This window comes from Streptomyces sp. NPDC002680 (assembly GCF_042889145.1).
Lineage (GTDB): Bacteria > Actinomycetota > Actinomycetes > Streptomycetales > Streptomycetaceae > Streptomyces > Streptomyces adonidis.
On the sequence record NZ_JBIAQP010000004.1, the window covers coordinates 57,672 to 510,328 of the forward strand.

Annotated in this window: 411 protein-coding genes and 19 pseudogenes (2 of these 430 cut by a window edge); 197 read left to right on the top strand and 233 right to left on the bottom strand. The window is 70.0% G+C overall.

Annotation, left to right across the window (positions count from 1 at the left end):
• The 8 genes and pseudogenes from ACFYXF_RS12530 to ACFYXF_RS12565 all read left to right on the top strand — a co-directional run.
• A protein-coding gene (locus ACFYXF_RS12530; protein WP_389349520.1) for an SDR family NAD(P)-dependent oxidoreductase crosses the window boundary here: on the top strand, window positions 1-26 show its end. Its footprint begins 739 nt before the window's first position; the window shows 26 of its 765 coding nt (coding positions 740-765); its start codon lies off the left edge, out of view; its stop codon occupies window positions 24-26.
• A gap of 26 nt (window positions 27-52) precedes the next feature.
• On the top strand, window positions 53-1,033 hold the full coding sequence (locus tag ACFYXF_RS12535) for an aldo/keto reductase (RefSeq protein WP_389349521.1): 981 nt from the start codon (window positions 53-55) through the stop codon (window positions 1,031-1,033).
• Between the two features lie 34 nt (window positions 1,034-1,067).
• Window positions 1,068-1,836 (top strand): annotated as a pseudogene (locus ACFYXF_RS12540) (aldo/keto reductase).
• A 13-nt stretch (window positions 1,837-1,849) separates the two neighbouring features.
• Window positions 1,850-2,221, top strand: a complete 372-nt coding sequence (locus ACFYXF_RS12545) for a DUF2255 family protein (protein ID WP_389349522.1) — start codon at window positions 1,850-1,852, stop codon at window positions 2,219-2,221.
• 179 nt (window positions 2,222-2,400) lie between these two features.
• Complete coding sequence (locus ACFYXF_RS12550) at window positions 2,401-3,066, top strand: SDR family NAD(P)-dependent oxidoreductase (protein ID WP_389349523.1); 666 nt, start codon at window positions 2,401-2,403, stop codon at window positions 3,064-3,066.
• Between the two features lie 63 nt (window positions 3,067-3,129).
• Window positions 3,130-3,825 (top strand): annotated as a pseudogene (locus ACFYXF_RS12555) (N-acetylmuramoyl-L-alanine amidase).
• Window positions 3,826-3,930: 105 nt separating this feature from the next.
• Window positions 3,931-4,968, top strand: coding sequence for a hydroxyacid dehydrogenase (locus tag ACFYXF_RS12560; RefSeq protein WP_389349524.1), 1,038 nt, complete (start codon window positions 3,931-3,933; stop codon window positions 4,966-4,968).
• Between the two features lie 11 nt (window positions 4,969-4,979).
• Window positions 4,980-5,657, top strand: a complete 678-nt coding sequence (locus ACFYXF_RS12565; protein ID WP_389349525.1) for an HAD-IA family hydrolase — start codon at window positions 4,980-4,982, stop codon at window positions 5,655-5,657.
• 278 nt (window positions 5,658-5,935) lie between these two features.
• Here the strand turns inward: ACFYXF_RS12565 and ACFYXF_RS12570 are convergent, their stop codons facing one another.
• The 5 genes from ACFYXF_RS12570 to ACFYXF_RS12590 all read right to left on the bottom strand — a co-directional run bounded on the left by ACFYXF_RS12570 (window position 5,936) and on the right by ACFYXF_RS12590 (window position 11,188).
• Window positions 5,936-7,000, bottom strand: a complete 1,065-nt coding sequence (locus tag ACFYXF_RS12570) for a zinc-binding dehydrogenase (protein ID WP_389349526.1) — start codon at window positions 6,998-7,000, stop codon at window positions 5,936-5,938.
• Window positions 6,997-7,755 (bottom strand): nitroreductase, encoded by a 759-nt coding sequence (locus ACFYXF_RS12575; protein ID WP_389349527.1) that lies wholly within the window; start codon window positions 7,753-7,755, stop codon window positions 6,997-6,999. Before ACFYXF_RS12575 ends, ACFYXF_RS12570 begins: the two co-directional genes overlap by 4 nt.
• A gap of 143 nt (window positions 7,756-7,898) precedes the next feature.
• The gene (locus ACFYXF_RS12580) at window positions 7,899-8,885 is read right to left on the bottom strand and encodes an NADP-dependent oxidoreductase (protein ID WP_389349528.1); all 987 of its coding nucleotides are present in this window, start codon (window positions 8,883-8,885) and stop codon (window positions 7,899-7,901) included.
• Window positions 8,886-9,038: 153 nt separating this feature from the next.
• Entirely contained in the window at window positions 9,039-10,145 is a 1,107-nt protein-coding gene (locus tag ACFYXF_RS12585) for an NADH:flavin oxidoreductase/NADH oxidase (RefSeq protein WP_389349529.1), read from the bottom strand.
• 173 nt (window positions 10,146-10,318) lie between these two features.
• Complete coding sequence (locus ACFYXF_RS12590) at window positions 10,319-11,188, bottom strand: helix-turn-helix domain-containing protein (RefSeq protein WP_389349530.1); 870 nt, start codon at window positions 11,186-11,188, stop codon at window positions 10,319-10,321.
• Window positions 11,189-11,462: 274 nt separating this feature from the next.
• On the opposite strand from ACFYXF_RS12590, the gene ACFYXF_RS12595 reads away from it, so the two are divergent.
• The 3 genes and pseudogenes from ACFYXF_RS12595 (at window position 11,463) to ACFYXF_RS12605 (ending at window position 13,894) form a co-directional block, all read left to right on the top strand.
• Window positions 11,463-12,308, top strand: a complete 846-nt coding sequence (locus ACFYXF_RS12595) for an SDR family oxidoreductase (protein WP_389349531.1) — start codon at window positions 11,463-11,465, stop codon at window positions 12,306-12,308.
• Between the two features lie 69 nt (window positions 12,309-12,377).
• Window positions 12,378-12,791, top strand: a complete 414-nt coding sequence (locus ACFYXF_RS12600) for a cupin domain-containing protein (protein ID WP_389349532.1) — start codon at window positions 12,378-12,380, stop codon at window positions 12,789-12,791.
• Window positions 12,792-13,064: 273 nt separating this feature from the next.
• Window positions 13,065-13,894: pseudogene (locus ACFYXF_RS12605) on the top strand (IS5 family transposase).
• Here the strand turns inward: ACFYXF_RS12605 and ACFYXF_RS12610 are convergent.
• From ACFYXF_RS12610 to ACFYXF_RS12625, 4 genes are all read right to left on the bottom strand, one after another.
• The gene (locus ACFYXF_RS12610) at window positions 13,860-14,213 is read right to left on the bottom strand and encodes a DUF2750 domain-containing protein (protein WP_389349533.1); all 354 of its coding nucleotides are present in this window, start codon (window positions 14,211-14,213) and stop codon (window positions 13,860-13,862) included. The pseudogene ACFYXF_RS12605 and the gene ACFYXF_RS12610 sit on opposite strands and share 35 nt — an antisense overlap.
• A gap of 68 nt (window positions 14,214-14,281) precedes the next feature.
• Complete coding sequence (locus ACFYXF_RS12615; RefSeq protein WP_389349920.1) at window positions 14,282-15,136, bottom strand: IS5 family transposase; 855 nt, start codon at window positions 15,134-15,136, stop codon at window positions 14,282-14,284.
• Between the two features lie 125 nt (window positions 15,137-15,261).
• Window positions 15,262-15,726, bottom strand: a complete 465-nt coding sequence (locus tag ACFYXF_RS12620) for a MaoC/PaaZ C-terminal domain-containing protein (protein ID WP_389349534.1) — start codon at window positions 15,724-15,726, stop codon at window positions 15,262-15,264.
• A 114-nt stretch (window positions 15,727-15,840) separates the two neighbouring features.
• Complete coding sequence (locus ACFYXF_RS12625; RefSeq protein WP_389349535.1) at window positions 15,841-16,872, bottom strand: hydroxymethylglutaryl-CoA lyase; 1,032 nt, start codon at window positions 16,870-16,872, stop codon at window positions 15,841-15,843.
• A gap of 254 nt (window positions 16,873-17,126) precedes the next feature.
• Between ACFYXF_RS12625 and ACFYXF_RS12630 the strand changes: the two genes are divergently transcribed.
• Both ACFYXF_RS12630 and ACFYXF_RS12635 read left to right on the top strand, forming a co-directional pair.
• Window positions 17,127-17,909, top strand: a complete 783-nt coding sequence (locus ACFYXF_RS12630) for an enoyl-CoA hydratase family protein (protein WP_389349536.1) — start codon at window positions 17,127-17,129, stop codon at window positions 17,907-17,909.
• 372 nt (window positions 17,910-18,281) lie between these two features.
• On the top strand, window positions 18,282-19,202 hold the full coding sequence (locus tag ACFYXF_RS12635; RefSeq protein WP_389349537.1) for an alpha/beta hydrolase: 921 nt from the start codon (window positions 18,282-18,284) through the stop codon (window positions 19,200-19,202).
• A gap of 277 nt (window positions 19,203-19,479) precedes the next feature.
• Here the strand turns inward: ACFYXF_RS12635 and ACFYXF_RS12640 are convergent, their stop codons facing one another.
• From ACFYXF_RS12640 to ACFYXF_RS12670, 7 genes are all read right to left on the bottom strand, one after another.
• Complete coding sequence (locus ACFYXF_RS12640) at window positions 19,480-20,031, bottom strand: adenylate kinase (protein WP_389349538.1); 552 nt, start codon at window positions 20,029-20,031, stop codon at window positions 19,480-19,482.
• Between the two features lie 233 nt (window positions 20,032-20,264).
• Entirely contained in the window at window positions 20,265-20,930 is a 666-nt protein-coding gene (locus ACFYXF_RS12645) for a CoA transferase subunit B (protein ID WP_389349539.1), read from the bottom strand.
• Window positions 20,930-21,742 carry a CoA transferase subunit A gene (locus tag ACFYXF_RS12650; RefSeq protein ID WP_389349540.1) on the bottom strand — a complete coding sequence of 271 codons (813 nt, stop codon included), beginning with the start codon at window positions 21,740-21,742 and terminating at the stop codon, window positions 20,930-20,932. Before ACFYXF_RS12650 ends, ACFYXF_RS12645 begins: the two co-directional genes overlap by 1 nt.
• Entirely contained in the window at window positions 21,742-22,917 is a 1,176-nt protein-coding gene (locus tag ACFYXF_RS12655) for an acyl-CoA dehydrogenase family protein (protein WP_389349921.1), read from the bottom strand. The genes ACFYXF_RS12650 and ACFYXF_RS12655 overlap by 1 nt, the downstream gene beginning before the upstream one ends.
• An 85-nt stretch (window positions 22,918-23,002) precedes the next feature.
• Window positions 23,003-25,051, bottom strand: coding sequence for a biotin carboxylase N-terminal domain-containing protein (locus tag ACFYXF_RS12660; RefSeq protein ID WP_389349541.1), 2,049 nt, complete (start codon window positions 25,049-25,051; stop codon window positions 23,003-23,005).
• Between the two features lie 43 nt (window positions 25,052-25,094).
• Window positions 25,095-26,717 (bottom strand): carboxyl transferase domain-containing protein, encoded by a 1,623-nt coding sequence (locus ACFYXF_RS12665; protein ID WP_389349922.1) that lies wholly within the window; start codon window positions 26,715-26,717, stop codon window positions 25,095-25,097.
• 229 nt (window positions 26,718-26,946) lie between these two features.
• Window positions 26,947-27,528, bottom strand: coding sequence for a Zn-ribbon domain-containing OB-fold protein (locus tag ACFYXF_RS12670; protein ID WP_389349543.1), 582 nt, complete (start codon window positions 27,526-27,528; stop codon window positions 26,947-26,949).
• 326 nt (window positions 27,529-27,854) lie between these two features.
• Here ACFYXF_RS12670 and ACFYXF_RS12675 point away from each other — a divergent pair, with 326 nt between their 5' ends.
• Window positions 27,855-29,105, top strand: coding sequence for a cytochrome P450 (locus ACFYXF_RS12675; RefSeq protein WP_389349544.1), 1,251 nt, complete (start codon window positions 27,855-27,857; stop codon window positions 29,103-29,105).
• A gap of 209 nt (window positions 29,106-29,314) precedes the next feature.
• Here ACFYXF_RS12675 and ACFYXF_RS12680 read toward each other — a convergent pair whose 3' ends face one another.
• The gene (locus tag ACFYXF_RS12680; protein ID WP_389349545.1) at window positions 29,315-30,688 is read right to left on the bottom strand and encodes an MFS transporter; all 1,374 of its coding nucleotides are present in this window, start codon (window positions 30,686-30,688) and stop codon (window positions 29,315-29,317) included.
• A 328-nt stretch (window positions 30,689-31,016) separates the two neighbouring features.
• Between ACFYXF_RS12680 and ACFYXF_RS12685 the strand changes: the two genes are divergently transcribed.
• The 3 genes from ACFYXF_RS12685 (at window position 31,017) to ACFYXF_RS12695 (ending at window position 34,601) form a co-directional block, all read left to right on the top strand.
• Window positions 31,017-32,153, top strand: coding sequence for a GAF domain-containing protein (locus ACFYXF_RS12685; RefSeq protein WP_389349546.1), 1,137 nt, complete (start codon window positions 31,017-31,019; stop codon window positions 32,151-32,153).
• A complete protein-coding gene (locus ACFYXF_RS12690) occupies window positions 32,150-32,782 on the top strand; it encodes a response regulator transcription factor (RefSeq protein ID WP_389349547.1) in 633 nt (210 codons plus the stop codon). The genes ACFYXF_RS12685 and ACFYXF_RS12690 overlap by 4 nt, the downstream gene beginning before the upstream one ends.
• A gap of 166 nt (window positions 32,783-32,948) precedes the next feature.
• Complete coding sequence (locus tag ACFYXF_RS12695; protein WP_389349548.1) at window positions 32,949-34,601, top strand: AMP-binding protein; 1,653 nt, start codon at window positions 32,949-32,951, stop codon at window positions 34,599-34,601.
• A gap of 197 nt (window positions 34,602-34,798) precedes the next feature.
• On the opposite strand, the gene ACFYXF_RS12700 is transcribed toward ACFYXF_RS12695, so the two are convergent.
• The 3 genes from ACFYXF_RS12700 to ACFYXF_RS12710 all read right to left on the bottom strand — a co-directional run bounded on the left by ACFYXF_RS12700 (window position 34,799) and on the right by ACFYXF_RS12710 (window position 38,566).
• Window positions 34,799-36,841, bottom strand: coding sequence for a SpoIIE family protein phosphatase (locus ACFYXF_RS12700; RefSeq protein ID WP_389349549.1), 2,043 nt, complete (start codon window positions 36,839-36,841; stop codon window positions 34,799-34,801).
• A 2-nt stretch (window positions 36,842-36,843) separates the two neighbouring features.
• Entirely contained in the window at window positions 36,844-37,512 is a 669-nt protein-coding gene (locus tag ACFYXF_RS12705) for an MEDS domain-containing protein (RefSeq protein ID WP_389349550.1), read from the bottom strand.
• Between the two features lie 94 nt (window positions 37,513-37,606).
• Window positions 37,607-38,566 carry a helix-turn-helix transcriptional regulator gene (locus ACFYXF_RS12710; RefSeq protein ID WP_389349551.1) on the bottom strand — a complete coding sequence of 320 codons (960 nt, stop codon included), beginning with the start codon at window positions 38,564-38,566 and terminating at the stop codon, window positions 37,607-37,609.
• A gap of 215 nt (window positions 38,567-38,781) precedes the next feature.
• Between ACFYXF_RS12710 and ACFYXF_RS12715 the strand changes: the two genes are divergently transcribed.
• Together ACFYXF_RS12715 and ACFYXF_RS12720 are read left to right on the top strand one after the other, a co-directional pair.
• Complete coding sequence (locus ACFYXF_RS12715; protein WP_389349552.1) at window positions 38,782-39,342, top strand: ester cyclase; 561 nt, start codon at window positions 38,782-38,784, stop codon at window positions 39,340-39,342.
• 196 nt (window positions 39,343-39,538) lie between these two features.
• Complete coding sequence (locus ACFYXF_RS12720; RefSeq protein ID WP_389349553.1) at window positions 39,539-40,303, top strand: SDR family NAD(P)-dependent oxidoreductase; 765 nt, start codon at window positions 39,539-39,541, stop codon at window positions 40,301-40,303.
• Between the two features lie 233 nt (window positions 40,304-40,536).
• Here ACFYXF_RS12720 and ACFYXF_RS12725 read toward each other — a convergent pair whose 3' ends face one another.
• From ACFYXF_RS12725 to ACFYXF_RS12735, 3 genes are read right to left on the bottom strand one after another with little or no spacing between them, the layout of a single operon-like run.
• Window positions 40,537-42,084, bottom strand: a complete 1,548-nt coding sequence (locus ACFYXF_RS12725; protein ID WP_389349554.1) for an AbgT family transporter — start codon at window positions 42,082-42,084, stop codon at window positions 40,537-40,539.
• Between the two features lie 31 nt (window positions 42,085-42,115).
• Window positions 42,116-43,471 carry a CapA family protein gene (locus tag ACFYXF_RS12730; protein WP_389349555.1) on the bottom strand — a complete coding sequence of 452 codons (1,356 nt, stop codon included), beginning with the start codon at window positions 43,469-43,471 and terminating at the stop codon, window positions 42,116-42,118.
• Window positions 43,468-45,348, bottom strand: coding sequence for a CocE/NonD family hydrolase (locus ACFYXF_RS12735; protein ID WP_389349556.1), 1,881 nt, complete (start codon window positions 45,346-45,348; stop codon window positions 43,468-43,470). Before ACFYXF_RS12735 ends, ACFYXF_RS12730 begins: the two co-directional genes overlap by 4 nt.
• Window positions 45,349-45,471: 123 nt before the next feature.
• Here ACFYXF_RS12735 and ACFYXF_RS12740 point away from each other — a divergent pair, with 123 nt between their 5' ends.
• Complete coding sequence (locus ACFYXF_RS12740) at window positions 45,472-46,533, top strand: DUF5937 family protein (RefSeq protein WP_389349923.1); 1,062 nt, start codon at window positions 45,472-45,474, stop codon at window positions 46,531-46,533.
• Between the two features lie 116 nt (window positions 46,534-46,649).
• On the opposite strand, the gene ACFYXF_RS12745 is transcribed toward ACFYXF_RS12740, so the two are convergent.
• From ACFYXF_RS12745 to ACFYXF_RS12775, 7 genes are read right to left on the bottom strand one after another with little or no spacing between them, the layout of a single operon-like run.
• Window positions 46,650-47,525: a shikimate dehydrogenase gene (locus tag ACFYXF_RS12745; protein WP_389349557.1), complete on the bottom strand. Its 876-nt coding sequence runs from the start codon at window positions 47,523-47,525 to the stop codon at window positions 46,650-46,652.
• Window positions 47,526-47,540: 15 nt separating this feature from the next.
• The gene (locus ACFYXF_RS12750) at window positions 47,541-48,284 is read right to left on the bottom strand and encodes an ABC transporter ATP-binding protein (protein ID WP_389349558.1); all 744 of its coding nucleotides are present in this window, start codon (window positions 48,282-48,284) and stop codon (window positions 47,541-47,543) included.
• Entirely contained in the window at window positions 48,281-50,158 is a 1,878-nt protein-coding gene (locus ACFYXF_RS12755) for an ATP-binding cassette domain-containing protein (RefSeq protein ID WP_389349559.1), read from the bottom strand. The genes ACFYXF_RS12750 and ACFYXF_RS12755 overlap by 4 nt, the downstream gene beginning before the upstream one ends.
• Window positions 50,155-51,024, bottom strand: a complete 870-nt coding sequence (locus ACFYXF_RS12760; RefSeq protein WP_389349560.1) for a branched-chain amino acid ABC transporter permease — start codon at window positions 51,022-51,024, stop codon at window positions 50,155-50,157. Before ACFYXF_RS12760 ends, ACFYXF_RS12755 begins: the two co-directional genes overlap by 4 nt.
• Before the next feature lie 37 nt (window positions 51,025-51,061).
• The gene (locus ACFYXF_RS12765; protein WP_389349561.1) at window positions 51,062-52,225 is read right to left on the bottom strand and encodes an ABC transporter substrate-binding protein; all 1,164 of its coding nucleotides are present in this window, start codon (window positions 52,223-52,225) and stop codon (window positions 51,062-51,064) included.
• Window positions 52,226-52,256: 31 nt separating this feature from the next.
• Window positions 52,257-54,011 carry a thiamine pyrophosphate-binding protein gene (locus ACFYXF_RS12770; protein WP_389349562.1) on the bottom strand — a complete coding sequence of 585 codons (1,755 nt, stop codon included), beginning with the start codon at window positions 54,009-54,011 and terminating at the stop codon, window positions 52,257-52,259.
• A complete protein-coding gene (locus ACFYXF_RS12775) occupies window positions 54,008-55,513 on the bottom strand; it encodes an aldehyde dehydrogenase family protein (RefSeq protein ID WP_389349563.1) in 1,506 nt (501 codons plus the stop codon). Before ACFYXF_RS12775 ends, ACFYXF_RS12770 begins: the two co-directional genes overlap by 4 nt.
• Window positions 55,514-55,667: 154 nt before the next feature.
• On the opposite strand from ACFYXF_RS12775, the gene ACFYXF_RS12780 reads away from it, so the two are divergent.
• The 5 genes from ACFYXF_RS12780 to ACFYXF_RS12800 all read left to right on the top strand — a co-directional run bounded on the left by ACFYXF_RS12780 (window position 55,668) and on the right by ACFYXF_RS12800 (window position 61,817).
• Window positions 55,668-56,450: an IclR family transcriptional regulator gene (locus ACFYXF_RS12780; RefSeq protein WP_389349564.1), complete on the top strand. Its 783-nt coding sequence runs from the start codon at window positions 55,668-55,670 to the stop codon at window positions 56,448-56,450.
• Window positions 56,451-56,495: 45 nt separating this feature from the next.
• On the top strand, window positions 56,496-57,701 hold the full coding sequence (locus ACFYXF_RS12785; protein ID WP_389349565.1) for a CaiB/BaiF CoA transferase family protein: 1,206 nt from the start codon (window positions 56,496-56,498) through the stop codon (window positions 57,699-57,701).
• The gene (locus tag ACFYXF_RS12790; protein WP_389349566.1) at window positions 57,698-58,519 is read left to right on the top strand and encodes a citryl-CoA lyase; all 822 of its coding nucleotides are present in this window, start codon (window positions 57,698-57,700) and stop codon (window positions 58,517-58,519) included. Before ACFYXF_RS12785 ends, ACFYXF_RS12790 begins: the two co-directional genes overlap by 4 nt.
• A 152-nt stretch (window positions 58,520-58,671) precedes the next feature.
• Window positions 58,672-60,828, top strand: a complete 2,157-nt coding sequence (locus ACFYXF_RS12795) for a PQQ-binding-like beta-propeller repeat protein (RefSeq protein ID WP_389349567.1) — start codon at window positions 58,672-58,674, stop codon at window positions 60,826-60,828.
• A 14-nt stretch (window positions 60,829-60,842) separates the two neighbouring features.
• Window positions 60,843-61,817: a ThuA domain-containing protein gene (locus tag ACFYXF_RS12800; RefSeq protein ID WP_389349568.1), complete on the top strand. Its 975-nt coding sequence runs from the start codon at window positions 60,843-60,845 to the stop codon at window positions 61,815-61,817.
• Window positions 61,818-62,122: 305 nt separating this feature from the next.
• Here the strand turns inward: ACFYXF_RS12800 and ACFYXF_RS12805 are convergent.
• A pseudogene (locus ACFYXF_RS12805) lies at window positions 62,123-62,445 on the bottom strand (hypothetical protein).
• A 284-nt stretch (window positions 62,446-62,729) separates the two neighbouring features.
• Here ACFYXF_RS12805 and ACFYXF_RS12810 point away from each other — a divergent pair.
• A pseudogene (locus ACFYXF_RS12810) lies at window positions 62,730-63,973 on the top strand (IS256 family transposase).
• Here ACFYXF_RS12810 and ACFYXF_RS12815 read toward each other — a convergent pair.
• Entirely contained in the window at window positions 63,970-64,701 is a 732-nt protein-coding gene (locus ACFYXF_RS12815) for an SDR family NAD(P)-dependent oxidoreductase (RefSeq protein WP_389349569.1), read from the bottom strand. The pseudogene ACFYXF_RS12810 and the gene ACFYXF_RS12815 overlap by 4 nt on opposite strands.
• A 255-nt stretch (window positions 64,702-64,956) precedes the next feature.
• Between ACFYXF_RS12815 and ACFYXF_RS12820 the strand changes: the two genes are divergently transcribed.
• Together ACFYXF_RS12820 and ACFYXF_RS12825 are read left to right on the top strand one after the other, a co-directional pair.
• Entirely contained in the window at window positions 64,957-65,298 is a 342-nt protein-coding gene (locus ACFYXF_RS12820; protein ID WP_389349570.1) for a winged helix-turn-helix transcriptional regulator, read from the top strand.
• Window positions 65,299-65,425: 127 nt separating this feature from the next.
• Window positions 65,426-65,668: pseudogene (locus tag ACFYXF_RS12825) on the top strand (IS110 family transposase); the annotation flags it as partial.
• Window positions 65,669-65,841: 173 nt separating this feature from the next.
• Here the strand turns inward: ACFYXF_RS12825 and ACFYXF_RS12830 are convergent.
• Window positions 65,842-66,510: a Type 1 glutamine amidotransferase-like domain-containing protein gene (locus tag ACFYXF_RS12830; RefSeq protein ID WP_389349571.1), complete on the bottom strand. Its 669-nt coding sequence runs from the start codon at window positions 66,508-66,510 to the stop codon at window positions 65,842-65,844.
• Window positions 66,511-67,106: 596 nt separating this feature from the next.
• On the opposite strand from ACFYXF_RS12830, the gene ACFYXF_RS12835 reads away from it, so the two are divergent.
• Window positions 67,107-67,724, top strand: a complete 618-nt coding sequence (locus ACFYXF_RS12835) for a restriction endonuclease (protein ID WP_389349572.1) — start codon at window positions 67,107-67,109, stop codon at window positions 67,722-67,724.
• A gap of 13 nt (window positions 67,725-67,737) precedes the next feature.
• Here ACFYXF_RS12835 and ACFYXF_RS12840 read toward each other — a convergent pair whose 3' ends face one another.
• Window positions 67,738-71,400 carry a CHAT domain-containing protein gene (locus ACFYXF_RS12840; protein WP_389349573.1) on the bottom strand — a complete coding sequence of 1,221 codons (3,663 nt, stop codon included), beginning with the start codon at window positions 71,398-71,400 and terminating at the stop codon, window positions 67,738-67,740.
• Between the two features lie 1,215 nt (window positions 71,401-72,615).
• Here ACFYXF_RS12840 and ACFYXF_RS12845 point away from each other — a divergent pair.
• The gene (locus ACFYXF_RS12845; protein ID WP_389349924.1) at window positions 72,616-74,292 is read left to right on the top strand and encodes a RecQ family ATP-dependent DNA helicase; all 1,677 of its coding nucleotides are present in this window, start codon (window positions 72,616-72,618) and stop codon (window positions 74,290-74,292) included.
• Here ACFYXF_RS12845 and ACFYXF_RS12850 read toward each other — a convergent pair.
• A pseudogene (locus ACFYXF_RS12850) lies at window positions 74,245-74,451 on the bottom strand (hypothetical protein); the annotation flags it as partial. The gene ACFYXF_RS12845 and the pseudogene ACFYXF_RS12850 sit on opposite strands and share 48 nt — an antisense overlap.
• A 414-nt stretch (window positions 74,452-74,865) precedes the next feature.
• Here ACFYXF_RS12850 and ACFYXF_RS12855 point away from each other — a divergent pair.
• Window positions 74,866-75,207 (top strand): hypothetical protein, encoded by a 342-nt coding sequence (locus ACFYXF_RS12855; protein ID WP_389349574.1) that lies wholly within the window; start codon window positions 74,866-74,868, stop codon window positions 75,205-75,207.
• On the opposite strand, the gene ACFYXF_RS12860 is transcribed toward ACFYXF_RS12855, so the two are convergent.
• Window positions 75,204-76,964 (bottom strand): S8 family serine peptidase, encoded by a 1,761-nt coding sequence (locus tag ACFYXF_RS12860; RefSeq protein ID WP_389349575.1) that lies wholly within the window; start codon window positions 76,962-76,964, stop codon window positions 75,204-75,206. The genes ACFYXF_RS12855 and ACFYXF_RS12860 overlap by 4 nt on opposite strands.
• 355 nt (window positions 76,965-77,319) lie before the next feature.
• On the opposite strand from ACFYXF_RS12860, the gene ACFYXF_RS12865 reads away from it, so the two are divergent.
• Window positions 77,320-77,796: a hypothetical protein gene (locus tag ACFYXF_RS12865; protein ID WP_389349576.1), complete on the top strand. Its 477-nt coding sequence runs from the start codon at window positions 77,320-77,322 to the stop codon at window positions 77,794-77,796.
• A gap of 119 nt (window positions 77,797-77,915) precedes the next feature.
• Complete coding sequence (locus ACFYXF_RS12870; RefSeq protein WP_389349577.1) at window positions 77,916-78,083, top strand: hypothetical protein; 168 nt, start codon at window positions 77,916-77,918, stop codon at window positions 78,081-78,083.
• A 65-nt stretch (window positions 78,084-78,148) separates the two neighbouring features.
• Here the strand turns inward: ACFYXF_RS12870 and ACFYXF_RS12875 are convergent.
• A pseudogene (locus tag ACFYXF_RS12875) lies at window positions 78,149-78,748 on the bottom strand (phosphotransferase); the annotation flags it as partial.
• On the opposite strand from ACFYXF_RS12875, the pseudogene ACFYXF_RS12880 reads away from it, so the two are divergent.
• A pseudogene (locus ACFYXF_RS12880) lies at window positions 78,749-78,988 on the top strand (lipid II flippase MurJ); the annotation flags it as partial.
• Between the two features lie 116 nt (window positions 78,989-79,104).
• Here ACFYXF_RS12880 and ACFYXF_RS12885 read toward each other — a convergent pair.
• Window positions 79,105-80,127 (bottom strand): LLM class flavin-dependent oxidoreductase, encoded by a 1,023-nt coding sequence (locus ACFYXF_RS12885; RefSeq protein ID WP_389349578.1) that lies wholly within the window; start codon window positions 80,125-80,127, stop codon window positions 79,105-79,107.
• A 170-nt stretch (window positions 80,128-80,297) separates the two neighbouring features.
• On the bottom strand, window positions 80,298-80,675 hold the full coding sequence (locus ACFYXF_RS12890; RefSeq protein ID WP_389349579.1) for a hypothetical protein: 378 nt from the start codon (window positions 80,673-80,675) through the stop codon (window positions 80,298-80,300).
• 240 nt (window positions 80,676-80,915) lie between these two features.
• On the opposite strand from ACFYXF_RS12890, the gene ACFYXF_RS12895 reads away from it, so the two are divergent.
• Window positions 80,916-81,365, top strand: a complete 450-nt coding sequence (locus ACFYXF_RS12895) for a hypothetical protein (protein WP_389349580.1) — start codon at window positions 80,916-80,918, stop codon at window positions 81,363-81,365.
• A 96-nt stretch (window positions 81,366-81,461) separates the two neighbouring features.
• On the opposite strand, the pseudogene ACFYXF_RS12900 reads toward ACFYXF_RS12895, so the two are convergent.
• The 3 genes and pseudogenes from ACFYXF_RS12900 to ACFYXF_RS12910 all read right to left on the bottom strand — a co-directional run.
• Window positions 81,462-81,827: pseudogene (locus ACFYXF_RS12900) on the bottom strand (transposase); the annotation flags it as partial.
• A 276-nt stretch (window positions 81,828-82,103) separates the two neighbouring features.
• Complete coding sequence (locus ACFYXF_RS12905; RefSeq protein WP_389349581.1) at window positions 82,104-82,442, bottom strand: thioredoxin family protein; 339 nt, start codon at window positions 82,440-82,442, stop codon at window positions 82,104-82,106.
• 417 nt (window positions 82,443-82,859) lie between these two features.
• Window positions 82,860-83,999 carry a PucR family transcriptional regulator gene (locus ACFYXF_RS12910; RefSeq protein WP_389349582.1) on the bottom strand — a complete coding sequence of 380 codons (1,140 nt, stop codon included), beginning with the start codon at window positions 83,997-83,999 and terminating at the stop codon, window positions 82,860-82,862.
• A gap of 87 nt (window positions 84,000-84,086) precedes the next feature.
• On the opposite strand from ACFYXF_RS12910, the gene ACFYXF_RS12915 reads away from it, so the two are divergent.
• Window positions 84,087-85,142, top strand: coding sequence for a ferredoxin reductase (locus tag ACFYXF_RS12915; protein ID WP_389349583.1), 1,056 nt, complete (start codon window positions 84,087-84,089; stop codon window positions 85,140-85,142).
• 7 nt (window positions 85,143-85,149) lie between these two features.
• A complete protein-coding gene (locus ACFYXF_RS12920; protein WP_389349584.1) occupies window positions 85,150-86,268 on the top strand; it encodes a fatty acid desaturase family protein in 1,119 nt (372 codons plus the stop codon).
• Window positions 86,269-87,152: 884 nt separating this feature from the next.
• On the opposite strand, the gene ACFYXF_RS12925 is transcribed toward ACFYXF_RS12920, so the two are convergent.
• Window positions 87,153-87,653: a peptidylprolyl isomerase gene (locus tag ACFYXF_RS12925; protein ID WP_389349585.1), complete on the bottom strand. Its 501-nt coding sequence runs from the start codon at window positions 87,651-87,653 to the stop codon at window positions 87,153-87,155.
• A gap of 945 nt (window positions 87,654-88,598) precedes the next feature.
• Window positions 88,599-89,390, bottom strand: coding sequence for a hypothetical protein (locus ACFYXF_RS12930; protein ID WP_389349586.1), 792 nt, complete (start codon window positions 89,388-89,390; stop codon window positions 88,599-88,601).
• Between the two features lie 701 nt (window positions 89,391-90,091).
• Here ACFYXF_RS12930 and ACFYXF_RS12935 point away from each other — a divergent pair.
• The gene (locus ACFYXF_RS12935; RefSeq protein ID WP_389349587.1) at window positions 90,092-90,478 is read left to right on the top strand and encodes a hypothetical protein; all 387 of its coding nucleotides are present in this window, start codon (window positions 90,092-90,094) and stop codon (window positions 90,476-90,478) included.
• Window positions 90,479-90,612: 134 nt separating this feature from the next.
• Here the strand turns inward: ACFYXF_RS12935 and hypE are convergent, their stop codons facing one another.
• From hypE to ACFYXF_RS13025, 18 genes are all read right to left on the bottom strand, one after another.
• Window positions 90,613-91,683 (bottom strand): hydrogenase expression/formation protein HypE, encoded by a 1,071-nt coding sequence (hypE, locus tag ACFYXF_RS12940; RefSeq protein WP_389349588.1) that lies wholly within the window; start codon window positions 91,681-91,683, stop codon window positions 90,613-90,615.
• Window positions 91,676-92,806, bottom strand: coding sequence for a hydrogenase formation protein HypD (gene hypD, locus ACFYXF_RS12945; protein ID WP_389349589.1), 1,131 nt, complete (start codon window positions 92,804-92,806; stop codon window positions 91,676-91,678). Before hypD ends, hypE begins: the two co-directional genes overlap by 8 nt.
• Window positions 92,803-93,108, bottom strand: a complete 306-nt coding sequence (locus ACFYXF_RS12950; protein ID WP_389349590.1) for a HypC/HybG/HupF family hydrogenase formation chaperone — start codon at window positions 93,106-93,108, stop codon at window positions 92,803-92,805. Before ACFYXF_RS12950 ends, hypD begins: the two co-directional genes overlap by 4 nt.
• Before the next feature lie 32 nt (window positions 93,109-93,140).
• Complete coding sequence (gene hypF, locus ACFYXF_RS12955) at window positions 93,141-95,519, bottom strand: carbamoyltransferase HypF (RefSeq protein WP_389349591.1); 2,379 nt, start codon at window positions 95,517-95,519, stop codon at window positions 93,141-93,143.
• Window positions 95,516-96,292, bottom strand: a complete 777-nt coding sequence (gene hypB, locus ACFYXF_RS12960; protein ID WP_389349592.1) for a hydrogenase nickel incorporation protein HypB — start codon at window positions 96,290-96,292, stop codon at window positions 95,516-95,518. Before hypB ends, hypF begins: the two co-directional genes overlap by 4 nt.
• A 3-nt stretch (window positions 96,293-96,295) precedes the next feature.
• A complete protein-coding gene (locus tag ACFYXF_RS12965; protein ID WP_389349593.1) occupies window positions 96,296-96,703 on the bottom strand; it encodes a hydrogenase maturation nickel metallochaperone HypA in 408 nt (135 codons plus the stop codon).
• Window positions 96,704-96,846: 143 nt separating this feature from the next.
• The gene (locus ACFYXF_RS12970; RefSeq protein WP_389349594.1) at window positions 96,847-96,951 is read right to left on the bottom strand and encodes a DUF6893 family small protein; all 105 of its coding nucleotides are present in this window, start codon (window positions 96,949-96,951) and stop codon (window positions 96,847-96,849) included.
• 10 nt (window positions 96,952-96,961) lie between these two features.
• Window positions 96,962-97,504: a hydrogenase maturation protease gene (locus ACFYXF_RS12975; RefSeq protein ID WP_389349595.1), complete on the bottom strand. Its 543-nt coding sequence runs from the start codon at window positions 97,502-97,504 to the stop codon at window positions 96,962-96,964.
• On the bottom strand, window positions 97,501-98,946 hold the full coding sequence (locus ACFYXF_RS12980; protein WP_389349596.1) for a hypothetical protein: 1,446 nt from the start codon (window positions 98,944-98,946) through the stop codon (window positions 97,501-97,503). Before ACFYXF_RS12980 ends, ACFYXF_RS12975 begins: the two co-directional genes overlap by 4 nt.
• Window positions 98,943-99,635: a DUF6084 family protein gene (locus ACFYXF_RS12985; RefSeq protein WP_389349597.1), complete on the bottom strand. Its 693-nt coding sequence runs from the start codon at window positions 99,633-99,635 to the stop codon at window positions 98,943-98,945. The genes ACFYXF_RS12980 and ACFYXF_RS12985 overlap by 4 nt, the downstream gene beginning before the upstream one ends.
• Window positions 99,632-100,294 carry a DUF5947 family protein gene (locus ACFYXF_RS12990; protein WP_389349598.1) on the bottom strand — a complete coding sequence of 221 codons (663 nt, stop codon included), beginning with the start codon at window positions 100,292-100,294 and terminating at the stop codon, window positions 99,632-99,634. Before ACFYXF_RS12990 ends, ACFYXF_RS12985 begins: the two co-directional genes overlap by 4 nt.
• Window positions 100,291-100,830 carry a hypothetical protein gene (locus ACFYXF_RS12995; protein WP_389349599.1) on the bottom strand — a complete coding sequence of 180 codons (540 nt, stop codon included), beginning with the start codon at window positions 100,828-100,830 and terminating at the stop codon, window positions 100,291-100,293. Before ACFYXF_RS12995 ends, ACFYXF_RS12990 begins: the two co-directional genes overlap by 4 nt.
• Entirely contained in the window at window positions 100,827-102,611 is a 1,785-nt protein-coding gene (locus tag ACFYXF_RS13000; RefSeq protein WP_389349600.1) for a nickel-dependent hydrogenase large subunit, read from the bottom strand. Before ACFYXF_RS13000 ends, ACFYXF_RS12995 begins: the two co-directional genes overlap by 4 nt.
• Window positions 102,612-102,702: 91 nt before the next feature.
• Entirely contained in the window at window positions 102,703-103,776 is a 1,074-nt protein-coding gene (locus ACFYXF_RS13005; RefSeq protein ID WP_389349601.1) for a hydrogenase expression protein HypE, read from the bottom strand.
• A 63-nt stretch (window positions 103,777-103,839) separates the two neighbouring features.
• Window positions 103,840-105,612 carry an enoyl-CoA hydratase-related protein gene (locus tag ACFYXF_RS13010; RefSeq protein WP_389349925.1) on the bottom strand — a complete coding sequence of 591 codons (1,773 nt, stop codon included), beginning with the start codon at window positions 105,610-105,612 and terminating at the stop codon, window positions 103,840-103,842.
• Between the two features lie 193 nt (window positions 105,613-105,805).
• Window positions 105,806-106,063: a hypothetical protein gene (locus tag ACFYXF_RS13015; RefSeq protein ID WP_389349602.1), complete on the bottom strand. Its 258-nt coding sequence runs from the start codon at window positions 106,061-106,063 to the stop codon at window positions 105,806-105,808.
• Window positions 106,050-106,364 carry a DUF6400 family protein gene (locus tag ACFYXF_RS13020; protein ID WP_389349603.1) on the bottom strand — a complete coding sequence of 105 codons (315 nt, stop codon included), beginning with the start codon at window positions 106,362-106,364 and terminating at the stop codon, window positions 106,050-106,052. The genes ACFYXF_RS13015 and ACFYXF_RS13020 overlap by 14 nt, the downstream gene beginning before the upstream one ends.
• 165 nt (window positions 106,365-106,529) lie before the next feature.
• Window positions 106,530-107,747, bottom strand: a complete 1,218-nt coding sequence (locus tag ACFYXF_RS13025; RefSeq protein WP_389349604.1) for an acyl-CoA dehydrogenase family protein — start codon at window positions 107,745-107,747, stop codon at window positions 106,530-106,532.
• 137 nt (window positions 107,748-107,884) lie between these two features.
• Between ACFYXF_RS13025 and ACFYXF_RS13030 the strand changes: the two genes are divergently transcribed.
• The 7 genes from ACFYXF_RS13030 (at window position 107,885) to ACFYXF_RS13060 (ending at window position 115,438) form a co-directional block, all read left to right on the top strand.
• A complete protein-coding gene (locus ACFYXF_RS13030; protein WP_389349605.1) occupies window positions 107,885-108,673 on the top strand; it encodes an enoyl-CoA hydratase/isomerase family protein in 789 nt (262 codons plus the stop codon).
• Between the two features lie 71 nt (window positions 108,674-108,744).
• Complete coding sequence (locus ACFYXF_RS13035) at window positions 108,745-109,377, top strand: hypothetical protein (RefSeq protein ID WP_389349606.1); 633 nt, start codon at window positions 108,745-108,747, stop codon at window positions 109,375-109,377.
• Window positions 109,374-111,995 carry a putative PEP-binding protein gene (locus tag ACFYXF_RS13040; protein WP_389349607.1) on the top strand — a complete coding sequence of 874 codons (2,622 nt, stop codon included), beginning with the start codon at window positions 109,374-109,376 and terminating at the stop codon, window positions 111,993-111,995. The genes ACFYXF_RS13035 and ACFYXF_RS13040 overlap by 4 nt, the downstream gene beginning before the upstream one ends.
• Window positions 111,992-113,110: an acyl-CoA dehydrogenase family protein gene (locus ACFYXF_RS13045; RefSeq protein WP_389349608.1), complete on the top strand. Its 1,119-nt coding sequence runs from the start codon at window positions 111,992-111,994 to the stop codon at window positions 113,108-113,110. The genes ACFYXF_RS13040 and ACFYXF_RS13045 overlap by 4 nt, the downstream gene beginning before the upstream one ends.
• 21 nt (window positions 113,111-113,131) lie before the next feature.
• Window positions 113,132-113,566, top strand: coding sequence for a Zn-ribbon domain-containing OB-fold protein (locus tag ACFYXF_RS13050; RefSeq protein WP_389349609.1), 435 nt, complete (start codon window positions 113,132-113,134; stop codon window positions 113,564-113,566).
• Window positions 113,563-114,717 (top strand): thiolase family protein, encoded by a 1,155-nt coding sequence (locus ACFYXF_RS13055; protein WP_389349610.1) that lies wholly within the window; start codon window positions 113,563-113,565, stop codon window positions 114,715-114,717. Before ACFYXF_RS13050 ends, ACFYXF_RS13055 begins: the two co-directional genes overlap by 4 nt.
• 16 nt (window positions 114,718-114,733) lie before the next feature.
• On the top strand, window positions 114,734-115,438 hold the full coding sequence (locus ACFYXF_RS13060) for an SDR family NAD(P)-dependent oxidoreductase (RefSeq protein WP_389349611.1): 705 nt from the start codon (window positions 114,734-114,736) through the stop codon (window positions 115,436-115,438).
• Between the two features lie 6 nt (window positions 115,439-115,444).
• Here the strand turns inward: ACFYXF_RS13060 and ACFYXF_RS13065 are convergent, their stop codons facing one another.
• Window positions 115,445-116,152, bottom strand: coding sequence for a TetR/AcrR family transcriptional regulator (locus tag ACFYXF_RS13065; protein ID WP_389349612.1), 708 nt, complete (start codon window positions 116,150-116,152; stop codon window positions 115,445-115,447).
• Between the two features lie 144 nt (window positions 116,153-116,296).
• On the opposite strand from ACFYXF_RS13065, the gene ACFYXF_RS13070 reads away from it, so the two are divergent.
• The gene (locus ACFYXF_RS13070; RefSeq protein WP_389349613.1) at window positions 116,297-116,911 is read left to right on the top strand and encodes a TetR/AcrR family transcriptional regulator; all 615 of its coding nucleotides are present in this window, start codon (window positions 116,297-116,299) and stop codon (window positions 116,909-116,911) included.
• A gap of 34 nt (window positions 116,912-116,945) precedes the next feature.
• On the opposite strand, the gene ACFYXF_RS13075 is transcribed toward ACFYXF_RS13070, so the two are convergent.
• The 4 genes from ACFYXF_RS13075 to ACFYXF_RS13090 all read right to left on the bottom strand — a co-directional run bounded on the left by ACFYXF_RS13075 (window position 116,946) and on the right by ACFYXF_RS13090 (window position 121,029).
• On the bottom strand, window positions 116,946-118,427 hold the full coding sequence (locus ACFYXF_RS13075) for a 2-oxo acid dehydrogenase subunit E2 (protein ID WP_389349614.1): 1,482 nt from the start codon (window positions 118,425-118,427) through the stop codon (window positions 116,946-116,948).
• Entirely contained in the window at window positions 118,424-119,446 is a 1,023-nt protein-coding gene (locus ACFYXF_RS13080; protein ID WP_389349615.1) for an alpha-ketoacid dehydrogenase subunit beta, read from the bottom strand. The genes ACFYXF_RS13075 and ACFYXF_RS13080 overlap by 4 nt, the downstream gene beginning before the upstream one ends.
• A 5-nt stretch (window positions 119,447-119,451) precedes the next feature.
• On the bottom strand, window positions 119,452-120,477 hold the full coding sequence (locus ACFYXF_RS13085) for a thiamine pyrophosphate-dependent dehydrogenase E1 component subunit alpha (protein ID WP_389349616.1): 1,026 nt from the start codon (window positions 120,475-120,477) through the stop codon (window positions 119,452-119,454).
• Window positions 120,478-120,573: 96 nt separating this feature from the next.
• Window positions 120,574-121,029 (bottom strand): VOC family protein, encoded by a 456-nt coding sequence (locus ACFYXF_RS13090; protein WP_389349617.1) that lies wholly within the window; start codon window positions 121,027-121,029, stop codon window positions 120,574-120,576.
• Between the two features lie 155 nt (window positions 121,030-121,184).
• Here ACFYXF_RS13090 and ACFYXF_RS13095 point away from each other — a divergent pair, with 155 nt between their 5' ends.
• The 4 genes from ACFYXF_RS13095 (at window position 121,185) to ACFYXF_RS13110 (ending at window position 125,507) form a co-directional block, all read left to right on the top strand.
• Window positions 121,185-122,492, top strand: a complete 1,308-nt coding sequence (locus ACFYXF_RS13095; protein WP_389349618.1) for an aromatic ring-hydroxylating dioxygenase subunit alpha — start codon at window positions 121,185-121,187, stop codon at window positions 122,490-122,492.
• Window positions 122,489-123,313 carry an SDR family NAD(P)-dependent oxidoreductase gene (locus ACFYXF_RS13100; protein ID WP_389349619.1) on the top strand — a complete coding sequence of 275 codons (825 nt, stop codon included), beginning with the start codon at window positions 122,489-122,491 and terminating at the stop codon, window positions 123,311-123,313. Before ACFYXF_RS13095 ends, ACFYXF_RS13100 begins: the two co-directional genes overlap by 4 nt.
• Before the next feature lie 64 nt (window positions 123,314-123,377).
• Window positions 123,378-125,114, top strand: a complete 1,737-nt coding sequence (locus ACFYXF_RS13105) for a PEP-utilizing enzyme (RefSeq protein ID WP_389349620.1) — start codon at window positions 123,378-123,380, stop codon at window positions 125,112-125,114.
• Window positions 125,115-125,183: 69 nt separating this feature from the next.
• Complete coding sequence (locus ACFYXF_RS13110; RefSeq protein ID WP_389349621.1) at window positions 125,184-125,507, top strand: putative quinol monooxygenase; 324 nt, start codon at window positions 125,184-125,186, stop codon at window positions 125,505-125,507.
• A gap of 46 nt (window positions 125,508-125,553) precedes the next feature.
• Here the strand turns inward: ACFYXF_RS13110 and ACFYXF_RS13115 are convergent, their stop codons facing one another.
• The 4 genes from ACFYXF_RS13115 to ACFYXF_RS13130 are packed head-to-tail and all read right to left on the bottom strand — an operon-like array spanning window position 125,554 to window position 128,527.
• On the bottom strand, window positions 125,554-126,579 hold the full coding sequence (locus ACFYXF_RS13115) for an NADP-dependent oxidoreductase (protein WP_389349622.1): 1,026 nt from the start codon (window positions 126,577-126,579) through the stop codon (window positions 125,554-125,556).
• Window positions 126,580-126,583: 4 nt separating this feature from the next.
• A complete protein-coding gene (locus ACFYXF_RS13120; RefSeq protein ID WP_389349623.1) occupies window positions 126,584-126,799 on the bottom strand; it encodes a transposase in 216 nt (71 codons plus the stop codon).
• A 10-nt stretch (window positions 126,800-126,809) separates the two neighbouring features.
• Entirely contained in the window at window positions 126,810-127,136 is a 327-nt protein-coding gene (locus tag ACFYXF_RS13125; RefSeq protein WP_389349624.1) for a 2Fe-2S iron-sulfur cluster-binding protein, read from the bottom strand.
• Window positions 127,121-128,527, bottom strand: a complete 1,407-nt coding sequence (locus ACFYXF_RS13130; protein ID WP_389349625.1) for an SRPBCC family protein — start codon at window positions 128,525-128,527, stop codon at window positions 127,121-127,123. The genes ACFYXF_RS13125 and ACFYXF_RS13130 overlap by 16 nt, the downstream gene beginning before the upstream one ends.
• A 380-nt stretch (window positions 128,528-128,907) precedes the next feature.
• Between ACFYXF_RS13130 and ACFYXF_RS13135 the strand changes: the two genes are divergently transcribed.
• The 4 genes from ACFYXF_RS13135 to ACFYXF_RS13150 are packed head-to-tail and all read left to right on the top strand — an operon-like array spanning window position 128,908 to window position 133,703.
• Window positions 128,908-130,050, top strand: coding sequence for a sugar ABC transporter substrate-binding protein (locus ACFYXF_RS13135; protein WP_389349626.1), 1,143 nt, complete (start codon window positions 128,908-128,910; stop codon window positions 130,048-130,050).
• Window positions 130,035-131,558 carry a sugar ABC transporter ATP-binding protein gene (locus ACFYXF_RS13140; protein ID WP_389349627.1) on the top strand — a complete coding sequence of 508 codons (1,524 nt, stop codon included), beginning with the start codon at window positions 130,035-130,037 and terminating at the stop codon, window positions 131,556-131,558. Before ACFYXF_RS13135 ends, ACFYXF_RS13140 begins: the two co-directional genes overlap by 16 nt.
• A 1-nt stretch (window position 131,559) precedes the next feature.
• On the top strand, window positions 131,560-132,657 hold the full coding sequence (locus ACFYXF_RS13145) for an ABC transporter permease (RefSeq protein WP_389349628.1): 1,098 nt from the start codon (window positions 131,560-131,562) through the stop codon (window positions 132,655-132,657).
• Between the two features lie 2 nt (window positions 132,658-132,659).
• Window positions 132,660-133,703: an NAD(P)-dependent alcohol dehydrogenase gene (locus ACFYXF_RS13150; protein WP_389349629.1), complete on the top strand. Its 1,044-nt coding sequence runs from the start codon at window positions 132,660-132,662 to the stop codon at window positions 133,701-133,703.
• Between the two features lie 124 nt (window positions 133,704-133,827).
• Here the strand turns inward: ACFYXF_RS13150 and ACFYXF_RS13155 are convergent, their stop codons facing one another.
• Genes ACFYXF_RS13155 through ACFYXF_RS13165 form a run of 3 tightly spaced genes read right to left on the bottom strand, consistent with a single transcriptional unit; the run spans window position 133,828 to window position 136,700 of the window.
• A complete protein-coding gene (locus ACFYXF_RS13155; protein WP_389349630.1) occupies window positions 133,828-134,658 on the bottom strand; it encodes a ThuA domain-containing protein in 831 nt (276 codons plus the stop codon).
• 3 nt (window positions 134,659-134,661) lie between these two features.
• Window positions 134,662-135,426 (bottom strand): SDR family NAD(P)-dependent oxidoreductase, encoded by a 765-nt coding sequence (locus ACFYXF_RS13160; protein WP_389349631.1) that lies wholly within the window; start codon window positions 135,424-135,426, stop codon window positions 134,662-134,664.
• Window positions 135,427-135,455: 29 nt separating this feature from the next.
• Window positions 135,456-136,700 carry an acyl-CoA dehydrogenase family protein gene (locus ACFYXF_RS13165; RefSeq protein WP_389349632.1) on the bottom strand — a complete coding sequence of 415 codons (1,245 nt, stop codon included), beginning with the start codon at window positions 136,698-136,700 and terminating at the stop codon, window positions 135,456-135,458.
• Between the two features lie 193 nt (window positions 136,701-136,893).
• Here ACFYXF_RS13165 and ACFYXF_RS13170 point away from each other — a divergent pair, with 193 nt between their 5' ends.
• The 5 genes from ACFYXF_RS13170 to ACFYXF_RS13190 all read left to right on the top strand — a co-directional run bounded on the left by ACFYXF_RS13170 (window position 136,894) and on the right by ACFYXF_RS13190 (window position 141,759).
• On the top strand, window positions 136,894-138,432 hold the full coding sequence (locus ACFYXF_RS13170) for an AMP-binding protein (protein WP_389349633.1): 1,539 nt from the start codon (window positions 136,894-136,896) through the stop codon (window positions 138,430-138,432).
• Window positions 138,433-138,474: 42 nt separating this feature from the next.
• On the top strand, window positions 138,475-139,080 hold the full coding sequence (locus tag ACFYXF_RS13175) for a histidine phosphatase family protein (protein WP_389349634.1): 606 nt from the start codon (window positions 138,475-138,477) through the stop codon (window positions 139,078-139,080).
• Between the two features lie 34 nt (window positions 139,081-139,114).
• Complete coding sequence (locus ACFYXF_RS13180) at window positions 139,115-140,305, top strand: acetyl-CoA C-acyltransferase (protein WP_389349635.1); 1,191 nt, start codon at window positions 139,115-139,117, stop codon at window positions 140,303-140,305.
• A 19-nt stretch (window positions 140,306-140,324) separates the two neighbouring features.
• A complete protein-coding gene (locus ACFYXF_RS13185) occupies window positions 140,325-141,299 on the top strand; it encodes a PDR/VanB family oxidoreductase (RefSeq protein WP_389349636.1) in 975 nt (324 codons plus the stop codon).
• 193 nt (window positions 141,300-141,492) lie between these two features.
• Window positions 141,493-141,759 carry a hypothetical protein gene (locus ACFYXF_RS13190; protein WP_389349637.1) on the top strand — a complete coding sequence of 89 codons (267 nt, stop codon included), beginning with the start codon at window positions 141,493-141,495 and terminating at the stop codon, window positions 141,757-141,759.
• A gap of 305 nt (window positions 141,760-142,064) precedes the next feature.
• Here the strand turns inward: ACFYXF_RS13190 and ACFYXF_RS13195 are convergent.
• From ACFYXF_RS13195 to ACFYXF_RS13210, 4 genes and pseudogenes are all read right to left on the bottom strand, one after another.
• Window positions 142,065-142,479: pseudogene (locus ACFYXF_RS13195) on the bottom strand (cystathionine beta-lyase); the annotation flags it as partial.
• 492 nt (window positions 142,480-142,971) lie between these two features.
• On the bottom strand, window positions 142,972-143,718 hold the full coding sequence (locus ACFYXF_RS13200) for a hypothetical protein (RefSeq protein WP_389349638.1): 747 nt from the start codon (window positions 143,716-143,718) through the stop codon (window positions 142,972-142,974).
• An 8-nt stretch (window positions 143,719-143,726) separates the two neighbouring features.
• Window positions 143,727-145,814, bottom strand: coding sequence for a hypothetical protein (locus ACFYXF_RS13205; protein WP_389349639.1), 2,088 nt, complete (start codon window positions 145,812-145,814; stop codon window positions 143,727-143,729).
• Between the two features lie 349 nt (window positions 145,815-146,163).
• Window positions 146,164-146,709 (bottom strand): hypothetical protein, encoded by a 546-nt coding sequence (locus ACFYXF_RS13210; protein WP_389349640.1) that lies wholly within the window; start codon window positions 146,707-146,709, stop codon window positions 146,164-146,166.
• Window positions 146,710-147,235: 526 nt separating this feature from the next.
• On the opposite strand from ACFYXF_RS13210, the gene ACFYXF_RS13215 reads away from it, so the two are divergent.
• Complete coding sequence (locus ACFYXF_RS13215) at window positions 147,236-148,042, top strand: enoyl-CoA hydratase/isomerase family protein (RefSeq protein ID WP_389349641.1); 807 nt, start codon at window positions 147,236-147,238, stop codon at window positions 148,040-148,042.
• 195 nt (window positions 148,043-148,237) lie between these two features.
• Here the strand turns inward: ACFYXF_RS13215 and ACFYXF_RS13220 are convergent, their stop codons facing one another.
• Both ACFYXF_RS13220 and ACFYXF_RS13225 read right to left on the bottom strand, forming a co-directional pair.
• Window positions 148,238-148,615, bottom strand: a complete 378-nt coding sequence (locus ACFYXF_RS13220; RefSeq protein ID WP_389349642.1) for a MerR family transcriptional regulator — start codon at window positions 148,613-148,615, stop codon at window positions 148,238-148,240.
• Window positions 148,616-148,736: 121 nt separating this feature from the next.
• On the bottom strand, window positions 148,737-149,300 hold the full coding sequence (locus tag ACFYXF_RS13225) for a TetR family transcriptional regulator (RefSeq protein WP_389349643.1): 564 nt from the start codon (window positions 149,298-149,300) through the stop codon (window positions 148,737-148,739).
• 152 nt (window positions 149,301-149,452) lie between these two features.
• Here ACFYXF_RS13225 and ACFYXF_RS13230 point away from each other — a divergent pair, with 152 nt between their 5' ends.
• Together ACFYXF_RS13230 and ACFYXF_RS13235 are read left to right on the top strand one after the other, a co-directional pair.
• Window positions 149,453-150,112, top strand: a complete 660-nt coding sequence (locus tag ACFYXF_RS13230) for an SDR family NAD(P)-dependent oxidoreductase (protein ID WP_389349644.1) — start codon at window positions 149,453-149,455, stop codon at window positions 150,110-150,112.
• 441 nt (window positions 150,113-150,553) lie between these two features.
• Window positions 150,554-151,354: an NADPH-dependent F420 reductase gene (locus tag ACFYXF_RS13235; RefSeq protein WP_389349926.1), complete on the top strand. Its 801-nt coding sequence runs from the start codon at window positions 150,554-150,556 to the stop codon at window positions 151,352-151,354.
• Between the two features lie 103 nt (window positions 151,355-151,457).
• Here the strand turns inward: ACFYXF_RS13235 and ACFYXF_RS13240 are convergent, their stop codons facing one another.
• Window positions 151,458-151,799: a hypothetical protein gene (locus ACFYXF_RS13240; protein WP_389349942.1), complete on the bottom strand. Its 342-nt coding sequence runs from the start codon at window positions 151,797-151,799 to the stop codon at window positions 151,458-151,460.
• Window positions 151,800-151,878: 79 nt separating this feature from the next.
• Window positions 151,879-152,382: pseudogene (locus ACFYXF_RS13245) on the bottom strand (FAD-dependent oxidoreductase); the annotation flags it as partial.
• On the opposite strand from ACFYXF_RS13245, the gene ACFYXF_RS13250 reads away from it, so the two are divergent.
• The 3 genes from ACFYXF_RS13250 (at window position 152,356) to ACFYXF_RS13260 (ending at window position 155,570) form a co-directional block, all read left to right on the top strand.
• Complete coding sequence (locus tag ACFYXF_RS13250; protein ID WP_389349943.1) at window positions 152,356-152,781, top strand: TetR family transcriptional regulator; 426 nt, start codon at window positions 152,356-152,358, stop codon at window positions 152,779-152,781. The pseudogene ACFYXF_RS13245 and the gene ACFYXF_RS13250 overlap by 27 nt on opposite strands.
• 106 nt (window positions 152,782-152,887) lie before the next feature.
• Complete coding sequence (locus ACFYXF_RS13255; RefSeq protein ID WP_389349645.1) at window positions 152,888-154,363, top strand: MDR family MFS transporter; 1,476 nt, start codon at window positions 152,888-152,890, stop codon at window positions 154,361-154,363.
• A 40-nt stretch (window positions 154,364-154,403) separates the two neighbouring features.
• Window positions 154,404-155,570, top strand: coding sequence for an FAD-dependent oxidoreductase (locus ACFYXF_RS13260; protein ID WP_389349646.1), 1,167 nt, complete (start codon window positions 154,404-154,406; stop codon window positions 155,568-155,570).
• Between the two features lie 71 nt (window positions 155,571-155,641).
• Here ACFYXF_RS13260 and ACFYXF_RS13265 read toward each other — a convergent pair whose 3' ends face one another.
• The gene (locus tag ACFYXF_RS13265; RefSeq protein ID WP_389349647.1) at window positions 155,642-156,229 is read right to left on the bottom strand and encodes a TetR/AcrR family transcriptional regulator; all 588 of its coding nucleotides are present in this window, start codon (window positions 156,227-156,229) and stop codon (window positions 155,642-155,644) included.
• 72 nt (window positions 156,230-156,301) lie between these two features.
• On the opposite strand from ACFYXF_RS13265, the gene ACFYXF_RS13270 reads away from it, so the two are divergent.
• Window positions 156,302-158,017, top strand: coding sequence for a cation:proton antiporter (locus ACFYXF_RS13270; RefSeq protein WP_389349648.1), 1,716 nt, complete (start codon window positions 156,302-156,304; stop codon window positions 158,015-158,017).
• 232 nt (window positions 158,018-158,249) lie between these two features.
• Here ACFYXF_RS13270 and ACFYXF_RS13275 read toward each other — a convergent pair whose 3' ends face one another.
• Window positions 158,250-158,822: an SDR family NAD(P)-dependent oxidoreductase gene (locus ACFYXF_RS13275; RefSeq protein ID WP_389349927.1), complete on the bottom strand. Its 573-nt coding sequence runs from the start codon at window positions 158,820-158,822 to the stop codon at window positions 158,250-158,252.
• 71 nt (window positions 158,823-158,893) lie between these two features.
• Between ACFYXF_RS13275 and ACFYXF_RS13280 the strand changes: the two genes are divergently transcribed.
• Window positions 158,894-159,100 (top strand): hypothetical protein, encoded by a 207-nt coding sequence (locus tag ACFYXF_RS13280; protein WP_389349649.1) that lies wholly within the window; start codon window positions 158,894-158,896, stop codon window positions 159,098-159,100.
• 55 nt (window positions 159,101-159,155) lie between these two features.
• On the opposite strand, the gene ACFYXF_RS13285 is transcribed toward ACFYXF_RS13280, so the two are convergent.
• From ACFYXF_RS13285 to ACFYXF_RS13300, 4 genes are read right to left on the bottom strand one after another with little or no spacing between them, the layout of a single operon-like run.
• Window positions 159,156-160,421 carry an FAD-dependent oxidoreductase gene (locus ACFYXF_RS13285; protein ID WP_389349650.1) on the bottom strand — a complete coding sequence of 422 codons (1,266 nt, stop codon included), beginning with the start codon at window positions 160,419-160,421 and terminating at the stop codon, window positions 159,156-159,158.
• Window positions 160,422-160,438: 17 nt separating this feature from the next.
• On the bottom strand, window positions 160,439-161,083 hold the full coding sequence (locus tag ACFYXF_RS13290) for a maleylpyruvate isomerase family mycothiol-dependent enzyme (RefSeq protein ID WP_389349651.1): 645 nt from the start codon (window positions 161,081-161,083) through the stop codon (window positions 160,439-160,441).
• On the bottom strand, window positions 161,080-161,916 hold the full coding sequence (locus ACFYXF_RS13295; RefSeq protein ID WP_389349652.1) for a fumarylacetoacetate hydrolase family protein: 837 nt from the start codon (window positions 161,914-161,916) through the stop codon (window positions 161,080-161,082). Before ACFYXF_RS13295 ends, ACFYXF_RS13290 begins: the two co-directional genes overlap by 4 nt.
• Window positions 161,913-163,067 carry a cupin domain-containing protein gene (locus ACFYXF_RS13300; protein ID WP_389349653.1) on the bottom strand — a complete coding sequence of 385 codons (1,155 nt, stop codon included), beginning with the start codon at window positions 163,065-163,067 and terminating at the stop codon, window positions 161,913-161,915. Before ACFYXF_RS13300 ends, ACFYXF_RS13295 begins: the two co-directional genes overlap by 4 nt.
• 78 nt (window positions 163,068-163,145) lie before the next feature.
• On the opposite strand from ACFYXF_RS13300, the gene ACFYXF_RS13305 reads away from it, so the two are divergent.
• Entirely contained in the window at window positions 163,146-163,922 is a 777-nt protein-coding gene (locus ACFYXF_RS13305; protein WP_389349654.1) for an IclR family transcriptional regulator, read from the top strand.
• Between the two features lie 232 nt (window positions 163,923-164,154).
• Here the strand turns inward: ACFYXF_RS13305 and ACFYXF_RS13310 are convergent, their stop codons facing one another.
• Complete coding sequence (locus ACFYXF_RS13310) at window positions 164,155-166,506, bottom strand: ATP-binding protein (protein ID WP_389349655.1); 2,352 nt, start codon at window positions 166,504-166,506, stop codon at window positions 164,155-164,157.
• Window positions 166,507-166,925: 419 nt separating this feature from the next.
• Between ACFYXF_RS13310 and ACFYXF_RS13315 the strand changes: the two genes are divergently transcribed.
• The 9 genes from ACFYXF_RS13315 to ACFYXF_RS13355 all read left to right on the top strand — a co-directional run bounded on the left by ACFYXF_RS13315 (window position 166,926) and on the right by ACFYXF_RS13355 (window position 177,209).
• Window positions 166,926-168,377, top strand: a complete 1,452-nt coding sequence (locus ACFYXF_RS13315; protein WP_389349928.1) for an aldehyde dehydrogenase family protein — start codon at window positions 166,926-166,928, stop codon at window positions 168,375-168,377.
• Between the two features lie 90 nt (window positions 168,378-168,467).
• Window positions 168,468-169,508, top strand: a complete 1,041-nt coding sequence (locus ACFYXF_RS13320) for an NAD(P)-dependent alcohol dehydrogenase (RefSeq protein ID WP_389349656.1) — start codon at window positions 168,468-168,470, stop codon at window positions 169,506-169,508.
• A 60-nt stretch (window positions 169,509-169,568) separates the two neighbouring features.
• Window positions 169,569-170,723, top strand: coding sequence for a cupin domain-containing protein (locus ACFYXF_RS13325; RefSeq protein WP_389349657.1), 1,155 nt, complete (start codon window positions 169,569-169,571; stop codon window positions 170,721-170,723).
• Window positions 170,720-171,955 (top strand): flavin-dependent oxidoreductase, encoded by a 1,236-nt coding sequence (locus ACFYXF_RS13330; protein WP_389349658.1) that lies wholly within the window; start codon window positions 170,720-170,722, stop codon window positions 171,953-171,955. The genes ACFYXF_RS13325 and ACFYXF_RS13330 overlap by 4 nt, the downstream gene beginning before the upstream one ends.
• A 47-nt stretch (window positions 171,956-172,002) precedes the next feature.
• Window positions 172,003-173,013, top strand: a complete 1,011-nt coding sequence (locus tag ACFYXF_RS13335) for an amidohydrolase family protein (RefSeq protein ID WP_389349659.1) — start codon at window positions 172,003-172,005, stop codon at window positions 173,011-173,013.
• 60 nt (window positions 173,014-173,073) lie between these two features.
• Window positions 173,074-173,973: an MBL fold metallo-hydrolase gene (locus tag ACFYXF_RS13340; protein ID WP_389349660.1), complete on the top strand. Its 900-nt coding sequence runs from the start codon at window positions 173,074-173,076 to the stop codon at window positions 173,971-173,973.
• Window positions 173,974-174,147: 174 nt separating this feature from the next.
• Window positions 174,148-175,431 carry an MFS transporter gene (locus ACFYXF_RS13345; protein WP_389349661.1) on the top strand — a complete coding sequence of 428 codons (1,284 nt, stop codon included), beginning with the start codon at window positions 174,148-174,150 and terminating at the stop codon, window positions 175,429-175,431.
• 51 nt (window positions 175,432-175,482) lie between these two features.
• Window positions 175,483-176,361, top strand: a complete 879-nt coding sequence (locus ACFYXF_RS13350; protein WP_389349662.1) for a fumarylacetoacetate hydrolase family protein — start codon at window positions 175,483-175,485, stop codon at window positions 176,359-176,361.
• Window positions 176,362-176,516: 155 nt separating this feature from the next.
• Window positions 176,517-177,209, top strand: a complete 693-nt coding sequence (locus ACFYXF_RS13355; RefSeq protein ID WP_389349663.1) for a class II aldolase/adducin family protein — start codon at window positions 176,517-176,519, stop codon at window positions 177,207-177,209.
• A gap of 928 nt (window positions 177,210-178,137) precedes the next feature.
• Here the strand turns inward: ACFYXF_RS13355 and ACFYXF_RS13360 are convergent.
• The 8 genes and pseudogenes from ACFYXF_RS13360 to ACFYXF_RS13395 all read right to left on the bottom strand — a co-directional run bounded on the left by ACFYXF_RS13360 (window position 178,138) and on the right by ACFYXF_RS13395 (window position 184,586).
• The gene (locus tag ACFYXF_RS13360) at window positions 178,138-178,275 is read right to left on the bottom strand and encodes a hypothetical protein (RefSeq protein ID WP_389349664.1); all 138 of its coding nucleotides are present in this window, start codon (window positions 178,273-178,275) and stop codon (window positions 178,138-178,140) included.
• Between the two features lie 163 nt (window positions 178,276-178,438).
• Window positions 178,439-179,404: an alpha/beta hydrolase gene (locus ACFYXF_RS13365; protein WP_389349665.1), complete on the bottom strand. Its 966-nt coding sequence runs from the start codon at window positions 179,402-179,404 to the stop codon at window positions 178,439-178,441.
• Window positions 179,405-179,465: 61 nt separating this feature from the next.
• Window positions 179,466-179,924: a zinc-binding dehydrogenase gene (locus tag ACFYXF_RS13370; RefSeq protein ID WP_389349666.1), complete on the bottom strand. Its 459-nt coding sequence runs from the start codon at window positions 179,922-179,924 to the stop codon at window positions 179,466-179,468.
• Window positions 179,925-179,983: 59 nt separating this feature from the next.
• Window positions 179,984-180,322: pseudogene (locus ACFYXF_RS13375) on the bottom strand (alcohol dehydrogenase catalytic domain-containing protein); the annotation flags it as partial.
• 27 nt (window positions 180,323-180,349) lie between these two features.
• Complete coding sequence (locus ACFYXF_RS13380) at window positions 180,350-181,354, bottom strand: zinc-dependent alcohol dehydrogenase family protein (RefSeq protein WP_389349667.1); 1,005 nt, start codon at window positions 181,352-181,354, stop codon at window positions 180,350-180,352.
• Window positions 181,351-182,211 carry a carbohydrate ABC transporter permease gene (locus ACFYXF_RS13385; protein ID WP_389349929.1) on the bottom strand — a complete coding sequence of 287 codons (861 nt, stop codon included), beginning with the start codon at window positions 182,209-182,211 and terminating at the stop codon, window positions 181,351-181,353. Before ACFYXF_RS13385 ends, ACFYXF_RS13380 begins: the two co-directional genes overlap by 4 nt.
• An 11-nt stretch (window positions 182,212-182,222) precedes the next feature.
• Window positions 182,223-183,206 carry a carbohydrate ABC transporter permease gene (locus ACFYXF_RS13390; RefSeq protein ID WP_389349668.1) on the bottom strand — a complete coding sequence of 328 codons (984 nt, stop codon included), beginning with the start codon at window positions 183,204-183,206 and terminating at the stop codon, window positions 182,223-182,225.
• Window positions 183,207-183,230: 24 nt separating this feature from the next.
• A complete protein-coding gene (locus ACFYXF_RS13395) occupies window positions 183,231-184,586 on the bottom strand; it encodes an ABC transporter substrate-binding protein (RefSeq protein ID WP_389349669.1) in 1,356 nt (451 codons plus the stop codon).
• A gap of 347 nt (window positions 184,587-184,933) precedes the next feature.
• Here ACFYXF_RS13395 and ACFYXF_RS13400 point away from each other — a divergent pair, with 347 nt between their 5' ends.
• The 7 genes from ACFYXF_RS13400 to ACFYXF_RS13430 all read left to right on the top strand — a co-directional run bounded on the left by ACFYXF_RS13400 (window position 184,934) and on the right by ACFYXF_RS13430 (window position 191,584).
• Window positions 184,934-186,331, top strand: a complete 1,398-nt coding sequence (locus ACFYXF_RS13400; protein ID WP_389349670.1) for an L-fuculokinase — start codon at window positions 184,934-184,936, stop codon at window positions 186,329-186,331.
• A 226-nt stretch (window positions 186,332-186,557) separates the two neighbouring features.
• Window positions 186,558-187,373, top strand: a complete 816-nt coding sequence (locus ACFYXF_RS13405) for a DeoR/GlpR family DNA-binding transcription regulator (RefSeq protein ID WP_389349671.1) — start codon at window positions 186,558-186,560, stop codon at window positions 187,371-187,373.
• Window positions 187,370-188,311: a 1-phosphofructokinase family hexose kinase gene (locus tag ACFYXF_RS13410; RefSeq protein WP_389349672.1), complete on the top strand. Its 942-nt coding sequence runs from the start codon at window positions 187,370-187,372 to the stop codon at window positions 188,309-188,311. Before ACFYXF_RS13405 ends, ACFYXF_RS13410 begins: the two co-directional genes overlap by 4 nt.
• 80 nt (window positions 188,312-188,391) lie before the next feature.
• Window positions 188,392-189,237 carry a ketose-bisphosphate aldolase gene (locus tag ACFYXF_RS13415; RefSeq protein ID WP_389349673.1) on the top strand — a complete coding sequence of 282 codons (846 nt, stop codon included), beginning with the start codon at window positions 188,392-188,394 and terminating at the stop codon, window positions 189,235-189,237.
• 110 nt (window positions 189,238-189,347) lie between these two features.
• Window positions 189,348-189,713 (top strand): hypothetical protein, encoded by a 366-nt coding sequence (locus tag ACFYXF_RS13420; protein ID WP_389349674.1) that lies wholly within the window; start codon window positions 189,348-189,350, stop codon window positions 189,711-189,713.
• Between the two features lie 174 nt (window positions 189,714-189,887).
• A complete protein-coding gene (locus ACFYXF_RS13425) occupies window positions 189,888-190,790 on the top strand; it encodes a helix-turn-helix transcriptional regulator (protein WP_389349675.1) in 903 nt (300 codons plus the stop codon).
• The gene (locus ACFYXF_RS13430; RefSeq protein ID WP_389349676.1) at window positions 190,787-191,584 is read left to right on the top strand and encodes an SDR family NAD(P)-dependent oxidoreductase; all 798 of its coding nucleotides are present in this window, start codon (window positions 190,787-190,789) and stop codon (window positions 191,582-191,584) included. The genes ACFYXF_RS13425 and ACFYXF_RS13430 overlap by 4 nt, the downstream gene beginning before the upstream one ends.
• A 490-nt stretch (window positions 191,585-192,074) precedes the next feature.
• On the opposite strand, the pseudogene ACFYXF_RS13435 reads toward ACFYXF_RS13430, so the two are convergent.
• The 7 genes and pseudogenes from ACFYXF_RS13435 to ACFYXF_RS13465 form a co-directional block, all read right to left on the bottom strand.
• Window positions 192,075-192,946 (bottom strand): annotated as a pseudogene (locus ACFYXF_RS13435) (S-(hydroxymethyl)mycothiol dehydrogenase); the annotation flags it as partial.
• 59 nt (window positions 192,947-193,005) lie between these two features.
• Window positions 193,006-194,220: a cytochrome P450 gene (locus ACFYXF_RS13440; RefSeq protein WP_389349677.1), complete on the bottom strand. Its 1,215-nt coding sequence runs from the start codon at window positions 194,218-194,220 to the stop codon at window positions 193,006-193,008.
• 43 nt (window positions 194,221-194,263) lie between these two features.
• Window positions 194,264-195,241, bottom strand: coding sequence for a PDR/VanB family oxidoreductase (locus ACFYXF_RS13445; protein ID WP_389349930.1), 978 nt, complete (start codon window positions 195,239-195,241; stop codon window positions 194,264-194,266).
• Window positions 195,242-195,371: 130 nt separating this feature from the next.
• A complete protein-coding gene (locus tag ACFYXF_RS13450) occupies window positions 195,372-196,178 on the bottom strand; it encodes an IclR family transcriptional regulator (RefSeq protein WP_389349678.1) in 807 nt (268 codons plus the stop codon).
• A 130-nt stretch (window positions 196,179-196,308) separates the two neighbouring features.
• On the bottom strand, window positions 196,309-197,343 hold the full coding sequence (locus ACFYXF_RS13455) for a nuclear transport factor 2 family protein (protein WP_389349679.1): 1,035 nt from the start codon (window positions 197,341-197,343) through the stop codon (window positions 196,309-196,311).
• 166 nt (window positions 197,344-197,509) lie between these two features.
• The gene (locus ACFYXF_RS13460) at window positions 197,510-198,529 is read right to left on the bottom strand and encodes a helix-turn-helix transcriptional regulator (RefSeq protein ID WP_389349680.1); all 1,020 of its coding nucleotides are present in this window, start codon (window positions 198,527-198,529) and stop codon (window positions 197,510-197,512) included.
• A gap of 80 nt (window positions 198,530-198,609) precedes the next feature.
• A complete protein-coding gene (locus ACFYXF_RS13465) occupies window positions 198,610-199,206 on the bottom strand; it encodes a TetR family transcriptional regulator (protein ID WP_389349681.1) in 597 nt (198 codons plus the stop codon).
• Window positions 199,207-199,303: 97 nt separating this feature from the next.
• Here ACFYXF_RS13465 and ACFYXF_RS13470 point away from each other — a divergent pair, with 97 nt between their 5' ends.
• Together ACFYXF_RS13470 and ACFYXF_RS13475 are read left to right on the top strand one after the other, a co-directional pair.
• The gene (locus ACFYXF_RS13470) at window positions 199,304-200,551 is read left to right on the top strand and encodes an MFS transporter (protein ID WP_389349682.1); all 1,248 of its coding nucleotides are present in this window, start codon (window positions 199,304-199,306) and stop codon (window positions 200,549-200,551) included.
• On the top strand, window positions 200,548-200,964 hold the full coding sequence (locus tag ACFYXF_RS13475; RefSeq protein WP_389349683.1) for a nuclear transport factor 2 family protein: 417 nt from the start codon (window positions 200,548-200,550) through the stop codon (window positions 200,962-200,964). The genes ACFYXF_RS13470 and ACFYXF_RS13475 overlap by 4 nt, the downstream gene beginning before the upstream one ends.
• 108 nt (window positions 200,965-201,072) lie before the next feature.
• On the opposite strand, the gene ACFYXF_RS13480 is transcribed toward ACFYXF_RS13475, so the two are convergent.
• The gene (locus tag ACFYXF_RS13480) at window positions 201,073-201,606 is read right to left on the bottom strand and encodes a MarR family winged helix-turn-helix transcriptional regulator (protein WP_389349684.1); all 534 of its coding nucleotides are present in this window, start codon (window positions 201,604-201,606) and stop codon (window positions 201,073-201,075) included.
• A gap of 93 nt (window positions 201,607-201,699) precedes the next feature.
• Here ACFYXF_RS13480 and ribA point away from each other — a divergent pair, with 93 nt between their 5' ends.
• From ribA to ACFYXF_RS13500, 4 genes are all read left to right on the top strand, one after another.
• A complete protein-coding gene (gene ribA / locus ACFYXF_RS13485) occupies window positions 201,700-202,338 on the top strand; it encodes a GTP cyclohydrolase II (protein ID WP_389349685.1) in 639 nt (212 codons plus the stop codon).
• A gap of 93 nt (window positions 202,339-202,431) precedes the next feature.
• A complete protein-coding gene (locus ACFYXF_RS13490; protein WP_389349686.1) occupies window positions 202,432-203,379 on the top strand; it encodes an NADP-dependent oxidoreductase in 948 nt (315 codons plus the stop codon).
• Between the two features lie 64 nt (window positions 203,380-203,443).
• Complete coding sequence (locus ACFYXF_RS13495) at window positions 203,444-204,376, top strand: NADP-dependent oxidoreductase (protein WP_389349687.1); 933 nt, start codon at window positions 203,444-203,446, stop codon at window positions 204,374-204,376.
• Window positions 204,377-204,496: 120 nt separating this feature from the next.
• Window positions 204,497-205,291 carry a maleylpyruvate isomerase family mycothiol-dependent enzyme gene (locus tag ACFYXF_RS13500; protein WP_389349688.1) on the top strand — a complete coding sequence of 265 codons (795 nt, stop codon included), beginning with the start codon at window positions 204,497-204,499 and terminating at the stop codon, window positions 205,289-205,291.
• A gap of 82 nt (window positions 205,292-205,373) precedes the next feature.
• Here ACFYXF_RS13500 and ACFYXF_RS13505 read toward each other — a convergent pair whose 3' ends face one another.
• The 7 genes from ACFYXF_RS13505 to ACFYXF_RS13535 form a co-directional block, all read right to left on the bottom strand.
• The gene (locus ACFYXF_RS13505) at window positions 205,374-209,063 is read right to left on the bottom strand and encodes a family 78 glycoside hydrolase catalytic domain (protein ID WP_389349689.1); all 3,690 of its coding nucleotides are present in this window, start codon (window positions 209,061-209,063) and stop codon (window positions 205,374-205,376) included.
• A gap of 193 nt (window positions 209,064-209,256) precedes the next feature.
• Window positions 209,257-209,544 (bottom strand): hypothetical protein, encoded by a 288-nt coding sequence (locus ACFYXF_RS13510; protein WP_389349690.1) that lies wholly within the window; start codon window positions 209,542-209,544, stop codon window positions 209,257-209,259.
• Between the two features lie 62 nt (window positions 209,545-209,606).
• Window positions 209,607-210,002, bottom strand: coding sequence for an EthD domain-containing protein (locus tag ACFYXF_RS13515; RefSeq protein WP_389349691.1), 396 nt, complete (start codon window positions 210,000-210,002; stop codon window positions 209,607-209,609).
• A gap of 43 nt (window positions 210,003-210,045) precedes the next feature.
• Window positions 210,046-211,101, bottom strand: a complete 1,056-nt coding sequence (locus ACFYXF_RS13520; RefSeq protein ID WP_389349692.1) for a maleylacetate reductase — start codon at window positions 211,099-211,101, stop codon at window positions 210,046-210,048.
• A complete protein-coding gene (locus ACFYXF_RS13525) occupies window positions 211,098-211,967 on the bottom strand; it encodes a dioxygenase (protein ID WP_389349693.1) in 870 nt (289 codons plus the stop codon). Before ACFYXF_RS13525 ends, ACFYXF_RS13520 begins: the two co-directional genes overlap by 4 nt.
• Window positions 211,968-211,975: 8 nt before the next feature.
• Window positions 211,976-213,058, bottom strand: coding sequence for an alpha/beta hydrolase family protein (locus tag ACFYXF_RS13530; RefSeq protein WP_389349694.1), 1,083 nt, complete (start codon window positions 213,056-213,058; stop codon window positions 211,976-211,978).
• A complete protein-coding gene (locus tag ACFYXF_RS13535) occupies window positions 213,055-214,611 on the bottom strand; it encodes a bifunctional 3-(3-hydroxy-phenyl)propionate/3-hydroxycinnamic acid hydroxylase (protein ID WP_389349695.1) in 1,557 nt (518 codons plus the stop codon). The genes ACFYXF_RS13530 and ACFYXF_RS13535 overlap by 4 nt, the downstream gene beginning before the upstream one ends.
• Window positions 214,612-214,786: 175 nt before the next feature.
• Between ACFYXF_RS13535 and ACFYXF_RS13540 the strand changes: the two genes are divergently transcribed.
• From ACFYXF_RS13540 to ACFYXF_RS13560, 5 genes are all read left to right on the top strand, one after another.
• A complete protein-coding gene (locus tag ACFYXF_RS13540) occupies window positions 214,787-215,434 on the top strand; it encodes a TetR/AcrR family transcriptional regulator (RefSeq protein ID WP_389349696.1) in 648 nt (215 codons plus the stop codon).
• A 200-nt stretch (window positions 215,435-215,634) separates the two neighbouring features.
• Window positions 215,635-216,828, top strand: coding sequence for a cytochrome P450 (locus tag ACFYXF_RS13545; RefSeq protein ID WP_389349697.1), 1,194 nt, complete (start codon window positions 215,635-215,637; stop codon window positions 216,826-216,828).
• A gap of 1 nt (window position 216,829) precedes the next feature.
• Window positions 216,830-217,024, top strand: coding sequence for a ferredoxin (locus tag ACFYXF_RS13550; protein ID WP_389349698.1), 195 nt, complete (start codon window positions 216,830-216,832; stop codon window positions 217,022-217,024).
• Window positions 217,021-218,151: an NAD(P)/FAD-dependent oxidoreductase gene (locus ACFYXF_RS13555; protein WP_389349699.1), complete on the top strand. Its 1,131-nt coding sequence runs from the start codon at window positions 217,021-217,023 to the stop codon at window positions 218,149-218,151. The genes ACFYXF_RS13550 and ACFYXF_RS13555 overlap by 4 nt, the downstream gene beginning before the upstream one ends.
• Window positions 218,152-218,163: 12 nt before the next feature.
• On the top strand, window positions 218,164-219,354 hold the full coding sequence (locus ACFYXF_RS13560; protein ID WP_389349700.1) for a cytochrome P450: 1,191 nt from the start codon (window positions 218,164-218,166) through the stop codon (window positions 219,352-219,354).
• A gap of 98 nt (window positions 219,355-219,452) precedes the next feature.
• Here the strand turns inward: ACFYXF_RS13560 and ACFYXF_RS13565 are convergent, their stop codons facing one another.
• From ACFYXF_RS13565 to ACFYXF_RS13625, 13 genes are all read right to left on the bottom strand, one after another.
• On the bottom strand, window positions 219,453-220,232 hold the full coding sequence (locus ACFYXF_RS13565; RefSeq protein ID WP_389349701.1) for a carboxymuconolactone decarboxylase family protein: 780 nt from the start codon (window positions 220,230-220,232) through the stop codon (window positions 219,453-219,455).
• A gap of 41 nt (window positions 220,233-220,273) precedes the next feature.
• The gene (locus tag ACFYXF_RS13570) at window positions 220,274-221,755 is read right to left on the bottom strand and encodes an aldehyde dehydrogenase family protein (protein ID WP_389349702.1); all 1,482 of its coding nucleotides are present in this window, start codon (window positions 221,753-221,755) and stop codon (window positions 220,274-220,276) included.
• A 72-nt stretch (window positions 221,756-221,827) separates the two neighbouring features.
• Complete coding sequence (locus ACFYXF_RS13575) at window positions 221,828-222,682, bottom strand: NAD(P)-dependent oxidoreductase (protein ID WP_389349703.1); 855 nt, start codon at window positions 222,680-222,682, stop codon at window positions 221,828-221,830.
• Between the two features lie 64 nt (window positions 222,683-222,746).
• Window positions 222,747-223,523, bottom strand: coding sequence for an SDR family oxidoreductase (locus tag ACFYXF_RS13580; RefSeq protein WP_389349704.1), 777 nt, complete (start codon window positions 223,521-223,523; stop codon window positions 222,747-222,749).
• The gene (locus ACFYXF_RS13585; RefSeq protein ID WP_389349705.1) at window positions 223,520-224,305 is read right to left on the bottom strand and encodes an SDR family oxidoreductase; all 786 of its coding nucleotides are present in this window, start codon (window positions 224,303-224,305) and stop codon (window positions 223,520-223,522) included. The genes ACFYXF_RS13580 and ACFYXF_RS13585 overlap by 4 nt, the downstream gene beginning before the upstream one ends.
• 45 nt (window positions 224,306-224,350) lie before the next feature.
• Window positions 224,351-224,953 (bottom strand): TetR/AcrR family transcriptional regulator, encoded by a 603-nt coding sequence (locus ACFYXF_RS13590; protein ID WP_389349706.1) that lies wholly within the window; start codon window positions 224,951-224,953, stop codon window positions 224,351-224,353.
• Window positions 224,954-225,039: 86 nt separating this feature from the next.
• The gene (locus ACFYXF_RS13595; protein WP_389349707.1) at window positions 225,040-225,276 is read right to left on the bottom strand and encodes a ferredoxin; all 237 of its coding nucleotides are present in this window, start codon (window positions 225,274-225,276) and stop codon (window positions 225,040-225,042) included.
• Entirely contained in the window at window positions 225,273-226,466 is a 1,194-nt protein-coding gene (locus tag ACFYXF_RS13600; protein ID WP_389349708.1) for a cytochrome P450, read from the bottom strand. Before ACFYXF_RS13600 ends, ACFYXF_RS13595 begins: the two co-directional genes overlap by 4 nt.
• Before the next feature lie 26 nt (window positions 226,467-226,492).
• On the bottom strand, window positions 226,493-227,329 hold the full coding sequence (locus tag ACFYXF_RS13605) for a mycofactocin-coupled SDR family oxidoreductase (protein ID WP_389349709.1): 837 nt from the start codon (window positions 227,327-227,329) through the stop codon (window positions 226,493-226,495).
• A 73-nt stretch (window positions 227,330-227,402) separates the two neighbouring features.
• Window positions 227,403-228,092 (bottom strand): SRPBCC domain-containing protein, encoded by a 690-nt coding sequence (locus ACFYXF_RS13610; RefSeq protein WP_389349710.1) that lies wholly within the window; start codon window positions 228,090-228,092, stop codon window positions 227,403-227,405.
• Entirely contained in the window at window positions 228,089-228,568 is a 480-nt protein-coding gene (locus ACFYXF_RS13615; RefSeq protein WP_389349711.1) for a (2Fe-2S)-binding protein, read from the bottom strand. The genes ACFYXF_RS13610 and ACFYXF_RS13615 overlap by 4 nt, the downstream gene beginning before the upstream one ends.
• Window positions 228,561-229,436, bottom strand: a complete 876-nt coding sequence (locus tag ACFYXF_RS13620) for an FAD binding domain-containing protein (RefSeq protein ID WP_389349712.1) — start codon at window positions 229,434-229,436, stop codon at window positions 228,561-228,563. The genes ACFYXF_RS13615 and ACFYXF_RS13620 overlap by 8 nt, the downstream gene beginning before the upstream one ends.
• The gene (locus tag ACFYXF_RS13625; RefSeq protein ID WP_389349713.1) at window positions 229,433-231,790 is read right to left on the bottom strand and encodes a xanthine dehydrogenase family protein molybdopterin-binding subunit; all 2,358 of its coding nucleotides are present in this window, start codon (window positions 231,788-231,790) and stop codon (window positions 229,433-229,435) included. The genes ACFYXF_RS13620 and ACFYXF_RS13625 overlap by 4 nt, the downstream gene beginning before the upstream one ends.
• A 144-nt stretch (window positions 231,791-231,934) precedes the next feature.
• On the opposite strand from ACFYXF_RS13625, the gene ACFYXF_RS13630 reads away from it, so the two are divergent.
• Window positions 231,935-232,546, top strand: coding sequence for a TetR/AcrR family transcriptional regulator (locus tag ACFYXF_RS13630; protein ID WP_389349714.1), 612 nt, complete (start codon window positions 231,935-231,937; stop codon window positions 232,544-232,546).
• Window positions 232,547-232,560: 14 nt separating this feature from the next.
• Here the strand turns inward: ACFYXF_RS13630 and uidA are convergent, their stop codons facing one another.
• Window positions 232,561-234,354 carry a beta-glucuronidase gene (gene uidA, locus ACFYXF_RS13635; protein ID WP_389349715.1) on the bottom strand — a complete coding sequence of 598 codons (1,794 nt, stop codon included), beginning with the start codon at window positions 234,352-234,354 and terminating at the stop codon, window positions 232,561-232,563.
• A gap of 29 nt (window positions 234,355-234,383) precedes the next feature.
• On the bottom strand, window positions 234,384-235,586 hold the full coding sequence (locus ACFYXF_RS13640) for a glycoside hydrolase family 1 protein (protein WP_389349716.1): 1,203 nt from the start codon (window positions 235,584-235,586) through the stop codon (window positions 234,384-234,386).
• A 176-nt stretch (window positions 235,587-235,762) separates the two neighbouring features.
• Between ACFYXF_RS13640 and ACFYXF_RS13645 the strand changes: the two genes are divergently transcribed.
• Window positions 235,763-235,987 (top strand): hypothetical protein, encoded by a 225-nt coding sequence (locus ACFYXF_RS13645; protein ID WP_389349717.1) that lies wholly within the window; start codon window positions 235,763-235,765, stop codon window positions 235,985-235,987.
• Window positions 235,988-236,010: 23 nt separating this feature from the next.
• Here the strand turns inward: ACFYXF_RS13645 and ACFYXF_RS13650 are convergent, their stop codons facing one another.
• From ACFYXF_RS13650 to ACFYXF_RS13665, 4 genes are read right to left on the bottom strand one after another with little or no spacing between them, the layout of a single operon-like run.
• Window positions 236,011-236,853 carry an ATP-binding cassette domain-containing protein gene (locus ACFYXF_RS13650; RefSeq protein ID WP_389349718.1) on the bottom strand — a complete coding sequence of 281 codons (843 nt, stop codon included), beginning with the start codon at window positions 236,851-236,853 and terminating at the stop codon, window positions 236,011-236,013.
• On the bottom strand, window positions 236,850-238,616 hold the full coding sequence (locus ACFYXF_RS13655; RefSeq protein ID WP_389349719.1) for a dipeptide/oligopeptide/nickel ABC transporter permease/ATP-binding protein: 1,767 nt from the start codon (window positions 238,614-238,616) through the stop codon (window positions 236,850-236,852). Before ACFYXF_RS13655 ends, ACFYXF_RS13650 begins: the two co-directional genes overlap by 4 nt.
• The gene (locus ACFYXF_RS13660) at window positions 238,613-239,557 is read right to left on the bottom strand and encodes an ABC transporter permease (protein ID WP_389349720.1); all 945 of its coding nucleotides are present in this window, start codon (window positions 239,555-239,557) and stop codon (window positions 238,613-238,615) included. The genes ACFYXF_RS13655 and ACFYXF_RS13660 overlap by 4 nt, the downstream gene beginning before the upstream one ends.
• A gap of 21 nt (window positions 239,558-239,578) precedes the next feature.
• A complete protein-coding gene (locus ACFYXF_RS13665; protein ID WP_389349721.1) occupies window positions 239,579-241,129 on the bottom strand; it encodes an ABC transporter substrate-binding protein in 1,551 nt (516 codons plus the stop codon).
• 400 nt (window positions 241,130-241,529) lie between these two features.
• On the opposite strand from ACFYXF_RS13665, the gene ACFYXF_RS13670 reads away from it, so the two are divergent.
• Window positions 241,530-242,132, top strand: a complete 603-nt coding sequence (locus ACFYXF_RS13670; RefSeq protein ID WP_389349931.1) for a TetR/AcrR family transcriptional regulator — start codon at window positions 241,530-241,532, stop codon at window positions 242,130-242,132.
• 313 nt (window positions 242,133-242,445) lie between these two features.
• Window positions 242,446-243,159 carry an AAA family ATPase gene (locus ACFYXF_RS13675; protein WP_389349722.1) on the top strand — a complete coding sequence of 238 codons (714 nt, stop codon included), beginning with the start codon at window positions 242,446-242,448 and terminating at the stop codon, window positions 243,157-243,159.
• A gap of 90 nt (window positions 243,160-243,249) precedes the next feature.
• On the opposite strand, the gene ACFYXF_RS13680 is transcribed toward ACFYXF_RS13675, so the two are convergent.
• Entirely contained in the window at window positions 243,250-243,666 is a 417-nt protein-coding gene (locus ACFYXF_RS13680) for a MarR family winged helix-turn-helix transcriptional regulator (RefSeq protein WP_389349723.1), read from the bottom strand.
• A 114-nt stretch (window positions 243,667-243,780) separates the two neighbouring features.
• Here ACFYXF_RS13680 and ACFYXF_RS13685 point away from each other — a divergent pair, with 114 nt between their 5' ends.
• From ACFYXF_RS13685 to ACFYXF_RS13705, 5 genes are all read left to right on the top strand, one after another.
• Complete coding sequence (locus tag ACFYXF_RS13685; RefSeq protein ID WP_389349724.1) at window positions 243,781-244,695, top strand: alpha/beta hydrolase; 915 nt, start codon at window positions 243,781-243,783, stop codon at window positions 244,693-244,695.
• A gap of 662 nt (window positions 244,696-245,357) precedes the next feature.
• Window positions 245,358-245,612: a hypothetical protein gene (locus tag ACFYXF_RS13690; protein ID WP_389349725.1), complete on the top strand. Its 255-nt coding sequence runs from the start codon at window positions 245,358-245,360 to the stop codon at window positions 245,610-245,612.
• A gap of 140 nt (window positions 245,613-245,752) precedes the next feature.
• Entirely contained in the window at window positions 245,753-246,130 is a 378-nt protein-coding gene (locus ACFYXF_RS13695) for an RICIN domain-containing protein (RefSeq protein WP_389349726.1), read from the top strand.
• 274 nt (window positions 246,131-246,404) lie between these two features.
• Window positions 246,405-247,391, top strand: a complete 987-nt coding sequence (locus tag ACFYXF_RS13700; RefSeq protein WP_389349727.1) for a sporulation protein — start codon at window positions 246,405-246,407, stop codon at window positions 247,389-247,391.
• Window positions 247,392-247,521: 130 nt separating this feature from the next.
• Window positions 247,522-247,977, top strand: coding sequence for a tellurite resistance TerB family protein (locus ACFYXF_RS13705; protein WP_389349728.1), 456 nt, complete (start codon window positions 247,522-247,524; stop codon window positions 247,975-247,977).
• A 157-nt stretch (window positions 247,978-248,134) separates the two neighbouring features.
• On the opposite strand, the gene ACFYXF_RS13710 is transcribed toward ACFYXF_RS13705, so the two are convergent.
• Entirely contained in the window at window positions 248,135-249,067 is a 933-nt protein-coding gene (locus ACFYXF_RS13710; protein WP_389349729.1) for a M56 family metallopeptidase, read from the bottom strand.
• A gap of 6 nt (window positions 249,068-249,073) precedes the next feature.
• Window positions 249,074-249,463, bottom strand: a complete 390-nt coding sequence (locus ACFYXF_RS13715) for a BlaI/MecI/CopY family transcriptional regulator (protein WP_389349730.1) — start codon at window positions 249,461-249,463, stop codon at window positions 249,074-249,076.
• Window positions 249,464-249,719: 256 nt separating this feature from the next.
• On the opposite strand from ACFYXF_RS13715, the gene ACFYXF_RS13720 reads away from it, so the two are divergent.
• The 5 genes from ACFYXF_RS13720 (at window position 249,720) to ACFYXF_RS13740 (ending at window position 253,345) form a co-directional block, all read left to right on the top strand.
• On the top strand, window positions 249,720-250,295 hold the full coding sequence (locus tag ACFYXF_RS13720) for a TerD family protein (protein WP_389349731.1): 576 nt from the start codon (window positions 249,720-249,722) through the stop codon (window positions 250,293-250,295).
• A gap of 120 nt (window positions 250,296-250,415) precedes the next feature.
• The gene (locus ACFYXF_RS13725) at window positions 250,416-251,024 is read left to right on the top strand and encodes a hypothetical protein (protein WP_389349732.1); all 609 of its coding nucleotides are present in this window, start codon (window positions 250,416-250,418) and stop codon (window positions 251,022-251,024) included.
• Between the two features lie 79 nt (window positions 251,025-251,103).
• Window positions 251,104-251,379 (top strand): twin-arginine translocase TatA/TatE family subunit, encoded by a 276-nt coding sequence (locus tag ACFYXF_RS13730; RefSeq protein WP_389349733.1) that lies wholly within the window; start codon window positions 251,104-251,106, stop codon window positions 251,377-251,379.
• A 271-nt stretch (window positions 251,380-251,650) separates the two neighbouring features.
• Entirely contained in the window at window positions 251,651-252,358 is a 708-nt protein-coding gene (locus ACFYXF_RS13735) for an SDR family NAD(P)-dependent oxidoreductase (protein WP_389349734.1), read from the top strand.
• 288 nt (window positions 252,359-252,646) lie between these two features.
• The gene (locus tag ACFYXF_RS13740; protein WP_389349735.1) at window positions 252,647-253,345 is read left to right on the top strand and encodes a TetR/AcrR family transcriptional regulator; all 699 of its coding nucleotides are present in this window, start codon (window positions 252,647-252,649) and stop codon (window positions 253,343-253,345) included.
• 183 nt (window positions 253,346-253,528) lie between these two features.
• On the opposite strand, the pseudogene ACFYXF_RS13745 reads toward ACFYXF_RS13740, so the two are convergent.
• Window positions 253,529-253,705 (bottom strand): annotated as a pseudogene (locus tag ACFYXF_RS13745) (family 1 glycosylhydrolase); the annotation flags it as partial.
• A 49-nt stretch (window positions 253,706-253,754) separates the two neighbouring features.
• Complete coding sequence (locus ACFYXF_RS13750) at window positions 253,755-255,098, bottom strand: mucin-1 (protein ID WP_389349736.1); 1,344 nt, start codon at window positions 255,096-255,098, stop codon at window positions 253,755-253,757.
• 181 nt (window positions 255,099-255,279) lie between these two features.
• Between ACFYXF_RS13750 and ACFYXF_RS13755 the strand changes: the two genes are divergently transcribed.
• From ACFYXF_RS13755 to ACFYXF_RS13790, 8 genes are all read left to right on the top strand, one after another.
• The gene (locus tag ACFYXF_RS13755) at window positions 255,280-256,299 is read left to right on the top strand and encodes a LacI family DNA-binding transcriptional regulator (protein ID WP_389349737.1); all 1,020 of its coding nucleotides are present in this window, start codon (window positions 255,280-255,282) and stop codon (window positions 256,297-256,299) included.
• 114 nt (window positions 256,300-256,413) lie between these two features.
• On the top strand, window positions 256,414-257,757 hold the full coding sequence (locus tag ACFYXF_RS13760) for an ABC transporter substrate-binding protein (RefSeq protein WP_389349738.1): 1,344 nt from the start codon (window positions 256,414-256,416) through the stop codon (window positions 257,755-257,757).
• 73 nt (window positions 257,758-257,830) lie between these two features.
• The gene (locus tag ACFYXF_RS13765; RefSeq protein ID WP_389349932.1) at window positions 257,831-258,865 is read left to right on the top strand and encodes a carbohydrate ABC transporter permease; all 1,035 of its coding nucleotides are present in this window, start codon (window positions 257,831-257,833) and stop codon (window positions 258,863-258,865) included.
• Between the two features lie 9 nt (window positions 258,866-258,874).
• The gene (locus ACFYXF_RS13770) at window positions 258,875-259,726 is read left to right on the top strand and encodes a carbohydrate ABC transporter permease (protein ID WP_389349739.1); all 852 of its coding nucleotides are present in this window, start codon (window positions 258,875-258,877) and stop codon (window positions 259,724-259,726) included.
• Between the two features lie 85 nt (window positions 259,727-259,811).
• On the top strand, window positions 259,812-262,091 hold the full coding sequence (locus tag ACFYXF_RS13775) for an ATP-binding protein (protein ID WP_389349740.1): 2,280 nt from the start codon (window positions 259,812-259,814) through the stop codon (window positions 262,089-262,091).
• A gap of 66 nt (window positions 262,092-262,157) precedes the next feature.
• A complete protein-coding gene (locus tag ACFYXF_RS13780) occupies window positions 262,158-262,352 on the top strand; it encodes a ferredoxin (protein ID WP_389349741.1) in 195 nt (64 codons plus the stop codon).
• Window positions 262,349-263,455: an NAD(P)/FAD-dependent oxidoreductase gene (locus ACFYXF_RS13785; RefSeq protein ID WP_389349742.1), complete on the top strand. Its 1,107-nt coding sequence runs from the start codon at window positions 262,349-262,351 to the stop codon at window positions 263,453-263,455. Before ACFYXF_RS13780 ends, ACFYXF_RS13785 begins: the two co-directional genes overlap by 4 nt.
• A gap of 54 nt (window positions 263,456-263,509) precedes the next feature.
• Window positions 263,510-264,691 (top strand): cytochrome P450, encoded by a 1,182-nt coding sequence (locus ACFYXF_RS13790; protein ID WP_389349743.1) that lies wholly within the window; start codon window positions 263,510-263,512, stop codon window positions 264,689-264,691.
• A 78-nt stretch (window positions 264,692-264,769) separates the two neighbouring features.
• Here ACFYXF_RS13790 and ACFYXF_RS13795 read toward each other — a convergent pair whose 3' ends face one another.
• Window positions 264,770-266,524, bottom strand: a complete 1,755-nt coding sequence (locus tag ACFYXF_RS13795) for an esterase (RefSeq protein WP_389349744.1) — start codon at window positions 266,522-266,524, stop codon at window positions 264,770-264,772.
• 251 nt (window positions 266,525-266,775) lie between these two features.
• Between ACFYXF_RS13795 and ACFYXF_RS13800 the strand changes: the two genes are divergently transcribed.
• From ACFYXF_RS13800 to ACFYXF_RS13810, 3 genes are all read left to right on the top strand, one after another.
• Window positions 266,776-267,495, top strand: coding sequence for an alpha/beta hydrolase (locus ACFYXF_RS13800; RefSeq protein WP_389349745.1), 720 nt, complete (start codon window positions 266,776-266,778; stop codon window positions 267,493-267,495).
• 166 nt (window positions 267,496-267,661) lie between these two features.
• Complete coding sequence (locus ACFYXF_RS13805; RefSeq protein ID WP_389349746.1) at window positions 267,662-268,132, top strand: GNAT family N-acetyltransferase; 471 nt, start codon at window positions 267,662-267,664, stop codon at window positions 268,130-268,132.
• 49 nt (window positions 268,133-268,181) lie between these two features.
• A complete protein-coding gene (locus ACFYXF_RS13810; RefSeq protein ID WP_389349747.1) occupies window positions 268,182-268,325 on the top strand; it encodes a hypothetical protein in 144 nt (47 codons plus the stop codon).
• A gap of 8 nt (window positions 268,326-268,333) precedes the next feature.
• Here the strand turns inward: ACFYXF_RS13810 and ACFYXF_RS13815 are convergent, their stop codons facing one another.
• From ACFYXF_RS13815 to ACFYXF_RS13865, 11 genes are all read right to left on the bottom strand, one after another.
• Window positions 268,334-269,575 carry a MalY/PatB family protein gene (locus tag ACFYXF_RS13815; protein WP_389349748.1) on the bottom strand — a complete coding sequence of 414 codons (1,242 nt, stop codon included), beginning with the start codon at window positions 269,573-269,575 and terminating at the stop codon, window positions 268,334-268,336.
• Window positions 269,576-269,639: 64 nt separating this feature from the next.
• Complete coding sequence (locus ACFYXF_RS13820; protein ID WP_389349749.1) at window positions 269,640-271,424, bottom strand: MOSC domain-containing protein; 1,785 nt, start codon at window positions 271,422-271,424, stop codon at window positions 269,640-269,642.
• Complete coding sequence (locus ACFYXF_RS13825; RefSeq protein ID WP_389349750.1) at window positions 271,409-272,509, bottom strand: C45 family autoproteolytic acyltransferase/hydolase; 1,101 nt, start codon at window positions 272,507-272,509, stop codon at window positions 271,409-271,411. The genes ACFYXF_RS13820 and ACFYXF_RS13825 overlap by 16 nt, the downstream gene beginning before the upstream one ends.
• On the bottom strand, window positions 272,479-273,513 hold the full coding sequence (locus ACFYXF_RS13830; RefSeq protein ID WP_389349751.1) for a P1 family peptidase: 1,035 nt from the start codon (window positions 273,511-273,513) through the stop codon (window positions 272,479-272,481). The genes ACFYXF_RS13825 and ACFYXF_RS13830 overlap by 31 nt, the downstream gene beginning before the upstream one ends.
• Window positions 273,510-274,232, bottom strand: coding sequence for an ABC transporter ATP-binding protein (locus tag ACFYXF_RS13835; RefSeq protein ID WP_389349752.1), 723 nt, complete (start codon window positions 274,230-274,232; stop codon window positions 273,510-273,512). The genes ACFYXF_RS13830 and ACFYXF_RS13835 overlap by 4 nt, the downstream gene beginning before the upstream one ends.
• Window positions 274,229-275,197 (bottom strand): ABC transporter ATP-binding protein, encoded by a 969-nt coding sequence (locus ACFYXF_RS13840; protein WP_389349753.1) that lies wholly within the window; start codon window positions 275,195-275,197, stop codon window positions 274,229-274,231. The genes ACFYXF_RS13835 and ACFYXF_RS13840 overlap by 4 nt, the downstream gene beginning before the upstream one ends.
• Entirely contained in the window at window positions 275,194-276,642 is a 1,449-nt protein-coding gene (locus ACFYXF_RS13845; RefSeq protein WP_389349754.1) for an ABC transporter permease subunit, read from the bottom strand. The genes ACFYXF_RS13840 and ACFYXF_RS13845 overlap by 4 nt, the downstream gene beginning before the upstream one ends.
• Entirely contained in the window at window positions 276,639-277,610 is a 972-nt protein-coding gene (locus tag ACFYXF_RS13850; protein WP_389349755.1) for an ABC transporter permease, read from the bottom strand. Before ACFYXF_RS13850 ends, ACFYXF_RS13845 begins: the two co-directional genes overlap by 4 nt.
• Window positions 277,611-277,616: 6 nt before the next feature.
• The gene (locus tag ACFYXF_RS13855) at window positions 277,617-279,215 is read right to left on the bottom strand and encodes an ABC transporter substrate-binding protein (protein WP_389349756.1); all 1,599 of its coding nucleotides are present in this window, start codon (window positions 279,213-279,215) and stop codon (window positions 277,617-277,619) included.
• Window positions 279,216-279,320: 105 nt separating this feature from the next.
• Window positions 279,321-280,343, bottom strand: a complete 1,023-nt coding sequence (locus tag ACFYXF_RS13860; protein ID WP_389349757.1) for a LacI family DNA-binding transcriptional regulator — start codon at window positions 280,341-280,343, stop codon at window positions 279,321-279,323.
• A gap of 6 nt (window positions 280,344-280,349) precedes the next feature.
• Window positions 280,350-283,268, bottom strand: coding sequence for an aminotransferase (locus ACFYXF_RS13865; RefSeq protein ID WP_389349758.1), 2,919 nt, complete (start codon window positions 283,266-283,268; stop codon window positions 280,350-280,352).
• 219 nt (window positions 283,269-283,487) lie between these two features.
• On the opposite strand from ACFYXF_RS13865, the gene ACFYXF_RS13870 reads away from it, so the two are divergent.
• The 4 genes and pseudogenes from ACFYXF_RS13870 (at window position 283,488) to ACFYXF_RS13885 (ending at window position 287,388) form a co-directional block, all read left to right on the top strand.
• Window positions 283,488-284,540 (top strand): iron-siderophore ABC transporter substrate-binding protein, encoded by a 1,053-nt coding sequence (locus ACFYXF_RS13870; RefSeq protein WP_389349759.1) that lies wholly within the window; start codon window positions 283,488-283,490, stop codon window positions 284,538-284,540.
• A 68-nt stretch (window positions 284,541-284,608) separates the two neighbouring features.
• Window positions 284,609-285,532, top strand: coding sequence for a FecCD family ABC transporter permease (locus ACFYXF_RS13875; RefSeq protein WP_389349933.1), 924 nt, complete (start codon window positions 284,609-284,611; stop codon window positions 285,530-285,532).
• Window positions 285,529-286,585 (top strand): annotated as a pseudogene (locus ACFYXF_RS13880) (FecCD family ABC transporter permease). The gene ACFYXF_RS13875 and the pseudogene ACFYXF_RS13880 overlap by 4 nt, the downstream one beginning before the upstream one ends.
• The gene (locus tag ACFYXF_RS13885) at window positions 286,582-287,388 is read left to right on the top strand and encodes an ABC transporter ATP-binding protein (RefSeq protein ID WP_389349760.1); all 807 of its coding nucleotides are present in this window, start codon (window positions 286,582-286,584) and stop codon (window positions 287,386-287,388) included. Before ACFYXF_RS13880 ends, ACFYXF_RS13885 begins: the two are co-directional and overlap by 4 nt.
• Here the strand turns inward: ACFYXF_RS13885 and ACFYXF_RS13890 are convergent.
• Window positions 287,385-287,912 carry a GbsR/MarR family transcriptional regulator gene (locus ACFYXF_RS13890; protein WP_389349761.1) on the bottom strand — a complete coding sequence of 176 codons (528 nt, stop codon included), beginning with the start codon at window positions 287,910-287,912 and terminating at the stop codon, window positions 287,385-287,387. The two genes, ACFYXF_RS13885 and ACFYXF_RS13890, sit on opposite strands and share 4 nt — an antisense overlap.
• An 84-nt stretch (window positions 287,913-287,996) precedes the next feature.
• Entirely contained in the window at window positions 287,997-288,179 is a 183-nt protein-coding gene (locus ACFYXF_RS13895) for a hypothetical protein (protein ID WP_389349762.1), read from the bottom strand.
• On the opposite strand from ACFYXF_RS13895, the pseudogene ACFYXF_RS13900 reads away from it, so the two are divergent.
• Window positions 288,156-289,217, top strand: a pseudogene (locus tag ACFYXF_RS13900) (SMI1/KNR4 family protein); the annotation flags it as partial. The gene ACFYXF_RS13895 and the pseudogene ACFYXF_RS13900 overlap by 24 nt on opposite strands.
• A gap of 88 nt (window positions 289,218-289,305) precedes the next feature.
• Entirely contained in the window at window positions 289,306-290,775 is a 1,470-nt protein-coding gene (locus ACFYXF_RS13905; protein WP_389349763.1) for a DUF1996 domain-containing protein, read from the top strand.
• Between the two features lie 84 nt (window positions 290,776-290,859).
• Here ACFYXF_RS13905 and ACFYXF_RS13910 read toward each other — a convergent pair whose 3' ends face one another.
• The 3 genes from ACFYXF_RS13910 to ACFYXF_RS13920 form a co-directional block, all read right to left on the bottom strand.
• On the bottom strand, window positions 290,860-292,638 hold the full coding sequence (locus tag ACFYXF_RS13910) for a SpoIIE family protein phosphatase (RefSeq protein ID WP_389349764.1): 1,779 nt from the start codon (window positions 292,636-292,638) through the stop codon (window positions 290,860-290,862).
• A gap of 233 nt (window positions 292,639-292,871) precedes the next feature.
• Entirely contained in the window at window positions 292,872-293,552 is a 681-nt protein-coding gene (locus ACFYXF_RS13915) for a class I SAM-dependent DNA methyltransferase (protein ID WP_389349765.1), read from the bottom strand.
• A gap of 141 nt (window positions 293,553-293,693) precedes the next feature.
• Entirely contained in the window at window positions 293,694-294,167 is a 474-nt protein-coding gene (locus tag ACFYXF_RS13920; RefSeq protein ID WP_389349934.1) for a winged helix-turn-helix transcriptional regulator, read from the bottom strand.
• A gap of 147 nt (window positions 294,168-294,314) precedes the next feature.
• Here ACFYXF_RS13920 and ACFYXF_RS13925 point away from each other — a divergent pair, with 147 nt between their 5' ends.
• Complete coding sequence (locus ACFYXF_RS13925; RefSeq protein WP_389349766.1) at window positions 294,315-295,328, top strand: NADP-dependent oxidoreductase; 1,014 nt, start codon at window positions 294,315-294,317, stop codon at window positions 295,326-295,328.
• A gap of 25 nt (window positions 295,329-295,353) precedes the next feature.
• Here ACFYXF_RS13925 and ACFYXF_RS13930 read toward each other — a convergent pair whose 3' ends face one another.
• The 3 genes from ACFYXF_RS13930 to ACFYXF_RS13940 form a co-directional block, all read right to left on the bottom strand.
• Window positions 295,354-296,367 (bottom strand): enoyl-CoA hydratase/isomerase family protein, encoded by a 1,014-nt coding sequence (locus tag ACFYXF_RS13930; protein ID WP_389349767.1) that lies wholly within the window; start codon window positions 296,365-296,367, stop codon window positions 295,354-295,356.
• An 84-nt stretch (window positions 296,368-296,451) separates the two neighbouring features.
• Window positions 296,452-296,832, bottom strand: coding sequence for a VOC family protein (locus ACFYXF_RS13935; RefSeq protein ID WP_389349768.1), 381 nt, complete (start codon window positions 296,830-296,832; stop codon window positions 296,452-296,454).
• A gap of 172 nt (window positions 296,833-297,004) precedes the next feature.
• Window positions 297,005-297,505: a PaaI family thioesterase gene (locus ACFYXF_RS13940; protein ID WP_389349769.1), complete on the bottom strand. Its 501-nt coding sequence runs from the start codon at window positions 297,503-297,505 to the stop codon at window positions 297,005-297,007.
• Window positions 297,506-297,601: 96 nt separating this feature from the next.
• Here ACFYXF_RS13940 and ACFYXF_RS13945 point away from each other — a divergent pair, with 96 nt between their 5' ends.
• Window positions 297,602-298,069 (top strand): winged helix-turn-helix transcriptional regulator, encoded by a 468-nt coding sequence (locus ACFYXF_RS13945; RefSeq protein WP_389349770.1) that lies wholly within the window; start codon window positions 297,602-297,604, stop codon window positions 298,067-298,069.
• 74 nt (window positions 298,070-298,143) lie between these two features.
• Window positions 298,144-298,716, top strand: coding sequence for a TetR/AcrR family transcriptional regulator (locus tag ACFYXF_RS13950; protein ID WP_389349771.1), 573 nt, complete (start codon window positions 298,144-298,146; stop codon window positions 298,714-298,716).
• Between the two features lie 75 nt (window positions 298,717-298,791).
• Here the strand turns inward: ACFYXF_RS13950 and ACFYXF_RS13955 are convergent, their stop codons facing one another.
• The gene (locus ACFYXF_RS13955) at window positions 298,792-299,658 is read right to left on the bottom strand and encodes an alpha/beta fold hydrolase (protein ID WP_389349772.1); all 867 of its coding nucleotides are present in this window, start codon (window positions 299,656-299,658) and stop codon (window positions 298,792-298,794) included.
• 143 nt (window positions 299,659-299,801) lie between these two features.
• Between ACFYXF_RS13955 and ACFYXF_RS13960 the strand changes: the two genes are divergently transcribed.
• On the top strand, window positions 299,802-300,617 hold the full coding sequence (locus ACFYXF_RS13960) for an oxidoreductase (RefSeq protein ID WP_389349773.1): 816 nt from the start codon (window positions 299,802-299,804) through the stop codon (window positions 300,615-300,617).
• Window positions 300,618-300,651: 34 nt separating this feature from the next.
• Here the strand turns inward: ACFYXF_RS13960 and ACFYXF_RS13965 are convergent, their stop codons facing one another.
• From ACFYXF_RS13965 to ACFYXF_RS13980, 4 genes are all read right to left on the bottom strand, one after another.
• Window positions 300,652-301,617: a YihY/virulence factor BrkB family protein gene (locus tag ACFYXF_RS13965; protein WP_389349774.1), complete on the bottom strand. Its 966-nt coding sequence runs from the start codon at window positions 301,615-301,617 to the stop codon at window positions 300,652-300,654.
• Window positions 301,618-301,719: 102 nt separating this feature from the next.
• Complete coding sequence (locus ACFYXF_RS13970) at window positions 301,720-301,962, bottom strand: DUF6411 family protein (protein WP_389349775.1); 243 nt, start codon at window positions 301,960-301,962, stop codon at window positions 301,720-301,722.
• 143 nt (window positions 301,963-302,105) lie between these two features.
• On the bottom strand, window positions 302,106-303,608 hold the full coding sequence (locus ACFYXF_RS13975; RefSeq protein ID WP_389349776.1) for an alpha/beta hydrolase domain-containing protein: 1,503 nt from the start codon (window positions 303,606-303,608) through the stop codon (window positions 302,106-302,108).
• A 13-nt stretch (window positions 303,609-303,621) separates the two neighbouring features.
• Complete coding sequence (locus ACFYXF_RS13980; protein WP_389349777.1) at window positions 303,622-305,235, bottom strand: GMC oxidoreductase; 1,614 nt, start codon at window positions 305,233-305,235, stop codon at window positions 303,622-303,624.
• A 386-nt stretch (window positions 305,236-305,621) separates the two neighbouring features.
• Between ACFYXF_RS13980 and ACFYXF_RS13985 the strand changes: the two genes are divergently transcribed.
• Window positions 305,622-306,317 (top strand): TetR/AcrR family transcriptional regulator, encoded by a 696-nt coding sequence (locus tag ACFYXF_RS13985; RefSeq protein WP_389349778.1) that lies wholly within the window; start codon window positions 305,622-305,624, stop codon window positions 306,315-306,317.
• 14 nt (window positions 306,318-306,331) lie between these two features.
• Entirely contained in the window at window positions 306,332-307,057 is a 726-nt protein-coding gene (locus tag ACFYXF_RS13990) for an LnmK family bifunctional acyltransferase/decarboxylase (protein ID WP_389349935.1), read from the top strand.
• 77 nt (window positions 307,058-307,134) lie between these two features.
• Here the strand turns inward: ACFYXF_RS13990 and ACFYXF_RS13995 are convergent, their stop codons facing one another.
• Window positions 307,135-307,800, bottom strand: a complete 666-nt coding sequence (locus ACFYXF_RS13995; protein ID WP_389349779.1) for a hypothetical protein — start codon at window positions 307,798-307,800, stop codon at window positions 307,135-307,137.
• A 402-nt stretch (window positions 307,801-308,202) separates the two neighbouring features.
• On the opposite strand from ACFYXF_RS13995, the gene ACFYXF_RS14000 reads away from it, so the two are divergent.
• The 9 genes from ACFYXF_RS14000 (at window position 308,203) to ACFYXF_RS14040 (ending at window position 317,197) form a co-directional block, all read left to right on the top strand.
• Window positions 308,203-309,711 (top strand): FGGY-family carbohydrate kinase, encoded by a 1,509-nt coding sequence (locus ACFYXF_RS14000; RefSeq protein ID WP_389349780.1) that lies wholly within the window; start codon window positions 308,203-308,205, stop codon window positions 309,709-309,711.
• A 198-nt stretch (window positions 309,712-309,909) separates the two neighbouring features.
• Window positions 309,910-311,262, top strand: coding sequence for an ABC transporter substrate-binding protein (locus tag ACFYXF_RS14005; RefSeq protein WP_389349781.1), 1,353 nt, complete (start codon window positions 309,910-309,912; stop codon window positions 311,260-311,262).
• Window positions 311,263-311,342: 80 nt separating this feature from the next.
• On the top strand, window positions 311,343-312,305 hold the full coding sequence (locus tag ACFYXF_RS14010) for a carbohydrate ABC transporter permease (RefSeq protein ID WP_389349782.1): 963 nt from the start codon (window positions 311,343-311,345) through the stop codon (window positions 312,303-312,305).
• Window positions 312,302-313,114: a carbohydrate ABC transporter permease gene (locus tag ACFYXF_RS14015; RefSeq protein ID WP_389349783.1), complete on the top strand. Its 813-nt coding sequence runs from the start codon at window positions 312,302-312,304 to the stop codon at window positions 313,112-313,114. The genes ACFYXF_RS14010 and ACFYXF_RS14015 overlap by 4 nt, the downstream gene beginning before the upstream one ends.
• Window positions 313,111-314,118, top strand: a complete 1,008-nt coding sequence (locus ACFYXF_RS14020) for a zinc-dependent alcohol dehydrogenase family protein (protein WP_389349784.1) — start codon at window positions 313,111-313,113, stop codon at window positions 314,116-314,118. Before ACFYXF_RS14015 ends, ACFYXF_RS14020 begins: the two co-directional genes overlap by 4 nt.
• Before the next feature lie 26 nt (window positions 314,119-314,144).
• Entirely contained in the window at window positions 314,145-315,179 is a 1,035-nt protein-coding gene (locus ACFYXF_RS14025) for a zinc-binding dehydrogenase (protein WP_389349785.1), read from the top strand.
• 82 nt (window positions 315,180-315,261) lie between these two features.
• On the top strand, window positions 315,262-316,068 hold the full coding sequence (locus tag ACFYXF_RS14030) for a DeoR/GlpR family DNA-binding transcription regulator (protein WP_389349786.1): 807 nt from the start codon (window positions 315,262-315,264) through the stop codon (window positions 316,066-316,068).
• Window positions 316,065-316,802 (top strand): HAD family hydrolase, encoded by a 738-nt coding sequence (locus tag ACFYXF_RS14035; RefSeq protein ID WP_389349787.1) that lies wholly within the window; start codon window positions 316,065-316,067, stop codon window positions 316,800-316,802. Before ACFYXF_RS14030 ends, ACFYXF_RS14035 begins: the two co-directional genes overlap by 4 nt.
• A gap of 41 nt (window positions 316,803-316,843) precedes the next feature.
• Window positions 316,844-317,197, top strand: a complete 354-nt coding sequence (locus ACFYXF_RS14040) for a VOC family protein (RefSeq protein ID WP_389349788.1) — start codon at window positions 316,844-316,846, stop codon at window positions 317,195-317,197.
• Between the two features lie 8 nt (window positions 317,198-317,205).
• On the opposite strand, the gene ACFYXF_RS14045 is transcribed toward ACFYXF_RS14040, so the two are convergent.
• Complete coding sequence (locus tag ACFYXF_RS14045; RefSeq protein ID WP_389349789.1) at window positions 317,206-318,249, bottom strand: sulfotransferase; 1,044 nt, start codon at window positions 318,247-318,249, stop codon at window positions 317,206-317,208.
• Between the two features lie 89 nt (window positions 318,250-318,338).
• Entirely contained in the window at window positions 318,339-319,472 is a 1,134-nt protein-coding gene (locus ACFYXF_RS14050; RefSeq protein WP_389349790.1) for an acyl-CoA dehydrogenase family protein, read from the bottom strand.
• A 215-nt stretch (window positions 319,473-319,687) separates the two neighbouring features.
• Between ACFYXF_RS14050 and ACFYXF_RS14055 the strand changes: the two genes are divergently transcribed.
• The gene (locus tag ACFYXF_RS14055; RefSeq protein WP_389349791.1) at window positions 319,688-320,236 is read left to right on the top strand and encodes a hypothetical protein; all 549 of its coding nucleotides are present in this window, start codon (window positions 319,688-319,690) and stop codon (window positions 320,234-320,236) included.
• Window positions 320,237-320,255: 19 nt separating this feature from the next.
• Here ACFYXF_RS14055 and ACFYXF_RS14060 read toward each other — a convergent pair whose 3' ends face one another.
• A complete protein-coding gene (locus ACFYXF_RS14060; RefSeq protein WP_389349792.1) occupies window positions 320,256-320,930 on the bottom strand; it encodes a response regulator in 675 nt (224 codons plus the stop codon).
• Window positions 320,927-322,519: an ATP-binding protein gene (locus ACFYXF_RS14065; protein WP_389349936.1), complete on the bottom strand. Its 1,593-nt coding sequence runs from the start codon at window positions 322,517-322,519 to the stop codon at window positions 320,927-320,929. Before ACFYXF_RS14065 ends, ACFYXF_RS14060 begins: the two co-directional genes overlap by 4 nt.
• 166 nt (window positions 322,520-322,685) lie before the next feature.
• Here ACFYXF_RS14065 and ACFYXF_RS14070 point away from each other — a divergent pair, with 166 nt between their 5' ends.
• The 7 genes from ACFYXF_RS14070 (at window position 322,686) to ACFYXF_RS14100 (ending at window position 329,045) form a co-directional block, all read left to right on the top strand.
• On the top strand, window positions 322,686-323,696 hold the full coding sequence (locus ACFYXF_RS14070; RefSeq protein WP_389349793.1) for a Bug family tripartite tricarboxylate transporter substrate binding protein: 1,011 nt from the start codon (window positions 322,686-322,688) through the stop codon (window positions 323,694-323,696).
• Complete coding sequence (locus ACFYXF_RS14075) at window positions 323,693-324,226, top strand: tripartite tricarboxylate transporter TctB family protein (protein ID WP_389349794.1); 534 nt, start codon at window positions 323,693-323,695, stop codon at window positions 324,224-324,226. Before ACFYXF_RS14070 ends, ACFYXF_RS14075 begins: the two co-directional genes overlap by 4 nt.
• Window positions 324,226-325,725 carry a tripartite tricarboxylate transporter permease gene (locus tag ACFYXF_RS14080; RefSeq protein WP_389349795.1) on the top strand — a complete coding sequence of 500 codons (1,500 nt, stop codon included), beginning with the start codon at window positions 324,226-324,228 and terminating at the stop codon, window positions 325,723-325,725. Before ACFYXF_RS14075 ends, ACFYXF_RS14080 begins: the two co-directional genes overlap by 1 nt.
• A 14-nt stretch (window positions 325,726-325,739) precedes the next feature.
• Complete coding sequence (locus tag ACFYXF_RS14085) at window positions 325,740-326,135, top strand: universal stress protein (RefSeq protein ID WP_389349796.1); 396 nt, start codon at window positions 325,740-325,742, stop codon at window positions 326,133-326,135.
• 2 nt (window positions 326,136-326,137) lie between these two features.
• The gene (locus ACFYXF_RS14090; protein WP_389349797.1) at window positions 326,138-327,253 is read left to right on the top strand and encodes a DUF475 domain-containing protein; all 1,116 of its coding nucleotides are present in this window, start codon (window positions 326,138-326,140) and stop codon (window positions 327,251-327,253) included.
• Window positions 327,254-327,462: 209 nt separating this feature from the next.
• Window positions 327,463-328,800 carry a S8 family serine peptidase gene (locus ACFYXF_RS14095; protein WP_389349798.1) on the top strand — a complete coding sequence of 446 codons (1,338 nt, stop codon included), beginning with the start codon at window positions 327,463-327,465 and terminating at the stop codon, window positions 328,798-328,800.
• Window positions 328,797-329,045, top strand: a complete 249-nt coding sequence (locus ACFYXF_RS14100; RefSeq protein ID WP_389349799.1) for a hypothetical protein — start codon at window positions 328,797-328,799, stop codon at window positions 329,043-329,045. Before ACFYXF_RS14095 ends, ACFYXF_RS14100 begins: the two co-directional genes overlap by 4 nt.
• Window positions 329,046-329,109: 64 nt before the next feature.
• Here the strand turns inward: ACFYXF_RS14100 and ACFYXF_RS14105 are convergent, their stop codons facing one another.
• The 6 genes from ACFYXF_RS14105 to ACFYXF_RS14130 form a co-directional block, all read right to left on the bottom strand.
• Window positions 329,110-330,987, bottom strand: coding sequence for a DNA/RNA non-specific endonuclease (locus ACFYXF_RS14105; protein ID WP_389349800.1), 1,878 nt, complete (start codon window positions 330,985-330,987; stop codon window positions 329,110-329,112).
• A gap of 43 nt (window positions 330,988-331,030) precedes the next feature.
• Window positions 331,031-331,453, bottom strand: coding sequence for a hypothetical protein (locus ACFYXF_RS14110; protein WP_389349801.1), 423 nt, complete (start codon window positions 331,451-331,453; stop codon window positions 331,031-331,033).
• Between the two features lie 2 nt (window positions 331,454-331,455).
• On the bottom strand, window positions 331,456-331,848 hold the full coding sequence (locus ACFYXF_RS14115) for a hypothetical protein (RefSeq protein ID WP_389349802.1): 393 nt from the start codon (window positions 331,846-331,848) through the stop codon (window positions 331,456-331,458).
• Window positions 331,849-331,926: 78 nt separating this feature from the next.
• On the bottom strand, window positions 331,927-332,211 hold the full coding sequence (locus tag ACFYXF_RS14120) for a carboxypeptidase-like regulatory domain-containing protein (RefSeq protein WP_389349803.1): 285 nt from the start codon (window positions 332,209-332,211) through the stop codon (window positions 331,927-331,929).
• A 40-nt stretch (window positions 332,212-332,251) separates the two neighbouring features.
• The gene (locus tag ACFYXF_RS14125) at window positions 332,252-333,184 is read right to left on the bottom strand and encodes a trypsin-like serine peptidase (protein WP_389349804.1); all 933 of its coding nucleotides are present in this window, start codon (window positions 333,182-333,184) and stop codon (window positions 332,252-332,254) included.
• 223 nt (window positions 333,185-333,407) lie between these two features.
• On the bottom strand, window positions 333,408-334,037 hold the full coding sequence (locus ACFYXF_RS14130) for a hypothetical protein (RefSeq protein ID WP_389349805.1): 630 nt from the start codon (window positions 334,035-334,037) through the stop codon (window positions 333,408-333,410).
• Window positions 334,038-334,259: 222 nt separating this feature from the next.
• Here ACFYXF_RS14130 and ACFYXF_RS14135 point away from each other — a divergent pair, with 222 nt between their 5' ends.
• Together ACFYXF_RS14135 and ACFYXF_RS14140 are read left to right on the top strand one after the other, a co-directional pair.
• A complete protein-coding gene (locus ACFYXF_RS14135) occupies window positions 334,260-335,402 on the top strand; it encodes a sensor histidine kinase (protein WP_389349806.1) in 1,143 nt (380 codons plus the stop codon).
• Window position 335,403: 1 nt separating this feature from the next.
• Window positions 335,404-336,057: a response regulator gene (locus ACFYXF_RS14140; protein WP_389349807.1), complete on the top strand. Its 654-nt coding sequence runs from the start codon at window positions 335,404-335,406 to the stop codon at window positions 336,055-336,057.
• A gap of 396 nt (window positions 336,058-336,453) precedes the next feature.
• On the opposite strand, the gene ACFYXF_RS14145 is transcribed toward ACFYXF_RS14140, so the two are convergent.
• Window positions 336,454-337,080, bottom strand: a complete 627-nt coding sequence (locus ACFYXF_RS14145; protein ID WP_389349808.1) for a hypothetical protein — start codon at window positions 337,078-337,080, stop codon at window positions 336,454-336,456.
• A gap of 26 nt (window positions 337,081-337,106) precedes the next feature.
• On the bottom strand, window positions 337,107-338,774 hold the full coding sequence (locus tag ACFYXF_RS14150) for a serine/threonine-protein kinase (RefSeq protein WP_389349809.1): 1,668 nt from the start codon (window positions 338,772-338,774) through the stop codon (window positions 337,107-337,109).
• A 130-nt stretch (window positions 338,775-338,904) separates the two neighbouring features.
• On the opposite strand from ACFYXF_RS14150, the gene ACFYXF_RS14155 reads away from it, so the two are divergent.
• Entirely contained in the window at window positions 338,905-339,549 is a 645-nt protein-coding gene (locus ACFYXF_RS14155) for a DNA alkylation repair protein (protein ID WP_389349937.1), read from the top strand.
• Window positions 339,550-339,560: 11 nt separating this feature from the next.
• Here ACFYXF_RS14155 and ACFYXF_RS14160 read toward each other — a convergent pair whose 3' ends face one another.
• Window positions 339,561-340,070 carry a DinB family protein gene (locus ACFYXF_RS14160; protein WP_389349810.1) on the bottom strand — a complete coding sequence of 170 codons (510 nt, stop codon included), beginning with the start codon at window positions 340,068-340,070 and terminating at the stop codon, window positions 339,561-339,563.
• Between the two features lie 307 nt (window positions 340,071-340,377).
• Between ACFYXF_RS14160 and ACFYXF_RS14165 the strand changes: the two genes are divergently transcribed.
• Window positions 340,378-341,232, top strand: coding sequence for a BTAD domain-containing putative transcriptional regulator (locus tag ACFYXF_RS14165; protein WP_389349811.1), 855 nt, complete (start codon window positions 340,378-340,380; stop codon window positions 341,230-341,232).
• Between the two features lie 76 nt (window positions 341,233-341,308).
• Here ACFYXF_RS14165 and ACFYXF_RS14170 read toward each other — a convergent pair whose 3' ends face one another.
• From ACFYXF_RS14170 to ACFYXF_RS14250, 17 genes are all read right to left on the bottom strand, one after another.
• Window positions 341,309-344,314 (bottom strand): hypothetical protein, encoded by a 3,006-nt coding sequence (locus ACFYXF_RS14170; protein WP_389349812.1) that lies wholly within the window; start codon window positions 344,312-344,314, stop codon window positions 341,309-341,311.
• A 38-nt stretch (window positions 344,315-344,352) separates the two neighbouring features.
• On the bottom strand, window positions 344,353-346,566 hold the full coding sequence (locus ACFYXF_RS14175) for a DNA/RNA non-specific endonuclease (RefSeq protein ID WP_389349813.1): 2,214 nt from the start codon (window positions 346,564-346,566) through the stop codon (window positions 344,353-344,355).
• Between the two features lie 34 nt (window positions 346,567-346,600).
• The gene (locus ACFYXF_RS14180; protein WP_389349814.1) at window positions 346,601-347,560 is read right to left on the bottom strand and encodes a hypothetical protein; all 960 of its coding nucleotides are present in this window, start codon (window positions 347,558-347,560) and stop codon (window positions 346,601-346,603) included.
• Window positions 347,561-347,570: 10 nt separating this feature from the next.
• A complete protein-coding gene (locus tag ACFYXF_RS14185; protein WP_389349815.1) occupies window positions 347,571-348,203 on the bottom strand; it encodes a hypothetical protein in 633 nt (210 codons plus the stop codon).
• Window positions 348,196-351,312: a LamG domain-containing protein gene (locus ACFYXF_RS14190; RefSeq protein ID WP_389349816.1), complete on the bottom strand. Its 3,117-nt coding sequence runs from the start codon at window positions 351,310-351,312 to the stop codon at window positions 348,196-348,198. Before ACFYXF_RS14190 ends, ACFYXF_RS14185 begins: the two co-directional genes overlap by 8 nt.
• Window positions 351,309-352,616 (bottom strand): baseplate J/gp47 family protein, encoded by a 1,308-nt coding sequence (locus ACFYXF_RS14195; RefSeq protein ID WP_389349817.1) that lies wholly within the window; start codon window positions 352,614-352,616, stop codon window positions 351,309-351,311. The genes ACFYXF_RS14190 and ACFYXF_RS14195 overlap by 4 nt, the downstream gene beginning before the upstream one ends.
• A 7-nt stretch (window positions 352,617-352,623) precedes the next feature.
• A complete protein-coding gene (locus ACFYXF_RS14200; RefSeq protein WP_389349818.1) occupies window positions 352,624-353,013 on the bottom strand; it encodes a hypothetical protein in 390 nt (129 codons plus the stop codon).
• Complete coding sequence (locus tag ACFYXF_RS14205; RefSeq protein WP_389349819.1) at window positions 353,010-353,321, bottom strand: hypothetical protein; 312 nt, start codon at window positions 353,319-353,321, stop codon at window positions 353,010-353,012. Before ACFYXF_RS14205 ends, ACFYXF_RS14200 begins: the two co-directional genes overlap by 4 nt.
• Window positions 353,321-355,051, bottom strand: a complete 1,731-nt coding sequence (locus ACFYXF_RS14210) for a hypothetical protein (RefSeq protein WP_389349821.1) — start codon at window positions 355,049-355,051, stop codon at window positions 353,321-353,323. Before ACFYXF_RS14210 ends, ACFYXF_RS14205 begins: the two co-directional genes overlap by 1 nt.
• Window positions 355,048-355,416, bottom strand: coding sequence for a hypothetical protein (locus tag ACFYXF_RS14215; protein WP_389349822.1), 369 nt, complete (start codon window positions 355,414-355,416; stop codon window positions 355,048-355,050). The genes ACFYXF_RS14210 and ACFYXF_RS14215 overlap by 4 nt, the downstream gene beginning before the upstream one ends.
• A gap of 62 nt (window positions 355,417-355,478) precedes the next feature.
• Entirely contained in the window at window positions 355,479-355,985 is a 507-nt protein-coding gene (locus ACFYXF_RS14220; protein ID WP_389349823.1) for a hypothetical protein, read from the bottom strand.
• A gap of 53 nt (window positions 355,986-356,038) precedes the next feature.
• Window positions 356,039-356,335: a hypothetical protein gene (locus ACFYXF_RS14225; RefSeq protein ID WP_389349824.1), complete on the bottom strand. Its 297-nt coding sequence runs from the start codon at window positions 356,333-356,335 to the stop codon at window positions 356,039-356,041.
• 5 nt (window positions 356,336-356,340) lie between these two features.
• Window positions 356,341-356,733, bottom strand: coding sequence for a hypothetical protein (locus ACFYXF_RS14230; RefSeq protein WP_319094399.1), 393 nt, complete (start codon window positions 356,731-356,733; stop codon window positions 356,341-356,343).
• Window positions 356,734-356,743: 10 nt separating this feature from the next.
• Complete coding sequence (locus ACFYXF_RS14235) at window positions 356,744-357,880, bottom strand: hypothetical protein (protein WP_389349825.1); 1,137 nt, start codon at window positions 357,878-357,880, stop codon at window positions 356,744-356,746.
• A 90-nt stretch (window positions 357,881-357,970) separates the two neighbouring features.
• On the bottom strand, window positions 357,971-358,798 hold the full coding sequence (locus tag ACFYXF_RS14240; protein ID WP_389349826.1) for a hypothetical protein: 828 nt from the start codon (window positions 358,796-358,798) through the stop codon (window positions 357,971-357,973).
• 17 nt (window positions 358,799-358,815) lie between these two features.
• Window positions 358,816-360,387, bottom strand: a complete 1,572-nt coding sequence (locus ACFYXF_RS14245) for a hypothetical protein (RefSeq protein ID WP_389349827.1) — start codon at window positions 360,385-360,387, stop codon at window positions 358,816-358,818.
• Window positions 360,388-360,483: 96 nt separating this feature from the next.
• Window positions 360,484-361,197 (bottom strand): IclR family transcriptional regulator, encoded by a 714-nt coding sequence (locus tag ACFYXF_RS14250; protein WP_389349828.1) that lies wholly within the window; start codon window positions 361,195-361,197, stop codon window positions 360,484-360,486.
• 303 nt (window positions 361,198-361,500) lie between these two features.
• Here ACFYXF_RS14250 and ACFYXF_RS14255 point away from each other — a divergent pair, with 303 nt between their 5' ends.
• The 6 genes from ACFYXF_RS14255 (at window position 361,501) to ACFYXF_RS14280 (ending at window position 370,313) form a co-directional block, all read left to right on the top strand.
• Entirely contained in the window at window positions 361,501-364,392 is a 2,892-nt protein-coding gene (locus tag ACFYXF_RS14255) for a BTAD domain-containing putative transcriptional regulator (RefSeq protein ID WP_389349829.1), read from the top strand.
• A gap of 169 nt (window positions 364,393-364,561) precedes the next feature.
• Entirely contained in the window at window positions 364,562-366,205 is a 1,644-nt protein-coding gene (locus ACFYXF_RS14260; RefSeq protein ID WP_389349938.1) for a glycosyl hydrolase family 28-related protein, read from the top strand.
• Between the two features lie 48 nt (window positions 366,206-366,253).
• Entirely contained in the window at window positions 366,254-367,531 is a 1,278-nt protein-coding gene (locus ACFYXF_RS14265; RefSeq protein WP_389349830.1) for an alginate lyase family protein, read from the top strand.
• A gap of 452 nt (window positions 367,532-367,983) precedes the next feature.
• Window positions 367,984-368,424 (top strand): RrF2 family transcriptional regulator, encoded by a 441-nt coding sequence (locus ACFYXF_RS14270; protein ID WP_389349831.1) that lies wholly within the window; start codon window positions 367,984-367,986, stop codon window positions 368,422-368,424.
• 119 nt (window positions 368,425-368,543) lie between these two features.
• Window positions 368,544-369,752: a globin domain-containing protein gene (locus ACFYXF_RS14275; protein WP_389349832.1), complete on the top strand. Its 1,209-nt coding sequence runs from the start codon at window positions 368,544-368,546 to the stop codon at window positions 369,750-369,752.
• Between the two features lie 87 nt (window positions 369,753-369,839).
• Window positions 369,840-370,313, top strand: a complete 474-nt coding sequence (locus tag ACFYXF_RS14280) for a carboxymuconolactone decarboxylase family protein (protein ID WP_389349833.1) — start codon at window positions 369,840-369,842, stop codon at window positions 370,311-370,313.
• 79 nt (window positions 370,314-370,392) lie between these two features.
• On the opposite strand, the gene ACFYXF_RS14285 is transcribed toward ACFYXF_RS14280, so the two are convergent.
• Window positions 370,393-370,779 (bottom strand): cupin domain-containing protein, encoded by a 387-nt coding sequence (locus ACFYXF_RS14285; protein ID WP_389349939.1) that lies wholly within the window; start codon window positions 370,777-370,779, stop codon window positions 370,393-370,395.
• Window positions 370,780-370,954: 175 nt separating this feature from the next.
• On the opposite strand from ACFYXF_RS14285, the gene ACFYXF_RS14290 reads away from it, so the two are divergent.
• The 8 genes from ACFYXF_RS14290 to ACFYXF_RS14325 all read left to right on the top strand — a co-directional run bounded on the left by ACFYXF_RS14290 (window position 370,955) and on the right by ACFYXF_RS14325 (window position 380,012).
• Window positions 370,955-371,713 carry an SDR family oxidoreductase gene (locus ACFYXF_RS14290; protein WP_389349834.1) on the top strand — a complete coding sequence of 253 codons (759 nt, stop codon included), beginning with the start codon at window positions 370,955-370,957 and terminating at the stop codon, window positions 371,711-371,713.
• Between the two features lie 7 nt (window positions 371,714-371,720).
• On the top strand, window positions 371,721-374,372 hold the full coding sequence (aceE, locus tag ACFYXF_RS14295) for a pyruvate dehydrogenase (acetyl-transferring), homodimeric type (RefSeq protein ID WP_389349835.1): 2,652 nt from the start codon (window positions 371,721-371,723) through the stop codon (window positions 374,370-374,372).
• Between the two features lie 42 nt (window positions 374,373-374,414).
• The gene (locus ACFYXF_RS14300) at window positions 374,415-375,185 is read left to right on the top strand and encodes a class I SAM-dependent methyltransferase (protein WP_389349837.1); all 771 of its coding nucleotides are present in this window, start codon (window positions 374,415-374,417) and stop codon (window positions 375,183-375,185) included.
• 98 nt (window positions 375,186-375,283) lie between these two features.
• Window positions 375,284-375,781 (top strand): Ohr family peroxiredoxin, encoded by a 498-nt coding sequence (locus ACFYXF_RS14305; RefSeq protein WP_389349838.1) that lies wholly within the window; start codon window positions 375,284-375,286, stop codon window positions 375,779-375,781.
• 62 nt (window positions 375,782-375,843) lie between these two features.
• Window positions 375,844-377,079, top strand: a complete 1,236-nt coding sequence (locus tag ACFYXF_RS14310) for an NAD(P)/FAD-dependent oxidoreductase (protein ID WP_389349840.1) — start codon at window positions 375,844-375,846, stop codon at window positions 377,077-377,079.
• 92 nt (window positions 377,080-377,171) lie between these two features.
• Window positions 377,172-378,902 (top strand): L-aspartate oxidase, encoded by a 1,731-nt coding sequence (locus tag ACFYXF_RS14315; RefSeq protein ID WP_389349841.1) that lies wholly within the window; start codon window positions 377,172-377,174, stop codon window positions 378,900-378,902.
• A 106-nt stretch (window positions 378,903-379,008) separates the two neighbouring features.
• Window positions 379,009-379,755: an SDR family oxidoreductase gene (locus ACFYXF_RS14320; protein WP_389349842.1), complete on the top strand. Its 747-nt coding sequence runs from the start codon at window positions 379,009-379,011 to the stop codon at window positions 379,753-379,755.
• Window positions 379,756-379,832: 77 nt separating this feature from the next.
• Complete coding sequence (locus tag ACFYXF_RS14325) at window positions 379,833-380,012, top strand: hypothetical protein (protein WP_389349843.1); 180 nt, start codon at window positions 379,833-379,835, stop codon at window positions 380,010-380,012.
• Here ACFYXF_RS14325 and ACFYXF_RS14330 read toward each other — a convergent pair.
• The 6 genes from ACFYXF_RS14330 to ACFYXF_RS14355 form a co-directional block, all read right to left on the bottom strand.
• Window positions 380,009-382,780 (bottom strand): ATP-binding protein, encoded by a 2,772-nt coding sequence (locus ACFYXF_RS14330; protein WP_389349844.1) that lies wholly within the window; start codon window positions 382,778-382,780, stop codon window positions 380,009-380,011. The genes ACFYXF_RS14325 and ACFYXF_RS14330 overlap by 4 nt on opposite strands.
• Before the next feature lie 115 nt (window positions 382,781-382,895).
• Entirely contained in the window at window positions 382,896-383,837 is a 942-nt protein-coding gene (locus ACFYXF_RS14335; protein ID WP_389349845.1) for a hypothetical protein, read from the bottom strand.
• On the bottom strand, window positions 383,834-384,319 hold the full coding sequence (locus ACFYXF_RS14340) for a hypothetical protein (protein ID WP_389349846.1): 486 nt from the start codon (window positions 384,317-384,319) through the stop codon (window positions 383,834-383,836). The genes ACFYXF_RS14335 and ACFYXF_RS14340 overlap by 4 nt, the downstream gene beginning before the upstream one ends.
• 6 nt (window positions 384,320-384,325) lie before the next feature.
• Entirely contained in the window at window positions 384,326-385,549 is a 1,224-nt protein-coding gene (locus ACFYXF_RS14345) for a macrolide family glycosyltransferase (RefSeq protein WP_389349847.1), read from the bottom strand.
• Window positions 385,546-386,505: a patatin-like phospholipase family protein gene (locus ACFYXF_RS14350; RefSeq protein WP_389349848.1), complete on the bottom strand. Its 960-nt coding sequence runs from the start codon at window positions 386,503-386,505 to the stop codon at window positions 385,546-385,548. The genes ACFYXF_RS14345 and ACFYXF_RS14350 overlap by 4 nt, the downstream gene beginning before the upstream one ends.
• A gap of 92 nt (window positions 386,506-386,597) precedes the next feature.
• Window positions 386,598-387,602 (bottom strand): alpha/beta hydrolase, encoded by a 1,005-nt coding sequence (locus ACFYXF_RS14355; RefSeq protein WP_389349849.1) that lies wholly within the window; start codon window positions 387,600-387,602, stop codon window positions 386,598-386,600.
• Window positions 387,603-387,866: 264 nt separating this feature from the next.
• Between ACFYXF_RS14355 and ACFYXF_RS14360 the strand changes: the two genes are divergently transcribed.
• Complete coding sequence (locus ACFYXF_RS14360) at window positions 387,867-388,508, top strand: sigma-70 family RNA polymerase sigma factor (protein ID WP_389349850.1); 642 nt, start codon at window positions 387,867-387,869, stop codon at window positions 388,506-388,508.
• 20 nt (window positions 388,509-388,528) lie between these two features.
• Here ACFYXF_RS14360 and ACFYXF_RS14365 read toward each other — a convergent pair whose 3' ends face one another.
• Window positions 388,529-390,118, bottom strand: a complete 1,590-nt coding sequence (locus ACFYXF_RS14365; protein ID WP_389349851.1) for a cytochrome bc complex cytochrome b subunit — start codon at window positions 390,116-390,118, stop codon at window positions 388,529-388,531.
• A gap of 41 nt (window positions 390,119-390,159) precedes the next feature.
• A complete protein-coding gene (locus tag ACFYXF_RS14370) occupies window positions 390,160-390,453 on the bottom strand; it encodes a WhiB family transcriptional regulator (RefSeq protein ID WP_389349852.1) in 294 nt (97 codons plus the stop codon).
• Window positions 390,454-390,663: 210 nt separating this feature from the next.
• Here ACFYXF_RS14370 and ACFYXF_RS14375 point away from each other — a divergent pair, with 210 nt between their 5' ends.
• Window positions 390,664-391,527 carry an RNA polymerase subunit sigma gene (locus tag ACFYXF_RS14375; protein WP_389349853.1) on the top strand — a complete coding sequence of 288 codons (864 nt, stop codon included), beginning with the start codon at window positions 390,664-390,666 and terminating at the stop codon, window positions 391,525-391,527.
• Here the strand turns inward: ACFYXF_RS14375 and ACFYXF_RS14380 are convergent.
• A complete protein-coding gene (locus ACFYXF_RS14380) occupies window positions 391,487-392,416 on the bottom strand; it encodes a sigma-70 family RNA polymerase sigma factor (RefSeq protein WP_389349854.1) in 930 nt (309 codons plus the stop codon). The two genes, ACFYXF_RS14375 and ACFYXF_RS14380, sit on opposite strands and share 41 nt — an antisense overlap.
• A gap of 167 nt (window positions 392,417-392,583) precedes the next feature.
• On the opposite strand from ACFYXF_RS14380, the gene ACFYXF_RS14385 reads away from it, so the two are divergent.
• Window positions 392,584-393,027 (top strand): hypothetical protein, encoded by a 444-nt coding sequence (locus ACFYXF_RS14385; protein WP_389349855.1) that lies wholly within the window; start codon window positions 392,584-392,586, stop codon window positions 393,025-393,027.
• Window positions 393,028-393,055: 28 nt separating this feature from the next.
• Here ACFYXF_RS14385 and ACFYXF_RS14390 read toward each other — a convergent pair whose 3' ends face one another.
• The 8 genes from ACFYXF_RS14390 to ACFYXF_RS14425 all read right to left on the bottom strand — a co-directional run bounded on the left by ACFYXF_RS14390 (window position 393,056) and on the right by ACFYXF_RS14425 (window position 403,690).
• Complete coding sequence (locus ACFYXF_RS14390) at window positions 393,056-393,397, bottom strand: hypothetical protein (RefSeq protein WP_389349856.1); 342 nt, start codon at window positions 393,395-393,397, stop codon at window positions 393,056-393,058.
• On the bottom strand, window positions 393,384-394,736 hold the full coding sequence (locus ACFYXF_RS14395) for an NAD(P)/FAD-dependent oxidoreductase (RefSeq protein ID WP_389349857.1): 1,353 nt from the start codon (window positions 394,734-394,736) through the stop codon (window positions 393,384-393,386). The genes ACFYXF_RS14390 and ACFYXF_RS14395 overlap by 14 nt, the downstream gene beginning before the upstream one ends.
• Window positions 394,737-394,784: 48 nt before the next feature.
• Entirely contained in the window at window positions 394,785-397,547 is a 2,763-nt protein-coding gene (locus tag ACFYXF_RS14400; RefSeq protein ID WP_389349858.1) for a cation-translocating P-type ATPase, read from the bottom strand.
• Between the two features lie 103 nt (window positions 397,548-397,650).
• The gene (locus ACFYXF_RS14405; RefSeq protein ID WP_389349859.1) at window positions 397,651-398,004 is read right to left on the bottom strand and encodes a DoxX family protein; all 354 of its coding nucleotides are present in this window, start codon (window positions 398,002-398,004) and stop codon (window positions 397,651-397,653) included.
• Window positions 398,001-399,974: an acetoacetate--CoA ligase gene (locus ACFYXF_RS14410; protein WP_389349860.1), complete on the bottom strand. Its 1,974-nt coding sequence runs from the start codon at window positions 399,972-399,974 to the stop codon at window positions 398,001-398,003. Before ACFYXF_RS14410 ends, ACFYXF_RS14405 begins: the two co-directional genes overlap by 4 nt.
• Window positions 399,971-401,524 (bottom strand): bifunctional 3-(3-hydroxy-phenyl)propionate/3-hydroxycinnamic acid hydroxylase, encoded by a 1,554-nt coding sequence (locus ACFYXF_RS14415; RefSeq protein ID WP_389349861.1) that lies wholly within the window; start codon window positions 401,522-401,524, stop codon window positions 399,971-399,973. The genes ACFYXF_RS14410 and ACFYXF_RS14415 overlap by 4 nt, the downstream gene beginning before the upstream one ends.
• 29 nt (window positions 401,525-401,553) lie before the next feature.
• On the bottom strand, window positions 401,554-402,504 hold the full coding sequence (locus ACFYXF_RS14420) for a fumarylacetoacetate hydrolase family protein (RefSeq protein ID WP_389349862.1): 951 nt from the start codon (window positions 402,502-402,504) through the stop codon (window positions 401,554-401,556).
• 40 nt (window positions 402,505-402,544) lie between these two features.
• Window positions 402,545-403,690, bottom strand: a complete 1,146-nt coding sequence (locus tag ACFYXF_RS14425) for a VOC family protein (protein ID WP_389349863.1) — start codon at window positions 403,688-403,690, stop codon at window positions 402,545-402,547.
• A gap of 135 nt (window positions 403,691-403,825) precedes the next feature.
• On the opposite strand from ACFYXF_RS14425, the gene ACFYXF_RS14430 reads away from it, so the two are divergent.
• Complete coding sequence (locus ACFYXF_RS14430) at window positions 403,826-404,461, top strand: TetR/AcrR family transcriptional regulator (protein WP_389349864.1); 636 nt, start codon at window positions 403,826-403,828, stop codon at window positions 404,459-404,461.
• Window positions 404,462-404,471: 10 nt separating this feature from the next.
• Here ACFYXF_RS14430 and ACFYXF_RS14435 read toward each other — a convergent pair whose 3' ends face one another.
• Together ACFYXF_RS14435 and ACFYXF_RS14440 are read right to left on the bottom strand one after the other, a co-directional pair.
• The gene (locus tag ACFYXF_RS14435) at window positions 404,472-405,248 is read right to left on the bottom strand and encodes a DUF2993 domain-containing protein (RefSeq protein ID WP_389349865.1); all 777 of its coding nucleotides are present in this window, start codon (window positions 405,246-405,248) and stop codon (window positions 404,472-404,474) included.
• The gene (locus tag ACFYXF_RS14440) at window positions 405,179-405,937 is read right to left on the bottom strand and encodes a TetR/AcrR family transcriptional regulator (protein WP_389349866.1); all 759 of its coding nucleotides are present in this window, start codon (window positions 405,935-405,937) and stop codon (window positions 405,179-405,181) included. Before ACFYXF_RS14440 ends, ACFYXF_RS14435 begins: the two co-directional genes overlap by 70 nt.
• Window positions 405,938-406,107: 170 nt before the next feature.
• Here ACFYXF_RS14440 and ACFYXF_RS14445 point away from each other — a divergent pair, with 170 nt between their 5' ends.
• Window positions 406,108-407,721, top strand: a complete 1,614-nt coding sequence (locus tag ACFYXF_RS14445; RefSeq protein ID WP_389349867.1) for an MFS transporter — start codon at window positions 406,108-406,110, stop codon at window positions 407,719-407,721.
• Window positions 407,722-408,148: 427 nt separating this feature from the next.
• On the opposite strand, the gene ACFYXF_RS14450 is transcribed toward ACFYXF_RS14445, so the two are convergent.
• The 12 genes and pseudogenes from ACFYXF_RS14450 to ACFYXF_RS14505 form a co-directional block, all read right to left on the bottom strand.
• A complete protein-coding gene (locus ACFYXF_RS14450) occupies window positions 408,149-408,802 on the bottom strand; it encodes a TetR family transcriptional regulator (protein ID WP_389349868.1) in 654 nt (217 codons plus the stop codon).
• Between the two features lie 83 nt (window positions 408,803-408,885).
• Complete coding sequence (locus ACFYXF_RS14455) at window positions 408,886-409,971, bottom strand: MSMEG_0565 family glycosyltransferase (protein ID WP_389349869.1); 1,086 nt, start codon at window positions 409,969-409,971, stop codon at window positions 408,886-408,888.
• Entirely contained in the window at window positions 409,968-410,804 is an 837-nt protein-coding gene (locus ACFYXF_RS14460; protein WP_389349870.1) for a carbon-nitrogen hydrolase family protein, read from the bottom strand. Before ACFYXF_RS14460 ends, ACFYXF_RS14455 begins: the two co-directional genes overlap by 4 nt.
• On the bottom strand, window positions 410,801-411,649 hold the full coding sequence (locus ACFYXF_RS14465) for a carbon-nitrogen hydrolase family protein (RefSeq protein WP_389349871.1): 849 nt from the start codon (window positions 411,647-411,649) through the stop codon (window positions 410,801-410,803). The genes ACFYXF_RS14460 and ACFYXF_RS14465 overlap by 4 nt, the downstream gene beginning before the upstream one ends.
• Window positions 411,646-413,253, bottom strand: a complete 1,608-nt coding sequence (locus tag ACFYXF_RS14470; RefSeq protein ID WP_389349940.1) for an MSMEG_0567/sll0787 family protein — start codon at window positions 413,251-413,253, stop codon at window positions 411,646-411,648. The genes ACFYXF_RS14465 and ACFYXF_RS14470 overlap by 4 nt, the downstream gene beginning before the upstream one ends.
• A gap of 5 nt (window positions 413,254-413,258) precedes the next feature.
• Window positions 413,259-413,882, bottom strand: a pseudogene (locus tag ACFYXF_RS14475) (MSMEG_0568 family radical SAM protein); the annotation flags it as partial.
• 12 nt (window positions 413,883-413,894) lie between these two features.
• Complete coding sequence (locus ACFYXF_RS14480) at window positions 413,895-414,341, bottom strand: hypothetical protein (protein WP_389349872.1); 447 nt, start codon at window positions 414,339-414,341, stop codon at window positions 413,895-413,897.
• Window positions 414,342-414,351: 10 nt separating this feature from the next.
• Window positions 414,352-414,873 carry an MSMEG_0572/Sll0783 family nitrogen starvation response protein gene (locus tag ACFYXF_RS14485; RefSeq protein WP_389349873.1) on the bottom strand — a complete coding sequence of 174 codons (522 nt, stop codon included), beginning with the start codon at window positions 414,871-414,873 and terminating at the stop codon, window positions 414,352-414,354.
• 43 nt (window positions 414,874-414,916) lie between these two features.
• Window positions 414,917-415,732 carry an amidohydrolase family protein gene (locus tag ACFYXF_RS14490; RefSeq protein ID WP_389349874.1) on the bottom strand — a complete coding sequence of 272 codons (816 nt, stop codon included), beginning with the start codon at window positions 415,730-415,732 and terminating at the stop codon, window positions 414,917-414,919.
• A gap of 16 nt (window positions 415,733-415,748) precedes the next feature.
• On the bottom strand, window positions 415,749-417,071 hold the full coding sequence (locus ACFYXF_RS14495; RefSeq protein WP_389349875.1) for an MSMEG_0569 family flavin-dependent oxidoreductase: 1,323 nt from the start codon (window positions 417,069-417,071) through the stop codon (window positions 415,749-415,751).
• Window positions 417,068-417,373, bottom strand: coding sequence for an MSMEG_0570 family nitrogen starvation response protein (locus ACFYXF_RS14500; RefSeq protein WP_369034263.1), 306 nt, complete (start codon window positions 417,371-417,373; stop codon window positions 417,068-417,070). Before ACFYXF_RS14500 ends, ACFYXF_RS14495 begins: the two co-directional genes overlap by 4 nt.
• Window positions 417,374-417,589: 216 nt before the next feature.
• The gene (locus ACFYXF_RS14505) at window positions 417,590-419,392 is read right to left on the bottom strand and encodes a helix-turn-helix domain-containing protein (protein WP_389349876.1); all 1,803 of its coding nucleotides are present in this window, start codon (window positions 419,390-419,392) and stop codon (window positions 417,590-417,592) included.
• 172 nt (window positions 419,393-419,564) lie between these two features.
• On the opposite strand from ACFYXF_RS14505, the gene ACFYXF_RS14510 reads away from it, so the two are divergent.
• From ACFYXF_RS14510 to ACFYXF_RS14525, 4 genes and pseudogenes are all read left to right on the top strand, one after another.
• Window positions 419,565-420,581 carry a carbon-nitrogen hydrolase family protein gene (locus ACFYXF_RS14510; RefSeq protein WP_389349877.1) on the top strand — a complete coding sequence of 339 codons (1,017 nt, stop codon included), beginning with the start codon at window positions 419,565-419,567 and terminating at the stop codon, window positions 420,579-420,581.
• Window positions 420,582-420,624: 43 nt separating this feature from the next.
• Window positions 420,625-421,164, top strand: coding sequence for a YbhB/YbcL family Raf kinase inhibitor-like protein (locus ACFYXF_RS14515; RefSeq protein WP_389349878.1), 540 nt, complete (start codon window positions 420,625-420,627; stop codon window positions 421,162-421,164).
• Between the two features lie 152 nt (window positions 421,165-421,316).
• Window positions 421,317-422,327: a Dyp-type peroxidase gene (locus ACFYXF_RS14520; protein ID WP_389349879.1), complete on the top strand. Its 1,011-nt coding sequence runs from the start codon at window positions 421,317-421,319 to the stop codon at window positions 422,325-422,327.
• Between the two features lie 12 nt (window positions 422,328-422,339).
• Window positions 422,340-422,525 (top strand): annotated as a pseudogene (locus ACFYXF_RS14525) (AraC family transcriptional regulator); the annotation flags it as partial.
• Window positions 422,526-422,587: 62 nt separating this feature from the next.
• On the opposite strand, the gene ACFYXF_RS14530 reads toward ACFYXF_RS14525, so the two are convergent.
• Window positions 422,588-423,811 (bottom strand): ROK family protein, encoded by a 1,224-nt coding sequence (locus ACFYXF_RS14530; protein WP_389349880.1) that lies wholly within the window; start codon window positions 423,809-423,811, stop codon window positions 422,588-422,590.
• Between the two features lie 206 nt (window positions 423,812-424,017).
• Here ACFYXF_RS14530 and ACFYXF_RS14535 point away from each other — a divergent pair, with 206 nt between their 5' ends.
• Genes ACFYXF_RS14535 through ACFYXF_RS14555 form a run of 5 tightly spaced genes read left to right on the top strand, consistent with a single transcriptional unit; the run spans window position 424,018 to window position 429,276 of the window.
• Entirely contained in the window at window positions 424,018-425,364 is a 1,347-nt protein-coding gene (locus ACFYXF_RS14535; protein ID WP_389349881.1) for an ABC transporter substrate-binding protein, read from the top strand.
• Entirely contained in the window at window positions 425,361-426,344 is a 984-nt protein-coding gene (locus tag ACFYXF_RS14540) for a carbohydrate ABC transporter permease (RefSeq protein WP_389349882.1), read from the top strand. Before ACFYXF_RS14535 ends, ACFYXF_RS14540 begins: the two co-directional genes overlap by 4 nt.
• The gene (locus ACFYXF_RS14545) at window positions 426,341-427,192 is read left to right on the top strand and encodes a carbohydrate ABC transporter permease (protein ID WP_389349883.1); all 852 of its coding nucleotides are present in this window, start codon (window positions 426,341-426,343) and stop codon (window positions 427,190-427,192) included. The genes ACFYXF_RS14540 and ACFYXF_RS14545 overlap by 4 nt, the downstream gene beginning before the upstream one ends.
• Window positions 427,193-427,234: 42 nt before the next feature.
• Window positions 427,235-428,260 carry a Gfo/Idh/MocA family protein gene (locus ACFYXF_RS14550; protein WP_389349884.1) on the top strand — a complete coding sequence of 342 codons (1,026 nt, stop codon included), beginning with the start codon at window positions 427,235-427,237 and terminating at the stop codon, window positions 428,258-428,260.
• Window positions 428,257-429,276, top strand: a complete 1,020-nt coding sequence (locus ACFYXF_RS14555; protein WP_389349885.1) for a Gfo/Idh/MocA family protein — start codon at window positions 428,257-428,259, stop codon at window positions 429,274-429,276. Before ACFYXF_RS14550 ends, ACFYXF_RS14555 begins: the two co-directional genes overlap by 4 nt.
• 13 nt (window positions 429,277-429,289) lie before the next feature.
• Here the strand turns inward: ACFYXF_RS14555 and ACFYXF_RS14560 are convergent, their stop codons facing one another.
• The 5 genes from ACFYXF_RS14560 to ACFYXF_RS14580 form a co-directional block, all read right to left on the bottom strand.
• Window positions 429,290-429,817, bottom strand: a complete 528-nt coding sequence (locus ACFYXF_RS14560) for a hypothetical protein (protein ID WP_389349886.1) — start codon at window positions 429,815-429,817, stop codon at window positions 429,290-429,292.
• Window positions 429,814-430,791 (bottom strand): ABC transporter substrate-binding protein, encoded by a 978-nt coding sequence (locus ACFYXF_RS14565; protein ID WP_389349887.1) that lies wholly within the window; start codon window positions 430,789-430,791, stop codon window positions 429,814-429,816. Before ACFYXF_RS14565 ends, ACFYXF_RS14560 begins: the two co-directional genes overlap by 4 nt.
• Before the next feature lie 116 nt (window positions 430,792-430,907).
• The gene (locus ACFYXF_RS14570; protein WP_389349888.1) at window positions 430,908-431,678 is read right to left on the bottom strand and encodes a hypothetical protein; all 771 of its coding nucleotides are present in this window, start codon (window positions 431,676-431,678) and stop codon (window positions 430,908-430,910) included.
• Window positions 431,679-431,736: 58 nt separating this feature from the next.
• The gene (locus ACFYXF_RS14575; protein WP_389349889.1) at window positions 431,737-432,762 is read right to left on the bottom strand and encodes a DUF6745 domain-containing protein; all 1,026 of its coding nucleotides are present in this window, start codon (window positions 432,760-432,762) and stop codon (window positions 431,737-431,739) included.
• Between the two features lie 96 nt (window positions 432,763-432,858).
• Window positions 432,859-433,185, bottom strand: a complete 327-nt coding sequence (locus ACFYXF_RS14580) for a hypothetical protein (protein ID WP_369036366.1) — start codon at window positions 433,183-433,185, stop codon at window positions 432,859-432,861.
• Between the two features lie 247 nt (window positions 433,186-433,432).
• On the opposite strand from ACFYXF_RS14580, the gene ACFYXF_RS14585 reads away from it, so the two are divergent.
• From ACFYXF_RS14585 to ACFYXF_RS14625, 9 genes are all read left to right on the top strand, one after another.
• The gene (locus tag ACFYXF_RS14585) at window positions 433,433-434,401 is read left to right on the top strand and encodes an STM4015 family protein (protein WP_389349890.1); all 969 of its coding nucleotides are present in this window, start codon (window positions 433,433-433,435) and stop codon (window positions 434,399-434,401) included.
• A 48-nt stretch (window positions 434,402-434,449) separates the two neighbouring features.
• Window positions 434,450-435,571, top strand: coding sequence for an STM4014 family protein (locus ACFYXF_RS14590; protein ID WP_389349891.1), 1,122 nt, complete (start codon window positions 434,450-434,452; stop codon window positions 435,569-435,571).
• Between the two features lie 31 nt (window positions 435,572-435,602).
• Window positions 435,603-436,409 carry an STM4013/SEN3800 family hydrolase gene (locus ACFYXF_RS14595; protein ID WP_389349941.1) on the top strand — a complete coding sequence of 269 codons (807 nt, stop codon included), beginning with the start codon at window positions 435,603-435,605 and terminating at the stop codon, window positions 436,407-436,409.
• Window positions 436,406-437,761 (top strand): STM4012 family radical SAM protein, encoded by a 1,356-nt coding sequence (locus ACFYXF_RS14600; protein WP_389349892.1) that lies wholly within the window; start codon window positions 436,406-436,408, stop codon window positions 437,759-437,761. The genes ACFYXF_RS14595 and ACFYXF_RS14600 overlap by 4 nt, the downstream gene beginning before the upstream one ends.
• A 10-nt stretch (window positions 437,762-437,771) precedes the next feature.
• Window positions 437,772-438,695: an STM4011 family radical SAM protein gene (locus ACFYXF_RS14605; protein ID WP_389349893.1), complete on the top strand. Its 924-nt coding sequence runs from the start codon at window positions 437,772-437,774 to the stop codon at window positions 438,693-438,695.
• Window positions 438,696-438,720: 25 nt separating this feature from the next.
• Window positions 438,721-439,293 carry a hypothetical protein gene (locus ACFYXF_RS14610; RefSeq protein WP_389349894.1) on the top strand — a complete coding sequence of 191 codons (573 nt, stop codon included), beginning with the start codon at window positions 438,721-438,723 and terminating at the stop codon, window positions 439,291-439,293.
• A 138-nt stretch (window positions 439,294-439,431) separates the two neighbouring features.
• Window positions 439,432-440,301: an SDR family oxidoreductase gene (locus ACFYXF_RS14615; RefSeq protein ID WP_389349895.1), complete on the top strand. Its 870-nt coding sequence runs from the start codon at window positions 439,432-439,434 to the stop codon at window positions 440,299-440,301.
• A gap of 138 nt (window positions 440,302-440,439) precedes the next feature.
• Window positions 440,440-441,201, top strand: a complete 762-nt coding sequence (locus ACFYXF_RS14620; protein ID WP_389349896.1) for a nuclear transport factor 2 family protein — start codon at window positions 440,440-440,442, stop codon at window positions 441,199-441,201.
• Between the two features lie 114 nt (window positions 441,202-441,315).
• Window positions 441,316-442,299, top strand: coding sequence for a protein-ADP-ribose hydrolase (locus tag ACFYXF_RS14625; protein WP_389349897.1), 984 nt, complete (start codon window positions 441,316-441,318; stop codon window positions 442,297-442,299).
• On the opposite strand, the gene ACFYXF_RS14630 is transcribed toward ACFYXF_RS14625, so the two are convergent.
• Entirely contained in the window at window positions 442,263-443,243 is a 981-nt protein-coding gene (locus ACFYXF_RS14630) for a helix-turn-helix domain-containing protein (RefSeq protein ID WP_389349898.1), read from the bottom strand. The two genes, ACFYXF_RS14625 and ACFYXF_RS14630, sit on opposite strands and share 37 nt — an antisense overlap.
• Window positions 443,244-443,351: 108 nt before the next feature.
• On the opposite strand from ACFYXF_RS14630, the gene ACFYXF_RS14635 reads away from it, so the two are divergent.
• The 5 genes from ACFYXF_RS14635 (at window position 443,352) to ACFYXF_RS14655 (ending at window position 448,236) form a co-directional block, all read left to right on the top strand.
• Window positions 443,352-444,218, top strand: a complete 867-nt coding sequence (locus tag ACFYXF_RS14635) for an NAD-dependent protein deacetylase of SIR2 family (protein ID WP_389349899.1) — start codon at window positions 443,352-443,354, stop codon at window positions 444,216-444,218.
• 202 nt (window positions 444,219-444,420) lie between these two features.
• Window positions 444,421-445,350 carry an ABC transporter ATP-binding protein gene (locus tag ACFYXF_RS14640; protein ID WP_389349900.1) on the top strand — a complete coding sequence of 310 codons (930 nt, stop codon included), beginning with the start codon at window positions 444,421-444,423 and terminating at the stop codon, window positions 445,348-445,350.
• Window positions 445,350-446,186, top strand: coding sequence for an ABC transporter permease (locus ACFYXF_RS14645; RefSeq protein ID WP_389349901.1), 837 nt, complete (start codon window positions 445,350-445,352; stop codon window positions 446,184-446,186). The genes ACFYXF_RS14640 and ACFYXF_RS14645 overlap by 1 nt, the downstream gene beginning before the upstream one ends.
• A gap of 26 nt (window positions 446,187-446,212) precedes the next feature.
• Complete coding sequence (locus tag ACFYXF_RS14650; RefSeq protein WP_389349902.1) at window positions 446,213-447,571, top strand: sensor histidine kinase; 1,359 nt, start codon at window positions 446,213-446,215, stop codon at window positions 447,569-447,571.
• Window positions 447,568-448,236, top strand: a complete 669-nt coding sequence (locus ACFYXF_RS14655) for a response regulator transcription factor (protein WP_235472561.1) — start codon at window positions 447,568-447,570, stop codon at window positions 448,234-448,236. The genes ACFYXF_RS14650 and ACFYXF_RS14655 overlap by 4 nt, the downstream gene beginning before the upstream one ends.
• Window positions 448,237-448,467: 231 nt before the next feature.
• On the opposite strand, the gene ACFYXF_RS14660 is transcribed toward ACFYXF_RS14655, so the two are convergent.
• Complete coding sequence (locus ACFYXF_RS14660; RefSeq protein ID WP_389349903.1) at window positions 448,468-449,844, bottom strand: DEAD/DEAH box helicase; 1,377 nt, start codon at window positions 449,842-449,844, stop codon at window positions 448,468-448,470.
• 250 nt (window positions 449,845-450,094) lie between these two features.
• Here ACFYXF_RS14660 and ACFYXF_RS14665 point away from each other — a divergent pair, with 250 nt between their 5' ends.
• Both ACFYXF_RS14665 and ACFYXF_RS14670 read left to right on the top strand, forming a co-directional pair.
• On the top strand, window positions 450,095-450,952 hold the full coding sequence (locus ACFYXF_RS14665) for an aldo/keto reductase (RefSeq protein ID WP_389349904.1): 858 nt from the start codon (window positions 450,095-450,097) through the stop codon (window positions 450,950-450,952).
• 153 nt (window positions 450,953-451,105) lie between these two features.
• Window positions 451,106-451,819: a DUF2993 domain-containing protein gene (locus tag ACFYXF_RS14670; RefSeq protein WP_389349905.1), complete on the top strand. Its 714-nt coding sequence runs from the start codon at window positions 451,106-451,108 to the stop codon at window positions 451,817-451,819.
• 25 nt (window positions 451,820-451,844) lie between these two features.
• On the opposite strand, the gene ACFYXF_RS14675 is transcribed toward ACFYXF_RS14670, so the two are convergent.
• Window positions 451,845-452,657, bottom strand: the 3' portion of a protein-coding gene (locus ACFYXF_RS14675) for a VOC family protein (RefSeq protein WP_389349906.1). The gene runs 213 nt beyond the window's last position; only the last 813 of its 1,026 coding nucleotides appear in the window; its start codon lies off the right edge, out of view; its stop codon occupies window positions 451,845-451,847.

Below are 452,657 nucleotides of genomic sequence, written 5' to 3' on the forward strand. Positions count from 1 at the left end.
GGGTCATGCCCACCGACCAGGCCTGACGGCCGTCACAAACAAGGAGTATCCAATGAAGCACGTATCCCTGGGCGCACTCGATGTCTCTCGCATCGGTCTGGGAGCCATGACCATGGCTGGCACCTACACGACGGGCGGGGGGCTCGATGACTCCGAGTCGATCCGCACCATCCACCGGGCGCTGGACCTCGGGGTCACCCACATCGACACCGCCGAGATCTACGGCCCCTTCCACAGCGAGGAAATCGTCGGCAAGGCCATCAAGGGCCGACGCGACGACGTCGTCGTGGCGACGAAGTTCGGTCTCGTCTCCCACTCCGGTGGCGGCCCCGGCGTCGTCGACAGCAGCGCCGGCAACGTGAAGGCCGCAGTTGAAGGCTCACTCAAGCGGCTGGGCACTGACCACATCGACCTCTATTACCAGCACCGGGTCGACCGGAGCACTCCCATCGAGGAGACCGTCGGCGCGCTGGCCGAGTTGGTCGCCGAGGGCAAGGTGCGCCACATCGGGCTGTCCGAAGCCGGCCCCGAGACGATCCGCCGTGCGCACTCCGTGCATCCGATTGCCGCGCTGCAGACGGAATACTCTCTCTGGACCCGTGACGTCGAGGCCGAGATCCTTCCGCTGCTGCGTGAGCTCGGTATCGGGTTCGTTCCTTACTCGCCGCTCGGGCACGGCCTGCTGACCGGGCAGATCCGCACGGTCGACGACTTCCCCGATGACGACTGGCGCAAGACCAACCCGCGCTTCACCGGCGAGAACTTCCAGCGCAACCTGCGCATCGTCGACGAGGTGCAGGCCATCGGCGCCGAGATCGGAGCCACCCCGGCCCAGACCGCGCTGGCGTGGCTGCTGACCCGCGGCGACGACATCGCCCCCATCCCCGGAACACGGCGGGTCTCGCGCGTCGAGGAGAACACCGCCGCCGACGGCATCGAACTCACCACTGCTCAGCTCGACCGCCTGAACAACCTCACGCCGGCTTCGGGCGAGCGCCACGACGAGGCGAACATGGCCAGCATCGACCGCTGACCGCCCGCTCCGCACGCTCTGGAAAGACGAGGAGATGGAATACACCCGCCTGGGGCCTTCGGGCCTCAGCATCAGTCGCATCGCGCTGGGCACCATGGGTTTCGGCGCCTCGGAAGAGATCGTCGGCCGGGCGATCAAACAGTTCGCGCGACGCGACGGATTCGTGCTGGCGACCAAGATCCACCAGCACATGCACGACGGCCCCGGGGGTTCCTGGCTGCCACGCAAGGCGACCATGGAGCAGGTCGACGCCTCACTCACGCGGCTCGGCACCGACTGCATCGACCTGTACGAGATCCACCGCTTCGACCCGGATACCCCGGTCGAAGAGACGATGGAGTCGCTGCACAACGTGGTCAAGGCCGGCAAGGCCCGCTACATCGGCGCATCCAGCATGTATGTGTGGCAGTTCACCAAGATGCAGTTCGTCGCCCAGCTGAACTGGTGGACGAGGTTCGTCTCCATGCAGGACCAGTACAACCTGGTGCAGCGCGGGGAAGAGCAGGAGAGGTTCCCTCTCCTGGCCGACCAAGGACAGCGACAGGCCGACGATCGACGCGGTAGAGCGCATCGCGAAGGACCGGGGCGTGTCGATGGCCACGATCGCACTGGCCTGGGTGCTCAGGAACCCCGTGGTCGACGCCCCGATCGTGGGTGCGACCAAGGACCATCACTTGCCCGCCACTGCGGCGGCGCTCGACATCACACTCACCGACGACGAGGGCACCGCACTCGAGGAGCACTACGTACTGCGCGAGCCCACCTACTTCCAGTCGGGCCGAAGAACAAACCCGCATCCCTGAGAGAAGAACCATCATGAGCTCCTGGAGCCAGACACAGCTCCGTGCGATCGCCAAGAACGCGGATCTCTTCGTTTCCCCGTTCCGCGAGGACGGCACCACCTACGGCACCCCGACCCAGACTTGGGCACTCGTCGTTGACGGCCACGTTTACGTGCGTGCCGCCAACGGACAGCAGTCGAAGTGGTATCAGGCGGCCATCGTCCAGAAGGCCGGTCGTGTTCGCGTCGCCGGTGAGTACTACGAGGTCACCTTCGAACCCGTCGGCAGCGACGTCGACGCTGCTGTCGACACCGCCTACGAAGAGAAGTACCCGGGCAGCTCCGCCGTCCCGATCATGCAGGGTGACGGACCGAAATCGGCGACAGTTCGTATCTCCCCTCGCTGAACCCCGTCCCCGCTCCCGAACGCATGGCGACGCCCGACGACAGGTTGTCGGGCGTCGCCATGTCCGCAAAGACTCCGCCGAGGTCACAATCTCGCGTTCTCCACAGGGCGTTATGCCCATGGCCGGGGGCGTATTCGCCGGTAGGGCGGCGGGCGGCCCCCTACTCGAGGAGAAGAAGCATGACCACCATCGTCATCGTCGGAGCGGGAGGCGGCCTCGGAGCGGCCGTCGCCCGACAGTTCGGCCACGGCGGCTTCGATGTCGCGCTGATCTCCCGCAACAAGGACCGGCTCGACACGCTGGCGGCCGGCCTGACCGCCAAGGGGGTGACCGCACGCGGATTCGCCGCCGACGTACGCGATCGGGCTGCCCTGGAAGCAGCCCTCGACGCGGCGACCGCCACCCTGGGCCCGATCGAAGTGCTGCAGTACAGCCCGGTCCCGCAAAGGGAGTTCATGCGGCCGGTACTGGAGGCCACTCCAGCCGATCTGGCGGGCCCGATCGAGTTCTCGCTCTACGGACCGGTCACCGCGGTGCGCCAAGTGCTGCCCGGCATGCGGTCCCTCGGCCGCGGCACCCTCCTCTTCGTCAACGGAGGCAGCGCCGTACGCCCCCACCCCGAACGTGCCGGCACGTCCGTCGCCTTCGCCGCCGAAAGCGCTTACGCCCGGATGCTCCACGACACGCTCGCCGACGACAACATCCACGTCGGACAGCTCATCATCCCCGGCGCGATTGTGCCCGGCGACCCGGACACGGATCCCATCGTCCTGGCCCGCAGGCTGTGGGACATGCACAGCGAGCGGAGGGGATTCCGCCTCTGCGCAGGCGACTTGGACTCCTGACCACCAAGTGGGTGCGGGCCGTCGAACTGGCCCCCGCCGACACGTACACGAGGCAGCCTCTCCATGCGCTTCACTGATCGCCCGACCTGGGACTCGCCCGAGCAGCCCCGCTTCCAGAGCCGCAGAGCCGTCTTCTTCGGCACCGGTGCAGCCTTCCTCGGCGGGCTCGGCTTCGCGGCCGCTCGTTCGGCTGACGCCATCCCGCGCAGCTTCCCCGAGCCCCGGCGCTCGAGCGAGGGCCGCGGGCAATCCCGCGAGTACGGCAGAACTGACCATCCCGGCGCCGAGTGGATCGCCGCCTCGGACACCAACTACCGCGTCGCCGACCGGCCTTCCGACTACACGATCGACCGGGTCGTCGTGCACGTCACCCAGTCCACTCACCCCGTCGCCCTGAGGGTGTTCCAGGACCCCGGACACCGCGCCGCAACACACTATGTGGTTCGTGCTCGCGACGGCCATCTCACCCAGATGGTCAGCGAGTTGGACGTGGCCTTCCACGCGGGCAACCGCGAGTGGAACGAGCGCAGCATCGGAATCGAGCACGAGGGGTTCGTGGACCAACCGGACCGCTGGTTCACCGACGTCGCCTACCGCGCCTCCGCGAAACTGTGCGCCGACATCTGCGCGCGCCACGGCATCCGAGCCGACCGCTAACACATCGTCGGCCACAACGAGGTCCCCGGCGCCGACCACACCGACCCCGGCCCGTACTGGGACTGGGACCGCTACATACGCCTGATACTGGTCTCGGCCTGACGCTCCGTTCTGAACGGCGCGCTGCACTCGTCGCCCTGGTCGCCGGCGCCAAGAGCGCCGAGCTGTGACCGGAGAGCCAATACCCGTACACACGCGAGGAGTTCTGTGACCACTCTCCCCTCCACCCCCGCCAAACCCGTGGTGGTCCTGCGCCCCGGGCCGCAGCGCACGAACCGCATCTTCGCCCCCGCCGCTCTGGAGTCGCTCCGCGACCGCTTCACCGTGGTGGACCTGGAGAACGATCCCTCCGAGGAAGCACTTGAGGAGGTACTGCCCGACGCCTTCGCGATCGTCGGACAGCCCGACCTGCCGGCCGGGCGGCTTGCCCGCGCGGGCAGATTGCGGGCTCTGCTGAACGTCGAAGGCAATTTCTTCCCCAACGTCGACTACGCGATCTGTTTCGAGCGCGGTATCCATGTGCTGGGCTGCGGACCCGCCTACGCACAGGCCGTCGCCGAGTACTCCCTCGGACTCGCCCTCGACCTCGCCCGCGGCATCAGCCGCGAAGACCGCGCCTTCCGCGCCGGACGGGAGCGGTACGTCTCCGACGGCAACGTGGACGCTGTACTACTACAAGGCTCGGACGTGGGCCTGGTCGGTTTCGGCAACCTCGGCCGCAGCCTCAACCGGCTCCTCGCTCCCTTCCGGCCCACCATCCGGGTCTACGACCCCTGGTTGCCACCCAGCGTCCTGCACGAACACGGTGTGCTTCCCGCCTCGCTGGACGAGACCCTCTCGCAGAGCCGCTTCGTGTTCGTGCTGGCCACCGTCACGGACGACAGCCGCCACCTGATCGGAGAACGCGAACTCGAACTGCTGCCCGACGGCGCCCGCCTCGTCCTGGTCAGCCGCGCACCGGTCGTCGACTACCCGGCGCTGCTCGCCCACGTCGCGCGCGGACGCCTGCTCGCCGGCATCGACGTATGGCCGGAGGAACCGGTCGCCGCCGACGACCCGGCCCGCGACCTCGACGGTCTCGTGCTCTCCGCACACCGCGCGGGCGGCATCCCGGAAGCCTTCCAGACCATCGGCGACATGGTCCTCGACGACCTGACCCTCCTCGCCCAGGGGCTCCCTCCCGTCCGTATGCAGACCGCCGCCCGTGAACTGGTCGGCCGCTACCGCAACCGCCCCGTGACGTGAAGGGACCACCCATGACTGCACAGCCCCACCCACCCGCCGTGCTCGACATCCCTTGCGAGGGCCTGCTCTTCGACAACGACGGCGTCCTGGTCGACTCAGACCACGGTGTCGACCAGGCCTGGAGCCAGTGGGCCCGCGATCGCGACCTGCCGCCGGAACAGGTGACCGCCATGGTGCACGGCCGCCGTTCGGCCGACACCGTCGCCCTACTGGTGACCGACCCGGAGGAGCGACCGTCTGCGCTCGCCGCGATCGACCGCCTGGAGGTGGAGGCCGCGGCCTCCACCACAGCGCTCCCCGGCGCCCTCGACTTCCTCGCGGGCCTGCCACGCGACCGGTGGGCGGTGGTGACCTCCGGAGTCACCGTCCTGGCTCGGGCCCGCCTCACGGCGGCAGGGCTGCCCACTCCACCCGTGCTTATCACCGCAGACGACGTCAGCCACGGCAAACCGGCGCCCGACGGCTACCGTACGGCGGCAGAGAAGCTGGGCTTCGCCCCGGTACGGACCGTTGTCTTCGAGGACAGCACCTCCGGAGCGGAGGCCGGAGCCGCGGCGGGCGCTACCGTCATCGGAGTCGGGCAGCGCGGACTGGCCACCGACGCCACCGTCGTCGTCCGCGATCTGCGCGGCCTGCAATGGCACGACGGCGTTCTCAGCCTCGCCGCCGCGGACCTGCTGCGGTTCTGACCACCCCCCACCCCTCCGATGCGGGCGCGGACCTCCGGCTGGTGTCCCATGGCACTCAGGGAAACATCAGACGCCGAGCCGCACCCCATGCTCCGGAATCATCGGCACCGGATTCGTGGGGGGAAGTACACCCCTGCGCCGTACGCGCCGCAGGAGGCACGGTCGCAGCCGTCGCCACATCGAGGTCGTCCACATCTGTGCGCCCTGGAGTCTGGCACGCAGGGTTTCTGTGAGAAGCCGCCGACCGCAGAGAGGGTGTTCGCACCGCACGGCCGCAGTCAGCCGACGACGACGATCGGCTTGATGAGGGTCTGGTCGCGGCTGCGCATCAGTTCGAGGCTCTTCCCGACGTTGTCCCAGCCGTGCAGCACATGAGTTGCCAGCGGCTGGGTGTCGAGCTTGCCGTTCTCGATCAGCAGCAGCAGACGCTCCATGTAGTCCCGGCCCTGGTTGGCCTGGGCTGCGGTGAGAAACTTCTCCATCACACCGTAGTTCCAGACCTCCATCGGAATGGTCACCGTCTCGTCGTCGAAGAAGCCCGAGACCACCGAAACGTGGCCGCCGAACTTCGTGAGCCTCATGGCCGTGCCGATCTGGTCACTCGCGCTGCCCCCGCTGGCGACCAGGACACTGTCGACCTGCGCACCACCGGTCAGCGTCATGATCTGCTCGTAGACGTCACCCATTTTGTAGTCGATGAGGTCAGTCGCCCCATACTGCGTCGCGACGGTCATCGTGTTCGGGCGCGAGCCGACGGCGATAATACGGCCAGCTCCCCGAAGCGCCGCCGCGGCCACTCCCATAAGTCCCACGGGTCCCACACCCAGGACGACGACGACCTCGCCGAACTGGATCTCCATCCGCTCAACGCCGGTGAAGCCTGTGGCAGCCATGTCGTCGACGGAGACGGCCTGGACATCAGTGACTCCGTCGGGAATGCGCGCCAGGTTGGAGTCCGCGTCGAAGCACTTCACCAGTTCCGAGAACCACCCGCCGTTGGTCGGGTCGTCGGAGAAGTAGGGGCTCTTGCTCTGGTGGAACTTGCCCTCTCCGCGCTGTGCCCGGGGATGCCTCCAGTCCGCCAGCCCCGCGGGAAGGACGACGCGGTCCCCGGGTGCGAAGTCGGCGACCAGGTCGCCGACTTGCTCGACAACTCCGACGGCCTCGTGACCGATGACCTTGCTCAGCGCGTTCGGGAGTGAGAGCGAGTCGATGAGATGCACGTCTGTCGTGCAGGTCGCTACTGCGGTCGGGCGGACCAAGGCGTCGTACGGTCCGATCTCCGGGACCGGTACCTCCTGCCAGTCGGCGCGACCCTTCTCTTGGATGACGTAGCCCTTCATGAGGCTCTTCCCTTCGTGTCGTCCGGACTCTGGAGTGGGGGGTTCGGAGCTTGGCGACTGTCGAACAGGCCAGGGGTGTCGTGGGCGATGACGCTCTCCTGGGCCGGGACCCTGCCGAGGCGGTAGCTGTTGTCCCGGGACGAGCGGTCTTCGTGCCCGAACGAGATGCCGAAGAACAGCTTGAGGTCGTCGGGAACGTTCAGGACATCGCGGACGGTGTCGGCGTAGAGGCCCAGTACGGTCTGAGGGATTCCGCCCAGGCCTCTGGCGGCGAGGGAGAGCAGGAAGGTCTGGGCGTACATGCCGATGTCGCCGCCCACGCGCACGCCGTCACCGAAGACGGGAGCGAAGAGCATGGCCACGTGGGGAGCCCCGTAGAACTCGAAGTTGCGCCGATCCGCCATGCGGCGTGCTTCACGATCCGACCGGGCGATGCCAAGAGCGTCATTGCGGGTCTGTACCTGGTGGCGAGAGCACTGTGCGTACGCGCCGAAGTATTCGTTCTGGTCGAAGGTGAAGTCGCCGGACAACTCTCCCGCGGCTTCGGCCCGCAGCAGTTCCTTACTCAGCAGATCCCGCTGCCGGCCCGAGACTATGTGGATATTCCACGGCTGGGTGTTGCAGTTGGAGGGGGCCGTCCGCGCATCCTCCAGCACGCTGCGGATCTGCGCAGGGGACAACGGATCCGGCAGGAACGCGCGAACGGAGTGACGAGCCCGGACGGCCTCGGCGAAGGAAAGGGTGTCGCCAGACACGGCGCTCCTCTTACGAACTGGGTGGTGGCACGGCGATGCCCGTGCATGGGTGTGACGGACGCGCGCGGCATGGTGGGCGCCGCGCCGCCATGCGGCGAGCGCATCTCGATCGACACTCGTTCTCCGCACTCCCGCGCTGGCTTTCACATGGCTGCTTCGGGCGGGAATTCGAGGATGAGCCGCCCCCGAAGGCCGCCCTTCTCCAGCAGCCGATGAGCCTCGGGAGCCTGGTCGGCGGGCAGGGTCGCCGCGACTCTGAGAGTGAGCTCACCCGATTCCACCTGTTCGCGCAGCCGGATGATGGCCGCGGTGTCGGTGATACGAGAGCGGACGTTCACAGGGTGTACGACGATGCCCCGGCCGGGATCGCCCTCCCAGAAACGGACGACCGCGATCTGGCCGTTGTCACGAATGGCCGGCGCAATTCGGTCGTGCAGCATGGCGCTGTCCGCGACGGCGTCGACGCCACCGGGCACAACGTCCAGCACGCGCTGTGCGATGTCGTCGCCGCGAGCGACGACGGTGTCGGCGCCGTGGGAACGCAGCCACTCCTCGTCGTGCTCCGACGCCACCGCGACGACACGCAGGTCTTCCAAGGCAGCGAGCTGGACGACGTAGCCGCCGACGGCACCGCCCGCTCCGGTGACGACCAGAGTCGAACCGGGCGCGAGTGCGAGGGAGTCCAAGATGCTCCGGGCAGTCAGCGCGTTCATGAGGAACGAGGCTGCTTCCGGGAACGTCGTGCCGACGGGCTGACGCGTGACCGACGCGGCCGACAGGACGACGAACTCGCTGTAGCCGCCGTGCCGGCCGTGGTTGTCGACGATGCCGATCACGGGCTCGCCCTCGGACAGTCCGTACGCGGCCTTGACGTCGTCTGCGACCTCGTCCAGCGTGCCCGCCACGTCCATGCCGGGAATGAAGGGAGGTTCAAAATCGCGGTACCACTCGGCGAGGGAACCGTCGCGGAGCATGGCGTCGGCCGGGTTCACCCCGGCGGCACGCACCCGCACCCGCACCTCGTCGGGGCCGGCATGCGGCTCCGGAAGCTCGACGGCGTGCAACACGTCCGGGCCGCCATAGGTGTGCAGACCGATCGCTTTTATGGACGAGGACTGCCTTGCGCTCATGAAGAGGTGTTCCTTCCGTGCGTGCCGACGGCCTGCTCACCCGACACCCCTCGACGGACAGGGAGCATGAGGACCGTCTCGCGGTGTTGGTGGTGCGGCCACCACCCGTGCGGTGGGGCGGCCCCTGCGCATCCGCAGCGCCGGGCCTTCCCCTCAGCTGCGCCGTCGTACGGCGTACTCGTACTGCTCGGGCCAGCGGGGCTCGGCGCCGAGTTCGAGTGCGGCGTGCTGGGGCCAATAGGGGTTGCGCAGCAGTTCGCGGCCGAGCAGGACGGCGTCGGCCTCTCCGGTGGCCACGATGTCCTCGGCATGGGCCGGCTCCAGAATCAGGCCGACGGCGCCGGTGAGCATCCCGGTCACCGCACGGACCTGCGCGGCGAAGGGAACCTGGTAGCCGGGCGCGATGGGGATCGTGGCGTCGGGAACCATGCCGCCGGTGGACACATCGAGAAGGTCGACGCCATGCGCTTGGAGCTCCTTGGCGAGGCGGACGGTGTCGTCACCGGTCCAGCCCATGCGCTCGTCCTCCGGATTCTCGGTCAGCCAGTCCGTGGCCGAGGTGCGGAAGAAGACCGGCAGGTCCTCGGGCCACACCTCGCGTACGGCGTCGACCACCTGGAGGGGAAAACGGAGACGGTTTTCGAAGCTGCCGCCATAGGAGTCGGTGCGGTGGTTGGAAGCCGGAGAAAGGAAGGAGTTGATCAGGAAGCCGTGGGCACCGTGCAACTCGACCACCTGAAAGCCCGCGGCCAGGGCCCGCTTCGCCGACTCGGCGAAATCCCTTACCAACTGCTGGATCTCGTCCACCGTGAGCTCGTGCGGTACGGACCGCCCGGCGAACGGTGCAGGGCTGGGCGCGACCGCCTGCCAACCGCCCTCGGCCTCGGGTATGTACCGGCCGGTGAGCCAGGGCTTGTCGACGGATGCCTTGCGGCCTGCATGGCAGAGCTGGATGGCCGGAACAGACCCCTGGGAGCGGATGGCTGCGGTGATGCGCGCGAATGCTTGCTGCTGACGGTCGTTCCACAGACCCAGGTCCCAGGGGGTGATGCGCCCGTCGGGCCGTATCCCTGTTGCCTCGGCCATCACCAGTCCGGCGCCGCCGGCTGCCCGGCTGGCCAGGTGGGTGAGGTGGAAGTCGGTCGGCACCCCCGCCTCCGGTCCGTCCGAGGCGGCGGAGTACATGCACATCGGGGATGTCCAGACACGGTTGGGGATCTTGAGTGACCGCAGGGTCAGGGCGGTGAACAGGACACTCACGAGTGGTTCCTCATCGATTGGGACGTACTGGCCCAGGGGTGGCCAATGGCTTGGGTGGAACGGGGTGCCGTGTGCGGTTCGGCAGTCGGGCGCGGGCGAGCCACTGGCGTGTCAGTGACGCGACGGTGCGCCGCATTCCGTCCGCAGGCGCAGGTCGGCCCGTACTGATGCGGTCAGACGGCGTTGTCGGGTGCTGACGGCTGGTGATTCGTGGCCCAGGAGGCGAGGATGCGCAGCGCGTCGTGGGAAGGGGTGCCGGGTTTTGCTGTCAGCACGATGAGCACCTGCTCGGAGTCAATGCTGGCAGTGAGGGTGTCCCAGTCGAGGCTGAGCTCGCCGGCCACGGGGTGGTGGAAGGTCTTGGTGCCCACCGTGCGGGCGGCCACGTGGCGATCGCCCCACCAACGGCGGAAGTCCGGATCTCGAACCGACAACTCCCCTACGAGGGCGGCCAGCCGGGGGTCGTCAGGATACTTGGCAGCCTGCATCCGCAGCTGCGCAACGGTGGTGTGAGCCACCTGCTCCCAGTTCGCATACAGCGTCCTCATCGCGGGATCGGTGAAAAGAAGCCGTGTGTGGTTTCTTTTCCTCTCCGGAATTTCCGCGTAATCGGTCATCAGGGCGGCGGCCAGGGAATTCCAGGCGAGGATGTCAGTACGGCGGCCCAGAACAATAGCCGGAGTGTCGATCAGGTTGTCCAGGAGGCGTTGCAGCGTCGGCTGCACCTTCTGCACGGCGCGGCGGCGAGGCCGGGCCTGGTCTTTGCCCGCGAGTTCGAAGAGGTAGTCCCGTTGGTCGTCGTCCAAACGGAGTACCTGCGCCAGGGCGGACAGTACCGGCCCCGATGCCTGGAGGCGGCCCTGCTCAAGGCGGGTGTAGTACTCGGTGCTGATGGCGGCGAGCTGAGCGACTTCCTCACGGCGTAGTCCCTCGACCCGCCTCAGGCCACCCGTGTCGGGCAGGCCCACAGCGCGGGGGCTAAGTTCGGCCCGGCGGGTCTTGAGGAACTCGCCCAGCTCATTGAGATGCGCGTTGCGAGTCATACCGACCAGTGTGACACCGAATGGACCAACACTGGGGGGTAGGGATTTATACCTGGAACCTTTCATCCGGGTAGGGAATTCTACCCTTTACGGGTGCGCGTGCCGGGGAGAAAGTCGATGGCATAGCGAGGAGAAACCTGCCAGGCAATCGACGACCGCGCGCTCCACACCGGATCGGCCCGGCCGACGGCCGGGAAGCCTTCCTCGACTCGGTACGTCATCACACAGCACAGCACACCGGGTGTCGGATCACGGCACCTGAAAGGAACCCCTCATGAGCAAGGTCATCCTCGTCACCGGCGCCGGACGCGGCCTCGGCACCGACATCGCCCGCGAAGCCCTCGCCGCCGGCCACCAGGTCGTCGCCACCGGCCGCCGCCCCGAAGACGTCGAGAAAACCCTCGGCGGACCCCACGACAACCTCCTCGTCACCAAGCTCGACATCACCAACCCCGACGACGCCGAGACCACCGTCCAAGCCGCCATCGACCGCTTCGGCCGCATCGACGTCCTCATCAACAACGCCGGCAACTTCTACGCCGGCTACTTCGAGGAGATCACGCCCGCGCAGATGCGCCAGCAGATCGAGACCAACCTCTTCGGCCCCATGAACGTCACCCGCGCCGTCCTGCCCCTCCTGCGCAAGCAGCGCACCGGCCACATCATCACCCTCTCCTCCTCCGCCGGCATCATCGGCCAGGAATTCTGCGTCGCCTACGCCGCCTCCAAGTTCGGCGTCGAGGGCTGGATGGAGTCACTGCGCTACGACGTCGAGCCCTACGGCATCCACACCACCGTCGTGGAGCCCGGCTTCTTCCGCACCGAACTCCTCGTCGACGGCTCGACCATCTGGCCCGAGCCGACCATCGACGACTACGCCGAACGCACCACCGCCACCATCGCGGGCTGGAAGAGCATGAACGGCCAGCAGACCGGCGACCCCGCCAAGCTCGCCCGCGCCCTGCTCAGCATCGCCGACCAGGACAAGCCCCTCCAGCGCTTCGTCGCCGGAGCCGACGCCATCGAAGGCGTAAAGGCCAAGGCCCAGGAACTCCTCGCACAAGCCGAAGCCTCCCGGGAACTCGGCGCCAACCTCGCCCACGACGACACCAACGCCTGAGCACCCGAGCGGCTACCTGTCACGCTGCCGCCTGAACAGCGGCAGCGGCACTCTTCGAAGAAGGCATGAATGGAGATCCTCAAGCAGCCGCCGACCGCCAAGGGCCCAGCCGACATGTTCATCGGCGATGTCTGGTTCGACGTTATTCACCGGGGCGAGGAGCCCTCGCGGGCACGCGCGAACATGGTCAGGTTCGCTCCTGGCGCCCGCACCGCCTGGCACAGCCACGGCCTGGGGCAGACCTTGTACATCGTCGACGGCATCGCCCTGATCCAGTCCCGCGGCGGCGAGATCCTTGAAGCCCACCCCGGCGATGTCATCTACACGCCCCCGGGCGAGGCGCACTGGCACGGCGCCGCCCCCGACCACTTCATGACCCACCTCGCCCTGTGGGAGAGCCCCGGCTCAGGCCCGGAAAGCACCTGGTTCGAGCATGTGGCTGACGACGAATACGGCGGCCCGCGCCGCAGTGCCCGCAGCTGATCGAGTCACCACGGAGTGGGCGGGCCCAGCCCGCCCACTCGTCACCGTGCTGTCATGCACGCCAAATGAACTTCGAGAACAAGGTGGCGCTCGTCACCGGCACCGCATCTGGCAGGGGACTCGCGACAGCCCAGGCTTTCGCCGAAGGTGGTGCCGCCGTTGGGCTCGCGGACGTCGACAAGCATGCCGTGGAGGCCTCACAGCGGCTAACACAAAGAGGTGGATCGGCGCTGATGGCCGTGTCCGGGGCGGGAGTTGAGCGTTCGGTTCGGTGTGGGGACACCTCCGTGGATCGTGTCGGACGAGCTGCGGGACCGCCGGGAGCCGCTGCTGCCGCAGCGCGAACGGCGCTTCCGCTATCCGGGCCGCAGGCCGTTGCCGGACCGGGATGTGCTGTGCGAGATCCTGTACGTGCTGCACACCGGGATCCAGTGGGAGTACCTGCCACAGGAACTCGGTTTCGGCTCGGGCATGACGTGCTGGCGACGGCTGAGGGACTGGAACGAGGCCGACGTCTGGCAGCGGCTGCACGAGGTCCTGCTCGCCGAGCTGAACGCGGCCTCGCGGCTGGACTGGTCCCAGTGCGTGGGCGACTCCTCCCACGTCAGAGCACTAAAAGGGGGCAGCACACGGGCCCCTCGCCGGTCGACCGGGGCCGGGCCGGCTCGAAGCATCACGTGATCACCGACGGCACGGCACCCCGCTCGCGGTCATTCTCACCGGAGGCAACCGCAACGACGTCACCCAGCTCCTGCCCCTCCTCGACGCGATCCCGCCCGTCCGCGGCCGGGTCGGCCGGCCCCGCCGCAAACCGGACTCGCTGTTCGCCGACCGAGGCTACGACCACGACTCCTACCGCGACCAGGTCCGCGCCCGCGGCATCGTGCCGGCCATCGCCCGTCGAGGCACGCGCCATGGCACCGGGCTGGGTAACTACCGGTGGGTGGTCGAGCGAACCTTCCGCCTGGCTTCACGGATTCCGACGACTACGGATCCGCTGGGAACCCAGAGCCGACATCGACGAAGCGTTCCTCAAACTCGCCTGCTGCCTCGTCACCCACCGACAACTCAGGTCACTGTGTGAGCTGCCGATAGCCGGTTGAGAACTTCGTTGGGGGTGAAGCTCCAGCCGACCAGGCGCGGCCCGCTCCAGTTGATGCCGATCACGAGTCCATCCCGGGCGGCATCGGGTAGTACGCGATCGCACCAAGTATCCAAGGGCATGGACTCAACGCGGAGCCCATGCCCCCAGATCTTTGCTGCCCTCTGGGCGCGCGGCGAGGTCGACCAGAAGGGAAGACTTCGCGTGCCGTCCGCGGAGAGGTGAGTCGGGCTTCCGTCGTCATCCCGGACAAGCCAGACCACGCTGCTTTGGCGGACGTCTCGGAAGAATGCCGCCGCTTGCGAACCGCTCTGACTCATGGCTACCGAGCCTACCGTTCTCCCACACTCATTTCGTTAGGAGTTCTTAGAGGGCATCTGATCAATGTTCAAGCCGTTGCGAGTGGGATGTCCGTTTCGATTCGCCGGGTTGGCGTGGATTCTCCGGTCGGTTCGCGGGACATTTTGTTAGCCATCGCCCAGTGGATCATCGTCCGGGATCTTTGCGGCAGGGCTTCGTAGTCCCGCGCCAGCCGACGGTGCTGCATCAGCCAGCCGAAGGTCCGCTCGATCACCCACCAATTCGGCAGCGGCTCGAACCCCTTCGTCCGCGGCCGCTGCACCACCTCCACATCGATCCCGAGCCCGGCGCCATGATCGAGGATGCTGTTCTGGTAGCCGCCGTCGGCCCAGACCTTGGTCACGCTGGGATGGGCTGCGGCCAGGTCGTCGAGCAGGAGCTTGCCGCCGGTGGTGGTGTCGTGCACGTTCGCGGCGGTGACGAGTACGGCCAGCACCAGACCGAGCGTGTCCGTGATCAGGTGTCGCTTGCGCCCTTTGATCTTCTTGCAGGCGTCGATGCCCTGGCTGGCCTCGGACACGTTCGCCGAGGTCTTCACGCTCTGCGCGTCGACCACGACCGCGGTCGGCTCTGCCCTGCGGCCGTGGGCTCGGCGTATCTTGTCGCGTAACAGGTCGTGGACCTGCTGGGTGGTTCCGTCGGTTTCCCACTTCGCGTAGTAGTCGTAGACGGTCTTGTGGGGCGGGAAGTCGTGCGCCAGGTACTCCCACGGGATGCTGGTGCGGTTGACGTAGAGGATCGCGTTGACGATCTCGCGCAAATCGTGCACTCGCGCTGCCGTTCCAGGTCCGGTCCGCCTGGCGCGCCAGGCCGTGAAGACCGGTTCGATCAAGGCCCAGCGGGCATCGGAGACATCACTGCGGTATGGGCGACGAGCACTCACGCCTCGCTTGACGACCACCAACACCGGCAGTCACAAAAACATCCCTAACTACCAACTACCTAGATCAGATGCCCTCTTAGCCTCATCGGACAGCTGCCCACGCGCCAGCGGACGAGGCCCTGTTGTCACTCCTCCGCCTCCATGGCCAGAGCCTCGCTCCGACCAGCAACGAGCAGAGAGAAGAGACCGGAAAACACAAGAGTTCCATCCTGGTTCACCAAGCGCGCCTCGCTGGTCACTACCGCAGCCCCTCCACCGGGCCGAGGCTGGATGTCGACGATTTCAGATTCCGCATGTACCGAGTCGCCCAGATACACGGGTGCGCGGAATCGAACCTTGTCCATGCCGTAGAAGCATTGCAGGTAGCTCGGATGGAGTTCGACCAGACCGAGCAGCGTCGACATCATCAGGGCACCGTGTGCGATGCGCTGACCGAAGCGCGTCCGCGCGGCGTATTCGGGATCCAGATGCAGGGGATGCCGGTCTCCCGTCAAGTCGGCGAAGTCACGCACATAGTCTTCGGTGACAGTCCGGGAATCGGTCGTCACGACGTCGCCGATCCGGATGTCTTCATAGCTCGCGGATATCAAGACAGAACCTTTCAAATACCACTGAGTTGACGGCGGGGAATCCGGTAGGCCGGGGTACTCGCCGGACGGAGAATGCTGTCCTTGTCGATCTGGATGTCTCGGCTTTCCAGGCCGTCAGTTGTCGCCGTCCGGCTGCGGGCGCACGTCCAGACCGTGGCGGCTCGCCCGCTGCTCTGCCAACGCCCGGACTGTGCGGGAGGCGCTGGGACGGCCCAGCTGTGCGGCCATCCAGGTGCTGGTGCCGACGAGTGCCCCGAGGTCGACCCCGGTGTGGATACCGAGCCCATTCAGCATCCACACCAGGTCCTCGGTAGCGAGGTTCCCGGTGGCGCTCTTGGCATAAGGACAGCCGCCGAGTCCGCCGGCCGAGGCGTCCACGACGGAGATGCCGGCCTGGAGAGCGGCCAGGGTGTTGGACAGCGCCTGTCCGTAAGTGTCGTGGAAGTGCACGGCGAGCCGGTCCGGTCCGATGCCCGCGGTGTCCAGTGCGGCGATCAACTCGTGCACGTGGCCGGGGGTGGCCACACCAATGGTGTCCCCCAAGCTCAGTTCGTCGCAGCCCAGTTCAGCCAGTCGGCGGGTCACCTCGACCACCTGACCCACTGGCACCCGCCCCTCCCAAGGGTCGCCGTAACACATGGACAGGTAGCCGCGTACGCGGAGGCCGTGCTCCGTGGCGCGCCGCACGACGGAAGTGAACATCTCCAGCGACTCGGCGACAGTGCGGTTCAGGTTGCGGCGGGCGAACGTCTCCGTCGCGCTGGCGAAGACGGCCACATGCCGGACTCCGAGGTCGAGGGCTCGGTCCAGCCCGCGATCGTTGGGGACGAGCACCGGCAGGTCAAGCGATGTCGGCAGCGCGGGATCCACGGCCAGGGCGGCGACGAGGTCGGCCGCGTCGGCGAGCTGCGGTACCCACGAGGGAGGCACAAAGCTCGTCACCTCGATCGTTGTCAGGCCTGCGGTGGCCAGGCGCCGGATGAACTCGGCCTTGACCTCCACCGGCACGATCGCGGACTCGTTCTGCAGGCCGTCGCGGGGCCCGACTTCGTGGATGCGTACGGCCGCGGGCAGCCCTGGATGCGGCGTCACGCTCGGCAGTAGATGCTCGGCCACGGCACGTCCGCTGGTTATGGGTGGCGTCATGCCTCAGTCTCCTCGTTCGGGGTGTCTTCGCTCCCCCGCGCGAATGCCGCGAACACCTCGACACCACGTCTCGGGGCGGGCCGGCCGGCCGGAGCGGAACCTTGCCTGGGCGGCGGGAGTGCCTCGTGAGTTAGTTAACGTTAACTCACATCGCCAGGTTAATGTACGTTAACTGAGGCGTCCAGGGGCTGCGGCCCAGCCGGGAGCCACCGATCCCGTTCGGCCCGCTCCGGCCCCGTCATGAAGGAGAAGCAATGGCAGAACGCACCGAGGACGTGGTGACAGTGCACGTCGAGGGCGGCATCGCCACCCTCACTCTCGACTCGCCAGGCAGTCGCAACGCCCTGTCCGCCGCCCTGGTGAAGCAGCTGCACGCCGGCCTGGCCCGCGCCGCAGCCGACAACACCGTCCGCGCGATCGTCCTCACCCACACCGGGCCCACGTTCTGCGCGGGCGCGGACCTCAAGGAAGCCGCGCAGGGCGGTATGCAGCAGGGGGCCGAGACGCTGCTGGGGTTGCTGAGGAGGATCGTGGAGACCCCGGTCCCCGTCATAGCCCATCTGAAGGGCAACGCCCGGGCCGGCGGTCTGGGCATCGTCGCGGCCGCCGACATCGCTGTGGCCCCCGCCGACACGACCTTCTCCTTCTCCGAGGTCCGGCTGGGTCTGGCTCCCGCGATCATCTCTCTCACCGTCCTGCCCCGCATCGACGAACGGGCAGCCGGTCGCTACTTCCTGACGGGCGAGATGTTCAACGGCGCCGCAGCGGAGCGAATGGGTCTGCTGACCGAGGCTCCACGCGAGGTAGCGGCCGTGGAGGACAGCGTCCGGCAACTGGTCAGCGCCCTGCGGCTGTGCTCCCGGCAGGGCCTGATCGAGTCCAAGAAGCTGACCACGGCCCGGGTGCGCCATGTGCTCACACAGCAGGGTGATGCGATGGTCAAGCTCTCCGCCGATCTGTTCGCGTCCGAGGAGGCCCTCGAAGGAATGCGGGCCTTCCGCGAACGCCGCCCGCCGCGCTGGGTGCTGTCGCGCTGACCCGCGTGCGACTACTCCTCGGGGATCGGCCACGCCGTCCGATGCCCTGGCGCAGAGCGAAGTGCAGGGTCACGTGCAGAGCACGCTGTGCTCCGACTGGCGTGCGTGAAGTGGGTGCCGAGGCCGTCCGATCGTGAAGTGTTCGGACCGAGCCGAGCCCCCGGCTTGTGCACTGCAGCTCGTACGGCGCCCTACGGATAAGCGTGTACGACGACAACCGGCCTCGCGTGCCCTGACCTGCGATCCATGCCGATGCAATCGGCACCACCGCGGAGATCGCTCTACCAACCCGGACAGCCTCGTCGATCCACTCGACGCGCGGGTGGGCCACGCCCCGCGAACCACCCCACGACTACGACGGCAGGAGTACTCGTGCCCCTTGATCCGCAGTTCCGCGCGGTTCTCGACCAACTCGCCGCAACCGGAATGACTCCCTTGGTCCGTGGCACCGCGCAGCAGACCAGAGCGCATTACCGCTCACTGGCAATGGCTCGCCGTGGCGGCGACTATGTGCCGGAACAGGTGCGCGAAGTGACGGACCGAACGATCGACGGCCCTCACGGGCCGATCCCGTTGAGGATCTGCAGCCCACTCAGCGAACGCGGGCGAGTAGTCACCTACGTGCACGGCGGTGGCTGGGTGGTCGGTGACCTCGACACCCACGACCCGGTTTGCCGACGGGTCGCGAACGCGCTCGGCGCGACCGTCGTGTCCGTGGACTACCGACTCGCTCCGGAGCACCACTACCCAGCACCGCTCGACGACATCATGGCGGCTCTGGCGTGGACTTCGGATACCTTCGGCGACTACCCACACGTGGTGGCCGGGGACAGCGCGGGCGCCAGCCTGGCCGCCGGCGCCGCGATTCGGGCCCGCGACGAAGACGGCCCCACGTTGGCTGCGCAGCTGCTGATCTACCCGGCCACCGACCCCACAATGAGCAGCCTGTCGTTCCGCGAGAACGGTGACGGCTACTTCCTCACCGGAAAGGACATGCGCTGGTTCTACGACCAGTACGCGCCCCTTGAGCAGCGGAGCGAGCCCGCGCTCGATCTGCTTGGCACGGCCGTACCGCACGGCCTGCCGCCCGCAGTTGTGGCCACCGCCGAGTTCGACCCGCTGCGCGACGAGGGCGACGCCTACGCGAACCGGCTGCGATCGGCGGGAGTACGCGTCGAACTCATCCCCGGGCCCGGCCTCATCCACGGCTACTTCGCCTTTCTCGGCGTGGTCTCGGCGGCGGATCACCGCAGTCGGGAGGTGCTCCGATCCCTCGACACACTGCTGCCGTAGGCGACGTTCTCAGGCACCAGCAGCCCAGGCAGTGTTCTCCGGACGGGTCGCAGTCGCCGCCGAGACGACTGACGGCCCGTTGGAGACGATCCGGCTGTTCAAGCTAAAGGATCCGTAGACGGCATCCCGCCACACACCTCGGATCGTGCATCTACTGCCGAGCCCGGCGACAACGCGCTGACAGCGTCAGTCCCAGGGTCTGATGGGCTGTAATTGTGCAGAGTCCGAGGCATAACTGCACTGAACCGGCTGACGCCTCGACCTACTGAATCAGCCCTCAGGCAGGGGTCGTGACGGCCTCCTGCACCCACTCTGCGATCTCCTCGACCGTTCCTACGGCGTCGATCCTCACCAGGATGTCGGCGTAGTGGGTGAGTAGCGGCGCGGTCTGCCGCCGGTACACCTGCTGCCGGTTCCGGATGACGTCCTCGGTGTCGTCCGGCCGGCCGCGGTCGCGCAGGCGTGCCACCACGACATCGTCCGGCACATCGAACTCGATCACCGCGTCCAACGTCTGTCCGCCCGCCGCCAGCAACTCCGCCAGGGCGTCCGCTTGGGCGACGGTACGAGGAAAACCGTCGAGCAGAAATCCCTTCTGTGCGTCCGACTCCGTCAACCGGGCCCGGACCATGTCGTACGTGACGCGGTCGGGAACCAGCGTGCCCGCGTCCAGGTACTCCTGGGCCTGCCGTCCCAGCGGCGTTCGCCCGGTGACGTGTTCTCTGAACAGGTCACCGGTGGAGATGTGCGGTATGCCTCGCTGCGCAGCCAGCAGGGCTGCCTGAGTCCCTTTGCCGGCGCCAGGCGGGCCTACAAGAACGAGTCGCATCAGGTTCCTTGCCTTGCTCGGTGAGCGTGGATGTCGTGCGAGGTCAGGTCAGGGCTTCGACCGTCGTTGCAGCCTGGTTGATGGCACGCATCCAAGCCGTAGCGGCTCGCCCGCCGCACCGCGGGCGCCCGGACTTTGCTGAGTTCGCCACGCACACCTCTGACCGCATCGATGAACCGACGGACGGACAACGGGATCGACGACGCCGTCCGGTGCAGCGGCGGGCGCAGCCGTCACCCGGCGTGCTCTCCCACGACGTCGAGCGCCTCGGCCACCGCGAGCTCGGCGTCGGTGTTGCTCCGGATCTCCGCCACGGTGACGCCGGGTGCGGTCTCGGTCAGCACCAGCCCCCGCTCGGTGATGTCGATGACACCTAGATCGGTGATGATGCGCTGGACGCACCGCTTGCCGGTCAGCGGCAGTGTGCACTCCTGAACGATCTTCGGTGTGCCGTCCTTGGCCACGTGCTCCATCAGCACCACGACCTTCCGCGCCCCGTGGACGAGATCCATCGCCCCGCCCATCCCCTTGATCATCTTCCCGGGGATGGTCCAGTTCGCCAGGTCGCCGACGGCGGAGACCTGCATGGCGCCGAGGATCGCCGCGTCGATGTGCCCGCCGCGAATCATCCCGAAGGACAGCGAGGAGTCGAAGAAGGAGGCGCCCGGCAGGACGGCGACGGTCTCCTTGCCGGCGTTGATCAGGTCGGGATCGACCTGATCGGCGGTGGGATACGGGCCGACTCCCAGGATGCCGTTCTCCGACTGCAGCACCACGTGCACGTTGGGCGGCAGGTGGTTGGGCACCAGCGTCGGCAGCCCGATGCCGAGGTTCACATACGACCCGTCGGTCAGCTCCCGTGCCGCCCGAGCTGCCATCTCGTCCCTGGACCAGGCCATCAGTTCTGCCCTCCCGTCGTACCGCGCTGCCCCGGCATCGCTTCGGCGACCGCGGGGACAGGACGTACGGTCGTCTTCTCTATGCGCTTGTCAGCGGCTTCCTCGGCGCTCAGGGCGAGCACCGACTGCACGAACACGCCGGGCAGATGGATCGCGTCCGGGTCGAGCTCTCCTGGCTCGACCAGTTCCTCGACCTCCGCGATGGTCACCCGGCCGGCCATCGCCGCGAGCGGGTTGAAGTTCCGGGCGGACTTGTCGAAGACGAGGTTGCCGTGCCGGTCTCCTCTGGCCGCACGGACCAGGGCGAAGTCAGTGGTGATCGACTCCTCCAGGACGTACTCCGTGCCGCCGTACTGGCGTATCTCCTTCTTCGGCGAGGCGACGGCCACGCCGCCGTGTGCGTCGTAACGCCACGGCAGGCCGCCCTCGGCGATCTGGGTGCCGACGCCGGCGGGGGTGAAGAAGGCCGGTATGCCACAGCCGCCGGCCCGAAGGCGTTCGGCGAGGGTGCCCTGCGGCACCAGCTCCAACTCGATCTCGCCGGAGAGGTACTGGCGGGCGAACTCCTTGTTCTCGCCGACGTAAGACCCGGTGACACGGGAGATGCGCCGGGTTTCCAGCAGCATCCCCAGGCCCCACCCGTCGACACCGCAGTTGTTCGAGACGACACGCAGATCGGTGGTGCCCCGCTCGTGCAACGCCTGAATCAGCGCGGAAGGAATGCCACAGAGCCCGAAACCTCCGACAGCCAGCGAGGCCCCATCGGGTATGACCGCCACCGCTTCCGCGGCGGAGGTGACAACCTTGTCCATCAGCGTGCCCCGTTCCGGTCGGTGAGGCCGAGTTCGCGGGCGATGAGCAGGCGCTGGATCTCGCTCGTGCCCTCGCCGATCTCGAGGATCTTTGCGTCGCGCCAGAAGCGGGCGACGGCGTACTCGTTCATGAAGCCGTAGCCGCCGTGGATCTGGGTGGCGTCGCGGGCGTTGTCCACGGCAATTTCGGAGCTGTAGAGCTTGGCGAGCGAGGCTTCCTTCTTGAAACTCTCGCCGGAGACCAGCTTCGAGGCAGCGTGCCGCCATGCCAGTCGGGCGGTGTGAGCACGCATCTCCATGTCGGCGAGCTTGAACTGGATGGCCTGGTTGGCCCCGATGGGGCGTCCGAACGCCTCGCGTTCGCGGGCGTACTTCAGCGACTCGTCGACGCAGCCCTGTGCGAGGCCGGTGGCAAGCGCGGCGATGGCGATCCGGCCCTCGTCGAGGATCCTCAGGAACTGGGCATAGCCACGGCCCCGCTCACCCAGCAGGTTCTGAGCCGGGACCCGGACGTCGGCGAAGGACAGTTCCCGGGTGTCCGAAGCGTTCCAGCCCACCTTGGAATACGGCGGAGCCACGGTCAGGCCCGGGGTCCCTGCGGGAACGATGATCGCGCTGATCTCCTTGCCCCCGGCCGGCGTCGTGCCGGTGAGAGCGGTCACGGTGATCAACCCGGTGATGTCGGTGCCGGAGTTGGTGATGAAGCATTTGCTGCCGTTGATCACCCACTCATTCGTGGCCTCGTCCAGGCGGGCGGTGGTGCGGGTGCCCCCGGCGTCCGAGCCACCACCCGGCTCGGTGAGGCCGAACGCGCCGAGGATCTCGCCCGCGCACAGCCGGGGCAGCCACTCGGCCTTCTGCTCCGTGGTGCCGAAGAGGTGGATGGGCATGGCTCCGAGCGAGACACCCGCCTCGAGAGTGACGGCCACCGAGGAGTCGACCCGGGCCAGTTCCTCCAGGACCAGGCCGAGGGCGAGGTAGTCGCCGCCCATGCCTCCGTCTTCCTCGGGGAAGGGCAGGCCGAACAAGCCCAGCTTGCCCATCTCCCGCACGATGTCGTAGGGGAACTGGTGCCGCTCGTAGAGGTCGCCGATAACCGGGGCGATCACGTCTCGGGCGAACTCCGCGACCGTGCGCCGGAGTTGTTCATGCTCGTCACTGAGCCGGTGGTTCAACATGGGGTCCTCGATCTCGTGCGAAATACAGAAGCGGTAGGGGTGGGATCGAACATCTGGGGTTCCGGCCAGCCGACGGGCGGCGTCAGGCCGCTTCCTCGCTCGCGGCCTCGGCGGATACGGGCTCGACGACGGCGAGCGTCTCGTCCATCGCCACCGTGGCGCCGGGCGCTGCGCGCAGTTCGGCCACCACACCGTCGAAGGGGGCGGTCAGAGCGTGTTCCATCTTCATCGCCTCCACGACGAGGATGGTCTGACCTGCTGTCACCAGTTCTCCGACAGCCGCCTTCACCAGAGTGACGGTGCCTGGCATCGGAGCGGTGAGAGTGCCGCCGGCGACCGCCGCAGAGCCGGTCCCGGCCGCGACGGCCGGGTCGAAAGTGCGCAGCCGCCAGGTGTCGGAGCCGCGTGAGAGCCAGTGCACGACGTCGCCGCCTGCGGTGGTTTCCACCGTGTGGTCCAGTCGCTGAACGGTCCCGTTCCAGGTCAGTAGCACCCCGTCGGCTCCATCGGGGCGCAGGTCGGCCGGTTCGGCCTCTCCGCCGCCATAGGAGACCTCATAGGGAGCCGGGCCCAAGGGGGTGCGGCGGACACGTATCGCGATCGGCTCGCGATCACCATCAAGGAACTGGTGGGTGGTCCAGGCAGGACCGCCGATTCGCCAGCCCGTGGGCACGGAGAATGGGTCGACCCACACCTGCCCATCCTCCTGCGTGGACTCCCGAGCCGACTCGACGGCGAGCGCGGCCGCCAGCGCGACCTCGTCCGGCATCGGTACGTCGACGAGGGAAGGCAGTCGGGCCTCCACCAGCCCGGTGTCCAGACGGCCGGCGACCACGTCGCTGTCCTCAAGCAGCCTGCGTAGGAACCCGGTGTTGATCGTTACGCCGTGCACGCGGGTTCGGTCGAGCGCGGCACGCAGGCGACGCAGCGCGGTCTCCCGGTCCGGACCATGGGCGATCACCTTGGCGAGCATGGGGTCGTACGTGCTGCCGACCTCGTAGCCTTCCACCAAGCCGGAGTCGACGCGGATGCCCTCACCGGCCGGCTCCCGCAGGGTCAGCACCCGCCCGCCGCTGGGCAGGAACCCCCGTGCGGGGTCCTCGGCGTACAGGCGCACCTCGACGGCGTGGCCGTCGAAGCCGACCTGATCCTGGCCGAACGTCAGCGCTTCGCCGGCGGCGACACGTATCTGCCAGTCGACCAAGTCCAGGCCGGTCACCATCTCGGTCACCGGGTGTTCAACCTGGAGCCGGGTGTTCATTTCCATGAAGAAGTACTCGTCCGGGCGGTCGGCGGAGACGATGAACTCCACCGTGCCCGCACCGACATAGCCGCACGAACGGGCTGCCTCGACCGCCGCCGCGCCCATCGACGCCCGGGTGCCCTCCTCAAGCAGGACCGAGGGGGCCTCTTCGACGATCTTCTGATGGCGGCGCTGGAGGCTGCACTCGCGCTCACCGAGGTGCACCACATTCCCGTGGGTGTCGGCCAACACCTGGATCTCGATGTGACGGGGACGGTCGATCCAGCGTTCCACCAGCAGGGTGTCGTCTCCGAAGGCACCACGCGCCTCGCGTCGCGCGGCGGCGATCTCCTCGTGGAGCACGGCCGCGTCGCGGACGAGGCGCATGCCCTTGCCGCCGCCGCCCGCCGAGGGCTTGAGCAGGACGGGCAGGCCGACCGTGCGTGCCGCTTCGGCGAGCTGATCGTTCGTCAGCCCGCTGCCGCTGCTGCCGGGCACCACCGGCACGCCGTGGGCGCGCACGGTGTCCTTGGCACGGATTTTGTCGCCCATCAGCTGGATCGCGGTCGCGGGCGGGCCGACGAAGGCCAGTCCCGCGTCGGTGACGGCCTGGGCGAAGCGCTGGTTCTCGGACAGGAAGCCGTAGCCGGGGTGGATCGCCTGGGCGCCCGTACGCACGGCGGCCTTCACTATCTGCTCGATGTCGAGATAGCCGTCGGCGGGGCCGCCGGGGCGCAGGGCCACCGCTGTGTCGGCCTCGAGTACGTGCCGTGCGTGGGCGTCCGCGGTGCTGTGAACGGCGACCGCGCGGATGCCGAGCCGGTGCAGCGTGCGGATGACCCGCACCGCGATCTCGCCACGGTTGGCGATCAGAACGGTGTCGAACACCTGGAAGCTCCTCGAAGAGGGAGGGGGAGAGGGAAGGGAGGGGTCACATGCGGAAGACGCCGAACTGCGGTTCGGCCAAGGGAGCGTTGGCGCAGGCTGTCAGGGCCAGCCCAAGCACGGTGCGGGTGTCGAGGGGGTCGATGATCCCGTCGTCCCACAACCGCGCGGTGGAGTAGTAGGCGCTGCCCTGCTCCTCGTACTGCTCACGGATCGGCTGCTTGAACTGATCTTCCGCTTCGGCGGTCCACTCCTCGCCCCGCGCCTCCAGTTGGTCGCGCTTGACAGTTGCGAGCACGGTTGCGGCCTGCTCGCCGCCCATCACGGAGATCTTGGCGTTGGGCCACATCCACAGAAAGCGGGGGGAGTACGCGCGCCCGCACATCGAGTAGTTGCCCGCGCCGTGCGACCCGCCGACGACCACCGTCAGCTTTGGCACGCGGGTGGTGGCGACGGCCGTGACCATCTTCGCGCCGTGCTTGGCGATGCCGCCGTTCTCGTAGGCGCGGCCGACCATGAAACCGCTGATGTTCTGCAGGAACACCAGGGGTATGCCGCGCTGGTCGCACAGCTCGATGAAGTGGGCGCCCTTCTGGGCTGATTCGGCGAAGAGGATGCCGTTGTTGGCCACGATCCCCACCGGATGCCCATGGATGCGGGCGAAACCGGTGACCAGCGTCTGGCCGTATTCGGCCTTGAACTCAGCGAAGCGCGACCCGTCCGTGATCCGCGCGATGACCTCATGGATGTCGAAGGGAGTCCGGTTGTCCGCCGGGACGACGCCATAGAGCCCAGCAGGATCCACGACAGGCTCCTCCACCGGGGTCACATCCCACGGCCTCAGCGCTCGCGGACCGAAGGTCGCGACGATGGACCGGACCGTGCGCAGGGCATGCGCGTCGTCCTCAGCCAGATGGTCGACGACGCCGGAGACCCGGGCATGGACCTCTCCACCGCCCAATTCCTCGGCGGTGACCACCTCACCCGTGGCAGCCTTCACCAGCGGCGGACCGCCTAGGAAGATCGTCCCCTGGTTCCGCACGATGACCGTCTCGTCGCTCATCGCGGGGACGTACGCCCCGCCGGCCGTGCAGGAACCCAGTACCGCGGATATCTGGGGTATGCCCGCCGCCGACATTCGGGCCTGGTTATAGAAGATCCGCCCAAAGTGCTCGCGGTCCGGGAACACATCGTCCTGCATCGGCAGATAGGCGCCCCCGGAGTCCACGAGGTAGATGCAGGGCAGGCGATTCTCCAACGCCATCTGCTGCGCGCGCAGATGCTTCTTGACGGTCATCGGGTAGTACGTGCCGCCCTTGACCGTGGCGTCGTTGGCGACGATGACGCACTCACGACCCGCGACACGGCCGATGCCGGCCACGACTCCGGCTGCCGGAGCGTCACCGCCGTACAGCCCGTGAGCCGCCAGGGGCGCCAGTTCCAGGAACGGCGAACCGGGGTCGAGCAGGGTTTCCACCCGGTCGCGGGGCAACAGTTTGCCGCGGGCGACGTGCTTGGCCCTGGCTCGCTCACCGCCGCCCAACTCGGCTTCGGACAGCCGACGACGGAGAGTTTCCACCGCGGCGGCATGCCTGTCGCGGTTGCGGCGGAAGTCATCCGACTGCGGATCGGCGGCGGTCGAGAGCCTGAGGCCGGTCGGCCAGTGCATCCCGGCCGCCGCGACTGAGAGGGCTGCGCCCCGCTGGAGTTCTGTGGCCAATGTCGTCATCACTGCTTCCTTGCGCAGCCCGCTCGGCAGACGAGCCAGAGCACCGTGCGTGATCTTTGTTAGTTAACGTTAACTCACGTATTTGAGGTTAGCGCTCGTTAACGGAATTCGTCCAGGGTCCGCCGGTCCGGAAATCAGACAGGCGCCGATGGCGGCTCCAGGCCGCCGCCTACCAGCGAGCGGCAGGGCCGCCGTAGGGCTTGAAGGTGACAGTCCAGGGGTCGGAGTCGGCGACCGCCTCCACACACACCCGGGAGCCGGGCCGCGCGACATCGCGTCCCGCCCCGACGACACTGCCCTGCAGCCTGAATCCCTCGGCCATGGCGACCGTGGAGATGACGTACGGCACATCGTCCCGGCGCACGACGACGGAACGGGCGACGACGCCCGTACCCTCGCTGCGCTCCAGTTCCAGGTCTTCCGAGGCGCAGGCGCGACAGAACACCCGCCGGAAGGCCGGGGTACGACACCACTTGCAGCGCTGGAAGTACAGCTCACCGTCTTTCAGCCCGCCAAAGCTGCTCTGTTGATCGAGATCGAGGGCCAAACCGCCTCCAGACAGAGGCACGCAGGCCTCATCGATGGCCAGATTGGCGGTCAGGGGCATGCGGAGCGGTATCGAAATCTCCATGTCGGACATGAACGTCACCTCCATGCGGCCAGCGGCCACGTAGGCCCGGTGCGCGGGACGGCGGAGCCCGGGAATCGGCATCCGCGCTTGAGATCGTTGACAGGCCGCGATGACGGCCATGGGCACTCCGGAGGGCGGGCGGCAGACGGCTCACGCACTCACGGGGCGCCGGCAACAGCGGGATTCACGTTAACCGTCGTTAACAAGGCTGTCCAGCATGAGTCCATACAGGCGCTTCCGCGTAGCCCTCGACAGCGAAACGCCCCTTTACACGGTCACTGCAGGTGGCTACCGTCGACGCACTTAGGTTAACTGCCGTTAACACACTGTCCGGCTACTGAACAGGACGTCCGCGAAAGGAACGGCTCATGGCAGGCACGGTCAACCAGGCTCCACCGACGGAAGGGGGGATAACCCCTCATCCCGATGTGCCGAGCCTTCCGAGCGTGCTCGATCGCCTCGATCTCTTCGGTACCGGATTCGCAGCCGATCCGTATCCCGCCCTGGCCGCCCTGCGCCACACTGCGCCGGTGCACCACGATCCCGGAACCGGCCTGTGGCTGGTCAGCAGGTATGTGGATGTGCGGCGGGTGCTGCTCGAACCGGGCACATATGTACCGGACAACGCCCAGCGTGCCGTCGCCCCGCTGCCTATGTCAGCGCTCCGCGCCCTGGCCAGGGCCGGGTTCACGCTGCCACCCGCCCTCGCCGACAACGGCGGCTCGACCCACGCGGGGCTTCGTCGCCTGGTCATGCGATTCTTCAGTTCCGAGCGAGTCTCCGCCGCCATGCCGGTGATCGAGGAGACCGCACGGGAGTTGGCTGCGGACATTCGCGACCGGTTCTCCGCCGGTGCCACTTGCGATCTGGCTGCGGACTACGCGCGGCCGCTGCCGTGCCAGGTGATGATGCGGCTGCTCGGCATCAAAGGCATCTCTGCCGACAAACTGCTGAAATGGAGCGATGCTGCGCTGGAGCTCTTCTACGGCCGTCCGCCCGCCGAGCGGCAGACCTACCTGGCGGAGCTGGTGGGCGACTTCCACCGATGGCTCTCGGACCAGGTGGCAGGCGCCGCGCCAGAAGACGGCCTCGTCGGGGCACTGCGCAATCACCGCCTGCCAGGTGGCGAGCTGCTGGACCGCGCAACCGCCGTGGCCGTGTGCTTCTTCGTCTTCATCGCCGGGCAGTCCACCACCGGCCAGCTGATCTCCACGGTGCTGCGCCGCGTGGCGGCCGATCCGCAGGCGTGGTCGCGCGCCGCCACCGAGGACGCCTTCGCTTCGGCGTGGGTGGAGGAGACACTCCGTCGGGAGCCGCCGGTCACCACGTGGCGCAGGATCGCCGCGCGTGAGGTGGAACTGTCCGGAGTACGACTGCCGGCCGGAGCGCATCTCCTGCTGATGCTGATGGGAACAGGGTCGGACCCCGATGTGTTCACCGAGCCCGAGCAGCTGTGCCCTTCCCGGGAGAACGTCCGCCACCACCTGTCCTTCGGCGCAGGGCGCCACCGCTGTCCAGGGGCACTGTTGGCGCGTACCGAAGCGGCAGTGGCGCTCCGCACTGCGGCCCATCTGCTCCCGGACGCAGTACTCATGGAGGACGAGCCACCGCCCATGCTTGGGTTGCTGTCGTTCCGTGCGCCGCTGCGGGTACCGGTGCGCCGCATGGGCGCCTCCGAGCCTCAGCAGTCCCGGTGACTCAGCGGACACCCTGGTGCTCCGACTGCCGTATGCCTGACGTGTCCTGCGCCGCCTTTCCGCGCCCCGACTTCCCGAGTCCGTCCTGGACAGCGGCCGGGACCGACCGCGGAGGTGGGCCGAGTGACCTCAGGGGACTCCGCCTTCACCTTGCCCGTTCGGGCGGGCAGGTGAGCCGCGCCCGCAGGACGGCCCACCTGTCCCCGAGATCAGGAGGTCGCTGCCGCGGTGGCCCCCGGTGCCGCCGAAGGCCGGGCGTCGATGGCGACGCCCTTGGTCTCCTTCATCGCCAGCACCGACAAGCTGCTGATCAGCCCGAGCGCCGTGAGGTAGAACCCGACCCCGATGCCGCCGAAAGCGGCCGCCAGTGGTGGTGCGACCACCAGCGGGACCGCGCCGCCGAGGATGCCGCCCAGGTTGTAGCCCATGCCGGCGCCGGTGTAGCGATACCGCGTGTGGAAGAGCTCCGGCAGGTAGGCGGCGGCCGGACCGTACGGGATGCCGAGCACCACCATCAACAGGCTCATCCCGATGAAGAACGACAGCCTGTTCCCGGGTTGCATGATCAGGAACGCCAAGGGCCCCACGGCCATCGAGGAAACGGTTCCGACGAGCAGGACTCGCCGCCTGCCGATCCGGTCGGAGTACAGGGCCGACAGTATGACGGTAACGGAGAGCACAAGCGCGGCGATGACGCCGCCGACAAGGATCGTCGGGCGCGACAGGCCCAGCACGCCGACGCCCGGCGCCTGGCCCGCGTAGCTGGTGAGGTACACGGTGCTGATGTAGAAGACTCCGAAGGTCATGGTCAGCATGCCGCCGGTCAGCAGCACCTGTCGCCACTGCTCACGCAGTGCTTCGACGAAGGGCAGTTTGACCTGCTCGCGGCGGGACGTGGACTGCTTGAAGACCGGTGTCTCCTCGATCTTCAGTCGGATGTACAGGCCGACGGCGACCAGCACGAAACTGAGCAGGAACGGGATCCGCCAGCCCCAGCTCGCGAAGCTCTCCGGCTCCATCGCCAACGCGGTGACGAGGAACGTCGTGCTGGACAACGCCAGGGCCACGCCTGGGCCGAGCTGCGGGAACATGCTGTACAGGCCCCGCTTGCCCGAGGGCGCGTACTCGGCCGTGAGCAGGGCCGCGCCGGCCCACTCGCCACCGACCGCGAGCCCTTGCAGCGCGCGCAGGGTCACCAGCACGATCGGGGCTGCTACACCGATCGTGTCTGCGGTCGGCACCAGCCCGATCGCGAACGTGGACAGTCCCATGAGCAGCAGCGTGGAGACCAGCGTTTTCTTGCGCCCCAGGCGGTCACCGAAGTGACCGAACAGGATCGACCCCAGTGGACGGAAGAAGAAGGCCACGCCGAACGTCGCGAACGAGGCGACGGTGGCCGCAGCGCTCCCGAGGGCCGGGAAGAACAGCGGACCGAAGACCAATGCGGCCGCTGTTCCGTAGATGAAGAAGTCGTAGAACTCGATGGAGGTTCCGATGAGCGAGGCGACGGCCACCCGGCGCATCGGCAGTGGCCGGTCGGCCGAGCTAATCAACGGCCTTCTCGCAGATTGTTCGGTACTCATTGTTCACCTCGGTGATGGGCAGCATCGCCTGTGCAGCCGGCGTGCATGCGGAGGGGACGGGAGGCGGCGGACCGAAGCCGCGCATGACTCCGAGGGGCGTAGGGGGCGGGGCGGTATCCCTCGTCACTACGCCGTCGGCTCTGGGGGGGGGTGGCGAGATCGTGCGCGCCCCGGCATCACCCTGATAGCTCCAAGTGGAGACCTCCTGGCAGAGGTCTCCACTTGGAGGTAGCGCGGGAACGCGGAAGCGGTGACTATCGGCCGCAGGACTGTATTACGGGCCTGTTAACCCTGGTGGCCCGACGGAAGGCCTCATACCATGTCTTTTGTGGCACAGAAGCGGCCACGGCCGCCGCAGCTGAACCTGCTGTCCGAGCTCACCGACGGTTACAGCCAGATCCTGGCCCTTCTCGACGGCTCCACCGCAATGCGCAGGATCGTGGACGACGTCCCGGCCTCGAGCGGTGTCGATGTGGCATGGGTCGGCGAACCGGATGGCGGTGATCAGATCGTGTTGCGCCACATGGTGAACACCCGCACACCCGCGATGAACGAACTCACCGTCCCCAAAGGCCGTGGACTCGGCGGACAGGTGATCGAGCGCCGCCGCCTGCTGTGGGTGAGCGACTACCGGCGCGCAGAGAACATCACTCACCACTTCAGATCGCAGGTGGAGAGGGAGGGCCTGGGCGCGGTCATCGCCGTGCCCATGATCTACGAGGACCGGCTGCTCGGTGTGCTGTACGGAGCCAATCGGTTCAAGTCGTCGTTCGGCGATCGGACGACTCAGGCACTGGAACAGGCCGCCGGCCGGGCCGCTGCAGCCGCGGTGGTCGCCGAGCGGGCCAGGCACGCCGCCGAGGTCGCCGTCCATGAGGACCGGCGCCGCGTCGCCGTCGACCTGCACGACAGCGTCGGCGCCATGCTGTTCACCATTGGCGCCGGCATCCGCGCGCTGATCGACGAACTTCCCCCGGGGGACGCCCTCCAGCCCCGGCTGGGCGACATCGAGCAGCAGGCCGTGGAAGCGGCAGCCGCCCTGCGCGGGTCGCTGCACGCGCTCAGCGTCCCGCCCGAGCAGGTCAGTCTCGGCGTGGCCCTGCGCGGCGACTGCCGCGCCTTCCAGGAGCGCACGGGCATCGTCGCCCGCCTCATCACCGTCACCGAACTTCCGGCCATGCCCCCGGCGCATATCAAGGCGCTTGCCGACACAGCGCGGGAGGCATTGCTCAACGTGGAGAAACATGCCCATGCCCGCTCCGTCGTGCTCAGCGTGTTCGCCGCCTCCAACGGAGTGACGATGAGGATCGCCGACGACGGGGTGGGCCTGCCCGCCGCTGGAAAGGACCCGGAAGGACTCGGCGTGGCGACCATGTCCGAGCGGCTGGCACGGGTCGGCGGGCGGCTGGACATCGGGGGCGGCGAAGACGGTGGCGTCACCGTCCAGGCGTGGGTCCCCGCATGACCACAACAGCGATCCGTGTGCTGGTCGTGGACGACCATCCCATCGTCCTGGACGGCGTCACCATGGCGCTCAGCAGCACTTCGTGGATCACCGTCGCCGGATATGCCCGCTCGGGGCGTGAGGCCATCACGGCCGCGGCACGTCTCCAGCCCGATGTCGTCCTGCTCGACCTGCGGCTGCCCGACATGCTCGGCCCTGAAGTGATCCGGGCGCTGCGCTCGCACTCCCCCGGCGTCAAGGTGGTGATCTTCACCGCGTATCCGGAGCACGTGGCTTTGGACGCGGCACTCGACGCCGGAGCCCATGCTGTCGTCGTGAAAGACACCGAGCGTTCCGATCTGGTGGACATCATCCGCCGGGTGAACGCCGGCGAGCGCATCGACTGCACGGGGCTCGAGCCCGACTTCAATGTGCTCCTGGTCAGGAAACTCAAGGAATGCGGTCTCACCCGCCGCGAGTACGAGATCCTGCGCAGGGTCGCGATGGGTGAAACCAATCCGGAGATCGGCGAGGCTCTCGGCCTTACCCGCAACACCGTCAAGACCTATCTCCAGCGAACCCTGGAGAAGCTGGGCGCCCGCAACCGGGTCGAAGCCCTGTCGCGAGCCAACGAATACGGAATCCTCTAACGGCGCTGCGAGGGCACCGTCGCGAGTCCGGGTAACACGCTCCGCAGCCAAAGGATGAGGCTGGGGCCCGCAACGGCCGGACCGCCTCGATCTTCGATAGCCCCTCAATTCGGCAATTCTTCAATTCGAGATGCCTCAACTTCGGCAATCCCCATAAGGAGCTTTCATGGCTACGCCTCATCTCAGCTATGCATCGGGCCTCTCAGAGACGCCGTTGCTGGGCGGGACCATCGGCGCCAACTTCGACCACACGGTCGCTGTCTTCGGCGAACGGGAAGCTCTGGTGGATGTCCCCACGGGGCGACGATGGACGTATCGAGAGCTTGCCGAGGACGTGGACGCAGTTGCGCTTGGGCTGCTGGACTTGGGCGTGGGCAAGGGTGATCGGGTGGGTATCTGGTCGCCGAACTGCGCGGAGTGGACCCTCGTGCAATACGCAACCGCGAAGATCGGCGCCATTCTGGTCAACATCAACCCCAGCTACCGGACTCACGAGCTGGAGTACGTCCTCAACCAAGCGGGCGTCCGCACTGTGGTGGCCATGCCGACCTTCAAGACCTCCGACTACGCCGCGATGCTCGCACAAGCACTTCCGAACTGTCCGACGGTGAAGGACGTTCTGCTGATCGGCCAGGGTTCGTGGGGCGAGCTCGTCGAGACCGGCCTTGCCGGCGACCGTGCGCGTCTGACCGACGTCGGTGCGTCGCTGAGTCCCCAGGACCCGATCAATATTCAGTACACGTCGGGGACGACCGGCTTTCCCAAGGGCGCGACTCTGTCGCACCACAACATCCTCAACAACGGTTTCTTCGTCGGGGAATTGTGCCACTACACCGAGGAAGACCGGGTCTGCATCCCGGTGCCGTTCTATCACTGCTTCGGCATGGTGATGGGCAATCTGGCGTGCACCAGCCACGGCGCGACGATGGTGATCCCCAGACCTTCGTTCGATCCCAAGGCCACCCTCGAAGCGGTCGCGGCGGAGGGCTGCACCTCGCTGTACGGGGTGCCGACGATGTTCATCGCGGAGCTGGCTGATCCGGACTTCGACTCCTACGACCTGTCCAGCCTGCGGACCGGCATCATGGCCGGTTCACCGTGCCCGATCAACGTGATGCAGCAGGTCATCGAGAAGATGGGCATGGAAGAGGTCGCCATTTGCTACGGGATGACCGAGACCTCGCCCGTTTCGACGCAGACCAGGCCGGATGACTCCCTGGAGCGTCGTGTCTCCACGGTGGGCCGGGTTGGACCGCACCTGGAGGTTCAGGTGGTGAATCCGGCCACCGGTCTGACGGTGCCCCGGGGGGAGGCCGGCGAGCTGTGCACCCGCGGGTACTCGGTCATGCTGGGCTACTGGAACGAACCGGAGAAGACGGCCGAGGCCATCGACGCCGCAGGCTGGATGCACACCGGGGATCTGGCGGTCATGGACGACGAGGGATACGTCAGCATCACCGGCCGGATCAAGGACATGGTCATCCGCGGCGGCGAGAACATCTACCCACGCGAGATCGAGGAGTTCCTCTACACCCACCCCGACATCCTCGATGCCGAGGTCGTCGGCGTGCCTGACGCGAAGTACGGCGAGGAGCTGATGGCCTGGTTGCGCATGAAGGACGGAGCTGAGCCGCTCATTGCCGATGCCGTCCACGAGTTCTGCAGGGGCAAGCTCGCCCACTACAAGATCCCGCGCTATGTGCAGGTCATCGACGAATTCCCCATGACCGTCACCGGAAAGGTCCGCAAGGTGGAACTGCGCGAGATGGCAGTCCAAAAGCTCGGACTTGGCGACGCCGTCCCCACCACCCACGGCTGACAACTTGCCGGAACCACAACCTCACACATCTTCAGGCGAAGGGCAGTCCGTCCTGCCGCTCTCGGTCCAGAGGCAGGACGGCTTCATCGGAACAGGACATGGGGTCCTGCCCGAGTCAGGCCTGTGTCGAGCCAGGTGTCTCTGACAACCCTGACTGCGAGGTGCCGGTTACCGCTGCTGCGCTCGGGCGTTAGCGATCACGCGCCATCCGCCGGCGAAAGGGTCTGCTCAGCCCAGATAATCTTGCCGGCTGCGGTGTAGCGGGTGCCCCAGCGCCGAGTGAGCTGCGCGATGATGAACAGCCCTCTGCCACCCTCGTCGGTCGTTCTGGCATGCTGAAGGCGAGGTGAGGTGCTGCTGCCGTCCGAGACCTCGCAGATCAGGACGTCCTGGTGGATCAGGGACAGGCGGATGGGACCGGTTGCGTAGCGGATGGCGTTGGTGACCAGTTCACTGACGACGAGTTCCGTGGCGAACTGCGCGTCGTCCAGGCCCCAGGCGGTGAGCTGTGCGCCAGCCAGATTCCGGGCGCTCGCGACGACTGCCGGGTCGGCCGCCAGATCCCAGGAGGCCACCTGGTCCGGGCCGAGGACATGGGTGCGGGCCAGGAGCAGGACCACGTCGTCGGTCAGCGGGCCACTCAGCAGAGATTGGACCGCGTCACCACAGAGCGCGTCCAGGGTCAGGCGGGGCCGAGTGAGGGCATCGCCCAGCCTTGCGATGTCCATGCCCATGTCCCGGTCCGAGGCCTCGACAAGGCCGTCGGTGTACAAAGCGATCAGAGTGCCCTCGGGCAGTTCGAACTCGACGGATTCGAAGGGCAGGGCCCCGAGCCCGAGGGGCGGCCCGGCCGGGAGGTCGGGGAACGTGACGGTGCCGTCCGGCTGGACGAGGGCGGGCGGCAGGTGGCCTGCGCGGGCCATCGTGCACCGCCGTGTGACCGGGTCGTAGACGGCGTAGAGGCATGTGGCTCCCACGGCTGCGGAGCCCTCGGCCTCTTCGCGAGCCTCTTCCTCCTCCGCGAGACCGATGACGAGGTCGTCCAGATGGGCCAGCAACTCGTCGGGCGGCATATCGAGGTCGGCGAGTGTGCGCACGGCCGTACGGAGCCACCCCATGGTGGCTGCCGCGTTGATCCCATGGCCGACCACATCGCCGACGACCAGAGCGACCCTGGCCCCCGACAGCGGGATCACGTCGAACCAGTCACCGCCCACACCGATCGGGGCCCCCGCCGCGAGGTAGCGTGAGGCCACCTCCAGGGCGGTCCCTCCGGTCAGCCGCCGCGGAAGAAGATCGCGCTGCAACGCCGCTGAGGCCGTGTGTTGCGCAAGCTCCATGGCCAGCACGGTGGCGCCGTGCTCGAGGGCGATCTGCTCCCGATCCCCCGCCGTCCCTGCGGGATCCACCAGTGCAATCACACCTAGGATGTCGGCGCCCGGGCTGGCAACGGCTGTGAGCCGACCGTTCTCCCGGACCGGCCGCCCCTCGCTAAGAGCACGGCGGAGTATCCGATCTCGTAGGCTCGGGGGCTCTCTCTCATAGGGGGCGGAACCCTCCGGGCCTGCCCACGCCCGGACGTTCCCGTAGCGGTCCTCGACCGCGACCGGGTACCCGGTGAGTTCGTACACGGCACGGGCGATTCCTTCCTGCCCCTCCCCGGCCACTGCGACACGGGTCAGCCGGTCGTGGATCCGGGTGGTGTGCTCCAGCGCGCTCACGGTTTCGGCCAGCGCGGCATTGGCACGGCGCAGTTGCTCGGCCTTTGCCCGCTCCGCTGTGTGCAGCCGGGCGTTGGCCAGGGCCACTCCGGTTTGCTGGGCGAGCACACGCAACAGGAACTGAGTGGCCTGGGAAGGCGACTCGGATGCGGCCACGACGAAGTAGCCGATGTGCTCTTGGATCCGCCTCAGGGGCAGAGCCCACGCCCAAGCGTGTCCCGGGATCTCGACCGGGCCGCTGCTCGTGCCGAGAGAGCGGAGTTGCGCCTCCGTTTCGGCCCGAACATGCTCCGCGGAAAGAAGGGTGACGCCAGCCTGCCATCCGTCCTCGTCGAGGTACACGCCCACTGCGCGACAACTGCTGAGGGACGGCACCGAGGCAGCCGCAAGGCTGAGGATCTTCTCCTCGCTGCCGCTCTCGGTCATCAGCATCGAGAGCATCAGCAGCCCCTGCAGGTTCGACAGCTGATCGCGCTGCTCCCTGTCGCGGGCCGTGCGGTCGGTGGGGACGGCGGTCATGGTCACTGCCGGAGGGCGAGGAACTCGTCAGGATCGAGGTAGTAGGGGTTGTCGAGCACCATGCCCCCGAGCACCATTTTGGGATGGGTCTTGAGCACCTCCACCAGGGTTTCCCCGCTGTACTGATCGAGCGGGTAGAGACACAGGCCTCCCTGGTACGGATTGCGGATCAGGAACTGGTTCACCACCGCCTCGTACATCAGGAGCTCATCGAGAATGGGCAGCGGGTGTAGCGCCCAGGTCATCTCCGAAGCTGCACGGGTGTAGCGGAATCCGTTCTGGAGGGCAATGGCTATGTTCTGTTCCCACCAGTCAAAGACCCTCTCCATGGAAAAGCCGCCACCGCGCAGAAAGACGTCCTGCGAGGGGTACACCTCCAGCTGCCGCCGGTCGAGAACCGGCTTGAGGTCGGCGTCGGCACCAAGGTCGTCGAGCAGCTCCGCGGGTTCGGTGGTATCCACGACGCAGACGCATTTTTCGCCGGTACGCAGGCCCTCACGAAGGAAGGGGAGCAGGATTCCGTCGCGCTCCGCCAGGCTCGTATAGAAGACGCATACGTGATCGCCTGGGGCGATGCTGACGTCGGAGGTCCCCAGAGATGTTGAAGAGGGCAACATCCGTATCACCTTCTCTGGCTGGAGCAGACAGCCGGGCCCCGTACTGGAGAGCATAGTCCTGAGCCCCCAACGACAGCATTTGCGCAGTGATGCCGGGGGCGCCGACGACGTCTGCGGATCGACACGCTGTCACTCGGCGGCTCGTCGATCAGTCGGGCGTCTCGGCCGACTCGGCCGGTTCGGAGTCGTCAGTGGAGGCGGGCTGCTCGATTGCGTCGGTGGTCGCCGCCCAGCTGGCCAGCAGGTTCAGCGCGTCCTGCGAGGGAGATGCGGGCTCGGCGGTGTAAGCGAGGAGGAACTGGCTGGGATCGGCGCCCAGCGGGAAGGTCTCGAACGGCAGCTCGAGGTCCCCGACGACCGGGTGGTGGAGGCGCTTCATGCCTGTGCTGTGGATCCGGACGTTGTGTGCGGCCCAGCGACGGCGGAAGTCCTCGCTGCGGGTGGACAGCTCCCCGATCAGGTCCGTCAGCCGCCGGTCGTAGGCATCTCGGCCGGCCTCGGCGCGCAGCATCGCGACCGTGTCGTTGGCGACCCCGTCCCAGTCACGGAAGAACTCGCCCGCGTGCGGGTCGAGGAAGACGAACCGAGCGTTGCTCGGCTGCCTCAACGGGTCAGCGTAGAGCGGTGAGAACAAGGCGCGCCCGAGGTGGTTTGCGGTGAGGATGTCCAGACGTCCGTTCAGGACGAACGCGGGTGTGCCGGTCATCGAGTCGAGGACCCGTTGCACCGCTGGCCGGACGCGCTGCTGGGTCGGCCGACGGCGGGGCGGACGGGTTGTGGTAGCGGTGCGCAGGAGGTCGAGCAGGTGGGTTCGCTCGGCTTCATCCAGCCGTAGGGCTCGTGCGATGCCGTCGAGGACCCCCTCGGAGATACCGGTGGCGTTGCCGCGCTCCAGCCGGGTGTAGTACTCGCTTGAGATGCCCGCCAGGAGGGCGACCTCCTCGCGGCGCAGGCCCGAGACCTGCCTGCGGTCCCCGCCGTAGACGGGCAGCCCGGCCTGCTCGGGGGTGACCCTGGCGCGTCGTGTGCTCAGGAATTCCCGAATCTCCGAGCGGATATCGCTACGGATGTCGCGGTGCGCGTCGTGAGCGTCGTTTTTGCCTGCCATGTATTTCACCTTACGAGCGATTCGGCATGGCGGGGGGTCCCTGTCAGTACCCCTCCCATCAGGGACTCCCGTCCGCTCGCGCCGACCTGTTCTGTAGGGGGTGCATCGCCGAGAGCGGTGTGAATGGCCCGGACTCAGTGGCGCACCTGGCGCCCGTCTCGTGCCTCCCCGCAGCACCGTCGGTGCTGCGAACCTCCGAAACAGAAGGACGAACCATGCGTCGACACACCAAGGCTGCCGTCGTAGTCACGACCCTGGGAGCACTCAGCCTCTCTGCCTACGCAGCGAATGCCGCGGACACGGCCAGCACCATCAACACCGGCTCCGGCGTCGCTGCGAAGTCCGCCTCGTGGAACCACGGGACCGCCCAGGCCAACAAGCGCATCATGGAACAGTTCACCAGCCAGTTCCTGCCCACCAACGACCCCGCCCTGGCGAAGAAGTTCATCAGCCCGGACATCGTCATGCACTTCGCCGGAACAACCCAGCAGGGCCTGGACACCTACCGCGGCATCGTCGCCGCCAACCAGAAGGCCTTCCCCGACCTCAAGTGGACCGTCCAGGACATGCGCGCCGAAGGCGACACCGTCGCCATCCGCTACACCATGGACGGCACCCACGAAGGACCCTTCGCCGGGTACGAAGGCACCGGCAAGAAGGTCCACGCCGAAAGCTTCGCCTTCTACCGCCTCGCCCACGGCAAGATCGTCGAAGAACGCGCCCAGCTCGACATGCTCACCGTCCTCCAGCAGATCGGCGCCATCCCGACCGCCTAACACAACCCCACCCCACCCAGCGCGACCGGTCCGCCCCTGCGACCAACACAGATGCAAGGACCACACCGCTGACAGAGCAGGCCGGGCACTCCTCGCTGCCCGGCCTGGCGGTTTACTGCGGCCCTTCGGCCCGAGCGACTGATGGGACGCCCCCACTGCTTGCCCCATTTCATACGTCTGGAAAGAGAACCACCCCATGGCAACGAATCTGACCGGCACCGTCGCTCTCGTCACTGGCGCGAGCAGCGGAATCGGCGCCGCCACCGCCCGCCAACTCGCCGAGCAGAAGGCCTCCGTCGTGCTGGTGGCCCGCCGCAAGGACCGCCTCGACGACCTCGCCGCCGAGATCGAGAAGGCCGGCGGCACAGCCCTGGTCCTGGAGGCGGACATCACCGACCGCGCCCAGGCCGAGGCCGCCGTGCAGCAGGCCGTCGAGCACTTCGGACGCCTCGACATCCTGGTCAACAACGCCGGCCTGATGCTCCTGGGCCCCGTCGTCGGCGCGGACGTCGAGGAGTGGGAGCGCATGATCGCCATCAACCTCCAAGGCCTGCTCTACACCACCCGCGCCGCCCTCCCCCACCTGCTCAAGGCAGCCGAGAACGGGCCCCGCCGGGTCGCCGACATCGTCAACATCAGCTCCATCGCCGGCCGCGTCGCCTGGAGCGGCTACGGCGTCTACAACCTCACCAAGTTCGGCGTGAACGGCTTCACAGAATCCCTGCGCCAGGAGGTCACCCAGCGGCACGTCCGCGTCGGAGTCCTGGAGCCGGGCGGAGTGGACACCGAGCTGGGCTCGCACAACAGGCCCGAGATCCAGGGCGCGATGATCAACCCCTTCTACGAGACGACCGAGGTGCTCTCCCCCGACGACATCGCGGACGGCGTCGCCTACATGGTCACCCGCCCCCGCCACGCCTCCGTCGGCGAACTGTGGATCATGCCCACCGACCAGGCCTGACAGCACTCCCTGCCCGGCCATCCAGCGGGGCCGCCGGAGCACGCCTTGGCCGGCCCTCGGCTCCCAAGCGTTCGGCCTGCCCATGGGAACCGGTCGTCAGCAACAAGGCCCCCGAGCACCGTGATGGAGACGTCAGACATCTCGATCAACAGCTCGGGGGCCTCGCCCGCTGCGCTTCGTGGACCATCACCTGACCGGTGGCCGACTCGAAGAAGCTCAGCGAACCGGCGTGGTCAGTGGATCGGTGAGCCGGGGCCCAGTGGCAGACCCACGGCGTACCAGATGGCGAACAGGGCGATCCAGGCGACCATCATCGCCATGGCGGCGGGGAGGGTGAACGAGACCAGGGTGCCGATTCCCGCCTTCTTCTGGTAGGTCTGCAGATAGCCGACGGTGAGAACGAACGTCGCGCTCATCGGGGTGATGGAGTTCGTACAGGAGTCCGCGATCCGGTAGACGGCCATGACCGTGGCCGGGTTGGCGCCGACCAGCATGGTCATGGGAACGATCACCGGAGCGATGAGCGCCCACAGTGCGGTCCCGCTGGTGATCAGCAAGTTCAGCAGGGCGATTCCGGCGATGAGCAGCATGAGCACGATGAAGACCGGGGCGTCGAGACTCTTCAGGCCCTCCGCTCCCTGTACCGCGACGACGGTGCTGATGCCGGTCCACTGGAACAGCGCGAGGAACTGCGAGACGGCGAAGAACAGCACGAGGAGCGGCGCGATCGACTTGATCCCGTCCGCCATGAAGGTGGGCAGGTCGGACGAGCTGGTGAGCCTGCCGGTCAGGCGGGCGTAGGTGGCCCCGATGAGCAGGAAGAACAGGCTCAGGACCAGCGCGATGCTGTTGAAGAGCGTGGAGTCGAGAATGGCACCGTTCTCACCGCGCAACGGGGAGCCCACCGGGATCATCCCTACGACCAGCAGCCCGAAGAAGACCGCCGCGACGATGCCGGTCCAGCGCAGCGCGCGGATTTCGACCTCGTCGGGGACGGAGCCGGAGCGGACGCCGGTGGTCGGGCCGGTGGCGCCGTCGTCGGGCACGAGTTCGTGCTCACGCTTGGCCAGGACCTTCTCCGTGACCACGGTGAGAACGATCGCGAGGACGACCGCGGAGACGGTGGTGAAGTAGGTGTTGTCGGTGGGCCGGACGATCGCCTCGGGATCGACGATCTGCGCGGCCTCGGTGGCGATCTTGGCGAAGATGACATCGCTCGGAGCGATGAACGGGTTCGCGTCGCCGGCCGCGTTGATCGACAGGAAGGCCACGATCATGCCCAGCATGGGAGACCGTCCGACGGCCTTGAAGACGAGCGCGGCCAGCGGTACGAGGATCACATAGGCGCTGTAGGACAGGAACTTCGACATCGCACCGGCCACGCAGACCGCGAAGACCGCATGACTTGGGCGGACACGGCCCAGCGTGTGGCGGGCCAGCGACTCGAGCATGCCCGAGCGGTCGGCGACCGCGAGGCCGATCATGATGATCAGTACGGTGCCCAGTGGCCCGAAGGTCAGGAACGACTCCTCGGCACCGAGGGTGAGTTCGCGGACCGCGGCGACCGACAGGGCGTTCTTCACCGGGGACGGGTCACCGGTCGCCGGGTCGATGCCCGAGACGCCGGCCGCGGCCATGATCGCGCTGGTGACGGCCACGACGACCGCCAGGATCCAGAACAGCCAGAACGGATGGGGCAGTTTGTTGCCTATCCGTTCGATGCCGTCCAGGAACCGGGTGAGTCGCTGGGGTCTCTGCTGTACTTCTGAGGGGGCAGTCATTTCTCGCTGGCTCCTTTACCGAGGTACGCGCTTATCTGTCGATGCGGATGCGGCCTTGACCGTTGTCAAGGAGGATTTCGGTTCCGTACGCCTCGGAAAGTGTGCGGAGTCGATCGAGTATGCGATGTGCGGCAGTTACGTCCGCCGGTCGAGGAGTTCCCCGGTCGGAATCATGCTGCGTGTCGAAGGTGAGGGTCACCGGGTGAATCGTGATGTCGACGGCGCCCTGGTTCTCGTATGCGCCCTGGTTCTCGAACGACAGAGACACCGCGACGCTCTCATACCAGATCCGGTCACTGAAAGGCCCCTTGATCCGTTTCTTTTCGAGCATCTCGCTGGGAGTGTGGCGCGACGGGTCCAGACCGGTTCGCCGCCACGCCTCACGGGTCAGCGGAAATTGGCGGTTCTGCATGAAGACGAAATTCCCGAGCGAATAGAAGATCGGCCGACTGCGATACACCTCGATCCCCCGCAACTGGTGGGGGCCGTGGCCGAGGACGACGTCGGCGCCCTCATCGACCGCGGCGTGCGCGAGGTCGTGGAGGAAGGGGGGCGGTTCGGCGCTGTAGTTGCCGGGTTCGTGGGTGTGGAGGGCGACCGCGACGACATCGGCACTCTGCTTGGCCTGGCGCACGCTGGTGCGCAGGGCGGTGATGTCCTCGTCGTCGACCTTCCAGTACGGCCCGACCTGGCCAGCAGTGGCCTCGGACGAGATGAACGCGGTTCCTCCGAGGGTCACCGAGCCGTCCCGTGCGTCGGCCTTGCGGGCGGTGTGGTGCAGGGACGCGGGCGGCAGGTTGTCCCGGATCGCGGCCAGGGACCTGAGCTCGTCGGGGCGCACACCGAACCACTTCGTGGTGCGCAGGCCGTTGATCCCGGGGCGGGCCGGCACGATCCCGAACGGGTCACTGGCCAGGGACATGGCCTGGTAGCGGGTCGCGGCCGACACGAGCGCGACCCGTCCGCGCCGGGTGGTGAGGTAGCGCGGTGCCCGGGCCGCGGTGAGCGACTCTCCAGCGCCGGCATGGACGAGTCCTGCCTCGTCCAGGACGGCACTGGTGGAGCGAAGGCCGGCCACGCCCCAGTCGGTGGCGTGGTTGTTCGCACGCGACACCATGTCGATGCCCATGGCACGGACATCGGCCCCGCTGCGCGCCGAGGTGACCAGCCATGATCCGCCGGGTTCGGCCTCGGGCCAGCCGGTGAAGCGGTCGAAGTCGATCGCGGTCGTCTCGAAGTTCCCGATCGTGACGTGCGCGTCGCGCAGGAGGTCGAGGAGTTCGGGGGAGGTCGCTTCCAGGCGTGGCGTCAGGATGTCGTCATCGAGGACGAGGTCGCCTACGGCGGCGAGGGTGAGACCGGCCCCGGCACCCGTGCCCGTACTCATATCCGCTCCCCAGCGACGAGGTGCAGCGTGATCGTGGAGCGCCCGTCGACGAAGACCCTGTTCGTCGCGATCACCTGACGCCGGTCGGTGGTCTCCGGCTCGCCGGTGCCGGAGTTGACGTCGAACCGGGGAAAGTTGCTGGAGCTGATGTCCACCCGGATCCGGTGGCCACGGGCGAAGAGGTTGGCGGTGCCGGGCGCCTCGACAGTCACGTCGTAGATCCGCCCGGGTTCGAGTGGTGACGGTGTCTCGAACGAGTCCCGGTAGCGGCATCGGAGGATGCCGTCGGTGAGGTTCATGGCGAAGCCGGCCGGGTAGTCGGCGCTCGGCGGGTGGACGTCGATCAGCTTGACGGTGAAGTCGGTGTCGGCGGCGCTAGACGACACCGTGAGCCGGGCGACGACCGGACCGGCCACGACGACGTCCTTCTCCAGCGGCTCGGTCTCGAAGGTGAGGACGTCGGGCCGGGAGGCGAGCGGCAGCCGCGACCGGGACAAGGAGAACGTCCGGTCGTCGGGACGCTGGTCGAAGGCCCCGCCCACCATCACCGGTTCACCCGACGTGACCTGCCCGCCGATCGTCGGCACCGGGTCACGGGGATCGTGGTCGTACTCCAGAAACTCCGGGGGCTCTCCCACAGTTCGGTGCTCCGAAGTGAGGCTGCCGTCCGCGTTGAGGAAGAACCGCGAGGTGTACGACGACTCCGGCGGCCAGGTCGAGCTGGTCAGCCAGCGACCGCCGTGGTCGAGACGGCCGTCGGCGTTGCGCTTGCCCGAGCCGCCGCCCATCCGGAAGTACCGGACGGCCGGAGGATTGGACGCCGTCGGGTTCAGCTGGGAGTCGAACCAGTCGGCCCGGAACTCGACGTAGTCGGGCGCCAGGTTGCCGTCCAGCGTCGCCTCGGGGCCGAAATCGACGTCCCCCGCGTACGAGAAGCTCCGCTTGCCGTGGGTCCACGGCCCGAGCACCAGATACGCCGGGCTCGTCTTGCGTGCGCCGAGTTCGCGGAAGTTCTCGACCGCGGTCTGGATGTAGGGGTCGTACCAACTGGAGATGTGCAGACTCGGCACGTCGGGGAAACGGTCGAAGTGTCCCCTCCCATAGATGCCCAGCTGCTGCCAGTACGGCCCGAAGCGGCCGTGCTCCCACTGCTCGAAGAGATAGCCCTCGTACTCCGGTGCGTGCCGCAGGGGTGAATGGCCCCGGCGCCACGGCAGCTGCCGGAACCACTCCTCGATCGACTCGGCGTCGAGCGCGGCGGCCCTGACGGGGTCGGCGAGGGTCTCCGCGCTGGTCTTGGCGCGGGCGAAGGCCCAGGTGGCCTGCTTGAGTTCGAAGGCCCCGCCCAGCCGGACGCCGGTCTCGTAGGCGCTCGCGAAGCCGCCGGAGTCGAGGAACATGGCGGACAGGTGCGGGGTGCCCAGCGAGGCGAGCGCGGTCTGCACGTGTGCGGCGTAGGACACGCCCATCGTGGCCACCTGTCCGTCGCACCACGGCTGGGCGGCGATCCACTCGACGGTGTCGTATCCGTCCTCCGCCTCGTTGAGGTACTTCACGAACGCGCCGCCGGAGTCGCCCCGGCCGCGACAGTCCTGACGCACCACGTGGTAGCCGCGTTCGACGAAGCGCCGGCACACCGCCTCCGGCGGAGGCGGGTTCCAGGACTCGAAGGCGCCGTCCGAGCCGCGTGCCCTGCGGCGGCCGTAGGGCGTGCGCTCCAGCAGGACCGGCCGGGGAGCCGGGTCCGGCTCGGCGGCGTAGACGTCCGCGACGAGCTCGACGCCGTCGCGCACCGGCACCGAGATCACCCGACGCCACCCCGAACCCGGCTCCGGTACGCGTTGCCAGACGTCGTGCCCACCCGGACTGTCCACCACGTGCACTCCTCCACATCGCTCGCATCGCTGTTGTGTGGGTGGGGACGCTACGCCGCTGACCACGGCGTGAACCCACTGTTATCGCGGAGGCGACAACAGTCGGGCTAGGCTGACCCGGTGCCGGTGCTACTTGACCTCAGGGGAGCGAACAGCTCGGACGTGCAGATCGGCATCTCACCGATCTCCGAGCTCCAGGCCTGTCTGCACGCGCTCGCGGAGCCCGACCATCACCTCGAACACCGGGCGTGGCTGGTGCGGACCGACGAGGCGCTGTCGCCGGATCTACGGGCCCGGCTGACACGCTTCGCGCCGCTCTGGGCCCGCCGCCGCTGCCGTCTGCTGCTGCCGTTGAGCGGCCCGCTCGACACGGACGTGGACACGGAGATCGAGCGGCTGTCGCGGCTTCCGGAGGGCGAGTTCGTCAGGGCCGCCGCCTACACGATCCACGGCGGAGACTTCGATCCCCGGCAGGCGGTTTCCCGGCCGGGCGAATTCATCGCCGCGTGCGAAGCACGCTCGTTCTCGCGCGGTGAGCTGGCGAGGTCGCTTGTCGACGACCCGGAAGGATTTCGCGCCGCGCTGGTGCGGACATTGACGGACTGCGTCGAGGAATTCTTCGCCGAGGAATGGGAGCGTATTCACGACCGGCTGCGCGAGGAGGCCGACCAGACCCGTTCGAGGCTGCGCGGCCTGCCGCTCGCCGAGCTGATCTCGTCGGTCAGCCCTGCCGCCCAGCCGGTCCAGGGCGGCAGGGCGGTGCGCTTCGACAAACTGCAGAACCTTACTGTCTCCCTCCAGGGAAACAGCACCTTTCTCGTCCCGACCATTCACGGACGCCCGCACCTCATCATTCGCGGTGAGGCCGGTTTCCCCGTGGTGGTGCATTACCCGGTGGCCTGGCACAGCCAGCCCGCGTCCATCGACGAAATGCAGCAACGGCTGACCATTCTGTCGGATCCGGCGCGCCTGGCCCTGTGCCGTCACCTGGTGAACGAGGCGATCACCACCTCCGATCTCGCCCGCCGTATGAACATGACCCGACCGCAGGTGTCACGGCATCTCGCCAGACTCCGCGCGGCCGGCGTGCTCACGTCGGAGCGAAGCGGCAGATACGTCTACCACCGGGTCGATGTGCAGAAGCTGATGCAGATGGGAGTGGAACTCCTGCGCGCCATCGTGCGCTGACCGAAGCGGGGGCCCAGATGTGGCCTCGGACCCGTTTCGCCAGGTGTGATACTTGCGGCGTGACTGAGGGCAGACAGCAGAGCACGGTGCGGGCGAGGAGCGGGAGCCGCCGTTCTTCATTCCGAATCGGCCAGCTCGGCGGCGTGGGCAAGCATCCGTAAGCGGTCCGGTGTTCGTCCGGTGAAGAGCTGGAAGGCGTCGGCGGCCTGAAAGACGACCATGCCGACACCGTTGAGTGCGGTACAGCCAAGGGCCCGTGCGATGCGTACCAGCTCGGTCTCAAGCGGCCGGTACACCACATCGACGATCCACAGGTCGGGGTGCAGCAGGTCGGCCGGCAGCGGGAGTCCGGGGTGCGTGGACATCCCGGTAGGGGTGGCGTGGACGAGGCCGTCCGCTCGGGCCATCAGGGCTGGGAGGTCGTCCGAAGCGGCGACGACGGCCCGCCCGGCGCCAAAGTTCCGGTTCAGAGAGGCCGCGAGTGTCTCGGCCCGGTCCGCGAGCGGGTCGACGAGCGCCAGGTGTCCGCTGCCCTGAGTGAGCAGGGCATGCGCGACGGCCGCCCCCGCTCCCCCGGCGCCGAGCTGCACGACGCGCGTCCGCGGGGCGTCCGCGAGTTCCCGGTCGAGGGAGGCGGCGAAGCCGGTGACGTCGGTGTTGTGTCCTACGGCCCGGGCGCTTCTGCCCTCGCCTTCGAAGACAACGGTGTTGACCGCGCCGATCGCCTCGGCCTGCGGGGTGAGTTCGTCAAGGCACTCGATGACGAGTTGTTTGCAGGGGTGGGTGATGTTGAGGCCGCGGTAGCCCATGGCCTTGGCCGCGCCCACCAGTTCACCGACCTTGTCGGGCTCGGCGCCGATGCGATCGAGATCGATCAGTCGGTAGAGGTAGCGCAGGCCGTGCAGGTCCGCCTCCCGTTCGTGGAGCGCGGGGCTGAACGAGGTGCCTATGACGGAACCGATCAGGCCGATGAGATACGAGTCCTGGGTCATCGCCGCGCGCACCGTTCACAGTCCCAGGTAGATCTGGCGGACGCGGGTGTCGCGGCTGAGTTCCTCGGAGGTTCCCGTCATGGCGACGGCCCCGTTCTCCATGACGAGGCAGTGGCTGGTCGCACCGAAAGTGAGCTTGGCGTTCTGCTCGACCAGGAGCAGGCTCAGTCCTTCTTCCCGCAGCCGCCGCAGGGTGTCGAGGATGAAGCCGACAAGTTTGGGTGACAGGCCCATCGAAGGTTCGTCGAGGAGGAGAAGGCGCGGCCTGGCCATCAGGGCGCGGCCAATCGCGAGCATCTGCTGCTGTCCTCCGGAGAGGGCGCCGGCCAGTCGTCCGCTCATCTCCCGCAGTACCGGGAAGAGTTCGTGCACCTCGTCCAGCGTGGCTCGGGTCTCGTCGTCCCAGCGCCACGCGTAGGCGCCGAGGAGCAGGTTCTTCTCGACGGTCAGGCCGGGGAAGACGTGCCGGCCCTCCGGTACGTAGCCGATGCCGTGCCGCACCATGTCGCGGGCCTTGACCCGGGTCAGGTCGCGTTCGCCGAGGGTGACGCGTCCTCCGCTGCGCGGCACGAGGCCCATCAGCGCCTTGAGGGTGGAGGTCTTGCCCGCCCCGTTGGCGCCGATGATGCCGACGGAGGCACCCGGCTCCACGCTGAAGCCGATCGAGCGGACCGCGCACACACCGCCGTAGTGCACGGACAGGTCATCGACGATAAGTGTGGCGGCGGTGTCGGTACGGGAAGCGGGGAGCGTTTTCACCGGGTTGCCTCCTTCGAAGCGGGGGCCGACGTCGGGGCAGGGGCTGGGTCCGGGCCGGAGTCCTCGTCCGGGTCGGAGTCCTCGTCCGGAAGCGGAACGTCCGCCATCACGGAGTCACCCAGATATGCCTCGATCACCTCGGGTGCCGCGACCACTTCGGCCGGCGTTCCCTCCGCGATGATTCCGCCGCTGGAGAGCACCGTGACGCGCTCGCACAGCGACATGACCAGACCCATGTTGTGCTCGATCAGGACGACGGTGGTGCCGTTGTCGCGGATGGAACGCACGATGTCGGCGAGTTGCTGCACCTCTTCTCCGTTCAGCCCGGCCGCCGGTTCGTCGAGCAGCAGCAGACGGGGCCGGGCGGCCATCGCGCGAGCGATCTCGATGCGGCGCTGGATGCCGTACGGGAGTGAGCCGGGCGCGGCTTCCGCGAAGTCGGTGAGCCCGAAGCGTTCCAGGAGTTCCTGGGCCTGTCGGCGCAGTTGTCGCTCGCGGCCTATCACGCCGGGTTGCCACAGCGCGTACTGCCAGACCGTGTGCGTGCGGGTGCGGTCCAGGGCGACGAGGATGTTCTCCCGGACCGTCAACTGCCGGAACAGGCGCAGGTTCTGGAACGTACGGGCCAGACCCAGGAGGGAGAGGGTGTACGGGCGGGTGGTCGTCGTGTCGCGGCCGGCGAACCGTACCTTCCCCGAACTCGCCCTGTAGAAGCCGCTTATGACATTGAACAGGGTGGTCTTGCCCGAGCCGTTCGGGCCGACGATGCCGCGGATCTCTCCTGCGGCGACCGTGAGGGAGACGTCGTCCAGGGCGCGCAGACCACGGAAGTCCTTGGTGACGGACCGGATTTCGAGCAGGGGCTCAGCCGAAGCGGCGGGCGTGGCGACCGCCTCGTACGGCTGGAAGGTACGCAACTCCGCGCGGTCGGTGGCGTGACCGCTCCTGCGGCGTACGAACTCCCTTGCCCGGGACGGGATTCCGGCGAGTCCGGTGGGCGCGAAGACGACCATCAGGACGACCACCACGCCGTATCCCAGCTGTGCGTACGTCGAGAAGTCGGACAGCCACTCGCGGATCAGGGTCAGTCCGACCGCGCCGACCACGCAGCCGACCAGCGAGCGTCGGCCGCCGATGATGACCATGGCGAGCAGGATGAACATGTTGCCGATGGAGAAGGTCTCCGGGGCGACATAGCGGATGAGGCCCGCGTACAGGACGCCGGCCAGACCCCCGTACAGGCCGGCGAGGACGAAGGCGGTCATCCGCAGGAGCGGGATCTCGGCGCCCATCGCCCCCGCCGCGAGGGAGTCGTCGCGCATCGCGCGCAGCCGTCGGCCCAGGGACGTACGGACGACGAACAGGCCGAAGCCGAGGCCGAAGGCGCAGACCACCAACTCCAGGTAGTAGTAGAGGTATTCACTGGAGAGGTCGATGCCCGGGAGGGTCGGCAGGGGGATGCCGGAGATACCGTCGGCGCCTCCGGAGATCTTGGCGTTGGTGATCCAGTTGATGAAGCCGAGTGCCAGGCCGAGGGTGACGATGCCCAGGTAGTGGGACTGCATGCGCAGGGCGGGGATGCCGACGAAGAGGCCCGTCGCCACCGTCGCGAGCAGGGCGAGTGCGGCCGCCGCCCAGAACCCGTATCCGGAGTGGGTGGTGAGGATCGCGAGGGTGTAGGCGCCGACGCCGAAGAAGGCGACCTGGGCGAGGTTGATCTGTCCGGAAACACCCATCGCGAGGCCCATGCCGATGGCCAACAGGGCATAGATGAGCGCGATGTTGACGACATGGATGGCGTAACTGCCCAGGCCGTACGGCAGCAGCCAAGTGGCCACGGCCAGGGCACCGAGCGAACCGATACGGACCTTCACGCGCGGCTCACCGTCCTCTCCCCGAAGACGCCCATCGGGCGGATCATGATGGCGACGGTGAAGACCAGGAAGGTCACGAGCACCGAGTAGCCCTGGAAGTGCCCCGCCGCGTAGGAGTCGAGGACGCCGATCGCGAGGCCGCCGACGACGGCTCCGGGGATGGATCCGAAGCCGCCCAGCATCGCGGCGGCGAAGCCCTTGATGCCGAGGGCGCCGCCGAGTGAGGCATCGACGTACAGCATGGGGCCGACGAGGCCGCCGGCCAGGGCGGCGAGGCCCGCGCCGATGGAGAAGGCGAGGGCGTTGCTGCGGCCGACGTCGATGCCGACGGCGGTGGCCGCTTCGTGGTCCATGGCGACGGCCTGCATGGCCGCGCCGCGCTTGGTGCGGGCCAGGAACCAGGCGAGGCCGATCACGGCGAGGGCCGCGACGGCCATCACCAGCAGGTCGTACGTGCGTACCCGGATCCCGAACAGGTCGAGCGGGGCGGCCCGGACGGGCGAGGGGACCGCCCGTCCGGTGGTGCCCCAGATGAGGATGGCGACGGCCTGGAGGACGATGCCGAAGCCGATGGTCCCGATGAGCATCAGGTCGAAGTCCTTGTTCTCCAGCGGGCGCAGGACCCGCTCGATGACCAGACCGATGGCGCCGGTGACGGCGATCGCCACGACCATGGCGACGGCGAAGGGCAGTTTGGACGTCAGATAGAAGGTGGAGGCCGCGTAGGCGCCGATCATGGCGATGTCGGCGTGCGCGAAGTTGACCAGGCCCATGGTGCGGTAGACGAGGGAGAACCCCATGGCGACCAGGGCGTAGACCGCCCCCAGGCTCAAGCCCCCGACGAGTGTCTGCAGTGTCTCTTGCACGGCGTGCTCCCGTCGCCCGTTGCCGAATGCCCGATGACTACTGCCGTGCGACGAGTTTGCCGTCGCGGATGACACCGATGGTGGTCTTGGTGATGCCGACCCCGGTGTCGTCGTAGGCGAAGTCGCCGAGCAGGCCCTTGTACGCGGTGGCGCGGATGGCGTCGGCGAGGTCCTGGCCGGTGGCGGCCTTGCTGGTCTTGAGGGCGGTCAGCAGGATGTTGGCCCCGTCGTAGGCCTTGGCGCCGTGCAGTTCGGCGTCCTTGCCGTACGCGGCCTTGTAGGCGGCGGCGAACGTCTTCGAGGCCTCGCTCGTGTCGTTGCTCAGATAGGGCGAGCTGACGATGGTGCCCTCGACGGCCGCCTTGCCCGCGGTGTCGATGAAGACGGGGGTGCCCTGCGGCGCCGCGCCCGCGAAGGGGGCGGTGATGCCGAGGTCCCGGGCCTGTTTGACGATCAGGCCGGCCTCGACCTCCTCCGAGCCGATGAAGACGACCTCGGGCTTCTTGGAGCGGATCTTCGTGAGCGCGGCACTGAAGTCCTTCTGGTCGGTGGTGACCACCTGATCGGTCGACGGCGAAACGCCCAGCCCCTCGGCGGCCTTGAGGAAGGCGTCGTGCTCGCCCGTCCCGAAGGAGCCGTTGTTCGTGATCATCGCGATCTTCTTGTAGCCCTTGTCCTTGATCAGGTACTGGGCGAGCGTCGAGTCGTAGGTGGTGCTGGTGGGCCCGTTGAGAAAGAGGTAGGGGCTCTTCAGCGCGACCAGTTTGTCGGACTGGCCGGAGGTGATGTTGGGGATCTTCGCCTGCTGGAGTACGGGCGCCATGGCGATGGTCACCGCGCTCTCCGCCGTACCGATCATGGCGACGTACTTCTCACTGGCCAGCTTGCGGGCGATGTTGGTGCCGGCGGTCGGGTCGCCCTGGTCGTCGAAGAGCTTCAGCTGGATCTTGCGGCCGTCGATGCCGCCCTTCTTGTTCCACTCGTCGACGGCGAGCTTGGCCCCCTTGTACTCCCAGTCGCCGAGCGAACTGAGCTGTCCGCTCTGCGCGTCGACGACGGCGATCTTGATGGGGCCGGAAGACGCCTTGCTGTCACTGCTGGAGTCGCCGGGCGCGCTGCACGCGGCGAGGGCCGCGGTCAGTACGACCGCGGTGCAGACGGTGGCGCGGGTCGTGGTGAGTGGTCGTGGGAGACGGCTCATGAAGGTCACCTCGTCCTGGGAGAAGGGCAGTTCAGTCGGTGAAGGACCCGCGGTAGATGTCCTTGATGTTCCAGTGGCCCGGCGTCGGCACCGGTTCGTTGACCATCGGTACGTCGATGACGGCGGGCCGGCGCCGCGCGATCGCGTCGGCGAGTGCCTTGGCGAGATCGGCGGGGGCGGCGACGGTGTGTCCGTCGGCGCCGCAGGACCGGCCGAGCGCCGCGAAGTCCGGGCTGTACGGCTGTCCTTCGGCGTCCGTGAACTCGCAGCCGTACGACCGTCCGTACGACGCGGACTGAAGGTCGGCGATGGTGCCGTGGGCCCGGTTGTTCATCACCACGAAGACGACGGGCAGCCCCTGTTCGACGGCCATCGGCAGCGCGGGCAGCTGTGCGCTCATGCCGCCGTCGCCGATCAGGGCGACGACCACGCGGTCCGGCTGGGCGAGCTGTACCCCGACCGCGGCGGCCGGTCCGAAGCCCATGGTCGAGGCGCCGCCCGGGGTGATGAACCGTCCTCCTGCGGGGAGTTCGTAGCACTGGGCGACGCCGTTCTTGTTCCAACCGACGTCGGTGACGAGCACCGCGTCGTCGGGAAGCGCATCGCGCAGGTCGGCGAGGATGCGCTGCGGACGCAGCGGGAAGTCTTCGCTGCGTCCGTCCTCGCGGGCGGTGTCGAAGACGGTCCGGCGAGCGGTGGCGATGGTCGCACGCAGCCCCTCCCGCCGCAGGGGCTCGGGCCTGCCAGCCCGTACGGCGGCCCCGATGGCCCGGACCGCGTCACCCACGTCGGCGACCGCACCGATCTCGACGGGGTAGTTGCGGCCGATCTCGGCGGGGTCGATGTCGATCTGGAGGAGCCGGCTGGGCGGACTGTTCTTGTCACCGAAGGTCCATGTGTATGCCGGATCCCAGGAGCTGGCGTCGGTCTCCGCGAACCGGGTCGCCAGGGCGAGGACCACATCGGCGCCCTTGGTGTATTCGTGGGTGGTCTCCAGGCCCCAGAAGCCGGGCATGCCGAGCAGAAGCGGATGGCTGTCGGGCAGGACGCCCTTGCCCATCAGGGAGTGCGCGAGAGGGATGTCGAGGTGCTCGGCGAGGCTCAACAGGGCCTGGCGGGCGGTGGGTTCGCGCAGTCCGCCGCCGAAGTAGATCAGGGGGCGTTCGGCGCTCAGCAGGGTCTGGGCGATGCGTTCGGCGGTGACCCGGTCGAGTGCGGGGAGCGCGGAGCTCTTGGGCAGGGGGTACTCCCCCGCGTACTCCTCGACCTGCCGACTCCACAGGTCCATCGGTACGTTGACGAGCACGGCCCCCGGCCGCCCGGAGGTCGCGGTCCAGAACGCCCGTTCCGTGGTGCGGGCCAGGTCGTGGACGCGGTGGACGTGCCAGGCGCGTTTGGTGAACGGGCGGTAGATCGCGGTCTGGTCGGCGTCCGCGTGGAGGTTGACCTCCTGGTGCGGGTGGCGGCCGTGGTAGTAGGAGGGGATGTCGCCGGAGATGACGACCAGCGGGATCGAGTCGAGGGCGGCGGTGGCGACGCCGGTGACCGCGTTCATCATGCCGGGGCCGACGTGGGTGAGCAGTACGCCGGGTTTCCCGGAGGCTCGGGCGTAGCCGTCGGCGGCGTGGGCGGCGGCCTGTTCGTGGCGGGCGATCACGAACTCGATCGAGCTGGGGCCGAGCGCGTCCAGCAGGGCGATGTTGGTGTGGCCGCAGGTGCCGAAGACGAACTCGACTCCGTACGACTCCAGTTGGCCGACCAGGGCTTCCGCGGCGGGGACGGTCATGCGCCGGTCCCTTCGTCCACGGTGCTCGCGTCGCCCCAGACGGACAGACCGCGGAGCATGAGGGTCTTGACGACCGTGTAGTCGTCGATCATCGAGCGGGGCGTCTCCCGGCCGAAGCCGGAGTCCTTGACGCCGCCGAACGGCACATGGTCGAGGCGGTAGTTGGAGCTGCCGCCCGCGATCAGCGCACCGGTCTGCAGCTCACGCCAGGCGGTGATGATGCGGCCCATGTCGCGGGTGAACAGGCCCGCCTGGAGGCCGTACCGGCTGGCGTTGCAGGCGTCGATGACCGCGTCGAAGTCGTCGTACGGGAGCACCGCGACCAGCGCTCCGAAGACCTCGTGGACGACGACCGAGGCGGACTCGGGTGGTCCGGCGACGATGGTGGGTGCGGCGGTGGCGCCGTCGCGGGTGCCGCCGCGCAGTACGCGGGCGCCGGAGGCGGCGGCCTCGGCGGACCAGCTCACCACGCGTTCGGCGGCGGCGTCGTCGACCATCGAGCCCACGTCGGTGGCCGGGTCGAGCGGGTCGCCGACCTTGAGGGTGTCGACGGCGGCGGCGAAGGCGTCCAGGAAGGCGTCGTAGCGGGAGCTGTGCACGTAGACGCGCTGGACGGAGATGCAGCTCTGGCCGGAGTTGCTGTATCCGGTGCGGGCGCACTCCTTGGCGGCCTGCGCGATGTCGGCGTCCTCGCAGACGATCGTGGCGGCGTTCCCGCCGAGTTCGAGGACCAGGCGCTTGGCCCCGGCGGCGCGTGCCACGGCCCGGCCGGTCTCCGCGCTGCCGGTGAAACTGATGACGGCGACCTCGTCGGCCGCGCACAGCAGGGCGCCGACCTCGGCGCCGCCGTGCAGCAACTGCACTGCCTGCGGGGGCATTCCGGACTCCAGGAGCAGCGCCACGATCGCGGCGGTGGCGGCCGGGGCCTGAGGCGGGGCCTTGACGAGAGTGGTGTTGCCCGCGGCGAAGGAGGCGCCGAGTTTGTGGGCGAGCAGGTTGGCGGGGGCGTTGAACGGCGTGATGGCGAGGGCCACTCCGGCCGGTGCACGGTAGGTGAGGGCGGTGTTGCCGATGCCTCGTGTCCAGCCTGCGACGGGCAGGTTCTCGCCGCCGATGTGCCGGGCCTCGGACGCGCACACCGCGAAGGTGTCCGCCACCCGGTCGATCTCCCCGCGCCCGTCCTTGACCGGCTTGCCCAGCTCCAGGGCGAGCAGCCGGGCCAGTTCCTCGCGGTGTGCCGAGGCGGCGCGGGATGCCCGGTCCAGGATGTCGGCGCGCACGGCGGGGGCGAGCCGGGCCACGGCACGGGCCGACGAGCGGGCGTAGGCGAGGGCCCGGGACACCTCCTCCCCGGTCGCCAGGGTCGTACGGCTGACAACTCGGCGCAGATACGGGCCCGTTCGGGTGGCGGCCGGGCCGTCGCCACCCCACTGGCCCGCGATGTACGGGGGCGCCTCCACCACCGTCGCGTCCGCGCCGGCCTTGAGGAGTGAATCCAGCATGAGACCTCCGGGAAAACCGCTCAGTGGTACCGGTGGACTGCTCTGTGGGTCGGCGTGTAACGTACGGGCGCCAACTCGCGGTGGCAAGAGGACAGTTCGAGGAAGTTTCCGAGGGCGGTCCGTGGGGGCGGCCCGGCACGGAGGGAGAAGTCGCGTGGACGGGACCGAGCAGGAGCAGACGGCCGAGGCGACCGGAGTGCGCAGTGTGCGCAGGGCCCTGGACATCCTGGGGCTGCTGACCGAGGATCGTCCGACGGTCACGCTGCGGGAGATCGTCGAGGCCACCGGCCTGGCGAAGACCACGGCGGTCCGCATGGTGCAGACCCTCGAACAGTGCGGTCTGCTCTGGGACACCCCGGCCGGCTACACCGCGGGGCCGGGCCTGTGGCGTTGGGCGCACCTGGCCCACACCAGCTGGGAACTGCCGCGCGAGACCCGCAAGTTGATGCGCGAGTTGGCCGAGGAACAGCAGGAGACGGTCAACCTGTTCATGCTGCGCGGGCTGGCCCGGGTCTGTGTCGCGCAGCAGGAGAGCCCCCAGCCGCTACGCCATGTGGTGCGCGTCGGCGACGAACTCCCGCTGTGGGCGGGCGCCTCGTCGAAGATCCTGCTGCGTACGGCGCCGGACAGTCTGCTGCGGCGGATCGCGCTGGACTCACCGCACGGCGAGGGGCACGCCCGGCAGTTGCGGGTGTGGGCGGACATGGCGGCGGAGCGTGGCTTCGCGGTCAGCCGGGGTGAGCGCGACGAGGGGCTGACGGCCGTGGCCGTGCCGGTCGTCGGGCGCACCGGGGCCGTGGTCGCCGCGCTGTCGCTCAGCGGCCCCAGCCACCGTTTCCCCGAGGCGGTCGTGCAGCAGTTCGCCGACGCGCTCGCCGCCGTCTCCCGTCAGTTGTCGGAGCAGGGGTTCGACCATCCACTCAGTCCGACGAAATAGCCCCCCATGTGAATCCATCGCAGAAACCTCAGAAGGAGCCGGTGCATGGCCGAACGACCGCTCTCAGGAATCCGCGTACTCGATCTCACCAACGTGCTCGCAGGACCGTACTGCAGCTACCACCTCATGCTGCTCGGCGCCGAGGTCGTCAAGGTCGAACAGCCGGGCAGGGGCGATCTCGCCCGCAGCCTCGGCCCCGACCCGGAACTCAACCGGGCCGGTATCGGCGCCTCCTTCCTCGCCCAGAACGCCGGCAAGAAATCCCTCGCCCTCGACCTCAAGGACCCTGCCGACCAGGCCGACTTCGAGGATCTGGTGCGCGGCGCGGACGTCCTCCTCGACAACTTCCGGGCCGGGGTGCTGGCCCGGATGGGATACGGCGCCGCCCGGCTCGGCGAACTCAACCCGCGTCTGGTGAGCTGCTCGATCACCGGCTTCGGGCAGTCCGGGCCGATGAGCACCGCCCCCGCCTACGACCAGATCATCCAGGGCCTGTCCGGGATGATGAGCATCACCGGCACCACCGACACCGCCCCTCTCCGGGTGGGCTTTCCGGTCTGCGACTCGCTCGGCGGACTCGGCGCGGCCCTCGCGATCAGCGCGGCGTTGGTCGGCCGGGAGCGGACCGGGCAGGGCGTACGGCTGGACGTCTCGATGCTGGAGGTTTCCCTCTCCGCGATGGGCTGGGCCGTCTCCAACTACCTGGTCAGCGGGGTGGATCCGGAGCCGATGGGCGACCAGAACGCCACCGCCGCACCGTCGGGAACCTTCGAGACCGCGGACGGCGGGCTGAACATCGCGGCCAACCGGCAGGAGCAGTTCGTCACGCTCTGCCGGCTCGCCGGGCTGCCGGGGCTGGTCGACGATCCGCGGTTCGCCGAGCGGGAGGCACGCAAGCTGCACCGCACCGAGCTCAACACCGAACTCAACGCGGCACTGCGCCAAAAGACCGCCCTGGAGTGGGAGGAGATCCTCTCCTCGGCCGGAGTCCCCGCGGCCCGCGTACTGACGGTTCCCGAGGCCGTAGAACTCGAACAGCTCGCGCACCGGGGCTTCTTCACCGACCTGCCCTACCCGGACGGCTCGGACCGCACCCTGCGGGTCAGCGGCAACGGTGTCCTCGTGGACGGCCGGCCCCTCCCCCCGGCCTCGCCACCGCCGCTGCTCGACCAGCACGGTGGGGAACGCACCACGCTCATCGCCCGCTGGCGGGCACATGGCCGTACGGCCGCCGAAGCGCCGGCCTCATGACCACCGGGCCGCAGGACGGCCTGGTCGCCCAGTGGTGGGCCACCGCGGTCAGCCGGATCGAACCCGGCATCATCGAACTGCGCGAGCATCCCGTCCAGGACTTGATCGGCCACGCGACCTTCGTCGAGACGATCTGGCTGCTGCTCCGCGGCGAACTCCCCCGTCCCGAACAGGCGCAGCTGCTGGAGGCGGCCCTGGTGGCGGGCGTCGACCACGGCCCGCAGGCGCCCTCGATCGCCGCCGCCCGGATGGCCGCCACCTGTGGGATCGGCCTCAACAGCGCGGTGGCCACCGGCGTGAACATGCTGGGTGACGTACACGGCGGAGCCGGGCAGCAGTGCGTGGAGTTGCTCGACCAGATCGTCCAACAGCACGCCCGGAACGGCGAGTTCGAACTCACCGTGGCCAAGGCCGTCGGCGAGTGGCAGGCCCGTTCGCGTTACCTGCCCGGTTTCGGTCACCGCTTCCACCCCCGCGACCCGCGCCGCGATCCCCTGCTCGCCCTGGTGGACCGTGCCGTGGCGGACGGACTCGTCGAGGGCGCTTATCTTCGGGCTGCCCGCGCCGTGGAGACGTATCTCAATCGCGGGCGCGAGGGAAAGAAGCCCGTGCCCATGAACATCGACGGCGCCACCGCCGTCATCTACGCCGAGCTGGGCTTCGCCGCACCACTGGCCCGAGGCCTCTTCGTGCTCAGCCGCAGTGTCGGCATCCTCGCGCACGCCTGGGAGGAGACCGGGCAGGGCCGACGCAACAAGAGCCCCATGCCACCCTCGATGGTCCCGGTCCACCTGGTGGTACCAACTTCGCCCGCCTAGCCTCTGGTTGGCTCTCGCTCCACGAAAACCTTCTGTCGCATGTCTTGTCACGCGCGCATGTCGTCCCTAACGTGACGCTCCATCACACGAACCCATTCTGCGGGTTCTATGAACCATCTAGTGGACCTTGATCGAATCGAGGGAACTAAACGATGGAAAGACGCTCCTTCCTCCTGACGGCCGCGGCGGGCAGCACGGCCACGGTCTCCGCCCTGGCCTCCACGGCCGAGGCCACCTCCGGCTCCCCCGGACTGGCACTCCCCGTGCCACCGCAGTCCGCCGTGCTCGGCACCACGGGCGTCAACTGGCCCAAGGTGGGCGGCAATTACGGCAACCAGAACCATTCCACGCTCCGGGACATCACCTCGCAGAACATCAAGAGGCTCGGCGGGGCCTGGCACATCAACCTGGAGGGCGGCTCCACCGGCGCGTACCAGCAGTGCACGATCGTCGTGCAGGACGGTGTGCTGTACGTCGAGACCACGCAGCAGAATGTCTTCGCCGTCAACGGCAGGACCGGCAAGGTGATCTGGAAGACCAGCCTCGGCACCGAGACCACGAACATGCGCGGTGTCGCCGTCGCCGAAGGCAAGGTCTTCACCATCTCCGGCGCCAACATCGTCTACGCCCTTGACAAGAAGACCGGGGCGATCGTCTGGCAGAAGCCGCTGATCGTCGACGACAACGGCGGCGACGACGGCTGCGACAACGACAGCGGCCAGTGCGGCGGCAACAGCGGCGGACTGGCCGGCGCGGTCGTGCACTGGGACGGCCTGGTCTACATCGGCACCGAGGGCTCGACCGCCGGCGCGCGCGGCCGCGGATACGCGCTCGACGCCAAGACCGGCAACGTGGTGTGGACCTTCTGGGGCCCGCCCGGACCCGGGGAGTTCGGGCACGACACCTGGGAGGGAGACTCCTGGAAAACCGGCGGAGCGGTCCCTTGGATCCATCCTGCCGTCGACCCCGAACTCGGCCTGGTCTACTGGACGTTCGGCAACCCGTACCCCCGCACGGACGGCTCCTCGCGCGGCGGCGACAACCTCTTCGCCAACTCGATCGTCGCCATCGACGCCAAGACCGGCAAACGGCGCTGGCACTTCCAGTCGGTCCACCACGACATCTGGGACGCCGACAACGTCATGGCGCCGGTGCTCGCCGACCTCCTCATCGACGGCAAGCGGCGCAAGGTCGTCGTCTACGGCTCCAAGACCTGCTGGTTCTACGTTCTCGACCGCCGCACCGGCGAGGCCGTCCACGGCATGGAGGAGCGCGCGGTCCCCCAGCACACCGAGCAGAAGACCTCGCCGACCCAGCCCTTCCCCGGCGGCGAGCCGTTCACGGACCCGTTCCCGCGCCTCGACAGGACGACCCGCCCGGTGCCGTTCTACCCGGTCGGCGGCCTCTACTCGGTCTTCTGGGACCGGGCCACGATCATCTTCCCGGGGGCGGGCGGCGGCGGGGACTGGGCGTTCCCGTCCTTCAGCCCGAAGACCGGGTACGTCTACATCGGCTACGGCCTGGTCAACTCGTCCTACTCCAACACGCACGGCGGCCGGGTCAACACCGCCCGTCCGCTCGGTGAGTTGTTCGGTGGGGGCCTGGTCGCGATGGACCCGCGGACCAACACGGTCGCCTGGCGCAAGGAGGGCGACTGGTCCCTCGCCCACGGCAACGGCATCCTCACCACCGCGGGCCGACTCCTCTTCCAGGGCCGTCCGGACGGCGTTCTCGAAGCCATGGACGACGCCAACGGCGAGACCCTGTGGACCTGGCAGTGCGGCGCCGGGGTGAACACCATCCCCGTCTCGTACGAGATCGACGGAGAGCAGTACGTGGCCGTGCTCGCCGGGGGCAACGGGCTGCCCTTTCCCGACATCCCGAGGGGCGACCACCTCTGGGCGTTCAAGCTCGGCGGCAAGGTCGAGCAGGCCCCCGCACCCACTCCCCCGTCCCGCCGCAACCAGATCCGCACCGCCGCCGTGACCGGCGCGACAGCGCACAACACCGTCACACTCGGCCGGGTCTGGAACACCGGCACCAACTCCCCCGGCACCAGCGAGAACACGGTCGCCCAGAACGCCATGGCGCCCCAGCACCTCAGCGTCCCCGCCGGCACCGAGGTCACCTTCGCCAACCCCGCCGACAACAAGCAGGCGCATGGAGCGGCGGCGTTCTTCGACGCCGAGTTCGACACCGGCCTGCTGATGCCGGGCCAGTCGTACGCGCACACCTTCGCCAAGGCCGGCGAGTACTTCTACAACGACCCGGCCTTCCCGCAGTCCACCGGCAAGATCGTCGTCCAGTGAGAGGGCGGACCGTCATGACGGCAAGAACCCGTACCCCGCTGTCCATCGCTCTGGCGATCGCTCTCGTTGCCCTGGCCGCCTTCTTCGGCGGCCGATATCAGGCCTCCGCCCAGGCTGGGCAAAACGGCGCACAGGAACTCGGCGACCCCGACTATGGCGTCTGCCGGGGCACCAGCCCCAAGTGCTACCACGACTGGGGCATCTTCACCCCGGCGACCAACGGCTACAAGGTGCTGCTCTACACGCGCACCGCCGGCCCCCGGCACGCCAACCTGGGCCCCGCGCTCGGCACCGGTCCGAACCCGGCGCTCACCGCCGCCAACGTCGTGCAGAACGCGGTCGTCAAGCTGGGCCAGGACAACGGCTTCACCGTCGACTGGACCGAGGACGTCGCCCAACTCGCCAGCCCGGCACAGCTGTTCAGGTACAACGCGGTCATCTTCTACTCCACCAGCCGTGACAGTCTCGACGACGCCGCGCAGACCTCCCTGCGCCAGTACATCCGAGGCGGCGGAGGCTTCGTCGGCATCCACAACGCGTTCGGCACGGAGTACAACTGGCCTTGGTACGAGGGCCTGTTGGGCGGCGCCAACTACTACGACCACGGCCCTCTACAGTCCGGCACCGTCGTCACCCAGGACCGCCACGACAGTTCCACCAAGGGTCTCCCGGCCCGCTGGAACTTCACCGACGAGTGGTACAACCTCGTCCCCGCCCCGTCCAGGGTCCGTCTCCTCGCCACCGTCGACGAGTCCACGCTTACCAAGGGCGTCACCGGCAGCATGGGCCACCCCGGACACGGCAGGAGCCACCCGGTGGCCTGGTGCCAGTACTACGACGGCGGCCGTGCCTGGCTCACCACCCTCGGCCACGACGCCAAGGACTTCACCACCGACGGCTCCTTCCCCGGCGCCGAGCAGTACCAGAAACTCATCCTCGGTGGCATCGAGTCGGCGATGGGCAGGACGCCCTTCTGCCTGGCGCCTTGAACCGCGCGCGGGGGCCGACACCACCTGCCCAGCGACGCATGGGAGCGCGGGGACGGGCCTGGACACCGGCCCGAAGTTCAGCCGATTGATAGCTCCTTCACGTGGCTGTCCTTACTTTCCGGGAGCGACTTCGTGTCGCACACCGAGCAGCACAGTTGGCGGATCCGGGCATCGCAGGTGGCAGAACCGGGTCTCGTGGGCCACGTGCCGACGGAGCCCGGTGCAGGTCTCCGGGGCGGGCAAGGGCTCCGCCCGGGTCCGCCCTGGCCGGTACGTTGCCCGGGTGGCAGTTGGGGGAAGCACCCCTACGGTTCGATGATGTGCCGCAGATAGGCGTGCGGGTCGGCGAGATAGCGGCGCCAGTGGTCCACGACGCCGAGCTCCTGCCAGGTGGCCCTCCGCATGCCGTGCTCGCCGACTTCGATGATGTCCGCGCCCGGCAGTGGGGTCAGCAGTGGTGAGTGTGTGGCGCCTCGACCAGGGGCGACTTTCCCGAGCCGTTCTCACCGACCAGAAAGGTCACCGGTGCGGTGAACCGCAGCCCTTCGTCGAGCAACTGCCGGACACAGGGCACCGACCAAGGCCAGGTCTCCTCGTCGTACGAGGAGAGGCTCGGTAGCGGCGGCAGTGCCGTAGTCCGCGGGCGTGGACGGCTTCGGAGACAGTGGCTTCGCAGTCGGCCAGGACCGCATAGTACTCACTCCGCTGGAGGGTGTCCTGCTCTCGTCGGATCCGTGTCTGGATCTCCTGCAGGGCTGGGGCCGCAAGATGATGTGGCAGCTGTGGTCGAGCAATGCTCAGGACTTGTGGATCGGGGCTCGGGGAGCACGCAGTGGGCGTACCTTCCCGAGTGATCGATTGAAGGTCACCGAGTAGGCCGACGCTGCGAACGTCGGTTGGGAAGGCACGCCCGTGCTCAGCGTGGTAAACGCCGACGGAACCACTCGTAACGGCTCCCTGATCGACGAGATTGTCCGTGAGGGCGCGAGGCGGATGCTGACCGCCGCTCTGGAGGCCGAAGTCAACGCCTATATAGCCGAGTTGGCGGGCGAGAGGGATGACCAGGGCCGTCGCCTGGTCGTGCGCAACGGCTACCACCAGCCGCGGAACGTCGCCACGAGCGCCGGAACGGTCGAGGTCAAAGCGCCGCGCGTGAACGACAAGCGGATCGATGTGTCCACGGGCGAGCGCAAGCGGTTCTCCTCGGCGATCCTGCCGCCTTGGTGCCGCAAGTCCCCGAAGATCAGCGAGGTCCTCCCGCTGCTCTATCTCCACGGCCTGTCGTCCGGTGACTTCGTTCCCGCGCTCAAGCAGTTCCTCGGCAGCCCGGCCGGCCTCTCGCCAGCCACCGTCACCCGGTTGACGACGCAGTGGCAGGCCGACCACCAGGCGTTCTCCGGGCGTGATCTGTCGGCCACCGACTATGTCTACGTGTGGGCCGACGGCATCCATCTGCGCATCCGCCTGGCCGAAGCGAAGTCCTGCGTGCTGGTCCTGATGGGCGCGCGCGGACGGCACCAAGGAGTTGATCGCGATGACGGACGGCTACTGCGAATCGGCCGAGTCCTGGGCCGATCTGCTGCGCGATTGCGCCCGGCGCGGGATGCGCGCCCCGGTCCTCGCGGTCGGCGACGGCGCGCTCGGCTTCTGGAAGGCCCTGGCCGAGGTCTTCCCCGCCTCCCTGCATCAGAGGTGCTGGGTTCACAAAACGGCCAACGTGCTCAACGCTCTGCCGAAGTCGGCCCAGCCCGGCGCCCGGAAGGCGCTTCAGGACATCTACAACACCGAGGACCGTGAACACACGCTGAAGGCTGTCACCTCGTTCGAGAACGCCTACGGCGCGAAGTGGCCCAAGGCCGCAAAGAAGATCACCGACGATACGGAGGAACTGCTGGCGTTCTACGATTTCCCCGCCGAGCACTGGATTCACCTGCGAACGACCAACCCGATCGAGTCGACGTTCGCGACTGTCCGGCTACGGACCAAGGTCACCAAGGGCGCCGGCAGCCGCCCTCGCCATGGTCTTCAAACTCGTCGAGTCCGCACAGGCTCGCTGGCGGGCCGTGAACGCACCTCACCTCGTCGCCCTCGTCCGAGCCGGATCCCGCTTCGAAGGGGGACGTCTCGTCGAACGCCCCGGCGAGGATGCGGCCTAGTCTGCGGGACTGATCGGTATGGCCGAACTGCCGCGCCCCCCTGCCTGGGCGACGAGAGATCGGAAAGCGTCCAGGTCGCCGATAACCTCTTCGACGCGGTTCCGCTGCTGGTACATGCTGTAGTAGCGGGCGCCGATGGCGTCAGGGTCGGCCTCGCCGCCGCCGGTGACGACCCCGGAAGCGATCGTCACCGTGCCCACGTAGATTCCCTGCGGCTTGAGTTCAGCATGCAGGGTGTGTGCCCAGTTGCGCAGGCCGGCCATGGCCATTCCCACGTTGGCCAGAAAGGGTGCGGGGACCGTCGAGCAGACGCCGGTGGTCAGCAGCAGCGTGCCCTCACCTCGGGCCAGCATCTCCGGCAGCACTTGGCCCACAGCCGTCACCGCGCCCAGCACATGCAGCTCGAACTGCGCGGCGACGGAGTCGACCGTGGTCTGCGCGGCATGGGTGATCGGCCCGGTCGGGCTGGGACTGTATTCGAGCACGTCGATCGGTCCCAGCATGTCCCTCGCCGCAGTGAGGGCGGTGGTGAGCGCGTCACGATCGCGGATGTCGGCGGGAAACGCGGCAGCGGTGACGCCCAGCTCGGCCAGCTCACTGACCAGGGTGTCCAGCTTCCCCTTGGTACGGGCGATCAACCCGACCTGGAACCCCTTGAGGCCGAACGCGCGAGCCACCCCCATCCCCAGCCCCGGGCCGGCACCGACAACAACGAGCGTCTTCACCACGAAGAATCCTCTCCGATCACCGCGATCGGAGCGGTGCTACCTCGACTCCGCGCCGGTCACTTACTGTTTGTAAGTGGCCCCATGATTTGTTACTGGGAGGGCCGCGGCAAGACGGCACATTTATGTCAGTGACACACACGGAGGTAACCGTTGGCGCCTCGCAGGAACACCTCCCCGGCCCCGCAGCACCGCGGCTCCACGCAGCCTCCGGCATCAGGCACCAGCCGTGAACCGGAGGAGGAAGCGTGCCGGCAGGTGCTCCAGATCCTCGGATTGATCGGCAGCAAGTGGAGCATCCTGATCATTGGCCAACTCCGCGACCGCACCCTGCGCTTCGGCGAACTGCATCGCACCGTCAACGGCATCTCCCAGCGCATGCTCACCCTGACACTGCGGCAACTCGAACGCGACGGCCTGTTGACCCGTACCGTCCACCCCAGCGTTCCCCCACGCGTGGACTACACGCTCAGCGAACTCGGCGCGACACTACTGGACTCCGTTGTCGCTCTCGGAGAATGGGCCACCACACACCGCAATGAGATCAACGACAACCGAAACCGCTACGACGCCACACACCCAACGCAAGCACCGTCCTGAAGCCCCTGCTCAATCCACAGAATTTGACAATTCCTCCGTGCGTACCCAAACCCAGTAGGGATTGCCCCCAACGGGCTGCCCCTCCTGCTGGCAGTACACCCACACCGATTCAGGAGTGCTGACGCGGTCTTCGATCCGCGGCGAACAACCATCCCGCCGCGGAAACAAGCAGCTCAAACGGGCCTTCTTCCTGACCGCGTTCGCGTCTCCGGCCGACCCGGCCTCCCGGACCTACTACGACAAGAAGATCAGCCAGGGAAAGCACCACACGCAAGCCCTCCTCTGCCTCGCGAGACGACGAGCCGATGTGCTCTTCGCGATGCTCCGCGACGGCACCTTCTACGAACCCCAGCCCGCCCCATCAGCTTGACGAAACCCATAGGGGCACCCGGAAAGAGCGAAACGAACATCAACTCACGTACCACCCTCTGACAGCGGGACGGCCGGTCATTCCTCGTCCCCTCGATCGAGCTGTTCGTCTCGTGCTCCGGTCCGCCCTGAGTGCGGCATGAGCGGGCGCTTGCCGATCGCTCATGCCGGTGGCTACGAGGAGAACAGCTTCCAGTGCCCCTCGGAGACGACGTCGACGGTGCCGTCGGTGACTGTGATGGCGGTCTCGTCGTCGATCGCGTACGCCGGGCCCGGGATCTCGGCCGCCCATCTCTCGGCGTCGGCCATGGTGTTCTCCGGCAGGAGTTCGTGATCCAGGTGCGGGAAGATCGAGAAGTCGACGATGCCCAGCGTGCTGTCGCCGCCGGTGGGCGGCTTCCACTCGACGAAGTCCTCCCCGATACGGGGGGTCATCACCATGCTCCCGGCACTCAGCCCCACCCAGACGGTCTCGCGCAACGACGGCAGGAGATCCGCCAGCCCGGACTGCCGCATCCAGTGGCACAGGTAGAGGGCGTCGCCGCCATTCACCAGCAGGACGTCTGCCTCTCGGACCCAGGAGACCCAGCGTTCCTCGTCGATGCTGGGCAGCGCGGTGAGCTCCAGCACTCCCAAGGACTTCCAACCCAGCTCACACATGGGTGTGGAGGACTGACCGGTGATGAAACGCCATGCCCCAGCAGGACTGCCCTGGGGGTGCCCGTACCCGGCGGTGGGGATACAGAGGGCGTTGGAGTCGGCGATCGGTTTGCCCAGCAGGCCGACCAGCGCGTTGTGGATGCTCGGGTTCTTGATGCCGGCGGAAGTAAGCAGAAGCCTCACGCTGCCCCCAAGTGTCATCGGCGGGGCCAGACTACCTGCGACGGCCGCTCTTGTAGGACTTGCGCTCGCTCACGGTGTTCAGCCCAGCCCGCCCGAGCCCGCCGACCTGCTGGGATGCCGCAGTCCCCTACGTTCAGGTGACGACGAATCAGCTATCAACTCGATTGCCGCCCTCTCACTTCGCGTCAACGTACCGATACGCCAACAGGACCGTCCCCGAAGCAACGGGTCACCCTCAACGTGGTTCACACGCAGGCATTCCGCGGGTTCGAATATCCGAGGCTACCGCCAAACCGGGCCTACCAGTTGTCTCCGGGCACTTCCACCTTGACTCCGTGTCAGCAGGCGACGTGGTTCTTGGTCTTTCTGGCGAGGGGCTGGGTTGCGGGTAGTACCAGGCGGCTGCCAAGGGTGGCGGTAGGCGATGCTCCATTTCACTCGCTGTCCATCACCTTCGGGTTCCAGCCCGCGGGGCGGCTCCGGCACAAGGACCGCATGGCCTCGGACCGTCGCCGAACGGGCCGAGATATTCCGAAGACCCCTCACGACGAAGGCGCGAGCCTCCTGGTCTGCACGCGACGGGTAGCATCATGCGCGTGAGCGAAGACGACAGCAGAGTCGCACGGCCGACCGCGCTCTACCCCCAGCCCGAGATCACTCCGAGTGAGTTCGAGAAATTCGTTGCTCATCAGCTCCTGGGGTCGGCCGATTCAAAGGTGAATGACCTCGTCGTCACTCTTCACGAGAAGATAGTGGGAACTGACGGCGTGTATGATTTCGACGCGACTGTCCGCTATCGGTTTGCCGGCATGTCCTTTCTCGTGCTTGTCGAGGCCAAGCTGCACAAGAATCCGATCAAGCGCGAGCTGGTCCAGGTTCTCCACCAGAAGGTGCAGAGCGTCGGTGCTCACAAGGGCGTCATGGTGTCTACCGCTCCGTACCAGACCGGCGCCCTGCAATTCGCGAAGGTGCATGGCATTGCTCTCGTGACAGTCACGGAAGGCCGCTTCGTATTCAACACCAGGGACGCGGCGCCGACGCCTCACACATCGCGTGAAGAAGCAGGCGAAGGTTTCGGGCAGCCTCGCTTCGTTGCGCATCACTTCGGCCCGGGCGGTAAGCCGGGCACGACACAAGCTTGGCTGATGTCGCCCGACGATGATGAATATCCGTGTTACGTAGCAGAGCTTGTGCTCGGCCAGCCTTCCGGATGATGCAGCGTCGATGCTAAGCGCCGACGTGTATGTGTGATGCCCACACCGAAGGGTGGTCCGGCCATCGGTCACGCATGCGGCAGGTCGCGGTGTGGACCGCTGCGGCGATGTCTCCGTCGGTGGTGACGGCTGTGTAGACGAGGTCGGCGATGTCCACGGCATGCTGATCGCCGATCGGCCACAGGGTGCCGATCACATGCCGGTAGCCGGCGAGTTGGAACGCGGAAGCCAGGTGGATCGCCTCGTCGGCCAGCCGCCCCCCTGGCCGGGCGGTCGAGCAGGCCGACAGGAAGGCCAGTTCGGCGGTGTCCATACGGAGCCTGGCCAGATCCACCACGGTCAGCGGGTGATTCTGGTGGTCGGCGAGCAGCAGGTGGCTCGACGAGGGGTCGGCCATGTCACTGTCCCCGTGGCAGACGAAATGCGCCCACCGAGCCTCGGGCAGCACAGCGACCACCGCCTCGTGGGTGGCCGCCGCGCCGGTAAGGGTGCTGACGATGCCGGGGAAGTGACGGCGCACGACAGACACCTCGGCTTCTGCCCCGGGCAGGTCGGAACGGTTGCCCGGTGTGTGGGGCATCGCGACCACGACCGCCCGGTCGCTGCCGAGCCGCCTTGTTTCCGCGGCGCCGCGGTGGGCGTGGGCCAGGGCCCGCAACGTCGGGGTGGTGGAACACACGACCCTGTCGATCACCGTGGCCGGCGTGGTAGCGGAGAACGTGTCGTGGTGGCCGGCTGCGTGCAACGGAAGGAACGACATCAGTCCCGACGGGCACCACCACAGTCTGGGCCAGGGCTCGCCGTTCCGCGGCGGGCCGGTGATACCGAGCCGGTTGAGCACCGGACCCGCCACCACGTCCCACAGCCATCCGAGCGTCTGCGCCATCCGGCGCTGTCCGGCTGCCCGCGTCCTGGCCCCCTTCGACGCCGTGTCGTCGACCGCGCCGAGGAACGCACTGACCTCCGTCAGCACTGCGTCCGGGGTGAGCGCAGGCAGGGGCACCGCCGTTGCATCGGCGTCGGCGGAAAGGATCAGTGCATGGGACCCGAACCGGGACACGTTGACGATCACGATGTGGCCCTGTGCCGGTGCGAGGTCGCGTACGGCGATTGGCCGCAGGAAGCGGCCGAACCCGGGTAGCTCTCGGATTTCCGCGATGAGCTGGTCGAATGCCGCGGCCGTGGCACGGCGTGTTGCCGATGCCTGACTCGTCGGCAGGCTGCCGTTGCCGAGGGCGACGGCTGAGGTGGCGGCCGCCGCTGGGCCGGGGCGGTCGAGTTCCGTGCACAGGGCGGTGAACCGGTCTGCCAGTTCCGGGTATTGCTCGGTCAGCGCCGAGAGATCGGCGCGGCTGTCCAGCGCCTGGCTCAGCAGGAGTCCGCGGCCCTGCTCGAACAGTTCGATGCCGTAGGCGTCCAGTCCCGCCCGTACGCAGCACGCAGCGGCGTCCGATCCGACCCCGCCCATACCGTCGAGCAGGAACTCCTGATCGCGCCGAGCGAGGCTGCGCGGCACGGTCCGCGCCACCAGGTCGACCGCGGCCGCGAAGGCGGATACGGCGTCCTGCCACCGGCCGCCTTCCGCGGCGAGGCTTCCCCACACGCCAGCTGCCACCGCGCGCATGCGTGGCGAGGCGGCCTCAACTGCGGCCCCTTCCCGGCAAGCTGCGAGTGCCTCGCCCAGGTCCGCCTCGACGCCAGAGCATGCGAAGCGGGCGCCGAGGGCCTGGCCCAGGCCGGCCAGGTATCCAGCCCGGTCTGGATGATCGGGCGTGACGGCGACCACCGCGCCGCGGGCGGCGTCGACCGCCGCATCCAGGTCCGCCACGCTGCTGGTGTGGTCGTGCCGCTGGCGCAGGACAAGGGCGTGGTTCGACAGAACCGGGGCACGGCGCGGGTGGCCGGATGGGACATCCACGGCAGCGACCTGGCTGGCCGCGACCGCCTCGTCGAGGTCGGCCTGGACGCCGGTGATCGCGAAGCGGGCCTGCAGGGCCGCACCGAAGTTGGACAAGCGCGCTGCCCGGCTGGAGTGGTCGCGGGGTGTAGCGAGCACTGCCTTCCTACAAGCGTCGATCGCGTCGTCGAGGTCTTCCCGGCGGCGCATGGACTCGAACCGGACCTGCAAGGCACCGCCGAGGTTCGCCAGCATCGTGGCCCGGTCGGGGCCGGAGACCGGTGCGGCAATCACCGCATTGTGAAGAGCGTCGACCGCCTCGTCCAGGTCCGGCTGGCTACCGCTGTGCCGGAATCGCGACAGCAATGCGGCTCCGAGATTCCCCAGGTAAGCCGCCACGTGAAGGTGGCCGCCGGGCGCGGCGGCGACTGCGGCCCGGCCGACGTCGACGGCCTCATCAAGGCCCGCTTCCCCGCCAGTGCGCTCGAACAGCACGCGCAGGATGTTGCACAGATTCGACAGATATGAGGCGCGGTTGGGATCCTCGGTTGGAGTGGCGGCCACGGCATGCCGGGCAAGCGTGACCGCCTGGTCCAAGTCCTCCCGGCCGCCGGTGCGCTGATGCAGCTGATACAGCGCATTGGCGAGGTTGGACTGCCGCCCGCCAAGACCGGGATCACCGGCGGGCGTCTCCGCCAGCCCGGCTCGGCCGGCTGCGACCGCGTCAGCCAGATCCTGCTCGCCGCCGGTGTGGACGAACCGGATCCGTAGGATGTCGCTGAGGTCGGACAGGTACTCGGCCGGGTCGAGGTCGCCTGCCGCAGTGGCCACCACTGCGTCCCGGCGGGCCTGGACCGCCTCATCCAGATCTGCCGGGTCCCCGCTGCGTTCAAACCGGGCCAGCAGCGCGCCGCCGAGTTCGGACAGCCGGCCGGCGTACCCCGATTGGTCAGGTGAGGCCGTGGCAAGCCCATTCCGCACCGCCTCGATCATTTTGTCCAGGTCCGCCTCCCGGTCGAGGTATGCCGCCCGGGCCCTCAGAGCAAGATCGAGGTTGGACATCATCAAGGCGTGATCCGGATGATCAGGCCAGCCAGTAACCGCCTCCTGCCCTGCGTTGATCGCGGCGTCGAGGTCTGATTCACCGCCCAGGCGCTCGAACCGGGTCAACAGGGCGTTGCCGAGGTTGGACAGGTACACGGCCCGGTCAGGCTGGTCGAGGTCAGTGCTGGCGATCGCCGCCCGGCTGAGTTCGATCGCCTCGTCCAGATCCGTCGGCGATGCCGCCCACTCGAACCGGGTCAGCAGTGCACTACCGAGATTGGTCCGACAGCGACCTGACTCGGGGTGGTCAGGCCCAGCCGCGGCAATGGCTCGCCGGAACAGGTCGACGGCGCGGTCCAGGGCAGCGGCGTCATCCAAGCCCAGTGCTTCACGATAGAGCGAGCGGCCAAGGCGAGCCAGCGCCTTGGGGCCGTCCGGTGCAGCTGGCGGGTTGCGCTCAAACAGTTCACTGATCAAGGTGGGAACCCCGTCAGGATGCAGCCGGTACACCGGAGCAAGCAGATCCATAGCAGTCGTGAGATCCGACTCGCCCTCGGCGGAGGCGCGAGCGGCGAACCGCAACCAATACAGCCATCCTGCCGCCTGCGCGACCTCGATGTCCTCCACCGGATCCGGGACTGAGCAGATCAGCTCCAGCGCCTCGGCGACGGCCTCAGCGGCCAGAACCGTAGCTGCATCATGATCGGCGTTGAATCGGCTGACCCGGCTTCGCACCTGCGCAAGTCGACGCGTCCGCACCGCTGCAGCTCCCACCCTCGTCCCAAGCTCACACCCGAATGCGGGTAGCCGCCGATATGGCCGACGTCCTCGGCCAGGCACTCAAATGCCGTACGGATTCCTAGACTTCCCATAACCGACACTACCGTCATACGACAGTCCAGACTCCGACCCGCTCCAGAGCGCCCTGCGCCGGATCAGCCCCAGCCACGCTCCGCTGACCATGTCCAAGCTGCATCTGCTCGATGTGCGCTGGACCGCCCGCCCACGACCGGACGGCGGCGCCCGGTGGGAGATGGACTGGGACCCCGTCGCCGTCCTCCCGTTGGGCACCACTTAGTCGGCCCCGTGGACGCCAACACCCGGACACAGTGACATGAGCACGCATCTCTTCACCGAAAGGAACGACTCACCTTGACCGCATCCACGCTGGACGACAACCTTCGGCAGCAGGCTGAACGCGCTTTCCGTGCTGGGGACTTCGCCGCTGCGGCCCGCCTGTACGAGCAGCTCCTCACCGATATGTCCACAGCCTCGGGCACCGAGGACGCCTGCTCCCTTGCCGCACGCGGGCAGTACGCGCTCGCGCTGTACGGTCTCGCCGACTACCCCCCGGGGAGAACACCTGGACCAGGGTCGGCACCTGACTGCGCAACTCCGCCGGCGGGACGACCGGCAACATCGTTTCCTACTACATCGGCACCAGCCACCGCATCTATCTCTCGCGCGACAGCGACGGCTACAAGCACTTCACCGACGGCACCGAAAGCGGACGTATCGCGGGCTACAACTACCGGACCTGCAGCTAGAACCGGTGCGGCACAGTGTGTGAGGGATGCCCGGCACCCTCACACACCGCCGGGCCCGGCGCGCCCGTCCTGCGCCGCAACTCCTCGACCGCGCCGCTCTCGTACCAGCCCCGCGTCTCGTACCAGCCCCGCGCCAGGGCGAGAAGCCGTTCCCGGGCGGTCTCCGCAGCCGGGGCTCCTTGCGTCGCGCAGATGGGCAAAGACGTGCTGGCCGTGCCCGGCAACACGGTCGAGGCAAAAGCCCCTGAATACAGTGGTGACGCTCGCCGGCGTGCCGCGAGTGTGCCGTCGCAGTCCGCGCCTGGCGATCGGACTGCTTCGGGCCGGGGCGGGCACTAGACCCACCACCGCCCGTCCGGTTCCGCCCCGGTCGCGCGCAACCGCTTCGGGAGTCCCTTTGCCGATCAGCCTGTTCGTCGCCCGCCGTCTCCGCAGAGCCGCGCGGGTGACCTTCGGATGGGACGAGTTGCGTCCCGGTCAGCTCACCGCGATGAAAGCGGTCATGCGCCGCAGGGACGCCATGGTGGTGATGCCGACCGGCTCGGGCAAGTCGGCGGTGTACCAGGTGCCGGGCATGCTGCTCCCCGGTCCGACGCTCGTCGTGTCACCGTTGATCGCTCTCCAGCGGGACCAGATCGCCGGACTGCTGCGCAGCAGCGGCCAGAGCGCCGTCGCCGTCAACTCGTCGATGTCCAGGGCGCAGAACGAGCAGGCATGGGAGAGCGTGAGTGACGGAACGGCCCGGTTTCTCTTCCTCGCCCCGGAACAGCTCGCCAAGCAGGACGTGCTGGAGCGGCTGGCCGCGCTGAGACCGTCCCTCTTCGTCGTGGACGAGGCGCAGTGCGTGTCCTCCTGGGGCCACGACTTCCGGCCGGACTACCTCAGGCTCCGGCAGGCCGCCGAGAGCATCGGGCGCCCTCCCATCCTCGCCCTCACCGCCAGCGCCGCCGCACCGGTGCGAGCCGACATCGTCGAGCAGCTCGGCATGCGCAAGGCCCACGAGGTGGTGGCCGGGTTCGACCGGCCCAACATCCGCCTGGAGGTCACCCACTTCCTGGACAACGCGGCCAAGCGGCGCGCCGTGGTGGAGCGGGCGGCGGCCGAGCCCAAGCCGGGCATCGTCTACGTCGCCACCCGCAAGGACGCCGATGCGTACGCCGCCGAGCTGAGCGGACTCGGCCTGAGCGCCGCCGCCTACCACGCGGGCAGCCGGTCGGCCGACCGCAGCGCGGTCCACGACCAGTTTCTCGGCGGCGAGTTGGACGTGGTGGTGGCCACCTCGGCATTCGGCATGGGCATCGACAAGCCCGGCGTACGGTTCGTGCTGCACGCGTCGGTGCCCGGGTCCCTCGACGCCTACTACCAGGAGATAGGCCGGGCGGGCCGGGACGGCGAGCCGTCCCGGGCCATCCTGCACTATCGCGTCGAGGACCTGGGCCTGCAGAAGTTCTTCTCCACCGGCCGCCCGGACGCGGACACCATCGCCGACGTCTCCCGCCTCGTACGGGACCGTGCGACCCCGCTGACACCGACGGAACTCCAGGAGGAGACCGGCCTGTCCGCCGGCCGGCTGACCGCCGTCCTCAACCTCCTGGAGAGTGCCGGAGCCCTCACCACGGAACGCGGAAAGGTGGCCCCGGTCCCCGGGGCCGATGCGGAGGAAACCGTCACGCGGGCCGTTGAGTTGGGCACCGCGCACGAGAGCATGGAACGCTCCCGGGTCGACATGATGCGCGGCCTGGCCGAGACCACCGGCTGCCGACGGCGTTTCCTGCTCGGCTACTTCGGCGAGCGCCTCAACTCCCCCTGCGGCAACTGCGACCGATGCGAACAGCACCCCACCGGCGCCGAAGCCGCAGTCGGCGCCGTCCCCGGCCTGTCCCGCCCCCGGACCGCCTCACCCACACGCCACGACCACCCGTTCCCGCCCGGCACCGCGGTCCACCACCCGCAGTGGGGTGACGGCGAGGTCCTCAGCGAGGAGGAGAACCGGATCACCGTCCTGTTCGCCTCGGTCGGTTACCGAACCCTGTCACTGCCGGTGATCCTGGAGAAGAACCTGCTCACAGCCGCTTCCTAGACGCAGGCCCGGCCGGCCCGCCACAGCACCGCACACAACCCCGCGCCCGACCAGGCAGGTCACATCCCCGAACGACGGCCACTGCTCCGGCACCCACCCCACGTACTTCTCCTGGTTCGAGAACAGCGGGACCGATACGACGATGCCCGCCAACAGGGCCGGAGCATCCCCACACCCTGTTCACGATCGCCAGGCTCACCGACACCCTCGGCGAGCAGCAACGCCGAACGGAGGCCGACGAACTCGCCCACACGGCCGCCGAACACGCGACCACCGCCCTGAGCGCCGGGCGCGAAGCCACCCTGAGCTGCCGCCTCACCCTGCCTGGGTTCCGTACCGCACCGTCCCGCACGAGTCCGAGGACCTCATCCGCGCCAGCGTGCGGGACATCGTCGCCGTACCCGGTGACGGTCACCCCGACAGCAGGGCCACCCACCACCTCCTGGTCGAATCCCTACACATCCCGGACCGCACCCACGACTATCGGTAGACGCCGCCACTGACACCTCCTCCGGTCGGGTGCATCCGGGGCCGTCAGAGAACCCCGACGCGCCAGAGCACGTACTGACAGACGTGGACCCGACCCCAGAAACGCACCTGTCCGAACCCGGCCCGCTCGTCATCGACGTGGCGGGCCTTCGTACGGTCAGCGCGGACACGGCCCTGCAGCTCCTCAGGGAGGCGCACGGTGATCAGGACACCGGCCCCAGGCCGTCCGTGGCCGTCCCGGACTCCTCCGGCATATGGGCCCCGACCGCGGTGTACGCCGTGGTCGGGGCCCATATGCCCTCTGCCGCCCAGGTGTTCGCAGCCCTGGCCGAACAGACCGCAGCCCGCTTTGTCCGCGGCCGCGGGCGGGGAGCTGTCGCCGGCGCAGTGCGTGCTGTACGCGGGTGTTGCCGGGCCCTGCGCTAGAGGGTCAGGTTCCAGGCGTCGATCTTGCCTGTGTCGGAGGCGGCGTTGTCGTTGACGCGCAGCTTCCAGGTGCCGTTCGCGACCTCCGAGGAGGCGTTCACGGTGTAGGTCTGGGCGATGTTGTCGGCGCTGCCGCCGGTGTGGCTGTGCAGCGTGTAGACGGTGCCGTCCGGCGCCACCAGGTCGACCTTCAGGTCACCGATGTAGGTGTGCTTGATGTCCACACCCACCTTGAGGGTGGCCGGGGCGTTGCCGGTCACGCCGGTGACGGCGATCGGGCTCTCCACGGTCGCGTTGTCGTTGATGGCGAAGTCCGCGAGGTTCTCGAAGTACGTGCCGGGCGGCGGGGTGGTCCCGACGGCCTTGAGGGCGTCGGCCTGTCCCTCGCCGAAGAACGAGTTGTTGGCCGTCGTGCCCGTGCAGCGGCTGTCCGAGGGGCAGGCGATGTCGTTGGCCTGGGCGGCCAGCTTGGCGCGGATCTCCGCCGGGGTGATGCCCGGGTTGGCGCTGGCGATGAGTGCCGCAACGCCGACCACGTGCGGGGTGGCCATCGAGGTGCCGCTCTTGCTGCCGTAGCCGCCGCCGGGGACGGTGGAGTACACGCTGCTGCCCGGCGCCGCGATGTCGATGACGCCCTGACCGTAGTTGGAGAACGAGGCCTTGGTGACGCCCGTGCCGTTGGCCGCGACCGTGACCACGCCCGGCAGCTCGGTCGGGATGTCGAGGCAGGCGTTGGTGATGGTGCGGGTGACCGGCGTCGAGTCGTTCGGGCTCGCGGAGTCGGTCGTCTTGTGGGCGAGGTCGTAGTTCTCGTTGCCCGCGGCGGCGATCTGGAGGGAGCCCTTGCCCTCGGCGTACTCCTGGGCGCGCTTGACGCCCTCGATGATGGCGGCCTGGTCGATGTTGTCCGGGCAGTTGAACTGCCACGGGTCCGTGTAATAGCTGTTGTTGGTGACCTTGAAGCCGTGGTCACCGGCCCAGACGAAACCGCAGATGGTGTTCTCGGCGAAGAAGAAGGAGTTGCCCGGCTCGGCGACCCGGACCGCGGAGATCGTCACCCCGGGGGCCACGCCGACGACGCCCTTGCCGTTCTTGGCCGCGGCGATGGTGCCCGCTACGTGGGTGCCGTGCGTGTCGACGTCCCGCCAGGCGCCGGCACGGGTGTCGGGCTTGCCGTAGGCGCAGGAGACCGAGTCGGCCGCGTTGAAGTTGGGCGCCAGGTCCTGGTGCTGGTCGTCCACACCGGTGTCCAGGATGCCGACCTTGACCGAGGCGGAGCCCGGGTTCACGGCCCAGGCCTGGTCGGCCTTGATCTGGCTCATGTCGGCCCGGACCGGTTCTCCGGCCGGGGTCGAGGCCTGAGCCGGATTGGCGGGGAGCGCCGGGTTGTAGGCGTCGGCCGGGACGTCCGAGGTGCGCGTGGCGCCGACCTGCTGCACGCCGGCGACGCCGCGCATGGTGGCGGCGAATCCGCTGGACGCCGAGTGGGCGACGATCACGCCGATGGCGTCGAAGTTCGAGAAGACGGTGCCGCCGTTGGCCTCGATCGCGGAGCGGACCGCCGAACTGTCACCGGGGGCGGTGATCACGAGGTAGGCACGCGTGCCGGCCACCCAGGTCGCACTCTGGGAAGCCGGCACAGCGGCCGGAGCGTGGGCCTTGGCGACCGGCGCGGTGGAGGGGACGACGGGGAGCGTGCCCGCGAGGGCGCCCGGGGCGCCGAACGCGAGAGCGGCGCCGAGCGTGGCCGCCAGCACCAGCGTGCGTCTGGATCGGCTCGATATGTGGGGTATCAATGCGTCCTCCGAAGACGGCCCGGCCGTGCTGAGGGCACCGGCCGGGCCGTACGAAACGAGTGGTGAATGCAAGATGTCAGGTGCATGCCCCTGCACGGAAGTACCTTTCCGTGCCGCGACGTTGTAGGGGCATGGCTGAAAAGCACTGCTGGGGGTGCCGGTGCAGTACGGGATGGCCACCACCGAGCAGATGCACCGGTTCCATTTCGACCGCCACAGATACGACGACGCCTTGCGTGCTCTGAGTGCGACAATCAGCTCCGGCAACAGGTGAGTTCGCCCGCGCCGTCCCGTCCAGTTCAGCAGGAGTCGCCGCATGGATCCGGCAGACAGCCACGCGGACGAAATCGCTCTGAGCGCTGAAGAGTACGACGCCGTCAGCGCAGCCGTCGCACGTGTCACGAGCGCTGGAGATGGAGCACAAGCCCACTCCCTCAACTCCCTCCTCGCACAGTGGGGCGCTTTGGCGGCCGAGGTGGAGGAGGGCTACTCGTGGTGCGCGCCGGAGCTCGACCACGATCTCTCGTGCCGGAACGCGCTCGCGGGAGTCTGGCCGCTGCTGCCCTCACGTGTTCGCGCGATCAGGCAACCGAAACTCGATTGCATCGACGTTCGCTATCGCCGCGCGACGATTCCATGGCCCGACCGCCCCGAGGAAGGTGCTCGATGGTGGACATGGCGTGTTCCCCGGCGCCTTGAGGTCGAGGCCGCAGAGCAACGAGATCCGGACTGGCCCTTGGGATGGGAGATGATGCCGTTCCCCCGACCCGCTTCCGTGGAAGTCGTCACTTGACAGTACGTGCCGATCAGACCCCAACCAAGCGAATGTAGTTCAGAGAAGCCTGCGTCAGATGTTCGCTCCTGCGACCTGACCCGGCCCAACGGGCACGGCTTGCCGAGATCCGCGACAACGTGATCGCCCGAATCGTCGAAGTCGAGGCGGAAGGCTGGCTCGGCGAGGTCGAAGGTCTCCAGGTCAGCCTGGCCGGCGCCGAGGAGAAGCTCCGCCGGCTCGATCGGGGCCACGGGCAGCCTACGGCCGTGGACCTGGGCATCCCCGCCGCACGTGGCGATCGATGAACCCACGAAGGTGGGCTGCCGTATGGGCCCAGTCAAGATCGAGAACAAGTTCGTAGAAGCGTGCGTCAAACGCCTTTCAGAACACGATCAAGTGCCGCCCTGCCTACAGGTCCCCAGTGCGGCTTGCCGCCGGGAAGACCCCGATCCCCGTTCTGCCCCATGAGCATCAGGAAGAGGCTCTTCATAGCGGCCAGCCCGCGGGCGCGCCGAATCGCCGCCTCGTCTGCACGCGCATACGTCTCGAAGAACCGTGAGGCCGTGCCTGCGGGTAGCAACACCCATGCAGCGGCGAGGTCCAGTGCCGGATCGCCGGCGAACATGTCACCGAAGTCGACGATGCCCGAGAGCGTTCCGTCCGAGACCACGACGTTCGCGGGATGGAGGTCGCCATGCACCCAGAGCGGTGGCCCCTCCCACTCGGGCGCTGCGACGGCGTCGTCCCAGACAGCCCGGACATCGTCGGCGAGGTCATCGAGGGCGTCGAGGGCAACAGCGTGGAAGAAGTGGTCGAAGCCGTCCGTGCAGTCCCTGGGATGCGCACCGCGGTCCGTAGCGATCGGCGCCTCGGCGGGCGCCTCCACATGGAACGCCCGGAGGAAGCCCGCCAGCGTGTCGGCCCCGTGGACGCCGCGGCTGATCGAGCCGTGATCCAGCGGCTCGCCGGGCCGCAGATGAGCCGGCCCGTCACCGAACACCGCCTGGACGGCATGCGCGGCGATCTCTCCCGGGCCCTGCGGATCAGCGGCGTCGTCATCGTTCCCGCCGCCTTCCTCTTCGTGGCCCTCGGCCCGGAAATGGCGCAGGTGATCTTCGCTCACGGGGCAGCCGATTCAGCGTCCATCGTGCCGCTGGGCCAGATACTCCAGGCTTTCGGACTCGGCCTGATCCCCTTCTCGGCGCAGTACAGCCGCTCGGCCTCGGCAGTCGACTTGCAGAAGGCGGGCCCGCTGATCGGCCGGACATTCGAGGCGGCCTGACCACCACGGTGCCGAGCCGCCCCGCACGCAGGGCGGCAGAACACTCAGCGCCAGCCGAGCTCCGGTGCCACCTGGGTCAGGATGCTCTCCAGGACATGGGCGTTGTAGTCGACCCCGAGCTGGTTCGGGACGGTCAGCAGGACGGTGTCCGCAGCCTGGATGGCTTCATCCTCCTGCAGTTGCTTCACCAGCACGTCGGGCTCGGCGGCGTACGACCGTCCGAAGATCGCCCTGGTCGTGTCGTCGATCATGCCGACCTGGTCACGCGAGTTGCGGTCGTGGCCGAAGTAGGCCCGGTCCACGTCGTCGGTCAGGGCGAAGATGCTGCGGCTGACGGACACCCGCGGCTCTCGCGCGTGGCCCGCCTCCTTGTACGCCTCGCGGTACGCCTCGATCTGCTTGCGCTGCTGGACGTGCAGCGGCTCGCCCGTCTCGTCGTCCTTGAGGGTGGAGCTCTGGAGGTTCATCCCCAGCTGCGCGGCCCAGACGGCGGTCGCGTTCGAACTGGAGCCCCACCAGATCCGTTCGCGCAGCCCTTCGGAGTGCGGCTCGACGCGTAGCAGCCCCGGCGGGTTGGGGAACATAGGCCGCGGGTTCGGCCGCGCGAAACCCTCGCCCTCGATCACCTTCAGGAAAGCCTCGGCGTGCTGGCGGGCCATGTCCGCGCCGGTTTCGCCGTCTGCGGGGGCGTAGCCGAAGTAGCGCCAGCCGTCGATCACCTGTTCCGGTGATCCGCGGCTGATGCCGAGCTGCAGTCGGCCGCCGGAGATGAGGTCGGCGGCACCGGCGTTCTCGGCCATGTACAGCGGGTTCTCGTAGCGCATGTCGATCACGCCGGTACCGATCTCGATCTTCGAGGTTCGTGCACCGATGGCCGAGAGCAGCGGGAACGGACTGGCCGCCTGCTGCGCGAAGTGATGCACGCGGAAGTACGCACCGTCCACGCCCAGCTCCTCGGCAGCGACCGCCAGGTCGATGGACTGGTGCAGGAAATCGGCGGCTGACCGGGTCTTGGAATGCGGACTCGGCGACCAGTGACCGAACGAGAGGAAACCAATCTTCTTCACGCACGCCAGAGCGTCCGGCGGCCGCATTTGATTCCCCGCGCCGGCGCAACGTGACCAGGCCAGTCAGCCAGTGTGGCCATCGGATTCCTCCTCCGGGATGCGACTGCCGCTTCCGCGCCGAGATCGACAACGTCATGGTGGCGACAGGCAGCGGCGCGGCTACCGTCGATTCACCCCACGGCACAATGCTTTCCAACGGGATGGCGGGCGGTCCCGCCTTCGACTTCGCCGAGCGGGTACGGACCACAGAAGACTTCCGTAACCAGGGGCAGTTCACCGCCGTTGCGGCCGCGCTCGTCCGGGAAGCCGAACAGCGGCTCGAGGACTTCAGAATCCGCTTCGCGGACCCCAACAGGACAGCCACGACGTTGATCGAACGCCCCAGCAGCACCGGCTGCCTCTGGGAAGACTTCGACGTCGGCGTGGCAGCCGCACTGCCAGGACAGGCCGAAATCGCCCGTCAACGCCTCGCCCGAGTGCAGAACGAAGCCCCCATCACGGACTGGATCACCAAAATACAAGATACCGCTCGTATCGTTTCTGCCCACGAGCCGCGCCCAACCCCGTCCTGCAGAGGCCGATCCGGGAGTACATGGCTACGTAGGTGAGGACGAGGAACGCTTGGGTCCGAGTGCGGAGAGCATCCGTGCATCTGTGGTGACTGAAATGTTGGCGAGTTGCGGGAACGCCCCCTTCGGCTTGCCGGGACAGACGAGCAGTCCGCGTGATCCCTGGGGTGACATGGGACGCTTGGCGTCGCAGGGCAGGCGTCAGGACTGGAGTGCGCGGTGGGGACGATTCTCAAGGGCATGAGCCGTGTCCGGTGGCATGAGTTGACGCATGCGTACGGATCAGCGGCAGAGGTTCCGGGTCGGCTGTCACGCGTCGCGTGGGGTGACGATGAGACCAGTGCTTCAGCGTTGAGTGATCTTGGTTTGTGGCTCGGTGAACTGGCTGTCTTCGACGCGACCGTCGAGGCGGTTCCGTATCTGTGGGATCTCGCGGTGACCGACTCGGTCACCAGTCGGCCCGGCGTGATCAAGTTGCTGCAGACGATCCTCGAACACACCAACACTCCGAAGATCGAGGTCCAGCGCGCCGCTCACCGAGCTGTGCTTGAGGGCAGGAGCGTGGCGGAAGTGCTGGCCCATGACGAGGATGCCGCCGTACAGGCAGCCGCTTGCGACCTGGTGGCAGCGATCGCCAGCCACGTATGCGAGTCCTGCCGTCCGGCCTAGGTCTTCTCTGAGGGTTCTTGGACGGTATTGCGCAGTGAGATGACGATCACGGTCGCGGTCAGGGTGCCGTTGAAGATGCAGTCGCGGTTGATGCCCCTATGGATGACAACCGGTGGAGGCTGGGACGGGAGATTGCCTCCGCGATGTGAGCAGGGCTCGGTGAATCTCGCGGGCGACGTAGCGTTTGAGGCATCGGATGGCTTCGCGTCGTGTCTTGCCCTCGGTCACCCGTCGTTCCATGTAGGAGCGGGTGCCGGTGTCCCAGCGCAGGCGGGCGATGACGATGGCGTAGAGCGCTGAATTGGCCTGGCGGTCGCCGCCGCGGTTGAGCCTGCGGCGTTGGGTCTTTCCGGACGATGCTTCCACGGGGCTGGCACCGCAGAGGGCGGCAAACGCTGCCTCGGTGGCCAGGCGGTCGGGGTTGTCGCCGGCTGCTATCAGCAAGGCCGCGGCCGTATCGCGGGTCAGACCACCGCCCGAAGCGGCACCCAACATCCTCACAGTCGTATCGGGTGGCCACTGCGCGAAACTGCTTCCACTTGTTCACACACTGCTCGGCCCCGAGTTGGCGGCCCCGTCCCCGGAAGCCGTGGCCAGAGCGCGGAAGTTGCCCGACTGCACCGTGCTCGACAGCATTATGTGACCTGTTGGCGTGTCTCAGCCCCACGGTGGCTCACGCGCCGAAGCTCCCATCGACGAGACATGGCGGGCGTCGCGGCCACGTGCCGCTGCGGCCGCTCAGAGGTGGCCCTCCAGGAGCTTCCGTACCTCGGTGATGGTCATGGGCCCCGTGCCGTGCGCCACCGCCTCTCCCTCCTTCAGCAGGACGTAGGACGGGGCTCCGGTGATCCCGTATCGCCCGGTCGCGGCCGGACAACGCGTGATGTCGGCGCGGACGGCCGTCAAGCGGCCCTTGTAGTCGTCGGCGATGCCACCCACGACGAGGTCCATCACCCGGCAGGGCTCGATTGCCTTGGGCCAGGTCCCGGTGAAGTATGCGAGGACCGGAACTGCGCTCATCCCGAGGATGAAATCGAACTCCGCGTCCTCACGGGGTCGGTGAACCCGCATCGCCATGGAAGCTCCTGATCTCACATTCCGTCATTCCATCCCCATCATCCCTCGCGCGGTGTGCCAGGCCGGCCCGGTCGGTCGTCCGATCGACCTGTCGGAAGGGAGGCACGGGGCCGTCACAGAACCACGGGGTCCCGGGCGCGAGCGGCCCGGCCTCCCGCCCCTGGTGACCCGGCTAGGCCGACCCGCCGGTCACCCAGTTGCAGCCCGCCGCGCACCCGTGGGTCAGCTCGTGCCAGGACAGCACACTCCCCGACGGACTTCCCAGGGCCTTGTCCGGTCTTCACTTCACATCACCCTCCGTCTCAGCCGGCTGATACCGCTCTCCCCCGGGGCCGCATGAGCCTGCTGATGGCACCGAGAACGAGGCCCGATTCCTGGACCGCTCGCGGACGCGGTCGTGGACGGTCGAAGTACGCGTCAGCCGCCCCGAAGACCGACCGCCAGCGTCAGTTCAAGGACCCGGTGTGGCGATGCGAGATCCGGAAACAGCTCTCGTAGCTGCGACATCCGGTACCGGACTGTCTGGGGATGGACGAACAGCGCCGCCGCCACCTCGTCCCGTCTGCCCTGGTGCAGCAGCCACGCCCGCAACGTCTCCTCCAGCTTCCGTGCGGTCGCGACAGGCAAGGTCCGCAACGGTGCGAGGGCTCGGGCACGCAGGTCTGCGAACGCGTCCATGTCGGCGCTCAGCACCAGCTCGGGCAGGTGGTCCTCGGTGTCGCGGATATCGGCGGAGAGGGAGCGCGCGCGTAGGGCTCGTGCGTACGAGGCGGACGCTCGAGTCCATGGCCGGGCCGGGCCGACCACGGCGGTGCGGTCGGTCAGCTGCCGCAGGAGATGTGATCGGTCGGCATCGGGGACGAGCAGCACACCGGTGGCGTCCGGCAGATCGTCGAGGACGAGGGTGCCCGGGTCGAGCGCGCGGTAGGCAGGCCGGGCCTGGGCGGCGGGCAGCAGGACCGCGGTCAGCGAACCCGGAGGCTGCCACCCGGCCCGCTGAGCAGAGGCCAGCAGCACGTCCGGGCCCGCGCCGGCGAGAAGGTCGCGGGCCAGGTGTTCCAGGTGGCGCTCCTGGGCCCTGCCCCGGGCGGCCAGTTCGTCGGCGTGGCCCGCGGCGCTCGCGGCGGAGAGCTCGTCGATGTAGGCGAAGGTCAGCTCGGCGAACTTGGCTACCTCGGCGGCGGGCAGACCCGCGGGTACGGCACCCGCTGCCAGGCATCGCCAGGCCACGCGGGCGCCGACGCGGTAGGCGCTGAGCAGGGCGTCCATCGAACGGCCGTCGCGCACCTCGCCGCGGCCCAGCTCGTAGGCCGCGTCACCGGCGTCGCCGCCTGTGATGTTCCCACTCGCGAGGTCCAGGTAGTGCCCCAGGGCGGTGCGCACAGCCCGGCGGATGGTGGCGCCCATATGGCCCGCAAGGGCGTTGGCGTAGGGAGGGACCTCCTCGATGATCGCCTGGACGACTTCGTCGGCGGTGCTCTTCAGCGCGGCCCGAAGTGCGGTGACCGTTGTCTCATCCAGGACCAGTTCACTGGCCCTCCGGACTGCATGACTCACGTTTTTGTTCCCTGCGAACAATTCAGCCGACCAGATTCACATCCTGCGGTCAGGACTTTACCCCTTGGGGCGCAGCAAGCTGGAGCCATGACGAGTACAGCCCTCCGCAGCAGGGCGAGGAAACTGCTGGAGATGGTCACGACGCCGCTGCTGCCGTCGGACTACCTCGACCTGGTCAGCCCGCTGCGCGCGGGCGCCGACCTGCGCGGGCGCATCGAGGCCGTGCGCCCCGAGACGGGTGACGCCGCGACCATCGTGATCAGGCCGGGACGGGGCTGGCGCGGCCACACGGCCGGTCAGTACGTGCGGATCGGGGTCGACGTCGACGGGGTGCGCCTGTGGCGTGCCTACTCCATCACCTCTCCGACAAACCGCCAGGACGGCCGCGTCACGATCACCGTGAAGGCGATCCCGGACGGCAAGGTCAGCAACCACCTGGTCCGCAGGGCCAGACCGGGCACGCTGATCCAGCTCGACCAGGCGACCGGTGACTTCGTACTGCCGCAGGCCAAGCCCGCCAAGGTGCTCTACCTGACGGCCGGCAGCGGCATCACGCCCGTGATGGGCATGCTGCGCGACACCGAGTTCGACGACGTCGTCATGGTCCACTGCGCGCCACAGCCGCACGACGTGATCTTCCGCGACGAACTGCACGACCTGGTCGCGGACAAGAAGCTGCGGCTCACCGAGGTGCACACCGACACGGACGGCAAGCTCGACATCGCCCGTCTCGACGAACTCGTGCCCGACTGGGCCGAGCGCGAGACCTGGGCCTGCGGGCCCGCGGGCCTGCTCGACGCCGCCGAAGCGCACTGGACCGAGCACGGCGTGCAAGAGCGCCTGCACACCGAACGCTTCCGCCCCGGCGTCGTCGTCGCCGGTGACGGCGGCGAGGTCACGTTCAGCGCCACCGGCAAGAGGGTCGACGCGGACGGCGCCACGCCGTTGCTGGACATCGGCGAGGAGGCCGGTGTGCTCATGCCCTCCGGGTGCCGCATGGGCATCTGCTTCGGCTGCGTTACGCCGCTCAAGGCGGGCGCCGTCCGCGACCTGCGTACCGGCGAGATCACCGAGGCCGAGCCGGGCGTCCTCATCCAGACCTGCGTGTCCGCCGCGGCGGGCCCCTGCGACATCGAACGGTAGGAGCACCGTGACCACCACCGACCCCACCGCCCACCTGACCGCGGAGCAGATCGAGGAGCTCGGCCGCGAGCTGGACGCGATCCGCGACGAGGTGATCGCCGGCCGTGGCGAGAAGGACGCCGCCTACATCCGCAAGGTCATCTCGGCGCAGCGCAAGCTCGAGCTGGTCAGCAGGGGCGTGCTGCTGTTCTCGATCTTCCCGCCCGCGTGGCTGATCGGCACCGCCGGTCTGTCCGTGGCGAAGATCATGGACAACATGGAGATCGGCCACAACGTCCTGCACGGCCAGTGGGACTGGATGCGAGACCCGAAGATCCACTCCACCACCTGGGAGTGGGATCACGCCTCGCCGTCCGAGCAGTGGAAGCACTCGCACAACGAGCTGCACCACACGTACACCAATGTGATCGGCAAGGACAACGACCTCGGCTACGGCATCATGCGCGTCGACGAGGACCAGCGGTGGCACCCGTTCCACCTCGGCCAGCCGCTGTGGAACTTCCTCAACGCCTGCTTCTTCGAGTACGGCATCGCGGCGTACGACCTGGAACTGGGCAAGAACCTGCGCAAGCGCCGCCGCAACAACCCGGAGTTCCGCGCACGGGTCAAGGCCGTGGGCCGCAAGATCCGCAAGCAGGTGCTCAAGGACTACGTGATCCACCCGCTGCTGTCCGGCCCGTCGTTTTTCACCACGCTCGCCGCCACGTTCACCGCGAACCTGGTCCGCAACCTCTGGACCCACTCGGTGATCATGTGCGGGCACTTCCCCGAGGGCGTGCAGGTCTTCGAGCGCCGGTCGATCAAGGGCGAGACGCGCGGTCAGTGGTACCTGCGCCAGATGATGGGCTCGGCGAACATCAGCGGCAGCAAGGCCATGCACTTCATGACCGGCAACCTCTCCCACCAGATCGAGCACCACCTCTTCCCGGACCTGCCGAGCAACCGGTACGCCGAGGTCGCGGTGAAGGTGCGCGCGCTGTTCGAGAAGTACGAGCTGGAGTACGTCACCGGGCCGCTGCCCAAGCAGGTGTTCTCCGCGTGGCACAAGGTCTTCCGACTCTCGTTGCCGAACAAGAAGCCCAAGGTCAAGACGCCGAACCGCGAGCAGGAACTCGTCGCGGCCTGATTCCCGGTACTGGTTCAGATCTTTCCGCCGTACCGTCGGCGCCTCCGGGTTCGGTGAGATCCGTTGCGGACGATAGGCGGCCGCGACATCCGACCGTACGACACGGGATCCGGGCAGCCCCGTGTTCGGCCGCGCCGCCTGGACGTGCGCCGGGGGACGCTGCCGGAACCGATGCTCGCCGCCCCTGTGTCCGGCCCTGCGCTGCCGGGGTGGGCGAGTGACCGAAGTGGGGCAGGTAGCAGGCCCTGGTCGCTATCGACGCGGGCGGTGGTACTGCGCTTGAGGCGCGGCACCGAGATGGGGCCGGCCTTCCCCAAGGTAGTCGCCGGCTCCAGGGCCTGCTGCAACGGCGCGGTGCCGGGGCGGCCCGGCTCGCCGATCGGTGGCCCGCCCACTTCGTCGCATTCGACCTGCTGCGCCTCGCGGACACGAACACCGTCGGATGGCCGTTCCGCCTACGGCGGGCTGCGCTGGAGGGCCTGTTCACCGAGCATCAGCTGACAGCGCACTGGGCGCTGTGCCCGTCGACCACCGACGCGGACACCGTGAATTAGTGGCTGTCCTACGGCGGTGGGACTGGGGGACTCCAAGCGGCTGGAGGGCCGGCATGAGGCGTCGGTGCGCGGGTGGCGCAAGTACAACAAGGTGCGCGAGACACAGGAGCCCAAACTGGTGGCTGAAGTCGGCGTCGCCAGGACGGTACCGGGCGTCGGCGGCACCCGGCCCGCTGGTACCGCGCCCGACCCGACCCCTCCCCCGGCGACATCGAGCTCTTCGGCCACCCCGGACAGCCTGCCGCACCCGGCAGCCACAGGGCACCGGGGGTGCACGCGCACGTGGACACCCGTCTGGGGCGCTGGACAGGCGCCCCAGACGAACGATGATCACACGGCGGGGACGGCGCCGCTCTCGTCGATGACGATCTTCTTTGCGGTGGCGCCGGAGCGGCTGCCGAGCGTCTCGATCGTCTTGACGATGTCCGCGCCCTCGACGACTTCGCCGAAGACGACATGCTTGCCGTCGAGCCACGGGGTCGCCACGGTGGTGATGAAGAACTGCGAGCCGTTGGAGTTCGGACCCGCGTTGGCCATGCTCAGCAGGAACGGCCGGTCGTGCTTGAGCTGGAAGTTCTCGTCGGCGAACTTCTCACCGTAGATGCTCTTGCCGCCCGTGCCGTTGCCGTTGGTGAAGTCACCGCCCTGCAGCATGAACTCGGGGATGACCCGGTGGAAGGGCGCACCCTTGTATCCGAACCCGTTCTGGCCGGTGGCCAGTTCACGGAAGTTACGGGCGGTCTTCGGCACGACGTCGTCGAACAGCCGGAAGACAATGCGCCCAAGGTCCTGACCGTTCGCGGAAACCTGGAAATAGACGTTCTCACTCATGGCAGCGATTCTCCACTATGGCCTCAGACCCGCGGGACCCGGCTTCGGCTCCGTCACCCGCGGTACCACCATCGCCTCCCGCACCGGCCGGGCGGGGCAGCAACGGGGACAGGCTGAACGTCACGTTGGTACAGCCCGAGCCGGTGGTCAAGGTCGGTGTGAACGTCGCCCGGGACAGCTCGCCGAGATGAACGACGACGACCGGGCCGACGTCCTGCGCGTGGGCGACACCGGCGAAGTGCACGCGTATTTCAACATTCGCACACCGGGCAGCCTCCAGCCGCTCTGGTCGGAGAAGCTGAGCTGGGCACGCACCAGGAGTAGCCGGCGCCAACCTGAACCTTGTCCGGTTCGCCGACGTCGACAACGACGACAAAGCCGACTACGTCGTCATCTACGACGGCGGGGCGATCCGCGCCTGGCTCAACCGCCGCGGCAACACCCCACCGCCTCCCGGACCGGTGACCGAACCGGCAGACCCCTTGCAGGGACCCAGCCCCAGCCCGTAGAAACGGACGGTGGGCGCGGCTCAGCCTGCAGGCAGGCGAGTACCGCCAGGGATCCGGAGGTTGTCGTCCTCGGACGGTCCGAGGCCGAGCTTGGTGAAGGTCGGGGGTTTCGACGAGACCGTCGGTGTAAGGACGTGGGTGCCATGCGCTCCTGGGTAATACGGGGAGGCCGAGACGGTGCTGGAACGGCGGGTGATCGCCCGGACAGAGCGTCCGGCCCGGCGTGGGACGTCGCCGGGGATCATGCCGGATGAACGGCCCACCGACACCCCCTGTGCGGCAGCGCGCGCCGCGGGAGCCTGCCGACGCACGGTCCGGTCGGCACGCCCCGATCCTGGGGCGTTCGCGCCGCGCATTGCGCCCTGACCTCACCCTCCTCCTCCAGCCGGGACACGAGGAAAAGCGGCCGCAGCAGGGAGGACAGCCGAACAAGAACTCAGTCGTCGTTTCTGGTGTTCTCGCTCGGCAGGAACGTCTGGCGTGCCCAGAGGCTCAGCAGTGCCGTTCCGCCGACCAGCAGCGGCACCGGGTCTCGGGCAGGGGGTGCCAGCACATGTCCCAGCACCGTGGCCGTGCAGACCGTCAGGGGAATGAACGCCGCCGCGCCCTCCATCCCCCATCGCAGCGCGGGCTGAGCGGTGCCCAGGGCGCTCGCCCCGCCGGGCACCCAAGGGCCGACAGCAACCACCAACAGGCCCGCGGTGGCGCAGGCGTCGGCCAGCTGAGAGGACATCACCTCAGGGCTGTGCGGGCCGACCGTCACCAGTCGCAGGGTGTCGCCGACCAGCATGAGGGACAGCCCGACGATCCCGACCCACAAGGTGACTCTCCGGTCACTCCGTACGAGACGGCGCAGGGCGAACAGAAAACTGAGGAACACGACCTCCGCGGCCCACAGGACACCGATCATCCCCGTCCCCAGCCGCCAGCCGTCACCGGCCCCCCGCAGCAGTACCCATCCCGTCATGAACACGGCCCCGGTTGTGACGACCCCGTCGAGCACACGCCGCAGCAGTACGTGCCGACCTGTACCGGCATCGGCCGCGACCACCAGACCGGCCATCCCCAGGCCGACGGTCAGCGTCACCCCGGTGACCACCACCGAACCCAGCAACGATCGCGCGTCCCGTCCCGAGCCCGGAGGCTGGGCCGACAACACGGTGACCGCTCCCCGGTACACACCTCCGGCTATCGCGGAACCCCCCAACAGCAGCAGACGCGTCCGCACCCGTCCGCTCGTTCCCCTCGCGCGGAGCATCAGGGAGGCCGCCAACCCCCAGCAACCGGTGGACGGCCCGAAAGCCACCATCCGCGCCGCCCCGCTACCGGCGGCCCACGACCCGCCGAACGTCAGCAGTGTTCCCACGAGACATGCCACGCCGACCGCGCCCCAGGTCCGTGCCCAGGTCCGATGACAGCGGCCCGCCCGGAGTCTGAGCACATCCGGCGACTTCCCCAACCCCGACATCAGGTGCGCCTTTCCACCAGTCCCCCGCCCGCAGAGCCTCACCCGCAGCCCCCGGATCCATTCAGAAACCGTAGAAGACCTGGCACCTGCCCCGAACGGAACCATCGGTTCATTCACTCGTGCTGCGTAAGGGAGAAGAGATCACCGGCCCCGGCTCTGCCCGGCCATCACCGACAGCCTCACCGCCACCTGTGCCCGTACCGAACCGACAGGCGACGTCCAGATGTTCCCGTCCGGCCGCCGCAAGCACACTGACCGTCAGTTGGGGGATCGAGTTCCCGCAGCTCAGCGAGATGACGGCAGAGTTCTCCCAGCGCAGCGCGCACATCCTGGAACCGTTTCGGCCGTCTGCCGCGGAGACAGCAAAAATATGCCCAAAATATAGCAAGGTGGAATAATTTCCCCATCATGGGCGCGTGACAGGCGTCCCCCCCACTGACCATGAAAAGGCAGATCGAACCATGTCGAAGAAATCACGTTCGTCCGAGCCACCGCATGGAAAGGGCCCCAGCCGTCACCAGGGCACCGGGCAGCACGGCTGGTCACCCGACGTGGATGAGACACGTCAGCAGGACAACCCGAGCTCCCACCGCTCCTTCCATCCGGCTGAGCACGCCGGCGAAAGAGGACCGGGCCGTACGAAGTCCCCAGAGGAGACCAAGTCCGTTCCGGGTGACACGGCCAAGAGTCTCGGTGCAAGGGGTGAGGAGTACGGCGACGCGGACGAGAAGGGCAGACACGACACCGGACGCAAGGGCCGCTCCCAGCGCCCAAGCGGCACGAAGGACGCTTCTGCCACAACCGGCGTGGACCCCCAGGACCCGCCGACCGGGCGCCGACGGGGTTAGGGCGGGGGTGCCCCCACGCCCCCTCCACCTGCGCTGAAGAGACACCGCGGTCTGGCTCCAGCCCGTCCGCCCTCCAGGCCCCGGCGGTCCGACCGGCGCCTGGACGGCCGCCTCCTCGACGCGCAGGGCCCGTGTCAGCAGATCCGCGGCAGTTGCTCCCCGATCGGCAGATCGACCACCCGCGTTCCCCCCAGGCCGGTCCGGGCCACGACCATGCCGGGATGGGCCTCGACGGCCTCACCGATGATCACTGAGTCCGCGCCCAGAGGGTGGGCTCGCATCGCCGCCAGGACGGCGTCGGCATACTCGCGGGGGACGAAGGCCACCAGCTTGCCCTCGTTGGCGATGTACATGGGGTCCAGTCCGAGAATGGCGCAGGCATTGGCCACGGCCGGCGGGACCGGGACGTCGCGTTCCCGGATGACGACCCCGGTGCCGGAGGCCTGCGCGATCTCGTTGAGCGTGGCCGCCAGGCCGCCTCGGGTGGGATCACGCAGTACGTGCAGATCGGGGGTGACGGCGAGCATGGCCTCGACCAGCCCGCCGAGCGCCGCACAGTCACTCTTGATCTCCACTCCGAATTCCAGGCCCTCGCGAACACTCATGACCGCCACCCCGTGGACGCCGATCGCACCGCTGACGATCACGACGTCGCCGGGGACGACCCGCGAAGGGCGCAGATCGACACCCGCCGGGACGAGACCGATGCCCGCGGTGTTGATGTAGATCCCGTCGCCGTGGCCGGTCTCCACCACCTTGGTGTCGCCGGTGGCCACCTCCACACCGGCGGCGCGCGCGGCCGCACCCAGCGCCTGGGACACCCGTGTGACCACGTCCAGCTCGACGCCCTCCTCCAGGATGAATCCGCAGGAGAGGTAGGCGGCACGGGCGCCGCTCATGGCGAGGTCGTTGACAGTGCCGTTGACCGCCAGGTCACCGATGCTGCCGCCGGGGAAGAACAACGGCCGCACCACGTAGGAGTCGGTGGAGAACGCCAGCCGGGCCCCGCCCAGGGAGAGGACGGCGGCGTCACCCATCTGGGCGAGCACCTCTCCCCCGAAGGCGGGCGCGAAGATCTGCTGGACCAGCTCGGCGGAGAGGACGCCACCGCCACCGTGGCCCATGACGACCCGGGGCCGGTCACGCACAGGCGCCGGACATGTCCAACCCGCGACGTCGAGAGTGGGGAGAGTGGTGTCAGACAACAGGGCTCGCCTCCCGAACCGTCGTGGTGGTGGGCACGTCCAGACGCCGGTAGAGGTAGTACGCCGCGCAAGCGCCCTCGCTGGAGACCATGGTGGCTCCCAGAGGGGTACGTGGGGTGCACAGGGTGCCGAAGGCCTCGCACTCGTGCGGCTTGAGCAGCCCCTGCAGGACCTCTCCGCTGCGGCACTCGGCGGGTTCCTCCGTCCGGATTCCACTGACCGAGAAGCGGTGCTCGGCATCGTGGTCGCGGTACTTCGGCGACAGCCGCCAGCCGCTGTCGGGGATCACCCCGATGCCACGCCAGGCGCGGTCGGTGACCTCGAAGACGTCCTCCAGCATGGCCCGGGCAGCCGCGTTGCCCTCCGGGCGGACGGCACGGGCGTAGGCGTTGTCGACGGTGTGCTCACCGCGTTCCAGCTGACGGACCGCCCGGCGCACGCCTTCGAGGATGTCCAGTGGCTCGAAGCCCGTCACGACGATCGGCACGCGGAAGCGTTCCGCCAGCTCCGGGTACTCCCCCACGCCCATCACACTGCAGACGTGCCCGGCCGCGAGGAAAGCCTGCACCCGGCAGCTCGGCGACGACATGATCGCCTCGATGGCCGGGGGTACGCGGACATGGGACACCAGCATGCTGAAGTTCTGGATGCCCAGCTTCCGGGCCTGATGGACCGTCATGGCGTTGGGGGGCGCCGTCGTCTCGAAGCCGATGCCGAAGAACACCACCTCGCGGTCGGGGTTCTGCTGCGCGATCCGCAGCGCGTCGAGCGGCGAGTAGACGACGCGCACGTCGCCGCCTTCCGCGCGGACCTGGAACAGGTCCCGTCCCGTGCCCGGCACGCGCAGCATGTCACCGAAGGAGCAGAAGATCACCTCCGGCCGGGAGGCGATCTCCAGGGCCTTGTCGATGACCTCCAGCGGCGTCACGCACACGGGGCAGCCCGGACCGTGGATCAACTCGACCTGCTCCGGGAGGAGTTGGTCGATGCCGTGCCGGATGATGCTGTGCGTCTGGCCTCCGCACACCTCCATCAGGGCCCAGGGCCTGGTCACCGTGGCGTGGATGTCGTCGAGGAGCCGGCGTGCCAGCTCCGGGTCCTGGAACTCGTCGATGTACTTCACTGGTTGCGCACCTCTTCCACCGGGTCCACGCCCGCCTCCGCCGCCGCCGTTTCCCAGGGGTCGCCGAACTCCTCCTGCAACAGGCCGAGTTCGGCGAAGAGTTCGAGCGTCTGGCGTGCCGACTCCTCGTCCAGCCGTTGCAGGGCGAAGCCGACGTGGACGATGGCGTACTCGCCGACCTGAAGGTCGGGCAGGTACTCCAGGCACACCTCCTTGACCACGCCGCCGAAGTCGACGGTGGCCATCCGGGTGCCGTCCCGTTCCTCGATGTCCAGCACTCTGCCGGGTACCGCCAGGCACATGAGCCTCTCCTCGCTGTGGGGTCGCACGTCGCTCAGTCGGTGGGAGTGGGAGTGTGAGTGGCCCGGGCGGCCACCATCAGCTGGCCGAGCGCCAGGCCGCCGTCGTTGGGCGGCACCAGGTGGTGCCGCAGAACCGTGAATCCGTCCGCGCCCAGGGCGGCGGCGCAGGCGGAGGAGAGCAGCGTGTTGGCGAACACGCCTCCCGTCAGGGCGACCGTGTCCAGCCCGTGCCGGTCTCGGGCTCGCACACAGATCTGGTGCACCAGGCCGGTCACGCCCCGGTGGAAGCGAGCCGCGACCAGCTCGGGCCCGATGCCAGCGCGCAGGTCGCCGACGATCGCCGCGAGTACCGGGGCCGGGTCGGCCCGTACCGCCCCGCCCCCGTTCTCCTCCGACTCGCGCAGGGCGAAGGCGTACGCGGTGGTGTCCTCGGTGGGAGCGTGCAGAGCCGCGCCCTCCAGCTCGACGGCGGCCTGTGCCTCGTATCCGGCGTGGTGGCACACCCCGGCGAGCGAGGACACGGCGTCGAAGAGCCGGCCCATGCTGGACGTGGGGACACAGTTCAGTCCGCGCTCCAACTGCCGTTCCAGCAACTGGAGTTCGTCGGGCGGGCAGGCGGTCGTACAGGCGAGGTCGTCGGACCAGTCGATCCCGGCCGCCCGCAGATGGGCCAGTGCCATGCGGTACGGGCGGCGCACCGCAGCGTCGCCGCCGGGCAGCGGGACGTACGCGAGGTGCCCGAACCGGGTGAAGCGGTCGTAGTCCGCGAGCAGGAACTCCCCGCCCCACACGGCGCCGTCGTCGCCGTGGCCCGTGCCGTCGAAGGCGACGCCGATCACCGGCCGGGTGCCGTCCAGCCCGTGCTCGGCCATCGCGGAGGCGATGTGCGCGTGATGGTGCTGGACGCGTACGACGGGCCGATGCGCCGCGTTCCGGTCGGCCCACCGGGCGGAGCGGTAGCCGGGATGCCGGTCGGACACCAGGCTCTCGGGCCGTACCCCGGTGATGGACTCCAGTTGCCCCACCGCGTGCTCGAAGGCCCGCTGCGTACCGACGTCGTCCATGTCGCCGATGTGCGCCGACAGCCAGGCCCTCCGGCCGGCCCCCAGGCAGAAGGCGTTCTTCAGGTCTCCCCCGACGGCGAGGGCCGGTCGCACGGGCAGCGGGAGGGAGACCGGCAACGGGGCGTAGCCACGGGAACGGCGGATCACCAGCTGCTCCCCGTCGCAGACACGGACCACGGAGTCGTCGCACGGGACATGGATCGGCCGGTCGTGCGTGAGCCAGGCGTCGGCCAGGTGCGCGAGCCGCTCCAGGGCCTCGGTGTCGTCGGTGACGATCGGCTCACCGGACACGTTGCCGCTGGTCATGACGAGCAGCCGGGGACCGTCCGGGTCACGGGGCAGGCCGAGCAGCAGATGGTGCAGGGGTGTGTACGGCAGCATCACGCCGAGGTCGGGACTGCGGGGCGCGACGGCCTCGGCGGGCCACGGATCCCCGAAAGCGTGCGGACGGCGTCTGACCAGGACGACCGGCCTGGCCCGGTCTTCGAGCAGGCTCCGTTCCTCGGGGCTCAGCCGCACGAGGTGCTCGACGTCGGCCGCGCTCCGGGCCATGACGGCGAACGGCTTGTCTCCGCGTGCCTTGCGTCGGCGCAGGCGGGCGACCGCCTCCTCGTTCGTGGCGTCACAGGCCAGGTGGTAGCCCCCCAGGCCTTTCACGGCGAGGATCGCGCCGTCCGACAGCAGTGCGCGGGCCTCGGTGACCGGGTCCGCCCCCATGACCTCCTCGGACTGCGGAACCAGCAGCCGCAGCCGCGGCCCGCAGGCGGGGCAGGCGACCGGCTGCGCGTGGAAGCGCCGGTCGGCCGGATCCGCGTACTCCCGTGCGCAGTCGGAGCACATCGCGAAGTCGGCCATGGTGGTGTGGGCCCGGTCGTACGGCACGCCGGTGACGATCGTGAAGCGCGGGCCGCAGTGCGTGCAGTTGACGAACGGGTGCCGGTACCGGCGGTCCGCCGGGTCGGCCAGTTCGGCGAGGCAGTCGGCGCAGGTGGCGGAGTCCGGGGAGACCAGGGTGCGGGCCGGGCCGCCGGAGTGGGAGGCGAGGATGGTGAACGCGGTGCCGCCGACGGGCGGCATCTCCCGGTGGTCGACGGACTCGACGCGGGCCAGCGGTGGCGCCTGGGCGGCGATCCGGTCGCAGAACCGGGCCACGGCCGAGGTGGTGCCCTCGACCTCCACGACGACGCCCTCCGGAGTGTTGGTCACGTGTCCGGCCAGGGCGAGTTCGGTGGCGAGGCCGTACAGGAAGGGCCGGAAGCCCACACCCTGCACCACTCCTCGGACGATGACCCGGCGGCGTAGCGGAGTGTCCTCGGCGACGGCGGCCTGCGCCTGCGGACCGCTCACGAGTGGGTGTGGGCCATCGTGCCGGTGGCCTCCGGGTGCGTGTGCGGGTGACCGTTGTCCGCGTGCGTGTGACCGTGGTGGTGGGGTTGCCGGGCCATGACCGGCGAGTGGACAGGTGCGCCGTCCACGGCTGCCATCGCCCGGTCGAGCAGCACGCCGACTCCCTGCCCCCGGCGCGCCGAGGTCAGGACCACCTCGACCCCAGGATTGACCTGCTCCACGTTCGCGCGGAACGCTGCCTCGTCGAACTCGACGGCCTCCGCGATGTCGGTCTTGGTGACCACGACCAGGTGGGCGAGGCCGAAGGCGGTCGGGTACTTGAGTGGCTTGTCCTCGCCCTCCGTCACGGAGGCGAGGGTGACCCTCAGCGTCTCCCCCAGGTCGTAGGAGGCCGGGCAGACCAGGTTGCCGACGTTCTCCACGAACAGCAGCCGGGTGTCGTCGGGCAGCCACCCGTCCAGGTGCCCGGCGAGCATCCCCGATTCCAGATGGCACAGTCCGTCGGTGAGCACCTGCTTGACCGGGACGCCCGAACGCGCCAGGCGTGCCGCGTCGTTCTCGGTGGCGAGGTCGGCGGTCAGGGCGGCAACGGGAACGGACCGCTCCCGTGCCTCCAGCAGCTCGCGCTCCAGCAGCGCGGTCTTGCCGCTGCCCGGACTGGACAGCAGGTTGACGACCGCGGTGCCTCGCGCCGCGAGGTGTGTGCGCAGTTCATGGGCGCTCGCGTCGTTCTTCGCGAGTACGGCCTGGCGCAGGTCGACGACACGGCACATGGTTCAGCGCTCCTCGGAGATCGGTTCGCGGGTGGGCGCGTGCGTGGGGCTGTGCTTGTGGCCGTCCTCCCAGTGCACGTCGACGATCTGCAGTTCCCGGCCCGCGAGCAGTTCGGTACGCGTCCCGTCGCACAGGGGGCAGGTCAGCCGGGGTGGCATGCCGACGGCCCATTCGTGTGCGCAGGGCGTGCAGCGGGCCCGCCCCGGCACCGCCTCGGTGACCAGCTCGGCGCCTTCCAGCAGGGTTCCGGCACAGGCCAGTTCGAAGGAGAAGGCGAGCGCGTCGGGTACGACACCGGCCAGTTCGCCCACCTGGAGCCGTACCGATCGCACCGCCGTGATACTTCCGGCCCGCGTGGCGGCCTCTGCCACCTGGTCCACGACGGCCAGCGCGACGGACATCTCGTGCATGGGTCTCCGTCCTCCGCGGCCTGCCTCCGGTCGGCCTTCATTAGAGGCGCGCGCACCCGGGTCGCGCGGCCCGGCACGCCGTCACCGGCCGGCAGGTACGCCGTTCGACGCAACCGCACGGGACACCGAGTGGCGCCCACGGTTCACATCCGTCGGATCCGCAGATAGCGCCTGACGTCGGGAAGCACCCCGGCGACGAGGGCTCCCAGGGCGGCCAGGGCCGCTCCGCCGATGACGATCTTCTTCATCCATCTCTCCTCACGTCGAAGCCTCAGCGGTTGAGGCCTGCGCCACGGACGGAACGCCGCCCTGCAGCAGCTCTTCGATCAGCCGGACGGCCTGCGGTACCGCGTCGGACACCGGCGGACTGAGACCGATGCCCTCCTCGACGGAGGCCGGTTCGCAGCCGACGATCAGGACACGTCGCGGCGGTTGTCCGCCGGTGCCGGCACAGAGTGTGCCCAGCAGGGCCAGGACGGCGTCGGGGGTCATCCGGTGACCGTCGATCGCGGGGACGGCGCCGGTGTCGCAGCCGGGGCCGTCGTGCTCGATCACGTACAGCGTGCCGGGGGCTTCGCCGCGCGCCGTGGCGTCCACCAGGACGAGGGTGTCGTAGCCGTCCAGGACCTGGTAGGCGAGGTGGACGCCGCGTACGCCGATGTCCACCACCTCGACGTGCTGCGGCAGTCGCCGTTCGGCCAGTCGGTGCGCGGTCTCCACGCCGAAGCCGTCGTCGCCGAGGAAGATGTTGCCGATGCCCGCCACGAGGGTCCTTGGGCCGACTGGTGGGGGAAGGTTCATACGTCGTCCTCCAGCGGTGTGATCTCGTCGGGCTGGAAGTACAGGAACCGTCCCTGCTCGCGGCGGATGTCGGCGCCCGGGTCCCCCTCGACCGTGACGGCCAGGTGCACGCCGCCGTCGACGTCGTGCAGCACCGCCTCGACCTTCGCGGTGCGGCCCCGCAGGAAGATGTCCTGCGCGTCGGTGCGCCGCAGGCCCGGGTGCAGCTCGACACGGCTGCCCTTGCCCACCGACCGGCCGTCCACGATCACGCGGTCCTGCGTCGGGTCGAAGCCCGCGTCGCTCGCGGGGTCCCACCAGGGGGTGTCCGGCCGCTGCACCCCGAACTCGTCGGGGAAACCGAGGTCCGGGGCAGCGGGGTTCGGGGCGGCTGCGTCCGGGCCGGTGACCTCGCGCAGACTCCGTACCGCCCCGTGCAGGCGCTCCAGGACCTCGGCCGGCATCGTGTCCGCCAGCTCGATCACGGCGGCCGCCCGGTCGTCGGTGCCCCTGGCCTCGCGTTTCTCCTCGTCGGTGAGGGCCGCGGTGCGCAGCGCAAGGATCTCGTCGATCTCGGTGGCGTCGTAGAGCGCGCCGGGGCTCTCCGGCGCGATGGCCGGATGGTCCTCCAGGATGATCGGCGAGGACAGCACGAGGTCGGCGCGGCCGGGTTCTCCGGCGAGTACGGGCCAGGTGTGCAGGTTGCGGCAGGCGGCGACCGCGCCCTTCGCCCACTCGGGGGGATCGGTCATCGACAGGAACGATCCGGCGTTGAGGGCCATGAGGAGGTGGGTGGCCACCAGGGAGTGCGGCAGCGCCGCGTCCCGGTCGGCGGCGTGTCCCTCGGGGGGTGTCCAGTCGCTGGTGTTCTCGACGACGGCGGTCAGCCGCATGGCCCGGTAGGGACCGTCGAGCTCGCGGGCGGACAGCCGGACCGTCCCGCTGATCTCCGCACACCGCCGGACCAGTCGGCCGACGGTCCGGCCCGCCGCGTCCAGGACCGGTGCGGTGTCCTCCCGGGCGGGGAGCCGGAAGGGGTGGGTGACGCCGTCGCCGAGGAGTTCGTCCACCGACGCGACCACCTCGACCCGCTCCTCGCCGCCCTCGTCCCAGGGCACCAGCACCCGGTCGTCGAGGTGGAGTTCGGGGACCGTGTCGTAGCCACCGTCCGGGCGGGCCTGCTGCACCGTGCGCCGTCGGGCGTGCAGGAAGCGCACCTCGACCGAGAGGGTCGCGCCCGCCTTCGGTTCCATCAGGCACTCGGTGTGCTGGAAGTCGTGCTCCTCGCACTCGGCGCCCCAGCCGGGCGGCACCAGTACCCCGAACTGCCAGCGCAGCCGGTTCTTGGCCGCCGAGGCGCGGTACGGGTAGAGCACATAGCCCTCGAAGAGCACGGCGTCGGCCACCTGCCGGGCGAGGGCGAACCGCTCCTCCGTAGCGGGGGCGAACGCGGTCGCGGTCACGGATCGGTCCTTCCGGTGGTGGCGGTGAGCGCACGGAACGGGTCGCTCCGGGGCGGTTCGGCGGCGCCGCCGGCGTCGAGCAGGGCCTTGAGGGTCGCCTCCCAGGAGGGCAGGGCATGCCGGGAGCGGTAGGCGAGGAGGGCGTCCATGGTGTCGCGGGGCAGCCGGATCCAGCCGCATCCGGGAAAGTGCTGCTCAACCATCTCCCGCCAGGTGGTGACCGGCATCCGGAAGGCCGCCTCCCGGTCCCATGGCACCGGCTCGACCTGGAAGCCGCCTGCCCCGGTGAACGCCGTACCGGAGAAGAGCATCAGCAGCGGAACCTCGCCGTCGGTGAGGGCGGTGAGGTAGCGGGTGGCGGCGATCTCCATGTCGTAGGTGCAGGGCACGACGAGGTCGGCCTCGATCTCTCCGGTGAAGCTCGGGACCATGACCGAGACCTGGGCGAACTGCACCGGCTGGAGCGTGCTGCCCCAGCGTGAGCGCTCGCCGAAGAGGTCCGCGAGACCATCGGCCTCGGCGGGCTCGTAGCCGCGGCGGGCGGGTTCGATACGGATCTGGCAGCGCAGCGCGAGAGCGTGCACGTGGGCGTTGTCGGCGGCGGTGACGCGCAGCCGGAAGACGAGGGTCGGCCCGGCGGCGTACCGGTCGGCGCGGACACCGGTGCAGGCGAAGGAGAACGCGGTCACGGCCGTACCGCCTCCTTCGACGAATGTCCCGCCTCGCCGACGGGCCTGGCGCGTCGCGCGACGTCCGCGAAGAACGCGTCCAGCGCGGCGCGGGCCTCGGCACCGCCGTCGAAGCCCTGCCACAACAGGCGCATACGGCCGACGAGTTCGTAGCAGATGTCGATCGGTACGAGGTGGCACTCGAAGCGGCCGTCGGTGCGGCGCAGCAGCAGCGCCTCCACGTCGGGTTCGAGCAGTTCGGCGAGGCGACTGCCGCCGAGGACGTCCGTCCAGGTGGCCGGTTCGAGTTCGCTCTCGGTGGCTCCGGCCGGGCTCGGGTAGAGGGCGACGAGCCGGTCGAGCGCCGCGTTGCGGAAGAGGAAGGCGACCCCGACCGGGATCTGCAACGCGTCCCACGCGCTCTCGTCGAGGCGGTGTCCGGGGTCGGTGAGGTAGCGGGCCGGGACCGTGCGGAAGCGGCCCGCGGCGGCGCCCGGCTCCGCCATCAGCAGCGCGCAGGGGGTGCAGGCGCAGACGAGGGCACGCTTCTCGATGTCGACGAGATGGCGGTGGCCCGCCTCCACCGTGACAGCGCACAGCTCGCACCGTTCGGGCTGCGGAGGCCTCTCGGCGAGGAACCTCCGCAGTCCGGACGTGCGCGTCGCCGGGGACGCCGTCATCGGGCCCCCGTCGGTGCCGTGCTGATCTGGAGGAGTGTGGGCCCGGCGGGCGCGGTCTGTACGTCGACCGCCCTGACCTCCGGCGCGAAGCAGGCGAGCGCCGCCTCCGCTGCCTCGCGGGCGCCCTCGCCGGAGCCGGAGCCGCAACCGCAGCCACCCGCCTCCCGGGCCCGCAGCGTCAGCGTGCCGCTCTCCTCGTCGAAGTCCACGACGTCCAAGGCGTGTTCCCGTACGACGTCGAGGGCGCGGGCGATGCGGGTGTCGCGGTCCTCGGGGTGCAGCTCGTGCAGGACGAGCAGGCTCGCGACCAGTTCGTCACCGAGCAGTCCCGCCGACGCCTCGCCGGGAGCGGAGGACAGCAGGTGGAGGATGCGGGCCAGGCCGGCACCGTAGAAGTCCATGAGGGAGCGGACGAGTTCCTCCGCCGCCGCGGCGGCGGCCGGGTCGCCGCTCGCGGTCAGCCGCTCCAGCACCTCCTCGACCCGGCGTCCGGTCTGCTCCGCGTTCACCGGCGCCGTCGCCGTCGGCGCGCTCATCCGCCCAGTCCGCTCAGGCCGGTGGGCACGTGCATCGACTTCACGGTCTTGCCGCCGCCGACGTACATGTGGACACCACAGGGCAGACAGGGGTCGAAGCTGCGGACGGCGCGCATGATGTCGATGCCCTTGAAGTTCTCCGGGGTGTTCTCCTCGAAGATGGGCGTGTTCTGTACGGCGTCCTCGTACGGGCCGGGCGTGCCGAAGCTGTCTCTGGTGCTGGCGTTCCAGGGGGTGGGCGGGTACGGGTGGTAGTTGGCGATCTTTCCGTCGCGGATCACCATGTGGTGGGAGAGGACGCCGCGGACCGCCTCGGTGAAGCCGACGCCGAGCCCCTCGTCCGGGACCTCGAACTTCTCCCAGGTCTGGGTGCGTCCGGCGCGGACCTCCGCCAGGCCCTTCTCGGCGCAGTGCAGGGCGACGGCGGCGGCGTACGCCTGGAAGTAGGTGCGGGCGCGGTTGCGCTCCAGCGCGTTGGACCACTTCGGGATCTTCCACTCGAAGGTGGTCTCCGGCTTGGTCATGGTGCGCGGCAGGTTGATGACCACGCTGTGGCCGGTGGCCTTGACGTACCCGATGTCGACGAGCCCGGACAGCGCGGTGGACCACAGGCGGGCGATGGGGCCGCCGCCGGTGTCCAGGGCCAGGTGGTCCTTGCCGTCGAACCAGCGCGGGGACATCACCCAGCTGTACTTGTCGTCGAAGTTCCGCTTCTGCGGGGCCGGGATGGTGTGCTGGTTCCACGGGTGGCGCGGGTCCACCGGGTTGCCGAGCGGGTCGTGGGTGACGAACTGCTCCTGCCCCTGCCAGTCCTCGTAGTAGGAGCTGCCCAGCAGGATGCGGATGCCGAGGTTGATCTCGGTGAGGTCGTTGGTGACCAGCTTGCCGTCCACGATGACACCGGGCGTGACGAACATCCGCCGGCCCCAGTCGGTCATGTTGGCGTAGGTGAAGTCGCAGTACTCGGGGTCGTTGAGCGCGCCCCAGCAGCCGAGGAGTACCCGGCGGCGGCCGACTTCCTCGTATCCCGGCAGCGCCTCGTAGAAGAAGTCGAACAGGTCGTCGTGCAGGGGCACGACGCGCTTCATGAACTCCACGTAGCGCATCAGGCGGCTGAGGTAGTCCGTGAAGAGCTGTACGGAGGCGATGGTGCCGACGCCGCCCGGGTAGAGCGTGGAGGGGTGCACATGGCGGCCCTCCATCAGGCAGAACATCTCGCGCGTGTAGCGGCTGACCTGGAGGGCCTCGCGGTAGAACTCCCCTTCGAGGGGGTTCAGCGAGCGCATGATGTCGGCGATCGTGCGGTAGCCGTGCTCGGCCGCGTGAGGGGCCTCGGTGCGCTCTGCGAGTTCGAGGACACCGGGGTTGGTCTCCTTGACCATCTTCTCGCAGTAGTCGACCCCGACCAGGTTCTCCTGGAAGATGTTGTGGTCGAACATGTACTCCGCGGACTCACCGAGGTTGATGATCCACTCAGCGAGGTGCGGGGGCTTCACGCCGTACGCCATGTTCTGCGCGTACACCGAGCAGGTGGCGTGATTGTCGCCGCAGATGCCGCAGATCCGGCTGGTGATGAAGTGGGCGTCGCGGGGGTCCTTGCCGCGCATGAAGACGCTGTAGCCGCGGAAGACCGACGACGTGCTGTAGCACTCCGCGACCCGCTTCTGCTTGAAGTCGATCTTCGTGTGGATGCCCAGGGAGCCCACGATCCGGGTGATCGGGTCCCAGGCCATCTCCACCAGGCCGCTGCCGTCGCCGGCCGCCTTCGTCTTCGGTGCCATCTGTGTGCCGTGCCCTTCGTTGCGCGGGAGGTTGATGTGGGGGGGTGCACGAAGCGGGGAGCGGATCACTCGCGTCACTCGCGGCGGATGCTCACCACGGGGGTCGGTAGCCGGTGGTGATCTTGTCTCCGGCGCGGCGCCACTTGGGCTCCTTGTCCACCGTCTTGGCCGTGATCGACCGCAGCCTGCGGACCACGGCGCCGTACGCTCCGCTGGCGTTGCTGGACAGCTTGGCGCCGGGGGGCTCGTCCATGAACGGCATGAACTTGTCGGGGAACCCGGGCATGGTGCAGGCGATGCAGATGCCGCCGACGTTGGGGCAGCCGCCGATCCCGTTCATCCAGCCGCGCTTGGGCACGTTGCACTTGACGACGGGGCCCCAGCAGCCGAGCTTGACCAGGCACGTCGGCGAGTCGTACGACAGCGCGAACTGGCCCTGTTCGTAGTAGCCCGCGCGGTCGCAGCCCTCGTGCACGGTGGCCCCGAACAGCCAGGTGGGACGCAGCTTGTCGTCCAGCGGGATCATCGGGGCGGAGCCGGCCGCCTGGTAGAGCAGATAGGTGAGCGTCTCGGAGAAGTTGTCGGGCTGGATCGGACAGCCGGGGACGCACACGATGGGGATGCCGGCGTGGGACTTCCAGTCCCAGCCGAGGTAGTCCGGCACGCCCATGGCGCCGGTCGGGTTGCCCGCCATGGCGTGGATACCGCCGTAGGTGGCGCAGGTGCCGATGGCGACGACCGCCAGTGCCTTCGGGGCGAGCCGGTCGATCCACTCGCTGGTGGTGATCGGCTGGCCGGTCTCCGGGTTGTCGCCGAAGCCGCACCAGTAGCCCTCGGGCTTGATCGCCTCATTGGGGATGGAGCCCTCGACGACCAGGACGAACGGGTCGATCTCGCCCCGCTCCCCCTTGAAGAACCACTCGATGAACGTGTCCGAACCGCCGACCGGACCGCACTCGAAGTCGATGAGCGGCCAATGGACGGCGATCTTGGGAAGACCCGGCAGCGCACCGAGCACGATCTCCTCGATGCTGGGCTGCATGGCCGCCGTCAACGCGACCGAGTCGCCGTCGCAGCTCAGCCCCGCGTTGATCCAGAGAATGTGGATCGTGGGTGTCTCGTCGGCGGGCGCAGCGCCGACCGTCTTCGTCGTCGCCTCAGTCATGGGACCGCCTCCTGGGGAGGTAAGGGATGAAAGCCTCTATTTCGGCCGTCACTCTTCTTCGTATCAGCCGTTCGGCCGTGACGAGACGCCATCGAGGGCCGTTCCGGTGACATCGGCGGCAGAGGGGGTCGGACCGGTTCGCGCAACCGCGGCCGGACCGAGGTGCGGCGGGGTGCGCGGTGGCCGCTCCTTGTGGACGAAGGAACGGCGCAGGGCGTGGTACGGGGCGTCCGGGTCGTCGAAGGTCCGGCGCATCCGGGCCAGCTCCCGCTCACGGAAGCCGGCCAGCGGGGTCGCGCTCTCCAGCCGGTCCAGCTCCGTCTTCTTCGCGGTGATCCGTGATGCCGTCGCCGGCAGTGACGCCAAGCGCGCCGCCAGCCTACCGATCTCCCGCGCGAACTCATCAGGATCGCAGTCGACCACCCGGTCGACGAGCCCGAGGCGCAGTGCGCTCGCCGAGCTCACCGGGAGGGCCTCACGCATGAGTCGTTCGGCGGTCGCGGGCCCCACCCTGCGCGGCAGGGTGTGGGTCCAGTACTCGGAGCCGTACAGGCCCATCAGACGGTAGTGCGGGTTCAGCACGGCGCCCGAGCGGCACCAGACCTCGTCGGCCGCCAGGGCGAGCATCACTCCGCCCGCCGCGGCGTTGCCCGCGACCGCCGAGACCACCAGCCGGTCCGTCGTCGTCAGGACCGCCTCGACCAGATCGTCGATGGCGTTGATGTTCGCCCAGGACTCGGCGCCGGGGTCCTCGGCGGCCTCGATGACGTTGAGGTGGATCCCGTTGGAGAAGAAGTCCCGTTCGCCGCCCAGCACGAGCACCGATGTGGGCCGCGCGCATGCTTCCCGGTAGGCGTCCAGCAGACGTCGGCACTGGTCCGTGCTCATGGCGCCACCGGGGAAGGAGAACCAGAGGAAGCCCACGTTCCCGTCCTCCCGGTAGCGGATGTCCGTCCAGGCGTCGTGCGGAACCTGAGGCAACAGGGGCGGAGCATGCTCGGGCAGCGGCGGCAGCCGGTCGCCCAGGGCCCGCACGGCAGGCAGTTTGAACGTGGGCGGCTGCCCGGGCCCGCGCCGGGGCCGCAGTTCGGGGATCCACACGGCACCGTCCCTGGTGGCCCGGCAGACCGCCCCGGCCCGGGTGGCCAGCAGCTCGCCCGGGCGGCCCCGCAACACGGTCTCGGGATGACCGCCGTGCAGATACCACTCACCGCCGAGCAGCACGTCCAGCACACCGGGCTGCGAGTCCGCCGCCCTCAGCTTGCGCAGGACGATCCGCGTGGAGTCCTCGGCCCAGTCGATCCGGCGGACACTCTGGTCGAGGTAGGGACGCGAGCGCATACGGGCACCCGTCGCGTCCTGCTTGCGCGGTACGTGGGTTCCCCCGGCGAAACGCTCCACCGCGAGCATGACGGCCTCGATCGCGGCGTCGGCGATCTCACCCCGGTACAGCTCGCTCTTGGGCACCTGAGGGATCCGACACTCGACGGAGGCCCACACGTCACCGGCGTCCATCTCCCCGTCGGCCTGCAGGACGGTGACGCCCCACTGATCGGCGCCCTCGTGAATCGCCCAGTCCAGGGAGGACGGTCCTCGGTCGCCCACGGGCCCCGGATGGACGACGAGGCACGCGTGCGCCGCCCACACCTCTTCGGGAATCTCCGTCTTCAGCATCGGCGCCACGATGAGCTGCGGCGCGTGCCGCCGCACGGCTTCCGGCAACGGGCTGCCGGGCAGGGCCAGTTCTACCGCCACGGTGTGGCCTCGGTCGCGCAGTTCGGCGTGGGCGCGCTGGGTGAGGCTGTTGAACGCGCTGGCCAGGATCAGGATGTGCACGGCTGCCTCCGGGCGGACGAACGGCAGGCAGGGATGGCCGCCGACCGCGATCCTCGGCCAAGGCGGCATGCCGTTGCCGACGACAGACGGTGAGGTCATCCGAAAGCGGGCGCCGATCCGCCGTCCGGCCTCACCGGCCGTCCCCCGCGACGGCACCGGCAACCCGGCTCACCGAGTCAGCGGTTGTGAACGATCACTGTCGTCGCAGGCCACTCGTTATGCGCTCCCACGGGGAGCGGGTGGCACCGAAACGGGTCTCGTGCGTCCAGATGTGGGTGCACGACCGGCACTGCAGGTGGAGCAGGCTGCCGACGTTGGAGAGCAGGTAGCGCCAGTGCTCGGAGCAGGTGCGCCCCTGCTCGCAGGTGCCGCACCCGCGACGGTCGTCGCAGTTCGGGCAGACCACCCAGGCGCGACGCCCGATGTCGGCCTGCGGGTCAAGCGGCAGCATGGCCGTCCCCTCTCCGCGGAAGCACACCGGCGGAGACCAGCTCGTCGTACACCCGCTGCTGCTCCGCGCTGAGGCCGGAGTACAGCAGCTCGTACGCCGCTTCCTCGCCGCGCAGTGCGGCGACGGGGTCCCAGTCGGAGCCGAGAGCGTCCAGGACATGAGCGCGCCGGAGCAGTTCGTGTGAGCTCAGGTCCACGGCGAAGTCGACCGTGGGGAGGGCGCCGGGTCGGTCCGCCGCAGGCATGCTCGTCTCAGCGGGTTCGTCCGGTTCGCCCGGAAGGGCACGGCCATGGGAGGACATGCGACCGAACGTAGGTAAGCGTTCCTCGCCCCGGCAAGAGCAGGTGGGAGAAGTCACACCAGGTCCGCGGTCCCGGGGCGTCCGGAGGCGGACCCCGCATCGGCCGGGGGAAGCTGGGCGAATTCCTCACGCCCCCGCCTTACGTCTCCCGCGTCGACGCCGTCATCAGCCGTCGACAGCACCCGTCTGCGGTTGTCGGTAGGGCCGCACCGCTCGGCGCGCTATGGCGAAACGGTGTGTCTCCGACGGGCCGTCGTAGATGCGGAACGGTCGTACCTCCCGGTACAGGCGGGCCAGCGGGGCGTCGGCCGCCGAGATGCCGAGGGCCCCGCAGATCTGCACCGCCCGGTCGACCACCCGGTTCACCGCCTCGGCCACGAAGGTCTTGGACACCGAGGTGAGCTGCGAGGCGGAGGCGGAGCCGGTGTCCAGCTCCCAGGCGGTACGCAGGATCAGGGCGCGGCTTGCCTCGATGTCGATCTCGGAGTCGGCCAGCATCCCCTGGACCATGCCCAGGTCACCCAGCGCCGAACCGAACGCCATCCGGCTCCCCGCCCGCTCCAGCGCGACGTCCTGGGCGCGGCGGGCAGCTCCCAGCCAGCGCATGCAGTGGGTCATCCGGGCGGGACCGAGCCGGACCTGGGCGCCTTGGAAGCCGTGGTCGACCACGCCGAGCACCTGCTCCTCCCCCACCACGCACTCCTCGAAGAGGATCTCGCTGTGCCCGGCGAAGAGCGACTCGTCGAGGGTCTCGATGTTGCGGACGATGCGCATGCCGGGTGTGCCGGCGTCGACCAGGAACATGGTGGCGCCGCCCGGGTCGCCCGGGCTGCCGGAGGTCCGGGCCATGACGATGGCGAAGCCGGCTCCCTGGGCACCGGTGATGAACCACTTGTGCCCGTCGATGCGCCAGCCGCCGGGAACCCGGGTCGCGGTGGTCCGCAGTGAGCGGGGGTCGGCACCCGCTCCGGGAGCCGGTTCGGTCATGGCGAAGCAGGACCGTGTCTCGCCCGCGGCGAGCGGACGCAGGTACTTCTGCTTCTGCTCCTCGGTGGCCACCTTCTCCAGCAGATGCGCGTTGCCCTCGTCCGGGGCCGCGCAGTTCAGCGCCAGCGGTCCGAGCAGTGAGTAGCCCGCCGCTTCGAACACCACCGCCTGCCCGCGCAGGTCGAGCCCGTGTCCGCCCCAGCGCGTCGGTATGTGTGGGGCGAACACACCTGCCTCGCGGGCGGCTTTCTGCAGGGTCTCCCGCAGTGCCTCGGGTGCGTCGTGCACCGACCCGCCGCACTCGCGCTCGGCGGGGATGACCACCTCGCGCACGAACTCGGCCGTCGACGCGGCGAGTCGGGCGACGGTCGGATCGACATCGAACTGGATGGGCACGGGGCCTCCCACCGACGGGCGTACGGGCATCGGCTCCCGTCGCGTTCTAGAAACTGTATAGCTTCTTTAGTATCTTGCCGGGAAGCATCCGGCGAAGGGAAGCGCCCTGCGACCGGAAGTCGACAGGAGAAACACCCATGAGCCTGCCCGTGAGCACCGACCCGGTCCGGATGGTCCGCCACCCCGACGGGGTCGTCGAGGTGAGGCTGGACGCCCCCGGGCGGGGCAACGCCCTGGACCTGGGGACGGCCGAGGCGCTGCGGGACACGGCCCGCGAAGTGGCCGCGGACCCTGGCGGCGCGGTCCTGCTGCGGACGGCGGGCGGCAGCTTCTGCGTGGGCGGTGACCTGCGCGCCTTCGCCGGCCGCGGCACGGAGACCGGCACCTATGTGCACGCCGTGGCGAGCGCGGCGCACACCGCGATACAGGCCCTGTACGAACTGCCGGTGCCACTGGTGACCGCCGTGCGCGGTGCCGCTGCGGGCGGCGGGATCGGTCTCGCCCTCGTGGGCGACATCGTCCTGGCGGCCCGGTCCGCGCGGTTCCGGCTGGCGTACACGGCGATCGGACTCACACCGGACTGCGGGGCGTCGTGGTTCCTGCCGCGCCTGGTGGGCCCTCGCCGGGCGGCGGACCTGATCCTGACCAACCGCGTCCTGACCGGCGACGACGCCGAACGGTGGGGCCTGGTCTCCCGGTGCGTGGACGACGAGGAACTGGACGAGGCGGCACACCGGACCGCGGCCGATCTGGCCGCCGGCGCCACCGGCGCACTGCGCGCCGCGAAGCGCCTGCTGCGCGCGGACGCCGGTGACGAACTGCGCCACCACCTCGCCGAGGAGGCACGGTCGATCGCCGCCCTGGCGGACGGCCGGGAGGCGCAGGACCGCATGGCGTCGTTCCTCGCCGGGAAAAGTGTTTCTTGAGTACCTCTTCACTAACCTGCCCGCCGGGGCGTAACCTCCGGGCAACACAGAACCGAGCAAAAGGTGTGGCGATGCAATCTGCTGCCGTGGACCTTCCGGACGCACCCGGCGAACCCCTCATGGAGGCCGTCGTCGACCTCGTTCTGCGTGGCATGTGGCGCGGTCGGCCGGAGTCCGAGCACCGTCCGCTGGTCGATGCCGGGCTGGCGATGGTCAAGGGGCCGGTGGTGCTGCCGACCGAGCGTGCCAAGGCCGCGGCCGCGCAGCTCCTGCGGGTTCCCGCCGGCTCCGAGCAGGAGGAGCGGATCACCGCGGCGTACGAGGCCTTCCTGCCGGTCAACCGGAAGATCCGGGACGTGTGCACGGCATGGCAGTGCCGCCCCGACGGCACCGCCAACGACCACTCCGACGACGTCTACGACGCCGGGGTGCGCGAGTCGCTGGAAGACGTGCACGAGGCCATCCAGCCTGTGCTGCGCCGGCTGGACCAGGTGCTCGCGGGGAGCGGGCGGTACCTGACGGCGCTGGAGGAAGCCCTCGACCGCTTCGACGACGGCGCGCCGGCGTGGCTGGCCTCGCCGCTGTGCGACTCGTACCACACCGTGTGGATGCGGCTGCACCAGGAGCTGCTGCTCGTGCTGGGCATCAGCCGGGCCGAGGACGAGGCCCGCGAAGAGGAGCTGGTCACAGGGAGCCGGGGTTGAGCGTCACCGACCGCGAGGCGGGCCTGCTCGCAGAGTCCGGGGCGCCCCTCGCGCCCTCCGGGACCCCCGGGGCATCAGCAACCACCGCTGCTCCCGGCCGGACCCTGGTGCCCTACGGGCAGGGGCAGAGCCGGGGCCTCTACGCCGACGAGCTGGGCACGCACGGCGCGGCGATGGACCGGCTGGTGGCCCTGGGGCTGCCGGTCGTGCCGGGGCTCACCGTGCCCGCCGGCGCCGCCGCGTCGCTGTGCGAGACCGGCACCGCCGAAGCCGCCGTCGAGTTGGTCGAACAGCTCTCGGGGCGGCGCATCGGGGACGCGGCCCGGCCGCTGCTGCTGCGTCTGTCGGCGAGCGCGCCGACCGAGATCGCCGGACTGCCGCCCGACCTGGCCTGTCTCGGCATCGCCCCCGCTCGTGCCGACGACCTGTGCGCCGTCATCGGACGTGCGGACGCGCTGTACGAGGTGTGGGCCACCACGGTGCGCATGATCGCCGAGTACGCCCTCGACGTGCCCGCCGCCGTGCTCGACGACGCACTCCTGGACACGCCAGGACCACGGGCACGAGTGGAGGTGCTGCTGTCCCTGGTGGCGGAGCACGGCTCCCGGCCCTTCCCCGACGACCCGGCGCAGCAGCTCGCGCTGGCCGCCCGCGCCCTCCTCGGCCGATGGGACTCGCCGCGCGCGAGAAGGTCCCGCCGGTCCCAGCGGCTCCCCGCCGAGCTGGCCGTCGCCCTGCATGTGCAGGCCCTGCGCATCGGCCCGGCGGACCACTCGGGCTACGGCACGGCCGTCAGCCGCGACCCCGAGACCGGCCGCCTCTCCCCCCGGGGCTCCTTCTTCCGGGGTGTGCGCCGCAGCGCCCCGCCGCCGCACACCGGTGAGCCGTTGGAACGGCTCGCGGGCGGCACCGCGCTGCTTGAGCACTCCCTGCTCACCCTGGAGCGCCATCTGCGCGCGCCGGTGTCGGTCGACTTCGAGGTGCGCGACGACGAGATCTCCCTGCTCGCCGCCTCGGCTCAGCTCCGCCCGCCGCTTCGGGCCTCGGTGTGCCTGGCGGCGGACCTGGCCCGGGACGGGGCGCTCGGCCGCGAGGAGGCGGTACGGCGGATCACCCCCGCGCAGGTGCAGGAACTGCTGCACCCCCAGCTCCGGCTGACCGGCGGTGAGGAGCTCCTGGTAAAAGGGCTGCCCGCATCGCCGGGGGCGGCGACCGGAGCGGTCGTGCTGTCCAGTGAACGTGCCCTCGAACTGGCCGCGGACGGTACTCGGGTCGTGCTCGTGGCCGCCGAGACGAACCCGGGGGACGTCCCCGGGATGCTGGCCTCCGTCGCCGTACTGACCGGCAGCGGCGGCATCGCCTCGCACGCCGCCGTGGTGGCACGGGGCGCCGGCAAGCCCGCCGTGTGCGGCGCCGAGGGGCTGCGCGTGGACCCGGCCGCCGGGACCGTCCGCTTCGGGGAGCGGGTGGTACGCGAGGGCGACCCTGTCTCGCTGGACGGCCGTACCGGCGCCGTCTACGCGGGGACGCTGAGCGTCAGCGTGGCCGGGCCGCCGCCCGAACTGTCCACCCTGCTGGAGTGGGCGGACGACACACGCCGACTGGGCGTGCGGGTCAACGCCGACACGGCCGCAGAGGTGGAGACCGCCCTGGCCCTGGGCGCGGAGGGTGTCGGTTTGTGCCGTACGGAACACCAGTTCCTCGGCGAGCGGCTGCCGCTGATCCGCCGGGTGCTCCTGGCCGCCGACCCGGCCGCCCGCGACGAGGCGCTGCTGGCGCTGGAGCACGCCCAGCACGAGGACTTCACAGCGCTGCTGACCGCCGTGGGAAACCGTCCGGTGACCGTGCGCCTGCTGGACGCCCCGCTGCACGAGTTCCTGCCCGCCCCCGGGCAGGCCCTGGACGCGGCCGAGGAGCAGCGGGCCGCCGCGCTGCGCGAGGCGAACCCGATGCTGGGGCTGCGCGGGGTGCGGCTGGCTCTGCTGCACGAGAGGCTCTACCCGGCGCAGGCCGAGGCGCTCTTCACCGCCTGGGCCGATGTCTCCGCCACCGGGGTCCGGCCGGAGCTGGAGGTGATGATCCCGCTGGTCAGCCTGCCGGAGGAACTCGCCGCCGCAGCCGCGTACGTACGCGGTGCCGCCGATGCGGTCGCCGCCCGCACCGGCGTGGAGGTCCCGTACCGGCTCGGCACGATGATCGAGACGCCGCGGGCGGCACTGCTGGCCGGCGAACTCGCCGAGCACGCCGAGTTCTTCTCCTTCGGCACCAACGACCTCACCCAGCTCACCTACGGGTTCTCCCGGGACGACGTCGAACGCCAGGTGCTCGCCAACTACCAGGAGCGCGGGTTCCTGACCGCCAGCCCGTTCGCCCGGCTCGATCCGCACGGGGTCGGTGCGCTGATCGCCCTGGCGGTCGAGCGGGCACGGGCGGTACGGCCCGGCATCAAGCTGGGCGTGTGCGGTGAGCACGGCGGAGACCCCGAGTCGATCGCCTTCTGCGACGGCCTCGGTCTCGACTACGTCTCCTGTTCCGCGCACCGCGTGCCGGTGGCCCGGATGGCGGCAGCACACAGTGCCCTGCGGGAGCGGTACAACGAGAGCGGGAGCGCACGATGACGAGCACCGTGACCGACAGCACTGCCTTGTCGGACACCGAGCTGGAGGATCTGCGCGAGACCGTTCGGTCGGTGTGCGCGGACGCCGGCGGCACCGCCGCGGTACGGCGGTTGTCCGAAGAGGCTCCCGGCATCGACGCCGGGCTGTGGGACGCCCTCGGCGGACAGGTCGGCCTCGCCGCCCTCGGTCTACCCGAAGCGGCGGGAGGCATCGGCGGCCTCGCCGAGATCGCCGTCGTCTGCGAGGAGTTGGGCAGGACCCTGGCGCCGGTCCCGCTGCTGTCCTCCACCGTACTGGCCGGGCAGGTGCTGGCCGGCTGCGGTACGGCCGACAAGGCGCTGTCCAGGCTGGCCGAAGGCACCGTGCACGCCCTGGCGGTGGCCGCGCCCGACGGGACATGGCGGGCCGACGCCGTGCCGGTGGCCGTCTCCTGGCAGGGCGGCGTCCCGCTGCTGGACGGCACCGCGCCGTTCGTCCTCGACGGCGCCGATGCCCAGGCGCTGGTGGTGGCCGCGGCCGGAACCGACGGCGTCGACCTCTTCCTCGCCGACCCGCGCGAGCCGGGGGTCACCGTGCGCCGGGTACCCACCCTGGACCTCAGCCGGGGCCAGGCGGTGGTCACCTTCAACGGTGCCCGGGTCCGGACGCTGACCGCCGGCGGCGAGGGGGCGGACATCGTCTCCCGCGCCCTGGACGTGGCCCTGGTGGCGCTGGCCGCCGAACAACTGGGCGGAGCACAGGCCGCGTTGGACATGACGGTGGCCCATGTGCGCGACCGTACCCAGTTCGGCAGGGCGATCGGCGGCTTCCAGGCGGTCAAGCACGCCTGCGCCGACATGCTCCTCCAGGTCGAGGCCGCCCGGTCGGCCGTGGTGCGCGCGGTCCGGACGGACGGCTCGCCACAGGCGCTGGCCGAGGCGGCCGCGGTGGCACAGGCATGGTGCGGCGAGGCGTTCGTCGCCGTCGCCGCCGAGTGCGTGCAGCTCCACGGCGGGATGGGCTTCACCTGGGAACACGACGCGCACCTGTACTTCCGGCGTGCCCAGTCCGACGCGGTCCTGCTGGGCGGCGCCGCACACCATCGTGAACGGCTGGCCGGGCTGCTGGCCTGGTGACGTCGTGGAAGGCGGAACGGCATGACCACCAGGCTCATCGACGAGTCCTTGTTCGAGAACGGCGAGTACGACGGCGGGGATCCACCGCGACTCACGGGCGCCCGCTGCTCCGCATGCGCGACTGTCGTCTTCCCCCGGCAGAACTCGTGCCCCAGGTGTCCGGACGGGACCATGGCCGCGCACGTGCTGCCGGTGAGCGGGCGGGTCTGGTCGTGGACGCTCCAGACGTTCCCGCCGAAACCGCCGTACCGACCGCCGGCCGGCGGCCACCGGCCGTACCACGTGGGCTATGTGGACCTCGGTGAGGTGCTGGTGGAGGCGCGGCTCGCGGTGCCGCGCCCCGAGATCCGGATCGGTCTGCCGGTCCGGCTGACCACGGTGCCCGCGTACCGGGACGAGGAGGGAACCGACGTGATGACCTTCGCGTTCCGCCCGGAGCCGGACGGTGAGCGATGAGCGGGCCCGACGACGTGTACGTGGTCGGCTGCGGGATGCATCCCTTCGGCCGCGACGAGAGCGTCACCGGAATGGACATGGCCGAGCGTGCGGTGCGCGAGGCACTCGCCGACGCCGGTGTCGGCTGGGAGGACATCGGCTACGCGGCCGGCGGCTCCGACGTGTCCGGCAAGCCCGACACACTGGTGGGCCGACTGGGCCTGACCGGAGTGCCGTTCGTCAATGTGCAGAACGGCTGCGCGACCGGTGCCTCCACCGTGCTCGCCGTGGCCAACGCGCTGCGCGCCGGCGAGGCCTCCCTGGGACTGGCGGTGGGGTTCGACAAGCACGAGCGGGGCGCGTTCCACGTGTCCGCCGCCCGCTACGGCCTGGGCGACTGGTACGCCGAGACCGGCATGATGCTCACGACGCAGTTCTTCGCGCTCAAGACCCAGCGGTACCTGTACGAGCACGGGATCTCGGAGCGGGCGCTGGCGACGGTCGCCGCGCGGGCCTTCCGCAACGGCTCCGACCACCCCCTGGCCTGGCGGCGCAAGCCGCTGACGGAGCAGGAGATCCTGGACTCCGCCGAGGTCAGTCCCCCGCTCACCCAGTACATGTTCTGTTCGCCGGGGCAGGGCGCGGCGGCGCTGGTGCTCGCGCTCGGCGACCGGGCGTTCGACCTGTGCGAACGCCCGGTCAGGCTGGCGTCGTTGGCCTTCCGGACCCGGCGGTTCGGTTCGTTCGAGGTGTTCTCGCCCTGGCTGCCACCGGGACCGCACCGCAGCCCCAGCGTCGACGCCGCGGAGGCGGCCTTCCGCTCGGCGGGGGTACGGCCCGCCGACGTACAGGTCGCCCAGTTGCAGGACACCGACAGCGGCTCGGAACTGATCCACCTGGCGGAGACCGGACTGTGCGGCCACGGCGAGCAGGAGGAACTGCTGGCCTCCGGGGCCACCGACCCCACGGGCCGCGTACCGGTCAACACCGACGGCGGCTGTCTGGCCGGCGGCGAGCCTGTCGGCGCCTCCGGGCTGCGTCAGTTCCACGAGGTCGTACGGCAGTTGCAGGGCCGTGCGCCCGGTGTGCAGGTACCGGGCGCGCCCCGGGTGGGCTTCACCCATGTGTACGGGGCGCCCGGCATCAGCGCCTGCTCGGTCCTGACGGTGTGAGAGGCGGCGGCGAAACATGCGGCAAGGTGGCAGAACCGCGCTGGTGACCGGCGGGGCACGCGGCATCGGCCTGGAGATCGGCCGACAGCTCGCGGACCGGGGACTGCGAGTCCTGATCGGGGCGCGACAACGTAAGGCGACCGAGGAGGCGTGCCGCGCCATCGGCCCGGCGGCACTGCCGCTGGCCCTGGACGTGACCTCCGCGACGAGCGTCAGGGACGCGGTCCGCGAGGCACGGGAGCTGACCGGCGGGATCGACGTCCTCGTGAACAACGCGGGAGTGTCCCTGGACGGGGACCTGCGACCCCCGTACGTCGACGAGGACATCCTGCGCGCGACCCTGGACACGAACCTCACCGGCGCCTGGCGCGTGGCACAGGCCGTCGTCCCGGGCATGGTGGAAGCCGGCTACGGCCGGGTCGTGAACCTCACCAGCTCGTACGGTTCGCTGACGCTGATGGACTCCGGCCGGCACCCCGCCTACCGGATCTCCAAGACGGCGCTCAACGCACTGACCCGGATGCTCGCGGCCGAACTGGCCGGCACGGGGGTCCTGGTCAACGCCGCCGACCCCGGCTGGACCCGCAGCGGCATGGGCGGCCCGTCCGCCCCGCGCGGGCCGGAGGAGGGTGCGGACACCCCGGTCTGGCTGGCGACCCTTCCCGAGGGCGACGGGACGACGGGCGGGCTGTTCGCCGACCGCGGGCCGCTGCCCTGGTGAACCGTCTCAGCTCCGTGACGTGGCCGACTCCACCGACTGAACCAGCTGCTTCGGCTGTGTCGGCTGTGTCGGCTGTGTCGGCTTCTGCTCGGCGGCGACGATGCGCAGCGCCAGTTCCCTGACCGCCTCCAGAACGGACCGGGAGGGCAGCTTGGACAGCGGTCCGCCCTCCGCCCTCAGGGCAGTGACCAGCATGGTCGTACTGATCAAGGTACGGACCGCGAGCGCCTGGGCCGCGTGCCGGGCCTTCGCCGCCCGGGGGCTGCGCGTGGTGCCCTCGGGCAGATAGTCGTAGCCGCGCTGGATGTGCCGCTGCTCGAACTCGTCCCGCAGCACCTTGACGCTGCCGTTGGCGGAGGCCATCTGGACCTGGTAGAGCCGGGCCTCGTCCGGGTTCTGCTCCACCCACTCCCACACGGCGTCGATGACGCGGACCAGACCCTCCGCGTCACCCGGCTCGGACTCCGGCCGGGCCACCTCCACGACCGCGTTGAGCTGGTCGAAGACCCGGCGCATGGCGAGTTCGAGCAGCTCCTCCTTGCCGTCGAAGTGGTAGTAGACGGCCGTGGGTACCACCTGGGCCTCGTCGGCGATGTCCTGGATGCTGGTCTCCGCGAAGCCGTTACGGCCGAACACCCGTACGGCGGCGGTGATGATGTGCTGCCGCCGCGAGGGTCGGTGGGCGGGCTGCTTGCCGTTCTTCGTGGTGGCCATCATGCTCCCTGCCGACTGGCGCGAACCCCGCGTCCGTGGGCCCTGCGTACTGATCAGTGTATCCAGTAACTCCGGCCGTCCATCCGCATAATTCCTGCTGCGTGTTGGTCTCTGGGGCACCGGGATCCCGGCATACTTGACAGCATGACGACATCCGGAACCCGCGCAGCTCACCGCCCCTCGCGCAAGCAGTGGGTGATCGAGGCGGCCACGGAGCTGTTCGCCACGCAGTCGCCGGACGAGGTGACGGTGGCCGACATCGCCGCCCGTGCCGAGATGACCTCTGCGGCGGTGTACTACCACTTCTCCTCCAAGGACCAGATCCTTGCGGCGGCCATGCGGGCGTTCGCCGGCGCGCTGCGCGAGCAGTTGCAGGCGATCACGCAGGCCCACGAGCCCGGCTCGGACATCGGAGCGTCCGTCACCACGCTGCTGGCCTGGCTGGGCGAGCACCGGTCCGCCGCCACCGTGTTCTTCGTGTCGTCGGCCGGTATGAGCCAGGACTCGGAGGCCCTGCGCCAGGAGAGCCGTACGGAGTTGCTGGACGAGCTGGTGCGGTTGATCCGCAAGGCCCGCGGTTCCGTCTCCGACGCCGAGGCGGCGGTGATCGGCCTGGGCCTGCTGGCGCTGCTGGAGACCGCGGCGATCTCGCAGGTCCGGGGCGACGACGTCTACCGGTCGCTGGGGCACCGTTCCTTCGTCCGCGAGGTCGGCGAGCTCGCGGAGCGGATCGCCGACCCGGCCACACAGGCCTCGTGATCTCACAGTTCTCGTAGGCCCCACAGACCTCGGATCACACCAGCAGGCGAAGGGGCTTGCTCAGCAACTCACCGACCGTGCGCAGATACTCGGCGGCCGGCGCCCCGTCGACGGCACGGTGGTCGAAGGTGAGGCTCAGGGTGAGCACCCGTGTTCGCAGCGGCCTGTCGTCCACCCACTCGACGCCGTCCCTGAGCCTGCCCACCCCGAGGATCGCGACATTGCCGGGGTTGATCACGGGGGTGAAGAAGTCGACGCCGTATCCGCCGAGCGAGGTGACGGTGAAGGTGGCCCCTTCCAGCTGGGCCGGGGAGATCCGCCCCTCGCGCGCGGCCTCGGCCAGGGCCCTCGACCGGCGGGCGATCCCGGGCAGCGGCAGCGCCACCGCGTCCTCGATCACGGGGACCATGAGGCCGCCCGGGACGGCCACCGCGAAGCCCAGGTGGATGCCGTCGAGCAGATGGACGCCGACCTCCCGCACCGTCGCGTTGAGCAGTGGGTGCTCGCGCAGGGCCAGGGCGGCGGCCTTCAGCAGGAAGTCGTTGAGGCTGGGCACCGGCAGGTCGCTGTCGGCCCACTCCTCCTTGAGCTGGTCCCGCAGAGACACCACCGCGTCCATCCGCACCTCGTAGCCGTGCGTCAGCTGTGCCATCTCCTGGAGGCTGGCGTGCATCCTGCGGGCGATGGTGCCGCGCATTCCGGTGAGCGGAAGGACGTCGCCGGCCTGAGGAGCCGCCGCCGCGTTCCGGCGAACAGGCGCCGGCGTGACGGCGTCGAGGTCGGACCGGCGGATCCGGCCGCCCGGCCCGGTGCCGTTCACCTCGGAGAGGTCGATGTCCCGTTCCTTCGCCAGCTTGCGGACCAGCGGAGAGGTGGGGGTACCGCCCTGCGGGACAGACGCGACCATGTCGTCGGGGACGGCCGCGAGGAACTCCTCCACGTCCTCGGAGACGATCCGGCCGCCCGGTCCCGTGCCACGTACGGCGGTGAGGTCGACGTCGGCGGCCACGGCGACGCGCCGGGCGTTGGGTGAGGACAGCAGCCGGCCACCGGTGCCGTTGACGGAGCGCGCCGCGCCGGCATCGCCGATGCCGGGGGCCGCGCCGGTGCGGGTGAAGGCAGGCAGGACGCCCGTACCCGCACCGCCGCCGAGGGCAGACACGGCGGCGGTACCCGCAGCGCCCCCGTTCAGGGCGGGCTCCGCGGCCGTAGCCGTGCCGGGCCCGGACCCGGCGGGCATCGGCGTACCCCCCGGGTCCGGAGGCTGCTCGCCCTCGGCCAGCAGCCAGCCGATGAGAGCCCCGGCCGGCAGGGTGGCCCCCGCCGGGGCCACCGGGTGGAACAGTCCTCCGGCCTCCGCCTCTACATCGACGTCGACCTTGTCGGTGGCCAGCCGCAACAGCGCGTCGCCCTCCGCGACGGCCGCGCCGGTGGGCACCAGCCATTCGTCGATCGTGCCTTCCTGCATGGTCAGGCCGATCTTCGGCAGCAGAACCTCGACCGCCACGTCGGTCACGACCTTTCGAGGAGACGCCGGCAGCCCTGGGCGATGCGGGCGCGATCGGGCACGTACGCCTTCTCCAGGACCGGGGAGAAGGGAACCGGGGAGAAGGGGGCGCCGATGCGCAGGACCGGCGCGTCCAGGTAGTCGAAGACGACGTCCTGGATCTGGGCGGCGATCTCCGCCCCGAGCCCGCCGAAGGTGACGGCCTCGTGCACCACGAGCACCCGGTTGGTACGGCGGACGGAGGCGAACATCGTCTCGGTGTCCAGGGGTTGCACGGTGCGGGGGTCGATCACCTCGATCTCCACACCCTCGGCGGCGAGTTCGTCAGCCGCCGCGAGGGCCTCCCCCACCATGCGGCCGAGGGCGATCACCGTGACGTCGGAGCCCTGGCGCGCGGTGTGCGCCTGGCCCAGCGGGATGCCGTAGATCTCCTCGGGCACCTCGCCGCTGCTGCCGAGCAGGACCTTGTTGAGCATGACGACGACCGGGTTGTCGTCCCGGATGGCCGAGACGGTCAGGCCCTTGGCGGTGTACGCATCGCTCGGCATCACCACCTTGAGGCCGGGCACGTGGGCCAGCCAGGCCTCCAGGCTCTGGCTGTGCTGGGCGGCGGCACCGAGGCCCGCGCCGGAGGCGGTGGTGATGGTGAGCGGCACGGACAGCCCGCCGCCGAACATGTACTTCATCTTCGCCGCCTGGTTGACGATCTGGTCGAGGCAGACGCCGATGAAGTCCATGAACATCAGGTCGACGACAGGACGCAGACCCCGGGCGGCGGCTCCCACGCCGAGGCCGACCAGGGCCGCCTCGGAGATCGGGGTGTCGATCATGCGGCGGGGCCCGAACTCGTCGAGCAGGTTGTCGAACATACGGAAGACGCCGCCGTATCCGGCGACGTCCTCGCCGGCGACGAAGACGTTCTCGTCCTCGCGCATGGCCTGCGCGAGGCCCTCGTTGAAGGCTTTGACGTAGGTGAGTTTGCGCGTGGCGACGGCCGGTGCCTCGGTGGTGGTGGTCATGGCAGTCATGGCGGTCATCCTGAATAGACGTTGAGCAGCAGGTCGGCGGGGTCTGGCAGCGGGCTCGCCTCGGCGTACGCGATGGCGTCGGCGATCTCGTCGCGCGTGCGCCGCCATACGTCGTCCAGTTCCGCGCGGGTCGCGGTGCCGTCGGCGACCGCACGGGCCTCGATCAGGTCGATGGGGTCGCGGGTCTTCCACTCGGCGACCTCCTTGTCCGAGCGGTAGGGATGGCGCAGGCCCTTGACGCCCTGGTGGTCGAAGAAGCGGTAGGTCTTGGCCTCGATCATCATCGGGCCCTCGCCGCGCCGGGCCCGCTCGACGGCTTCGGCGGCGGCGCGGTGGACGGCGACCGCGTCCATGCCGTCGACGATGACGCTGGGCATGCCGTAGGCGGCGGCCCGGTCGGCGACGTCGGTGAGCAGCATGTGTCCGGACTGCGGGGTGAACTCGGCGTAGCCGTTGTTCTCGCAGACGAATACGACGGGCAGGCCGAGGATCGCGGCCATGTTGGCGCCTTCGTGCCAGGCGCCGATGTTGGTGGCGCCGTCGCCGAAGAAGGTGACGGCGACGTTGTCCTCGCCCTTGTAGCGGGCGGCGAAGGCCGCGCCGACGGCGATCGGGACGCCTGCCCCGACGATGCCGTTGGCGCCGAGCATGCCGCGTTTCAGGTCGTTGATGTGCATGCTGCCGCCGCGGCCGAGGCAGGCGCCGGTGACCCGGCCGTACAGCTCGGCGTACATCTCGCGGAAGCCCACGCCCTTGGCGACGGCGTGTCCGTGGCCTCGGTGGGTGGAGGTGATCTGGTCGTCGTCGCGCAGGGCGGCCATGACGCCGGCGGCCACGGCTTCCTGGCCGACATACAGGTGCAGGAAGCCGGGGAGTTTTCCCGCTTCCATGAGCTTTCCCGCCTCGGTCTCGAACAGCCGGATGCGCACCATGCGCTCGTGCAGGTCCTTGACGACCTGCGGGCCGACCGAGCCGACCTCTGGGCTGACCTGCGGGGATTTCTTCGACGCCGTTGACGCTCGTTGAGCCATCGTCCGCCCCTTCGTCCGAGGGAGGTTGCCAAGCAATCGGACTTACTTGTGCTGGTCTACAGTAACCAGCTTGGGGCACCTTACTGAAGAGCATCTCTAATTACTATGCCCCGGGTCCGGGTTGCCGCCCCGGGCGTCCACCAACTCCACGGCGTTGCCCTCCGGATCCGCCCAGAAGCTGACCCTCCGGCCGCGCGCCAGGACGACGACCGGATCCGACAGCGGCCGGGCACCCGCCGCCGGCAGCGCCGCCAACACCGGGCCCATGTCGTCGAGATGGAACGTGAGATACGACAGCCCGGGACGCCCGGCCGACCAGGGCGCCGCATCCGCCGACACCGGGGCCGACCGGGGAAGGATCAACTTGACGCACCCCCCGGAGGGCACCCGCAACCAGACCACCGTCAGCTCGCCGCCGAGCCCGGCCGGGCCGCCGATGGAGTCCGGAATGCGCGAGCGGTGCTCGGCGTGACAGCCGATGACATCGCAGTAGAAGCGTTCCATCCGCTCCAGGTCCCGCACCACCACACCCACCTCGAACGGCCGGGTCATGACCATCACACCCACCCCCACGGGACACCGAGCGGCAACTTCGACACTTTCTATTGACAGAGCACACTAAGTCCTGTTGTCGTTTCGGACACAACCCAGCTGTCGCATTCCGAAGCCGGTCGCCGGCTCGCGGCTGGGAGGATTGTGAGGACATCGTGGTCCAGACCAGTTCACCGGAGATTCGGGAAGCAGGCACCGAGCGCAGGCCGCCGGTCGCGGCCCCGTCCGCCCCCGCCACCCCCGAGTACTCGTCGTGGATCAGCCGGGACCGGTCCACCGACGCGGCGTCCGAGGCGATGCGGCGGGAGGCGGCCGAGCTCGTCGAGCGCGTGATGGCGCACTACCGCGACAACACCACGCACGAGGCGGCCGGCCAGTGGACGGAACCCGTGGCCAACTACCTCGACGCCGACCGCTGGCGGCGCGAGACGGACGCCGTCCACCGCAGCGTCCCGCTGCCCCTCGCCATGTCCTGCGAGCTTCCCGGGCCGAACACCTACAAGGCGATCGACGTGCTCGGCATCCCCGTGCTGATCACCCGTGACCGGCAGGGCGCCGTGCACGCGATGATCAACGCCTGCCGGCACCGGGGGGCCAAGCTTCTCGAACCCGGCTGCGGGGTGTCGAAGCGGCTCACCTGCCCGTACCACTCCTGGTCCTACGACCTGGCCGGCGAGCTGCGCGGTGTGTACGCCGAGAAGACCTTCGGCGAGGTTCCGCGCGAGGGCCGCAGCCTGATCAGGCTCCCGGCCGGGGAGCGCGCGGGGATCGTCTTCGTCTCGCTCGACCCGGCGGCCGAGCCCGACCTGGACGCCTGGCTGGGCGATCTGCTGCCGCTGCTGGAGGGCCTCCGGATGGCGGAGTGCCACCACTACTCGACCGGCGAGCTGACCAGTCCCAACTGGAAGGTCACCCTCGACGGGTATCTGGAGACGTACCACTTCGCCTCGCTGCACCCGAAGACGGTGTTCGAGACGAACCTCTCCAACATGATGGCCCACGACACCTGGGGCCCCCATCAGCGCATCGCACCGGCCCTGCGCCCCATCGCGCAGGCGGTCGAGCTGCCGCCGGACCAGCGCGATCCCGGGGACTGTGTCGGCCCCATCTACTGGCTCTTCCCGGGCCTCGCGATCGCCGGCGGCTGGCGCCAGAAGATCGCGGTCTCCCTGGTGCTCCCCCGGACGGCGACGGAGTCGGTGACCCAGCAGATCATCCTGCTGCGGGAGCCTGCGGTCACCGAGGAAGAACGCCATGCCGCCGACCGGTTCGGCGAGTGGTTCCACGAGGTGGTCCGTGACGAGGACTACGCGACCACCTACGGAGTCCAGCAGGGTCTGAAGGCCCTGGAGGGGACCGATTTCGTCTTCGGACGCAACGAGCCCGGGCTCCAGCACTTCCACCGCACCATTCACCGACACCTGGACAGTAGCGACACAGCAGCCGCCAGAGCCGCCAGGTGAGCAACCAACAAGACTCGCGGGAGAACACCATGGTGGCTACGGGCAGCCTCGACGGACGTGTCGCGGTGATCACGGGCAGCACGCGCAGTATCGGACGCGCCATCGCCGAGGCCTTCCTGGCCGACGGCGCGACGGTCGTCGTCAGCGGCCGTTCGGAGATCAAGGGCAAGCAGGCCCTGGAGGAGATGGGCGCCGGGGACCGGGCCGTCTTCCACCCCTGCGACGCCAACAGCCAGGAGGACATCGAGGGCCTCGCCGACTTCGCCGCCGAGCGCTTCGGCAGGCTCGACATCTGGGTCAACAACGTGGGCGGCAGCTCCGGCTTCGCCCCGATCCACCAGCTCAGCGACGAGGCATGGCACGACGCCCTCAACCTGAACGTCAACGGCTACTTCTACGGCACCCGCCGGGCGCTGCCGAAGATGCTGGAAGGCGGCTGGGGCCGCATCATCAACATCTCGTCGGTGGAGGGCAAGCAGGCCAACAAGCCCGCGATCAGCCACTACATCACCAACAAGCACGCCATCCACGGCCTGACCAAGGCGACCGCCTTCGAGTACGGCACCCAGGGCATCACCTGCAACGCCATCTGTCCCGGCGCCGTCGACACCGACCTCATGCGGGCCGCGGGCCCCGCCGCGGCGGAGGCCGAGGGCATCTCGTACGAGGAGTGGCTGGGCCGGTTCGCCGAGCATGCCGCCACCAAGCAGATCACCACCGTGGAGCAGGTCGCGGCGGTCGCCTCGCTGCTCGCGAGCGAGGCGGGGGCGGGTATCACCGGCACGCTGATCAGCGTCGACGGCGGCACGGCCCAGTGGTAGGCGGCGGACGGGCAGTCGCAGGCTCAGTCGCAGACACGGGTACGGACAGCGGGAGATCTCGGTCATGAAGAGCTGGATCACGGACTGGCAGCGCAGTGAGCGGCTGCCGCACTACACCCGGGCCAACGCGGGCGAGACCCTGCCGGAGCCCGCCAGCCCGCTGGGCTGGACCCTGGTCTGGGGGCGCGGGCTGCAGGGCTGGCGCAACGGCTTCGTCGGTTTCGGCATCTACCGCGACGAGGAGGTGGCCGGTCCCCGGCCGCCGTTCGTCGGGATGTTCGGCGGCTACTTCTACCTGAACCTGTCCCACATGCGGCTGTTCGGCATCCGTATGGGTCAGACGGCGGACCAGATCGACACGGCCTTCGTCGGACAGCGCTCCGACACGCCGGTCTACGTGGCGCACCCGGACGACCAGGACGAGGAGCTGACCGCCAAGGCGGGCGGAACGCTTCAGCGGATGCTCGGCCAGGCCGGCTTTCCGGAAGCGGACGCCGACCGGGACCGGCTGCGCGCCCTGCGCCGCTCGCGCCCCGACCTGACGCGGCTGTCGGACGCCGAACTGGTGGCGCACGCACGGTCGTTGCTGGACGAGGTGGAGACGACCTTCCAACGGCACGTCGAATCGTCACTGCCCGCCTCCGTCGGACCGGCGATCCTCGGCCCGCTGTGCGCGGGCGTGGACCGCCCCGGCGCCATGCTCGACCTGATCGGCGGTCTCGGCGACGTCGACTCCGCCTCCCCCTCGACCGGGCTGTGGACGCTGTCCCGCCAGGTGGCGGCCTCGGCCGAGCTGACCGCGCTGTTCGACCGGGGTCCGGCCGCGGTGGAGCAGGCGCTCGACACCGCGACCGGCGACGTGAAGGCGTTCCGGGACTCCTTCGAGGAGTTCCTGGCGGAGTCCGGCGACCGCGGCCCCAACGAGTGGGACATCCATGCCTTGTCCTGGGAGGCGGCGCCCGTCCAGGCGCTGGCCCTGGTCGACCGGATCCGGCACAGCCCCGACGACGACTCCCCGGCCGCCCGCCGGACGCGGCTGGCCGAGGGGCGTGAGCGGACGGCGCGGGAGATCCGGGCCGCGCTGCCCGAGGACGCGCAGCCCATGTTCGACGCCGGCATGCACGCCTCCCAGGTGTGGATCCCGGCCCGCGAGCGCACCAAGGCGAACTGCGTCACCGTCGTCAACGAGATCCGCATGGCCGTACGGGAACTCGGTCGCCGCGGTGTCGAGGCGGGGCTCTTCGCCCGGCCCGAGGACGTGATGATGCTGCTGGACACCGAACTCGACGACTATGTCGCCGCCCCGGAGATCTTCGCCCCCGTGATCGCGCGGCGGCTGGACGAGTACGCGGGCCTGCACGAGCTGGAGCCGCCGTTCTTCGTCGCCGACGACACGCGGACCGAGATCGACACCTGGCCGCGCCGCGCCGCGGAGCGGGCCCCGGCGGCAGCCGAGGGTGAGGTGCTCGGGGGTGTGGGCGGCAGCCACGGCACGTACACCGGCAGGGTGCGGGTGGTCACCGACCCGGCCTCGTGCGAGGCGCTGGAGCCCGGCGAGGTGCTGGTGGCGCCGATCACGGACGCGGCCTGGACTCCCCTGTTCCTGGTCGCGGGTGCGGCCGTCGTGGACGTGGGCGCGCTCAACAGCCACGCCGTGGTGGTCTGCCGTGAGCTGGGCATCCCGGCCGTGATCTCCGTCGAGAGCGGGACGCGACGGCTGCGGGACGGCATGGTGATCACCGTCGACGGAGAGCGGGGCACGGTCACCGTGGACAGTGTCCCGGCGCCGCTCGGCAGTTGAAACGCCGCGGGCCCGTCGCTGTCTCCCCATCAGCGGCGGGCCCGCGGTCACGACCGCGAAAGGAAACCCGTGACTCCCGTGGTTGAGGAAATCATCGTCGCCGGCTGGATGGACTACGAGCCCGGCGACCGCGACGCGATGCTGGGCCATCTCGTCGCACTGGGTCACCGGACCCGCGAGATGGAGCCGGGCTGTCTCGACTACGCCATGACGGCGGATCCCGGCGAAGAGCGGCGCATCCGGGTGTACGAGCGGTGGGTCTCGCAACAGGCTCTCGACGAGCACTTCGCCACCCCGCACATCAGGGAGTTCAGGGCGGCGTCGGCCGGGCTGACCCGGGTGGGCGTCTCGTTGGAGGTCCACACGGTCGCCGAGTCCCGGCCCATGCGCTGAACCCATGCGCTGAAACGGCGCCCCCGACGGGGGCGCCGTTTCCGTTTCAGTCACCCAGCCGCACCAGCATCTTGCCGACGTTGCCTCCGCCGAGCAGGGACAACAGGGCATCCGCGGCGTTCTCCAGGCCGTCCACGACCGTCTCGCGCGCGGTGATCCGGCCCTCGGCGAGCCAGCCCGCGACCCGCTGTTCGAACTCCGGCCGCAGGTCGTCGTGGTCGCGGACGATGAAGCCGCGCAGTGTCAGCCGCTTGAGGACCGCCTGGATCAGCTGGTTGATGTCGGCGCTCCGCCGGTCGCCGCCGAACTGCGACATCATGCCGCACAGGGCGACCCGTCCGCCGGTGCGCAACGCGTGCAGGGCGGCGGCGAGTTGCTCGCCGCCGACGTTGTCGAAGTAGACGTCGATGCCGTCGGGCGCCAGCCGGGCCAGCGCCTCGCGGACCGGCTCGGCACGGTAGTCCGCGGCTGCGTCGTAGCCGAACTCCTTCACCAGCAGGGCGCACTTGTCCGGCCCGCCGGCGGTCCCGATGACGCGGTCCGCCCCCAGCAGCCATGCGAACTGACCGGCGGCGGTACCGACGGCGCCGGCCGCCGCCGATACGAAGACGGTGTCGCCCGGACGCAGTTCCGCGATCCGGGTCAGGCCCACGTACGCGGTGAAGCCGGTCTGGCCGAGCAGGCCCAACCAGGTCGGCAGCGGGGCGAGTCCGGGGTCGATGCGACCGGCGCCGTCGGTGTCCGCCGCGTCCAGCACGGACCGCTCCCGCCAGCCGAGCTGATGGCGTACGTACGTGCCTGCCGGCACCGAGGCGCAGCGGCTCTCCTCCACCACCCCGAGGGCACGGCCGTCGAGCGGCGAGCCCGGGGTGAAGTTGTGCGTGTAGTGCTTCTCGGTGCTCTCCAGGCGCCCGCGCATGGACGGGTCGACGCTCATGTAGAGGTTGCGCACGAGCAACTGCCCCTCCCCCAGAGGCGGCAGTGGGCGTTCCTCGACGGCGAAGTCGGTGGGGAGCGGTTGTCCGTCGGGCCGGCGCACCAGGCAGACCACCCGGGTGGTTCGGGGCGTCACGGGTTCACTGCTCCGGCTGCTCGGTCGTACGCCGCTGGGCGAGGCGGCCGACCCAGCCGGCCATCTGGAGGTCGGCGTGGCGCAGTTCGCCCGACTGCCATCGGGCCTGGAAGTCGAAGACGCCCTGCGCCCCGGTCCTGGGGTCGGTCACCTCGACCAGTCCGTCCTCGGTGAGCCGGTACACATGCCCGGTCAGCGGGTGGGTCACTTGCTTGGGCATGGGGTCTCACTCACTCCTGCACTCGGCGGCGTACGCCGCGCTTGGTCACGGTCACCGGGCCCTCGACCCGGAGCCGGCACGCGAGCCGGGTCAGGCCGTCCACCGGCCTGCGCAGGGCCTCGATGCCCTCGCGTTCCAGCGGGCCCACCGGGGAACAGTTCTCCGCGCCCTCCTCGACCTGGACGAAACAGGTACGGCAGGTGCCCTTGCCGCCGCAGACGGTCGGCCAGCGGTAGCCGAGCCGCTGGGCGGCGGTGAACAGGTCCTCGCCGTCGAGGACTTCGAGCTCGACGCCGGAGGGTCTGACCGCCACCCGGTGGGTCACCTGTCCATCCACTGGTCGAGCGTCCGGTTGAAGTGGCGGATGCGGCTCTCCTGGTAGTTGGCCAGGGTGATGCCCGGCTTGCGCATCGCCTTCAGGCCCTGCTGGACGTACGGCAGGTTCTCGCAGTCCTGGTCGAAGACGGGTCCGAGGACGCCCAGTTCGGGGATGTCGGCGAAGAGCATGTCCTCCGGAACCCAGCGGATCTTCGCCGGGGGCGGGAACTCGCCGGGCTGCTTCGGGGACGACATGAAGATGATCTCGGCGGTGCAGGAGTCGGGGTCGAGTCCGTTGGGCCTGAACCGGTAGATGATGTTCGACTTGGCGCCGCCCCAGGGGTTGAAGTTGGGGAACAGCAAGTAGTTGATGGCATCCAGCAGTTCGGTGTCCGGAGTCTTCGAGAAGTCCTGCGTCGAGGTGGCCGCCAGTTGCGCGCGCATCCGCTCGGCGAGGACCTGGCGGGCGGTGCCGCCGGGCGGGATCGCCGGCATTTCGTCGCCCTCCTGCATCACCAGGTCACGGCCCTGGGCAGCGGCGTAGAACGCGCGGGAGTCGTAGAAGGTCTCCAGGACGTCCTCCTCCGTGACGGAGTCCGCCACGTGGGGGCTCGGCGCGCCCTGGATGTTGATCATCCGGTTCCAGTTCGGCTGGTCCGCCATGACGTCGTACTGCGAGTTGGCGTCGGCGAGCCACGGCAGCATCTGCGGGTGGGTGGCGATCACATGGAAGGACTCGATGAACGCGTCCTGCGCGACCTTCCAGTTGCAGGGCAGCACCTTGGCGATGTGCAGCGACTTGTAGCGGTTCTCCAGCGGCCAGATGTAGTAGTCGTCGAAGGTGCCGCGGTAGCTGTCGAAGGACTCGGCGTACGGGTCCATGTTGATGAAGACGAAGCCGCGCCAGGTGGCCACCTGGGCCTCGGGGAGGGCGAACTTCTCCGGGGTGACGTGCGGGAAGTCCCAGGCGCAGGGCGGGGACTGCATGGTGCCGTCGAGGTTCCAGGCGAAGCCGTGGAAGGAGCAGCGGAACTCGCCGACGTTGCCGCCGCTCGTGCGCAGTTTGCGCCCTCGGTGCAGGCAGACGTTGACGTAGGCGCGGATCTCCTCGGGAGCCGTGCGGACGACGATGAGGGAGTCGTCGCCGATCTCGTAGACCTCGTGGTCGCCGACCTCGGGTATCTCGCTCTCCAGGCAGGCGAACTGCCAGACGCGCCGCCAGACCTGCCGCATCTCGCGCTCGGCCCACTCGCGGGACGTGAAGCGGGCGTGGTCGATGTCCTCGCTGCCGAGGTGGTCGTTGCGCTCGTACCTCAGGGCGGGGGGAACGGGGCGGCTGTCCTGGTCGAGGTAGTCCTGGACGCTGGGCCCGGGGCACCGCGCTGTGGCCGGCTCCGATGTTTCGTCCATCATCTCTCCTCCAGCAGAAACTTTAGAGTGAGTGTAGTTACCAGTCGAGGCCAGGAGCAACACTCGCGCCGGTGATGGAGCCACGCACATTCCGAGGTCACCGCCCGATTACAACGTGCTCCGGGAATTTCTTGCGGCGACCCTCTCCCCAAGCCCGCTGGGTCATGTCACACTCCGACCCACTTGGGGCTGTAGTGCCTCATAAGTTTCTCGTCCTGGGACGATCTCTGTCCGTCCCGGCCCGGCACCGCGGCGGCGTTCCCGCCCGGGGCACCACGGAATCAATCCGCCTGACCGAAGCCGACCGCCGCGGACGCACACAACGCGGAAGCGACGCGGGGCACGGCAGCACAGGCGACACACCTCGGGAGTACTCAACGATGAGTTCCAGACCCCGTCGCGCGGTCCGCCGCGCCCTCACCGCGATCGTCCCCGCCGCCTCCCTGCTCGCCCTGGCGGCGTGCGGCGGCGGCACCACTCCGGCCGCCGACTCGGCACAGGCGGCGGCGCCCGGCTCCCCCGGCCTGACGGCGGCCCGCGCGGCCCTGGCGAAGTACTCCGAGCGCCCGGCCACGATCTCCGTGACCCAGCCCGTCGGCAAGGCGATCCCCAAGGGCAAGAAGATCGACTTCATCCTCTGCGGCGTCCAGTCCTGCAAGGACCTCGCCGACTTCTTCACGGAGGCCGCCGGGGAACTCGGCTGGCAGGTGAGGCAGATCGCCACCCAGGGCACCCCGGAGTCCGTCCAGGCCGCCTACGAGCAGGCCCTGCGCGACAAGCCGGACGCCGTCATCGCCTCCGGCTTCCCTCGTGCCGTCTACGCCAAGCAGCTGGCCCAGCTGAAGGCCGCCGGCATCCCCGTCATCCAGTCGAACGCCGACGACGTGCTGGGTGACGGCATCTCCCTGTTGAAGAACGGGCCGGACGACGTGGGTGTCCAGGGCGAGATGCTCGCTTCATGGGTGGTGTCGAACAGCGGCGCAAAGGCGAACACCGTCTACTTCGACCTTCCGGCCTACACGATCCTCAAGCCGGTCAAGGACGCCTTCGCGGCCAAGTACAAGGAGTGGTGCGCCGGTTGCGCGCTGGACAACGTCGACGTGCCGATCACCTCGGTGGGCAAGGACATGCCGGACCGCGTGGTGTCGTACCTCCGGTCGCACCCGAAGGTGACCCATGTCGTGTTCTCCCTGGGCCTGCTCAACGTGGGTGTGCCGGCCGCGCTGAAGACCGCCGGCGTCACCGGCAAGCACATCGTCGTCAACGTCGGTGACGCACAGAACTACCAGTACATCCAGAGCGGTCTCACCGACGGCGCGATGGCACTGAACTCCCACGAGACGGCCTGGCTCCAGGCCGACGCGCTGGCCCGGCACTTCACCGGCCAGTCCATGGATGTGGACCAGCAGGCGGCCCTGCCCAACCTGCTCGTCACCAAGGACAACCTGCCCTCGGCCGACGGCGACTTCCCGATCGTCGAGGACTACCAGGCGCAGTTCAAGGCGCTGTGGGGACTGAGTTGACCGGCCCGGTGCTGCGGGTGGCCGCCCTGTCGAAGAGATTCGGCGGCACCCAGGCCCTGGACGACGTCGACCTCGAGGTGGCGCCCGGCGAGATCCACGCCCTGATCGGACCCAACGGCTCGGGCAAGTCCACCCTCATCAAGATCCTCGCCGGGTACCACCACGCGGAGCCGGGTGCGGTGGCCGAACTCGACGGTGAGTCCTTCGACCTCGGCCAGGTCACGGCATCCCGGCACGACCGGCTCCGCTTCGTCCACCAGGAGCTGGGGCTGGTGGGCGAGTTGAGCGCCATCGACAACCTCGCGCTCAGCCACGGCTTCGCCCGCACTGCCCTCGGCAACATCCGCTGGCCGGAGATGGAGCGGCGCACGACCGCCCTCGTCGAACGGTTCGGCCTCGGCATCGACGTACGCCGGCCCCTGGCGACAGCCACCCCCGTCCAGCGCACGGTGGTGGCCATCGCCGCCGCGCTCCAGGGCTGGGAGGGCCGCCGCGGTGTCCTGGTACTCGACGAACCCACCGCCGTGCTGCCGCCCGGCGAGGTGGCGCGCCTCTTCGACATCGTGCGGGAGGTCCGCGACGCCGGTGCCGCCGTCCTGTACGTCTCGCACCGGATGGACGAGATCTTCGCGCTCGCCGACCGGGTCACCGTGATCCGCGGCGGACGCCGGATCGCCACCCGCCCGGTCGCCGAACTCACTCCGCGCTCGCTGGCGGAGCTGATGGCGGGCGAGGAGATGGAGACCGACCACCGTCCCGCGCCCCCTTCCGGTCTCGCCGAGCCCGTGCTGGAGGTGCGCGACCTGTGGGCCGGGCCGCTGCGGGGCGTCGGTTTCGACCTGGCCAGGGGCGAGCGGCTGGGCATCACCGGTCTCGTCGGCTCCGGCCACGAGATCGTGCCGTACGCGGTGTGCGGGGCCCACGCCGGACGGGTGAGCGGCAGACTCCGGCTGCCGGAACGCTCCGCGCGCTGGACCGACGCGCGGGACGCCGGCGGCCTGGGCCTTCCCCTGGTCCCGGCGGACCGGGCGGGCGAGGGAGTGATCGGCGACTTCTCGGTCGGCGAGAATCTCACCCTGCCGCTCCTGGACCGGCTGCGCGCCCGTTCCGGGCGGCTGCGCCGACACCGCGAGTCCGCCGTGGCGGAGGACTGGATCCAGCGGGTCGGCGTGCGTACGGCCGGGCGCGGGGCCCGGATCACCACGCTCAGCGGCGGCAACCAGCAGAAGGTCGTCATGGCCCGCTGTCTGGCCCAGCGCCCACCGGTGCTGACGCTGTGCGAACCCACGGCGGGCGTGGACATCGCCACCCGCCTGCAGCTGTACGACCTGATAGAGCGTCAGTCCGACGAGGGCATGGGCGTCATCGTGTCCTCCTCCGACACACAGGATCTGCTCGCGCTGTGCACCCGCGTCCTGGTGGTGCGGGACGGCCGGATCGCACGGGAGATCAGCGGCCGGGACATCACCGAGTCCGCGCTCGTGCACGCCATGGAAGGAACCGAGTGACATGACGTCCATCCCGACCCGGGCGGCGGCGGAGCTCCCGCCGTCCGCACCGGAGAGATCCACGGTGTCCGCCCCGAGAACACCGGTCCGACGGGCGGCAGCGGCCCTGTCGTTTCGGAACATCGGCGCCGTGTACGTGTGGCTGGTCATCGTCGTGCTCTTCTCCGTGTGGGCGCCGGACACGTTCCCGACCGCCATCACGGTCAAGCAGGTACTGAACGGCAACGCCGTGGCAGGCCTGGTGGCACTCAGCGTCGTACCGCCGCTGGCCGCACGGGTCTTCGATCTCTCGATCGCCTTCACCATGTCCCTCACCAGCGTCCTGACCGCCTATTTCATGGTCTCCGCCGGTCTCGGGCCCGGCGCGGCCATCGCCCTGGCGATGACCGCCGCGCTGCTGGTCGGAGTCGTCAACGGCATCGTGGTGGTGGTCCTGCGCGTCGACTCGTTCATCGCCACCCTGGCCACGGGTGCGCTGATCCAGTCCCTGATCACCATGGTCACCAACGACAGCTCGATCACCGGCGTGCAACTGCTCGCCGAACCGTTCGCGAGCATCGCCCAACTGGACGTCGGTGGCATCACCCTGCCGGTGCTGTACCTGCTGCTCGCCGCCCTCGCCATCTGGTTCCTGCTGGAACACACGGCCACCGGGCGCCGGTTGTACGCGACCGGTTTCAACGCCGACGCGGCCCGGCTTCAAGGGGTACCCACCGACCGGCTGCGCTTTCTGACCCTGGTGGCCTCCGCGCTGCTCTCCGGTTTCGCCGGTGTCGTCTTCGCGTCGTCGGTCGGCTCCGGATCGCCGACCGCGGGCACCCCGTATCTGCTGTCGGCCTACGCCGCCGCGTTCGTCGGGGCGACCCAGCTGCGCGCCGGCCGCTTCAACGCCTGGGGCACGGTCCTCGCGGTCCTCCTGCTCGGCACGGGCATCACGGGACTCGGGCTCGCCACCAGCGCGCAGTGGGCCACGAGCCTGTTCACCGGCTCGGTCCTCATCGTGGCGCTGGTCCTCACGGGTGGCCGGATCGCCCTGCCCGCCGTGCTGCGCCGCCGGCCGGGGCCTCGGCCGGATATCACTACGAGCAAGGAGGTCTGACGATGAAGGCTGTTCAGTACCGACGGGTGGGCCATGCCCCCGAGGTCGTGGAGGTGCCCGTGCCCGACCCCGGCCCGGGTCAGGTGCTGTTGAAGGTGACGGCGGCGGGCCTGTGCCACTCCGATCTCGCCGTGATGGGCTGGCCCGAGGAGCAGTTCCCCTACGCGCTGCCGATGACACTCGGCCACGAGGGTGTCGGGACCGTGGCGGCGGTGGGCGCCGGTGTCGGTGGCCTGGCGGAGGGCGCGGCGGTGGCGGTGTACGGCCCGTGGGGCTGCGGGCGCTGCCACAAGTGCGCCGAGGGCAAGGAGAACTGCTGTCCGCACGCCGCCGGACTCGGCATCCTGCCGCCGGGGCTGGGCTCACCCGGCGCCCTGGCGGAGTACATGCTGGTGGACTCGCCCCGCCACCTGGTGCCGCTGCACGGAGTCGACCCCGTGCAGGCGGCGCCCCTCACCGACGCCGGGCTGACCCCGTATCACGCGATCCGCAGGTCGCTGCCGAAACTGCTGCCCGGCAGCACGGCGGTGGTGATCGGCGTGGGCGGCCTGGGCCATCTCGCCGTGCAACTGCTCCGGGCGCTGACCCCGTCCCGGGTGGTGGCCCTCGACGTGAGCAAGGAGAAGCTGGAGCTGGCGGACAAGGTCGGCGCCCACGAGACACTGCTCTCCGACGGTGAGGCGGCAACGCGGATCCGGGAACTCACCGGCGGTACGGGAGCGGAGGTCGTCCTGGACTTCGTCGGAGCCGAGGCGACCCTGGCCGTGGCCGCCGCGTCGGTGGCGGTGGAGGGCGATGTCACCGTCGTCGGCCTCGGCGGGGGCACGCTGGCCGTCGGCTTCGGGGGCGGGCTGCCGTTCGAGGTGTCGGCCTCCTTCCCGTACTGGGGCAGCCGGACGGAGCTCATGGAGGTGCTCGAACTCGCGCGCCAGGGTCTTGTGTCCTCCCACGTCGAGACCTTCACGCTGGAGCAGGCACCCGAGGCGTACGAGCGTCTGCACGCGGGGGACATCAAGGGCCGCGCGGTGGTTCTGCCGCACGGTTGAGCGCGGCGCGCGGACCCAACGACCATTTCGCCCCCGCCGCCCCTACCCGTTCCCATCCCTGGGGGCTGCGCCCCCAGACCCCCGCTGTCGGCCTCAACGGCCTCGTCCTCAAACGCCGGACGGGCTAGTAGTCAGCCCCTCCGGCGTTTGAGGAGCGGGGGTTCGGGGGCGGCGGGGGCGAAAAACCGACTGCCGCCACCCCCCGCTCCACGCACCGCCGCAGCACCGTCAGGAACTCCGGTGTCTGCCAGGGACCCCGGTCCACGCGCCCGGTGTCGTCCACGCCAAGGTCCTGCACGTCGTAGCGGCCCCGGCAGTGGCCGAGGGTGAAGTAGCAGACCTCGCCGAGTCCGTGCCGCCGCAGATACAGCACCGGTCGGAGCGCGCTGTCGAGCGCCGCCGCATCACCCTCGGCGAAGCCGCGGCACGGCCCCGTGTACTCGGCGTGCAGCAGCACCTCCAGCTCCCCGTGCAGCTCGCACACGTACAGCTCGTCGGTGACCGTGAACGGTTGGATCCCGGCGACCAGCGGATGGTCGGGCCGGGTCACCCGCACCTCGTACGGCTCGATCGGCGGGTGGGCCAGAAACTGGCTGCCGAGCACCTCCGCCAGTTCCCCGAGGAGCCGTGGAGTCGTGAACATCCGCGGTCCGCCACTCACCGGCGGCTCGATCACCGCGTTGGTGCCGTGCAGGGCGAGCCAGCGTCCGCCCCGCTCGACGAACCGGGCCAGTGCGGCCCGCTGGGCCGGGCGGGGCCGGACGTCGCAGGTGTAGGTGACCAGCAGGTCGGCCCGGTCGAGGGCGGCCACGCAGTCGTAGTCCTGGTACACCGTGGTGCGCACCCGCGGATGCTCACCGAGCAGCTCCAGCAGCCGCAGCCGCGCGTGGTCGAAGTCGTGCCAGCGCCCGCCGCAGACGAGCACGGCGTCCAGGCGGCCGGCCGGGCCCGCCACGGCTCAGTACTGGACGCGGGTCAGGAGCCCGCCGTCCACCACGAGGTTGACCCCGACGCAGAAGGAGCCGGTCCGCCCGAGCAGGAACGCCACCGCCGCGGCGACGTCCTCAGCGGTGCCGTAGCGGCCGATCGGCAGCTTGGCGAGCACCTCCTCGTAGACCTCGGGGCGGCTGGTGCGGATGGTCTCCCAGGCGCCGCCGGGGAAGTCGATCGGGCCGGGCGAGACGGTGTTGACGCGGATGCCCTTGGGCGCGAGGGAGTGTGCGAGGGCCGAGGCGTGCTGGACGACTGCCGCCTTGAGCGCGGAGTACGAGTTGGCGCCGGCCGGGCGCGCGGTGTCGGAGGCGTTGGTGGTCCCGATCGCCACGATCGCGGCCCGGTCGGAGGCTTCCAGGTGCGGAAGGGCCGCGTCGACGAGTCCGGCGAACGGGATCAGGTCGCCGCGCAGGCTGGCCTCCCACGACTCGGGACCCTTCACATTGCCCGCCGACACGTTGGACACCAGCAGGTCGAGCCCGCCGAGTTCACCGGCCGCCCGTTCCACGAAGCCCGCGAGGGCCGCCGGGTCGGTGACGTCGACCGCCTCCGCGAACACCGTGGCCCCCTCGCCGCGCAGTTCGGCGGCTGCCTTGGCGAGCCCTTCCTCTCCCCGGGCGCACAGGGCCAGTGCGCAGCCTTCGGCCGCGAGGGTTCCGGCGATCGCCCGGCCGATGCCCCGGCTCGCGCCGGTCACCAGCGCCTTCGCGTCTGTCAGTCCCAGATCCATCGATGTCACTCCTTTGTGAGTAAGGCCTCTTAGTTGCCGGGGAGTTGCGAGAACGGCGCCCGGTCCACCCGTGGCTCCGGCGGCAGCTTCAGCACCCGTTCGCCGATCAGGTTGCGCTGGATCTGGTCGGTGCCTCCGGCCAGCCGGTAGCCGGGGGCACCGAGCAGATGCTGGGTCCAGGCGAAGGTCCCCGGTTCCCCGGTGTCGGCGCTGATCCGCGCTCCCATCAGCTCGGTGGCGACCTGTCCCGTGCGGGTGAGCAGGTCGGAGGCCATGAGCTTGGTCAACGACGCCTCCGGACCCGGCCGGCCGCCGGCGGCGCTCGTCCTGGCGACGCGGTCGACGGTGGCCGCGCGCAGGGCGGCACGTACGTAGAGGTCGGCGAGGCGCTGGCGGACCAGTGGGTCCGAGGTGCGGCCGAGGGAGCGGGCGAGCGCGAGGACGTCCGTGAAGGTGCCGCCCTTGCGGCGGTTGCCGCTTCCGGAGGCGGTCCGTTCGAAGGCGAGGGTGGTGGTGGCGACCTCCCAGCCCTGGCCCGGGCGCCCGATCCGGAGCCGGTCCGGGACGCGTACGCCGCTGAGGAACACCTCGTTGAAGGAGGCGCCGCCGCTCATCTGGCGGATGGGGCGCACCTCCACTCCGGGGGCGTCCATCGGGACCAGGAAGGCGGTGATGCCGGCCTGTTTGACGACGTCCGGGTCGGTACGGGCGAGCAGCAGGCCGTAGTCGGCGAACTGGGCGCCCGAGGTCCACACCTTCTGACCGTCGATCACCCAGTCGTCGCCGTCCCGGTCCTGGCGGGCTCGGGTGCGTACGGCCGCGAGGTCGGATCCGGCGCCGGGCTCGCTGAAGAGCTGGCAGGCGAGCAGGTCGGTGCGCAGGAACGCGCGGGCATGGTCGCGGAGTTGCCCGGCCGTCCCGAACAGGGAGACGGCCATCGCGACCAGGCGCACGGTGACGCTGATCAGCTCGGTGGACGGCGGCACCTCGAAGGCGGATTCCTCCTGGGTGAAGACGGCCACGTGGGCGGCGGTCAGGCCCGCGCCCCCCTTGTCCGTGGGGAGGGTCAGCGCCTGGTAGCCGGCGTCGAAGCGGGCCCGCTGGTAGGCGCGGCAGCGCTCCAGCAGCAGGCGTTCCTCGTCCTCCGGGAGGTTGTGGAACACGGCGAGGTCGGCGGCCTCTCCGGCGGACTCCGGCGAGCGCGCCGGTTCGAGCACGGTGGCCAGCCACTGCCGGACCTGTGTGCGCCATGCGTCCGGATCGGGCTGGGACATGGCTCCTCCTCGGTCACTTACCAGACGACAGATTCAGTAACGGGAAGTGGGCGTGTGCTCCTATCCCGCTGAACCATGCGGGAATAGCTCCGTCTGGGGTCAGAGTGTTCCGTACTTTCTTGATAAACGCTACAGTCTCCGCATCCCCTCTCCCCTCGAATCGGGAGAGGCCCGCGGAGCCGCCGGAGGAGCCATGTCGCTGCTGCCACTCGACCGTCGCGCCCAGGAGACACCCGACGAGCCCGCCCTGGCGGACGACCTGGGCGTCCTGTCCTGGTCCGCCCTCGCCGACCAGGTGGCGCGGGCGGCGGCCCGGCTGCTGGAGTTCGCGCCCGGCCCCGACGACCGGGTCGCCGTCCTGGGCGACAACGCGATCCCGACGCTGGTGGCCCATCTGGCGGGCCTGCGCGCCGGTGTGGGGACCGTGGCCACGTCCCGGAACCTCACCTCGGGCGAACTGGTCGACCAGATCATCGACGCGGGCGTGACCGGGATCATCGCCGGTCCCGTCGGCGCGGGCGCCGCTCTCGACGCGGCCCGGGAACTGGGTCTGCCGGTCGTGACGCACGGAACCCCGGAGACCGGGCACGCCTTCGACTGGGAGCTGTGGCTGGCCTCCGCGCCCGCCGCGCGCACCTTCCCGACGGGCCGGCCCGCCCGGCCTCCGCTCGTCTACACCTCGGGTACCACCGGGCGGGCGCGCGGCACCGAGGTGCGCTGGGTGAGCGGCCCGGTCGCCGACAGCTCGGCCTACCTCGCCGCGATGTCCGCCCGGCCCGGGTTCCCGCCGGGACCGCATCTGGTGTGCGGCCCTCTGCAGCACAACGCGCCGCTGACCTCACTGCGGCATCTGGCGGCCGGTCGGCCGGTGGTCGTTCTCGGCCGGTACGACGCGGAGACGTTCCTCAGCCGGGTGCAGAAGTGGCGGGTCTCCTCGACGGTGATGGTGCCCACCCACTTCCAACGGCTGCTCGCCCTCCCGGACGAGGTCCGCGCCCGGTACGACGTCTCCAGCCTGCGGCAGGTCTCCCACACCGGCTCCGCGTGCCCGACCGACGTGAAGCGAGCCATGATCGACTGGTTCGGGCCGGTGCTGAGCGAGTCGTACGGCGCCAGTGAAGCGGGCACCGTCGCCCGCATCGACAGCGACGAGTGGCTGGCGCATCCGGGCTCGGTCGGGCGCGTCCGGCCCCCGTTCGAGGTCCTGGTCACCGACGACGACGGCAGGCGACTGCCGCCCGGCGAACGCGGGTTGCTGGCCTTCCGGGCGCCCGACGACCAGGGCGTCCGCTACCACGCGGACCCGGACAAGACCAAGGCCGCCTACCTCTCCCCCGGCGTCTTCACGCTCGGCGACATCGGCTACGTCGACGCGGACGGCTTCATCTTCATCACCGACCGGGCCGCGGACGTCGTCGTCTCCGGCGGCGTGAACCTGTACCCGGCCGAGAGCGAGGCGGTGCTGCGGCAGCACCCGGCGGTCGTCGAACTCGCGGTGATCGGCGTGCCCGACCGGGACTTCGGCGAGGCACTGCGGGCGCTGGTCGTGGTGGCGGGGGACGAGCCGCCGACCGACGAGCTGGACCGGTTCTGCCGCGAGCGCCTCGCCGCCTACAAGTGCCCTAAGTCGTACGAGTTCGTTCCCGAACTCCTGCGCAACGCGATGGGCAAACTCGACAAACGCGCGATGCGCCGCCCGTACTGGAGCTCCGAACGGACCATCGCCGGCTGACCCACCCCTCCCGCCCTCTCCCTTGCGCACGAAGGATCGTCCATGACCGAACTCCTCCTCATCCGGCACGGCCTCCCCATGGCGGGCGTGTTCGACCCGGGGCTGTCGCCTGAAGGCACCGCTCAGGCCGAACGCCTCGCCGCCTGGCTCGCGCACGAGGGCCTCGACGCCCTGTACGTCAGCCCGTTCCGGCGTGCCCGGGAGACCGCGGCGCCTCTGGAGCGCCTCACCGGAATGACCGCCACCGTCCTCGACGACCTGCGCGAGTGGGACACGGACGTGTCCCAGCCCTACACACCACCGGAGCAGATCGGCGCGCACGACCCCCGGGCGGTGGCGCTCAGCGAAGGACGCTACGAGGACTTCGTGCCCGACCTGGACTGGGACGCCTTTCGTGCGCGTGCCGTGCGGGCCATGGACACCATCCTCGACGCCCATCCCGGCGGGCGGGTCGCGGCCGTGTGCCACGGCGGCATCACCAACACGTATCTGGCGACGGTGCTCGGCCTGCCCACGATGTTCTGGTTCCACCCCGGCTACACGTCCGTCAGCCGGGTGCGGCGCATGCCCGGCGGGCGGATCGTTCTGCACTCGGTGAACGAGACGGCCCACATGATCGCCGAACGTGCCGTCGAGCCGGTCGCCTGACTTCCGAACCACACCCACCCAGGAGGTTCCGGTCATGCCCGGATCCGTCATCGTCGCCGGAGCCAGAACGCCCATCGGCAAGCTGATGGGCGCCCTGAGCACCCTGTCCGCGGTCGACCTCGGCGCCCACGCCATCGGCGCGGCCCTCGCCGCCGTCCGCCTGGACCCGGCGGCCGTGGAGGCCGTCGTCATGGGGCATGTCGTGCAGGCCGGGACCGGCCCCAACTCTGCACGCCAGGCCGCGATCCGGGCCGGCATTCCGTTCTCCGTACCCGCGAGCACCGTCAACAAGCTCTGCCTGTCCGGTCTGCACGCCATCGCCCTGGCCGACCTCATGATCGCCTCCGGCCGTCACGAGGTGGTCGTCGCCGGAGGCATGGAGTCCATGTCGGGCGCCCCGCACCTGTTGCGCGGATCACGCACCGGCTGGAAGTACGGCTCGACCGCGGTGGAGGACGCCCTGGACCGCGACGCTCTGGTCTGCGCCTTCGACGGGATCTCCATGGGCGCGGCCACCGAGCGCTACCAGCAGCCGTTCGCCCTGACCCGGGAGGAACAGGACGAGTACAGCGCGCTGTCCCACCAACGGGCCGCCCGTGCACAGGAGTCGGGCGCGCTGTCGGAGGAGATCGCCTCCGTCACCGTGACCGGCCGCCGGGGCGAGACGGTGGTCGACACCGACGAGGGCGTACGGCCTGCAAGCACCGCCGAGAGCCTGGGCCGCCTGAAGCCTGCCTTCTCCGGCGCGGGCACCATCACCGCGGGCAACTCGTCACAGCTCTCCGACGGCGCCGCGGCCGTCGTCGTGATGAGCGCGGAGCGCGCCCGGCGCGAGGGCCTGACACCGCTCGCCGAGATCGGCGCCTACGGCACGGTCGCGGGCCCCGATCCCTCGCTGCTCGTCCAGCCGGCGGGGGCGGTCCGCGACGCGCTGTCACGGGACGGCCGGCTGAAGGCCGCCGACGTGGACCTGTTCGAGATCAACGAGGCGTTCGCCGGAGTGGCCCTGGCTTCCGTACGGGAGCTGGACATCCCCCTGGACAGGGTGAACGTCAACGGCGGAGCGATCGCGCTCGGGCACCCGGTCGGCATGACCGGAGCCCGGCTGGTGCTGACTCTCGCGGCCGAACTGCGGCGGCGCGGAGGCGGCAACGGCGCGGCGGCCCTGTGCGGGGGCGGCGGCCAGGGCGACGCGCTGTTGCTGCACGTACCGACGCAGGCCTGAACCCCGGAGCTGAACCACCATGAACGACCAGTTGCCCCCGGCCCAGACAACCCTCACGGTGGCCGCCCGCACCCTCGCCGCGGAGGGCGTCGTCGCCCTCACCCTGCGCCGCCCCGACGGCGGTGCGCTGCCCGCCTGGACCCCGGGCGCCCACATCGACGTACTCCTGGACGGCGAGGACGGCGACGATCTGATCCGTCAGTACTCCCTGTGCGGACACCCGGCGGAAGGCGATGCCTGGCAGATCGCCGTGCTGCGCGAGCCGGGGGGCCGGGGCGGCTCGGCGTACGTCCACGACCGGCTGTACGTGGGCGCCACCGTGCGGGTCCGCGGACCGCGGAACAACTTCCCGCTGCGGCCCGCCGCACGCCAGCTGTTCATCGCCGGGGGCGTCGGTATCACGCCCATCCTTCCCATGGTCGAGGCCGCCGAGGCCGCCGGGGCGGACTGGCGTCTGCTGTACGGCGGCCGCACCCGGACCTCGATGGCGTTCCTGGACCGCCTCGCCCCGCACGGGGAGCGTGTCCTGGTCCGTCCGCAGGACGAGTACGGCCTGCTGGACCTCGCCGCCCACCTCGGTGTGCCCGAGGAGGACATGCTGGTGCACGCCTGCGGTCCCGAACCCCTGCTGCGAGCCGTGCAGGAGCGGTGCGCGGACTGGCCCCCGGGCACGCTGGGCGTGGAGCGGTTCGCCCCGGCCCGGGCGGCCTCCTCCACCGCTCCGGCCGAGGCGTTCGAGGTGGAGCTCGCCCGTTCCGGGGTCACTCTCACCGTGCCGGCGGGCCGCTCGGTGCTCGAAACCGTGGAGGAGGCCGGAATCGCCATCGACTTCTCCTGCCGGGAAGGTACGTGCGGCACCTGCGAGACCGACGTACTCGACGGCAGGCCCGACCACCGCGACTCGCTGCTGACCGAGGACGAGCGGGCCGCCGGCGACACCATGCTCATCTGCGTCTCCCGCTCGTTCGGGCCTCGCCTGGTCCTCGACCTGTGACGGCGATCGCCTCCGGCGACCGGAGATCAGCACGCTGAACGACTGGTTCGACAACCAACGGCTCCGCACAGGAGCGGTTCGCCTTCCCCCGCCGCTGCCGTTCGTCCGACCGCGGCCAGTCGACATGCAGGCCCTGGGTCACCGGGCCATGGTGGAGGCAGGAAACAGACCCGACCCTGCGTTGGGAGCACCCATGCGATCCGAGGACGACCTCACAGACGACCAGAAGAAAGCCTTCGAACAGAACGAAGCCGACTTCACTGAGCTCAAGAAGCGGATGCGCAGCTTCGCAGAGAGCGCGAACTCACGGCTGGACGCCAGCGGCCTGCACCGCGGCCCCGGCACCCACCCCAACCGCTGCCTCCTCTGTCGCTGCACCGCATTCCAAGGCACCCCCGATCACCCGTGCACCACTTACAACTGCCATCACGACATGACGAGCCACGACGGCTACCAGTAGAGAGGATCGCTCCCCTCACTCCAGGCACTGGCCGACCTCGGGCGGTGGGCAGCAGGCGGCTGGCTGTGACGTCGTTCATGGGGCTCTGTCCCAGATCTCTGGGAGCGGTCGCGGAGGGTCACTGAAGCAGGATCACCTTGCGGAGCAGTTCGAATCCGGCGGCGGGTAGGCCGAGATGTGCACCTGCTCGGCTTCGGCCATCAGTGTGCAGCGGGCGGGCGAGTGGGTTGGTGGCTGTGGATCGGCGCACGGAGCGCCGTCCAGATCGGGAAACCGGGGATGGACGCCTCGGGGAAGGCGATGCGCCATGCGTCGCCGTGGCGGAAAGCCGCCGTGTGAGCGATGACGCCCAGACAGCGGGCACCGAGGTGGACCTCTGCGGGCATCCGGCGCAGATCAGCGACTGCCTCCGGCCCTGCGAGGGCGAGCGCCGCCTTGACTCCGGCGAGGTTCCAGCCCTTGGTCGCTGACATGAGCGACAAGGCATCCTCGGCGCCGGGCACGCTCAGGTAGGGCGTGGACCTGGCGCCAGGGAGCACGAGCGGGGCGTGGATCTCGTCGGCGACGACGCGGACCCCGTACCGGCGAGCCCCTTGCGTTCCGTTCCCTGGCTCGTCGGAACGTCTCTCCGAGGCTCTCCAGGCTGATCCTGCCGTCCTGCCCGAGCGGCGCTTCGATGATCCCGCGGTCGCCATGGGTGATGAAGGCGTAGAAGGGGGGTCACGGGTACCGGCCGCGCCCGCCACCAGGACGCACCTGTCGGGCAGGGCTTCGGTCGCCCCGCCCGACACATCCCACGAGTAACCGGCTCCCCAGTGCGACGTCACCACCGTATTCGCGTCACTCTCCAGTCCGTTCCCCAGCCACAGCGAAAGTTTCTGGGCTGGCACGAGAGCGATGTGCCGGGTGCCCCGCTTCAGCAGGCCGGTACACGCCGTGCAACAACTCCAGTTCAGGGCCTGCCTTGGGGATCATGAGGTCCTGACGGATCTCGGTGCCGTTCGTCGGCTTCGACTTCGCTGTCAGAGTCCACCCGATGGCCATGGAGCAGGTACGGAACCTCGTCAGGGTGCCCGCGCACCTGTGCGCGACGCCACGCGGCATCGAAACTGAGCGGGGTCCGGTTACGGAACATCACCCTGCAGGCTCGCCAGCTCGTACGGGGCGACAGCAGAAGGCGGAGAAGGATCAGACGGGTCTCCCTGCCCGGCCTCACGCCGGCCGCTCGTGATCTGAACCGCCCATGTCAGCAGGAAGCTGCTCGGCAAGCTCCTTTTCTCCGTACTCCAGGAACAGAAGACGCAAGGTGTGCAGGAGGTCGTTGCCGTCCTTAGGTGTCAGGTTGCTGAGGAAGGTGTGCAGCAGTTGGGCGACGACCACCCACTTCGCCTCGGGGTGCCACTGCTGGACGTCCCGGACGATCTGGTCGGCGTCGACACCTGGGGGCAGGAAGCCGTGGTGCGCGGTCTGTTCCAGCATCAGGTAGAGCCGTGCCGTGGCCGGGGTGCGCAGAATCTCGTCCTGCATGAAGCGGATCCGTGCCGTGGTCTGGCGGCGTGCGATTTCCGCCAGTGTCTCTTCTCGGCGCAGTTGGGCCATGCGTTCGGCGCTGGTTCGGGTGTGTTCGTCGACGTGCAGAGAGACGTGCGCTGCCAGGATCTCGATGCCCTCAACGAGACGCGGGTTACGGCTTCTCAATTCGTGGTTGATGTCCTGCTCGGTGGCCTCGGCCCGTAGAACACTGCGGCGTGCGGCGAGTTCCTCCGCTACGCCTCGTACTGCCCGTCCGACGTCCTCGTAGGAGGTCGTCCTGCCCGGCTCGCTCTCGTGCCGCCGCCATTCGACGCGGATGGTGGCGTTGAACGCGAGGCCGTGTTCGTTGCTGTCCAGGACATCGCGGAACTCCCGGACCCAGGCATTCCGGAGGGTGCCCATACCGTTGGAAGGGTCTCTGCGCATCAGCGGACTCATACGGTCTCCGGGGCACGGCCTGCCGTCCGGGGGTGGTACTTGGCGACGGCCCTGCTCCGGTCGTGGGAGAGGAGATCGGTGAGTTCGTGCCGCAGGCGAACGCGGCCGGGCTCGGCGTCGGGGGCGGGGAAGGGCTGCCACGCGTACAGCAGGTCATGCAGCCGGTGACGCAGGGAGCGTGCGAGTTCCGGATCCGGTGCGCTGAGAGCTCCTCGGAGCACGCTGAACACCAGGGGCCGAAGCTCTGGTCGGCGGTGGGCCGTGTCCATCCACAGGTTGAGTGCGTTTGCGGGGTCTTCCTCGTCATCACCCGAGGACAGCAGTGCGCTCCAGCCGATGGACAGGTCCTCGACCGAGGCCTGGAACTCACCGTCCTCACTCGCGCCCGGGAGCAGCACCGGTACGCCGTCGCCGTCTTCGCCGGAGGCCAGGGTGGCCAGAGCGGCGAAGGAGCGGCGGCCCGAGACAAGGCGGTCGGAGCCGGGCGCACACCACTGGGTGATCGAGGCGAAGAGATTCTCGCGAGCGCTGGGGTCGGACCAGATGGTGCGTACCGCGGCGCGCAGCGACTCCTGTACTCCGGGGTCCGCCGACCCAGCCGCATGTCCCAGGCGCAGCAGCGCCTTTCCCGTGTAGCGGCGGCCGAACTCGCCGGCGCAGACGTCTACCGCCAGTTTTCGCAGTGCCGCGTTGTCCTTGCTCTTCGACCAGCGCAGCAGCAGTTCGTGAATGAACCGCCCCATCGTCGGATGGAGTGCGGCGGCGGAGACAAGGTCGGTCGCCGCCTTCCACAGGTCGTCGTCCCGGCGCCAGGCCGAAACGATCCCCTCCAGAGGGTCCGCCTTCCGGTGGCGGGTGGCCCAGCGCACGGCGAAGGCACCGACACGGTTCGCCAGCAGCAGTCGTTCGTCTTTCGTGAACGACTCCAGGAACTCGTTGGTCTTGGTCGTGGGCGCCTCCGCCATCCAGGTCAGGAAGGTCTGGCGGGCCATGGGACGGTCGATCCAGAAGTAGCTGAGGACGGCGTCGTCCCACCCGGGTCGGCCGAAATCGATCGTGTCGTAGGTGGGATCGAGTTCGGCTTCGATCTCCGCCACCAGCTCGACGACGCCCGGTTCCTCCTGCCCATCAAGGGTGACGGGTTGTTTGAAGCGGCGGCAGAGTTCGGCGGTCTGCACGTACACGTGGGCGACGGTCGCATTCCTGAACAGCGAGGCAACCAGCAGGAAGTTCCGCTCGAAGCTCGTCCTGCCGGGCTTCGTGTGCCATGTGAGAAGTTCCTCGCGCCAGGCGGTGCGTGCCCTGACCACGTTCAGCACCTTGGCGTTGAACCCGTCCGGGTCCGCTTCGGACTTCTCCACAGGGGTCTTGGCTTGCTCCGCCTTGAGGATGAGGCCGACGGTCTGGAGGGCGTCGGAGGGCGACTGGCCCTTCAAGAGGTCGGCGATACGCGCATCGGCGAGCCAGCGTGCCGCGTCAAAGTCCGGCGCCTCGGCGGCAAGCCATGCCTGGGCCACCTTCGCCGACTCCGGAAAGCCCAGTTCGGGAACGACTCCAGGCGGGGCGTCTCCTCGGATGCGCTGCCACTGCTCCGGCATGGTCAGCACGATCAGCCGCGAGGAGCACTTCCGCAGAACCCGCTGGATGTCGTAGAGCATCGCGCCGAAATCGCTGCTGACGGCGAAGGCCTCCTCGTCGGCGGGGAGCTCCAGCAGGTACCCCGCGTTTTCCTCTCGCGGCAGGTACCGCAGCGGGAAGCGGCCAGTGCTCCCGAAGCTCAGGGGCCCGACCCTCGCTCCCGTGCGTTGGTGCAGATCGGCCAGGAGGGCATGAGCGGTGAAAGTCCGTCCTGCCCCGGGCTCCCGAGGCAGGACCAGCACCGCTCCCGGTTCCTCGAACGTCTCGTACACCGTGTCATAACCGTCGGGTTCGGCGAACACCGCGCGGACGGTCTCCAGGTAGCGACCGGGGAGTTCCGAGTGATCCAACAACTGGCCCAGGACAGCGGTGAGTTTCACCGCGGTCATCTCACCGAAGTTGAACAGGGCCTCCTGTCGCAGGTCGGCGACTGCGGCCCGGAGCATCCGCTGCGCCTCTCGAACCCTGGGATCATCTTCCTCGTCGCCCGACGTTCCAGGATCTGGCTTGGCCACGTCCACCCCGGGCGCCGTAGCCATGGTTCCCGGCAACGGCCAGCCGCCGCCGACGTCGGCCCGCGAGGAAACATCTTGGCGTGCTCCGTCGTCGGCCCCAGCCGGGGCAGGTCCCGCCCCGGACTGCTCGTTCCACGGCGGGACCGGTACATCAGCGGACCCATCACCACTGGCTACAGGCCGAACGGCGCGGGTGAACTCGAAAGGGTCTTCAGGCATGGCAGGTTCCACGTACGCCCCCCGTCAGTGATCGTGCAGTTCGTGGTCTGCGACCTTGCGTCTAGAGAAGGTCTTCGATCTCGACGCTGGTCATCTCCGCGCCGGGATGCACGACCTCCGCCGTGTGCTCGACGTCGACGTTCGCCGTACTGGACACGCGGCGCGCCTTCAACGCGCGCGAGACGCCGTGGACGTCTACGACCTTGTTGACGATGCGCATTCCGCTCGCGGGCCGTTCCTCGCCGACGAAGGTGATGCGGCGGCCGTACACCTCTTCGAGGAGGGCGCGGAGCCTGCCGAGCGTGCGCCGCAGCCGCTCGTCCTGACCGTCGACGAGGTGTTCGTGCTCGGCATACAGCCCGAGCATCTCCATCAGGGATTCGAGCCGCTCGGCCCGCTCGTCCGTCACATTGCCCGGCTCGAAGTCCGACATGTGGCCGGGGTCTCCGACGACCACCTCGGGAACCGTCTCCGGCGGACGGGGTTCGGGTGAACTCCTGCTCTCCGCACGGCGGTCGAGGACGGCCTCGGCCCGGCGGTAGAGGAACCCGATGGCCTGCGTGAGAGCCGAGGCGGCCAACACCGGGAATCCCAACACGTCAGTCACTGCAATCCCCCTTGCGATCTCCCCTCATACCGAACATCACGGTACGAAGGTGCACGCACACACGATGCAGCATGATCGGATGACAAACAGAGCTATTGGCGAAAGGTGACCTGAAAGGTGTACTCAGCGTGAAACCTGGAGCCAACAATGGGCGCATTCCCATAGGTGCCGACCACCTGCCCGTCGACCTGGCCCGTCACCCCACACGAGCCGCCCGGGGACTCGCCCCGGCCCCAGTCAGGTACGACCGAAACGGCACCGCTTACAGGCTTCCCACGCCTGCGCGCGCAGGCGCTCACCCTGACGAGTGCCAACCGCCGGCTCCAAGCCTCAGGGGCGCACGGGACCCGGCTGAAGCAGTTCCTGAATCATCTCTTCGCCTGGGCCTCCAACGGGCTTGCCTCTCACACTGACGTCAGGTTTTAGCGTGAGGAGACGGGCCGGCGATACACGTCGGGTACCCCGAAGTGCTCTGTGCAGGAGTTGTCGCATGACTTACGACGGATACAAGGCCCTGCGGATCCAGGTGAGCGATCGCATCGCGCGGGTCACGATCGACAATCCGCCGATGAATCTCGGCGATCACGCGCTGCTCTCCGACCTTGCCCGGTTCAGCACCGAGGTCCGGACCGACGACACCGTGGGCGTCATCGTGTTCGACAGCGCCGATCCCGACTACTTCTACGCCCACGTGGACATGGCCGACACGACTGTGCTGGAGCAACTGCTCCAGGACGGCGCGCTGAACTTCATCGAGGAACTGCACGAAAGCTACCGGACCCTGCCGCAGCTGACGATCGCGAAGATCGCCGGACGAACCCGCGGCGGGGGCATCGAGTTCATCTCTGCCCTCGACCTCCGGTACGCGGCGCTCGACACCGCCCTGTTCTCCCAGAATGAGGTGAGTCTCGGCATCTTTCCGGGTGGCGGAGGCTCGCAGTACCTGCCCCGGCTCCTGGGACGGTCGCGTGCGCTCGAGGTGATCATCGGCGCCGATGCCTTCGACGCCGCACTCGCCGAGCGGTACGGGTTGATCAACCGGGCGCTGCCCGCGGACGAGCTCGACGGGTTCGTGGAGCGGCTCACTCAGCGGATCGCATCCTTCCCGCCCGAAGCGGTCTCGGTGGCCAAGCAGGCGGTCGACTCGGGCATCGTTCTGTCGGTGCGCGACGGACTGCAAGAGGAGAACAAGCTGTTGCGGCAGATTGTCAACCCGCAGGTCGCCGCACTTCTGCACGCCGCCCTCGAGGCTGGGGCGCAGACTCGTCAGGGCGAACTCGACATGGAGAGCCTCATCGACGGCCTCCTCCGCTCGCAGCCTCCTCGCGGCTGACACCCGCCGCCCGAGGACGGATGCCCGCGTCGGACAGAGTCTCTGTCCGGGTGATCCCGCGGCGGTGGGGGCACAACGGCAGGGCCTCCTGGTGGCTCGAGGTTGCTTCCCCTGTCTAGCGGCGCCGGATGGCTCTGCTGTCCGCCGCGTTTCGGTCCGTTCGGTCGGTCACGGCGGTGGCTCGGGGCCCGCCATTCAGCGGGCCGCAACCTTCCCCAGTCGTTCCCGGTGGGCCCGGGCCGTGGCCATCAGCCCGTCGAGTGTGTCCCTGGTCCGCACGAGGTCGGCGATGTGCGCGGAGAGCCGCTCGCGCTCCAGTGCCATCCGCTCCAGCGCGGAGTCGGAGTGCTCCTCGCTGGGCGTGTCGACGCAGGGCAGCAGCTCGGCGATGGTGCGGCTGGACAGGCCCGCCGCGTACATCTGCTGGATGAATGCCAGCCGCTCGACCTCGTCCTCGGTGTAGTGCCGCTGCCCGCTGGGGCTGCGGGTACTGGTCAGCAGCCCCTGCTCCTCGTAGTAGCGCAAGGACCGGACACTGACTCCGACGCGTGACGCGAGTTCCCCTATTCGCACAAGGCCCTCCCGGCCGAGTTCTGCTTCACAGAATTCACGGTCCCTTCAGCGCGGCCCCGCTGGGCGCCGCCAAGAGACCACTGATCGAGCCCGCGCTGTCGGGCGGTCAAGGGGGCGGCTGCTATCCGGTTTCTTCCACCAGCGACTGGAAGATCGGGGCCAGGAGATCGATGAGTTCGTCCTTCCCAAGGTCGGTCAGAGGGGTCAAGGACAGCACGTTGACCGCGATGGTCATGCCCATCATCTGAGCAACGAGCAAAGCCGCTCTGCGGGGGGCGTCGTCGCCACCGATCCACTCGGCGAGCGGTGCGATGTACTTTTCCTCAAAGCCGGCACGCAGTTGCTCGGAAGCGTCCCGGTCCGGAAGGGACCGGATCGTGGCGGCCATCGGATCGAAGTCGAGGGCGGCGCTGTACTCGACGATATGTGTCGCGATCCGCCGCCCGAAGTCGGCCCGGTCGCCCTCGACCAGAGCGCCGGGAGCGAACGTCGCGGGCACGGCCTCGGCGAAGAGTCCCGCCTTGGATCCGAAATAACGCGTGATCAGCGCCTTGTCCGCCTGGGCGCTCTCGGCGATCTCGCGGACGCCGACCCCGCCGTAGCCATGCTCGGTGAAGAGCCGCCGCGCCGCTTCGAGGATCGCGGTGCGCGTCGCTTCGATGTTCCGAGGTCGTCTGCCGACCATGCCACTCCTTAGTCTCCAGTCGTTGACTAACGATGGTTCCGACCCTATAGTCAACACCTGGAGACTAACATGTCGGCCGACGGCGGACTGGTCGTACGGCACGAGGTCAGATGCGACAAGCAGACATGACCGACAAGGAGAAGAGCAGAAACATGAGCAAAGGAACCGCCCTCATCATCGGTGTCGGCCCCGGCCTCGGCCTGGCGCTCGCGGAGGCTTTCGCGCGTGACGGTCACCCGGTCGCGCTGTTCGGCCGCGACGCGGAACGCCTCGACAAGTACGCCACCGAGCTGACCATCCAGGGCTTCACGGCAGGCGTCTACCAGGCCGATGCCGGTAACCCCGAAGCCCTGCGGGCCGCACTCGGCCAGGCTGTGAACGACCTCGGCGCGCCGGAGGTACTCGCCTACAACGCAGCAGTACTGCAGACCGACACACCCACGGGGCAGGACGCCACTGCTTGGGCGCAGACCCTCGCGGTGAACGTCACCGGTGCCGTGGTCGCCGCCCAGACGGTCCTTCCCCTCCTGCGGGACGGCCGGGGCAGTCTGCTCTTCACCGGCGGCGGATTCGCCCTCCACCCTTCGCCCGAATACACCACGCTGTCGGTCGGCAAGGCCGCGCTGCGCGCCTACGTCCAGGCCCTCCACGACGACCAGCGCGACTCGGGCGTGCACGCTTCCACAGTCACCGTTTCCGGCATGATCGGAGGGGAGGACCCGCGCTTCGCCCCTGAGGCCCTGGCCTCGGTCTATCTCGACCTGCACCACCAGCCGCAGGACCAGTGGCAGGCCGAGCTCGTCTACGCCTGACAGCGGGCACACTCAGGGCCGAGGCGGGAAAGACGGAAACGGCGATCGTGTCGTACCGCGCCGCAGGACGCCGCCACAATCCACAGGACGGCCGTCGGCTCTCCGGCAGTCCCCCGCACCGGGGCCGCCGCCAGCGAATGACTCGCGGGTCGCAGCGAGCACCCGTTCGCCAGCCGGGTGAGCCGTACCGGCATGAGGCGCGATCAAGCAGACACACGCCCACCTCGCGTTCGCGACCGGCGAGGTGTCTCACCGTCGGTTGCACGTTGCGCGGCCGTTGCGCCGCGCACCCGAATTACAGCCCACCGGCGACGGGCACCCAAATACTGCAGCGCCCTCAGGTCCATCTTCCCTATCCATCACACACCGCGATCGCCACCGCGCGCTTCTCGTCATCGTTCGCGCAGGTCAGCCCAGCTGTGATGGGTACGAGCCCGCCGGATCGGCCATTCCCACACCGGATGCCGCAACGCGGGAAATCCGAACGGAGAACAAACAGAAGTGAGCACAACAACCCTCGGCGTCATCGGCACCGGCGCCGTCGGCCTCGCGGTTGCCCGTCGCGCCGTCGACGCCGGCCTGAACGTTGTCCTGAGCAACTCACGCGGCCCCGAAACGCTGGCCGGTCTCGTCGCCGAGCTCGGCCGGCGGGCCCGCGCGGCCACCCCGGCCGAAGCAGCGAGCGCCGGTGACCTGGTCATCGCGTCCGTGCCGCTGGCCGCCCACGAGCAGCTGCCCCAGGCGGAGCTCGTCGGCAAGACCGTGATCGACCCGATGAACTACGCGCCGAGGCCCGACTGGAACATCCCGGAGCTCGACAGCACCAAGGCGACCTCCAGCGAACTGGTGCAGCGCCACCTCACCGGCGCGCGAGTCGTGAAGGCACTGCAGTGCATCGGCATGAAGCAGTTGGTGGACCTGTCGCTCCCGGCCGGAACCACCAACCGCAGCGCGCTGCCGCTGTTCGGCGACGACCCGGGCGCAAAGAAAGAGGTGGCCGGCCTGCTGGACATCCTCGGCTTCGACCCGGTGGACCTCGGCACGCTGGCCGACAGCTGGCGCTGCGAACCCAACACCCCGCTGTTCGCCATCCCGTACGTGGGACAACCGCCGTCCGGCCTCGCCCCCAAGGACTTCGTGGCCTGGATCAAGGACGCGCCCGGCGTGCCCGTGCCCGCCGCCCGGGTCAAGGGGCTCGCCGCCGCCGCAGTGCGCGGGCCCGCAGGTTTCCAGATGAAGTAGCCGGCGATCCGCCCGACGGCACGGCCGAGCCCCCGCTCACTACCAACGGGACTGCCATGCAGGCGCGTTGGGAAGGGAACTGCTCAGTGTCTCTGGCACGCTTTCAGTGATCGAATGCGACCAGCGATCGCGTGATCGGCGCGCCGGTCTTGTGGTTGCGGCAGATCGCGGCGGCCATTGCGAGGACACGCTGGGCGACGCGGACGGCGACGCCCTCGAAGGTGCGGCCGCCGTGCCGCTCCAGGTCCAACTGGCCCTTCAACGTGTCGTTCACCGACTCGATCAGCTGCCGCATCGACTTGAGCAGCCCCTCGCCCTTACGCTTCCTCTCCCGCTTGAACGACGGGCGCAACAGGGTGATGCCGCGCAGGGCGAGGTCGTTCTCGAACTCCTTGGAGGCGAAGCCCCTGTCGGAGATGAGCAACAGCCGCGGCCGGTCGGCCACGAGGCCGGCAGCCGAGACGGCCGACCAGCGGACTGACCCCGTCGACGACGGTGACGGACTTCCCGAGGCTTGCGGCCGAGGAACCGACCTCCATGCCGAGGAAGCCGCCACCTGCCACGACGACCTCCCTCGCGCCGTCCATTCGCTGCCGCAAGTCGAGGGCGTCGTCGAGGATGCGCACAGTGAGCTCGCGGTGTCCCCCATGGATGAGACGGCGGGCGCGGGCGCCGGTGGCGATGACCAGACCGTCGTAGCACAGGCTTTGACGACCTGCCAGCTCGACGACGTTCTTCGAACGATCGAGGCCGACCGCGGCGACACCACCGAGCATCGAGACGTCGTCGAGGACGGGCAGGAAGACACTGTGGTCGGGTTCGGCACCGACCAGGACGCCCTTCGACAACGGCGGCCTGGTGTAGGGCCGGTGGTGTTCGTCACCGAGCAGGGTGATCTCACCGTCGAAGCCGAAGCCCCGTAGCGCGGCGGCACAGGCGCAGCCGGCCTGCGACGCCCCGACGACGACGATGTGGGGCCGCGGGGTCACGCCGGTGCCGAAGTGGTGGAGATGTTGGAGGACCAGCATCTCGAGAGCGCCCTGGTGGACGCCGTACAGAACCGCCCCCACCACCAGTCCGTACTGCAAGCGCTCCGCGACCACCTCATACGCACTCGCACGCACCTTCACGCCAACGATCCCGTGTTCACCCTGATCGAGGCCACTCCGGCACTACGTGACTACGCGCACCGCATGTGGTTGCGCCACGAGAAGACCCTGAGCGGGGCCATCTCCGAAGCCACCGGCCTTCCTGCCGATTCCGTTGCCGTCACCGGCCTCGCCCGTTTCACCCTGGACATCCCGGCTGTGGCGCGCGGATACACCGCCCCCGCCACAGCCATCGTGGAGTTGTTCGACCTGCTGAGCCGAGGCTGGTCGACCACGGGCATGGACATCCCGGACGGCAAACCGAAGCCACCCCACTGAGACCGGCGTCTCACTCTCCCGCGCAATCACTACGAACATGTGATGGTTACACTTTCGGAAGCGATGCACCTTCGGGGTGCCCATCACGCGCACGGAGGTGACAGTCATGACCGCGGTTGATGTGCCCGGCAGCAAGCAGCAACGCTCTATGCGACTCGTCCTCGCAGGCGTCCTGCTGGCCATGCTGCTGGCGATGCTCGACAACGCGATCGTCGGCACGGCGATGCCGACGATCGTCCGCGACCTCGGAGGCCTGGACCAGATGTCCTGGGTCGTGACGGCCTACACCCTGACGTCGGCCATCTCGACGCCGGTGTGGGGCAAGCTCGGCGATCTCTACAACCGCAAGGGCGTATTCCTCGCCTCGATCGCCCTCTTCATCGGCGGGTCCCTGCTCGCCGGGGCGGCGTGGTCGATGCCGACACTGATCGGCTTCCGGGCCCTGCAGGGACTCGGCGCGGGCGGGATCACCGTCGGGGCCTTCGCGCTCATCGGCGCCATGCTGCCGCCGCGCGAGCGGGGCCGCTACCAGGGCATGATCGCCGTGACGATGGCCGTCGGCACCATCGGCGGCCCCCTCCTCGGAGGCGTCATCGCCGATCACCTGAGCTGGCGGTGGGCCTTCTACATCAACATCCCGCTCGGGCTGTTGTCCCTGGCGTGGTGCTGGTGGGCGCTCGTGCTGCCGGCGGCCACGCGCCAGAAGGTCCGGATCGACTACGCCGGAATCCTGACCATGGCGATCACGATCGCTTCCATGGTTCTGCTGGCCACCTGGGCCGGGAGTACCTACGCATGGGTCTCCCCGCAGATCATCGGTCTCGCCGCCGTTGCCGCCGGGTCGCTCGCCGCCTTCATCGCCATCGAGCGCCGGACGGTGGAACCCGTACTACCACTGACGCTGTTCCGCAGCCGCAACCTCACTCTCGCGACGGCCTCGGCCCTCGTCACCGGAGTGGTGATGTTCGGCGCGGTGCTCTACCTGCCGCTGTTCCAGCAGACCGTCCAAGGCCAGTCGGCGTCCTCATCGGGTCTGCTCCTGCTACCGATGATGTTGCCGCTTCTCGTCGTCGCGCAGATAGTGGGCAAAGTGATGTCCGATACGGGCAAATACAAGATCTTCTTCATCCTCGGCGCCATCTGCCTCACCCTCGGCGCGGCACTGCTCTCGACCGTCGACGCGGGAACCGGACGCCTTCCGGTCGGGATCTACATGGGCCTGCTCGGCATGGGCCTCGGCTTCTCGATGCAACTGTCGACGACCGTCGCCCAGAACAGCGTGGAGCTGAAGGACATGGGTGCCGCGTCCTCCGCCACCACTCTCTTCCGCACCCTGGGTGGCTCACTCGGTGTGGCCGTGTTCAGCTCCATCTTCACCCAGGCGACGCAGGGACACTCCCCGGCCGACCGGGACTCGTACCTGAGCGCCTTCGCACAAGGGATCGCACAGGTATTCCTTGCGACCACGGTGATCTGCGCCGTCGGCTTCGCCATCTCGTGGTTCATCAAGGAAGTGCCCCTTGGCGGCCGTGCCCCGTCCGAGGACACCCCCGCCAAGACCACGGCGCCGGCCGCCGCCTGATCCGTCCGCTCCCCTCGCACGACAAGAAACAAGGAACGTCATGGCGAACAAGACCACGCCCCACATCACCATCGTCGGCGCCGGCCTCGGCGGCCTGACGCTCGCTCGGGTCCTCCAGGTCAACGGGATCGGCGTCACCCTCTACGAGGCCGACGCCGCCCGCAACGCGCGCCCCAGCCAGGGAGGCACACTCGACCTGCACCCCGAGTCCGGGCAGTGGGCCATGCGCCAGGCCGACCTCGAGAAGGAGTTCTTCTCCATCGCCCGGCCCGAAGGCCAGTCTCTGCGCCTGCTCACCAAGGACGGTGACGTGCTGCGAGACGAGGTCGAGGGCGAGGAGAACATGGAACGCCCCGAGGTCGATCGCAGCGCGCTGCGCGATGTGCTGATGGACTCCGTCGACCCCGACTCCGTCGTTTGGGGCAAGCACCTCAAGCAGGTTCGGCCGCTGGAGGACGGCCGCCACGAGCTCCACTTCAGCGACGGCTCGACGACTCAGTGCGACACGCTCGTCGGCGCCGACGGCGCCTGGTCCCACGTGCGGCCACTGCTGACGGATGCCACCCCCTCGTACACGGGCGTGAGTTTCATCGAGATGGGCATTCCGGACGCCGACCACACCCACCCGGAGATCTCCGCGTTCGTGGGCCACGGCAGCCTGTACGCCCTCGCGGACAACAAGGGCATCCTGCCCCAGCGCAACGGCGACGGCCGGATCCGCACCTACATCGCCTTCCGCTGCGACGAGGACTGGCTCACCACCGCCAGCGGCATCCCGTTCGGCCGGCCCGCCCAGGCCCGCGAAGCCATCCGCGGACACTTCGCCGACTGGGCCCCTCAGCTGCAGGAGCTCATCCTGCGCAGCGACGACGTGATCCTGCCACGGCCGATCTACATGCTGCCCATCGGCCTGACCTGGCTGCCCACCCCGGGCGTCACGGTGCTGGGCGACGCCGCCCATCTGATGTCCCCGTTCGCCGGTGAAGGCGCGAACCTCGCCATGCGGGACGCGGCCGAGCTGGCTCTGGCCATCGTCGAGGCCGACGGCGACTTCGCCACGGCCGCGGCCGCCTACGAGAAGGACCTCTTCCCCCGCTCCACCGAGATGGCCCAGGAGTCCGCCAACAATCTCGACCTGCTTGTCTCGCCCGACGGCTCGCGCCAGTTCGAGGCCCTGATGCGCCAATACGAAGCAGCGGGCGAGTAACCCCCGCGCCGCGCCACCGTTGCAGGGCACTCAGATCCGGTCGGGCCCTGCAACAAGGCTGAGCCGCCGCGCTACTTGCCGAGGTCTCCCCAACCCCGTCGCAGCAGATCGAAGACCGTGTTGATCTGCGCCTCGACCGAGGAGCCGTCGCCGCGGACCAGGAACAACACCTCGATCGCGTAGTGCGCCAAGGCCCGAGTGGCGAGGTCATCGGCCGATGCACCCGTCTCCTCGGCGATCGCCGCAGCCAGCGAGGCCTCATGACGCCGCCACATGCGGCGCGCGTAGTCGCTCAGTGCCGGAGTCGACTCGACGAGGGTGACGAAGGGCGCGAAGTCAGGGTGGGCCCTGCGTTCCACGCCTTGCGCGACGAGGTAGTCACGCAGGGCGTCGAGAATCGACTGGCCGGCGTCCCGCTCACGCACTGCGGCGACGAGGGACGCCTCCCGGTCGGCGTCCTCGTCGAAGATGAGGGCTTCTTTGCCCGCCGGGAAGTGCTTGAAGACGGTGCTCACCGCCACATCAGCGGCCTCGGCCACGTCCTTCAGGCTCACCTGGTCGTAGCCCCGCTCGATGAACAGACGCACGGCACTGTCCGACAGCGCCTTCCGGGTCTGTGCCTTCTTGCGCTCACGTCGTCCGATCTGGTGCTCCGTCATGACGGAAGATTAGCCAAAAGAGCGAACGGCCCGCAAAATGCAACCGTTACACGTACGGGATGCGGAGGATAGGTGGAACCCACCGTTGTAGCTGTCGTCGGCGTCATCAGCATGGTTGCCGTCGCCATGTTCTCCAAACGCCTGGGCCTGGCCGAACCTCTCAGCCTCGTCGTGGTGGGCGCGGCGTTGAGCTTTGTTCCCGGAGTTCCCCACGTGTCGATCGAACCGGAGTGGATCCTGGCCGGCGTGCTGCCGCCGCTGCTGTACTCCGCGGCGGTGAACATGCCGGCCAACGACTTCCGGCGGAACTTCAGAGCGATCAACACCCTGGCTGTGTGGTTGGTCGTGGTCACAACGCTGGGGGCGGGTGTCTTCTTCCACGCGCTCGTCCCTGACATCGGCTGGCCCGTCGCCTTCGCACTCGGCGCCGTCATCAGCCCCACCGACGCGGTGGCCGCGACCTCCGTGGGCAAGCGCCTGGGCCTGCCGCACCGGTTGCTGGCCACGCTGGAAGGCGAAGGGCTCGTCAACGACGCGTCCTCGCTGGTGCTGTTGCGCTCCGCGGTGGCCGCCATGGCCGGGACGGTGTCGTTGTGGAGCGTCGCCGGAAGCTTCGTCTACTCCGTGGTGGTCGCCGTGGCCATCGGCCTGGTGATCGGTCATGTGAACGTCCGCATCAGGGCCCGCCTGAACGACGCGGTGCTCAGTACCGCGGTGTCCTTCGCCGTACCGTTCATCGCGTATGTGCCCGCCGAGGAACTGCACGCCTCCGGCGTGCTGGCCACCGTGGTCACGGGCGTGGTGACCGGCTACCGGAGCCCCGCACGCCTGCGCGTACAGGACCGGATCACGGAAACGGTGAACTGGCGGACGGTCGCCTTCCTGTTGGAGAGCGGACTGTTCCTGCTGATGGGCCTGAGCCTGAAGGCACTGATCGACGACGCCAGTGACTCAGGCCCCAGTGTGGGCAGCGCGGTCCTGCTCGGGCTGGCTGCCTCCGCGCTCGTGATCGCGGTGCGCATCGTCTTCGTGGCTCCGCTCGTCCTGGGACTCCGACGCCAGGAGCGCCGAGCGGCCACCGAGCGGCCACGCCTCGACGAGCTCCGCGCCCGGCTCGACGAGCAGGCCCCGCCGGATCACCTGACACCCGCCCGTGAGGAGCGGCTGCGGGAGCGGGCCCAGCGCGTGGCAGCGGACCTCGACTTCCACCTGAACGAGAGCCTGGGCTGGCGCGGCGGCATCGTGCTCGGCTGGGCGGGCATGCGCGGCGCGATCACCGTCGCCGCCGCGCAGACCCTGCCCGAAGACACCCCGCACCGCCCCCAGCTCGTCCTGATCGCCTACGTCGTCGCAGTGACCACGTTGCTGTGCCAGGGTCTGTCCCTGCCGACGGTCATCCGCGCGGCGAAGGTTCCCGGCGACGACCGGGAACGGCTGCGCGAGGAAGAGCAGAAGCTGTTCGCACAACTGGCCACCACCGGAGCCGCAGCGCTGGCCGACCCCGGCCTCGCCGACCCCGACGGCAAGCCGTTCGACCCGGACACCGTCACGCGAGCCCGCAGTGCCAACAGCGAGGTCCTGGCCGTCGATCACCTCAAGGCGGCGGATGACGGGGCAGACCCGTTGCAGCGGCAGTACCAACAGTTGTGCGTACTGGCGCTGGACGCACAGCGAACCCAGCTGGGTATCGCCCGCTCGCGCGGAACCTACAGTTCGTCGGCTCTCGCCACAGCGCAACGGGCGCTGGACAAGGAAGAGGCCAGACTGCAGCGGATGACGGACAGGTAGCGTCGTCCTCGACGAGCCCTCCAGCTCGGCGGGACCCCGGCTCAGCCGATCCCCATGCGCACTGCCTGGATGGAAAGGTCCTCGGCAGCGCCGCGGCTGCGGGACCCGTCTCCTCGCCTTCCAGCAGGATCGGCAGCAGGTCGAGCCGCCCGAGAACCCTTGTGCTGTTACCAGGCATCCGGTAGTTCGCGGACGCCGTAGGTGCCCATGCCGTTCCGGAATGTGATCCGCTTCAGCGGCACCGCCAGCCGCAGCTCTGGTGCGGGTGCCGGTTCCTGATGACCCTGGGTTCAGTACGTCGCGCGTCCGCCGCTGATGTCGTAGACCGCACCGGTGGAGAAGCTGACACGGTGGCCAGTTCCTTGCCCCCGGACTTGGCCAGAGCGATCACGGCGGCCTTGGAGGCGGAGTAGATCGACAGGTTGGGGTTGCCGTCCTTGCCGGCCATGCTGGCGAAGTTGACGACCCGGCCCCAGCCACGGGCCCGCATATCCGGGGCGAAGACACGAATCGTGTTGGCGGTCCCGAGGACGTTGACGTCGAGGACGAGGCGCCATTCCTCTGGCGTGGTCTCCAGCAGCGGCTTGTTCGGCCCGACGATGCCGGCCGAGTTGACCAGCACGTCGACGTGCCCGATCGCGTCGGCAACCTGCCGCAGCGCCTCCTCGTCGGTGACGTCCGCACAGACATCGGCACCGCTGAGGTCCAGTGTCGTCACCTTCAGTCCGTCGGCCCTCAGCCGCGCGGCGCCGGCTGCACCCAGTCCGCTGGCGCCGCCTGTGACAAGGGCTGTCCTGGTGGTTATGAGGTCTCAAAAGAGGACATCCTGACTGCCCTCTTCGAAGAGCGGCTGGACCCCCTGTTCAACTTGATCGAGTGGGCCCGGACCGCCGCGCGGTGGTGCAGCGCGTCCCGTACAACGGCGGGGACGGTTACACCGTCACCCTGCTCCCGCCTTCGAACACGGCGGTCTCCGCTGTCTCCACCTCGACCAAAGCCCTGATCCACCAATGGACCTGCGACCCCGCGAGCACCCCAAGCACCAAGAAGAACTGGATCTGGCGGCTTCTGGGCAAAACCTGAGCCCGCTTCGTGCGCCGCGGCATCCGCGTCCCGCGGCGCACGAATCACGTGAGTCTCAGACCTCGACGGAGTCCAGTGGGATGGCCGTGAACATCTCCGGCTCCTCGTCGGGAGTCAGCGCGGTGGGGCCGTAGACCCAGTCCATGAAGGCGTAGTCGTAGGTGTCGCGGGAGCGCATCACAGCATTGCGCTGCTCCCGCTGTTCCCCGACGTGGTGCCACAGCGCGCCCCATGAGCGTGCGGTGAGGACCACCCGGCGGCAGTGTTCGGGACGTACGGCCTCGTAGGCGGCGAGGGCCTCCTCCCAGTCGACACCGGACGCCTCCCGGGACCGCTTCGCGTACTGCGCGGCAACGTGCTGGGCCAGCACCCAGCCGTCCTCGATGGCCATGACGGCGCCCTGGGCCATGTACTGCAGCGGCGGGTGGGCCGCGTCACCGAGCAGGGCGATGCGTCCGGCGACCCACTTCGTGATCGGCTCACGGTCGAACATCCGCCACCAGCGGTCGCGCCACATCAAGGGCAGGCCCTTCTGGACCTGGTCGCACGTTCCCTCGAAGGCCCGGTCGAGTTCGTCCGGGGTGCCCCAGTCCTCCTCGCCGGCCAGGGCCTTCGGCGACTCGAACACCGCGACCTGGTTGAACATCTCGCCGCCGCGCAGCGGGTACTGGACGAAGTGGCAGCGTGGCCCGACGTACAGCACGACGTCCTTCTCGTGCACGTCGTTGGTGCGCACCTGCTCGAAGGGGACCGCACCACGGTAGGAGACATACGCCGAGTTGACGGGCTCGTCGTCGACGAGCAGCTTGCGCGCGACCGAGTGGAGCCCGTCGGCGGCGAGGACGACCTCGGCCTCATCGGCCCGGCCGTCGGCGAAGGTGACGCGCGCTCCGCCCCCGATGTTCTCGTAGGCCACGCAGCGCGTGCCGGTGACCAGCTCCACACCGGCCCGCTCGCAGCCGCGCAGCAGGACGCCGTGCAGGTCGCTCCGGTGCATCACGAGGTACGGCGAGCCATACCGGCGTTCCATGTCCTTGAGGTCGACCCGGGTGAGCTCGGATGCGTTCAGGGCATCCTTCATGACCATGTGCTCGGGCAGTACACCGAGCTGAACGGCCTCGTCCAGGAGTCCGTAGTCGCGCAGGATCCGCGTGCAGTTCGGCGCGAGCTGCAGGCCCGCACCGACCTCGCCGAACTCGGGGGCCTGCTCGTAGAGGCGGACCCGCAGCCCCTGGGAGGTGAGCGCCAGAGCGGCCGACAAGCCGCCGATTCCGCCGCCGACGACGAGAACGTCGGGGCGGGGTGAGTCTGTGGTGTTCATGTCTCGCTCCCGCATGGTCACAGCCATGGCGTCAGGGGTTCGGCCGGGGAGCCGTCCCGGTTCGCCACCCCGGTGTACGGGCGGCCGGCCAGGTAGGCGGTGATGTCGGCGTCGGCACCCTGGATGGCGGGGACCGTGTCGCTTCCGCGCTTGGCGAGGATGTCCTGGCGGAGTTCGGCGCGGAACTGCTCGGGCAGGTCGGCGAACTGGACGCCGGTGCCGAGGTCGACGGCGTGCACCATGACCTCCCGCGTGCGCATCCACGGCACCTCGCCGGCGGGCACGGTCCGCCCCTGGGCGGTCAGCACCTCCGCCCGCCACTGCTCCTCGGTCAGCTCGGCCATGGCGTACGCCAGCAGCTGCGCCGACTGCTCGAACCAGGCGGTGAGCCAGCCGGCGGGCAGTGTCGCGCCCGACTCGATGTCCGCCAGGCGCTGCTCCGGCGAGGTGTACATCGGTGTCGGTTCACCGGTGCGGGCCCAGTGCATGAGATTCCTGAGGGCCCGGGCGTTGGCGGCCACGTGGGCCACGACGTGCTTGCGGGTCCAGCCGGGGAGCAGTGATGGCTCGTTGTACGACGCCTCGTCGAGGTCCGCGACGGCCTTGCGGCACAGTTCGGTGCCCTCGGCCACCCAGGCCAGCGTGGTCTGCAGGGTTCTCATCGCAGCCCCTCGGAGACGACGCGGTTCTCCAGGCGGCCCAGGCCCTTGATCTCGGTGACGATGGTGTCCCCTTCCTGAAGGAACACCTGCGGCTTCCGGGCGTGGCCGACGCCGCCAGGGGTGCCCGTGGCAATGATGTCGCCGGGGTTGAGCCGGATCATCGTGGAGACGTAGCGGACCAGGTCGACCGGGTCGAAGAGCAGGTCGCCGGTGTTGTCCTGCTGCATGACCTGCCCGTTGACCTCACACCGGATGTCGAGCGCGGGGCGCGGTCCGCCGACCTCGTCGGTGGTGACGAGGAACGGGCCGAGAGGGGTGGTGGAGTCCCAGTTCTTGCCCTGCAGCCACTCGCGCGTGCGGAACTGCCAGTCGCGGCAAGTTACGTCGTTGAGGACGCTGAAGCCCGCGATGGCCGCCTCCGCCTCTGCCTCGCTCGCGCGCCGGACCTGGCGGCCGACGACCACGGCGAGTTCGGCCTCCCAGTCGAACTCCTCGGTCTCGGCCGGGCGTCGGACATCGTCGAGGGCGCCGACGAGGGTGTCGGCGAACTTGCAGAAGAGGGTGGGGTATTCGGGTAGATCCCGGCCCATCTCCTTGATGTGCTTCTGGTAGTTCAGGCCGACGCAGACCACCTTCGTGGGGCGGGGGACGAGCGGGGCGAACTCGGCGTCGGCGCCCGCGTATCGCCGGCCGTCGGCCGCCGACGCGGCTTCGAGACCGCCGGGCGTCGCCAGTACGGCGCCGACGTCGGGCAGGCCGAGGTCGACGAGGGTGTCGCCGTCGACGCGGACGGCGGCGGTGCGGTCACCGAGACGGATGGTGGCGAGCTTCACGCGAGGTTCTCCTCGATACGGGTGCGGAACAGGTTGAGCTTGGTGAACAGGGGGGCGTCGCTGAACTGGAACAGGTCCAGCGCGCCGGAGTCGGAGTCGGACGGGGACGCCTCGGACCGGATCGACAGCGGCTGCCACGACGGGACGACGAAAAGGTCGCCGCGCTGGACCGACCAGGAGAAGTCGCCCACCGTCACCCGGCCGGTGCCATCGAAGACCTGGTAGACCGAAGAACCCGTCTCGCGGCGCGGAGCGATCTCGGCGCCGCGGACCAGCCGGTGGAACTGGGCCCGGATGGTCGGCAGCACGTCGCCGGCGGTGGTGGGGTTGGTGTAGCGCACCAGCGCGTGGCCGGGCCCGACGGTGCCGGGGTGGCCCGCGCGTTCCAGCTCCAGCTGGTCGGTCAGCGCGGCGTCGGTGTCCACCCAGCGGTAGCACAGCAGGGGGGTGCCCTCCCTGCGCCCGAGCTGCGAGACCGGCGCCAGCCCCGGGTGGCCCCACAACCGCTCCGAGCGCGATCGGTCGGGCGTCGCGTGCTCCTCCTCGGACAGTTCGTCCCGGCCGAAGTCGAAGAACTGCGCCTCGACGTCGTACTGGAAGGGGATGTCGAGGCCGTCGATCCAGGCCATGGGCTCGTCGGCCGAGTTGTGGTGGGCGTGCCAGTTCATACCGGCCTGCGGCAGGAAGTCACCACGGCGCATCGGCACCGGATCGCGCTCCACGACGGTCCGCACGCCCTCGCCCTCGACGACGAACCGGAAGGCGTTCTGGGTGTGCCGGTGCTCGGGCGCGTTCTCGCCGGGCATCAGGTACTGAATGGCCGCCCAGAGGGTCGGCGTCGCGTAGGGCCTGCCGCCCAGGCTCGGGTTGGCCAGGGCTATGGCCCGCCGCTCGCCGCCGCGGCCGACCGGCACCAGGTCGCCGGAGCGACGGGCCAGGTCGAGCAGTGTCTTCCACTCCCACAGGTGCGGCTGCGCCTTCGACCTGGGGTGCTCGGGCATCAGATCGCCGATCCGGGTCCACAGCGGAACCAGGAGGGCCTTCTCGAAACCCCGGTAGAGCTCTACGAGTTCGGGAGTGACGGGCGGCTGGTCCGGCCGGTCCTCGGCGGTGAGCGAGAGGGGGGAGACGGCGTTGTCTTGGTCGGTCATGACCACACCGTGCTCCGCAGAGCTTCTTCTGGAACAGTAGATTCTGTCTTGCGGAACAAGAAGTGAGGGGCAGTCGTCGTGGCCAAGTCAATGAAGAACCCGCCGACGTACGGCGTGACGAGTGTGGACCACGCGCTGCAGCTCGCGGTGATTCTGCAGGTGGAGGGCCCCATCACGGTCTCCGAGGCCGCCCGGCGGCTCGGCGTGGCCCGTTCCAGTGCCCATCGTCTGCTGTCCACGCTGGTGTACCGCGACTTCGCGGTGCAGAACGACGACCGCAGCTACCGGGCCGGACCGGTTCTGGAGATCGCCGCCAAGGCCCAGTCGAACGTGGGAGCCCTCCGGACCGCCGCCCTCGGCCCGCTGCGCACCCTCGTCGACACCCTCGACGAGACCGCGAACCTGAGCATTCGCACCGGCCGGACCGTACGGTTCATCGCCTCGGTCGAGTGCACGCAGGCCCTCCGGGTCGGAAACCGCGAGGGCATGGTCTTCCCCGCACACCAGGTGAGCGGGGGGCTGGTCATGCTCGCCGCTCTGGCCGACGACGAACTGACCGCGCTCTACGCGCACGCCCCCTCCGACGGGTCCGAGGAGCGCCCTGATCTGGCGGAGCTGCGCGGCGAGCTCAGAGCCGTCCGGAGCAGTGGCGTCGCCGTCAACCTCGAACGTTCCGAGCGGGGGCTCGTCGCCATCGGGCGCGGAGTCATCGATGCGAGCGGTGCGACGATCGCCGCCGTGTCGGTGTCCATGCCGAGCGTGCGGTACTCGCCCGACCGCGTGAAGGAGATCGTGTCGGCTCTGACCGTGTCGGCGGACAGGATCTCTGCCGAGATGCATGGGAGAGGGCGGTAGAGCACACCGGTCAGAAATTCTCGGACGGGGTCGACCGGCCGCGAGGAGCAGGGCCGCGTCGGCGCCTCAGTGACGCCGAGTGCGCCGAGACTCCGGCCGTCCTGGACCGGCCGGAGCGTAACCCGCTGCACCACGCCGGCGAGGCCGAACCGGTCCCCTGCGACGACACGCATGGCGCCTGACCGGCCGGTGGCCCCACGACGTCACCATGACGGCTCGCCGGCCGGCTCCTTCAGAGTGAAGCGGGCGCGCCGGACGCCGCCCCCGCCGGATGCCGCCCCGCCACCCAGGCGGCTACCTGCGCCCGGGAGGAGAACTCCAGCTTGGCCAGGATCCGTTCGATGTGTCCGTCCACCGTGCGGGTGGACACCACAAGCCGCTCGGCGATCTGACGGTTACTGAGGCCCTCGGCGACGAGTCGGGCGACCTGTTGTTGTCGTGGGGTCAACACCTCGACCGTCGTCGTGGGTTCGGGTGTGGCCACCGCTTCGGGGCCGTTCAGCGCGTAGGAGATGGCCTGCCGTCGGTCCATACGACCGCCCTCGTCAAGCCTGGCCCGCAAGGCCTCGGCGCCACCCAGTCTGCGGTGCAGTTCCTCCTCGCACTGGGTGTGGTAGCCCGCCAGGTGCGGTCCGAAGGCAGTGAGTGACGTGCCGATCACACCCCAGATCGACTGGATCGCGCCGAGCAGACGAGCCGCGTGGTCGTACTCCGCGTTGGTCGTGGCGACCCATGCGAGGAGTTCGATCATGACCGCGGCGCCGACATGGTCGTTGAAGCCACGCTGGATCTGCAGACCCGCACGGGCCGCTGACTTCGCCTGGTCGGGGTCGCCGTTCAGCCAGGCGTACAGACCCAGCGCGTACAGCGCGCGTGCCCGGGCCCACTGCTCGCCATTGCGCTCACTCACCGCGATCACCCGCCGGGCGGCCTGCTCGGCCTGGTCGTCGTGGAGCAGGGCCCGGGCGATGGCGGTCTGGAAACCGTTGAAGAGGACGCCCTCGAGATCTCCCTGCTCCGCGAGCCGCGCGGAGGCCGCATCGAAGTGGCCGAGGGCAGCACGGAGGTCTCCGCGGAAGAAGGCGACGGTACCGCGGAGCGAGCGCGTCATACAGAGCGAGACCTGATCGCCGAGCTCTCCGGCCAACTCGTCGCATTCCGCCAGTCGTACCTCGGCGGCGGAGTCGTCGCCCTGGAGCAGTGAGACCCATGCCGCCACCCAGAGTGCGGTGGCCCGCTCGGGCAGTCGTGGTGTGTCGAGCGCGAGAGCCAGGTCGAGCCAGCGCCGCCCCTCGCTCAGAGCTCCGTCGGCACACCAGTGATGGCGCAGCGCGGACACCATGGACAGGGCGCGCTGGGTCCGACGCGTGCTGACGCACCGTTCCAGGGCCGATTCCACGTTGCCGCGGTCGGCGCGTACTCTGGCCAATCCGGCTTCCTGGCCCGGCCCGCTCCAATTCGCCGCTACCTGTACGGCCAGTGCTCCGTAGTATTCCTGGTGCCGGTCTCGCACAGTTTCCACGTTCTCGTGCGTCTTCAGACGCTCTCCGGCGTATTCCTGGAGGGTCATCAGCATACGGAAGCGCAAGAGCCCGCTTCCCTCGACGGCCTGGATAATCGACTGGGCAACCAAGTGATCCGTGAGGTCGAGAATCCGCTCGCGGGGCAGACCGTCCCCGGCGCATATGTGTTCAGCGGCCTGCAAGTCGAATCCACCGGAGAATACCGAGAGGCGAGTCCACAGCAATTGTTCCTCGGGTGTGCACAGGTCGTAACTCCAGTCGATCAGCGCGCGGAGTGTGCGCTGACGGGGAAGTGCGGAACGGCTCCCGCTGGTGAGCAACCCGAAGCGGTCTGCCAGCCGTTCGACCAATGCGTCGAGGTGCAGCGATCGCAGCCGTGAGGCGGCCAGCTCGATCGCCAGGGGGATGCCCTCAAGCTGAGCGCAGAGCCGGGCCACTGCCGGGCTGTTGATGTCGTCCACGACGAACCCGGGCGTGATCGCCCTTGCACGATCCACGAGGAGTCGCACCGACTCGTACCGGGACAGCACCTCCACCGAGGACTCGGTGTCGGGGTCCGGGACCGGCAACGGCAGAACCTGATAGACGTTCTCCCCGCCGATGTCCAGGACTTGCCTGCTCGTCGCGAGAATCCGCACGTGTGGACAGCCCCGCAGCAGCCGGTCGAAGAGCACGGCGCAGGCCTCGACGAGATGCTCGCAGTTGTCGAAGAGCAGTAGCGTCTGCCGGCGGCCCAGGTACTCGATCAGCCGGTCCGCCGCCGGCCGGTTCGAGGAATTCGCCACCCCGAGAGCGGTCGCCACGGCGTGCTCGATGAGTTCGGGCTCACGGACGGCCGCCAGGTCGATCAGCCAGACCCCGTCGGGGAAGGCCGAACGGGCCGCGATTCCCGTCTCGACCGCCAGCCGGCTCTTCCCGACGCCACCAGCCCCGGTCAGCGTCACCAGGCGGACCGATCCCAGCAGTCCGCGAACCTCCGCCAGTTCACTGCGGCGTCCCACAAAACTCGTGACGGCGTTGGGAAGGTTTCCCGAACCACCCTCAGCTATCTCATCCACCATGAATTCCAGCTTCTCTTTGAGAGCCCGACCGTCACCCGAATTCGGCGGATTGACCCCGCCGAATTCCACGCGGCTCTGACGCACTCCGGGTCCTGACACCCGGATTTCCTCCATCGATACCGTGCCGAGTAAATGGGTGAGATGTGAGGCCGAACTGACCCAATGCCGCATGATGCGGATTTGTGTCCCGAACATTAAGACGCTAACAGGTGGTTTTCTGTCCACGCAACCATCGGGAGCGTACATACCGCGCGTGTCGGCCGGAGCCAGGACGAGCCCCCACCCGCGTCGAGGGCCCGGTCATGGGGGGGTAGACCTGCGCGACCTCGCGAAGGGGTGGTTCTACCCGTATCGCCGGAGCCTCGCCGGGGCTGAGATTGGCCCTCGGTTCGAAGTGAGGAGGACCCAACGTGACAACGATGCACGTGGGAGCCCGGCCCGCGGTTGCCCCAGGCAGGCTGTTCATCAGCGGTCGATGGGAACCGGCAGAGGCAGAGGCCGTCAGGGAACTGGTCGATCCTGCGACCGGGCAGAGGGCGGCGACCGTCGCCGAAGCCGGTGCCGGCGACGCCAGACGTGCGGCCGCCGTGGCGCTCAAGGCCTTCGAAGAAGGTCCCTGGCCCCGGATGAGCCCGCGCGAGCGGGGGCGCATCCTGATGCGCGCCGCCGAGTTGCTGCGACAGCACGCCGAGGAGTTCGCCCTTCTGGAGAGCTTCAACGTCGGAAAGCCCATCACGCTCACCCGGCGCGTCGACATCCCGATGGCGATCGAGACCTTCGAGTACTACGGCAATCTCGCAGCAGGCATCGAAGGCGCGGTCCGGACGCCTGCCGCCCCCGCTCTGGCGTACACCCGGCGGGAGCCGATCGGTGTGGTCGCGGCGATCACCCCGTTCAACTTCCCGCTCGTACTGTCCAGCAAGAAGATCGCCGCGGCCCTTGCCGCGGGAAACACCGTCGTACACAAGCCGGCCGCGGAGACCCCGCTCACCGCTCTCCGGCTCGCGGAAGTACTCCAGGAAGCCGGTCTGCCGGACGGCGCCTACAACGTGGTCACCGGGGATGCGGAAGCCGGACAGGCGCTGGTGTGCGATCCGAGGATCGCCAAGGTGGCGTTCACCGGCTCGACCGTCGTCGGAAAGAGAATCGTGGCCCTAGGGGCCGAGACCCTCACCCGGGTGACCCTGGAACTGGGCGGCAAGAGCGCCAATCTCGTCTTCGCCGACGCCGATCTGGATGCCGCCGTGCCCACGGCGGTCAAGGCGTTCACCTTCAACACGGGACAGTTCTGCATGGCGGGCAGCCGGCTTCTCGTCGAGCGGCCCGTCTACGAGGAAGTACTCGAGCGGCTGAGCGCAGTCTGTGCGCAGATCAAGGTCGGCGACCCGCTGAGTGAGGAGACCATGGTCGGGCCCCTGGCGGGCCCCGCTCACCAGGCAAAGGTCGTCTCGTTCCTCGAACGGGCCCGGCGCGAGGGGATCGGTGTCACCAGCGCCCAGTGCCCGGACGGGCCGGGCTTCTACGTCGCCCCGACGGTGCTCACCGGCGTCGACCAGCAATCGGCCTTTGTCCAGGAAGAGATCTTCGGGCCGGTCCTGACCGTCCAGCCCTTCGACACCGAGGGCGAGGCCGTGCGGATGGCCAACGGAACTCCCTACGGCCTCGCCGCCGGCCTGCAGACCCGGGACGTCTCCCGTGCGCATCGCGTCGCAGCGCGCCTCGAAGCGGGAACGGTGTGGGTCAACACGTGGGCTGCCATGGACATCTCCATGCCGATAGGCGGCTACAAGCAGTCCGGATACGGACGGGAAAACGGCCCCGAGGGCTTGGACGAATACCTGCAGACCAAATCGGTCATCGTGGCCCTGTAGGCATCGACGGAGAAAGAAAAAGGCATCATGCATTCCACTACAGCAGCCATAATCGAAGGCCCGGGTGCCCCGTTCACCTTTACCGAAGTAATGCTCGACGAACCTCGCAAGGACGAGGTCCTGGTACGGATGGTCGCCGCCGGCCTGTGTCACAGCGATCTCAACGTACAGGCGGGCCGGATGCCCTTCCCGCTGCCCGGGGTCATCGGCCACGAAGGAGCCGGAATCGTCGAGCAGGTCGGGTCCTCCGTCACCAAGGTCCGGCCCGGCGACAAGGTCCTGTTGAGTTTCACGTCCTGTGAACACTGCACCAACTGCCGCAATGGCCACCCGGCCTACTGCGACACCTGGCTGCCCCGCAATGTGACCGGAGGCAAGCGCAGCGACGGGAGCTCTCCGATCACGCGCGACGGCGTCCCGCTCGGTGGGCATTTCTTCGGCCAGTCCTCCTTCGCAGAGGCGGCCGTCGTCGACGCTCGCAGCGTGGTGAAGGTGGACCCCGAAGCCGACCTGACGGTGCTCGCGCCGCTGGGCTGCGGCGTCCAGACCGGAGTCGGTACCGTCTGGAACGTCCTGGCTCCCAGACCCGGTGAGAGCCTGGCCGTCTTCGGCGCCGGCGCGGTGGGCCTGTCGGCGATCATGGCCGCGGCAGCTCTGCCCTCGGGTGAGATCATCGCGATCGACCGTGTGTCGTCCCGGCTCGAGCTCGCCCTGGAACTCGGCGCCCAGCACACCATCAACACCACCGAAGTGGATCCGGCGACCGCGCTGGCAGAGATCACCGGTGGACGCGGCGTCGACAACGCAGTGGACACCACCGGAATTCCCGCCCTCCTCCGCACCGCCGTCGACGCCCTCAGCACCGGCGGAGCGTGCGCGGTCGTCGGCGTGGCCCCTCCCGGCGTCGACGTGGCGCTGGACATGCACGATCTGCTGCTCGGCAGGCGCGTGCTGGGCGTGACGCTGGGGGACGGCGAGCCGGAGACCCTGCTGCCCCGGATGGCCACGCTGCATCGGCAGGGAAAGCTCCCGCTGGAAAAGCTGATCAAGCACTACAAATTCAGGGACCTGAACACCGCTGCCCGCGAAATGCACGACGGGGCGACGATCAAACCGGTCATGCTGTTCTAGTTCCCGATTCTGTTGAAAACGCATGGCGGAGCCATGAGAGAGGCAACAGGTGGGCTGACGATGCAAAAAGAAAATAGGCAAGACGCGATGCTTCCCGGCAGTGTCGACACTGCGGAAGTATCGATCGAAGAATTCTGTGGTGCGCTCGCATCGCGCGATATGGCGGGCCTGTGGAGCAGGCCGCCGATGCCGGCCCACCCGATTCCGCAGACGCGTGCGCATCTGTGGCGCTGGGACACCGTCGCCCCGCTGGCTCGGCAGGCGGGAAGGGTTCTGGAGGTCGACGAAGGAGCGGCTCAGCGGCGGGCACTGCAGTTCTGCAACCCGGGACTGCGCATCGGAACGACAGAAGCCCTGTTCGGTGCCTACCAGTATCTGGATCCGGGTGAGAAGGCGCCGGCCCATCGGCATTCTCCGGCAGCGATCCGGTTCATGATGACCGGCTCGAGTGTCTACACCACCGTCGACGGAGACGCCTGCTGGATGGAGCCCGGCGACTTCGTCCTCACGCCCAGCTGGACGTGGCACGATCACACCAACCAGAGCGGTGAGCCCGCGATCTGGCTCGATGTGATCGACGTGGTGATGGTCGCCACCTTGGAATCGATCTTCTTCGAGGACCATCCGACCGGAATGCAGGATGTCGCGGGTTTCTCCCTCTCGGAGGAGAAATTCGGGCATGCGGGACTTCAGCATTCCGACGGCGCCGCCTGGCCGAAACCGTACTCGCCGCTGCTGCGCTATCCCTATGCCCAGGTCGATGCCGCACTGGATGCGTTGCAGAAGCAGAGTGACGACTCCAGCGTGACGCTGGAGTACAAGAATCCGGTCACCGGCGGCCCTGCACTGCCCACCCTCACCTGCCAGATGACGAGGATTCGTCCGGGAAAGCCCACGGCCCCCCGACGTCAGACCGGCGGCCAGATCCACACCGTGTTCCGCGGCCGCGGCAGGTCCGTGATCGGCGGAAAGGAATTCACCTGGGGTCCGGGTGACGTCTTCGTCGTCCCGTCCTGGGTGCCCGTCGAGCACGAAGCGGAAGAGACCGCCGACCTCTTTGTCGCCAGTGACCGGGCAGCCCTCGAGGCTTTGCATCTCTACCGCGAGACCGAGCTGCCCGACCGGCAGAAGGTGACGGACACATTCGAGCCGGCCCCCGCGACGGACACCGACGAAGCGGTGCCCGCTGTCGGCCAAGGAAGGAGGGAACCGTGAGAATCGCAATTTCCGGAGGCGGGATCGGCGGACTCACCACCGCGTTGATGCTCCATGACGTCGGCATTGACGTGACCATTTACGAGGCGGTTCCCGAACCGCGACCGCTCGGCGTGGGAATCAACGTACTGCCCCACGCCATCCGGGAACTCGACCGAATCGGCGTCCTGGAGGAGCTGCTCCCCCTGGCAGTCGCCACCGAAGAGCTGTGCTACGTGAATCGGCACGGCCAGTTCCTGTGGCGGGAGCCGCGCGGGATATCGGCGGGATACCCGGTGCCGCAGCTCTCGATCCACCGGGGCAACTTCCAGATGGCCCTCCTGGACATCGTCCGCCGGCGCCTCGGCGAATCCGCGGTGCGCACGGGAATGAAGGTCAGCGGTTCCAACCCGGACAACCGCAAGGGCGCCGAGTTCCAGCTGATCGACAGCGTCACCGGCCGCACGTCCCAGGAGTCCGCGGATGTGCTGGTGGGCGCCGACGGTCTTCACTCGGCGCTCCGGAAGCAGCTCCACCCGAGCGACGGCAGTCCTCGATGGAGCGGGGAAGTGATGTGGCGCGGCACCACCATGGCGCCGCCGTTCCTCACCGGAAAGTCCATGACGCTGATCGGCACGCGCGGGCACAAGGTCGTGGCCTATCCACTCTCCGCTCCCGACGACCAGGGCAACGTCCTGATCAACTGGATTGCCGTCCTGGACCAGAGCTCGCGCCGGATCCCGCCCGTCGAATCCTGGAACGGGCCGGGAGATATCGAGGACTTCATCGACCAGTACGACTCGTGGTCGTTCCCGTGGCTCGACGTCGCGGCGCTGATGCGTGGCGCGCAGAGCGTCCACGTCTTTCCCATGGTCGACCGCGACGCACTGCCGACGTGGACCGCGGGACGGACGACCCTCTTGGGCGACGCGGCGCACCCCATGTTCCCCGTGGGCTCCAACGGAGCTTCCCAGGCGATCCTCGACGCGCGTGCGCTGACCCAGGCCCTCCTTGAGGAGGGCGATCCCGACATCGCTCTGGAGCGCTACGAAAGCGAACGCCTCGCCGCCACGGCGGGCGTCGTGGAAGCCAATCGCAGCCAGGGAGCCGCACGCATTCTCGACCTGGCCGAGGAACGTGCCCCCGAGGGCTTCACCGAGGTGGGCGAAGTCTTCGCTCCCGGGGAACGGGAGGCGCTCGCCGCCGCGTACCAACGCGTTGCCGGCTTCGCTCCGACAGCCCTGCGGCAGTAACACCAACCGAAAGAGACGGTCGTGACAACGATCGGAGGAGAACGACGATGGTGAATCCGGAGACTGACGTGGCGAATGCCGTCGCCCGCCTGCGTCAACGCAGCGGCGGCGACCTGATCGACGTCCATGCCCACTACACCCCGCCACTCACGGAAGCCGGGCTTGCGGGTCTGCTGGCCTCCTTCCGCGCCGGCAACTTCACCGCGCCGCCGGCCGGCCCCTGGTCGGTCGAAAGCGCCCTGGAGTTCATGGACGGTCATGGCATCTCGGTACAGATGCTGTCGAGCCCGAACCGGCTCACTCCCGACGTGGCGAAGACACACAACGACTTCGGGGCGAAGGTGGTGCGGGAACACCCCGACCGGTTCGGGCTGCTCGCCAACCTTCCGCTGATCGATCCGGCCGGCGCGGTATCGGAAGTCGCCCGCGCAACCGAGGAACTCGGCGCCGACGGATTCGTTCTCGTCACCAACTACGACGGCGCCTATCTGGGGGACCCTCGGTTCACCGATGTCTTCGCCGCGCTCGACGCCAAGAGGGCCACGGTCCTCCTGCATCCGGTGGTGCCTGCTGGCTTCGACGTGCTTGCGTGCGGACGCCCGGGGCCTGTCATCGAATTCCCCATGGACACGACGCGCACCATCGTCGACGCCATCTATGCGCGGGTCTTCCTGGACTTCCCGAACATCAACTTCGTCCTCTCGCATGCCGGCGGAGTCCTACCCGTCCTTGCCGAACGCATCAGTTCGACCGGCTTGCTGCCGTGGGTGAGCAATCCCCGCGGCGTGACCAAGGCAGAGGTGCGCCAGCAGATCGCCGGCCTGTTCTACGACACCGCGCTCGCGACATCACCCAACGCGCTTCTTCCACTCCTGGAGATCACGTCCCCCGATCACATCGTGTTCGGGTCCGACTATCCGCCGGGGGACCTCAAGGTGATCGAAGCCCATATGGACGCGCTGAGTCGGACCACCCTCCTCAGTGACCGACATCTGGCGCAGTTCTCGACCACTGCGACAACTCTCTTCCCGAACCTGACAGCACGCTCGGACGCATAGTCCAGAGCCCTCGAATCTTCCTGACGGAAGTCAAGCACCACCCGAGAAAGGAACTGCGATATGACGGCCAGTATCGGACGGCTGGGATCCCAGTCCGCGGTGCGTCGGTGGACGATGGATGAGTTCACCTTCACCTACATCGTCGACGGACCCATGTCGCTCACCCCCACCGGCTTCCTCAAGTCGTTCCCCGACGCCTACTGGCGCGAACACCCCGAGGCGCTGGACGAGGCGGGCGGCGTGCCGATGACGGCAGGCGGACTGCTCGTCGAGCGGGACGGCCACCGCATGCTCGTCGACGCCGGACTCGGTGTCATGAACGTCAACTCGCACTACGGGCCCATCCAGGGCGGCGCGATGCTGGAGACACTTGCGTCGGTCGGCTACGCGCCCGAGGACATCGATGTTCTCGCCCTGACCCATATCCACATCGACCACACGGGGTGGGCGTTCGTCCCGGACGGGAACGGCGCACGGAAGGCAACCTTCCCGTCGGCGTCGTATGTGATGTCGCGGCAGGAGTGGGAGCCGCTCTCCCAAGGGGTGCCGCCGGCCGACATGCCGGACCCGACCACCGTGGTGGAGCCGCTGCTGCACCACCCGAAGCTCACCCTCGTCGACGACGGCGGAGAGGTGGTGCCGGGCGTGACGGCACTCGTCACGCCCGGCCACACCCCCGGGCACGCCACCTACATCGTGACCTCGTCGAGCGGCAGGCGGCTGGTGGTCTTCGGCGACGCGTTCCACTCGCCCGCGCAGCTGACCCACCCCGACTGGGGCTCGGCACCCGACAGCCACACCGAGTCCGTGCAGGAAGCACGTGCCCGCGTGCTGTCGGAGCTGCTCAAGCCCGACACCTACGCCTTCGCCTTCCACTTCGGCGACCAGCCCTTCGGCCGTGTCGTCCGCGACGAGCAGGGCCAGGTCACCTGGGAGCCGATCCCCACGCACATTCTGTGACGCCTTTCTCGGCGTCCCGCACCACCTGAGTCACGCGGAACATCTCCTGGGCAGCGGTCGAGCATTCATGGCCGGCCGCTGCCCTCGTTCGGCACATTCCCTTCTCCGGCAGGTCATGCAAAGGACACTTCCATGGCTGTTGCAAAAGAAATATCGGTTGCGGATCCCACCCAAGTGGACCCGTCCACTCTCAAGCGTGTCACGGTCCTCGCCACTCTCGGAAACGTCCTCGAGTGGTACGACTTCACCGTTTACGGCTTCCTCGCCGTTCATATCGGAGCCACCTTCTTTCCCGAACAGGACGGCGTCACGTCGATCCTCGCGGCCTTCGCGGTCTTCGCGGTCGGGTTCATCGCCCGGCCGTTGGGAGCCTTTGTCCTCGGTCCGTTCATCGACCGCAAGGGACGCAAGTCGGTCATGCTTCTGTCGATGCTGCTGATGGCGTCCGGCTCTCTCCTTATCGGCCTCGCACCGGGGTACGCCGTCGCCGGCTCGCTCGGTGCGGTCATCATCGTCATCGGACGCCTCGCACAGGGATTCTCGGCCGGCGGCGAATTCGGGAGCTCGGCCGTCTTCCTCATCGAGTGGGCCCACCGCGGGCGCCGGGGATTCTTCGGGAGCTTCCATCAGGTCGCGACCTACGGTGGCCTGTTGCTCGGTGTGCTGGTCACCGCCGGGCTGACCGGCGCCCTGGGCTCGACGGCGATGCGCGACTGGGGTTGGCGTGTCCCCTTCGTCCTGGGCGCTCTGCTCGCCGTGGTCGCCCTGTTCCTGCGGAGACGCATAGAAGAGACCCCCGTCTTCACCGCGTCCCGCGGTCAGGCATCCACGCAGTCCGGCGCGGAGATCGACCACGGAACGAACCCGCGGCCGAGTGTCGGATTCCTGCTGACGGTCGGGGTGGTCGCTCTCTGGGGAGTGACGGCCATGGTCGCGCTCACGTACATGCCCAGCTACGCCTCGGAGTTCCTGGACATCGAGCTGCAGACCTCCCTGGTGGCGACGCTCATCGGCGCGATGGTGACGGTTGTCCTGCTGCCTGTCGCGGGCCATCTCTCAGACAGGTTCGGGCGTAAAGCCCTGATCGTGTTCAGTGCCGTGGGCTACGTGGTGCTGCCGTATCCGCTCTTCCAGCACATGGTCGACAACAGGTCGTTCGGGTCGCTGGTGATCGCGCAACTGGTCTTCGCGGTGTTCACGGCGGCCATCGCCGGCACCGGCTCCGCAACGATCACGGAGCTCTTCAGCGCCAAGCACCGCGGCTCGCTGGTCTCCATGGGCTCGGCAACCGCTGTGACTGTCTTCGGCGGCTTCGGCGCGATCATCTGCACCTGGCTCATCGACGTGACGGACAGCGCCGTGTCTCCCGCCTTCTACATCTCCGGCGTCGCGTTGATCACGCTCGTGGCGGGACTGTTCCTGCCCAGAAACCTCGCAAGCGGCGACCTGCGGAGGTGAGAGTCCGGGGCGCGGGACACCGCGGACGGTATTCATGGAGAGGAAAGTACGTTGAAACTGAGCCTGTTCGACGATTTTCGGCTCGGCGTTTGGGCACGGGACGATTCGATAGTCGACGTGACAAGTGTGCTGCCGGAGACAACTCGTCCATCGGATCGTATGAGTGCGCTGATAGCGGACTGGGCGAGGATCGAGCCCAAGATCCGGGACGCCGCACGCAGCACCGGAACACCCCGCTCACAGGTCACGTTCGGACCGCCCCAGCCAAGACCGTCGAAGATCCTCGCCGCCCCGGTCAATCACGGTCCGCATCGTGAGGAGATGATCGCTGCGGGAGCCTTCAAGGACGTGCCGGGAACGATCGAGAAGTATGTCGCTTTCCTCAAGGCACCTTCATCGATCGTCGGGCCGGACGGATCGATTGAGCATCCTGATCCCACGCGTCGCATCGACTACGAAGCCGAACTCGGCATCGTCATCGGTGCCCCGGCACGCCACGTATCCCGTGGGAACGCACTGAGCCACGTCTTCGGTTATCTCGCCCTGATCGACGTGACGATGCGGGGCGACGAGGACCGCTCGTATCGCAAGAGCTTCGACACCTTCACGCCGCTGGGGCCGGCCATCGTCACCGCGGACGAGATCCCGGACCCGTCGGTGCTCGAGCTCGAGCTGAGCGTCAACGGTCGTCTTCGCCAGAAGGGGAGGGTCGCCGACCTCATCTACGACGTCCCGCAGCTCATCGAAGTGTATTCCCGGGCGATGACGCTCGAGCCGGGAGACATCATCGCGAGCGGTACCCCGGACGGGGTCGGACCGCTGAGCCCCGGTGACGAGGTGTCGCTGGAGGTGTCGCAGGTGCCGCCGCTCACCATCCGCGTCACGGCCCGCGACCCGCTCCACCAGCCGTCCGTACCAGGGACGCGGTGACGACCGCCTCCCCCTCGGGCGGGTGCTGCCTCTCCACACCCGTCTGACCCGGGCCCCGGGCTACCGCGCCATGGGGCACCACGGCACCAACGACGACACGGGCGCGGACCGGCTCCACCAGCCGTACGCCACCCGGCCTACTGAAATGGACCCTGATGAAGGAAGAGATCGACGAGACCGTACGTGCCAGCCGAGCCTTGGCCGCTGCCGGTCTGACCGACATGGTGTGGGGGCACGCCGCCGTCCGTGACCCGGTTGGCGACGGCGTCTGGATGAAGGCCTCCGGCTGGGGATTCGAGGAGATTCTCGCCGAGCGGGTGCTGTTGGTCAGCCGCGAGGGTGAGGTCCTCCACGGCGAGGGCAAGCGGCACATCGAGTACCCGATCCACACCGAGATCATGGCGAGGCGCCCGGACGTCGGCTGCGTCGTGCACACGCACGCACCCGCCCTGAGCGCCTTCGCCTCCCTCGACACACCCCTGCTGCCCATCTCCCACGACGGCGTCGTGTTCTGCGATCCGCAAGTGCCGCGCTTCACCGAGACGGGTGCGCTCATCGCGACCCGCGAGCTCGGCGCGGCGCTCGCCGAGACGATCGGTGAGGGCCCCGCATGCCTCATGCCGCGGCACGGAGCCGTCACCGTCGGTCCAAACGCCGCAACTGCCGTCATGTACGCCGTTCTGCTGGAACGGGCGTGCCGTACGCAACTCATGGCCATGGCCGCCGGAGGCCCCAAGACATGGTCCGACGATGCCGAGGCGGCCTTCAAACGCAACCAGGTCTGGAACCCCGCCCAGCGGGACGCAGGCTGGAACTACCTGCAGCGTCTCTCGGAAGAGAGCCTGTAAGCGACGGAGTCCTTGGAAAGAGAGAGCAGACGACTACGGCGAGCCGGCCGATGGCCGGAACGACCGCCACCGAGGAGCAGTGGAACGAGGTCCCCGGCCGCCCGCCCGTTCCTGTGCTTCCCAACCAAGGTGCGCCGACCGCCGGCTCGTCCAGGAGGCGGCCGACGGCGCAGCCGAGCGCGTGACCGTGGACGCGGACCGAGGTGAGCGGGATACCGACGGTCTGAGCAGCGGCGATGTCGTGGTAGCCGACCAACTGCGGCACGCAGTGCACGCGTGCCCCAGGCGGATCGCGATCGTCAGCGGCCCGATGGAGTGAGTCGTCGCCATGACCGTGAGACCGGTGGAGGCTGTCGCCGTCGCTGTCGCGTACTACTCAAGTCCTTCCCGACTCAGGGGCACGACGCCCCGCTCCATGCGACCGGCGTCGTCGCCAGCGCGGTCCAGGGTGTCGCCTGCGGCGCCGCAACCCGCCTCAGTCGTGCCTCTGACGGTGTCGTGTTCGCCAAGACCGCAAGGGTCGCCGCGTTCCTATGGATCGTCGGCATGGCCTCACACTTCAGATTCGAGTACTGGGCCACCCACAGCGGTTCCCAAAGCCTCGCGCGGTTCAGCTGCGACAATCTGATTTCCAGTGCCGACGCCTGGACCGCCGCGTTGCTGCTGGCCGTGGCGCAGGTCATGGGTCGGCTCGCCGTGGTGTACGACAGGGCGAGCCGGGTCTCCGTTCGCGGACTCCGGCACGGTGCTGAGGCGGGCCGCCGGCACACCGGCCAAAAAGACGGCCAAGGTCCAGGCACTGCTCCCGGCAGGCACACAGACGTCCGTCCGAACCAGCCGGTTCAGCAAGGACGCCCTGAGCAGGATCCAGAAGACGCTGACCGCCCGCGCGTGGAACAGCGACGCCGACAACACTCTTGCACAGCGTCTACCCCGGCGCTGTCGACGTACAGCGGGCCCGCCTCGAATCGGCGCGTACCCCGCCGTCCGTCGCGCCGCATCCGGCGAGGCAGGCCAGCAGACAGGCGGTGAGCGAGGCGCCCAGCACCGAACGGCGACGAGGCATGGACGTCTCCCCCGTGCGATGAGTGCTCCACCTGGAATAGTGCATGTCCGCACATGGGTGATTGGTTGGAATTCGTACATAATGTTCGCAACAGTGACCATTTGCTACTTTGCGGCGCGGTCGTACGGCCAGTTGACTGCCAAGCCGCCCGCACTCCGCGCCGTCACTCCGCAAGCAGTCTGCGCAGCCACTGGACGCGTGCGGCGCGGGTGGCCACGGAGATCGCCGCCTGCGGGGCGTTGAACTCGTAGCCGTGGAAGCCGCCGGGCCAGACGTGGAGTTCTGCGACACCGCCGGCCTGCCAGATGCGCGAGGCGTACGTGACGGCCTCGTCGCGGAAGGTCTCCGCGGAGCCGACGTCCAGGAAGGCCGGGGGCAGCCCTGACAGATCCTCGGCCCGGGCCGGCGCGGCGTACGGAGACACGTCCGCCGTACCGCGCCGCGCACCGAGCAGCGCGGTCCAGCCGGTCTCGTTGGCGGCGCGGTCCCAGAGGTCGAGTCCCGCCATCTGGTGTACGGACGGGGTGTCGTTGCGGTCGTCGAGCATCGGGGACATCAACACCTGGCCGATCGGCCGCGGACCCTTGCGGTCGCGGGTGAGGAGCGTCAGCGCCGCCGCCAGACCGCCGCCCGCGCTGACGCCCGCGACGACGATCCGCTCGGCGTCACCGCCGATCTCGTCGGCGTGCTCCGCTGTCCACAGCAGCCCGGCGTACGCGTCCTCGATCGGGGCGGGGTGCGGGTGTTCGGGAGCGAGCCGGTACTCCACGGACACCACCACAGCGCCCAACCCCTGTGCCCAGTCCAGGACCACGTCCAGGGTGCTCCTGCTGTCCCCCATGACCATCCCGCCACCGTGGATGTAGAAGACGACCGGCAGTGGGGAGACGGACGTGGCGGGGCGGCAGATCAGCAGTGATATGTCGGGGGCGCCTTCGGGGCCCGGCACCGTCCGGTCCTCGACAGTGAAGAATCCGTCACGGCCCAACTCCTCGTCGCTCACGACGTACGCAAGCCCGAGTTGACGGTGTTCGGTGATCGTCTCGGACGTGAACGGCGGGAACGACCCGTCGAACATGGCGAGAGCAGCGGCGGCCTCGCGGTCGAACGGGGGTGGTGTCGGTGTCATGACGCCCTTACGTTGCGTTGAAGTGTGCAGTCCGCCATGCGTGGGGGCCGGACCGGCCGTGTCAGGCCGTTGCCGTGGTGACGAGGACCTTGACCTGTTCCGGGTCGAGGGAGGCGGCGAACGCCTTGCCCGCTTCCTCCAGGGGAAAGGTGGCGGTGACGATGTCGTCGGTGTTGACCGCACCCGAGGTGATCAGGGACATCGCGGTGCGATAGTCGTCGGCCGTGTACATCAGGGTGCCCTCGATGCGGATTTCACGGTCCTGGACGAGGTCGAGGCGGATCGGGGTGGTGCCGGGGGCACCGACGCCGACGACGATGATCTGGCCGCCCTTGGCCACGAGGTCGATGGCCTGGGCCATGGACTGTTCGCGGGCGACGCAGTCGAACACCACGTCGGCAGGGCCGCCGAGAGCGGCATCGGCCTGGGCGGTGAGGTCGGCGGCGTCGGCCGGCAGGCCGGCGTCCGCGCCGAGCCGTACGGCCCTGTCCCGTTTGGTGTCGAGGAGGTCGGTGACCACGATACGCGGTCGGCGGGGATGGTGAAGAGGTCGGCCATGCCGCCGGGGGTCTGGCAGCCGAACACCTTCAGCTGCCGGCAGATGTTGTAGCGGCCGGAGCGGCACTGGGCGCACTCGCCGCAGTACAGGTTGGGCTCGACGATCACCCTGTCGCCGGGGGCGAAGTCCTCGGCTCCGCTGCCGGTTTCGGTGACCACGCCGACGACTTCGTGTCCTGGCCGGTAGGGCAGGTCGATGAAGGGGTGGTGGCCGAGGGCGGCGTGGGTGTCGGAGCCGCACACGCCGACGACCGTGCTGCGGATGAGGAGCTCGTCGTCGCCGGGCACCGGTGCGGGAACCTCTTCGAGTGTGATGTCGTCGATGGAGCGGACGAGCACACGGCGGTTGGGCTGGGACATGGTCAGTGCTCCGTTCGGTGCGGATGGTCAGGCGGCGGTACGGGGAAAGGGCTGGACCTGGATCTTGCGTCCGAGGCCGGCCTGGAAGCGGGCGACGGCGTCGGGATAATCATCGAGGCGCAAGCGGTCGCTGATGAAGATGTCCGGGTCGATCACCCCGGTGGTGAAGAGGTCGGCGGCCCGTTCGTAACTGTGCAGGACGGCCATGGAGCCGGCGATGGTGATCTCCTGGTTGTAGATCTTGTACGGCTCGATCTCGACCCGGGTGGCGTAGTCGGCGACGCCGAACTGCAGGTAGGTGCCGCCCTTGGCGACGCGGCCCAGGCCGTCCTGGATGGCGGCGGCGTTGCCGGTGGCGTCGATGACGACGTCCCAGCCGGGCCGGTCGAGTTCGTCCGCCGTCGCCGCGGCCTCCGAGCAGCCCAGCTGGGTCGCGGTGGCCAGGCGGTCGGGGTTGATGTCGACGACGTCGACGCGGGCCGCGCCGGTGCGCTTGGCGAGTTGCAGCATCATCAGCCCCATGGTTCCGGCGCCGTAGATCAGAACATGGGAGGCGAGGGTGGAGCGCAGCACGTCGTAGCCGCGGACCGCGCAGGACAGCGGTTCTATGAGGGCGGCGTCGGCGGTGGCGATGTGATCGGGCAGGGGTACGCAGTTGGCGGCCGGGGCGGCGACGTACTCGGCGGCTGCCCCGGGGTGGGTGACGCCGATGGCGGAGAAGCGCTCGCACAGGTTGTTGCGTCCGATGCGGCAGTAGTGGCAGGTGAAGCAGGGCAGCGAGGGGTCCACGGCGACGCGGGTGCCCACCTGAAGGCCGGTGACGTGGGACCCGAGGGCGACGATCTCGCCCGCGAACTCGTGGCCGGGCACGATGGGCAGCGTGGGGGCGAACTCGCCCTGAAGGATGTGCAGGTCGGTGCCGCACAGACCGCAGGCGGCCACCGCCACCACGACCTCGTCCGGGGCCGGGGCGGGATCGTCGATGTCCGTCAGCTCGATACGGCCGGGTGCTGTGATGAGGGCGGCTTTCACTTCACGGCTCCCAGCGACAGGCCCTGGATGAGTTTGTCCTGGGCGGCGAATCCGGCGATGAGCACGGGGAGGGACACGGCCACGGCGGCTGCGCACACCTTGGCGAGGAAGAGCCCCTGACTGGTGACGAAGCTGGTGAGGAAGACCGGTGAGGTGATGGAGCGCACCCCGGTCAGGACGCGGGCGAACAGCATCTCGTTCCAGCTGAAGATGAAGCAGATCAGCGAGGTGGCGGCGATGCCGGGTGCGGCCATGGGAATGATGATCTTGCGGAAGAGCGTGACGAGTCCGGCGCCGTCGATGGCCGCAGCCTCCAGGACGGCGACGGGGATCTCGGCGAGGAACGAGCGCATCATCCACACGGCGATCGGCAGGTTCATCGACGTGTAGAGGACGACCAGGAGCAGGACGTTGTCCAGCAGTCCCAGGTTCTGGGCGACCAGGTAGATCGGCAGCAGGCCGGCGACGGCGGGCAGCATCTTCGTGGACAGGAAGAAGAACATGACGTCCGACCACTTGCGCACCGGCCGGATCGACAGCGCGTAGGCGGCCGGGATCGCCAGGGCGAGCACCAGGAGGGTGGAGACGACGCTCGCCGTCGCGGAGTTGATCAGGGACGGCCAGGGGCTGGCGCCGGTGGAGGAGCCGAAGAACTCGCGGTAGCCGTCGAAGGTCAGGGGCGCGGAGAGGGAGGGCGGGTTGGTCGCGGCGTCCTGTTCGCTGTGGAAGGAGGTGAGCACCATCCACGCGATGGGCAGGAAGAAGAGGACGCCCGCCGCCCAGGCGCTCAGCCCCAACAGGGCACTGTTGCGCCGGGACCTGCCCGGCCGCCCGTCGGCCCGGGTGGGCTTCGGCATGACGCTCGTGCTCATGTCGTCTCCTCCTTGAGGAGCGAGGACACCAGGCGCAGCGCGACGGTGGCGACGACCATCGTGCCGATGACCACGATGACGCCGGCGGCGGATGCCTGGCCGTAGTCGTGTGCCTGGTAGAAGCTCTCGTAGATGGTGTAGGGCAGGTTGGCGGTACCGAGGCCGCCGGAGGTGATCGTGAAGACGGCGTCGAAGTTCTGCACCACGTAGATGGAGCCCAGCACGGCGGCCAGTTCCAGGTAGCGGCGCAGGTGCGGCAGGGTCAGGTAGCGGAAGATCTGCCGGCTTCCCGCACCGTCCACCCGGGCCGCCTCGATGGCGTCGAGGGGACGGCCCTGGAGCCCGGCGAGCAGGATCAGCATCATGAACGGCGTCCACTGCCAGACCAGCGACGCCGATACCGCGCCGAGCGGATGCTCGGTGATCCAGTCCGGCTGGGGCGGGTTGTGTGAGCCGAAGAGTTCCCATATCCAGGTCAGCACGCCGTTGAACAGCCCGTACTCGGGGTTGAACAGGGCGTGCTTCCACAGCAGGGCGGCGGCGACCGGGACGACGAGGAACGGTGCGATGAGCATGGTGCGTACGACGGCGCGTCCGCGGAACCTCCGGTCGAGGAGCAGCGCCAGGCCGAGTCCGAGGACCAGGCTGATGAGGACCACCGTGGCGGTGAGCGTGATGGTGGTCAGGACGGAGGAGCGCAGGTCGGCGTCGCTGAAGACGTGGGTGTAGTTGCCGAAGCCGGTGAAGCCGCGCCGGCCGGGTGCCAGCGCGTTCCACTCCATGAAGGAGATCACCAGGGTCGCCACGAACGGCAGCTGAGTGACGATCACCATGAACACCAGGGCTGGCATCAGGGGTGCTCGCCGGGCCCAGGCCACCGCCCGGGCCGACGGCCGGCGGTGCGGCCGGGCCGCCTCAGGGCCGCGGCCGGAGCCCGGCACCCGGGATGGCCTGAGGTGGTGGGTGGGTGTGCTGGTCATGGTGCGTTTCACGCTCCGTGGGTGTCAGTTCTTGCGGTACTTCGCGGCGACGTCTTCGGCGAGCTGCTGGCCCTTGTCCAGGGCGTCCGAGACCGAGGTGCGGCCGGCGATCGCAGAGCTGACCTCCTGGGACACCTTGGTGCCCAGGTCGGGGAATTCGGGGATGTCGACGAACTGGACACCGACGGTCGGGCGGGGCTGCAGTCCGGGGTTGCGCGGGTCGGCGCTGTTGATGGCGTCCTCGGTGGCCTTGTAGAACGCGCCGGCCGCCTGCTGGTAGGCGGGGTTGGCGTAGGTGGAGGCGCGCTTGCCTGCCGGGACCCGCTCCCAGCCGAACTCCTTGCCGACCAGCTCCTCGTACTTCTTGCTGGAGGCCCAGGCGATGAACTTGGCGGCGTTGTCCTGGTGCTTGGACGCCTTCTGGATCGCCCATGCCCACGAGTACAGCCAGCCGGAGCTCTTCGTCTTCTCCACCGGCGCCGCGACGTAGCCGACCTTGCCCACGACGGGTGAGTCCTTGCTCTCCACCGATCCGGCGGCCGAGGTGGCGTCGTACCACATGGCGGTCTTGCTCTGCTGGAAGCTGTTGAGGCACTCGGTGAAGCCGGCCTGCGGGGCGCCCGCTTCGCCGTGCTCGCGGACGAGGTCGACGTAGAACTTCGTGGCCTTCTCGAACTCGGGCGCGTTGACCTTCGCCTCCCAGTCCTTGGTGAACCACGTACCGCCGAAGGTGTTGACCACCGTGGTGAGCGGGGCGAACACCTGGCCCCAGCCGGGCTGGCCGCGCAGGCAGATGCCCTTCATCCCGGACTCGGCGCCGTCCACCTTGGCCGCCAGGTCCGCGACCTGCTGCCAGGTCGGGTTGGCCGGCATGGTCAGGCCCTTCTCCTTGAAGACGTCCTTGCGGTACATCAGGAAGGACGACTCGCCGTAGAAGGGCTCCGCGTACAGCTTGCCGTCCTCGCCCTTCAGGCCTTCCGCGATCGGCTTGAGCACGTCGGACTGCTGGAAGGCGGCGCCCTTGGCGACGGTGTCGTCCAGCGGGGCGAGCCAGCCGTTCTTGCCGTAGATCGGGGCCTCGAAGTTGCTGATGGAGGCCACGTCGTAGGTCCCGGCCTGGCTGGAGAACTCCTGGCTGATCTTGTCCCGGACGTCGTTCTCCGGCAGCACCGTGTAGTTGACCTTGATCCCGGTCTCCTTGGTGAAGTTGTCTGCGGTCAACTTCTGCAGGTCCAGCATCTGCGGGTTGTTGACCATCAGCACGTTCACCGACTTGCCGCCGTCACTGCTGCTGCCTCCCCCGGCGCCGGCGCAGCCGGTGACGGCGAAGAGGGCGATGGAGGCTGTGCCGGCGAGGACGGCGTATCTGGGCGATGCCATGCGAGAGACCTCTCCCTCGTGGGTGATGGAGGAAGACACTCCGGCGCGCGTTCAGTGCTCCGCGGCCCTGAATGCCGGGACCACACCAGCTACCCTCTGCGACAAGAGGTCTGTGTATGGATGTGTCTTCCTTGTTAAGCCCTGTTTTTAGTTGGGTTTACGTGGGACGTCAATGGACTGGATGGAAGTTTTTTCGGCCACCTACCACGGGACAATCAGCCACCCATGTCCCCACGACCTGGAAAGCTCCCTCTCCACACCATTGACGCCCCACCAAAACCCAACTAAAAACAAGCATTAACAAGCGAGGCACACTACTCACTCTGAGTGAGGTCGAGAGGACGGTCATGTCGGACGCTCTACTGGTGGGCATGGATGTCGGCACGACGTCGTGCAAGGTCACGGTGTGCACGGTCGACGGACGTGAGGCCGCGACCGGGAAGGCCCCGTTGAGCTGGGAGGTCACCCGAGACGGCGTGGAGACGGACCCGGCCAATGTCCTTCAGGCCGTGGGTGCCGCTACCGTGCAGGCGCTCGCTCAGGTTCCCCAGGGCCCTGTGGTGGGTGTCGGCGTCGCCAGCATGGGCGAAGCAGGTGTGCTGCTCGATCGGCGAGGAGAGCCGATCGCTCCCGTCATCGCCTGGCACGACGACCGCGACCGCCGGCTCACCGAGCAACTTTCCGACGACCTGGGACCTGCCGAGTTCATCAGGTCCACCGGACTCCCCGTCCGACCGCAGTGGTCGCTGACCAAGCACCGCTGGCTGACCCAGCACTTCCCGGACGCGCAACAGGCGGTACGGCGGCTGGGCATCGCCGAGTGGGTCGTACGGGCCCTGGGCGGTGAGGAGGCCAGCGAGTTCTCCCTCGCGTCCCGCACGGGCTGGCTGCGGATCGACTCCGCGCAGTGGTGGCCCGCGTCACTGGAGTGGTCGGGCGCGAAGCCCTCGCTGCTTCCCCCGCTCGTCGCGGCGGGGACGCTCCTGGGCCGAGCGAACGCCTCCTGGGCCGGACCCCGCCTCCTCGGCGCGCACCTGACGGTGGCCGGTCACGACCATCTGGCCGCCGCGATCGGCGCCGACGCGGCGGGCGACGGCGATCAGCTCGACTCGTGCGGGACCGCCGAGGCACTGGTACGCACCGTCCCGGCCCCCCTCGGCGGGGACGCCGTCCAGCGGCTCGTGGCGGCCGACGTCACCGTGGGCCGCCATGCCCTCGCCGGCCGGCTCTCCCTGCTGGGCGACACCCGGGGCGGGCTGCTGCTGCAGAACGTTCAGCGTCTGCTCGGTTTCGACTCCGCCCAGCTGCCCGACCTCGACGCCGCCGCGTTGAAGCACCGCGACCCGGGCGTGACCGCCTCGCTGGAGGCGGACGGAACCGTGGCGCTGCACGGCATCGGCCGCAACGCCACTCCCGACCGGGCCTGGTACGCGGCCCTGGCGGCCGGCATGGAGCGGGCCGCGCGGATGGACACCGACATGGCCGCGGTCCTCGGCCCGCACCGCCGCACCGTCATGACCGGGGGCTGGTCACGCAGTCTCGGTGTACGGCAGTTGCGCGGCGAGGCATGGCACGACGTCACCGTCTCCCCGGTGCACGAAGCCGGCGGCCGTGGAGCCGCACTGCTGGGCGGTGTCGCGGCCGGCATCTACCCGAGCCCCGACGATCTGCCGACCGCGGCAACCGGCGGGCAACCGGACCGGGCGACGCAGTCACCGCCCCTCACCGCGGGGAGCAGCCAGTGAACGCCCTGCCCGGAGCCCGAAGGTTCACGGCGAACTCCCGGCGCACCTCTGCTTCTGGCCCCTCCTCGGTCGCGTGCTCGTCCGACGGCCGGGACCGTGGCCCGCACCAAGGAGAATCATCCCCACGGGAAAGACGCAGCCCCGAGGACGACTGCCGATCCCCCGCCCGTCGGCCACCGGCGGCGCAGTTGCCGTCCCATCGGACACGGACGAAGGAATACCACTCATGACCACGGACACGACCACGGCGGGTGACTCCCCGGACAGCCAGGGCCGGCCCCACTACGCGGTCCAACGCCATCAAGTACTGGTGCAGACGGTGCGCAGCCAGGGCCGCCTCGACGCGGGCGCCATGGCGGAACAGCTGCAGGTCTCCACGGAGACGATCCGCAAGGACCTCCAACTGCTGGAGCGGCGTGGCCTGTTGCGCCGGGTGCACGGGGGGGCGGTCGCCATCGAGGACCTGTCCTTCGAGCCCGAGGTGTCCACCCGTACCAGCAACGAGGACGAGAAGCGGCGCATCGCCCTGGCCGCCCTGGCCGAAGTACCACGCGAGGGCGCCGTCTTCATCGACGCCGGCTCCACCACCACGATGCTGGCCGAGATGTTCCCCGCCGACCGGGACCTGAACGTCTTCACCAACACCCTGACCATCGCTCTCGCCCTCGTCAGCCGCCCCCGCCTGAATGTGCACACCCTCGGTGGCCGCGTACGTGCCAGGACCTTCGCCGAGGTCGACAACTGGGCGATCCGCGCGCTGTCCGAGATCCAGGTCGACGTCGCGTTCCTCGGCACCAACGCCATCTCCAGCGAACGCGGTCTGAGCACTCCGGACGAGTCCGAAGCAACGGTCAAACGCCTCATGCTCTCGGCCGCCCGCCGCCGTGTGCTGCTCGCCGACCACACCAAGCACGACCGCACCAGTCTCTACAAGTACGGCAATCTCTCCGACATCGACCTGCTCATCACCGATGACGGCCTGTCCGAACACCACGCTCACCGCCTGGAGGCGGCCGGACTCAAGCAGGTGGTACGCACGTGATCGTCACCCTGACCCCCAACCCGAGCCTCGACCGCACGCTCGCCGTCGATCAGCTCTTCCCGGGCGCCGTGCAGCGCGCCAGCTCCGGCTGGAGCGAACCCAGCGGCAAGGGTGTCAACGTCAGCCTCGCCCTGCGTGCGCACGGTTTCCCGACCCGGGCCGTCCTGCCGGTCGGCGGCCCCGACGGCACGCGTCTGGCAGCCATGCTCGACGAAGCGGGCATCGAGCATGTGAGCGTTCCGATCGCCGGCAACATCCGCAGCAACGTGAGCATCCTGGAACCCCGTGGAACGGTGACGAAGGTCAACGAACCCGGGCCGGTACTCACGCCCGCCGAGGTAGAGGCCCTGCTGGAAGCGGCACTCAAAGCCGCCGCGCAGGCGTCCTGGCTGGTCGGCTCCGGCAGCCTGCCCTCCGGCACTCCCCACGATCTGTACGCCCAACTGGTCCGCCGGGCGCACGACATCGGCATTCCCGTCGCCATCGACACCTCCGGAACCCCGCTGCTCGCCGCCCTCCCCGCCGGCCCCGATCTCATCAAGCCCAACGCACACGAACTCGCCGAGGCCGCCGGAATGCCGGTCACCACCATCGGCGAGGCAGTCGACGCGGCTCAGCATCTGCGCGGGATGGGCGCGCGCACCATTCTCGCCAGTCTGGGCGTGGACGGCGCCCTGCTCATCGAGAACGACGAAGTCCTGCACGCCGAAGTGATCGTGGACAACCCGCAGAGCGCCGTCGGCGCCGGTGACGCCCTTCTGTCCGGCTTCCTCGCCGGCGGAGCGACCGGCGAGCCGGCCCTGCGCACCGCACTGCGGTGGGCGGCCACCGCCCTCCAGCAACCGGGCACCCTGCTCGGGCCAAGCATCGACGAAGACAGCTTCCAGCTGGTCTTCCACGACCGCCCCGACAGGCTTCGCCGCCTCCGGACCGGATGACCGAGCCCGGACCGCTTCGCCTCCCGAGCGCCGGGCGACCTGCCACCGGCCTGCCCCGCCACCTTCCCGAAAGAGACACCATGCCCCTCACCGGCACCGGACACACTGTCGCCGCCGCGGCGAGCGCCGGACGCGCAGCGGCCGCTTTCAACATCATCCAGCTCGAACACGTCGAAGCGATCATCTCCGGAGCCGAGGCCGCACAGGCTCCGGTCATTCTGCAGATCAGCGAGAACGCCGTGCGCTACCACGGCGCTCTGGCACCGCTCGCCCGTGCCGCGCTGGCCGCCGGACAGTCGGCCCACGTGCCGGTGTCCGTCCACCTCGACCACGTCACGGACCTGTCTCTCGTGCGCGAGGCGCTCGAACTCGGCCTGCACTCAGTGATGTTCGACGCCTCCACCCTCGACTACGCCGACAACGTCAAGGCCACCGCCGAGGTCGTCCGCCGGTGCCACGCGGCAGACGTATGGGTCGAAGCCGAACTCGGTGAGGTCGGCGGCAAGGACGGTGTCCACGCCCCCGGAGCCCGCACCGATCCGGGCGAGGCGGCCACCTTCGTCGCGGCCACCGGCGTGGACGCGCTGGCCGTCGCCGTCGGAACCTCCCACGCCATGCTCACCCGAAACGCCGAACTCGACTACGAGCTCATCGCCGCCCTGCGCACGGCAGTGCCCGTCCCCCTCGTCCTGCACGGCTCCTCCGGGGTGTCCGACGCTGATCTGCTCGAAGCGGTCCGCCACGGCATGACCAAGATCAACATATCGACGCACCTCAACAACGCGTTCACCACAGCCGTACGCGACCACCTCACCGCGCACCCCAGCGCCGTCGACCCGCGCAAGTACCTCGGGGCGGGCCGCGGCGCGGTTGCTGCCGAGGTCACGCGCCTGCTGGGCAAGCTCTCGGCCTTCCAGACCACTTGAGACCAGGGCACATTTCGAGAAGGGTTTCGCGATGACCCACGGCCACCCCGAACAGGCCGGGGCGCCGGCGGCCACCATGCCGTCCGCTGCGGTACCAACAGCCCTGTCCAATGTTCGTTGACGGGCTGGACGGCGTGATCGAGCGCGGTGTCCTCGTCCGGGCCGCCGGAGAGGGCCGCATCGCGTCCGCGACCCGCGCTGACTTCGCGGCCGGCGCCGTCGCGGTGCTCACCGGGGAGGGCCATGAGAACAGGACGTACGAACTGAGATGGGACCACGCCTGGAACTTCACCGAGTTCACCGCTGAGCCGAGCAGGCAGACCGGCAAGGAGATCGTCTGCACACCGGTCGGTGTCGAGGCCTACGTCGACCTGCCGATCGGCGCGGGGATGCCCGGGCTGTACGCCGAAAGGCATTCGGCTACTCCTTCGCCGAATCGCTGCACGAAGAACTCCGCGGTACCGGTGTCACGGTGACAGCGTTCCTGCCCGGCGCCACGGACAGCGACTTCCACCAGACCAGAACGTCGTGCACGGGCTGTCCAGACCGCGGTGCGAGGGGGGCGCTCTTCTCCCGGACATGTCTTCCTAGGAACAGGCGACCCACCCTCGCCGCCGCGCGGCCGGCCGAGAGCGGGGAGCATGGAGGACATGGCAAGCAACGTCGATCTCAGCCAGTTCCTGCGCCGCTGCCGCGACCGCATCGCTCCCGAGTCGGTGGGCCTGCCGGAACGCGGAGCCTACCGGCGCGTGCCGGGCCTGCGGCGGGAGGAGGTCGCGCAGCTCGCCGGCGTCAGCACGGACTACTACACACGGCTGGAGCAAGGACGGAACATCACGCCGTCGGACAGCGTGCTGGACGCCATCGGCGAGGCACTGCGCCTGGACGACGCCGAACGCGCCCACCTCTTCGACCTGGCCAAACCCAGACCCGCCAAGACCCGTCGCCGCGCCCCCGCCGTGCAGCGGGCCCGGGCCGGCTTGCTGCGGTTCCTGGACTCCTTCGACAACCACGCCGGATTCGTCCTCGGGCGGCGCGGCGACGTACTCGCGACCAACCATCTGTGCCGGGCGCTGCTGGCCGACTTCGACGCCATGCCCTACCGGGAACGCAACCTCACTCGCTGGATCGTCCTGGCGCCCGAGGCTCGGGACCTGTACGCGGACTGGGAGAAGATCGCGGCGGAGATGACAGCCATTCTGCGGCTGGACGCCGGGCGGCATCCCGACGACACCCGGACCGCCGAGCTGGTCGGCGAACTCACCATGAAGAGCGAGCGCTTCCGCCTCTGGTGGGACGACCACAAGGTCCTCAACCGCACCTTCGGCCAGAAGCACTTCCGCCATCCCCTGGTCGGCCCGCTGACCATCGACTACCAGGCGTTCACCATGCCGGGCGAGGACGACCAGACCCTGTTCCTCTACATACCCGCCCCGGACCGGGCCTCGCAGGAGGCATGGCGGCTGCTGGCCAGCTGGAACGCCGACCATGCCACCGTACGGCCGCAGTCCGCCCACCCCGATCCGTCCCCCACACAAAGGAGCACCTCGTGAACGGGACCCCCACCGAGCGTCCGCTGGCGCTGGTCACCGGAGCCTCCGCCGGAATCGGCTACGAACTCGCCCTGCTGTTCGCCATCAACGGCTTCGACCTGGTGGCCACCGGCCGCAGCGAGAAGACCGATCAGGCAGCGGCCGACCTCGCCCGGCACGGCGTCGAGGTCACCGCCGTACGCGCCGACCTCGCCCAGGCCGACGGAGTGGAAACCGTATGGCAGGCGGTGGAGAAGACCGGCCGCCCCCTCGACGCGGCGGTCCTGAACGCCGGACGCAGCATCGGCGGCGCCTTCCTCAACACCGACCTCGACGACGAACTCAGCCTGATCGACCTCAACGTCACCTCCGTGGTCCACCTGGCCAAGCACGTCGCCCGCCAAATGGCCGCCAACCATCGCGGCCGCATCCTCATCACCTCGTCCCTCTCCGCCACCCTGCCCACCCCCTACGAGACCGTCTACGGACCCTCCCGCGCCTTCACCCGCATGTTCGCGCTCGGCCTGCGCGAAGAACTCAAAGAGCACGGCGTCAGCGTCACCACGCTCATGCCCGGCGCCACCGACAGCGACTTCCACGCCCGCGCCGGCATGAACAACACCGCCTTCGGCTCCGGCATGAAGAAGAACAGCCGCAAGGACGTCGCACGCCAGGGCTTCCTGGCCATGATGGACGGACGGGCCGAAGTCGTCGGAGGCGACTCCGCCACCCGGCGCACCGCCCTCAAGCACCGCTTCATGCCCGAAACACTCAAGGCGTCCCGACACGCCCGCATGGCCAAACCCCGAGACTGATCGCCTCACGCCGACGCACCACAACCGTGGCAGCCCGGGGGCCGCTCGGCGGCATCATCAGCTTGAGCGCCCGCGCCCTGTCTCCCCGCACGAGTGGCCATCGCCTCCTCACCACGACACCGAGGGAGCCAAGGTCCGACACCAGACCTGATCGGCTGAACCAATCGGTTGTCGACGGCTCCGCCGGCAGGCTACCGACAGAACGCGAACTGGGTGCCCGTCCGGGGGTCAGCCGTGGAGCCCTCCGGGAGCGGCTCGCGACGCTTCAGCCGATGGGCAGGGTGCGGCGGCAGACAGGGCAGCGGTACGTACATCGAGGCGCCGGATCCGGCTTTCGCCATGCTGCACTTCGACCTGGCGGTGCGGTTCGGCCAGATCTCCACGGACGAGTTGGAGCGCGCCAGGGGCGAGGGCTTCGTACGTCATCGACGAGATGTACACGGCGTCCTCCGCCGATGACGTGGAGCGCGGCGACAACACCGACCACGAATTCGAGCTTCATCTCGGGCGTGGGCACGCCGACGAGGACGACCGTCCCGGCCAGGTCGCGGGCGTAGAAGGCCTGCTGGTAGGTCTCGGGGCGGCCGACGGCCTCGATGACGACGTCGGCGCCGAAGCCGCCGGTCAGCTCGCGGATCGCCTCGACGGGGTCGGTCTCGCGCGAGTTGACCGTATGTGTGGCGCCCAGGCCTCGGGCGGTCTCCAGCTTGCGGTCGTCGACATCCACGGCGATGATCTTCGCCGCACCTGCCAGGCGGGACCCGGCGATGGCCGCGTCGCCTACACCGCCGCAGCCGATGACGGCGACCGAGTCGCCGCGCCCGACGTTGCCGGTGTTGATCGCGGCGCCGATGCCCGCCATCACGCCGCAGCCCAGCAGCCCAGCAGCCCCGCGGCGGCCGGCGACGCGGCCGGATCGACCTTCGTGCACTGCCCGGCCGCGACCAGGGTCTTCTCGGCGAAGGCACCGATGCCCAGGGCAGGGGACAGCTCGGTGCCGTCGAGCAGGGTCATCCGCTGCTTCGCGTTGTGGGTGTCGAAGCAGTACCAGGTCCGGCCGCGCCGACAGGCCCGGCACTGGCCGCACACGGCACGCCAGTTGAGGATCACGAAGTCGCCGGGCTCGACGTCGGTCACGCCTTCGCCGACCGACTCCACGACGCCGGCCGCCTCGTGGCCGAGCAGGAAGGGGAACTCGTCGTTGATGCCGCCCTCACGGTAGTGAAGGTCGGTGTGACACACCCCGCACGCCTGGATCCGCACCACCGCCTCCCCCGGCCCCGGATCGGGGATCACGATCGTCTCGATGCCGACCGGCTCGCCCTTGGCCCGCGCGATGACGCCTCGTACCTGTTGGGACATTGCTGGGTTCCCTCACTTTCCGCAGAGATGATTGCGACCGAGCTGATGTCGACGGCTGGTCAGGCAGCCGTCTGCACGCGCAGGGGCAGGGACGCCCACGCGCGCAGGGTGTTGTTGGGGTGACGGTGCGGTGTGCCGGTGAGTTCGATCCGCTCGATACGGCGGGCCAGGGCGGTCAGCAGCGCCTCGGCCTCCAGCCGGGCCACGTGCTGGCCGATGCACTGGTGCAGTCCCATGCCGAAGCCGACGTGGCCGGAGGGGTCACGGGTGAGATCGAAGCGGTCGGGGTCGTGCCAACGGTCCGGATCCCGGTTGGCCGCACCGAGCAGCATGAGGATCTTCGTGTCCCTGGGGATCAGCGTGCCGGCGATGGTGACGTCGGTGGTCGCGGTACGGAAGAAGGTCTGCACCGGCGACTGCCAGCGGACCGCCTCGTCGAACGCTGCACGCGCCAACTCCGGCCGATCCCGCAGCCGTTGCCACTCCTCGGGGTGGGTGGCGAAGGCGTACAGGCAGGCCGCCAGGCCGTGCACCGTGGTGTCGACGCCGGCCGTGAGCAGCGAGCGCACCACCAACGGCGCCTGCTCGTGGGTCAGATCGCCACGGTCGGCGGCCGCCCAGATCTGGGCGCCGAAGCCGTCCTCGCTCAACGCCTCCCGGGTGCACTGCGCGTTCACCCATGCCGACAGTTCGGCCACCCGGTGTGCGTCTGCCGCGACGAGGTCGTTGCGCGGGCCGAAGGCGTTGAAGGCCATGTTTCCGTAGGGCAGAAGGTTCTCCCGGCCGTCCGGGCCGAGGCCCACCGCGTCCGGGAAGGCCCGCAGCGGAAACGCCTCCGCCAGCGCCGTGAACGCGTCGAACTCGGCTCCCTCGGCGAGGACTTCGTCGACGAGTTCCTCGGCCACCGCGGCCCAGGTCGTGCGCAGGCGGCGCAGGGCGGGCGGGGCCAGGATCTCGCGCAGGATCCGGCGCGGGGCATCATGCCGGGGCGGGTCGGCCTCCAGCAGCAGGCTCGGCGGGCGCCACGGCTTCTCGTGCCGGAAGTTGGCCAGGCCCACGCCCGAGCCCGACTCGAAGCGCTGCCAGTCCACCAGCGCGGCGTGCACCTGCTCGTAGCGGGCCAGCGCGTGAACGTCGTAGCGCGACAGGTACACGACCGGACCGGCCTCGCGCAGGGCCTGGTGCAGCGGTTCGGGGTCCAGCAGGACCTCGTGGGCGAACGGGTCGGCGTCACTGACGGGCGGCACGACGGCACGCTCCAGGGCCTCGGTCATCACGGCTCCTCGGGAGAGAAAGTGAAGGGGGCAGGGATCGGTGTCAGAGATCGAGGACGAGACGGTCACCGCAGGAGCGGGACACGCACAGGAACATGCAGTCGTTCGCCGCCCGTTCGTGGTCGGCCAGTACCGAGTCCCGGTGGTCCGGCCGGCCCGCCAGCACCGGTGTCAGGCAGGTGCCGCAGGTGCCCTGCTCGCAGGAGGACAGCACGTCGGCGCCGGCGCGGCGCACCGCCTCCAGCACCGAGACCTCCGGCGTGACGGTGACGGTGCGTCCGGTGCGGCGCAGCTCGACCTCGAAGGGCGCCTCCCGCACCGGCGCGGACTGCGCGGCGGCGGTGAACCGCTCGACCCGCAGGGCGTACGGCGGCCAGGCGGCGCATGCCGTTTCGACGGCGGCGAGCAGCGGGGCGGGTCCGCAGCAGTACACCTTGGTGTCGGGGCTCGTGCTGCCCAGCCAGGTTGCGAGGTCCAGCAGCCCGAGCTCGTCCTGCGGGACGAGGTGCACCCGCTCGCCGTAGGCCTCCGTCAGTTCCTCGCGAAAGGCCATCGATGCCCGCGTCCGGCCGCCGTACAGCAACTGCCAGTCCGCGCCGAGCAGTTCGGCCTGGCGCACCATGGGCAGCAGCGGAGTGATCCCTATGCCTCCCGCGATGAAGAGGTACTTCTCCGACGGCACGAGGGGGAAGTGGTTGCGCGGGCCGCCGACCCCGACGCGGTCCCCGGCGCGCAGCCGGTCGTGCACCTGAGCGGATCCGCCCCGGCCCGCGGGCTCCCTCAGCACGGCGATCCGGTAGGTGTGCGCGTCCCATCGGTCGCCGCACAGGGAGTACTGCCGGGTCGTCCCGTCCGGCAGTACCACGTCGATGTGGGAACCCGGCGTCCAGTCCGGCAGCCGGGCACCGTCCGGATGGGCGAGGGTGAGTGACACGACGCCCTCGGCGATGTCCTCCTTCGCCAAGACCGCCAGAGTCGCCGCGTTCGTCGGCGTCGAAGGTCCTGCGCCGACGCCTGACACGGCATCCGCAACCACACTGGTTCCGACCACGTTGTCGCCTCCCGTCGTTGGGTTGCAGGCAGGATGCGCGGCGACGACGGGCTCCCGCGACGGCATTCTCAATCAGTGAGAGACGAACTTCCGCTGCTCGTCATACTGCCGTTGCACTGCCGTCACGTGAGTCACCCGGATCCCGGAACCGCCCCGAGGCATCCGGAGCTCCCAGCGCACGCGAGATCCCGCGTGCCGCGGTCCGCACCACCGGCACGACGGACGTGGCCCCGGCCTCGTTGGGGACGATCACCGCCAGCGCGGCCACCACCTCACCGCGCGCGTCGCGCACCGGCGCCGCGATCCCCAGGGCGTCCAGGTGCACATACCCCGGGCAGTACGCGTATCCCTGCCGACGCACCTCGGCCAGCACGGCCCGCAGCCGCGCGGCGGTGTCGGGAGTGTTCGGGGTGTAGCGGCGCAGAGGCTCGTCAAGCACCCGCCTGCGCAGATCGGCGGGCCCGTGGGCAAGGAGGACCAGGCCGCTGGAGGAGGCGTGCAACGGAAGGCGGCCCGCGATGCGGGTGTAGTTGACGACCGCACCCGGTGCCGTCAGCCGCTCCAGGAACAGCACCTCGTCGCCGTCCAGCACACCGAGCTGGACGTGGTGGCCGACGACGTCGTGGACGCCCTCCATGAACGGCATGGCCGCGTCGCGCAGCGACAGGGTGGGCGAGGCCCGGGTGGCCAGCTCCCACATGCGCATACCGATCCGGACCCGGCGGTCGGCCTCTCGGGTCAGGAACCCGTACGAGACCAGTTCGGCCACCAGCCGTGACGCGGTCGCCACGTGCAGCCCCGTACGGCGGGAGATCTCCGAGACGGTCAGGGCCGGCTCCTCCGGCGTGAACGCCTCGAAGATCCGTACGACCCTCGCCAGGACCGACTCGCCGTGCTGTGTCCTCACCTCGCCATCATCGGATTCCTTCCGGGTACGTCAAGCCCACGGTTCGTCCCGCCGAAACGGCCGCGTTCGACTCGGTGGTGAGCCAGAAACCCAACGATGTCCAATGAGTTCCGGCCCACCACCGGATGGTCTACGGCTCGATCGACAGGGCCGCCAGGGACCGGATCGTGGAGTCTTCGACCAACGAAGCGTCCCAGACGGTGGTCAGCCTGGTGATCCTGGGCGTCCGGACGTCGGGATGAATGTAGTCGCCGACCCGGTCGAGCTGCAGTGCGGTGATCCCGTTGGGCACGGCAACGTTGTCGGTGACCCACTCGTAGCCACCGCCCTGGTCGCTGCCGACGACGTGGAGCACTTCGGAGCCCGGCCCATAGGGGAGCCTGGACAGCGCCCGGGTCAGATAGCGGCCGATCGCCGGTCGTCCGACGATGGTCGTCCGCGTGGTCATGTCCTCGAAGAGGGCGTCGTCCGCGAACAGTGCCGTGGCGCTGTCGACGTCACCGGCTGCCAGAGCCGAGCCCAGCCGGCGGGCGAACGTCCTGATGATCGGGCCGGTGCTCTCCCGCACGATCTCCGTGCCGAGGTTTCGGGGGTTCTGGGTGTTCGGAGGGCGGTTCGCCAGGGCCTTGTCGTTGCGTCGGCCGTCCCAGTAGTCGACCACCCGGACGATCTTGCCGTGCTCAAGGGTGAAGGAGGAGATGATGCGGACCTCGTTGCCGAACAGCTCCGGGGTGTTGCGGAAGAAGACGATGGCGCTGGTGGCGTCACCGATGACACGCAGCGGGTACGACTTCCCGCCGGTTTTCGACCACCCCTCCAGCGTCGGGCCCATGACCTGGTCACGGAACGCATCACGGGTGGGGAACACGCCGCCGATGTGGAGCGGCGAGTCGAAGTAGGCCATCTGCCCCGGGTTGAAGAAGTCGATGAAGGCATCGATGTCATACCGGGACTTGGCGGTGTAGTAGGCGTGGAACAACGCCGCCGCCTCTCCTGAGGCGTGGCTGGTCTCCAGCACGTCAGGAAGGACCTCCGGGTGAGGAGACCTTCCGGACCGTGCCGGTTGCGACAGCCTGGGCGACGCCGACGCCAGTCCGGGGGCCGCGGCCAGCGGTACGGCGGCCGCCGCCGCACCGAGCAGAGTCCGCCGGTTCAACGATTCCATGTCCTTCTCCGGTTCACTCGGGAAACCAAGTCGAGTGACCTCGCCCGAGTGCTGCGCCATACGCGTCCACCCGGCCGGCGAGACCACGTATGTAGCCTCGCCAGCCGGAGTGGATCACGCCATGACGGAATCCGCTGGATCCATGCACCTTTCGGGACGGCACGGATCAGGACGTGGCACCGGCACCCGCAGACGGAACGCCGTCGCGTACACGCGTGCGATAGGCCCGCGGTGACTCGCCGTACCGCTGCTTGAAGGCACGCGAGAAGTAGAACTGGTTTCGAAGGCCGACCCTGGATGCGATCTCACCGATCTGGAGGTCGGTGAACCGCAGCAGTCGCGACGCCTCAAGCATGACCCGGTCCGTGATCAGCGTCTTCGTCGGGCGGCCGGTGCTGCTGGACAGCGCATGGGCCAGCAGCGGGGCCGGCACGCCCAACGCCTCCGCGTAGTGGTCGACGTCGTGGTGGTGTGCGAAGTCCCGCTCCAGCAGTGCCACGAAGCGGCGGTGCAGCCGCACGTCACCGTCTTCGCTCATCACCCCGCCGACGCGGGCATCCTCGTAGTAGCGCTGGGCCAGCAACAGCAGCGTGAGCAGCAGGTGCCGCTGGACCTCCACGCTCGACGCGTCCTGCGAGTGCCGTGCTTCGGCCGTCAGGATGTCGACCAACAGGTCCATCCGCAGTACGTCCTCGGCCGGCACGCTCACCGACTGCGTCCCGTAGCGCCCGACGAGCCACACCGGGTTCACCTGCGCTGTGCCCCCCTCGTACAGCAGGTCGTCGCCGAAGCTGATGATCGCGCCGTCGATGTCGTTCATGTCGTCGTACCGGTACACCTGGCCACGGCCGACGAGCGTCAGCGTCGAGGAGCCCACCTCCAGCGGCGTCCCGTCAACAACCTGACGACCGGCGCCGGACCGGATCCAGTACAGGGTGTGGAAGTCCTGTCGCTGCTCCAGCCGACAGCCGGTCTCGTCGTCGGGCACCCCCGACCGGATCCTCACCACATCGAGGGAGGGCCCACCCTCCGGAAGGCTGCGCACCGGCAGGTCACGAGGGTTGCCCGACCGCCGGGGGAACCGCACCGGCTTCCACCTCGCCGCCTGCGGTACATCCCCGTCCCCCGAACCCGGCACTGCGAGGGCGCCGTTCGGGCCGACCGGGTCCAACTCCTGCGAATCCATGGACACATCATCCCGGGCCCGGGACCGTCGCTCACGGATCCTTCACATGCCCGCGTGCGCCGCGCCTGCCGTATCCGGGCTTACGGCTGCTCCCGCCCGGAAGGCCTGCCCGCCGCCGGCGGGTCGCTCCCGTCCGGCAGGGCCCGTACGGCTTGGGCGACGTCCACGCGGAGGTCGTCGAGGCCGTAGTCGGGACCGAGGACCATGCGCCGCAGCTGAGGCATGGCGATGCTCCAGCCGGCCAGGGCGAGTGCGAAGAACACGCGCGTGCGTGCGTCACCGCCCTGACCACCGGATGCGGCGGCGTCGATCTTGTCCTGGTAGTGGCGGGTGCGGGCCTCTTCCGCCGGGACGGGCCGCTCACCGATCTCCAGGGCTTCCCACATCACCAGACGCAGGGCCTCGGGGTGGGCGCGGTGGTAGTCGAAGAGGCGCTCGGCATAACCGGGCAGGTCGTCGCTGGGCGGTACGGCCTCGGCGAGGTCCGCGAGTGCGCGTTCGAGGACGACGGCGAAGAGCTTGTTCTTGTCGCCGAAGTAGTCGTAGATCGCGCGCTTGTTGGCCTTGGCCCGGGCGGCGATACGGTCCACCCGTGCTCCGGCGACGCCGTGCGCGGCGAACTCCGTGGTCGCCGCGGCCAGGATGCGTTCTTTGGTCGCCGTCGAGTCGTATGCCATGCATCCCATGCTAACGAACTGGTTCGTTTGACGAATCGAAGGCGGTCGTGCCACGCTCGAAATCGAACCATCCAGTTCGTTCGGTTGGAGATGTGTGATGTCCCGGAACGATCCGTCCCCCGTGGCCCCGGCAGGCGTGGGGCGAAGGCTTCCTCTGCTCATGGCGCTGGCCTGCGGCGTCGGTGTCGCCAACGTCTACTTCCCGCAGGCGCTCACCCCACTCGTCGCCGACGGCCTCGGTGTCGCACCGGCCACGGCGGCGATCGTGGCGACGGTGACCCAGCTCGGCTACGCCATGGGAATCTTCCTGCTGGTGCCGCTCGGCGACCGCCTTCCCCGCCGCCCGCTGATCACCGGGCTGCTGACCGTGACGGGCCTCGCCCTGCTGGCCGCGGGCCTCGCCCCGGCCACCGGCCTCCTGCTCGCGGCAGGCACCGTGGTCGGCGTGGCGACCGTGGTCCCGCAGCTCCTGCTGCCCATGGCCGCGGGTCTGGTCGAGCCGGATCGGCGCGGCAGCGTGATCGGCACCCTGCAGGCCGGTCTGATCGGCGGCATCCTGTTGGCCCGCACCTTCGGTGGCGTCCTGGGCGAGCACCTGGGCTGGCGTGCTCCGTACCTCGTCGCCGCCGCCCTCACCGCGCTGCTCGCCGTCGTCCTCGGTTTCGCCCTGCCCGACAACGCTCCGGCCACGCACGACCGCTACCCGACCCTGCTCGCCGACACCCTGCGGATGCTGCGCACCGAGAAGGAGCTGCAGCGCTCCGTGCTCTTCCAGGTCACCGTCTTCGGCGGGTTCAGCGCCGCCTGGACCGCGCTGGCCCTCCTGGTGACCGGGCCGCGCTACGACATGGGCACCCAGGCCGTGGGCGTGCTGGCCCTGATCGGCGCGGGCAGCATGTTCTGCGCCCCTGCGGCCGGACGCTGGGTGGACCGGCTCGGCGCCGACCGGGTGAACCTGTGGTGCATGCTGACCGCTCTCGCCGGGGCCGCGGTGCTCACCGGGGGCTCGCTGGGCGGAGCGGTGGGGCTCGTGGCGCTGGCGGTCGGACTGCTCCTGTTGGACGTGGCGGTGCAGTGCGGTCAGGTCGCCAACCAGGCCCGCATCTTCGCCCTCCGGCCCGAGGCCCGCAGCCGTCTGAACACCGGCTACATGACCTGCGCGTTCCTCGGCGGCAGTGCCGGGTCATGGCTGGGCACCCGCGCCTACGTCCAGTTGGGCTGGGGTGCCGTCTGCGCCCTCATCGCCCTTTCCGCGCTCCTCGCCCTCGCCGCGTACCTGGTCGGTCGCCGCGGGCCGCGCAGCGAACGGGAGGCCCGGCCTCAGCCGGTCAACACATCGCGATGAACACCGGCGCGGCCTCGGCCCACTCCGCGCCCGCCATGCCGCCGGCCGCCGTCCCGCAGTTCTTCCGCGCCTCCCAGGAGGGTGACGCCGATTCCTGGGCGAAGGCATTCGCCGAGGACGGCGTGTCCAACGACCCCATCGGCACACCGCCCCTCACGGGCCGCGCCGCGATCCACGACTTCCTCGCGTCGACCCTGCGGAACTTCCAGCCCTTCCTCGGCCTGACCCCGACAGAGGCCCACACCGTCGGCCACCACGTCGCCGTCTCCTGGCGTGGGGCCGCCGTGACCTCGGAGGACAGGCCGGTCAACTGGTCCGGCATCACCATCAACGAACTCGACGACGGCCTGATCCGGAACGCCAAGGCGTATTTCAACGGCGCCGCCTTCCAGGCTCAGCTCGCCGGCCACTGAGCCGACCGCTTCACCCGGCGGCGCAGTTCGGCCTCGGTCCATGGCGGCACGCGGCGGGCCGGTGCCGGCGCGGACGGGCACCGGCTGCGCGGCGGGCGACAGCCCCCTTCACACGCTGAGATCGGCACCGGCTTCGGAGCCGGAGCACGCGGTCCCGTCGGCCACAGGAGGGCTCGCTTCGCCGGGGCCGGCGGTCATACGGCGACTCGCTTCGCCGAGGCCGTCGGCGAGTGCCCGCACCTGATCGGGCGTGAGCACGTCGATGAGCAGTTCCCTCACCATGTCCACATGGCCGGGCGCCGCCCGCTCCAGCAGAGTCATGCCCTCGTCGGCGAGTACGGCATAGACCGCGCGCTCGTCACTCGGACAGGTCCGCCGGCGCACCAGCCCGGCCTTCTCCATCTGCCCGATCTGGTAGGTCAGCCCGCTCTTGGAGTTGACCAGGGCGCCGGCCAGCTCGGCCATCCGCAGTTCGCGGTCCGGGGCTCCACTGAGCCGGGCGAGGATCTCGTACTGCAGGCCGGACAGGCCGAAATCGCGCTTGAGCCGCTGCTCCAGCCGTCGGTACAGCAGCGCGTGCGCGGTGGTGAAGGCCGTCCAGGCACGCTTCTCCTCCTCATTCAGCCATCGCGTATGGCCCACGTCACACCCCTCCAGGTTGTTCAAATTGGAACTCCATCCTATCGTCAATAGCAAGCGTTCAAATTTGAACTAACTGACGCCACGGGAGACACCATGACCACCAGCACCGCAGCCACCGTCCGCACCCGGGTCCGTATTCCGCTGAGCTTCTCGGACGGTTACCAGGTGACCGCCGAGGTGATCACGTTCAAGGGTCTGGCCGACGGCGCCGAGCACGTCGCCCTGGTCCTGGGAGACGCAGTCGGCACGGCCACCCCGCTGGTGCGTCTGCACTCCGAATGCCTCACCGGTGACGTCTTCGGCTCCGCACGCTGCGACTGCGGACCCCAGCTGCGCGAGGCCACCGAACGCATCGCCGCCACCGGAGGCGTCCTGCTCTATCTCCGTCAGGAAGGCCGCGGCATCGGCCTGTACAACAAGCTCGACGCCTACGCCCTGCAGGACCAGGGCCTGGACACCTACGAGGCGAACCTGGCCCTCGGCCTGCCGGAGGACGCCCGCGACTACACGGCCGCCGCCCAGATGCTCACCGCCCTCGGCATCACCGAGCTGAACCTGCTCACCAACAACCCCGACAAGGCGCGGCAGCTCCGCGACCTCGGTCTCTCGGTCGCCCGGACCGTCCCGACGGGCGTGCACACCACACCCAGCAACCTGCGCTACCTGCGTGCCAAGGTCCAGCACACCCACCACACCATCGCCCTCGCGCCGGTGCCGAGCCTGGTCGGCTGACCCTCGCAACGGACAACGCCGAGGACTGGGAACGGGTGCACACCCACCAGGCCCTGACGGCGTGACAACCCACCGGCCGAGAAAGGCATCAGCATGAAAGCCGTCGTCGTCACCGAATTCGGAGCCCAGCCCGAGCTCGTCGACCTGCCCACTCCCGAACCCGGAGCCGGCGAGATCCTGGTCCGCGTCCGCGCCGCCGGTGTGAACCCCTTCGACTGGAAGGTCACGGACGGCGCCCTCAAGGACTCCGTGGCGCACTCCTTCCCCCTGGTCATGGGCTCGGACGCGGCGGGCGTGGTCGAGAGGACGGGGCCGGGCGTCACCCGCTTCCGCCCCGGGGACCGTGTCTACGGACAGTTCATGCGCCTGATCCACGGTCAGGGCTCCTACGCCGAGTACACCCTCGCCGAGCAGGACAGCAACATCGCCCTCATCCCCGACGCCCTCTCCTTCACGCTCGCCGCCGCCCTTCCCACCGCGAGCGTGACCGCCTACCAGGCCGTCCAGGCCGCGCGACTCGCCGCCGGACACACCCTTCTGATCAACGGCGCCGGCGGCGGCGTGGGCCAGTCGGCCATCCAGTTCGCCGCCCGGGCCGGAGCCCGCGTCCTGGCCACCGGAACCCCCGAGTTGGCCGACCACCTGCGCGATCTCGGCGCCCACACCGTCATCGACCACACCCTGGCACCCACCCATGAGCAAGTGGCCGCCGCATACCCCGAGGGCATCGACGCCGTCGTCGACCTGGTCACCCCGACCGGCGGCGACATCAGCCCGATGGCCGGTCTGCTCCGCGCCGGCTCCACCCTGGTCAGCACCAACTACGCCACCGATCCGGACGCCCTGGCCGCCCACGACATCCTCGGCGTCAACCTCGGCAACCGTCCCACCGTCGAGACGCTGACGACACTCGCCGAACTCGCCGCCTCCGGTGAGCTGCGCGTCCGTATCGACGCGGAGGTCCCGCTCGCCGACGCCCCCGCCGTCATCGCCAAGGCACGTGCCGGCCATGCCACCGGAAAGACCGTCATCGTCCCCTGACGTGCAAGAGGACATCAGCCACACCCGGCCCTCCCGGGCCGCCCCGACACCTTACGGAGTAGACATGAGCCAAACAGCGCAGGCCGTGCGTTTCGACCAGTACGGCGATCGTGACGAGCTGTACGTCACCGACGTCCCGATGCCCGAGGCAGGGCCCGGGGAAGTCGTCGTCGAGGTCCGTGCCGCCGGCATCAACCCCTTCGACGCGATGATCCGCTCCGGGGTCATCCGGGATCTGTTCCCGGTGGACTTCCCGTCCGGCCAGGGCAGCGACCTCGCGGGGGTCGTCTCGGCCGTCGGTGCCGGGGTCGACGGGTTGGGCGTCGGCGACGAGGTGCTGGGCTGGTCGCCGAGTGGAGCCACACAGGCGACACATGTGGCTGTCCCGGCAATCCACGTGGTGGCCAAACCGCCTCAGGTGAGCTGGGAGGTGGCGGGCTCCCTGCACATGGTCGGTGCCACGGCCTACGCCGCACTGCGCGCCGTCGCTCCCCAGCCCGGGGAGACGGTCGCCGTGTCCGCCGCCGCGGGCGGGGTCGGTTCGTTCCTCGTGCAGATGCTCACCGGCCGGGGCGTGCGCGTGCTCGGCATCGCCTCGTCGGCCAACGCCTGGTGGCTGCAGAAGCACGGCGTCGTCCCGGTGCCGTACGGGGACGGCCTTCTCGAGCGGCTCGAGCAGGCGGCGGGAGCGGGCGGAGTCGACGCGTTCATCGACCTCTACGGGCCGGAGTACCTCGACCTCGCCGTCGCACTCGGCATCAAGCCGGACCGCATCCAGACCACCGTCGCCATGGAACGTGCGGCGCAGATCGGCGCCAGGACCGATGGCCGCCACAACGCGACCGCACGCGAGGTCCTGGTGGAGCTGGTCGGTCTGGTCGCCTCGGGTGCCGTCGAGCCGACGATCGCCGCCACGTACCCGCTCGACCGCGTGGCCGACGCCTTCGCGGAGCTGGAGCAGGGACACACCCACGGCAAGATCGTCCTGATCCCCTGACCGAGGCCGCCGGCGAACCCGCGGGGGCAGTCGCCCCCGTCATATCCCCGCTTCCTTTCCCTTCCCCTTATGTCTCCCTCCCTATATCTCCCTCCCTCATGCCTCTACGGAGAAACGCACATGACCGACCGTGCCGACCTGACCATCGATGCCCTGCGCAGCGGACACGACTATCTGACGGCCGTCGTGCACGGCCTCGCCTCCGCCGACCTCTCCCGGCCCTCCGGGGCGTCGGGGTGGGACGTGTCGCAGGTGCTCAGTCATCTGGGCAGTGGCGCCGAGATAAGCCTGGCCGTCCTGGAGGGCGCGCTGAGCGCCACCGGCGCGCCCGACGAGACCTTCAACAAGTCCGTGTGGGCGCGCTGGGACGACCTGTCACCCGCCCAGCGGGCCGAAGGCTTCGTGACGGCCAACGAGGCGCTGGTCAGCCGCTATGAGGGCCTCGACGCACAGACGCGCAAGGAACTGAAGGTCGACCTCGGTTTCCTGCCCATGGCGGCCGATGTCGCCACGGTGGCCGGCATACGGCTCACCGAGGTCGCCCACCACACCTGGGACGTGGAGGTCGCCTTCGATCACGAAGCGCCCCTGCTCTCCGCTGTGACCGGACTGCTCCTCGACCAGGCCGGCCCGTTCCTGAACTTCCTCGGCAAGGCCGACGCCCTGGACGCCCGCCCGGTCCACATAGCCGTACGCACCACCGCGCCGGAGCGCACCTTCGGAGTGGAGGTGGGGAACGCGATCGCGCTCACCGACGAGCCGGAGCGGCCCGACGCCGTCCTGACCGCACCGGCCGAGTGGTGGCTGCGCCTCACCACCGGGCGCCACGCGCCCGAGCACACGCCGAGCGAGGTGTCTCTGACGGGCGCCTCCCTCACCCTCGACGACCTGCGACGGGTCTTCCCCGGGTTCTAGCCGGCTGCTTGCCTCGGGGATCGCACATCGCACCGTGCCGTGGACAACACCTCGGCACGGTGCGACGGTTAACCCGGTCGGGTCAGCGGGCGTTGAAGCGGTACGACCCCGCCCGGGCCCGGTAGACCTTGTAGGCCGCGCCTCCGGAGGTGTCGTCCCGGACGAAGGCGATGCCCCGGGGAGCGGTGACGGACTTGCCCTGGGTGGGGACCCAGATCTCGGCCTCGGTGTTGTACGGGACAGTGACCGCGAGGTCGATCCTGCCGTCCGGGCGGCGGCGCCACTCCGAGGACACCTTGCCGCGCACGGTGTCGATCGAGGCGCTGACGTGGTCGAGGGTCGCGGGCGACAGATCGATGTCCTGCGTGTCCTTCGGGACGAGGCTGTTGACCTCGGCCGCGGGGATGTACGGGCGGATGCGCAGCGATTCGTAGGCCGTCGAGGTCGGTCTGATGCCGGCCAGGCTCTGGTAGAACCAGGTGGCCACGTTGGACCGGTAGTGATGGTTGACCGAGAGCCGGTCGGTCCACTGTTCCCACAGCGACGTGGCGCCCTTGGCGATCTGGTACACGTAGCCGGGCAGGCCGGTCTGGGTGACGGCCTTCAACGCCACGTCCGTGTAGCCGTACTCGCTGAGGATGTTGAACTCGTAGCGCGAGCCGTACATGTCGTTCTGGATGTGCTGGTCCGCCGCCACGATCCGGTCGGCGAGGAGCTTCGCTAGGGCCTTCTTGTTCTCCTCGACCGTCTTCGTGCCCGCCAGGTAGCGGGGGTCTCCGGGGTTCAAGTCCGAGCCGGGTACCAGGTCGAAGGCGATGGCCAGGGCGTTCTCGCTGGAGATGCTGCCCTGGGTGAAGTGGCCCTGGGAGGCGTCCCAGTAGTTGGCGATGAACGCCCTGCGGAGCGTGCGCGCCAACTGCGCGTAGTGGGCGGCGCGTTCGGTGTGGCCGAGTCGCCGCCCCACCTCGTCCATGTAGTCGCAGAAGTGGATGTAGAAGGCGAGGCTGATGACGGCGTTGCTGCCGGGGGCCTCGGCGCCGGAGTACGCACCGAGCGAGGCTTCGAACTTGTAGTCGTTCTCGGCGGTGAACAGCGTCTCGTAGTACCTCAGGAGCGTGTCCTGGTGGTCGTACAACTCGGCGAACAGGCTGCTGTTGCCGTAGTACGTGTACAGCTCCCTGGGCATGACGAAGTACGCCGAGTCCCAGGCGGGCACCGCCTTCCACGTGGCGTTCCAGCCGGGGGTGTGGTCGTAGCCGTAGCCGCCCTTGGCTATGGGGACGAACATGGGCAGCTGGCCGGTGGAGATCTGCGCGTCGGGGAAGTGCCGCAGGTAGTTGGTGAAGACGGCGTTGACGTCCCAGGTGAGGGACTCCGACTCGGAGCTGGCCATGGCGTCGCCGGTCCAGCCGTTCTTCTCCCGTGACGGAGTGTCGGTGGGCTTCTGGACGAGGTTGTTCTGCTCGGACCACTCCAGGTTGCGCTGGAGGCGGTTGAGCAGGGCGTTGTCGGTGGTGAAGGTTCCGGTCCGGGCGAAGCCGGTGCGGGCGAAGCCGACGGTCAGTACGTCCGCGTCCCGCTTCAGGTCGGGGGCTCGTCCGAGGACCGCCTCCAGGTTGCCGACCTCCAGGTAACGGAAGCCGAAGTGGCTGAACTGCTGCTCCCAGGTCTGCGTCGACCGCCTGCCGACCGTGTAGTAGTGCGTCTGGAGGTTGGCGTCGTGCTGGAAGTTCTCCTCCTCGACGGAGAGCGGGGAGCCGGCCGTGCCGTCGCCACTGGTCCGGTTGCCGCCCCGGACGCGCAGGGTGAGGCCTTCCTTGTCGGAGCGCACACCGGAGAGCTGGAGGCGGACGAGACCCGTCAGGATCTGGCCGTAGTCCAGGACCCAGTTCCCCGAACCTGGCACCGTCTCGGCTAGCGAGACCGGGCGCAGCGTCTGGTTGACCAGCACCGGTTCGGCCTCGTGGGCCCGCAGGACGGCCGGCTTGAAGCCCTCGGGGACCGTCGTGGCCGGCAGCGCGCCGTGGTACTTCGGCGAGGGGCCGGCGCAGCTGCCCGGCGGGATCAGCACGGTCGCCGGACGCCACTCACGCCCGGCGCGGTAGCCGACCGAGCGCCAGTCGCCCAGCTGGTCGGCCCGGCGGGCGTCGTACTTCTCGCCCGAGTAGACCGAGTCGAACGTCGTCGGTCCGTCCGCGCCGAGCCAGTCCTTGTCCGTGACGAGGGTGGTGGCGGAGCCGTCGGCGTAGGTCACGACGAGTTTCGCGCGCAGGCGGGGCTGGCCCGAGTAGGGGGCGAGCTGCCAGTACCACTCCTGGGGCGTGGTGACGCCGTACCAGCCGCGGCCGAGTTCGGCGGCGACGACGTTCTCCCGGCCGGCCCGGAGCAGCTCGGTGACGTCGAAGGTGTCGTACAGGACCGTGCGGTCGTAGGTGCTCTGGTCGGTGAGCAGCCGGGGCACATTGGTCCGGTTCCGCGTCGCGGGCCCGCCGTCGACGGTGATCGGGTCGCCGTTGACGGTGAAGGTGACGTTGCCGGCGGCGCTCAGGTGCAGACGGGCCTTGGCGATGCGTCGGCCTCGGGGCAGAGTGAACTCGCGGCGCAGCACCGGGGCCGGGTTGGCGATCGGCAGCACGCTGTTCCTGGCGGGGATGAAGGGGTTCTTGGGCGGGAAGGTCAGGCCCGCGAGGGTGCCGATGCCGGCCTCGAAGGGGTTGGCGCCCGTGGTGAGGTCGACGGAGAAGTCGGGGGCACCGGTGCCCGTCACCTTGACGCTGCGCACGGTGGCGGAGGTGGCGCCGAAGCCGAAGCTTCCGTGGCGGCGGATCTGGTCTCCGGTGAGCGTGCGGCTGTCGACCTGGACGCCGTTGACGGTGGTGGTCACGGTGAGGCCGCGAGCGGCGACCTGCACGGTGTGGTCACGGGTGGCCCAGGTGTCCTTGGTCAGGCCGGTCGAGGCGGGGAGGGTGACCGTGCCGACCGGGACGCTGCGGGTGCCCGAGGTGGTGGGGTTGGTCTCGCTCTGCGGGTCGTAGTGGTCGACGCCCCAGTTCGGCTCGGAGGTGCCGTCGTCCACCCAGGTGTTGCCGGCGTAGTGGCTGGTCCTCATGACCAGCTGCATGTCGTCGCCGGACTGCCGGACGGCCCAGTTGAGGCCCTCGCCCCAGGTCTTGCCGATGGGTTCGGCACGCAGCAGCAGCGACAGCCCGGTGGCGGTGTCCGTGCCGCCGCGGAAGACGACGGTCGTGGTCAGGTCCTGCCAGTCGTGGTCCTGCGCGACGCGTCCCCCGATCCAGCGGGCACCCGACCAGTCCTTCTCGCCCTTCAGCAGGCCGGTCTCCCACACCGCGGGCTCGCTCCAGGGTCCGGGGGCGCCCTGTTCGTCCCAGGTCCGCACCTGCCAGAAGTACGATTGCTCGGACCGCAGCGCGCCACCCCCGTAGGGCGCCGCGGTGCTGTTGGCGCCCGCCACCTTGCCACTGCGCCAGACGTCCGCCGTGCCGGGCCGAGTGCCGACCTGGACCTCGTACGCCGACTGCCTGGCCACGGGAGGCACCCAGCTGAACGTCGGCGCGGTCTCCGTGCCGAGGGGCTCGACCCGCGAGTTGACCTGGAGCTTCGCAGGAGCGGGACCGTGCCCCCCGAAGGCCGGCCCGCTCGCCGCCATGGCGGTCGGCGCGGCGGCGAGCGGGAGGGAGGCCCCGGCTGCCGCCGCCGTCATGATGCCGATCATGTGTCGGCGGCTCAACGCACTTCTGTGTTCCTCGGCCACGGCTGAGATTCCTTTCACCAGGGGTGTCCCTCCCCCGAAAACGCCTGGTCGCTGTTCCGGCTGCGTGCGAGGCGGCCGTAAGCGACCAGACGAACTGAAACGTTTCAATACCTTCCAAGTGGAAAGCTTACGAATAACCCGGGCCGCAGCGCAATGGTCTGCGTCGAGGACGACGCACATCCGCCCGACGAGGTCATGGGGCGGTGTCGTCGAAGATCACGACCTCGCGGGTGAGAAGGAAGAAGGACAGTGGGAGCTGGAGGAGCGCGCCGTGCTTCTCCGCGTGACCGGCCAAGGCCCGCTGATGGGCGCGGAAGCCCGTCAGGGCATCCGCCTCGTCGAACCACAGGGCGGAGTAGGCCTCGTACGCGGGCTGCTCCGACGTACTTCCGAAGTACGCGGACATGCCGTCCCCGGGGTGGGCCGTGTTCCACTCGTGGCCGCGCAGGTACCGGGCGGACCCTGAGGTGTCGGCGAGCACGTCCTCGTACGCCCGTCGCAGGCCCTTCTGGAAGGCCTCCGGGGTGAGCCCGTCGGCGGCCTTCAGGAAGTGGAGGCCTTGACCGTGCCGTCTCCGGGTCGGGGCGCCTCGGCCGCGCCCTCCTCCTCGACGAGCAGGCTGAGCGCGGCCGGCTGGTCGCTGAAGTTGACCGCGTCGGGACCGACGACTTCGCGCGCGTACGGGTCCGTGAAGGTCCGTCCCATGGACGCGAGGTCGTCGAAGTACAGCTCGGTCACGGAGTCCCTGGGCAGCGTCAGCTGGTAGCCCACGTCCCCGATCGCCCCGTAGGCGCCGTCGAGGACGTGGTTCTGGACGTACTTGCGCACGGTCAGCTTGTTGGCGAGCGCTATCCCGCCGTGCACCTTCTCGACGTACTCGGCGTACTCGGTGCGGGTCATACCGGGACGTCGCCTGACGGCGGCCACCAACTTGATCATTCTCAGACTCCTGATGTGGATGTACGGGACCGAGACCGCCTGGTCAGGGTGCGAGGGTGCCCTTCAGCGCCTCGGCGAGCAGGGAGCGGAGGGCTCCGGGGGTGACCGGCCGCGGGTTGGCGTAGGGCCGGGCCTCCGCCTGGGTGACGACCTCGTCCAAGTCGCGCTCGGCGAGGCCGAGTTCGGCGAGGGAGCGGGGAGCGCCGAGGTCGGCGGACGCTCGCGCGAGGTGCTTCGGTACGTCGTCCGTGGCCAGCGCACGGCGCAGGGCCTGTTCGGCGGCCGGTGTCGCCGGGAGGTTGAAGGCGGCGACGTACGGGAGCAGGACCGTGTGGACGGCGGCGTGGGGCAGGTCGAAGGTGCCGCCGAGGATGTGGCAGAGCTTGTGGTGCAGCGACATGGTGGTGGCCGCCAGGCACGCCCCGCACAGCCACGCCCCGCGCAGCGCGTCGGTGCGGGCCCCCATGTCACCGGGGTCGGCGGCGATGGCCGGCAGGGCTGCGGCCAGCGAGCGCACGCCTTCCTCGGCCATGAGAGACACGATCGGCGAGGCGTCGGGCGCGTACAGGGCTTCCAGGGCGTGCGCGATGGCGTTGAATCCGCTGGTCACCGACACGTCCACGGGGAGCTGGAGGGTGAGTTGGGGGTCGTAGATCACGCTGCGCGGCAGGACGGCCCGGTCGCGGCCGGTGCGTTTGCGACCCTGGTCGGTGAGTCCCCACACGGGGGTCATCTCGGAGCCGGCATAGGTCGTCGGCACGCTGATCAGGGGCAGGCCCGCGGCCAGGGCGATCGCCTTTCCCAGGCCGACCGCGGAGCCGCCGCCGACGGTCAGGCAGCCGTCCGCGCCGGTGTCGCGTGCGGCTGCGCGGGCCTCGTCCGCGACGGCGACCGGTACGTGCGTCCGGGCCTCGGTGAACAACCCTGCGCACGCCTCACCCAGCAGGGTGGCGGCCTGCTCGGCGAGCGCACGCCGGCCCGGTGCGGCGAGTACCAGGAGCCGCCGCAGCCCCAACCGCTCGGCCTCCTGGGGCAGTTGACGCAGGCTGCCGGCGCCGAAGACCACGCGCATCGGCAGGGCCTCATAGGTGAAGGTCATCGCGTCGGCCCTGCTTCCGGAGCCAGGACCATGTCGAACTCGGCGTGGGTGTAAGGCACGGTCACGCCGAAGCGCTCGGCGTCCTGCTCGTCGTGGGACTCGGTGAAGTCGGTGATCAGACCCCGCTTGACCGCGAAGACGGCGTCCGAGTCGACGTACGGGCTGCCCGCGACGAACGCGTGCGTGGTGACCGGCCGATGGTGTTCGGCGCTCGCGATGAAGTGGATGTGGGCGGGCCGGTAGGGGTGCCTGCCGGTGGCGTCGAGGAGGAGGCCGACGGGGCCGTCGGTGGGGATCGGGTAGTGGGAGGGGACGACGCTGCGGAACCAGTAGCGGCCCTCGGCGTCCGTGCGGAACAGGCCGCGCCCGTTGCCCGGCGGCTGTACGTCGGGTTGCTGCACGTCGTAGAAACCGTCCTCCGAGCACTGCCACACGTCGAGTTCGGTGTCCGGCAGCGGTGTGCCGTCGACGGCGAGGACCCGCCCGGACACCACGCATGGGCGGCCGGTGCCGAGGAGGTCGATGGAATCGCCGAGCCGGCGGCGGGGCGACTCGGTCATGTGGAAGGGGCCGAGGACGGTGCTCTCGGTCCCTTCCTCGGACCCGTTCAGGGTCTCGACGAGCATGGAGACGCCCAGGATGTCGGAGAGCAGGACGAACTCCTGCCGGGTGTCGTCGCACTTCTGGCCGACGGCGGTGAGGAAACCGATCGCGGCCTCCCACTCCTGGATCGTGGGTTCGATGTCCCGTACGAAGTCGTGGAGGTGGCGGGTCAGGCTCTCCATGACCTGCCGCAGCCGCTGGTCCTTGGTCTCCCGGAAGCTCTCCACCACCGCGTCGGTGGCGGTCTCGACGGTGAAGTCCACTGGTGGTCCTAACTGTTCGTGGTGAGGTGGTCGGTGAACCAGTCGCCGGTGAGCGCGTCGCGTTCGGCCGCGTGGTTGTAGAGGGTGTGCTCGCCGTCGGGCCAGATCCGGAGCAGGGAGGTGTCGGGGTCGGCGGCTCGGAGGAACGGCTCCTGGTCCTCGTAGCGGGCGAGGGGGTCCCGGCCGCCGTGCAGCAGGAGCAGGGGGCAGGTGATGCGGTGCTTGTCCGGGTCGAAGCGCAGGGCGTCCATGACCTCGGTCACCCGGGCCGGGTCGTCGGTGCCGACCACCGCGGCCATCTGCTCGCGGGCGGTACGGAATTCCGGGACGGTCGGCACGGCCGGGGCGCCGTTGACGACCACCGCGCCGACGCGCGGGTCGGCGGCGGCGAGGTGGGCGGCGAACAGGCCGCCGAAGCTGATGCCCTGGACGCCGATGTTCCCGCCGAGGCGGGGATCGGCCTCGACCAGGTCCACGAAGCGGGCGAAGCCGTCGGTGACGTGTTCGTCGACGTACAACCCGTGCCACAGCCGCGACTCGCCCTGGCCGGGCCCTTCCGCAAGCAGACAGGCCAGGCCGCGCGCGGTGTACGCGTCGGCGACCGGCAGATACGCCGCTCCCCAGCCGCTGAGCCCGCCCCACACGATCACGGTCGCCCGGGGCGGGCCCGCCGGCAGGCACAGCCAGCCGCCGAGGACACCGTCGCGGTACGGGATCTCCACACGCTCCACCTCGGGCGCGAGAGCGGCGGTCGCGGCGGTGTGCCGGGCGTACAGCTCCCGCTTCCCAACGGTGTCCGTCTGGAACGCCATCTGCGCGAACATCAGGGCCGCGGCGGCGAACCGGTGCGCCTGCCGGGCGGTGACGGTGTGGCCGCTCGTCTCGGCGAGGTGCGCACGTTCGAGTTGTGTGTCGGCGAGTATCTCGGCGGCGTCCTGCCAGGAGAGTCCGGCGCCGGTGTCGGCGAGCAGGCGGCGTGCGTCGGCCGGGTCCATCCCGCAGTCGGTGAGCCGCGTGAAGGGCATCGCCCGGTGCTGGGCGGCGACCAGCGGCGGCAGCTCCGCGCCCGCCCCGGGATCTCCGGTCGTCATACGGCGACACCGACCGTCCCGGAGAGCGCGGCGTCGAGGTCGTCCACCAGCGCGCCCAGGTCCGTACGGTCGGCCGCCACGCCGAACAGTACGAAGTCGGGGCGCGCCAAGTAGGCGACCGCGCCGAGCAGTTGAAGGTATTCCCCGTGCCGTCCGTCGAGGTCGGCGACCGTGTCGAGGGCGACCACGGCGCAGCCCAGGCGCTCCAGCCTGGCGAGCCGCTCCGGCCCGAGAGCGGCGGTGGGATCCTCGGCGGCGACCAGGGTGAAGCCGTATCCGGTCAGGTCGTCGAGGCGTCCGGTGCGCCCGTCGGGCAGTCGGACGCGGCCCTGCGGGGTGAGGGTGCCGACGGGTGCGTCGGATCCCTGCCGCAGTACGCCGTCGCGCAGTGGCGGGAACGGCGGCGGAGGAGGCACCTTGCCCGCGAAGAAGGCCCCGTCCCGGGCGGCCGCCGCCTCGGCGTCGTGCGTGTTGGCGACCTTCCCGAGGCCGATCGCCGCGTGGGTGAGGGCGGTGACGTGCGGGCGGCGCTCGCTCTCGTAGGTGTCCAGGAGCGTGTCCGGCGACAGGCCGCCGAGCACCTGGTGCAGTTTCCAGGCGAGGTTGGTGGCGTCGCGGATGCCGCTGCACGCGCCCTGGCCGAGGTAGGGGGGCATGGTGTGGGCTGCGTCGCCGGCCAGGAAGACCCTGCCGGTCCGCCAGCGGGTGGCGATACGGGCCTCGAAGCCGTAGACCAGTTGGCGGGTGATCCGCACGTCGTCCGGGCCGAGGTCGTGGTACTGGCGGAGCAGACGCCAGGCGGTCTCCGGGGCGGCCATCTCCTCCCGGGACTCGCCCGGCAGCACGGCGAACTCGAAGCGCTGACGGGTGTGGCCGATGTTGATGGTCATGTGCCCGCGCGCGGGGTCGCAGTACTGGATGCCGCGTGCGAACTCCGGAGGCTGGGGGCGCAGCCACTCCGTGTCGATGTTGAGCCAGAGTTCGTTGAAGCCGAGGTCCTGGCGTTCCACGCCGAGCAGTTCGCGTATCCCGCTGCGGCTGCCGTCGGCGGCGATCACATGGCGGGCCCGGACCTCGTCGTGCGGGCCGTCCGCGCACACCGCGTCGGCGTTCCAGCCGCGCAGGCGCAGGGTGACGCCGTCGTCGTCCTGGTCGAGGCCGGTGACCGCCCAGCCCTGGCGGACGTCGACCGTCCCGTAGGCACGCAGCCGCTTGTCGATCGCGCTCTCCACGTCCGGCTGGTACATGGAGATGTGGTCCGGGTACCCCATCGGGCCGTCGGGGTTCGCCGGGATGTTCACGAGGATCTCGTCCTGGCCGTTGACCCACACGTACTGGCACATCGACGAGTCGCGCAGCGCCTCGTCGACATCGCCCGCCGCCTGGACGGTCCTGGCTGTCTCGTCGTCGATGTGGGTGAGTCTGGGCAGCCCGTACAGACCGGGCCAGCGCTCGCAGACCACCACCCGGTGGCCGAGCCGGCCGAGCAGGGACGCGGCCGCGAGGCCGGTCGGTCCGTAGCCGACGACGGCGACGTCGTACAGCGGAGTCATGGGACACCTCCAGGAACAGCCCCGCGCCGTTGCGAGGGGTGAGGTGAGAAGGGAGGGGCAGGGCGCAGACGGGCACGCCCTCATGGGTATGTGAGTGGTAACCCACATTTAATGTGAGTAGAGATTCACTTATCGGCAACGTGGACGTCAAGGGCCTGGCCGATAAAATGCGCGAGTGACCGAGTCCACCGCCGCCAGGCCAGCCGCCCTCCAGGAACGCAGCCGCCGTTCGCAGCAGGGCATCCTCGATGCCGGGTACGCGCTGCTCGAGGAGGGCGGGGTGGAGGCGCTGACCGTGGCCGCCGTCGCCGAGCGGGCCGGCATGGCGGTCGGCAGCATCTACCGCCGGTTCGGTGACAAGGAAGGGCTCCTGCTGGCCATCCAGCACGCCTTCACCGAGAGCCTCCAGGCCGAGATCGTGGAGCGCATGTCCGTGGAGCGGTTGCGCATCCTGCGCGATCCGGCGGTGGCGGTCGCGGAGGCGGTCGGCGCGATCAGTGACGCCTTCCAGTCACACGAGGCCCTGCTGCGCGTCTTCCTGCTGCTGGGCACCCGGCACGAAGAGGTACGGAAGGAAGGCTCGCGCGTCAGCGTCGAGGGCAACCACCGCTTCACCGAGGCGCTGCGTCACGCGCCGATCGCACACCGCGACCCCGAGGCTGCGCTGGACTTCGCCTTCCGCCTGATCTACGCCACGATCGCGCACCGCGTCACCCACGGCGAGTTCCTGGAGTCGGACCGCCCGCTGCCCTGGAACGAGCTGCGCAGCCACCTCCAGACCGCGGTCGTCTCCTACCTCCTCAGCGCCCCGGAAGGCCGCTGACCCTCGGCCAGCCGCCGCACACAAATACCTGCACGGGGCTTGACGGGCCACCTCGCGTCTGTGAACTTATGGTCATCGCCAACGTGAGTCATCATTCACGTTTTGCCTCCTCGCTGCCAACGTTCTCGTGACGACGGTCGAGCCCGTCCCCCGCCTCCGGAACCCCGTCGTGGCACGAGCGACTCAAGGGAGAGTTGTTGATGCATGCGACCGTGCCCCTGCCCACCTCCGACGTCGACCTGTTCGCCGACGACGTGCTGCGGGACCCGTTTCCCGCGCTGCGCCAACTGCGGGAAGCCGGCCCCGCGGTCCGGCTGACGGCCTACGACGCCTGGATCCTTCCGCGCTACGAGCACGTCCGATCCGCTCTGGCCGATCACGAACGCTTCTCGTCGGCGCACGGCGTCGGCTACGAGGACCGGTTCAACGCCCAGATGAAGGGAACCGTGCTGGCCAGCGATCCGCCGGACCACACCCGGCTGCGGGCGCTGCTGTCCGACAAACTCGCCCCCAGGGCCCTGGCGAAGCTCCGCAGCAGGATCACCACCCTCGCGGACGACCTGGTCGCGGATCTCGTGGCCAAGGGCGGTTTCGACGCCGTCCCGGAGCTCGCCGCGGTGTTCCCGGTGACGGTGGTCGCCGACCTGGTCGGGCTGACCGAGGAGGCACGGGGACCGCTGCTGTCGTTCGCCGACGCGGCGTTCAACACCTTCGGACCGTTCAACGCACGCGCGGCGGCCTCCATCCCCGCGGTGGGCCAGATGTTCGAGTACCTCAACACCGTGATGGTGCCGGAGAACCTCGACCCGGACGGCTGGGCCGCCGCCATCCACCAGGCCGCGGACCGGGGTGAGATCGAGGCCGCCTCCGTCGTCCCGCTGCTGTCCGCCTACGTCATCGCCAGCATGGACACCACGATCAACGCCCTCGGCAGCACCATCCTGCTCTTCGCCCTGCATCCGGGGGCCTACCAGGAGGTGCGGTCCGAGCCGGGACTCATCGGCCCGGCGTTCGAGGAGTCACTGCGCCTGGAGTCCCCCGCACAGGGCTTCTTCCGGCGCACCAGCCGGGCGGTGGACATCGAGGGCATCACCATCCCCGCCGACACCAGGGTCCTGCTGTCCTTCGCCTCGGCCAACCGGGACGAGCGCAAGTGGGAGCGTCCTCAGGAGTTCCTGGTCCGGCGAAACCCGGTCGACCACGTCGCCCTCGGCTACGGCGTCCATGGCTGTGCCGGACAGGGCCTGGCCCGACTGGAGGCGCACGCCGTGCTCGGCGCACTGGTGCGGCGTGTGTCGTCGATCGAACTGGCCGGCGAGCCGGTTCGCAAGCTCAACAACGTGATCCGGGGCCTGGCCTCACTCCCCGTCACGGTACGCGCGGAAGGACAGTGAGATGCCCCGGATCCTGGTCGACTTCGACCGCTGCGAGGGCCACGGACTGTGTGAGCAGACCGCGCCCGAGGTGTTCCGGCTCGATGACGAAGGGATGCTGCACCTCACCGGTGACGAGGTGACACCGAGCGAGGAGAGCGCCGTTTCGGCCGCCGTACGGGTGTGCCCGGTCGCGGCACTGAAGGTCCAACTGTGAAGCGGGTCGTCGTGGTCGGCGGGTCCATCGCCGCACTCACGGCGGCGCAGAGCCTGCGAGTCGAAGGCTTCGACGGCCGCGTGACCGTCCTGTCCGAGGAACCTCACCCGCCCTACTCGCGCGTTCCACTGTCCAAAGGCGTCCTCGCCGGCCGGGAACCCGCGGAATCCGCCCTGCTTCCCCCGCCGGGCGACGACATCGAGTTCCGTACCGGGGCGCGGGCCGTACGGCTGGACCCCCGCGGCCGTCTGGTGGTCCTGGCCGACGGCACAGAGGTGCCGTACGACGGGCTGGTCGTCGCCACCGGCGCCCGGGCCCGCCGCCTCACCGGTGACAGCGACCTCGTGGTGCGCACCCTGGACGACGCCAGGGCACTCGCCTCCCGGCTGGCCACCGCGCGCAGCACGATCGTGCTGGGCGGCGGCTTCCTCGGCATGGAGGTCGCCACGACCTGCCGCGCCCTCGGCCTGGAGACCACCGTCGTCGACCTCGCGCCGCCGCTGCGCAGGCTGCTCGGGCCGTGGCTGGCCGATCTCGCCGTCACGGCCGCCCGTGATCACGGCATACGGGTCCTGGTCGCGCCGGACGGCGTCGCCGTGCTGGACGAACACCGCGTGCGCTGCGGCGATTCGGTCCTGGAAGCCGACGTGATCGTCTGCGCGGTGGGAGACGTACCCAACACCGACTGGCTGAGAGACTCCGGCCTTCCCCTGGACTCCGAGGGCGGCGTCGCCGCCGACGCATGCTGCCGTGTCGCTCCCGGCGTGGTCGCCGCCGGGGACGTCGTATCGCGGCAGGGGCGTCGCGCCCCGCACTGGACCAACGCGGTCGAGCAGGGGCGGGCGGCCGCGCTCGGCCTGTTGCACGGCGAGTCGGCACGCCCGTACCGGCCGGACCCCTATTTCTGGACCGAGCAGTCCGGGCTGGACATCAAGATCAGCGGGGAACTGCCGCTGACCGGCGCTCCCGAAGTCCTCGCCGGCTCGGTGGACGCCCGCAGCGCGCTCCTCACCTGGCATCACGACAGCGGGACGACCACGGCCGTCGCCGTCAACCACCGGCTCCCCGTCATCAAGCTCAAGCGGCTCGGGGCCGGGGCCCCCTCAGCTTCCCCGGCCCGTACCTGAAGGAGGACAACCATGCCCCTCCCGCACCACGCCCCCTACGATCCGCTCGATCCCGCCCACCACGCCGATCCCGCGCCCCGGCTCGCCGAGGCCCGCGACCGCTGTCCGGTGTCCGAGCCACGCCCCGGGGTGTACTTCCTCGCCCAGCACGACGACGTACGGGACGCCCTCGCGGACCACGGAGCGTATGCGTCCGTCGACAACTTCGCCCTGGAAGGCGGCACCAGGACGGCCGACCTGCCCGCGGTCCCGATCACCATGGCGGACCCGCCTTACCACACGGCGCTGCGCGCCCGTCTGAGGCGCTGGTTCGCTCCGGCCCTGCTCCGCAAGCAGGAACCGCGCGTCCGCGAGATCGTGGCCGGGGTCGTCGACGCGTGGCAGCCCGGCCAGAAGGCCGAGATCTACCACGATCTCGCCCGCCAGGTCCCGACCAGGGTGGTGTACGCCTTCCTCGGTCTGCCGGAGCAGGACTGGGAGCGCCTGCACCAGTGGGCCGACGCCATCGACGACATCCTCCCCGAACTCCGCACCGACATGCCCGAGTTCCTGGCAATCACCGGCTACCTCGGACAGCAGCTCGCCGCCCGCGCCACCGCCCCACCCACCGGCAAGGACGTCCTGGACGGTCTAGCGCACCCCGCCGACGGCGAGCCGCCGCTCACCCCGGTCGAGGCCATCATCCACGCCTTCCAGCTGATCATCGCCGGCACGGACACCACCGCGAGTCTGATCACCAACCTCCTCCACGAACTGCTCGTCGACCGCACCCGCTGGGAACGCCTCCTCGCCGACCGCTCGCTCATCCCCGCCGCCATCGAGGAGTCGCTGCGCCACGACGCGCCCCTGCAGTACGTGCTACGCACCGTGTCGCAGGAGCGGGAGATCTCCGGCTGTCCCGTGAAGCCCGGCGACCGCCTCGCCGTCAGCCTCCAGTCGGCCAACTGGGACGAACGGGCCTGGGGCGCCGACGCCGCGGACTACTCACTCGACCGTCCGGCGGGCCAGGCCACCACCATGGCCTTCGGCTACGGCATCCACACCTGCCTGGGCGCACCGCTGGCCCGGCTGGAGGCGCGCGTGGTCCTGGAGCAGCTGCTGGAGCGCTTCCCTGATCTGCGGCTCGCCCCCGGCTACCACCGCGAGCCGCCCCCTGGCCTGGTCATGGTCCGCCGCCCGGCTCGGCTCGATGTCGTGCTCTGAGGTCTGCCGGCCAGCTGTCCCGCTCGGGCGCTCGCCGCCGCGCCGGTCGAGTCGTGGGGGGCGCCGGGGACGGTCAGCCGGACTTGGGACGGGGCCGGTCAGTCGGGCTTGGACGCCCAGGCCGTCTCGACAGCGTCCGCGAGCGCCTCGCCCTTCGCGAAGCCGTAGTACGCGGCGAACTGCAGCACGATCTCGTCCATCTCCTCCTTGGTGATGTCGCCGGAGTGGAGCGCGGAGGTGACATGTGTCCGCAGCGGGACGGGCGAATCGTCGAGCGCGACGCTGGCGACGGTGACGATCCGGCGTTCCCGGCGCGTCAACCCCGGTCGCTGCCAGACGTGCCCGAACACGAAGTTGAGGATGCCGGCCTGCCGGTACGGCGAGTTCGTCGGCGGCGCGGGCATGAGGTTGACGTCGATGAACTCCTCCACGCCGCGCTTCAACCGCTCGTCCCACACGCCGGGCCCCAGGGTGTCGTTCGTCAACTGCGGCCAGGGCGGGGTCTCCTCACCGCGCTCGCGGTGGATTCGGTCCCACTGCCGGGCGACGGCCCCCTCCAGGTGCGAGGCCTTGGGCCAGCCGCAGTACACCGCGAAGTGCAGGACGAACTCCAGCATGGCCTCGAGTCCGATGTCACCGCCGGCGAGTGCCGCGTGGACGTGCTGTTCGATGGGCTGGGGGGAATCGGCGGCGGCCACGCACGTCAGCGTGACCCAGCGCCGGTCCCGGCGGCTCAGTCCGGGACGCGACCACACCTCACCGAACAGGAAGTCACGCGATGCCCGGCCGAACGGGGTGGCCGGCTCCGGTGGTTGGGCGGTGGTCATGACCTCGGCCAAGGTCCGTTCCACGCGGCCGTCGTCCCTGCGGTGGTCCATGGGGTGCCTCCTGGTGCCGGGAAAGGGTTCGGGAGTGGGCGTCACGCGCGGATGAAGACGTTCTTGGTCTGGAGGAACTCGTAGAGGCCCTCCTTGCCGCCTTCACGGCCGTAGCCACTCTGCTTGTAGCCCCCGAACGGGGCGCCCGGCGGCTGGCCCGAGGCGCCGTTGACGAGCACGGTGCCCGACTGGAGCAGGGGCACGATGCGCTGCACCCGTGACACGTCGCTGGTCTGTACGGCGCTGCCGAGGCCGTAGGGCGTGGAGTTGGCCAGGTCGACCGCCTCGTCCTCGCTGTCGAAGGGGGTGATGGACAGCACCGGCCCGAACACCTCGTGCTGAGCCGCCTCGCTGTGCGGATCCACGTCGGCGAGGACCGTCGGTTCGATGAAGTAGCCGTCGCGGTTGTCCGGTGGCAGTTGGGACGGGCTGGTGGCACGGCCGCCTGCGACCAACCGGCTGTCCTTGGCGGCCCGTTCGATCACTCCGAGGATGCGTTCGTGGGCCGCCTTGCCGATGACGGGGCCGAGTGCCGTCCCCTGGTCGAAGGGGTCCCCGACGCGCAGTGCGGTGGCGGCCTCGGCGGTGGAGCCGACCACCCGGTCGTACACGTCGCGGTGTACGAGCATGCGGGTGGTGAGGTTGCAGCCCTGGCCGGAGAGCGTGTAGCAGGACCGGACCGTCTCCGCGACCGCCGCGTCGAGGTCGGCGTCGGGGAAGACGATGTTCGCCGTCTTTCCGCCCAGTTCGAGCAGGACCGGCTTGAGCGTGTGGCGTGCCGCGTCGAGGATCTTCTTGGCTGTCGGGATCCCGCCGGTGAAGGAGATCTTCGCGACGTCGGGGTGCCGGACCAGGCGGTCGCCTGCCTCGGGGCCGCCGGGCAGGACGTGCAGCACGCCCGGCGGGATCCCGGCCTCCAGGGCGATCTCGGCGAACCGGGCCACGGTGAAGGGGGCCAGTTCGGGGGCCTTGACCACGACACAGTTCCCGGCCGCGAGCGCGGGGGCGATCTTCATGCCGACCGACATGATCGGACCGTTCCAGGTCAGGATGACGCCGATGACCCCGTACGGCTCCGGGACGGTGTAGTCGAGGCCGGGGACCATCCGCGGGCTCGGCGGAATCGTCGCGCCCTCGATCTTGTCGGCCCAGCCCGCGTAGTAGCCGAACCATCCCGCGCACAGGTGCGCCAGCGCCGCCGACATACGGAAGGGGACGCCGAGTTCGAGGGTGTTGAGCCGCCCGAGTTCGGAGACGCGCTCCAGCATCAGCGCCTCCACGCGCTGGAGGATGCGGCGGCGTTCGTCCGGGGACATCGCCCGCCATGCGGGGAAGGCGGCTTTGGCCGCGGCTACGGCGGCGTCGACTTCCTGAGGTCCGCTCAGCAGGACGGTGCCGTTCGCTCGGGCGGTCGCGGGGTTGACGTGGTCCATCTGGCCGGCGGACGTCCGGTCGAGCCAGGTTCCGTCGACGAGGGGGCCGGTGGTGCCGAGGTCGTGGGACAGGGCTGGGGAGGAGGTCATGTCGGTTCCGCCTTGGTGTCGTCCGGGTGGGGCGGTGCCAAGCACTGCAACTGGATGTCTGGACACCGGAAATCAGCGACCCGCCCGGGGACGGGGTGCTCGGGTCACCGGAGGCCCGGCCAGCGTCGACAGCGTGTGCGCGGCCAGGTTCGCCAGGACCCGGGGTCGTGGGCTTCTGGCCGTGTCGGCGACGTCGAGCATGATGCCGACGTCCTTGCGCAGCAGCGGCAGGGCCTTGTGCAGCCCGGTGGTGTCGAAGCCGGACGCGGTCAGGATCGCCGCAGCCCGGCTGCCGCCGCTGCCGTGTGCCAGCACCTGCGCGACCGCGGCGCGGTCCATGCCGAGACCGTCGGCGAAGGAGAAGGTGTCCAGCGACAGGCCGACCTGGGCGGTGAACACGAAGTTGTTGAGCAGCTTGGCGAGTTGACCGCTCCCCAGGGGGCCGAGGTGGAGCACCGGGTCGGCGAAGGTCTCGAACACCGGGCGGCAGCGCTCGACGTCGGGCTCGTGTCCGCCGGCCATCACCAGGAGCCCGCGCCGTGCGGCGGCGCCGCCCCCGCCGCTGACCGGGGCGTCCACGACAGCGACCTGGCGCCTGGCCGCCTCGTCGGCGATGTGCCGGCAGGTGTCGGGGTGGATCGTGGAGTGGACGGCGACGACTCCCCCAGGAGCCATACCTGCCAGAACGCCGTCAGGCCTGAGGAGTACGTCCTCGACGTCGGCGTCGGCGACGACGCACAGGCACACGATGTCGCTCGCGGCCCCCAGCTCGGCCGGTGTGGCGGCCACGGTGGCGGCGGTGCCGGCGAACACGTCCGTGGACGCGCGCCGACGTGCCCACAGCGTCAGGGGAAACGACTCCTCCGCGATACGGCGGGCCATCGGCGCACCTTGGCTGCCCAGCCCTATGAAGCCGACCCGTGTCATGGATGTCCCTTCCTCTGCGCGCCGTTTCGGACGCTCCGGCCCGTGCGTGGTGGGGAGGTGCCGGTCACAGCCGTGTGACCCAGCCGCCGTCGACGCTGATCGCCTGACCGTTGATCCATTCGCCGGCCGGGGAGGCGAGCAGGAGCAGCGTGCCGAGCAGGTCTTCCGCGGGCGCGGACTTCTTGCCCGGGATGGAGGCCGCCAGAGCGGCGCGCGCGGGATGGTCGACGGGCAGGCTGCGCAGGCCTGGTTCGTTGTCGACCAGGCCGGGGGCGATGGCGTTGACGTTGATGCCCGACGGGCCGAGCGAGCGGGCGAGGCCGACGGTGACGCTGACCAGAGCGAGCTTGCTGACCGCGTAGATGCCCCCGCCCATGAAGGCACCGGCGGACACCTGGTTGATGATCCGCCCGCCGCCGCGCTCGACCATCGACGCCTTGACCGCTCCCGCGCACACGACGGCGCCCAGCACGTTCACGCGCATGACCCGGTCGAACCAGTCCGTGGGCAGGTCCAGGATGTCGACCTGGGGGATCTCGGCCATGAGGGCGGCGTTGTTCACCAGGATGTCGATGCCGCCGAAGGCGGCGGTCGTCTTCTTCGCCATGTCGGCCGCGGATGCGCGGTCGGTGATGTCGACCTGTACGCCGAGTGCGCGCAGGCCGTCGGAGGTCAGCGTCGCGGCGGCGCTCTCGGCACCTTCACCGTCGAGGTCGGCCAGGACGACGGCAGCGCCGGCCTCGGCGAGGGCACGGCCGTAGACCTGGCCGATGGCGCCGGCGCCGCCGGTCACGACGGCGACCTTGCCGTCCAGGCGGAGCCGGTCGAGTGTGCTGCTCATAGGGCGTCCTTGGTCAGACGGGACAGGTAGGCGTCGACATCGGTTCCGTGCTCGCGCAGTTCGTCGGCGGCTTCCTGTGCGGTGAGGAGGAGGAAGCGGTCCTCGGTGACGCCGTCGGCGACGAGTTCGCCGACCGCTTCGGCATCGAGAACGGGGAAGGCCGGCCCACGCGGCGGTGCCGGTTGTCCGTAGAAGGTGATCTGTTCGACGATGTTGGTGGCGACGCCGGCCGGGCACAGGCACGAGACGCCGATCCCGCGCGGGCGCAGGTACAGCGCGAGGGCTTCGGACAGTCCGACGACCGCGTGCTTGGTCGCGGTGTACGGCAGCCGGTCGAATCCGTAGGGCAACAGGCCCGCCGTCGAGGCGGTGTTGACCAGATGGCCCGACCCCTGCTCCAGCAGGACGGGGAGGAAGACCAGGTTGCTGCGCACGACGCCCAGCAGATTGACGTCGACGACGCGTTGCCAGGCTTCGAGGGGGATGTCCTCGACGGGGCCGACAGCCAGGATCCCGACGTTGTTCATCACCAGGTCGACGCGGCCGTAGCGGTCGAGCGCCGTGTCCCGGACCGCTTGGAGGTCGTCGAGGCTGGTGACGTCGCACACGGCGGCGAGGGCCTGGGGCCCGAGTTCGTCGGCGACGGTCCGTGCCCGCTCGCCGACGAGGTCGGTGACCACCACGCGCGCGCCGCGCCGGGCGAAGGCATGGGCGGCGGCGCGGCCGATCCCGCTGCCGGCGCCCGTGACCACCGTGACGGCGTTGTGCAGATCGATGCTCATCGGACGGCCTTTCCTCTCCTCTGTTCGCGGACGGAAGGCGGGTGTTCAGGGGTGGAGCGGCAGGGCCGGTTCCTGCGGACCGGTCTCGGCGAGGGCGGCGGATGTCGCCGGGGACACCGGGGCCTGGAGGAATCCGACCAGGCCGTCGAGCAGGTCCCCGACATGGACGGCGAACGGCAGTACGTGCCCGTCGTGCGCCCGGGTCCGCTCGCGTTCGGACGCGGCGTGCACCGCGAACGCCAGGGCCTGTGCGATGCGGTGGCCGCGCAGCGGCTCGGGAACGTGCCCCAGCAGCCCGCCGATCCGCTCGACGAAGTCCCTTGTGGGCCTGCTCAGTTCGGCGGGGAGGCGGTCGAAGACATCCCTGCGGCCGTGCTGCTCCAGCATCGCGACGAAGCTCAGGTAGTGGCTGCCCTGCCGCTCCCCCAGCTCCAGGACGGGCAGGATGTGGCACTCGACCCAGGACCTGAGATCGCCCGGGCGTCGCCGGGCGACCAGAAGCCTGCGTCGCTCGTTCAGGCCGGGCAGGCGGTATTCGAAGATCTCCTGGACCAGACGTTCCTTCGAGCCGAAGTGGTACTGCACCGCCGGGTTGTTGCCGTTTCCGGCGGCCAGGACGATCTGTTCCTTCACGGATGGTTGAACCACGACACCGACCTCATCAAAAGTGATGATTCGCAAGATCGAGAAGGCCATTCCCGAATGAAGTGAACGTAACTTCACCTGTGTGTCCGTCAGGGGCCGGGCGGGAAGACCCGCTTGCCGGTGTCCGCGTCCGTGATGCCGATGGCCTCGATCGGGCACGACTCGGCCACTTCGAGCACCTCTTCGGAAGCCGGCAGCGTCCCGGATCTCGCGCGTCCCTGCCCGTCCTCGTCGAGGTCGAACTCCTCCGGTGCGGAGGCCGCACACAGACCCGTACGGACACACACCCGTTTGTCGACCTCGACGCTCCACCGGGCGGCCGTCATCGGGCTCCTCCGACGACCAGCGGCAGTGTCTTCCAGCCGCGGACGGTCGAGGTCTGTGCCAGCTCCGCGTGGCCCCAGTCCACGTCCCAGTCCGGGAACCGCTGAAGGATCTCCTCCGCCGCCACCCGGCCCTCCAGCCTGGCCAGAGCCGCGCCCAGGCAGTAGTGGGCACCGACGCCGAAGCTCAGGTGCTGGGTGACCCGGTGGATGTCGAACCGGGCCGGGTCGGGGAAACGCCGGGGGTCGCGGTTGGCGGCGGCCTGGATGAAGAGCATGGCGCTGCCGGCCGGCACCGTACGGTCGTACAGCTCCACGTCCTTGGTCACGTGACGTGCGGTGAACGGCCCCGTCGGTTCGAAGCGCAGGATCTCCTCGACGGCGTTCGGAATGAGGGACGGGTCGGCCGCGAGCTCACGGCGTGCTTCGGGGTAGCGGGCCATCAGGGCGCCGAACCAGCCGATGAGACGGCCCGTGGTCTCGTTGCCGGCGCCGGCGACCACCGTGCAGTACGTCAGGACCTCCTCGTCGGTGAGGGTGCGCGTGACGCCCTTCTCGTCCTCGAACTCGGCGGTCATCAGCTCCGTCATGAGGTCGTCCGAGGGGTGCTGCTTGCGCCACTCGATGTAGTCGCGGAACGCCTCGGTGCTGAGGATGTCCTCCTTGTCGATCTTTCCGCCGTCCTGGGTGTTCAGCGTCTCGTCGGTGCGGTCGCGGATGGCGGGCTGGTCGGCCTCGGGGATGCCCAGGAGCATCCCGATCACCCGCATCGGCATCTCGGCGCCGACGGCCTCGACGAGGTCGAACCGGTCGGCGCCGGTCACCGGTTCCAACGCGCGTCGGCAGAAGGCCCGTACCCGTGGCTCCAGGCCGGCGAGCCGGCGGGGGGTGAACACCCGGGCGAGCAGACGGCGGTGGATGTCGTGGACGGGCGGGTCCTCGAAGATGAGGGTGCCGGGCGGGAGTTCGATGTCCGCCTGGACGATCTCCAGGATGTCGCCGCGCGCGGAGGAAAAGGTCTGCCAGTCGGCGAGGCCGCGCTGGACGTCGGCGTGGCGGGTGACGGCGTAGAAGTCGTGCCGGTCGTTGTGGTAGAGCGGCGTCTCCTCGCGCAGCCGCTCGTACAGGGGATAGGGGTCGAGGGCGAGTGCGGGGTCGTAGGGGTCCCAGTAGACCGGGTCGGCAGTGGTCACGGACACACCTCCCTGTGGTGTGCGGCTCACTTGAGCAGGGCGCCGGCGTCGATCGGCAGCGTCACGCCGGTGACGAAACGGGCCTCGTCGGAGGCCAGGAAGAGGACTGCGTTGCTGATGTCCAGGGGTTCCACCCAGGGGGTGGGCAGCACGTGCATGCCTTGCGACACGACGGCGAAGTCGTCGGCGGTGGGGTTCTCCAGGTCGGGGCGGAACATGCGGTAGGTGCCTTCGTGCATCACCATCGGCGTGTTGACCTGGGTGGGATGCAGCGTGTTGACGCGGATGGCGTGCTGCCCCAACTCCCCGGCCATGGTGCGCATCAGTCCCACCACGCCGTGCTTGGCGGCGATGTAGTGGCCGATGTTCGCGTAGCCCTTGAGGCCGCCCACGGAGCTGGTCAGGACGACCGAGCCGCCCCGGCCGCCCGCGACGATGTGCGGCGTCGACACCTTGGTGGACAGCCATACGCCGGTCAGGTTGACGTCGATCATGTCTCGCCAGGTCTTCTCGTCCATGACGTCGAGCGTGGCGCCGTCGCTGCCGAGCCCCGCGTTGGCCACGACGATGTCCAGTCGTCCGAGTTCGGCGACGCCGTCGTCCACCGCCGCCTTGAGCGCATCGTGGTCGCGGACGTCCGCCTGCACGGCGTGGATGCGCCGGCCCAGCTTCTGCACCTGGTTGACCGTCTCCTCCAGGTCCTCGGGCGTGGACATGGGGAACGTCACGCCGTCCAGCTGCTTGCAGACGTCGACGGCGATGATGTCGGCGCCCTCCTCGGCCAGCCGTACGGCGTGGCTGCGGCCCTGGCCGCGTGCGGCGCCGGTGATGAAGGCGACTTTGCCTTCGACTCGTCCGGGCATGACTGCCTCGCTTTCCTGGGTTGGGTGTCGGGTGTTGGGTGTCGGGTCGGGTGACGGTGGCGGGGAGGCCGGATCACCGGTCGGTACGTCGACGGCCGCGCAGGACGAGCACGAGGAGCAGCAGCGCGGCGAGTGCGGTGGCGGGCGGCGCGAGGCGCTTGAGGACACTGGCGCCGGCCGCGTCGATGAGGTCGATGGGTTCGGCGGTGCGCGGTGGTACGGCGGCGGGGGGCTCGCTGCGGCCGGACGGTGCCGCCGGCCCGGTGCCGCCGGCTTCTGCCGGGGCGTCGGCCGGCGGATCACCGGCGACCGGCGGGATCGTGGCCAGTTCGCCGGCGAGGTTCTTGGCGAACCGGTCGATGAGGGTGCCGGCGACCTCGGCGAGGGTGCCGCGGCCGAACTGGGCGGGCTTGCCCGTGATGGCGAGGTCGGTTTCCACGAACACGTCGGTGGAGTTCTCACCGGAGCCGACCAGACGGCAGGTCACCAGGGCCTTCGCGGTCCCGTTGCCGCGCGTCTCCCTGCCGCCGGCCTCCAGGACCACGGTCCTGTCCGTCTCGTTCCGCGACAGGAACTTGACCGTGCCCGTGTAGGTCAGGCCGACCGGGCCGAGCTTGACCTTGATCCTCCCCTGGTAGGTGTCGCCTTCCCGGGAGGTGAGCGTCGCCCCGGGGACACAGGGGGCGACGCGCTCGATGTCGAGCAGGACCCGCCAGGCCTCGTCCGCCGCCACGGGAATGCTGAGGGTGTTCTGCAGTTTCATGCGGAGTCCGTCGTCTCGGCGGCAGCCCGGACGGCGTTGACGATCCCCTGGTAGCCGGTGCAGCGGCACAAGTTCCCGGACAGGGCTTCGCGGATCTCCTCATCGGTGGGCTTGGGGTTCTCGGCCAGGAACGCGGTGACCGAGACCACGAACCCCGGGGTGCAGAACCCGCACTGCAGTCCGTGGTGTTCGCGGAACGCCGCCTGGACGAAGGAGAGTTCACCGTTGGGTGCGGCGAGCCCTTCGACTGTTGTCACCTCGGCGCCGTCGGCCTGCACGGCGAACACCAGGCAGGCGCGGACGGCCTCGCCGTCCAGCAGCACCGTGCAGGTGCCGCAGACTCCGTGCTCGCAGCCCAGGTGCGTTCCGGTCAGGCCGCAGTTGACGCGCAGGAAGTCGGCGAGGGTGAGCCGGGGCGGCACGGTGTCGCGGCGCGGGACGCCGTTGACCCGTATCCGGATGCCGATGTCAGTCATGGAGTGCCTCCTGTACGGCGTGCCGCCAGGCGCGGGCCACCATGGCCGCCCCCACGCGCCTTCGAAAGTCGGCCGATCCGTGCAGATCGGAGGGAACCGAGTCGAGGCCCGACATCGCGGAGTGCCCGATGTCGTCGGCGGTCTCCTCGGCGGGCTCGGAACCGACGAGTGCCTGCTCCGCCTCCGGGGCCCGGCACGCGGTCGGCCCGAGTCCGAACAGACCGATGGCGCACCGGTCGATGCGCCCGTCGGTACCGAGGCCCACGGCGACGGCGGCACCGGCGATCGCGAAGTCCCCGCTCCGGCGGGCGAATTCCTCCACGGCGAAGCCACAACGGCCCTGCCGGGCAGGGAAGACGACACCCGTGAGCAGTTCGTCCTCCGCCAGTGCGGTGCTCCAGGTACCGGTGAGGAATCGCGCGGCGGGGATGACTCGGCGTCCGCGCGGAGACAGCGCTTCGAGTTCGGCGTCCAGGGTCAGCGCCACCGCGGGATATTCGGCCGCCGCGTCGGCGTGGGCGAGCGAGCCTCCCACGGTGCCACGGCTGCGGATCTGGAAGTGGCCGATCAGCGGTGTGGCACGGGCGAGCAGCGGTACCGCGGTACGTACCTCGTCCGAGCGCTGGATGGTGGCCTGGGTCGTTCCCGCACCGATCCACACCGCCCGGCCCCGGTGCTCGATGCCCCTCAGCTCGTCCAGTCGGCGCAGATCGACGAGGTGCCCGAAGGCCGCGAGCCGGAGCGCCAGCATGGGAACCAGGCTCTGGCCGCCGGCGATGGCCTTCGCCTCGTCCCCGAGGCCGGCGAGAAGGGCGACGGCCTCCTCGACGTCGGCGGGGGCGTGATACTCGAACCGAGCGGGCTTCACGCGGTCACCGTCCCTCGTAGCCGGGCCTGCTCGAGCAGTTCGACGATCGACGCCGGCGTCAACGGCAGCCGGGTGATCTCCACACCCAACGGTGCGAGGGCGTCGGCGACCGCGTTCACGACGGCCGGGGCGGAACCGATCGCGCCGCCCTCCCCCACACCCTTGTGACCGCCGGGTCCTGGGCCCGGTGTCTCGATGTGCCCGAGTTCGATGGTGGGCACGTCGGCGGCCGTGGGGAGCAGGTAGTCCATGAAGGTGGTGGTGAGAGGGTTGCCGTCGTCGTCGTAGACGAGGTGTTCGTAGAGGGCGCCGCCGATCCCCTGGACGGTGCCGCCGAAGATCTGGCCCTCCACCACACTGGGGTTGATCATGGGCCCGCAGTCCTCGCTGACGATGTACCGGAGCAGTTTCACCGCGCCGGTCACCACGTCCACCTCGCAGGTGCACAGGTGCGTCGCGTTGGCCCAGATCATGAGGTGCGGTGTGCGGTAGCGGCCGCTGGCCTCCAGGCCGGCCGGCATGCCCGGTGGCAGGGCGTGGACCTGGAAGTAGGCGATGTCGGCGATCTCGGCCAGGGTCAGTCCCTTCGTGGGCCTGTCCTTCACCGACGCCCGGCCGCGCACGAACTCCACGTCGTCGACGGCGACTTCGAGCCGGTGCGCGGCGATCTCCAGGATGCGGGTCCGTAATCCGGCGGCGGTCTCGGCGATGGCGCCGGCGGTCATGGGGCCCGAGCGGCTGCCGCCGGTTCCGCTGCCGAACGGGGTGACCGCGGTGTCGCCCTGGATGCTGCTCACGTCCTCGATGGCGACCCCGAGCGCGTCGGCGGTGAGCTGGACGACCGTGGTCTCCAGGCTGTTGCCGCACGATCCGCCGGCGACGTAGACGTTGACCTTGCCGGAGGGCTCGATCCGGATGGTCGCGCCCTCGGTGCCGTGGAACGGCGTGGCGCCCGCGGTCGGTTCGACATACGTACAGGTGCCGACGCCGAGGTAGCGGCCCTGGGCGCGGGCCTGTTCCTGCTCGCGCCGGAAGGCCGGGTGGTCGAGCATCTCCAGGGCCTGTTCGAAGGTCTCGTACGGCGTGATGTCGTCGTAGGGCATGCCGTTGAAGTTCACCGTCGGCAGGTCCTCGCGGCGCAGCATGTTCCGGCGCCGCAGTTCCACCGGGTCCATGCCCAGGCGGCGCGCGGCTGTGTCGAGCAGGACCTCGCGTGCCATCGACTCGAACTGCCAGGGTCCGCGATAGGCAACCCGGCCGCTGGTGTTGGAGAACACGAAGCGGGACGAGAAGGTGCCCTCGGGGATGCGGTACGGGCCGGGGAACAGCATGCCGACGGCGATGCCGCTCTGGACGGGGGACGGCGTGGGGTAGGCCCCCGCGTCCTGGACGTGGTCGAGGGTGGCAGCCAGGATCCGGCCCTCGCCGTCGAGGGCCATCCGCGCCTCGCCGTGCTCGTGACGCGCCTGGCCGGCCGCCAGCAGATGTTCCTGGCGGTCCTCGATCCACTTCAGGGCGGCGGGCAGCCTGACCGCCGCCAGCATGACGCACATGTCCTCGCGCTGCGGCAGGACCTTCTGCCCGAACCCGCCGCCGGTGTCGCGCATGACCACCCGCACCCGGTGCTCGTCGATGCCGAGCAGACGCGCGCAGAAGGAGCGGACCTCGTGCGGGGACTGGGTCGCCGCCCAGATCGCCATCTCACCGGCGGGCGCCGACCATTCGGCGACGATCCCGCGTGTCTCCATCGGCACCGGGCCGTAGGACTGCTGGTGGACGGTCACGCTCACCACGTGCGGCGCGCTTTCGAAGACCGGCGCGAGATCCTCCATCGGGCGCCCGCCGAGCCGCCCCACCAGATTGCCGGGATGTGTCGCGTGCACCGACTCGGCGGACTCCAGCGCCGTGGCGTAGTCGACGACCGGCAGGAGCTCGTCGTAGTCGACGACGACCAGCTCGGCCGCGTCCTCGGCCGTGTAGCGGTCCACGGCGACGACCATCGCCACCGGATCACCGACGAACCTCACCTCGCCCTCGGCGAGCGGCGGACGGGGCGTGTCCGGGTCGTCCCGCCCGTTCAGCGAGTACCACTGCTCGCGCAGACCGGGGTTGAGGTCCTGCGCGACGAACACGGCGTGTACGCCGTCCAGTTGGAGCGCCTCCGACACATCGACACCGGCGATACGGGCTCGGGCGACGGGGCTGCGGACGAAGCAGGCGTGCAGCATGCCGGGGCGGACGATGTCGTCGACGTAGGTGCCGGTGCCGGTCAGCAACCGCGGATCCTCGACCCGCAGGGTGCGGGTGCCCGTGTAGCGGTGGTCCGGCGCCGCGTCGTCTGTGGTCCGTGCCATCGGTCTGGCCCTCCGTTCACCTCGATGTGACCGTCAGGTAGGGGTGGATCGGCCCGAGCGTCCGGGCGCTGAACGAGTGTTCAACACAAGCGCTGAACAACTGTTTAACACCGCCTCTCGGCGCCGTCAAGGACAATGAGCGGCATGACTGCGCCTCGCCGTATGGGCACCGAGAGCTCCAAGACGCGCCGACAACTGCTCGATGTCACCGAGCGGCTGATGCTCAGGGAGGGCTACGCCTCCGTGGGCATCCGCCGGGTGGCACGCGAGGCCGAGGTCGCCCCGGCGCTGGTGCTGTACTACTTCCGCACCCTCGACGACCTCCTCCTCGCCGTACTGCGACGCCGCGCCGAGGAGGAGCTGGAGACCTCGGCGCGTGTACTCGACTCCCCTCAGCCGCTGCGTGCCCTGTGGGACATGAGCAGCCAGCCCGGCGCCGCCCTCACCTCGGAGTTCATGGCCCTCGCCAACCACCGCAAGGCCATCCGTGCCGAACTGGCCGAGCACGCCGAGCGCTACCGCCGGCTCCAGGTCGAGATCCTCACCAGGAAGGCCGCCGAGGAGTGCCTCCCGCTCCCCGATGTCCCTCCCGTCGCGCTGCTCGTCCTCACCACCGCTCTCGCCCGGGTCCTCGTGATCGAGAGGGGCCTGGGCATGACCGGCGGGCACGCGGAGACCGAGGCCCTCGTGGAGCAGCTGCTCCAGCGGTTCGAGGGCACCCCTGCTCCCGGCCGTGGCCCAGCGGCGAGCGAGTGATCACGAGCAGGTGGTCACGTCCCGGCCGAGGGCTTACGGCCGTCGAGTCCTCGCCAGCGCTCCCGCAGGGCACGGGCCGCCGTCTTCGGCCGTCGGTCCCGGGTGAAGACGCCCTTCCTGTTGCCGTCGACCCGATGGATACCGTTCGAGGTCTGGAAGTCGGCGAAGTTCCAGACGTGTTCGCCGACGACCGCTTCCATCCGGTCGAAGACCCGGTGGTACGCGGCCAGATAGGCGGACTGGTACTCCTCCGTCCACGGCGGGTCCCACACCGAGTGCAGCCCCGGCAGGGTGTCCGCCCCGTACTCGCTCATGATGATCGGCTTGCCGAACTTCGCGGCCCAGCCGCGCAGATCGCCCTCCAGGTACGTCTCCGCGGTGGCCAGGTCGCCGGTGGCGATGTACCAGCCGTAGTAGCGGTTGACGCACAGGACGTCGAACAGGTCGGCGATGCGGTCGTTGTCGGACGTCGCGAACATGACGGCGGCGTAGCAGAGGGGGCGCGTGGGGTCGAGCTTGCGGGTGAGTTCGACGAGCGGCTCGAAGTATTCGCGGGCGCCCTCCTCGTTGGAGGACGGCTCGTTGGCGATGCACCACATCACCACGCTGGGATGGTTCTTGTCGCGGGCGACGAGCTCCCTGATCGCCTGGGCGTGGGCGGCGCGGGTGTCGTCGTTGATGGTGTCGGGCGAGAAGGTGGGGCGTGGCGGAGTACCCGTCAGCCCGCCCTCCACGGCCAGGTTCAGGCCCACGGCCGCCGTCTCGTCGATGACGACGATGCCGTGCCGGTCCGCGAACTCCATGACCTCTTCGGCGTACGGATAGTGCGAGGTGCGGAAGGAGTTGGCGCCGGCCCACTCCATGAGCTGGAAGTCGTGCACGAGATAGGCGTCGTCGTGGCCCTTGCCGCGCACCGGGGTGTCCTCGTGCCTGCCGAAACCGGTGAAGTAGAACGGCTCGCCGTTGATGAGGAACTGGGCACCTCTGACCTCGACCGTGCGCACGCCGAAGGGCTGGGCGTAGGTGTCCACCACCTGGTCGCCGTCCACGACATCGGCGACGAGGTCGTACAGGTGGGCCGCGCCCGGTCGCCACGGTGTCACGTCGTCGATCCGTACGGTGCCGCTCGCCCCGTCGGCCGCCGCCACCTCGGCTCCCGACGCGTCCAGGACACGGACGCGGACCGGGGCGGGCGTGCTGGTGACGACCTCGTACCCGACCGTTCCGGTGGTGCCGTCGAGGCCGGTCACGATCGTGATGTCGTCGATGTGCACGGCGGGCACGCTGTGCAGCCACACCGAGCGGGCGAGGCCCGCGTAGTTGTAGAAGTCGTGCAGATACGTCTGCTTCCTGCGGCCGTCCTGGCTCACGGTGATCGTGCCGGGCGGGATGGTGGTGTTGGTCAGCTCGTTCTTGACCCCGATCGTGAGCCGGAACTCCTGACCGGGGCGTACGTTCTCGGTGATGTCGGCCTCGAAGGGCGTGTAGCCGCCGACGTGTTCGGCGACCAGGACGTCGTCGACGTACACGCTTCCCTCGTGCGTGGCGGCGTCGACGCGCAGGATGACACGGTCGTCCCCCCAGCCGCGCGGCACGCGCACCCGGCGCTGGTACCAGACCCGGCCGACGTGGTCACGGATCGCGCTGTCGGCGAACAGGTCGTTGTAGCTGGCCGGCACCGGGGCTTCGAGTTCGGTGGCCAGCGGGCCGGTCCAGGGGCGCTCTCCCACGGCCGTGTCGACGGCGAACTTCCAGATTCCGTCGAGGTTCACCAGTTCGCGAGTGGCGGTGGGCCGGGGTTTCAGCATCGGGTTCCTCTCCGGTGTGGGGATGCTCATCAGAGGTGCCCGCGGCGCGCCACTTCGCCCAGCCAGGCCAGGCTCGGCTTGGGCCGGCGCTCGAACGTCTCGCGGTCGACGGCGATCAGGCCGAACGTCGGCCCCCAGTGCCCCCACTCGTAGTTGTCCAGGGCGCTCCAGTGGAGGTAGCCACGTACGTCCACGCCGTCGTCGATGGCGGCGAAGAGGTGGCCGAGCGCCTCCGTGGTGTAGCGGATCCGCTGCTCGTCGTCGGCCGTGGCGATCCCGTTCTCGGTGATCAGGATTGGCACACCGCCGGTCCTCTCCCACACGTGCCGGACCGAGGTGCCGATCCCGTCGGGCCGGTACGCGGTGCCCGTCAGGGTGGTGTCCGGGCCCAGCGGATGCGGGACGACGCCGTTCTCGTCGACGGCCTGGCTGGAGTACACCTGCACACCGATGAAGTCGTCGCCGAGGGCCGCGTCGAGGTACAGGTCCTCGCGCACGTAACGGACCTCCTTCAGTTTCTCCTCGTTTCCGGGGGTCGCCGTGAGCGCCGGGCAGGCCACCGTCCAGCCGACGGCCGCGTCCGTGTGCTTCTTCAGAATGTCGCGGACGGCGTGGTGCGCCTCGCCGAGCCGGCGCCCCACCTCCGGGTCGGGGTCCGGAATGACCGGGCGCGCGGCGCCGTCGACCGTGGGGCTCATCCACTTCTTCGCGTCGCCGGAGTCGGCGGAGTACTGCCGGCCCATCGTCACCATGACCGCGAGCATGTTCGGCTCGTTCATGGTGCAGACCCACTTGACGCCGTCCAGGATTCCGGTGACCGCCTGGACATACGTCTGGAAGCGCTCGATGGCCCGGTCACTCGTCCAACCTCCCTCCTGCGCGAACCAGTTGGGGTTGGTGAAGTGGTGCAGCGTGACGACCGGTTCGAGTCCCAGATCCCGCGCGGTCTCGATCATCCGGCGGTAGTGCGCGAGTTCGGCCCGCGATATCTCGCCGGGGGCGGGCTCGATCCGCGCCCATTCGATGCCGAAGCGGTACGCGGTCAGGCCCGCTTCGGCCAGCAGGCGCATGTCCTCGGCGTAGCGGTGGTAGCTGTCGCAGGCGTCGCCGCTGAGTTCAAGGCCGGGCGCGAGATGCTCGCGGGCCCAGAAGTCGCTGTTGAGGTTGTTGCCCTCCACCTGGTGCGGCGCCGTGGATGCGCCCCAGAGGAATCCGGGAACGAGTTCGGTCATCGTCAACTTCCTTGTCCGAGGGAGCGGAACACTGCGGAGAGAAAGAACGAGGTTGGGTCGCAGAGGGCGATGCGAGGCCGGCCGGCCCGGTCGACGCAGGGCGGCTGAGGGCGGGCCCTTCGACGCCGACCACGAGCCCGGGCCCGAGCCGGGGACCGTACGCGAAGACCGCGGAGGTGCGGCGACGCGTCATCGAGGCCTGCGTGGAGGATCTGCTCCTCGCCGTGTTCGAGTCGCGCGACCGGCGCAGCACGGCGTTCCTGGAGTCGGCCGAGGCGACCTCCCCCAGCCACCCCGCGCACGAGTTCTACGCCGAGCGCCACCGCCGACTCCGTCAGGTGCACGTGGAGGGGACGGTCCGCACGTTCCCGCTGTCCTTCGTCCCGGGGCTCGACGGATGAGCGCGGTGGGCCGAGTGGAGAGTTCACGGCGCGCTCCGTGCCGCGGCAGCCGACCGTCGCCTCTCCTCGCGCCGTTTTCTCTGCTCGACCGGGTCCGCGACGGGGGCGGCGAGCAACAGGGCCTGGGTGTAGGGGTGTTCGGGTGTGGAGGTGACGAGGCCTGCGGGGCCGGTCTCGATGATCTCGCCCCCGCAGACCACGCCGACTCGGCGGCTCACGTGTCGGATGACCGCCAGGTCGTGCGAGACGAAGAGATAGGCGACGCCGGTACGCCGCTGGATGTCGACGAAGAGCTCCAGCACGCGAGCCTGCGTCGTCAGGTCGAGCGCGGAGACCGGCTCGTCGCAGACGATCAGCTTCGGCCCCGGGGCCAGGGCCCGGGCGATCGCGACGCGCTGGCGCTGGCCACCGCTGAACTCGCGCGGCAGCCGCTCGGAGGCGTCCGCCGGCAACCCCACCTGGTCCAGCAGCTCGCGCACGCGCGCTCGGGCGTTGCGACGCGTCGCCCCCTGCACCACGAGAGGCTCACTGAGGATGTCGCCGATAGTGAGCGACGGGTTGAGCGAGGTGTAGGGGTCCTGGAAGACGACCTGGAGGTAGCGCGCGAGGGCGCGACGCTCCTTCGCGGTGCAGTGGGTGATGTCCTGGCCGAGAAAGCCGATGCGTCCACCACTGGGCTTCACCAGGCCGAGCACCGCCCGGCCGATGGTCGTCTTGCCGGACCCGGACTCGCCCACGATGCCGAGCGTCTCGCCCTCGTCCACTGTCAGGGACACCCCGTGCAGTACCTCCCGCGGTCGGGCACGGAACCCGCGTCCGGGGTAGGTCACGCGCAGCTCGCTCACATCGAGCAGGGGCGTCGTCATCGCGCCTCCGTCTCGAACGCGTCCGCGGCCGGCCGGTCGGTGCGCCGGGTGCGTTCGTCGAGGGTGGAATCCAGCAGCATCCGGGTGTAGGCGTGCTGCGGAGTACGGAAGATGTCGAGCGCGTCACCGGTCTCGACGATCCGGCCCTCCCGCACGACCGCGACGCGGTCGCAGATGTCCGCGACCACACCGAAGTCGTGGGTCACGAGAAGCACCGCCATGTTCAGTTCCTTCTGCAGGTCACGCAGCAGGTCGAGGATCTCCGCCTGCACGGTCACATCGAGCGCGGTCGTGGGCTCGTCGGCGATCAGCAGCCGCGGACCGCTCGCGACCGCTCCGGCGATGAGCACGCGCTGTGCCATGCCGCCGGAGATCTGGTGCGGGTAGGAGGAGAAGGTGCGCGTCGGATCCGGGATGCCGACCCGGGCCAGGAGAGCGAGGACGCGCTCGCGCGCGTCGCGCCGCGACATGGGCGAGGCCGCGCGCAGGCCCTCGACGAGCTGCGCTCCGACGGTGAAGTTGGGGTCGAGGTTGGACATGGGTTCCTGCGGCACGTACGCGATGGATGTCCCGCGTACGCCGCGCAGTTCACCCTCACCGAGACCGAGCAGTTCACGTCCGTCGAGCCGGATCGACCCGCGGGCGACAACCGCTTCGGCGGGCAGCACGCCCAGGATCGCGAACGCGGTCTGGGTCTTGCCCGATCCCGACTCACCGACCAGACCGAGGGTCTCCCCTGCCTCCAGGTTCAGCGTGACGCCGCTGATGACCTCCTTCAGCTCGCCCGACGGCGTCGGGTAGGCGAGCGATAGGTCCTGCACCGCGAGCAGACCCGGTGCCGCCGCCAGGGTGCCGGTCGGCGCGGTCGCCGGTCGACGCTCCGGCGCCGCGATCCGGGACGGCTCGGGCCGACCGCCCTCCAGGGCGTCCCTCAACGAGTTGCCCAGCAGCACCAACGACGCGGTGATGATGCCGAGCAGCAGGCTCGGCCAGAGGAACTGCAGCGGTTCCTCGTAGAGGTTGGTGAAGCCCTCGGAGATCATCGCGCCGAAGCTGGGGACCGAGCTGGATCCGACACCGAGGAAGGCGAGGCCCGACTGGACGGCGATGGACGATCCGGCGAGGAACGCGGTGGCGATGACGACCGGCCCCCGGACCACGGTCAGCACGTGCCGGCGCAGGATGCGCCGGTCGGGCAGGCCCGAGACCCGGGCTGCGTCCACGTACAGCTCGTTCTTCACGCCGAGGACGAGGTTGCGTACGAGGCGGTAGATCCCGGGTGAGAGCAGAACCCCGAAGATCAGCATCGTCGCGCGGTAGTCGCCGCCCGTCACCGGGAGCAGCACGATGAGCAGGATCAGGCCCGGGAACGTCATGACGAGACTGAAGACCCATTCGGTGACGCCCCGGACGCGGCGGCCGAAGTAGCCGCCGACAAGTCCGGAGGTGACCCCGATGGCCAGGGCGATGCTCGTGCCGATGAGGGCGGAGACCACGCTCGTGTTGATGGAGGCCAGCAGCCGCGCCAGGATGTCGCGCCCGCTCTTGTCGCCGCCCAGCGGGTAGCCGCGGGTTCCGACACCGGCGTTGACCGCGTCGAGCGAGGCGCTGTTGGGACCGTGATCGCTGATGAGTGGGGTGAGCAGCCCGAGCAGGATCACGGCCAGGAGGAGGCTCGCGCTGATCACGGCCTGGGGGTCCGCCAGGAGCCTGCGCAGCGGCGACCTGCGACCGGGTGTGGCGGTGCGGCGTTCGGTGGTCAACTCAGGATCCTCGCCTTCGGGTTGAGCCAGCCGTTGACGAGATCGACGACGAGGTTGACGCACACCACGAGCAGCACTCCGAACAGGCTGATGCCCATGATGATCGGGATGTCGCCCTGCAGGGAGGCGCTGAAGGCGTACTGGCCGAAGCCCGGGAGCGCGAAGACCTGCTCGATGACGAGGGCGCCGCCGAGCATCTGGACGAACTCCAGCGACAGGACGGTGAGAGCCGGACCGGCCGCGCCTCGAAGGGCGTGTCGCAGCACGATCGACCGGGTCGGCAGCCCCCGTGTCCGCAGGGTGCGGATGTAGTCCTTGCGCAGTTCGCCGATCATGGCGCCGCGGATCTGCGAGGTGAGGTTGGCGACGCCGCCCGTCATCAGGGCGACGACGGGGATGGCGACGGTGGAGGCCCAGCGGGCCGGGTTCTCCGTCAGCGGTGTGTAGCCGGTGGCCGGGAACCACTGCGACTTGATGGCCAGGACGTAGACGAGGGCGATCGCGATCAGCAGGTTCGGCACCAGGTGGCCGACCAACGCCACGCCCTGGGCGATCCGGTCGACGGCACCGCCGCGGGAGGCGGCCAGGACGCCGAGCGTCACGCTGATCACCACGGTGGCGAGGAGGGCAAGGAGCACGACGGACAGCGTGACGCCGAGACGGGCCGTGATGGCCGAGCGGACGGGCTCACTGGTGAAGTAGGAGAAGCCGAGGTCCCCCCGTACCGCGTGGGACAGCCAGTCCAGGTACTGGGTGAACAGCGGGCGGTCGAGCCCCAGTTGAGCCTTCTGGGCCTGAACGCGGGCGGGCGTCGCGCCGCTTCCCACGATGCTGCCGGCGACGTCGTCGAAGGATGTGCTCAGCAGCAGGAACGTGATCACGGTCACCAGGACTGCGAGCACCAGGCCCACGCCGAGACGGCGCAACACGTAGACGATCATGATGCGGCTCTTTCCCGGGGACTAGTCGGCGGCACCGAACTGCCGGATGGTGGCGAGCGTCGAGGAGCCGTCACCGAGGTAGGTGATGCCTTTCTTGGTGACCCAGTCGCTCCCGATGTCGAAGACAGGGCCGTACCACGCGTTCTCGACCCCGAACTTGTTGATCTCCTTGTAGATGTCCGCCGCCCTGGCGGGGTCGAGTTCCCTGTTCGCCTGGTCGAGCAGTTCGGCGAGCTCGGGGTCGGTGGAGTTGAAGACGTTGCGGTAGCCGGTGGGGCTGTAGAAGTTGCGCGCCTCGATGGGGGTGGTGTTCAGCCCGTCGACGATCAGGAACATCGGGTACTTCCTGGAAGCGAGGGCCGAGACACTCTGCTGTGGCGGCACCGGCTGCCATTTCACCTTGATCCCGATGTCGGCGAGCGCCTGCGTGAACGTCGGCTCGAACGACTTGGTGAAGACAAGGCTCGGCATGGTCACCGAGAAGCCGTTCGGGTAACCCGCGTCGGCCAGCAGCTTCCTGGCGGCCGCGGGGTCGTAGGAATACGTCCGGTCGAGCGCGGCGTCGTGGCCCGGCCCCTTGGGGTTGAAGATCTGCTCGGTCGGCCGGCCCGATCCCCGGAGCAGCTGCTTCACCATCTTCGTGCGGTCGAAGGCCATGTTGATCGCCTTGCGGACCCGTACGTCACCGAGCGGCTGGAGTACGGCGCCCGCGCGGTCCCCCAGAACCAGGGCCGCCACCGCTGTCGCCTGAACGTGCCTGGTCTCGAAACCGGCCGATTTGAAGGCATCGACCTGCGAGACGTCGACGGTGCCCGCGTTGGTCTCGCCGGCCTTGAGGGCGTTGGCCATCGCGGTCTGGTCGGAGATCACCCGGATCTTGACGGTCGGGAAGGGGTAGGCCTTCTTGTTCCAGTAGTCGTCGCGCCGCTTGAGCACGTACACGGACCCGTTCACCGTCGCCCCCTTGTCGAGGGTGTAGGGCCCCGACCCGACCGGATTCAGCGCGGCACTCTTCGAGGTCATCGTCTTCGGGTCGCCGATGACGCCTGCGGCTGTCGAGAGCGAGGTCAGCAGCGAACCGTCCGGCCGCTTCATCTTGATCACGACCGTGTGGGTGTCGGGCGTCCCGACCGAGGCTACGGAGGCGAGTACCCCCTGGTTCGGCCCCGGCGTCGACGCGATCCGCTCCAGCGTCGCCTTCACGGCAGCCGAGTCGACGGGCGCGCCCGAGCTGAACCTCATGCCCGTGCGCAGCTTCAGGGTCAAGGTGCGCGCGTCGCCGGAGTACTGCCAGGTCTCGGCCGCGCCGGGCTGCAGCCGACCCTTGTTGTCCTGGATCAGCAGTGTGTCGTAGACCGAGTCCCAGACGTACATCTGCTGGCCTTCGAGGAGTTGGGTGGGGTCGAACGAGTTGGGCGTGCCGAAGACGGCGATGGCGAGCGTCGTACCAGAGGACGACGAGGCTCCGGTCGACTGGCTGTCGCATGCCGACGACGCGAGCAGGACGGTGGCGGCCCCCAGGGCGGCCAGGGCTCGAACACGTGCTGGTGGGTGCGGGTGCCGAATGCGCATGAGGTGGATTCCTTCGTCCGGGAACCAACATGTGCCGAGACCTCCGCCACGGCCCGATGGTCATGGCGGAGTGAAGTAGTGAGCGCCGTGCGGCTGAAGGGGTCGTGCGTCTACCGGTTCAACGGCGTGCGGGTGTCGTCGTCCATGGGCACGTCCACCCCTTCGATCGGCTCGGGGGGATAATCGCGCCAACTGTTGCCAGCTGTTCGGTTTTCGATCGGACGTTAGGCCAGCACGGCAGGCACGGGAAGAGTGCGATCAGCCTTCGTAACCAGAGCGTTACCTTTCGCTCGGTCGCGGCCGCCACCGAGTGAATACCGACCATGTGATAAGTTTCGACGCCCAGTTGCTGCGCGCAGGACCGTTGCGGACCGGCACCGTCGAGGAGGGTGAGCGCACCGTGGGGCAGGCAAAACCGCGTGGGCCGTACGCCGGAACACCAGCCCGCAAGGCGGAGATCGTACGCGCGGCACGCGAGAGTTTCGCCGAGAACGGCTATGCCAAGGCTTCCCTGCGGGACATCGCGGACCGGGCCGGCATCACGCACACCGGTCTCGTCCATCACTTCCGCAACAAGGACGAACTCCTTGCCGAGGTGCTGGCCGAACGGGACTCGGAGGAATGGCAGCAGGGCCTGGCACAGGTCGACAGCCTGGACCAGCTCGCGCCCTACCTCGGCGAGCTCATCCGCCACCACCAGAAGGCGCCCGAGCTGATGCGCCTGTGGATCGAGCTCGCCGCCGCGGCCTCACGGCCCGACCATCCGGCACACACCTACTTCGTCGAACGCTACGAACGCGGGCGCGCGCAGTTCGCCGAGGGGCTCCACGACGAGGCGGCCCACGGCAAGCTGCGCGAGGACCTCAGCCCCGAGAGGGCCGCGATCCTCTTCCATGCCGTGCTCAACGGGCTCCAGCTGCAGTGGGTGCTCGACCCGGACCTCGACATCATCGGACCCGTCAACGATTTCGTACGCATGCTTCTCGATCGGGACGACCGGTGAGGCAGCGAGGAGGGCAGGCGGCAATCCGCTCCCGTGGAGCGAGCTGGAACAGGAGTGCTTGCTCCGCAGAACGCCGGCCACTCCAGGCTCTGCCGACCGGGTGGTGGACTCGTTCCTGAGGCTCTGTTCCCTGCGCTCGGCCGGTTTCCGACTCGAGCGTGCAGAGTTCGACTCGGAGGTGTCGAGGGCACCGTCTCGCAACGCATGCAACGGCTACCTGTTCCGGTCGGAGCCCGGGGAACAACGCGCGCGAGGTACTGACGCCGACCACACGGCGCACGTACGCCTTCCGAGTCCAGGCGACACTGGTTACGTGATCGTCGAACGCGCGTATGCCCATCTCTCCTCCTACGACGAGGAAACCTGGCCCTGGTCGGTGCCCTGCGTCCGACAACTGCTCAGCGAAGGCCTGCGGTTCACCGCGCCGGTGACCTTTCTGGTCGGTGAGAACGGCTCGGGGAAGTCGACCCTGGTCGAGGCGTTGGCGGAGGGGTTCGGCCTGGACTCCTACGGCGGCTCCCACGACTGGCGCTACGCTTCTTCGCGCGGCAAGTCGGCGCTCGGCGAGCGCATGAGGTTCGACGCCGCCCCGGGGCGCGGGCGCCGTATGGCCACCAGCTGGTCGGCCCGCAAGGGCTTCTTCCTGCGGGCCGAGACCGCACTGGACGCCCTGGGCAGGGAGGGGTTCTCGCCTGATCATGTCAGCCACGGCGAGGGCTTCCTCGCGGCGTTCCGCGGGAAGTTCCTCCACGCCGGGCTCTATGTCCTCGACGAGCCGGAGGCAGCGCTCTCCTTCTCCTCCTGCCTCGAACTGATCGGGCACATCGACCGGTTGGCCAAGGAGGGCGGCCAGGTCATCTGCGCCACGCACTCACCCCTGCTGACCGCGCTGCCGGGCGCGGACATCATCGAGGTCGGTGAGCACGGCATGCGGAGGGCCGCCTGGCAGGACCTCGGCGTCGTGGACCACTGGCGCCGCTACCTCGCCGACCCGCACGCCTATCTGCGGCACATCGTCGAACCGTAGGCGGGTCCCTCTGAAGCTGAGGTCTTTCCGTGCCGCCCGGCGAGGAGTTCGCGGGAAGACCAACCACCCTTCACCATGGCCTCATTGGCCTCATTCCGGCGACTTGAGCATCTCCAGAAGGATGCGCTGCAACTCGGTGCGATCCCGCGGGGCAACCCTCGCCAGTCTGCGGTCGAACTCGGCCGCGAGCGCTGCGAGCGAGCGGTCTCTCGCCGCCTCGCCCTCGTCCGTCAGGATGAGCCGATGCCGCCGTAGGTCCTCGTCGTCGATCTCACGCCGCATGAACCCCTTCGCGACGAGGTTGCGGACGTAGACCGTCACGCTCGCCTTGGGCATCATCAGCGCCGCCGCGAGTTCGGCGGGGTACGGCGACGCGGTCACCTCGGCCAGCACGAAGAACTCCTTCGTCTCCAGCCCGAGCCCGGCCAGTTCAGCGCTGCAGGCATCCATCACGACGCTCAGCAGACGCTGGTTCAGCGTCCACAGCTGCGCCCCGTCAACCGCCACGCAAACCCCTCCATCCACCCAGGTGGTACAGTTCTGAACTAGTTCCAAATTGTACCAGATGGGTTTCGTACTGGACGGTTACGGAACGAACGCCTATACGAAAGGCACCATCGGATGCTTCAGCACATCACGATCCCGCGCGGACCGATCGATCTCACGGCCGACCTCCACCTGCCCGACACCATCGACGACGCGGCGCCGCTGCGCGCCGTGGTGCTCGCCACGCCCGGCAGCAGCGTGAAGGAGCAGATCGGCGCGAACTACGCTTCCCGTCTCGCCGCCCGCGGCGTCGCGGCACTCGTGTTCGACCCCGCCCACCAAGGTCAGAGCGGCGGAGAACCCCGCGACCTCGAAGACCCCTACCGCCGCGGCGAGGACATCTCCTACGCGATCGACGCGCTCAGTACGATCCCCGGCATCGCCCCGGAACGCATCGGCGTCCTCGGCATCTGTGCCGGCGGAGGCTACGCAGTGCACACCGCCCGCACGGACCATCGCATCAAGGCGGTCGGCACGGTCGTCCCCAGCAACATGGGCACGTCGTTCCGCGGCTTCCAGCCGGACGGCACGCCGGCCGCACTCGACACCATGGCCGACGCGCGCATCGAAGAGACCCGCTCCGGCGAGCTGACCCGCGTGAACTGGCTGCCCGACACCTTGGAGGAAGCCACAGCGGTCGGGCTGACCGACATAGACACGACCCAGGCGGTCACCTACTACCGCACCGGGCGGGGCAGGAACGAACACTCCACGAACCGCCGCCTCTCGCGCGGCGACTCGCTGCTGCTTGGCTACGACGCGTATCACCTGGTCGACCAGCTGATGACCCAACCGCTGCAGGTCATCCTCGCCGGACGCATCGGCAACACCGGCTCCTACGAGTCCGGCATGCATTTGTGGAAGCTGGCGCCCAACCCGGTCGACCTCATGGTGATCGACGGCGCCGGCCACTACGAGATGTACGACGAGCCCGAGTACGTCGACGCCGCTGTCGACCGGCTCGTCGCCTTCTACTCGAACAACCTGTAAGTCGTCCGACCCGGCAGGCCTGTGCGGTCACCGCACTGCACGGCCACCGGAGGCGAGTGGTCCAAGACCCACGCTCCTGGCCGATATCGACAAGCCGAGCGATCAGAACCTGTGCCCGCCGGGCCCACGCCCCGCCGGAGCTCGGGCATCACCGAGGGCGCCGTGAACGGAATCAGGAAGATCAAGCGCCGGCTCCACGGACGGGCCGAATCCGCGCCGATCCTTGCCGGCCATACCTCCCGGTCTCACCCGGGCCGACGAACGACCGCCTCGTCACACCTGGCGCACCCCTCTGCCGCCGGCAGTGCGCCGAGCCCCAGGAGCACGGCCGTGTTGGCGCGGGGCAGCGAGACGGTAGCCGACCGTCTGCGGCGTCCCAAGCCACGGTGGCGGCGGAGGCGGGATAGAGCACGGTGGGATGCAGATGCGCGCCACGCAGGTGGGCGATCGTGACGGTACGGGTGTTCTCATCGGCTCCGTGCCGGTCTCTTGAGCCCGGGACGGCCTCGTCGGCGGCCGGCTCCCGTCTCCACACGCTGAGCCAGGTGCCGGTCCGGCCGCGCCGGCCGGAGGCGATCCAGGTGTCCTCCCACGAGGGAAGCCCGAGCGGCCAGAACGGGAGACTCTCGGGGATCTCCGAGCGGATCGCCTTGTAGACGGAGATGGGCACCGACGGCTCCCGCCGCTTCGACGAGCGGCAGAAGCCTGTCGGCGGTGGGATCGCCCATCAGGGTGTTCATGTAGTCGTTGTAGATCACCGGGAGTGCCGTGTGGTCCGGGTGTGTGCGGCGGATTCGGCGGCGGTGGGCGGTGAGTTCGCCGAACGCGGCATCCAGGCCGCCGGTCTCGGCCTTTACGAGGACGGCAGGGACGGTGGTGAACTCCCGGCCAGGGCCAGGGTCTCGCACCACTGGTGATGGGCGTCGTCGGGTCCGAACAGGGCGAGGTAGGCGGCGCCCTCGCGTTCGCCGGTCACGTAGCGCCAGCCCCCGCTCGACTCGATCTGCCAGAGCCAGGCACGCCCCGTCCGTCCAACTACTGGACCACGACGGTCGACGTGACCCTGACCGCCGGCTCGAACACCGTCAAGTTCGCAAACAGCGCGGCCTACGCCCCCAACATCGACAGGATCCAGGTCGCTCCGGCCGTCGGCGCCGGAGGCACGTCGTACCTCAAGCTGCAGAACCGGTCGACGGGACTGTACGTCGACGGGGTCGGGCGTACGGCCGACGGCTCCGCCGTGGGTCAGTGGACCGGTGGTTCGACCACCAACCAGGAGTGGTCGATCGTCCCCGACGGCAGCTGGATCCGCCTCAGGAACCGGGCCACCGGGCTGTACCTCGACGGACTCGGCCTCACCGCCAACGGCTCCACCGCCGGTCAGTGGAGCGGCAGCACCAGCGCCAACCAACAGTTCCGCATCGTCCTGCAGTAGCGGTGGTGCGCTCGCAAAAGACGGGCAAAGCCCCCTGGTCAGGCCTCCCGCGGACCAGGGGGACAGCTCTTTTCGGCCTTTCCCGCCACGGGCCGCGGGAAACGGCCTGGACCCGCCCCGACAGCCCTATGCTTCTACTCGCTTGTAGAGGGAGAGCGTGAGGGCGTCCCGGGTCGTTCCCTCCGCCCGCACGCCTCCCCTCGCCCTTTCGTCACGAGACACACGCACATGGCACACATACATGGCACACGTACATGAAGGAGTGGACGCCGCAATGGTGTTCAAACGGCTGCTCGGCTCGCTCGGTGTGGGCGGGCCCACGGTGGACACGGTCCTCGACCCCGGCGCGGTCCTGCCCGGCGGGACGCTCTCGGGCCAGGTCCGTCTCAGGGGCGGCGACGCCGACTTCGAGATCGAGCACATCACGCTGGAGCTGGTGGCACGGGTCGAGGCCGAGCACGAGGACGGGGAGAGCGAAGGCACGGTCGTCTTCGACCGGTTCACCGTCGGCGGCGGCTTCCGGCTCGGCTCGGGCGAGCAGCACAGCGTGCCGTTCGGTGTGACGCTGCCCTGGGAGACCCCGATCACCGAGCTGTACGGGCAGGGCCTGGGCATCGTGCTCGGCGTGCGCACCGAACTGGCGGTGGCCGGCGCGAAGGACAAGGGCGACCTCGACCAGCTCGCGGTGCGCCCGCTGCCCGTACAGGAGGCGATCCTCGAAGCCCTCGGGCAGCTCGGCTTCGGCTTCGGGTCCGCCGATCTGGAGTACGGTCGCATCGGCGGCACCGGACAGCAACTGCCCTTCTACCAGGAGCTGGAACTCACCCCGGCACCCTCATACGCGCACCAGGTGAACGAGATCGAGCTGACCTTCCTCGCCACGCCGGGCGGCATGGACGTCGTGCTGGAGGCGGACAAGCGCGGTGGCCTCCTCTCCGCCGGCCACGACACCGTCACCCGCTTCACGGTCGGCCACCACGACGTCGAGCAGCGGGACTGGAACACCGAAGTCGACGCCTGGATGCGGCAGTTGGTCGAGCACCGGGCGTCGTACGGTTCGCCCGCCGCGTACGGGCAGGGCGGCCACCACGGGCACGACGAGCACCATCACGACGGTCACCGCTCCGGCCCCGGCATGGGCACCGTCGTCGCGGCCGGCGCGGCCGGGCTCGCCGTCGGTGTCGTCGGCGGCATGGTCGCGGCCGAAGTCGTCGACGAGGTGGGCGACTTCTTCGAAGGCGACGAGGAAGAGGAGGAGTGACGGGGGTGGAGGGCGGAGCCTACGGGCTTCGCCCTCCACCCCCGCCTGATAACTTCTACGTTGTTGTAGAAGAATGCGGCTGTCCGGGTCCTTCCCGCCCGGACCCACCTCTGACATGTATGGAGTTCTCATGGCCCTGTGGGACCGCATCAAGGAGTCCGCATCGACGATGCAGACCCAACTGGAGGCGAAGAAGAACGACTTGAAGAGCGGCGCGTTCCGGGACGCGAGCATGGCGATGTGCGCCCTGGTCGCCGCGGCCGACGGCACGATCGACCCGGCGGAGCGCCAGCGCGTGGCCCAGCTCATCGCCACGAACGACGTCCTGCAGAACTTCCCCGCCGACGATCTGCGCCGCCGCTTCGACGAGAACATCGCCAAGCTGACGGCCGACTTCGCCTTCGGCAAGGTGACCGTGCTCCAGGAGATCGCCAAGGCCAAGAAGAAGCCCGCCGAGGCCCGTGCCGTCATCCAGATCGGCATCGTCATCGGCGGCGCGGACGGCGACTTCGACAAGACCGAACAGGCGGTCGTACGGGAGGCCTGCTTCGCCCTCGACCTGCCCCCGCACGAGTTCGACCTCTGACCGGAGCAGCACCGCAGCGCCCCGCACATGCCGGGCCGACGCCCTTGAGGGTGTCGGCCCGGCATGCCGTCCTCGGCGGGAGCGGGCTTGGCGCCGAGTCAGGCCAGGCAGCGGCGACCCACGGTGCGCAGAGTGCGTATCCGCCCGCGCGGGGCTCTCAGAGCGGTGTCGCCGCGTGCAGGATGAGGACCATCGTGACGGCGGAGTTCGCGGACGACATCGCGGACACCGCCGTCCCCACGGCCGCCGTCCACGCCGCCATTCCCACCGCGGTGAAGAGCGAGGGCCAGCTGCGCACCACGGGAGCGGGCCCCAGCAGCGCCGCCACCCGGCGCGGCACCGGACCCGCCGCGGCAAAGCCCGCGAGCGTCGGCGCCGGGGTGCCCCGGGAGACCAGAGCCGCCTTGCCGATCGCGCACGCCACGGTCCTGCGGTCGCCGACGGTATGGGCGGCGTCCTCGTCCGCCCACCGTTCCGCCGTGTACGACACCGCCGTACGCAGCGGCCGCAGGAACGGGTTGGCCCGCGCCGCCAGCTGCACGACCAGCAGGAACCGGTGGTGACGGGCCGCCAGATGTGCCCGCTCGTGGGCGAACAGGGCGCGGCGCTCGGCGGGTTCGAGGCAGGACAGCAGGGCCGTGGTGACCACGACCCGGCCCCGGGCACCGCCGGGCAGGGCATACGCGTACGGCATCTCGTCGGGCAGCACCGCGACCCCCGTGCCGGGCAGGCCGGCCAGCGCGCGGTGGGCGCGGCGTCGTACCCTCCCGTGCCGCCAGAACGTCCGGCCGCATGCCGCGGCCACGATCAGCAGGGCGGGTATGGCCGCCTTCCCGGCGACCTCGTCGTACGGGACGGCCGCACGCACCTCCGGGTCCGACCACCCGTCCGGCAGCGGGTTGCCGGGCAGTTGTGCGGTGCCGACGACCATCAGCAGGCCCAGGCACACCGTGCTGCAGACCGCCATGACACCGGCCACGCCGGTCAGCAGCCGGGTGGCGGTACGCGGATGCAGGCGCTGCTCGGCCAGCCGCGCGACCGGCCACGCCGTCAACGGCAGGACCAGCGGAAGAAAGACGAACACCCCCATGCGGCTTCAGTCTTCCCTCTCCGTCTCGGGCCGGCCCAGCAGTTCGCGCAGCAGCCGCTCGTCGTCCGGCGACAGCGTCGTGACGAAGCTGGCCAGCACCGCCTCCCGGTCCCGCTCGCCGTCCAGCACCTTGCGCATCCTGCGTGCCGCGAGCCCGGCCTCGTCCGACGCGGGTGTCCACGCGAACGACCGGCCCACACGCTCCCGTGTCACCGCGCCCTTGGCGAGCAACCGGGTCAGGATCGTGATCACGGTCGTGTACGCCAGATCCCCGCCGAGCCGCTCCTGCACCCAGCCCGCGGTCGCCGGGCCCTCCGCCTCGTGCAGGGCCGACAGGACCTGCACCTCCAGCTCGCCCTGCCCCCGCCGCCGGGGACGCTGCCGGTGATCCGTCACGCCCTGTCTCCCTTCCGCTGCCGCGCACTTCACGAGCGGTACATCGTATAGACGCCTGACTCCGCACCGCTTCGCTCCGGCCCGCCGCCGCCGAGAGTTCTACATGCCCGTAGAACCTATCCTGCCCGGACGTTCCCCCGGTCCGCCACAGGCACCTTCGGGTCGCACACACCCCCGCCATCTTCTACAGTGATGTAGATTCAAGATCCGGTCCGCATCCCGGACCCGACACCGACACTCCAAGGAGGAGAGCAGCGTGGGAGTTTCCCTGGCCAAGGGTGGCAATGTCTCGCTCAGCAAAGAGGCTCCGGGCCTGACCGCGGTCCTGGTCGGCCTGGGCTGGGACGTGCGCACCACGACGGGCACCGACTACGACCTCGACGCGTCCGCGCTGCTGCTGGACGAGGCCGGAAAGGTCGCCTCCGACCAGCACTTCGTCTTCTACAACAACCTGAAGAGCCCGGACGGTTCGGTCGAGCACACCGGCGACAACCTCACCGGTGAGGGCGAGGGCGACGACGAGGTCATCAAGGTGAACCTCGCGGGCGTGCCCGCCGAGGTGGCACGGATCGTCTTCCCGGTCTCCATCCACGACGCCGAGAACCGCGGACACAGCTTCGGCCAGGTCCGGGGCGCCTTCATCCGCGTCGTCAACCAGGCCGGCGGCACCGAGATCGCCCGCTACGACCTCTCGGAGGACGCGGCCACCGAGACCGCGATGGTCTTCGGCGAGCTCTACCGCAATGGCGCGGAGTGGAAGTTCCGTGCCGTGGGCCAGGGTTACGCGTCCGGCCTGGCCGGGATCGCCTCCGACTTCGGCGTCGGCGTCTGAGGACCGCGGACCGTTCCGCTGGGCCGGACCACCCGGGCAGGCCCAGCGGCCACCCGCACCCGTCGCGTGCCGGGTGTCGGGTGTCGAGCCTCCGCCGTCCACGCCACCCAGGGAGATCACTTGGCCCGCCCGCCCCACCTCCGCCCGGAGGACCGAGCGGACTTCGAAGGGATACTGCACCGGGCGCTGAGCGCCACGGACATCCGCACGGCGCTGCGGGCCGACTCCAGCGTCGAGGTCGCCATGCGGCTGCGGGCCCAGGCGCTTCGGGACGCCGACGAGATCGTGGCCGCGGCCGGTGACGAATACCGCGACTACCTCGCGGTGCGTACGGCGGCGGGGCGCGGCCGGGAGTCCCGGCCGGCCGGGCCCGGCGCACTGCTGCCCGCCCTCGCCGTGCTGACTCCGCCGATCGCCGCGACGTCCGCCGCGGTCCTGCTCCTGCTCGGGTACGCGCTCCGACTCGCCGCGGTACGAGGGACCGCGGCCGGCTCGTTCATCGCCGCGGGCTGGGTGCTGGCGCTCGTCGCGGCCACCAGCGCTCTTGCCGCGCTGACCGCCCTGCTGCGTACCGCGATACGCCACCGCGGAGGTCCCGCCCACGGCCACGGCTTCCGGAGGACGGCGAGGAACGTGGACGATGCCCGTGAAAGGTGGCAGCGGGCCCTGTTGGAGCACGGCATGCTGCCCTATCTCCGTCAACAGCTCGCGTCGACGCGCCCCGACTGACACCCTGCCCCCGCAACACCCCGTCCCCGTTACGCCCGCGCCGCGCTCGGCCCGGGCCGAGCAAGAAGACAGGACCCGAATGTTCGGACTGAGCGAACTCGCCGTCATCCTCATCGTCGTCATAGCCGTCCTCGCCGCCAAGAAGCTTCCCGACCTGGCCCGCTCGGCAGGCAAATCGGCCCGCATCCTCAAGGCCGAGGCCAGGGCGATGAAGGATCAGCAGACCGATCCCGAGGACCGGACAACTCCCCGCGTCATCCAGGGAGAAACCGCCACACCGCAGAGCGCAGCCCCCACCGACACGGCACGGCCTTCCGCCCCTACGGGTTCCGAGCGGCCTCCGCAGGGGGACTGAAGTACCGCACCGGGGCGCGAGGGCGTGCGGCAACTTCGGCGGGGAGTGGTGCGGCTCCACCGAGCAGTTCGGCGCCACTGGCTCAGCCGCCTTCCCGCGTGCCCGACGGCGTCCGCACCGCCCGGTCGAGCAATCGGATTGCCCTATCCGTTTTCCGTGCTACGGTGGCCAGTGAAACGGAGCGACCTATCCGGATCATTAACCGGATAGGTCTATCCAGATATCCAAAGTATTCTCCGCCCCCCGACCCGGGGCTTGCGAAAGGATCACCATGCCCACCATCGCCATCGTCGGAGCCGGCCCCCAGATGGGCCTGGCCATCGCCCGCACCTTCGGCAACCAGGGCTTCGACGTCGCCCTCATCTCTCGTAACCCCGAGAAGCTCGACGCGAACGTCGGCAAGCTCGCCGCCGAGGGCATCACCGCCGCCGCGTTCCCCGCGAACGTGCTCGACCGCGCCGGGCTCACGCACGCGCTCAAGGAGGCCGCCGACCGGTTCAGCGGTATCGACGTCCTGGAGTACTCCCCGGTGGGAACCTTCGGCATCACCACCCTGACCGCCCCGTCCGGGACCCGACCGTCCGATGTCGAGTTCGAGATGAACTTCCAGCTGTACGGGGCCATCGCCGCCACGAACGCGGTACTGCCGGCCATGCGTGAGGCCGGCGCGGGCACCCTCCTCTACACCACCGGCGCCGGTTCGATCTGGCCGGACCCGCGAGTCGCCAACGTCAATGCCGCCGCTGCGGCGCTGCGCAACTGGGTGATGAACCTGCACAAGGAACTGGCCGACGCCGGCACCGGTGTCCAGGCCGCCCACGTCGGCATCGACGCGGCCATCGGCGTCTCCGTCATCCCCGGTGTCGACCCGGTCCAGCCCGAGCAGCTCACCCCCATGTACTGGGACCTGCACACCACCAGGCGCGACGAGGCCGAACTCGTCTTCCGCGTCGGGGACCAGGGCGTCCCCCGCGGCTGACACCGCACCGGCTCCCTGGTCGGGCCACAGTCGCGCACCATGCGGCGCCGCGTGGGGACCTCCGGACACACCCGCAGGTCCCTACCGTCGCCGACCCGTACGGCGAACGGCCGCTTGTCGGCCAACAGGACCGACGGACCCCGACAGACGAGCGCGCCCTGCTTCGCGCTCGTTCCCGTCGAGGATGTGATGTCGAGTACTCCAGGACGTCGACAGGTTCATCTGGTTCGACATGGCCACCGCACCAGTCAAAGTGGACAGGTCGATCCGATCGATAGGGTGACCTGCATGACCCCTGGCTCCCGGCATCCCGACGGCCCCGCTCCCCAGCCACTTCGCAGCGACGCCGAGCGCAACCGGGAGCGCATCATCGCCGCCGCGCGCAAGGTCTTCGCGCGCGAAGGGCTGGGCGCCTCCATGGCGTCCGTGGCCCGCGAGACCGGGGTGGGAATCGCCACGATGTTCCGTCGCTTCCCGACCAAGGAGGAGCTGGTCGCCGCCGTCTTCGCCGACCGCATGGACGCCTACGCCGACGCGGTCGCCACCGCACTCGACGATCCCGACCCCTGGCACGGGTTCGTCGGCTACATCGAGACCGCCTGCGCGATGCAGGCCGCCGACTACGGCTTCGCCGACGTCCTGACCACGTCCTTCCCCACCGCCAAGGCCATGGAGGAGCGCCGCAACGAGGCGTACGAAGGCATGGTGCGACTCATCGACCGCGCCAAGGCCGCGGGCCGACTGCGCGAGGACTTCGACCCCTCGGACCTGGTCCTGATCCACATGGCCAACGCGGGCGTCGTCAACGCCACCGGCGAGGCCGCTCCTGACGCCTGGCGCCGTGTCGTCGCCCTGTTCGTCCAGTCCTTCGAGGCCCCGGCCCGCGGCCCCCTGCCCGCCTCGCCCGCGCACGAGGCTCTTCACCGGGCCATGCTCCGCACCAACCCGGCCGACCCCAGCGCACCGGAAGCGGACACGACGAGCTGACCTCGGGTCGGCGTCGTGCCCGGGTGGGCAGGGGCACGACCGATTCCGTTGCCCAGTAGCGGGCGACAGCGGGTTCGAGCGACCACGCCGACAGCGGCGAATACGCCGCGGGACGGGCGTCAACCCCTGAAGACGCGTTCGAAGGCGCCCTCGACGATACGGCGGATGGGGGTCCCCATGCCTTCAAGGCCAGGGGGGAACGCGATCTCCGCTCTGGAGAAGCAGCTGGGGCGGGCTCGATGCGGCCCAGTCGATGCTGAACCGGTAGTCGGTGAAGCCCAGTTCGGCGAGGCGGTCCATATCCTTGCGCCAGCAGTGGTCGCTGTCGCAGGCGTCGCCGGTGGATTCCGGGAGGGTGCTCCCCGACGCGTGCTCCCGGTGCCGACAGTCGCTTCCAGCGCGGACCCTTTCACCTCGTCGCCGGACCCGGCCACACCGCCGAAGCGTCGTCCCGGTCGGGGTCGGGCAGCCGGACCGGGCGGACGGGGATCGTGCGGGTGTGTCCGTCCGTCATCGCCGTCCAGGGGGCGGCGTGGCCGGAGTAGCACAGGGTGGTCAGGACGAAGACGCCGTCGGCGTAGACCTCGACGTACTCGCCGATGGTGAGGATCCGCAGGGTTGTGGCGGGCTCGGTCAGGATCGTCTCGCCCAATAGTGCGTCGGCGGGGCCGGTGATCCACAGGTTCTTGCCGTCGCAGCCGACCAGCAGGGCCGGGCGGCCGTCGGCCCCGGTTCGCAGGGTGATCTCGACCCGGCCGGAGACGTCGAGATCACCGACCGCGTGCAGCGCCGGCTCCTCCGTCTCCTCGCCCAGCCAGCCGTCCAGGCCCGGCCACCACTCCAGGCGGGGCGGCGAATCGGCCGGAACGACAAGGGACTTGGGCTGGGCCAGCATCCCGCGGCAGCGTTCGCCGGAGTCGGTGAGGTCGACGCGGCGGGGTGTGGTGTGCAGGACGACACGGGAGCCGTCGGGGGCGGCGATGACGCGAGGGGCGTACGAGCCGGTCGGACCCAGGGGGCCACGGCGGGTCCACGGGCCCCTCAGGCGTGGCGCGGTCCATGCCTCGAAGCCGCGCGTCGCGCCGATCGAGCCGATCAGCAACCAGCTGCCGTCGTCGAGGCGTTCGAGGACCGGGCACTCCAACTCGTCCACGTCACCGGGTGAGATGAGCGGCGGGTGGACCGTCCAGTGCTCCAGGTCGTCCGAAGTCGCCCACGCCACACAGCCGCTGACCTCGACCGGCAGGGTCGCGTCGGCCGCGCAGACGACCATCACCCAGCCGTCCGACTCGTCGTCGCGCACCACGAACGGGTCGCGCCAGCCCATGCGTTCGCCCGTGCGGTACCAGCGGGCGTCCGCCTTGGCCACGGGTCCGGTGCCGTGGCGGCGCCAGCCGGTGCCGTCGGTGCGGTCGGAGTAGGCGAGGCCGACCGACTGCAACGGCCAGCCGCCTTCCGTCAGTCCGCTCACGCCCGTGTAGAACATCGCCATTCCGTCGCCGTACGGGACGGGGTGCATGGTCCACACCGCCTGCTGGTCGAAGCGGCCGGGCAGACCGTTGCCGAAGGCGGTGCCCTCGGGTCGCCAGCCGACCAGGTCGGTGGAGGTGGCCCTGCCGTACGAGGTCTCCATCCGAAGGTGGTCGAACTCGGCCGTCCACGGGCCCTGAAGGTGCAGCACCGCGTAGGTGCCGTCGTCGTCGCGGAGCAGGGCGAAGTCGTTCACGCAGAGGCCGGGCGGGGCGTATCGCATGCACAGTTCCTGTCGGCTCGCAGCGCCCAAACGCATGCGCTGACCATTGACCTGGAAGGTCTCGCTTGAGAATCGGCCCAAGTAAAACTGAACGCAAACGCTTGCGCAACAACGAGGCCGGGTTTACGGTCTCGTCACCCCCAGATCACACCGATGTGAAACCCGACGGGAGAAAAGCGCTGTGACCGTCAGCATCACCGATGTCGCCCGCACCGCCGGAGTCTCGGCGTCCACCGTGTCCCGCGCCCTGCGCGGACAGCCGGGCGTCTCCGACGAGGTGCGCGACCGGATCACGGCCGTCGCCGCACAACTCGGCTATACGGCGTCCCGCTCGGCGTCCAGTCTGGCCAGCGGGCGCACCTTCACGATCGGGGTCGTGGTCCCGTACGTGGGCCGCTGGTTCTTCGGCACCGTGCTGGACGCCGCCGAGCACGTGTTCAGCGCCGCCGGGTACGACGTCCTGCTGTACAACCTGGGCTCGCCGGAGACACGCAAGCGTTTCTTCACCAAGATGCCGGTCCGCAAGCGGGTCGACGCCGTGCTGTCGCTGCTGATCCCCGACGAGGACGAGTCCGCCGCGCTGCGCTCGCTCGGCGTGCCGCTGGCCAGCACGGTCGGCGGCGCCCGGCCCGGCTTCACCGTGGTCGGCATCGACGACCGGGCCGGCACGGAGAGCGCCGTACGGCATCTGGTGAACCTCGGCCACCGCCGGATCGGCATGATCAGCGGGTCGAGCGGGCCGCAGCACTGGACCACGCCCGTCGCGCGCCGCCAGGCGTATCTGGACGTACTGGCCGACGCCGGGATCGCGCACGATCCGGCCCTGGAGGCGGACGGCGACTACACCGTCGAGGGCGGCGAGCGGGCCATGACCGAACTGCTGGCCGCCTCCCGGCCGCCGACGGCCGTGTTCGCCCAGTCCGACGAGATGGCGATGGGCGCGCTGCGTGCGCTCAGGAGGCATCGGCTCCGGGTGCCGGACGACGTGTCCGTCGTCGGCTTCGACGACCACGAACTCGCCGATGTCATCGGACTGACCACCGTCGCCCAGCCGGTCGCCGGACAGGGCGCCGAGGCCGCCCGGCTGCTGCTGCGGCAGCTCGACGAACCGGGCACCGGCACACCCGGGCATGTGCAGATGCCCATCCGTCTCGTCCTGCGCGAGACGACCGCTCCGCCGCGCCCGCGCGGACCCCAGTAACTCCTCTGCCCCCTGACAACCCCTGAGCCCCTCCATGGCCGTCCAGGCCCCACTCCCCCACGCCGCACACCACCAGCGCACGTCGAAACCCTCGCACCGCACGGAGGCACAGTCATGAGCTCGACCAGCAGAAGGTTCCGCCGTACAGCCTGTACGGGCCTCGCCCTCGCCCTGCCCCTCGCGGCGCTGGCCGCCTGTGGCGGCGGCAGCGGTGGCGACGCCGCCGCGGAGGCGGGCAGCGGCAAGGGCACCATCAGCGTCTGGGCCCATCAGGGCCAGAAGAGCGAGGCCAGTGCGCTGCAGAACGCGGTGAAGTCCTTCAACTCCTCGCAGAGCGCGATCAAGGTCGACCTGAAGCTGATACCCGAGACCGACTACACCAAGACCATAACCGCGACCAGCGCCTCCGATCTCCCGGACGTGATGGAGTTCGACGGCCCGACGATTGCGAACTTCGTCTACAACAAGAAGCTCGCCCCGATCGACGACTACGTCTCCGCCAGGACCATGGGCAACGCCACCGACGCGAGCAAGGCGCAGGGCGAGATCGACGGCAAGCACTACGGCCTGGGCATGTTCGACTCCGGGCTCGGGATCTACGGCAACAAGAAGCTGCTGGACGCGGCCGGGGTGAAGTACCCGACGGGTCTGTCGGACGACTGGACGGCCGCCGAGTTCACGGCCGCGCTGAAGACGCTCAAGGCCAAGGACTCCGACGGCAAGACCCTCGACGTCCAGGAGAACAACGGCTTCGCCACCGAGTGGGGCACCTACGGCTTCGCCCCGATCGTCTGGTCGGCCGGCGGCTCGCTGCTGAAGGACGGCAAGGCGGAGGGCGTACTCGACTCCTCGGCCGTGGTCTCGGCGCTGAAGACCTTCCAGTCGTGGAAGACGTACGTCGATCCCAACACCGACGGCAACGCCTTCGCCAAGGGCCGGGTCGCGCTGAGCTGGGTCGGCCACTGGATGTACCCGGCCTACAGCGAGGCCCTCGGCGACGACCTCGTCGTGCTGCCGCTGCCCGACTTCGGCAACGGCCCCAAGACCGGCCAGGGTTCATGGGCCTGGGGCATCGGCGCCGACAGCAAGAACGCGAAGGCCGCCGGCACGTTCCTGGACACCCTCCTGGACGACACCAACGTCACCGCGATGACGACGGCCAACGGGGCGGTGCCCGCGACGAGGACGGCGCTGGCGAAGAGCGAGCTGTACAAGCAGGGCGGCCCGCTCCAGCTCTACGCCGACCAGCTCGCCAAGCCCTGCGGTGACAGCGAGATCACCAAGACCTGTGTCGCCGTGACCCGCCCGGTCACCGCCGGGTACCCCACGATCACCGCCAAGTTCAGCGAGGCCCTCAACTCGATCTACGGCGGCGCCGACCCGAAGAGCGCCCTGGAGAAGGCCGCCCGCGCCATCGACCAGGACTTCTCCGACAACGCCGGTTACCAGATCCCGTAGGACCGTGTCGGCCGCGGCGGGCACGCACAGACACTGCCCGCCGCGCCGGGAACAGGACCCGCCCGTGAGAACAGTGGACCCAGTGGAACCCGCACACCCCGCACACCCTGCGCAGCCCTCCTCCGACGCGGCCCCCGACCGGGAGCAGACCCCGCCCATGAGGCCCATGACCGCCGTGAAGACCGCCCGCCCGAAGCAGTCCGGGCCCAGGAACCGCGACTGGTTGCACGGACTGCTGATGTCCACCCCCGCCGTCGCCGGGCTCATCGCGTTCGTCGGCATCCCGTTCGGCTACGCCGTCGTCCTCTCCTTCTACAACGTGCGCCTCGGCTCGCCGCTGGCACCCTCGTTCTTCGGCCTGGAGCAGTACCGGCGGCTGTTCACCGACCCGGACCTGTCGGGCCCGTTCCTGCGGGCGCTGCTGAACAACCTGACCTTCGCCGTGGTCGTCGTACCCCTCCAGACGGGCCTCGCGCTGGCCCTGGCGATCCTCCTCAACCGCAAGCTGAGGGCGATCGGCCTGTTCCGGTCGCTGTTCTTCATGCCGGTCGTCTTCCCCATGACGCTGGTCGCCGTGATCTGGCGGCTCATCCTGGCCCGCAGTGACCAGGGGCTGCTCAACTCCGCGCTGGACGCGGTGAGTTTCGGCAACTGGGGTGCCTTCGACTGGCTCGGCGACACGGCCACCGCGATGGCCTCGGTGATCGTGCTGTCGGTGTGGCAGGGCGTCGGCTTCCAGATGGTCATCCTGCTGGCCGGCCTCCAGCAGATCCCCGGCGAGCTCTACGAGGCCGCCGAGCTGGACCGCGCCACGCCCTGGCAGCAGTTCCGCCATGTCACGCTGCCCGGTATCCGCGGCACGCTCGTCTTCGTCGCCATGCTCACCTCGGTGCTGTCGTTCCGGGTCTTCGACCAGGTGTACGTCCTCATCCACGGCGGCGGACTCGACGAGGACGCCACCCGCACGGTCATGTACCAGGCCGTCAGCACCGCCTTCGACCAGAACAACATCGGCCAGGCGTCCGCGATCACCGTCGTCTTCTTCCTGATCGTCGTCGTCCTGACCCTCATCCAGCGCCGCGTCGTCCGGCCCGACCACGAGGACTGACCCGCCACCATGGCCCTGACCCACGCGCCACACCGCCGCCTGCGCCGCTTCACCGACTACGCCGTCCTCAGCGTGCTGGCCTTCGTCTTCGTCCTGCCCGTCCTCTACTTGTTGCTGGGCAGCCTCAAGCCTTCCGACGAAGTGCTGAACGGTCTGTCCGGTTTCCTCCCCACCCACCTGTCCTTCGACAACTACGCGAACGTCCTCGACGCCCTGAACTCCGACAGCACTGGCTACTTCTGGCGCTTCATGGGCATCTCGCTGCTCGTCGCGTTCGTGGTCGTGACCGGCGGTCTGTTCGTCAACTCGATGGCCGCGTACGGCATGTCACGGCTGAAGTGGCGTGGCCGGGAAGCCGTGTTCACGCTGGTCCTGCTGCTGATGCTGGTCCCGTTCGAGTCGGTGGCCGTGCCGCTCTTCTACATGTTCAACGACCAGCGCAACACCCTGTACATCCAGGCGATCCCGTTCATCGCCAACGCGTTCTCGATCTACCAGTTCCACACGTTCTTCCGCTCGATCCCGCCGAGCATCGAGGAGGCGGCCCGGCTGGACGGCGCGGGCCCTTGGCGCACCTTCTTCGCGATCATCGTGCCGATGTCGAAGCCGGCGTTCGCCTCGGTCGCGATCCTCACCTTCCTCACCCAGTGGGGCTCCTTTCTGTGGCCGGTGCTGATGGTCTCCGACCCCGCCGTCCGTCCGCTCCCCCTGGAAATGAGCGTCTTCCAGGGTCAGCAGCCTCCGGACTGGGGCCAGATCCTCGCCTTCGGCGTCCTCCTCGTCCTGCCTGTCCTCGTCGTCTTCGCGTTCTTCCAGCGCTGGTTCGTGCAGGGCGTCGCCAGCTCCGCCGTCAAGGGCTGAGCACGGGACTCCGCACGACGTGGCGGCTGCCCCCAGTGGCCCCGACAGCTTGCCCTCGACCGACAGGTTTCCTTAGCGTTAACCCGTGACCACCTCACCCGCCCGAGCGGGGAACCTGCCGACGGCCTACACGACGTTCGTCGGCCGGCGGCGGGACATCGCGGAGATCCGCCGCCGCCTCGCCGAAGCCCGGCTGCTGACACTGACCGGTGTCGGCGGGGTGGGCAAGACTCGGCTGGCGCTGGAGGTCGCGGCCACGGCGCGCAAGGGCTTCGCCGACGGGGTGTGGCTGGTGGATCTGGCCCCGGTGCAGGACCCGGCGACCGTGGCCGAGGTGACCGCCACCGCTCTCGGCATGCCCGATCTGTCGGCCAGGCCCGCAGTCGAACAGCTCGCCGCCTATCTGGCCGAGCGCCAGTGCCTGATCGTGCTGGACAACTGCGAGCACCTGGTCGACGCCTGCGCCGCACTCGCGGACGCGCTGCTGTCGGCCGCCCCCGGCCTGCGTGTCCTGGCGACCAGCCGACAGACCCTGGGCCTCGCCGGGGAGCACGTCTTCACCGTCGCCCCGCTGTCGGTGCCGGACGAGGCCGTCGAACTGCTGCGCGACCGGGCCGCCGCGCACCGCCCGGAGTTCTACATCACCGACGGCAACCGGGACGCCGTGACACGCCTGTGCACCCGCCTCGACGGGCTGCCGCTGGCGATCGAGCTGGCCGCCGCCCGGCTGCGCACACTCACCGTCGACCAGGTGACGGACCGCCTGGAGGACCGCTTCGCCCTCCTCACCGGGGGCAGCCGCGCCGCCCGCCCCCGGCAACGCACCCTGCGCGCACTCATCGACTGGAGCTACGAGCTGTGCGCCCCCGCCGAGCGGCTGCTGTGGAACCGGCTGTCGGTGTTCGCCGGCGGCTTCGGCCTGGACGCGGCCGAGGGAGTCTGCGCGGATGTCACCGATGCCGGTGCTGACGGGATCTCCCGCACGGACGTCCTCGACCTCCTCGACCGTCTGGTCGCCCAGTCCGTCGTCCTCATCACCGAACGCGAGGGCCAGCCGCGCTACTGGCTGCTGGAGACCATTCGGCAGTACGGCGCGGAGAAGCTCGCCGAGTCCGGTGAGGGGGACCGTGTCCGCGTGCTGCACCGCGACTTCCACCGCGGCCTCGCCGAGCGGATCGCCGACGACTGGTACGGCCCCGGCCAGGAGGAGGGCCTGGCCCGGCTGCGTGCCGAGCACGGCAACCTGCGCATCGCCCTGGAGCACAGCGACCCCCAGTCCGCGCTGGCGCTCGCCGCCGCGCTGCGCTTCCACTGGTGCGCCGACGGCTTCCTCGGCGAGGGCCGACGGTGGCTGGAGCGTGCCTTGGCGGCGGCCCCGGACCCCACGCCCGCCCGGGCCAAGGCCCTGTGGGTGGCCGCCTGGGCAGCGCTGCTCCAGGGCGACCATCCGGCGGCGGACCGCGCACTGGCGGAAGCGGAAGAGCTGGGCCGCCGGCTCGACGACCCCGTGGTGTCCGCGTACGTCCAGGGCTTCCGGGGAACGTCGGCACTGTTCCGGGGCCATCTGGAGGAGGCCGCTTTCTGGTACGGGCGGGCGGTGGCCGCGCACGACGCGGTGGGCGACGGCCCGGGCGCCCTGATCTCCCTCTTCCAGCTCGCCGTCGCCCAGGCCCACACCGCCGACCCGCACGCCGAGCGGACCGGTCGCCTGGCCGTGACCACCGCCGAGGAACACGGCGAACGGTGGAGCAGGTCGTACGCGCTGTGGGCCCTGGGCCACGACGCCTGGGTGCACGGCGACGCGGACTCCGGTACGGCGCTCACCCGGGCCGGGCTCGACATCCAGCAGGGCTTCAACGACTACGTCGGCACCGCGCTGATGATGGAGCTGCTGGCCTGGATCACCGCGTCCCAGGGCGATCACGCCCGGGCCGCCCGGTTGCTGGGCTCCGTCCGGTCCCTGTGGCAGCACATCGGCACCACGATCGCGGCCTTCGGCCCTCATCTCGCCGAGCGGCACGACCGGTGCGAGCGGTCGGTCGTACGGGCGCTGGGCACGGCGGCGTACGAGGCGGCGCTCGTCGAGGGCGGCGCGCACGAGCGGCCGGCGCGGGCCATCGCGTACGCGCTCGACGCCCCGCCGGAACCGGCGCCCCCGCCCAGGGCGGGTCAGTTGACCCGTCGGGAGCGCGAGGTGGCCGCGCTGGTGGCCCAGGGGATGAGCAACCGGCGGATCGCCGCCGCGCTGGTCCTGTCGCCGCGTACGGTCGACGGCCATGTCGAGCACATCCTCGCCAAGCTCGGCTTCGGCTCCCGTGCGCAGGTGGCGGCCTGGGTGACGGAGCACCACCTACCCACCCCTTAGCGACCGGGTACCTACCCCGTAGTTCCACCCATAGCCCCCGCGGGCCCCCGCGCCGAGGGTGGCCGCATGGTGCACATCGACGTGGACGAGAGCCGCTGCGACGGCTTCGGATTCTGTGAACAGGCCGCGCCCGAGGTCTTCGGGCTCGACGACGACGGGGTCGTGACCGTCCTGCTGGACGAGATCCCCGGCGAACTGGCCGAGAAGGCCGAGGCGGCCACCCGGGCCTGTCCCGTGGCCGCGCTGAAGGTCGGCCGATGAGGGCCGTCGTGGTCGGCGGGTCGCTCGCCGGAGTGACCGCCGTCGACGAGCTGCGGCGCCAGGGCTGGGACGGGGCGATCACACTCGTCGGGGACGAGCCCCGGGAGGCCTACACCCGGCCCCCGCTGTCCAAGGGGGTACTGAAGGGCACCGAGGACGCTGCTTCGGTCGCGCTCCCGAGTCTCGGCGACACGGATGTCGAGGTGCGGACGGGAACCCGGGCGACCGGCCTGGACCTGGACGCCCGGCGGGTGCGGGTCGAAGGCGGCGAGGAGATCCCGTACGACAGACTCGTGATCGCCACCGGGGCGCGAGCCCGCACCCTGGGCGAGCACGGGCTCGTCCTGCGCACCCTGGACGACGCCCTGCGGCTCCGCGCCGAACTCACCCGGGCCCGGAGCCTGTTGGTGATCGGCGGCGGCTTCCTGGGCATGGAGATCGCCTCCGTCGCCGCCGGACTCGGGCTCAACGTCACCGTCGTCGACCTCCAGGCACCCTTCGTCGCCACGCTGGGGCCTTACCTGGCCGAGCTGTTCGAGCGGGCCACGCGGGAACACGGCGTACGGACCGTCGTCTCCCCCGACGGCGTCACGCCGATGCCGTACGGCGCCCAACTCGCCGACGGCAGACGCCTGGAGGCCGATCTCGTGATCGCCGCCGTCGGCTGCCGTCCCAACATCGAGTGGCTGGAGGGCTCCGGGCTGTCTCTGCTCGGCGGGGTCGTGGTCGACGAGCGCTGCCGGGCCGGCGCCCCGGACGTCGTCGCCGTCGGTGATGTCGCCGCCTTCCCGACCGGCGACGGGCGTTTCCGGCGCACCCCGCACTGGGACAGCGCGATCGGCCAGGCCAGGGCGGGTGTCGCCGCGTTGCTGCACGGCGACGAAGCACCGCCGTACACCCCGCAGCCGTATTTCTGGACCGAGGCGTTCGGCCTGGCCGTCAAGCTCGCCGGAAACCTGCCCGCCGCCGGGGAACCCACCGTGCTGAAGGGCTCGGTCTCCGACCTGTCCGCGCTTCTGCGCTGGGACCACGTGTCCCGCCCGGTGGCCGCAGCCCTCAACCACCGTATTCCCGTGGCCCGTTTGCGCGCGCTCGCCGCGTAACGCCTTCTGCCGCCCGTCGCAGAACATCGCAGCTCACGATCAAAGGAGATCGCCATGACCACCGCCACGCCCCTGTCCTCCGACCTCGACCTGTTCAGCGACGAGGCACTCGCCGATCCGTATCCGCAGTACAAGGCGCTGCGCGACCTGGGGCCTGCCGTGCATCTGAGCCGGCACGACCTGTGGTTCATCTCCCGCTACGAGCAGGTGCGTTCGGCCCTCGGTGACTGGGAGACCTTCTCCTCCGGGCAGGGCATCGGCCTCAACCCCGGCTTCAACGAGGCCTGGGCCAGCGCCCTGATCAACCTGGACCCGCCCGCGCAGACCGAGCAGCGCAAGCTGTTCACCGACCGGCTCTCCCCGCGCGCGCTGCGTCCGGTCGCCGAGGGCATCGACCGTCGCGCCGAGCAACTGGTCGATGAACTGGTGGCGTTGGGGACCTTCGACGCCGTCACCGACCTGGCCCAGGACCTTCCCGTGCACGTGATCATGGACCTCATCGGCTGGCCGCAGGAAGGTCGCGACCAACTGCTCGACATGGCCGCCGGATGGTTCGACTCGTCCGGGCCGGTCTGCCCGCGTACGGCGGCCGCCGTTCCGAAGGTCGAGGCGCTGATGGGCTTTCTCGCCGAGGTCGTGACCAAGGAGAACCTGATTCCAGGCGGCTTCGGCTGGACCATGATCGAGGCCCACAAGGCCGGTCGGATCCCCGTCGAGGGCGCGATCGGTCTGCTCGCCGGTTATGTGGTGGCCGCCTTCGACACCACCATCTCGGCGATCTCCAGCGGGATGTGGCTGTTCGCCCGTCACCCCGGGCAGTGGGACCTGCTGCGCGCGGACCCGTCGCTGGCGCCCTCCGCGTTCAACGAGGTCGTCCGCCTGGAGAGCCCCATCCAGGTCTTCTCCCGGGTCACCACCCGTGAGGTCGATCTCGGCGAGGGGGTCGTCATCCCGTCCGGCGCCCGGGTCCTGCACAGTTACGGCGCCGCCAACCGCGACGAGCGGCATTTCCCCGACCCCGACCGCTTCGACATCACCCGCAACCCCGTCGACCACCTCGCCTTCGGCTACGGCAACCACGGCTGCGCGGGTCAGGGCCTGGCCCGCCTCGAAGTCCACGCCGTACTCAAGGCGTTGGCGGCCCGCGTGGAGCGGATCGAGCTGACCGGCGAACCGGTCCGCGCCCTCAACAACATCACCCGCGGCTTCCGGAGTCTGCCGGTACGGATCAGCTGACCTGGGAGACCGGTGGGTGAGGGGGCGTGTCCGAACCCGCCCCCTCACCCGCTCAATGCCCCTGGTCCGAACCGGCGATCACTTCCTGACGACGGACTCCACCCAGGTGATGAAGTTCGTCGTCGAGTCACCGGTGCGCTCGGCCTGGGTGTGCCCCTGGGCCCACACGGTGGCGAAGTCGATGTCGCGGATGCCGTAGTTCTGGAGGGCCAGGGCGATGTTGATCTCGGTCGTGTTGGCCGTGTCGCCCTGCATGATGCCGGTGCGGATACGCCAGTGCCGCGCCACCTGCGACTTCCGGTAGCCGGCGAAGGCGGGCGAGAGGAAGTACATCGGGTTGTACGCGTCGTTCCGCCAGGCCATGTCCTTGCCGACGCTGTCCTTCTGGGCGAAGTCGCTGTCGTACGCCGAGGAGCCGTAGGCGGAGTTCCAGTCGGAGTACGTGGCGTACGTCGCCTCGTTCGCCTTGACGACGTCACGGGTGAGCGGCGCGAAGTGCGACGGAGCTCCCAGCCCCATCGCGAAGACGTTGTTCTCGGTCTGCCCGCGGGAGTACCCGTCGAACGCGCCGACCGGCTTGTTCCCCGTCTTCTGGCTCTTCACGAAGCCTTCGAGGCCGGACACCGTCACGGTGTTGGTCGTGGCGTCGTACGTCACCCAGGTGCTGCCGGTGTTGAGGTAGGCGATGTAGTCGGCGACCGTCGCGTACGTGGTCGAGGACCCCGTCGAGCCCGATCCGGGCGGGCCGCCCTGCGTCGTGATGGTGTACGGGAAGGTGTTGTCGGACAGGAAGTTGTTCAGCGAGGTGGTGATCACCCCGATCAGGTGGTCGTAGTAGCTGCCGGCCAGATGGATGCCGCTGCTGGACTCGGTCAGCTTCAGGCGCCTGCCCTTCTCGTCGCGCAGACCCAGGCGGTTGACGTACTTGGGCCAGGCCTTCGCGAGGTCCGTCGAGTAGGCGCTGGTCCAGGTGCCGGACGCGCGTGTGCCGGTCGAGGCGAACTGGCCCATGTTCCACTCGTAGGACAGGTTGGCCTCGTGCAGGTTGGTGATCGGGCACCAGGCCATGACGCCGGCGACCGCGTCGCTGAGGGGCCTGCCCTTGGCGTCCTCCATCGCCGCGCCGATCGTGCGCAGGTACGGGTGGTACAGGGGGCTGTCACCGGACGTGCCCGCCACGGTGTCCTGGGCGCCGCCGCCGCTCATGCCGAACAGGACGATGTCGTCCGTACTGCCGGGCAGGACGCTCCGGTTGTACCGGAGGAAGCGGACCGCGGCCTTCAGGTCGGTCACACCCCAGGGGGCGGCGTCGGAGCGGGTGCTGGTCGAGCTGTCCCGGCCGCGCAGGCCCGGCCACACGTAGATGTGCCCGGCCGCGAGGTACTTCGACACGCTGCTGTAGCTGTAGGACGTGGCCGGCTTCTGCCCGGCGTAACCAGGGGTGTTGACCGGGATGACGATCGGCGCCGTGCGTCCCGAGTAGGCGCCGACGGTGCCCTTCGGGTTGAGCGTCGCGGTGTACGTGGTCCCGTCGCTGTTCACGGTGGCCTTCAGATAGGCCCCCGGCACGTAGATCGACAGGTTCTCGTAGTCCGTCGCGGCCGGATTCGCGACGTACATCTTCCCTATCTGGTAGTACACGTCGTTGGTCGAGTCGTACGACCAGGCAGTGGAATCGAGCTCCAGCGAGTACGCCGAGGACGTGCTCGACGAACTGCTCGACGACGAGGTGCCGGCGAAAGCCGTGCCTGCCGTGCCCGCGACGGTCCCGAACGCGGCCAGGGCTGCGGCGCCCGTGGCGCTCCGAATGACGGTCCTGCGGTTGATGTCCACCCGTAGACTCCTTGTGAGCGGGTTGTGTGGTCACAGCCGTACCTGTCCACCGCCTCAGCGACGTCGCGGGCAGGTCGGGCCGTGCGGCTCCTTCGGGTCTCAGACTGTCGGCTGGACCCCAGGATTGTTAACAATTTCGATGATAATTTTGTTAGAAGGTGTACGCCCTCTCTGGGGAAGACCGCCGACGCTGTGCTTTGCTGACAGCGCCCGGGCGACGGTCCGTTGTCCGACGGGGAGCGAGGTCAGAGATGGCTACGTACGTCCTGGTACACGGTGGCGGGCACGGCGGTTGGTGCTGGCAGCGGCTGACACCCCTGCTGCGGGCGGCGGGGCACGAGGTGTACACGCCGACGCTGACCGGCCTGGGCGAGCGCGCCCATCTGCTGCGCCCGGACATCGACCTGGACACCCACATCACGGACGTCGTGGGTGTCCTGCGGTACGAGGACTGCACCGATGTCGTCCTGGTGGGGCACAGCTACGGCGGGATGGTCATCACCGGAGTCGCCGACCGGGCACCCGAGCGGATCGCCCACCTCGTCTACCTCGACGCCGCGATTCCCGAGAACGAGCAGTCCCTCGTCCAGGTGGCCGGCGAACTCATGGCCGCCGCCCGGGCCGGGGCCCGAGTGGTGGACGGCGTGGAACTGGTGCTGTGGCCCGACTCCGACGCCGTCAAGTACTACGGGATCACCGAGCCCGAGGACGTCGCATGGATGTGGGACAGGCTCACGCCGCATCCGTGGAAGTGCTTCGAGCAGCCACTGCGGCTCAAGGACCCCGCGGCCCTGACCCGGATCCCCCGCACCGAGGTCCACACCACGTCGTCCTTGTCCATGGCCCCGCCCGGCACCGCGGAGGCGCTGACCGGCAACGAGCGGACGTGGGTGGTCGATTCCGGCCACGACCTGATGGTGACCGCACCGACGGCGGTGGCCGAGATCCTGTTGCGGCTCGGCGCCGACTGATCGGGCGAACAGCGGGGGGCCTCACCGGGCCGACCGACAGGCCCGGACGGCGAGCCCGTACGGACCCCAGCCGCAGCCGACCAAATGGTTGTCCCGTAACCGGGAGGTGGCCCTAGGCTGGGCCGACCACTTCGGCAGCGATCTTGCGGAGGCTGACACCACAGCCATGGAGATATCCCTGCGTGAACTTCAGGACAGCGACTTGCCGGTCTTCTGGGAGCAGTTGACGGACCCCGAACTGCAGCAGATGGCGGCTGTGACCAGGAAGTACCACTACGACCGCGACCACTTCGACCAGCACTGGGCCAAGGTGCGGTCCGATCCGGCAGTGGTCCTGCGGACCGTTCTCGCCGACGGCGTAGTGGCAGGGCACGCAGCGGTGTTCGGTTCGCCCTCCGAGCGGGAGGTCACCTATGTCGTCGGGCGGTCCCACTGGGGTCGAGGCATCGCCTCCCAGACGCTCGCTGAGCTGATCAAGCTGGAGGCGACCCGCCCGCTGCACGCCGACGCCGCTGCTGACAACGCCGGGTCCATCCGGGTACTGGAGAAGTGCGGCTTCGTCGTGACCGGGCACACCCGTTGCTTCGCGCGGGCTCGGGGCCAGGAGATCGATCTCGTGCACTTGACGTTGAGCTGAGAGAGACGGTCAGGTCAGGAAGAGGCTGGGCCACGAGTTCGCCGTGGCGATGAGCGACGCGCACGAGCGTGGCCGTCCGGGGTCCGACGCGGACGACGTGGAATCAGAGGAGGACTGCCTGCCACGCGCCCGCGAGATGTGGGCAGCAGGCGAGCCGGCCACGCGAGTCGACCTGGAGACAGACCCGACCTGATTCGGGCGTCACTGTTCAGGTCGCAACGCGGGGGCGCCGCCAATGTGTTGGGCAGCGCCCCCGTCGTCGAGGAGGGCCACGGCCATCCGGCGGACCCCCTCCGTGATCAGCTCGGGGGAGGTCGCCAGGTTCATGCGTACGAAGCCCGCTCCCCCGGTGCCGAAGTCCGTCCCCGAGTTGAGGGCGACCCGGCCGCGCTCCAGGAAGACGGTCGCCGGGTCCCCGGCCAGATCCAGCGCTCGACAGTCCAGCCACGCCAGATATGTACCCTGGGCCGGTTCGTAGCGCACGGCCGGGAGTTGCTCGGCCAACAGGTCGGCCAGCAGACGGCGGTTGTCGTCGAGGCCCGCGAGCAAGCTGTCGAGCCAGTCCCCTCCGTCCCGCAGCGCGGCCGTGTGGGCGATGACGCCGACGTGGCTGGGGCCGTGGCTGACCTCTTCGGGAATACGGGCCAGGTCGTCCGACGCGCCGGGCCCGGCGACTGCGAGGGCGGCCTTGAGACCCGCGAGGTTCCAGCCCTTCGACGCGGACATCAGCGACAGGCCGTTCTCGGCACCCGGCACGGTCAGGTACGGGACGAACCGCACGCCTCCGGCCAGGAGCGGGGCGTGGATCTCGTCCGCCACGACGCGCACACCGTACGTCCGGGCCAGTCGCGCGGCATCCGCCAGCTCGGTGGCGGTGTGCACGGTGCCGGTCGGGTTGTGCGGACTGCAGAGCAGGTACACGGGCCGCCCACCACCCTTGCGGGCACGCGCGAACGCCTCCTCCAGCGCCACGAAGTCGATCCGGAAGTCCGGGCCCAACGGGGCTTCCACGATCGGTCTGCCCATGTTCCCGACGAACTGGTAGAACGGCGGATACACAGGCGAGTTGACGATCACCGGATCGCCCGGTCCCGAGACCAGCTTGAGCATCTCGACGATGCCCAGCATCACATCGGGCACGATCGCCGTACGCTCCACCGCGAGGCCGTCCCAGCCCCACCGCTTGCTCGCGAACTCCGCGAGCGCCTCGGCGTATCCCGTGCCGGCCGGATATCCGGTGTCTCCGAGCGCCACCGCGTCCGTGATGGCCCGCGCGACCGGCTCGGCCAGTGGCACGTGCATCTCGGCCACCCACAACGGCAGCACGTCGTCCGGGTAGGTGCGCCACTTCATGCTCGTCCGCTTCCTCAGCTGTTCCAGGGAGAGGCTGCGCAGCGGGTTCGAGCCGTCGGGGACAGGAGTTTCTCGCGGAGAGGAGTCCATGCGGCCAAAATACGCGAAGGGGCCTGAATGAAATCCGCCGCTTTTGATTCCGCCCCGCTCGCGCTCACGCATGCACCTCCACGTCGCCGACCGGCACGGCGCAGCACAGCAGTGCCTGGTCGGCGTCCAGTGGTACGGCCGGTTCGCTGAGGTGTGCGACCTTGCCGGTGATCCGCTGGCGGCAGCTTCCGCAGGCTCCCGCGCGGCAGGCCGAGGGCAGCTTGAGGCCCGCCGCTTCGGCCGTGTCGAGGAGCGTGCCGCTGTCCGAGGTCCAGGTGGCACGCGTGCCGCTCGCCGTGTACTCCACGGTGAACGGGCCGGGCTCGGGCGGTGGCCGTTCGTCGAGGGCCACCGGGCGCGGTGACAGGAAGCGCTCGTCGGTGACGGCGTCGCCCGGAACGCCTGCGGACAGCAGCGCCGTTCGGACCGTGTCGACGAAGCCGGGCGGGCCCCAGAGGTACGCCTCAACCGTCCCGTCCGCCGCCAGTTCACGCAGGTCAGCAGCGGTGGGGCGGCCGGGCCGGGCCCCGCACGGCAGTTCGACCCCGGGGTCGGTGACGTACAGCCGTGCCGTGGCGTTCGGCAGTTTCGCGACGAGTTCGAGCACCGGTTCCCACAGCGGGGTCTCGGCGTTGCTGCGGACGACGTTCAGCACGGTGACGGGGCGCTCGGGGGCTGTGTCCAGCAGGTCACGGAGGACGGCGAGGACGGGGGTGATGCCGATGCCCGCCACCGCGAGCAGGAGCGGGCGGTCGGAGGCGTCGGTCGTCAACTCGGTGCCGTACGGGCCGGACAGGAGCACCCGGGAGCCGAGCGGCAGGGCGTGCAGCCAGGGTGACATGCGGCCGTCGGCGATCCGTTTGACGCTGATGCGCAGTTCGGTCTCGGCCGCCCCCGTGAGGGTGTAGCACCGCCACAACGGGCCTTCGTCGTCGGTGAGATGGAGGCGGAGGTGCTGGCCGGGGCGGCACCCGGCACCGGCGGGGGCGCGGAAGGCGAAGGTGGTGACGGTGGGGCTCTCCTCGGTCCGCCCGATCAGTTCGGCCCAGCGGGGGCGGCCGTGTTCGGCCAGACGGGCGGCGTACCGGGGCATCGCGGGTGCACTCCCCTGTGCACTCCCCCGGTGCGTGAGCCGGTCCCCGACCTCGATCCTGCCTCCGCGCACGACCCGGGCGTACACCCCGCAGTACAGGTGCCCGAAGCGGGAGGCCAGCAGCGCCGGGACGTTCAGGTCGCGCACCCCCGTTCCGGGGCGGACGGTGGTCGCACGGCAGCGCTCTGTGGGGAACGTGAACTCCAGCTCCGCCGCGCCGAGTTGGACCCGATGTCCGGGCAACTCCAGTTCGTTCCAGGCGCCGAGGCCGGAGACGTAGAGGTTGGCCCGGAAGCGGAGGTGGTCGACCGGGACTCCGGCCGCCGCCGTGAGCGCCTCCACCGTGTCGAGGTTGATGACGGACAGGGGTGCGTCTGGCCAGTCCCACAGCGCGGCGCCGGGGCGCTCCAGGCGGACCGGCCCGAGCAGGTCACGGATCCGCTCGTCGGTCTCCCTCAGGTCGCCGCCGTCCAGGGCGATCCGCAGCTCACGGCCGTCGGGGGCGGTGAGCCGTACGGCGTCCGGCTCCAACGTCAGCCCGTAGGCGCCGAGTTCGGCATGCTTGCGCAGGCGCAGCAGGACCTCGCTGGAGATCCAGCCGTTCGCGTTCGCCTTGACCGGCACCGCGTCCTCGGAGAGGCCGAAGACACGGTCCAGCGGCAGCCCTTGACCGACCGTCAGCTCGGCATGGGGCAGTGGTTGGCCCGGCAGTCCCTTGACGGGGTACCGGTACACGGCCGTCAGAAATGCTCCCACGCCGACTCCTCCCCCGCCGTGCAGGGACCGCCGTCGTGGCAGCTCAGCCGGCCCTCCGCCAGGTCCAGCCGGACCGTGAGGAGCGTGCGCCACTGCTGGTGGAACGGCAGCCCCGGCTGCGGATGGCAGCACACCGGGGCGCCGTCGCTCTCGTGGACGTCGAGCAGCTCGGTCCAGCGGGCCGGGTCGGGCGAGGCGAGCAACTTCCGCCGGGCGGCGAGGTGTTCGAGCCGGGCGTAGGTCCCGGCGGTGGGCGCGGCCAGCTCCCCGGCGGCGAGGCGGGGATCGAGGAAGTGGTTGGTGTGCAGGAGGTATCCGTCGCTGTCCGGGGGCAGTACGGCGGTGCCGGCCGGGCTGAGTTCGACGCACACGGCGTCGCCGTGCCGTCCGTCGTGGGTGACGACCGTCAGCACGGTGGACGCCGAGACGTCCGCCGACCTGGCGATGTCGACGGCCTCGGCGAGGGTGGCGGCCTCGTCGAGGATCCTGCGGGCCACGATGTGCACCGGGACACCGATGCGCGCGCCGTCGGCGGTGTGGCTGAGGATGTTGAAGTGCAGCCCAAGACCTGCCGAGTTGAGGCCGATCTTGCCGAGGATGCCGGCCTCCGTGAAGGTCCGCACCTCACCGGTCCGGCCGGTCCGGTGCCGGACCAGGTTCTTGGTGTCGGTGAACTCCTCGTGCCAGTCCCAGGTCTGGATGGTGTGCGGGGCGCCGGGGCCACCGACGTACACGGCGGTGGTGCACTCGCCGTCGGCGGTGGCGCCGACGGTCGCGAGGATCTCGGTGCGGGCGTTGAGCATCCCGAGCTGCCACGGCTCCACGCCCGCGCCCCGGGCCAGGGCGACGAGTTCGGTGTGCAGGGCGGGCGCCCAGCGCCGTATCTCCTCGGCGGCCTGTTCGCCGTACGACGGCAGCAGCGCGGGATCGACGTGTACGGCCTCGAAGAGCCGCCGGTACTCGGTGATGCTCCTGCGTATGCGGGTCCGGTCGGCGGTGCCGACGGTGTGGCCGCGTTCCGCCGGGTCGGCGGTGTCGGTGTGGTGGCGGGCGATCACCGGGCGCTGCTCAGGACCGCGTCCCACATCACCTCGGCCGCGATGGCGCCGAGGCCCACGGAGTTGATGGCGTGGGCGCCGATCCGGGAGGGGGTCGTCGGCAGGTCGACCTCGTCGGTGGTGAGGGTGAAGAGGGTGTCGCCGTCGAGGTTGGTGTGGAAGGGCTGGATGCCCCGGTTCATGGAGCCGTGCACCTGTCTGCCGAACTGTTCCAGGGCCCGGTCGTCGAGCCGTACGTTGGTGATCAGCGCCGAGATGGTGGTGTTGCCGTGCGCGGTGGTCGGGCCGTCGCCGGCGAAGGCGGCCTGGTAGTCGAGGTGGGGCAGCCGGCGGGTGCCGGTGGCGGGGTCGTAGTTGCCGCGGATCACGGTGCCGTCGCGGTCGACGATCACGCCGACCGCGTTGACCACGGTCACGGCGAGGATCTTGATGTCGCCGATCTGCCGGTAGGCGGCGCCCTGGCCCGAGAACTCACAGCGGGACCAGTCGATCTTGCCGACGGAGGCGCTGATCCCGGCACCGGCCCGGCCCACGGGGACCCGGTCCGTCGAGGCCATGCGCAGGGCGGCCCGGCCGAGGGCCGCGTCGGGGACCACGGCGTTCCCGCGGGCCGCGAAGTCGTAGATGATCGCGCCCGACACGCACTTGAGGGCGTCCCAGCCGACCTGGTGGTCCACCCGGGCCCGCAGCTCGTCGGCGACCCCGGCGCAGGCGCCGAGCCCGTAGAGCGAGCCGCCGGAGAGGCAGATCGCGTGGGCGTACTGCTTGTCGCCGTAGGACAGGCCGATGGCGCCGCCGCGCTCGTCGATGAACATGCGGGCGCCGGCCGGGACATGGACGACGGTGGTGCCGGTGGGGCCCTCCGTGTACTGGGCGGTGCCGACCTCGACGCCGGGGAAGTCGTACTCGACGGTGCCTCGGCCTGGGCTGGGCTGCGGCACGAGGTCGTAGTCGCCGTTGCTCTTGGCCGGGCCGAAGGACGGTGGCGGGATGATCCGGGCGGCCGGTGCCGTGTGCTCGGTGAGCGTCATAGCGTCTCCAGGAGCTGTCGTGAGTAGGGGTGCTGCGGGGTGGCGTAGAAGCGCTTGGCGTCGGCGAGTTCGACGATCTCCCCGGCGCGCATCACCGCGACGCGGTGGGCGAGGTAGCGCACGGCGGCGAGGTCGTGGGAGATGAACAGGGCTCCGAAGCCGTGTTCGGTCTGGAGGTCGTGGACGAGGTTGAGGATCTGCGCCTGTACGGACACGTCCAGGGCGCTGACGGCTTCGTCGAGGACGATGAACTTTGGGTGGGTGATCAACGCGCGGGCGATGGCGACGCGTTGGCGCTGGCCGCCGGAGAGTTCGTGCGGGAGCCGTTCGGCGAAGGAGGCGGGCAGGCCGACCTGGTCGAGGATGCGCAGGACCGCCGGGTGGTGGGTGCGCAGTCGGCCGCCCTGGGCGGCGGCGAGGGGTTCGGCGACCGAATCGGCCACCGTCAGACGGGGGTTGAGGGACCAGTGGGGGTTCTGGAGGACGGCCTGGACCTCTCCGGCGCGGGTACGCCGTCCGCCGTACGGGAAGCGGACCGTGCCGGAGGTGGGGCGGCGCAGGCCGAGGGCGACGGAGCCCGTGGTCGTCTTGCCGGAGCCGGACTCGCCGGCCAGGCCGAGAGTCTCGCCGGCGGCGATGCGGAAGCTGACGTCCTTCACCGCGGTGAGTTTCTTGAACACGACGGACACGGAGTCCAGTTCGAGGACCGGTTCGCTCATCGGGCCTCCTCCTTTTCCAGCGGTGCCGTGGCCGGGTGGTGGCACAGCAGCGTCCGGCTCTCGACCGTGCGGGGTGCCGGACGGGTCGTACGGCAGTCGTCGGCGGCCGAGGGGCAGCGCGGGCAGAAGACGCAGCCGGGGGTGTCCTCGGTGAGGACCGGTGGCGTGCCGCCGATGGTGAGGAGTCTGGTGCCGTCCTTCGCGCGGGCGGGGTCGGCGGCGGACAGGGCGGCGGTGTAGGGGTGCCGGGGTGCGGTGAGGACCTGGGCGGTGGCTCCGTCCTCGACGACGCGGCCGCCGTACATGACGGCGATGCGCGCGCACCGGCGGGCGACTCCGCCGAGGTCGTGGCTGAGCCACAGCACGGTGGTGCCGTTGTCGGCGGCGAGCCCGAAGAGCAGCCGCAGCACTTCCTCGCGGACCTGGGTGTCGAGGGCGGCGGTGGGTTCGTCGGCGATCAGCAGGTCCGGTTTGCGGGCCATGGCCATGGCGACGATGACGCGTTGGGCCATGCCGCCGGAGATCTCGTGCGGGTAGAGGCGCAGGACGCGTTCGGGGTCGTTGATGCGGACGCCGTCGAGGAGGGCGGCCGGGTCCGCCCCGGTGGCGCGCAGGGCCAGCCGCAGCTGGCGGCCGATGCGCAGGGTCGGGTCGAGGGCGCCGACGGGGTCCTGCGGGACGAACGCCAGCCGGTCGCGCCGGAGTTGGGCGAGGCGGTCGGCGGGCATGTCGAGCACGGACTCGCCGTCGAGCAGGACCCGGCCACGGGGGTAGGTGGTGGCCTTGGGCAGCAGGCGTCCGACGAGCAGGCCCAGGGTGGACTTGCCGGAGCCTGACTCGCCGACGACGCCGACGGTCTCGCCGCGGCCGACGGTGAGGGAGGCGCCGTCGAGGGCGCGGACGACGCGCTTGCCGGTGCGGTACTCGGCGACGACGTCCTCGATCTCCAGCAACGGTGTCGTCATACCAGCGACCTCGTCTCGCGGGGTTCGAAGCGGTCGCGCAGGCTGTCCCCGATGAGGTTGACGGCCATGATCGCGGCGATCAGGACGACTCCGGGAGCGACGATCAGCCAGGGCGCACCGACCATGTAGAGGCCGCCCTCCTGTATGAGCAACCCGAGGGAGGCGTCCGGGAGTTGGACGCCGTAGCCGAGGAAACTGAGGCCGCCCTCGACGAGGATGCCGACGGACAGGGCGTAGGTGCCCTGGACGGCGACGGTGCCGGCGACGTTGGGCAGGATGTGCCGGAGCATGATCGTCGGAGCGCGGACGCCGCTGATCCGGGCGGCGGTGACGAACTCGCGGCGCGCGACCGCGCGGGCGGCGATGCCGACCATGCGGGTCATGAGCGGGACGGTCACCAGGACGATCGCGGCGAGGGCCGCCGTACGGCCGGGGCCGAGGACGGCGGCGACCAGGACGGCGAGGACGATGGCGGGGAAGGCATAGAGCACGTCCCCGATCCGCAGGATCACCTCGGCGGTACGGCCGCCCCGGTAGCCGGCGAGGACGCCGAGCGCCGTGCTGATGACCGCCGTGCAGGTGACGGCGAAGGCGGACAGCAGCAGGGTGGTACCGACGCCCTGGAACAGCCGGGGCAGCAGGGAGCGACCCAGGTTGTCGGTGCCGAGGGGCCAGCCGGCGGCCGGGGGTGACAGACGCGGGCCGACGATGGCGTCGGGGCGGCCGCCGATGCCGGCGAGTTGCCCGACGAGGGTGACAAGGACGAGGGCGACGAGCACCCACAGGGCGGTGCGGAAGAGGCCGTCGTAGCCACGCATGGCTGCCGCGCGGCGGATACGGCGAGGGAGGGATCCGCCCGCGGCGGCCACGCCGGACTTCGGCGCGGGCGACTCGGGGCCCGGGGCTGTCTGGTTGGCGGTCGGCGCGGGCAACTTGGCGGCCGGGGCCGTCTGGTCGGCGTCCGACGCGGGCAACTTGGCGGCCGGGGCCGTCTGGTCGGCGTCCGACGCGGGCAACTTGGCGGCCGGGGCCGTCTGGTCGGCGTCCGACGCGGCCAACTCGGCGCCCGAGGCTGCCGGGTCGGCGGTCGGCTCAGGCAACTCGACGGCCGAGGCCATCGGGTCGGCGTCCGACGCGGCCAACTCGGCGCCCGAGGCTGCCGGATCGGCGTCCAGCGCGGCCAACTCGCCGCCCGAGGCCATCGGGTCGGCGCCCGACGCGGCCAACTCGCCGCCCGAGGCTGCCGGATCGGCGTCCAGCGCGGCCAACTCGGCGCCCGAGGCTGTCGGGTCGGCGGTCGGGGGAGCCGACTCGCAGCCCCGGCCCGTCGAGTCAGCACTCGGCGCGGCCGACTCGGCGCCCGGAGTCGCCGTCCCGGCGGTCCGTGCGGCCGGGTCGGCCTCCGGGTTTCGGGTCGGCCGGGGCCGGAGTTCCTTCCTCTTCATCCCGTCGCCTCCTTTCCGATCGTGCCGATCCTCGGGTCGATCAGCCCGCTGACCAGGTCCACCAGCAGGTTGGTGGTGATGAACACGGCCGCCGCGAGGAGCACGCCCGCCTGGATCACCGCGTAGTCGCGGCGGTCGAGGCCGTCGACGAGGTACGAGCCGAGGCCGGGGACGTTGAAGAGGCGCTCCACGATGACCGTGCCGCCGAGGAGGTAGGCGCTGAGGGTGGCCACCAGGGTGAGGACGGGGACCGCCGCGTTGCGCAGGACGTGGTGGCGCACGATGAATCCCTTCGGTTCGCCACGGGCCACCGCCGCCGCGATGTGGGGTTCGACCAGCACGCCGAGCACCGCGTCCCGGGTGGTGCGGGCGGTCGCGGCGACGCAGAACACGGCGAGCACGCAGGCGGGCAGGATCAGGGAGCCGACGGAGCCGAGCGGGTCCTGGGACCAGGGGACGTACGTCCCGACGGTCAGGCCCAGGCTGTAGCGGGTGAACAGGAACACCACGAGGCTGCCGAGGACGAACTCCGGCAGGCTCATGCCGAAGGCGCTGACCAGCCGGCCCGGCACTCCCCCGCGTCCGCCGCCGTCCCGGGTGCCGGTGTACACGCCGAGCGGGACGCCGACGGCGACGGTGAGGAGGAGGGCGAGGAGGGTGAGGGTGACGGTGACCGGGAGGCGGTCGCCGAACTCGGCGGCGACCGGGGTGCGGGCGGCGAGCGAGGTGCCGAAGTCGCCCTGGACGGCGTTGCGCAGCCAGTATCCGTACTGCTCGACGACCGGCCGGTCGAGGCCGAACCGGGCCGCGGCCTCCGCCTTCTCGGCGCGGCTCGCGAGCGGTCCGAGGACCAGGTCGGTGTAGCTGCCGGGCATGGCGCGGACCGCCGCGAAGATCAGCACCGAGGCGCCGAAGAGGGTGAGGGCGGCGGTGGCGGTACGGCCCAGGAGCCAGCGGATGTGGTCCATGGCCGGCTACTTCGCGCCCGGGAGCGTGTAGGAGGTGAGGTCGCGCAGGAAGTTGCCGTAGCCCTCGGAGGAGCGCAGGGTGGGGCTGACCTGGTCGGTGCGGTAGCCGATGACGGAGGGGCGGGTCACCAGGGGCAGCATCTGGGCGGCGGTGTCGACGCGGGCGCACAGGTCGGCGAGGGTCTTGGTGCGGGCGCTGCCGTCGGGCTCGCTCGCGGCCTTGTCGATGAGGGCGTCGAGAGTCTTGTCGTCGTTGAGGAAGGTGCCGGAGAAGCCCGCGATGACGGGGTTCCACCAGCGGGACACCATGGAGGCGTCGACGTAGCCGGCGAACCAGCCGATGGCGAGGTCGAAGTCGGGCTCGGCGCCGAACACCTTGGCACCGTAGGTGGTGTCGTCGTACTTCTGGATCCTGACGGTGACGCCGGCGGCGGCGAGCTGCTGCTGGATGACCTGGGCGATCTGGCCGACGGCGGGCTCGGAGGTGTAGACGGCGAGGCGCAGGGTGCCGATGTTCTTCAGGGCGGTCGTGTCGCCGGTCTCGGCGGGCAGCTTCGCGGGGTCGCAGGCGCCGGGCAGGACGCTCGGGGTGACACCGGTGGGCTGGGACTGGCCGCCGAGGGCGACGGAGGCGATCTCGGTCCGGTTCAGGGCGCTGTTCAGCGCGAACCTGACCTTCTCTTCGGCGAGTGGTGAGTCGGGGTTCTTCGAGTTCTGGATCAGGTAGTAGAAGTCGCTGTTGGTCTGGCTCACGACCTTGGCGTTCTTCGTGCCGGTCAACTGGTCCATGGAGTCGACGTTGTTGAAGTTCACGAATGCCGCGCTGCCATTGCGCAGGGCGGCGAGTCGGGCGGCTTCCTGCGGCACGATCTCGATCTTCAGATCGCTGATGCGGATGTTATTCGTGTCGCGGTAGGACGAGTTGCGGGTGAAGTTCCAGTACTGGTCCTGCTTGTGGTTCTTCACTACGAACGGGCCGGTGCCCAGCATTTCCTTCTGCGGGTCCAGCGAGCCGTCGTCGATCTCCTTCATGGGGAGGATCGCGGCGGGGGTGTTGGCGAGCGCGGCGAGGAACGGCGTGTAGGCCTTGGTGAGTTCGACGGTCACCTGGTCCGCGCCCGTGGCCTGCACGGACTTCACCGGGCCGAGCTGGGCGGCGTAGGCGGCCTTGGACTTCAGCAGGCGCTGGATGCTGCCGACGACGTCTGCGGGGGTGAGGGCGCGGCCGTTGGAGAAGGTCACGCCCTTGCGGAGGGTGAAGACGTAGGTGGTGGCGTCGGGCTGCTTCCAGGAGCTGGCCAGCAGGGGCTCGATGCCGAACGTGGGGTCGACGGTCACGAGGGGCTCGTAGACGAGGGACTCGATCGACCAGGAGCGGGCGGTGGCGGCGGTCTGCGGATCGAGACCACCGGCCTCCACCGAGTCGTAGTCGAGCTGGACCGTGAGCGGTCCGGAACCCTTCAGGGAAGCGTCGGATTCCGCGAGGTAACCGGTCTTCGACGCCTTGCCGGCGGTGCCCGCATCCGTGGTGGCAGGCGCGGAACAGGATGTCATGGCGGCCGAGAGAGCGGCGGAACAGGCGACGAGAAGTGCTGATCTTCGCATTCTCGCTCCTCCTTTCGGAGAGTTTGCCGGATCGTTCCGGCAATTACGGTGAGAAAACTGGGAGTTGGGGTGACACGGGATTCCTGTGACGCTTTCGGAGATCGCCTACGCAGAGGTGGAGGCGCGGAAGTGGAGGTCGATGGGAAGGGGACGCACGGTCCCCCGTGGTGTCTCGCCGGAGAGGATCTCGCAGAGCAGCCGGGCGCACTCGGCGCCCATGGTCCGCGGCCGTAGGTCGACCGCGGTGATCGGGGGTTCCGCCGTTCGCATGGCGGAGCTGTCGACGCAGGAGGCGAGGAGCAGGTCCTGGCCCACCGTGCGTCCGGCGGCGCGGAGTTCGGGCAGTACGGCCGCGGCGGCGCCGTCCGCGGCGCACACGATCGCGTCGATGTCCGGCGTCCGCGCGAGCAGTTGCCGTACGGCGGCCTGCAGCACGTGGGGCGGGGAGCCGAACGGCTCCTTGCTGACGAGTTCGGGCAGGCCGTGCTCGGCGCACCAGCGGGCGTGGGTCCGCTGGAGGGTGAGGGCCCAGTCGCCGGTGGTGTCGGAGGCGACGAACGCCGGGCGGCGGGCGCCGGACGCGTAGAGGTGGTCGAGGAGTTCGGTCATCGACGCGTCGTGGTCGGACCGTACGACCCCGGTGGGCTCACGGTCGCCGACGTACCGTTCGGCCGTGACGACCGGCAGTCCGCTGCTCATGAGCTGTTCGACGAACGGGTCCTCGGCCATCGGGTCGCACAGCACGAGGCCGTCGACCTGCGGGATCGTGCCGCGCCGGTGCGGGAGGTGTCCGGAGGACAGCAGGGTGACGTTGAGTCCGGCGCGGGCCGCCTGTTCGGCGACGCCGAAGACGAACGACATGTAGTACTCGGCGCTGGTCAGGAACTCGGGGATGTGCAGTGCGATGGTCTCGGTCACCGAGGTGCGCAGGCTGCGGGCGGTGCGGTTGGGCGCGTAGCCGAGCCGCTCGGCCGCCTCCAGGACCGCCCTGCGGGTGGGCCCCGACACCCGGCCGTGTCCGCGCAGCGCGTCCGACGCGGTGGTCTTGGAGACCGCGGCCTCCCGGGCCACGTCGGCGATGGTGGGCGCGTCGGGCCCGGGGGGCAGGTCAGGAATCCTGGTCGACATGGCGGGTCACCAACCGTGGGTGAGGACGTCGTCGAGGGCGGCGACGAACACGTCCGCGCTGTCCCGGGTCAGACACAGCGGCGGCTTGATCTTCAGCACGCACTGCCGGTCGGAGGTCGGCTGCATGATCACGCCGAGTTCACGCAGCCGCTCGCAGATCGCGGCCGTCTCCTCGGTCGCGGGCTCCAGGGTCGTACGGTCGCGCACGAACTCCACGCCCAGGTAGAGGCCCGAGCCGTGCACGGCGCCGATCAGCGGGTGCCGGTCGGCGAGTTCGACGAGCCGGTCCTTCAAGTAGCCGCCCACGTCACGGGCGTTGGCCTGGAGGCCCTCGTCGCGCAGGACGTCGAGGACGGTGAGACCGACGACCGAGCTGACGGGGCTGCCGCCGGAGGAGGAGAAGAAGTAGCCCTGGGTGCGGTAGGCGTCGGCGATCTCGCGCCGGGTGATCACCGCGCCGAGCGGGTGTCCGTTGCCCATGGCCTTGGCGACGGTCACGACGTCCGGTACGGCGCCCTGCTGCTCGAAGCCCCAGAAGTGGGTGCCGAGCCGGCCGTAGCCGACCTGGACCTCGTCGGCGATGCAGAGGCCGCCGGCGGCGCGGGTCGCTTCGTAGACCTGCTTCAGGTAGCCGTCGGGGAGGGCCATCCCGCCGGCGTTGCCGTAGTACGGCTCGCACAGGAAGGCGGCGGGTGGGCGGCCCTCGGCGGCGAGTTCGGTGATGCGGGCGGCGGCCTCGGGGCCGTAGCGCCAGGCCTCCTCGCCCCGGTACCGGCCCCGGTAGGTGTTGGGCGCCGCGACCGTGTGCACCCAATTCGGGCGTGAGGAGAGTGCGTTGGGATTGTCGGCGACGGAGGTGGAGACGGCGTCGCTCGCGAAGGTCCAGCCGTGGTAGGCCTCTTCGACGGCGACGACGTCCTGCCGTCCGGTGGTCGCCCAGGCGAGCCTGAGCGCGAGGTCGACGGCTTCGGAGCCGCTGTTCACCAGGAACACGGTGTCGAGTTCGGCGGGGAGCAGTTCGGTGAGCCGTTCGGAGAGCTCGACCACCGAGGCGTAGTGGAAGCGGGAGTTGGTGTTGAGCCGCTGCCACTGGCGGTGGACGGCGTCGCTCAGGGCGGGGTGGCCGTGGCCCAGGACGGTCACGTTGTTGAGCATGTCGAGGTAGCCGCGGGCCCGGGTGTCGACCAGGTGGTGGCGCCAGCCGCGCTCGATACGGGGCGGGGCCTCGTAGTAGTGCTCCTGGACGGTGGCGAGGGAGTTGTTACGGCGCTCCAGCAACTCCGGTTCTGCGGAGGGTGGTTCGGGAGCGGCGGTGAGCAGGAGTGCGGTGGGGTCCGGGCAGACGTCGAGCCAGCCGGCGGCGAGGTCGGGGGTGGCGAAGCGGGGTGGGCGCAGGCCGGGGAGCCGGGAGAGTTGGACGTGCAACCGGTGGCGGCCGTCGTCGGCGGCGATCGTGCCGAGCAACCGGCCGGGCTTGACGGGGCCGGAGGGCAGGGGGCCGGTGTCGAGGCCGTCCAGGATCAGGTCGGGGCCGTTGTCCTGACGGAGTGCCACGACCCGGTCGGCGTCCCGGGTGAGCGTGCCCTCCCAGGGCGCCCGGACTTCCAACGGGCCGGTGACGTACAGCTCCACGCCGAGCGCGCAGGTCTCGGGCGGGGTCCCGGTGTCGACGGTCGTGCGGGTCAGCCGGTACTCGCCGTGCCGGGTCCGTGCGGCCTGATGGTCCGTCAGCATCGAGGTGGCGAGGGCTTGTTCGACGTCGGCGTCCTGCCAGCGGCCGGTGTGCAGATCGTCGGCGAACACCGACAGGTCGAGGGCGGGTACGGCGTCCGGGAGTTCGGGCACCAATCGGTCGCCGGTGAACGGCGTGCGGGTCGTCGACAGGCCCAGCGCGTCCCGGAGTTGGGCCGTCATCACCTGTGCCGGGACCGAGGCCGCGACCTCGAACATCGTCCACTCGCGGTCCAGCGCGGCCGAGGCGTAGTGGTTGTCCGGGTCGAGCCGCACGTCGTACTGGCCGCTGACCACCAGGACGGCCGCGCGCAGCACGACCAGCGGCCAGAGCACGGTGATCTCGTCGTCACCGAGGGGGCGTTCGGCGTAGAAGGCGCGCACGGCGGGCAGTACGGACGTCGGGCCCGCCCCGTGGTGGTGCAGGACGGAGGTGCAGGCGACGGCCAGTTCCGCGACCGTCCAGCCGAGGCCCAGGTCGCCGAAGTCGATCACGCCGACGGGCAGGGGGCGGCCGTCGGGGGCGGTCTCGCAGACCACGTTGTTGTCGGTGATGTCGCCGTGGACGACCTGGGTCGGCAGCAGGTCGGCGTACGGCCCGACCAGGGCGTGTGCGGCACGGGCGGCACGAAGCACGCGCTGGGCGCGGAGTTGGTCGGACAGGTGCGGGGCCAGCGTTTCGACCACCGTGAGCGCGTTGCGCAGGTCCCACAGCCGGACCCGGTCCGGCTCGGCGGCGTCGAGACCGGCCAGGGCGGCGGCGACCTGTCCGGCGATGCCGCCCAGCCGGGCGACGACCGACGGGGCGAGGTAGCGGCTGTCCATGATCGGCTCGCCGGGGACGAAGTCCAGGAGCAGACAGGCGAGTTCCGAGCCGTCGACGGTGAGCCACTGGAGCCGGTCACCATCGACGCCGGGCCGGGCCCGCGGGAGCCTCAACTCCGGGAGTGCCGTGGCCAGTTCGTCGATGGCCGCGCACTGTGCACGGAGGGCGGCGGGGAGGGTCGCCGGGTTGGCGATCTTCAGGACGTGGTCGGCGGTGTCGGTGCGCACCCGGTAGTTCTGGTCCTGCTGGCTGCCCAGCGACTGGACCGTGCCCCGCACCCCGAACCGCTCGGCGAGCAGCGCGAGCACGTCGGCCTCGTCGACCTGGGCGATCGGCTCGACGAGCCAGTCGGCGGAGGGAAGACCCATGGGTGGCACCACTTCTCCTGCGTGTGTCTCTTGCCTTGCGTGTCTCCGGCACAGCGCGTGGCCTTCATGCCGGAACGTTCCGGCAAACGTAGATCCGACATCCCGGAGCGTCAATACCATCAGGGGACATTTCAAAAAAATTGAAAGTTTGGGGTTGGTAAGGCTACCCTCACCTCGCCCCCGCCGCTCAGCGGCCACTCGCACCTCCTGGATGGCGTCATGAGAGTCCCCTCCCTCAGAAGAACCCTGGCCGCCTGCGCGGCCTCCGCCCTGCTCGTACTGACCGGCTGTGCGGACTCCAACTCCGATTCCGACTCCGCCGGTTCGTCGGAGGCCTCCTCCTCTACGTCCGCCGCCGCCTTCCCCGTGAGCATCAAGCACGCCTTCGGTACGACGGTGATCGAGAAGAAGCCGACGCGCGTCGCCACGATCGTGTGGAGCAACCACGACGCCGCACTCGCCCTCGGGGTCGTCCCCGTCGGCATCCCGAAGCAGACGTACGGCGACCAGGACGGCGACGGCGTGCTGTCGTGGACCACGAAGAAGCTGACGGAACTGAAGGCCGACACGCCCGCGTTGTTCGACGAGTCCGACGGCCTGGACTTCGAGGCGATAGCCGACACCAGGCCGGACGTGATCCTCGCCGCCCACTCCGGCCTCTCCAAGGCCGACTACACCACCCTCAGCGAGATCGCCCCGACCGTCTCCTACCCCGACACCGCGTACGGCACGACCTGGCGGGACACCGTCCGGCTCGACGCCGAGGCACTGGGCCTCGCCTCGGAGGGCGACGCGCTCGTCGCGAGCCTGGAGAAGTCGATCGACGAGGCTGCCGCGAGCCACCCCACGATCGCGGGCCGTACCGCGCTGGTCGGCTACATCGACCCCAAGGACTTCAGCACCGTCGGCTACTACACCACCCACGACGCCCGGAACCAGTTCTCCGTCGACCTCGGCATGAAGTACCCGGACAGCCTGACGGACCTGTCCGCGAAGACCGAGGAGTTCTACGCCACCATCAGCGCGGAGAAGGCCGACGTCTTCGACGACGTCGACATCTTCGTGACCTACGGCGACGACAAGCTCCTGGCCAGGGTCCAGAAGGACCCGCTGCTCGGCAAGATCCCGGCGATCGCCAAGGGCGCGGTCGTCGTCCTGGAGGACAACTCCGAGCTGGCCGCCGCGCTCTCCCCGCCCACCGCGCTCACCATCCCGGCCACCACCGACGAGTACGCCGGTCTGCTCGCCGACGCGGCTGCCAACCTCAAGTGAGAACACGCTCGTCGCTGTGGCTGCCGGCCTGTGTGCTGCTGGTCGCCGTGGCCGCCGTGCTGTCCGTTATGTTCGGCGCCCGGACGGTCTCCCCCGGCGACGCGCTGGCCGCCCTCGTGCACGGCGAGGACGGCTCCCTCGCCCGGGCCGCCGTCCGGCAGCGTGTCCCCCGTACGGGGCTCGCGCTGCTGGTCGGCGCGGCGCTGGGCACGGCAGGTGCGGTGATGCAGAGCCTGACCCGCAATCCGCTGGCCGACCCGGGCATCCTCGGGGTCAACGCCGGTGCCGCGCTGGCAGTCGTCTGCGGCATCGCGTACCTCGGCATCAGCACACCGGCGCAGTACATGTGGCTGGCGGTCGGCGGGGCGGGTGCGGCGGCCGTGCTCGTGTACGTGATCGGCTCGCGCGGTCGGGGCGGTGCGACGCCGGTGAAGCTGGCGCTGGTCGGGACGATGGTCACGGCCGCGTTGTCCTCGCTGGTCAGCGCGGTGCTGCTGCCGCGTCTCGACGTGGTGGACACCTTCCGGTTCTGGCAGATCGGCGGGGTTGGCGGCGCGTCGGCGGACGGCATCCTCCAAGTGCTGCCGTTGCTCGGCGTCGGTTTCGTGCTCAGCCTGGCCTCCGCGCGGGGCCTCAACGCGCTCGCGCTCGGCGACGACCTGGCCACCGGTCTGGGTCAACACGTCGCCCGTACCCGCCTGTTGGCGGCCCTAGGGGCGGTCCTTCTGTGCGGGGCGGCGACCGCGGCGGCGGGCCCCATCGGCTTCGTCGGCCTGGTCGTCCCGCACACGGTCCGGCTGCTGACCGGCCCCGACAACCGCTGGGTCCTGCCGCTGTCCGCCCTCACCGGGGCGGCCCTGGTGACCCTCGCCGATGTGACGGGCCGTCTGGTGGCCCGGCCCGGGGACATGGAGGTCGGCATCGTGACGGCGGTCATCGGGGCGCCGGTGTTCATCGCCGTCGCCCGACGGCAGAAGGTACGGGAGCTGTGAGCGAGACCATCGGGGCCGCCTCCGTCGAGCTGATCCGTCGCGGCCGACGGCGCCGGGTCCACCGCCGGCGAACGGTCGTCGTGTGCCTGGTCGCGGTGCTCGCCGCGCTGTTCGTCACCAGCCTGTGCGTCGGTCACACGGTCTACTCCCCCTACGACGCCGTGCGCGTCGTCCTCGGTGAGACCGTGCCCGGCGCCTCCTTCACCGTGGGGCGGCTGCGGTTGCCTCGGGCGCTCACCGGGGGCGCTGGCCGGGTTCGCGTTCGGGCTGGCCGGGGCGACCTTCCAGACGCTGCTGCGGAACATGCTGGCCAGTCCGGACGTCATCGGCATCACGTCGGGGGCGAGTGCGGCGGCCGTGTTCGCGATCATCGTGCTGGGGCTCGGCGGCACGGCGGTGTTCGTGGTCGCCGTACCGGCGGGAGTCCTGGTCGCCCTCGTCATCTACCTGCTGACCTACCGTCAAGGGGTGCTCGGCGCGCGGCTCGTGCTCGTCGGCATCGGGATGGGCGCGCTCCTCAACAGCGTGACCTCGTATCTGCTGCTGCGGGCGCCGGCCTGGGACGTGCAGGAGGCGATGCGCTGGCTGACCGGGAGCCTCGGCTCGGCGTTCTGGGACGGGGTGGGTCCACTGGCCGCCGGAGTGGTGCCGCTGGCGGCCGTACTGCTGGCGCTGGAGCGCCCACTGACGGCGCTTCAGCTCGGTGACGACAGCGCCCGCGCGCTCGGCACCCGGGTGGAGACCGTACGTCTGGCCCTCGTGCTCGGCGCCGTCGGGCTGACCGCGCTCGCCACTGCGGCGACCGGCCCCATCGCGTTCGTCGCCTTCCTCTCCGGGCCCGTCGCCCAGCGGCTGACCGGCGGCAACGGCTCACCGCTGCTGCCGGCCGCGCTCACCGGCGCGGTCCTCGTACTGGCCGCCGATCTCGTCGGCCAGTTCGCCTTCGACACCCGCTTCCCCGTCGGTGTCGTCACCGGGGCCCTGGGCGCGCCCTGCCTGCTGTGGCTGCTGGCCCGGTCCCGTCGTACCTCTCGCGGTGAAGGAGTCCTGTGAGCACCACCCGTACCCTCACCGTCGAGGCCGCCCGCTTCGGCTACGCCGGACGGATCGTCGTCGACGGCCTCGACCTGCGGATCCCGCCGGGCGCGGTGACCGTGATCGTCGGCGCGAACGCCTGCGGCAAGTCCACGCTGCTGCGCGGGATGGCCCGGCTGCTGGCACCCGAGCGCGGGTCGGTGCTGCTCGACGGCAAGGACATCCACCGCACGCCCACGCGTCAAGTGGCCCGCGCGCTGGGCCTGTTGCCCCAGTCCCCCACCGCGCCCGAGGGTATCGCGGTGGCCGACCTGGTGGCGCGTGGCCGCACCCCGCACCATGGACTGCTGGGCCGCTGGACACCGGCCGACGACGAGGCGGTGGCACGCGCCATGACGGCGACGGGCGTACTGGACCTCGCCGACCGTCCCGTCGACGAACTCTCCGGCGGACAGCGCCAGCGGGTGTGGATCGCGACCGCCCTCGCCCAGGAGACCGACGTCCTGCTGCTCGACGAGCCGACCACCTATCTCGACGTCACCCACCAGGTAGAGGTCCTCGACCTGCTCACCGACCTCAACCGCGACCGGGGCACGACCGTCGTCATGGTCCTGCACGACCTCAACCTCGCCGCCCGGTACGCCGACCACCTCGTCGCCGTGAAGGACGGGGCCCTGTACGCGACGGGCGCCGCGACCGAGGTGGTGACCTCGCGGACCGTGGCGGACGTGTTCGGCCTGCGCGCCGAGGTCATCGAGGACCCGGTGTCGGGCGCCCCGCTGGTCCTGCCCGTGGGCAGGCACCACACGCGGAGCGCCTAACTCTCCCTCTCCTGGTCGTCCCGCTCCGCCTTGTACTTGCGCCAGGCGACGGGCAGTTGCTGTACCTCAAGCAGCCAGCCCAGGTAGTCCCGCATGTTGCGGATGCGCTGGTGGGCGGGGCCGCCGGGGGTGGTTCCGGCCAGCGCTCGCGCGGCGAGGTCGCGCTGGCTGCGGAGATAGCCCTGTTCCTTGTCCAGGAAGCCGCCCCAGACGTCCTCGTCCATGACGTAGTAGTGGGCACGGTCGTCGGGGCGCCGCACCCGGCGGACGAATCCCGCCGCGATGAGACTGCGGGTGTACGTCGACACCGAACCGCGGCTGGCTCCGGCCACCTCGGCCAGCTCCTCCGCCGACACGCCCTCGGCCGCGTCACTGACCATCAGATACGCGGCGATCCGTCCTTCGATGCGCGAGGACCCCATGCTCTGCCAGTAGTCCGCGAAGCTCTCGATGAACCAGTCCGGGAACGTCTCCCCGTCCCGCTCGTCCATCTCGCCCTTCGGCCCGCCGTCCTGCGGTTCCACTGCTCTGCCTCCCCGGCGCATGATCTTCCGGGGAGCCTAGGGAACATGCCACGACGGGGCAAACGTCGGACGGACCGCCGGCCGTCACGGGCGCCGAAGCACTCCCCGGCCGGCCTCTCCCACGCCGAGCCCGAGCAGCGTCGCCACCTCCGGGTCGGCGAGGGCGAGGGCCGCCCGGCGGGCCTGTGCGGCGGTCGGTGCGGACAGGGCCGCCTCGGCGATCGCCCGGCACCGGGCGAGGGTGTGGTGGCGGAGGGCGAGGCGCACTCGTACCGGGACGACTCCACGCTGCCGTTCCATCTGCGGGGCGCTAAAGACGACCTGCTGTCGCTGGCCTACGCGACGCTGGACCGGGTGAGGAACGGCACGTACCGGTACACGGTGGCCGGACCGTTCAGGGAAGCGGTCGAGCGGGCGCGGGAGTTGGCCCGGTGGGGAGACTCCGACGGGGCCTGGCGAACGCTGATGACGGCTCTCCCCCTGTGGGAGCCGCTGGGCCCGGACCACCTGGCGCCGCTGGGGTGGGTGGCCGACCCCGTGCTCGGACCGCTGCTGACCCCGGAGCGGGGCCGCGAGCTGCTGTCCACGCCGAGGGGCGGGCAGACCGGCGAGGCACCGGGCCGGACGGCCGGGCTCGACCCGAACACCCTGGCGTGGCTCGCGGAGCCGGACCCTGGCAACAACCGCACGTCCTACCGGTTCGTCCTGGTGGAAGGCGTAGAGCCGGAGGAGCTGCCCGGACGTCTCACGGACAGGGACGAGGGCGAGGACAATGGCGTGCTGAACGCGCCCACGAACTCCTGGGAGGCGCGGCACGGATAGCCACACAGCCAAAGGGAGTTCTTGTCCTTCGACGACAGGGCCCTCATGTCGGTCGGCCGGGCCGGCCACGGCTGGAGCTTCGCCTTCGAGAGCGATCCGGCCCCCTTCGACCGGCCGCGCTTCGTCTCCCCGGCCGCGGCCGCCAGCGAGGGCACCCGCGCGGTGGTGGTGTGGAGCGGCCTGAGGACATGGCACGGGGAACCGTTCTTCCACCTCTCGGTGGCACGGGACGGCGCCGAGGAGCACGCGTTCACGTACGCGCACGGGGAGATCGAGCAGAACGGGGAGATACCGCGGGCGCTGGATCCGAGCCGGTTCTTCGGCGATCCGAAGGACGCGGCTGGGGCGGAACGGTCACTACTCGAAGCGGTGGCCGGGGAGTTCGGCGCATCCCTGCCGCGTCACGACGTCGAACCGGGCCCGGATTGTGGACCCTTGCCCCATTCATGGATGGAGAAACCTACGAACCTGAGAATCCGCTGAGTATTCCGCGCTCACATCCGTATCTATGGACGCGCTTCCCCCATGCCGGAAGTCCTGCCGACTCCGGCAGATGTCCTTGAGAGGCCCGATGACACGCAACACGCGAAGAAAATCGAAGACTGCCCGCCGGGCGGTAGGCGCGGCGGCCGCACTGGCCATCGGCGCCGGTGGGCTGGTGGCGGTCAACATCTACGCCTCGGCCGACGAGACCGGCGCGTCGAAGGGCTCTGCCCAGAACCAGGTGTTCGCGGCCGGCAGCTCCACCATCGACTGCCCCGACGTCGGCCAGCAGTTGACCTCCGTGCCCGCCCAGGCGAAGGCCCAGGTCGACAGGGAACTGGCGCTCCTCGACAAGCAGATCTCCGAGGCGTACCAGCGCCTTTCCACCTCGCAGAGGGCGATCGCGCAGGACCCCAACTTCGCCCAGAACGCGATCATCGGCCCGCTGAAGGACAAGCGGAAGGCGACGATCGACCGGATCGCCACCGCCATCGGCCGGGTGGCGGCCAAGCCGCAGGGCCTTGACGCCCTCGCGGCCTGCACGCTGAAGGCCACCGGCAACCAGCCCGCCGCCGGCCAGCCCAGTGCCAGCGCCAGCGCCAGCGCCAGCCCGAGCAACAACACCAATGCCGGTGTTGCCGGCAACGGCCCGGTCGCCGCCGACTTCGTGGACATCACCAAGGTGAAGGCCAACGTGAAGACGCCGGCCAGGTCGGCGAAGGCGTCGAAGGGCTCCTTCGTCACCAAGTGCGGGGTGAACGCCAACAAGCTGTACAACAGCGACAACGTGATCGTCGCGCCCGGTGTCACCAACGGCGCGCACCACGTGCACGACTACGTCGGCAACCAGGACAACGACGCCTTCTCCAGCGACCAGGACTTCGCCAAGGCCGCGACCAGTTGCCAGAACCAGGGCGACAAGTCGACGTACTACTGGCCGGTGCTGCGCCTCCAGGACGGCACCAAGGAGTTCGACAACGACAAGCTGGGCGGCGGCGCCGAGGGCAACACCGGCCGGATCCTGACGGCCAAGCAGGCCACTCTTGACTTCGTGGGCAGCCCCCGCGGCAAGGTGGTGGCAATGCCCAAGTTCCTTCGCATCATCACCGGTGACGCCAAGGCGTTCGTCAACGGCACGGCCAACGCCAACGCCTCCTGGAGCTGCACCGGCTTCGAGAACAAGGTGCAGTTGAAGGACAAGTACCCGCTCTGCCCCCGTGGCAGCAACGTGGTGCGCACCTTCAAGTTCCAGAGCTGCTGGGACGGCACGAACATCGACAGCGCCAACCACCGCACCCACGTGGCGTTCGCCGACGCCGCCGGCAACTGCCCGACCGGCTTCAAGGCCATCCCGCAGCTGGTGCAGCGACTGGTGTACGCGGTGAAGGCGCCCAGCGTGAAGGACAACGGGAAGACCACCCCGTTCTACGCGTTGGACGGTTTCCCCGAGCAGCAGCACAAGCCGGTCACCGACCACGGTGACTTCATCAACGTCTTCGACGCGAAGCTGATGAACAAGCTCGTCCAGTGCATCAACACCGGACGCAAGTGCAGCTGAGTCCGGCCGAGTTACCGAGCGGTGGGCGTCGTCGTAGTACCGACGGCGCCCACCGCCATGAACGGGGTGCTCCGGTGGGAGCCTTCAGGCGGGCTCCTGGTCGCCGAGCGGTCCGGGCAGCGGCTGGTCGAACCAGACCACCTTGCCCGTGCTCACCCGGGTCACCCCCCAGCTCTGTGCCAGCTGGTCCACCAGGAAGAGCCCCCGGCCGCCTTCGTCGCTGAGCCGGGCGTGGCGCATCCTCGGCACCAGCGGCGAGTTGTCACCCACCTCGCAGCGCAGCACGTCCGTGCAGAGCAGTCGCAGGGTGATCGGCCGGGAGGCGAAACGTACGGCGTTCGCCACGACCTCGCTGACCATGAGTTCGGTGGACTCCACCAGGGCGTCGAGACCCCAGTCGCGCAGTGTTCTGCGGGTCAGCCGACGGGCCTGTCGCGCGGTCTGCGGACGGGGGGCCATGTACCAGTACGCGACGGTCTCCGGCAGGATGCCCTCGAACCGGGCGGCCAGCAGCGCGATGTCGTCGTCCCGGTCCCCCGCGCCCAGCGTGCCGAGCGCCTGATCGCACACCTCCGCCGGTGCCGGGGGCCCGGAACCGGAGGTGGCGGTCCGCAGCCGTGCGCGCAGCCGGTCCACTCCGGTCAGCACGTCCGAGTCACGGGACTCGACCAGACCGTCGGTGTACAGCAGCAGCGTCGATCCGGCCGGTGCGTGCATCTCGGTGGACTCGAATCCACCGCCGCCCACGCCGATCGGTACTCCGGGCGGCACCGGCAGGACCTCCGTACTGCCGTCGGGGTGCAGGAGCACCGGCGGCAGATGCCCCGCGTTGGACACCAGCAACCGGTGCAGTACGGGGTCGTACATGGCGTACAGGCAGGTCGCGGTGTGCTCGCTGCCGAGCCGCTCCGCCTGTTCGTCGAGGTGGTGCAGTACCTCGTCGGGCGGCAGATCGAGGCCGGCCAGGGTCTGCACGATGGTGCGCAGCTGGCCCATGATCGCGGCCGAGGTCATGGAGTGGCCCATCACGTCGCCGATGACGAGGGCGACCCGGTTGCCGGGCAGCAGGATCGCGTCGTACCAGTCGCCGCCGACCTGCGCGGTCCGTGAGGCCGGCAGATAGCGGCTGGCCAGCTGGACTCCGGCGGGCTCGGGCAGCGAGGGCGGCAGCATCGTGCGCTGGAGCGCGTCCGCGACGGACGCCTCCCTCGTGTACAGCACCGCCTTGTGGATCCCGAGTGCGGTGTGGGTGGCGAGCTGGGAGGCGACGAGCAGATCGTCGCCGGTGAAGTCCGCCCTGCCGGGGCCACGGATGAGGACGACGCTGCCCATGGCGTGGCTGCGGCCGTGGAGCGGGGCCAGGATCAGCCGTCGTCCTGGCGGCACCGTGCCGGGAGAGTCGGCCACGCCCAGCAGTTCGGCCACCACGGAACGGATGCCCGGAAGGTCTCCGAACACCGGCCGCCCGGCCCGTAGCAGCCTGGCGAGCGGACCGGTGGGAGACAGCCGTACGACCTCGGCCGCCCGGGCGGTGTCGGCGACCGGTGGGACTGGATTGGAACCGCGGGTGGCCGCCTTCCGCAGGGGTGCGCGGTCCATCGTGTGCAGCCGCAGGACGCCGGGCGGGTCGGCGGCCTCGTCACCGACCGGAAGCGGGGCGTACAGATGAACGAGCGCCACATCGGCGAAGGCCGGTACGGCCGCCCGGCACAGCTCCTGCAGCATCTCGTCGAGGTTCATGCCACGGGCGATCTGCCGGGTCGCCGCGTCGAGGTAGCGGAGCCGGTCGGTCTCCTGCTCGGCGGTGTCGGGCCGGGAACTGCCCGGTCGTACGGCGGGATCTTCCGCCGTCGACGGACGCATCGCCCGGCGGCTCCCCCCGGAGCCGGGATTCGCGTCTGCCTGCGCGCGTGCTCCGTCGGAGCGGCCGTCGGACCCGGGCGACGGAGCCGCACACTGCGGCCGACGCGCGCGAGCAGCGGCCTCGTGCCCGTCGGCCGCCTGCCCGCCGGTGCCTCCATCGGCTCCGAGGTGCTTCGTCACGCGTTTCCTTCCGACCGTGCGGACCGCCGCCGGGGCGGGGTGATCAGAGGGCGTCAGGCGGGCCGTCTGCAGCGCAGGAAGATCTGCACCTCGGGCGGGACGTCCGCGCTGGCCGGAGCGTACGAGTACGACGACTCCTCGACGACCTCGAAGCCCGCGTCCTCGACGACCTCGCGCAGTTCCTCCCGCAGATAGCCGGACACCCGGATGGTGCTTCCGATGAACGGGATCGAGAAGTCGTCGACGTCGGCCTCCACCATCGACAGCGCGAACAGACCGTCCGGCAGAAGCACGTGGTGGATGGTGCGCAGCGCGAGGGGAATCTCGGCGCGCGGCAGCATGAGCAGGGAGAAGAAGGCGGTCACCGCGTCGAAGCGGCCGAGGTCCCGGGGGCCTCCGGGCCGCAGATCGGCGATGTCCGCCTGGTGGAACACCCCGGTGGGCACGTATTTGTGGGCGAGCGCGACCATCCGCTCCGACAGGTCGACCCCGACGACCTGGAAGCCCGACTCCGCGAGCCGGCGGGAGGTCGGCACGCCGGTACCGCACCCCAGGTCCAGCACCCGGGCCCCGGGCGGCAGCGACTCGACGAGCCATTCGGCGGAGGCGATCTGGCCTTCCTTGTGCGGGAAGGCCTCGTCGTAGCGGTCGCCGATGGCGTCGAAGGCCTCGGCCTGGCCGGTGCGGTCGAGCCATATGCTCCCGTAGCCGACTTCGTCGGCGGGGTTGGTCACGAGGATTCTCCTTCTGCCCGGTATGTCACAGTCTGCGGGTAATTTTTTCACAGTTGTGCAAGCTTAGGCGCGGATCGTTCACGATGGCCGCAGTGGCTCACTTCCAGGGATCGATCGAGTCCCGGCGCGACCGTGCTCAGGTCAGCCGGCGGGCTTCATACGGAAGGCGGGGCCGGGGACGCTCTCGATGTCCTCCGGCTGCACGGCGTGGCCCAGTTCGCAGTGGATCCGGGCGTCGACGTGTGCTCCGCAGCCGCGATGTCGCGTGAGTACGGCCGGACCCTCGGGGTCGGCGCGGTAACGGTCGCCCCACTGCAGGAGCCCCATCACGGCCGGGACCAGATCCATGCCCTTGGGCGTGATCACGTACTTGGGCCGGCTCCGCGAGCCCGGCTCCTTGTAGGTCTCGGTGGCCAGGATCCCTTCCTCCACGAGCATCCGGAGCCGCGCCGCGAGCAGGTTGCGGGGGCAGCCGAGGACGCGTTCGAAGTCGCCGAAGCGGGACGAGCCGTACCAGACCTCGCGCAGGATCAGGATCGTCCACTTCTCACCGACGACCTCAAGGGTCCGGGCGATCGAGCAGTTCGACGTGTCCCGTTCGAGACGGGGGTCCATGCCGGCGTCCTGATGAGCTTCGGTCCTCGCATCCATGGGGTGATACTAACCTCACCTGAGTTTACTTTCATATACTCAGCGATTAGCGTCGTGACCAGCACACAAGCCATCGACCATTCGAGAAGATCACTCAGAAGGGCGGCCGACATGAAGGCATTCGTCGTCGAGAGGTACGGCAAGGACGGCGCACGCGCCGCAGAGGTTGCCGAGCCGGCGGTCGGGGACCGCGACGTCCTGGTCAGAGTGAGCGCCGCCAGTATCAATCCGCTGGACAAGATGGTCCGCAACGGGGAGTTCAAGCAGCTCCTGAAGTACAAGCTCCCGTTCGTCCTCGGCCACGACGTGGCCGGCGTCGTGACGCGGGTCGGTTCCGCCGTACACAGCTTCGAGGTCGGCGACGAGGTCTACGCCCGTCCCCGCGACCTGCGGATCGGAGGCTTCGCGGAGTACATCGCGATCGACGTGGACGACGTCGCCCCCAAACCGGCCTCGCTCACCCTCGACGAGGCGGCCGCGGTGCCGCTGGTGGCCCTGGCCGCCTGGCAGATCCTCGTCGACCGCGCCCAGGTGAAGCCGGGCCACAAGGTCCTCGTCCACGCCGGTGCCGGCGGCCTCGGGTCCACGGTCGTCCAGCTCGCCAAGCACCTCGGCGCCGAGGTGGCGACGACCACGTCCCCCGACACCGAGAAGCTGGTCAGGAGTCTCGGCGCCGACATCGTCGTCGACTACACCAAGGAGGACTTCTCCCAGGTGCTGTCCGGCTACGACCTGGTGCTGGACTCCCTGGGCGGCACCAACCTGGAGAAGTCACTGACCGTACTGAAGCCCGGTGGCCTGGCCATCGGTGTCGTCGGCCCGCCGGACGCCGGGTTCGCCAAGCAGCTCGGCGCCCCCTCGTTCATGGGTGTGGTCATGAACGCGCTCAGCCGCAAGGTCCGTAAGCGGGCCAGGGCGCTGGGCATGCGCTACGAGTTCTTCTTCATGCGGGCCAACGGCTCCCAGCTGCGCGAGCTCGGCGCCCTGTACGACAGCGGGCAGCTCCGCCCGGTCATCGACAGGACGTTCCCGTTCGACCGGACGCTGGAGGCGATGGCGTACGTCGAGCAGGGCCGCACCACGGCCGGCAAGGTCGTGGTCACGATGGCGCCCGAGAGCGACTGAGACCGGGCCGACCGGAGCCGCATGCTCAGGCCGGCGGCGTCCGTCCGCCGTGCGACGCACGCGCCCAGACGGGACTGCGGTCCTTGTCGACGAGGGCCGCACGGACACCCTCCAGGAAGTCCGGCGTACGGATGGTCGTGCGCGTGAGAGCGAGTTCGGCGTCGAGACACTCGCGCAAGGTGCGCTGTCTGCCCCGCGTCAGCAGGGCGTGGGTGATCTCCAGGCTCTGCGGCGAGGCGGACTCCAGAGCGGCCAGCGCGGCTGTCGCCCACGGGGTGTCGAGGTGGTGCAGGCGTTTCTCGATCTCGCCGAGGGTCGGCGCGCCGAACGCCCCGTCGATGTCCCCGCGTACCGCCGCCAGCCCGCTCTCCCCCACCGGGGAACGGCCGGCGAGACGGTTCAATACGACATCCACCGGGTCGCCGGGGTGGTCGGCCAGGGCGTCCGCGACCGCGTCGAGCCTGTCCGCGGGGACGAAGTGCGTGGCCAGCCCCGTGTACAGGGCGTCGGCCGCGTCGAGCCGGTGCCCGGTCAGCCCCAGGTACATGCCGATCGCGCCCGGCAGCCTCGGTAGGAAGTAGCTGGCCCCGACGTCCGGGAAGAACCCGATCGCGGTCTCCGGCATCGCCAGCACCGCGCGCTCGGTGACGACACGGAAGCCGCCGTGGACGGACAGACCGAGACCGCCGCCCATGCACACACCGTCGATGAGCGACACGACCGGCACGGGATACTCGGCGATCCGGGCGTTGAGCCGGTACTCGGACGCGAAGAACCGCTCACTGGCCTCGGCGTCCCCGGCCAGGCTGTGCTCGCGGATCGTACGGATGTCCCCGCCGGCGCAGAACGCCTTCGGGCTGGTGCCGGCGAGCACCACGGCGGACAGCGGCGTGTGCTCCCACCCGACGAGCGCGCTGTCGATGGCGGCGACCATGTCCGTCGTCAGGGCGTTGAGCGCCTTGGGCCGGTTCAGCAGGATCCGGCCGACGCCCCGGTCGACGTGGGCGAGAACCTCGTCCGCCACAGTGGTGTCAGTCATGGTTCAGCATCCCGCACCGACGACGGCTCCGGCTGTCGTGTCCGTCACTGTTCCTTGCTCGCCGGGTATCAGGCGTGGATCTGCTCAGAGCGGAGCGAGGCGGGCCCGGAGCAGGCAGAACTCGTTGCCTTCGGGGTCGGTCAGGACGTGCCACTGCTCCTCCCCCGTCTGGCCGATGTCGGCCGGGCGCGCGCCGAGCTTCAGAAGGCGTTCGAGTTCGGCGTCCTGGTCGCGGTCGGTGGCGTTGACGTCGATGTGCAGCCGGGACTTCCCCCTCTCCGGCTCGTCCCTGCGGCTGAGGATGATCGTCGGCTGCGGACCGCCGAACCCTTCGCGCGGCCCGATCTCCAACGAGCCGTCGTCCTCGCGATCGAGCACGACGAAGTCCAGGACCTCGCACCAGAACCGCGCCAGCACCTCGGGATCACGGCAACCGAGCACCAGCTCACTGATACGACATGCCATTGACGAAACCTGCTCTCAGCCTGGGAACCGCCGGTCAACTGCCCGGGAGCAGGGCTCCCAGCAGTGAGAACAACCCCGCGAACGTACCCGACGAGTCGAGCGTGGGCGAACCCATTTCAGGGCCGGCCCTGTCCGGGCAGCCCGGCAAGCGTCCGTCCGGCCTGACACGGGGTCACCCTTTCGCCGGAGGCACCGGGAAGAGCATGCAGCTGCTGGTGGCGTGGGCGAGCAGACGGTCCGCCCCGTCGACCAACTGGGCCTGGGCCAGGGCGGTTTGACGGCCCTTGCTGACCACCGTGCCGATGGCGCGCACCGTACCCGTGTCCACGGTGATCCGGCGCAGGAACTTCACCGTCAGGTCGAGCGAGGTGTACGCCATGCCCTGCGGGAGGGTGGACTGGACGGCGCAGCCCGCCGCCGAGTCGAGCAGGGTGGCGAAGATGCCCCCGTGCACGCTGCCGATGGGGTTGTAGTGCTCCTCCCCCGGCGTCAGGGAGAAGACCGCCCTGCCCGGCTCCACCTCGTCGAGGGCGAAGTCGATGGAGTAGTTGATGGGCGGCCCCGGCAGGCGCCCCTCCCGCAGCTCGCGCAGGAAGTCGATGCCGGCCATGCGCCCGGCGGCCTCCGCCAGGATCGCGGGATCTTCCCATTGATACGTACGCGTCCGTCCCACGACCGAGCACCTTCCCGTCCTCTGACTTTTGCAAATGAAGCTAGCCGTGGATTCAGCTGACTGTCAATGACGAAGTCAGGGTCGTACGATGGCGAGATGGAGTGGCTTGAGGCGAGCACCGAGAACTGCCCCGTCCAGCGCACGCTCGACGTGGTCGGAGAGAAATGGACCTTGCTGATCCTGCGTGACGCCGTCAACGGGGTCCGCCGCTTCGACGACTTCCACCGCCATATCGGCCTGTCGGAGGCCGTCCTCAGCGACCGCCTCCGGAAGCTGATCTCGGCGGGCGTCCTCAAGACCGTCCCCTACCAGGAGCCGGGCAGCCGCGCCCGCAACGAGTACCGCCTGACCCGCAAGGGCTGGGACCTGTGGCCGGTCCTGCTGGCGCTGAGCCAGTGGGGCGAGAAACACGCCCTCGGCCCCGAGGGCCCCGTACTGGACATCCGCCACACCGACTGCGACGCCCCGGTCCGCGTCGTCGTCGAGTGCTCCGCCGAGCACTCGACCCTCACCCCTGGCGACATCACCGCCCGACTCGGACCCGGGGCCCGCCTCCGGCCATGATATTACGCACGTAAGGTCATGGATTACTCTTGGGCAAGAGGCAACTGACCCTACGGAGCAAATGGAGGCAGCTCGTGGTGCGTTACGCCAAGGAGCACAAGCAGGTGACCCGGCAGCGCATCATCGAGAAGGCCGGCCACCGCTTCAAGCAGGACGGCATCGACGGCTCGGGCATCTCCACGCTGATGTCGGACGCGGGGCTCACCAACGGAGCCTTCTACGCCCACTTCGCATCGAAGGACGACCTCGTCGCCCATGTCGTGGCCGACGAACTGCGCACCCAGGTCGAGAGGTACGGCACCCTGCGCCCCGGCCGCCCGGGACTGGAGGACCTCGTTCGCGAGTATCTGTCTCCCGAGCACCGGGACAACCCCGGCCTCGGATGCCCCTCCGCAGCCCTGCTCGACGAGGTCGGCCGCTGCGAGGGCGGGACCAAGCAGGCGTACACCGACGGCGCGCGGGCCATCCTGGGGGAGATCGCCGCCCGTCTGACGCCCGAGGATCCGAAGTCCGCTCGCGGAACGGCCATCGGGCTCTTCACCATGCTGGTGGGGACGTTGCAGCTGTCCCGTGCCGTCTCCGACCGGAAGTTCGCCGACGACGTCCTTGAGCGGGGAATCGAGAACGCGCTCGCATTCATGGGATGACGGGGCCACCTACGGCCACCGCCCCTGACTGAAGAGCTGAGCGATCCGCCGAGGCCGCGTCCGCACCTTCCCCTTCTACCGTTCGAGGAACTCGACAGCCGTCTCCACGAACTGCCGATGGAACTGGAAGATGCCGCCGTGCCCGGCGTCGGGATAGATCACCAATTCGGCGTTCGGCAGCCGTCGTGCGAGGTCGGCCGAGTTTCTCGACGGAACCATCCGGTCGCTGTCACCGTTCGCGACGAGCACGGGCTGGGTGATGCCGGAGAGGTCCTGGGGCTGCTCCAGGCCCCAGCGGTGAATGGCCTTGAGCTGGTTGTTGTACGCGATCGGGGACATCGCCTCGTCCCGGTCGGCGGTACGTTCCTTCAGCCGGGCCAGGAACTCCTTGCCGGCCCGGCGCCCGCCCGCGGCGCGGGTGAAGAAGAGGAACTGCTTCGGATCCTGGAAGGTGAGCAGGGCACGGGCGGTGTCGAGGTGCGACAACACCGTCACGTTCTTGATGCCCTCGCCGCCCGCAGGACCGGTGCCGGTGAGAATCAGCTTGCGGACGAGCTGCGGATCGGTCTGCACGATCACCTGGGCGATCATGCCGCCCATCGAGAAGCCGTGGATGTCGACGTACTCCAGCCCGAGCGCCCGGATGAAGGTGACGGCGTCCTGGGCCATCCCCTGGATGGTGCGCGGGGTCGAGCCGGTGGAGGCGCCGACGCCTCTGTTGTCGAACGTGATGACCCGGCGCTTGGCGGCGATGCCGTCGACGACCCGGGGGTCCCAGTTGTCGAGAACCCCGTAGAGATGGTTGAGAAAGACCACCGGGACACCTGACCGGGGACCCAGGTCGCGGTAGGCGAAGGTCACTCCCCCGGCGGTGACGGTGCGGGTCGGTGCGTTCGTGTACGACGTCACGACGCCGTCTCGTACTTCTTGTGAGTCATTCATGGTCGTGCCCTTCGGGGTGGGGCTCCGCGAGGGCGCCGGAGCTCGGAGCGGTCGATTTCCTCAGCATTGCGTCGACCATTGAAGTATGACTGTAATACTATGAGCTTGCAAGCCGACTTCCCCAGACCTTTCAGGAGACCGCGATGACGACAACCCGGCCGGTGGCACTCGTGACAGGTGCGTCCTCCGGCATCGGAAAGGCGGCCGCCCTCGCGCTCGCCGCAGGGGGCTTCGACGTGGTGGGAACGAGCCGGAGGGCATCGGGCGTCGCCCGTCGCGACGGCTTGACCTTCCTCGCCCTCGACGTGGCCGACGACGACTCGGTCACCACCGCGGTCAAGGAGGTGATCGCTCGGTTCGGGCGGATCGACGTCCTCGTCAACAACGCCGGCATCGGCTCCTCGGGCGCCGACGAGGAGAACTCCGTCGCGCGGGCTCAGCGCGTCTTCGACATCAACGTCTTCGGCGTGATGCGCATGACGAAGGCCGTCCTGCCGCACATGCGCGGCCGGGGAAACGGACGGATCATCAACATCTCGTCCATCCTCGGGTTCATCCCCGCGCCCTACATGGCCGCCTACGCGGCGTCGAAGCACGCGATCGAGGGGTACACCGAGTCCCTGGACCACGAGATACGCGAACACGGGGTCCGGGCCCTTCTCGTCCAACCGGCCGGCACCAACACCTCCTTCGAGTCGAACGCCGTCGCACCCGACATGCCCCTGCAGATCTACGCGGAGCAGCGGCGCATCGCCGACCGACTGGCGGCGACGTTCAACAACGACGGCGACGACCCCGCCACCGTCGCGAAGGCGATCGTCGCGGCCGCCACCGACTCCAAGCCGAAGCTGCGGTACGGCGCCAGCAGGAACGCCCGGCGCATCAGCACGGCGCGTCGCATCCTGCCCGCCGGGGCCTTCGACGGACAGATCCGCAAGGTCAACAAGCTCGCCCGTTGAGACCTGGCTCCTTGAGGAAGTCGGGTGGCCCGGCTCACGGACCCGGCCCCGGATCCGGCTGCACCGCCTCGGTGATCCCCGCCCGGGCCGCTTCGAGTTGGGCCGCGAAGGCGATGCCCAGGAACAGGGCCACACCGGTCAGGTTGGCCCACAGCAGCAGGGCGACGAACGCCGTCAGTGGTCCGTACACCGCGCCGAACGCTCCGCTCTTGGCGACGTACAGCGCCAGCAGCCAGGTGGCCGTGATCCACAGGACCAGGTGGACCGCCGAGCCGAACGCGAGCCAGGTGTAGCCCGGTTGGTCCCTGCGCGGAGCCCAGCGGAAGATCACCGCCGACGCGACCCAGGCGAGCACCACTCCCAGGGGCACTTCGAGTGGCCGCCACCAGTCGAGCAGTTCCCGGGACCAGCCGAGGGCCTCCACCACCGCGTTCCCGATGGCATCCCCGGCGACGAGCACGAGGAATCCCAGGACCATCGGCATGCCCGCCGTGAGCGCGAGGAGCAGGGAACGGCCGTACTTGGCCAGGAACGGCCGGTCGCGTTCGATGCCGTAGATGCGGTTGGCGCCCCGCTCGACCTGCCCCATAGCCGAGGCGAGGTTGAGTACGGCGAAGGCCAGGCCGAGCCACATGGCGACGGCGTTCCCGATTCCGGAACCGGCGCTGCGCGCGGTGGCGTCCAGAGCGTCCTCGACCAGGCTCGCGCTGGCGCCCGGGACGATCTGCCCCAGGGTGAGTTCGATGATCCGCCCCACACTCTCCGTGTGCACGGTGGTGGCCACGCCGACCAGCGCGATGGTGAACGGCACCAGGCCCACGACGATCTGGAACGCGAGCGAACGGGAGTTGGTGAAGCCGTCGGCGTAACGGAAGCGGGAGAACGCGTCGAGGAGCAGTCGGCGGCCGCCGTAGTGCCTCAGCGCGGTGAGCGCCTCGTCTCCGGACAGTTCCTCCCCGATCATGTCCCGCGTCTGCGGCACGTGTACGACGGTCCCCATCGAGAACGTCCCCTCCTGTCGTCCGTACGGCGAGACGAGGAACGCGATCTTGCCGCGGGGAGAACCGTACAGCCGGACGGTTGTGGGACGGACGGGCGGTCGTCAGAAGGGCATGCGGCCACGCGTGCGGCGGCCGGCCGAGCCACTGCGGCCCACGGCTCGGGAACTCGACCGGAACGGCTTGCTGAGAAGTTTGCCCAGGAAGCCGGGCGCCTTTCCGCCGGTCCGCGCGCCGGCGCCGAGCGAACGCTGCGTACCGCGTTCGGGGTGGCGGGAGAGACGCGGGACAAAGAAGGCCAGCACGGCCAGGACGACACACACTCCGACAATTACGGCGATGATCACGAGTCTGCTCCCTTGGTCGGTCGGGAGGAGACGGGTGCCCCGGGTACGGGCACCTACGCGTATCGAACGAGGCTCCCCGCGCCGGGAGTCGAGGCATCTGACGCCTCGTCTCCCGCCCGCCGGGGAGCCTCGCCCGTCGTGCGTCAGCCGCCGATGCCGGAGTCGGTGGCCGCTCCGATCAGTTCAGCCGCGTCGGCCGGGCGGATGAAACCCGCGGCGGCCCCTCGTACGGTCGCGGCCGTCCACTTCGCGACGAACGTGGCGTGGTCGGGGTACAGGGCCGCCAGTTTCTCGGCGGCGAAGGGGGTGGTCGTACCGAACAGGAAGCAGAACGACGCCCCGGTCTGCCCGAGGCCGGACAGGACGGCGACCGGCACGTCGACCGACGGTGTGCGGACGCCGCCCACGGCATTGCCGTGGGTGTCCAGGACGAAGGCGGGCGTGGAACCGGAGGTGTCCACCTGGAGGCGGGGTGCCCTGGCCGGAGGGACGCCGGTCTTCACCCAGCGGTTCAGCGCGAACTCTGCGGTGTCCAGGACGTAGTGCGCCTGGCCGGTGTTGATCGGCGAGCCGCAGCCGGTCCGGGTCGGCGGGCTGAGCATGGCCTTCAGCCCCTGGAGGCCTGCGACACCGCTGCCGTCGTCGATCGTGCCGAGGCCGATGTAGGCGTCGGCGTGGGCGGTGCCGGCCACCTCCCAGAGCCGGAGGCGGTGCGAGTCCGCCTGCCGGGCCGACAGGGAACCGAGCGCGATCACGTCGGTCTCGGCCTGGACGACGAGCACCGGTGCGTCCAGGTCCGGGCGGAAGCGGACGACCGCCGGAGTCGGGACGTCCGCCTGGGGTGCCTGCGAGAGGGGCGCGCCGATGTCGCGCCGGCTGTGGACAAGGAAACCGTCGTACACCGACACCAGGGGCTGGATCGCGTTGATGTAGGTGGTGAGGCGGAACGCGGACTGCGACTCGCCGTTGGCCAGTACGACGCGGGGGCGGAGCCCGTCGAGGACCGTGGCCGCGGAGTCCCGTACGGCCTGGCCGGCCTGACTGAAGATGTCGTAGGAGTAGCTGTCGCCGGGGTGGGACAGGTCCGCGTAGCGAACCGGGTCCGCGGCCTTGGTGGCGGTCACTCCGGTGGCCTGGGCGGAGACGCCCACCCAGGCGTAGCCCTCGCGGATCAGTTCGTTGTGGGCGTAGATCCACTCCGGGGCGGCGTCAAGGCCGCCGCTGACGTTCAGCCACTCCACGACGACGGTCCCGTTGAAACGGGCGGGATCGGCGGGCCGGTTCACGACGATCCGGGTGGTGTACGGCGCACTGCTCGCCGACGTGACCTGCCAGCGGCCGTCGGCGTCGAGGGGCTCCTCGGGTACGTAGGACTCGGCGGTGCCGGACAGGAAGTACTCGGACCGTGTGTATCCCACGCTGCCGAGGTCGAACGCCGTCGCCTGCAGCACGACGGAACCGTTTCCGCCCGTCACCGGTCCGGTGACCGTCGGGCTCGCGGCGGACCGGGCAGCCTGCGCCGAGCCCGTGGCACCGGACTGCGCGGCGACCGCCGAGGAGGTTCCGAGCAGGAGCGGGAGGATCAGCGCGGCTGCCGTCAGGAGTCGAGGGCGGGCTCTTCCCGCCCATGGGGTCTTCATACGCATGACATCTCCTCGGTCAGAAAGTGCGGCCGACGTCCTGGCGGACGATGGTCCGCATGCTGTGCTCGGCGAGGGCGGCGATGGTCATGGACGGGTTGCAGGCGCCGGTGGAGCCGGGGATACGGGCGCCGTCGAGGACGTACAGGCCCTTGTGGCCGAGGACGCGGCCGGTGAGGTCGACGGCGTCGCCCATGGGGACGCCACCCAGGGGGTGCCAGGTGGAGGGGGCGTTCGCGTTGGTGTCGATCATCATGCCGCCGCCCGCCGTGGCGATGGCCCTCATCCGGGTCGCGATCAGCGCCTGGAGCGCGGCGTCGGCGTCGGTGGGCCAGGTCAGGACGGCGTCGTCGGTCGTGGCGTCGTACGCCCAGGTGCCCGCGCCGTCGACGATGCCGAAGCCGACCACGGTCAGCGCGGTGAGGCCGGGCTGCTGGATGGGCGAGCCGGCGTGGACGACGGTGAGCGGGATGGGGCTGGTGGGGTCGGTGCCGCCGATAGAGGCCGGACCGCCCTGCTGGGTGCCGGCGTCGCCGGTCGGGTTGATCCAGGCCCAGATCCGGTCGCCGTTGTTGCCCCACTGGGTGCCGATGGCGTCGGGCAGGTCCGGGATCAGGTTCTTGGCGCGGGACTTGACCAGGAGTCGGGTCGTGCCGGGCGAACCGGCGTTGAGGAACACCGCGTCGGCGGTGATCCGGATCCGCTCCTGGACGGTGCCGGCGGTGTCGATGCGGTCGACGGACAGCACCCAGCGCTTGTCCGCGCCCAGGGCGAGGTCGCGGACGACGTGCAGGGGTGCCACCTCGACCAGGCCGGTGGACTCCGCCTGGGCGAGGTAGGTGACGTCGATGGAGTGCTTGCCGCCGTTGTTGACGCCGAAGGCGATGTCGCTGTTGGTGTAGGTCGGCTCGTACTGGCCGGTCAACTCGCCCCGGGCATAGCTCCAGTCGATGGGCAGCGGCACCTTGAACGGGGTCAGGCCCGCCTTGGGCGCGATCTCCTGGAACAGACGGGAGGACGTGTAAGGGGCGGAGGCCAGCAGGTCGTACGGGATGGTGGAGATGCCCAGCATCCGGGCGACGGTGGGGTACGCCCACAGGTTCAGGTCGTCGTAGAGGCCCGCCGCCACCGGTATCGACGTGGCGAAGTTCGCCTTCGTCGGCTGCAGGGTCATGCCGTGGTACATGAGCGAGCCGCCGCCGACCGCGGCCCCGACCATCGCGGTCATGCCGTTGCCGACGACGGGTTCGAGTACGCCGGTGAAAGGCGTCCATGTCTTGTCGACACCGCCGACGACGGCATGGTCGGTCAGCCAGGCGGAACGGTTGTCCATGTTGGCGAAGCGGCAGAACGTGGTGGCGTTCGGGCCGGTGCGCCAGCGCAGACCCCGCTCCAGAACCAGGGTCGACACCCCCGCCTGGGCCAGTCGCAGCGCGGTGACGCCGCCGCCGAAGCCGGTGCCCACGACGACGACGCGTTCGCGCCGCTCGGTCACGGAGGGCGCGGCGGCGGAGGTCGCGGCGCGGGCCCGGCCCGCGCCGGTCACGGATCCGCCCACGGCGGCCGCGCCGAGTGCGGTCGCGGTCAGCAGTCTGCGGCGGGTGAGTGTGGGGGAAGGGGAGTTGTCGGACATGGGACTCCAGTCGAAAGGTGGGGACGATTCGCCAATGTCGCGCACATGTCAATTGGGATATTCGGGACCCTCGCCGGGGCCATGAGCGGGGGCGTGGCGCCGTCAGGCCGGCGGTCGCACCGGACGGAGAGCGGACGAGGGCAAGGACTGCTACTCGTGGGCGGCGATGCGACCCAGGTCGCCCGGGCACCTCACCGCGAGGGGCCCGAAGGCTCCGGTGATGATGACGATGACGCCTCTGCCGTACAGACCTGTGATGGCCATGGGGCATTCCTTGCGTGGGGGGCTGGTGGTGCGGCAACACCGTACTGCTTTCTGTCGTGGCGCGCCATGAAGTCACATCGTGACATCAATTAGGATCACCGCACCGAGGCGAGGAGGAACGGATGGCCGGGCGACCCGGTGCGGGCGTGGGGCGACCTCCGTTGACGGAACGGCGCCGTGAAGCGACGCGCATGGAGATCGCCGACGAGGCGGTACGGCTGTTCGTCGAGCGGGGCGTGGCGGGAACGACGGCGGAGGACATCGCAGCGGCCGCCGGACTCTCCACTCGCACCTTGTGGCGCTACTTCCGCTCGAAGGAGGAGTGCGCGCGCCCCCTGCTCACGGTGGGCATCGAGGACCTGACCGGGCGTCTGCGCGACTACTGGAACGGCAGCCGTACGCTCGCCGAGGCGCTCTCGGTCCTGGAGGATCCCGGCACCCCTGTCGCGCAGCACCTGGAAACCCTGCGCGGTCTCATCCGCCTGAGCCGGGACGAGCCCGGACTGCGCGCCGTCTGGCTGGAGGCGCACTTCGACGCCGAAGGCATCCTGGCCGGCCTGATCGCCGAAGGCACCGGCCGTTCCGAGGACGACCTGACCGTCCGTCTGGAGGCGGGCATGATGAACACCGCGCTGCGCGTCGCGGTCGAACACTGGGCCCTCCAGCCCCACGAGCCGACCGACCCACCGCTCGGCACGACCCTCGGCCAGGCTCTGCAGGCGATCACCCGGTTCCTCGACGCGGACACGGACGCCGACGCCGCTCCCGGCCGGAAGCCGATGATCCGCCTCCGGGCCGTGGACTCCGCAGGCGAGTAGTCGGCGTACGGGAAATCCCGGGGAGACGCCGGTCCCGCGAGGGCGGGAACACCGGCCTGGTCAGCGCCTCGCCGGTCGGCTTCACCCACGACCAACTGCCCCTGCTCCCCCGGGAGTTCTCCCCCAGGGCGATCACGTCGTCGGCCCGACGCGCCGGCTCGCTCCTCGTCGACGGCCGCCAGGACACGCGCACCGCCGCATCCCCGCCCTACACGACGGACCACCGTATCGACCCGGTCCGTGACCTCAACGGCGTCGGCCTCGTCTACTTCGCCGCCTACTTCAGCATCATCGACGCCGCCGTCCTCGCGTACTGGCGCCATCTCGGCCGTAGCGACGAGGAGTTCCTGCGCCGCCTGGTCATCGACCAGAAGCTCTGCTACTTCGGCAACGCCGACACCGGCACCACTGTCACCCTCACCGTCCGCGCGTACGTCCCCTCCGGCGGCGTCGGCGACGAGGTGCTGGACATCAGCGCTCATGACCGGGCCGACGGCCGACTCCTCGCCGTATGCGCCATCCGCCTGCTGCGGGAGGCCGTGGAGGAGATCCTGCACCTGCCCCCGGGCGAGGTCTCCCTCGACGAGACGCTTCAGGAACTGGGCGCCGACTCGGTCGACGAGGTGGAGATCATCGCCCAAGCATTCGACCTACTCGGCCTCACCGACTCCCTGCCGGCCCACGAACGCTCCCGGCCGCTGCACCTGCTGGTGGACGACCTGAGCGGCCGGTCGCGCTGAGAAGGCGAACAGACCGACGCGTCGCGCCCCTCCCTAGGCACGGCCCACGTGCTCGCGGTCGGCCGAGGGACACCCCCTCAAGGCGCTGTCCATTTCCTCCAGGACCGCCCGCGCGGACGGCGAGCGCCGCAACGGGTGCAGCAGGGCCCGGCGTTCACGGCCGGCGTCATCGGCCGGGGCCGAGTGGAGCCATCGGTACAGGTCGAGAAAGGCGCGGACCTCGACGAGCGCCTCGTCGATCTGGGCGTGCCGCAGCAGGAGTTGGGCCCGTCGAGCGCCTCGATGGCGGGATCGCCCGGCCCGGTCTCCGGCAGGACCGCAGGTGCCGGGAGTCCGGACCAGACCGGCACCGGAGACGTCCCGACCGGCAGCGGTTCGGAGGGCGCCGGCCGCAGCACCACGTCGCCCCGGCAGAGTTCGGCGAAGCGCCGGACGGTGGCGTCCGCGTCACCGGGTATGTGCGCGGTCACGACCGCCCCGGGCCCGCCGGTGTCGAACCCGCAGTCCTCCGGGGCAAGCGCTCTGCCGAGCCGACGGGACAGCACCTCGGCGATCAGCAACCGGACCGCGGGGCGGGGCCGGGTTCCGGCCAGCCAAGGGGAGACCGAGGTGCGGTCGTAGCGCAGCCGCATCCCGCCCTCGGCTCCCGCCGCGTTGACCGCGCGGGCCAGCTCGTGCAAGGTCCAGCCCGCTTCCGCGAGGGCGTTGCGCAGCCCGGTGTTCGCCAATCGGCTAGCTGCCACCCCGACCCCTCAAGACCCGCATCAGCGACCAGTCCCCCAACTCGCGGCGAAGCAGCATGAATACACGCCAACCGTCTCCATACTGCCCACCTCTGATCAGTTCTCGGCAGGGGGCACACGACGCGCAGGAGGGCGCACTGCGGTCGTGTTGTCCGGGGCCCGGCAGTGGCGACAGCGCGAAGGGATCGTTCACAGGCCATGGATACGGTGCCGCTCTGGTCCCGTCCGCCGACGACATGCGCTTCCCGTCCGAAGAGGACCCCCTTGGACGCGGTGTCCCGGTGGTGGTCCGGCCCCGCCGACCTCGCGCGTGGGACGATCGAGTTGTGGTCTGTGTGGTTTCGGTACGCGAGGAGACCGCGTCGCCTGTTCCGGTCGCGCGACCTGGGGCGGGTGTGAGCCGTGACGCGTGATTTGGTGCTCGGTGTCGACGCGGGACACACGGTGACCAAGGCCGTGCTGTTCGACGCCACCGGCCGACCGGTCGCGCGCGGCAGCGGCATGCTTCCGCTGAGCACCCCTCGGCCCCACTGGGTCGAGCGGGACATGGACGACGTATGGCGAACGGCGCGGCAGGCCATCGCGGCCTGTCTCGCCGAGGCGGGTCCGGACGCGGGCCGGGCCGTCGCCGCGGTAGGACTCGCCGCGCACGGCGACGGTCTGTACGCCGTCGACGAGGGGGGCCGGCCGGTCCGGGCCGCGATCGTGGCGATGGACACGCGCGCCGAACCGGTGCTGGCGGAGTGGCGGGGCACTCCGGTCTGGTCGCGCGCCCTGGAGCTGTCGGGCACGGTGCCCTTCGCGGGTTCCCCGGCCGCCCTGCTGGCCTGGCTGGTCCGCCATGAGCCCGAGGTGGTTCACGAGGCCCGTTGGCTGCTGTCCTGCAAGGACTGGCTGCGGCTGAGGCTGACGGGCGCGGTGGCCACCGATCCCACGGACGCCAGCGCCTCGTTCACGGACATGCGGCGGGGCGGCTACTCACCGGAACTGCTCGATCTGTTCGGTCTCGGCGCGCTCTCCGACCTGCTGCCGCCGGTACTCGCGTGCGACGCGGTGAGCGGGACCGTCACCCCCGAGGCCGCGGCCCTCACCGGGCTCGCCGCCGGCACGCCCGTCGTCGCGGGCGCCCACGACGTCGACGCCGCCGCGCTCGGGATCGGCGGCACGGTGCCGGGCGAACTGTGCCTGATCGCCGGGTCGTTCAGCATCAACCAGGTGGTCGTCGAGCACCCGGTCGTCGATCCGCGCTGGCAGGTCCGTCACTTCGTCCGCCCCGGACAGTGGATGACCATGTCCACCTCGCCGGCGTCGGTGGCGAACCTGGAGTGGTTCCTGCGGGTCACGGGCAGCCCGGCCGAGCAGCGGGACGGCGTCCACGAGACGATCGGCCGCGAGGTCGAGGCCCATCTGGCGGGGCCGTCGGAGGTGTTGTTCCACCCGTTCGTCTACGGCTCCCCGCATCCGCATCCCACCTCCGGGACGTTCCTCGGGCTGCGTGGCTGGCACGAGCGCGGGCATCTGTTGCGGGCCCTGATGGAGGGCGTCGTACTCAATCACCGCTGGCACGTCGACGCGCTCTGTTCGAAGCTGCCGGTCACCGGGGCGGCCCGGCTGACCGGGGGCGCCGCGCACAGCGAGGTGTGGAGCCAGATGTTCGCCGACGCGCTGCGGCGGCCGGTCGTGGTGACCGACGTGCGCGAGAGCGCGGCCCGGGGCGCGGCCCTGCTGGCCGCCACGGCCGTCGGGCTGCTCGACGACGTGACGGACCCGCGCGCCGGGGCCACCGTCCTCCGACGCCACGAACCCCGCCCCGACCGGGTCGCCGTCCTCGACGAGGCGTACGAGGTGTACCGGGAGGCGCTGGAGGCCCTCGGGCCGGTCTGGTCCCGCCTGGACGCGCCGGAGGCCTGAGACCCGTCCGCCGGATCACGCCACAGAGGCGGGTCCCGGCACCCTCCTCACACCCCCTCCGAGCCACCTTAACGATAAATAACGAAAAGTTATCTCGCAAAATACGTTAACAAAGGCGCAGTCTCCTGCTAATAATTCCGCCATCGAAACGCGCCCGACCCCCCAGGGACGCATCCCGCACGAGAGGTCCCCCGTCACATGCGATCGACCAGATACGCCCTCATAGCCGGCGCCGCTGCCACCGCCCTGCTCGCCACCGCCTGTTCCGGAGCCGGGGCCGGCGGGTCCTCGGACGGGGGCAAGAGCATCAACGTCCTGATGGTCGGCAACCCGCAGATGGAGGACATCGCGAAGCTGACCAAGGACAACTTCACCAAGGACACCGGGATCAAGGTCAACTTCACGATCCTTCCCGAGAACGAGCTGCGCGACAAAGTCACCCAGGACATCGCCACCCAGGCGGGTCAGTACGACGTCGCCACCATCGGCGCCTACGAGGTGCCCATCTGGGAGAAGAACGGCTGGCTGCACGACCTCGGCACCTACGCCGACAAGGACACCAGCTTCGACAAGGCCGACCTGCTCAAGCCGATGGTCCAGTCGCTCACCGGCTCGGACGGCAAGCTCTACGCCCTGCCGTTCTACGGCGAGTCCTCGATGCTCATGTACAACAAGGACGTCATGAAGGCGAAGGGCATCACGGTGCCCGAACACCCGACCTGGCAGCAGATCGCCGACATCGCGGCCAAGGTCGACGGCGCCGAGCCCGGTATGAAGGGCATCTGTCTGCGCGGGCTGGCCGGCTGGGGCGAGCTGGGCGCGCCGCTGACGTCCATGGTCAACACCTTCGGCGGCACCTGGTTCACCAAGGACTGGAAGGCGCAGGTCAACACCGGCGGCTTCAAGAAGGCCACCGAGTTCTACGTCAAGCTGGTCAAGGAGCACGGCGAGTCCGGCGCCCCGCAGGCCGGGTTCACCGAGTGCCTGAACGCGCTCAGCCAGAAGAAGGTCGCGATGTGGTACGACGCGACCAGCGCCGCCGGTTCCCTGGAGGACCCCGCCTCCAGCAAGATCGCGGGCAGCGTGGGCTACGCGTACGCGCCGACCGTCGAGACGGACAGCAGCGGCTGGCTGTGGGCCTGGTCGTGGGCGATGCCGAAGACCACGAAGAACGCCGACGCCGCCTCGCAGTTCATGCTGTGGGCGTCCAGCAAGAAGTACGAGAACCTGGTCGGCGAGAAGCTCGGCTGGGCGCGTGTCCCGGCCGGCAAGCGGGCCAGCACGTACGAGATCCCGCAGTACAAGAAGGCCGCCGCGTCGTTCGGTGACATCACGCTGAAGTCCATCGAGGGCGCCGACCCGGCGAACCCGGGCGTCCAGCCGAGGCCGACCGTGGGCATCCAGTACGTGGCCATCCCCGAGTTCCAGGACCTGGGCACCAAGGTCACCCAGGAGATCTCCGCCGCCATCGCCGGCAAGACCAGCGTGGACAAGGCACTGGACGACGGCCAGAAGCTCGCCGAGGACGTCGCCAAGACCTACCAGAAGTGACCTTCAGCGCCCGGCCGGCCCTGACACCGGCCGGGCGCCGCTTCACCGACCCCGGCCGTCACCGGCGGAGGAAAGTTCTCATGACCACGCTCACCGCACCCCCCAGGCAGGCTCCCCCACCCGTCCGTCCCCGGAAGTCCTCGGGCTCGGCGGCCAAGTGGAAGCGGCGCGTCCCGCTGCTGCCCGCGCTGATCTTCACCATCGTCGTCACGCAGCTGCCCTTCGTGGCCACGCTGATCATCTCCACCTTCCAGTGGAACATCCTCAAGCCGGGCGAGCGCCACTTCGTCGGCCTCTCCAACTTCTCGTTCGTCTTCACCGACGAGCGGCTGCGCACGGCCGTCCTCAACACCGTCGTGCTCACCGCGTCGGTGGTGGTCATCAGCGTGATCCTCGGCCTCGGCCTGGCCATGCTGCTCGACCGCCGGTTCGTGGGCCGCGGGCTGGCCCGCACACTGCTCATCGCCCCGTTCCTGGTCATGCCGGTCGCGGCGGCGCTGCTGTGGAAGCACGCCATCTACAACCCCGACTACGGCCTGCTCAACGGCGCATTGAACGCCGTATACCGGTTGTTCGGCGCCGACAACGGCCCCACGGTCGACTGGATCTCCTCCTACCCCATGCCCGCCGTCGTGGTGTCGCTGGTGTGGCAGTGGACGCCGTTCATGATGCTGATCCTGCTGGCCGGTCTCCAGGCACAGCCCGGTGACGTGCTCGAAGCGGCCCGCATGGACGGGGCCTCCGCGCTCCAGACGTTCCGGCACATCACGCTGCCGCATCTGCGCCAGTACATCGAGCTGGGTGTACTGCTCGGCACGATCTACGTCGTGCAGACCTTCGACGCGGTCTTCACCATCACCCAGGGCGGTCCGGGCTCCCAGACCACCAACCTGCCGTACGAGATCTACCTGACCATGTTCCGCAAGTACGAGTACGGCGAGGCGGCCGCCGCCGGTGTCGTCGTCGTGCTCGGCGCGTTCGTCATCGCGACCTTCGCGCTGCGCACCATCGCGTCGCTGTTCCGCGAGGAGACATCCCGATGACCGAGCGCCTGTCACCTTTCTGGACGTTCGTCGCCTGGCTGGCCACGCTGGCGTTCTTCGCGCCGGTGGCGTGGATGGTGCTCACCTCCTTCCACCAGGAGGCCGACGCGGCGACCAACCCGCCGACCCCCTTCGCCCCGGTCACCTTCGACCAGTACAAGCTGCTGTTCAGCCGGGACATCACCCCCTTCCTTCTCAACTCGGCCATGGCCAGCATCCTTTCGACGGTGCTGGTGCTCGCCCTGGCGGTGCCGGCGGCGTACGCGCTGTCCATCAAGCCGGTCGAGAAGTGGACCGACGTGATGTTCTTCTTCCTGTCCACGAAGTTCCTCCCGGCCATCGCGGCCCTGCTGCCGGTCTACCTGATCGTCAAGGACGCCGGGATGCTGGACAACATCTGGACGCTCGTCATCCTCTACACCGCGATGAACCTCCCGATCGCGGTGTGGATGATGCGCTCGTTCCTCGCCGAGGTCCCCAAGGAGATCCTGGAGGCCGCCGAGGTCGACGGCGCCGGGCTGCTCACCGTGCTGTGGCGTGTCGTCGCGCCGGTCGCCATGCCGGGACTCGCGGCCACCTCGCTGATCTGCTTCATCTTCAGCTGGAACGAGTTCATGTTCGCCGTGAACCTCACCGCGACCCAGGCGTCGACCGCGCCGGTGTTCCTGGTCGGCTTCATCACCAACGAGGGTCTGTTCCTGGCCCGGCTGTGCGCGGCGGCCACCCTGGTGTCGCTGCCGGTCCTCATCGCCGGATTCGCCGCCCAGGACAAGCTCGTACGAGGTCTCTCCCTGGGAGCAGTCAAGTGAAGGCAGCCGTCATCACCCAGCCGGGCAGCGTCGAACTCGCCACCGTCGACGACCCCTCCCCCGGCCCGCGCGAGGTCGTCGTCGAGGTCGCGGCCACCGGAATCTGCGGCACCGATCTGCACATCCTCCAGGGCGAGTTCGCCCCGAAGCTGCCCGTCATCCCCGGCCACGAGTTCGCCGGGGAGGTCGTGGGCCTCGGCAGCGAGGTCACCGAACTCTCGATCGGCGACCAGGTCGCCGTGGACCCGTCGCTGTACTGCTTCGAGTGCCACTACTGCCGCCTAGGCCACAACAACCTCTGCGAACGCTGGGCCGCCATCGGCGTCACCCACCCGGGCGCCGCCGCCGAGTACGCCGTGGCGCCCGTCGCCAACTGCGTACGACTGCCCGACCACGTGGACGCCCAGGACGCGGCCCTGATCGAGCCGCTGTCCTGCGCGGTGCGCGGCTACGACGTCCTGCGCAGCCGCCTCGCCTCCCGCGTGCTCGTCTACGGCGCCGGAACCATGGGCCTGATGATGCTCCAGCTCGCCAAGGCCACGGGCGCCGCGAGCGTCGACGTCGTCGACATCAACGCCGAACGTCTCGCCACAGCCGGGCAGTTGGGCTGCTCCGCCGGTGCCACGTCCGCCGACCAGCTCGACCGGCCGAACTACGGCTGGGATCTGGTCATCGACGCCACCGGCAACGCGAAGGCCATCCAGGACGCCCTCGGCCGGGTCGGCAAGGGCGGCACCTACCTGCAGTTCGGGGTCGCCGACTACGCCACACGGGCCACCATCGAGCCGTACCGGATCTACAACCAGGAGATCACGATCACCGGCTCGATGGCCGTCCTCCACAGCTTCGAACGCGCCGCCGACCTCTTCGCCACCGGTGTCATCGACCCGCGCGTCTTCATCAGTGACCGCCTCCCCCTGGCCGCGTTCCCGGACGCGATCGCCCGCTTCCAGGCCGGAATCGGCCGCAAGATCCAGATCCAGCCCGGTCTCGCCTCCGCGTGAACACCCGAACCGAACGGACCCCCACCATGACCGAGCAGATCCGCCGCGTACTCGTCCGCTCCCTCGACGACATCAGCATCGAGCACGTGCCCGCGCCCGTACCCGGGGACGACGAACTCCTCGTACGCACCGCGGTCGTCGGTGTGTGCGGCTCCGACACGCACGCGGCGGCCGGGCACCATCCCTTCATCGACCTGCCCTACCGCCCCGGTCACGAGGCGGTCGGTGTCGTCGCCGCGGTGGGGACGGCGGCCGGGGACTTCACGCCCGGCGAGCGGGTGATCATCGAGCCCAACCTGTACTGCGGCACCTGCCCCCAGTGCCTCTCCGGCCGCTACAACATCTGCCAGGAACTGAAGGTCTTCGGCTGCCAGACGCCCGGCGCGATGACCGACCTGTTCACCATCCCGGCCGGCCGCGTCCACCGCGTCCCGGACGGGATGACGGACATCGAGGCCGCCCTCGTCGAGCCGCTGGCCACCCCGGTGCACGCCGTGGCGAAGGCCGGTGACCTCACCGGCCGTACGGTCGTCGTGCTCGGCGCCGGGCCCATCGGGCTGCTCGTCCTCGCCGCCGCCCGGCACGCGGGCGCCGCGAGGATCGCCGTCACCGACCTGCTCGACGGCAAGCGGGAACGCGCCCTGCGGCTCGGCGCCGACGCGGCCCTGCCCGCCGACGCCACCGACCTGGCCGAGCGGGCCCACACCGCGCTCGGCGGACCGGCCGACGTCGTCTTCGACTGCGTCGCACGCGAGCAGTCCATGGCCCAGGCCATCGACCTGGTCACCAAGGGCGGTACGGTCATCGTCGTCGGCGTCGGTGCCGCAGGAACCACCCCCGTCCGCCTCGACCTGGTCCAGGACCGGGAGATACGGATCGAGGGCACCCTGATGTACACCGGCGACGACTACCGCACCGCGATGTCCCTGATCTCGTCCGGCGCCATCGACACGGCCGAGATCGTCACCGCCACCTACCCGCTGGAGGACGCCGCCAAGGCCTTCGCCGCGTCCGTCGATCCGGGACAGGTCAAGGTGCTGGTCACCGTGAACGGTGTCTAGTTCCGGGGAGCGGACGAAACACGGCCCCCACCGGGCCGTGTGGGAAACTGCGAGATCGGAGCGACCGGGAAGGAGGGGCGCCGTGACCGCGCGTACCCGACTGTCACAGGCGGCCGTCGAGGAGCGGCGGCAGGCCGTGCTGCGGTATGTCGCCGACCACGGCGAGACCCGTATCGACGACCTCGCCCGGCACTTCGACGTCAGCCTGATGACGATGCACCGGGACCTCGACGACCTCGCCGGGCGGCATCTCCTGCGCAAGGAGCGCGGGCGGGCCGTCGCCTTCCCCGCGCTCACCATGGAGACCGCCACCCGGTTCCGGGAGAACAGCGCCCTCGCGGCCAAGAACGCGCTGTGCGCGGCCGTCGTCGACCGGATCAGGCCGGGCAGCACGGTGCTCATGGACGACTCGACGACCCTGTTCCCCCTGGTCCGGGCCCTGGCCGAGCTGGACCAGCTGAGCGTCGTCACCAACTCCGTGGGCCTCGCGCAGCGCCTGGGTGCCGCGCCGGGCGTGAGTGTCACATTGCTCGGCGGTCACTACCGCGGCGACTTCAACTCCTGCACCGGTCCCTCCGTCACCCGCGCCCTGTCCGGGATCCGGGCCGACCTCGCCCTGATGTCCGCCACGGCCGTCCTGGACGGCCGGCTCTTCCACCCCCTGAGCGACTACGTCGAGGTGAAGCTGGCCATGCTCGCCTCCGCCGAGCAGGCGCTGCTCCTGGTGGACCACTCCAAGTTCGGCAAGACCGCCACGTACGCGTACGGCACCGCGGCCGACTACCACTCCGTCGTCACCGACACCGGCACCCCCGAGGGGGAACTCACGGCCATGCGCGATCTCGGCGCCACCGTCGAGGCGGTCGAACCCGAAGAGCCCGCCCTGTGATCCGCACCCTGTTCGAAACGCCGACCGCCTACCACCCCAGTGACGCCGAGACGGCCGCGCCGGTGCCCCCGGTCCGGGCGGTGCTGTTCGACTTCAGCAACACCATCTTCCAGATGATCGACCTGGACACCTGGCTGCACCGGGTCGCCGCCGCCACGGGCCGTCCCACCGTGCTGGACGCGCCGGGTGCGGTGGCGGAGATCTCCGACCAGTTGCGGACCGCCTTCCGACTGCCGTCCGTCGTCGCCCTCCAGGAAGGCCGGGATCTCTCCTGCGAACAGCACCGCCGTGCCATGTGGGGCTGGTGGGAGCAGGTGGACTTCCTGCGCGGCGCGGAGGAGGCGGCCTACCGGGAACTCACCGCTCCGGACGCCTGGGTCCCGTATCCCGACACCGAACCGGTCCTTCGTGCCCTGCGCGAACGCGGACTGCGCGTCGCCGTCGTGAGCGACTTCGCCTGGGATCTACGCGTCCACCTCGCCCATCACGGGCTGGACGCCCTGATCGACACCTGTGTCGTCTCGTATGAACAGGGCCGCGAGAAACCCGATCCGCAGCTGTTCCTGAAGGCCTGCGCCGACCTGGGCGCCGATCCGCGCGCCACCCTCATGGTCGGTGACAACCCGGTCCGCGACGGCGGCGCGGCAGCCTGCGGTCTGCGCACCTACATCCTCCCGGCCGAACACCGCACCGGTGAGCGCGGACTGGCGGACGTGTTGCGGCTCGTGGACTGACAGCGGGGGCGGACGGATCACCCTGCTGGCAGGATGACCGTATGGAACGTGTGCTTGGCATCGGTGGACACTTCATGCGGGCGGCCGATCCGGTGGCCCTGAGCGCTTGGTATCGCGACTGTCTGGGCCTGGACGCCGATGAGCACGGCCTGTGGCAGCAGGCGGCCGGGCCGACCGTGTTCGCGGCGTTCGAGTCCGACACCGACTACTTCGGGTCCCGTACCCAGCAGACCATGCTCAACTTCCGGGTCCGCGACCTGGACGCGATGCTCGCGCAACTGCGCGCCCAGGGAGCGGACGTGGCCGAGGAGACACAGGACATGGAAGGTGTGGGTCGGTTCGGCTGGGTCACCGACCCCGAGGGCAACCGGATCGAGCTGTGGCAGCCCGCCTGACCGCGCCCTCACGCGGGCGGTGACACTCGGCCTTCCAGGACCCGGGTGCCCGGGGCGCAGCTCTCCCGCAGCTCGGCGAGTTCGGCGGCGGGCAGACTCCGGGCGGAGCCTCGCCGGCTGTGGTCGAGCAGGGCGGACCCTGCGTTCAGCCAGCTCGGCACAGGGTCCACGCCGATGAACCCCGCCAGGCGGGTGAGCGCTTCCGCAGGGCTGTCCAGGAGGTCCTCGTAGGAGAGGGTCGTGCGCCGGTCGGCGGGGAGCCGGGTGAGGAACTCCGTTCCCTCGGTGACGAGTTGGGACCACAGGGCGCCGAAGGTCCGCAGGGGGATGTGCCGGTCGCGGACGAGGGCCGGGTCGAAGCGGTCGTCGAGCAGGGGTGCCAGGTCCGGGGGCAGCGCGCGGACGTGCTCGGGGGTCAGCTCGCCGAAGCTGTCGATGCCGGAGCAGGTCTTGATCTCTCGGAGGAGCAAGATCGCCCGGTATCCGGGATGGCGGCTCATGGACAGGGCGCAGTCCGGGCCTTCGCGGAACATGTGCACGAACTTCGCCTCCGGGAAGGCCTCCCGCAGTGCCGGTGCCCAGCCGGTCGAGTAGCCCGAGCGCTCCACGACGGCGGTGCGTCCGAAGCGGGCGCAGAGCAGGCCGTACAGGGCCCGGTGGTGCTCGGCGGCGGTGCGCCGCGGCCACTGGACCACCGCCGCGCCGAGTTCGTCGAGGAGTCCGTCCGGGTCGTCGGTGAGGTGGGGCAGCACCATCAGGGAGAGCGCGGGAACGCCGGCCGTGGTCGGCCCCGAGTATCTGCCGGGGCGGCTGGTGTGGAGGAACTCCGGCAGCGGCAGCCCGCTGCGGATCATCCGCTCGAAATGCGGCGCGGGCGCGGAGAGCGCCTGCCAGAACTCCTCGCCGTCCACCGCGCCACGGGGGAAGGACGCGTCGCCCACCGAGGCCATGAACTCGTTCAGACTCAGCACGTCCGGGTGGGAGTTGAGGATGCGGGACAGCGCCGTGGAGCCGCTGCGGCCCGTACCGAAGACGAAGGTCAGAGAACGCATGATCCCCTTTCGGGTGGTGGATTTCGAGTGGCGGACGGTGCGCGCTGTTCAACTCTGCCCGGCCCGACAGGTTGCGCACCCCGCGAGTTCTAGGGGTAGCCGGGGAAGGGCTGGACGCCCATGAGGACGGCACCCGCGCCGTCGTACACACCCTCCTGGAGGAAGGCGTGCTGCGGTACGACCGAGGCGTCCCGCAAGTAGCGCTGGAGTGGACTGTCGTCGGCCACGGCGTCGATGCCGCCGAGCTGGTAGGCGGTCCGGACGACCTCGAAGGAGGTCTTGGCGAGGTGTGCGGAGGCCAGGCGCAGCATGCTCGCCCGGTCGGCGGTGGCGGGGTCGCCCGCCCGGACCGTCGCCCATGCCTCCTCCGTGGCCTCGTAGAAGAAGGCGCGTACGGACCGGAGTTGGGCCTCCGCCTGGCCGACCGCGATGCGGTAGGTGGCGCGTTCGGCCGGCTTGGGGGCACCGGTCCAGCCCGACCTGCCGCCCTGCGCGATGACGTGGTCGAGGGCGGCTCGGGCGACACCGAGGCTGACGACGGCCAGCACTTGGGCGGCGTAGGGGACGGTCGGGTAGCGGTAGAGGGGTTCGTCGACGGTGGCGGCGCCGCCACGGACGAACGTCCACTCCTCGGGTACGACGGCCCCCTCGACCACCAGATCATGACTGCCGGTGCCGCGCAGACCGATGACGTCCCAGTTCTCCGCGATCCTCACCCGCTCGGGCCGCAGTACGGCGGTGAGGGGCCGTCCTGCCCTGTCCGCACCGGCCTTGATGCCGACGCCGAGGACGTCCGCGCCCATGCAGCCGCTGGCGAACCTCCATCGGCCCGAGAGCCGGTAGCCGCCCTCGACGCGCTCGGCGGGTTGTACGGGGAACAGGCCGCCCGCGAAGGCGACATCGGGTCCGTCGGCGTACAACTCGGCCTGGGTGTCGAGCGGCAGGCCGGCCAGGTAGACGCCGGAGCAGCCGAAGCTCGCGACCCAGCCGGCCGAACCGTCGACGACCGATATCCGCTCGATCAGGCGGAGGAACTCCGCGGGCGGCAGGGCGTCGCCGCCGAAGCGCCGCGGCACGCTCGCCCGATAGAGCCCCGCGTCCTTGAACACGGCGATCACGTCTCGCGGAACATGCCGTTTCTCCTCGAACTCGGCCCGCCGCTCCTCGACCACGGCCAGCACCCGGTCCAGCCGCGACCCCGGGGAATCCGGCGCCTGTGTCATGAGAACAATCCCCTCGTATCGCCGTGCCGGGACGCCGAGTTCGTCAACTGTCGGTCAACGCGCGACTCGGCCGCGTTCGGTGGAGCCCGATCAAAGATTCGAGGGTGCAAACGCCGCAAGGCACCACATCCGGATTCGCCGGACCCCCGTCCGCCCGGCGGTCTACCGTACAGACATGCCGCGCTGCCCGCCGCGGTCGGACGAGGAGGAATCCCGTGTCATCGCCCTGTGACCCCCAGTACGCTCCCGCCGGCGACGTGGGCGCGGCGCTCATGGTGGTCGACTCCCGGCTCAAGGCCCTCCACGACGGTAGGACCGAGACCGACCCGGAACAGCAGCAGCTGGTGAAGCAGTACGCCGCGACCCTGGGTCCCACCGGGGTCGACGCTCTGCTGGACGGTGCGTGCACGCTCATCTACATGTTCATGGAGTGGATGAGGAAGGCCTGCGAGGACCATGACAAGGACGTCATCGAGTACACGGTGCCCGTCCTCGTGGCCACGATGCGGATGATGCCCAAGACCTTCCGTCCCGAGGTCATCCCCACCATGGCCGGTCTGCTCATCGCCTCGGGCACCGGTCTGAGCCCCAACCTGTGGCGGGCGCAGTACGGGCGCTGGACCGACGCCGAGATGAATCCTCTGGAGGCCACGGTGGTCCTCCTCGCGGAGCACATCAACCGGATCACCGACGACGAGAACTTCGCCACCCGCCTGATCACCGACGCCCTGTCCAGGGCGGACCAGGACGAGGACCAGGACTGACGTGCGGCGACGGGTCCGCTCAGGTGTGCCAGTGGTAACGCCGCTCGGGGCGCCCCGTCTGCCCGTAGCGCAGGGTCACCACCGCCTGGCCCGTGACGCTCAGGTACTCGAGGTAGCGGCGTGCGCTGACGCGTGAGATGCCGACCCTCGTCGCGCACTCGGCGGCGGACAGGGTTCCGTCGGCCGTGCGCAGTGCGCGTTGGACGAGTTCCGCGGTCTCCACGCTCATGCCCTTCGGCAGGGTGGGCGTCACCGTCGGCGCCGCCGTCCGTCCCAGTGCGCGGTCCACGTCGGCCTGTCCGCTGACCGTCGCGGCGTGCAGATTGCCGCGCCGGGCACTGTAGCGCTCCAGCCGGTCCTTGAGGTCCTCGGCGTCGAAGGGTTTCAGCAGGTAGTCGACCACTCCCTGGCGTACGGCGCCCCGCACCGCCTCCGCCTCGCGCGCGGCGCTGATCACCAGCACGTCGCAGTCCTGGGCCGCCGTCCGCAGCCTCGGGATGACATCGAGGCCGAACATGTCGGGCAGATAGAGGTCGAGCAGCACCAGGTCGGGCTGCAGTTCGGCGGCGGCGGAGAGTGCCTGCTCCCCGCAGTTCGCCGATCCGACCACACGGAAGCCGTCGACGCCGTCGACGAATCCCCGGTGGATCCGCGCCACCATGAAGTCGTCCTCGACCACCAGGACGTCGATCATCGGACCTCCTCCGTCTCCCGGTCGGTGAGCTGACCCACGGACATCCGGGCCGTGAACACGGCACCCGGATGCGTGTTGGCCACCGACACCTCGCCCCCTCTGCGGGTACAGACCAGCCGGGTGAGCGCCAGGCCGATCCCCCGGTCGCCGCCCTGCGCGGCCTTGGTGGTGAAGCCCCGGGAGAACACCTCCTGGGCCAGCTCCGGGGCCACGCCCGGGCCCGAGTCACGGACCACGATCTCCACGCTCGACGCGTCCTGGCGCAGTTCGACCTCCACCCAGGCGTCGCCCGCGTGGTCCGGGGCCGCGGCGGCGTCGAGGGCGTTGTCGACGAGGTTGCCGACCACCGTCGCCACGTCCGCGGAGTCCGTCGGCTCCAGCCGGTCCAGGGCCGTGAGTTCGGAGATCCGCAGCTGGACCCGGCGCTCCGCCGCGAGCGCGGACTTCGCCGTGAGCAGCGCGGCGACGGCATGGTCGCGGACCCGGCTGGTGAGGGTCAGGTCGAGCGACTCGCGGTGTTTTCGCAGGGCCCGGACATACCGTACGACCTCGTCGTGCTCGCCGATCTGGATGAGCCCGGAGATGGTGTGCAGCTGGTTGGAGAACTCGTGGGCCTGCGCGCGGAGCAGTTCGGTGCTGCTGCGGAACGAGCCCAACTCCCTTTCCAGCTGGGCCAGTTCGGTACGGTCCCGGAGTGTCGTGACAGAGCCGAGCCGGCGGCCGTCCTTGGTGACGTCCATCCGGTTCATCACCAGCACCCGCCCCCGGCGTACGACCACCTCGTCGCGCCGCTCGCTGCCGTGCTCGGCGCCCAGCTCGCCGCCGGTCCCGGCCAGGACGTCGTACAGCCTGCCCTCGATGCCCAGGTCGGCCAGGCTCATCCCGACGCAGTCCTCGGGGAGGTCGAGCAGTTTGCGGCCGACCTCGTTCACCAAGGTGAGCCGCAGCTGCGGGTCGAGCGAGATCACGCCCTCGGCTATCCCGAACAGCATGGCCTCCCGGTGCTCGGCGAGGCCCGCGATCTCGCGGGGTTCGAGGCCGAAGGTCTGGCGTTTGATGCGCCGGGCCAGCAGCCAGGAACCGGCGACACCGAGCACGCTCGCGATGCCGAGATAGGCGAGCAGATACGACGAGGCACCGCTCAGCCGCTGCCAGACCGTCGGCGAGACCCGGCCGATCATGACCGTGCCGAGATGCTCGCCGACGTGCTTCCCGTCCTCGCCGAGCACCGGGACCTGGGCGACCAGCTCGCGGACCCCGTCCACCGACAGCTCCCCCGACCAGCCGCGCGCCTGCGCGACGCTGGGCCCGTCGACCGGGAGCCGGGTTCCGACCAGGGTGGGGTTGGTGGAGGCGACGATCCTGCCGTGTTCGTCGGCGACCGTGACGGAGGTGACGTTCGACCGGGTCAGTGTGGTCTGCAGCAACGGCGCGAGGGTCTCGCCGGGGGCGGGACGGACCAGCTGGGTGCGCAGTAGTGGGTTTCCGGCCATCTCCTCGGCGAGGGCGCTCACCCGGCGGCCCTCGACCCGGTCGAACGTCGCCCGCGACTGCGCGAGCGACACCGCGGCGACCGCGAACAGCACCATCACGACGCCCGTGAGCTGCAATACCAGCAGCTCACCGGCGAGCGTGTGACGGCGTGACACAACGACCACTATGAACTCAACCTTCAATGGTCACACAAGGCAGACGGGGTGTCCCCCGAGCCGCACAATCATGGCGCCGGACTCGCCCAAGCGAAAGAGATGAGCCATGAGAACTCGCAGAGCCGCACTTCTCTCAGCTCTTGCCACTGTGTCGATACTCGCCGTGAGCGCCTGCGGTGCCACCGCCGAGAAGGAGGAGTCGGGCAGCGGAAGCACGGGCGGCAAGCCCGTCACCGGTCTGCGGATCATGGTCCCCAACACCCCGGGCAGCGGGTACGACGTCACCGCCCGGACCGTCGCCCAGGTGATGCAGGACTCCAAGGTGGCGTCCGGGGCGCAGGTGTACAACCTGCCCGGGGCCGGCGGCACCGTGGGGCTCCAGCGGCTGGTGAACGAGAAGGGCAACGGCAAGCTCGCCATGCAGATGGGGCTGGGGGTCGTCGGCTCCTCGTACACCTCGAAGTCGGCGGCGACGCTGACCGACACCACGCCGCTCGCCAAGCTGATCGAGGAGGCCGGCGCGATCGTCGTGTCGAAGGACTCCCCGTACAAGACGATCGACGACCTGGTCACCGCGTGGAAGAAGGACCCCAAGAAGGTGGCCGTGGGCGGCGGTTCGTCGCCGGGCGGTCCGGACCATCTGCTGCCGATGCAGCTGGCGAAGGCGGTCGGCATCGAGCCGAAGGACGTCAACTACATCTCCTACGACGGCGGCGGTGAGCTGCTGCCCGCCATCCTGGGCAACAAGATCGCCTTCGGGGCCAGTGGGTTCGGCGAGTTCCTCGACCAGATCGAGGCCGGTCAGGTGCGGGTGCTCGCGGTGACCAGCGAGAAGCCGATCGACGCGGTGAAGGACGCCCCCACGCTCAAGGACTCGGGGATCGACCTGGTCTTCACCAACTGGCGCGGGATCGTGGCCCCGCCCGGGATCACCGACGCGCAGACGAAGACCTGGATCGACTCCCTGACCACGATGCACGACTCGGCGCAGTGGAAGTCCGAGCTGACCAAGCGCGGCTGGACCGACGCCTTCGTCACCGGTGACGAGTTCGGCTCCTTCCTGAAGGAGCAGGACAAGTCCGTCGCCGACCTGCTGACCGAGCTCGGTCTGGCATGAGTTCCCAGGTCGACGAACGGAGCGTCGAGGACGCCCGTCCGCCGCGGGGCAAGGACCGCGCACAGTACGGCGTGTGCGCGTTCCTCGTCCTGGTGGGCACCGCGGTGATCGTGGACGGGCTCGGCATCCCGCACATCACCAGCAGCACCGACCCGGTCGGCCCGCGCGCGGTGCCCGTGATCCTGGGCGTACTGCTCCTGCTCGTCGCGGTGGCGTACGCGGTCGACGTGGCCCGGGGCGGCCACGGTGAGCCGGAGGCAGGCGAGGACGTCGACCTGTCGCAGGGCACGGACTGGCGCACGGTACTGCTGCTGATCGGCGCGTTCGTGGTGAACGCGGTGCTGATCGAACGGCTCGGCTGGGTGATCAGCGGCGCACTGCTGTTCTGGGGCACGGCCTTCGCCCTCGGCAACCGGCACTACGTACGCAATCTGCTGATCGCGGTGACGCTGTCCCTCACCTCGTTCTACGCCTTCGCGATCGGGCTCGGTGTGAACCTCCCGGCCGGTGTGCTGCAAGGAATCCTCTGATGGACAACCTGAACAACCTGATGCAGGGCTTCGAGGACGTCGTCGCCCCGATGAACCTGCTGCTGGCACTGGTCGGCGTCCTGGTCGGCACGGCGGTGGGGGTACTGCCGGGCATCGGTCCGGCGATGACCGTGGCCCTGCTGCTGCCGATCACCTACGGCATGGAGCCGGTGCAGGCGTTCATCATGTTCGCCGGCATCTTCTACGGCGGTATGTACGGCGGTTCGACCACCTCGATCCTGTTGAACACCCCCGGGGAGTCGTCCTCGGTGGTGACGGCCATCGAGGGCAACAAGATGGCCAAGGCGGGCAGGGCGGCACAGGCCCTCGCGACCGCCGCGATCGGCTCCTTCGTGGCGGGCACCATCGGCACCCTGCTGCTGGTCCTCGTCACCCCGTTCGTGGTCGACTTCGCGGTCAGCCTGGGCGCACCGGACTACTTCGCCCTGATGCTGCTGTCCTTCATCGCGGTCACGTCCGTACTGGGCGCGTCCCGTATCCGGGGACTGATCTCGCTGCTGCTGGGTCTGACAATCGGTCTGGTCGGCATCGACACGGTGTCCGGGCAACAGCGGCTCACCCTGGGCGTGCCCCAACTGGCCGACGGGATCGACGTGGTGGTGGTCGCCGTCGGGATCTTCGCCGTCGGCGAGGCGCTGTGGGTGGCCGCACATCTGCGGCGCAGGCCCGTCGAGATCATCCCGGTCGGCAGGCCGTGGATGGGGAAAAAGGACTGGCAACGGTCCTGGAAACCCTGGCTGCGCGGTACTGCGTTCGGCTTCCCGTTCGGCGCGCTCCCGGCCGGCGGCGCCGAGATCCCGACCTTCCTGTCGTACGCGACGGAGAAACGCCTGACCAAACACCCCGAGGAGTTCGGCAAGGGCGCCATCGAGGGCGTCGCCGGTCCCGAGGCCGCGAACAACGCCTCCGCGGCGGGCACGCTGGTCCCGATGCTGGCCATCGGCCTCCCGACGAACGCGACCGCCGCGGTCATGCTGGCCGCGTTCCAGTCGTACGGCATCCAGCCAGGACCGCTGCTGTTCGAGCGGGAGGCAAGCCTGGTCTGGGTACTGATCGCCAGCCTGTTCATCGGCAACCTGATGCTGCTCCTGCTGAATCTGCCGCTCGCACCGGCCTGGGCGAAACTGCTCCAGATACCCCGCCCCTATCTCTACGCGGGGATCCTGTTCTTCGCGTCGATGGGCGCGTACGCCGTCAACGCCCAGCCCCTGGACCTGTTCCTGCTGCTGACGCTGGGGCTTCTCGGCTTCGCGATGCGGCGGTTCGGACTGCCGGTGCTGCCCCTGATCATCGGCGTCATCCTCGGCCCCCGGGCCGAACTGCAGGGCCGGCGCTCGCTCCAGCTGTCGGGCGGCGAACTGTCGGGACTGGTGGGCGGACCGGTGTCCTATGCCGTCTACACGGTGATCGTGCTGGTGCTGGCCTGGCCGCTGGTACGGCGGCTCTTCGTACGTCGGCTGCCTGAGCGAACTGCCTGAGAGGAAGAACAGACATGACCGTACTGGTCGGCTACGTGCCCTCACCCGAGGGTGAGGCCGCGCTGCGGGCGGGGATAGACGAGGCCCGGCTGCGCGGCGAGAAGCTGCTGGTGGTGAACACCTCGCGCGGGGACGCCTATGTGGACCCGCGGTTCGCACAGGAGCCGGATCTGGCGCATGTCCGGGAGGATCTCGCCGCGCTCGGTATCGAGTTCGACATCCGTCAGGTGCTGGGCGGGGGCGATGCCGCCGAGGAGATCATCGAGCTGGCGGAGAAGCTGGACGTGTCCCTCGTGGTGATCGGACTGCGGCGCCGGAGCGCGGTCGGCAAGCTGATCACGGGCTCGGCGGCGCAGCAGATCCTGCTGGGCACCGACTGCCCGGTGCTCGCCGTGAAGGCGGCGGTGTAGCCATGCTGTTGAGGACATTCGGCTGGTCGTTCGCCGTCACGGCGGTCGGCCTCGCCTTCGCCGCGTGGCAGTGGGGATGGGAGGCCTTCGGGATCGTCCTGATCCTGTCGGTCCTGGAGATCTCGCTGTCCTTCGACAACGCGGTGGTCAACGCCGGAATCCTGAAGAGGATGAACGCCTTCTGGCAGAAACTCTTCCTCACCGTCGGCATCCTGATCGCGGTGTTCGGGATGCGGCTGGTCTTCCCGGTCGTGATCGTCGCCATCAGCGCGAAGGTCGGTCCCGTCGAGGCGGTCGAACTCGCCATCGACAACCCCGGGCGGTACGAGGACCTCGTCACCGACGCCCACCCGGCGATCGCCGCCTTCGGTGGCATGTTCCTGCTGATGATCTTCCTCGACTTCATCTTCGAGGACCGCGACATCAAGTGGCTGGGATGGCTGGAACGCCCGTTGGCCAGGCTCGGCCGGGTCGACATGCTCTCGGTCTGCGTCGCGCTGATCGTGCTGCTGGTCTCGGCGACGACCGTCGCCACCCACGCGCACATCAGCACGGGCCATGCGGACAAGTCGGCCACGGTGCTGCTCTCCGGAGTCGCCGGTCTGATCACGTACATGGTCGTCGGTGGTCTCTCCGGCTACTTCGAGGACAGGCTCGAGGACGACGAGGAACACGAACACGAGGAGGAGGAGAAGGCCAGGGCCGAGGGCAGGCCGGTCTCGGTGGCCGCCCTCGCCGGCAAGGCCGCCTTCTTCCTCTTCCTCTACCTCGAAGTCCTCGACGCGTCCTTCTCCTTCGACGGTGTGATCGGCGCGTTCGCCATCACCAACCACATCTTCTGGATGGCGCTCGGCCTGGGCATCGGCGCGATGTACGTCCGCTCCCTCACCGTCTACCTGGTCCGCCAGGGCACCCTCGACGACTACGTCTACCTGGAGCACGGCGCCCACTACGCGATCGGCGCCCTCGCCACGATCCTGCTGGTCACCATCCGGTACGAGATCAGCGAGATCATCACCGGCCTCGTCGGTGTCGTCCTGATCGCGGCCTCGTTCCTGTCGTCCGTCCGCCGAAACCGGGCTGTCGGCAGGGTCCGCACATCCCGGGGAGACAGCTGAATCGGTGCCGTGTTGCGGGCTCTCGTACCCGGTGCGACGGTGGACAAAAGGGCGTTGCCGAGACAACGGCCCGGCAGCAGCAGCCCTGCAGGCGACGGCTCACGCGTCGATTACGCGACCAGACCGCGCCCCCACTCCTCGAAGCCTGGCATCGCGTGCGTCCGCGCGCGTCCGCTGCCCGGGGAAGCGCACAGAAAGCGGGAAATTCAATGGCGAACGGACCTATGGACAGGCGCGCCTTCGGCGAGCAGCCGGACCGGCCCAACGGCTCCCTCGCGGGCCAGGGATCGGAGTACACCGGTCGGTACATCGTCCTGCTCGACCCGAACAACCAGGAGAGCGGACTGAACGCGCTGCGTTCCGCCGCCGACATCGCGCCCGTGGAGCGCGTCCGGGGAACCGAGACCACCAACGTCGCCGGACTCCTCGAAGACCCCGGTGTCTCCGTGCACTTCGAACAACTCAGCGCCGCCGTCGTCGAAGTACGACGCGACCGGCGCCACGCACTGGTGACCACGGCCGAGGCCGATCCCTCGATCATCGCGGCGGAGCCGGAGCGCATGGTCTACGCCTCGGTGATCGGTACGGCGCAGCAGCCGATGACCGAGTTCTTCCCGGCCTACCGCAGCGACGAGGAAGTGGTCGAAGGCCACACCAAGGCCGCCATGGCCGCTGCCCAGGGCCCGGCCTGGGACGAGCAGAAGTGGACCTGGGGCCTCCAGGCGATCCGGGCCAACCTGACCAGGCTGACCGGACGCGGCGTGAAGATCGCCGTCCTCGACACCGGTGTGGACACCGACCACCCGGACCTGGTCGGGCGCATCGAGGAGACGGCCTCCTTCGTGCCCGGCGAGACCGTCGAGGACGGCCACGGCCACGGCACGCACTGCATCGGCACCGCCGCCGGCCCGGCCACTCCCCAGCAACAGGAGCCCCGCTACGGTGTGGCGACCGAGGCCCGGATACTCGCGGCGAAGGTGCTCAGCAACGCGGGCAGGGGCACCGACGGCCAGATCCTGGCGGGCATCGACTGGGCGATCTCCCGCGGCGCGCGGGTGATCTCCATGTCGCTCGGCGCTCCGGTCGGGCCGGGTGAGCTCTTCACCCAGACGTACGAGAAGCTGGCCCAGCGCGCGCTCCAGCTCGGGACAGTGATCGTCGCCGCCGCGGGCAACGAAAGCCGACGGCCCCAGGACATCCAGCCCGTCGGCTCACCCGCCAACTGCCCCTCCATCCTCGCGGTGGCCTCGCTGGACAAGTCGCTCACGACGTCGTTCTTCTCCTGCGGCGGCATCAACGGCCAGGGCGGCGAGGTCAACATCGCCGCGCCCGGCAGGGACGTACGCTCGGCCGCGCCCGGCGGCGGGTACAAGACGATGTCGGGCACCAGCATGGCCACACCGCACGTCGCGGGTGTCCTGGCGCTGCTCGCCGAGGCCAACCCCGACGCCACGGCGGCCAACCTCAAGGCCACTCTCCTGTCCGGCGCGTTCCCGCTGGCGGAACCCGCAACGGACGTCGGCTCGGGTCTGCTGCAGGCCCCGTGAGCGAGTCCTCGCGGTCCACGCCGGTCGGGGTCATCGTCGCGGTCGACCCCGACCGGTTCGCGGAGGTGGTCGAGGCCGCGCGACGGTCCGGGCTGGCCGTCACAGGTGAACAGCCGCTGCTCGGCACGCTGTCCGGAACCATCGCCGAGGACCGGATCCCGGCTCTCGAAGCGGTCGTCGGCGTCGAATCCGTGGACCGCGACCGCGCCGTCCGCCTCCCGCCGCCCGACTCCCCGATCCAGTAGGTCGCAGCGCGACGCCCCGGGCCCAAGGCCCGGGGCGTCCCGTGTGATCGATCCCGGCCTGCGATCAGTCCCAGTGGATGTCGGCCAGGCTCTCCAGCGGCGTCCGCTCGGCGATCGCCTCGGGCACGAGCAGCTTGTCCCCCTTGTGCAGGGAGGAGCGGAAACGGATGTGGGCGCGTTCCTCGATCTCGTCGAGCGTGACCTGGAAGACGCGGAACTCATCGAGGTCCAGGGATTCGAGCTGGTCCAGGTTCTGGGTGAGCACGAACGCCTTGGTCTTCAGTTCGCCCCGTTCGGTGAAGGTGATGACCTTCCAGAACTCACGAGGGATCCTGACGCCTCGGAAGACATGATCGTCGTCCTGGAAGACCGGTCCCCCGAAGACACTGACCTTGAGGTCGTCGACGTCGACATCGGCGAAGACGGCGTCCTCCAGCTTTCCCCACAGCCCGTTCCTCGAACTCTGGTTGAAGTCGTCCATCTGCGGGGTGATGTTGGTGTAGAAGAACGAGTCGGTGTTCGCCTTCTGCGCTTCCGGCAGACTGCCCCACAGCAGATCGGCGCGCCTCGCTATGTGGCCGCGGTCGAGGCGGTTGGCCTCGTACAGCTCGTTGCCCACCTGGGCGTTGGCGGGGAGCCGCGGGTCCTTGGTGAAGGGGATTCCGGACCGGCTGAGTCGCTTGAGGGAGCCGCCGTCGATGTTCCATCCGACCCAGAACGGGAAGTGGCGCTTCTTGCTGAGTGCCAGCGAGAAGTGCGTGTACGGGATGACCTCGGAGCCGTCGAGCCGCACCGCGTCACCGCTGATCTCCGCGGTGAGTTGCGGTGTCTCTATCTGCTCGCCCAGGAAGTCCGGGTCGTATCCCCGCAGTGGCGTGACGTCCTCGGGCGACAGCCCATGCAGGCTGACGTCGAGTTTCTCGAAGACCGAACTCGCCAGACAGGCCAGCGCGTGTTCGTCGGCGTTGCCCGCGTCCTCCCCACCGAAGTGCAGCCCGGCGATGATCCTGCTCGGTTTTCCGTTGCCCTGCTTGAACAGCCATACCGCGCCGGAGTCGCCCCCGCTGCTGATCTCGCCGTTCGCCGCCGGGTGGTCGTCGTCGGGTCCGATCTCGAAGCAGCCGATGGTCTTCTCGCCGACATCACCCCCGTAGTCGATCTTGACCAAGGTGTCGATACGGCGGACCACTCCATGGGTGACCCCGGTGGTACGTCCGCTCTTGACGACCTTGTCGCCGAGTTCGGGCTCGCCCAGTTCCTCGGGCGCCACACCGAGTTCGAAGATCTTGCGGTCGAAGTCACGGCTCGGATCGATGCTCGCGACCGCACAGTCACCGGCGGCACCGAGATGGGACCGCTTCAGGACGCCGAGGCGGTTCCGGGAGACACGGTTGTCGTCGAACTTGCCGGGCTGCACGACGCCCTCGCCCAGGTCTCCGTCCGGCCCGTGCAGAACGTGCCAGTTGCTGAGCACGTACGGGGTGCCGTCGGCCTTGTCGAACACGATGCAGCCGATCGTGCCGGCCGAGACAGTGACAGCCCCGACGCTCGCTCCGGGAACGACCGGCTTCATGCGGGTCTTGCGATCCGGCTTGTCGACCTCGGCCACGACACGGAAGTGGGTCGTGTAGCTCCGCTCGATGACGTCGGTGGGTATCTCGACACCGTCGACCGTGACGGCCGCCGGTATCCGAGTCGTACCCAGCGCCTCCAGCGCTTCCGGCTGGACCTTGCTGTTGACCGTGAACTGCAGCACGATCTGCTTTCCCCGTGTGCCGTTCTTGACCTTGTGACCGATGCCGACGGACGAGACGTTGGGATCCTTGAGCAGGTTCTGGCCCTGGGCACGGATGTAGTGCCGAAGGGACTCGATCGTCCTGTCCTGGGCGGAGACCGGCTTCCGGGGCGGCGTGGCTGTCTTCTTCCTGCCGTTGGTGACCATGAGGGGTGTGCGTCCTTTCGCAGAGGGAGGGACGGCGTGCCGGTCAGCGTCGTCCCGTGAGACCCGCCGCGCCGGTGGCGGACACCTCGAGCGCACCGGCGACGGCGGCCGGGAGCGCCGTGACGGCTCTGGTCGGCGGGTTGAGGTTGACGAGGCCGGACCTGACCTTGACCGTGCCGACCAGCCGGCTCTGTGTGTCGCCGATCAGCAGGCAGGACCGGAACGCCTCCTGGCGGACGTAGATCCGCGGGCCGTTCTCGTCGGTCCAGAGGGTGCCGTCGGAGGCTTCTCCGTAGATGTACGACCAGGTGTTGTTCGTGTCGAGGACGTACGCCTCGCCGCCGGGCCGGATGTTCCACCAGCCGCGTGTCCCCCAACGGCCGTACGCGGCGCAGGTGTCGGGGCTGAAGAAGAGAATGGCGACGGAGACGGTCTGGTGGTATCGGTTGCGGATGCGGAGTTCCATGATCAACGCTCTCCTTCCTGGAACCGGACGCGCAGCGGCCGGTGATCGACGGGCTCGTCGCCCGGAGGGAGCTGGAAGTTCGACATCCCGTCGCTCTCACCGGCGGCGGACGTGACCGGGTCGCCGCCGAAAGCGGCCGTCGGGTCCGTCGGCCCTTGCCCGTCGGATCCCTCCCGCTCCTGGAACTGCTGTCGCAGCGGCCGCGGATCGAGGGGATCCTCGCCCGGCGCAAGCTGCTCGTCCGTCGTGGTCGCGGAGCCCGTGTCCTTCGGGGACCCGGCTCCCTGAGCCGCGTGGAACGCCTCCCACAGATCGGCGTCGGTTCGCTGTGACGATGCCTCCATCTCGAAGTCGCTGGTGGGGTCGGGCTGCTTTCGCAGGGCGTTCTCACTCATCTCTTCCTCCTGGTTCCGTCGGTGCGACAGACAGTGGAGAAGTGCGCGTGGAGTGTGGAAGCCGTGGGGTGTGGAAGCTCAGACGCGGAGCAGCGCCTGGGCCGGTCGGCCGCCGTGTGCGGTCACGCTCGTCTCCGAGACGCCGCCGTCCGGTGTCCTGCACTGGACGGTGTAGACACCGTCGGCGCGAACGGCGAGCGTGAAACTCCCGTCCGCGGCGGACAGGACGGCGATGTCGGGATACGGCTCCGGTCCGGCGGTGAGATACACGCTGGCGTCCGGAACGGGGTTGCCGGTCACGTCCCGCACCACTCCGGTGATCAGGCGTGCCGACTGGTCGCTGTGCGGCACCGGCGTGTTCACCACCTTCGGCGGGAGGGGGGCGCGCGATGGGCGCCGGCCGTTATGCGGTCCAGGCCAGCAGGTTGTCGTGGACGGGCCTGGTGATCCTGGTCCCGGAGTTGACGGTCGCCCCACCATAGGCGTGCACCGCGATGCCGTAGCGACCGCCGTTGACCATGCGGTACACCGCGCTGCCGCTCTGTCCGCCGGCCGTGTCGATGTCGTAGTACACCTTCAGCGGGTTCACCGAGCTGATGCCACGGCCGTCGTACCACTGCGTCCCCGCGGGTTTGTCCCCCGGGTATCCGGAGATGTTGCCGACGGACTTGAGCAGATCCGCGTCCGGCCACGCCCCGAAGCCGAACCATCCGGTGGTGGAGCCCAGTTCCGTGGGGATGACGACGGCGCCGTAGTCGTAGTTCTCGTCGCCGGAGTCGGTCCAGCCCAGCACCGAGCGGAAGTTGGTACTGGTCACAGATCCGAACGGCAGCGCCGTGCCGTTGCGGCCGGGCATGACCTGGATGCTCTTGACCCATCCGTCACGTCCGGGCACACCGCTGTTCTTGATGTACACCACGTGACCGGCCGTCGCGAGCGTGTGCTGTCCGATGAACCACGCGGTGCCGATCCACCGGGAGTTGTCCGCGGCGGTGATGAGCAACGACGCGTGCACCCGCCACGGATAGATCGCCGTGTTCGTGACCTGGACACGGTCGTCCAGCAGGTGAACGGTCTCGGCGACCGGGTGCGCCGGGCCGAACGACGCCTCGCCGATGTCCGGCAGTTGGGCGGTCGGCGCCGTCCATACCGCGGCGGAGAGGGCGTCGTACTCCGGGCGCCGGTAGCCCTCCACGTTCTCCAGACCGTCCGAACCGGGCGGGACGGGTGTTCCCGCCACGCCCTCCGACGGGCTGCGGAAGAGCGGCTGCTCCGCGGCGATGGCCGACAGCTCTTCCGGCTGGTTCGACGCGGCCGTGTGCGGATCGCGTGTCATGTCCTTGGTTCCTTCCCTGGGGAGACCGGCGCGCCACCGTCCGTCGGCGACTGCCGGCGGACGACTGGGGGTGGAGACGCTGACGGAAGACGAGGAACCGCAGGAGCGGGGAAGGGGCGGCAGTGGCTCTGCCGGACGGTGCCGTGCTGCGACATGGTCTCGGCCCACAATGGGGTACAAGCTCCCTCATCAGCCACGATAAGCCCATTCGGGTGATCTGGCATCAGAAGCCGGCACCGCCCGAGACCGCCCGGCGCCCAGGGCTTCCCTTCCTCTCCGGCGCGTCCGTGTGCAGCAGCGCGACCGAGAGCCGGATCAGGATGGCGCCGACCAGGATGTGCAGCGAACTCGTGAGCAGGGACTCCGGCAGTGCGGTCAGGAACGCGAACAGGGGCAGGACGACGGCGTAGCCCCAGGACGGGATCCTCGGGAACACCCGGGCGCGGAGCAGGGCCGCCCCGAACAGGGCGCAGCCCACGGCGAAGACGGCCGCGGAGCCGATGAGCACGGGAACGGTGGGGCCGGTCAGGGTCTCGTCCAGGACGGCCTCGTCGAAGTAGAACAGCACCAGGTTCCCGGCGAAGGCGGCACCGCCGAACAGGCCGAGACCGATGAGGTTCACGGTGTGGGCGATGTCCCCGAAGCGGCCGGCGGCCGGGCTCTGCCGTCGGTGCAGCGCGGTGAGCAGCGGCAGGGCGAACGCCGGGGACAGGGCGAGCGGGACGCTGGTCGCGGAGGTCTCCCCGGTGAAGATCTCGACCAGCGCGGGCAGGGCGATCAGCAGACCGGCCAGCACCCCGCACAGGGCGTCGGTACGGAGTGTCGTCGAAGTGGTGGGCAGGGGTGAGGACATGGGACCGCTCCGGTTGCTCGGACAGTGGGTCAGGGCGGCAACCGTAGGGAGCGGGCACCAGGCGGCGGGAGGTGCGGGGCGGCGACATCGAGTGGCCGGAGGTCACCATCTGCCGGGCGCTGTACGGCCGTTCGGCAGGTGCCGATCGGCCAGGGTTCCTTCACCGGGGTCCCTCGGGGGCCGCCCGAGCCTTAGCCTGGCGGCAGCGGGTGAGGGGGTGTCATGGCGGCGTATGTGCCCGTGCGGTGGGTGGCGCCGCTGTTGTACGGCGCGGTGCTCGTCGGCGGTCTGTACTACGCGGCGGCCGGTCTGGGCGAGGGCCGGGGGCCGTCGGGGTGGCGGACGGCCGGGTTCGTCGCCGTGATCGGAGCGCTGTTCGCCCTGGAGGCGGCGGTACGGCGTCGGCCCGCGACCCGGCTGCCGGCGTTGCTGGCGCGGTCCGGTCTGATCGTCGCGGTGGTGCTCCTCGACGCCTCGGGACTGTCACAGGTCCTGTTCGTGCTGCTGCCGTTCACCGCCTACTTCGCCTTCGGCCGCACGACCGCGCTCGCCCTGGGCGCCCTGTGCCTGGCCGGGCTGCTCACCTCGTACCTGCTGACCGCGCCGGGTTGGTATCGCGACCTCGAACACGTCTCCGATCTGCTGATGCTCACCGTCGGCCTGGTGCTGGCGCTCTCCATGGCCGCCGTGGCCGTCGGGGAGCAGCGGGCGCGGCTCGAACTCCAGGAGTACGCCGCCCGGGTCGCCGTCCTGTCCGCCGCCGCCGAGCGCAACCGGCTGGCCCGGGACATCCACGACAGCCTCGGTCACCATCTCACCGCGATGTCCGTGCAGTTGGAGATGGCCTCGGACTTCCGGGCCCTGGACCCCGACGCGGCCCAGCGGGCGCTGAACGAGGCGCGGCAATCGGTGCGGCTCGCGCTGGGCGACGTACGGCAGTCGGTGCGGGCGCTGCGTGACGAGGCGGTGCGGCCGGCGCTGTCGGACGCGCTGGCCGGCCTGGCGCGGGACGGCGGGGCGCCGCCACGGGTCACCGTCGAGGTGAGCGGTGACGAGGACGGCTACGGCACGGCCGAGCTGACCGCCTTGTACCGGGCCGCGCAGGAGGGTGTGACCAACGCGCGCCGTCACGCACTGGCCTCACGGGTGACGGTGGTGGTCCGGCTGGCCGGGGACGCCGCGCGGCTGGTGGTGACGGACGACGGCCGAGGCTTCGCACCGGCCACGGCCGCCACCGGGTTCGGCCTGGTCGGGATGCGGGAACGGGTGCAACTGGTGGCGGGGCAGGTGGAGATCGACAGCGGTCCGGGCGCCGGTACCCGGCTGACGGTGACGGTTCCGCGCGGGCGGACGGGGGTGGCGTGACATGGACCAGGAGCCGACGGCGGTGCGGGTGCTGGTGGTCGACGACCAGCGGCTCATCCGGGACGGCATCGCCTCCCTGCTGTCCATCCGGCCGGGCATCGAGATCGTCGGTACGGCGGTCGACGGCCGGGACGCCGTCGCGAAGACCCTCGAACTGAGCCCGGACGTCGTCCTCATGGACGTACGGATGCCGGAGATGGACGGCGTCGAGGCGGTGGCCGTCCTGCGCGGCCGGGCCCCGGAGTGCCGCGTGGTGATGCTGACGACGTTCGACGACGAGGAGTACGTCGTCCAGGCACTGCGCGCCGGAGCCCACGGCTACCTCCTCAAGGACCTGCCCGCCGAGGAACTCGCCCACGCGGTACGGCTGGCGCACGCCGGTGTCACCCAGCTCGACTCCTCCGTCGCACGCCACCTCACCGCGGCCCTGCCGTCCCCCTCCCCCGCCGACACGCCTCCCGCCGTGTCGCTGAGCCCGCGCGAGACGGACATCCTGCGGCTCCTGGCACACGGCCACACCAACCGTGAGATCGCCGCACGCCTGTACGTCAGCGAGGGCACGGTCAAGAACCACGTGTCCCGCATCCTCACCCGCCTCGCCCTGCGCGACCGCACCCAGGCTGCGCTCCGGGCGCGGGACCTCGGCCTGTTGTGAAGCCCGTACGGGCCAAATGCCATGCAATCCACGGAAACGGCACGTGGATGTGTCGTACGGCGGTCATGCCCCGGACGCATCTGCGCAGGAGCGTCACACAGGCTGCACACACCCCGTGGAAAGCCTCGCTACCTTTGCTCGCGACTCGCTCCCCCGTGCGAAAGTGAACACAGGAAGACCCCAGATGGACTACTGCTCCACGTGTCGTCGGCATCTCAACGGCGCTCTCGTATGCCCCGGGTGCGGCGCCTACGCCCCGGACATCGCTCCCCTCGCCGTCAGAATGCCGGCACCGTCCGCCGCGACGGGTGGGGCAGAGCGCCAGGCCCCCACCGCCCCGTGGAACGAGGTGGATCCCGGCGCCGAGGAACTCCGCCGGGCGCCGCAGGAGCAGCCCTACGACGGCTCGGACGTCCCGGCCCCCGCGCCCGTGGGCCGGGCGGCTCGGCGTCGCCAGCGGGAACGCTGGAAGAAGACGCAGCGCAGGGCCCTGGTCGCCACCGCGGTCGCCCTGGTCGGCGGAGGCATGACCGTCTCCTCGCTGAACCGCCAGTCCACGGAGCGGACGCAGGCGGCCACCGCGCCGGACCGGGAGGTCATGGGGATCGCGGAGGAGGAGGCCACGGACTCCGTTCCGGTGCCGTCGACGCCGACCGACACCTCCCGCCGGGCCGAGCGCACCTCGTCCCTCACCACCGGCTCCGCCACGGCGAACGCGCCGCACGAGCAGTCCGCCGTCACTCCCCGGGCCACGCCGACGGCCCCGACGGCGGTCCAGCAGCACAGCGTCAAGGTTCCGTTGACGGCGGCGACGACCTCGGCCGTGTCGCAGACGGCCGCCGCGGTGTCCGGTGCCACGAACACCGTCACGGAGACGACGGCCTCGCCCACTCCCTCGGCGACGGACAGCACCAGTACGTCGGACACGGACACGTCGTCGGCGACTCCGTCGCCGTCCGAGTCGTCGTCGGACTCGTCCTCGTCCTCGTCGTCAGGGATCTGCCTGCTCGGGCTGGTGTGCATCAGCTGATCCCACGGCGAGGAGTCGGTCAGTCCTTGGCGGGTGACACGTCGGTCACCCTGCCTTGCGTGTCCGCCTCCAGGAAGCCGCCCCCGTACTCGTCCGAGAGGTAGACGGCTATCTCGGCCGGGGTGTCGCGCGAGTCGTCGGGCAGCCTCAGCAACACGTAGCGGTACTCCGGATCGTCGACGTTCAGCTTCTTGTCCGCCTCCGCGAGGAGGGCGGGAAGCCTGTCCCAGTTGAAGATGTCGGGATCGACCGGCTGGTCGCTGGTGGACAGGGTGCCCGCCGATGTGCCCTTCTCCGCGCCTTCGTCGGGACGGAAGGTGTAGTCGTCGTACTTGGTGTCGCTGCCGTTGACCACCATTCTGGCCGTCGCGAAGTCCGGGTAGACGGTGAGGGAGCCGAACCTGTTCCGCCCGCTCTTCTCCTTCAGCGCCTTGATGGCGGAGCGGATGCCGTCCGGGGTGAGCAGCGAGGCGCTCTGGGTCCCCTCGGACCGCTGGGCATCCGGGGACGCGGTGGTCTCCGACGTGCTCGAACGTGAGGACGATGTGGACGTCGGGGCGCCCGATGCCGCGTCACCCGAGTCGCCGCCGAGGGGCAGCAGCCACCACAGCAGAACAGCGGCGAGCGAGGTTCCCGAGACGCCCAACAGGGCTGTCAGGCCGGGCGCACGCCTGCGTGGCCGTACGGGTGCGGTTGCCGGCACGCCCGTGATCCTCCCGGGTCCGGGGACGACCGGCGGCGGCCCGAACCCGGCGGTGGTCCGCGGGGCCGAGGCAGCGGACGGCGGCGCCAGCGGGTAGGAGGTGGGTTGGTGCCACTCAGCCGTCGGTCGGGCCGGGGGCGCCGATTCGATCGCGGCCAGCTGGCGGTCCAGCACTGCCGTGGACGGCCGTGCCGCAGGGTCCCGTACGAGGACGCCCATCAGCACCGGGCCCAGGGCTCCGGCCCGCACCGGCGGTGGCACCTCGTCGTGGAGGACCGCGGCGAGGGTGGCCAGGGTGCTGGCGCGGCGCAGCGGGTGGTGGCCCTCCACGGCGGTGTACAGCATCATCGCCAGCGACCACAGGTCGGAGGCGGCGCCGCCCTCGTGGCCCGAGATGCGCTCCGGGGCCATGAAGTCGGGCGTTCCGATGATGGAGCCCGTGGCGGTGAGGCCGGTCGCCTCACGGATCGCGGCGATGCCGAAGTCGGTGAGCACCGGGCGACCGTCGGGCCGCAGGAGGACGTTGGCGGGCTTGACGTCCCGGTGCTGGATGCCGGCGTCGTGGGCCGCCGTCAGCGCGGCCAGTACTCCCCGGCCGGTCCGTGCCGCCTCGTCCGTCGGCATCGGCCCCTTGGCCAGCCGGTCGGCCAGCGAGCCGCCGCTGACCAGTTCCATGACGAGCCACGGGTAGGTGCCCTCGCCGCCGTCGACGATGTGGTGGATGGTGACGACGTTCGGATGGTCGATCCGGGCCAGGGCCCTGGCCTCGCGCAGGACCCGCTCGCGCAGCATCCGCGCGCCCTCGGGGTCGTACTCGGCGAGGTCCCGGTCGGGCGGGCGGACCTCCTTGACCGCGACCAGCCGGTGCAGCACCACGTCCCTGGCCCGCCAGACGGTCCCCATCCCGCCTCCGCCGAGACGGGCCTCCAACTCGAAGCGGCCGTCGACGATCCGCCGTCCGGGGCCTCTGTCTGCCTCACTCATGGACGGGAGCCTAGACGCCACCACCGACAACGCTCACCGCACCCCGTACCGGTTCCGCCTGCCGTCGTACGCTGGCTCCCGCACGAGCCGAGAGGAGGCCGCGGTGACCGAGACGGCGTTGGCCGAGGTGATGGCCGAACTGGCCTCGCTGGAGGACCCCGGAGCACGCGCGGTGAACGAGAAGCACGGTGACGATCACGGTGTGAACCTCACCAAGCTGCGCGCGGTCGCGAAGCGGCTGAGGACGCAGCAGGAACTCTCGCGGGAGCTCTGGGGGACGGGTGACACCGCGGCGAGACTGCTGGCGCTCCTGATCTGCCGGCCGAAGGCGTTCGAGCGGGACGAACTGGACGTCATGCTGCGTGACGCGCGCACCCCGAAGGTGCACGACTGGCTCGTGAACTACGTGGTGAAGAAGAATCCGTACGCCGAAGAGCTGCGCGTGAGCTGGTTCGCCGATCCGGATCCCGTGGTCGCGAGCGCCGGCTGGGCGCTGACCACCGAACGTGTGGCGAAGAAGCCCGGGGGCCTCGACCTCGTGGGGCTGCTCGACGTGATCGAGGCGGAGATGAAGGACGCCCCGGAGCGTCTGCAGTGGGCGATGAACCACTGCCTGGCGCAGATCGGGATCGAGCACGCCGAACTCCGCGCCCGTGCCCGCGACATCGGTGAGCGCCTGGAGGTGCTCAAGGACTATCCGACCTCGCCGGGCTGCACTTCCCCGTTCGCGCCCGCCTGGATCGCCGAGATGGTGCGCCGGCGGCAGGTCACGTAGACGGAGCCGGTTCAGGCGCCCACCGTGCCGTCGACGCCCTCGCGCAGGAAGTCCGCGTGCCCGTTGTGGCGGCCGTACTCCAGGAGCACATGGACCATCACCATCCGCAGCGACACCTCCTCCTCCCATCTCGGCTGATGTCCGGCCAGGTCCAGGGAGTCGGCCTCCCGCTCGATCCGGCGCGAGTTCTCCACCTCCGCCTCCCAGGCCGTGAACGCCTCCTCCCTCGTCGACGCGCTCGCGTCGTACGCCGCCTGGAAGTCGATGCGGTCGGACCAGACCATGGGCGCGTCGTTGTCCTCGAACACCCGGCGGAACCAGGCACGTTCCACCTCGGCCATGTGCCGCACCAGACCGAGCAGCGACAGCGTCGACGGGGGCATCGAGCGCTGCTTCAGTTCCTCGTCGGTGAGCCCTTCGCACTTCATGGCGAGGGTCGCCCGGTGGTAGTCGAGAAAGGCCCGCAGCATGTCGCGCTCACTGCCGAAACTGGGCGGTCCCGTGCGGGTGTCGCTGGTCACCGGTCGTGCTCCTCGTCCGTGCGTGCAGAAAGATTTCGCGAGTGTACGGGGATCATGTGAACCCCCGTCCCACCTGCGCGAACTCCGCGTTCTCCCCGTTCCTGTCCCTCGGCGTTCTACACGCGTGGCGTCCCCGGTCCGCTGAGCGGAACAGGGCGCGACAGGGGACTTTCCGCATGCCACGCTGTCGACCGGAATTCGACATCGTCGAGGAGATGCTGACCCCTCTCCTTACTCCCTTCCCGAACCACATATGTCAATCGCGGGGGCGAACGTGACATCGGAGACAGGTGTACTGGAATTACGTGTGCTCGGACCGTTGGAGACCGTCGTCGACGGCAGGTCCGTGGATCTTGGTGGTCCCCAACTGCGGTGCGTTCTCGCCCGGTTGGCGGTCGTGCCCGGCCGGACCGTGAGCGTGGGGGCGCTGGCGGCGGAGCTGTGGGGTGCGTTTCCGCCCGCGGACGCGCACCGGACCGTGCGTACCTACGTGTCGAGGCTGCGCACCGCTCTGCGCGGCGCGGCCGGTGCGGAGGGGCTGCTGGTCACCCGGCCGCCGGGCTATCAGCTGCGGGTGGATCCGACGGTGGTCGACGCCGTGCGGTTCGAACGGCTGGCGGCGTCGGGCCGGCAGGCGCTGGCGGCGCGGCAGCCTCAGCTCGCCGTCGAACGTCTGACGAGCGCGCTGGGTCTGTGGCGTGGTGATGCCTTCGCCGAGTTCGACCGTCATCCGGCGATCGCGGCGGAGGCGACCCGGCTGGAGCGGTCCCGGATGTCGGCGATCGAGGCACGGATCGAGGCCGCGCTGGCCATGGGTCTCGACGCCCAGGTGGCCGTCGAGCTGGAAGGACTGGTCCGGGCCCATCCCACGCGGGAGGTGCTGTGGGGGCAGCTGATGACCGCGCTGTACCGCTCGGGCAGGCAGGCCGAGGCGTTGTCCGCGTTCCAGCTCGCGCGTGCGGTGCTGATCGAGGGTCACGGGGTCGAGCCGTCGCCGGGGCTGGTCGAGATCCATCGGCAGATCCTTCGGCACGACACCGCGCTGGGGCGTGGCGGGCGGCCGTCGGGCGGCGGGAGGCCCACCTGGGGTGGCGACCAGGGGGTCGGTGCGGACGCGCCGGACCACGGCTCGCCCTTCGTGCCGTCGGGTGCGGCTGTCTGACATCACGTCAAGGTCGTACGGAGGGACCCCGGTCGGCGGTTCCTGGCCTCGTCGCCAGGGACCGCCGGCCGGTTCCTCATTTCCGGGTCGCCGCGTTGCGGGCGGCTTCGATCGCGCCGTACAGGGGGTCCGACCGCCCGGCGACCCGCAGCGGTATGTGAGCGGGCGTCGAGTCGTGCGGGACCGCGATGCCCTGGTCGTCGTAGTGGACGTCGCCGGGACCGATCCGGGCGACATGGGGCCGGCTGCCGCTCACGAACGCCCGTGTGCCGGGGCCCGGGACGTCGATGCGGATGATGCTGCCGTCCCTGAACACCCAGGTGAGCGTCACGGCACCTGTGACCTCCGCACGGGGAGCGTGCGGCTGCCGGGCACCTTGCGGCAGCTCGATCCTGGGCGGCCTCCCGATGCCGGCGGCGATCTCGCCGTACGTCCGGTTGGCCAGACCGCCCGGCAGGACGGTGGCCGCGGTCGGCCGGTCGGTCCTGCGGCCCGCCACGGTGGCGTCGAGTTTGTCCTTGCCGAGCAGGATGCGCCGTGCTCGCGCGAGCGACTCGATGTGGAAGAGCAGGGTTTCCTCGCCCGGCGCGTGACGCGCCGCCCGCAGTTCCAGCCGGATCAGTCCGTCGCGGACCGCGTCGCGCTGTGCGAGGGCGGTCGCGTCGCCCTTCGCAACGCGTGCCTGGAGGTCGCGCAGCTCGGCGAGTTCCCGGACGTAACGGTCGATCACCTCCTGCTGGGCGGCGGTCGGGAACGGCACCGGCGTCACCTGAAGTTCCAACCTCCGTACCTGGTTCGTGACGCCGTGGATCCTCCGCTCGACCCAGCCGATGGCCTCGCGCACCTCCGCGTCCATCGCGGGCTCCGTCCACTGCTTCCGATGGCCGGACAGACCGACCGTGAGGCGTTTGTCGTACGAGGTGAGTCGCTCGGCCAGGGCTTCGGCCCGCCCGAGCAGTAGTTCCTTGCGGTCGCCGTCGGCGAATCGTCCGAAGCCGGCCTTGGCCTTCTTGGTGCGCTCGGCCAACTGCTCGATGACCTCCCGCAGTCGTGCCTCGGCGGCGGCGGTCGCAGGTGACAGCCGGGACATGGCTCCGAGCGAGCCGAATCCCGGCCGTTTCGCTCCGAGGCGGGGTATCGGATCGGCCGGTGCGGGGAGCGCTCGCGTGTCGGGGCGGACGAGGGCGCTCCTGGCCGTGGGCGTCGCGGCTGTACCAGCGGCGGTGTTCGCGGTGGACAGCGGCCAGTGCCCGGTCTGCTCGACGACCCCGTTGACCTTGCGGTACCGGGTGAGGCCGGTGGCGTCGAGGCTGAACACCTCGTCGGGGAAGTCCGGGTGCCAGATGGCCACCCGGCCGGGACCGGCCTCGGCGAACCGGGTCCCGGGCAGGAATCCCCAACGGCTCCCCTGGCGCACGGTGCCCGCCGACAGCAGCTCGCCGGCCTTCGCCGACAGCCGGGTGCCACGCGGGTGCAGTGCCCGGAGAGCGCCGGGGACCGCTTCGCCGATCGAGGTGAACAGCGCGAACAGCTCCCACCCGTGGCCCCTGGGGGCGGGTGTGTCGGCGAGCGGCGTGCCCGCGTGGGACCGCGCCCGCTGCCGGTGCTCCTCCCCGTCCAGTTTCACCACGTCATGGATCTGCAGCGCGAGGACGACCGCGCGCGCCGCGTAGCCCACCGCCGCCAACGGTCCACCAGCGAAGCTGAGGACGAGCAGCAGCAGGTCGACCGCCGCCCGTACGAGGCTTCGCGGCGCGGCCCGCCGGTCCCGGACGACCAGTGCCTGTACGGAGTTCGCGGGCAGCCCCAGCTGGTCCAGTGCCTCGTCGATGATGTGGTTGAGGCCGAAGACCTCTTCGCGGTCCTCCCCCAGGGTGGCCCGGACGCCGTCGATGTTGGCGAGCTGTGCCTGGGCGTTCTGCCGCAGCAGGTCGCCGAGGAGGTCCGGCACCCGGGCCCCCAACGCGCCCCGCAGCGCCACCGGGTCGCGGAGGATCGGATAGTCGCCGATCAGTTTCAGCACGGCGTCCACGGAGGGCGCGGGCGGGCGCCGCATCGCCGCGAGTTCACCGGCCAGCGCCACGAGCACCCGGGGCTCCCGGTAGCGGTGGAGTTCCGCCCGGAGCACGCGCTCGCTCTCCTTCATGGTGGCGAGCGCGATACCGACCGCACGTTCCCGCACGACCTCGCGCAACGCGCGGACGGCGTCGTCGAAGGCGTCGAGGCCGGCGAAGCCCGCCGCACGCAGGGCGCGCAGCATGTCGTCCTTCGCCTCCTGCTTCCTCGTCGTGTCGAACCCTTCCCTGTCCGGGCGGTCGTTCGGGAGGCCCTCGTAGAACTTGATGGTCTCGTAGAGCTTCTCCAGGCCGTTGAGCCGCCCGATGGCCCGCGCCTCCCGGACCGGGCTGACCCGCTTGTGCGCCGCGTCGATCGCCGTGTCACGCGCCGCCGCGTCACGGATGGCCCGCGCCCGCTCGTCGCTCTTCAGGAAATCGTCGAGCCGGGCGCCCGCCAAGTCCCAGTCCCCGGGCGGGACTTCGGAACCGCTCCGCTGCTCCAGCAGGGTCCAGTCCAGCTCGGAGAGCTGCTGGAGCCGGTCGTACACGCGCGTCAGTGCGGCGAGTTGGTGCAGTCGCAGCGGGGCGAAGTCCGGCAGCCGATGGCGCGGGTGGAGCCGCAGGTAGTGGTCGCGCAGTCCGAAGTACCGGCGCATCTCGGGTGAGTGCCGGATCTCCTCGACGTCCGGGTTCCCGCGCAGCTCGTCGTCGGTCTCGAAGGCACCGGGGCCGGGGTCCTGGGCGCCTGCCACCTGCGGGTGCAGCGTGACGGCCACGGGGCGGCCGTTGTCGTCGTAGCCGGGTGCGGCGTACCGGCCGCCGCCGGGCCGGTCGAACGGCTCCCGGGCGGGCCGCCGAGCGGGGCCGACGGGCCCGGCCACCTCCTCGGGAACCGCCGTGCGCACACCTCGCGCGACACCGGCCAGCACCGTCGCGACGAGCTGCCGTCCTGTCTGCCGCGACATGCTGTCGGACAGGGTGTGCGCCCCGTCGACGCCGTCGGGGAGGTGGTACCGACGCTTCATCGCGCTCTCCTTCTCCGTTTCCCTGTCCGCCGGCGCGGTCACTCGGCCGGGTTGTGGGACAGGTCGCTCAGGCCGGGCGTCCGGATGTTCCGCACCGGGACGACGACCTGCCCGGTCTCGGTCGTCGCCCAGACCTCGATCTCGTACGGCGCCACTTCGGGCCCGCGGAACTTGGGGCGCACCCCGAAGCGGACGTTGTGTCCCGCGCGGAGCGCCTTGATGACCGGGTTCTCGAAGGCGGTCTTGTACGAGGAGTTGTTGACCAGTACGTGCATCCAGGCGAGGTTCCCGAGATCGCGCCCCGAGCCGCCCATCACATTGGCGAGGAGATGCCCCTTGCGGGCGCCGTACCTGGCCACGCCTTCGGGCTGCTGGCCGACAGGGTTGACGTCGTGCGCCGAGGAGGTGCCGGTGTTCAGGTCGGCCGGGGTGAGTTCGCCCATCGTGCCGGTGGGCAGACCGTTCTCCAGGGCACTCACTTGGACCCGGTCGGCGAACGCGACGGCTGGCTGGCGCGACGAGGAGGTGTCGGGGTTCTCCCGTCGGCGGGCGTCGGACCGGTTCGGCATGGTCTCCACGTGCATCCCGCGCTCCCCCATCACCTGCGCCTCCATGGAGGTTCCACGGCCCGTCACGACTCGCGCCGCCTCCTCGCGGGCCCTGAACCCCGTCGTGGTGCCGGGGGCGCCGGGCGTGGCTGCGGTGCCGGTGACCCGGCGTGTGCCCGTCCGGTCGACCGTGGTCACGGCGACGACGCGGGCCACGGTGCGGCCTGCCCGGGCGTCGGCCCCGGCGCGCGCACCGGCCGCCTCCGGAGCGGTCGCGCGGGGAGAAGCGGTACGGGGAGAGACCTGCGCCCGAGGTGCGGCGGGCGGTGCCGTTCCGCCCTGCCGGGCCACGGACGCGGTCGCGTCGCCCCCGGACACGACGGTCCGGGGCGCTGTCGACGACGAGGCCCGTGGAACAGCGGCGGCCGGAGATCCCCGGGGCGGAACCGGGACGCCCGCGGACGACGCCTCGCGTGCGGTGAGCGCCGCCACGGGCCGCCCGGCGCCGATTCCCGGCACTGCCATCCCGGCCTCGGTGCCCTCCATCGCGGCGCCCAGCGGCCGGCCGAGACGGCGCGTGGTCAGGCGCAGCGCGAGCAGGGTGTTCCGGACGTAGGCGCTGCTCGCGCCGGACAGCAGGGCCCGCGCTCCGGCCCGTAACGCCAGGCTCCCGAGCTTGACCGCGGCCCTGCCCAAGAGGAGGTACTCGATCGGTCCGAGCCCCTTGTCGACCAGCGCCGCCTCACTGATCCAGAAGTCGGCCACGTCCCCGTTGGCGTCGTGGATCCGGTGCTCACGGCGCCCGCTGCCGCCGGACACGGTGTAGTAGCCGACGATGTGCGGGCCGTCGAACTGCGGGACCGGCCTCACCTCGTTCCAGTTCGCCACCAGGTACTCCTCGAAGGGGGTCAACCGCCCGCCGACCATCCTGACGAGAAAGGCGTGCAGCGCCTGAGGGGTCATCTCCCAGCTGTGCTCGTGCACGACGACATGCGTGTTGGCCTGGTCTCCCCGGCCCTCGATCACCTCGGTCCGGTCACGCACCGTCAAATGCGTCCGGTCGCCGACCGTGATGGGGGCGCGCCGCTCCTCGAAGGTGAGCGACCTCCAGTGGTCGGGGTCCTCCGGGGTGGGGCCGTAGAGCATCCGGATGGTGTCGGCGCTCAGGTTGGTCGACGGGGCCGGCCTGGCTGCCCCGGTCTGCCGTGCCTGCAAGCCGAGGAAGAAGGATTCGAGCCCGTCCCGCCGCAATGCCTGGGTGAACGCCTGGTAGTCGACGGTGTCGGCGTACCAGTCCACGACCCGCCGGAGCCAGGCCAGGTCACGACGGCTGTCGATCTTGAGGAACGCCTTGGCTTCGAGCAGGACCCGGTCCTCGAATCGCGGCCCGTGCGGGTAGCGCCGTGCCGCCGGTGCTGTCGGCGCTCCGCGCACGGGCACGGTGACGGGGCGGCCACCGCTGTCGTAGCTGGGCACCTGCGCGCCGCCCCGCGCGTTCGCCGCGTCCCGGCCCGGCTCGTACCGCTCCCGCACCGGCGGAGCGGTCCTCGCCTCGAAGCGGTGCCGCTCGGCCAGTATCCGCTCCACCTGTGCCACTCGCGCCGCGACGGTACGGGCCAGCTCCCGGCCGAGCTGCTCCAGCTGTGCCGGGGTCGGCTCCCCCACCAGCCGGACGGCTATCGGGACGTGGCAGTCGATCGGCATGTCAGCTGCTCCACAACTCTCGGGCGGGTACGGGCTACAGGTGCAGGGTGATCGACGCCGACGCCGACGCGGTTCCGCCCCGGGAGTCCGTGGCGGTGATCGTGACGTCGAAGGTGCCGGTGGTGGGCAGCGAGAGCTGTGCCTGCCAGGTCGACCAGTCGCCGTCGGCCGCGGTGTTCCGCGCGTCCCCTTCCGGCCCGTCGACGACCGCGTACCGCACACCCGTCACCCCCGACGACACCCCGGGCGTCGTCCCGGTCAGGGTCAGCGCCCAGGGCAGCGAGGTGACGGCCACGTCGCTGTCGTAGGCGTCGAGCGTGACCGTCGGCGGTGCGCCGTCGTGTCCCACGACCGAGCGGGTCTGGGTCGACACGCCGCCGTCCGGGTCGGTGCACTTCACGGTGATCGACCGGGCTCCCAGCGGTGTCGGGGCGAGGCCGATCGTCTTGCGGTACTCGGTCCCGCTGTGCTGCTGAGTCGTGGTCAGACCGTCCTGGGTGATGGCGACCGACAGCGGATAGAACTGGTCGTCCGACGTGGCCAGCACCACCTCCACCGAGGCACCGCCGAGGGTCAGGTCGACCACGGCCCCGTCGGCCGGCGCCACCCAGGTGAAGACCGGCGGACCCGCGGCGGACACATGTATGTTCACCGGTGCCGCCTCGACACGTGTCCCGACGGAGGTGAGTCCCGCCGCCGAGACCGTGTAACCGCCCGGCCTCGGGAAGACGACGGAGTACGTTCCGCCGCCTCCCGTATGGTCCCTGATCGTCTCGACGCCCGGGATGTCCACCAGGGTGTCCGTGTAGGTGACGGCGTCCTCGTCCTCCCAGCTCTGGTCGCCGGGGTTCCACTTCCAGCGGACGCCCGGATCGGCTTTCACCTTGATCGGGACGGGAGTTCGGGCGGTCACGTTCCCGGTCGGCGGCTCGATGGTCACCGAGGGCGGCCTGTTCTTCGGGGCGACGGCGGCCTTGGGAGTCTTGGTCGGCATGGGGGATCCCTCAGGGGTTGGTGTAGGTGATCTGGAACGCCACCAAGGTGACCGGGGCGGAGGTGGTGCCCACTCCGCTGTTCGCCGAGATCACATAGCGGTAGTTCGCCAGATCGACGACGTTGACCTCGGCCGGGGCCAGGGCCAGCTCGGTGTCGAGCGGAACCGTGCGGGTGTCGAAGGACACGACTTTCTGGACGGCGCCATCGGCCACGGACACCCGGTCGAGGAAGAAAGCCGTGTTCTGTCCACTGGGCGCCGCACCCCGGCCACGGACCCGCACCGAGGTCAGGGTCACCCGGTCGGGCAGCGCCAGGGCCATCACCCCGGCGGGCGGGGCGGACGTCGGTGCCACGGCGTTCCCCGAGTTCTGCAGGGCCCACGCCCCCGCACCCTGAACCTGAATGGGTTGCAGCGTCGGGGCGAACGAGGCGGTGACCGTGCGGGGCACGATCGGCACCCGGGCATTGAGGCGGTCGAGTTCGGTGCCGATCTGCGCGACGACCGTGGACACGCCGTGGAGGTCGTTCTCGATGGTCTCGAACCGGATGTTGAAGCCGTTCGTGCCGCCGGCCTCGCAGCGGTCGATGTTGTCGACCCAGGCGAAGTGGTGGAATTTCGGCGTGTAACTGAAGTCAGCCACGAGTGTTGTCCCTTCGTAGCGGTGGCAGCACGCTGCGGATGCGGAACTTGGGAAAGGTGAAGTCGGGGTTGACCTCGGCGAGATTGCCGCGGACCTCGACGGTGTGATCCCGGATCAGCTGGGTGTTGACCTCGATGCCCACCGGGTGCAGGGCGTTGAGGATGTTGAGGATCAGGTCGTACTGGTCCTTGGAGATCACCGTGTCCGGGTTGTCCAGCTCGGGCCGCAGCCCGACCCGGAAGGTGTACGGGGCGGGCAGATCGCCGAGCAGATAGGAGGCCTGCACCCAGGCCTCCCCCGCCGAGTCGCCGCGCAGGAGCGTGGCCGTCTGCTTGGGGTTGCCCAGGGTGGCGTGGGCGGTGTCGAAGGTGCCCGTCGCCCAGCCGAGCCGGACCCGGCCCGCGCCTCCCGATTCGTCGCTGACCAGCGTCGGCCGTACCGACACCCCGACCGACTCGCCCTCGTCCACCTCGATGACCGGGCTGTCCTCCGGCCCTTGGACCACGACAAGCTCCCCGGGAGCCTGCCGTACGACCACGGTGGCGCCGGTGTGCTCGACATGGCCGAACCCGACGGCGTGCGCCAGAGCGGCGAGTGCGCCGGGCGAGAGGGTGCTGTGCCGCAGGACCAGCACCCGGCCGTGGGCGCCGAACTCGTCCCCGGCGGGCTGGAACGCCGAAGCCACCGTGAGCCGGCCGTCGGCCGACCGTCGGTCCAGTTCGGCGAGCAGCGTGTCCAGCGCCCGCGCCACCACGGGCTGCATGAGGTGGTCGTTGTCGTCGCCGCCGTAGACGACCCGTGGGTCGTCGTGGCTCACCAGGAAATCCCGGTGGAAGAACTCGTCGGGGTCGCTCACCACCTCGGCCCTGGCTCCGAGGGTGCCGTCGGCCGCGATCTTCCCGCCGTCCGGGAGGTCGGGCACGCCGATGCGCATCGGTCGGCTCGCGGAGACGGTGTGCCTGCCCCGGGTCACCTCCGCCTTGACGATCAGCCCGCCGGGCGCGGTGGCCCGTAGATCCGTGGCCGATGTCGGGCGGCCCAGCGGGCCGGTCGTGGTCAGCGTGGCGCGTCCGGGGCCGGCCGGTACGGTCAGCCAGCGGAGCACCGAGTCCGCGGGCGGTGCCGGGCTCAGCGACAGCGTCGCCGACTGTCCGACGTCCAGGTCGGTCGGGCCGTCCGGCTCCGGGTCGAGGCCGACGGTGAAGTAGTCGCCCGGGGCACTGGCCGCGTAGACCGACGCCCCGTCGCCCTTTTCGTCGGGGCGGAAGTGCACGAAGTCGAAACCGGCGCGGTGGGCCAGCGCGGCCAGCCGTCCCTGCGCGATCGTGCCGTGTCCGAGCAGCACCGCCCGTCCGGTGGCCCGCAGGTCGGCCGCGCGGGGATCGAAGGCGGCGCTGATCCGTAGTCGGCCCGGGGCACCGGGTTCGTCGGTGACCAGGGTGACCAGCCTGTCCAGGGCGCCCGTCAGGCCGACCTGCACGAGGTGGGGATCGGGCGGGAGTTCGCCGGGTTCGAGGTCGCGCGGCGGCGGCACGGTGTAGTCGACCGCCTGGTTGTCGTAGTGCACCAGGAAGACCGGGTCGAACTGCTCCTCCTGCTGGGCGGTGCCCACGGTCTCCGCTTCGCCGGCCTCGCGCCGGCCCGCCGCGTCGATGTGTTCGCCCTCCCGTAGCGCGATCGGCCGGATGCGTATCGGGCGGGTGCCGCGGACCAGGGTGGCGTTGGTGTCCTGCACGACCAGAGGGTCACGCAACCCGCCGATGGTGCCGACCAGTTCGTTGAGCATCGACGCCAGATTCGCCGGGGTCGGCAGGGCCCAGCGCCGGAACAGCCTGAGCCTTCTGCGGTAGTGCTCGTCCGCCTCGCCCAGTACGGGCGCGAAGTCGGTCCGGGCCACGGCGGAGATCCGTACCTCGTCGATCACCCCTCGGAACTCGCTGTCGTCCGGGCCGATCCGCAGCGGCGCGGTGTTCACCACGGCGCCGAGCGGGCCGAGCGGTGCGCGGGCCCGCAGCACACCGTCGACGTAGAGCCTGAGCTCCTTGGCGGTTCGGTCCAGCACTCCGGCCAGATGGGTGAAGGCATCCGTGGGCAGGCTCAGATCGGCGAAGAGGGTGACGGGCGGCGTGGTTCCGTCGCTGACGAGCAGCCGTGGGTTCCGGTCCACTCCGCGGTCGAACTTGCCGACGGAGAGCGCCCAGCCCGCCCCCGTGCCGCCCGGATCCGGCTGCCGGAACAGCACCTGCCCGTCGCGGCTGCCGTTATCGGGCCGGACGAAACACTCCACGGTGGCGCCGGCGTCCGCGGTGATGTCGAACGCGGTGTCGGTCTCCACGTCGACCCGCGCTCCCGGCGCGCGGAAGCCGAACGCGGCGCCGTACCGGCCGGGCGCGCCGCGCTGCACCGAGACCGAGGGGGAACCGGGATGGCCGGCGCGTCCGGGGTACTGCCCGGTGACGTCCAGGGCGACCGTGCTCCCGGGGGCGTCGTCGAGGTGGTACAGCGCGACGGTGCCCGCGTCGAACCCGTAGGGCAGCGGCGGGAACCTGGGTACGCCGAGGTCGGCGCCGATCAGGTCGAGGCTGCGGCCGATCGCAGTGGGCAGATGCCGTTGGGCGACCGTACGGGCCAACTGCCCGCGCAGTTGGTCGCGTTCACCGCCGAGCACCCACAGCACCTTGGCCGTGTTGCCCAGCAGCGCGGTCAACCGCCATCCAAGGTCCGGGCGTTCGTCCGCCGGGGCCGGTGTCGTGTGCAGGCCGGTCACCCGGATCCGCGCGTCGACGGGTATCGCGAGCGCGACGGAGGCGCCGGCCACGGTGCCGGCCGGGAAGTCCGCCCGTACCGTCTCCGGTGGGCTGCCCGGCCGGGTGTAGGTCACCGTCACCGTGGTGTCGGCCGTCACGCCCCGTGCCGCCGCCAGCACATGGCTGGGCTCCGGCGGCCGGTCGAACCGGCTCTGGTGCTCGGTGAAGTCGTACGGTGCCACCTCGGCGGCCGACGGGCCGGCGCCCGGCAGCAGCCGCAGGTCCAGGCTGTCGGCGCCGCGTGCGAACGGTGTCGTGAGCCGCCTGCTCATCCGGACCGCGGCGAGCCCCGGCGCGATCATGACGTCACCAGCGTGATGTCCAGGGCGTCCCCGCCGGGCGAGAAGACCGCCAGCTCGGTCGGACCCATGACCAGGTTCTCCCCCACCTCGGCCTCCACCGTCACGCTCTGCCGGGCCACCGCGCCGAAGGCGGTCGGACCGGACGGCACCGGGCTGCGCCGCAGGTGCAGTTGCTGTACGTCGGCCACCCCGGGCTGTTCCACGAACGCCCGCACGACCTGCGAGTACAGGACGTCGCCGCCGAGCCGCAGGCCGCCGATGTCGGTGGCGAGCCGCTGCCGGATCGAGGCCAGCAGGGCGGCCCCGTCCGATCCCGGCTGGACGACCACCTTCGCCCGTACCCCGACCTCGACATGGATGGCCTCGACGATGTTCGGGTGGACGCCGACCGGCCGTACCGTGTCGACGGCGGCGGTGACCCGCTCGAAGATCCCCTGCACGGGGCCGATGGTCCGCCAGGGCGCCCGGAAGTCGTGTGCCACCAGGACGTTGAAGAAGTACGGTTCGCCGATCCGCCTGGCCTCCGAGCTGAAGGCGCGCTGGTCGAAGGCGAACGTGCCGAAGTAGCTCTGGGAGACGTCCACCCCGCCGAGCGGATCGGACAGCACCACGTCCAGGACGCCGCTCACACCGAGTGCCGCCTGGGCCACCGACTCCACGGTCCACAGGTTGCGGGCCAGTCCGGCCAGCCGGGCGCGGTAGGTGTCGTCGGGGACGGTCTTGCCGCCACCGCTGGTCGCCTTCCGGTTCGTCACGGTCAGCGTGGCGGTCCCGAGGTCGGCCAGGAAGATCGAGCTGTACGTGGGGTCGATGCCGGTGATCGCGCCGGCCAGGACGTTCCCGTCGGGCCCCGGCTCGAAGGCGACCACGTCCACCGTGGCGTTCCGCTGTGTCGCGTCCAGTGTCACCGGGGCGGTCGTGCCGAAGGCCCGCACGGGTGCGGCGGTGACCAGGATGGTGCCCTCGGGTACGACATAGCGCCGGCCGGGCGCCCCGCCGCCCAGGGTGATCTGTACCGTGCCGGTGCTGGGCAGATGCGGCCTGGCCAGCCCCATGTCCTCGCCGAGCAGGTTCAGGTTGTCGCCGAAGGCGGTGGAGATGAAGTTGCCGTAGTACAGGTCCTCCATCCGTTTCCACAGTTCGCCGTCCTCGGCGGCGGTGACTTCCAGGATCTTTCGCAGCGGGCTGGTCGTGGTCAGGTCGATGCCGTCGAAGACGGCACGGGCCCGCTCGAACGCCTCGCTGAGGATCCGGTCGACCGGCTTGAGCACGAAGCCGTCCTCGGTCACTCCGAAATCGGTCATCCCCCGCTCACACCCCCACGTCCACGAGCAGCGTCAACGGATCGCCCGCCACCGTGTCCAGTTCGACCCGTACGGTCCACACGCGCCGGTCCTGATCCTGGGCGTCGTCGAAGACGACCTGGCGGACGTCACGGACCCGTGGATCGGTGCCCAGGGTGCGGACCAGATTCAGCTGCACCAACTGCTTCGCCACCGACAGCGGGTTGGGCCCGGTGAAGATCCGGCCGATGTCCAGCCCGTAGCCGGTGTTGAACGGATCGGACCCGAACGGGGTGAGCACGCGCAGCGTCAGCGCCTGGCTGAGGTTGGCGACCGACTCGACTTCCCGCAACTGCCCGGCCGTCACCACCAGGTCGCCGTCGTCGAGCAGCAGACTGCGACCGAACGAGGTGGTCATGCTGCCTCCAGTTTCGTCTGGACCGGGTCGGCCACCTGCCACAGGCCGGCGTTGGTCTTCCCGTGTGCGGTGGCCAGCAGCACGGGCCGGCCGTCGACCGTCAGAGTCCTGCTGACTCCCGCGGTGACTTCCTCGACCTGGGCGCACTTGGGCGTCGCGATACAGCCGACGATCGGGGTGAGCGGCAGATCCTGGTCCACGAGTACCGGCTTTCCGTCCACCGTCAGCCCACTCCGGGAGGCCTGTGCCTTCGCGGTCCCGTGGTGGTCGCACTGGAAGGTGGATGCCTCGGTCAGGACGGCGGGCATCACGTCACCGCCACGGAGGAGCCGTCGAGTTTCATGCTGACCGAACCGTTGGTCAGGGTGATCGGCCGGTCCGCCGTACTGATCGTGACCGCGCCGTCGGAGTCCACTGTGATCATCGTTCCGCTCTGGTGTTCGATGGTGATCGAGTTGTCGGTGGGTGGATCGGGCCGGGTACCGACATCGGGCAGGCTGTCGGTGCCGACGAGTACGTGCAGGGCCGCCACCTGGATGACCCGCTGCCCGGCGGCGTCGGTGAGGTCGTTGGCGCCCTTGCCGCGCGGCAGGTCGTCCGCGCCCAGTTCGGTGGGCAGGGCCAGCCAGTGGTCGCCCGGCCGGTTGGGCGGACGCTCGTGGGCCGGGTTGTCCGGCCAGACGAAGCCGGTGATCACCGCGTCGTTGACGTCGCCGCGGTTGTGCGCCAGGACCGCGCGCATCTTCGGGTAGACGGGAGTGATCAGCCCGGTCTTGTGGAACGCGAACGGCGACACGACCGGCTTGTCGTGCAGTTCGACCGCGGTGTCGATCGGGCTGGCCACGCTGGGCGCCGCGACTCCGGGCTCCGGCCGCTGCCCGTAGTACAGCGAGGCCAGGTGTTTGCCGTCGGCGCCCGGGGCGTACTCGGTCACCTCCCCGAGGTCGACCGCCGGATGATCCTCGCGACTGCGGTCCAGGGCGTCGCGCCAGCGGTCCACCACGCCCTGTACGCCGGTGTGGACCTGGGCCCGCTCGCCGGGGCGGGCCGCGATCAGCCGGAGCTGTGCCGTGTAGCCGGAGCCGACGCGGAAGGAATGCACCACGTGGGACAGCCGCAGCGGTCCCGTCGGTACGCCGGACAGGCCGGTCGTGGCGGCCACTTGGCCGACCCGCAGCCCGGGATGGCCGAGCACGGTCAGCTCCAGCGTGGTGCGCACCGGCGGCAGTACGGCCGACTCGGGCAGCGGCACGTCGTCCACTGCGGGGCGAGGCGGAAAGGCCGGACGCGCCCCGGTGTCCTCTGCGGTCGAGCTGCTGAGGGCGACCAGATTGGTGTCCGGGTCGAACACGACCGGCGCCGGATCGGTGAACGCACCGACCGCCGCGCCGAGATGGACCGCGCGGTCACGCACCACGAGCGGCACGTCTGCCCGCGCCGCGAGGGCGCCGAGGGCGTCCAGGGCGGATCCGGCCCGGACGGTGAAGTCCCGCAGGCCGCCACCGATCGTGGAGCCGTCCGCCAGTCGCAGGCCGGCGGCCTCGGCCAGTGACGTGGCCAGGTCGACCAACTCGGTGCCCACCCGGCGGTCCTGCTCCACCGGCGTGCTGCGCAACAGGTATCCGCCCTCCTCCTGGCCGCAGAGCACCGTGCGGGACAGACCGTCGCCGCCGACGCTGCCGGTCACGGAGACGATCCGGCCGACCAGCACCTGCCCCGTGGTCGTCGTCCTGGTCGTCGGCTCGTCGAAGTACCCGAGGTGGATGGTGGCGTTGACCGGCTTGGCGGCATGAGTGTTCTTGATCAGCTCCGTGACCTGGCCGGGCAGGTTGATCAGGCTGATCTCGAAGGTGTCCACGGCCGCGCCGTCGGTCATCGTCACGGTGATGTCCGCGTCGATGACCAGGGAGCCGCTCAGGACGTCGTTGGACACCTTGAGCGGCAGCCCCAGCCCGGACCCCCCGGCCACCGCGCCGCCGGGCAGGCCGGGAACCTCGGCCTCGGCGATCTCGATCCGGTACCACAGCACGAAGCTCATACGAGTGCCACCCCGCCGACCACTTCGGAGCCGAACGAGCCGGCCGCGTTGAGATTGCGGAGGTCCAGCCGCATCGTCCGGAAGGTCAGAGCCAGTTCGGCGGCCGGGTACTCCACGTCGGGCACCAGCTTGCGGCGCAGGATCGTGACCGGTCCGCCGGGTTCCTCCCGGTCCACCGACAGCGTCAGGAACGCGTGCGCGGTGGGCAGGTCGAGCGGGCCGGACGGCGCGCTGTCGACGATGTCCTCCGCGACATTGGCGTACAGCCGGAACTGGTAGTTGCGACCGGCCACGGCCAGCCGGAACGCCTGCGGGAAACCCTCGTCGGCGTCGATCGGCAACCTGAGAAAACTGCGCGTCACCACGGATGCCTCCTTCCTCGACCTGGTTGCTGTGGTTCTGGTTGTGGTGCTGATTCGCTGAGGGGCTACAACAGTCCCTGCGCCGCGCGGGCGATCGGGTTGGGCGCCACAGTGCCCGGCACCAGGGCCGTCCCGGCTCCCACGGCGAGATCCGCCACTTCGCCGACGACCGCGATCAGGCTGGACCGGGGCACCTCGATCAGCGAGATCGACACGTCCAGGGCGTCCCGTCTGGCCACGCTCTGGGTGAAGTGCAGCTCGGTGATCTGCATGTCCAGACTGATCGTCAGACCGGACACCACGGGGATACCGTTGGGCAGCAGGGCTGCGGAAGTCGCCACCAGCGCCCTGGACGTCAGTGCCAGGGCCTCCAGCGCCTTCTTCAGCCCGAACCGGTTCGAGCCGATCAGCAACGCCTCGATGGTGATCTGCTTCTTGGTGGGCTGGGTGGCCTGGAGGAACCGGCTGCCCATGATCCGTGGGATCTCGTAGCCCTCGACGACCGTCATCTTCTGTACGTAGAGCAGTGGTACCGGCCCCACCAGCACCGGGACGTTCGTCCCCGTCGCCATGTCTCCCCCCGCGCTTGTCGATCCGGCCGAGCCCTGCCGCAGACCCGGCCGGTTCAGAGCCGACTGGCCAGCTCCCGCCCGATCTGGTCGAAGACCTGTCCGACCAGTTGTGCGCTCTCGTTCTCGGGCAGTGACCCCACCGCCTGTATCTCGACCGGAAAGTGGTAGTTGATCACCGGGCCGGCACCGGCGGCGTGCGGCGGGACGGCCGCCTCGCTGCCGGGCGCGGGCACGATGTACTCGCCCTCGTGGACCGGTGCGATTCCGGTGCGGTCCACTCGTCCACCGGCGGCGAACCCGGGCAGTTCGAACGAGCCGCCCGTCCCCTCCTCGGTGTCCTCGGCGGCCACGACGGCTACGCCTCCAGACCGACGTCCAGCGCCAGACAGCTGAAGCTGGCCTGCGGTACGCCGTCGATCACCACGTTGCTGGGGTTGGCCGAGGTGACGACGCAGCGGGCGAACTTCATGGAGTCGAACGCCCAGTCGGTGCCCTTCTTCTCGGCGACCACCACGGAGAACTCCTGCCCGTTCGCGGCCAGTTCGGTCAGATCGGCGACGGCCGCGGCGACCGCGGGCACCGCCATCATGAAGGTGAAGGTGAACGGCTGTCGGACGAAGCCGACGTTGTCCGCCTCGATGCTGTGCAGCACGGTGTGCGGCACGTTGAACGTCGGGGTGAAGCTCGATATCGGGGTGATGGTGCTGTCCCCGAGCTTCACCTCGAGCCTGGTGTTCCAGTCCGGCATCGGTGCTCTCCTAGTCGAACTTCATCGTGAGGGAGAGCCGGTGCATGGCACCGGCGTAGTGGATCGCCACCATGACCTGCACCATCCGCCGCACCTCGGCGTCGTGGATCTGCCCGGCCTCGGCGGGGGTGAGTGTCGCCGGGTCCTTGTCGAGCAGCGTCAGCAGGGGAACGAAGACCTCGAAGCCGTTGAGTACCTCGTTCTGCACTTCCGGTGCGAGGACCGCCTCAAGGCGGGCGATCAGCGCGCGCAGCCCCGAACGGCTGATCCGCACGTTGCCGATCGTCCTGATGAGCTGTGCGTTGAGCCGGAAGTTGAGGTCGTCGATCGTGCGCATGGCGTCGATGTACTTCGTCGTGCCCGGATTCCCGGTGTAGCCCTCGCCCATGTAGACGCCACCGCCGGGAATGATCGACGGGCTGGTCAGCCAGTTCACCCCGAGCCCCGCCGGTCCGGACTCGAAGGTCTCCGGGCCGTTCAGCTCCCCGATCTGGGCCTGGGTGAACGGCGGGCTGGTGATGTTGACGGGCTTCAGCAGCAGGGAGATGTGCGGTTGGTGGCCCGCTATGGTGCCGGCCACGGCCGCCGCCGCGTCCTGGTCGCTGCGATGGGCGATGTAGACCATGCGCTCGTGGGCCAGGGTGCCCTTGACCAGGTCCGGCTTGGACGAGTCCTTGGGCAGCATGGCCACGCCCATCCGCTGCTTGCCCTCGCCGCCGGTCTCCGACACCGAGGCGACATGCTTGGCCAGCGTCACCAACGCGCCTTGCGGGTTCTCGATGTGCCCGGTGGTGGCGTCGAGCGGGGTGTTGGCCAGCACCACCAGTTGCACGTCGAGGCCGGCGACCACGTCCAGCGCGGCCTGCCAGTCCAGGTCCTCCTCGTCCACCCGCACGGCCGTCACCAGGGACGGGCCGGGCGACTGCTCGAAGGCGAGCGCCACGGCTTCCCCGAGGTCGCCCGGAGCGCGCCGGCGTGCCTCATGCGGGTCGGTGAAGTCGAGCGGGACGTTCACCTGGGCCGGATCGTCCGGCGGTGACTCCTTGGGCAGCGCGATCGTTCCGACCACGGCAATGTTGCCGTAGGCGCGAACGGCTGGTGCGAACAGATTGACTACCGGTTTCACCCGGACATAGCGGACGGTCATCGGCCCCTCCTCTGTCTCTCTCGGGCCTGATGTGCGATGGCGTTCAGTGGTATGTCGATTTCGCGGCTCGCGTTTCTCTGCCCGCGAGCCTCAATTCGTGTTCAGGAACAGCGCCGCCACTCCCGACTTGGCGAAAACTCGCTGGACCGCGGCGGAGGTGATCCCGCTCTCGCCGGGCCCTTCTTCGGCGAACAGGACGGCGACCGCATAAGCCGCGGTGCATTCCGCCGGGATCGCGCGCTGCGATGCACCGGTCAGTTCTCTGCTGGTTTCCCTGACCAATTGGGCGGCCCGCAGCCCCTCGGCGATATCGAGGGGATCGACCGCCAGTGCGGCGAGCGCGACATTCAGCGTGTACGCGTTACCCGGGTCGTCCGGATCGAACGGTTCGGCCGCCCGTATGCGTACCGTTGTCAGCAAGTACTGGAAGGCGTCCCGCAGTTGTTCCACGGTGCTGATCCCGTGCTCGGCCATGAACGCGTCCAGGTCGATGAACGGGAACTGCCGGCGGAACTCGTCCAGTGTGGAAAAGCCGTCGGCCGCCTCGGAGACGACCGATTCGGCACCGGCCGGATCGATCTCCGCCACCACCGTGACCCGCAGCCGGGCCAGGATGTCGATCCACACCGGGTTCCGTGACGTGGTCTCGTCCAGGGCGAGTTCCGTCCGGGCATAGTTGGGCACCGTCTGCGTCCAGGTGCCGGTCTTTCGGTCGGTCACGAAGAGCGGGTGCTGCAACTCCAGCTCGCTCACCGTCACGTCGCGGACCCGGTCGATCCGGACCGCCGACAGGTCGTACGTCGCGGCCAGCATCGTACGGATCAGCTGCCGGTCGGAATCCCCGGCGGGCAGCAGCAGCGCGCCGAACGCGGCCGGAACGCCCAGCTCCAGCATCACCCGGTCCCTGAATGACGTCACGTGCGTGATCCCATCGGCTACAGGTTCAGGTTGATGGTTCCGGAGGCGGAGACGGTGCTCCCACGGGAGTTGGTGGCGATGACCCTGAACGTGTAGGTCCCGGTGGTGGGCAGGGCGTCCCGCAACCGCCAGGCCGACCAGTCACCGCCCGGCGACGTGTCCTGCGCGACCCCCGACGGACCGTTGTCGAACACATACGCAACCTCGGTGATCCCGGACTGCGCGCCGTTCGTCGTCCCGGTGAGGGTGATCGGGTGCGGCAGCGAGGTGGCGGTCTGGTTCCCCTCGAAGGGGTCGAGTGTCACGGTCGGCGGCACGCTGTCACGTCCCACCAGCGAGCGGGTCTGGGTCGAGGAGAGACCGTTCGGATCGGCGCACGTCACGGAGATCGACCGAGCGCCCACCGGTGTGGGCCCGAACGTGACCGTCTTCGTGAACTCCGTACCCGTGTACTGGTCCGTCGTGGCCGGAAGACCGTCGTGCGCGATGCTCACCGTGAACGGATAGAACTGATCGCTCCCCGACGTCAGCCGCACGGCGACCTGCCCACCGGCCGGCCCCAGATCGACCGTGTCACCGGCGGCCGGAGTCGCCCAGGTGAACACCGGCGGGCCCTGGGCGACCAGCGTGATGGTTCCGGAGGCGGAGACAGTGCTCCCACGGGAGTTGGTGACGGTGACCGTGAACGGGTACGTCCCGGTGGCGGCCAGCGGCGCCTGCACCCGCCAGGCCGACCAGTCCCGGCCGGACGAGGTGTCCTGCGCCGACCCCGACGGGCCGTTGGTGAACGCGAAGGCGACCCCGGTGATCGCGGACGCCGCCCCGTTCGTCCTCCCGGTGAGGGTGACGGTGTAGGGAAACGACCTGACGGTCTGCCTGTCGCTGAAGGGGTCGAGTGCCACGGTCGGCGGCACACTGTCACGTCCCACCAGCGAGCGGGTCTGCGTCGACGAAAGCCCGTTCGGATCGGCACACTTCACGGAGATCGACCGTGACCCCGCCGACGCCGGACCGAACGTGACCGTCTTCGCGTACGAGGTGCCCGAGAACTGCTCCGTGAGAGCGGGCAGACCGTCGCGTGTGATGCTCACCGTGAACGGTTGGAACTGATCGCTCCCCGCCGTCAGCCTCACCTCGGCCTGCCCACCGCCCGGCCCCAGATCGACCGCCGCGCCAGCGGTCGGCGCCGTCCACGTGAACGCCGGAGGGATCGCCTCGGCCACCGTGATGATCCGTGCGGGGGCCTGCACCCAGTTTCCGGCGGTTGTCTCAGCGTCCGCCGAGAGGCCCTGGTTGCCCGCGTTCGGGAAGGTCGCGGTGTAGGTGAATCCGCTTGCTCCGGGGGAATTGATTTTCCTGCCCAGAATGTAGAGATCCGACTGGGTGAAGGTGACCAGAGGTCCCTTCTCCCATTTCCTTCGCTCCTTGTCCCAAGTCCAACCGGTGCCGCGGTCGACATTCACCGTGATCTTTACCGGCCTCCCCGCCCACACCGTTCCGGTCGGCCAGGAGATACTCACACTCTCCGGTATCTCGGCCGGACTGGGCGTCGTCGCGTCAACAGACTCCGGCGATTCATCGACGGTCACGGATTCCCCCTTCAGGTAATGGCCGCTCGCTCCGGACAACCGTCGCAGAGCCCGTCGACAGTCCGTCGACAATTCATCGACAGTCGGCGGAACGGCTCATCTGGCGCCCAGCCGCGCGCTGATCGTCCGCCCCGCCTGCTGAACGACATCCACGAGCCGCTCCAGGCTGTGCGCGGGATCGGTCACGACGCTCAAGGACGCCACCGGCACACCACTCGGCCCGTACAACGGCACCGCCACACAGCACGCCCCCGCCGCCACTTCCTCCCGGTCGAAGGCGACACCCCGGTCACGGATGGCCTCGGACTCGCGTCGCCAGGACGCGGGCAGCGGCCCCAGCGGGAGCCGTGGTGGGGCCCCGGCCACCAGGACCTTGCCCGCCGCGGTGAACCAGGGCCAGACCACACCGTCCGGGAGAAGGTCGGGCGCGTCGTCGGTCTCCCAGGTCGCCCAGTCCAGGACCAGCGTCCGGCCCTCCCGCAGGACGTTGACCCCCACCACCGCGCCCGTGACCCGCGCCAGCCGCCGGGCCGGCCCCCGTGCGGCGGACCGCAGCCCGGGATACGGCTGCCACGCCTGCCCGAGCCGGAAGATCCGCGAGCCCATGCGATAGCCCCCGCGACCCCGCTCCACGGCCCCCAGTTCGACCAGTTGCTCCAGCAGCCGGTACGCGGTCGTCTTGGGCAGCCCGCACTCCGCCGCGAGCCGGGTCAACCCGGCCTGCCCCGCCCGCTCCACCGCCTCCAGCAGCCCGAAGGCCCCCTCCAGCACACTCCGCCCGCCACCGTCCGGCGCGGCAGGCGAAGGCATCGCGACGCGCTCGGGCCCGGACAGCTGGTCAAGCCGCCGAACCGGTGAAGCCGCCGTCTCCGTCGCTGTCGCTCCCCGCGCTTCCCTCACGTCCGTCTCCCCCAGCCACGCCCGCTTCGCACGACTCCCCCGACTCCCCGCGCCACCGTTCCCGTCACGCGGGGCGCCGCCGTGCGTGGACACCTCTCCGACCCTCAGACTGAGGCCCGACTGTGGCTCAGAACGTTGTCGATAGGTTGTCGCCCGGCGTGAGAGTGTGCGCGACACGCGGAGAAGTTCTGCACGAGGGGTGTGGAGATCGTGGTGGATGTGCGACTTCTCGGTCCGGTGGAACTCTCGGTGCGCGGCGGGACGGCGGAGGTCGGACCGCCCCAACGCCGGGCCGTGCTCGCGGCGTTGGCGGTGGACGCCGGACGGCCCGTCACGGCCGACGTACTGATCCAGCGGGTCTGGGGCGCCGATCCGCCCGACGGGGCACGGCGCGCGCTGCACGCCCACATCGCCCGGATCCGGCGGCTGTGCGAGCAGACCGGGGAAACGGAGGACGTCCGGTTACGCCTGGTGCGCCGCTCGGGCGGCTACCTTCTGGAGGCTCGCCCGGACCAGGTGGACGTACACCGGTTCCGGCAACTGGTCGGACGCGCCCGGGAGTCGGGCCGGACGGACGAAGCGCGGGCCTCGCTGGTGCGCGAGGCGCTCGGCCTCTGGCGCGGGGAGCCGCTGGCCGGGCTCGGCGGGCCCTGGGCGGGGCGGGTGCGCGAGGCATGGCGGCAGGAGCGGGTGGACGCCGTCGTCGGGTGGGCCCACCTGGAGACACGGGTCGGCGATCCGGTCGCCGTGATCGGCCCGCTGACCGAACTGCTCGGCGAACACCCGCTGGTGGAGCCGCTGGCCGGGGCCCTGATGCGGGCACTGCACACCGCCGGGCGCGGCGCGGAGGCCCTGGACCACTACGCCGGCGTCCGGCAGCGGCTGGCCGACGAGTTGGGCGCCGACCCCGGGCCGGAGCTGCGGGAGGTGCACCAGTCGATCCTGCGCGGAGGCCCCTCCGAGCCCTCCGCCTGGCCGACGCCCCGAACCCCGGCCCGGCCGGTTCCCCGCACGCTCCCCCGAGCCCGGCCGCCGGGTGAGATCCCCGTACAACTGCCCATGGGTGTACGGGGGTTCACCGGGCGCGGCAGGGAACTCGCCCGGCTTGAGGAGATCCTCGCCTCGGCGACGGACCAGCCGTCGGCGGTGGTGATCTCGGCGGTGTCGGGTACCGCCGGGGTGGGCAAGACCGCGCTCGCCGTGCACTGGGCGCGGCGGGCCCAACGGGCCTTTCCCGACGGGCAGTTGTACGTGAATCTGCATGGTTTCGCGCCCGGCGGGCCGGCGGTGAGTCCGGCGGAGGCGGTACGGGGGTTCCTGGACGCCTTCGGGGTGTCGCCGGACCGGGTCCCGGCCGGTCTGGAGGCGCAGACCGGGCTGTACCGCAGCCTGCTGGCCGGGCGGCGGGTGCTGGTGGTGCTCGACAACGCCCGCGACGCCGAGCAGGTACGGCCACTGCTGCCGGGGTCGCCCGGCTGTCTGGCGCTGGTCACCAGCCGGAAGACGCTCACCGGGCTGGCCGCGTCCGAGGGAGCCCATCTGCTGACGCTCGGTCTGCTCGGTCCCGCCGAGGCCCGGGAACTGCTGATCGGCCGACTGGGTACGGACCGGGTGGCGGCCGAACCGGCCGCCGTACGGGAGATCGTCGGCCAGTGCGCCGGGTTGCCGCTCGCCCTGGCGATCGTCGCCGCCCGCGCCGCCGCCCAGCCCGGTCTCCCCCTCGCCGCGCTCGCCGGGGAGCTGCGCCGGTCCGACGAACGTCTGGACGCCCTGGACGGTGGGGAGCCGGTCAGTCAGGTGCGGGCGGTGTTCTCCTGGTCCTACCGCGCGCTGAGCACCGGGGCCGCCCGGCTCTTCCGGCTGCTGGGCGTGCACCCGGGGCCGGACGCCGCCGTGCCGGCCATCGCCGCGCTGGCCGACGTACCGGTGCCGCGCGCCCGCGTTCTGCTGGCGGAACTGGCGCGCGGACACCTGCTCACCGAGCATGTCCCCGGCCGGTACGCCTTCCACGACCTGCTGCGCGCCTACGCCGCCGAACTCGTCGCCGACCACGACAGCGACGACGTGCGGCGCGCGGCGGTGCACCGGATGCTCGACCACTATCTGCACACCGCTCACACGGCCGATGCCCTGCTGACTCCCCGCCCCACCCCGGCTCCGCTGCCGCCCGTGCAGCCGGGCGCGGCGCCCGTCGAACTGGCGGACCATCCACAGGCGCAGGCGTGGTTCACCGCCGAGCACGCGGTTCTCCTCTCGGCCGTGCAACAGGCCCCCGCCTCGGGCTTCGACACCCACACCTGGCAGCTCGCCTCGGCGCTCACCACGTATCTCGACCGGCACGGCTACTGGCGAGCGCTGACCGCGGTCCACACCACGGCCCTCGACGCGGCGCTGCGCCGGGGCGACCGGGCCGGGCAGGCCGACGCCCATCGCGGTCTCGGACTCGCGCAGGACCGGCTGGACCGTCCGGACGACGCCCGCGCGCACTATCTGCGCGCGCTGGAGCTGTTCGGCGAGGTCGGCAGCCACACCGGGCAGGCCCGTATCCACCAGCACCTGTCCCGGATGTCGGAGGCACAGGGCCGGCGCCGGCAGGCTCTCGGCCATGCCCACAGCAGCCTCGCGCACCATCGGGCCGCCGGTGACCGGGCCGGGCAGTCAGCCGCCCTGAACCACATCGGCTGGATCCTCGCCCAGCTCGGCGACCACCGTCAGGCCCTCGCGCACTGCCGCGAGGCCCTCGACCTGGCCCAGGAGACCGCGGACCTCAACGGACAGGCCCACATCTGGGACAGCCTCGGCTACATCCACCACCGCCTCGAAGGACACGAGGAGGCCGTCGACTGCTACCGCCGGGCCGTCGACCTCTTCCACCGCACCGGCGACCGCCACAGCGAAGCCTCCGGGCTCCTCTGCCTCGGCGACATCCAGCACGCCACGGCCCACGCCCATGCCGCCGACAACACCTGGACACAGGCCCTGGCGATCACCGCCGATCTCGGTCTCCCGGACACGGATCCGCTGCGCACCAGCCTCCTCGAACGCCTCGGTCCCGTACCCCCGGCCGTTCAGCGATCTGAACCGGCAGTCCTGCCGTCCATCTAAAGGCCCACGGGAAATAACCCTGCGCAGCCTCTTTCCCACTCACAGGTGCCATGGCATGCTCACCGGTCGACGCAATTCTGAACGTCGTTCATATCCATGACCAGATCCACGGGAAGGGCGAACGGACATGAGAAACGCGCACACGGACAGAATCGACACCTCGAATGTCATGGGCATGTCCAGACGGGCTCTGCTGGGAAGCGCGGTAGCCGTCGCGGCCGGCGCCGGGACCTCGGTGGCAGCCGACCCGGGTTCCGCCGAAATCCCGTCCCTGTGGCGGGAGTTCAGCCGCACCCCCTTCACCCACCCGCAGATCCCGTACATCGGCCGAGCCGGTTTCCGCGGCGGGGCGGCACACTTCCCCCGCCGCCCCGCCGTCGCCGACGTACGGGACTTCGGCGCCGTGGCGGGCGGTACGGCCGACTCCGCTCCCGCGATCAACCGCGCGATCGCCGCTGTCGGCAGGTCCGGCGGCGGCACGGTGACCGTCCCGCCGGGTACGTTCCGGATCGACGACATCATCCGCGTGAACCGCTCGAACGTGACCCTCAAGGGTGCCGGCAGCGGCCGTACGACGCTGTACGCGACGAAGAACCTCACCGAACTCATCGGCGCGTACGGCTCCCGCTACGGGGGCGACAAGTCGGGCTGGTCATGGGCCGGCGGTCTGATCTGGCTGGCCCCCGAGGCCCGTTGGAACTCCCTGGTCACCGCGATCAGGGCGAAGGCGTGGCCCTTCGAGGGCTGGACGGGCAACGGGCGCGACGAGTGGCGGACGCTCACCGAGGTCGCCCCGGCGCGACAGGGCTCCTGGACGGTGACGGTGTCGGACCCGTCCCGACTCCGCCCCGGCTCACTGGTGTTGCTGCGCCTCGCCGACGACCCGGACCACACCCTCCTGGAGCACATGTGCGGCGGCGGGCCCGGGCCGGAGGCCTACGTCTGGGACGACAGGACCAAGCTGACGTCGTACGTCCCCTACGAATGGCCGGTCCGCGTCGCCCGGGTCCGTGGCCGCCAGGTCACCCTGGAGCGCCCCCTGCCGCTCGACGTACGCCCCGAGTGGGATCCCCGACTGACCACGCACGTACCGGAGTTGACCGGTTCGGGTGTCGAGGGGCTGACCCTGGAGGCCGTGGAGGCTCCGCAGCAGCCGCATCTGCTGGACAAGGGGCACAACGGTGTCGTCCTGCAGTGCGCGTACGACTGCTGGGTGGACGACGTGACGGTCCGCCACGTCGACAACGGCTTCGGCCTGGTGGCCGCCTCCGCGTGCACCCTGCGCCGGACACGTGTCACCGGCCGGGGTTCCCATCACCCCTACTTCTGCCGCGAGGGCTCGCACGACAACCTCGTCGAGGACTTCACGATCGAGGAGCGCACCAGCCCGGCGCCGTCCGGCACCCAACTGCACGGCATCAACGTCGAGGGGCTGTCCTCGTACAACGTCTGGTCGCGCGGCGACATGCGGACGGGCACCTTCGACAGCCACCGCGGTCTGCCCTTCGCCAACGTCCGCACCGACATCACCCTGAACAACAACGGCCGCCACGGCGGTGACGCGAGCGCCGGGCCCCTGTTCGGCGCCCGCTTCACCCACTGGAACATCCGCGTCACCAACGCCCGGGCGGGCCTGGTCAGGATCGACGGCCTGGCGCCGTACTCCGCGACCGTCGGCATCGACGAGGTCAGGGAGTTCGACCAGATCGACGTACCGGATTTCGCCGGTGACCTGCACACGCGACTGGAGCTGTACGGCAGCCCGCACGCGGTCCGGCCGAGGAATCTGCACGCGGCTCAGCGCGCGCTGTAGCGCCGGAGCACCTCACCGCACGTTCACCCATCTGAACGGAGTGGATCCATGAGCGCACTCTCGACAGTGTCACGCCTGGGCGTCCTTCTGGTGGCTCTCGCCGCGTTCACCACAGGCGCCGCCGTCCCCACCGCCTCCGCGCATCCCACACCCAAAGTCCCGCACACCGCCGTACTGGACGGCACCCGGCTCCAGCAGACCAAGCTCCGCCTCGATCGCGGCGACCGTCAACTACGGCAAGCCGTAAGGGCGTTGACGACCCGCGCCGACAAATGGCTGAACCAGGGCCCCTGGACGGTCGTCGACAAGCCGAGGCCCGCGCCCGGCGGCGACGTCCACGACTACCTCAGCCAGGCCCCGTACTGGTGGCCCACCACGCCCCCGACCGCCGACAACCCCTGGGGCTGCCCGTATGTGCAGCGCGACGGCGAGCGCAATCCCGAGGTCGACTCCGGCACCGACCGCCAGGACGTCGAGAAGACCTTCGACTCCGTCTACGACCTGTCCCTCGCCTGGTACTACACGGGCCAGAAGCGGTACGCCGAGAAGGCGGGGCAGGTGCTGCGCACCTGGTTCCTCGACCCGGCCAACAGGATGAACCCGAACCTGAACCACGCCCAGTTCATCCCCTGCAGGTTCGACGGCCGTGCCATCGGCATCATCGACTTCTCCCAGTCCTTCACCAGCGTCCTCGACGCGCTCGCCCTGCTCGACACGGGCGCCCCGGGCTGGACGAGGGCGGACCGCGCGGGCATGGCGCGGTGGAACGCCGACTTCCTCGGCTGGCTCAGGAACAGCGACTTCGGCCAGGAGGAGGCCGCCGCGACCAACAACCACGGCACCTTCTACGACATGCAGCTCGCCGCACTCGCCTACGCGACCGGCGACAGGGACCTGGCCCGTCGCACGGTCATGGACGTCCGGAGCACACGCATCGCGTCGCAGATCGCGTCCGACGGCAGCCAGCCGCAGGAGCTGACGCGGACCAGGAGCTGGCACTACTCGACGTTCTCGCTGGTCGCCCACACCCGGCTCGCGGCCATCGGCCGGCATGTCGGCGTGAACCTGTGGGCGTACCGGGGCCCGGACGGGCAGAGCCTGTTCGGGGCGGTGGACTATCTGCTGCCCGCCGCGACAGCGGCCGCTGCCTGGCCGCATCCGGAACTCGGGTTCCTCCGGTACGCGGCGACCGATGTCGTCCACGCCGCCGCCGACGCCGGTGACGCGCGGGCGCGGCGGGCGGTTCGGTCGCTGGAGGCGCCGCCGGGCGGTGACCTGTGGGCGCTGCGTCCGGCGGCGGAACAGCTGGACTCCATCGCGGGCTGACCGACGACCTGCGTCGCGCGGGCGGAGTTCCTCGTCAGACAGGTCTCCGCCAGCGCGGTGAGCAGCCGTAACGCCATCTCACGGTAGGAGCGCCTGCCGGTGGCGGCCAGGTCGAGCAGTCCGCAGGCCGTGATCGCGCCGGCAGACGCGTCCTTGAGGTGGGGCTGTAGCCCCTGCACGGTGTCGGGGCCGACCGGCGCGCCGGTGTCCGGGGCGAAGTCGTACACGTGCGGGGTCGATCCGTCCGCGCGGGGGAACACCGTCTGGGTCGTGCGTGCTGGTGTCGTACTGACGCGGCGCCAGTTTCTCCGCGGACGCCAGCGCCCACCTACTCCTTGGTGTGCAGCCATGCCATCCACAGCGTTCCCGGCCAGAACCCGCCGACCCAGCCGCCGTTCTGCGAGCAGACCCGTAAATACGCATCTGTTATGCAACATTGATAGGGTGTCACCGTGAGACTGACCAGATACACGGATCTCGCCCTTCGGGCAGTGATGCGCCTGGCCGTCGTGGACGGCGAGGAGCTGCTGACCACGCGACAGATCGCCGACTCCATGAACGTCCCCTATACGCACATGGCGAAGGCCATCGCCCAGTTGCAGCACCTGGGGGTGATCGAGGCGCGACGCGGGCGCAACGGCGGGCTGACACTCACCGGCGCAGGGCGAAGCACTCCCGTGGGAGACCTGGTCAGGACGCTGGAGGGGGACCGGGAAACCGTGACCTGTGAGGGCGACACCCCGTGTCCGCTCGCAGGCGCCTGCCGACTACGGAGGGCGCTGCGACAGGCGCAGGAGGCGTTCTACTCCTCGTTGAACGGCGCGACCGTGGCCGATCTGGTGACGTCACCGACGGGGCCGGTACTGCTGGCGCTGGGCACTACCCCGAGCTGAAGCCGGTTCGTCATCGCCGGTCAGACATGGCGACTATGGCGGCCAAAAATACGCATCCCACATACCAATTCACCTGCCCATGACATCCGTCAAATGACAACCGTCCAGGAGTGTGTCCCATGCTTTCTGCTCAGTCGGTTCCCGTCGTACGGGCGACGCTTCCCGTGGTGGGAGCCTCGCTGACCACGATCACCGAGCTGTTCTACCGGCGGCTGTTCGAGGAACACCCGGAGCTGTTGCGGGAGTTGTTCAACCGGACCAACCAGGCCACCGGCGCCCAGCGCGAGGCACTGGCCGGTTCGGTGGCGACCTTCGCGACCCTCCTGGTCGAGCGGCCCGACCAACGCCCGGACGCCGTCCTCTCGCGCATCGCCCACAAGCACGTCTCCCTGGGGATCACCCCCGAGCAGTACCCCCTGGTCGGACGTCACCTCCTCGGAGCAGTCGCCGAGGTCCTCGGCGATGCCGTCACCCCCGAGGTCGGCGCCGCCTGGGACGAGGTCTACTGGCTGATGGCCAACGCCCTGATCGCCATCGAGGCCCGGCTGTACGCCGAGGCCGGTGTGGAGAGCGGCGACGTGTGGCGGCGCATGGAGATATCCGAGCGCCGCCGGGAGTCCGCCGACGCCGTCTCCCTGGTCCTGCGCCGGACCGACGGCCGTCCCACCACGCCCTTCCGGCCAGGACAGTACGTCAGTGTCCGCGTCGAACTGCCCGACGGCGCCCGCCAGATCCGGCAGTACAGCCTGTCCACCGCGCCCGATCACAAGACCTGGCGGATCACCGTCAAGCGCGAGCAGTCCGCCGACGGCATCGTCCCCGACGGCGAGGTGTCGTCCTGGCTGCACGCCAACGCCCAGGTGGGTGACGTCCTCGACGTCTCGCTGCCCGCCGGTGACCTCGTCCTGCCGGAGACCGGCACCCCGCTTCTCCTCGCCTCCGCCGGCATCGGGATCACCCCCATGCTGTCGATGCTCGACCACCTCGCCCTGACCTCCTCCTCGCGTCCCGTCACCGTCGTCCACGCCGACCGGACGCCCCTCGACCATGTCCACCGTGACGAACAGGCCGACCTCGTCAGTCGTCTGACCAGCGCCGATCTTCATCTGTGGTACGAGAACGACGCCCACCGCTCCCCCGGCACCAACGTCTTCACCGGCCGCGCCACGCTCGACCACCTCGCCCCCGCTCCCGACACCACCGCCTTCCTCTGCGGACCGCTGCCCTTCATGCGCGCTGTGCGGGGTGAGCTGCTGGCCAAGGGGCTGCACCCCGCCGCCATCCACTACGAGGTCTTCGGACCCGACCTGTGGCTCAGCCAGGGATGAGACGCACGTCTCGCCCAGCTTGCTGTCACACGCTGCCGGGTCACCCGGTCATAAGTGTGTATCCGCAACACGGCGAGGGAGATCAACGTGGAATCGCGTCTCAACTACTTCGGCCACCCGCTCGCGGGGAAGGTGCTGAAGCACATCAACTCGGCCGGCAAGGTGGTGCAGGACTCGACACTGCCGATCACGGTCCAGGAGCTGGTGAAGATCCGCGCGAGCCAGATCAACGGCTGCGGCTTCTGCACCGACATGCACACCAAGGACGCCACCGCGGCCGGAGAGACCGCGCAGCGCCTTCACCTGGTCGCCGCCTGGCGTGAGGCCAAGGTCTTCACCGAACCCGAGCGGGCCGCCCTGGAACTGGCCGAGCAGGGCACCCGTATCGCCGACGCGGCCGGCGGTGTCACCGACGAGGCCTGGGCGAACGCGGCCAAGCACTTCGACGAGGACCAGCTCGTCGCCCTGATCTCCCTGATCGCCGTCATCAACGCCTACAACCGCATCAACGTCATCAACCAGCAGCCTGCCGGGGACTACCAGCCTGGCCAGTTCGGCTAACCTCCCCGGCCAGGCGCACACGGTCCGTCTCCACGCCGCCCCGACCCGCGGCGTGGAGACGGACTTCGTCGTGCGTGGGTCAGACCACGGGGCGCGGGGCGCGCAGATGGGCCCGCGCGGCCAGTTCGTCCTCGTCGACGAACGTGAGCATCGGCTGGCCCGGTGCGCACAGCATGGTCACGACGAACCGGCAGGGCGCGTCCGTCAGGGCGTTGCCGTCCTGGTAGTGGATGACGTCGCCGCCCGGTTCCCAGAAGGTCTCCCCGGCCTTGACCACCCGCTCCGGTTCACCCTCCAGTTCGAAGCGGACCGCGCCCTCGATCACGTACCCGAAGGCCGGTCCCGAGTGACGGTGCGGCGGGCTGCCTACGTTGCCGGGCGGCCACTCGACCAGAAGGGTCATCCCCGAGGCGCCTTCGGGGATATGGGGCGGAGTGACGTCCTGGATCACCTTCGCCGCGGTCATCCATGCCTCGTTGGTTGACACTGTTGCACCTCCGTGGGCTCCTGCATCCGGTGTTTTCACACCCTTTCTCGACGAGGAGACCGGATACGCCCCGGTCCTGTGACAGTCGCCGTGCGAGTCGATGTCACAACAGTGGTACGTGGTCTGTCGTATGGGCAGGAGAAAGGGGATCCAGATGAAGGTAGTTGTCGCGGGAGCCACCGGCCGGATCGGCTCCAGGACGATGATGCGGCTCCGGGACCACGGTGTGGAGGTCGTGCCCGTATCCCGCCGCCACGGCGTCGACGTGCTCACCGGGGACGGTCTCGACGAGGCGCTGCGGGACGCCGAGGTGCTGGTGGACGTCACGGACGTGCCCGCGCGCACCGAGGGGGCGGGGCTCCAGTTCTTCCGTACCGCCACGACCAACCTCCTGGGCGCGGCGGTCGCGGCCGGTGTCGAGCACCATGTGGTCCTCTCCGCCGTGGGGGCCGATCTGCTGTGGTCGGACTACTTCCGCGCGAAGCTGCTCCAGGAGGACATGGTGCGGAGTTCGCCGGTTCCGCACTCGATCGTGCGGGCCACACCGTTCTTCGAGTCCATCGAGGCCATGGTGGAGAAGAACACGGTCTACGACCACGTACACGTCGCGCCGGTCCTTGTCCCTCCCGTGTCGACGGAGGACGTCGCCGTCGCCGTCGCCCATGTCGCCGTAGGGCTTCCGCTGTTCGGCGTCACAGAGGTCGCCGGGCCCGAGATGCGTCGCCTCGACGAGTTGGCGGACGAGGTGCTGACCGCCCGTGGTGACGAGCGGGTTGTCGTCCCCGACGCCCAAGCCCGGTACTTCGGGGCCGAGTTGAGGGAACGGACCTTGGTGCCCCGGACGAACCCTCGCGTGGGCCATCTGTCGTTCGCCGAGTGGCTGGCGCGGCCCGTCGTCCACGCCCAGGGGTGAGCGCGTCATGAGCGAACTCGACCAGCTGCCCGACCGGGACGCGGAGGAGACCGCCGAATGGCAGGCGTCGCTCGACGCCGTCATCCGGCACACCGGGCCCGAGCGCGCCGTGTATCTGCTGCGGCGCGTGCACGAGTACGCGGCCAGGTCCGGGGTGGCCCTCCCGGGCCTGCTGTCCTCGGACTACATCAACACGATCCCTGCGTCCGCCCAGCCCGTCTTCCCCGGTGACCTCGCCATGGAGTCCCGGATCACCGCGCTGAACCGGTGGAACGCGGCCGCGATGGTGACCCGCGGTTCACGTCTGGGGCTGGGCGGCCACATCGCGACCTACGCGTCGGCGGCTTGGCTCTACGAGGTCGGGTTCAACCATTTCTTCCGGGGCAAGGACGGCGACCGCTCCGGGGACCAGCTGTATCTCCAGGGGCATGCCTCGCCCGGTATCTACGCCCGGGTGTTCCTGGAGGGGCGGCTGAGCGTGGAGCAGCTGGACGGTTTCCGGCGCGAGGCCGACGGTCACGGACTGCCGTCCTACCCGCATCCCCGGCGGCTGCCGTGGCTGTGGGAGTTCCCGACCGTCTCGATGGGGCTCGGCCCGCTCGCCGCCGTCTACCAGGCCAGGTTCAACCGCTATCTCCTCAACCGGGGGATCAAGGACACGTCCGGGTCACGGGTGTGGGCCTTCCTGGGCGACGGGGAGGTGGACGAGCCCGAGTCGACGGCCGCGCTAGAGCTCGCGGCCCGTGAGGATCTCGACAACCTCACCTTCGTCGTCAACTGCAATCTGCAACGCCTCGACGGGCCGGTGCGGTCGAACTCCAAGATCGTGCAGGAGCTGGAGGCACGGTTCCGGGGGTCCGGCTGGCATGTCGTGAAGACCCTCTGGGGCGAGGCCTGGGACTCCGTGCTCGGGCAGGACCTGGACGGTTCCCTCGTCCGCCGGCTCGGCGAGACACCCGACGCCCAGCTCCAGACGTACGCCGCAAGGGACGCCACGTACATCCGCAAGCACTTCTTCGTCGGCGACGAGTTGTCCCACCTCGCCGCGGGGTTGAGCGACGCGCAGCTGACCGAGCTGTTCGAGAACTCCCGGGGCGGTCATGAACCGCTCAAGGTGTACGCCGCCTACCGGGCCGCCGTCGAGCACAAGGGGCAGCCGACCGTCGTCCTCGCCCAGACGGTGAAGGGCCACACGCTGGGGTCGGCGTTCGAGTCCCGCAACGCCAACCACCAGATGAAGAAGCTGACGACGGCCCAGTTCCGCGAGATGCGCGACGCTCTCGAACTCCCCATCCCGGACAGCGCGTTGAGCGGTGACCTGGTGCCGTACTGGCACCCCGGTGAGGAGTCGGAGGAGGTGCGCTACCTCCGCGAGCGGCGTACCGCTCTGGGAGGCCCCGTCCCCGTACGCCGGGTGGTGGCCAAGCCGCTCCCGGAGCCGCCGGCCGCCCCCTTCGACACCCTCCGGAAGGGCTTCGGCAAGCAGGAGGTGGCCACCACCATGGCCCTGGTCCGGCTGGTCAAGGACCTGATGCGCGTCGAGGGGACAGGGCCCCGCTGGGTGCCCATCATCCCCGACGAGGCACGGACGTTCGGCATGGAGTCCCTCTTCCCGACGGCCGGGATCTACTCGCCGAAGGGCCAGACCTACGAGCCGGTCGATGTCGACCAGCTGCTCCACTACCGGGAGGCCACGGACGGTCAGCTCATCGACGAGGGCATCACGGAAGCCGGTTCGATGGCCGAGTTCACGGCCGCGGCGACGTCGTACGCCACCCACGGCGAACCCATGATCCCCTTCTACATCTTCTACGCCATGTTCGGATTCCAGCGCACGGGCGACCAGTTCTGGGCCCTGGCCGACCAGATGGGCCGTGGCTTCGTCGTCGGGGCGACGGCGGGCCGTACGACGATGACCGGCGAGGGACTCCAGCACGCCGACGGCCACTCCCATCTGCTGGCCTCCACGAATCCGGCCGCCGTGAGCTACGACCCGGCCTTCGCGTACGAGATCGCGGTGATCGTCCGGGAAGGGCTGCGGCGCATGTACGGCGAGGCGCCCGAGGACGTCTTCTACTACCTGACGGTCTACAACGAGCCCAAGCGGCAACCAGCGATGCCCACCGGGCCGGACGTCGAGGAAGGCATCTTGCGGGGCATCTATCCCTTCCGGCCGGTGCCGCCGCACGTCACGGGCCCGCGCATCCAGCTGCTGGCGTCCGGTACGGCCATCCACTGGGCGCTCAAGGCCCAGGAACTCCTCCTCTCCCAGTGGGGAGTCCACGCCGGCGTCTGGTCGGTGACGTCCTGGACGGAACTGCGCCGCGACGCCCTGTGCGTCGACCGGGCTCGGCTGCGGGGCGAGGAGCGCGTCCCGTACGTGACGGCCGCGCTGTCCGGCGTACAGGGCCCGGTGCTTGCGGTGAGCGACTGGATGCGGCAGGTGCCCGACCAGATCAGCCAGTGGGTCGAGCAGGACTACTCGTCCCTTGGCACGGACGGCTTCGGACTGTCGGACACCCGTGACGCCGTACGCCGTTACTTCCGCGTGGACGCCGAGTCGATCGTCGTCGCCGCGCTGGACCAGTTGGCGCGGACCGGCACGATCGGCCCGGAGACGGTCGTACGAGCGCGCGACCGCTACGACTGGCAGGGCTGAACACCGAGTCGAGGCACGGCGCGTCGAGAGTGAGCCTGTGACATGCACCCTTTCCCGGCGGCGGTGTCCGTCGCTCCTCCCGGCCGGGAGGAGCCGGACGACTACGCGATCAGCGCCGAGTTCTACGACGTCCTCCAGGCGGAGCGGGACGGGGTACTGGTGCACCGGCTGTACGGCGACGCCGTCGGCAACGCCCGGCTCGGTGTGCTGGACGTCGGGGCCGGCACCGGGCGGGTCACGCTGATGAGCCTGCTGGGATCGCGGGTCCCGGTGCATGCCGTCGAGCCCGCCCGTTCCATGCGGTCCCCGCTGATGACGCGCCTCGCGTCACTGCCCGCCGACCTGCGGAGGCGGGTCACCGTGCACCCCCATCGGCTCGACGAGGCCGAACTGCACGGGGTGGCCGACGTGGCCGTGTGCCACAACACGATCGCCTGTCTCCACCCGGCTTCACGGCGCGCCCTGTGGCCGGCCGTCGCGGGAGCGCTCGTACCCGGAGGTGTGCTGCTGGTCCAGCTCCCGCCCGCCCGTCTCCCGCGCCGCGAGACCACGCACGACCTGCCGACGCAGCGGATCGGCCGGCACGAGTACGGCGGACGCATGGTCGCGACGGCCGACGCGAACCGGATCCGGACCCGCTTCGACTACTGGGTGCGGGGCGCGGGCGGCGTGCTGCGGGAGCACCACGAGACGTTCTGGATGTGGCCGACCTCCCGTGGGGAGGTGATCGGGGAACTGGCGGAGTCCGGGTTCGCTCCGCTGCCCGGGCGCACCGATCCGGCGGTGCTGGCGGTGCGGCTCGTACGGCGCTGAGGAGTCCGTACCGGACGGTTGTCACAAGTGGGGTTACTTGTCGGTCAACCGGATGTCCGGGGCCCAGGCCTTCCCCAGCACATCGACGGAGTCGCGCGATGACCGAGCAGAGTCCGCTGCCCGATCTGTCCACCGAGATGGACTTCGGCGGAGAGTCCTTCGCCCCCATCTACACCACGACGGTGACGGTGAGCGGCGGGACAGCGAGTCATGGGCGGGCTTCGGGCAGGGCGCGTTCGGCCGACGGAGCCCTGGATCTCGATCTGCGGATGCCCGCCGAGCTGGGAGGGGACGGCCGGGGGACCAATCCCGAGCAGTTGTTCGCCGCCGGCTTCGCCGCCTGCTACCACGGGGCGTTGAGCCTGGTGGCCCGGCAGGTGCCGCTCGATCCCACCGTGATCACCGTGGAGGCGACGGTGGCCTTCGGGCGGGACCCGGAGGACGGCGGTTATCTGCTGCGCGTCGACCTGCTGGTCCGGTGGCCGGGCATCGATCCGGAGGTCGCCGCTCCGCTGCTGGAGAAGGCCGATTCACTGTGCCCGTACGCGAAAATGGCCTGGCAGGGAACGCCGACGACCATCACGTTGGCCACGTAGCGGTCCACTGTCACAGGACAGGGCGCTGCGCGGTCTCATGGGTGTCCCACGCAGCGTCCGAGATGAGGAACCCCGTGAACACTTTCGTGATCGTCGGTGGCGGTCTGGCCGCGGGCAGGGCGGCGGAGGCACTCCGGAAGCACGGCCACAGCGGTCCGCTCGTCGTCATCGGCGACGAGGCCGAGAAGCCGTACATCCGGCCGCCGCTCTCCAAGGGGTATCTGCTGGGCAAGGAGGAGCGCGACTCGATCTTCGTGCACCCCGACGACTGGTACCGGGAGCACGACGTCGACCTGATGCTGAACACGCGTGCCCGCGCGGTCGACCCGCATGCGCGGACGGTGGAACTGGACGACGGCCGTCAAGTCCCGTACGCCAAGCTGCTCCTGGCCACCGGCTCGTCCCCACGTCGGCTGTCCGTCCCGGGCGCGGATCTCGACAACGTCCTGTATCTGCGCCGGGTGGAACAGAGCGAACGGCTCAGGTCCGTGTTCCGGCCGGGGGCGAGGATCGTGGTGGTCGGCGCCGGATGGATCGGCCTGGAGACCGCCGCTGCCGCCCGGACGGCCGGCGCCGAGGTGACGGTGCTCAACCACTCGGAGCTGCCCCTGCTGAAGGTGCTCGGGCGGGAGGCGGCCGAGGTGTTCGCGGCGCTCCACGCCGATCACGGCGTCGACATACTGCCCGGCGTGGAGGTGGAGTCCCTCACCGGGACGGACGGGCGCGTGGACGGCGTACGGCTGGCCGACGGCAGACACCTGGACGCGGACGCCGTCGTCGTGGGCGTCGGCATCACGCCCAATGTCCGACTCGCCCAGGAGGCGGGCCTGGAGGTGCGCAACGGCATCGTCACCGACGAGCATCTGCGGACCTCGGTGGCCGACATCCACGCGGCGGGCGATGTCGCCAACGCCTACCAGCCCCTGCTCGGCCGCCATCTCCGTGTCGGGCACTGGGCCAACGCCCTGCGGCAGCCGGAGGTGGCGGCGCTCTCCATGCTCGGCGAGGACGCCGTCTACGACAGGCTGCCGTACTTCTACACGGACCAGTACGACCTCGGGATGGAGTACACGGGGTACACGGAACCGGGCGGCTACGACCGGGTCGTCTTCCGCGGGGAACCGTCCGAACGACGGTTCGTCTGCTTCTGGATGGCGGGCAAGCGGGTCCAGGCGGGCATGAGCGTCAACGTCTGGGACGTCATCGAACCGATCCGGGTCCTCGCCGCGTCCGGGGCCGACGTCGACGACGCACTCCTCGCCGACCCGGACGTACCGCTGGACCGCATCCTGCCGTGACACCTGTCACACGGTGTGACTCGCTATGCATGTCACAGATCCCGGGGCGGACCGGTCGTACTGAGTGACAACCCCGGCGATCGGAGTGAACGGTGGCTATCGACGAACAACAGCTTTCCACGACGGTGCTGGTGATCGGCACGGGAGGTGCCGGGCTGCGAGCGGCCATCGAACTCGCCGAGGCCGGTGTCGACGTCCTCGCCGTCGGCAAGCGTCCCAAGGACGACGCCCACACTGCGCTCGCCGCCGGTGGGATCAACGCGGCCCTGGCCACCATGGACCCCGAGGACAGCTGGCAGCAGCACGCGGCCGACACCCTCAAGGAGAGCTATCTGCTGGCCGACCCCCGCACCGCCGAGATCGTCACCCAGGGTGCCGCCCGGGGCATCGACGACCTGGAGCGCTACGGCATGGCCTTCGCCCGGGAGGAGGACGGCCGGATCTCCCAGCGCTTCTTCGGCGCGCACACCTTCCGGCGTACCGCCTTCGCGGGCGACTACACGGGGCTGGAGATCCAGCGCACGCTCATCAGGCGCGCGGAGCAGCTGAGAATCCCCGTGCTCGACGGCGTGTACATCACCCGGCTGCTGGTGCACGACGGCGCGGTCTTCGGCGCCTACGGCTTCGACCTCACCGACGGCAGGCGCTACCTGATCCACGCGGACGCGGTCATTCTCGCGGCGGGCGGTCACACCCGTATCTGGCGGCGTACGTCCTCACGGCGCGACGAGAACACGGGCGACTCGTTCCGGCTGGCCGTGGAGGCCGGTGCCCGGCTGCGCGACGCCGAGCTGGTGCAGTTCCATCCGTCGGGGATCATCGAGCCGGAGAACGCGGCCGGAACCCTGGTCAGCGAGGCCGCCCGGGGCGAGGGCGGGATCCTGCGCAACGCGCTCGGGGAACGCTTCATGGCCCGCTACGACCCCGACCGCATGGAACTCTCCACTCGCGACCGCGTGGCCCTGGCCTCCTACACGGAGATCAAGGAAGGGCGCGGGACACCCAAGGGGGGCGTGTGGCTCGACGTCTCCCACCTCCCACGGCAGACGATCATGACGCGACTCCCCCGCGTCTACCAGACCCTCCTCGACCTCCAGATGCTCGACATCACCCGCGAGCCGATCGAGATCGCGCCCACCGCGCACTACTCGATGGGCGGGGTGTGGGTCCGGCCCGAGGACCACAGCACCGACGTACGGGGCCTGTACGCCATCGGCGAGGCGTCGAGCGGGCTGCACGGCGCCAATCGGCTCGGCGGGAACAGCCTCATCGAGCTGCTGGTGTTCGGCCGCATCACCGGGCAGGCTGCCGCCGCCTACTCACGGTCCCTGACCGCGCAGCCACGGTCGGCGTCGGCCGTCGCACAGGCCCGCGCGGACATCGACGGCCTCCTCACAGCCGACGGGCCGGAGAACGTACGCGCCCTCCAGCGCGCCATCCGCAACACGATGACCGAGCACGCGGGGGTCGTACGGGACGAGGAGGGCCTGAGCGCGGGGCTCGCGGAGCTGTCGGTGATCGAGAAGCGGATGGAGGACGTCGGTGTGCACCCGGACATCGCCGGCTACCAGGACCTCGCGCACGCCTTCGACCTCAAGTCCGCCGCGCTCGCTGCCCGGGCCACGCTCGAAGCGGCCCTGGAGCGTCGCGAGACCCGTGGCTGCCACAACCGCAGTGACTATCCCGACCTGGATCCCGCTCTGCGGGTCAATCTCGTCTGGTCGCCGACGACCGGTATCACCCGAGAGAGCATTCCGGCCATCCCCGACGAGATTTCCTCACTGATGGGGGACGTCTCGACGGAGGGAAAGCTCGTCGAATGAGAAGTCGAGTGAGAAGTTTTCCCGATTCCGGGAAATCCCTGTCACATCTGGGGCCACTGCCCTGTCTCTCCTAGTACCGAGAAAGAACCTCTGGAAGGAATCCGTTATGAAGGTCGTAGTGATCGGTGGAACCGGACTCATCGGCTCGAAGCTGGTCGGCAAGCTCAACGCGCACGGCCACGAGGCGATCGCGGCAGCGCCCAACACCGGCGTCAACACGCTGACGGGCGAGGGCCTGGCCGAGGTTCTGGAGGGCGCGTCGGTCGTGGTCGACGTGTCCAACTCCCCCTCCTTCGCGGACGACGCCGTCATGGAGTTCTTCCGCACCTCCACGACCAACCTCCTGAAGGCGGAGACCGAGGCCGGCGTGACCCACCACGTGGCGCTGTCCGTGGTCGGCACCGAGCGACTCCAGGAGAGCGGCTACTTCCGTGCCAAGCAGGTCCAGGAGGAGCTGATCAAGGAGTCCGGGATCCCCTACTCCATCGTCCACGCCACCCAGTTCTTCGAGTTCATGAAGGGCATCGCGGACATGTCGACCGAGGGCGACACGGTGCGGCTGGCCCCGGTCAAGATCCAGCCCATCTCGTCCGACGACGTGGCCGCGGCCGTCGGCCGCACCGCGATCGGCGCCCCGCTCAACGGTCTCGTGGAGGTCGCGGGACCCGATGTGTTCCAGCTCGACGAGCTGATCCGCAAGGGGCTCGCCGCCAAGGGCGACCCCCGCAAGGTCGTCACGGACCCACACGCCCCGTACTCCGGTGCCGAGGTGCAGGAGGGCACGCTCGTCCCGGGGCCGGGCGCGCAGATCGCCGAGACCCGGTTCACGGACTGGCTCGCCCAGCAGCAGTAGTCCTGCCGGTGGTCCCCTGCCCACCGGCAGGGGACCACATTCCGCTGTGAACCCCGCTCACGAGGAAATGGCCCGCCATGCCCGACCACAGGGAATTGACGATGCCGAAGAACCGGGAAGGAATGGCGGCCACAGTCGTGTCGCTGACCGCCGAAGCCACCGAACTGGAAACCCGCGTCGACGAACTGCGCCAGGAACTCGTGGACGTCGACAAACGGATGGAAGCCATTTCCGACGCTCTGCACCGGCTGGGTTAGGCCGGTTTCGCCTCGCCTTCGAGGCTCAGGGTTCGGATCTCCTTGCGGGAGGAGATGCCGAGCTTGGAGAACACCTTGCGGAGGTGCCATTCGACCGTGTGCCGGCTGATGAACAGCTGGACGCCGATCTCGGAGTTCGTGAGCCCCTCGCCGGCGAGACGGGCGATCTGCGCCTCCTGTGCGGTGAGGGCCGCGGGCGTCGCGACGACCTGGCTGCGCACCTTCGCCCCCGCGGCCTGCAGTTCGCTTCGCGCGCGTTCGGCGAACGCCTCGGCGCCGAACTCGCCGAACATGTCGTGGGCGACGCCCAGTTGGGCCCGGGCGTCGACGCGGCGGTTCTCGCGGCGCAGCCATTCGCCGTACAGGAGATGGGCGCGGGCCAGCTCCACGCGGACCCGGGTCCGGGCGAGCCGCTCGATCGCCTCGCGGTAGAGCCGCTCCGCCGCGTCGCCCTCGCTCAGCAGCGCCCGCGAGCGCGCTTCGACGCCGAGCGCCCAGTCCGTGCCGCTGGCCCGGGTCGCCGCGGAGAGCTGGTCGAGCGCGTCGGTGGCCGGCTCGGGTGAGCCGCTGCGTACGGCCGCCTCGATCAGCTCGACCAGGCCCCAGCGCGGCGACGCGAACTCGTACGGGTGGGCGGCCGCCTCCTGGGCGGCGGTCAGCGCTTCCGCGTACTGGCCGAGGCCGTTGCAGAGCACCGCGTGGTACCAGTGGGTGACCGTGACGGCGGCCCCCTGGCCACGCGGTACCGCCTCGCCCATGATCGCGTCGATCAGCGCCCGGGCCTCGCTCTCGCGGCCCCGCCAGGCGGCCAGGCCGAGCGGCAGTACGCGCGTCGGGTTGCTCCCGATCGCCGCGCACACCGTCGCGACCTCGTCGACCAGCGACGCGACCGCCGTCAGCTCCCCGGCGAAGAGGTGCGTGTGTGCGCGGGATTCGAGCACGTCGGGCAGGGCGCTCAGCGCGCCGGCGTCACGGGTGATCGTCAGATGACGGGCCGCGAGCAGGTGCCCGCGCTCGTCGTCCCACAGATCCGCGGCGAGGACTCCGGCGAGCCAGAGCCAGCGCAGCGCCTCCTGGACGGGGAGTTCCTCGTCGCAGAACGCTTCGAGGACGCGTCCCATCATCGGCACCGAGGCCGGATACCCGTCGGTGAGACGTACGGCGACGGCGTCCAGCAGCAGGTCGGGCAGCCGCGTCGGCCGCTGGGGCGGCGGCGCGGCGCGCGCCGCCTCGCCCACCTCCGGCAGTCCCGGGCCGTGTGCCAGCCGGCCGGCGAATATCGCCGCCGCGACGGCGTCCAGGCAGGTGTCACGGGCGAGTGCGGCATCGAGCGGCCCGAACCGGCGGGCGGCGGCGAGCAGCAGCTCGGGGGCTTCACTGCCACGGTTCCGGGCGAACGCGATCCCGGCGTTCAGTACGTCGATCCGGGCGCGCCCCAGTTCGTCGAGGGGTCCGGCAGCCGCCGTGGTGAGGAGGGCCGCCGCCGGTTCGAAGGCCCCGGCGTGGAGCGTCGCCTGTGCGGCGTCGACCGCGCGCCGCGCCCGCCGGGTGGGATCCTGCGTGAGTGCGGCCGCGCGCTGGAGGAACGCGGCCGCCGCCGCGATGCCGCCGCGCGCCTGTGCCCGGTCCGCGGAGCGTTCCAGTTCGGCGGCGACCGTCTCGTCGGGTCCCGGGGTCGCGGCGGCGAGATGCCAGGCCCGGCGGTCGGGGTCGAGCCGGGCGTCGGTCGCGTCGGCGAGCGCCCTGTGCACCTCGCGCCGGTCCTGCGGGCTCGCCGCGCGATAGGCCGCAGAGCGCACCAGTGGGTGCCGGAAACGTACCCAGGTGCCGAGGGTGATCAGTTCCGCCGCGTCGGGGTGGGAGGCGGCGGTGTCGACGTCGATGCCCAGGCTCTCGGCGGCGCCCCTCAGCAGCGTCACGTCGCCGATCGGTTCGGCGGCGGCGGTGAACAGCAGGCGTCGGGTCTCGGCGGGAAGCGCCTGGACGCGGCGGAGGAAGTCCTGTTCGAGCTGGCTCGGCAGGGACAGCGTGTCGGGGCGCGCGAACCCGCCCGCCAGCTCCGTCGCGGTCGCCCCGCGAGGCAGTTCCAGCAGGGCCAGCGGGTTGCCGCGCGACTCGGCGACGATCCGGTCGCGCACCCGCTGGTCGAGCGGCCCGGTGACGACCGAGTCGAGGAGTTCACGGGAGTCGCTCTCGGACAGTCCCGTCACGGGCAGCTCGGGCAGACCGTCGAGCGCCTCGCCGGCGCCGAGTTCACGGACGGCGAAGACCAGGGCGACCGGTTCCACGAGCAGCCGGCGGGCGACGAACGCCAGGGTCAGCGCGGAGGCGCGGTCCAGCCACTGTGCGTCGTCGACGAGGCAGACCAGCGGCCGGTTTCCGCCGGCGTCCGCGATGAGGCTCAGCGTCGCCAGGCCCACGAGGAACCGGTCGGGCGCGGCGCCGCCCCGCAGTCCGAACGCCGTGCCGAGTGCGTCGCGTTGCGGCTCGGGCAGCTGGTCGAGGCCGGACAGCAGCGGAGCGCAGAGCTGGTGCAGTCCGGCGTAGGAGAGTTCCATCTCGGACTGGACGCCGGCGACCCTGACCGTGCGGCATCCGGTGGCCCGGCCGAGGAAGTACTTCAGCAGCTCGGTCTTGCCGATCCCCGCCTCACCGCGCAGGACCAGTACTCCGCTGCGCCCGGCCCTGGCACCGGCCAGCAGGGCGTCGAGGGCCTGACACTCGTGCTTCCTTCCGAGGAGTCCGGCGCCCGCACCGCTCCTCGCCATGGCAGCTCTCCTGTCTGACACACCTCGGTCGGTATCGTAATACGCCTCCCGTTCGCCGCGCTGGTGTGGTTGTGGAAGCAAAGACAGGCACATGTTGCCGACGGGACCTGTTCCGCTACGGTCGCGGGAGGTCCGTCTCCGCGGTGGCGCCCCGCTGGGCGCGGACGATCGCGATCACGGTCTCGGTGGTGCGGTCCAGGTAGCTGCGGCCGTCGGGCAGTCGGCCCTCCGGGCTGATGTAGCTGCGTGCGCCGAGGTGGGTGGCCGGGTCGAGCCGGTGCACGGTGATCTTCCCCGCACGGTCGGCGCGGTTCCATTTGCTGCCGCGAAACAGTCGCCAGCGCTGCGGGAAGATCCAGGTACCGACCCGTTCGATCCGGTCGCCCGCACTGGTGAGCCGATGCACGTGTTGGGCGTGGGTGAGGTCGTTGGCTCCGTTGTGGAACCCACCGAGCATGATCACCGTGAGCGGGCAGCGCAGCTCGGCGTGGAGTTCCTCGACCGCGCCGGTGGCGACCTGGGCGCCGCCGCTGTAGCCGAGCAGCACCACGGGGATGCCGCTGCCGGGCTCGTACCCGGCGAGCCGGAGCTGTGTGGCGATCTGGGAGCCGACGGCCCTGTTGTACAGGGGGCGGTATCGGCGGTCGGCGGCGACGAAGACCTGCATGACGTTGTGCAGGAACAGCAGCAGCCCGGCATGGTGGCGCAGCCACCAGGTCCACGCAGGCCGGTCGGCGAGCGGGTCGGCCAGTGGCGAGTACGGCTGCACCTGGCCCAGTACCCGTAGCTCCGGCGCCCCGGCGAGCACGGCTTTGACCAGCTGGCCGCCGTCCCGGGTGTCGCGGACGCGGCGCTTGCCGATGCCGTCGAGGTAGACGAGGTAGGCGTCCGGCGGGCTGTCGGGGGCCGCGCCCCGGGCGTAGGGCGTGCCCGCCGGGAGTTCGGTGACGGGCGCCCGCCAGCCGGCGCTGTAGGCGAGCACCTCGTAGCGGGCCAGCAGGGCTTCGGCGATCAGGGCCGGTCCGAGCAGACAGGCCCAGAGCAGGAAGTCGTTCATACGGTCACCTCCGGCGGCCGGGTCGCGCTGACCCGTACGACCAGCCGCCGTACGCCCTCCACGGTGACGCCGAGACCGGCTCCCGCGACGGTCACGCATCCGGCGGCGCTCCACCAGCCGAGGCCGGTCGCGGCTGCCAGCGGTTCGACCAGACCGGCTCCGACGCCCACGAAGACCGCCAGGTGGAGGAGGGGCCCGAGCAGGGGGAAGGCGAGGACGGCGGAGAGCACCAGCGGGGCGACCAGACTCGGCGTCCACTCCAGGCCGGTGCCCGGTGGCGGGGCGGACACCACCAGTTCGGCCAGGGTCCAGGCGGTCAGCGGCCACAGGGCGAACACCATGGCCTCGACGAGACCGGCGGCCAGCAGCAGCCCGGCCACGAAGGTCCGGGACATGCCGGGCCGGCGGGACACCAGGGGCAGGATGCGTCCGGCGGCCTCCGACAGCCCGGCGAAGAGCAACAGGGCGATGACAGGAGACATCGCCGCTCAGCCTCGCGGTGACGGGTCGACGGGCACCGGCTGCCGGACCGGGCCGGCCTCCCGCAGATACTGTTCGAGTTCGTCGGCGGCCCGACGGTAGCCGCCCGCCTCGTGCTGGGCGGCCCGCAGGTCGGCCGCGGCGGCCCGGAACCCGGGCTCGTGGAGCAGCCGCCGGGCGAGGGCACGTACGGAGCCCCTTTCGACGTCCTCGGTACGGATCGACAGGCCGGCGCCGAGTTCGACGACACGGCGGGCCACCATCGGCTGGTCGGCGCCCTGCGGGACCACCAGGAGCGGAACCCCGGCGTACATGGCCTCGTTGACGCTGTTCATACCGCCGTGGGTGACGAACAGGGCCGCGCGGGCCAGTACCTCCGGCTGCGGTACGAAGCGGCGGGCGAGGACGTTGGCGGGCAGCGGCCCGAGCGCGTCGGGGTCGGACTGCCCGGTGGACACGATCACGGTGCCGCCCAGCGGGGCGAGCGCGGTCGCGAAGGTGCGCAGCAGCTGCGGGTCGGCGTTGAACACCGTGCCCAGTGAGGCGTACAGGACCGGGTCCTGGAGCCGGTCGAACGGGAACGACGGGTCGGCCGGGCGGGCGCCGATGCTCGGGCCGACGAAACGGTAGGAGCGGTCGAAGTCCTCGGCGGCGGGCTGGAACTCCCGTGAGGTGTAGACCAGGTTGAGCGGCTGGCGGATGTTCGCCACGTCGATCAGCGGCAGGCCACCGGCGGCGAAACGCCGGTGCAGTTCCCAGCGGGACCGGAGATATCCCTGGACGCTGCGGGGCCGTTTCCGCGCGGCGGCCAGCAGTTCCTTCGAGCCGTGGGTGGGGCTGGGGACCTCGCGGTTGAAGGCGAACGTGGTGAACGACGAGACCGCCGGAACCCCGAGTTCCCGGGCGGCGACCGCGCCCCACAGACAGGCGCTGTCGTGGACGATCAGGTCGGGTGGCTCCCGCCGGAGGTCGCTGAGCACGGCGGGCAGCCAGCGTACGGCGGTGCTCGCGAGCGCCTCCATCCAGGTGAGCGGTGTGGGCGGGTCGGGGAAAGGCTGGTTGCCCCCGCGGTAGAGGTGCACGGTCCCGCCGACGGCCTCGATCTCGTCCCGGAACTCGGGCGTGGTGTGATAGGTGACGGTGTGGCCGCGCCGGACCAGCTCGGCCACGAGCGGCAGCGTCGGATTGACATGGCCGTGCATGCCGATGTTGAGGAACGCGATGGTGCTCACAGGTCTGCCTCCAATGGGGACGAAGTTGTCGCCCCGCCACGAAGGGCGGGTGGCGCCGAGGGGTCGTCGACGCGGTACAGCCCCGGCCCGTCGATGTGCAGCCCGTCGAGAAAACGCCCCGCCGTGCGGGAGGCGGTGCCGATCAGGCGCTGGGAATGGCGGAAGTCCCAGGGGGCGGGCCAGGCGTCGATGCCGGTGGGAAGCACCACGGTCGGCAGGTGTTGGGACACCTCGTGCAGGTCGCGTTCGATCTGGTGGCGCAGCAGGAGCAGCCCGGCCCTGGCGGCGATCGCACCGGCGCGTCGGCGCGGGTCGATGGGTTGCAGCGGAGAGCTCTCCGGTCCGGTCGCCACGACCACGATGCTGGCCGCCCCGGCCTGCTGGGCCGCCAGTACCGGGACGTAGGCGACCACCCCGCCGTCGACGAGGGTGTGGCCCCCGCGTTCCACCGGGGGCAGCACCCCGGGAATGGCGGCGCTCGCGAGCAGGGCGGACTCGAGGTCTCCGTGGTCGAGCAGCACCGGAGTGCCGGTGACCAGGTCCATGGCCACCGCGGTGAACGGGACCGCCAGCTGTTCGATCCGCGACGGCAGTCCGGCCCGGGCGATCAGGCGGCGCAGGCCTCGGTCGGTGAAGAGGCTGGCCCGTGAGGACAGATAGCCGAGCGGATACACCTCACGGCGACGCAGCTGGGTCCACACGTGGTCCAGCCATGGCGCGGCCCGCTCGGGGTGGGTCGCCGCGATCGCCCCGTTGAGGGCACCCACCGAGGTCCCGATGATCATGTCGGGGACGAATCCGCGCTGCTCCAGCGCGTACCCGACACCGACGTGCGCCGCCCCGAGCACCCCACCGGCGCCCACCACCACCGCGACGGGGCGGGGAAGGGCGCGCAGACCCGCCGATGCCGGCTCCCCGGGCGGCCGGCTCGATGACGCGGGACGAGTGACCCTCACGGTGATCGACCTTTCTTCCCATGGCGCTGAAGGAGATGTGGTTCCGCAAGTAGGACCGGGCTGCCACCCGACCTGTGACACCGCCGTCACGATCACAGCGTGTGAGTCCCGGGCTGCCACCGTGTGCGTCGGCCATGAACGTCTGCGTCCGTGCCGTGCAGAGCGGTGCGCAGGGTGTGGATCGCCTGGTCCACCGCGGTGGTCGCGGCCCGGGTGGCGCGGAGAGGGTTGAGCATCATGAAGTCGTGCGGGGCGCCGTTGATTCGGATGCTGACGGTGGGTACGTCGGCCTGGGTCAACCGGCGGGCGTACGCCTCTCCCTCGTCCCGCAGTACGTCGCTGCCGTCGACGATGACGAGCGCGGGCGGCAGCCCCTGCAACTCCTCCAGGCTCGCCCGCAGCGGTGAGGCGGTGATCTCCGCCCGCTGGGCCGGGTCGGTGGTGTAGCAGTCCCAGAACCAGGCCATGGTTCTGGCCGTGAGGTAGGGGCCGTTCGCGAACTCCCGGTAGCTGTCGGTGTCCTGGGCCGCGTCGGTGACGGGGTAGTACAGCGACTGGTGCACGAAGGTCACGTCGCCGCGCTGCTTGGCCATGAGGGTCAGGGCCGCGGCCATGTTGCCGCCGACGGAGTCACCGGCCACCGCCAGCCGGGAGGCGTCCAGGCCTTCCCCGGCACCCTTCTCGGTGATCCACCGGGCCGTCGCGTAGACCTGTTCGACGGCGACCGGGTATCTGGCCTCGGGCGCACGGTCGTACTCCACGAAGACCACGGCGGCGTCCGCCCCGACGGCCAGCTCGCGCACCAGCCGGTCATGGGTACCGGCACTGCCGATGACCCAGCCCCCGCCGTGCACGTACAGGACGACCGGCAGTGTGCCGTGACCACCGGGGGGCTTCACGATGCGGACCGGTACGTCGCCCACCTCGGCGGGCACCGTGATCCACTTCTCGTCGACATCCGGCATGTCCACCGGCTCCGCCTGCAGTTCGTCCAGGAACTTACGGGCACCTTCCGGACCCAGCTCGTGCAGGAACGGCGGGACGGACGTGGTGTCCGCGAGTTCCTGAGCCGCGGTCTCAAGAACGTGCTTCGTCATCACGGCACTCCTTGGGTCGGCAGGCTCGTGCCCACTGTCACCTCTATGACAGGGCGCGTGCCGAAGGTGTGACAGGCCCGCCCGGCCACGGAGACCCCGTGGCACGACCACGGGGCCTCCTACGGGTTCCCAGGGGCGCGCTCGGCCGCCCCCGGACGGGACGCTGGCTTCGCAGCCCCTTAAGCCGTTGCCCCGGAGCGAGCAGAGGAGCCGGTCGTGTACACGTATCCGGTCCAAGGCAGGCAGGGTCGGAAGACGGCCGCAATGACGGCCGTTCCGGCGACAGGTGACCTGGACGCCGCGACGTCGGTGTTCGTCCGCGCCAGACCCGGACTGCTCAGGATCGCGGGCCGGATCGTCGGCAACGCGAACGACGCCGAGGACGTCATCCAGGAGGCGTGGCTCCGCTGGCAGGGCACGGACCGCACGCATGTCCGCAATCCGTCGGCGCTGCTCAGGACGACCACCAGCCGGCTGGCCCTCAACGTCGTGCAGTCCGCCTGGCGGCGCCGGGAGTCCTGCGCCAGTCCCTGGCTCCCGGAACTCGTGGACGACCGGGTGACCCCGGAGGCGGTGGTCGAGCAGCAGGACGCCGTCGAGGCGGCGGTGCTCCTGCTGATGGAGACGCTGACGCCGAGGCAACGGGCGGCCTATGTCCTGCGCGAGGGTTTCGGCTATCCGTACGGGCGGATCTCCGAGGTGCTGCGGCTGAGCATCGCCAACGCGAGGCAGCAGGTCACCCGCGCCCAGCAGCGTCTCGCCACCGGCCATTGCAGACAGCCGGTGGACTCCGTCGCGCATCGGCGGCTCGTTCAGGCGTTCCTCGCGGCGGCCCGGTCCGGTGATCTCGCCGGCCTGGAGCGGGTCCTTTCCGAGGCCGACTCGGACGATGACAACAGGTCCTGAGGGTCGCCCGCCCGGGAGCGTCAGCTCCGGTGTTCACCGGTGATCTCCTGGTACTCCTGGGCGGTCGGCTTGATGATCTGCGCGCCTTCGCCGTAGAAGCCGCGGCTGAGCCTGACCCGCAGGCGCCGGGCAACGCGTGATCCGGCGTTCGGGCCTTCGCCGTTCACCGAGGGGCGGGCGTCGATCGGCTGGTACTGCTCATGCTGGGTGAGCGCGTGCAGTCGTTCCTGGCCGAGCGGCTCGTGCACCTCGACGAACTCACCGTGCGGCAGACGCTTGACGATGCCGGTCTCTCGGCCGTGCAGCACCTTGTCCCGGTCCCGACGCTGAAGACCGAGAGCCCATCTCTTCGTGATGGCGTAGGCGGCGAGAGGCACGACGAGAAGCCCGATGCGAACCGCCCACGTCACGGCATTGACCGAGAGATGGAGACGCAGGGCGATGATGTCGTTCGCGGCGCCGATCAGAGCCACCAGATAGAAACTGATCCACGCGACCCCGAGTGCCGTTCGCACCGGCCTGTTTCGCGGCCGGTCGAGCAAATTCTGTTCACGGTCGTCGCCGGTCACCCAGGATTCGATGAACGGGTATGCGCCCATGGCGAGGAAGAGACCGACGCCGACCAACAGCGGGATCAGGTTGTCGAGGGCCAAGGTGTAGCCCCTGAAGGTGATTTCCCAGCCGGGCATGACCCGCAGCAGCCCGTCCGCCACACCCATGTACCAGTCCGGCTGCGAGCCGGCCGAGACCTGGTCGGCACGGTAGGGGCCGTATTCCCAGACGGGGTTGATCTGTGCGATCGCGGCCATGACGAAGACGACACCGGAGACCAGGAAGAAGAACCCCGCCGACTTCACCGCCCGCACCTTCGGCGGCAGGCCCACCACATTCCTGTTGGTCCGTCCCCGGCCCGGATGCTGCGTGTGCTGGTGGCGCAGGACCAGGATCAGATGGGCGACGAGCAGTCCCACCATGAGGGCCGGAATGATCAGGACGTGGATCGTGTTGAAGCGCGCCACCAGATCCTCCCCCGGGAACTCGCCCCCGAAGAGGAACATCGAGAGGTAGGTGCCGACCACCGGGACGGACAGGATCGTTCCGTTGACGACCGCGAGTCCCGTTCCGGAGAGGAGGTCGTCCGGAAGGTCATATCCCGTCAGTCCTCCGAACATCCCGAGGATCAGCAGCAGGAATCCGAACACCCAGGTGAGTTCGCGGGGTTTACGGAAGGCGCCGGTGAAGAACACGCGCATCATGTGGACGAGCATGGCGGCCACGAAGACCAGCGCCGCCCAGTGGTGGGCCTGCCGGATCAGCAGGCCGCCACGGACGTCGAAGGAGATGCGCATGGTCGAGTTGAAAGCCTCCGACACCAACTGGCCGCGCAACGGTTCGTAGCTGCCCTGGTACTCCACTTTCTCCATCGAGGGATGGAAGTACAGCGTCAGATACACGCCCGTCACGATGATGATGAGAAAGCTGTAGAGGCATATCTCGCCCAGCATGAAAGACCAGTGGTCCGGGAACGCCCTCCGCGTTTTCTCCCGAAGCGAACCAGAAGAACCCAGGCGCCCTTCGAACCATTCGGCAACCCTTGCCCCGTCACCCATATCCGTACCACCGTCCGTGAATCGCTCAAGGGGTGCGGCGTTCACGCCGCCGTGGAGACCGTGTCCGTGTCCCGGCGGGCCCCGCGTCGCCGCATCGCACGGCGTTCGCTCTCCGTCGTCCCGCCCCAGATGCCTTCCACATGCCCCACGTACAAGGCCCAGTTGAGGCACTGTTCCTCGACCGGGCAGCGGTGGCAGACGGCCTTGGCCTCGTCGACCTGTACGAGGGTCAGGCCGCTTATTCCGATGGGGAAGAACAGATCGGGGTCGTCGACGCGCAGACAGGCTGCCCGTTCGCGCCACCGCACGGCATAGTCCCCGCGTTCAGCAGTCATGAGAGATCAGTCCTCCGGAGTTCGTCGTTCGGCAGGAGGCCCGGGAATTCGATCATGGAGTTTCTCGGCTCCACGAGAAGGCGCCGGGGGTCTGTCACCTGAGACCGGACAAGCGGCGCAGGTGTGACACTCGCCCCCGTGTCACAAGATCCGTGGGTGTCCGGTCAATCGGACGGAGCCGAGAAATACGTGTGAGAGGAAGGCCGCTGTATGGACCATGCTGACGCGGTACCGATCGCGGAACTGCTCGACGAGCGTCGGTATCTGCTGGATGTCGCGTACTGGATGCTGGGCGGTTCCGGCGGCGCGGAGAGCGCCGTCGACGAGACCTACCGCCGGTGGTACGCGCTGTCCGACACCGAACGTGGCCGGATCACCGCGCCCCGGTCCTGGCTCGCGAAGACGGCGGGCGGGATCTGTCTGGGCCGGCTCTCCCTCCTCGGCCGGGGCACGGCCACGGGGGCGGACGCGGACTCGCCTCGCGCGCGGGCCGACGGGGAGGGACTTGAGGAGGAGGTGGGGCAGGTGCTGCTCCACGCGCTGGACCTGCTCTCCCCCACCGAGCGGGCGGCGTTCGTCCTCAACGACGTCTTCGGGCTGGCTCCCGGCGCGATCGCCGATGTCGTCGGACGTACCGAGCCGGAGTGCGCCGAACTGGCCGACCGGGCCCGCCACAGTCTGCGGCTGCGGCGCTCACGTCCCACGACACCGGCGGAGCAGGACGCCCTCGCCCGCGCCGTACGCCAGGCCTGCGTGGGCGAGGACGCCGAGCGGCTGGCCTCGCTGCTGTCCGCCGACGCCACCGCGTTCTTCGACGGTGGCGGCAAGGTACGGGCCCTGACCAGGCCCGTCCACGGCGACCGGCAGGTCGCCGACAGCCTGCTGACGCTGCTGGCCCACCACCCGCGCACCACGGTGACCCCGCATGCCGTCAACGGCAGCACGGGGCTCGTCGTCCGGTACGACCGTCAGGTCGCCGCCGTCATCAGCCTCGACATCGCCGACCATCACGTCGCGCAGGTCTGGGTGGTCCTCAATCCCGACAAACTCCGTTCCTGGAACCCGAGTCGATGAACGCGGCGATCTTGCTGGGGCTGAACACCCACATCAGTTGATGCACACCTTCCTCAGAGGCGGCCAAGGTCATGAACGCGATGGCCTGGCCGTCCCGTTGGACCAGCACGCCCGTGGAACCGTTGGCGTCGACCAGCCTGGGCTCCGCTCCTCGCCAGAGCCTCGGATACGTCACCATCTTGGCCACACGCGCACGCCCCAGCACCGGGATTCGGGCGCAGCCCCGCATCCCGTTGCCGTCGGACAGACTGACGATGCCGGGGGTCAGCAGGGCCTCCAGTGAAGCCACATCGCCTGTCTGGGCCGCCGCGACGAAGACGCTGAGCAGACGCCGGTGCTCCGCCGCGTCCACGCTCCCCCGCTGCTCCTCCGACAGATGCTTACGGGCCCGGCTCACGATCTTCCGCACGTTGACGAGGCTGAGTTGCAGGATCTCCGCTATCTCGGGATAGGCGTAGTCGAACGCCTCGCGCAGTACGTACGCGGCGCGTTCGGCGGGGCTCAGTCTCTCCAGCACCAGCAGCAGCGCCATTTCGAGAGCCTCGGCGCGCTGCGCGCCCAGCTCCGGGTCCGCGCTGGTGTCCACGGGCTCCGGCAGCCACGGCCCGATGTAGGTCTCCCGGCGCACTCGTGCGGACTGCGCGACGTTGATGGCCAGGCGGGTCGTCGCGCTCGACAGGAAGGCCACCGGGCTGAGCACGACGGAACGGTCCGTCTTCTGCCAGCGCACCCACACTTCCTGGACCACGTCCTCGGCCTCGACCGCGCTGCCGAGCACGCGGTAGGCGATGCCGAAGAGACGGTTCCGGTGCCGCACAAAGACAGAAACAGCCTCTTCCAGGTCGCCTGCCTCGGGCGAAGTCGTCGTGGGGGACGGTTCGAGATCCATGGTCCAGCGGTCTCCGTTCCTCCGGTTGCGTCTGTTCCACTAGACCGAGCAGGAACCGCTTTTGTGACAGTGGCGTTCCGCGGACACACCGTGTGGGTGCGACCGTTGGTAAACTGCGGAAACTGCCTGGCGCACTGCGCGGCAGCGCGAGTCACTGGGAGGAACACATGGTCTCCGGAGCAGCGCACAGCATCGAGATCACCGCTGAGAGCCTTCAGGAGGACCTGGCCCGGCTACGGATCCAGAAGCAGGCGTTGGAACGGGAGTTGGCGGCTGTCGTGGCCCATCTCGGCTCCGTGCAGCGGACTCTCAGCGCCCTTCAGCCCCTGATGCAGGCGGCGCCCTCCCCCGAACCGCAGACCGACAGTGTCTCCGCCGAACCCGCGGTCTCGGACGGGCAGAAGGCGTACGGCAGGCTCACCGAGCAGATCCTGGAGTACTTCACCGGCGTCGGTGACACCGCCGTACGGGCCCGCGATGTCGCCGCGGCTCTCGGCCGTGACACCGACAGCGGAAGCATCAACGGTGTCCGCAGCACCCTCGACCGTCTGGTCGGCGCCTCCCGCGTGCAGCGGGCCGGCCGGGGCCTCTACCGCGCCGGGCGTTCATAGGCGTACTGGGCGTGCCCGGCCCGGGGGTTCAGCTCACCGCCGCCACGATCACCACGCACAGCGCGGCCATCACGAAGGTGATCAGCGTCATCGCGACCATGGTGCCCCGCAGCCAGCGCCCGAGGCGGACGCGGTGCTGTGCGTGCACCGCGCTGATGCTGTCGGCGATGTGGTCCGTCACCATGCGGGCCACGTACGTCTGTTCGTCGAGATACCAGCGCTCGATGTGGGTCCTCTGCGCCGGGGTCAGCCCTGGCTCCCGGGAGACGAAGTCCGCCACGCGCTGGTGTGCCGCGTGCAGATGGGCCTCGCGGTAGAGAAAGGTCTCGATGTCGGTGAGGCCTCGTGCGGCCTCTTCACGCGCGTCCATGGTCTGCTCCAGAGAGGGAGGCGGTGTGTGGGTCGCCGCTCGTCACGAAGGCGTCCCGTGGGTGCTGGACGGAGGCGAGGGAGACGAGGTCCCTGCCGAACAGGGCCGCGGTGAGCCAGACACTGAGCACGCGGATCTTGCGCTCCCAGGTCGGCACGGCCAGGACGTGATAGCCCCGGTGCATCAGCCAGGCGGGGAACCCCTTGATGACGATGCTCCGGTACTGGAAGATGCCGCGCCCCAGGCCCAGCGTGGCCACCACTCCCAGGCTGCCGTGGCGGTAGTTCCGGACCCTGCCTCCGTGCAGTCCGGCCGCGATGTTCTTGGCGAGGAGCCTGCCCTGCCGTACGGCGTGCTGGGCGTTCGGCACCGTGCGCGCCCCCGGTATCGGCAGCGCCAGGTCGGGCACGGCCGCGTCGTCCCCGGCCGCCCACACGTCCGGCAGCGGCTCACTGTCGGGGCCCACGCGCAGGTCCGGCCGGACCACGAGCAGGCCCCGCTCGTCGACCGGCAGGTCCGTGTGGCGGCGCACGACCGGGTTCGAGGCGTTGCCGGCGGTCCAGACGATCAGTTCCGAGTCGAACTCCTCCCCGGTGGAGAGCACGACGTGCCCGTCCACGGCGGAGACGAGCTGTGCGTTGAGATGCACCTGCGCGCCACGGCGTTCCAGGGAGCGCACCACCCACTCCCCCGGTCCGTCGCTCACCTCGGGCAGGATGCGGTCCCTGGCCTCGACCAGGTGGAAGGACAGGTCCGCCGCGCTCAGCTCCGGGTAGTACTTGAGCGTCGCGGTGGCCAGCGACAGCAGTTCGCCGAAGCCCTCGACGCCGGAGAACCCGCCGCCCACGAAGGTGACGGTGAGCAGCTTGCGCCGCTCGGCGCCGGGCGGCAGTGACGCCGCCTGGTCGAACGCGGTCAGCAGCCGGTCGCGGATGGCCACGGCCTCCTCGACGTGCTTCAGACCGATGGCGTGCTGCGCCAGACCGGGTATGGGGAAGGTACGTGTCACCGCGCCGGCGGTGACGACGAGGATGTCGTAGCTCAGCTCGAAGTCGTTCCCGTCCGCCGGCCGGACCGTGACCGCCCGGTCCGCGTGCCGGACCTCCGTCACGCTCCCCGCGATCAGCCGGGTCCGGCGCAGATGGCGCCGCAGCGACACGGCGGCATGGCGTGCCTCGACCGAACCGGCCGTCACCTCCGGGAGAAAGGGCTGGTACGTCATGTACGGGCGCGGGTCGACGACCGTCACCCGTGCCTCGCCCACCCGCAGCGACTTCTCCAAGCCCCACGCGGTGTAGAAGCCCGCGTAGCCGCCGCCGACGATCAGGATCTCACGCATGGTTCCCATGGTTTCCTCTGTTTCTCGTCCGTCAGTCACAAAGACAGTTCAGCGTGCCACGGTGTGACAACGGTGGTTTCGGGGCGCCGACCGTACGGCGCGCAGGGCGTATTCGGCGAGCAGCACGGTGGACGCGGTGCCCAGGCTCAGCGCCCATTGGGCCGCGGTCAGCGGCACGGTCCCGAAGGCCGTGCCCGCCCAGGGCAGTTGGACCACGGCGACCTGTACGACGAGGACTCCGGCCAGGCAGAGCCACAGCGCGCGGTTGCGGAGCTGGAAGCGGCCCAGCACCGGGCCCTCGTCGGTGCGGGCGCCAAGGGCGTTGAACAGCTGGAACAGGACGAACGTGGTGAACGCCATGGTCAGTGCGGTGTCCGCGTCGACGTACGAGCGGGCGACGGCGAAGAGCGTCACGGTGCCCGCTGCCATGACCGCGCCCGCCCAGCCGATGGCGAGGAGTCTGCGGCCGTCCAGGATCCGTTCCCCGGGGTCGCGCGGCGGGTGGCGCATCACGTCGTCGCGGGCGGGGTCGACTGCCAGGGCCATCGCGGGCGGACCGTCCATGATGATGTTGATCCACAGGAGTTGGGCGGCCGTGAGCGGGGAGGGCAGTCCGGCGAGGGAGGCGCTGAGCAGGGTGAGGATGGCGCCGATGTTGGTGGCCAGCTGGAAGCGGACGAACTTGACGATGTTGGCGTAGATGGCCCGCCCTTCGCGGACGGCCCGCACGATCGTGGAGAAGTCGTCGTCGGTGAGGACCATGTCGGCGGCTTCCTTGGCCACGTCCGTGCCGGTGATGCCCATGGCGACACCGATGTGCGCGGCCTTGAGCGCGGCGGCGTCGTTGACCCCGTCACCGGTCATGGCGACGACGTGTCCCCGCTCGGCCAGCGCCTGGACGATCGCCACCTTGTGTTCCGGGGCGACCCGGGCGAACACACCGATGTCGTCGACGCGCCCGGCGAGTTGTTCCTCGGTCATCCGGTCCAGGTCGGCGCCCGTCACGACGTCACCGACGATGTCCAGTTCCCGGGCGATGGCCGCCGCGGTGTCGGCGTGGTCACCGGTGATCATCTTCACGGCCACTCCCGCCGTACGGCACAGGGCGATCGCGTCCCGTGCCCGCGGTCGGGGCGGATCGGCGATCCCGGCGATCGACACCAGGGTCAGCCCGGGCAGCGCTGCCGGGGTGAACTCGCTCGGCTTGCCGTCCAGCAGGGCGGTCGCCGCGCCGAGCACCCGTAGTCCGGAGCTGCCGAACCGCTCCGCCACTGCGGCGACCTCGTCCCGGCGCCCTTCGTCGAGGGCGCGCGGGCCTTCCTGGGTGAGGACGTCGGTGCACATGCCCAGCAGGACGTCGACCGCGCCCTTGACGTGGACGCGGGTGCGGCCGTCGGGTTCGGTGTGGAAGGTGGCCATGTACTTGGTGGCGCCGTCGAACGGCAGCTCGCCCACCCGGGGCAGCTCCGCGCGCGTCCATTCGGCGTCCACCCCGGCCTTGGCCGCCAGGACGACCAGTGCGGCCTCCGTCGGGTCCCCGATGTAGTAACCGCCGGTCAGACGGGCGTCGTTGCACAGGGCGAAGGGCAGCACCGCGTCACGGAGGTCGTCGTCGGGAGACACGGTATCGGCGCCGTGGACGCGAACGGCGCCTGTCGTCCCGTACCCCTCCCCCGTGACGTCGTAGAGCCTGCCCGCGCTCCACAAGGTGCGCGCGGTCATCTCGTTGAGGGTGAGCGTGCCGGTCTTGTCGCTGCATACGACGGTCGCCGCGCCGAGCGACTCCACCGAGGCGAGCCGTTTGACGATGGCGCCGCGCCGGGCCATGCGGTGCACGCCGAGGGCCAGGGTCAGGGCCAGTACGGCGGGCAGCCCCTCGGGGATCGCGGCGACGGCCAGGGCCACGGCCTGCAGTGCGATGTCCGAGAGGGGCTCGCCGCGGATCCACGCGCTGAGGGCGTAGGCGAGGACCGCGACTCCGCTGAGCAGCGCCAACCGCCGCCCCAGGCTGTCCAGTTGGACCTGGAGCGGGCTCGGCGGTTCCGTCCCGGTGCGCAACGCCTCGGCTATGGCGCCGACTTGAGTGCGCATTCCGGTGGCCGTGACGATCATCTCGGCGCGGCCCCGGGTCAGGGCGGTGTTCATGAACAGCATGTCGGTGCGTTCGGCGAGCGGTACCTGGCCGGTCGAGGCGGGGTCAACTGCCGCCATGCTCTTGGTGACCGGCTGGGACTCGCCGGTGAGGGCCGCCTCGTCCACCTCGACGGTCTCCGCGACGGTCAGGCGGCCGTCGGCAGGGACGCGGTCGCCGGCCTCCAGCAGGACCACGTCTCCGGGCACGAGGAGTTCTGCCTTCACCACCTGCTCGGTGCCGTCGCGGCGGACCTTCGCCAAGGGTACGAGCATCCGGCGCAGCGCCTCCAGGCTGCGCTCGGCGCGCCGCTCCTGCCAGTAGCCGAGCACGGCGTTGATCTGGAGTACGACGGTGATCACGACCGCGTCCCTGATGTCACCGACGGCTCCGGCCACGACGGCGGCGATCAGCAGGATGACGATGAGCCAGTTGCGGAACTGGTCCAGGAACTTCAGCCACTCGGGGCGCCGGGCCGGTTCGGACAGCTGGTTGGCGCCGTTGACCGCCGTGCGCTCGGAGACCTGCCCCGTGCTCAGCCCCACCGCCGGAACGACGCCGAGCCGGTCGGCCACCTGGGCGGCGGTCTGCCGGTAGACATCGGGTTGACCTGCGGAGACCTGCGTGGCGGTGGCCGCGCGTACGACCTCGCTCGCGGGTTGCCCGTCCAGCGTCGTCATGTGCGTCCCTCGGGTCAGCGGGCTGGTGGACTGCTTCCAGCCGTATGACCGGGCGTGGGACGCGGATGTGACACGCCCGGCCGGGAGCACCCGTCGCGGACCCTCAGCCGACGGCCACCGTCACCCCGGCGTGTGCCACCGCCTCCAGGGTCAGTACGGCGGCGGGCAGGGCCCGCACGGGCGGATCGCCGTGCCGCAGGTGGGCCACTGCCGCCGAGGCCATCAGCAGCGCCAGCCCGGTCGCGGCGGCCACGCCGACCGGGACCGAGGCCAGCCCGAGCAGCAGCCCGGCGGCTCCGGCCGCCTCCAGGGTGCCGATGACCCGGTAGAGCCCCGGGGACATGCCGAGGTGCGCCGCCGCCCGGCGCATGAACGGCACCGCGGCGATCTTCGCCACGCCCAGCGGAAGGAAGACCAGGGCGAGGGCGACGGCGAGAGTGATCCGTGCGGCCGTCACACCGACCCGTTCCGGCGTTCGGCCCCCAGGCGGGCGAAGTGGTCGATGAGGTCGGGAGCGTCCACGACGGCCGGATTGACGACCTGTTCGACCGGGGCGCCCTGGAGCAGGCGTTTGACCGGGACCTCCAGTTTCTTGCCGGTACGGGTGTGCGGGATGCCCGGGACTTCGAGGATCTCGTCGGGGACATGCCGGGGTGAGGCGCCGGTCCGGATCGCCTCCTTGATCTTCTCGCGGAGGGTGTCGTCGAGGGTCACTCCTGCCGCCGGGACCACGAAGAGCGGCATCCAGTAGCCGCCGTCGGGTTCCTCCGCGCCGATGACCAGGGCCTCGGTGATCTCGGCGAGGCGTTCGACGACGTCGTGGATGTCGGCGCTGCCCAGGCGGACGCCGTTGCGGTTCAGCGTGCTGTCGGAGCGGCCGTGGACGATCACCGAGCCGTACGAGGTGTGGGTGATCCAGTCGCCGTGCCGCCAGACGCCGGGGTATGAGGCGAAGTAGGCGTCGTGGTAGCGGGTGCCGTCGGGGTCGTTCCAGAAGCACAGCGGCATCGACGGCATGGGCCGGGTGACGACCAGTTCGCCGACCTCGTCCGTGACCGGGCGACCCTCGGCGTCGTACGCGGCCAGCGCCACGCCCAGGTGAGGCGCCGACAACTCCCCTGCCCACACGGGGGTGTTGGGCGCGCTGCCCGCGAAGCCGGACACCACGTCCGTACCGCCGCTGATCGAGGCGAGCAGCACGCGGTCGCCCACGTTCGTGCGGACCCAGGGGTAGGCGGAGGCCGGCAGGGCGGAGCCGGTGCAGCCGACGACGCGGACGGACGACAGGTCGTGCGCGGACGGGTCGATGCCGAACTTGGCCATGCCCAGGAGGTATTGGGGGCTGGTGCCGAAGACGGTCACGTGGTGGCGGGCGGCAAGTTCCCACAGGACGTCGAGCTTGGCGAACGGCGCCGGGCTGCCCTCGTACGTGCACGTCGTGGCGCCGGTAAGGAGGGTGGAGGCGACCAGGTTCCACATCATCCAGTGCGTGGTGGTGTACCAGAGGAGGCGGTCGCCGGGGCCGAGGTCGGAGTGCAGGCCGAGGGTCTTGAGGTGCTCAAGGAGGACGCCGCCGTGGCCGTGGACGATGCCCTTGGGCAGACCGGTGGTGCCGGAGGAGAACACGACCCACAGGGGGTGGCCGAACGGCACCGGCACGCAGTCGAGTTGTTCGCTGCGGGTGGACGCGTCCTCCCAAGGGACCACCAGGGAGGGGTAGTTGCGGGTGGGCCAGGGCAGGCCCACGTGGTCCACCAGCAGGGTGGCCTTCAACGTGGGCAGTGCGCGGGCGAGTTCGAGGGCCGCGTCACGGCGGTCGTGGGATGTGCCGTTGAAGAGGTAGCCGTCGGCGGCGATCAGCACGGTCGGTTCGAGCTGGGCGAAGCGGTCGGCGGCGGCCTTGGGCGCGTAGTCCTGCCCGCACACCGACCAGACGGCGCCGAGGCTCGCGGCGGCGAGGAACGCGACGATCGCGTGCGGGGTGTTGGGCAGATAGCCGACGACCCGGTCGCCCGTGGAGACACCCAGATCGCGCAGGGTGGCGGCGACGGAGGCGACCTGGGCGCGCAGCTCCTCGCCGGTGACCTCGTAGCCGGAGCCGGTCTCGTCGAGGGCGATGATCGCGGGCCGGTCGGCGGTGAGGTTGCGCAGGGCGTGGTGGGCGTAGTTGAGGGTGGCGCCCGGAAACCAGCGGGCGCCGGGCATGGTCTCCTCGGCCAGGACCCGCTCGTACGGGGTGTCCGCGTCGATGTCGAAGTACGCCCAGACCGCGCCCCAGAAGCCCTCCAGGTCGGCGACCGACCAGCGGTGCAGGGCCGAGTAATCACTGCCGTGCAGCCCGGCATGGCGGGCGAAGTCCATGATGTTGCTCTCGGCGACGGCCGCCGGATCGGGCGTCGTGAAGGGATCCGGATAGGACCTGGTCATCGTGCGGCGCTCCTCAACAGGCTTTTCTCGGCTGGACGTTGGGCGGGGATGGGGCTGCGTGCGGTGTGCAGGAGGGACGCCCAGGCGGCGGTGTCGGTGAAGTCGCTGCCTCCGGCCGGGACGATGTCCAGGACGACGCGGTCGGGGCGCAGCAGTACGGCGTCCGCCCGGCCGGCGCGCAGCCAGGCGGCGAGGGTGCCGTCGTCGCCGAGGTCGGTCACGGGCAGCGCCCGGACGCCGAGTCCGTGGGCGAGCGCGGTCAGCGAGGGCCCGGGATCGGTGGCGGTCAGGACGGTGAAGGAGTCGCCGAGCAGTTCGTCGAGTCGGACCCGGCGTCCGTCAGTGCCGGCCCAGGGTTGCGGGCAGTGGGTGCCGACCAGACGTCCGGCGCGACGGGCGCGGCGCCGGACGAGTGGCCCGGCGGTCAGGGGCGGGCTGAGGTCGCGGCCCGCCGCCTCGGTCAGGCCGGGTATGCGGCAGGCCGCGGTCAGCAGCCTGCGGCGGAGTGCGGCGGCGCCGTCCTGGCCGCCGGTCATCGCCCAGCCCATGGCGACGGCGAGCCGGACCACATGCCGTGCGTGCGGCTTGCGTTCGCTCTCGTAGGTGTCCAACAGCCTTTCATCCCCGCCCTGTTGGAGGACGCGAGCGAGCTTCCAGGTGAGGTTGTGGGCGTCCCGCAGACCCGAACACAGCCCCTGCCCCACGAACGGCGGGGTGAGATGGGCGGCGTCGCCCAGCAGGAAGACCCGTCCGCCGCGCCAGCGGTCGGCGACGCGTGCCCGGAAGGTGTACTGGGTCTCGCGGACGACCTCGAAGTCCCCGTCGTACGACGGTGCCAGCCACGGGGCGACCAGCTCGCGGACCGGTTCCTGACCGTCCCGCAGCCGGAACTCCCAGCGGTAGCGGTCCTCGCCGACGCGCATGAAGGTCGCCGGCCGGTCCGGGTCGCAGACCTGGTCGACGCCCTCCCAGCAGCGGACGGGCAGCTTCGTGCGTACGTCGATGACGGTCCAGCGTTCCTCGAAGCGCAGATCCTCCCAGACGGCGCCGATGGCCTCGCGGGTGAGGCTGTTGGCGCCGTCGCAGCCGAGGACGGCCTCGGCCCACAGCTGATGCTCGCCGTGGTCGTCGCGGTAGGTCACGCACACAGGCCCGGTGGTGTCCGTGCCGATGCCGGTGACCTCGACGCCGCCCCGCAGTTCGCACTCGGGGCGTTCGGCCAGGGCGTCGCGCAGCAGGCGCTCCAGCTCGGGCTGGTCGAACATGCTGGTCTGCGGATAGCCGTGCCGGCCGTGCGCGGAGCGCCGGAACTCGGCCATCACGCGGTGCCGGGCGTCCAGCAGCCGCAGGCCGGCAGCCGGGCGGGCGATCGCGGCGAACTCCTCACCGACGCCCGCCGCTTGGAGAACGCGGCGCACTTCGTCGTCCATGGCGACGGCACGCGGGAGCGGGTAGACGTCCTGGTGGCGTTCGAGGACGACCGTGCGCACGCCACGCCGGGCGAGCAGCAGGGCGGCGGTCACACCCACCGGCCCGGCTCCGACGATCACGACAGGGACATGACTGTCCGGTGGTCTGCTCACCTCGGGTCCGGCTTCGCGTCCGCGACGGGCGTGCGCTGCTCGCCGAGGTCGATCCGGCCGTCCGGGGTGGCGATCGTGGCGGTGACGACGTCGCCCTCGTGGAGGTAGTGCGGATTGCGGGCCTGGCTCTTGAAGAACGCCTTCCACTTCAGCGTCGGCGGCAGCAGCGCGCCGATCTTCTCGACCGGCTTGGGCGGAGCCTTGAGAGCGGTACCGCCGGGGGTGCCGGTGAGGAGGAGGTCGCCGGGGTCGAGGGTCTGGAAACGCGCCAGCAGGGTGAGCGCCTGCGCCGGGCGGACGATCATGTCGGCGAGGGTGCGGTCCTGGCGCAGATCGCCGTTGACGCTCAACTTCAGCCGCAGGTCCAGGAGATGGGCGAAGTCCGCCGGCTCCAGCAGGGCGAGGTGGGGCCCGGTGGGCGTGAAGGTGGGGTACGACTTGCTCTCGTAGAACTGCGTCTTCGTGAGCTGTACGTCACGGGCGCTGACGTCGTTGGTGATCACGAGCCCGGCGACGTACGAGGGCAGGTCCCGCTCCTCGACGACCGTGCCCACCGGCAGGGGCGCCCCCAGGACGAGGCCGAGTTCGATCTCGTAGTCGAGGAACTCGACGTGCGGCGGGCGGACGATGGTGTCGCCGGGGCCGCTGACCGAGCCGGACGCCTTGCGGAAGAAAGCGGGCGGGATGTCGCCGGTGAAACCCGAATCGCGGGCGTGGCTGCGGTAGTTGACCATCTGGGCGACCACCCGGCAGGGAGTGGTGACCGGGGAGAGCGCCACCAGGTCGGCGACGGGCGTGCCCGGCTCGCCGCTCGCGGCGGCTTCGCGCACGGCGTCGCGGTCGGCGATCAGCTCGGCCGTGGTGACGGCCTTGGTGTCGACGGGGACGGCTCGGTCGCCACGGACGGCCCACCAGCCGTCGGCGGTGCGCAGGACGTTCGTACTCATGATCAGTGCCTTTACAAAGGGAGGTGAGGGGTCGGGGGCGTCAGGAGTTCGCGGCCTTGAGGAGGCCGAACAGGCGGGCGGGGTCCATCTCGTTGTCGCCACGCAGGGCCTCGATGACGTCGCGGACGCGTTGCGGGGAGGGGCTGGCGCCGAGGAAGTCGCGGGTGGCGGGCGGTCCCCACTGGGCCAGGCCGCTGGTCGACATCGGGGCCCAGCCGGGCTCGACGTCGCAGGAGAAGAGGTCGCCGTCGGCGAAGTGCTCCAGCATGAAGCGGTCGGGGTCGCGCCAGTAGTCGAAGAGCTGACTGCCCTGGATGTGCCGTCCGATGCCCCAACTGCGCTTGTAGCCACGCTCGTTGAGGTACTCGCCGCCCGCTGCGATCGAGTCGAGGTCGGTGACCTGGTAGGCGGAGTGGACATAGCCGTTGCCCGGGCCCAGGTGCATGGCCAGGGTGTGGTGGTCGACGGCCAGGCCGCCCTGGTCGCAGCGGATGAACGCCATCGTGGGGCCGCGCCCGCGCTGCCCGTCCAGGAAGAGGAAGTCGGACACGATCATGCCGAGCGTGTCCAGATACCAGTCCAGGGCCCGGGCGAACACCCGTGTCTCCAGGACGACATGGCCCAGTCGCTGGATGCGGGACGGTTCGCGGGGCGGGCGCTGGGTGGCGTTCGTACGGCGGTGCTCGGTGCCGAAATTGAGCAACAGGGGCTGCTGTTCGGGCAGTTCAGGGAGTCGCTCGGCACAGTGAACGACCCGGACCGGGAAGCCGGAGGGGTCGAGCAGGTCGACCGCCCTGCCGCCGCCGGGCACGTCCGCGTCCCGTACGTCGGTGCCGGTGGCTCGGGCCAACCGGTCCAGGTCCGCCCGCTCGGCGGCGCGGAAGGCCGGGCCGATGAAGCGGGATGTACGGCCGCGCCGGATCACCATGCAGGGCGATCCCCCGAAGGTGCCGCGCAGCCACAGCTCCCGTTCGGTACGGGCGGCTACGCGGAAGCCGAAGTCGCGGGCGAAGACCTCGGCGCGGTCCAGGTCGGGCTTCTCGAACTCCAGCCAGGCCAGGTCCGCCACCTTGATCACGGGATTCCGGGACCGGCCCGGATGCTCGCCGCGCAGGGCGCCCTGCTCGCTGTGGAGGTCCTGATGGGCCGTCCTGGGATCGGCCCCGTTGACACGGTTTTCAGACATGGTGCCCTCCGAGCAACATTGCCGTAATGATGAAATCATCAACTGTGACAGTTCTGTCGTCAAGATGTTCGCCGCAGGAAATGATGAATTCATCAGGACTGCGATCGTCATCGTTCCCACGGCTAGAATCCGCGTATGCCTACGTCAGCCCCGCCCAGCAACCGGTTCGAGAGGCGTCGTGCGGAGACCCGCAAGGCGCTCGTCCACGCGGCCCGGCAGATCCTCGCCGAGACCGGGGACACCGGCGCCAGCATCCAGGCGATCGCCGAGCGCGCCGATGTCGGCTTCGGCTCCTTCTACAACCACTTCCAGTCGAAGACGGAACTGTTCGACGCGGCGGTGGTGGACGCCCTGGAGGAGTTCGGCCAGACCTTCGACGAGCGGCTGGCCGGGATCGACGACCCGGCGGAACTGGTCGCGGGGGGTTTCCGGCTCAGCGCCCGACTGGCCGCGTCCCACCCGGAGTTGATGCAGGTTCTGCGCCGGCGCGGCCTCGCCCATCTCCACTCGGACAACGGCCTGACCGCCCGGGCCCTGCGCGACCTCCAGGTCGGTATCGCCTCGGGCCGCTTCAGCGCCCTCGACCCGACTGTCGCCCTGTCCGCGCTGGGCGGCACCCTGCTGTCCCTGGTGGAGCTGCGGTTCGCCCGTCCCGACCTGGACGGTGACGAGGCCGCGGCAAACCTCGCCGAGATGGTCCTGCGCATGCTGGGCCTCGCGCCGGACGACGCCCACGAGGTCGCCCGGCGCCCCCTCCCCGACCTCGCCTGACCGCCCACCTCTACGCCGAGGCCGGGCGGAAGGTGACCGAGCGGCCGGTGAAACGGGCGTCGATCCCGCTCTCCGTGGTGGCGACCGACCGCAGGTGCAGCCCCTCGGGGATGTTCCGCAGCGGGACGGGCTCCTCCAGGGCCTTGCCGAGCAGCGCCTTCAGCGGCGGGAGCAGTTCGCCTTCGACGACGCGGACGTCCGTGAAGGCGATGCGGTTGCCGGTCACCGCCGAGACGGCCGCGCTCACGGTCACCTCACCGGCGAACGGCAGCGCGAGCTTCGCGTCGACCCTGCCCCGCCCGTCGCCCTGCGAGACGTCCAGGCCCAGCGCGTCCGACACGTCCTCGTACGACAGGAACGCGGTCGCCTCGACACTGCGCGCATGTGCCTCGTCGGCGCTGCCCGAGGTCTTCAGCCCGTCGAGCCCGACGGTCAGTTTCGTGACCGGCAGCGGCCTGGTCGTCCCCTCGGCAGGGATGTCGTGGGCGGTGAGGTCGACGTGGCGCAGGCTGCCCCCGGCCAGCTGGGTCAGCACGGGGAAGCCGCTGACGTGCACGGAGGGCCGGTCGGCGGTTCCCATGCCCTCCTGGAACGCCTCGGCCGTACGGCTCTCGGCTCGGGCCGCTGCGACCCGGTCGACCACGACGGCACCGACCAGCAGTGCCGCCAGGGAGACGGCGACGGCAATGATGCGCCGCCGCCTCGGCGCGGGAGGGCTCACGTACACGGCGGCGTCGCCGTAGCGGGGCTCGCCGACGAGTTCGTCATCGGCCTGGGGGTGGTACATGGGTGCCCTCTCCGGGAGGTGTGCTCGGTCAGGTCTTCGAGATCGGTGTCCGGGCGCCGGACGCGCTCGGACCCGCCGGGTCTTCGGACGTGGGCGACGGCGAGGTCGGCGTCCACTCCCATCGCGATCAGGGCGGCTGTCGCGGAGCGCGTGCCGTCGTCGGTCCAGGTGCCGGCGTTCATGCACTCCAGCAGCCCCAGCAGATATCCCTCCAGCGCCCGACACAGCGGACCGGGCGGCAGGCCGGCCCGGAAGAGCCCCTGCCGCTGCCCCCGGGCGATGATCGCCGTCGCCGTGTCACGCGCGGGGGCGAGGATCTCGTCGACCCGCTCGGCCCCGAGATCGTGCGGCGCGAGGCGGAGCAGCATGCGGTAGCGGTCCCCGACGGGCCAGACGGCGAGGACGAAGCGGGCCAGTGCCGTGACGGCGTCCGGCGCGGAAGCCTCCCGGGACGCGAGGGCCTGGCGCAGCGCCTGTGCGGCGTCCTCCACCAACCCCTCCACGAGAGCGGCCCTGCCGCTGAAGTGACCGTAGACCGTACGACGCACCACCCCCGCGGCCTCGGCGATGTCACCGAGGCTGCTGTCGGGGTCGCGGCCGAGTTCCTGCCTGGCCGCCTCAAGGATGCGGGCCCGCGTGAAGCGGGTACGGCCGCGCCCGTCGGTGTCTGCGACGTCTGGATCTGTCATGCCGGGACCTCCGATGGGCTGTGGGCGGTAGGCGCTTGGCGGTGGGCGAGCAACTCGATAGTTGCACATCAATGAGCAACAAACTAGTCTGCACATGGATGAGCAATTAACTGCTCACGCCGATCCCCCACCCCCGAAGCCTCCGCTTCACCCCCGCCGAGGAGTTTTCGATGCCGCTCTTTGTGAATACCCCCGCCGAGAAGATGACGGAGCCTTATCCCCGCCGCTGGTGGGCCCTGTTGGTGCTCTGTCTGAGCCTGCTGATCGTCGTCATGGCGAACACGTCGCTGATCGTGGCGGCGCCGGACATGACCCGGGATCTGGGCCTGTCCAGCAGCGATCTGCAGTGGGTCATCGACGGCTACACCGTCCCGTACGCCGCGCTGATGCTCGTACTGGGCTCGATCGGCGACAAGTACAGCCGCCGTGGCGCCCTGATCCTGGGGCTGCTGATCTTCGCGGGCGGCTCGGTGATGGGCGGTCTGGTCGACGAGACCGGTCTGGTGATCGTCTCCCGCGCGATCATGGGTGTCGGCGCGGCGGTCGTGATGCCGGCCACGCTGTCCCTGCTGGTCGCGATCTTCCCGAGGGCGGAACGGGCCAAGGCGATCACGGCCTGGAGCGCCACCTCCGGTCTCGCCATCGCCGCCGGTCCGCTGGCCGCCGGGTGGCTGCTGGAGAGCCACGCCTGGGGCTCAACGTTCCTGATGAACGTCCCGCTCGCCGCCCTCGGTGTCGTCGGCGTGCTCCTCCTGGTGCCGCCGTCGAAGGCCGAGAAGATGGGCCGCATCGATTACGTCGGCGGACTGCTCTCGATCGTCTCCGTCGGTTCCCTGGTGTACGCGACCATCGAGGGCCCGCACTTCGGCTGGGGCGTCGGCCCGATCACCGCGGCCGTGGTCGCCGGTGTCGGTCTGCTGGCGTTCGTCGCCTGGGAGCTGCGTCATCCGCACCCCATGCTGGACGTGCGCAAGTTCGCGGAGCGTCCCTTCAGCGGGTCGATGCTCGCGGTGCTGTTCTTCTTCTTCGGCACCTTCGGCTCGATCTACTACTCCACCCAGTTCCTGCAGTTCGTCCTCGACTACAACGCGCTGGAGACCGGCGTACGGCTGCTGCCGCTGGCCGGTGCCGTCTTCGTCGGCGCCGCGGTGACCGGGCGGCTGGCTCCGAAGCTGGGCGTGAAGCTGGTGGTGGGCACCGGCATGGTGATCGGTACGGCGGGCGTGTTCCTGCTCACGCGGATCGAGTCCGGCTCGACGTACACCGACTTCGTGGCGCCGCTGCTGATGCTCGGCTTCGCGATCGGCCTGAGCCTGGCCCCGGCCACCGACACCATCATGGGCTCGTTCCCCGAGTCGGAGCTGGGCGTCGGCGGCGGCGCCAACGACACCGCGCTGGAACTGGGTGCCTCGCTGGGCATCGCCATCCTCGGGTCGCTCCTGGCCACCTCGTACAAGGACAGGCTGACCGGTCTGGTCGGCGGTCATCTCCCGGCCGAGGCGATGGACACGGCCAAGGACTCGGTGGGCGGCGGTCTCGCGGTCGCCGAGCAGGTCGCCAAGAACCCCGACGGCGGCCCCCAGCAGGCGCAGACCCTGATCGACGCGGTCCATGAGTCCTTCGCCCACGCCATCGCGCACACCAGTCTGATCGGCGCGGTCATCATGGCGGCCGGAACGCTGATCGTGATCGCCGTCCTGCCCGGCCGGGGGCGCTCGGCGAAGCAGGGTCCGCAGGAACCGGCCGAGGCGCCGGAGGAGAACGCGACCGTGGACGCCGTCTGAGTCGCACCTGGGCCGCGCGGCCCGGAGGCCGGGGACTCCTTCCGGCCTCCACCACCCCAGAACGGGCTGTGCCTGAGCGGCGCACGGCCCCGGACGGTGCCGGGAGGGGACACCCGGCACCGTCCGTCCCCTTCTCTTTTCGCCCGCACCTGAGGCCCGACGCAACGGGGCCCACGGTCGGTCGAGGTTCGGGGTTGTCCCGCGTGGATGGGGCCCGCTGCCCGCCACCGGGCACGCGACGCGACGTCACGTCGGTCGGGTCTCCCCGCTCCGGATCGGCTCCGGTCGGCGGCTTCCGGACCCCACTCGCAGACGCGGCCCTTCGACCGGTCGGTGTCCCGTACGTCGCGACGGCCCCGACGCCCTCTCCAGAGCACGGTCCACGCTCGACGGCAGCCCCCCGGTCCAGGCGTTCGCCGCCCGCGGCTCAGTCCTCGGCGGCAGCCTCGGACGCAGACGCAGACTCGGCCGCTGCCTCGTCGACCACGGCGCTCGCCCGCTTCTCCGGGACCCCCGCCGCGATGAGTGTGGCGACGGCCACCCGGGTGCCGTCGTCCTCCAGCGCTCCGGTGTTGACCTCTTCGAGCAGGGCGATCGTCATCGCCTCCAGGCCGGCGCTCAGTACCGCCGGTGGCAGATGGGAGTGGAAGACGCCGTCCCGCTGGCCCCGCTCCACGATGGCCGTGACCGTGACACGGGCGGGTTGGAGCAGTTCGGCGACCCGTGCCATGCCCAGGTCCCGCTGGGCGAGCGCGAGGAGCATCCGGTAGCGGTCGCCCACCGGCCACATCGACAACGCGAAGTTCGCGAGCGCCCGCTCGGCCGGCTCCTCACCCCGCGTGCCGACCCCCACGGCGTCCCGGAGGGCCTCGGCGGCCTCCTCGGCCAGCGCGTCCAGGAGCGCCGCCCGTCCGGGAAAGTGCCCGAAGAGCGTGCGCCTGACGACACCGGAGGCACGGGCCAGCTCCTCCAGGGTGATGTCGGGGTTCCGGCCGAGTTCCTGGCGCGCGGTGGCCAGGATGCGCGCCCGGTTGGACCGCGCGTTGCGTCGCTGCGGCACACGACCGACGGGCTGGGACACGGAGGAACCTCGATGGGGAACGGACGACAGACGGGCGCCCCATTCTGGCACGCCGACCCTGGTGGGCCCCGTACTCCCGCCGATCACCTCAGGGAGCGGTAGAAGTCCAGGTGGAGTCGGGCGGCGGTGGCCCAGGTGTGGTGGGCGGCCAGTCGGCGGCCGGCGGATCGGCGGGCCGGGTCGGGGTGGGTGAGGGCTCGGGCGAGTTCGTCGGCCAGGTCCTGCGGGGTGGTGCCGAAGCGGGCGGCGGGGCCGAAGACCTCGCGCAGGACGGGGAGGTCGCGGACGACCAGCGGGACTCCGGCGGCCAGTGCCTCCATCGCGGCGAGCCCGAAGCCCTCCTTGAGGGAGGGGAAGGCGAAGGCCCCGGCGGCTGCGACCAGGGCCGGGAGCTCCTCGTCGGGGACCGGGCCGAGGACGACGGGTTCGACGCCGAGTTCCGACGCCCGGGTCTCCCAGCGGGCCCGGTAGTCGCGGTAGTCGAACAGGGTCTCCCCGCCCGCGACGACCAGCCGCACGTCGGGATGTTCGGCGCGCAGCAGGGCGTACGCCTCCAGGAGGTCGAGGGAGCCCTTGCGGGGCTCGATGCCTCCGACGGTCAGGACGTACCGGCCCAGACGCGCGCGCCATGCCGCCCGCGCCGCCGGATCGGTGGTCGCGAACCGCTCGTACGCCACCCCGTTGGGGACGACCTCGGCCTTGAGTCCCCAGCCCTGGGCGAGTTCGTCGGCGACCGACCGGGAGACGCAGACGTGCGCGTACGGCTCGACGATCGCCCGTTCGTGGCAGGCGGCCAGTTCGGGGGTGGTGAAGTGGTCGATGTGGTGGACCGTACGGACGCAGGGGCCCGCCGCGTTGGCGCTGATGCAGTCCTGCGCGTGGACGATGTCGTACGGGGACGGGTCGAAGGCCGCGCGCAGAGTCGCGATGGAGCGCAGGACGCGTTCCCCGACCGTCTCGTCCTCGGGTCCGTCGGAGAAGGGCACGATCCGGACGCGTACGGCCGGGTCCACGGGCCGGAAGAAGGTGGCGTCGCCGCCCCGGCCCAGCGACCACACCGTGACGTCCTGTCCGGCGGCGGCCAGCGCCTCGGCAAGGGCGAGGGTATGTACGACGCCGCCGCGCGGCCTGGTCGAATAGCTGAGCAGGGCGATCCTCAGCGTGGTCATGACGGGGTCTCCCGGTAGGCGGCGGGCCTGCGTTCGTCGAGATGGCGCAGGACGCGGCGGGCGCGGTCGATCTCGGCGGCGACGTCCACCTCGGCGACCGCGAGGCCCGCCTTGGCCCAGGTGCGGGCGAGGATGTCGCCGCCGGGGCCGACGACCTTGGACTGGCCGAGGAAGCGCATGCCGCCCATGGCGCCGGTCTGGTTGGAGGAGGCGAGGACGACCTGGTTCTCGGCGGCGCGCGACTGGTCGTACAGGTCGAAGAGCTTGGCCTGCCGGTCCTGGGCCATGCGCGGGGCGCGGTTGGTGATGCTGGTGGGCCACGCGGACAGGCAGGCGAGGATCTCGGCGCCGTCCAGGGCCAGGGAGCGGGCCGACTCGGGGAACGTCTTGTCGTAGTCGATGAGCATCCCGATCCGGCCGACCGGGGTGTCGAAGGCGTCGAAACGGTCCCCGGGCGCGTACGCGGCGACCTCGCCCGCCGGGAGATGGACCTTGCGGTGACGGCCGAGGACGCCGTCGCCGCTGACGCAGACGGCGGCGTTGTAGCGCTCGGTGCCGCCGTCCTCGCAGTAGCCGACGCAGACCACCATCTCGGCGGCCAGGCGGGCTACTTGGAGGATCGCGGGGTCGTCGGGCTTGAGGGCCGGGGGCAGGGCCTCGGGGTCGGGGTGGCGCAGGTCGGCGAGGTAGCCGCCGAGGGCGGCGTCGGGCAGGACGAGCAGTCCGGCGCCCGAGCCTCGCGCGTCGTCGATGAGTTTCGCGATACGGGCGAGGTCGAACTCCAGGTCGCGGCCGAAGTGGGCGGCGGCGGCCGCGATCCGGATGCTGCTCATGCGGTGACTGCTCCTGCGTACGTATAGGTTTCCGGGCGCCGGTCCCGCAGGTGCCCCATGGAGCGGCGGGCGGTCTCCAGGGCCTGGGCGACGTCGAGTTCGGCGACAGCCAGGCCTGCTTCGACTCCGGTCTCGGCGAGGATCTCGCCGCCGGGGTCGACGACCTTGGCGCTGCCGACGAAGCGTAGCGACCCGAAGGTACCCGCCTGGTTGGCGGAGATCCACACGATCTGGTTCTCCAGGGCGCGGGCCCGGTCGAACAGGTCGAAGCGGCGCTTCCAGCGGTCGTTGACCAGGTCGGTGACGGCGTTGGTCCGTGCGCCCGGCCAGGCGGAGACGACCACGCCGATCTCGGCTCCGTCGAGGGCGAGCGCGCGGGCCGACTCCGGGAACGCCTTGTCGTAGCAGATCATCATGCCGATCCGGCCGACCGGTGTATCGAAGGCGTGGAACCGGTCCCCGGAGGCGTAGCTGGCGTCCTCGCTGAGCGGCTGGTGGACCTTGCGGTGGTTGCCGAGGACGCCGTCGCCGTTGACACAGACCACGCTGTTGTAGCGGGTGTCTCCTGCGGCTTCGCAGTAGCCCGCGACGACGGTCATCTCCCCGGCCAGGGCGGCCAGTCGGGCGATCTCGGGGCCGTCGAGGGCGAGCGCGGGCGGGCCCTCGTCCAGGGCGCTGTCGTCGTCGAGGCTGAGCAGATAGCCGCCGAGGCAGGCCTCCGGGAGCGCGAGCAGCCGTACGCCCTCCTCCCGGGCCTCCTTGATCAGCCGCTCGGCGATCGCGAAGTCCTCTTCGAGGTCGCGGCCGAACTCGGCGGCCACGGCCGCCATACGCAGGGTGGTCATGCGGTCCCCATCCCGGTCACCGTGGAGGTGACCGCTTCGGTGATCTCTCCGTCGGGCCAGCGCAGCCCGACGCCTTGTCCGTCCGTCAGCTCCCCGCAGACGGCACCCGTCGCGGGCCCGGCGGGGAGCGGTGGGGCGCCGGGTTCGTCGGTGGTGAGCATCGCGAAGCCGGGGAAGCAGGTCAGCCAGTCGCCCGCCGTCGCGGTGCCCGGCCTGGGCACGGCGGCCACATCGAGGACGGCACCGCAGCCGCTCGCCTCGGCGAGCATGCCGAGCGTCCCGGCGATCCCGGCCATCGACACGTCCTTGGCGGCGGCGGGTCGCGCGGCGGCCACCGCGCCGGTCATGGCGCGCAGTTCGTCCGTACGACGGTGACTGGACGAGTCCCACTGGCGGCCCCGGTATCCCGGGCGCCAGTCGCCGCCGAGGTCGGCGGTGAGCCGTACGGCGTGTCCGGGCCGTCCGCCACCGCCCGGGACGGGGTGTGCGGTGCGGCCGAGTGCGGTCACCGACAGGGCTGCGGGTACGCCGAGTTGGGTGTGTCCGCCGAGGACCGGGACGCCGTACGTCTGCGCTGCGCGGGCCAGTCCGGCGAGGATCTGTCGGGCGTGGGCGATGTCCTTCGCGCCCACGGCGTCGAGGAGGCCGATCGGTGAAGCGCCCATCGCGGCCAGGTCGTTGAGGTTGACGAGGACAGAGCACCAGCCCGCCCACTCGGGGTCGCGCTCGACCATCGACGGCACGATCGCATCGCAGGCGGCGATGAGGTCTGTGCCGGGTACTGGGGCTCCGTCGTCGCCTACGAATCCGGGGCCGCCCGGTGGTTCGTTGACCGCGGGCCGGTGGGGGCTTGTCGCGCAGTTCCCCGCGCCCCTATCGGGGCGCGTGTCCGAACTCGGCGACCGGCCGCCGGGGTCGCCGGGGATGGCCCGCGCCTCCTCGCGCAGGGACCCGCCGACCGGGTCCTGGCCGGAAATGTGGCCCGCCGGCCCTGGCAGAACCGCCAGGAGTTGTCCGAGGGGTGACTTGGTGGCCGCAACGAGGTTCGTTATTCGGTCGATCGGCCAGCGCATCAGTACGTGCGGCGTGTCCGCGACCCTCGTCGTTCTTACCCGACGCCAGCCGAGTCGTCTGAAGAGGATCTCGTTGCGGGCCTGGACGGTTGCGTCGAAGCGGAGCACGCCCTCGGTCTCCGCCCGTGCGCAGGCCGCGCGGACCAGGGTCGCGCCGATGCCTTGCGGGCCTCGGGCGCCGCGGGCTACGACGAGCCGGCCGCCGGCCCACCAGCCGATGTCGGGGCCGTCGGTGACCGGGCCGAGACGCACCCCGCCGACCACCGTGCCCTCCGGGTCCCGCGCGACCAGGACGACGGTCCGGGGGTCGCTGTCACGGTCGTCCAGGTCGTGGTGGGCGAAGAGTCCCTGCTCGTGGACGAAGGCGTCGCGGCGGAGCCGCCGGTAGGCGGCCAGATCCGCCGTGCCGTCCGCCTCCCCGACGCGGAAGGCGGGCAGCATCCGGGCGAGTGTGCTGCGGTCGCCCAGGAGGGCGAGGATGTCCTGCGGCCCGTCCCCGGCCGGCACGACGACGGAACCGTCGAGGTACACGGCGCTCACCCGCCCGCGGTCCGCAGGACACTGCACGCCCCGCACGCCGCGCAGCCCGCCCGCTGGTCGGCGCCGCTCATCCCGGCCGCGCGCAGCTTCGCGGCGACGCCCTCGGTGACGTACCGCAGCGACTCGGCGCTCGGGGCGCCGATCCCGTCACGGGCGGCGAGCGTGCCGCCCATCGGACGGTAGGGGACGACGAAGGGGTATACGCCCCGGTCGATCAACTCCCCCGCTCCCGCGACGAGTTCGTCGGGGTCCTCGCCGAGGCCGACGAGGAGGTAGGTGGAAACCCGGTTGGGCCCGAAGACCCGTACCGCCTCGTCCCACGCGGCCTCGTACTCGGCCATCGGGACGGTGGACTTGCCCGGCAGCCAGCGCCCGCGGACCTCGTCGTCGAGGGACTCGACGTGGATGCCGATGGCGGTGGCTCCGGCGTCGTGCAGCTCCCGTATCCAGACGAGGTCTCCGGGCGGCTCGCACTGCACCTGGATCGGCAGGCTGGGTACGGCTTCCAAAACCGCCCTGACCGACCGTACGAGGTTGCGGGCGCCGCGGTCGGGGCCCGCCGTCGTGCCGGTGGTCATCACCATCTGCTTGACGCCGTCCAGCCGCACTGCCGCCTCGGCGACTTCGGCGAGCTAGGCGGGCGTCTTGGCGGCCACCGTCGCACCGGAGCGCAGGGACTCCTCGATGGTGCAGAAACGGCAGCGGTCGGACTCGGCGTAGCGGATGCAGGTCTGGACGACGGTGGTGGCGAGCACGTCGGCGCCGTGCAGACGGGCGATCTGCTCGTAGCGGATGCCGTCGGCGGTCGTCAGGCCGTAGAACTCGGGACGGCGTACGGCGGTCAGGCTCAGGCCGGTGTCGGTCTCGCCGAGCCAGACCTTGCCGTCGCGTACGGAGTAGGGGCTGTCGGGGTTGGTGGGCAGCGCGGCGTTGGCACCGTCGACAAGGACGTGCCCGTCGTCGCTGGGCCCCGCGCCGTCCGGCCGCCGCACGGGCGCGTCCAACGCCACGCCGTGCAGGGCGAGTTCGGCGCGGGTCATGATCCGCACGTCCACCGCTGTGTTGGTGCCAACGCTCACGGCCTGCCCCTTACAGCTGGTAGGTGGAGTTGATGATGGCGCCCTTGCGCGCGTAGTGGATCAGCGCGTCCTGGACGTCCAGGGGGTGGGTGGGGATGACGCCCTCGATGAGGTCCTCCTCGCGGGCGCCGTGCAGGGACAGTCCGAAGCGGCAGCAGAAGACCTTGCCGCCCTCGGCGATGAACGTCTTGAGCTGGTTGTTGATGTTGTGCTCGCCGGGGAACGCGGAGTTGCCGACGGTCGGGAAGCCGCGGGTGGCAAGGCAGTTGAGCGAACCCGGGCCGTAGAAGTAGATGGCGGTCTCGAAGCCCTTGCGCAGGGCGCGGGTCGCCTGGAGGACGGCGACGAAGGAGACCGAGGACTCGTGGGCGATGCCGTGGACGAGGGTGAAGTAGGTCTCGCCGTCCTCGGCCTTGTAGTCGGGGAAGACCTTGGTGTCGCCGTAGATGCTGGTGCCCTCGGGGAGGGAGGGGTGCGGGATCTCGCTGAGGGACTTCTGCTCGATCTCGCTGAGTTCGACGGTCTCGGACATGGCTGTCTCCTTTGTGCGTACGGGACTTGGGAGGGGAGGTCGGTCAGTCGTACAGCGCGGCGAACGTGTCCCTGAAGACGAGTTCGCCGAGTTCGCCGCCGCCGGTCGCTTCGGCGAGCCGGGCGTACTCGCCCGTGAAGTCGCCCCACGGCTGGTCGCTGGCGAAGAGCACCCGGTCGTGGCCGATGCCGCGGCGCTCGATCTCCTGGGCCAGCCAGCGCGGGGTGAAGCCGATGGCCCAGGAGAGGTCGGTGTAGACGCGCTTGCCGGCGGTGATCCAGTCGAAGAACCGGGAGCCGACGAGCTTGATGTGGCCGCTCATCCCGCCGCCGAAGTGCACGAGATGGACGGGGACCCGGTCGGCGTACCAGTCGACCAGGTTGCCGACCTCGTCGATGTCGGAGGCGGCGCCGGGAGAGGTATGGACGTGGACGACGAGGCGGTGGCGCTCGGCCTCCTGGAAGATCCGGTCGAGCATCGGGCGGCAGGCCGGGTCGGTGGGGCGCCCGCCGAGCAGGAAGCTCAACTTCAGCGCCTTCACGCCCCGTTCACCGGCCAGGGCGAGGGCCTGCGCGGTGCGGTGTTCGTCCTCGGGGCGCGGGGAGACCCACAGCCCGGCCCGGATACGGTCGTCGGTCTGGGCGGCCTCGATCGCCAACTCGTTGAAGGAGAAGGCGAGATCGGGGTCGGGGACGCCGTAGTTGGGGATGACCAGGGCGCGTTCGGTGCCCTCCGCGTCCATGTCGGCGACGAGTTGCTTGACGGTGGCGCGGGCGGTGGTGTCGGGGTTGACGGGCGGTCCGCCGTAGAAGGGGTAGGCGGGCAGGACGCCGATGTGGCGGTGTGCGTCGAAGACCATGGCCGGGGTACCTCCTTCAGCCGATCGGGAGCGCGGAGGCGAGTTCGCTGGGGGCGCCGGTGAGGGTGCCGCAGACGTCGGCCATACGGCGGGAGACGTCGATGTGGTTCGCGAGGAACTCGGCGTCCCTGCCGACCGCTTCGAAGCGTCCGGAGCCCCAGGAGTGCTGCCAGGGCAGGCCCAGGAAGTACAGGCCGGGGGTGCTGGTGGCGCCCCGCCAGTGCATGGGGTAGCCACGGCCGTCGAAGGCGGGTATCTCGACCCAGCGGTGGTCGCGGGTGAACCCGGTGGACCAGACGACGGAGGTGATGCCGGCCGCCGCCAGGTCCAGGGCGGGCGCCTGTTCGGAGGGCTCCCACACCGGTATGTACCGGGGCTCGTCGGGGGCCGCGATCTTCCGCGCGGTGATGTGGGCGTCGATGCTGTCCTTGATGCCCTCGGCCACGGCGTCCGCCCGGTCGAGGTTGACCTTGAGATCGTCGGCGAACTCCAGGCGCGTACCGTCGGTGCCGCCGATGCCCGTCAGCCGGCCGTGCAGGCGCATTCCGTCGCGGGCGAAGGCGCGCAGGTCGATGTCACGGCCTCCGTCGCGCCCGGTGACGTAGTGGTTGACGCGCATCCGGACGGCGCCCGCGTCGTCGAACTCGTCGATGCTCTTGCCGTAGTAGCCCATGTCGTCCAGCCAGGCGACGCAGTCCCGGCCCCGGTAGAAGCGGGCGACGCGGGGTGCGCTGCCGACGGCCAGATGGACCTGCCGGCCAGCCAGGTGCAGATCCTCGGCTATCTGGCAGCCGGACTGTCCGGTGCCGACCACCAGGACGGCTCCGTCGGGGAGTTGGTCCGCGTTGCGGTAGCGGGAGGAGTGGATCTGCTCGATGCCTGCGGGCAGTCGCTCGGCCATCCTCGGGACGGACGGGGTGTGGTAGGGACCGGCGGCCACGACCACCTGGTCGGCCGTGAACTCGCCTTCCCCGGTGGACAGTTCGAAGACTCCGCCGGCGCCCCGGCGCAGTCCGGTGACGGCGACGCCCTCCCGCAGCGGGGGCTGGAAGAAGGCGACGTACCCCTCCAGGTAGCGGATGATCTCGTCGCGGACCATGAAGCCGTCGGGGTCGTCCCCCTGGTAGGGGTAACCGGGCAGTTTGCACTGCCAGTTGGGCGTCACCAGGCAGAAGGAGTCCCAGCGGCGCTCGCGCCACTCGTGGCCGACCCGGTTCCGCTCCACGACGACGTGCTCGATGCCGCGCTCGCGCAGACAGTAGCTGACCGACAGTCCGGCCTGGCCGCCGCCGACGACGGCCACCGGGTAGTGGGCCCCGGCCAGCCGTGGCGCGCTCACCGCATGCTCCCGTCGGCGTTGCTCAGTGCCTCGACGGCGACCTCGGCCCCGTCGAGGGAGGCGTACGCGGCTGCCGTCCGTTCGAGCTGCGCCAACTGGTCGGAGGCGCCGGTGCAGGCGAATCCGTACTTCTCGCGCACCCGGTCGCTCGCGATTCCGAGCGCCGTCCGGCTCCGCTCCAGGAAGTCGCCGAGTTCGTAGACGCCACCGGGGGCGAGGTAGTCCTCGATTACCGTGGAAGGTGAATAGCAGCGCTGGGTCTCTCCGTCGGGCCAGCGCACATGGAAATACAGCTCAGGCATGAAATCCTCCATGCGGGGCGCCGAGGTTGGTCACCTCGCCGCTGCTTCTGACGACCACTTCAGCCAGCGCGAATTACCGAACGGCGTCATCCGGAATAAAGCGGAGTTACGTAGTCCTCACGCCAAGTACCATTCCGTGCACGCAGAGTTGCCTCTGAGGCAAATCGAATGCGCCGGGTGCCGTGCCGCCACGGAGAAGTGAACTTGCCGCGCCGCTCAGGGCTTTTCGACCTGTCGGGCCAATTCATGGAGATGGACCGCCAGCTGAAGCTTCAGGGCGTTGTCCGGCCGCTGCCATTCGGGCCCGAGCAGTCCCCCGATGCGCTCGATCCGCTTGAGGAGCGTGTTGGTGTGGATGTGCAGGGCGCGGGCCGTTCCGGCGAGGTTGCGGGAACTGGCGAAGTACGCGGTGAGGGTGCCCAGGAGGTCGGTGCCGCGTTCGGTGTCGTGGGCGACGAGACGGCCGAGGGAGTCGTCGAGGAAGGCTCCGAGGTCCTGCTCCCGGTCGGGATCGAACAGGATGGTGTACATCGCGAGCCGCTCCGTGCTGGTCCCGCCGTCCCGCACCCCGAGCCCGCGCAGCAACCGGCAGCAGCGGCCGGCCAGGGTGACCCCGGCGCCGAGCGGTTCCGGGCCGCGCGGGACGGGCGCGGCGCAGACGAGCACGGGGGCGTCGAGCACGCGCCGCAGTCGCCGGTGGACGCTCGTCGCGGCCGCTGTCGCGTCCTGGGCGCGGATCAGTGCGACGGGGACGCCCAGGTGGTCGCCCGCCAGACCGTCGTACTCCTCCGCGAGACCGTGCAGCAGCCGGGTCGTGTCGCCGAGCCGGTCCTTCGCCGCGTCGACCACCAGGACGGTGTCGAGATGTCCGGGCTCGATGTGCCGGGCGCGGGCGCGCAGCGCGAGTTCGGTGGAGAACGGGCGTGGGGCGGCGAGGAGTTGGGTGAGGAGTTCACCCCGGACGCGTTCCTCGGCCCGGACGACGGCGTCCTGGGTCAGGGTCAGCAGGGCCGCGGTCTGCGCCGCTCGTTCGAGGGTACGTGCCTCGACCGGGTCCGGGTCACCGTGGCGGGACAGGACCAGGGCACCCATGTGGGTCGCGCCGACGACGACCGCCGCCACGGTGTGCCGCAGGGTGTCGCCGCGCTCGACGGTGACACAACGGCCGGACCTCCGGCTCTCCTCGATGCCCTGGACGACCGCCTCGGCCATCGGCGGGGAGGAGGAGAGAACGGCGTGCTCACGGACCCTCGCCTCGTCCTCGTCGGTGGGCTCTCCGCGCGCGACGAGGACACGCTGGGCGTGGTCGAGGACGAGGACTCCGCCGCCCAGGGTGTCCACGACGAGGTCGGCGACGGCGCCCACGTCACCGCCGGCCAGCACCACGCGGGTGAGCGCCTCGTGGACGGCCTCGGCCGCCTCGATCGTGGCGTACGCCGTCTCCAGGGCGTGCAGCGCGCGGCGGCTCTCGTCGTACAGGCGGGCGTTCTCCAGCGCGACCGCCGCATGGTCGCCGAAGGCGGTCAGCAGGGCGACGTCGTCCCGGACGAACGGCCGCTCCTGCCGGTTCGCCGCGATCAGCGTGCCGAGGAACCGGCCGCCCGCGATCAGCGGGACCCCGAGCATCGACACGATGCCCTCCGCCTCGATGGAACTGTCGATGCCCGGGTCGTGGACGATCTCGGTCGACGCCAGATAGTCGCTCGTCCAGTACGGGGCCCGGGTGGTGGCGACCCGCCCGGCGATGCCGACATGGGCCGGCCCGTGGGTCCGCTCGCCGAAGCCGGGGGTCACCGTGCCTGCCGTGGCGCGCACCCGCAGATACGTCCCGTTCTCCTCCAGCACCGCCAGATAGGCGAGGTCGGTGCCGATCAGGTCGTGGGCGTGCCCGACGACACTGGCCAGCACCTCTTCGACTCCGCGCAGCACGGTCAGCGACCGTGCGGTGGCGTACAGGCTGGACAGCTCCCGCTCCCGACGGCGCTGCCGCTGGAGCGGTTCGTCCTCGGTGCGGTCCATGAGATGTCCTAGCTCACCACGGTCACAGGGTGGGTGAATCATACTCCGGACAGCCTCGATGAGTGGATGATTCGCACCTCTGCCGGACTCGGGGGCGGCCGTAGCGTTCCCGGCAACGAGCGAACCGAGCGAACCCGGCAGACGCCGTCGCGGCCGAGATGGAGTACGAGACATGGCTTCCGTAGTGCGCGTAGCGGCCGTACAGGCCGAACCCAAGTGGCTGGACCTCGACGCCGGTGTGGCCCACGCCGTGGACCTGATCGCCGAGGCCGCCGCCGGTGGGGCCGAGCTGGTCGCGTTCCCCGAGGTGTTCCTGCCCGGCTACCCGTGGTGGATCTGGCTGGACTCCCCGATCGCGGGCATGCAATACGTCCCCCGGTACGCGCAGAACTCCATGACCCGCGACGGAGAACACCTGGCCCGTATCGCGGCTGCCGCCGCCGAGCACCGGATCTTCGTCGTCCTCGGCTTCGCCGAACGCACCGTCACCGGCAGCCTCTACATGGCCCAGGCGACCATCGACGACACCGGCCGCGTGCTCGCCGTACGCCGCAAACTCAAGCCCACCCACGCCGAGCGCACCGTCTTCGGCGAGGGCGACGGCAGCGACATCCAGGTGCACGAGACCAGACTCGGCCGGCTGGGCGCGCTGAACTGCGCCGAGCACATCCAGCCGCTCACCAAGTACACGATGTACAGCAAGGGCGAGCAGATCCATGTCGCCTCCTGGCCGAGCTTCTCCGTGTACCGGGGCATGGCGACGGCGCTCGGGCCCGAGGTGAACACGGCCGTCAGCCTGGTGTACGCCGTCGAGGGGCAGACCTTCGTCCTCGCGCCCTGCGCCACGGTCGGCCAGGCGGGACAGGACCTGTTCTGCGACACCGACGCCAAGCGGGAACTCCTGCTCCAGGGCGGCGGATTCACCCGGATCTACGGCCCCGAGGGCAGCGAACTGGCCAAGCCGCTGCCGGAGACCGAGGAGGGCATCCTCTACGCCGACCTCGACCTCGACCTCCTCGCCATCGCCAAGCACGCCTACGACCCGGTCGGCCACTACTCCCGCCCCGATGTCTTCCGGCTCACCTTCGACCCCCGGCCGAAGGAGCGCGTCGAGTACGTCGACCCGGCTGCCGACGCGGCCGTCACCGAGGCGAGGGAGTCCGGCGCGGATGTCGTCGTGCCCGACTGAACACCCCCTGGACACCCGCATGTCCCGTGAAAGGAACGACGTGATGAGCGCCAACGACCCCTTCGCCCGCCTCCCCGAGGCAGCGGCCTTCACCCTCACCAGCACGACGCTGACCGACGGGGCTCCCCTGCCCGTCGAGCAGATGTCCGGTCTCTTCGGCGTCCCGGGCGGCAAGGACGTCTCCCCGCAGCTGGCGTGGAGCGGCGCCCCCGAGGGCACCAGGAGCTACGCCGTGACGATGTACGACCCGGACGCCCCGACCGGTTCCGGGTTCTGGCACTGGGCCGTGGCCGACATCCCCGCGACGGTCGGAGAACTGCCCGAGGGTGTCGGCGACGACATCGGATCGGGCCTGCCCGAGGGTGCCTTCCAGGTGCCGAACGACGCCCGCGCCGGGCGGTTCATCGGAGCGGCCCCGCCGGCCGGGCACGGCGCTCACCGGTACGTCTTCGTGGTGCACGCCCTCGACGTCGACAGCATCGGCATCCCGGCCGACTCCACCCCCGCCTTCCTCGGCTTCACGATGGCTCGCCACATCCTCGGCCGGGCGATCCTGACCGCCACCGCCGAGACCCCCGCCTGACAATCCCGTCGGACAGGCCGACGGATCATCGATGACGCCGCGAAGGAGTGGGCTCCGGTGAGAGGCTGATCGGGTCCGGTCTCCGTGATCGACCAGGCGTCTCGTCGTTCGACAGGGCGTCTCGTCGAAGAGTCTCGCCGAAGGATTGGGGAATGTCCGTGCCCGAGCCGCAACCCGTCCCGCAGTCCGTACTGAGCCCGCTCACCAGCTCCGCCGTCTTCCTGGTCGTGACCGTCGATCCCGGCGGGGAGCCGGTCGTACGGGAGTTGCTGTCCGACCTCTCCGGTCTGGTGCGGGCCGTCGGCTTCCGGATTCCGGAAGGGGAGCTGACCTGCGTCGCCGGCATCGGCTCCGAAGCCTGGGACCGGCTGTTCACCGGTCCCAGGCCGGCCGAGCTGCATCCCTTCCGGGAGGTCGTCGGCGCCAAGCACACCGCGCCCGCCACCCCGGGCGATCTGCTCTTCCACATCAAGGCCCGCCGGACGGACCTCTGCTTCGAGCTGGCCACCCAGCTGATGGACCGGCTGCGCGGGGCGGTCACCGTCCGGGACGAGGTGTCCGGCTTCAAGTACTTCGACGAACGCGACCTGCTCGGTTTCGTCGACGGCACCGAGAACCCCACCGGGCCCGCCGCGAACACCGCCGTCGTCATCGGCGACGCCGATCCGGACCAGGACCCGGACTTCACCGGCGGCAGCTATGTCATCGTGCAGAAGTACCTGCACGACCTGCCGGCGTGGAACGCCCTGCCGGTCGAGGCGCAGGAACGGGCGGTCGGCCGCGAGAAGCTCTCCGACATCGAGCTGCCCGACGACGTCAAGCCCGCCGACTCGCACGTCGCGCTCACGTCCATCACCGACCCGGACGGCACCGAACGGGAGATCCTGCGCAGCAACATGCCGTTCGGGGCGCCCGGGCGCGGGGAGTTCGGCACGTACTTCATCGGCTACTCCAGCACCCCGTCGGTGATCGAGCGCATGCTGGACAACATGTTCATCGGCGATCCGCCGGGCAGCCACGACCGGCTGCTCGACTTCTCCACCGCGGTCACCGGCACGCTGTTCCACGTACCCACCGTCGACTTCCTCGACGACCCGCCCGCCGCCCCGGAACCGGCGGCCCGCGCCCGGACCGCCGACGGTCTCCTGTCCGCGGAACAATAGACAGCCGTACGGAGACGGAGAGGGGTTGTCACCGACGACCGGCCGATCGCCAGGCTGCCGCTCGATCCCGCACGTCAGCTGGTCAGTGCCCAGTGCTCCGGCGCGCTGGTGCCCGCCCGGCTCGGCCTGCTCGGTGACATGCCCGTCTGTACGAACCGGACGAGCCGCCCCTTCGTCGAGGCGCGTGGCGTCCCCGTACCTCCCCGCCAGGGTGATCATCCGGACGCTCGGCGAGGCCGCCGCCCGAGGCGTCCTCGACCCTACGAGTGCTCTACGAGCGTGCCCCGCGCCGGAAGGCTGGTGGGCCGGGTGCGGAGCACCTCCTCGACGGAGGAGAGGGCGAACCGCACCGCGCCGGTGATCACGGCCTCGTCGCCGAGCGCGGACAGCCGCCACTGCGGCAGGTCGACGAGGAGACTGCCCGCCTCCTCCTCTGCGGCCGTCAGGAGGAGTTCCGCCGCCGGCAGCACGCCGGGGACGGGGAAGAGGCTGGTGCCGAGCACGACCAGCGCCGGATCGAGTGCGAGGAGTACCGGGGCGATACCGGCAGCCAGTCTCCGGCCGTACGAGGTGATGGCCGCGACCGCTTCCGGGTCGCCCGAGGCGGCGCCACGGACACTGTCCGGGACCAGGGGTTCGAGGCCGGGCCGGGACGACGTACTGCCGGGGAAGCGGATGAACCCGATCTCACCGGCCGCGCCCCGGTGTCCGCGCAGCAGCCGTCCCCCGGTGATGACTCCGGCGCCGAGGCGTTCGCCGAGCAGGACGAACACCATCTCGTCGGCCGCGCCGCCGACCCCGCGCCACTGCTCGCCCAGTGCGGCGAGGTTGGCGTCGTTCTCGACGGCCACCGGGCAGCCGAGGGTGTCGCTCAGGACGGTGACGATGTCCGCCTCGGCCCAGCCCTTGAGGTTGTCGGCCTGCCGGATCCGGGTGTTGCCGCGGTTCACCAGACCGGGAGTGCCCACCGTCGCGGCCCACACCCGAGGGGCGTCGGCTCCCGAGCGGTCGATGGCGCGCTGTACTACGGCGGTTACGGCACGGGCGCGGGCCTGACCGCCCAAGTCGGCGCGCACCGCCGTCCGTTCGACGGCCACCGGCTTGCCGTCGAGGTCGGCCAGACAGGCGCTCACCGAGCGGGCCCGTACGTCCACGCCGACGACGAAGCCCGCGTGCGGGCGGAAGCGGAAGCGGCGGGCCGGGCGGCCGGGCGAGCGCTGGCCTCGGGCGGAGACGGCCGGGGCGACCTCGATGAGGCCGCAGTCGGTGAGTTCCTCCACGATCGCCTCGACCGTGGGCCGGGAGAGCTTCGTCGCCTCGGCCAGCGCGGCGAGCCGGGGGTGCGGGTCCGTCGAGCGGACGGCGGCGAGAACGGCCGCCGCGTTCGTGGCACGCAGGTCCGCGACACCCACCACCGCCGGGAGTTCACGCCCGGGCGGGGACGGCTCCGGCAGTCCGCCGAGCGGCCACCACGTCTGCGGCACCAATGATCAACCTCCTGAGCAGCGGGCACATCGGGGACCGGCACCGATCGTCCCGACGATAACAATCCGGCCGTGACTCCTTGACGCGTGCCGGACCCACTCTGATTATAAAACGCAACTGCGTTATCGAACTACGGCGCCTTCTTCTCCTCCCCCCGCACGCCCTCTCCCTAGGCTCCTCTGTCCCGTCATGCCAAGGAGATCTCATGAGCCCCATGAGCCCCAGTCCGTCGTCCCTGTCCAGACGTACGTTCCTCACGGCCACCGGCGCGATCGGCGCCGTGGCGCTCACCGCGTGCAGTGAACTGACCCCGGGCGCCTCTTCGTCCGACAAGAGCAGCACCGGCCCGGTCTCCACCGCCGTACCGGCCGACAAGATCACGCTGGTGGTCGCCGACGCGGACGACACCACCATGACTCCGGGTCTGCTCGCGGCCTTCCGTGCGAAGCACCCCAACATCACCGTCAAGCGCCAGTACACGGGCTGGGACGACTACCTCAAGAGCATCAACACCACGATGTCCGCCGACAGCGCCCCCGACATCGCCCAGTTCACCTCGGGCATGCAGAACCTCGTCCCCGGACGGCTGCTGCTCAAGGTCGGCGAGTACGGCAAGGCGTACGGCTGGGCGGAGAAGTTCCCCGGCCTGGACCAGATCACCCTCACCCCGGACGGCAAGACCGTCGGCACGGGTGACCTGTACGGGGTGGGCGCGGGCCTGTCGTTCGAGGGCGTCTACTACAACAAGGCCAAGGCGAGGGAACTGGGCCTGACCACTCCCCCGGCCACGCTCGCGGAGCTGGAGGCGCTCTTCGCCAAGGCCAAGGCCGCCGGTGAGACCGCGCTGGTCGCCGGGAATCTCGACGGCGGTCTCAACCACCCCTTCAACGTGCTGCTTTCGGCCTATCTGACGCCGAAGGACCGCGAGGCATGGGCCTTTGGCCATCAGAGCGCCACCATCGTGCTGCCGGAGGCGAAGACGGCGGCCGAGACGCTGCTGAGGTGGGTGGACAAGGGGTATGTCACCCCGAAGGTGAACGGGGTCAGCGACAACGACGCCACCGCCGCGTTCGCCAAGGGCGAGGGGGTGTTCCGGATCAGCGGCAACTGGGCGGCGGCAGCGGTGGCCAAGGGCCTGGGCGAGCGGGCCGGTTACTTCAACATGCCGCCCGTCACGGCGGGCGGAAAGGTTCGTACCACCGGCGCCGGCGTGTACTACTGCGTGTCCAGCAAGTCCAAGAACGCGGCCGCGGCAGCCGCGTTCCTCGACTTCGCGGCGAGCGCTCAGGCCGCCGCCGTCACCGCGAAGGCGGGCTTCATGGCTCCCGACGCGGGCGCCATGCCGAGCCAGACAGGACTGCTGGGCGATGTCCAGGCGGGCTGGCAGACGATCGTCAAGGACGCCGGGCTGCAGCCGTTCATCCAGAACTCCTCCACCCCGACGATGGGCGACACCCTCACCACCCAGCTCCAGCTGCTTGTCGGCGGCAAGGTGACCCCCGAGAAGTTCCTGGCCGGGCTCCAGACGGACTACGAGAACTACCACAAATGACCACTGCCGACCGGCGACTGACGGAGCCCGCCCGCGCCCTCGCCGCCCCGCGCCCGACGAAGCCCGCGCCGGACCGTGCCGGGCGCGGGGGCCGCCGTACGGCACGGTCCGGCCGCCGCCGACGCCGGGCCGTGGCCTTGCTGTACCTGCTGCCCGCCCTGCTCCCCTACACCCTGTTCTCCGTACTGCCGATGCTGCACACCGCCTACCTGTCGTTCTTCGACTGGGACGGCGTGACCCTCCCGTCCTTCGTCGGCCTCGACAACTACCGCCGTATAGGCACCGATCCGCAACTGCGCGCCGCCGCCTGGCATGCGGGCGCGCTGATCCTCTTCTTCTCGGTGCTGCCGATCTGTGTCGGCCTGGTCGCGGCGGCGATCGTGTCCCGGCGGGCCGGACGCCGGGGCACCGGGCTGGTCCGTACGGTGCTGTTCCTGCCGCAGGTCATCCCGCTGGTCGCGGTAGGCATCCTGTGGCGCTGGGTGTACGCCGAGGACGGCATCCTCAACCAGGGACTGCGGGCGGTCGGTCTGGGCGGGTTCGCCGACGCCTGGCTGGGCAGCTTCACCTGGGCCCTGCCGGCCGTCGGGCTGATCGGGACGTGGGTCGTCTCGGGTCTGTGCATGGTGCTGTTCCTGTCCGGGACCCAGCGCATCGACCAGGAGATCTACGAGGCGGCGCGGATGGACGGGGCGGGCCCGGTACGGGAGTTCTGGTCGATCACCGTCCCGCTGCTGCGACCCGAGTTCGCGGTGGCGCTGTCGATCACCGTGATCGCGGCCCTGTCCAGCTTCGACCTCATCTACATCACCACCGGAGGCGGCCCGGGCAACAGCACGGTCGTCCCCGGCATCCTCATCTACCGGCTGGCGTTCGGGGGCGGCGCGGTCGGGGTGGCCAGCGCGCTGGCGATCGTCCTGACGGCGGTCATCTCGGTCGCCGTCCTGGTGATCAACCGGCTGTCCAGGGAGGCACCGTGACGTCACTGACCGCAACGGCTCCACCCGCACGGGCGCTCGCGGGGCGGCTGGCGGCGCCCGTCGTCCTCGTACTGTTCATGGCCGCCGTACTCGTGCCGTTCGCCTCGCTGCTGCTGGCGGCGCTCCAGCCCGCGGGCGCCCCGCTGACCGGGTTCGCCCTGCCGGACGGGCTGCACTTCGAGAACTTCTCCCGCGCCTGGTCGGCGGCGGGGTTCGGCACGCTGCTGCGGTCGAGCGTGGTGATCGCGGTGTGCGTGGTGCCGGCCGCGGTGGTGTGCGCGACGCTGGCCGGATACGCGCTGGCGACCCTGGACGTGCCCGGCCGGGGGCGGTTCTACGCGTATCTGCTGCTCGGTCTGTCCATCCCCACCGAGGGCACGGTCATCCCGCTCTACTACGACCTGCGTGCCGTGGGACTGACGAACACCGTTCCGGGGCTGGCGCTCGCGGAGATCGGCGCGTTCATGCCGTTCGGGGTGTTCTGGATGCGCGCCCACTTCGCGACCATGCCCCGCAGTCTCATCGAGGCGGCGCGCCTCGACGGTGCCTCGTCGTGGGCGACGCTCTGGCGGATCCTGCTGCCCAGTTCCCGTCCGGCGGTGACCACACTGGGCGTTCTGTACTTCGTGTGGAGCTGGAACCAGTTCCTGCTCCCCCTCATCCTGATCCAGGACCCGGACCGCCGTACGGCGCCCGCCGGACTGGGCTTCTTCACCGGGCAGTTCGGCGTCGACGTACCGCTGCTCGCCGCCGCCACGCTGATCGTGATCGCCCCGGTGATGCTCGTCTACCTGTTCTTCCAGCGGCACTTCATCAGTGGCGTGCTCAGCGGCGCCCTCAAGGGCTGACCCCGCACCCGGACACGTACCCACAGGAGGTCGGAGATTTCCATGGCAGAACTCGAAGTCGCGCTGATCGGCGCGGGCGGCATCGCCCGCACGCATCTGCCCGCGTGGACGGCCCTCGGCGCGCGGGTACGCCTGTACGCGCCCGACGACCGAGCGCCCGCCCTGGCCCGCGAGTTCGGCGCGACATCCGTGGGCTCCCTGGGTGAGGCGCTCGACGGGGCCGGCGTGGTGGACGTGTGCACCCCGACCGACACCCACCGGGAGATCACGCTGGCCGCCGTGGCGGCCGGGGCCCATGTCCTGTGCGAGAAACCCCTCGCGCTCGGCGCGGCCGAGGCGGAGGAGATGGCCGACGCGGCGGAGGCGGCCGGGGTGCGCCTGTACCCGGGCCATGTCGTGCGCTTCTTCCCCGCGTACGCCCGACTGCGCCGCCTCGTCGCCGGGGGCGGCCTGGGACGGGTGGCGGTCGCCCGGTTCACCCGGACCGGCCGCTATCCCACCTGGAGCGGCTGGTTCGCCGACCCGGCGCGTTCCGGCGGGATCCTGACGGACCAGATGATCCACGACATGGACATCGCCCGCTGGCTCTTCGGCGACGTCGTCCGGGTGCACGCCCGGCAGCAGGGGCATCTCACCGCCCCGGCGCCGGAAGGGGCGGTCGCCACCGGTACGGCTGTGCTCACCCACGTGAGCGGCACGATCTCCCAGGTCGTGGGCGTGTGGGGGCCACCGGCAACGCCGTTCCGTACGACCTTCCATGTGTCGGGCACCGGCGGCACCGTCGAGCACGACTCCCTGGCTCATCTGGATCTGCGGATCACCGGCGCCTTGTCCAGTGGTCCGGCGGCGGGCATACCGGCCGGGGACTTCGGGGAGTCGCCCTACGTCACCCAGATCCGTGAGTTCGCCGAGGCCTTCGCGGGCGGTCCGGAGCCCCGGGTGAGCGGCCGGGACGGTGTGGCGGCCGTCCGTGTCGCGGAAGCCGCCGCCGAGTCGGCGCGTACCGGACGGGCCGTGTCGATCGCCCTACCGGCAACCACCGTACGCACGAAGGGAATCGAGCAGTGAGAGTCGCCGTACTGTCCTTCGCCCATCTGCACGCCGCGACCTACATCAGGCTGCTGCGCGACCGCGACGGCATCGAACTGATCACCGCCGACCCCGAGGCCCCGCCCGGCGACCCCACCCGTGGCCGGGCCCTCGCCGAGGGGCTCGGCGCCGACTACGCCGACACCTGGGACGAGGTGTTCGCGCTGCGCCCCGACGCCGTCGTGGTCACCAGCGAGAACGCCCGCCACCGGCACCTGGTCGAACGGGCCGCCGCGAGCGGGGCTCATGTGCTGTGCGAGAAGCCCCTCGCGACGACGGAGGCGGACGCCCTGGCCATGATCGACGCCTGTGCCCGGGCCGGGGTGCGGTTGATGACCGCGTATCCCGTACGGTTCAGCCCCGCGTTCACCGCCCTGCGCGGCGCCTTGGCCGACGGCTCGCTCGGCGGGCTGATCAGCGTCCACGGCGCCAACAACGGCTCGAATCCGGCCCGTTCGCACCCCTGGTTCGCCGACCCCGAACTGTCGGGCGGCGGCGCGCTGGCCGATCACACCGTCCACATCGCCGACCTGGTGGACGCGTTGCTGGACGGCGAGCAGGCGACGGAGGTGTACGCCCAGGCGAACAGCGTCCTCGACGACGGCGGCCCCGCACCGGACGTGGAGACGGCCGGGCTGGTCACCATCCGATACCCAGGCGGGCTGGTCGCCGCCGTGGACGCCAGTTGGAGTCATCCGCCGGACCATCCGACCTGGGGCGGGCTCGCCATGACCTGCGTCGCCGAGAAGGCGATCGTGGAGTTCGACGCCTTCCCTCCTCTGCTCGGCGGCTTCAACTCCGTTACCGGGCGCGGCCGTTGGGAGGCGGGCGGGGCGGATCTGGACGCCGCCATGCTCGACGAGTTCCTGGACGCCGTACGCACGGGGCGGCGGCCCTCCCCCGACGGCGAAGCGGGCCTGCGCACCCTCCGGATCGTGCTGGCGGCCTACGAGTCACTGCGCACGGGTCAGCCGGTCGCGCTGCCGGTGGGGTAGGGGCGGGAAAGCTCTAGGCCGCGCCGAGCAGGATGTCCCGCATGGATCCCATCCCGCACTTGTTCTCGCGGCTGGACAGTTCCGCGACCTCGGTCAGGATCGGCCGGATGTCGATCCCGGCCGTCCGCGCGTCCGCGCACAGGTCGCGCAGCGAGAGCAGTTCGTCGCGGGTGTCGTTGCCGTGGTCGACGGCGGACATGTGCAGCAGCCGCTGCCGGAAGCCTTCGGGGGTGGGTTCGACGGGCAGGTGTGCGGCCCAACGGAAGGAGGTGTAGCGGGAGAAGAGCCCGCGCACGGACACGCGGAGCGCCTCGTCGCCCTGCGCGTAGACGGCGAGCAGGGCCCGCAGCGCGGACTCGGCCTCCGCCCGGACGCCCGCCTCGTCCATGGGGGCCGGGCGCTGCCGCATCTTGTCCGCCCAGTCGGGATCGCTGGTGTCCACCAGCCGATTCGCGAGGGGCCGGAGGGCCGCGTCGACCAGGGCGACCTGTTCCTCGATGTCCTCGATGGCGGTCATCGGCTCCGTGTCCGGTCGGGTCATGAGAACAGGGCGGTCAGGTCGGGCTTCTTGCCGTCGAAGAGGCCGTCGGTCTCGCCGAGGGAGGCCAGCTTCTCCAGCGAGGCCATGTCGATCTCCGCCGGCCAGTTGGGCAGTGTGAGCTTGGTGAGGACGTCGCCGCTGATCTTCGTGTACGTGGTGAGGATCTGGCGTGCCTCGTCCGGGTGGTCGGTGGCATACCGCAGCGACTCGCTCATGGCCTCGGCGAACTTCTTCACCAGGTCGGGCTTCCGCTTCGTGAGCTGGGTGGAGGTGAAGTACGTCGCGACGGTGAGCTTCGGGTCCGTCTCGGCGAACGGCGAGGCCACGACACGGGCGCCCTGCGCCTTGGCGACGGTCATCGCGGGCTCGCCCATCCACGCGGCGTCGACCCGCCCGCCGTCCAGTGCGGCCGGCATCTGATCGAACGGTATTTCGACGAACTTGACCTTCGAGGGGTCGCCGCCGGCCAGCCGGACCGACTCGCGGACCGTGGTGTCCCCGATGTTCTTGAGCGTGTTCACCGCCACCGTCCGCCCGGCAAGGTCCTTGGCCGATTTCACGGCACTGTCCTTCTTGACGGCCACTCCGGTGACATCGCCCCCGACCTTGCCGTTGGAGGCCGCGCCGTTGACCACGGACTTGATCGGTACGCCCTTGACCTGGGCGATCATCAGCGACGTGGTGTTGCTGAACCCGAACTGGAACTGGTCGCTCACCACACCGGGGATGATCGCCGCGCCGCCCTGGGCGCTCACCATCTCCAGTTCGATGCCGCGACTGCTGAAGAACCCCTGCTTCTGGCCGAGATAGAGCGGGGCCACATCGACGATGGGGATGATGCCGACCTTGACCTTCGTGGTCCCGCTGCCGCCCGAGGACGACGAACCGCTGTCCGCCGGGTCCGACGACCCGCATCCGGCCGCGCCGACGACGGTGATCACTACTGCGGCAAGTCCGAGAATGCGCCTTTGCATGGGCCCCTCCTGAGGAAGCAACACCAGATGTTGGGCACTTTCTTGACGGCCGCAATGTACACACCTATGTTCCCGCTGTCAGCACTCCGGACAGAGGCCGCCGCCCGGCGCCGCGGTCATCGCTTGAGGCTCGCCATCAGGTCACGCATGTCAGTGATCATGGCCGACCGGTACAAGGACAGGTCGGGGAGTTCCGGCCCGTCACCGACCGCGTTCTCGTCCTGGCTCTCGCTCTCACTCTCGCGCTCGCTCTGGTAGTACGTGAAGACGGAGAGATCCAGCGAGAGGACCGCTCCGCCGTCCAACACCCGCAACTCCGCATTGCCGTTGTCCCGGGTCAGGAGATACGCCTTGTCACCGAGGTCCGGAACTGCCTTGACCTGTTCCTCGGGAAGAACGCCGTCGTCGGTCACCCGTCGTCGTGCCTCGAATTCCGCGCCGGGGTCGGTCTTCTTGTGCAGTGCCACCGTTATTCCGACGGTGTAGCCGGTGAACCAGCCCTTCCCGGACTGCTCCGAGCCGGCCAGGAACCGGAGAGGTATGGAGCACTGGATCTGGTCGAGGGCGGCATGGCGCAGCAGCCCGGAATCGGCCTTGGTGGTGGGCTCTCGCGGCGAGATCACCGCGCCGATCGCCTTCAACCGCAGCGACGGGCAGGGGTCCTGCTTCAGCTGGTACCCGCTCAGGTCCGGCTTTCCATCGCCCCCTCCGTACAGGAACAGCGCCGCCGCCCAGAGGACCGACGCCATCACCGCCCCTACCAGCGCCCACTGCCACGGCCTTCGCGGCCGGAGTTCCCCACCCGGCTCCTCCTCGTCGAAGCCGCCCACCACCTCGCGGGTGTCGACTCCACCGAACTCCCCCGCCATCTCCGGCTCAGAAATCATCCCGCTCCCTCGGCCGTGCCTTCCACCTTCGTCAGGATGATCGCAGCACTGCCCCCGTTCACGTCTGCCGCAGAGGCTCGTACACCTCCGCGGCGACACCGAACGTCCAGGCCACTCCCTCACGGGCCGTACGGGTCGTCGGCGGCACCCTCAGCCAGTACGTACGGCTCGACCCGTCCGGTTCAGGTGTGGAGTTGACGACTTCGACCATCACCACGTCCTCGTCGCCGACGAGTTGGACCCGCCACAGCACGCCCGTCTCGTCGCGGTGGACGGGGACCGCGCCGGACTCCTCCAGATACCGGTCGTAGCCGTAGAACTCCAGCATCACCCGGCGGAGTTCGGCGTTCTCCTCGTCGCGGATGCGTTCCGGGGTCAGTGCGGTCAGTTCGTCCAGGAAGTCCTTCGGGACGGGCATGCCACGCCAGGCGTACAGCTCGAACCCGTCCGTGTAGCCGAGGGCCGGGCCGTCGCCCCGGTCCAGGCGGCCCGCCTCGTCGCGGTGCAGGGTCAGCGGGCGTTCGCTGAGGATCGCCGTCTTCTCGTAGGGCCACCACCAGCCCGCGTCGCGCGCCACGGCGGCCAGGCCGGCCAGCGGGCTGTCGTCACCGGGCTCGAACGCGCACAGCCAGGCCGCGTCGTGCTGCCCCAGCGCGGCGTCCAGAAGCAGCAGACGGACCCGCGCCTCCTCCTTGCGGTCGGTGGCGAGTTCCTCGACGATTCCCGCCCGCACCCGGTCGACGAGTGTGCGGGTCGACTCCCACAGTCCGGCCCCCGTGGCCCGCCAGTGCCCGCTCCACCGCTCCGGGCCCAACTCCGCGTGCAGTCGCCCCCGTTCGGCGGCCCAGGGCGCGCTCCACACGGCGTCGCGGACTCCGGCGCCGAGGGTGCCCAGAGGCGAGCCGTCCGGCTGCGTCGCCGTCATGAGCATCCGTACGGCTTCGAGGGGCGAGCGCGCCCACACGATCCGCTCGGGTTCCGCCAGTCCCGCGCGCCGGTAGGCGAGTCGGACGCCTTCCTCGGCCGCCGCCCGGTCGCCCGGTCCCGTCGCTGCCGCCGCCGTCCGCCAACTGCCCTGGTCCATCAGTGCCGTTCCTCTCCAAGTGCTGTCGCCGGCCCGCATCCCCATGCCGTCCGGCCCTTTCGCTTCGTTCGTCCCGCACATGTGCCCGGGGCGTGCTCAGTCGGCGACGACGCGCACCGAACCCGGTACGTACTCCCGCTGCCGGATCACCCGGTACCAGCCCTTCGGGAGCGTGATCGCCGCGTGCTCCTCGTGGACGACGCGCGCGCCCTCGGGTACGTGCAGGAGCATCGGGCCGAAGACTCCGGCCTCGCGGATCAGCCGTCCCGGACCGGCCACCGCATGGGCGTGCCCGGTGACCTCGCCGAGCGCCAGGACGAGTCGGCCTCGGCCGTCGCGCGGTTCGGACGCCGCGTCGACCGCGTACTCCGGCACCGCGCCTTCCGCCAGCGCCACGATCAGTACGTCTCCCTGCCGGTACATGGGTCTCCCTCCCGATGCGGCACTCCGTGTGCCATGGGAACGACCGTAGAGGCGGGCACTGACAATCGGTCCTCGGCGCAGTCGTCCACGGGTCGCCGAAGATCCGCTTCACCTTGCGGGAGGCCCCAGTTGGCGGCGTTGTCAGTGGGGCTTGGTACAACTCCTCTACCTGGACGCGATCGGCGCGCGCCAGGACGGGAATCACGACCGCCGATCCACCGGACCCAGCATCAGGGAGCAGGCACGCATGACCCTCGGTAGCCACCTCCAGGAATTCCACGGCCTGCCGGCCTTCGCCTTCCCCGACGCCGGTGACACACAGGCGGACGTGTCCGCCTTCCCGTCGCCGGAGTCCGTCGCCTGGCGCCTCTCCGTGGGCTCCTACGACTCCAATGAGGAGTGGGAGGACGCCTTCGCCCGCTTCCTGGAGGCCGTGGACACCCGTAAGGTCCGCGCCCTGATCGTCGGCACGTGGAGCGATGCGTACGACAGCGGCCCGGACGAGGTGATCAAGGCGCTGGTCGCGGCCCGCGACCGACTGTCGAACCTGCGCGGCGTGTTCCTGGGCGACATGCTGTCGGAGGAGTGCGAGATCTCCTGGATCAACCAGGGCGACGTCACTCCCCTCCTGGAGGCCTTTCCCGACCTGGAGGAGTTCGGCGTCCGCGGGGGCAGTGAGCTGCTCTTCCCCGCCGTCCGGCACGAGCGGCTGCGCAGCCTGACGGTCGAGACCGGGGGCATGCCCGTCGAGGTGGTGCGCGGCATCGCGGGCAGCGATCTGCCCGCCCTCGTCGAACTCGACCTGTGGCTGGGCACGTCCGAGTACGGGGGCGACGCCGACGTGGCCGACCTGGAGCCCTTCTTCGCGGGCACGAGGCTGCCGAGCCTGACCCATCTCGCCCTGCGCAACAGCGAGATCCAGGACGCCATCTGTACGGCGCTCGCGTCCGCGCCGGTGGTGGCGCGCCTGGAGGTTCTCGACGTCTCGATGGGCGTGCTCACCGACGACGGCGCCACGGCGCTGCTGACCGGTCAGCCCTTGACTCATCTCAAGAAGCTCGACCTGCACCACAACTACCTCAGCGAGGAGCTGCGCACGCGGCTGCTGGAGACGCTGGAGCCCGCCGGTGTGGAGGTCGACGCCGATCCCGACGACGCCGACTCCGACGAGGAGGAGGACGGCACGGTCTGGCGGTTCGTCGCGGTGGGCGAGTAGCGCGCTCCGGGCTCCGGAGGCGGGAACGAAGGGGGGAAGGTGAGCACCATGGGGCGCAGGGGGCCGGGGGATGCCCCGCCGAGGTGGGCGGTGGTCGCCAATGGGGACAACCGTCGGGTGAGCCTGTTCGCGGCGGCAGCGGAGGCCGCCGGTCATGGCACGCCTCGTGTGGTCGAGTGGCACGACGTGCTGCGTGGGGGCGGACACGATTTCGCGGACGACGAGTTGGTCCGCCTCGACTCTCCGGGGGAGAGTGCCGAGGTGGACGTCCTGCTGCGTGGGGTCGACGATCCGACGCGGGTGGAGGGGTCCGCGCGCTGGTACGGGCGGTTCCTGGAGGGCGTTGCCTCGTTGCGCGGCGGGCGACGGCTCGACGACCCGGTGGAGCTGGCCGTGATGTTCGACAAGCGGCTGTGTCACGACCGGCTCGCCCGGGCGGGCGTGCCGGTGCCGCCGTCGCCCACCTCCGGGGACGTACCGCCGGTGCGGGACTGGGCGGACGTACGGCGCCTCATGGCGGAGGCGGACCTGCGGCGTGTCTTCGTCAAGCTCGCGCACGGTTCCTCCGCCTCCGGTGTGCTGGCGATCGAGACGGCCGCGTCGGGGCGGATCCGCGCGACCACGTCCGTGGAGCGCGCCGAGGAGGGACGGCTCCACAACTCCCTGCGTGTGCGCCGCTATACCGAGGAGCGGGAGATCGCCGCGATCGTCGACACGCTCGCCCCGGACGGGCTGCACATCGAGCGGTGGCTGCCGAAGGCCTCGCTCGGCGGCCGGTCGGCGGATCTGCGGATCGTCGTCGTGGGCGGCCGGACCACCCACGCCGTGGTCCGCACGAGCCGCTCCCCGCTGACCAATCTGCATCTCGGCGGGACACGCGGCGATCTGGCGGCCGTACGGGCGCTGGCCGGTGACCGGTGGGCCACGGCTCTCGAAACCAGTGAACGGGCCGCGGCCTGCTTCCCCGGCACCCTGTGCGTCGGTGTCGACCTCCTGCCGGCCGTCGGCTGGCGCCGCTTCGCCGTCGGCGAGGTCAACGCGTTCGGCGATCTGCTCCCCCGGCTGACCGGCCTGCCGGGCAGCGGGGCCGAGGGCCTGGACACGTACGCCGCACAGGTCGCGGCGGCCCCTTCCTTCTCACTGCCGAGGACCGCCCATGCCACCGTCTGAACCCTCCCCCGCCCCGGCCGCCGGGCCGGACATGAACGAGGTGGTGGGCCGTGACGACCTGCTCCTCCTCACCCTGGACACCCTCCGGTACGACGTGGCCGTCGAACTCGCGACCGCCGGGCGGCTGCCCAATCTGACCGCGCGTCTGCCGGGCGGCGTCTGGGAGAAGCGGCACGCGCCGGGGAGTTTCACGTACGCCTCCCACCAGGCGATGTTCGCGGGCTTCCTGCCCACCCCGGCAGGACCAGGACCGCATCCGCGCCTGTTCGCGGCCAAGTTCGCGGGCAGCGAGACCACGGCGGACGGTACGTACGTCTTCGACACCCCGGACCTCGTGTCCGGCCTGGCCGCGCACGGGTACCGCACGGTGTGCGTCGGCGGCGTCGGCTTCTTCAACAAGCAGGGCGCCCTGGGTGACGTACTGCCCGGGTTCTTCCAGGAGAGCCACTGGGAGCCGGAGTTCTCCGTGGCCTCCCCGACCTCCTTCGAGGCGCAGGTGGCACGCGCCGAGAAGACGGTGTCCGAACTGCCGCCCGAGCAGCGGCTGTTCCTCTTCCTGAACGCCTCGGCACTGCACCAGCCGAACTGGTTCCACCTGCCCGGCGCGACCCGTGAGGCGGGCGACAGCCGGGCCACCCACGCCGCCGCGCTGGAGTACGTCGACCGCCATGTCGGGCGGCTGTTCTCGGCGATGAGTTCGCGCCGCCGCTGCTTCGCCATCGTCTGCTCCGACCACGGCACCGCCTACGGGGACGACGGTTACACCGGCCACCGCCTCGGCCACGAGTCCGTATGGACCGTGCCCTACGGCCACTTCTTCCTGGAGCCGTCCGTATGACCGTCACCGCACCGGACACCTCCGTCCGCTCACCTCGCCCGTACCAGAGCTATACGTACGCGTACCCGCACAAGACCGCCTACCGGAAGCTGCCCACAAGCCCCCGGCTCGCGGACCTGTGGTCCGGGGAGTCCCGGCAATCCCTGTCGCTGTATCTGCACATCCCGTTCTGCGAGATCCGCTGCGGCTTCTGCAACCTGTTCACGCGCATCGGCGCGCCCGACGGTCTGACGGGCCGTTATCTGGACGCCGTACAGCGTCAAGCCGCCGCCGTCCGCGAGGCGTTGGGCGACGCGGAACCCCCGCGGTTCGCCAACGCGGCGTTCGGCGGCGGGACTCCGACCTTCCTGGAGGCCACGGAGCTGGAACGGCTGTGCGACATCGCCGAGCGGGAGATGGGCGTCGACCTGCGGGCCGTCCCGCTGTCCGTGGAGGCGTCGCCCTCCACGGCCACGGCCGACCGGCTGGCGGTGCTGGCCGAGCGGGGCACCACCCGCCTCAGTCTGGGCGTCCAGAGCTTCGTCGAGGAGGAGGCGCGGGCCGCCGTACGCCCGCAGCACAGGTCCGATGTCGAGGCGGCGCTGGCCCGGATCCGTGAGGCCGCCATCCCCGTCCTCAACATCGATCTGATCTACGGCATCGACGGGCAGACCGCGGCCAGTTGGCGCTACTCCCTCGACGCGGCCCTGGCCTGGCGCCCCGAGGAGATCTATCTGTACCCCCTCTACATCCGCCCGCTCACCGGTCTCGGCCGCCGCGTCGACCCGGCGGCGGCCGACCGGGAGTGGGACGAGCAGCGCCTGCGCCGCTACCGGGAGGGGCGGGACCATCTCCTCGCCCAGGGCTACGAGCAGGTGTCGATGCGGATGTTCCGGCGCTCGGACGCGCCGCCACAGGGTCCGGACGACTACGCCTGCCAGACCGACGGCATGATCGGCCTGGGCTGCGGCGCCCGTTCGTACACCTCCCGGCTGCACTACTCCTTCGACTACGCCGTGTCGATGGGCGAGATACGCGGCATCATCGACGACTACACGGCCACCACCGACTTCTCCCGCGCGCTGCACGGGCGTTGGGTCGACGAGGACGAGGCACGGCGTCGGCATCTGCTGCAGTCGCTGCTCCAGGCCCAGGGCATGCCCGTCGCGGAGTACCGGCTGCGGTTCGGCTCCGACCCGTACGCCGACTTCCCAGCCGAGTTGGACACCCTCGACTCCCGTGGCTGGCTCGACGACGGTCAGGAGGGACAACTGCGGCTGTCCGCCGAGGGGTTGGCGCACTCGGACGCCATAGGCCCCGAGTTCTTCTCCCCGGACGTGCGCGCCGCCATGGCCGCCTACGAGACCAAGTGAGCGGGGTTCCGTGGATCTGACGCTGCTCTACCGGGGGCCGCTCTCCTCCTGCGACTACGACTGCCCCTACTGCCCGTTCGCGAAGCGACGCGACAGCACGGCGCAACTCCGCGCCGACCGTGCGGCGCTGGAGCGGTTCACCGGGTGGGCGGGCGAGCAGCGGGAGGACCGGCTTTCGGTGCTCTTCACCCCGTGGGGCGAGGGACTCGTCCGCTCCTGGTACCGACGTGCTCTCGTCGACCTCTCGCACCAGCCGCACATACGACGGGTCGCCATCCAGACCAACCTGAGCTGCCGCACCGACTGGCTGGCGGACGCGGACCGCGACACCGTCGCCCTGTGGTGCACCTACCATCCCGGGCAGACGCCGTACGACCGGTTCCTGGCCAAGACGTACGAGCTGTCCGCCCTCGGGGTCCGTTTCAGCGTCGGTGTCGTCGGCGTGCCGGATCATCTGGAGCACGCGCGACGGCTGCGCGCGGCGCTGCCGGAGCACGTCTATCTGTGGGTGAACGCCGCCGAAGGGCACACCTACACGGACGAGGAGGCCGGCCGGTGGACGGCGCTGGACCCGCTCTTCCCGTTCAGCCGCCACCCGCACCGCTCGGCGGGCCTGCCGTGCCGCACCGGTGAGTCGGTCCTCTCGGTGGACGGCGAGGGCACGGTACGCCGCTGCCATTTCGTCCGTACGGAGCTGGGAAATCTGTACGACGGCTCGTACCGTGCCGCGCTCGGCCCCCGGGCCTGCCCGCTGAAGGTGTGCGACTGCCACATCGGTTACGTGCATCTGGAGACGCTGCCGCTGTACGACGTGTTCGCGGGCGGCATCCTGGAGCGCGTGCCGAGTACTCTCCCGGACCGGCCGCTCCTGCCGCTGGTCCCGTCCGAGTTGGCGTCGACGACGGCCGGCGTGACAGGGTCGCCCGAGTCGTGAACGTGTTGTGGGTGAGAGGAAGTTCGTGGACACGCAGACCTGGGACGCACTGGCCGCATCGATGAGGAACGCGTACACCGCGGGTCTGGGCGAGGGTGCCGTGCCCCGTCCGGTCATCATGCCGCTGGTCCGCGGCGAACTGGTCGGTCTGATCTGGCTGCGTCCCGTCGAGACCGGCAAGGACGCGCTCACCGGCATCGCCCAGCTGTCGAACATCGCCGCGGCGGCCGGCGCCGACGAGGTCGTCCTCGCCTGGGAGACCCGGGACGTCGCCGCCCTGTGCGAGTTGCCGGTCAGCGGCCCGGCGCCGTGCCTGAACCTGGTGCACGCCACGAAGGACGGCCACACCCTGCACCGGTTCCCGTACGCCGAGCAGCCCCTCGGCCACTCCCCCGAGGGCCTGGCCACGGTCGAGCCGCAGTGGCTGCTCGCACCCGAGCCCCAGCAGGACGGCGAACTGATCCCGCCGGTCCGGGCCGCCGTCGACTACTCCTTCGTCCCGCTCGAGATCGACCATCCTTCCCCCTTCGGGGTTACGGTCGTCCTGATGGAGGAGGACGGCTACAACGTGCGCCTGACGGAGGCTTTCGCCCTCTGAGGCTCCCCGGAGAGGGACGGCGACGCGCCCAGCGGTGCCAGGCTGCCCGTCCCGCGGATCCGCGCCGGATTCAATACACCCGGCGCGATCCCCCCGCCCGAGCCGCTCACCCCGACCCGACCGGAAGTGATGCCAGCCATGACCGAACTGCCCACCGAACTCTCCGAATCGGCACTGGTGGTCACCGGGGCCACGGGACGCCTCGGCGGACGTGTCGCCCGCCGCCTGGCCCAGCGGGGCATCGCGCAGCGGCTGCTGGTGCGCAGCCCCGAGCGGGCACCGGACCTCCCCCGTGCCACGGCGATCCGCGGCGGTTTCGGCGACCACGACGCCGTCGTCCGTGGACTGCGCGGCGCGAAGACCGTGTTCATGGTGTCCGCCTCCGAGAGCGCCGACCGGCTCGACCAGCACAAGGCCTTCGTGGACAGCGTGGCCCAGGCGGGTGTCGAGCACCTGGTGTACGTGTCGTTCTTCGGCGCCGCGCCCTATGCGACGTTCACGCTGGCCCGCGACCATTTCCATACCGAGGAGCACATCCGCACCAGCGGGATGGCGTACACCTTCCTGCGCGACAACATGTACGCGGAGTTCGTGCCCGAACTGGCGGGAGAGGACGGTGTGATCCGTGGTCCGGCCGGGCAGGGACGGGCCGCCTTCGTCTCGCAGGACGACATCGCCGACGCGGCGGTCGCGGTCCTGACGCGTCCGGGCGACCATGTCGGTGCCGTGTACGACCTGACGGGGCCGGAGTCCCTGACGCTGGACGACGCCGCCCGCATCGTGTCCGAGGTGCTCGGGCGCAGCATCACCTACCAGCCCGAGACGGTCGAGGAGGCGTACGCCTCCCGTGCCTCCTACGGCGCCCCGCCCTGGCAGCTCGACGCGTGGGTGTCCACCTACACGGCCATCGCGGCCGGCCAGCTCGACGGTGTCAGCGACGCGGTGCCCTTCCTCACCGGCCGCCCCGCCACATCCCTGGCGGACGTCGTTCGCGCCATCAAGGACTGAACCCACCGCCGAAGCCCGCGCTGTCGCTTTTTGACCATCAAAGGTCACCATTGGGCCCGGTCAACCGTGCCCTCCCGACCTAGTTTGAATACACCGCCCAGATCACCCCGTGCGGATCCACAAGCTAGGAAGACAGTCATGAGCAACGCGAAGAACACGGTTCTGCAGGCCGCCACGGCACTCTTCGGCGACAAGGACCCCTCGGCCGTGGACCGCTGGGTCGCCGCCGACTACAAGCAGCACAGCTCCCTCGCCGCCGACGGCCCCGAAGCGCTGCGCGGGCTGGTCGCCGGGCTCGGCGCCGACTTCCGCTACGAGGGCGCCCGGGTCATCGCCGACGGCGACCTGGTCGCCCTGCACGGCACGTACCACGGCTTCGGCCCCGACCCGCTCGTCGGCTTCGACATCTTCCGCGTCGACGCCGACGGCAGGCTGGCCGAGCACTGGGACGCCCTGACCCCGCAGGTCGAGGACACCGTCTCGGGCCGCTCCCAGACCGACGGGCCAGCGGAGATCAGCGACACCGACAGGACCGACGCCAACCGGGCCCTGGTCACGGAGTTCGCGGAGAAGGTCCTCGTCGGCGCCGACTACTCGGTCCTGACCGACTACATGTCCACCGAGACCTACCACCAGCACAACACCGAGGCCGCCGACGGCCTGGACGGCTTCGGCGCCGCCGCCGCGAAGTGGGCCGAGCAGGGCAAGAACCTGGTCTACAAGACGGTTCACAAGGTCATCGCCGAGGGCGACTTCGTCCTCACGCAGTCCGAGGGCGAGTTCGGCGTGCCCGTCGCCTACTACGACCTCTTCCGTCTCGCCGACGGCAGGATCGTCGAGCACTGGGACGTCATCGCACCGGTGCCGGCCGAACTCCCGCACGGCAACGGCCTGTTCTGACGATCCTCCCGGTGCCCGGCCGACACGCGTCACGACGCACGCCGGCCGGGCACCGGCATGGACGTCGTCCCGTCGCCCAGCCCGTCTTTCCCACCCTCCGCATCGGAGCCTGCCATGACGATGTCGCCGCCCTCGCCCCCGTACAGCGGCCTCACCGGGAAGCCTTCGGTACTGCCCCTGGCCGCCTACCGCGCCTCGATCGCCCTGGACGAGCCGTTCCAGCCGTCCGCGGATCCCGTACCGGCGGATCGGCTGGACGAGCGGGTGCGCACGGCGCTGCGGCTGCTCAGCACCGACCCGGCCGTGCCCCGGCTCGGGCTGCGGGCCGACTCCCTGCGGGACCTCTCGGCCACCGACGCCACGGCTCGCCGCCGGCTTCTGGGCGCCTTGCTGACCGTGCGCCCGCCCGGCGCGCTGCCGGACGGGGCCCGCGACGCGGTGGACGCCGTCCTCGGCACGGAACGCGGGCTCCGGCCGACGGTGCGAGCAGCCCAACTCCCCACGATCGCGGGGGAGTTCCCCCGCACGACGTACCGTGCGGCCGAGTCCACCGCGCTGTGGCGGGGCGACATCACCACGCTCGCGGCCGATGCCGTCGTCAACGCCGCCAACAGCGCCCTGCTCGGCTGCTTCCAGCCCCTGCACGCCTGTATCGACAACGCCATCCACAGCGCCGCCGGGCCACGGCTGCGGGACGACTGCCGGACCGTCGTCACACTCCAGGGCGCCTCCGAGCCGACCGGCACAGCCAAGATCACCCGGGGTTATCACCTCCCCGCCCGCTACGTCCTGCACACCGTCGGTCCCGTCACCGACGGCCGCCCGCGCGCGAGCGACGCGGAGGCGCTCGCCTCCTCCTACCGGGCCTGTCTGGACCTTGCCGCCGAGGTGGAATCCATCCGTACGGTCGCCCTGTGCGCCGTGAGCACCGGGGTCTTCGGCTACCCCAAGGACCAGGCGGCCCCCATCGCCCTGCGCGCGGTCGCCGACTGGCTCGACGCCCGTCCCGAGCGGTTCGACCGGGTCGTGTTCACGGTGTTCGAGGCGGCCGACGAGAGCGCCTACCGGCGCGCGTTGCGTTCCTCGGCGGGTCTCTGAGACGGCGCGTCGCCGCGCTGGGTGTCCTGCTCGGCGCCCGGTGGCAGCCCCTCCGCACGCCCCCGGACGACCTCCCGGAAGTCGATCGGTGACCGCCCGACCCGGTGCAGGAAGTACTTGCTGAACTGGGACGGGTTGGCGAAGCCGAGCTGCGCCGCGATCTGGGCCGCCGTCCGGTCGCTGTGGGCCAGCAGCCGCTTGGCCTCCAGGACGACCCGCCGGTCGACGAACTCCTTGGCGCTGAGCCCGGCAGTGCCCAGCGTGGCGCGGGCCAGCGTGCGCGGGGAGTAGCCGAGCAGGTGGGCGTAGTCCTCCACCCGCCGGGTCCGGGTGAAGTGCTGTTCCACCGCGTCCCGGAACCGCAGATATGTCTCGTCCGGCTCCGGTACGGGGCCGCCGGCCGGCACCGTGAGGTGGGCCAGCCGCAGCACGAGAACCGCCAGGAGATGGCGCAGGGCCGCCACGTGCACGTCCAGCGGCAGCTGGCCGAGGGCGTGGAACTCACGGCTCAGATGCTCCACCGCGAGGTCGAGCGCCCGCGCGTCGGCGGCGACGGGCGTGCTGACGACGGGTGCGTGCGGGTCGTCGACGCGGGCCGCCGACACGGTCGCCGCGTCGAGGAAGTCCTGCCGGAAGAGGATCAGGGTGCCCTCGGCCCGGGTGAGGTCGCCCCACTGCTGCACCTGCCCGGGGCGCACCCACAGCCAGGAGCCCGGCCGGAGGGCGTGGGCGGTGAAGTCCACGGTGTGCGAGAGGTCGCCCGCGGTGAGCGTGAGCAGGTGATGGAAGTCGGGGCGCTGCGGCCGGGAGAGGGTGTGGCCCGGCACTCGCCCGCGCAGGTCGGCCAGCGACATCGCCTCGACACCTGCGGGCGTACCCGCGGGGGCGGCGAAGGGGACCTCGGGGATCTCCCTCGCGGCACTGTGTCGGTTTTTGGCCATCATCGGTCGGAAGTGTATCCGGCTCGCATCCGCTTCGCCTCGTACGTTGATGATCGCACCGCACCGGCAGGGTGCCCGTGCGGCAGAAAACGGAAAGGGCACTAAGGTCACGTGAACGCCACGAGCAACACCCCTCTGACCGCCGCACAGGCCGGCGGGACGTTCCATGAGTGGCTGGGAGAGGCGGACCGCGTCCTGGTCGCGGCCGGCGCGGGCCTCAGCGCGGCCGCCGGTTACGACTACGGCGACGCCGAACGCTTCCGGCAGCTCCTTCCCGCCCTGCACCGGCTGGGCCTGCGCTCGCGCTATTTGCTGGGTGTGCCGCTGCCGCCGGACATGATGTGGGGCTACTGGGCCGTCCACATCGACGACATCCGCTACGACCCCGCCCCGAACCCGCTCTACCGGCGCCTGCGGACCCTGGTCGGCGACCGCGACCACTGGGTGATGACGTCCAACGTCGACGCGCTGTTCGTCCGCAACGGCTTCGCCGCCGACCGTGTCTTCACCCCGCAGGGCGACTACGGCCGGCTCCAGTGCACGGTGCCGTGCACGCGCGAGACATGGTCCAGCAAGCCGTTCCTCGACAGGGTCCTCGCGGCGTACGACCGTGAGAGCGGCCGGGTGACCGACCCCGAGGCCCTGCCCCGCTGCCCCGACTGCGGTGGCGAGGTCTTTCCCAATGTCCGGGTCGGCCCCGAGTTCGTCGACGACGCCCATCTGCCCGCCGGGGAGCGGCTGGCCCACTGGCTCGACCAGAGGCCCACGGACGACCGGTTGCTCGTCGTCGAGATCGGGGCCGGGTTCAACACCCCCGGTGTGATCCGATGGCCCATGGAGAACGTCGTACGCCACACTCCTGGGGCCCGCCTCGTCCGGCTCAACCCCGACCACCCGGAGGTCCCCGGCGATCTGGGCGAGCGCGCGCTGTCCCTCCCCTTCGGGGCGGACCGGCTGCTGGGCGGCCCTGTCGCCTGACGGATCCCGGCGTCGACGTACCGCCTGCGAAGGACACGCCAGTGGTACCGCGGTACCACCCGGCCACCGAAGTGTCCCCTGTGGTCCCACGGCCGGGACCTGCCGTTCTCGTAGCTTCGACAGCAGATGCCGCAGGGCGTCGGCGGTCGCGTCCAAAGCGGCCGTGTGCGAGGTTGCGTTCGAGGCAGGAGAGGCCACTTCCATGATCGAAGCGCGTGAGCTGACAAAGCGGTACGGCGACAAGACGGTCGTCGACCACTTGAGCTTCACCGTCAAACCGGGCGAGGTGACCGGCTTCCTGGGGCCCAACGGGGCGGGCAAGTCCACGACCATGCGCATGATCATCGGGCTGGACTCCCCGACGGGCGGTTCGGTCACGGTCAACGGACGCTCCTACGCGAAGCACGCGGCGCCCCTGCACGAGATCGGCTCCCTCCTTGAGGCCAAGTCCGTCCACCCGGGGCGTACCGCGTTCAACCATCTGATGGCGCTGGCCCACACCCACGGCATCTCCCGCAGTCGGGTGGACGAGGTCATCGAGCTGGCGGGGCTGACCAGCGTGGCGGGCAAGCGGGTGGGTGCCTTCTCGCTCGGTATGGGCCAGCGGCTCGGTATCGCCTCGGCGCTGCTCGCCGACCCGGCGATCGTCATGCTCGACGAACCGGTCAACGGCCTCGACCCCGAGGGCGTGCTGTGGGTACGGAATCTGCTGCGGAGCCTCGCCGACGAGGGCCGGGCGGTGATGCTCTCCTCGCACCTGATGAGCGAGACCGCGCTGATCGCCGACCACCTCGTGATCATCGGCCGTGGCCGCCTCCTCGCGGACACGACGGTCGACGACTTCACCCGGGAGGCGGGCGGCGGAGGCGTGAAGGTCTCCACCGCCGAGGCTGTCCGGCTGCGTTCGCTGCTGGCGGGCCCGGACGTCACGATCACCTCGTCCTCCGCCGAGGAACTGGTGGTGTCGGGGCGGAGCGCCCGGGAGATCGGGGCGGTCGCCGCCGAGCACGGGGTGGCGCTGTACGAACTCACCCCGCAGTCCGTCTCCCTGGAGGAGGCCTTCATGGCCCTCACCCACGACGCCGTCGAATACCAGAGCGCCCCCGCCGACACCGCACGAAAGGCCGCCTGATGACCACCGACACCCTTTCCGCGGCTCCCGCCCGCACGACGGTGCACAAGGTGACCGGCCTTCGGGTACTGCGTTCGGAGTGGGCCAAGTTCTGGTCGCTGCGCTCCAGTTGGATCACCCTGGGCGTCTCCCTGCTCCTGCTCGTCGCCCTCGGGGCCATCGCCTCCGCCACCTACAGCCCGGACGCCGTCGCCGACGGGGGCCCGCCCGGCGGCCCGGGCGACGGCACCCAGGACGCGGTCAGCCTGGCGCTGCTCGGGGTGACCTTCGCCTCGCTGGCCGTGGGTGTGCTCGGGGTGCTGCTGTCGGCGGGCGAGTACAGCACCGGCATGATCCGTTCCACCCTCACCGCGGTGCCGCGCCGACTGCCCGTCCTGTGGTCCAAGGCCGCCGTGATCGGACCCGTCGCCCTGGTCCTCACCACCATCGGCGCACTGGCCGCCTTCCAGCTGGGCACCCTCGGTCTCGACGGCGAGAAGATCGCCCTGTCCCTGAGCGACGACGGCGTACTGCGCAGTCTGGCCGGCGCCGGTGTCTACCTCGGTCTGGTCGCCGTGTTCGGCGTCGCCCTGGGCGTGCTCCTGCGCTCCTCCGCCGGAGCCATCGCGGTCCTCGTCGGTGTCCTGCTCATCCTGCCCGGCCTGGCCTCGCTGCTGCCCGACTCCCTGTACGACAACATCAACCCGTACTTCCCCAGCAACGCGGGCTCGGCCGTGTACGCCCTGCACGACTCGTCCGACGCGCTCTCACCCGGCGCGGGCCTCGCCGTCTTCGCCGGCTGGGTGGCGCTGACCCTCGCGGGGGCGGCCTACCGGCTGGTCCGCAGCGACGCGTGAGTCGCGGGGCGGGGACAATGAGGGTCATGAGCCCCGAGCGGACGGCAGCCGCCGCGCACCCGAACCAGGAGGCGGCGGTTCCGCCGTCCTCCGGGTTCGACGCCGCCTGGACGCACCCGCTGCTGGGCCGTCTGCTGCGCGACCAGGGCCGCCGCCGGCGGCTGGACCGACGGCATCCCTGGCTGCTCGACACCGCGGTAGTGGTGTTCGTCGCCCTCACCAGCCTGCCCGATGTGTTCTCCGACGAGAGAGACGGCCCGTTCGAGGAGGCGGCCCCCGCCAGCGACCACCCGACCGTCGTGCTGCTCGCCTTCGCCGTCGCGCTCGTCGTGCCGCTGTGGTGGCGGCGCAGAGCCCCCGCCGTCACGTACTTCGTGATCGCGCTGGTGTCTCTCGTCCAGTGGTCCCTGGACATCTGGCAACAGGCCGGACTCAGCACGCTCGTCGCCCTGTACAGCCTGGCCCTGCACGGGTCGTTGCGGATCCTGGGCTGGGCCGCCGCGCTGACCGGCGTCCAGGTCGCCCTGGCCGTGTTCGTCCTGGTGCCCGTCGATCCTCCGCTGCTCGCCATGTTCTTCCTGCTGGGGACGGCGACCGCAGCCATCGCCGTCGGTCTGACCCTCCGGATCCGCCGGATGTACCTGGCGGCGCTGGAGGACCGGGCCGCCCGTCTGGAGATCGAGCGCGACCAACGCGTCCGGCTGACCGCCGCCGCCGAGCGGTCCCGGGTCGCACGCGAGATGCACGACATCGTCGGCCACAACCTCTCCGTCATGGTCAGCGTCGCCGACGGCGCCGCCACCCTCGCCACCAACCGGGGCGAACAGTCGGCCGAGGCGCTGCGCATCCTCGGCGACACCGGCCGCCAGGCCATGGGCGAACTCCGCCGCGTCCTGGGCGTCCTGCGCGAGGAGGAGGACGACGTACGGCTGCTCAACCCCCAGCCCGGCATCCGCGACCTGGATCTTCTGCTGACCCGGGTCCGTGCGGCGGGGCTGACGGTGACCTACCGGACGGTGGGCGAACTCGACTCGCTGACCAGCGGCGTCCAGCTCACCGTCTACCGCATCGTCCAGGAGGCCCTGACCAACACGCTCAAGCACGCGGGTACGGGCTCCGCCGCCGAGGTCACCGTGGCCGCGGACGCCGGCCGGGTGCGGGTACGCGTCGAGGACACCGGCCTGCCCCCGGGGGCGTCCCCGGCACCGGCGCCGCAGACCGGCGACGCCGGTCACGGGGTGGTCGGCATCCGCCAGCGGGCCGCCATGTACAGCGGTGCCGTCACCATCGGACCGCGCGACACCGGCCACGGCTGGCTCGTGGACGTCGTCCTCGACGCACCCTCCGCGCCCGCCGCGTCGGCACCGGGAGAACAGCTGCCATGACCACCGTCCTGATCGCGGACGACCAGCCTCTGCAACGCATGGGCTTCCGCATGCTCATCGAGGGCACCCCCGGCCTGACCCCGGTCGGCGAGGCCGCGCACGGCGCCGAGGCCGTCCGGCTGGCCTCGGAACTGCGCCCCGACGTCGTCCTGATGGACATCCGCATGCCCGGCATGGACGGCCTGGAGGCCACCCGCCGCATCATCGCCTCCGGCGGCCGCACCCGCGTCCTGATCGTGACCACCTTCGACCTCGACGAGTACGCCTACGAAGGTCTGCGTGCCGGCGCCAGCGGCTTCCTGCTCAAGGACGCCCGCCCCGAGGAACTCGTCGCCGGCATCCACGCCGTCGCGACCGGCGACGCCGTGGTGGCACCCCGTCTTACCCGCCGCCTACTGGACGCCTACGCCCACCAGGTGCTCGCCCCGCCCGGCGCCCCGGCGGCCGTCGACCCCCGGCTGCGGACGCTCAGCGACCGCGAACGCGAGGTGCTCGTCGCCATCGCACAGGGCTGGACGAACAGCGAGATCGCCGAGCGGCTCGTCCTGACCGAGTCCACCGTCAAGAAACACGTGGGCCGCGTCCTCGCGAAGATCGGCGCACGTGACCGCATCCAGGCCGTGATCACTGCGTACGACGCGGGACTGGTCAGGGCAAAGCCCTAGGCCGTGTCCGCGGCGTCCGCCAGCCCCGCGACGCCTGGCACGCTCCCCCAGAGCGGGACCCCCACTCGCCGCACCGGGCGAAACCCCACGTACAACCAGTACGCGAGTCTCCGCCCGGCACGCCGAGAGCACGCTCCCTCGCTCTCGGCTGCGCTCGACCGGGGGGACCCCATGACGCCGCCGGGCCCGCCCTCCGGGCGGGCGACGGGACTTTGCGGACACGACCTGGGGTCAGCGGCCCTTGCGGACCCGGGCCGCCGCACGTGCTTCCGCCGTCTTGCGGGCCTCGGCGGCCTTGCGGGACTCCTTCGCGGGGCGGCCCGGACGGGTACCGATGCCACGGAACGGGGCGTTGCCCGTGGTGCTCTTCGTCGCGGTCGGCGGGCGCTTCGCGCCGGTGATCGCGGTCAGCTTCTCCTCGCCGGAGCGCACCTGGGCGACCGTGGGCCGGATTCCGGCGTCCGACATCATCCGGTTCACGTCGCGCCGCTGGTTGGGGGTGACGAGGGTGACCACCTTCCCGGACTCCCCCGCACGCGCCGTACGTCCGCCGCGGTGCAGATAGTCCTTGGCGTCGGCGGGCGGGTCGACGTTGACGACGAGGTCGAGCGCGTCGATGTGGATGCCCCGCGCGGCGACGTTGGTGGCCACCAGCACGGTGATCTCGCCGTCCTTGAACTGGCCGAGCGTGTGCGTGCGTTGGGGCTGCGACTTCCCGCTGTGCAGGGCGCCGGCGCGTACGCCGCTGGCCCGCAGATGCCGGGTGAACTGGTCGACGCCGGCCTTGGTGTCCAGGAACATCAGGACCCGGCCGTCCCGGGCGGCGATCTCGGTCGCGGTCGCGTACTTGTCGGCGGCGTGGATGTTCAGTACGTGGTGTTCCATCGTGGTGACCGAGCCCGCCAGCCGGTCGACCGAGGCGAGCACCGGGTCGTGGAGGTGGTCGCGTACCAGCTGGTCGACGTTGTGGTCGAGCGTGGCCGAGAACAGCAGCCGCTGTCCGTCGGGGCGGACCTGGTCGACGAGGTCCGAGACCTGCGGCAGGAACCCCAGGTCGCACATCTGGTCGGCCTCGTCAAGGACCGTGATCCGTACGTGGTTCAGCAGGCAGTCCCGGCGTGACACCAGGTCGGTCAGCCGCCCCGGCGTCGCGATGACCACCTCGGCACCGGCCCGCAGCGCCGCCTGCTGCTTGTTGATCGACAGTCCGCCGACCACCGTCGCCAGTCGTACGTCCAGGGTCCGCGCGTACGGTTCCAGCGCGTCGCCGACCTGCTGGGCGAGTTCCCGGGTCGGCACCAGGACCAGCGCGAGGGGCCGCTTGGCCTCGGCTCGCAGTCCCGCCGTACGGACGAGCAGGGCGAGCCCGAAGGCGAGCGTCTTGCCGGAGCCGGTGCGGGCGCGACCCAGGACATCACGGCCGGCCAGCGCGTTGGGGAGGGTCGCCGCCTGGATCGGGAAGGGCTCCGTCACCCCGAGGTCCGTCATCGTCGCCAGCAGCTTCGGCGGCAGCCCGAGCGCGTCGAAGGACTCGGCCGGCGGCAGGCCTGCCGCCCCCTCGGGCGTACCGGCACCGGGGTGTCCGTGGGCTGACGGTTCGGGGTTCATGAGGAGCCTTCCTGGTCTGGCGCCCGAAACGCGCTGGGGCCCGTACCCATCCGGTACGGGCCCCAGCGGTGTCGAAGCGTGACCCCATTTTACCAGCGGTGTACGTCCCGCCCTCCGGTCACCGGGATTCAGATCCCCGGGTGCTGAATGCGTTCGTATTCCTCTATTGGACCCCGGGGCGTCCGGCGGGCAAGGCTGGAGCGCAAGCCCTTGCTCCGCGACCGCGACCCCCGGAAGAGGTAACCAGCACATGCACACTCGACGTATCGGTGACGTGCAGGTCAGCGCGATCGGTCTGGGCGGTATGCCCATGTCGATCGAGGGGCGGCCGGACGAGGCCCGTTCCCTCGCCACCATCCACGCCGCGCTCGACACCGGCCTGACGCTGATCGACACGGCGGACGCCTACCACCGGGACGCCGACGAGGTCGGTCACAACGAGACCCTCATCGCCAAGGCCCTCGCCACCCATGAGCGCGGCACGGACGTGCTGGTCGCCACCAAGGGCGGGCATCTGCGTCCCGGTGACGGCAGTTGGACCCTGGACGGTTCCCCCAAGCACATCAAGGAGGCGTGCGAGGCCTCGCTGCGCCGCCTGGGCGTGGAGGCGATCGGGCTGTACCAGTTCCACCGGCCCGACCCCAAGGTCCCTTACGGGGAGTCGGTCGGCGCGATCCGGGACCTGCTGGACGAGGGCAAGATACGCCTGGCCGGTATCTCCAACGCGAACCCGGACCAGATCCGGCAGGCGAACGAGATCCTCGGCGGACGTCTGGTGTCCGTGCAGAACCAGTTCTCCCCCGCCTTCCGTTCCAGCGAGCCGGAACTGCGGCTCTGCGACGAACTGGGCATCGCGTTCCTGCCCTGGAGCCCGCTCGGCGGTATCTCCCGGGCCGGCGGACTCGGTTCGACGTACGCCGCCTTCGCCCGGGTCGCCGAGGCCCACGGTGTGAGTCCGCAGCGCGTGTGCCTGGCCTGGATGCTCGCCAAGTCCCCGGTGGTCGTCCCGATCCCGGGCTCCTCCCGTCCCGAGACCATCCGTGACTCGGCGGCGGCCACGGAACTGACGCTCTCCGCCAAGGAGTTGGCCGAGCTGGACGCCGTCTGAGCTTGCGGGCGCCCGCTCTCCGTTCGGGGGGCGGGCACCTTGACGCGGCCTTGAACATTCGTACGTCCGTTCATGGCAGGCGGCGTCCTAGAGTCACCCCCGGCCTCCGTGTGAGCGCCCTGTACTCGGCTCGACACAACATGGGGGATCGGCGTGAGACGTCGATGGGTGAAGGTTCTGCTGATCACGGTCGTGGTGCTCGCCGCGCTGTTCACGGCTGCCGACCGCATAGGCGTGCACTACGCCGACAAGGAGGCCACCCAGCTCGCCAAGGAGAAGTACGGCTACGCCAACACCACCGACGGCGACCTGGAGGTGTCGATCGAGGGCTTCCCCTTCCTGACCCAGGCGGCCGGCGAGGAGTTCGATCATGTGTCGCTGACCGCGCACCAGTTCTACATCGACACCACGAACAACGCCCAGGGCGGCTATCTGCACGTCGACCGTCTCCACCTGGACCTGCGCGATGTACGGGTGACGTCATTGACGGCACGCAGCGCCGAGGCGAACCTCGCCACCGGCACGCTGACCATCTCGTACAAGGAACTGTCCGGAGTGGTCACCCGACTCGCGGGCGACGGCGGCCCGTTGCAGGTCTCCCGGGCGGCGGGGTCGAACGGCCAGGCGGCACGCGTCAAAGTCGCGGGCACGGTCGGCGGGACGGCGCTGAACGCCACGGGAACGCTCCTGGCGCAGGGTACGGAGCTGTCCCTGACGGTCCCCGGTGTCGAACAGGCCGGACTGGTCTGGCGGGTCGGCCTCCCGCAGGGCGTCGGCTTCGAATCGGCGCGGGCCACCGCCGACGGCGTCGAGATCGGCCTCGTCGGTCACCAGGTGACGCTCGGCTCGTCGCGCTTCGACGGCTGAGGCGGCTCGAAGGTGAGCCAGTCGGTCAGTCGTCGGGGATGCCGGCGCCGCTGAGGGCCGGGACGGTCCGTTCCGGGCGGGCGAGGGAGAGCGCGCCCAGACGGAACTGGTCGAGCTTGTCGACGATGGTCCGGCCGACCGGTAGGTGGCCCCAGACGCTGATGCCCTGGTGGGTGGAGGGCTCCCAGGTGGCCTCGTCGACGACGACCGGGTTCCAGCCGACCTCCCACTCGAAGCCCGAGGGCGTACGGGCGTAGTAGGAGAGTTCCTTGTCGTTGGTGTGCTGACCGACGGACAAGGCCATGTCGAAGCCGAGTTCGTGCACGCGTTCGTAGCTGCGGGCGAGGTCGTCGAGAGACGCGGCCTGAATGTTGAGGTGCTGTACGCGGGTGCGGACCGGGTCGATGGGCAGTCCGCGTACGGCGGCGATGGCTATGGAGTGGTGCCGCTCGTTGACCCGCAGAAAGCGGATCTTGAGCCTGGCGCCGCTGATCGTCTCGTCGATGTAGTCGGTGAGGCGAGCGTCGAAGACGGTGGTGAAGTAGCCGCGCATCAGGGTGGGTCGGGCCGAGGTGATCGCGACATGGCCCATGCCGGAGTCGCCGGTGACCCAGCCGGAGGAGAGCATCTTCAGGGGCTCCGGCGACCGGACCGGGCTGGTGTAGATCTCCTGGGCGATGCCCTTGGGACCGGGGAAGCGGAGCAGGCGCTCCACGCCGCGCTGCTTCGCCTCCTCGGCGGTGCCCTCGACGCAGGGGACGCCGTGGGCGCGGACGCGGGCCTCGATCTGTTCGAACGTGGTGTGGTCGTCGAGGTGCCAGCCGGTGGCGACGACGTC

What these genes read in the sequence shown, in the direction of transcription:
- ACFYXF_RS13015 (WP_389349602.1), bottom strand. Translation starts at nt 106,063, where the DNA reads ATGCTGCCGCTTGACCCGCAGGCCGACATCGGGCGTCGCGCCTGGGTG.
- ACFYXF_RS14455 (WP_389349869.1), bottom strand. Translation starts at nt 409,971, where the DNA reads ATGACCACGCTGAGGATCGCCCTGCTCAGCTATTCGACCAGGCCGCGC.
- ACFYXF_RS13835 (WP_389349752.1), bottom strand. Translation starts at nt 274,232, where the DNA reads ATGAGCGAACCGGTCCTCGAACTGGACTCCGTGTCCGTCGTGTTCAAG.
- ACFYXF_RS14440 (WP_389349866.1), bottom strand. Translation starts at nt 405,937, where the DNA reads ATGACAGATCCAGACGTCGCAGACACCGACGGGCGCGGCCGTACCCGC.
- ACFYXF_RS12865 (WP_389349576.1), top strand. Translation starts at nt 77,320, where the DNA reads ATGGATCCGGCAGACAGCCACGCGGACGAAATCGCTCTGAGCGCTGAA.
- ACFYXF_RS13630 (WP_389349714.1), top strand. Translation starts at nt 231,935, where the DNA reads ATGACTGCGCCTCGCCGTATGGGCACCGAGAGCTCCAAGACGCGCCGA.
- ACFYXF_RS14435 (WP_389349865.1), bottom strand. Translation starts at nt 405,248, where the DNA reads ATGTACCACCCCCAGGCCGATGACGAACTCGTCGGCGAGCCCCGCTAC.
- ACFYXF_RS14075 (WP_389349794.1), top strand. Translation starts at nt 323,693, where the DNA reads ATGAGTTCCCAGGTCGACGAACGGAGCGTCGAGGACGCCCGTCCGCCG.
- ACFYXF_RS14560 (WP_389349886.1), bottom strand. Translation starts at nt 429,817, where the DNA reads ATGACCCGACCGGACACGGAGCCGATGACCGCCATCGAGGACATCGAG.
- ACFYXF_RS14645 (WP_389349901.1), top strand. Translation starts at nt 445,350, where the DNA reads ATGACCACCGACACCCTTTCCGCGGCTCCCGCCCGCACGACGGTGCAC.
- ACFYXF_RS14570 (WP_389349888.1), bottom strand. Translation starts at nt 431,678, where the DNA reads ATGATTTCTGAGCCGGAGATGGCGGGGGAGTTCGGTGGAGTCGACACC.
- ACFYXF_RS13930 (WP_389349767.1), bottom strand. Translation starts at nt 296,367, where the DNA reads ATGACTGACACCACTGTGGCGGACGAGGTTCTCGCCCACGTCGACCGG.
- ACFYXF_RS12800 (WP_389349568.1), top strand. Translation starts at nt 60,843, where the DNA reads ATGACGGCAAGAACCCGTACCCCGCTGTCCATCGCTCTGGCGATCGCT.
- ACFYXF_RS13570 (WP_389349702.1), bottom strand. Translation starts at nt 221,755, where the DNA reads ATGACCTCCTCCCCAGCCCTGTCCCACGACCTCGGCACCACCGGCCCC.
- ACFYXF_RS13965 (WP_389349774.1), bottom strand. Translation starts at nt 301,617, where the DNA reads ATGGGGACCGTCGTACACGTGCCGCAGACGCGGGACATGATCGGGGAG.
- ACFYXF_RS14360 (WP_389349850.1), top strand. Translation starts at nt 387,867, where the DNA reads ATGACGGCCGTTCCGGCGACAGGTGACCTGGACGCCGCGACGTCGGTG.
- ACFYXF_RS12610 (WP_389349533.1), bottom strand. Translation starts at nt 14,213, where the DNA reads ATGAGTCAGAGCGGTTCGCAAGCGGCGGCATTCTTCCGAGACGTCCGC.
- ACFYXF_RS13515 (WP_389349691.1), bottom strand. Translation starts at nt 210,002, where the DNA reads ATGATCAAGTTGGTGGCCGCCGTCAGGCGACGTCCCGGTATGACCCGC.
- ACFYXF_RS14265 (WP_389349830.1), top strand. Translation starts at nt 366,254, where the DNA reads ATGAGCGCACTCTCGACAGTGTCACGCCTGGGCGTCCTTCTGGTGGCT.
- ACFYXF_RS13035 (WP_389349606.1), top strand. Translation starts at nt 108,745, where the DNA reads ATGCAATCTGCTGCCGTGGACCTTCCGGACGCACCCGGCGAACCCCTC.
- ACFYXF_RS12990 (WP_389349598.1), bottom strand. Translation starts at nt 100,294, where the DNA reads ATGACGGCGTCCCCGGCGACGCGCACGTCCGGACTGCGGAGGTTCCTC.
- ACFYXF_RS12695 (WP_389349548.1), top strand. Translation starts at nt 32,949, where the DNA reads ATGGCTACGCCTCATCTCAGCTATGCATCGGGCCTCTCAGAGACGCCG.
- ACFYXF_RS12770 (WP_389349562.1), bottom strand. Translation starts at nt 54,011, where the DNA reads ATGACCGTCCCCGCCGCGGAAGCCCTGGTCGGCCAACTGGAGTCGTAC.
- ACFYXF_RS13815 (WP_389349748.1), bottom strand. Translation starts at nt 269,575, where the DNA reads ATGGACTCCTCTCCGCGAGAAACTCCTGTCCCCGACGGCTCGAACCCG.
- ACFYXF_RS13160 (WP_389349631.1), bottom strand. Translation starts at nt 135,426, where the DNA reads ATGGATCTGGGACTGACAGACGCGAAGGCGCTGGTGACCGGCGCGAGC.
- ACFYXF_RS13495 (WP_389349687.1), top strand. Translation starts at nt 203,444, where the DNA reads ATGAGCCAAACAGCGCAGGCCGTGCGTTTCGACCAGTACGGCGATCGT.
- ACFYXF_RS14125 (WP_389349804.1), bottom strand. Translation starts at nt 333,184, where the DNA reads ATGACACGCGATCCGCACACGGCCGCGTCGAACCAGCCGGAAGAGCTG.
- ACFYXF_RS13920 (WP_389349934.1), bottom strand. Translation starts at nt 294,167, where the DNA reads ATGGACCCCCGTCTCGAACGGGACACGTCGAACTGCTCGATCGCCCGG.
- ACFYXF_RS14325 (WP_389349843.1), top strand. Translation starts at nt 379,833, where the DNA reads ATGCCCGACCACAGGGAATTGACGATGCCGAAGAACCGGGAAGGAATG.
- ACFYXF_RS13660 (WP_389349720.1), bottom strand. Translation starts at nt 239,557, where the DNA reads ATGATCGTCTACGTGTTGCGCCGTCTCGGCGTGGGCCTGGTGCTCGCA.
- ACFYXF_RS13595 (WP_389349707.1), bottom strand. Translation starts at nt 225,276, where the DNA reads ATGACGGCCGCCCGGTGGAGCGTCGAGGTCGACAAACGGGTGTGTGTC.
- ACFYXF_RS13390 (WP_389349668.1), bottom strand. Translation starts at nt 183,206, where the DNA reads ATGACCAGCACACCCACCCACCACCTCAGGCCATCCCGGGTGCCGGGC.
- ACFYXF_RS12785 (WP_389349565.1), top strand. Translation starts at nt 56,496, where the DNA reads ATGGCCGAACGACCGCTCTCAGGAATCCGCGTACTCGATCTCACCAAC.
- ACFYXF_RS13985 (WP_389349778.1), top strand. Translation starts at nt 305,622, where the DNA reads ATGGCCGGGCGACCCGGTGCGGGCGTGGGGCGACCTCCGTTGACGGAA.
- ACFYXF_RS14205 (WP_389349819.1), bottom strand. Translation starts at nt 353,321, where the DNA reads ATGCCCGCCGTCCTGACCGAGGCATCCACCTTCCAGTGCGACCACCAC.
- ACFYXF_RS13030 (WP_389349605.1), top strand. Translation starts at nt 107,885, where the DNA reads ATGAGCCTGCCCGTGAGCACCGACCCGGTCCGGATGGTCCGCCACCCC.
- ACFYXF_RS13200 (WP_389349638.1), bottom strand. Translation starts at nt 143,718, where the DNA reads ATGCGCAGAGACCCTTCCAACGGTATGGGCACCCTCCGGAATGCCTGG.
- ACFYXF_RS14370 (WP_389349852.1), bottom strand. Translation starts at nt 390,453, where the DNA reads ATGACTGCTGAACGCGGGGACTATGCCGTGCGGTGGCGCGAACGGGCA.
- ACFYXF_RS13980 (WP_389349777.1), bottom strand. Translation starts at nt 305,235, where the DNA reads ATGTCCGACAACTCCCCTTCCCCCACACTCACCCGCCGCAGACTGCTG.
- ACFYXF_RS12640 (WP_389349538.1), bottom strand. Translation starts at nt 20,031, where the DNA reads ATGCGACTCGTTCTTGTAGGCCCGCCTGGCGCCGGCAAAGGGACTCAG.
- ACFYXF_RS12670 (WP_389349543.1), bottom strand. Translation starts at nt 27,528, where the DNA reads ATGGCCGTCATCGCGGCCTGTCAACGATCTCAAGCGCGGATGCCGATT.
- ACFYXF_RS14410 (WP_389349860.1), bottom strand. Translation starts at nt 399,974, where the DNA reads ATGACCAGGTCCTATCCGGATCCCTTCACGACGCCCGATCCGGCGGCC.
- ACFYXF_RS12570 (WP_389349526.1), bottom strand. Translation starts at nt 7,000, where the DNA reads ATGAAGGGCTACGTCATCCAAGAGAAGGGTCGCGCCGACTGGCAGGAG.
- ACFYXF_RS14220 (WP_389349823.1), bottom strand. Translation starts at nt 355,985, where the DNA reads ATGGCGACGGGGACGAACGTCCCGGTGCTGGTGGGGCCGGTACCACTG.
- ACFYXF_RS13650 (WP_389349718.1), bottom strand. Translation starts at nt 236,853, where the DNA reads ATGACGACGCCCCTGCTCGATGTGAGCGAGCTGCGCGTGACCTACCCC.
- ACFYXF_RS13530 (WP_389349694.1), bottom strand. Translation starts at nt 213,058, where the DNA reads ATGACGACCGGAGATCCCGGGGCGGGCGCGGAGCTGCCGCCGCTGGTC.
- ACFYXF_RS13575 (WP_389349703.1), bottom strand. Translation starts at nt 222,682, where the DNA reads ATGACACGGGTCGGCTTCATAGGGCTGGGCAGCCAAGGTGCGCCGATG.
- ACFYXF_RS14175 (WP_389349813.1), bottom strand. Translation starts at nt 346,566, where the DNA reads ATGCCGATCGACTGCCACGTCCCGATAGCCGTCCGGCTGGTGGGGGAG.
- ACFYXF_RS13935 (WP_389349768.1), bottom strand. Translation starts at nt 296,832, where the DNA reads ATGGCATGTCGTATCAGTGAGCTGGTGCTCGGTTGCCGTGATCCCGAG.
- ACFYXF_RS13615 (WP_389349711.1), bottom strand. Translation starts at nt 228,568, where the DNA reads ATGACTGACATCGGCATCCGGATACGGGTCAACGGCGTCCCGCGCCGC.
- ACFYXF_RS13850 (WP_389349755.1), bottom strand. Translation starts at nt 277,610, where the DNA reads ATGGACCACATCCGCTGGCTCCTGGGCCGTACCGCCACCGCCGCCCTC.
- ACFYXF_RS13105 (WP_389349620.1), top strand. Translation starts at nt 123,378, where the DNA reads ATGAAGAGCTGGATCACGGACTGGCAGCGCAGTGAGCGGCTGCCGCAC.
- ACFYXF_RS13735 (WP_389349734.1), top strand. Translation starts at nt 251,651, where the DNA reads ATGCCCACCATCGCCATCGTCGGAGCCGGCCCCCAGATGGGCCTGGCC.
- ACFYXF_RS13925 (WP_389349766.1), top strand. Translation starts at nt 294,315, where the DNA reads ATGAAGGCATTCGTCGTCGAGAGGTACGGCAAGGACGGCGCACGCGCC.
- ACFYXF_RS13150 (WP_389349629.1), top strand. Translation starts at nt 132,660, where the DNA reads ATGAAGGCTGTTCAGTACCGACGGGTGGGCCATGCCCCCGAGGTCGTG.
- ACFYXF_RS13230 (WP_389349644.1), top strand. Translation starts at nt 149,453, where the DNA reads ATGAGCAAAGGAACCGCCCTCATCATCGGTGTCGGCCCCGGCCTCGGC.
- ACFYXF_RS14190 (WP_389349816.1), bottom strand. Translation starts at nt 351,312, where the DNA reads ATGATCGCGCCGGGGCTCGCCGCGGTCCGGATGAGCAGGCGGCTCACG.
- uidA (WP_389349715.1), bottom strand. Translation starts at nt 234,354, where the DNA reads ATGCTGAAACCCCGGCCCACCGCCACTCGCGAACTGGTGAACCTCGAC.
- ACFYXF_RS14590 (WP_389349891.1), top strand. Translation starts at nt 434,450, where the DNA reads ATGGGGCGCAGGGGGCCGGGGGATGCCCCGCCGAGGTGGGCGGTGGTC.
- ACFYXF_RS13335 (WP_389349659.1), top strand. Translation starts at nt 172,003, where the DNA reads ATGGTGAATCCGGAGACTGACGTGGCGAATGCCGTCGCCCGCCTGCGT.
- ACFYXF_RS13625 (WP_389349713.1), bottom strand. Translation starts at nt 231,790, where the DNA reads ATGGCACGGACCACAGACGACGCGGCGCCGGACCACCGCTACACGGGC.
- ACFYXF_RS13085 (WP_389349616.1), bottom strand. Translation starts at nt 120,477, where the DNA reads ATGGCTCAACGAGCGTCAACGGCGTCGAAGAAATCCCCGCAGGTCAGC.
- ACFYXF_RS13535 (WP_389349695.1), bottom strand. Translation starts at nt 214,611, where the DNA reads ATGACTCCGCTGTACGACGTCGCCGTCGTCGGCTACGGACCGACCGGC.
- ACFYXF_RS12550 (WP_389349523.1), top strand. Translation starts at nt 2,401, where the DNA reads ATGACCACCATCGTCATCGTCGGAGCGGGAGGCGGCCTCGGAGCGGCC.
- ACFYXF_RS13045 (WP_389349608.1), top strand. Translation starts at nt 111,992, where the DNA reads ATGACGAGCACCGTGACCGACAGCACTGCCTTGTCGGACACCGAGCTG.
- ACFYXF_RS14210 (WP_389349821.1), bottom strand. Translation starts at nt 355,051, where the DNA reads ATGAGCTTCGTGCTGTGGTACCGGATCGAGATCGCCGAGGCCGAGGTT.
- ACFYXF_RS14630 (WP_389349898.1), bottom strand. Translation starts at nt 443,243, where the DNA reads ATGATGGCCAAAAACCGACACAGTGCCGCGAGGGAGATCCCCGAGGTC.
- ACFYXF_RS14640 (WP_389349900.1), top strand. Translation starts at nt 444,421, where the DNA reads ATGATCGAAGCGCGTGAGCTGACAAAGCGGTACGGCGACAAGACGGTC.
- ACFYXF_RS13690 (WP_389349725.1), top strand. Translation starts at nt 245,358, where the DNA reads ATGGGCACCGACGGCTCCCGCCGCTTCGACGAGCGGCAGAAGCCTGTC.
- ACFYXF_RS13185 (WP_389349636.1), top strand. Translation starts at nt 140,325, where the DNA reads ATGAACGACCAGTTGCCCCCGGCCCAGACAACCCTCACGGTGGCCGCC.
- ACFYXF_RS13750 (WP_389349736.1), bottom strand. Translation starts at nt 255,098, where the DNA reads ATGCGATACGCCCCGCCCGGCCTCTGCGTGAACGACTTCGCCCTGCTC.
- ACFYXF_RS14575 (WP_389349889.1), bottom strand. Translation starts at nt 432,762, where the DNA reads ATGGACCAGGGCAGTTGGCGGACGGCGGCGGCAGCGACGGGACCGGGC.
- ACFYXF_RS13385 (WP_389349929.1), bottom strand. Translation starts at nt 182,211, where the DNA reads ATGCCGAAGCCCACCCGGGCCGACGGGCGGCCGGGCAGGTCCCGGCGC.
- ACFYXF_RS13170 (WP_389349633.1), top strand. Translation starts at nt 136,894, where the DNA reads ATGTCGCTGCTGCCACTCGACCGTCGCGCCCAGGAGACACCCGACGAG.
- ACFYXF_RS13055 (WP_389349610.1), top strand. Translation starts at nt 113,563, where the DNA reads ATGAGCGGGCCCGACGACGTGTACGTGGTCGGCTGCGGGATGCATCCC.
- ACFYXF_RS14585 (WP_389349890.1), top strand. Translation starts at nt 433,433, where the DNA reads ATGACCCTCGGTAGCCACCTCCAGGAATTCCACGGCCTGCCGGCCTTC.
- ACFYXF_RS13945 (WP_389349770.1), top strand. Translation starts at nt 297,602, where the DNA reads ATGGAGTGGCTTGAGGCGAGCACCGAGAACTGCCCCGTCCAGCGCACG.
- ACFYXF_RS14615 (WP_389349895.1), top strand. Translation starts at nt 439,432, where the DNA reads ATGACCGAACTGCCCACCGAACTCTCCGAATCGGCACTGGTGGTCACC.
- ACFYXF_RS14620 (WP_389349896.1), top strand. Translation starts at nt 440,440, where the DNA reads ATGAGCAACGCGAAGAACACGGTTCTGCAGGCCGCCACGGCACTCTTC.
- ACFYXF_RS12665 (WP_389349922.1), bottom strand. Translation starts at nt 26,717, where the DNA reads ATGCACTGGCCGACCGGCCTCAGGCTCTCGACCGCCGCCGATCCGCAG.
- ACFYXF_RS13365 (WP_389349665.1), bottom strand. Translation starts at nt 179,404, where the DNA reads ATGACACCGACACCACCCCCGTTCGACCGCGAGGCCGCCGCTGCTCTC.
- ribA (WP_389349685.1), top strand. Translation starts at nt 201,700, where the DNA reads ATGACCACCAGCACCGCAGCCACCGTCCGCACCCGGGTCCGTATTCCG.
- ACFYXF_RS14550 (WP_389349884.1), top strand. Translation starts at nt 427,235, where the DNA reads ATGGCAGAACTCGAAGTCGCGCTGATCGGCGCGGGCGGCATCGCCCGC.
- ACFYXF_RS13325 (WP_389349657.1), top strand. Translation starts at nt 169,569, where the DNA reads ATGCAAAAAGAAAATAGGCAAGACGCGATGCTTCCCGGCAGTGTCGAC.
- ACFYXF_RS12580 (WP_389349528.1), bottom strand. Translation starts at nt 8,885, where the DNA reads ATGAGCGCAAGGCAGTCCTCGTCCATAAAAGCGATCGGTCTGCACACC.
- ACFYXF_RS12935 (WP_389349587.1), top strand. Translation starts at nt 90,092, where the DNA reads ATGTCGAAGAAATCACGTTCGTCCGAGCCACCGCATGGAAAGGGCCCC.
- ACFYXF_RS14565 (WP_389349887.1), bottom strand. Translation starts at nt 430,791, where the DNA reads ATGCAAAGGCGCATTCTCGGACTTGCCGCAGTAGTGATCACCGTCGTC.
- ACFYXF_RS14490 (WP_389349874.1), bottom strand. Translation starts at nt 415,732, where the DNA reads ATGGTCTTCGACGCACACCGCCACATCGGCGTCCTGCCCGCCTACCCC.
- ACFYXF_RS12700 (WP_389349549.1), bottom strand. Translation starts at nt 36,841, where the DNA reads ATGACCGCCGTCCCCACCGACCGCACGGCCCGCGACAGGGAGCAGCGC.
- ACFYXF_RS13180 (WP_389349635.1), top strand. Translation starts at nt 139,115, where the DNA reads ATGCCCGGATCCGTCATCGTCGCCGGAGCCAGAACGCCCATCGGCAAG.
- ACFYXF_RS14155 (WP_389349937.1), top strand. Translation starts at nt 338,905, where the DNA reads ATGGCCGAACTGGCCTCGCTGGAGGACCCCGGAGCACGCGCGGTGAAC.
- ACFYXF_RS14085 (WP_389349796.1), top strand. Translation starts at nt 325,740, where the DNA reads ATGACCGTACTGGTCGGCTACGTGCCCTCACCCGAGGGTGAGGCCGCG.
- ACFYXF_RS13665 (WP_389349721.1), bottom strand. Translation starts at nt 241,129, where the DNA reads ATGCGCATTCGGCACCCGCACCCACCAGCACGTGTTCGAGCCCTGGCC.
- ACFYXF_RS13855 (WP_389349756.1), bottom strand. Translation starts at nt 279,215, where the DNA reads ATGCGAAGATCAGCACTTCTCGTCGCCTGTTCCGCCGCTCTCTCGGCC.
- ACFYXF_RS12725 (WP_389349554.1), bottom strand. Translation starts at nt 42,084, where the DNA reads ATGACTGCCCCCTCAGAAGTACAGCAGAGACCCCAGCGACTCACCCGG.
- ACFYXF_RS13470 (WP_389349682.1), top strand. Translation starts at nt 199,304, where the DNA reads ATGTCCCGGAACGATCCGTCCCCCGTGGCCCCGGCAGGCGTGGGGCGA.
- ACFYXF_RS13260 (WP_389349646.1), top strand. Translation starts at nt 154,404, where the DNA reads ATGGCGAACAAGACCACGCCCCACATCACCATCGTCGGCGCCGGCCTC.
- ACFYXF_RS12625 (WP_389349535.1), bottom strand. Translation starts at nt 16,872, where the DNA reads ATGACGCCACCCATAACCAGCGGACGTGCCGTGGCCGAGCATCTACTG.
- ACFYXF_RS12765 (WP_389349561.1), bottom strand. Translation starts at nt 52,225, where the DNA reads ATGAGCCGTCTCCCACGACCACTCACCACGACCCGCGCCACCGTCTGC.
- ACFYXF_RS12715 (WP_389349552.1), top strand. Translation starts at nt 38,782, where the DNA reads ATGCGTCGACACACCAAGGCTGCCGTCGTAGTCACGACCCTGGGAGCA.
- ACFYXF_RS13440 (WP_389349677.1), bottom strand. Translation starts at nt 194,220, where the DNA reads ATGACCGAGGCCCTGGAGCGTGCCGTCGTGCCGCCCGTCAGTGACGCC.
- ACFYXF_RS12795 (WP_389349567.1), top strand. Translation starts at nt 58,672, where the DNA reads ATGGAAAGACGCTCCTTCCTCCTGACGGCCGCGGCGGGCAGCACGGCC.
- ACFYXF_RS12905 (WP_389349581.1), bottom strand. Translation starts at nt 82,442, where the DNA reads ATGGCGATGCGGGTTCACCGACCCCGTGAGGACGCGGAGTTCGATTTC.
- ACFYXF_RS12915 (WP_389349583.1), top strand. Translation starts at nt 84,087, where the DNA reads ATGACGAGTACAGCCCTCCGCAGCAGGGCGAGGAAACTGCTGGAGATG.
- ACFYXF_RS14115 (WP_389349802.1), bottom strand. Translation starts at nt 331,848, where the DNA reads ATGAGTGAGAACGCCCTGCGAAAGCAGCCCGACCCCACCAGCGACTTC.
- ACFYXF_RS12775 (WP_389349563.1), bottom strand. Translation starts at nt 55,513, where the DNA reads ATGCTGGATTCACTCCTCAAGGCCGGCGCGGACGCGACGGTGGTGGAG.
- ACFYXF_RS14500 (WP_369034263.1), bottom strand. Translation starts at nt 417,373, where the DNA reads ATGCCTGAGCTGTATTTCCATGTGCGCTGGCCCGACGGAGAGACCCAG.
- ACFYXF_RS13705 (WP_389349728.1), top strand. Translation starts at nt 247,522, where the DNA reads ATGGCCCTGTGGGACCGCATCAAGGAGTCCGCATCGACGATGCAGACC.
- ACFYXF_RS13830 (WP_389349751.1), bottom strand. Translation starts at nt 273,513, where the DNA reads ATGACGCTCACCGAGCACACGGCACCGGCCGCCCGGATCATCCCGCCA.
- ACFYXF_RS14305 (WP_389349838.1), top strand. Translation starts at nt 375,284, where the DNA reads ATGACCGAGCAGAGTCCGCTGCCCGATCTGTCCACCGAGATGGACTTC.
- ACFYXF_RS13405 (WP_389349671.1), top strand. Translation starts at nt 186,558, where the DNA reads ATGACCACGGACACGACCACGGCGGGTGACTCCCCGGACAGCCAGGGC.
- ACFYXF_RS12970 (WP_389349594.1), bottom strand. Translation starts at nt 96,951, where the DNA reads ATGAAGAAGATCGTCATCGGCGGAGCGGCCCTGGCCGCCCTGGGAGCC.
- ACFYXF_RS12680 (WP_389349545.1), bottom strand. Translation starts at nt 30,688, where the DNA reads ATGAGTACCGAACAATCTGCGAGAAGGCCGTTGATTAGCTCGGCCGAC.
- ACFYXF_RS13870 (WP_389349759.1), top strand. Translation starts at nt 283,488, where the DNA reads ATGAGAGTCCCCTCCCTCAGAAGAACCCTGGCCGCCTGCGCGGCCTCC.
- ACFYXF_RS13070 (WP_389349613.1), top strand. Translation starts at nt 116,297, where the DNA reads ATGACGACATCCGGAACCCGCGCAGCTCACCGCCCCTCGCGCAAGCAG.
- ACFYXF_RS13135 (WP_389349626.1), top strand. Translation starts at nt 128,908, where the DNA reads ATGAGTTCCAGACCCCGTCGCGCGGTCCGCCGCGCCCTCACCGCGATC.
- ACFYXF_RS14485 (WP_389349873.1), bottom strand. Translation starts at nt 414,873, where the DNA reads ATGTCCGAGACCGTCGAACTCAGCGAGATCGAGCAGAAGTCCCTCAGC.
- ACFYXF_RS14330 (WP_389349844.1), bottom strand. Translation starts at nt 382,780, where the DNA reads ATGGCGAGGAGCGGTGCGGGCGCCGGACTCCTCGGAAGGAAGCACGAG.
- ACFYXF_RS14180 (WP_389349814.1), bottom strand. Translation starts at nt 347,560, where the DNA reads ATGCCGACCAAGACTCCCAAGGCCGCCGTCGCCCCGAAGAACAGGCCG.
- ACFYXF_RS14365 (WP_389349851.1), bottom strand. Translation starts at nt 390,118, where the DNA reads ATGGGTGACGGGGCAAGGGTTGCCGAATGGTTCGAAGGGCGCCTGGGT.
- ACFYXF_RS13760 (WP_389349738.1), top strand. Translation starts at nt 256,414, where the DNA reads ATGAGCTCGACCAGCAGAAGGTTCCGCCGTACAGCCTGTACGGGCCTC.
- ACFYXF_RS13905 (WP_389349763.1), top strand. Translation starts at nt 289,306, where the DNA reads ATGACACGCAACACGCGAAGAAAATCGAAGACTGCCCGCCGGGCGGTA.
- ACFYXF_RS13770 (WP_389349739.1), top strand. Translation starts at nt 258,875, where the DNA reads ATGGCCCTGACCCACGCGCCACACCGCCGCCTGCGCCGCTTCACCGAC.
- ACFYXF_RS14595 (WP_389349941.1), top strand. Translation starts at nt 435,603, where the DNA reads ATGAACGAGGTGGTGGGCCGTGACGACCTGCTCCTCCTCACCCTGGAC.
- ACFYXF_RS14660 (WP_389349903.1), bottom strand. Translation starts at nt 449,844, where the DNA reads ATGAACCCCGAACCGTCAGCCCACGGACACCCCGGTGCCGGTACGCCC.
- ACFYXF_RS14540 (WP_389349882.1), top strand. Translation starts at nt 425,361, where the DNA reads ATGACCACTGCCGACCGGCGACTGACGGAGCCCGCCCGCGCCCTCGCC.
- ACFYXF_RS13475 (WP_389349683.1), top strand. Translation starts at nt 200,548, where the DNA reads ATGAACACCGGCGCGGCCTCGGCCCACTCCGCGCCCGCCATGCCGCCG.
- ACFYXF_RS12720 (WP_389349553.1), top strand. Translation starts at nt 39,539, where the DNA reads ATGGCAACGAATCTGACCGGCACCGTCGCTCTCGTCACTGGCGCGAGC.
- ACFYXF_RS14445 (WP_389349867.1), top strand. Translation starts at nt 406,108, where the DNA reads ATGCCGCTCTTTGTGAATACCCCCGCCGAGAAGATGACGGAGCCTTAT.
- ACFYXF_RS14045 (WP_389349789.1), bottom strand. Translation starts at nt 318,249, where the DNA reads ATGCGTTCTCTGACCTTCGTCTTCGGTACGGGCCGCAGCGGCTCCACG.
- ACFYXF_RS12950 (WP_389349590.1), bottom strand. Translation starts at nt 93,108, where the DNA reads ATGTGCCTGGCGGTACCCGGCAGAGTGCTGGACATCGAGGAACGGGAC.
- ACFYXF_RS14665 (WP_389349904.1), top strand. Translation starts at nt 450,095, where the DNA reads ATGCACACTCGACGTATCGGTGACGTGCAGGTCAGCGCGATCGGTCTG.
- ACFYXF_RS13800 (WP_389349745.1), top strand. Translation starts at nt 266,776, where the DNA reads ATGGCTACGTACGTCCTGGTACACGGTGGCGGGCACGGCGGTTGGTGC.
- ACFYXF_RS13460 (WP_389349680.1), bottom strand. Translation starts at nt 198,529, where the DNA reads ATGGATTCGCAGGAGTTGGACCCGGTCGGCCCGAACGGCGCCCTCGCA.
- ACFYXF_RS14390 (WP_389349856.1), bottom strand. Translation starts at nt 393,397, where the DNA reads ATGGACGCGCGTGAAGAGGCCGCACGAGGCCTCACCGACATCGAGACC.
- ACFYXF_RS14250 (WP_389349828.1), bottom strand. Translation starts at nt 361,197, where the DNA reads ATGCCTTCGCCTGCCGCGCCGGACGGTGGCGGGCGGAGTGTGCTGGAG.
- ACFYXF_RS13265 (WP_389349647.1), bottom strand. Translation starts at nt 156,229, where the DNA reads ATGACGGAGCACCAGATCGGACGACGTGAGCGCAAGAAGGCACAGACC.
- ACFYXF_RS14320 (WP_389349842.1), top strand. Translation starts at nt 379,009, where the DNA reads ATGAAGGTCGTAGTGATCGGTGGAACCGGACTCATCGGCTCGAAGCTG.
- ACFYXF_RS14580 (WP_369036366.1), bottom strand. Translation starts at nt 433,185, where the DNA reads ATGTACCGGCAGGGAGACGTACTGATCGTGGCGCTGGCGGAAGGCGCG.
- ACFYXF_RS14625 (WP_389349897.1), top strand. Translation starts at nt 441,316, where the DNA reads ATGACGATGTCGCCGCCCTCGCCCCCGTACAGCGGCCTCACCGGGAAG.
- hypB (WP_389349592.1), bottom strand. Translation starts at nt 96,292, where the DNA reads ATGTGCCGTGTCGTCGACCTGCGCCAGGCCGTACTCGCGAAGAACGAC.
- ACFYXF_RS14650 (WP_389349902.1), top strand. Translation starts at nt 446,213, where the DNA reads ATGAGCCCCGAGCGGACGGCAGCCGCCGCGCACCCGAACCAGGAGGCG.
- ACFYXF_RS14600 (WP_389349892.1), top strand. Translation starts at nt 436,406, where the DNA reads ATGACCGTCACCGCACCGGACACCTCCGTCCGCTCACCTCGCCCGTAC.
- ACFYXF_RS14290 (WP_389349834.1), top strand. Translation starts at nt 370,955, where the DNA reads ATGAAGGTAGTTGTCGCGGGAGCCACCGGCCGGATCGGCTCCAGGACG.
- ACFYXF_RS13810 (WP_389349747.1), top strand. Translation starts at nt 268,182, where the DNA reads ATGAGCGACGCGCACGAGCGTGGCCGTCCGGGGTCCGACGCGGACGAC.
- ACFYXF_RS14535 (WP_389349881.1), top strand. Translation starts at nt 424,018, where the DNA reads ATGAGCCCCATGAGCCCCAGTCCGTCGTCCCTGTCCAGACGTACGTTC.
- ACFYXF_RS14375 (WP_389349853.1), top strand. Translation starts at nt 390,664, where the DNA reads ATGGACCATGCTGACGCGGTACCGATCGCGGAACTGCTCGACGAGCGT.
- ACFYXF_RS14460 (WP_389349870.1), bottom strand. Translation starts at nt 410,804, where the DNA reads ATGAGCAGCATCCGGATCGCGGCCGCCGCCGCCCACTTCGGCCGCGAC.
- ACFYXF_RS13780 (WP_389349741.1), top strand. Translation starts at nt 262,158, where the DNA reads ATGGTGCACATCGACGTGGACGAGAGCCGCTGCGACGGCTTCGGATTC.
- ACFYXF_RS13425 (WP_389349675.1), top strand. Translation starts at nt 189,888, where the DNA reads ATGGCAAGCAACGTCGATCTCAGCCAGTTCCTGCGCCGCTGCCGCGAC.
- ACFYXF_RS14380 (WP_389349854.1), bottom strand. Translation starts at nt 392,416, where the DNA reads ATGGATCTCGAACCGTCCCCCACGACGACTTCGCCCGAGGCAGGCGAC.
- ACFYXF_RS14655 (WP_235472561.1), top strand. Translation starts at nt 447,568, where the DNA reads ATGACCACCGTCCTGATCGCGGACGACCAGCCTCTGCAACGCATGGGC.
- ACFYXF_RS13145 (WP_389349628.1), top strand. Translation starts at nt 131,560, where the DNA reads ATGACGTCCATCCCGACCCGGGCGGCGGCGGAGCTCCCGCCGTCCGCA.
- ACFYXF_RS14050 (WP_389349790.1), bottom strand. Translation starts at nt 319,472, where the DNA reads ATGACACAGGCGCCGGATTCCCCGGGGTCGCGGCTGGACCGGGTGCTG.
- ACFYXF_RS12705 (WP_389349550.1), bottom strand. Translation starts at nt 37,512, where the DNA reads ATGCTCTCCAGTACGGGGCCCGGCTGTCTGCTCCAGCCAGAGAAGGTG.
- ACFYXF_RS12630 (WP_389349536.1), top strand. Translation starts at nt 17,127, where the DNA reads ATGGCAGAACGCACCGAGGACGTGGTGACAGTGCACGTCGAGGGCGGC.
- ACFYXF_RS14200 (WP_389349818.1), bottom strand. Translation starts at nt 353,013, where the DNA reads ATGACCACCTCGTTCGGTCGCAGTCTGCTGCTCGACGACGGCGACCTG.
- ACFYXF_RS12790 (WP_389349566.1), top strand. Translation starts at nt 57,698, where the DNA reads ATGACCACCGGGCCGCAGGACGGCCTGGTCGCCCAGTGGTGGGCCACC.
- ACFYXF_RS14065 (WP_389349936.1), bottom strand. Translation starts at nt 322,519, where the DNA reads ATGGTGCTGTTCGCGGTCGCCGCGGTGTCGCTCGCGCAGTCGCGGGCG.
- ACFYXF_RS12595 (WP_389349531.1), top strand. Translation starts at nt 11,463, where the DNA reads ATGAGCAAGGTCATCCTCGTCACCGGCGCCGGACGCGGCCTCGGCACC.
- ACFYXF_RS14275 (WP_389349832.1), top strand. Translation starts at nt 368,544, where the DNA reads ATGCTTTCTGCTCAGTCGGTTCCCGTCGTACGGGCGACGCTTCCCGTG.
- ACFYXF_RS14015 (WP_389349783.1), top strand. Translation starts at nt 312,302, where the DNA reads ATGACCGAGCGCCTGTCACCTTTCTGGACGTTCGTCGCCTGGCTGGCC.
- ACFYXF_RS14140 (WP_389349807.1), top strand. Translation starts at nt 335,404, where the DNA reads ATGGACCAGGAGCCGACGGCGGTGCGGGTGCTGGTGGTCGACGACCAG.
- ACFYXF_RS13455 (WP_389349679.1), bottom strand. Translation starts at nt 197,343, where the DNA reads ATGGAATCGTTGAACCGGCGGACTCTGCTCGGTGCGGCGGCGGCCGCC.
- ACFYXF_RS14510 (WP_389349877.1), top strand. Translation starts at nt 419,565, where the DNA reads ATGGCTTCCGTAGTGCGCGTAGCGGCCGTACAGGCCGAACCCAAGTGG.
- ACFYXF_RS14335 (WP_389349845.1), bottom strand. Translation starts at nt 383,837, where the DNA reads ATGAACGACTTCCTGCTCTGGGCCTGTCTGCTCGGACCGGCCCTGATC.
- ACFYXF_RS13910 (WP_389349764.1), bottom strand. Translation starts at nt 292,638, where the DNA reads ATGCGTCCGTCGACGGCGGAAGATCCCGCCGTACGACCGGGCAGTTCC.
- ACFYXF_RS13565 (WP_389349701.1), bottom strand. Translation starts at nt 220,232, where the DNA reads ATGGACCACCGCAGGGACGACGGCCGCGTGGAACGGACCTTGGCCGAG.
- ACFYXF_RS12565 (WP_389349525.1), top strand. Translation starts at nt 4,980, where the DNA reads ATGACTGCACAGCCCCACCCACCCGCCGTGCTCGACATCCCTTGCGAG.
- ACFYXF_RS13465 (WP_389349681.1), bottom strand. Translation starts at nt 199,206, where the DNA reads ATGGCATACGACTCGACGGCGACCAAAGAACGCATCCTGGCCGCGGCG.
- ACFYXF_RS14260 (WP_389349938.1), top strand. Translation starts at nt 364,562, where the DNA reads ATGGGCATGTCCAGACGGGCTCTGCTGGGAAGCGCGGTAGCCGTCGCG.
- ACFYXF_RS14515 (WP_389349878.1), top strand. Translation starts at nt 420,625, where the DNA reads ATGAGCGCCAACGACCCCTTCGCCCGCCTCCCCGAGGCAGCGGCCTTC.
- ACFYXF_RS13960 (WP_389349773.1), top strand. Translation starts at nt 299,802, where the DNA reads ATGACGACAACCCGGCCGGTGGCACTCGTGACAGGTGCGTCCTCCGGC.
- ACFYXF_RS14060 (WP_389349792.1), bottom strand. Translation starts at nt 320,930, where the DNA reads ATGATCGACGTCCTGGTGGTCGAGGACGACTTCATGGTGGCGCGGATC.
- ACFYXF_RS12965 (WP_389349593.1), bottom strand. Translation starts at nt 96,703, where the DNA reads ATGCACGAGATGTCCGTCGCGCTGGCCGTCGTGGACCAGGTGGCAGAG.
- ACFYXF_RS14150 (WP_389349809.1), bottom strand. Translation starts at nt 338,774, where the DNA reads ATGAGTGAGGCAGACAGAGGCCCCGGACGGCGGATCGTCGACGGCCGC.
- ACFYXF_RS12710 (WP_389349551.1), bottom strand. Translation starts at nt 38,566, where the DNA reads ATGGCAGGCAAAAACGACGCTCACGACGCGCACCGCGACATCCGTAGC.
- ACFYXF_RS13290 (WP_389349651.1), bottom strand. Translation starts at nt 161,083, where the DNA reads ATGAGAACCCTGCAGACCACGCTGGCCTGGGTGGCCGAGGGCACCGAA.
- ACFYXF_RS13130 (WP_389349625.1), bottom strand. Translation starts at nt 128,527, where the DNA reads ATGGACGAAACATCGGAGCCGGCCACAGCGCGGTGCCCCGGGCCCAGC.
- ACFYXF_RS13310 (WP_389349655.1), bottom strand. Translation starts at nt 166,506, where the DNA reads ATGGTGGATGAGATAGCTGAGGGTGGTTCGGGAAACCTTCCCAACGCC.
- ACFYXF_RS13520 (WP_389349692.1), bottom strand. Translation starts at nt 211,101, where the DNA reads ATGACCTTCACCTATGAGGCCCTGCCGATGCGCGTGGTCTTCGGCGCC.
- ACFYXF_RS14425 (WP_389349863.1), bottom strand. Translation starts at nt 403,690, where the DNA reads ATGTCTGAAAACCGTGTCAACGGGGCCGATCCCAGGACGGCCCATCAG.
- ACFYXF_RS13175 (WP_389349634.1), top strand. Translation starts at nt 138,475, where the DNA reads ATGACCGAACTCCTCCTCATCCGGCACGGCCTCCCCATGGCGGGCGTG.
- ACFYXF_RS13190 (WP_389349637.1), top strand. Translation starts at nt 141,493, where the DNA reads ATGCGATCCGAGGACGACCTCACAGACGACCAGAAGAAAGCCTTCGAA.
- ACFYXF_RS13840 (WP_389349753.1), bottom strand. Translation starts at nt 275,197, where the DNA reads ATGACGACACCGTTGCTGGAGATCGAGGACGTCGTCGCCGAGTACCGC.
- ACFYXF_RS14025 (WP_389349785.1), top strand. Translation starts at nt 314,145, where the DNA reads ATGACCGAGCAGATCCGCCGCGTACTCGTCCGCTCCCTCGACGACATC.
- ACFYXF_RS14420 (WP_389349862.1), bottom strand. Translation starts at nt 402,504, where the DNA reads ATGAGTACGAACGTCCTGCGCACCGCCGACGGCTGGTGGGCCGTCCGT.
- ACFYXF_RS13065 (WP_389349612.1), bottom strand. Translation starts at nt 116,152, where the DNA reads ATGGCCACCACGAAGAACGGCAAGCAGCCCGCCCACCGACCCTCGCGG.
- ACFYXF_RS14285 (WP_389349939.1), bottom strand. Translation starts at nt 370,779, where the DNA reads ATGACCGCGGCGAAGGTGATCCAGGACGTCACTCCGCCCCATATCCCC.
- ACFYXF_RS12690 (WP_389349547.1), top strand. Translation starts at nt 32,150, where the DNA reads ATGACCACAACAGCGATCCGTGTGCTGGTCGTGGACGACCATCCCATC.
- ACFYXF_RS13205 (WP_389349639.1), bottom strand. Translation starts at nt 145,814, where the DNA reads ATGCTCCGGGCCGCAGTCGCCGACCTGCGACAGGAGGCCCTGTTCAAC.
- ACFYXF_RS14465 (WP_389349871.1), bottom strand. Translation starts at nt 411,649, where the DNA reads ATGACCACCCTGCGTATGGCGGCCGTGGCCGCCGAGTTCGGCCGCGAC.
- ACFYXF_RS13080 (WP_389349615.1), bottom strand. Translation starts at nt 119,446, where the DNA reads ATGACTGCCATGACCACCACCACCGAGGCACCGGCCGTCGCCACGCGC.
- ACFYXF_RS14310 (WP_389349840.1), top strand. Translation starts at nt 375,844, where the DNA reads ATGAGGAACCCCGTGAACACTTTCGTGATCGTCGGTGGCGGTCTGGCC.
- ACFYXF_RS13120 (WP_389349623.1), bottom strand. Translation starts at nt 126,799, where the DNA reads ATGCCCAAGCAAGTGACCCACCCGCTGACCGGGCATGTGTACCGGCTC.
- ACFYXF_RS13865 (WP_389349758.1), bottom strand. Translation starts at nt 283,268, where the DNA reads ATGGGTCTTCCCTCCGCCGACTGGCTCGTCGAGCCGATCGCCCAGGTC.
- ACFYXF_RS13415 (WP_389349673.1), top strand. Translation starts at nt 188,392, where the DNA reads ATGCCCCTCACCGGCACCGGACACACTGTCGCCGCCGCGGCGAGCGCC.
- ACFYXF_RS13000 (WP_389349600.1), bottom strand. Translation starts at nt 102,611, where the DNA reads ATGGCACCGAAGACGAAGGCGGCCGGCGACGGCAGCGGCCTGGTGGAG.
- ACFYXF_RS13545 (WP_389349697.1), top strand. Translation starts at nt 215,635, where the DNA reads ATGCATGCGACCGTGCCCCTGCCCACCTCCGACGTCGACCTGTTCGCC.
- ACFYXF_RS13165 (WP_389349632.1), bottom strand. Translation starts at nt 136,700, where the DNA reads ATGTCCCAGCCCGATCCGGACGCATGGCGCACACAGGTCCGGCAGTGG.
- ACFYXF_RS13225 (WP_389349643.1), bottom strand. Translation starts at nt 149,300, where the DNA reads ATGGTCGGCAGACGACCTCGGAACATCGAAGCGACGCGCACCGCGATC.
- ACFYXF_RS14400 (WP_389349858.1), bottom strand. Translation starts at nt 397,547, where the DNA reads ATGACGACGCTGGACGGGCAACCCGCGAGCGAGGTCGTACGCGCGGCC.
- ACFYXF_RS14385 (WP_389349855.1), top strand. Translation starts at nt 392,584, where the DNA reads ATGGTCTCCGGAGCAGCGCACAGCATCGAGATCACCGCTGAGAGCCTT.
- ACFYXF_RS13605 (WP_389349709.1), bottom strand. Translation starts at nt 227,329, where the DNA reads ATGCCCGGACGAGTCGAAGGCAAAGTCGCCTTCATCACCGGCGCCGCA.
- ACFYXF_RS14300 (WP_389349837.1), top strand. Translation starts at nt 374,415, where the DNA reads ATGCACCCTTTCCCGGCGGCGGTGTCCGTCGCTCCTCCCGGCCGGGAG.
- ACFYXF_RS13700 (WP_389349727.1), top strand. Translation starts at nt 246,405, where the DNA reads ATGGTGTTCAAACGGCTGCTCGGCTCGCTCGGTGTGGGCGGGCCCACG.
- ACFYXF_RS13285 (WP_389349650.1), bottom strand. Translation starts at nt 160,421, where the DNA reads ATGAACACCACAGACTCACCCCGCCCCGACGTTCTCGTCGTCGGCGGC.
- ACFYXF_RS12995 (WP_389349599.1), bottom strand. Translation starts at nt 100,830, where the DNA reads ATGAGCGCGCCGACGGCGACGGCGCCGGTGAACGCGGAGCAGACCGGA.
- ACFYXF_RS13060 (WP_389349611.1), top strand. Translation starts at nt 114,734, where the DNA reads ATGCGGCAAGGTGGCAGAACCGCGCTGGTGACCGGCGGGGCACGCGGC.
- ACFYXF_RS13845 (WP_389349754.1), bottom strand. Translation starts at nt 276,642, where the DNA reads ATGAAGAGGAAGGAACTCCGGCCCCGGCCGACCCGAAACCCGGAGGCC.
- ACFYXF_RS14170 (WP_389349812.1), bottom strand. Translation starts at nt 344,314, where the DNA reads ATGAAGCGTCGGTACCACCTCCCCGACGGCGTCGACGGGGCGCACACC.
- ACFYXF_RS14235 (WP_389349825.1), bottom strand. Translation starts at nt 357,880, where the DNA reads ATGACCGTCCGCTATGTCCGGGTGAAACCGGTAGTCAATCTGTTCGCA.
- ACFYXF_RS12745 (WP_389349557.1), bottom strand. Translation starts at nt 47,525, where the DNA reads ATGACCCAGGACTCGTATCTCATCGGCCTGATCGGTTCCGTCATAGGC.
- ACFYXF_RS13400 (WP_389349670.1), top strand. Translation starts at nt 184,934, where the DNA reads ATGTCGGACGCTCTACTGGTGGGCATGGATGTCGGCACGACGTCGTGC.
- ACFYXF_RS14080 (WP_389349795.1), top strand. Translation starts at nt 324,226, where the DNA reads ATGGACAACCTGAACAACCTGATGCAGGGCTTCGAGGACGTCGTCGCC.
- ACFYXF_RS13420 (WP_389349674.1), top strand. Translation starts at nt 189,348, where the DNA reads ATGTTCGTTGACGGGCTGGACGGCGTGATCGAGCGCGGTGTCCTCGTC.
- ACFYXF_RS14430 (WP_389349864.1), top strand. Translation starts at nt 403,826, where the DNA reads ATGCCTACGTCAGCCCCGCCCAGCAACCGGTTCGAGAGGCGTCGTGCG.
- ACFYXF_RS13710 (WP_389349729.1), bottom strand. Translation starts at nt 249,067, where the DNA reads ATGGGGGTGTTCGTCTTTCTTCCGCTGGTCCTGCCGTTGACGGCGTGG.
- ACFYXF_RS13340 (WP_389349660.1), top strand. Translation starts at nt 173,074, where the DNA reads ATGACGGCCAGTATCGGACGGCTGGGATCCCAGTCCGCGGTGCGTCGG.
- ACFYXF_RS14145 (WP_389349808.1), bottom strand. Translation starts at nt 337,080, where the DNA reads ATGCACACCAGCCCGAGCAGGCAGATCCCTGACGACGAGGACGAGGAC.
- ACFYXF_RS14005 (WP_389349781.1), top strand. Translation starts at nt 309,910, where the DNA reads ATGCGATCGACCAGATACGCCCTCATAGCCGGCGCCGCTGCCACCGCC.
- ACFYXF_RS14195 (WP_389349817.1), bottom strand. Translation starts at nt 352,616, where the DNA reads ATGACCGATTTCGGAGTGACCGAGGACGGCTTCGTGCTCAAGCCGGTC.
- ACFYXF_RS13005 (WP_389349601.1), bottom strand. Translation starts at nt 103,776, where the DNA reads ATGACTGAGGCGACGACGAAGACGGTCGGCGCTGCGCCCGCCGACGAG.
- ACFYXF_RS14070 (WP_389349793.1), top strand. Translation starts at nt 322,686, where the DNA reads ATGAGAACTCGCAGAGCCGCACTTCTCTCAGCTCTTGCCACTGTGTCG.
- ACFYXF_RS13500 (WP_389349688.1), top strand. Translation starts at nt 204,497, where the DNA reads ATGACCGACCGTGCCGACCTGACCATCGATGCCCTGCGCAGCGGACAC.
- ACFYXF_RS12730 (WP_389349555.1), bottom strand. Translation starts at nt 43,471, where the DNA reads ATGAGTACGGGCACGGGTGCCGGGGCCGGTCTCACCCTCGCCGCCGTA.
- ACFYXF_RS14105 (WP_389349800.1), bottom strand. Translation starts at nt 330,987, where the DNA reads ATGGTCACCAACGGCAGGAAGAAGACAGCCACGCCGCCCCGGAAGCCG.
- ACFYXF_RS14395 (WP_389349857.1), bottom strand. Translation starts at nt 394,736, where the DNA reads ATGCGTGAGATCCTGATCGTCGGCGGCGGCTACGCGGGCTTCTACACC.
- ACFYXF_RS14520 (WP_389349879.1), top strand. Translation starts at nt 421,317, where the DNA reads ATGTCCGTGCCCGAGCCGCAACCCGTCCCGCAGTCCGTACTGAGCCCG.
- ACFYXF_RS13585 (WP_389349705.1), bottom strand. Translation starts at nt 224,305, where the DNA reads ATGAGCATCGATCTGCACAACGCCGTCACGGTGGTCACGGGCGCCGGC.
- ACFYXF_RS12545 (WP_389349522.1), top strand. Translation starts at nt 1,850, where the DNA reads ATGAGCTCCTGGAGCCAGACACAGCTCCGTGCGATCGCCAAGAACGCG.
- ACFYXF_RS13395 (WP_389349669.1), bottom strand. Translation starts at nt 184,586, where the DNA reads ATGGCATCGCCCAGATACGCCGTCCTCGCCGGCACAGCCTCCATCGCC.
- ACFYXF_RS14110 (WP_389349801.1), bottom strand. Translation starts at nt 331,453, where the DNA reads ATGGAACTCCGCATCCGCAACCGATACCACCAGACCGTCTCCGTCGCC.
- ACFYXF_RS12535 (WP_389349521.1), top strand. Translation starts at nt 53, where the DNA reads ATGAAGCACGTATCCCTGGGCGCACTCGATGTCTCTCGCATCGGTCTG.
- ACFYXF_RS14230 (WP_319094399.1), bottom strand. Translation starts at nt 356,733, where the DNA reads ATGCCGGACTGGAACACCAGGCTCGAGGTGAAGCTCGGGGACAGCACC.
- ACFYXF_RS14505 (WP_389349876.1), bottom strand. Translation starts at nt 419,392, where the DNA reads ATGGACCGCACCGAGGACGAACCGCTCCAGCGGCAGCGCCGTCGGGAG.
- ACFYXF_RS13550 (WP_389349698.1), top strand. Translation starts at nt 216,830, where the DNA reads ATGCCCCGGATCCTGGTCGACTTCGACCGCTGCGAGGGCCACGGACTG.
- aceE (WP_389349835.1), top strand. Translation starts at nt 371,721, where the DNA reads ATGAGCGAACTCGACCAGCTGCCCGACCGGGACGCGGAGGAGACCGCC.
- ACFYXF_RS13640 (WP_389349716.1), bottom strand. Translation starts at nt 235,586, where the DNA reads ATGACCGAACTCGTTCCCGGATTCCTCTGGGGCGCATCCACGGCGCCG.
- ACFYXF_RS13300 (WP_389349653.1), bottom strand. Translation starts at nt 163,067, where the DNA reads ATGACCGACCAAGACAACGCCGTCTCCCCCCTCTCGCTCACCGCCGAG.
- ACFYXF_RS12975 (WP_389349595.1), bottom strand. Translation starts at nt 97,504, where the DNA reads ATGAACCTTCCCCCACCAGTCGGCCCAAGGACCCTCGTGGCGGGCATC.
- ACFYXF_RS14090 (WP_389349797.1), top strand. Translation starts at nt 326,138, where the DNA reads ATGCTGTTGAGGACATTCGGCTGGTCGTTCGCCGTCACGGCGGTCGGC.
- ACFYXF_RS12925 (WP_389349585.1), bottom strand. Translation starts at nt 87,653, where the DNA reads ATGAGTGAGAACGTCTATTTCCAGGTTTCCGCGAACGGTCAGGACCTT.
- ACFYXF_RS14355 (WP_389349849.1), bottom strand. Translation starts at nt 387,602, where the DNA reads ATGACGAAGCACGTTCTTGAGACCGCGGCTCAGGAACTCGCGGACACC.
- ACFYXF_RS13740 (WP_389349735.1), top strand. Translation starts at nt 252,647, where the DNA reads ATGACCCCTGGCTCCCGGCATCCCGACGGCCCCGCTCCCCAGCCACTT.
- ACFYXF_RS13020 (WP_389349603.1), bottom strand. Translation starts at nt 106,364, where the DNA reads ATGTCCTCCCATGGCCGTGCCCTTCCGGGCGAACCGGACGAACCCGCT.
- ACFYXF_RS13355 (WP_389349663.1), top strand. Translation starts at nt 176,517, where the DNA reads ATGAAGGAAGAGATCGACGAGACCGTACGTGCCAGCCGAGCCTTGGCC.
- ACFYXF_RS13490 (WP_389349686.1), top strand. Translation starts at nt 202,432, where the DNA reads ATGAAAGCCGTCGTCGTCACCGAATTCGGAGCCCAGCCCGAGCTCGTC.
- ACFYXF_RS14340 (WP_389349846.1), bottom strand. Translation starts at nt 384,319, where the DNA reads ATGTCTCCTGTCATCGCCCTGTTGCTCTTCGCCGGGCTGTCGGAGGCC.
- ACFYXF_RS13875 (WP_389349933.1), top strand. Translation starts at nt 284,609, where the DNA reads ATGTTCGGCGCCCGGACGGTCTCCCCCGGCGACGCGCTGGCCGCCCTC.
- ACFYXF_RS13320 (WP_389349656.1), top strand. Translation starts at nt 168,468, where the DNA reads ATGCTCGACGAACCTCGCAAGGACGAGGTCCTGGTACGGATGGTCGCC.
- ACFYXF_RS13050 (WP_389349609.1), top strand. Translation starts at nt 113,132, where the DNA reads ATGACCACCAGGCTCATCGACGAGTCCTTGTTCGAGAACGGCGAGTAC.
- ACFYXF_RS13315 (WP_389349928.1), top strand. Translation starts at nt 166,926, where the DNA reads ATGCACGTGGGAGCCCGGCCCGCGGTTGCCCCAGGCAGGCTGTTCATC.
- ACFYXF_RS13685 (WP_389349724.1), top strand. Translation starts at nt 243,781, where the DNA reads ATGCTTCAGCACATCACGATCCCGCGCGGACCGATCGATCTCACGGCC.
- ACFYXF_RS14095 (WP_389349798.1), top strand. Translation starts at nt 327,463, where the DNA reads ATGGCGAACGGACCTATGGACAGGCGCGCCTTCGGCGAGCAGCCGGAC.
- ACFYXF_RS13785 (WP_389349742.1), top strand. Translation starts at nt 262,349, where the DNA reads ATGAGGGCCGTCGTGGTCGGCGGGTCGCTCGCCGGAGTGACCGCCGTC.
- ACFYXF_RS13730 (WP_389349733.1), top strand. Translation starts at nt 251,104, where the DNA reads ATGTTCGGACTGAGCGAACTCGCCGTCATCCTCATCGTCGTCATAGCC.
- ACFYXF_RS13790 (WP_389349743.1), top strand. Translation starts at nt 263,510, where the DNA reads ATGACCACCGCCACGCCCCTGTCCTCCGACCTCGACCTGTTCAGCGAC.
- ACFYXF_RS12590 (WP_389349530.1), bottom strand. Translation starts at nt 11,188, where the DNA reads ATGACTCGCAACGCGCATCTCAATGAGCTGGGCGAGTTCCTCAAGACC.
- ACFYXF_RS13610 (WP_389349710.1), bottom strand. Translation starts at nt 228,092, where the DNA reads ATGAAACTGCAGAACACCCTCAGCATTCCCGTGGCGGCGGACGAGGCC.
- ACFYXF_RS13255 (WP_389349645.1), top strand. Translation starts at nt 152,888, where the DNA reads ATGACCGCGGTTGATGTGCCCGGCAGCAAGCAGCAACGCTCTATGCGA.
- ACFYXF_RS13955 (WP_389349772.1), bottom strand. Translation starts at nt 299,658, where the DNA reads ATGAATGACTCACAAGAAGTACGAGACGGCGTCGTGACGTCGTACACG.
- ACFYXF_RS14040 (WP_389349788.1), top strand. Translation starts at nt 316,844, where the DNA reads ATGGAACGTGTGCTTGGCATCGGTGGACACTTCATGCGGGCGGCCGAT.
- ACFYXF_RS12650 (WP_389349540.1), bottom strand. Translation starts at nt 21,742, where the DNA reads ATGGACAAGGTTGTCACCTCCGCCGCGGAAGCGGTGGCGGTCATACCC.
- ACFYXF_RS14130 (WP_389349805.1), bottom strand. Translation starts at nt 334,037, where the DNA reads ATGTCCTCACCCCTGCCCACCACTTCGACGACACTCCGTACCGACGCC.
- ACFYXF_RS13580 (WP_389349704.1), bottom strand. Translation starts at nt 223,523, where the DNA reads ATGAGCAGCACACTCGACCGGCTCCGCCTGGACGGCAAGGTCGCCGTC.
- ACFYXF_RS13860 (WP_389349757.1), bottom strand. Translation starts at nt 280,343, where the DNA reads ATGTCGACCAGGATTCCTGACCTGCCCCCCGGGCCCGACGCGCCCACC.
- ACFYXF_RS14135 (WP_389349806.1), top strand. Translation starts at nt 334,260, where the DNA reads ATGGCGGCGTATGTGCCCGTGCGGTGGGTGGCGCCGCTGTTGTACGGC.
- ACFYXF_RS13805 (WP_389349746.1), top strand. Translation starts at nt 267,662, where the DNA reads ATGGAGATATCCCTGCGTGAACTTCAGGACAGCGACTTGCCGGTCTTC.
- ACFYXF_RS13975 (WP_389349776.1), bottom strand. Translation starts at nt 303,608, where the DNA reads ATGCGTATGAAGACCCCATGGGCGGGAAGAGCCCGCCCTCGACTCCTG.
- ACFYXF_RS13090 (WP_389349617.1), bottom strand. Translation starts at nt 121,029, where the DNA reads ATGACCCGGCCGTTCGAGGTGGGTGTGGTGGTGCGGGACCTGGAGCGG.
- ACFYXF_RS12645 (WP_389349539.1), bottom strand. Translation starts at nt 20,930, where the DNA reads ATGGCCTGGTCCAGGGACGAGATGGCAGCTCGGGCGGCACGGGAGCTG.
- ACFYXF_RS14010 (WP_389349782.1), top strand. Translation starts at nt 311,343, where the DNA reads ATGACCACGCTCACCGCACCCCCCAGGCAGGCTCCCCCACCCGTCCGT.
- ACFYXF_RS13560 (WP_389349700.1), top strand. Translation starts at nt 218,164, where the DNA reads ATGCCCCTCCCGCACCACGCCCCCTACGATCCGCTCGATCCCGCCCAC.
- ACFYXF_RS13360 (WP_389349664.1), bottom strand. Translation starts at nt 178,275, where the DNA reads ATGCCTCGTCGCCGTTCGGTGCTGGGCGCCTCGCTCACCGCCTGTCTG.
- ACFYXF_RS12600 (WP_389349532.1), top strand. Translation starts at nt 12,378, where the DNA reads ATGGAGATCCTCAAGCAGCCGCCGACCGCCAAGGGCCCAGCCGACATG.